Below are 461373 nucleotides of genomic sequence, written 5' to 3'. Positions count from 1 at the left end.
TTTGATTTATCTGTTGGTGGTGGCGCAGTTTGGTTCCTATTTAACGCCGCTCATCATCATGGCACCAATTCCGCTAACGATTATTGGTGTGATGCCTGGACATGCGTTGCTGGGTTCTCAATACACAGCAACCAGCATGATAGGCATGATCGCCTTGGCGGGAATTATTGTGCGCAATTCCATTTTGCTAGTCGACTTTATTCATGTGCAAATTGCCGAAGGAATAGCGTTTAAGGAAGCCGTGGTGAATTCTGCCATTACACGTGCACAGCCGATTGCCTTAACTGGATTGGCGGCGATGATGGGCGCTTTCTTTATTCTCGATGATCCTATCTTTAATGGTTTAGCGATCTCATTGATCTTCGGTATTTTTGTTTCGACCTTGTTGACGCTGGTCGTCATTCCTTTGCTGTACTTCATGGCGTATCGCAAGAAGCATGAAACAGCAATTTCAGAAGTAGCTTCAGATGTCGTAGCAGAGCAGGTTTAAGTTTTTACGTTGTTACATTAAGGAGAAATAACATGACTTCATGGCAAATGGTTCGCGTAGTAGCGGGTGTATTTATTTTGTTGAGCTTGGCACTAGGTATTCCTGGTAGCCCGATTTTTATGAATCAATGGTTCTTGGCATTCACTGCCTTTGTTGGTGTGAATATTTTGCAGAGCGGGATTACTAAGTGGTGTTTGATGGAAACGATCATGCGTAAGCTGGGTTTTAAGGCTGGCAATTAGGAATGTAGGGCGGGTTGCAACCCGCCATTAAGTTTTAACGTTGGAAAATTGAAAGGAGCCAAACCATGTATTTAGTTTGCCCCAGTTGCACAGCAACGAATCGGATTCCGAATGAGCGTTTGCGTGATGAGCCGGTTTGCGGTAAGTGCGGTCATGCTTTGATGGCTGCGCAGCCTGTGGCGATTAGCGAGCAGGCGTTGCCTAAGTTTATTGCAGACTGAATTGCCAGTCTTGATCGATTTTTGGGCCGCGTGGTGTGGTCCTTGTCGGGCGATGGCGCCGCAGTTTGAACAGGCGGCACAGATGGCACCAGATATTCGCTTTGTCAAAGTCGATAGCGATGCCGCGCCGCTCGCTAGCCAGCGCTATGGCATACGCAGTATTCCGACTTTGCTATTGGTGAAAGGTGGTCAAGAGATTGCTCGCCAAAGTGGTGTGATGCCTGCCGCACAGATCGTGGCTTGGACTCGGCAGTATTTATAAAGCATGTTGTAGATGCGGTGGTTGAAGTCACACCACTAACAACTGGCGAAAACTGGTCAGATGATAGAAACCGTGTTCACCGCCATTGTTCATAATCTCGAAGCAGATTAGATAGACGACAAATCCATTGCCGCAATAGTTATATCCCTCAAGCTGAAATAGCTTCGAGGGATTTTTTATTTTGGATATTGCATATACCTGTTGAATAGTTTTTTCTAATGGCGATTTTCTGAAAACGAACTATAACGAAATAGTAGGTACATGCTTAAATTATCTAGCGTCTGCTTGTTCGCGGCGTTGGCGGCTTTTGTAGTGTAAAAATGCTTGTGATTAATCTTAATTTGAGCTTGGTTTTATGATCGTTTTTTATAGGAGGCAGCTATGAAACGCAGGCTATATTACATGTTGCCCGATGTACGCAGTGCTAGGGCTGTTTTAGATGAATTATTGTTAGCAAGAGTGGAATATCGTCGCATTCATTTCTGTGCAAAAGAAGGAACTTTGTTGGCGGATATGCCGGAAGCGAATTCCATGCAAAAGACCGATATGGTGCATGGTGCGGAAGTGGGAATTGTGATTGGCGCTGTGTCAGGTTTTATTGCGGCGTCTTTGTTCTTATTATTTCCACTTGAAACGATAGAAGCACGGATATTTGGTTTTTTGGTTGCAGTTCTGATGGGTGCCGTATTCGGTTCTTGGCTCTCGGCTAAAAGCGCCGCAACGATACCAAACGCTAGCCTCGCGCCTTTCCGTGAGCGAATCGAACGCGGGCAAGTTTTATTGATTGTGGATGTGCCATTTGATCGCGTTGCTGAAATCGAAAAAATGATGGAGAAAAATCATCCTGAAATCGATTTTGGTGGTGTTGATCCACACATTCCTATACTTTCTTAATTCTTGAATTTTACTTCTATCACCATCGGGTGATTCGAAACGGTTTATAAGGCTATTTCGGCCTCACGACTTCAGCTGAAGGTTTGAAGTGGTGGGGCTTTTTTGTTTTCGATGAACTTGTTGATTGGTAAATTCGAATTTGTAAGTTTGAACTAAATGTGTTGGATTTGCTCTAAAACCGCTAAGCTCATGTTTTAAATCATAGCTCTAACCCCGGTCTGCAATTCACTATAAAAAAGGAACCCCATGTCCCTAAAAAAAATCGCCCAGGCGGTCAGTCTCGCGTTTTGTATTTCCCTCAGTGCTGCACCTGTTTATTCGGCTTATGCAGCAACGCCACAATCGGTTATCCCTGCACACGCCCGTGCCGACAAGATCAGTACACCTACCTCGGTATTGGGATTTGAGTTGGGTGAGTGGCATGCGCGTCCTGAGCAATTAACTTCCTACTATCAATTATTGGCAACGCAATCGCCACGTGTCAAAGTGCGTGTGGTTGGCTATTCGCACGAGCGTCGTCCAATCTTGAATGTGATTATCACCAGTGAAAAAAATCATCAACGCCTGAGTGACATCGAAGCAGCACGTGGACGTGGTGAAAGCGATACACCTTTGGTCGTTTATCTCGGTTACAGTGTGCACGGCAATGAACCGAGTGGTGCAAACGCCGCACCTGCAGTGGCTTGGCACTTGGCTAGTTCAATGGATAAATCGGTCAATGACATGTTAGAGCGCACCGTGATCGTGATCGATCCTATGCTCAATCCGGATGGCTTAGCGCGTTTTGCAAATTGGGCGAATAGCAACCGCGGTCAGACTTTGGTTAGCGATCCAAATACTTTAGAACATCGTGAAGGTTGGCCTAGTGGTCGTGGTAATCATTACTGGTTTGATTTAAATCGTGATTGGTTGTGGTTGCAACATCCAGAATCCCGCGCACACGTTGCGACTTTCCAAACATGGCGTCCGCATGTGTTCGGTGATTTTCATGAACAAGGCACCGATGCGACTTATTTCTTCCAACCTGGCGTACCAACGCGTACCCATCCTTTAACACCCGCGAATAATCAAACCTTGACCGAGGCGATTGCAAAGTTCCATGCGCAGGCCTTGGATGCACGCGGTGAATTGTATTTTAGCCGTGAAGCCTTTGATGATTTTTACTATGGTAAAGGTTCGACCTATCCAGATTTACAAGGCAGTGTTGGCATCTTGTTTGAGCAAGCGAGTTCGCGCGGGCATATCCAAGATTCGCGCAATGGCTTGCTGAAATTTGATCACACGATTGCGAATCAGATTACGACTTCGTTCAGCACTATACAAGCGGCGGATGCAATTCGTGATCAATTGATTTCGCATCAAAAGAACTTCTATGATGAAGCGAAAAAGATGGTTCAGGCCGATCCTAATCGCGCGATGTTGTTTGCCGCGGAAGGTAATCCTGCGCGCTTACGTGATTTTTCGAATCTGTTGAAACAACATGGCATCGCTGTGCATCAGGTTAAAGGTAGCGTCACCATCAATGGTCAACGCTATGATGCGCGTGATGCGATTGCTGTGCCCCTTAATCAACGCCAAAATCGCTTGTTAGAAGGTATTACGGAGTTACGTACACAGTTTAAAGACAATACTTTCTACGATGTCTCTGCATGGAGCGTGACGAAAGCGTATGACTTGGCAAGTGCCAAGAGTGCTGGTGATGTGATTGGTGAGCCGGTGCAGGATTTGCCAAAAGCGAGTTTAAAAGCAGAGTCGAATATCGCTTACGCTTTTTCTTGGATGAATGATGATGCAGCGACCTTATTGGCTGAATTGAGTCAGACAGGTTTGCGTTTACGTACCATTACAAAGCCGATGCGCGTACAAACTACCGAAGGCGTTAAGGATTTAGGTATTGGTAGTATCGTGATCCCAGTTGCTATGCAAAGCACTCCCGCAGCAAATGTCGCCGAAATTATTCGTAAAGCGACCGCCAATCACAGCGTTGAGGTGTTCGCATTGACTTCTGGTGCGGGCAGCACGGGCGTTGATTTAGGTAGCGCGAGTTTGAAGACGGTAGAACGTCCACGTGTTGCCGTATTAACTGGTCAAGGTTTGGATTCGACATCGGTAGGTGAATTGTGGCATTGGATTGATACGCACTTGCGCTTACCAGCAACCATGCTCGGCACTGATCGTTTGGCAACTACACAATTAGAACGCTATACGCATATTGTGATGAGTGATGGTACGTATCGCCTGTCAGATGAAGCAAATAAAAACATCGAACGTTTTGTTAAGCAGGGCGGTGTCATCATTGGCGTTGAGGGCGCGTTGAATTGGGCGAGCAGCCAATCCTATTTGCAAACGAAGTTGGTGAAAGGCGATGCCGGCAAAAAATCGGATGCCGATAAGGCAGATGATAAGAAAGCCAAGGAAGGACGTTTAGCTTATAAAGATCAAGACGCGAATGCTGCCAAGGATTTAGTGGCTGGTGTAATTTTCGAAACGGAAATTGATCGTAGTCATCCGATCGCTGCCGGTATTCCTCGCGATATCTTGCCAGTATTCCGCGGCCAAGCGGATGTGTATAAGTTAGAAGGGGATCGTTATGGCACAGTTGCAGCTTATACCAGTTCGCCAGTATTGAGCGGATATGCGTCTCCAGAAAACGCCAAACGGATTGCTGGCTCTGCAGCGATTACAGCGCAACGCGTCGGTAGTGGTAGCGTAATTTTGGCGAGTGCGGCTTTAGGCTTTAGAAGTGGTTGGCTAGGCAGTCGCCGTATTTTAGAAAATGCTTTGTTCTTTGGTAAAGCGTTTGAAAAAGCACGCGCCGAAGGTGATGAGGCGCACGACGCGCACTAAGCATAATATTGGTGTTTGTCATGTAGGGCGGGTGCAAGCCGCGTTGCTCAAGGGATCAAAGTCCTGGCGGCGCGGGTTGCACCCGCCCTAGTATTTTTGGCTTCATTCTTATGTAGAAGCTGAATTAATAATCCCACCGCCTAAACAAACATCGCCGTCGTACAAAACGGCAGACTGGCCCGGTGTCACTGCCCATTGTGCTTCGTTAAAATGCAATTGAAATAGCTCGTTATTACCGCTAAAGCGACATGCCATATCGGGTTGACGGTAGCGGGTTTTGGCTGATAATTTTTCCAGATCCGGTGCATGACCTGCCACCCAACTGACTTGCGCAGCTTCTAGTGAATTCGATAGCAACCACGGATGGTCATGCCCTTGTACTGCATACACACGGTTGTTCTCCACATCCTTGCGTGCCACATACCAAGCATCGCTGCTGCCATCGGCATTTTGATGCGACTTGATGCCGCCTATACCTATACCTTTGCGTTGGCCTAAAGTATAAAAACTTAGACCGACATGTTTACCGATGATTTCTTCTTCTGGCGTGCGGATTTCGCCCGGTGCATAGGATAAATAACGATTTAAAAATTCACGGAAAGGACGTTCACCGATAAAGCAAATGCCGGTCGAGTCTTTCTTTTTTGCGTTCGGTAAATTGATTTGTTCAGCAATTTTACGCACTTCGGTTTTATTGATTTCCCCGAGTGGAAACAAAGTATTTTTGAGCTGTGCCTGATTCAAACGATGTAAGAAATAACTTTGATCTTTGCTAGCATCAAGTGCTTTCATTAACTGAAATTCGCCATTCATTTCACGCACACGCGCATAGTGACCAGTCGCAATGTAATCTGCACCGAGTTTCATCGCATGATCTAAGAAGGCTTTGAATTTAATTTCAGCATTGCATAAGACATCAGGATTGGGTGTACGACCAGCTTGATATTCACGCAAAAATTCGGCAAATACGCGATCTTTATATTCGCTGGCGAAATTCACAGTTTCGATATCGACACCGACCACATCAGCAACGCTCACAGCATCAATCAAATCTTCACGCGTTGAGCAATATTCAGAATTGTCATCATCTTCCCAATTCTTCATAAACAAGCCTATCACCTCGTAACCTTGCTCTTTTAAGAGCCAGGCAGAGACCGAAGAATCTACACCACCGGACATACCGATGACTACGCGTTTTTTACTCATGAATATTCCTGCTAATTTTTATACTGTTCTTGTTCGAATTTGTTTTTACGTTATCTTGGTTTGTGTCCCCTCTCCCGCAAGCGGGAGAGGTCTAGGGTGAGGGCGCTCCAAATGAAAAGAAATTTCTGAAAACTCTTTTAACGCACTTATTAACTCAATTATTAACTCAATTATTAACTCAATTATTAACTCACCTAAACACCCAACACACTAGGATGCGTATACATCAAATCCAAAGGCGCTCTTTGTCCCGCCAGATAATCTTGCAAACATTTTAAAATCAAGGGGCTGCGGTGCATTTCTTGGCACGCCAGAATCTCTTCATATGTCATCCACAATGCCCGCAAAATGCCGCGATCTAAAGGCCTGTCATGTTGGGCAACAACTTTGCCACAAAATGCAAAACGCAGATAAGTCACTTCTTTGCCTGAATTTGGTGAAATAAATTTTGACATATAAGTGCCGACCAAGGCTTCTGGAACAAACTCATGCGCCGTTTCTTCCATGGTTTCGCGAATAACCGCTTGCTCTAAACTTTCATTGGGATCCAAATGTCCGGCCGCTTGATTCAGGCGTACGCCATCGGGCGTCGTTTCTTCTATCATTAAAAATTCTAAACGATCACCATGTTGGCGCGGCACAATCGCTGCGACGGTGACTGAAGGTTTCCAAGTAGTAGACATGCTGAAGGATTTTAAATGGCGGCTGAATATTGAAATAGGGCGACATTTTACCTCGCCAGCCTGAAATTCACCCGTGATTGCACCCAAATCATGATTCGAATTTGCTAATAAAGATTCTGTCTATAAGAAAAACTTCAAACCTGTTGTAATTTTAAGCATGAAAATGAAAGTGCAGAGAGATCTGAGCTAAGGTCTGAATTCCGTCGCCAAGCCTTATGCCATCAGGGTCTGGCATCGTGATGTGTGAGTTCAAGGCTGATTCAGGCTGCTTTATAGCGGTGCGGTGATAGACACATCGTGGTGGTTTAGAGTGCTCATCCTGTGCCAGTATGCTGCGTTTTTCGTGTAATATCGTTGTCGAATATTAAATGTATGATCTCCCTGCAGTTCAAATTCGTATTGAATGTCCGCAGCAGTTTGTAAAACCGTTTCAAATACTAGTAATACCTCTTGGCTTTTATCAAAAGTCAGGAAATCTGCGTAGCATGAAATACCTGAAGTCATCACTTTTGCCATTGAACCTAACGGTCTCAACAATAAAAAGGAGTTCTTTATGAAAATCGGCATTCCCGCCGAAACACGGTCGGGCGAGACGCGCGTTGCGGCGACCCCAGAAACAATTAAGAAATACGTAAGTGCCAAGCACGAAGTCGTTGTGCAAGCAGGTGCTGGTATTGCCTCATCGATTACCGATGAAGCATATCAAGCGGCTGGCGCAAGTATCGGTTCTGCTGCGGACGCGTTTGCGGCAGATTTGATTTTGAAGGTGCGTGCACCGTCCGCAGAAGAGCGCGGCATGATCAAATCTGGTGCAGTGATCGTTGGCATGCTCAATCCTTTTGATGCGGAGAATATTACCGCGATGGCAGTGCATGGCATTACTGCATTTTCGCTTGAAGCCGCGCCACGGATTACCCGTGCGCAGTCGCTAGACGTGTTGTCTTCACAAGCGAATATCGCTGGCTACAAAGCTGTGATGTTGGCAGCCAATACTTATCAACGCTTCATGCCGATGTTGATGACAGCCGCAGGTACCGTGAAAGCCGCCCGCGTTTTGATCATGGGTGTGGGCGTGGCGGGTTTGCAAGCGATTGCAACGGCAAAGCGTTTAGGCGCAGTGATCGAAGCGTCTGACGTTCGTCCTCCGGTGAAAGAACAAGTCGAATCCTTGGGCGCGAAGTTTATCGACGTGCCTTATGAAACTGATGAAGAGCGTGAAATCGCGAAAGGTGTGGGTGGCTATGCGCGTCCTATGCCTGCTGCATGGATGGCACGTCAGGCTGCTTTGGTGCATGAACGTGCCAAACAAGCCGACATCATCATTACTACCGCTTTGATCCCAGGTCGCAAAGCACCGATCTTGATTTCGGAAGAAACAGTGAAAGCGATGAAACCGGGTTCTGTGATTGTCGATATGGCAGTCGAGCAAGGCGGCAATTGTCCTTTATCTGAATTGAATAAAACCGTCACCAAATACGGCGTTCACATCATTGGCGAACCGAATCTGGCGACACTGGTGGCGGCAGATGCCTCAGCGCTGTATTCACGCAATATTCTCGATTTCTTAAAATTGATTATCGATAAAGATGCCAATCTCGCGATCAATAAAGAAGATGAAATTGTGGTCGCTACCATGATGTGTTCTGGCGGCGAAGTATTGAAGAAATAAATTTGGTCAGTAGTTTTTAAATAAAACCATTTAACACAGAGATACGGAGCTTCTGAGGGCATACAGTGAAATGCTCTAATGCGGCTCAATTAAGCCATGTTCTACGTATCGTCATTCCCGCGAAGGCGGGAATCCAGCGGCTTAAATGCTTAAAGACACTGGATCCCTGCCTACGCAGGGATGACGCCTCGGATTGTTGAGGCTAACTGAACAGCATATGAGAGATATCTCGAACTTCTCGATAAACTGTGTTTCGGTGTTAGGTGGTTTGCAAATCTGTTAGATGGAAATATTATGCAAAGAAATATGTTACGCGCCAAGATTCATCGCGTTTCTGTGACTCAATGTGATTTGAACTATGAAGGTTCATGTGGTATCGATCAGGATCTGCTCGACGCTGCTGACATTAAAGAACATGAACGGATTGAGCTCTACAACATCAATAACGGTGAGCGCTTTGCAACTTACGCGATTAAAGGTAAGCGCGGCAGTGGCGAAATCTCTCTGAATGGTGCTGCAGCACGACGCGTACAACTGGGCGATTTAATGATTATTTGCACTTACGCACCGATGGATGATGAAGTCGCAGAAAACTTCAAACCTAAAGTCGTGTTTGTGGATGCGAAGAACAAGATCACTAGCTTAAAAGAATATTGATTTGCAGAGATTTTCAAACGTGATGGAAGTAAAGAATAGCTGAAGCTTAATGCTGCTCATTTCAGCACGAAACTTTGAGGCGTCATCCCTGCGTAGGCAGGGATCCAGTGTCTTTAGGCTTTTACGCGACTGGATTTCCGCCTTCGCGGAAATGACATTGAAGCTAATGAACAGCATTACAACTGAAGTCCCTTTTACCTAATTAAAGAGAGAACGTCATGGATGTAGTAAGTCATACACTCACTAATCTGATCATTTTCGTACTGGCAATTTATGTCGGTTACCACGTGGTCTGGACCGTAACACCCGCATTGCATACGCCTTTGATGGCGGTGACCAATGCGATTTCTGCCATCATCATCGTTGGTGCGATGTTAGCGGCAGGTTTAACCGAAGGTGCCCTCGCACAAGTGATGGGCACGCTGGCAGTCGCGTTGGCGGCGGTCAATGTCTTTGGTGGCTTCTTAGTCACGCAAAGGATGTTAGAGATGTTTAAGAAAAAAGAACCCAAAGCGAAGCCTGAACATAAGGAGGCACAATAATGAGTATGAATCTCGTGACGATGCTCTACCTGATTGCATCGGTTTGTTTTATTCAAGCACTTAAAGGTTTGTCGCATCCATCAACTGCGCGTAAGGGGAATACCTTTGGCATGATAGGGATGGCAATCGCCGCGTTTACCACGGTTGCTCTGATAGTTAAGCTGAAAAACGAAGCGGGAGGTGCCAGCCTCGGTTATGGCTTGGTAATCCTCGGCATCGTGGTCGGTGGAGGTATCGGTGCCACTTTGGCGAAACGCGTAGAAATGACCAAGATGCCAGAACTGGTGGCAGCGATGCACTCCTTGATCGGTTTGGCGGCAGTCTGTATCGCCGTCGCCGTCGTGGCCGAACCATGGATTTTTAACATCACGACACGTGATGCGGCGATTCCATTTGGTAACCGTATTGAATTATTTATCGGTACCTTCGTCGGTGCGATTACCTTCTCTGGTTCAGTGATTGCCTTTGGTAAATTGTCCGGTAAATACAAGTTCCGTTTGTTCCAAGGCGCGCCTGTTAGCTTCGCTGGTCAACATATGTTGAACTTGGTGTTGGCTATTGCGATGGTGGGTCTGGGCTTGGTATTCTGCTTTGATGGTGGCGTCGCTCCTGCATGGACGCCATTCATTTTGATGACGGCAATTGCTTTCGTTCTGGGCGTACTGATCATCATCCCTATTGGTGGTGCGGATATGCCCGTGGTCGTATCAATGTTGAACAGTTACTCAGGTTGGGCAGCCGCAGGTATTGGCTTCTCACTCAATAACTCGATGTTGATTATTGCCGGTTCTTTAGTTGGCTCGTCCGGTGCGATTCTCTCTTACATTATGTGTAAGGCCATGAACCGTTCTTTCTTCAACGTGATTCTCGGCGGCTTCGGCGGCGCTCCGGCAGAAGCAGCAGCTGGCGGCGGCGCGCAACGTACAGTCAAATCTGGTTCACCTGATGATGTCGCGTTCTTGTTAGGCAATGCAGAAACGGTCATCATCGTTCCTGGCTATGGTTTAGCGGTAGCACGTGCGCAACATGCGTTGAAAGAATTGACTGAAAAGCTTACGCACAAAGGCATTACGGTCAAGTATGCGATTCATCCAGTGGCAGGTCGTATGCCTGGTCACATGAACGTGTTGTTGGCAGAAGCTGAAGTGCCATACGATCAAGTGTTTGAGATGGAAGATATTAATAGCGAATTCGGCCAAGCCGACGTGGTCTTGGTCTTGGGCGCGAACGACGTTGTTAACCCAGCCGCAAAAGATCCAAAATCACCTATCGCGGGTATGCCGATTCTTGAGGCTTATAAGGCGAAAACGATTATCGTTAATAAGCGTTCCATGGCTTCTGGTTATGCTGGTTTGGATAATGAGTTGTTTTACATGGATAAAACTATGATGGTGTTTGGGGATGCTAAGAAGGTGATTGAGGATATGGTGAAGGCTGTCGAATAATACGCTTTTCTGTGTTTTGATTGCTTGTGAAAAAGCCCGCAAGATCTTTGGATTTTGCGGGCTTTTTTTGTTGCTTAGTATTCTAAGAGTTTGAAGGTGCGATTAGCATCAGAATATTCCAACTATGCTGAATGTTGCTTTCTTCGAGTGTCGATTAGTTTACTGCAATGATGTGACAACTTTGGAAAATCGATAGCGATTCTGTTGAGTACATTCTCCATTTGAAGTCGGTCTTCGAACGGAAAAATTTCATTCATTAACAATGCAACTTCAATCTTCTCGCTATCATTTCCAAGTAGCCAAGTCTCTATTGTTTCCATGATTTGTCTATCGTTATCATCCAAAACCCATATTAAACGATCAAAAATTTCTGCAAGATCTATAGCTGGTAGGTTTTTAGCTCTATGTTCAAATAGATATTCAGCGAGGTTTTTCATTCTCGTTTCTCGTTAGTTTGATTGGCGAATTTTGATTGTACAACCGATGGTTTTTGATTTGTTTTCTCTGTTGTATCGTAGTGTGTTGGTCGGGTGTGGCCCGACAGCCAATTACCTTTTTTGCTTCCGGTATGTGTCAAGGTACCTGTCGCTTAAAATTTAAATCATGCTGCTTTCATGTAGTCCTTTTCTTGGGCTTTTGCTTTTTCTGGGTTGAGGTAGACGCTGTCATTTAATTTCCAGTTTCTCGTTCCTTCTGACCAACGTAAAGGATGCTTTTGCCGTGCTAGTTGATATACCTGCGCCCGTTGGGTCAACAAGGCACTCGACTCACCACGATGTCGTTGCCCTGGCGTCAGGTATTTCAAGGCGCTATGGCAATGCTGGTCGTTATACCAATCAACAAATTGCGTGACCCAGAGGCGGGCTTCTTCCACTTCGACAAACAAGACAAAAATATCTGTACGATCTTTAACGGTTTTCTTGCAGTTTTCGACTGTCGATAGATCCGGCGACACGGGAAACGATGGATATTCGCTGAGCACTGGATCGTGTCCCAAACCTGCAATGCTCTCTCGGATGTGTTCACGTAAAGACTTTAGGCGGTAGCAGGTAGAACTAACGAAAACAGAAAGTTGTCGTATTTGTAGTGCCTTACATAGTTAAATTTTGAAACTAAAAGATACCCGAAGGCTTTTGAAAAGACAACTTGTTTAAGTACTCTCAAATAATGCATGTAGTCCAATTTATGAAGGCAAACATGAAGCATGTTTATACGTTGGCACACATGCCCATTCAAAGGTGGATTTAAACCTGAACCACCCTCATCCCCAACCCTTCTCCCGCTTGCGGGAGAAGGGAGCCTGATTAAAGCTTTATTACCGCTTAGGTAAAGGAATCCGCTCAGTCTCACCCGGTACTTGCCCCATACCCAATGCGCTATCACCAGCTTCCCATGCCAGCGATGCAGCTTCTATAACTTCTTTATGACTGGCGACAAAATTCCACCACATAAACCGATGTCCTAAAGCCTGACCGCCGACCAATACAAAGCGAGTTGGACGCTCACCGCTACTAATGCTCTGCTCATGATCGATGACTAACATCGTGTGCGATTCTAATGCTTCGCCAGCGACGAATACTTCACCCTCAATTAGATAAATTGCCTGCTCGTCCGCCAGCATCGGTAATTGCCATTCGCTATTCGGTGGTAATTGAATGTCGAGATAGAGTGTCGGCGATAAAGTTGGTACCGGTGAGTTCGTACCAAATGCGCTGCCAACTAAGACGCGTATAGTCGCATTGCCATTCGTGATTTCGGGTATGGCGGACGCGGGTGTGTGACTAAACGACGCGGGGATTTTTTCTTTATCTTCCGGTATTGCTATCCACAATTGCAAACCGTGGTTGATGTAGGTGTCATGCTTTTGTTCTTCAGGTTTACGTTCCGAGTGAACGATGCCATTTCCCGCGATCATCAAATTAATTGCACCAGGTTCTATGCGTTGTGTGTAACCGAGATTATCTCTATGCAAAATCACGCCATCAAATAAATAGGTCAATGTCGCTAAGCCGATGTGGGGATGTGGGCGTACATCGTGATTGTCTTCTGGTTTGACGGTGACTGGACCAAAATGATCGAAGAAAATAAATGGGCCGACTGCCTGTCTTTTTGCGGATGGTAGTAAACGATTGACGACAAAGCCGCCGCCTAGATCTTTGCCATGGGCTTTGAGTACTTTGGAGGGATAAAAAATGGGATTCTGACTCATTATGCACGCTCGACTTTCGTGGTGATTTCTGTGGTGACGCTCGCCATTAATTTATGTACTGGGCATTTTTCCGCGACAGCACTGATCTGTGCAAACTCTTCATCGCTAAATTCGCCTTGAACTAATAAAGTCGCTGCTAGTTTATATATGCCTTGTCGTTCTTGTGAGTCGTCACGTTCGATACGTGTATCAATGTGGGTGATATTGATGTTTTTCTTTTTTGCGTACCACATCAAGGTAAGCGTTTTGCAGGATGCCAATGCCGCATCGTATAGATCATGTGGGCTGGGGCCAAGATCCTCGCCACCTTCGGCAATCGCGATGTCTGTCGTCAATGTATGCGCGTTGATATGGACTTCTTGAGCGAGTTTAGCATTGGCTTTGGAGTTGAGTTTGATAGACATAGAAATTCTTTCTATTGGGAAGAAAACGCGTACGATTAATATTTACTTCAAAGTTGATTGTAACGAGCTTTTATTTTGTTGGCGCGATGAGATCACAATACCCGCAACAATCAAAGCGAATGCGAGTATGTGATACCAATGCGGTAGTTCACCCAAGATGGCTGAAGACAACAGGGCAGTGAATAAAGGCGTTAAGTTAACGAAGAAACCAGCGACATTGGGACCGGCAAGCTGCACACCAGCACCCCAACAATGAAAGGCGATGATGGCAGGGCCAATGGCGACGAAGCAGATCGCGGCAATTAAAGTCCAGCTCCAGTTGATGTGATAATCAATCAGTGCCCATTCAGTGGCGGCAAATAATGCAGACCAGATCAGGCCATAACTGATTTGCGCCAATAAGAAATAAGCCCAATGTTTGCGCATGTCGGTTTGGCGCGTTTTGTCATTTAATAGCCAGCTATAAAATGACCAAGCGATTGTTGCCGCGATCATTAATAAATCACCAGGGACTAATTGAAACGCCAATAGCTGCTGCAAACTACCTCGGCTGAGTACGAGCACAACACCGAGAACAGATAGCAAAGCGCCAGCGATTTGTTTTTTGTTGATTGTTGCACCAAAAAATGTGGCACCGATCAGCAGCATCCATACCGGCATGCCTGATGCCACCAAAGTGACATTAATAGGCGTCGAACTTTGCAAAGCGAGGTATTGCAAGGCGTTGTACAAACCTATGCCCAATAGACCGAGCAATAAATAGAATTTTGCATCGCGCCAAAGTCCACTGCCGGATTTAAAGATGGGATAGGCAAGCGGCAATAGGAATAAGAATGCCAATGCCCAACGTAAAAAATTCAAGGTGGTAGGTGGGATCGCTTGATAGATCAGTCGACCGATGATGGCATTACCCGCCCACAGCATCGGTGGAATGGTGAGTAAGGCGATCGTACTTAATGATAAAGCTGGGCGCATGGAAGACTTATTAGCCGTGAAGTCGGTATTATCTATTGAAAACAAGTTTTCGGTGCTAGCCATGCGGCAATGTTTTTGGATGATCTATTTATACTTAATTCAACCTAATAATGTTAATTTTAAATATTTGACATATTAAATGTAGTAAGGCAAGCTGCTATTCTTATTTGTGTAATCTCCGTTATTTTCATTCAGTACTAAGGGAAATCGTATGCCAGTCTATCGCTCAAGAACCACCACGCATGGTCGCAACATGGCGGGAGCCCGCGCTTTATGGCGTGCAACAGGCATGAAGGATGGCGATTTTGAAAAACCGATTGTGGCGGTGGTTAATTCCTTCACACAGTTTGTGCCGGGTCATGTGCATTTAAAAGACTTGGGTCAAATGGTGGCGCGTGAGATCGAAGCGGCCGGAGGCGTGGCGAAAGAATTTAATACCATTGCGGTGGATGATGGTATCGCGATGGGGCATGGCGGCATGTTGTACTCACTGCCATCGCGCGAATTGATTGCGGATTCAGTTGAATACATGGTCAATGCGCATTGCGCTGATGCGATGGTGTGTATTTCCAATTGCGACAAAATTACGCCGGGCATGTTGATGGCAGCAATGCGTTTGAATATTCCGGTGGTGTTTGTGTCCGGTGGTCCGATGGAAGCCGGTAAGGTTTTAGAAACGCTGCATCCCAAATCATCAGGGCAAACGGGCGAGCAAAAGATCATGAAGATTGATTTAGTCGATGCCATGATTAAAGCCGGTGATAGCAAAGTCAGTGATGAAGAAATCGGTCGTATCGAGCGTTCTGCTTGCCCGACTTGCGGTTCGTGCTCAGGTATGTTCACTGCAAATTCAATGAACTGTTTGATGGAAGCATTAGGTTTGGCTTTGCCGGGCAATGGTACGATTTTGGCGACCCATGCCGACCGTAAAGAATTGTTTTTGCGCGCAGGTCGTTTGATTGTGGATTTGGCGAAACGTCACTACGAACAAGACGATTACACCATCTTGCCACGCTCGATTGCGAACAAAGCGACTTTTGAAAATGCGATGGCACTCGATGTATCGATGGGTGGCTCTACCAATACCGTTTTGCATTTATTGGCTGCGGCGCATGAAGCTGGCGTCGATTTCAAAATGGCAGATATCGATCGCATCTCACGCAAGGTGCCTTGTTTGTGCAAAGTGGCACCGATGACGGACAAATACCATATTGAAGATGTGCATCGCGCTGGTGGGATTATTGCGATTTTAGGTGAATTGGCACGTGCGAATTTATTCGATACCACACGTCCCACTATTCATGCACCGACTTTTGCTGAGGCTATCGCACATAACGATATCGCAGTTAGTGACGATGCCGCAGTCAGAAAAATGTTTATGGCCGCGCCGGGCGGCGTACCAACGCAAACCGCATTCTCACAAGATAAACGCTTCGATAGTCTCGACACAGATCGTGCGAATGGCTGCATCCGCGATTACGAACATGCTTATTCTAAAGATGGTGGTCTTGCAGTTTTGTACGGAAATCTGGCAGAAAAAGGTTGCATCGTGAAGACGGCAGGTGTTGATGAAAGCATTTTGACTTTCAGTGGTAAAGCGCGCGTCTTCGAAAGCCAGGATGATGCAGTTGCCGCGATCTTGGGGGATACCGTGCATGAAGGCGATGTCGTGATTATTCGCTATGAAGGACCGAAAGGCGGTCCCGGTATGCAAGAGATGCTGTATCCAACTTCCTATATCAAATCTAAAGGCTTGGGTAAAGCTTGTGCCTTGTTCACTGATGGTCGCTTCTCTGGCGGCTCATCTGGTCTGGTGATTGGTCATGCGTCACCAGAAGCTGCAGAAGGCGGTGCAATTGGTTTGGTTGAAGAGGGCGACCAAATCTTGATCGACATTCCAAATCGCAGCATACGTTTGGATATCAGCGATGAGACTTTGGCCGCACGTCGCGCCGCGATGGAAGCGAAAGGTGCATTGGCATGGCAACCTGTGAATCGTGATCGTTACGTGTCGCAAGCTTTGCAAGCTTATGCGGCATTAGCGACCTCGGCAGATCGCGGTGCTGTGAGAGATATTACGCAGTTGCGTCGTTAGTTGACTGTTCCTGCTCTTCTCTCGTAAGCAGTAGAAGGGCAGGGGAAGTGGAGCGTTGAGCAAATCAACGTCATGTTGACGACCTGTTTTCTCGACTTCTGCCTGACATTCTTCCAGTAACAAAGCGCGAAATTGGGATTAGATGCATATAAAGGCTTGCTTGCAATTCCTGCGCTCGTATCGGCTGCAGCTTTAGGTAAATGCAAGTAGCATTTTGTTTATCAAGTTACGGGCGAGATTGTAGCCAAAGATAACTGTTCCGAGCGAAGATGACATAGAACAGGCTGAACAGTAATTTAAATCCTGTTAAGTTAGAACCGCATTCAAAATGACAGCATTCGCCATCGGTAATAGTGAATTCAATTACATTCGATCCGCACCAGTCTATTTTGAGTCTGAGTTTGTGGGTGCCTGGCGGAATGTCAAAAATGCGTGCCTCACTATGAGCGATTCGTCCAATTTCTTTGTCATTGAGCAGCAGTTAATAATCTCGAAAATGGTCGGCATACGCATTTGCGCGAGTGACAGAAATCGAAGTAGTCATCATTAAGTTGGCGTAAATGTTAAGCCAAATACGTATAAGCAAGTTGCGAATCGAAAGTGTTATTGATAGTGCCTGGTCGTTTCACCCATGCACATTGATTGTTTCCTGGAACACGTTTGTAGCTTACGCATTCGTAGGTAATTCCTGGGCAGTGAAGTAAGCAATATGAGACTAACTAGAAGTTTCAGAAAACAAGTTTCTTATGACCTTAGTCAAATAAGAGTCGAACCGAAAAAGCCACTTAGCATCATCCCTCGATCTTGGATGGATAGCGTGGCGATTGACGAGATACAACTCGTTTAGGTTTTGCGCTCAGGTTTTGCTGGCGTTTAGGCAAAAATTGTTTATCTAAAACACGCCAAATTTCACCTAGAGTTGCAACTCGTGTGGATTGCACTTGCTGACGTTTACGCCATGCTCGTCGTAATCCCAACAGCGCATCACATTTGGCGCGCAAAATCAGTTTACCTTGACCACGGCGCGTGAAGACTGCAATCGTGACGAGATTCAATAGCAGATGTAATGGAAGTAGCAAGCAGAGCAAAGCTCCCGGCATATTTTTGACAAACGCGTGGACCAGATTTCGATGTCCATGATAAACCGAGAAATCACTACCGCTGCCGCCCGTGGTTGCAGAGCCGATATGGCGCACACTGGCTTCTGGTACATAGTAAGATTTATGTCCTGCTAAACGGAGGCGGAAGCCAAGATCAATATCCTCAACATAACAGAAAAAATCCTCATCAAATCCACCTAGCGCTTGTAGCACCTTGGTGCGATACAAGGCAGCAGCTGCGCATGGTGAAAATATTTCGCGAGGCTTCAAACTATGATCAAGATTCTGTGCGCCATAGCCTGTACGCCAAACCAGTCCACTCATATGATAGCTATCGCCAATGCCATCTAAGAGTTGAGTGTTTTCATGACGTATTTGGCGCGAGCCGAAAGAAGCTGATTCGGGGTAAGTTTCGGCCGCTAAGAGCAATTTCTCTAACCAGTTAGGCGCGGGAAACGCATCTGGATTTAATAGTGCAATAAATTCAGTTGTGCATTGTTGGAGCACATAATTATTTGCCGCTGCGAATCCCAGATTGCTTTGCATCTGTAAGATGTCGACATGTTCAAACTCCTTTATGCCAGCGATTGAATCATCACTACTAAAATTATCAATGACAACAATCTTCTTCGGTTTGACGGTTTGCAACGCGAGATGCTGCAAACAATCTGCTAATAATGCGCCACTATTCCAATTGACAATGACAACGGTAACATCCTTCATGGGGAGACTCCTGCAAAGGCTGGATTGCGTGGTTTAAAGGCAAGGGCTGTTTTTTCTACCAAATGCCAAGAGAGAATGGCGAAGCTCAAGGTCACTGCGATACAGAGCGCTACATAAGTTCCAAAATTTAAATGTGGATAGAAAAATGCGATTGTTTGCTGCACGGGAAACGCATAGATGTAGACCCCGTAGGAATAATCGCCCGTTGCTGTGATACGCGTTAACACCTCGTTCGTCGACAAGCCAAATGCCAACACGATCAAGGGCAACAGGAACCAGCCAGCAAAAAAAAGATATTGTGGAAAATTGGTTTGAATACACAAGATACCAACACCCGCCAACACCACACTGGTGATAGAAAAATAGCGTTTCAAATTTAATTGATAAAACACGGCGCCAGCCCAAAAATAGGTGCCATTAATAAATAGCTGACGCAGGTCGGTGCCATACACTACCAACATTTCTGTAGCAGATTGCGCCCAACATAAATAAAACAGAGCTGACGTCAAAAATGTGGCAATCGTGATCCATTTTTTTGTTGAAATTAGGCCTAGCACCGCCACTACGAAATACAAGAAAAATTCCAGTGGCAGACTCCATAAAGAGCCATTCACCGCGTTCGGTACGCGACCATGTTCAAACACGCCAGGCAAGTAAAAAGTAATGTATAGCCCAATATTGCGTAGGTAATTCCAAGTTGCCTCATGTGCGAAATATTGTTTAAGCGGTAGGCTGGTGAGCCAAGGTCCCAGCACAAAAATGCAGAACAGTACGCACACGATTAGACCTGGAAATATACGCAAGCACCTGCGTATAAAGAATCGTCGCAAGTTCGGATCTTGCTGCCAGCTTTGGGTAACAAGGTAGCCGCTGATGATAAAAAATATCGCTACCCCTAATGGCCCCAGCGGCATCCATGATAAGAAAAGTGGCTCGGGGTGACCTAAGAAAATAGCGCTATGGCCGTATAAAACCAAGCCCGCTGCGATCAGACGTAGGAAATTGAGGTTGTTCGTTTTCACGCGAGTATCTCTAGTGAACGTTCAGGCTGACTTGTCGAAGCTTCAGAAATCGTTTTTTCAGCATCGGAGACGCTAGTTAACATGGCATCTATCGCCTCTGTTCTCACGCTATTTCTGGTTAATGCCAGTGGATAGGCAGCAGCAAAAATCTCACTGCGCTGGCGCGTCTGTTCGGCATTTTCTGGTACGCGAAATAGCGAAGTTAATTTGGGAACGTAGGTGAATTGATTTTTGTGGGCATAGCGTACCCATAGCGTCCAATCTTCCAGCGCATCCATATCCTCATCAAAACCACCGCGTTCCAAGTACAAACTGCGCTCAAATAACACCGATTGTATGGGCATGAAATTATGGTGCCGCAGCACGTCATAATCGAATATTTGCCGCAAAGGCGTTGGCACTTGATAGGTCATTTCGCGATAGCTCCCTTGCGCTAATTGCGAACTATCGGTCGGTACTTCCCACGCTAAAGTATAGGCGGCACGCGACTGCGTTTCAGTCAGCATCGTATTTACCAGCACTTCGACGTGATCAGCAAAGAGCAAGTCGTCGTCGTCTAAAAATAGACACCAACGGCCATTGGCTTGACGCAGACCATGATTGCCAGTGGCCGAGCGACCGCATTTAGCTAATCCAAAATATCTTACTATGCGAGGCAAGGCTGGCTGCATTTCATCAATCAACATCTGCATGCTGTCACCGCCGTCTTCTACGATGATATGTTCAATATTCGGATAAGTTTGACGTGCGACCGATAAGACGGCTTGCCGTAGATACAGCTCTCGACCACGATAGGTACGTGTGATGATAGAGACCAAAGGCGTCACCTTGGACGTGGCTTGCAGTGCGATGAAGGCGCCATCCCTGATCATTTCATAATCCCATTCACGGAATGGAAATTGAATGTTGCTAGACTTGCGTGCCCATAAAATTTTTGGAACTAGCGTCAGTAGACGTAGTAGATTACGCGCTACAGCTAGTCTGGAGTCTGGGTAGGCTTGGTTCGCCAATAATAATCGCAGACCTAGTAATGGCACTGCCAATGCATCCCAGCGATTACCGTATTTCAAGCGCAAATATAAATTGGCGAAGGTACTGCCTGTGTATTGCAGCGGTTTTACTTGCGCCACGGTTTCATAGGTAAAATGCCAGACGACTGCTTGCGGACAGTAACGTAAAACATGACCGGCACGACGCAAGCGATAAGATAGTTCGACATCCTCGCCATACATGAATAGGGTCTCATCAAAACCACCAACCGCTTGTATGGCGGATCTGCGTAACAATACGCAGGCATGAGAATTCCAATTCGTGCTGCCGGTGATAGGGTCGTAGTATTTAGGATGTTCGTAGGGTTTTTGGCGCAGTTCCCAAGCGGCGGCGTGAGCAACATCTGCTACCGCAGTCGATACCACATGGCGCAAAGCATCCGTTTCGAAAGTCAGATCGAGATTGGTCACCAGACAGTAGGGGGCACTGCCTTTTTTGAAGGCGACATTATGTCCCGCGCCGAAGCCATTATTGGGAGCGACCTGAATAGCTACCTCAATACCTTGAACACATAAAACTTGAGCGCTGGTTTGTAATTTCTCAAGCGTGTCATCAGTAGAACTATTATCGACAAAAAATACACTGAGCAAGGTCTTGGGATAATCTAAGGCGAGTAGAGATGCAACGAAGCTGTCGATCCAACGACTGCTATTGTAAGTAACGATACTCAAATCGATGCGCGGACATTGTTCGTCGGTGAGCACGGGCGGCACGAACACGGAGATCGGTAATTGCATCGCCGCGCAACGCTCTGCCACCATGGACGCGATTGCGCCTTGATTCATACTTGAATGCGGCATGATCGCGGTGATATTTAAAAACTTTCCTTGCAGCGTTTTTAGGAATTGAACGATAGGTCTAGGAAGCATTCTTTTTGCGCGACTCAAGACGACGCGGCTCGCTGTCTTGATCACCGACGTTTCGCCGCGAATAAGGCGACGCAAGCCGCGCAAAGGTGCGCTCCAACGCCATGATCTGCTGGCACGTATTTCGGCGATGTTGGCAAATGCGTGGTCACGTTCACATGTCAATCCTGCGAGTTTGCCATTAAATGCGCTTAGTTGATTTTGCAAGTTGCTAATTTCTAGACCAAGCTCGGTTTCTCGGCTCGCACTTTGTTGTAGCTCTATTCGGTAATCGATGACGGATTGCTGGTAAGTTTTTAACTGTTGATGCAGCGATTTGACCTCTGCTTGCGATTGCTGATGTAGCGATTTTATTTCTGTGAGTTCAGCTGCTAGCGTTTCTTGTGATTGCTGATACTGTTGTAATCGTGTCGCTGCATTGTGGACGCTTTCTATCTGCTCTTGCAGGCTGTTTTGCAATTCAAGTGTGCGTTGTTGGTGAATCGCGATATCATTCTCTAAATGTGCTACCCATTTCTTGTGTAAAACGACGTCGTTTTCTCTATGTTCTACCGCAGTATGTAGCGCTGACACGACATCCGCATCTTCGATTGGCTTTTCAAAAAAACTCGCTTCTAATTGCGGCAAGGTTTGATTGGAAGCAAGTGCAATCCAATACAGTGGCTTAGCCATGCCAGACGTGATTTGAATTGTGTCTTCCTGCTGCCAGTAACTATTTAATGCGGTGGTTTCAGATTGCGCGAAAATACCTGAGCCAAAAAGTATGCGTTGCCCAAAGTAGGTAATGTTGTCAAAGTAGCCTTCTAGCAGTTGTTTGAATTCATGTTGATACAGTTCTTTTACATGAAATTCATTATGCGAACCAGGTACATCGGAATAGCTCATTTTGTCTGGGCTAGAAATGAGCAAGATTCCATCTTTGCGTAATACACGACGAATTTCTTGCATCATTTCTTGATGCTGGTCGTGATGTTCTATGGTTTCAAAACTCACTAATAGATCCACGCTGGCATCGGCCAATGGTATAGCAGCGCAACTGCCAACTCGATATTCGAGATTGTCACCTTGGTAGCGCTGCTGCGCATGAGCGACCGCGTGTTCTGAGATATCGACTCCGATGACCTGTAAGGCATGTTCTGCCAACATGGCAGAGCCATAACCTTCGCCACTTGCGATATCGAGTACCACCTTACCTTTGGCGAGGGTACATGCTTGCAGATAACGATGACGATGTTCTAGCTCGATATCGCCGTGCACTTCGGGCACGAAACGTTCACCAGTAAATTTCATAAAATATTCTTCGATTCTTTTTTCTAAGCCACTGCTTTAGTTGGCGCTTGATCTAGCTTGATGTGCAGCATAGGAATGCCAATCAAACCAGTGGCAACACTGCTTGCTTCTGATTTAAAACTGAGAGCGTCGTGCACCCAATGATGTTGAATGTGTGTTTGCTGAGTGCCATTGGCGATGGCAACACCAACGCTATAATCACCAGCGGGAAGTATTGGCATCAAGAAGCAGAATTCAGCTTCGATGTGATTGCCAGCCTCGCAAAATGGTGGGAAGTCGCTGTAGCTTAAATAGGTGTTGTCGCCAAACAAGGCTTGTCCGCGACTATCTTTGACGGTGAAACCGATAATCGGGGCATCCATATCCGTATGTGCGATGGCTCGTATACGTAAGCTCACTTGTTCGCCACCGACCACCCAGGTTAAAGCAGCACCATCTTGGTCGTAAAATTCAACTGCAGTGATTTGCGCTCCGCCTTGACCAAACGATTTTGAATCGGGATCGAAAGCGAATACCTGTAAGTCATTGCGCAAATTACTGTTGTTGACGAAGGTCAAGCGTTGGTCGCGGCTAGCCACAGATTCCCTCGTAGCGATGGCCGTTCGTTTCATTTTTGTGCTACTACTCTTGCCTTGTTGTGCCTCATAAAAAGCTTGCAGGTAAAGTTCGCAGACTTCCTTAGGAGAACCTTGTTCTTGTACCTCGCCTTTTTCTAACCAGATGACACGGCTACACAAGCTTTTGACGGCCGCTGTGTCATGGCTGACAAATAAGACCGTGCCTGTCTTCATAAAATTGCGCAAAAAACGCATACATTTCTGCGTAAAAAAAGCATCACCAACGGCCAAGGCTTCGTCGATAACTAAAATATCGGCATCGACATGCACGATCACCGCGAATGCCAGCCTGACTAACATGCCGCTCGAATAAGTGCGAACGGCGTGATCTAAAAACTCACCAATATCTGCGAAGGCAACGATGTCCTCAAAGCGTTCGTCTATCTGTTCTTTGGAAAGACCGAGTATGGTGGCGTTCATATACACATTCTCACGCCCGGTAAATTCAGGATTAAACCCCGAACCCAATTCCAGCAAAGCGGCAATTCGCCCATGCGTACGTACCTCGCCGCTGCTAGGCGACAAGGTGCCGCAAATGATTTGCAGCAAGGTCGATTTGCCTGAGCCATTACGGCCAATGATGCCAACCGTTTCTCCTTTTTTTACCTCGAAATCAATTCCACGTAAGGATGAGAATTCACGGAAATAGTCTTTTTTCGATTGACCTAATACATTGCGCAATTTAGGAAATAGAAACTGTTTCAACCGATCGCCAGGTTGTTCATAAATTTGATAATGCTTACTAAGTTGTTTGACGCTGATCGCGATAGCATTAGAGGACATCAGCAAATCCTTTACGTGTTTTTTGAAACCAGGCAAATCCCAAACTAGCGATCACCATCGAGCAGAATAAATAGGCGAACCAGATGGATGCATCCAAAGCTTTGCCCCAAATCATGGCATCGCGACTTTGCTCTATCACCTGCGTCAATGGGCTGATTTGCACCAGCCACTGATAATTCTCAGGCAAGGCGCTAACCGGATAAAAAATGGGAGACAAGAAAGTTAATACCGAAGTCAATACCACGACGATTTGGCTTACATCGCGCAAATAGACGCCGAGTGAGGCCAATAAATAGGTGAGCCCTACACTAAAAAAGATCAGCGGCAACAAGATCAACGGGAGAAAAAAGATAGTCAGTGGCGGCGCGCCAAAGAAAATGAGATAAAACAGCAACCAGACCGCGAGGCTGATAGACATATGAAATAGCGCGGCGCCTAGTGTTACCAGCGGTAGAATTTCCAAGGGAAAAATCACCTTTTTAACGTAGTTCACGTTATTGACGATCAAACTAGGGGCGCGATTGATGCAATCTGAAAAAAGTCCAAATAGCATTAAGCCCGCGAACAGCACTAATGCAAATTCAGTTTTTGATTCCGAGCCACCCAGCCAGCGCGCTTTAAACACCACGCTAAACACAAAGGTGTACACCGCCAACATCAAAATCGGATTAAAAAATGACCACAATAATCCCATCATCGAACCTTGATAGCGGATCATGATCTCGCGTCGAATTAAATGCTGAATCAACTTACGATGTGTCTTGATTGTCAACATTAAACGAAGAGGTGACAGTTGGGGGGCTGCGTGGGGATTCATCAGGTACTTGGAATTTTTTCGAATGATTGTGCGAAGCGCATACAGAACGAAGCGTGCTAATTTTACAAAATCAATTGTTGAAAATTTCGCGGTGTTCTGTCGTTGAAATGTCTGATATATGTAGCAGACCAAATAAGGACGTAATTTTTTATTTAAAAGTCATGCAAATAATAAATGGTTTTTAAGATAGGCGAAGAATTATAGTGGGTATTTAGGAAACATGTAAAAATAATTTCAAAAATATAAATAAATGCAGTATGGCAATTTATCTGAGCGTAATAAGTCTGCCGGTTTTGGCTAATTTAGTGAGCAAGCTCAAACCAGGTTTCGGTCGAGTTGGCTCGACTCGTTTATACTCTTGGTTTTAGCGCCTTAAATAATCTAAATAGCACGCCTACACGTGTTTATTTAGGGCTGGCATTTTGTGGTCTTGGCAATGGCCGAAGACAATCAGTGAGAAAATTATGTCGAGTATGGATCTGCCTGTGAATTCCGAAGAGCAGGCATTGTTGTATGTGGATTCGTGTGCTTTGCCGACGACTTGGGCAAATTTCACTATGCATGCGTTTATCGAACCAGCGACTGGCAAAGAGCATGTTGCATTAACTTTAGGCGATGTGGCTAACGGTGAGCCAGTGTTGGCGCGAATACATTCTGAGTGTTTGACTGGCGATGCTTTGTTCAGTAAGCGCTGCGACTGTGGTCCGCAGCTGGAGTTAGCAATGCAGAAAATTGCTGCCGAAGGTCGTGGTGCGATTTTGTATTTACGCCAGGAAGGGCGCGGCATAGGATTGTTGGCCAAAGTGCAGGCATATCACTTGCAAGATGATGGTGCCGATACTGTTGAAGCGAATCAGCGTTTAGGATTTGCTGCAGATTTGCGCAGTTATTCTTTATGTGATCCTATGCTCAAGCACTTGGGTATTTCTAGCGTCAAACTGATGACCAACAATCCGCGCAAAATTTCGGCGCTGCAAGGAATGCAAGTCAAGGTAGAAGAGCAAGTGCCTTTGATTATTCCACGTAATCCATACAATGAGCGTTATCTAGCGACCAAGGCAAGTAAGCTTGGGCATATGTTGGTTCCCGATTTGTAAATCAGCGCTCAAGATCTGAGGAATACTAGCGGTGCAAGAAAGTCGGATCCCAAACTGGATCCGGCGCTTTGGGAATGACAAATCGCGCATTTTCACCTTGTATTGCAATCACTTCATTGGCGACATGTTTAGGCAGACCACGTCTTTTGATTGGGCGATTTTGAATAAACAAGGACTCCAAATAGTTTTTCAAATAACCCGGGTCTCCAGCAAATAAACAGATTTTCTGCCAGATGTGTGGATATTCATTTCTGATAAAGCTATCAGGCGTAATCCGGTTTATTGCCGCTAGAGAGAGTGCATTAGGATTGCCGTGTTCAACATAAGTGAAGGCTTTTTCTTGTAACTTGATGGGATCTTTGAGATCTTCATCTAAGAAAAATTTACCGATCGTTTGCATGCTGGTTTCTATTTTTGGCGCGTCAAGTTCAGAGTAGGGTGCCAGTGTGCGCAAAATTTGTTCAGCAGTAGGTAATGTCGCGCGGCTCCAGCGTATGCATTTGATACCTGCACGTTTAAGTAATTTTTTGGTGGGATATTCTTCATCCTGATTTGGTGTATCTTCACGCTCTAGTTCAACCACACATAATAATTCTAAGTCTTGGTTGAAAATACCAAAATCCAAATGGCGTTCTTGTAACTTCTGCCGCATGAGCTGGCGTTTTTTCTCATTACTGACATGCGCCTCTAAAATTGAGGCAAGTTGGACGTGCGGAAAAATCAAACAATTGGGCAAGGCTTTTTGCATACGTTTGAAGAATAATTCTTCTTCCGCATCAAATAATTTACGTGTCTCGCACTCGGGGATGGTTTTTGAATCTTTATCGAGAAAATGAGAAAACATCGCTTCACCTTATTGATGGATAAAAATTAGCTTTGCATGATTTTAATAGTTGAAAATATACTTTCAATATAGGATAAAGCAAGCTAATTACCGACAAAATAAGGCGAATGGTTCTGAATTTCTGATAAGCGGTTAAAATTTGATCTGATATCAATATCAAAAGACCCATCCTTTATGAGATGGGTCTTTTTGATGCAGCGATTCTTGGTGAGGAATCCTTGCACCTCATTGCAGTTTAGTAATTACCCATGTAGTCGCGCTTACCTAGTTCAACACCGTGGTGGCGCAAGATTGCATAAGTCGTCGTGACGTGGAAGAAAAATTGCGGCAAGCCGTAGGAAAGCAAATAGGCATTGCCCATTAATTTTTTCTCTTTCGGCGTTCCAGGACGTAAGACGATTTCGCGATTCTCACTATCTTCAAACTGTGCTGCATCCAAGCTGCTAATAAAGTCAATCGTTGTGCTGAGGCGTGTTTGCAATTCCTCAAAACTGTTCTCTGTATCTTGATAATCTGGTACAGCAACGCCCGCTAATCTTGCTGATACACCTTTAGCAAAATCGGCCGCAATTTGTACCTGACGAATCAAATTAAACATATCTGGTGCTAAACGTGCTTGCAGAAAGACTTGATCTTCAATTTTCTTTTCAGCAGCATGTGCCTGTGCCTTTTGTAAAATGGTTTGCAAGCTGCCTAACATTTGTTTGAAGACAGGGATGGAAGTTGAATACATTGTTGTGCTCATGGTGTGCCTTTGAATGAGAAATTGTGTTCAGAAATGAAAAAACGCACAAAGCATACAGGATCTAAGCTTTGTGCGTTTTTTTGTGCAAATACAGACTATACAGACTAATTTGTGCTGGTTTTGAATTTAAGCTTTAGTGAATACTAGGTCAAATTTATGACTAAGCAAACTTCAAATAGTCTTAATTAGGCTTAGGCAAAAGCAGGCAATTCATAACCTTCAATTGTTGCCGCACTGACCAGACTGGCAAGATAAGCATGAGTCGCTTTACGACCTTCCATGTCAGTCAAATAAGCTTGCAGGCGTTCTTTGACTTCGTCGAAACTCACTAAGTCACCACCTTTGCGATCCGTTACTTGAATGATGTGATAGCCAAATTGAGTTTCGATCAATTCTGGCGTGATATTGCCAGGCTCAGTGCTAAACACTGCTTGCTCAAATTCTGGCACCATTTGACCGCGACCAAACTGACCTAAAGCACCGCCTTCTTTACCAGATGGGCAAGCAGAATGTTCTCTTGCCATTGCTTCAAATCCAGCTGGATTTTTTTGTAAATCAGCCAAGATGCCTTCTGCTTTTGCTTTCACTAAACTAGCGGCTAGTCCTTCGCCTGGGGTGAACAAAATGTGGCTAGCTGCAGCCATTTCGCCTTGCTTAAAGCTTGCGCTATTTTCTTCATAAAAAGTACGGCATGTCGCTTCGTTCACTTCGTCAAATGCTACTTCTTGCTGCAACAATGTACCGATAATTTCTTCTTCGCTACCTGCATTGATATCGAGCTTCGCCGCTTCAGCCATCATCAAATTACGTAAAATTAATTCTTGAATTGCGCTATCGCGTAATTGTTCGCCCTCTGGGTGGCCAGCAGAGCGGGCACGGTTCATTTCAGCATTGATGGCTGTTTCGTTAATTTCGGTGCCGTTGACGCGAATAGTCATGATGATCCTAAAAATAAAATGAATGGTGTGGATAAATTGGTAATTGATTTAATTGACATAATTAAACCAGAGCAAAACAAAAGTAAAACTGAATTTTGAGAACATTGCGTAATTATGGGCAAAACAGGCGATTTCAAGCCTGTTTTCCCCCATTTTGTCGAGATTTTATCGACATTCTACGCAATTGCTTTCTGTCCTTATTCCGGCATTGCTTGTGCTGTGGCTAGCTTCGCGCTTAATTCTGCTACTTGTAATTTAAGTGCCTGATTTTCTGCACGTAAGCGTTCTAGCTCAGAAACTGCTGGTGTTTCTGAGTTGCTGGCAGATTCATCTGAGCGAGCAGCGCCTGCGGATTCTTGTTCGACGCTTACTTTCGGTGTGCGAGTTTGGCGTAATTGACGAGCGGCTTGTTGCAATTCCTTTTTACCACCCGCAACCGCGGCAACTTGTTGCTCGCTTGGCAATGACGCAATGGTGGCTGCGGTGTTGATTGAGATTGTGCCGGAACGTATCGCTTCAACCAGTTCTGGGGTTGCCGCTTTACGAATCTTTTCGATTTGCGCTACAGCTGGTTTACTCAGTCCTGCAACTTTGGCGATTTCATCGCGTGTTTCCACTGAAACGGGATCAGGTTCTTTCGCGGCTAATTCAGCTTCAGCAGCTTTTTCTTTACTTGTCTTCTCTTTGCGGCGAGTGGTGATAATTTCTTTCTTGCGTAATGCCAAAACACCGCGCTGAAAGCTAGATACGCTGCGGCGTGCGAGATGATTGTCTATCATCCAAAGCATGACGTCTTCGATACTCTGAAAATGATCATTCTGCTTGGTTTGAAATGGGATCTGATGCTTCTGGCAGATGGTGTATCGGTTATGGCCATCAATGAGCGTTTCTCCCCATAGTACAAGGGCATCTCTACATCCTTCTTTTAGCAGGCTGCGCTCTAAGGCCAGATATTCTTGGGTTGTGAGTGGGTCGATGTAATCGCGTAGTTCTTGATTGATGATGATATTCATAGTACTTAATTGATCGCATTAAACTGCGGAGGCGGTTTATTGAGATTGGATCTTGTCCAATTTCTAAAGACCAGCACTTTACAGCATTCCTTTGATGCGGTCATAGCCAGAACGGCTAATCGGAAGAGCAACGCCATTATGCATCACGGCCTGATAGCTATCTTTGTTAGCACGTTCCAGACATTTAAGTGCCTGAAGGCGGATGATGGTAGATCGGTGTATGCGCACAAAAAAAGCGGGATTGAGTTGCTTCTCTAAATCTGAAAGACTTTGGGTTTTCAATAGAGATTTTCCGGCGAAGTGAATCTGTACGTAATCATCTTGCGCTTCAATGTAATCAATTTGTTCAATCGGGATCACGTGGGTTTGCCCACGGTCTCTGACCGTCAGGCGCTCTGGCATTGCGTTCGTTTGTGTGATCAGCGCTTGCACCGCGTTATTAGTTTGCCCTAATAATTTACGTGCCTTGTTTAATGCATCATCAAATCGTTGTTGTGAATAGGGTTTGAGTAAATAATCAATCGCGTGTTGATCAAAGGCCTTGACCGCATATTGGTCGTAGGCCGTGGTAAAAATGACGCCATCTTTGCGTCCAGTTGCCGCTAACACTTCAAAGCCATTGAGTTTGGGCATTTGAATGTCGAGAAAAATCAGATCGGGTTGATGTGCGGTAATTGCATCGACTGCTTCGATGCCGTTTTCACATTCACCTATGATTTGTATATCTGTATGTGGACGCAAATATTCTTTTGTCAGACGACGTGCAAGTTCTTCGTCGTCGATGATCAGGGCGCGTAAGCTTGTGTTCATAGATGAAAGTGTGATGATATGAATTGAAAAGTCAGCTGCGTTCTAAAGGCAAGGTAATTTCTATCCGGAAAACTTGCTCAGCGATCCGCCATTCCACGCGTGATTTGTCGCCATATAAGCTACGCAAGCGTGCTTGCAAATTCTTCAGACCGGTACCTGTTCCTTGCGCACTGCTTGGCTGCGTATCGACAGGATTGTCAATCGCCACAAATAGCCATGGGGCGCGCACTTTGCTACTGAGCTCAATTGTGCCGCCATCGACCAAATCGCGGATACCATGTTTGATGGCGTTCTCTAACAAGGGCTGCAATAGCATGGGCGGTAACAAGCAATTTTCGGAATCTGGATCAATACGCATTTGCACTTGTAGCTTCTTACCAAAGCGAATTTTTTCGATGGTCAGAAAATGATTGCACAGTGCGATCTCATCGCTAAGCGCGATTTTCTGTTGTTCAGAAAGCGCTAAAGTTTGTCGAAAAAATTGTGCTAACTCTATCGTCATATCGCGCGCACCTGCCGCGTCTATGGTGGTCAGTGCACTGATGGAATTTAAGCTATTGAATAGGAAATGTGGATTGATTTGCGTGCGTAAAACTTGTAATTCGGCATCGCGTGCTAACATTTCAGAAGCCGCTTCGCGCCGTTCTGCTTGGCGGATGTTATCAAGTGCAAGCAAGACGTCATAGACGAGAATCGATAGCAGATATAGCAGCGTGCCACAGATGAGTAAAAGGCTTGCCAGGTGTTGATTCATTTCAATACCAGCCCAACTTTCATCGAATAACAAAGTGATCTTATTCCAGAAAAAGCATAATATTCCCCAGATGATGCCGTAAATTAAAGCAGTACCGCCAAACACGCCGGCAACAACGAAGAAGCTACGTTTCTTCATCGGCAAAGATCGTGCGACATAGTAAGCTGATGCCGATATGCTGCCAAATACCAAGGTCGATGGAACCGCAAATAACAGCGCATTAGCCCACAGGCTGATGTTTGTCAAAACTAATAGTGCAGCCAGTAAACATCCTATCATTAACCAAATTGCGTAGGTCAGCGTGATATTACGCAGATTGGATAAGATAGGATTCATCTTGCTTAGATTTTTCTAGAAATGATCGTTGTATCGTCGTTAGCGACTAAATTAATACGCGTTAGTTTTTTATCTCAACGCCACCCATCACGGCGGTGCCAGTGATGATCAAACGTTTGTTCGCATTCATTGATGGAACACTAGAATCATCGATTCCACCCAAGAACGCAAAACCATTATTCACTACCGTCCAGTCACTAGGGATTTTGAGTGTAATACCACCCCAAAATGCCGTCACATTGAGGACTGCCTCAGTTTGGATCACCGCATTGCGCAGGTCAAGTTCTGCGCCGCCCATGATCGCAGTAATCGCACCGCCACGGAAATCGCCAGAAGCGATATTGCCTTGATGACCGCTCATAATGGCGACGATATCTAAATGTGTATCGCTAGAAGTTGTCACGTTGTTCATGGTGCTGCTGTTGAGACCTCTAAAAATATCATTCGCTTTATCTTTAAAGATCACTACCAAACCTCCAGCGATCATGAATACTGGCCACCAATCACGCATGCGGAAATGGATGATGCCGATACGATTAAGTGTGATGATCGCACCTGCGGCAATCAATCCACCACCAATAATGTAACCAGAACGCGTATTTGCTTGCGATAACTTGATTGCGCCTGCAACGATAAATACGGTAGGCCAAAATTGAATCAGGTCGCGGGTATTAAAGATTTGTAAGTTATCGAGCAGAGCCAATGCGCCGAGGACGATAATGAACGCACCGAGGATCAGGCGTTGTTGTGGATTAACGTTTTTCATAAAGGTATCCTGTCTTTTGAATTGAATTCGATTTCAATGTTTATGTAGATTTATGTAGTGATTGCGTTGATTTATCGACGAATCACTTCAATTGTTTGGTTTGTCGGCAAAATATTTGATCACCATGCTAAGTCCTGCTGCGATGACAAACAGTGGCCAGCTGTTGCTAAACGTCAAACCGTACAGTTTTTGGGTGACGGCATATAACCAAGCAGCGATACCAATTTGCATCAAACCATTGAGCACTTCAGCAACACCTGTCGCCCGAACTACACATATCAATCCTGAAATGGCAATCAATGCTGGCCAGTATTGGAAGTAGTCACGGGCATTGATGTAATCTAAGCGGTCAAGTAAGAAGAAGCTACCTAGCAAAATCAGAATGATGCCGAAACTGAAGTTATCTTTGTTTTTGCGTGTTGTTATTGTGGTTTGATCTGACATGATATTTCCTTTCGATGTAGCAATGATCTTTAACGGATATTAATTGGATCTTTGGATTCAACCAGCTTTAGTTGATTGAGTGCGCATTGCGTTGCGCCACATCGATAAGATAAAACAGCCGTTGTGAGAAGTCATGCCGAATTCGGCGAACTGCAGGAATGGATCGGTGAATGGCGAAACAGACGGCGAATCACAGCTTTTGAACACAAATTCAATACGCATCGGCTATACATCAGCGATCACGACTGCTTAGCGATGATTTGTCGAAAGGTTAAATTAATACGTGCCTGACATGGAGACTTTTCTTTTGCAATCGCGTGCTGCCAATGGCTTTGTGTGTCACCCGACATTATCAGTAAACTGCCATTGCACAAGGCAATTTTATAGCGCAGTTCTTTACGAAATTTGTGCTTGAGGGCGAATTCCCTAGCGCCACCCAAACTCAAAGACGCGATGACTGGTTGTGGCCCTAATTCCGGTTCGTCATCGCTGTGCCAGCCCATGCTATCTTCCTGATCGCGGTAATAATTAAGTAGCACGCTATTAAACTGATGCCCAGTGTGTTGCTCAATCGCTTGTTTGATGTGGCGTAGTTCCTCGCTCCATTCCAAGGGCTTTAGGTGCAAGCCAGAGTATGTATATTCTGCTTCTGTGTCACCATACCAAGCACTTAAACGCGGTTGTAAACGCGGCAATCCAGCAATTCGGATCTGTTCTTGACGCCATGGCGTGGCGTTTTGCAGATGATCAGATAGTTGATTCGCTGCTGCACTGGCATAAAATTCAGGATAAAAATCTAAGGTGGCGTCTTCTAATGTAATACGTTCACCAGCTTGTTCGGTATCAAATAAGGACGTTTGCATGGATTATTTTTTGCCCAACAAACGATGCCGTTCATATTCGATATTGATAATCGTACGCTGGACTGCAATATCCATCGCCCGTGGCAAATCAACGAAGCTAAAACCGATTTGATATCGAAGCCCTTTGTGTTTGTCAATTTGGGTAATGTGTCTGACGATCACGGCGCAATGCAGATTTGATTTTGGTGAGAGTGTGATCCAGACACGATGTATGGTATCGCCAACTTTGAATTTTGGTTCGCCATCGATGGTTACGCCAAAGCCTCCTACGCTGAGATCATGTATTGGCCAATTCGCGATTAAGTCACCATCAGTATCACTTAATTTTGCGCGAAAAGGATTCGCAATCGGCAGTAAATTGCGATAACTTTCTCGACGTTGCAGACGAATAATACGATTGGGGATAGGAACCCAAAATGCATCTTGTTCGCCCCAAGTAAATCGCTGAGGCTCTAAGCCTGTGAACTGTACCCGAATACCATCGGGAAATGCCATAAACACGCATTGGGCAGCTTTTTCCAGCAATGCGTTTGATTTAGGATCTCCTCCTAAATCAAACACCAATCCATCTGGACGTGCCGATAAAATCAGGCTCAAAATAAAATGTTGACCGCTGTTGAAATAGACAGAAACAGGCTCACGTCGGTGTGCGAGTTCGTTTAAAACACTGAGGATTTCTACTTGACCAAGTAAAAAATATCTTTCCTCGATTTGTTCATTGCTGAGTGATGCCGCCATGAACTTCCTTTGCTATAACTAGATGTACGATTCAATTGCATGGTTTATTGATTGATCATCAATTCTCTAAGCAATTTATTGTAATAATTGGATAAAGTGTTCTGCGCTGCGGATGACCGCTTTCGATTCCATGCCAAACAGATTGCGGGTTTCCTGAACCACAAAATCATTGGTTCCTTTGACGCAGTACAAAACGCCTTCAAAATTGGTTCCCAAATAAGTAAATGGTGTTAATTTCGTTTTGACTGGAACATCACTAGCCAATAAATTGCGCAATTTTCTCTCTACATCGTACAGTGAACTCGCTTCAATTTTGACTATGCCACCTTTAGGATTGGGAAAACTGGTAGAAAAAATGGGATGTTGCCCCATCGGATTTTTCATCGCAATTTTTACCCCTAATTTTAAAAATTTGCTGATGGCGAAAAAATCGTCTTCGGTAAACATGAGGGATTCTCCTGTCCGCAATTGATTATTGCTAGTGAGGTTACCAGAAAGTTTCTTTTATCCCAATGAAATATCGGCTTTTTAAAGCAATTTCATTCGTACTTGTGGTGAATTTTTGTTTTTTCACAAAAAAACAAAGCTCTCTCGATAATTGCTCAGCTTATTGGACACCTTTACAGGCATTTGTTTTACCATGGCAACTTCAGAAAAACCTACACGAATGAACTATTCTACTTTTACCAATGAATCAACGCGAATCTGAATTTGAATTTATCAAAGGACTTAGTGCGGAGCTATCGTCTCGTAACTTGGTCTTTCCAACATCTTTAAAAGCAACGATGAAAATTCGTCATGCTTTGGATGATCCTGATATGGCCAGCGAACAGGTTGCCCGGATTATCAGCACTGAACCGGTATTGTCAGCCCAAGTTTTGATGTTGTCGAATTCGGCCATGTTTAATCGTAGTTCAAAAAAAATTGAAGAGTTAAGAATTGCCGTGACCTTGCTGGGGTTCAGTGTCGTGCGAAATATTGCCATTTCTGTCGGCATGAAGCAATTGAAAGATCAGCAGGAAAATACCTCTAAATCTGAGCAAATGGAAGGCTTGTGGACTCGCAGTATGCGGGTAGCAGCATTGTCTTACGTGATTGCCAGAAACCGCACCAAATTAAGTGCAGATAAAGCGATGGTAGCGGGGCTGCTGCATGATATTGGTAAGTTTTATATATTAAGTCGTGCGCATCAATACCAGGGCTTATTTACTTCGGACGAGGCTTTGTGGGATTTGATAGACCAATGGCATGCCGACATTGGCGCAGCGATTCTTGAAAGTTGGGAAGTTTCTGATGATATACGTGAAGCCGTGATGGATAGAAAACGCAACGATCTCCCTCCGCATAGTCGTCCAACATTGACAGATGTTGTTGCTGCGGCAGATTTTCTGGATGTGGGGTTCGTTAAACAATCTTTGAGTGAGGTTGATTGGAATGCCGTTCCAGTTGCATTGAAAAATCTTGATTTAAATGAAGAGTCAGCAGTAAGACTGATGACGGAAACACGCCAGGAAATTGCACAGATCTTAAAAGTAATCGCTTGATGGATACTTTCTTTGGCAAGAAATTCCGGGTCACGACTGAACTAAATGGTGATTGCTTGCTCTAAGTTCAGTTATTGCGGTGCTGTGTTTGAGCAAGATGCTTGGTAAATTCTGATGATTTGCCAATGGCAATTTCAACGAAAACTACATGGAGAAACGATGAAAAAATTATTAATGGCGTTGGCGATTACTGCGGCAGGTACGCAGCTTGTTTATGCAAGTGATGCGTTGAAAGCAGCTATTGCTGGCGAACAACGTACACCAGCAAATGTGACGCGTGATGCAGCTCGTCATCCTTACGAGACTTTACAGTTTTTTGGTGTGAGTCAAAAATCAGCAGTAGTTGAGCTGGCACCAGGTGGTGGATGGTACACAGAAATTCTTGCGCCGTATGTGCGTAAAGATGGTAAGTTGATTTTGGCAGGTGCGGGAGCAAGATTAAAGACGCGTTTAGATGCTAGTCCAGCGACTTACGATAAAGTTGTCTATGGTGAATTTGCGCCAGGCAAGAAAATCGATTATGCCCCGAAGAATAGCGTTGATGTGGTACTAACCTTCCGCAATGTTCATAACTGGATCAGTGCGAGCGATACAGCGGCAAAAGAGGTATTTCAAAGTGCCTTTGATGCCTTGAAGCCTGGCGGTGTTTTTGGTGTGGTTGAGCATCGTTTGCCTGTGAGTGCTACACAAGATGCAAAAGCTAGCAGTGGCTATGTACACGAAGCCTATGTCATTAAGTTGGCAGAAAGTGTTGGATTTAAATTGGCGGCAAAATCTGAAGTGAACGCGAATCCAAAAGATACCGCCAATCATCCAGGTGGCGTGTGGGCATTGCCGCCAGTGTTAAGCAATAAAGAAAATGATAAAGAGAAGTACATGGCGATTGGTGAGAGCGATCGTATGACGTTGAAATTTGTGAAGCCTTAAATTCTGCAATGAAATAGAAAGCCCAATGACCTTCGCGTTTTTGGGCTTTTTTTGTTTGCACCAGATCGATTTGTGATGGATACCTTCTATGCCTAAGCGTGTTCTGTTTTTTTCGCTGTTCGTGTTGATGCATAGTTTCCTTATGCCTTCAGTCTCGCAAGCACAAACCATGTATCGATGCGGCACTAGCTATCAGGATAAGCCTTGTGCAAATGGGCAGCAAGGTGTTGTCATCGGCACTGCGAAAATTGCGACGCAAACAGCGAGTGAGTCTAAGCCGATGGTTGATGCAGCCTGTAAGCGTCGTGGCGAAGAAGCGAAGAAAATCATTTGGATGCGCGAAGCGGGGGCGCAGAAAGATGATTTATTAGCGAAGTCAAATAGCGCTGCACAAAGTCAGTTGATTGCTGATATTTACGCGGTGCGCGGGAACGCTAGCGACATACGAGCGAATATCGAAAAAAACTGTATGGACGAAAAAGATGTGGGCAGGCGTTTGGGTATCGTGGCCGATGCCGATAATGTGCAAGCCTTACGTATGGCGCAACAGGTTCTGCAAGCGGCAGAAAAATCTGCAGTTCAAGCTGCAGCCAACAAGTCCGCGACCGCAAACAAAGAAATGGCCTTAGAAAAAAATTCTGAGCCAGCTGAAGTTGTGGCTGCGAAAAAACGTTTGCCATGCCCTAATCTGAAAAATCAATTAGAAATCGTGAAGGCGAATTTGCGTGCTGGAGCGGATGCGCAAACGATGCAGAGTTTGCAGCAACAAAAACGTGATTTGGAAAAAGAAGTGACGCAAATTTGTGCGCAATGAGAGCTTGCGCAGAGTTAAGCAATACGAGAAATGTGAGCGATGCAAGTATTTATTGCTTGATGTGAAATAGATTTGCTGCTTACTTAAAAATGATTAATGTTTCGTTTCTGAAAAACAGGAGCTTGTATGACTAAATATAGCTTGACCGTGAATGGCGCAGCAAAGTCGCTAGACGTCGTTCCGGATACCCCTTTGCTTTGGGCTTTGCGAGATTCTTTAGAGTTAAGCGGTACCAAATATGGTTGTGGTGTGGGTCAGTGTGGTGCTTGCATGGTACAGATTAATGGCGTACCAACGCGTTCTTGTATGACGCCGGTGTCCAGCGTTGGTCGTCAAAAAGTGACGACGATAGAAGGTCTTGATCCTAAAGCTTCGCATCCATTGCAGCAAGCCTGGCAAGAACTTGATGTGCCGCAATGCGGTTACTGCCAAGCCGGACAAATGATGAGTGCAGCCGCACTATTGAAAGATAATCCTAATCCTAGTGATGCAGACATCGATGCTGCGATGGGGGGTAATTTGTGTCGCTGTGCGACCTATTTGCGTATTCGTGCTGGCATTCATCGTGCTGCTGAAATTGCGCGTACTCAGAAAGGTAAAAAATGAAAACATCTGATTTGGAATTAGCAAATTCTTCCCGTCGTGATTTTTTACAACAGAGTGGTGCGGGAGCCGGTGCTTTGGTGTTGGGTAGTTTTTGGACTGCTGGTGCGAATGCAGAACAATCGGTGACTAAACCAGTTGATGGCGCTGCGTTTACGCCAAGTGCATTGATCAAGATTGCTGCCGATGGTAGCGTCACGTTAATTTCTAAGCAGCCAGAAATCGGGCAAGGGATTAAAACATCGCTGCCTATGGTCATCGCCGAAGAACTGGAAGTGAATTGGAAAGATGTGAAGATTGTGCAGGGCGATTTAAATCCTGCGTATGGTAATCAATTCGCTGGTGGTTCTTTATCGACGCCATTGAACTATGATGAATTCTTAAAACTCGGCGCATTAGCGCGCACGATGTTGATTGAAGCAGCGGCGCAAACTTGGAAAGTCGCAGCCGAAGAATGTTATGCAGAGAAGAGCAAAGTCATTCATAAAGCCAGCAAGCGTCAGGCAACTTATGCGAGTCTGGTCAGTAAAGCGGCGACTTTGCCTGTTCCTGATGTGAAGACAATTAAGTTAAAAGATCCTGCTAAGTATACGTTGATCGGTAGTCGTATCGGTGGTGTCGATAATGCAGCAATCGTCACTGGCAAACCTTTGTTTGGTATTGACGTTAAGTTACCCGGCATGTTGTACGCAGTGTATGAAAAATGTCCAGCATTTGGTGGCAAAGTGGTCAGTGCGAACTTGGAAGCCGTCAAGGCTTTGCCTGGTGTGCGCGACGCTTTCATTATCGAAGGTACAGATAACTTGAATGGCTTGATGCCTGGTGTGGCGATTATTGCGGAATCGACTTGGGCCAGTTTTAGCGCGCGTAAGCAATTAAAGGTCGTGTGGGATGAAGGTAAAGTCGTCAATGAAAGCTGGGATGATTTTAGTGCAAAAGCGGTGGCTGCATCGAAGCAAGCCGGCACCATTAATCTGCGCAAAGATGGTGATGTAAACGCGGCTTTAGCCAATGCTGCGAAGACAGTTGAAGCCAGTTATAGCTATCCGTTTATTTCTCACGCGAGTATTGAGCCGCAAAATTGTACTGCTTGGTACAAGCCAGAAGATGGTAGCTTAGAAATGTGGGTGCCAACTCAGAATCCAGCAGCAGGTCAAGCGATTGTTACCAATGTTTTGAAAATTCCCAAAGAAAAAATCACTTTGCACATGACCCGTAGTGGTGGTGGTTTTGGTCGTCGTTTAAGTGCCGATTATGTGATTGAAGCAGCGGCAATTGCGATGAAAGTTAAAGCACCAGTGAAGCTGACTTGGTCACGTGAAGATGATATGCGTCACGATCATTACCGCGCTGGTGGCTTCCATTTCTTGCGTGGTGGTGTTGATGCAAAAGGCAAGCTCAGTGCTTGGCATAATCACTTTGTCACCTTTGCTAATCGTGTGACGCGCGATGGTAAAAGTGTGCTGCAGCCTGGCAGTGGTGCTAGTTTGTCGGGTGATGAATTCCCGGGACGTTGGGTAGAAAATTGTTTATTAGAACAAACACCGATGGAAACAGGCGTACCGATGGGACCATGGCGTGCACCGGGTAGCAATGTGTTTGCTTGGGTCTTCCATAGTTTTATCGATGAATTGGCGCATGCGGCTAATCGAGATCCGCTTGAATTCCGTCTCGAGATACTTGGCGATAAAGATGTGATGCAAGGCACTGGTGAACGTGGGCAGCCCTACAATGTCACTCGGATGCGTAATGTGTTGAAGATGGTGGCTGAGAAATCAGGCTGGGGAAAACGTAAGTTCCCGCGCGGTCAAGGTCAGGGCATTGCCTTCCATTTTAGTCATCGTGGTTATATTGCCGAAGTCGCCGAGGTTACCGTGTCCAAAGATGGTCAATTAAAAGTTGATCGTGTCGTGGTAGTCACTGATATCGGTTCGCAAATCGTGAATATGAGTGGTGCAGAAAATCAGGTGCAAGGTTCCGTGATTGATGGTATCAGCACCTTAATGTTCCCTGAACTCGATATACAACGTGGTCGCATTGTGCAGGGCAATTTTGGTGAATATGGTTTGCTGCGTATGCCAGATTCACCAACGAAGATCGATGTACATTTCTTGAAGAGTAATTTCCCTGTTACTGGACTTGGAGAGCCGGCTTTTCCACCATTGGCGCCAGCGGTGTGTAATGCTATTTTTGCTGCAACTGGTAAGCGAGTACGTCAGTTGCCATTGTCTCGTAATGATTTGCGCTGGTCATAAAGTTTGAATTGTATAAATGAAAAATCCGACATGTTTTCATGTCGGATTTTTTATTTTTAAGAATGCTTTGCTGATTCGGCTTAGGCTTCTTAAGGTTTTTATTGACGCACGCGTTTCTTTGCACCAGTTGCTTTGCTGCTCTTCGCTTTAAATTCAGGTTGACCTGCTGCACCGGCAAAGCCTGATTTGACTGCTGGTTTGGAAGGTAATCCGACTACGGCTGATTTTTTGACTGGTGTGGTGACGACCTCTGCCTGCACGGCTGAAGTTGTTTCTGATGTTTTTGGTTTCACTTTTCTAACCTTTGGTGTTGGGATATCAATTGCAGCTAGATTGTTATTATCCTTGACATCAACTCTTACGGTTTTTGTTTTAGGAGTTAGATCTGTGGCCTTGATTTCCACAGTTGCTGCGTTAATTTTGTTTTTTGTCTTGCTTGTTACGACTGCTTTTTTTACCGGGTTGATATCTTTCATGATTTTGCTATCAGCTTGAGGTAAGGGCGCTTTATTTTCTGCTGGGGAGACCGCTACAATAGTTTCCACCATCATAGGTGAAATTGTTTGACCTAAGGCAAATATTTTTTGCTGAATTTGTTGACCTAAGTTGACCAGTTCTTGCAAATACAGCTGGCTTTGCCCCGCTACCACGTGCGTTTGTGCAGAAAATCGTAAGAAAAATTCTTGTGGATTTTTAAGTTGGCTTAGATCGACGAAAAATTCGCTCCAACTTTCGCATGTGGTCTGTAGCGCTTGCGCTTGCAATTCATGTGCACGATCAAACTCTTCGCTCAAGGATTGCGTCAGATTATTGTATGCCGCCAATTGCTGTTCAAGTTCTGGCATCGGGTTTGCCGTCAGTTGGTTTGATACGAAAATCATATTTCCTCCTTGGTGATGGATTGAGCTTAGAAAGTCGTTTGAGTTTGATACTGCATGCTTAAGTTAAAATATGCGGCATCGCAACATCGCCAATTGTAGTGGCTCAATTGGCAAATAGCGAGTCTTGTTTGGATATTTATGTTGCCATGCGGAAGGCGCAACTCTTCTCCTAAGAAGTGCTTTCATATGAATACAGAAATTATCTGCTTAAGATAAGCTGCGTTCAATCCAATATTCCCACTGATGCAGCATGAGTATTTGATTGAACGCAAGCTTCGTGAAGATGCTTGCTATTCCAGCGTAAAATGCCCGACATTGCGTAAAACACGATAATGGATAAAACGATGTTGGAAAAAATTCAAGACTTGCAGCAATTACGAGATCGTTTGCGTCTCTTTACTGCAGAACGTGAGTGGCAACAGTTTCATACACCTAAAAATTTGGCGAGTGCATTGGCAGTGGAAGCAGCGGAACTTTTGGAGCCGTTTCAGTGGTTGAAGTCAGGTGAATCTGAGGAGTTAAGTGCCGAGATGCAAACTGCGATTCGGCATGAAATGGCTGATGTGTTGAATTATCTGGTCATGCTGGCAGATCGGCTGCAAGTCGATTTAATTGCTGCTGCCGACGAGAAAATACAATTGAATGCGCAGAAGTATCCGATTCAAAGTGCTCGTGGCTCTGCGCAAAAATATACTGAATTTCACCTACAGCAAGAAAGTACCTCATGATGCAAGTACACATGATCAATCGACAAAGTTTGGATGACTTGTCGGCGCAAGCAAAGCAAAGTCCGCGTTTACGAAAAAATCATAATTTTCATGCGAGCAACGAATCTGCATGTCATCGTTTGTTAAATGCGCTAGAGCCGGGCACATATGTACAACCACATTGTCATTTGGCACAGGAGAAGGATGAAATGCTGGTTGTGATTGCTGGTCGCATTGGTGTTTTGCTGTTCGATGCGAATGGTGTCGTTGTGCAGCGTTTTGTGTTAGCACCAATGAGCGAGAATATCGGCATTCACATTCCTATCGGTACTTTCCATAGCATGGTGGCGTTGTCGCCAGGATCGATTTTCTTTGAAGCGAAAGCAGGCCCTTATGTCGCGATCAGTGCGCAAGAACGTGCTGCGTGGGCACCCGCTGAGACGGATTCTGCAGCTGCCGACTTTTTGCAGTACATGCTAAAACATTTTGACGGCTGTGCTGATTGAGGTAATTGATTAGGCGGGTTTGGTTCTGGCAATAAAGTCTTGATGTGGATATTCATCAACTGAAATCGCAAAACCTTTGCCAGTTAGCCATTCACAGGCTTGCGCAAGTTCAAAGAAGTAGGCGACTTTATCTTCACCAAACTCACCAGTTTGCGTTTGGTAGATTTTCTTTTTGAGTTTATTTGGCATGACAATCGCTAATGCTTGGCATTGGTGTGCAAAAGCCCAGTCGCGCATGGCAGAGATACGTTGCAAGCTACCAGCACTCGACATTTCCCAATTTTCTGCATTCGTCAAGCCAGCCCAAGGAGCTGTAATCGGTGCTTTCTCTTGAAATTCTTTGAATGCCGCCAGTGTTCCTTCTTCATTAAACACACCCGCAGTGCTGCGGACAATAATTTGCCGAATGACGCTGATTTCCCATTCGCCATGAATTTTATGCATAGCTTATAGGCTCGTTTGAGGTAGCAATGGGAAGCGTCCTGCCTGTTGAATTTCTGATTCCGTCCATTTACGCAAAATAAACTCAATTCCCGCTTCTGCGACCGGCGTTAGCGTTTGATCAAAACGTCCAAGTTGATAACGATAACTTGCATCAAGTAACTCTAGCTTGAGGATTTGTGCAAAGTCTGAAAATTTTGCAAGGAAGTCGAGCAAATTAATGGATTTTGGTGACCAGCTTTTCTGCTTGTGTAAGGTAAATGTCCATTTGTGATCAGTATTGAATGTCGATGGAAACTTCCCTTGTTCATATAAATCCTCGTCTGGGATTGTGATAATCATGTGGCCGCCGGGTTTCAATACTCGTAACCAGTTTTGCATCGCAATTTCTGGGTTACGCATATGTTCTAGGCAGTGACTGGAATGAACAAAGTTGACACTTTCATCGGTGATGCTTGCCAGATATTGTGCATCGCCATCTGGCATATCCCAATTTTTGACCTGCTGCATCAAAGGGAATTGTTCTGCGTATTGGCTAACTGGATCCGGACCACATCCAATGTCGATACCATTGCCAACGAAGTAGCGGGTGACGAATCGACTATCGTGTAGACGGCGAGTGAGGGCTTTACTGGCTTCGTGCATAAATCAACCTGAAGAATTTGATGAGATGAAGGCGCATGTTTAGCAATCTAAAATCTTACTGATAAATATTACACGATCACTTGTGGCGGACTGCATGTTCTATGTGGATTTTAGTGCGGCTTGTTTCATTTTTACGATAGTGAAGGGAGAAAGATGTTGGGCGACCAAGAACTTGTTCTTTTGGTTCAAAACTGTCTTTTTTATATAAAGGTATCGTATTTCAGTACCGTCTAGTTTATTCGGAGCGACCTGCTAAAACCAATTAGGGCTTCTTTGACGCTATCACTAGACTCGCTTCCATGTTGTGCACAGCGATAAATTTCAGTGCATACATTGAAGCAGTTGGTTTTGATTACTTTTAATAGAGGTTGATATGTTAAATAAAAATTTGTTTGTATCCCTGTTGTTGCTTGCTGGTTTAGGTATCGGTGCTTCCGCTTCTGCACAAGTTTATGTGGGCGGTACAGTGGGGCAATCAAAATGGAACGTCGATTGCAACCAGTCTGGTGTGAGCTGCGATAAGACAACGAATTCATACAAAATTATCGGTGGTTACAACATCGATAAAAACTTTGCGGTAGAAGCAAGTTACTTTTCATTGGGCAAAGTAAAAGCGAATGCTGCTATTGGTGCGGTTAACGCATCTGCTGAAGCTAAAGGCACGGGCTTTGAATTGGCTGGTGTGCTTAAGCATGACTTTACTGAAGAATTCGGTGGTTTCGCTAAGTTAGGTGTTGCACGCGTTTCTGTTGATACCAAAGCGAATGTGCCTTCTGCATTTTCATTTTCTCAAGACACAACATCGACACAGCCTGTCGTTGGACTGGGTTTAACTTACAAGGTCAGTAAAGAAATCGCTTTGCGTGGTGAATTTGATTCACGTCGTGTGAAGATTGGTGATGAGAAAAACACTGTTAATAATTTCTCAGTGGGTGTGCAATACACGTTCTAAGTTGATTCGCTAATCTGGTTTAATTGAACTGCATTAGCTTGTATGAAGTCGTACTAAGTTGTACTAAATAGATCTTACCGGTTGAACGCACGCTCAAATTAACTTGAGCGTGCGTTTTTTTCGCTTATAAATATAAATTGGAATTTTGCTTAATCGATACGCGCAAAATCTCGCTGTAACCATGCCATTGCTGAAGCTTGATTGAGCTTAAAGTCAGGTCGTACTTTGACTTTAGCCATCTGCTCGCCATCAGCATTAAATGCACTCAGATAAGCGATTGGATCATCTTCATCAGGAATGATTTGCAAACAAATTTTGTAATCAGCATCTTCACCACTTAGCATCAAACTTTTGTTCAGGCTGGCATGTAATTGTTGCTCGTGGCGACGAACAAATTCACTTGCGGTTTTGACTAAAGTATTGAATGCGTTGTGATCCAGTGGCTTAGGATTTTTCTTGTCACGCCCCATCGTCCACGGACCGATCAGCGCGGCCTCTGCTTCGCCATCTTTGTACATAGCTACCGCCCAGCCATCATCATCGTCATTTTTGATCACCCGCGCGGTCCAGCCTTTTGCTTGCCAAACACGCGCTTCTTGAATCAGGGTATCTTCGTCAGTTGGTGTTAATTCAGACATGCGATTTCTTTTTACTTATTCGATGTTGTACTAAACACTTTGACGATACTGACACCTTCACTGCCTGTGTTGCAAGTGTAGGCACCGTCTTTCAATTGAATAAATTGTTCTGCATCTAAATCAAGTGTCTGACCATTAATCGTAAGCGCGCAACTACCAGTTAAAACATACAAGCGGAAACTATGGGACGCCTTGATGGTGATACTTTGATTTGCTTCATAGGTATTGCTGTAGAACTTGAAGTTTTCTGTGGGACGGTGCTGCTGGCGTACGCCGACTTCTGAAATGGCGCTGTCTGCGATAGTTGACCAGGATTGAACTTGTGACATGGGATTCCTTGAAAATAAGATAGATGCCGCACAGCTTAGCGCTGATATGCGGGCGAATTCTGAGAGCTGGGATGTGATAAGAACAACGAAGTGCTTAGAAGTCTGCGCGACAGAAGAGTTGACAGTATACGTGAAATCAGCGACTTCTTTATGCGTCTGCTGAAAGAGTTAGCTGAAACTACAAATCGCTTACCCGCACCGGCCTTGGGTAAGCGATGGATTGCTTGAAGAATTACGCAGCGAACCAGCTAGCCACCATGCTTGCTTCGACAGGTTTGGCTTCCTTGTGTAGAAATTCATTGGTCGCGCAATCATAACGATAAGCTGTCGCCCATTCTTGATGATGTTCGGCCAATTGTTGAATGCTGGCGCAAACATAAGCAATTTCTGCATTGGTCGTCGTTGGATGTATTGACATGCGTATCCAACCTGGTTTGCTGGTCAAGTCACCAGAGCTGATCTGGTCTGTCAGTTTGTGCGAAGTCTCTTGATCAACATTGAGTAAGTAATGTCCGTAGGTGCCTGCACAACTACAACCACCGCGGGTTTGGATACCGAAACGATCATTGAGTAATTTCACACCGAGATTGAAATGCAAGTCTTGAATGAAAAAGGAAATGACACCGAGGCGATTTTGATGCTGTGGCGCGAGTATGGCTAAATTAGGAATTTGACTAAGTTCGGCGAATACATAATCAGTAATTTCTTTTTCGCGCGCTAAGATATTCGTGATGCCCATTTGTTCTTTTAGCTGTATCGCTAAAGCTGTTTTGATAACCTGTAAAAAGCCCGGCGTGCCTCCATCTTCACGGCTTTCAATATTGTCGATGTATTGATGCTCACCCCAAGGATTAGTCCATGTCACCGTGCCACCACCTGGGCAATCTGGCACCATATTTCTATACAGTTTTTTATTAAAGACCAACACTCCTGACGTGCCAGGACCGCCTAAGAATTTATGCGGGGAGAAAAAGATCGCATCCAAATAAGATTCAGGATCGGCCGGATGCATATTGATTTCAACATAAGGGCCAGAGCAAGCAAAATCAACAAAGCACAGGCCATTATTTTGATGCATTAATTTGGCGACTTCGTAATACGGGGTTTTAATTCCCGTCACGTTAGAGCACGAGGTAATCGAAGCGATTTTCATCGGGCGATCTTGATACTTGAGCAGTAAGGTCTTCAAGTTATCAATGCAAAACAAACCTTGTTCATCCGCAGGAATGACTTCAACATCGGCAATGGTTTCTAACCATGAGGTTTGGTTGGAATGATGTTCCATGTGTGAGATAAAAACGACCGGACGTTTGTCTTTCGGTAGGGAAAAATAATCTTTCAAGGATTCCGGTACTTTAAGACCCAAGATACGTTGAAACTTATTCACCACGCCCGTCATGCCGGTACCGTCATTAATCAAGACATCATTGTCGTCGGCATTCACATGCTTTTTGATAATGTGTTTGGCCTCGTGATAGGCCAGCGTCATGGCGGTGCCAGAGATCGTGGTTTCGGTATGCGTATTGGCGACAAATGGGCCAAACACGTTCATCAACTTTTCTTCGATAGGGCGGTATAAGCGCCCGCTGGCTGTCCAATCGGTATAAATAATATCTTTGTTGCCATAAGGCGACTCAAATTGCTGATCGATGCCAATGATTTGCTCTCTGAATGGTGCGAAGTGTTTTTCAAGTGTACTTGGTGTACTTGATGTACCAATTGGTGTCGAAGACGAGGAGGTTGCTGCGTTATCCATTGCGATGTTTCTCTTGATGAAGAAGCGATGTAGAAAACCACGATGTTAACATAAGCTTATGCCGACAGGGAATTTACAAATTACGAGAAAGTCTATGGATAAATCTGAAAAACTTGCCTCTTTGGATATGAAAATGCCCCGTTTGGGTTTTCTGGTGAGAAAAACCGAACGAGGCATTTTTTATTTTGATGAGAATTGTTGGTCTGTTTTTTTGTTTGTTATCTTCAAATTTCCAGAAAAAATTAGTCATCGCTGAAATCATTTATTGGGTTCTGACCTTGACCTGCAGTGGCTAAATTGAAACGATCTGCCAACCACATTCCTAAGCACATCATCAGCACAAATGCAGCGCCTTTGGCGATACCTGCACCGAGCAATATAAGACTTGGACCAGGGCAAATGCCCGCTATTCCCCAGCCAATACCAAACAATAAACTACCACCAATTAAGCGCCCATCGATGTCGGTTTTTTTCGGAAAGCGAAGTAATTCACCAGACCACGATACCGCCTTTTTTCGTAAGATAGTAAAAGGTAAAATAGCTAAACCAATGGCACCACCCATGACCAATGCTAGCGATGGATCCCAAGCACCAAATAGATCTAAAAAATCCAGCACTTTAGCTGGATTTGCCATGCCTGCAATGATTAAACCTACGCCAAAAATAATCCCGCTAAGCGCGGCGATGAAGACGGTAATTAACATGAAAATGACTTTCAATTAAAGTAGTTGGCGAATTAGGGCGACAGTCGCAAAACCCGCACCCATAAAGGCGATGGTGGCGATGATAGAGCGTGGTGATAGACGAGAAATGCCGCAAACGCCATGCCCACTGGTACAGCCAGAACCGAGCCGAGTGCCGAAGCCAACGATCAAACCAGCGAATAAAAGTGCAGGCCAATCTGTTTGAATTTCAATTGCAGGTAATTCAAAAAAAAGTCTGTACAAAAGGGGGCTGATAGTAAGGCCAAGAATGAACGCTAAACGCCATGACCATTCCGATTGATTGCCTCTAAATAGGCCTGTAAATACGCCCGCAAGAATCCCAGTAACGCCAGCAATCCTACCGATTCCTGCCATCAATAGTACCGATGCAAAACCGATTAATAAGCCGCCACCGATTGCAGTGAACGGGGTAAATTGTTCCCATGCGATGTGCATAGATTTTCCTCAAAAAATAGTCGTCAGTTTGTTTTTTAAAGCGTGCTAAAGCGGCGTATGTTGAGCGTCAGATTGGAGATCAATTGTTGGTGTCAGGGCTGATAATCTGAACAAAAAAATCTCAATACTGCATTTTATTTTTTAATTTTTTTGCGCTAGTAATTGCATACTAGTGGTGTGAAAAATTGTTTCGTGCAACTTACTTTAAAAAACCGAAAATAATTATAGAGGGAAAAAAAGGAATACGTGGTCGGCTACAGGCCGCAGAAAAGAAGCAGAGGCAGGAAAAAAGGCGCAAAGGCAGGAAAAGGGAAACAGCAAGTTGAATGTTTCCCGTGTACGTCGAAGTTTTAGTTTGCTGTATGCCAGTTCGTCACATAGGCTGGTGCTGCCTGCGTGTTGAGTTCGTGAGGGACAGGCGGCAGTGTTTGGCGACAAAATGGTAAAACTCCAGCCCAGACAGCTTGTGCCATGTCTTCTTCATCGTCGTTTGGACCATCGCTGCGTTGTTTGCAAGCGGCCTCAGTTAAGGCGATACGCATCACCGTGGTTCCAGCCAGTTCGGCGCGATTGCCGGGGCGTGCTTCTTGCTGACGACCTGGGGCAATTTTATCCATGAAAGCAGCCATCGCGGCCGCTTTGTGGTCACCATCTACACGTTCAAAAACGCCATAAATCATCGCCGAACGATAATTCATAGAATGATTGAATGCAGCGCGTGCCAGCACCAAGCCATCCAGATGGGTAATCGCGACGCAAGCTGGTGTTTCGCTCATCAGGATTTTTGCCAGGCGACTGGGATTTGCTGCATGAATATACAGAAAATTATCTTCACGCCAGCACGCAGTAGGAATGCAATGGCTACCTTTGTCATCGGCAAACGCAACATGGCAGAGGTAAGCATCATCAATAATCGCGTAAAGCGTAGCCTGATCGTAGTTGGCATTTTCAGCAATTCGACGTACTTGAGTGCGTTCGCTTGGGGCTGCGGCGTTTGTATTACTTGTCATTGTAGGGTGTCCTTGAAAGAGACCTCTACACAACCTACTACGCGACCAAATTTTGAGTCTGCGATGCTCGCTGTGCTCTAGCACAGGTGCGCTTCTCGACTCAAACTTCGACCGCTCGCTACGGTTGTGCAGAGGTCTCTGAAAGTAGCTTTGTTGAAAACAAAGTGAACTATAATCATCAACTGGTTCCATCTCAAGATCCAAGATATGTATATTTTTTAGGACTACAAAATGGATTATGCTTTATTGATAGCGCGTTATTCCAAAGGCCAAAAGAAAACGTGGTCAGCGCAAAAAACCTTACATGCGGCTTTGAAAGCGGCGATTCAAGAAGGTGCCTTAGCTGCTGGTACACGTTTATTGGCCAGTCGTGTGTTAGCGCAAGAGTTGGGGATTGCGCGTAATACGGTGGTGTACGCCTATGAACAACTAGTCAGCGAAGGCTATTTGAGCACTGATCGACGCGGCAGTGTGGTCAATAATATGGCGGTGATCGCCAGGAAGTTGCAGACTGTTGTATTGGATGATGAACCAAGCTTGAATTTGGCAGGTCGTGCGCAAAATCTCATGTCTCTACCGGTGGCTTCTGATTTGACCTCAGGATTCGCACCCGGTGTGCCTGCGCTGGCAGATTTTCCTATGGCTTTATGGCGAAAAAGTCTGGATGCCACATGGCGTCAGCTAACTGTGGCGCAGCTTGGCTATGCCGATGCTGCTGGTGAACTTGTACTGCGCACTGCCATTGCCGATCATTTACGTGCCTCGCGTGGCGTGGACTGTGACGCGGAGCAAGTGATCATTACGGATGGTACGCAAAGTAGTTTGAGTTTATGCGCACACGCCTTGGCGGATGTGGGCGATAAAGTGTGGATAGAAAATCCCGGCTATGTGGGCGCGCAAATCGCTTTTTGTTCTGCGCAGTTAAATGTGATAGGGATAGCGGTCGATCAGGATGGCATTGCACCCAAGGCCAATGATTGGCAATTACATCCGCCTAAGTTTGTGTATGTCACACCGTCGCATCAATATCCTACTGGACAGGTGCTGAGTTTAAGCCGGCGTTTGGAACTGATTCAACAAGCACGCTTACATGGCAGTTTATTGATAGAAGACGACTACGATAGTGAATTTCGTCATGAAGGACCGCCACTTCCAGCCATGCAGGGATTAGTAGCCGATGCGCCAGTCATTTATCTGGGCACGTTTAGTAAAACACTGTTTCCTGCATTACGTATCGCTTATCTTATTCTGCCGAAAAATTTGCTGACAACGATGCGTGCCTTGGTCGCCAAAGCATCTCTGCGCGGACGTTCTGCTGATCAGATTTGTTTGGCAAAATTCATGCGTGACGGTCATTTTTTACAGCATTTACGGCGTATGCGTCGTTTGTACAAACAAAGACGCGATGCCTTGGTGGAATTGTTGCAGACGCAATTAGGTGATATCGCCAGTGTGTATGGCGATACGGCGGGTATGCATCTTTCCTTATGTTTTCATGACGGCAGCATAAACGACCAAGCTTGTAGTCAAGCTGCTTTGGCGCAAGGTATTGTGGCGCCAGCCTTGAGTTCACATGCGGTAGGAAAACGGCGGCAAGCATGGTCAGGTTTGATGCTAGGTTATGCGCAAGTGCCGGTGGAAGAGATGCCTAGTTTAGTGGCTAAGCTGCAAAAAATTTTGCGTTGCCAGTGTTAGGTTATTTGTTACTGAATTTTTTAGGGAAAGTAAAAATTCATCTATCAATTTATTGATTAAGTATGGGAAAAATCAATAAAAGTGAGAAAAATTTTTATGAATTTGTGAAGAGCTACAATTCATCAGTATCATTGTTGGGCTTCGCTACACTCAGCACCAACCTTCGAATCTTGATTGCAACTCGTAAGCTATGTCCATCTCAAAAGTTCTGAACTACGAACTCGCTCCATCCCCGGCAACCATCTTCGGTTGTTTGCTACCCGCGCCGTGGATGGGTGTTGCAGCCGGACTTTTACTGGCCTTTGGCCCCGATGCTGGGTTGCCTAGTCGTTATTCTCCTTTGGTTTTAGCGGTGACGCATGTTTTGGTCTTGGGCATGTTGGCACCCATCATGGTGGGCGCCTTATTTCAGTTATTTCCTGTGGTTGCCGGGCAAGTGGTGCGTCCTGCTAAATGGATTGCGCCTTTTGTAGCCTTAGGGTCGGCTGCAATTGCGCTAGGTTTGAGTGTGGGATTTTTAAGCGGAAATCGAACCGGATTCGCGCTTGCTGCATGGATTGCGGTGAGCTTATATGGTGCTATCGTACTGGCATTAGCTCATGCCGCCTGGCAGATGGTTTTACCCGCAAGCCCAGATGCAACATTAAAAAGCTTACGTGGCATTGCCTTCGCTTTATTTTTGGTGATAGGACTAGGTGTGGCATTAGCAGGTGCTTTTGCTGCTTGGTGGCAGCTTGATCTCGTGTATGTATTACGCTTGCATGTGGCGTGGGGCTTAGTTGGCTGGATTGCTTGTCTGGTGTTGGGTGTGGCATCGACTGTCGTGCCGATGTTCTGGCAAACCAGTCGACCAAGCATGACTTGGCATAAGCACCTGCCCTGGGATCTATGGCTAGGTTTATTGATGTTGTTCTTACCCTTATCCGACACCTTATTAAAACTCCTGATATCGGCGCTGGCGTTGTTCGTTGCTGTGCTGGCGATAGCGGCTCTGCGTGCCATATTAAAAGCGAAACGCAGTTTTGACCCAGCTTGGAATTTGTGGTTGGGGTGTGCATTAAGCTGGGCTAGTGCTGCCATTTTGTTATTGATACAGACACATTTTGAATCGCACTTATCGTCGGATTTAACAAGTTTTTTACCATGGTGGATAGGTGTGCTTTGTCTGGTTGGCGGTGCGGTGATGCCAGTCAATGCCATGCTGGGAAAAATCATTCCCTTCTTAATTTTCTTACATTTGCGTCGTCAAACACCGATGGGGAAAAGGGTGCCTAGCATGCAGGTGATTTTGCCGCCTCAAGGTTTGCGCTGGCAGGCATATAGCTTGATATTGAGTTTGCTTTGTTTGTTGTTATTACCTGTTGCACCATTGTTCTTCAAATACTTGGGTGGCGTCACCTTCGCTTTGTCGCAAGCGTTAATAGCGATATTGATGTTGATGAGTTTGGCTCGCTACCGTCGAGAACTTGGTAAAGTTTTATTTCCATCTCAAGCAGCAGATTAGTTCTGTCACTTTGCACAGTATCTGAAGTGTCTGCGTTTTCCTTAGCCACAAGCGGCTATGGAGAAATCCCAACAAAACCCCTAGTCATCTGTGAAGTATTTCATTTCTGTACTTTTTGTCTGCTATAGTTGGCATCAAGTTGCTATTCCATCGCGCTTTCAGAAAATCACGTCAGTCATTAAGGGGTTAACACTTGCAACTTCTTTCTGCCAAATTCTTCCACTTCTCCTATTTCACTAAGAGCCTATTTGCGGTCGTCTTGGTGTTGTCAGAATGTTTTTTTTCGAATATCGCGCAAGCGGGGGCTTTGCATCGTTTGCGTTTTGACCATTTTAGTATTGATCAAGGATTGCCTAGCACAGGCATCATGACGGTTTATCAAACCCGAAATGGCTTTATCTGGATGGGAACGGCGAATGGTTTGGTGCGTTATGATGGCCGCCACATTCGTTTATTCTCGCATTCGCCAGCGACAGAAAATACGATTAGCCATGATCGTATCTTTAGCTTATTTGAAGATGATCAACAAAGATTGTGGATAGGAACCCGGCGCGGTTTGAATGTATTAGATTTACGTACGGACAAGATACAGCGTATTGCGATGCCAGCTGAAGTACATATGAAGCAACAAGTGGTGTATGGCATCACACAAGCAACGAAAGCGCGTTTGTGGATAGCGACTTCTGCGGGCTTGATGTTATTTGATCCTGCAAATAAACAATTTACGAAGTGGCAGCCTGAGCCGTCGGTGCGCGCGGATTTTGTTGGTGAAGTGCGGGCGATCTTGGGAGATAAGTCGGCGGGAATCTGGATAGGTCAAGCCAGCACGATCGCGCACATCAATGCAGATGGTCAACTGCTTGAGCACTTCAAATCCACACAGCATCAAGATAGCAAAACTTTGCAAGATAGTCAGGCGCTGGTACGTAGCCTGGCATTCGATAATCAAGGGCAATTGTGGGTTGGATTGACCGGTGGCTTGCGCATTTGGCGCGTTCATCAACAAGCTGCGCTCGCGGTTTCATTACCTGCGTCTTTGAAAGTGCCGGTGGCAACAGTGGCAGCGATCTTGCAAGATCATGAGCAATCAATGTGGTTGGCAATGGGAGATGATCAGGGTTTATTACGTTGGCGCGCTGATCAGCAAAGCTTAGAAAAATTTGTTAATCGTCCGTCGGTCAATAGTAGCCTGAGCGGTGACACCATTACTTCGCTGATGCAAGATGCTAGCGGTGGTTTGTGGGTTGGTACCAGCGATTATGGTGCGAATTTGGTAGATTTGAAAGGCCGTGGCTTTACGACTTATTTGAATATTCCCGGAGATGATCGTAGCTTGTCGCACCGCCTGGTGACCGCAGTCATTCCCGATCAAGCTGATTATGTCTGGTTGGGTACCTTGGGTGGCGGTTTGAATCGCCTGCATCTGCCTTCAGGTGATACGCAGCGTTTTAGTAAACAACAGGTCAGTGTTGAATATATTCGCGTATTGATGTCAGATCAAAAGAAGCAATTGTGGATTGGTGGCGAGAAGTTGCAAATCTTCGACCCGAAAACGCAGCGCAGCCGTGATGTTCTCGTGGATAAAAATTTTCCAGTTGGGGCACGTTTTACTTCCTTGGTTCAAGATCAGCACGGTGATGTGTGGGTAGGTAGTAGTGTTGGTCTGTATAAGATTAAGGCGGATGCCAGCGTGGCGGTTTTTCGTGCTGAAGCGAATCGAGATGGGCGTATTAATGACGATGCCATCGATAGTTTATTAATCGATCGTCAGCAACGCTTGTGGGTGGGCAGCAAAGGAGGCTTGTATCTTTACGATGAACAAACTCAGCGCTTTCAAGCCATAGGGAAACCAAGCGCATTGTTACCAACGCCAGACAAATTGGGTGTGACCGCTTTACGTCAAGACCAACAAGGTCGGATTTGGGCCGCGACGGTATTGGGTGGCTTGCTGGAAGTCAGACCCGTTTCAGCGATTGCAGATCAGGCCTCCAAGCAGACAAATTGGGAATTGATTTCCTGGGCAGATACGCCACAAATTCCAAGAGATGTAATAGAGGCCATGCAAGATGCGGATCATGGTGAAATCTGGATGAGTAGTGAACGCGGCTTGATGCGTGTGCGTACGGAAAATAAGCAGGGACGAAATTTTCCGTCATTTGGCCGATTCGATGGTGCCTTTAATTTTGCAGCGGCTGCCAGAACTACAAATGGTGGGATTTTGTTTGGTGGTGTTGGTTTAGCTTATTTTCATCCAGCGAATATTTGGGATAACGCCGTTGCGCCCAGAGTCGTACTCAGTGACATTTTATTGTTTAATAAATCCTTGATGACCTGGGATGCTAAACAAGAAAATACACAAGAAAATACGTTTGATTCGCAAACTGAGTCGCGCATCACGGCATCATCTGCAAGTCTTGCAAGCACCAAAGCTAAGTCGCCTGCATTGGATTTGAAAAGTCTGGGAGTTGATGGCCCGCTCAGTGCGGTAACAAGGATTGAGTTAGATCACCAGCAGACCATGGTCAGCTTTGAATTGGCGGCGCTGCATTTTTACAACCGAACACAAAACCGCTATGCCTGGAAATTAGAGGGCTATGATAAAGATTGGATTTATGGTCAGGCAGATCGTAGTACCGCTACATACACGAATCTGGATGCGCGCACTTATCGCTTGCTTGCCAAGGCGGCTAATCCCGATGGTATTTGGGGTGATAGTACTGAAATTCTGACCTTAGTGGTGACGCCACCGTTTTGGAAAACTTGGTGGTGGTATGGATTGTGGACGGTGATCGCTTTGAGTGGCTTGCGGTTTGCCTATCAGGTGCGCTTGCGTGCGATCAATGAAAATCAACTCTACCTTGAACAGCAGGTGAAAGTACAGACACAAGAGGTATTAGAACAGAAAAAACTTGCCGATACCCAGCGTGAAATAGCAGAACGTGCGCGTAATGATATTGGTCGTTTGAGTGAAATTGGTTTGCAGATCACGGCTTCGCTTGATAAGCGCGAAATTCTCAATACTTTGTATCAAAATATTCGCAGCGTGGTTCGTGCTACGACTTTCGGGGTTGGTATTGTCGATTGGGATAAGCGGATTATTCGTTTTGAATATACGATACAAGGAGATCAATTGATCTTACCTTATGAGCGTAGTCTGGATGCGGTGGAACAACCTGCAACTCGTTGCGTGTTAAGCGCTCAAGAGTTAATTGTGAATGAGATTGAACATGATAGCCGTATGATGGATCCAATCGTTGCCAATCGCACTGGAGAGAATTTTGTCAGACTAGAAGACGGTACGCCAACCGAAGATTCCCGTTCGGGTGTTTATGTGCCGATTGTCTTGGGTGGACGGGTGATGGGGGTGGTCGGAGCATTAAGCAAAGAGCCGAACGCTTTTGGTTTGAATGATTTAAATATTCTGCGTACGCTAGCCGCTTATACAGGTGTGGCGTATGACAATGCGGAAGCATATCGTCGCCTGAAAATAACGCAATCTAAATTAGTTGAGCAAGAAAAAATGGCAGCGCTGGGCTCATTGGTAGCAGGGGTCGCACATGAGCTGAATACGCCGATTGGCAATAGCTTATTGATGGCGAGTACCATGCAAGATTTAAGTGAACAGTTTCTGCAAAAATTTAACGACAACCAGTTACGTCGTTCGGATTTGGAGAGTTATAGTCGAAGTGCGATCAGCTCATCTGATTTAATGGTTCGCAGTCTCACTAGTGCCGCAAATCTGGTGAGTAGCTTTAAGCAGATTGCAGTTGATCAAACCTCAGATCAACGCCGTGATTTTGATTTACGTTTTTTCTGTGAAGAAGTGGCGTTGACTTTGTCGAATCGCAGTAAGCGTGAAGGCAATGAGATCCGTGTTGAGATCGCTGATGGGTTGATGCTTGATAGTTATCCTGGATCTTTAGGGCAGGTTCTCAATAATCTGATCATTAATGCGATGGTGCATGGTTTTCATGAACGCAGCCAAGGCGTCATTGTGTTACGAGGGCAGGCGATCGATGAGCATCAATTGCAACTAGTCGTACAAGACAATGGCGTTGGAATTGCGAAAGAAAATATCGAGCGCATTTTTGAGCCTTTCTTTACGACACGTCTAGGGACAGGTGGTAGTGGCCTAGGTTTGCATATCTGTTACAACATCATTCATTCAATACTGGGCGGCACTATCCAAGTGCATAGTGAAGTTGAAGTGGGTACCAGTTTTACCATCATCTTGCCGCGTGTGGCGCCGATTAAAGCCGTCAGCACGGAGCAGAAATAGTGCAGGATATCCGTGATGTCGTTCTCCAATGCTGCAATCGAGATGCGACTATTGATTGCTGAATGCATCGTCTTTCGCCAACGGAAAATTAACGACAAAGCAGCAACCGGCGCCCAACTCAGTTTCACAATACACGGAGCCACCCATGGCTTCGCTGAGTTTTTTCACGATGGATAAGCCCAGCCCCGTGGAATGCTCCCCGGCCGTTGGTATGCTGGATAATTTACTGAATCGTTCGAATAAATGCTCTTGATCTTCTTGCGATAACCCCGAACCTTGATCCTGTATGCGTACCTGCGCAAAGTCTTGTGAGCGTAGTAGTTGCACACTGATGTGTTTGCCGATAGGTGAATACTTGATGGCGTTGGAAATCAGATTATCTAAAATTTGGAAACAGGCATTTGGGTCAGCCAGAATGATGATGTCTTGTTGATTGGTGAAACTGTCTTGCGCTTGAGTTTGAGCGTAAGCGACTTGGCAATGTAGCTCTTTTGCCCGCAGATTATGTTCATACTGCATCACCACCTGATGACAGATTTCATAGAGATGAATACGATGCTTTTCAAGTTTGGCATTGCCCGATTCCATCGCGTTCACATCGAGTAAATTCGTGATGATGTGCATCATCCTTTGTCCACTACGACTGATTCTCTCTAAATAGCTATAGCGTTGTTCCGGTGTAATGCCAGATTCTAATTTTCGCATCAGATCACTCAAGCCTATGATGCCAGTGAGTGGATTTTTTAGATCATGTGCGGCGATGCCTAAAAATTCATTCTTTTGTTTATCGAGCTTTTCCAAACGTGCAATCAGCTCTGCCATTTCTTTGGTACGTTGTTGAATTTTTTCTTCTAATTCGTGTTCAGCACGTTGTGAAATCGAGAGTAATTGTGTCTGAGTCTGTGCGTTTTCATTTTTAATGATATTGATACGATCTGCTTGTGCCAAAGCGAGCAAGATGATTTCAATAGCCGCACCAATTTGATAACCGAACTCGGTCAGCCAACTACTTTCGATGATGCCCAAATTCCGTAAAATAATCAGAACTCCACCAGCAATCCAGGCTGCGGTTGCGGCGACGACGATGTAACCCGGACGGTAGCCGCGCCAACCGATCAGCATGCCGATAGGAAGCACCACGATCATTTGAATAAACGCAAGAATTTGCGCAGCCGCTGCTACTTGCCTATTCCATCCAAGCAAAACGGCGATGATGATGAGCACGGCAAAGATTTGTAGTATGCGGAATCCTTTTGCAATCTCTGGCATGATTTTGGCAAGTTGCAAAAAGCTAGTGATGAACAGTGAGTACAACAACAGCAAACCGGGAACTGCGAGGCTTTGTATCAGTTCAACTAGCCAAACATTATCAGGTTCAAAATAGAGCGCAAGATGGCCGTTATTGTTGAAGCCTACTAATAAAGTGAATGTCGACAAGAATAAGTAAAACAGATTGGCTCTGTCACGATAGCCGAATGTCAAAATTAAATTGTAAGTAATCATCGCCAGCATCACACCGTAGAAAATTCCCATCAGGCTTGATTGGAAATTACTGGCTTCTGCAAATGCTTTTGGCGTATACAGGTGGGCACTGAAGTATAAAGCGCTAGTCGTTTGTATACGCAGATAAATCGTGTGCTTTTCAGTATCTGCAAGATGCAGTCGAAAGACCGCTAGTCGGTGTCGGGTTTCGGCGTTGGTAAAAAGTGTGCGATCACCGGTTTGATGAGTGCTAATAATTTGATTGTTCGCGACATGGTAAGCGCGCACATCATCCAGCATATTAGGTGTAATTTCCATCCACCATTGGCTTGAAGCTTGTGTGTTCTTTCTTTGTAATTCTAATTTGAGCCAATAGACAGATTTTGTGTACGAGGCACTCAAGTCGCCAGCTAGCGCTGTGAATATTGGCTTAGGTGCTGCCGATGCCTGATCTTGCAGGATGTCGGTAATGCTGAGACTGCCAGTTTTATCTTCCAGCACTTGCCAATGTGACTTCAGATTAATCGCCTCAGGTGAAGTTTGTAATGGCAAAATTGCAGCATTGGCGATGCTCGAAGTGAAGCTAAAAATACATAAATAGAGTAGAGATAGAAACAGCTTGATTTCTTTATGCATACTAATTTTGTTCGAGCGAATAATGGAGCGGGACATAGACAGTAGTGCCAGTTGTTCTAATTTTCAGACTAGCAATTTTCGATATCTAGATCAATCAAATTCCCAGCATCTCACATTAATTGACGCTTGTGCACTCGGTTTTGTTGTTGTTTCAGAACTGAAATTGTAAATTAGGACTTACGCAAAATTGCGCTGGCTAGAGCCTGCCCTCGAATGCTTGAATCGGGGGAGGGAAGCCGAAGACAGTACGGTTGCTTGGCCTGCCCCTGCGAAGGCCGGGGGCGAGGCGAACCAACAACGCCAGCGTCTTTTTTGCGTAAGTCCTATAAATACTGTACAAAAATTTTATTCAAATACTTTTTATACTGAGAAACGATAGAGGATCAATTGCGCAGAAGATCCTTAGGCAAGTAGCAAATAATTATTTAAAAGTCAGACGAGTGAAAATTTGATCTGGAACAAGATTTATCCCCCAAAAGAACTAGATGATCTAGCTTGGCGGCGAATTGTGCTGTTGTCTGAATCGGCACAAAATGACAGCATGAAAAATCTTTCTACACCTCCAGACCTTGCCCCCGGGGCACAATTGATAGACCGCTTTGGTCGGCAATTAAACTATTTGCGCGTATCGGTCACTGATAAATGTGATTTGCGATGTAGTTATTGCATGCCAAAAGGCTTTCATGGTTTTGAGGAACCGGAAAACTGGTTGCGCTTTGATGAAATCGAAAGAGTGGTCGCGGCGTTTGGACGCTTGGGCGTGGCGCGGGTGCGCCTAACGGGTGGTGAGCCTTTATTGCGGCGCAATTTACCGCAATTGGTTGAGCGTCTTGCTAGTCACGCCGAGATTCGGGATATTTCTTTATCGACGAATGCCACTCAATTACATAAGCACGCGCAAGCTTTGCATCAGGCAGGCGTTAGCCGGATCAATGTCAGCCTAGATAGTTTGGACAAAGCCTGTATGGAAAACATCACCGGCCGCGATAGTTTTGCCAGCATTATGGCAGGCTTGCAAGCAGGTAAGCAGGCGGGTTTTAAACCGATTAAATTGAATATGGTGGTCATGGGTGGTGTGAATGAACACGAGGTGTCACGCATGGCAGAGTTTTGTTTTGCGGAAGGTTTTATCCTGCGACTGATTGAAGCGATGCCGATGGGCAGCACCGGGCAAAATAGTCAGTATCGCGATATTGGTCCGATTCGTGATCAATTGGTGCGGCAGTTTGATTTGATTCCGGCGGCAGAAGAATTAGGTGGCGGGCCTGCGCGGTATTGGACTAGCCGTGATGGACAAGCAACGATAGGATTTATCTCACCGATCAGCCAACATTTTTGTGCGACTTGTAATCGGGTGCGCTTGGCGGTTGATGGCACTTTGTATATGTGTTTGGGGCAAGAAGAAAAGTTTGAACTGCGTCCACTATTAAGAGCGGGAATCAGCGATGAAGCTCTAGAGCAAGCAATACGGCAAGCGATAGAACTGAAGCCTGAACGACATGAATTCACGACGCAGCCGCAGAAAATTATCCGGTTTATGTCACAAACCGGTGGATAGTCTACATAGCGAAATAGAGTGAGGTTGAAGATGGAAGTGCGTAATATTCACCAATTTATAGAAGGATTTCAACGCTTTCAGTCCAAATATTTTGCAGGTGAAAAGCCGTTGTATAACAAGTTGAATAATGGTCAGAATCCGACTACCTTGTTAATTGGTTGTTGCGATTCGCGGGTTGATCCGGCCTTGTTGTTAGACTGTGATCCAGGCGACATTTTCGTGATTCGAAATGTGGCGAATTTGGTGCCACCTTGTAATGAATCGGGGAATCAACAAGGTGTTAGCGCAGCGATCCAGTTCGCGGTAGAAGCTTTGAATGTGAAGCGCATCATTGTGATGGGACATGAAAAATGTGGCGGCATACGTGCTTTGATGCAAGGTTATCAGCCCAGTCGTAAGATTGATTTTATTGGCCGCTGGATGCGCATCGTCGAACCTGTGAAGCAACAGGTTTTGAGTCAATTAAGTCATTGTAGTAGTGAGGTGCAGAATCATGCTTGTGAGCTTGGTGCGATTATCATGTCATTAAATAATCTGCGCAGCTTTCCTTGGGTGGCAGAGCGCGAACAAAGCGGTGAGATTGCGCTACATGGCTGGTATTTCGATATGACGAATGGCGCTTTACTGGCATACTCTGATCGCACCGACAGTTTTCTGCCTATGGTGTGTCCGCTTGGCGTGCCGCATGCAAGTAAAATAAATGGCGCAGACATCGTCAATGCATCGGATGTGACCAGTATGAATGCAGAATTAGTCGATTAATTTTCAGAACTGCTCAAGAAAAAACACATGGATTCTAGCAATCAACTACCTATTGGCAAACGACTGACCTTTCGTATTTTAATGACGACCGTGGTTGGCTTAGCCTTGACGCTGGCTGCGATTGGTTACACCTTGCTGTTGTCTTGGCAATTGGAAGGTGGTGGTGCGGCGATTAATGAAGCGGGTAGTTTGCGTATGCGTTCGTATCGCCTGGCAATGGTGTTGGAGCATCCCAGTAAGGGAACTAGCGTTACACAAGAATTACAAGAATTTAATCGCACCTTGTCAGATCTGGAACACGGTGATGCCAAGCGACCTTTGTTTCTGCCACAAACCACACCGATCCGTGAACAAATGCGTAAGGTGCAGCAAGATTGGCTACAACGTATTCAAGTCAATGCACGTAGCGTTGTCGAGCAAAGTGAGCCGCAGTTAAGACAAATTGCCTTGCAAAATTATGTTGCCGAGTTGCCCGGCTTTGTCAAAAATATTAATCAGTTAGTGTCTTTGGTTGAGGTTGAGTTAGAAGAAAAAACCACTTGGTTGCGCTTGTGCCAGACCGCTTTGATTTTTATGTCACTCGCCGCCAGTGTTGCTTTACTTTATCTCTTGTATTTGTGGATCGTAGGCCCGGTTAGCCGCATGCAATCTGGGATTGCCCGTATGAGTAAAGACGATTTAAGTGTGCGCTTACCGATAGAAACGGAAGATGAATTTGGTGTGTTGGCGCAAGCTTTTAATCACATGGCGGATCATGTACAAAGTGTGCATCGGACTTTGGAAGAACGGGTAGTAGAAAAGACCGCAAAATTACAAGCGCAAAATCACGAAATTAGTACGATGTATGAGATCGCGGCGTTTCTCTCTGGCCCGCATGCGATCGAAGAGTTATGTCGTGGATTCTTACACCGAATTATGCAACGTATGCATGCTGACGGTGGCACAGTAAGGATACTCGACAACGAGAAAGGCAATGTGCATATCACCGTGCATGAAGGTATCTCGGAAAAAATGATAGAGGAAGAACATTGCATCAAGAAAGATGATTGCCTGTGCGGTGCTGCGACTTCCAAGGGGATTATTTTGGTGCGTGATTTCCGTTTGTTAGATCAGCAAAAACGTTATCGCTGCCAAGAAGAAGGTTACGTATCTTTAGCGGTATTTCAAATTCAAACGCGTGATCAAGTCATTGGGAGTTTTTCTTTGCACTTCTCACGAGAGCGCTTGGTCACGGGTGAAGAGCGTCGTTTGTTAGAAATCTTAGGAAAAAATCTTGGTTCGTCGATAGAGAATCAGCGCTTGATCGCCAAAGAAAAAGAATTTGCTGTATCACAAGAACGCAATCTATTAGCGCAAGGCTTGCACGATAGTATTGCGCAAGGCTTGAATTTTTTGAACCTGCAAGTGCAGATGTTAGAAGACTCTTTAAAGCGGAATGATATAGAAGAAATTCATGACATTACACCGCTACTGCGGGCGGGAATACAAGAAAGTTATGAAGATGTGCGTGAACTTTTATTGAATTTCCGTACCCGCTTACAAGACAGTAATTTAGAATCTGAAATGCGTAATGTGGTATCAAAATTCCAGCGCCAAACCGGCGTGCATGCGACGATAGACATCGTTGGTGATGGTGCGCAATTGGCACCAGAACAGCAATTGCAAGTGCTGTTTATTTTGCAGGAAGCCTTATCGAATGTGCGCAAACATGCCCAAGCCAGTGAAGTAAAAGTGAATGTTCAGAATGACCGCGATTTTGCCATGACAGTGCATGACGACGGCGCCGGTTTTGATGTGACAACAGTTGCGCAAAAAGGCGACGGACATGTTGGGTTGCGTATCATGCATGAACGTGCGGAACGTTTGGCCGCACAATTTTCTATCATTAGCGCGAACCAACAGGGAACCACGATTTCTTTGCACTTAAAACGCGAAGAGCGCTTGGTGGCATAAACTTACATCATCAATAATCCAACAGAAAATAGCGAGACATGAGCATTAGAATTTTATTAGTGGATGACCATAGCCTATTTCGTAGTGGCATACGTTTATTATTGCAACGTAATCCTGAATTTGAGATCGTGGGTGAGGCTGCCGATGGTTTGGAGGGAATTAAACGTGCCAAGCAGTTGAAGCCCGATGTGGTCTTAATGGATTTAAATATGCCCGGTTTGTCAGGATTGGAAGCGATGCAATTGATCGTGGAAGATTTGCCTGATACCGCAGTCTTGATGCTGACAGTTTCAGAAGAAGCGGAAGACCTCACCACAGCCTTAAAAAATGGCGCGCGCGGCTATTTATTAAAAAATATTGAAGCAGACTATTTAACGCAGGCGATTAAACGTGCTGCTGCTGGTGAACCCGTCATTGCAGAATCGATGACAGCTAAACTGGTGATGCAATTTCGTTCCGGAAATAATGTATCAACCACGCCAGAACGCGAAAAGCTTACCCCGCGTGAACGCGAAACCATGGTGTGTTTAGCGCGTGGTGAAAGCAATAAAGAAATTGCCCGTAATCTCGATGTGGCAGAAAGCACCGTCAAAATTCATGTGCAAAATATCCTCAAAAAGCTGAACCTGACCAGCCGCGTACAAATCGCTGTGTATGCAGTTGAACACGGTATGGATAAGTAGCGCTCTTGGCGCGGCTTCCTGCGGAGTACCGTTGTGAAAGCACAAGTGTGCTGCTCGACGACCGTGTCACCATTCGCTAAGCACGTGCAGAATCCTCAAGTCGCGATGTTATTCCTTTAAGACCATACCGTCATCCTAGCCATCTGCAATCAAGATCTACTCCTATTGGCGTATAGGCGCAGCGAAACTGCGCTATTACACTGCCCCTATTACATTGATAAGATGGGGGACGCGTTATGAGTAAGATTAATCTTGATGGACTTTTATCCAATCAGGCTTTGTTTCGTCATATATCGCCGTTTGAATTAGAGAGTTTGAAAAAAGAAGTGGTGAAATTGGAACTAGACAAGGGATTAAGCTTGTTCCAAAAAGGTGATACTGCGGATGCATGTTTTATCTTGGTTTACGGATTGATGAAATTGGCGATTCCTTCCTCTAATGGCAGCGATAAGATCGTCGAATTAATCAGGCCTGGTCAATGCTTTGGCGAGGCGATGTTATTTCTTGAAGAGCCATATCCGTTCTATGCAGAGTCTTTGGAACCGTCTTTATTGCTGCGCTTACCGAGAAATGCGCTGTTTAAATTGCTTGACCAGTCGCCTACGATAGCGCGCCAGATGATGACAGGTTTGTCGCATCGCCTGCTGGGTTTTATTCGCAGCGTGGAACGACAGTCTTCGCATAACGCGATGCAAAGAGTGGTCGACTATTTGGTGCAGGTGGCAGTAACTCAAGATAGTAATGATATCCGTTTGGAGTTAAAGAAAAATGTGGTGGCCTCGCTATTGAATTTGACCCCAGAAACCTTCTCCCGGATGTTGCATCATCTGAGCGAGTTAGATTTAATTCGGGTGAGTGCCTCGCGCATTTATATTCACTGTTTGACCGCGCTAAAAGCCTATGCCAGTAGTAGTGCCGTACAAGATGCTGGCGCGGCTAAAACACAGGTGCGCACACTAGCGCATCGGGTTCCAAATGAATTGGGCGAGGGACAGGGCTTAAGTTTGAGTAGCACTAGTTCTTTTGGCTGAGTAACTCCTACCTTTGCGGATAGATACATCCCCATACGAAGAATTTTCAAATTGACGCGCAATCCTTATGCTCATGATTAAGGATTGCGCGTTTTCATTTCCTTAGGACTTGCGCAAAACAGACGCTAGCGTCGTTGTGGTCGCCTCGCTAGCGCAATTTTGCGTAAATCCTATTCTTTGAATGAAAACATGGAATGAGAATAATTCGAAACTAGTTAAGTGAAGGAGTGCAAGATGGGACATGTGTTAAGCCGATGGGAACCCGAAGATAGCGGGTTTTGGCAGAAGGAAGGAAATGGCATCGCGAATCGTAATTTATGGATTTCGATACCTTGTCTGATGCTGGCATTTTCGGTCTGGATGTTGTGGAGCGTGGTTGCTGCCAATTTGGATAAAGCGGGTTTTAAATTCACCAAAGACCAGTTATTTTTCTTAACCGCTTTGCCAGCTTTGTCAGGCGCCACACTCAGAATTTTTTATTCATTTTTGGTGCCGGTATTTGGCGGTCGTCGCTTCACTGCGATCTCGACCGCGAGCTTATTGATTCCTGCGATTGGTATGGGCTTTGCGTTGCAAGATCCGACGACTAGCTATTCCACTTTATTGATTCTCGCTTTGTTGTGCGGCTTAGGTGGCGGAAACTTCAGTTCTAGTATGGCAAATATCAGTTTCTTCTTTCCAAAATCACGCAAAGGGTATGCGACTGGAATGAATGCTGGTATCGGTAATCTCGGCGTGTCTGTCGTGCAGTTTGTCGCACCATTGGTGATTTCCTCTGCGGTGTTCGGTGCAGCGATTTCCGGTGACGGCTTCTTGTATCACAATGTCAAAACCAATACCGACAAAATGTTTTGGTTGGCAAATGCCGGTTTCATCTGGGTGCCATTCATCGTGGTGGCGACGATTGCTGCTTGGTTTGGCATGAACGATATCGCTTCCGCAAAAGCGTCTTTCTCTGATCAAGCGATTATTTTTAAACGCAAACATAACTGGTTGATGTGCTGGTTATACATCGGCACCTTTGGTTCCTTCATTGGCTTTTCTGCGGCCTTTGCAATGTTGATCAAAGCGCAGTTCCCTGAAGTGGATGTGGCAAAATTTGCTTTCCTTGGTCCTTTGGCTGGCGCATTGGCGCGTCCAGTTGGTGGCATCTTGTCGGATAAATTAGGTGGCGCACGTTTGACATTCTGGGTGTTTGGCGCGATGGCAGCGGTGATTGCATTTGGCATTTTGCCTGCCTTACATGCCCATCAATTCAGTGTGTTTTTGTTCTCCTTTATTGGCATGTTTATTTTGACGGGTTTGGGAAATGGATCGACCTTCTGCATGATCCCAATTATTTTCCAAACCGAAAGAGAACGTGCCAGTGCAGGTAAAGGCGAAGCGGCAATTAGACAAGCACGCCTGGATGCCGCAAAAGAATCTGCTGCGGTCTTAGGATTTTCTGGTGCGATTGGCGCTTATGGTGGATTCTTCATTCCGCAAGGCTTCGGTACCTCGATCAAGATCACTGGAGCACCAGATATGGCTTTGTACACCTTCATCGCTTTCTACATTAGTTGCATGGTGATTACTTGGTGGTTCTATTCACGTAAAAATGCGGAGATGCCTTGTTAGTGATCAACGCGATGTAGGCTAAAAAAACCCGCAAGCAATTGCGGGTTTTTTTTGCTTCTGGTTATGAGTGATGAAATAGAAAATAAAATCTCTCTTTGGCACAATTGAGAATTGACAATTGTCAATTCAGTAAGGATACTTCCTGCGCAGTCGATTGAATTGAATTGTTCGAGTTTTCATACCGCTCTTGTAGCGTTCCAGAGGAAGTGTAGATGATCGCCTTAAAAGATATTCGTAAAACCTATAAGCAGGGAGGAAATGAGATTCGAGCCTTAGATGGCGTGGATTTGTCGATAGCGCGTGGTGAGTTTGTCGCGATCATGGGGCCATCGGGTTCCGGTAAATCGACTTTACTGAATGTTTTGGGTGCGCTGGATAAGCCCGATAGCGGTACCTACCATCTGGAACAGGATGAAATAGGGAGCATGGATGATGATGCTTCTTCGGATTTGCGTAATCGCCGGATTGGCTTTGTGTTTCAGTCTTTTCATTTGTTGCCGCGTTTAACGGTATTAGAAAACGTCTTGTTACCGCAGCGTTATGCGGAGCAGCAAGATCCCGAGGCGGAGAATCGTGCGCGCGCTTTGCTAGAACGTATCGGTTTAGGCCAGCGTATCGGCCATTTGCCTGGCGAGCTTTCTGGCGGACAATTACAAAGAGCTGCGATTGCGCGTGCTTTGTTAAATCAGCCTGCTTTATTGCTGGCAGATGAACCCACCGGCAATCTCGATTCCAAAAGTGCGACCGATGTGTTGGAACTATTGGCCGAATTACATGCCAATGGACAGACCATGGTCTTGGTCACGCATGATCCGAATATCGCTGCCAAAGCCCAACGCACCATTCATTTGAAAGACGGTAAAGTCGATGAGGTGCTGGTATGAGGATCATTGTGAAACACATTAGCAAGTACACCGCACTTTGTCTGGTCATTTTATGTAGTGCATCGGCGCTCGCTGATAAGTTGGCTGCTCCGCCATATCAACGACCGGTGTTATTTACTGGCGAACTGCAAGCTGCGGATTCAGTGCCGATTATTGTCCCATCTTCCCATGTTTCACCGGTCACCTTGCGTTACTTTGTGCCAGAAGGCAGTAAAGTGAAAAATGGTGAGGTAATTTTACGGGTTGATTCTCAAGGTGATTCGGACATCGAGAGACTTGAACTCGAATTGGTACAAAACCGCGAGCGTGGATTGCGTGAAGCTGCCGATTTGGAAGTGAAAACGATAGAAGCTGAACGTGCCTTGATTACCGCACAAGCCGCACTAGCCAAAGCGAAGATCGATGCTGCGCTACCAAAAGCGCAAATATCTGCATTGGATTACGATAAATATCAGGGTGAGTTAGACAGAGCGACCCGTGATTTAGGTGTCAAACAGAAAGCTTTGGAGAACGCTAAAGATGCGGTGAAGCGGAAATTGGATGATAGTGAATTGGCGGTGAAGCGTTTACAAATTCAGATTGCTTTCGCCAAAGTGCAAGTGGCACAAAGTGAAGTGCGCGCAAGCCGTGATGGGGTGGTGATTCATGGTTATGATAATTGGAATGGGAAGCGCCTCGATGAAGGTGGTCATGCACAAATAGGTTCAGTGGCTGGGCAAATCATCGGTGGTGGTAAGCTTAATGTCGTCGCTTGGGTATTGGAAGCAGACCGGCCATTTTTGCAGCAGGGGCAAGAACTACATTTGCGTTTTGATGCGATTCCAAACTCTTATGCGAAGGGTGTTATTGAACGCATCGCCAGCGCGCCTGAAGCACGGGCGATCTGGGGGAAGGGACGTTACTTTAAGACAGAAATTCGTTTGCCCAGTAATTTAACGTATGAATTGCAGCAAGGTATGAGCGTCGCAGTTGAAACGATCAAATTAGAAAAAGTCGCTGTGAAAAATGATAACAAAGCCATTCAGAAAATGGACAATACGGCAGCGCTAAACAAATCTGCTAAATCTACTGCTAGCAGTTCAACAGACAATCCCTCAACGCAGGATCTGACTTTAGAAGGTGAAGTATTGTCGCGCCAATCTTCAATCATCGCGCCACCGAATATTCGTCACGTATGGAATTACAACTTGGTGATGTTGGCTCCTGAGGGGAGTCATGTGAAGATCGGTGAGCCAGTTGCGATCTTTGAGGCAAATGAAGCCAAGACCAGACTCGATACCCATCGCAGTTCGCTCAACGAAAAGCAACGAACATCAGAGAAGATCGCATTGGATCATGCCGAGGCTGCGAAAGCCGCTGAATTGGCCGTGAGTGAAGCTAAGAGCAATGCGGAAAAAGCTTTACGTAAAGCTTCTTTACCCAAGGAATTGGTAAAGCGGATTGATTATGACAAGTTGGTTATTGAACGTGATCTGTTTAACCAGCTCGCCCAGTTATCCGAACGTCAGCGTGAAGCCCAGCAACGTGCCAGAACTGCGGAATTGCGTGGTTTGAAATCAGAAATCGCACAACTACAACAGACCATTACCATCTTGGAAAAAGGCTTAAATGGTTTGACGGTGAATGCGCCACGGGCAGGTACGGTGGTGCATAACGTGGGTTTTGATGATGAAAAATTCGCAGTCGGGAGTCGCGTGTTTATGGGCGCTGCAGTGGCGAATCTGGCTGATCCGACAAAAATTTTCGTCGCCGCGAAAGTACCTGAAGCGCAAGTGTCTTTGGTCAAATTGGGGCAAGTGGTTTCGGTGATTGCGCCAGGTTCGAATGCGCAGGTCTCCGCCAAGATTACCGGATTTGGCGCAGTCTTTCATGGCAAATCCGCGAATCAACCGATGATTGTCAGAGATATCGAAATTGAGTTTGAGAGTTTGCCCAAGAATCTGAAACCAGGCACTGCGGTACAAGTGAAACTAGGAAATCAAAAAGCTGGAACTCAAGTTGTGCAACCTGGAGTAACGGCAGGAGCGAAGAAATGATCAAAATAAATCGTGCGACTGTCTTGTTGATGACGATGTTAGGATTGACTGCGTGTGGCGGTGAATCAAGTTCCGAAGCCGTGCCTGTCGAAGTTGTCGAGGCGCGTCAGTGGCAAGAGGAGATTGCTGCCGATGGTGAAATTAAGGCCGCAGCCAGCACACAGCTGAATGTTCCCGGTACAGGATGGGATCAACGCAATCTGGTTTCTATGGTTGCCAATGGCAGTCTGGTCGAAAAGGGCCAGATCATTGCGGTATTTGACGCAGCACAATCCAGGGTGAAATTATCGCAAGCAGAAACGGATTTGCTACGTAAGGAATTAATGGAGTTGGGAATCCAATCGACTGCAGAATTGGGACGTGCGGAGTTGAGTTCGGATAGCGCTAAAGTAACTGGCGATTTGAATTTAAGTAAACGCTATGCGAATGCCGATCTGCAAATTTTTGCGCAAAATAAGATTCTCGATACTTTAGTCGATATCGGTTTTCTCAATCACAAGCAAGATTATTTGAAATGGAAAAATAATCAGATCGGCGCCCGTAGCAACGCGGATCAGGCTGTTGTGCAATCGCAAAAAGAGAGTGTGACCTTGACGATAGAACAGCAACGCAAGAGCTTGTCGTCCTTAGAGCTAAAGGCACCGCACGAGGGTGTGTTTTTGTTGAAACCACGCTGGGACAGTACTTTGCCGCAAGTTGGCAGTAAATTGTGGGCCGGAGAGGAATTCGGATCTTTACCCGATTTGGAGCAGCAGGTCGCCAAATTCAGTATTGCAGAAGGTGCAGCGTTTGGTTTGAAAGAAGGTCAAGCGATCAAGGTGCGCCTGTCAGGCACCGGAACGGAACTTGATTTGAAAGTCACTAAAGTCGGCAAAACCGCCAGCACAAAATCACGTGAATCACCCGTCAAGTATTCTGATTTTGAAGCTAGTATAGGACAAGACTTGGTACGCAAGTTTGTCTTAAAACCAGGGCAGGCAATTACTGGTCGGGTCACTTTACTTAATTCCAGTAAGGTACTCACAGTTCCCAACATCGCGCTGGTTCAAGAGGGTGCTGATTACTTTGTTTATCTAATGGAAAAATCTACTAAGCTAAAACAGAAAGTTGAATTGGGTTTGCGTGGGCAGATACGCAGTGAAGTGAAGTCCGGATTAAGTGCCGGTGCAAAGTTAGTTTTGGTACCGGAAAAGAAAGAGGACAAATCATGAATCGTGCCTTGATTATAGAAGCCATTGTCGAGTTAAAGCGGCGCAAGCTACGAACTGGTTTAACTTTATTGGGAATGGTGTTCGGTGTCGCTGCGATTGTCGCGATGTTAGCGGTGGGCGAGGGCAGTAAACGTGAAGCTTTGCGTTTGGTGGCAGAGCTTGGTTTGAATAATATTTTGGTCGAATCAAAGAGTATCGCTGCGGATAAATTAAAAGATATTCGTACCCGTTCGTTGGGGCTTTCAGCCGCTGACGCAACAGCTGCGATGTCGGTGGTGCCTGGTGCGCAGTCGGTCGCTCTGAAGAAAGAAATCAAGGTTGACCAACTGGTGTATGGTACGAATATCATCGCAGGCCGGGCGTTCGCGGTGTCGCATAGTTATGCTGAACATGGTGGTTTGCAGATTGCGCATGGTCGTTGGTTACAAACTGAGGATAGCGATACTTTAGCGCCTGTTTGCGTGATTGGCGCACGCTTGGCTAAGAGTTTGTTTGGTGAGCAGAATCCCATCGGTGAGCGCGTTAAACTCAATCATACTTGGTTGGAAGTGGTTGGTGTATTGGCAGATCGTTCCGCTGGCAAATCCGAATTTGAAGGAATTAAATTAGGTCTGGACGACGAGCGTTTATTTGTTCCTTGGGAAAGTGGCCGTGCCCGTTTCTTATTTACCTTGATTGAAGATGAAGTCGATGGCATCAGTTTGCGTTTAGATGGCAAAGTCGCGCCAGATGGCGCTGCACGGGTATTGCAAACTTTGATCGAGCAACGTCATGCAAATGCCGATGATACCAATCTGATCGTACCGATGGGACTGTATCGGCAGAATCAACAAACACAAAGAATTTTTACGATCGTGATGAGTTCGATTGCTGCTGTTTCTTTGTTAGTTGGTGGCATCGGCATCATGAATATTATGTTGGCGAATGTATTGGAACGACGTCGTGAAATTGGCTTGAAACGCGCATTAGGTGCACGTCGACGTGATGTGGTCGAGCAGTTTTTAGCAGAAGCTTTAGTGATTGCCGTGACGGGGGCTTTAATGGGTGTTGTACTGGGGGCGATCGCTGCTTATAGTATTGCCACGCTGGCCGGATGGTCGGTTGCTTGGTCACCGTTTAGTTTGCTGACTGCTGTATCGATGTGTATTGCAGTTGGGCTGGCATTTGGTGTTTTTCCTGCTAAGCAAGCCTCTCGTTTAGACCCGATTGCTGCTTTGCGTAGTGATGGCTAGAGACTCGCTAGCCATCAAAAATTTATTGGTGTGATCAATCAAGGGCGCTTAAATTTAGGCGCCCTTGTTGCATGGGTGGGCACCAAAAATAACTGCTCATTATCGGCGATGAAATTTGAAATAACGCATCGACGATGCCATCTTCTAGCCCTAACATACGTGTTAGCTGGGCTTCGAACGCGTCGAATGAATGGCCGAATGCGGTGAAGTAAAGCCCACCATGATCTTGTAATGACCAAGGCATAGAGCGGCGTAGAATAAAAGCTTCGGGAGAAAAATTTTCCTGCGCGGTACGTTTCACATGCGCGCTTTCTGGTGCGTCGTCGAGCTCTTCATTGTCAGTCAAACGCCGCCCTATCATATGATCTTTATCGATGGCACTCATTGCATTGAACGCGGCAAAACTGTGTTGCCACTGTTGTACTGCAAGGAAACTACCACCATTCAATGCCGCTTGATCGTGATGCATAAAGGCGCATTCACAGGCCGCTTCACCTTCAGGATTTTCGGTGCCATCTTCATAGCCAGTTAAGTCGCGGCCGTCTTGAAACCGATAAGCATCAACTTGGTGGATGATGCGAAAACTTTCCTCGAGTAGGCTGCTGATTTGCTGCGTTGTGTGAAAGAGTTCGCCGCGTTCTTTGGCTTTTAACCATATCCATAAGTCGGTTTCGTAGGCATGCATATCGAGATGCGATGCCGAAAAATCAGGAAAAGCGTGCATGCCAGGAATCTGTATATTCAAGAAATCCAACAGTGAGGCACCCAATCCGATGACCACCGTTTTATCACTGAGTTGCGATGATAATTGTTTTAATGCCGCAATGATGTGTGCTTGATCGGCGTTCGCTACACGGCAACAATGTAAGTAAACGGCGTGTGCTGGGATCGGTGTGAGTATTTCAGTTTGAAAATCAGACATAGTGAACAGATAGAATAAGCGAGGAAGAAATTATTTCGCGAAGAGTCGATCTAAATCTCCCGATTTCTTCGCTTGTAGCAATACTTTATCAATCTTATTGAGTTGCGTTTTGTCGGCTTGTAAGCTGATGGCGAAGTAAGCGTCGATGACCGAGACGGGGCGCGGTAGAATGCAAAAGATATCGTTTTTCTTTTTCTTATACTCGTCGATTTCAGACGCATACAGTTGATTGAGTTCTTTTTGTAATTCTTTTAAATTGGTACGCGGCTCATAGAGCAAGAAGGCGTCCATACGTTTTTGATAAAGCTTTAAAAAGCGTCCAGCCAAGCTACTCGTATTGTATTCTGCTTTAAAAATAACATTCACTTGGCTATCGAACTCTTCGCCTGCACTGGAGCCCTGTACGATACCTATTTTTTTGCCTTTGAGGTCTTGAATAGAATTGAATTGAAGATTGTCTTCGCAACGACTAAGTAGCCAAACTTTATCGGAGTATACCGGTTCAGAAAAATGAAAGGATTTTAAGCGTGCTGGTGTTTTGTAGATGCCAAAGATGAGGCCTTCACCGTTCTCGCCATTATGTAAAACCCGACGCCATGGATAGCGACGAATATCAATTTTGATCTGTGCGGAATCTTCCAGGTAGCTAAAAAGTTGAAGGACGTTGCGGGTTAATGGAAGGATTTGGTCGCGATCACCTTTTTGTTCTGCCATCAGTACCACCACGGTGGGACGGGTATTTTTCTTGGGCAGCATTGGTGCCGCCAATCCCGCCATTGAAATAGCGCATAGCAGAAAAACTGTGAATAGTTTTTGAATCAAAATAAGCAATGTTGTTTTCCAAGGAACTAGCAGATTCTTATCGAACCCGTATAGAGAACTATTCTAGCCTAAATTCTGCTCTTACTTTACGTGTAAAGTTAAGGCTTGATCTGATGCCTCATTAAGATTGCTTAAGGAATTTGCAATGGAAGTGGGGAGCTGACGCGTTTGCCATCACCTAATTGTCCGTCGATATTCCTGCCCCAAGCCCATAAGCTGCCATCGGATCGCACCGCCAAGCTATGAAACTGCCCGGCACTGATCGTCTTCCATAGTTTAATGTCGCCGACCTGCGTTGGAATTGTTTGCAATTGATAATTTCCTAAACCTAACTGCCCATCGTCGTTTAAACCCCACGACCATAAACTGCCATCATTCTTAATCGCCAAACTGTGATTCGAGCCAGCGGCTACCATTGCCCAGGTAGTTTGGGTTCCGATTTGGAAAGGAGTAAGACTGAAAGTAGGGTTTGTTGTGCCGAGTTGTCCCTTGATATTATTTCCCCATCCAAATAGCGCACCATCAGCACGGATTGCTAAGCTATGACTTTCGCCAGCAACAATCGCGACCCAAGTTGCTGTTCCAATTTGTGTCGGGGTGCTGGTTTTGATGATGGTGCCGATTCCCACTTGTCCCGCGCTATTATCACCCCAGCCCCAAATTGTGCCGTCATCACGCCGGGCAATTGTATGATTGGTGCCTGCAGCGACACTTGTCCAATTTTTTGCAGTGCCGACTTGGACAGGTAATGCCCGATCAATGACAGTGCCATCACCAAGTTGCCCAAAAAAGTTTCGTCCCCATGCCCATAAAGTGCCATCTTTTTTAATTGCAAGGGTGTGTGATTTTCCTGCGGCAATTGCAATCCAACTAGCGCTACCAATTTTTAATGGCTCAAGTTTATCGACGAATGTGGCATCACCGAGTTGACCATTTTGATTAAATCCCCAAGTCCACAGCGAACCATCACTACGAATTGCCACTGTATGAAATTCTCCTGAAGAGACATGCGTCCATGTTGTAATAGCGCCGACATTGCTGAACGTTGCTTGGTCGTTGGCAGTACCGTTACCAAGTTGTCCCGTGCGGTTTAAGCCACTGCTAATTAAAGATCCATTAGATTTCAGCGCGATAGAATGATGACCGCCAGCAGAGACATTGACGTAGGGCGCTTGAACGCTTAATTTTGTACTGCCGATGATTTTACCGACAGTCGCGGTGATTGTTTCGCTGCCGACAGTTTTTCCTGTGGCTAGTCCGCTAGTTTGGACGATGCTAGCAATGGTTCCACCAGAACTCCAACTGATGTCTTTGCTAATGGCGCTAGAGCTGCCATCTGAATAAGTTCCGGTAGCTGTGAATTGTTGATTTAATCCGACTGAAATTGTGGCATTCGAAGGTGTCACACTAATCGAGACCAAACTAGGCGCAGCTGGCGTCGTTGGCGTGGTTGCGCTATCTTTACTCCCGCCACCGCACGCACTTAAACAAAGGCTGAGCATTAATCCGATGAAGCTAATCAGTGTTGGTGTTAAGGCCCGAGGTTTCATAGTTGTCTTTGCTTCGAAGTGACTCGTGATCTGAGCCAAGGTTGTTCTAGGTCTGTTCTAGGTTTGTTTCAGGATCAGAAATAGCAGAAATGTTTTGAAGTGAAGAAAAGTCGCTTCGACCATGTTCAAGTCATGTTCTAGTTCTGTGCTGACCAGTGTAAACAAAAATACCTCAAGCGATTGCTTGATTAAACAGGTTTTCTGAGGCTTATTACGCTAATTGGCTTGGCTTTATGCAAAAATTTAAGCACAAAACATCGGCTGCCTTTTCATAGTTTCATTACCTCTAGTCATCTGTCATCCAAAAAAATACCGTGGTCAGACGTTTATCCCGTAACTCCTTGCCAAAGTAGCCGCTGGCACAGTGAACTAGATTTGCTTTGTATAAAATCATACGATTGAACACATTTTGCACCCGCATATCTTCATACCAGGCTTGAATTGGTAGCGCCCGCACTTGCAAAGCATCGACCAGATTATTATGTGGTTCGAGGACGATATTCCCACCAATTGCTCCGTTCGGGTAGCGCAAGCGGCAAAAACTAGTGCCAGTATCGGGTGGGGGATTGGGACTCAGATAAATGACGCAGGCATAGCGACATAAGCGACGGCTATCGGTATGTGGATGCGGCGTGCTTTCTTTCTCTCCGACCAATTGGGCAACATTGCAGTCGAGACGCAGACCGCCAGGAGGCTGCTCCATCCAGAGTCTATCTTTACCAATGAGTTGTTTGACCAGCGATTCAATTTGTTCGAGCTCAGCAGCCTCTAGTGCACCGTGGAAGCGCATACCAGGCCAGCTCTCGGGTTGATAAGGGGCACCATACTCCCACTTGTCACGACTAAAACATCGTTCGGCAATTTCTGTTGCATTGCTGAGTACCTCATCAACGATCCAGTAATTCTTGCCATGTTCTAGTGGTTCATAAGCTAATTTGGGAGCGATTGCAGGAATTGCTGGCAACGGAGTTGTGGGAATAGGAAGTGGTCGCATGAAATCGTATCAACAGAAGTTGCAAAGATAAGTTGGTCTGGGAAATCCATTTGATCTTAACAGACTGCCAGCTTATCTTTGCATTTTTACATCTGAATTAACGATTTATTTGAGCGATGGTTTTTTATATACAACACCATCTTTCATCACGAAATCTACTTTTTCTAATGTACTGATATCTTTTAAGGGATCACCTTTCACTGCAATGATATCTGCGGCGAAATTCGCTTCGATAGAACCTAAACGTTTGCTTTGATTGAGTAATTCCGCTGCACTCAAAGTAGCGCTGCGTATGGCTGCTAGCTCCGGCATCCCGGCTTCGACCATGTAGCGAAACTCTTTGGCATTTTCTCCGTTAGGAAATACCCCAGCATCGGTGCCAAATGCGATCTTGACGCCGGCTTTGTAGGCACGTGCGAAAGTCGATTGAATTAGCGGACCAATTGCAGCCGCTTTAGGTTGTACTACAGGTGAAAAATAATTCGGAATCTTGGCTTTTTCGGCGACGAATTTTCCAGCAGAGATGGTGGGCACATACCACGCACCATTTTTCTTGAATAAGGCAATCGCCTCATCATCCATATAGGTGCCGTGTTCAATCGAATCGATACCCGCACGTAGCGCCCGTTTGATACCTTCATTGCCATGCGCATGAGCGGCAACGCGGAAGCCATAATCTTTGGCGGTTTTGATAATCGCGATTAATTCCTCATCGGTGAATTGAGTATTTTCACCGCTACTGGCTTGGCTTAATACCCCCGCTGTTGCGGTAATTTTAATCAGATCTGCACCTTCTTGATAACGACTGCGTACGGCTTCTCTGGCACTTTCTATGCCATTAATCACGCCTTGCTCAGGGCCAGGTTTGCCAACTGCGGTGCGCATCGCCTGCGACAAGCCATTGCTTGGATCGGCATGTCCGCCTGTTGTTGCGATGGATTTTCCTGCTGTGAACAGTCGTGGGCCAATAATACTGCCGGATTCGATCGCGCGTTTCATGGAGATATTGAGACCGCCCCCCGCACCTAAGTCACGCACGGTGGTGAAACCTGACATCAGCGTGCGTTCTGCCAATTTGATGGATGCATAAGCGTAATCAGCGGTGTCGGCAGTTAAGCGATCACGCAATTGTTCAACTTGCGGCTTGGGATCATGCGATAAATGCACATGCATATCGATCAAACCTGGTAAGCAAGCGTACCCACTCAGATCAATATGCGAAGGATCTGTCTTCATCGCAGAAATCGAAACGATACTATTATTCTCAATGGTGATACTGACCTTGTCACGCCACACGCCATTTTTAACATCAAGTAATTTGCCACAGTTCACCACGGTGGTAGCAGCCAGTGCCGGACTCGCAATTCCGCAGCAGGCAATGGCGAGTGCGATCGATTTCAGTTTATTCATGTTGTAGTCTCTTTATTGTTTGTGAGGCAGGGTTGGGTAAGGTCAGCTAAGGCGTTAAGAAGTAAAGTAATGCGTGTCGAGCACATGGTTTAGATTAAAAAGTAATGTAGTCAAAGTCAAGTTGTGGCTGGTGGTGTTTGAATGATTGGCAAGTCAATATAAAAGCTCGCACCTTGCCCATAAACTGAGCTAAAACTTAAACTGCCGTGCATGGCTTCGATGAGTTCTTTGCTGATCGCCAATCCCAGACCTGTGCCGCCTCGTTGGCGGGTATCAGAAGAATCTGCTTGTGCAAATTTCTGAAAAATACGTGACTGAAATTCCGCTGGAATACCTGGCCCCTGATCGCTGACGACTATCCTAACTTGTGTTTGATGCAGCAGCACTGTGAGTTGGATATGACCGTGATTGGGCGAGTATTTAATCGCGTTGGAAATGACATTGGACAGCACTTGTAGCAAGCGTTGTGTATCGACAGCAATGTGGATATCCTGCAGCGGATTATCAATCGACATTGAAATCATGCGTTCTATCGTGGCGCCCGTATTGCTATCTACAGCCAGTTGCAACAAGGGGGCGAGTGGTAGTCGTTCAATATTGAACTTGAGTTGCCCCGCCAGGATTTTTTCCATATCCAGTAAGTCATTGATCAGAAAACTTAAACGCTGACTATTTTTATGGGCAATGTGTAACATACTAGTCAGTTTTTCTGGTAGTTCACCCATGACACCATTGACCATTAAACCAAGTGCACCTGAAATAGATGTGAGTGGTGTGCGTAATTCGTGGCTAACGGTAGAAATGAATTCGTCCTTCATTTTTTCTATACGTTTGCGTTCACTGATGTCTTGTATCGTGCCGTAAACCCGCTCGCAAATTTGATCATTCAATTTGCTAATGCCAACAATCCGAACCCAGCGCTGTTTTTTTGTGTAAGTCAGTATCGATAGTTCGATATCAAATGACAGACCTTCGTGAATCGCTCTTTGTAAGAGCTGAGTAATGGTTTCTTGATCTTTACCTTCGTGGTAAAAATGGATCGCTTGTTCAATCGGGCAAACAAAGTCATTCGGTACTTCATAAATTTCTTTGGTCACTTTGCTCCATGTTAGCTGCCTATTTCGTACATCAATTTCCCAAGTGCCAATACGGGCGATAGTATTCGATTGTTCTAATAAATCATAAGCATTGGCCAGTTGCGCTTCAGCCTCTTTTTGTTTTGAAATGTCTGCGTGACTACCAGACATCATGAGCGGCTTGCCGTCTGCGGTTCGGCTGACTAAACAACCACGATCCAAAATCCATACCCAATGTCCATCTTTGTGACGCATACGATTGATGGTTTCGTAATAGTCCAATTCGCCGTCGAAATGCTTTTGCAGTAGCGCATTTGATTTTTTTAAATCATCGGGATGAGCGAAATTGATCCAAGTGTTGATATCGGACGGTGAAATTTCCTCTAAGGTATAGCCTATGATCTCAGCCCAGCGTTGGTTGAAAGAAGATTCTCCGGTCTGAACATTCCACTCCCAGGTACCAATATTGGTGCCTTTGATGATGTCTGCCAAACGTCGTTCGCTTTCCTTGTGCTGAGCTTGAACTCTGGTTGCTTGTACTAATTGACCTATGGTCAGCAAGATAGGATCTAAGAATTGGATGAACGGTGCTTGAAACCCAAACGCCCGGTTTGCTAAGCCAATCATTGCGACCAACTGCTCGTTGTAATGAATCGGAATACCAAGAAAATTCTGTATCTTCTGGCCGGTAGGAAGTCTCAACTTATGTTCACTTTCTTCACCGATAGCGTTGAGAATAGTCGTGGTGTTTGTGTGAATAGAAGAGATGAAAGTCGGATCTAAATCCTCAATCGTGATATTGCTGTTTGCACTCATCGTCTGTGATGTTGGCTGATTAGGCGTATTGGATATAAATTCGATGGCGAAAGTGGCTAAGTATGGCTTGGCCGCTTTATCTTCTAGCACTTCACCAATGAAGCCAAATTCGCAGCCGCTTAAATCCAATATGTCATGCAGCAATCCATGAAAGCCTTTACTTTTTCCCTGCCCGTGGATGAACTTTTCTTGGGCATGAGAAATAGCTTTGGCGAGTTTTTGTTGTAATTTGAGTGATTGATCAAGTTCCCACTCGTGCACTTTGCTATTAAGCCATTCAGAAAATAGCTGAATGAATTCAACCTCAGCTTTATTAAAATGATCTGGAACACGTACTTCAGGAGAGGAAAATACGAGACTGCCATACAAAGTCCCACGTATTTCAATTGGAATGCCAATATAAGATCGAATTGAGAATGCGGCGTTATTGATATTGTTTGCTAGGTTCGCATAGGGTGTTTTGCGTATGTCAGGTAATAGCGTTAGCGTGTTCTTTTCCATTGTGATTGAACACAAGGTTTGCTCTAAGTCTTGCAGTGATCCTTCACATTGCGAGCCCGCACCAGATTGAATTAACACCTCGCATTGTTTGCCTCGAATGCGGTTCATTAAGGCATGCGGCATACCAAGAAAATCTTGGGCTATCCGCATTGCGCTACGTAACAGCTGTGCATAGTCTGACTCGCTCAGCGACGATATTTTGGTGAGCGACAGTAGCGCTTGATGCTGATGATTTTGATGAAGCTGTGCAATTTCTTTTTCTACGCTATCGGCCAAATCGCGCAAAATGCGTAACTCTTTAATGCTCAGGGTGCGTGGCTTGCTATCGATGATGCACAGTGTACCGATGCTATGTTGACCATCAGGACGTAAAGGGGCGCCAGCGTAAAAACGAATATTTGGTGGCCCTGTGACTAAAGGGTTGTCAGAAAAACGTGGGTCAAGTAAGGCATTCGGAATGTGGAAAATATCGCGCTCCAAAATGGCGTGACCACAGAACGAAATATTACGACCTGTTTCGCATGCATCCAGTCCTTGTTTGGATTTGAACCATTGTCGGTCGGCATCAATTAAGGAAACCAAGGCAATGTCGACCCCAAAGACTTGTTGCGCTAGTCTGGTCAGCCGGTCGAAGCGCTCTTCGGGCGCGGTATCGAGAATATCAAGTTCGCGGAGTGCATGTAGCCGGACTTCTTCATCTCGAGGAATTTCGGGGGATTCCATGCAGAGCACTCCTGAGTTGAAATGAAAGAGCAAGTGAATTTGCTATCAATAGACAGTATCCACGAAGAAATGTTCCTCATCAAGGAAAGTGTTGTTGAGACCGGAATTTTGAGGTATTTTTTCTTCATTAACATTGGCAAATACTATATAAAAAAATAGTCGAAAATACTCAGGTATTCTTGCTCAAATGCAGTCTGGCTGCGATACTGCGCCTTGTGCTTAATCTCTTGGTTTGTTTATGCGTAATTTACGTTGGACTCCTCGTATTTGTAGTTCGATTTGCAGATCGATTTTCTGGTTGATTTGCTTGTGCTCGCAGCCCGTGTTTGCGGCAGGGCAGCAGAGTGTTCGTTTATTTCTTCAAGAAACGCTGGATTCGCAGGGTAAGCAAGTGCCTTCAGATCCTAAATTACTTGAAGTTCTACGCTATTTTGAGAACGAAACGGGATTGAAATTTGAGGCGGTTATCTTGCCATGGAAGCGGGCACAGGTTGAAACTTTAAATGGTAAAGGGATCATCTATGGATTTTCACGTTCAAAAGAGCGCTTAGCGCTTTATCATTTTTCCCAAGCAGTTGTGGTTGAAAAAATCTGGGGTATTACCTATGGTTCACCCAAACCTAAGTATAAAACGGTCGAAGATCTACGCGGAAAAGTGGTGAGCACTGGCCGCGGATTTAGTCATGGTTTGGAGTTTGACTTGGCTCGTGACCATATTTTTACGGTGCAGGAAGATTCGGCATCAACCATTGCGCGGTTTAAAAAATTGATGGCAAAAAGAAGTGATTTGATGGTGTGGCCGGTGCGTGGCTATGAACATCATAAAGAAGTTGAAGCCTATATTAATCGGACTGTTGTACAAGAGTCGAATGATCCTGAGTTGCAAGGGCGTCATTTTGATGTGACTGAGCAGCCCTTGTTTTTTGACACCACCCATTTCGCGAGCGCGAAGGGACTCTACCTAGACGTCATTGCAAAAATCGATAAAGCGATTCTTCGGGGTAAAAAGAATGGCCGCTTGACGGCAGTTCTGCGGGGCTATCATTAGTATGGCACGAAGATAGCATTGAACCACTGACGGCGCGTTTTACTATTGCCTAGTTCAGCGACACTTCATGACTTAAACTGCACGGTTCACAATCTAAGCGTTCATATCAGGTCAACACGCCCTAGTCCGCATGAATTTGAAGTCGATGTGACAGCAAGGTATCGAGAGGCATAAAGCAGGCTTGATTACGGCCTTGTTGTTTGGCTTTGTATAAAGCGGTATCTGCCGCATCAATTAAGGTCGAAACTTCGCGATGCTGGTTGGGATCGTAAGTGCTAAATCCAATACTAATACTGATGATTTTGTTTGATTTTGATTTCAAATGCGGTAGCGCTAATTGATTCACCGCAGCGATGAGTTTTTTCGCAAAGTCCATACCGTGTTCATCGCTCATATTCGGCAAAATCAGCACAAATTCCTCACCGCCATATCTGGCCAACATATCAGAAGAGCGCGATAGTTGTGATTTTAAAGCGGCCGCAACTTGTACCAGTACTTTGTCACCAGCAGGGTGGCCATAGTAATCATTGTACTGTTTGAAGTAATCAATATCGACCATGAAAACCGATAAAGGATGTTTTTGACGTATTGCCTGGCCAAGAGAAATTTTATAATGTTCGTCGAAAAAACGGCGATTATAAAGTCCGGTTAGACTATCTGTGGTCGCATCTTTTTTCAAAACTTCTGAATGCGAACGTAGCATTTTTTCGCGACGAATCGAGGTGCTGGAGTCGGTCACCTGAATTAAACAAGTGTGGCCAGCCTGTTCACTAACTAATGGTGTGATGGTGATGGACTGGTGGATCGCTAATTGATTCTTGAAACTTTCGTCTATCGAAAACAAAGGCAGCGGCGAGCGATGCAAGGCGTTTGATAATACCGCAGGTAAACCATAACTCATTGAATTGCGTAATGCCGACAAAAATGCCGCACTTGGCGCCACTGGAAAAATATCACCGATCTTTTGACCAAGGGCATTTTCACTGGTGATGCCTGAGTGTTTTTCTAACCAGGTATTCCACAATAAGATTTCTTCGTTGGCATTGACCACGATTAAGCCAATACTTAGGCTATCAAAAATCTTACTTTGGTAATGTTCTACAAAATTCATTCAATATTTCCTAAAAACAGCTCCAATTGCTGCACTAAACTACGAAGTGACATCGAACTTAGCAAGAAAATTAAATGTCCTTCGGAATGACGTTTCTCGATTGAAAGGTCAATATGTAAAACCAAAATATAGGGTTGATCGGCTGAGCTTTGCAGACTTTTGAAAATATCTTCGGTGGATGCAATGCGATAATCTGGTAATGAACTATTGAGGGAAATGTGTAGCATATCAGCCATCGCAGACAAGCAAGCATTCAGAATAATATTACCGAGCTCGCACATGGCTTCTTGTTCGAATTCAGCCAGCTCTTCTATGCTCATTTGTGAGCCCATCATATCGCGCACAATTTCCAGCGCGTGACTCTCGGTAAACAGCAGTAGTGCTTGTGCGTCAAAAGGACCAGAGAAATGTTGGCTAACTACGCCAAATTTCATACTACTTAAATCCATGATGCTGGCGTCGACTTCAGAACTCTTTTTGATTTCCACAGAGGGAACAGAAAGTTTGACTTCGTCGCCGACAATTTCACTCAAACTGGCCGCAGCACGACCCGCGCCGACATTAAATACTTCAGCCAGTGCGTCGAGATGGAGTTCGCTTAGACTATCCACAATTATCCTAAAAAGTAATGCAATGCTTCTGCGATCGATTTTTCTGTGATGGGTTTCGCGACGAAAATTGCGCCCATCGCAGTGGCTCTATCTTGAAAGCTTTCTTGAATATTGGCAGAAAAAATAACGACCCGAATTGTTGGGTTGTCTCCTAAAATAATTTCCGCTGCTTCTGTGCCTAACATGCCTGGCATGTTGATATCCATCGTACAAAAATCTGGCTGATGTTCTTTCACCATCGCAATGCCTTCAGCACCCGTACTTGCTTCGATGATTTCCCAATCAGGCTGTACCGCTAAAACTCTGGCACGAATAATCATACGGGACACTTTGCTGTCATCAACAACTAACAATTTTTTGATTGTCGTAGCACTTGTCATGGATTTGTCCTGTTAGTAATGGGTAGTTCAGAATAGTCGCATTTTAACCCAAGCGCTTCTTTTTTAAAAAAATAGACTTAGTTATACCTTAGATTTTCGGTGGTGTTTGTTACTTATTGTTTCTTTTTGGCGAAAGTTTTTTGGCTACTTAATCGTCGCCATAATGTGGTGCGGCTGATCCCTAGATGTCGTGCAACTTCTTCCCGATTATTGTTGAATTTTCTCATTAAATTATCTAGGCAATCCTCGTCATTGGAAAGCGCCGTTGTCACTGATGTGGCTGCTACTTGATTGTTGCCCGTTGTTGCGGTGGTAGTTGCTGTCGTAGTTGCTTGGGCACTTGCTGTAATTGTTGCTGAGATTGGTGCTTGTAACTCTGGCAGTAGTTTGGATAAATAATTCGGCGTAATGGCTTGTAAGGGGGCAGCTGAAAGATGCAGGGCTAAGCGTTCCATGACATTGCGTAGTTCCCGTACGTTGCCCGGCCAGCTGTACTGCTGTAGTACATCGTGGCAGTGGGCGACTTCGACCTGCGAATTTGGATGTGGACGGCTGCCAATGGCAGCACAAGCTTGTTTGAGGCTCCACTGTGCCAGTGCAAGTAAATCTTCAGGGCGCTCACGTAATGCAGGCAGGCGTAGACGCAACACCGCAAGTCGATAAAACAGATCGACACGAAATCGGCCTTCGCGTATGCGTTGTTCCAGATCACAATGGGTGGCGCTGATAATACGAATGTCCACAGGAATCGGTCGCACACCGCCAACGCGTACGACTTCTCTTTCCTCTAACACCCGCAATAATCGTGTTTGTAAATTGAGCGGCATTTCGCCGATCTCATCTAGAAATAAGGTGCCGCGGTGCGCGGCTTCAAATAGTCCAGCGTGACCGCCGCGTCGTGAGCCGGTAAATGCACCTTCTTCGTAACCAAATAATTCTGATTCCAATAGGGACTCTGCGATTGCGCCACAATTGACGGCGACGAATGACTGTCTTGCCCGCGAACTTTCTTTATGGATAGCTTGTGCTGCGAGCTCTTTACCTGTGCCAGTTTCGCCTTGCAATAGAACAGTGGCGGGAGAGCGTGCGTATAGCATGATGGATTGGCGGACATCTTGCATCAATTCAGAGTCGCCACGCAGATCTTTAATGCTATGGCGTGCACGTAATTCGCCAACAGGTTGTTGCCTGCCTTTTGATGCTTCGAGTCGGGTGAGTCTAGAAATTTCAATCGCGTCATCAAATGCCTGACGGATCGATCCTGCTGAATACATAAAGATACCAGTGAGGCCAGCTTCTTCCGCCAGATCGGTAATTAAGCCAGCGCCAACGATTGCTTGAATGCCCATTGCTTTGAGCTCGCTGATCTGACTTTTCGCATCCTCTTCGGTCACGTAAGTTCTTTGCTCAACCTGAAATCCAAAGGTCGTTTTGAAATCAAGTAATTCGGGCATGGTTTCTTGATACGTGACGATGGCGATTTGACGTGATACTTTGCGTGCCCTAGCTAAAGCTTGCATCACATCGAAACCACTTGCCTTGGCGATTACGACCGGAATCGGTAAGCGATTTCTCAGATAGGCACCATTCGAGCCAGCCGCAATCACTGCATCGCAGCGCTCGGTTTGCAGGCGTTCACGTAGTACCTGAGCCGCCTCTTCGAAGCCAAGATGAATCGGTTCTATATCGGCGCTGGCATCGTATTCCACCATGATGTCGCGGAATAAATCAAACAAACGAGAAATGGAAACCGTCCAAATGATCGGTTTGTCTTGGGGGTCGCGTGGGATTGGTGGGCGTCGGCTCATGGGCTTTTGGAGGTGCTAATGTGATGAAGTGTTTCAATTGATGCGAATCTCGTGTTTCAAATTATGTTTCATTTATGTTTCATCTGCAACGCCTTTGTGCAACGTAGTCGAGTGTTTTACTCAAGTTTTCTCTATGTTGATTTTTCCTAAGCTATTGATTTTTAAAGATTCTATAATTAATTTTGTCAGTATCCTTTCTCTTTAGCGGTATTGGCACGCGCTTTGCAATGCCATTAGCATCCAAACAAAAGGAAAAGAACATGTCCCAATATTCCGCAGGTGCTGCCTTCCGCAAGGCGATGCAAGAAGAATCTCCATTACAAGTGGTTGGCGCAATTAATGCCAATCATGCTTTATTAGCAAAACGCGCAGGTTTTAAGGCGATTTATTTGTCGGGTGGCGGTGTCGCTGCTGGTTCCTTGGGTTTGCCCGATCTCGGTATCTCTAACCTCGATGATGTATTGACCGACGTGCGTCGAATTACGGATGTGTGTGATTTGCCTTTGTTAGTGGATGTGGATACCGGTTTTGGTTCATCCGCTTTCAACGTGGCACGCACAGTTAAATCGATGATTAAGTTTGGTGCTGCAGCGATGCATATTGAAGATCAGGTTGGCGCGAAACGTTGTGGTCATCGTCCGGGTAAAGAAATCGTCAGCAAACAAGAAATGGTCGATCGCGTGAAAGCCGCGGTTGATGCACGCACTGATGAAAATTTCGTCATCATGGCGCGTACTGATGCTTTAGCTGTCGAAGGCTTAGAAGCAGCGATAGATCGTGCCTTAGCTTGCGTAGAGGCGGGCGCTGACATGATTTTCCCAGAAGCGATCACTGAGCTGGCAATGTACAAACAATTTGCCAATTTAGTCAAAGTACCTATCCTCGCGAATATCACCGAATTCGGTTCCACACCTTTGTACACGGTAGAAGAATTAGCTTCTGCTGATGTTGGTTTGGTGCTGTATCCACTGAGTGCTTTCCGCGCGATGAATAAGGCTGCGGAAAATGTCTACAGCGCGATTCGTCGTGATGGCACGCAAAAGAATGTTGTCGATACTATGCAGACGCGTATGGAGCTCTACGAACGCATTAACTATCACGATTTTGAACAAAAATTGGATGCATTGTTTGCGCAGCAAAAGGCGAAGTAACTGGTTTGAATTAATTTAAAAAGTACATTCCTATCGTCTGAAGTGTAGTGATGTGTTAACTCCCTCCCCCTTGAAGGGGGAGGAGCTTCAGACAAGAGACGATAGCGAAATAAAGACACACATACCTTCGGAGAAAGAACATGACCACACAAGAAACCCCAACATTTAAACCAAAAAAATCCGTAGCCTTATCCGGCGTTGCTGCTGGTAACACCGCGCTATGCAGCGTAGGTAAAACTGGTAACGATTTGCACTACCGCGGTTACGATATTCTAGACGTGGCAGATAATTGCGAATTCGAAGAAATCGCGCATTTGCTGGTGCACGGTAAATTGCCAACAGCAGCGGAATTATCTGCCTACAAAGCAAAATTAAAATCTTTACGCGGCTTGCCAGCGAACTTGAAATTAGCTTTGGAAGCCTTGCCAGCATCCTCACACCCTATGGACGTAATGCGTACGGGCTCATCCGTATTGGGTTGCACGCTGCCAGAAAAAGATGACCACAATACCCCAGGTGCACGCGATATCGCTGATCGTTTGATGGCGTCATTCGGTTCTATGCTTTTGTATTGGTACCACTTCAGCCACAACGGCAAACGCATCGATGTGGAAACGGATGATGATTCCATCGGTGGACATTTCCTGCATCTCTTGCACGGCGAAAAACCAAAAGCTTCTTGGGTACGTGCGATGCACACTTCTTTGATTTTGTACGCAGAGCATGAGTTCAATGCATCAACATTCACCAGCCGCGTGATCGCGGGTACAGGTTCCGATATTCATTCCGCCATCACTGGCGCGATTGGTGCCTTGCGTGGTCCTAAACATGGCGGTGCAAACGAAGTGGCGTTTGAAATTCAAAAGCGTTACGACAATCCCGATGAAGCAGAAGCGGATATCAAACGTCGTGTAGAAAACAAAGAAGTCGTGATCGGTTTCGGTCACCCTGTGTACACCGTGTCTGATCCACGTAATAAAGTCATCAAAGAAGTGGCGCGTACTTTGTCAGTCGAAGCTGGCTCCACCAAAATGTATGACATCGCTGAACGCTTAGAAACGGTGATGTGGGATATCAAAAAAATGTTCCCGAATCTGGATTGGTTCTCTGCAGTTTCTTATCATGTGATGGGCGTACCAACCGCAATGTTCACACCATTGTTCGTGATCGCACGTACTTCAGGCTGGTCGGCTCATATCATTGAACAGCGTATCGATAACAAGATTATTCGTCCAAGTGCGAATTATGTGGGGCCTGAGGATTTGGCGTTTGTGGCGTTAAGAGATCGTAAGTAAATTTGGATGGCTTTAGAACCCCTCAACGCTGAGACGCAGAGGCGCAGAGGAGCGCAGAGGTTAATGATGAGCGAGTCTTGATGAAGTCTCCCTCCCCTTCAAGGGGAGGGTTGGGGTGGGGATGGATTTCTGTTGTGCGAGATAAAACCCTATCCTCCTCCCAACCTCCCCCCCTCTTCTTGAAGGGGGGAGGAGTGACAAAATAACTCCTACATTGCTCAGCGTTTCGGCGTTGATGGGTTTAAAAAAATAATTGGAAAAACTATGAACACACAATTCCGCAAAAACCTTCCCGGTACTTCACTCGATTACTTCGATGCACGTGAAGCCGTCGATGCCATCGAAGCCGGTGCCTACGCCAAGCTGCCATACACGTCACGTGTCCTCGCAGAAAATCTAGTACGTCGTTGCGACCCTGCGACTTTGACGGATTCCTTAAAGCAGTTCATAGAACGCAAGCGTGATCTGGATTTCCCGTGGTTTCCAGCACGCGTGGTGTGCCACGATATTCTCGGTCAAACAGCTTTGGTCGATTTGGCGGGTTTGCGTGATGCGATTGCTGATCAAGGTGGCGATCCGGCGCAGGTGAATCCTGTGGTGCCGGTGCAGTTGATCGTTGATCATTCACTCTCAGTTGAGTGCGGTGGTTTTGATCCGCAAGCCTTTGAAAAGAATCGTGCGATTGAAGATAGACGCAATGAAGATCGTTTTCACTTCATTAACTGGACCAAGCTCGCATTTAAAAACATGGAAGTGATCCCGCCGGGTAACGGCATCATGCATCAGATTAATCTGGAGCGTATGTCACCGGTAGTCCAATCACAAAATGGCGTGGCTTTTCCTGATACTTTAGTTGGTACCGATAGTCATACACCACACGTCGATGCACTGGGTGTGATCGCAATTGGTGTTGGTGGCCTGGAAGCAGAAAACGTCATGTTAGGTCGCGCATCTTGGATGCGTTTGCCCGATATTATCGGTGTCGAACTGAGCGGTAAGCCACAACCAGGTATTACTGCAACTGACATCGTTTTGGCACTCACAGAATTTTTGCGCAAATCAAAAGTGGTCGGCGCTTATCTTGAATTCTACGGCAGCGGTGCGGCAGCATTGACGCTCGGTGATCGTGCTACGATTTCGAATATGGCACCTGAGTATGGTGCCACCGCGGCGATGTTCAGTATCGATCAACAAACCATCGATTACTTGAAATTGACGGGGCGTGAAGACGCACAAGTCGCTTTGGTAGAAACTTACGCCAAAGTTGCTGGCCTGTGGTCAGACTCCTTAGTAACAGCCGAATATGAACGCGTACTGCAATTTGATTTGTCATCGGTAGTACGCAATATGGCGGGTCCATCGAATCCACATGCGCGTGTCGCAACAGCAGATTTATCTGCCAAAGGCATCGCAGCAGCGTGGGATGACGTGCCAGGCCAAATGCCAGATGGCGCGGTCATCATCGCTGCGATTACCAGTTGCACCAATACTTCAAACCCACGTAATGTGATTGCCGCCGGCCTATTAGCACGCAACGCCAATCGTCTTGGTTTAACGCGCAAGCCTTGGGTGAAATCATCCTTAGCGCCTGGCTCTAAAGCAGTGACTTTGTATCTGGAAGAAGCAGGCTTGATGTCTGATTTGGAAGCGCTTGGTTTTGGCGTTGTCGCTTACGCTTGCACATCCTGTAATGGCATGTCTGGCGCACTTGATCCAGTGATTCAACAAGAGATTATTGACCGCGATTTGTATGCGACTGCCGTGTTATCTGGTAATCGTAATTTTGACGGCCGTATTCATCCTTATGCCAAACAAGCTTTCCTCGCTTCGCCACCTTTGGTAGTAGCCTACGCGATTGCTGGCACGATACGTTTCGATATCGAGAAAGATGTATTGACGGTAGTCGATGGCAAAGAAATACGCTTGAAAGATATCTGGCCGACCGATGAAGAGATCGATGCGATTGTGAAGTCCAGCGTCAAACCTGAGATGTTCCGCAAAGTGTATGAGCCTATGTTCGCGATCTCGACTGAACAAGTAGCTAGCGTCGCACCTTTGTATGATTGGCGTGCGCCATCCACTTACATCCGTCGCCCGCCGTATTGGGAGGGTGCTTTGGCAGGTGAGCGTACGATGAAAGGCATGCGTGCTTTGGCGGTATTGGGCGATAACATCACGACCGACCACTTATCGCCATCCAACGCGATTATGCTAGACAGCGCGGCAGGTGCTTATTTGGCCAAGATGGGTTTGCCGGAAGAAGACTTCAATTCTTACGCAACCCATCGCGGCGATCACTTAACTGCACAACGCGCTACCTTCGCTAATCCCACTTTGAAAAATGAAATGGTGCGCGATGCCGATGGCAAGATCAAAGCCGGTTCACTGGCACGCATAGAACCAGAAGGCACAGTCACGCGCATGTGGGAAGCGATAGAAACCTACATGGAACGTAAGCAACCACTGATCATTATTGCTGGTGCTGATTACGGTCAAGGTTCTTCACGCGACTGGGCGGCGAAGGGCGTGCGCTTGGCGGGCGTGGAAGTGATTGTAGCGGAAGGTTTTGAGCGTATCCATCGCACGAATCTGATCGGTATGGGTGTGTTGCCGCTCGAATTTAAAGTCGGCGTGAATCGTTTGACCTTAGGCTTGGATGGTACAGAAACCTATGACGTGATTGGTGAACGAACCCCACGTACGACTTTGACTTTGGTTGTTCATCGTAAAAATGGTGAGCGTGTAGAAGTGCCTGTAACCTGTCGTTTAGATACGGCGGAAGAAGTGTCGATTTACGAAGCGGGTGGGGTGTTGCAACGTTTTGCTCAGGATTTTTTGGAGTCGACGAAGAATGTTTAGCCGATGAAATAAGCCCTTCTCCCGCAAGCGGGAGAAGGGTTGGGATGAGGGTGGTTGATTATTGATACTATTAATTGTTCGCTGAACAATTTGAGATTTGATTGAGATCTTTTTCGACCTATAGTGCAGTCTGAACATCCCTCACCCTAACCCTCTCCCGCTTGCGGGAGAGGGGACTTTAAAGCCAATACAAAAGGAAAAATGATGCTCCATCAACCCCAAATAAAAATCCCCGCAGTCTACATGCGCGGCGGCACCAGCAAAGGCGTGTTCTTCCGCGTGCAGGATTTGCCTGAAGCGGCACAGCAAGCGGGTGCAGCACGCGATGCCTTGTTACTGCGCGTGATCGGTAGCCCCGATCCGTATGGCAAACAAATCGATGGTATGGGGGGCGCAACGTCAAGTACATCCAAAACGGTCTTACTTGCCAAAAGCAGTAAACCCGATCACGACGTTGACTACTTGTTTGGCCAAGTTTCGATCGACAAAGCCTTCGTCGATTGGAGCGGTAACTGCGGCAATTTATCCGCAGCGGTAGGCTCTTGTGCAATCAGTATGGGCTTGGTCGACAATGTACCGCAAAACGGTATTGCTGTTGTGCGTATCTGGCAAGCGAATATCAGCAAAACCATCATCGCCCATGTGCCGATGACGAATGGTGAAGTGCAAGAGACTGGTGACTTTGAACTCGACGGCGTGACTTTCCCCGCCGCCGAAGTGCAATTGGAATTTATGGACCCAGCCGCCGAAGAAGAAGGCGCTGGCGGTTCTATGTTCCCGACTGGAAATCTGATCGATGATTTAGAGGTGCCAGACATAGGCACGCTGAAGGCGACCATGATTAATGCGGGCATTCCAACGATTTTTGTGAATGCCGAAGAAATCGGCTACATCGGTACTGAATTACAAGACGTAATCAATAGCGATGCTGCAGCCTTAGCGAAGTTCGAAACCATTCGTGCCTATGGTGCGGTGCGTATGGGTTTGATCAAACATATCGATGAAGCCGCTAAGCGTCAACATACACCAAAAGTTGCTTTTGTCGCCAAACCTTTGGATTATGTTTCCTCAAGCGGAAAACAGGTCCATGCGAACGAAATTGATTTGTGTGTACGTGCTATGTCTATGGGAAAACTTCATCACGCGATGATGGGAACTGCTGCTGTTGCCATTGGTACTGCGGCGGCGATTCCTGGTACTTTGGTGAATATCGCCGCAGGCGGTGGAGCTTTGTCTGCTGTCCGATTTGGTCATCCTTCTGGAACCTTGCGGGTTGGGGCTGAGGCACAGTTGGTTGGTGGTGAGTGGAATGTTACTAAGGCTAGTATGAGTCGTAGTGCGCGGGTTTTGATGGAGGGGTTTGTTCGGGTGCCTGGTGATTGTTTTTGAGTTTGCTGTTTTGAATTGAGGCCTGTAGGTCGGGTGTGGCCCGACAGCCACTTCCTTTCTTTGCTTCGCCAAAGAAAGGAAGCAAAGAAAGGCGACCACGCTGCCACTGCCCTTCGGGTTCCCAATTGTGCAAGACAAAAAATGGGAAAGCTTCGAAACTCGCTTCGCTCAAACAACGAAGCTTTCTTTATCCATTTTCTGTCTTGCACAATTGGCAGTGTCAGAAGTGGATGAAGGTCAAAATCAACAACAACATCAAAAGCAACGGCAACATCAAAACAAGCAGTACCGATAGACATCCATTTTTCTATGAGCAGTTGTAGGTCGTTGTTTTTGACTTGCCCCCGTTTGAGACGATGTAATTTGTGCGTCACAGAAAATGGATAAGAAAGTGTTGTTGTTTGAGCGAAGCGAGTTTCAACACTTTCCCATTTTTTGTGATGCACAAATTATGCTGAAGCGTAGCGCAAGCACCCCGCAGGGGCGAGTCTACGGTCGCCTTTCTTTTGCTTACTTTTTCTTTGGCGAAGCAAAGAAAAGTAAGTAGCTGTCGGGCTACCCCCGACCAGAGGAAGCTGATTAACCGCGGAATTAAATCATTCCAACGAAAAGATGAAGTGAGAATCACAAATTTTGATGTAGTACAAAAGGCGATTAACTAAAACGAACAACAATCAACAAAACGCCAAAAATAATTCAACGTAAAAACGCTATAAAAACTGGAGACAAAATGAACTACCAAGATTTTTATCAAGCCTCAATTCAAGACCCCACCAGCTTTTGGGACACACAAGCCCAACTCATCAGCTGGCACAAACCCTATACTCAAGTACTCGATCACAGCAAACCACCATTCGCCAAATGGTTTGTCGGTGGCGAAACCAATCTTTGTTATAACGCGATTGATCGTTGGTTGGAGACACAGTCAGATAAGGCAGCATTGATCGCCATTTCGACTGAAACCAATTCCGAGAAAACTTACAGCTTTGCTGAACTACATGTTGAAGTGCAATGCATGGCAGCGATGATGTTAGATCTCGGAGTCAAGCAGGGCGATAGAGTTCTCATCTATATGCCCATGATTGCCGAAGCCGCATTTGCCATGTTGGCTTGTGCGCGCATCGGTGCTGTGCATTCCGTGGTGTTCGGTGGCTTCGCCTCCAAGAGTTTAGCAACACGTATTGATGATGCTAAACCCGTATTGGTGGTGTCTGCCGACGCCGGGATGCGTGGCGGTAAGGCGGTGCCTTACAAACCTTTGCTGGATGAAGCAATTCAGTTGGCCGAGCATAAACCTGCAAAAGTCCTGTTGGTGAATCGTGGTCTCGACGCGATGAATATTGTTGCAGGTCGCGATGAAGATTACGCAGCATTACGTGAGCAACACATGGACGCGCAAGTGCCCGTGACCTGGCTGGAATCGAATGAGATGTCTTATGTGCTCTACACTTCTGGCACGACTGGTAAGCCGAAAGGTGTACAGCGCGATGTCGGTGGTTATGCGGTGGCGCTGGCTTCCTCGATGAAAAATATTTTCTGCGGCAATCCGGGCGAAACCTATTTCGCGACTTCCGATATCGGTTGGGTTGTCGGCCATTCTTACATTGTTTATGGCCCGCTGATTGCAGGTATGGCGACGATTATGTACGAAGGCACACCGATACGCCCTGATGCTGGTGTGTGGTGGAGTATCGTCGAGAAATACAAAGTCACGCGCATGTTCTCAGCGCCGACGGCAGTTCGTGTGCTGAAAAAACACCCGGTCGAGTTGATGAAGAAATATGATATTTCTTCGCTCAAAGCACTTTATTTGGCCGGCGAGCCACTCGATGAAACGACTTCAAATTGGATCGCGACTGAGCTGGGTGTGCCGATTATTGATAACTACTGGCAGACCGAAACTGGCTGGCCTATTCTTTCCGTTGCGCGCGGCGTTGAACACAACGATACGCGTCTCGGTAGTCCAGGCATCGCGATGTACGGCTACAACGTGACCATTATTAACGAAGCCACAGGTGCGGTTTGCGATGCAAATGAAAAAGGTGTGGTGGCGATTAAAGGGCCATTGCCACCGGGCTGCATGCAAACCATTTACGGTGACGACGCACGTTTTGTACAAACCTACTGGTCTAACTTCGCGCACGATCAACTGTATTCAACTTTCGATTGGGGCATACGTGATGAAGATGGTTATTTCTTTATTTTAGGACGTACCGATGACGTGATTAATGTGGCAGGACATCGCCTTGGCACACGTGAAATCGAAGAAAGTATCTCCAGTCATCCGCAAATTTCAGAGGTCGCGGTGGTGGGTATTGAAGATAAATTGAAAGGCCAGGTCGCGGTAGCATTTGCCATTATTAAAAATCCAGAACGTGCAGCGACACCTGAGTTAGCAAAAGCTTTGGAGGCCGAAGTGATGGCCGTGGTTGATAAGCAATTAGGCGCCGTGGCGCGTCCAGCGCGTGTTTATTTTGTGGCGATGTTACCGAAAACCCGTTCAGGAAAATTACTGCGCCGTTCGATACAGGCGGTATGTGAAGGCCGTGATGCGGGTGACTTGACGACAATCGAAGATCCACAATCCCTGCAACAAATTAAAAACGCCTTAGGACAGTAAGAACGGTTTGAATAAAAAATAAGCCCAGCAATCAATTTCTGCTGGGCTCATTATTTTTAGAGTAGAAGTGTAATCAAGGTTTGCTCAAGTATTTTTGTGTAATCACTTTTGCCAATTCCTGCATCGCTAATTGATTTCCTTCTTTGCCAAAATGCCAGTCTCCCTCGCGTACATTCAATGCTTGCTCGCTCTCGATTTTGAGGGGGATGAGTTGATCGGCTAATGGTGACTTTTTCAAATGGCGCAACCAATCCGAACCATCATAGGTAAAGTAGGTATTGGTCTTCAAATTCTTGATGCATCTTATTTCACGGAACGCTGCGTCTAGGTCGTTTCTGTAGGTATGCACGATATTAAAACTGGCACCGTGTTGCTGGCTGACTTTGGCAATCTCTTGAAACAAGCGATGAGTAATGGCTATTGAGTATTCTTCACGCGGCGACAGATGTGTCAAATAAGGTGAGAAATGGTTGCGGCCACCTTCCACGTCTTCTTCCGTCACGATAGTGTAGGCGCGTTCTCCTTTGCGATAGGCTTCTATGACTTCCTGTTCGATGACTTCATTTTTTGGACAAGTTTCTGGCGCAGTCGCCACTCGATCGGTGGAAGGTAATTTTGCTAGCCAATGATTTAAATGAATTTGTTCAATTGAGCTTTTTTCGTCTTTGTCTTGACTACTCAAGGCGACACCCAAGAGCGTCAGTAACTTCCATTCGAAACTTGCAGGTATCACCGCTTTGAGCTTCTCACCATCCAAGGTATAGGTTGGTTTTAGCTTGCCTGCTTCGAGTGTGATGCTGCGGTCGATAAACGTATTTTCCCAGTAGTCATTGACCGGTGTGGTCCATACCAGAACCGCATTGGCACGATATTTTTCGAAGTACTTTGTCAGCCAGAGTAGTTGCTGATCTTGTCCCCAACCAGCAGAGGCGATCGAAAAAACTTTCACTTTGTCGCGACCTGACTGTACTTTGATGGCTTTTTCTAAAAGCCCTTCGGGCATGTTTTCGAACACCTGCGTTCCCGCTTCGGTTTGTGAATCGCCGACCAATACAACGACGAAGTCTTCATCGGTGTAAGCGATATTTTGTCCGCGTAGGCCGAGTTGATTCGTGTGTTGATCATGTTGATTCATGGGGCCACGATAAGGGCTTTCGTCCCATTTCCAACCGTGTTTTGGAGTGGCGGGGAAATCTGCAAAATGCAGTGCCGTTTCCGCAATGCCTAAGACAATGGCGATGGAGATTATCGATAGTAATAAATTTTTTAGAAGCTTCATCATGTTTAATCTAGTTCGAACGCGTTTTCGTAACTGATTTTCAAAGCAGGGTTTTGTTTTTCTTTTTTGAGATAACAATTGCCAATCGCTAAGCGCTCAATATCGGTGCCCATAAAACATTTGAAAGCTTCTTCTGGTGTATTCACAATGGGTTCACCACGCACGTTAAAACTGGTATTGACTAAAATAGGGCAGCCAGTCAGTTGTTTAAAGCTTGATAGCAAAGCGTGGTAGCGCGGATTGGTGTCGGCCGTTACTGTTTGCAGCCGAGCTGAATAATCCACATGCGTGACGGCAGGAATAGTGGAACGTGCTACCTTGAGTTTATCGATACCGAACAGATCTTTCTCTGCCTCGGGTGTTGCTATCCTTTGGCTTTCTTTGACTTCTGCTACCATCAGCATGTAGGGACTATCCGCGTCGAAATCAAACCATGTAGTGACGTCTTCGCGCAAAATCGACGGAGCAAATGGGCGGAAAGATTCGCGAAATTTGACCTTGAGATTGAGTGTGCTTTGCATATGTGGTGAGCGCGCATCACCAAGTATGGAACGAGCACCCAAAGCTCTGGGACCAAATTCCATACGACCTTGAAACCAGCCTATCGCGTTGCCCATTTGCAGATCATCGACACAATTGGCGATCAGCGTTGCCTCATCTAAAACCTCAAACTCGGCGCCTGCTGCTCGCAGGCGACTTTCGATATCGGCTTGAGCAAACTCTGGACCAAGATAACTGCCCCGCATATGATCAAAACCAATGCAAGGTTCGCGTTCTTGATCAAGATAGCCATGATAGGCAGCAAGCGCTGCGCCTAGCGCACCACCGGCATCACCTGCTGCTGGTTGTACCCAAATATTCTCAAAATGTTTGTCTTTAAAAATCTTGCCATTGGCGACACAGTTGAGCGCAACACCACCTGCCAAACATAAGTTTTTCAAGCCAGTTTCTTTGGCGACTTCTGCAACTAATAGACTGATCACTTGCTCGGTGGCGGCTTGTAAAGAAGCTGCCATATCCATGTGGGCTTGAGTTAATTCTTGTTCAGCTTTGCGCACCGATAATTGAAACAGTTCGCCAAAATGACGATTGGTCATGGTCAAGCCAGCACAGTAATCAAAATACTTCATATCCAGACGGAAGGAACCATCTGACTTGACATCGATTAAGTGCTTAAAAATGGTGTCGACATAGATCGGTCTCCCGTAGGGGGCCAGACCCATGACTTTATATTCGCCCGAATTGACTTTGAAACCCAAATGATAAGTGAAGGCCGAATACAGTAAGCCCAAGGAATGTGGAAAATGTATTTCCTTAATGACTTCCAGTTTTTTACCGCGGCCTATGGCTAAGGAACTAGTCGCCCACTCACCAACGCCATCTAAGGTTAATACTGCCGCCTCTTCGAAAGGCGAGGGGTAAAACGCGCTGGCGGCATGGCTGACATGGTGTTCGCCGAATAATAATTTATCTTCCCAATTGATCGTGGGAGAAAAATTCTTGAGCTCTTTTGCCAGCAAGTTTTTTAGAAACAGTTTTTCGCGTAACCAAACTGGCAGTGCTAGCCGGAACGAGGAAAAGCCTTTGGGGGCGAATGCCAGATAGGTTTCCAGCAGACGCTCAAATTTGAGGAAAGGTTTGTCATAAAATGCGACATAGTCCACTTCGTCCGCTTGTATGCCTGCTTGTGCCAAGCAAAATTGCAAAGCTTGTGCCGGGAATGCGGCATCGTGTTTTTTACGTGTGAAGCGTTCTTCTTGTGCCGCTGCGATGATGACACCATCACGTATCAGTGCCACAGCACTGTCGTGGTAATAAGCGGAAATACCGACAACAAACATAGGTGCTTAAAAAAGAGTGTAAATGAAAGGGGCGATGGCGCTACCTTGCGCTAATACGATGAGCGCACCGAGTAAGGCCATGACCATGAAAATGGGTAGCAGCCAGAATTTTTTGCGAGCACGCAAATAATTAAATAGTTCTTTAATAAATAACAAAATCGTGATCCTTGATTTGAAAATCGTTTGCGAATGTATAAAAAAAGATTGGGCGAATTCTCTGTTTAAACTATTGAATCTAAAAGAACGTTCTTTAAACAAATTTTTATTAAAACTGATCTTTCATGGATTTAGGATCTGGCCCTGGAACTTGTCTGTTCTTCCAATAACTTTCACAAGATGGATCGAATTTCAAGTCTAATGTTCGTTTTCCAATCAGGCGCATGACGAGCGCGAAGGGGGTGATCGCTAAGAAAAATACCAAACCTAAGGCAATAGGGCTGATAATTTTTGAAAGTATTTCGCCAAACTGCATCCATAAGATGTTTAATTGAGATAGGAGCCTTGGACGTAACAACGCAGGAATAAAAAATAATGCCGCCAAGAGTAGTGCCCAGTAGCGGATCGTCTGACTATGCAGAAGTGGAAACAATGCGATGATGAAGAAAAACGCGGACATGATGAGACCGAAATTTCGATCCGATGACCTGGCAATTTCTTTGGATGGCGGAGATTGCGAATGCATCTTGGTCAAACTCTGGTGAGGTTTAAGGTGACAAATCTTGTGTTTATTGTCAGGCAATCAAAAATAGCCCGTAGTATCGCATATTAAGCCTAGAGATGGCTAATGCTCAATGTCACATTTGAGGAAGAATTGCGAACAGAAAGTGCGTCACTAAACAGTTACTGTTCGCAACGTGCAGGAGATTTTTTGTTCAATACTACTCAGCTAAGTTTGATGTATGAATTGTCATTCCTAGATGATCTGCGATGCAATTGTCGAATTGGTGAATCATCAGTGCGAGTCACCAAAATGAATTAATAAGTCATGCAAAATGCGTGTACTTTACTTTTTGAATGCTTCAAATGATCAATGCCGCAGATAAGGTGATCACTTCGTCTTCGGACTCTTCCAAAATACTCAAGAGACTTCCTTCCCCCACCACAAAGTCAATTTCAGATTCGCAACGATTGGTTTCGGAATCAGTTCTCGTGTCTAAAGGGGAGACTGTTTTTGCGAGATCATTGGCTAGGAGTAAGGTATCGCCCAAGGTTTCCGGAGGCATTGCGTGCAATCCATACCACATCGCCTCGACAGCTTCGTTGACCTCGGTTGGTAAATTCAGATTTTTCAATACTGCGCGACCAATGATAGCGTCTTGTGATTCTTCTTTCGCAGCGGTTTCGCTGAATTCATCAAAGTTTTCGTCGTCATTTGCGCCAGATAAATCATCAGGCTCAAGCAAACAAGGAAATTCTTCTGCGCGTGAGAGCAAATAAAATCCACCAACTTCGTGCACAATGCCGGCGAACATTGCCGTATCAGGATTCAATTTTGTCACTCGTCTTGCGATGACTTGCGACAACGCAGCTACTTGCGCTGAGTGTTCCCATAATTGATTGATTTTTGCACGAATAATCGGATTTCTACTGGCGCCAGCAATTTGTCGCATCACGACCGAAGCGACTAATCCACGGAGTGTGTTAAAGCCCAGTCGGGCAATCGCCGAACGAACGTTGGTTACTTCAGAACCGCGTGAATACGCCGCACTGTTGGCGACGGCGACAACTTTCGCGGCGAGCAAAGGTTCGTTTAAAACAATTTTGGTGGCTGTATCAAGGCTGCAATCTGCGACATCGATCGCTTCTTGCACTTTGAGGGAGGTGGCGACACTCGCAGAGAAAATTAATTCACCTTGACGCGCTTGTTGCACCAGTAATGCTAGGGCTTCGGGTTTATTCATGACACAGTGTCGCTCCACGTAGAGAAAAACGCACTTCATCTCGCTTCAATTTACCCAGAAATACCACCTGAGCGTTCAGCACTTATTTGTCGATAAGTGAATCAGTCAAATTCTGTGCTTGATTATGCATTTCGTCAAATTACAATGTAGCAGATAAGCTTGCCTCTTGGAAATTTTATTTAAACTGTTGTATTTAAAGACAAGGTTTCTCAGTAATTTCTAATCAGTTTCGATTGCTTAACAATAATTTTTACAAAATTAATTGCTCATCCTTGAGAGCTTAGGATTTTATCTTTTAACAGTAAACCTTGGATCACAGCGATGATGCAAACTGCGATAGCGGCGCTTGCTGCACTGTATAACAGGTGAGCAGGCTCTGGGTTGCCAAAATAGAATAGATGTCTAAGTTTAGGTACGCTCAGGATGAGTAGTAGGGTGAATCCAGTGGCAGCACAGACCCACCAGAGTATGGGATTCGGTGAACGAATAGCATGTTGCAAATTGCCGCTCATTGAGCGATTTAGAAAAATGAATCCTAGATTGCCAATTACGATTGCGGTAAATGTGATTGCTCGCGCTTCGTCGGTTGCGATGCCATGTTGGATAGTGAACCAATAGATTGCCAGTATCATCAGAAAAACACTACTACCTTGCCAGAATCCTCGCCACATCACCTCAGCTTGGAAAATGCTCGACTGCACAGAGCGCGGTGCCCGTTGCATGATATTTTCTTCCTCTTCTTCGGCTTCAAATACAAGTGAACAGCTGGGATCGATAATTAACTCTAGGATGAGGATATGAACTGGCATGAGCAAGACCGGCCATCCAAACATCACCGGCAGGAAGGAGAGCGCGACGATAGGGACATGTGCCGCAATAATAAAACTTAAAGTTTTGCGTAAATTATCAAAAATACGTCGTCCCAAACGTACTGCGGCAACGATCGCAGAGAATGCATCATCGAGCAGAACCAAGTCGGCCGATTCGCGTGCAACTTCGGTGCCTCTTTTGCCCATCGCGATCCCGATATGCGCAGCTTTCAACGCTGGTGCGTCATTGACTCCATCTCCGGTCATTCCAACGATGGCACCATTTTTTTTCAGTAGTTTTACGATGCGTAATTTCTGTTCCGGCATGACACGACAGTAAATATGTATATGTTCCAATTGTTCTTGTAACTGTTCATCTGATAGTGCTTGCATTGCACTACCGCTTAAAGTGCCAGCACTGCTGTCGATGCCACATTGATTCGCGATATTCAATGCGGTTGCTGGGTAGTCGCCTGTAATCATCATCACACGTATGCCAGCACTACGACATTCTTGAATGGCTTCGGGCACACCGTCCCGGATCGGGTCGGCGAAGGCAACTAAGCCTGCAAGTTGAAAATTGAAATCATGTTGTTGCTTCGGTAGATTTTCGACAGCAAGCTGATGATCGAATTTGGCTTTGGCGACCGCTAAAACACGCAAACCTTGTTCCGCCATCGCATTGACTTGTGCCATTAACGTAGCGGTTTTAGCAGAATCAAGATGACAGAGATCGGCAATGGCTTCCGGTGCGCCTTTACTTGCGACCACAGTGTGTGGTTGTTGTGGGTCTTTACTTTGCCAGACGCGTGATACTGCGAGTAATTGTTTTGAGAGAGGATATTCTTCGACGAGTTGCCAATCCTGATGTAGATGCTCGGTATCGATCAGCCATGTTTGTCCTGCCGCTTGAAGTGCCTGATCCATCGGCTCGCTACCTTGCCTTTGGCTGGCCAAGATCGCGATTTCTAACACTTCATGTAATTCATCTGGCAAGCATGCATCTGAGGCGGCACTGAAATTTAGGCTGCCACTAACAATTTGCGCAAGCGCCATTTTGTTTTGCGTTAAGGTGCCGGTTTTATCGACGCATAAGACATTTGCTGAGCCTAAGGTTTCGATGGCAGGAATACGACGTGTCAGTACGCGTTTCTGCCCTATGCGCCAGGCGCCGATACCTAAGAATATAGTTAACACGACTGGCAATTCTTCAGGAATCATCGCCATTGCAAAAGTCAGTCCCACCAGAATGCCACGAGTCCAATCGTCACGACTCCAGCCATACCAGATTGCCAGCAAGATCGCTAAGCCCAAACTCGCCGAAGCCACATACTTCACTACGCGTTTCGTTTCTTTCTGTACGCGCGTTGGTTCTTCTTGGATTTCTGCAAGAGCGCTGCCGATTTTGCCGATTGCTGTATGGGCGCCAGTTCGTTTGATGATGGCGATACCTTGTCCTTGCACCACTAGGCTTCCCGAAAAGACAAAGACGGTATCGTCACCGCCTGCAGCTCCCATAGAAATATTGTCGACGAATTTTTCTTCCATCAATTGAGCGTCAGAATTGAATGCACTGGACTTATTGACAGCAAGTGATTCACCCGTGAGCAAAGATTCATCAACCGTCAGATTTAAACAAGAAACCAAGATACCATCAGCGGCAACTCTGTCTCCCTCCGTTAGCACAAGGTAGTCGCCAGTGACAACTTGATTGCTGGGGATGCTGATTCTGCTTCCATCACGTATGACCTCGGCATGTGGATGAGATAAGTCGCGTAGTGCTTCGAGTGCACGTTCGGTTTTATGTTCTTGATAGAAGCTGATTAGAACCATGCCCATCACAAAACCAGACAACACGACAGCATCATGCCAATCACCCAAACTTAGATAAATAGTCGCACAGCCAAGCAGTAATAAAATCATTGGTTCTGATAGAACATGCCAGGCGATTTGCCATAAGTTTTGTGGCTGCGCGCTTGGTAATTCGTTGAGCCCATCAGCTAATAATCGGGTATGAGCCTCTTGTTCACTGAGTCCACGGAAGTTTTTTGAAGTGGGCATAGAGATTGCGTTTTCAGAGAATTGAGAATTAGATCTATTTTCAATATAGTTTCATGAAAAGCTGGAGAAAGAATGATTTGGAAGTCAGTCTACAAAAGTAAATGTAGTTGATTTTAGTTACTTTGTGCCAGATCAATAAAAAAGCCGACTATCTTTTGCAGTCGGCTTTCGAAGGAGGGTGTTGAATCGGCGGGAACTAGGCTAAAGTCGCGATCACTGGCGCATGGTCAGATGGTTGCTCCCATTTGCGCGGAACCCGATCAACCACGCAAGAAGTGCAGCGCGCTGCTAAAGGTTTGGATAGAAGCACATGATCAATCCGCACACCTTTATTTAAGCGGAAGCCAAGCTGGCGATAGTCCCACCAGCTAAAGGTTTTTTCTGCTTGTTCAAACTGACGGAAACTATCGCTCAAACCAAGATCAAGCAGTGCCTGAAATGCGGCGCGTTCCGGTGGTGAAACCAGATTCATCCCTTCCCATGCTGCTGGATCATGTACGTCACGATCATCGGGGGCGATGTTGTAATCGCCCAGCAGAGCCAGTTGTGGATGTTGTTCCATCTCGGCTTTTACCCAGTCACGCAAAGCTGCCAACCAGCTTAGTTTATACGGATATTTTTCAGAATCTAAGGCCTGGCCGTTTGGCACATAGGCGCAAATAATGCGCATGCCTGCAATCGTCGCAGCGATGATGCGTTGCTGTTCATCTTCAAACAAGGGATTATTTTTTTGCACAGCATCGATAGGATGACGAGAGACAATGGCGACACCGTTATAGGTTTTTTGACCTGTGAACACTACATGATAACCAGCAGCTTCTATCTCGGCTTGTGGAAATTTATCATCGGTTAATTTGGTTTCTTGTATGCACAAGACATCGACAGGATTCATCTCCAGCCACTGTAAGACTTGCGGCAGACGAACCTTCAGAGAGTTAACATTCCAGGTGACTAGTTTCATATTCAATCTCATGCAAAAGCGCTATACGTTAAAAAAACATAGAAGATACGCTAAAAATAAAAACGCGCTCAATGCAAGCAAAGAGCGCGTTGACTGAAACATCCGCAGCTTAGCCTGCGCGGTTCATTAAGAACGTAGTCAGCATCGGTACTGGACGGCCAGTAGAACCTTTTGCTGCGCCCGATTTCCATGACACACCAGCGATGTCTAAATGTGCCCAAGTATATTTCTTAGTGAAACGCTCCAAAAAACAAGCGGCAGTAATCGAACCAGCCGCAGGCCCACCGATGTTGGCGATATCAGCAAAATTGGATTTCAACTGCTCGTTATACAGTTCGCCAATTGGCAAGCGCCATGCAACATCATTCGCTTGTTTGCCAGCACTTAGTAATTCTTCTGCTAACTTGTCATGGGTATCATCGTGACGCGTGAACAAACCAGTAGTGTGATGGCCGAGTGAAGTGATGATGGCGCCAGTTAAGGTCGCAACGTCAATTACCGCGGCTGGCTTGAAGCGCTCTACATAGGTCAATGCGTCGCACAAAATCAAGCGACCTTCAGCGTCGGTATTTAAGACCTCAATCGTTTGACCAGACATTGAGGTAACAATATCACCAGGACGTGTCGCACTGCCAGATGGCATGTTTTCACATGTTGGGATGACGGCGATGACGTTGAGTTTTAATTTCATTTCGCCGATAGCGCGCATGGTGCCCAAAACAGAGCCTGCACCGCCCATATCGTATTTCATTTCATCCATGCCTGCGCCTGGTTTCAAAGAGATACCACCAGAGTCAAAAGTGATGCCTTTACCGACCAATACGATTGGCGCATCTTTGGCCTTGCCACCCATGTGTTTTAACACGATAAACTTTGGCGGTTCATCGGTGCCGGCAGAAACCGACAAAAAGCTATTCATCTTTAAAGCTTGAATTTGCTTACGTTCCAAGACTTCTACGCCCATTTTGAAATCGGCTGCGATTTTTTTCGCGGTATTTGCTAAGTGGGTTGGTGTGCAGAAGTTGGCTGGCATATTGCCCAATTCTTTGGTTAATTCCATACCGTTCACCAAAGCGATACTTTGAGCCAGCGCGACCTTAGCGGCGGCTGCTTCGCTTGCCGCAACGTAGATTGCCACTTTTTTGACGTTGGCAGCAATTGTGTCTTTTTTGCTTTTGTGCGCATCAGTGCGGAAAATCGCCTCCTTGAAGGCGATCACAGCCTGACGAATTGCCCAAGCCAGATCGCGTCCATCCACTTCAGGCAATACCAAACTGACATCAGAACCGCCCAGATTATTCAAGCCACGCGCCGCATTTTGTACCGCGCTGATGTAGGCTTTTTCAGATACTTTGTTGGGATCGTCACCCAGACCAACCAATAACACGCGCTCGGCGCTGACTTCTGCCAGATTGCGTAACATTAAGGTGGAGCCGACTTTGCCAGAAATATCGCCAGATTTGAGCGCCGCATCAATCGCGCCTTTTTTGTTTAATTGTGTTGCTGATGTTGATAATTTTTTATTTTCAAATACGCCGACAACGATACAGGCGGTCTTGATGGTGCTGGCATTGTCTGCTGCTGTGCTTTTGGCTGCTAGTGTTTTTATGCTAAAGTCCACGTCTTGCTCCTTATTGTCGATCAGCGATGATCTTTTGAATTTCGCTTAAAGCGTAAAACGACTATTATAACCCCCTTGCTTAGTCTCCATAACTACTAATAAGACCAACTCCATTATGATTTTTCAACGTGCGCTCAGACGAGAATTATTTAGTGCTGCTAGCGCTGTATTTACGACATTATTTACCATCACTGTTACCTTTATGCTGATTCGCATTTTGCGCGATGCAGCAGGCGGCAAAATTGCTTCTAGTGATGTGTTGATATTAATTGGCTTTTACGCGCTCGATTATTTCCCAATTCTATTGATTTTGACCGGCTTCATTTCGGTGCTGTTGGTGGTGACGCGTGCCTATCAAGATTCGGAAATGGTGGTGTGGTTTGCTTCTGGTTTAAGTTTGACGCGCTGGATTACGCCTATATTAAGTGTCGCGATACCATTAAGTTTGGTGGTTGGTACGCTGAGTTTATTGGTATCACCTTGGGCAAACGAACAAATGCAGGAAGTTCGCAATCGCTACGAAAAACGTGAAGATATTGCGAAAGTCTCACCTGGGAAATTTCAAGAATCACGTGGAGGCGGTCGGGTGTCGTTTGTCGAGGAAGTATCGGGCGATTTGAGCAAAGTACAGAATATCTTCACCAGCATGATCAATGACGGACGTTCTAGTGTGATCGTGGCAAAAGAAGGCAAAGTCGAAATTGATGAACATGGCGACCGCTTCTTGGTGATGAGCCAAGGGCGACGCTACGATGGTTTGCCAACCGAAGGTGATTTTCAAATGATGCAGTTTGAAAAATACGCCGTCTTGTTATCAACGCAAAGTACCTTAGATGCAAACAATAAATCTGCGAAAGCTCTGCCTTCAAAAACTTTGATCGATGACCCTAGTCCGGTACGCGACGGAGAATTATTGTGGCGCGTATCTTTACCTTTTATGGGCTTGCTCTTGATGTTGCTGGCGATTCCGCTTGGCTATGTGAATCCGCGAGTTGGTCGTTCAGCGAATATGATTATTGCCTTGATCTTGGTTGCGGTGAATTTGAATATTTTAAATATGCTGCAATTATCGGTAGTGCAGGGACGCATGAGTTTTTGGCGCGCTTCATGGCCTATGCATGTGGTAGTGGGAATATTAATTATGCTGTTTTTTATGTGGCGTTTGAAGGTCAATAGTAGTTGGCACCCAAGTAGTATTTGGGGGCGTATTAAGTGCCAGATTTATCGTAAGACAAAACAGCAATGCGTTGATCACAATCAGATGGTGGGTAATTAATGAAGGTACTACAACGCTATTTTGGTAGTGAAATTATTCGCGCCGTTTTCTTCGTACTGTTCGCATTATTGGTGTTGACTTCTTTTTTCGATTTAATGAAAGAACTGGGTGCTATCAATAAAAACGGTTACTTACTTAAGCACGCGATCTTCACCGTTTTGCTCAATATCCCCGGAAACGCTTATGATTTTCTGCCGATTGCAGTCTTAATCGGGACGATTTATGTGATGGCACAATTTGCCAGCAACTCCGAATTTACGATCATGCGAGCCGCCAGCATGTCTTCTTGGACTGCGGCAAAAATCTTAGGAAAAATTGCCATCGTATTTATTTTGTTTACCTATTTTTTAGGTGAGATCGTTGCGCCGATGTCGACCAAACTATCCAAACAAATGATGATGCAGGCAGCTTCTGCGCCTCTGACACAAGGATTTCGTAGTGGTTTATGGACCAAGGATCTGATTCGTGACAGTGATGCGAACGGCACGGTGATTGGAACGCGTTTTCTGAATGTGCGTGAGGTCTCGCCAGCGCGGACTTTACTTGGCGTGAAGATTTATGAGTTTGATTCCAATTTCCAATTGCTTCGTGAAATTAATGCGAAGCAGGCGGTATACGTGCGTTCTCATGTTTGGCAATTGAGCGAAGTTGTGGAAACCAGCTTTCCTCAAAATTTAGCGACTGAGACGGCGATTGCTTCTGATACACATAAGTTGGATACCAAGGAGTTGATTTCCGAAATTACGCCCAATATTTTATCCGTCTTATTTACAGAAGTAGATCGTATGTCCGCTTACGAACTAGCTTCTTACACCAAACATTTGGCAGAAAATAAGCAATCAACTGATCGTTATGAAATTGCGTTTTGGAAGAAAATAACTTATCCGGTTTCTATTTTAGTGATGATGGCCTTGGCACTGCCATTCGCATATTTGCATGCGCGCGATGGCGGCATTAGCCTACGCATTTTTAGTGGCATTATGCTGGGCATGGTGTTTTATCTGGTGAATAGTTTGTTTGCTTATCTTGGACAGATTAATACTTGGCCAGCTCTGATGACGGCCTTATTCCCCAGCCTGATATTTTCGCTATTAGCTTTTGCGGGCTTGCGATATGTAGAGCGACATTAGTTTGCAGATATCCATAGATTTCATTTTGAAGGCTGAACATGAAAAAGCAGGCATTAATTTTATTCGCCCATGGCGCACGAGCAGCGAGCTGGGCTGAACCATTTCAACGTCTGCAACAATTAATTCAGGAAAATTCCCCCGAACTTAAAGTGGAATTAGCTTTTCTGGAATTGATGCAGCCGCCATTGCCGGAAGTGGTTAGTAATTTGGTTGATCAAGGTTATGAGGCATTGACGATTACTCCCATTTTTTTGGGGCAGGGCGGGCACCTGTTACGCGACCTCCCTTTGATGGTCGACGAATTGCGCCAACGATATCCTGATCTTCAGATCAAGCAAGTTGCTGCTGCTGGGGAAGATGCAGGTGTCTTGCTGGCGATTCGTGATTATTGTTTAGGCTCGATTAATCCGTAGCAGGCAGTTGTTCTGTTTCTGCAATCAAGGCAGTGCCATGCAATGTATCTGCTAGATGTTTATCGCTTAGCAAAATATGCGAGCTAAGCCAGAAACGCAGCAGTTCTGCGGTTTCCAGCGCAACCATCTCACGGGCGCGATTTAATTCCTGTTGCAGGTCGGTGACGCGCTCCAACAACTTTCTATGTTGTTCTTTATGCGCTTTGTATCGCGGATAGGCAATTGACTGCATCAAGTCTTCTTCACGCTGAAAATGTTCCCGTGTATAAGCAGCAAGTCTCTCTAATATGCTGGAAAGCGTGATGTAATCTTTTCCCAAGTCTGCAGCGTCATGTAGTTCATTGACCATGCCAATCAAGATCTTGTGATCTTCGTCAATTAATACGTCGTGAACGCTCAAACTATCATTCCATTCAAAATATTCCATGCGATGCCTGACGACTATTGATCGTCGAAAAGTTTCAAAGAGGCAAATTTTACGAGGCTAAGCAAGGAATAAACTTGTTGTAGCGCAAGTTTTTGAATGAAAAATTACTATTTATTTGATCAGACCGAGAATGTTGATTTCAATTGCTGTTACGGTCGCGCATCGCTTCGCCCATCATGACCAACACGGGTCCGTCGCATTCTGGCAAACCATGTGCCAAATCAGCAAGCGTCAGGTGCAAATGCTGTTCTTCAGGACGACTGCAACTCTGTACGATCACGATGGGATGGCTTTCAGGGAAACCTTTTGCCAGCATACGTTGCGCAGTGAGTATCGCCTCTTTGCCACCCATGTATTGAATCAAAGTGTCGCAATCAGGAATACGAGTTTCGACGGATTCACCGGGTGCGGTACTGGAAGTAAATAGCGCAACACTACGTGCCACACCGCGTTTGGTTAATGGCAGTTTCACGCTGGCAGCAGCGGCCATTGCGGTGGTAATACCTGGCACAATTTCAAAACGTATACCAGCTTGCTCCAGTGCGGTCATTTCTTCATCGGCACGACCAAACAACATAGGATCGCCACCTTTCAGGCGCACGACGATCGCGTGTTGTTGCGCGGCTTCGACTAATTGCTGATTGATGTGTTCCTGCGCGGCAGAGCGTTGTCCACTGCGTTTGCCGACCGAGATTTTAATTGCTTGCGGGCAGAGTGCCAGCATGTCGGAAGTGACCAATGCGTCGTGCAAAACGATATTCGCTTGCGCTAAGAGTTTTGCACCGCGCACGGTAATTAAATCAACTGCACCCGGCCCGGCACCGACTAAGTAGACGATACCGGTTTCATTTTTAACTGGGGATGTAGTTGATTCAGGTGGATTAGCCAAGACGTATCATTCCCGCTGCGACAGTTTGATGGGTGACTTCGTCGATCAAAATGAATGCCCCTGTAGCGCGGGTGATGTCGTAAGCATCGGCTGCCAAGGCTTGCTGTACATTGATATTGACGCGAGCGATGTCGTTCAATTTAAGTGTATCAGTTGCGCGGCGTTCTTGGGTATTGATATCTAACAAAGTGTCAACCGATGCAACACGTGCAGCGACCTGGCGTGTCGTATGTTTCAGCCAATATTTACGACGAACATCTAAGGCATCTTCCGATAACCAACACAAATCGGCACTCAAAGTTTTTAATACCGTCGCAGGTCGATCCGCACCTGCCAACATATCGCCGCGTGAGATATCGACATATTCATTGAGCAAAATGGTGACCGATTGCCCAACGACGGCGGTTTGCAAAGAGCCATCCAAAGTCTGTATATCTTTTACGGTCGCGGTATGACCGGACGGCTGAACGATAATGCTGTCGCCGACGCTGATCTTGCCAGCTTCGATACGTCCCATGTAACCACGGAAGTCATTTGCTTCATGTCCATTGTGGCGCGCCACTAATTGCACAGGGAAACGGAAAGGTTCGTCATGGCACTCATCGTAGACGCTTAAGGATTCCAGTAGCTCGATCAAAGTCGGACCTTGGTACCAGGCCAGATTATCGCTATTGGTGACGACGTTATCGCCAGCTAATGCCGACAAAGGAATTGGATGTACATCGCGTAAGCCTAATTGTGCAGCGAATTCTTGGTAAGCACCGACGATACGGTCATACACAGTTTGATCGTAATTCACCAAATCCATTTTATTGACGGCAACGATCACGTGTTCGATTTGCAGTAAATGCGCAATCGTAGAATGACGTTTGGTTTGCGTGAGTAGCTCAACACTACCATCGTCACCCAGTTTAACTTTGGAGACGTCGATCAAAATAATCACGGCATCGGCAGTCGATGCACCTGTCACCATGTTGCGCGTGTATTGCTCATGACCTGGCGTATCGGCGATGATGAATTTGCGTTTTGGTGTGGCGAAATAACGGTAAGCGACGTCGATCGTGATGCCTTGTTCGCGTTCCGCTTCCAAGCCATCCGTCAACAAAGACAAGTCAATCGTGTCGCCGACCGTGCGTTTGTGTTTGGCTTTAGAAATTGCATTTAACTGATCAGCAAAAATACCTTTGCTATCAAACAGTAAACGACCGATGAGCGTACTCTTGCCATCATCCACTGAACCTGCCGTGATGAAACGCAGTAAGCCGCGTTCACGCGCGATATCAATAGACGTGGCGGATTGTTGTACCTGGGTGCTCATTAGAAATATCCTTCTTTTTTACGTTTTTCCATGGACGACTCTGAAGTCTGATCATCCATGCGCGTTGCGCCGCGTTCTGTAATTTGGGTGACTGCGGTTTCTTCGATAATCGCTTCTACTGTTGCGGCATCTGACGATACTGGGCAAGTACAAGAAATATCACCGACAGTACGGAAGCGTACGATTTGTTTTTCTACCGTTTCACCTTCGCGTGGAGGCGTTAAATCTGTCACTGGAACTAGCAAGCCATTGCGAGGAATGACTTCGCGTTCGTGCGCAAAATAAATCGGTGGCAGCTCTAGTTTTTCACGAGCGATGTACTGCCAAACGTCCAGTTCAGTCCAGTTAGAAATTGGGAAAACGCGCATGTTTTCGCCGGGATGAACGCGGGTGTTATACAAGTCCCATAATTCAGGGCGTTGTGCTTTGGGATTCCATTGACCGAATTCATCGCGGAAAGAAAAGATGCGTTCTTTAGCGCGGGCTTTTTCTTCATCCCTACGCGCACCACCGATACAAGCGTCAAATTTGTGTTCAGCAATCGTTTCTAATAAGGTCACAGCTTGTGCTGCATTGCGTGAATCAGTTTTTGGATTACGCAAACGTACAGTACCGCGATTGATCGATTCTTCGACTGAACCTACGATCAAACGCTCGCCTAATTCCGCTACGCGTTTATCGCGAAAGGTGATCACTTCTGGGAAATTATGACCAGTATCCACATGCACCAATGGGAAAGGGAATTTACCCGGACGGAAAGCTTTTTCGGCGATACGTAACAACACCACAGAATCCTTGCCACCTGAAAACAGCAGGGCAGGGTTAGTACATTCAGCAGCCACTTCACGCATGATGTGGATGGCTTCTGATTCCAGCCAATCGAGATGGCGATTACTCGCGGCATCAATGAAGTGATTTTCAACTACGGTGTTCATGCTTTGCCTTTTAATTCGATTTCAATTTTCTATTTAAATGGATTTGATACGGACCAATTTTCCATCTACCACATGCAAGCCACATTCTTTGGACTCTGGATTTTCCCACCACCAGCGTCCAGCACGTACATCTTCACCCGGCTGAATGGCGCGGGTGCAAGGCTCGCAGCCGATAGATGGATAGCCTTTGTCATGTAGTGGATTGTAAGGCACATTGTTGCTGCGAATATAGTGCCAAACGTCTTCTTCAGACCAATCCGTTAAGGGATTGAATTTTTGCATAGCATGCGCGACATCATCTTCTTGCACTGCGAGTTCATTACGCGTGGCGGACTGCGCCCGACGTTGTCCGGTGATCCAAGCTTTCTTACCACTTAGCGCACGATTTAGTGGTTCGACTTTACGAATTCTGCAACACTCTTTGCGCATCTCGACGCTATCGTAAAACGCATTCAAACCGTGCTGTTTGACATAGTTGTCTACTGCTTCAGTTTCAGGTTTGTAGAGTGTCACTTCATATTCATAAGTCTCTTTGATACGATCTAACATACTCAAAGTTTCTTTATGCAAGCGACCCGTTTCCAAAGAAAAGATGTCTATGTTGAGCTTGTGACGCAAAATCAGATCGGTCAACACCATATCTTCCGCTGCTAAGCTAGACGCGAAAACAGCAGGGGAAAACTCAGTTGCGATTTTTTCTAAAATACTGAGCGTCGTCGCCAAGCGCACTGCAAAATCACGCATTTAAATACCTGTTCTTTCCACACGACGGAACAGTGGATTTTTCTCATCGACTGAAGTCTGATATTTTTCACTGAAATCTGTCAGACCTTTGATCGCATCATGAATGTTCTTGTCGGCGCGTACCGCAAAAGAATTGAAACCTACACGCTGCATATAAAACAATTGATCACGTAAGACATCGCCAATCGCACGCAATTCGCCACTGTAATTAAAACGTGTGCGTAAATTGTAGGCGATAGAGTAACCACGTCCATCAGCAAACTTAGGAAAATCCACGGCTAGTAAATGGAAAAACTGCAGATCGGTCTGCAACTCCTTCGCCTGTTCATTACTACTAAACCAGATCGCAATATCCGCACGATCTTTGGCACGCTGAATTAACTTATCACGCTGTAATTGCCAGACTTTGAGCGGCACGATCACTTTACCTTCAGGTACTTCAATCGCGTCTGCTGTATCGTCTTCAGATAGTTGCAAAATTTCCCAGTCGTCTTCGACTATCGCTCGGTCTTTAATAATTTTCGTCATACTCTTCTCCCCCTTAGTACACAACTGCAGAACCGGCATCCTCTCCGTGATGCTCGATTGTTTTTATTGGTGTTGCATAAACATATTCTTTGAACGGCGCGATACCCAGACGTTGTGCGGTATCAATGAAGCGTTCGCCATTCACGCGATCACGCAAATACACTTGTACGATGCGCTCGATCACTTCAGGCATCTGTCCTGCTGAAAATGATGGCCCTATGATTTTGCCGATGGCAGATTGATTGCCTTGCGCACCACCGATAGATACTTGATACCATTCACTACCATCTTTATCGACACCCAAGATACCGATATTGCCGACATGATGATGACCACAAGCATTGATACAGCCCGACATATTCAATTCCAGATCACCAATATCGTGTAAATAATCGAGGTCGTTGAAACGATCTGTAATATCTAAGGCAATCGGAATTGATTTTGCATTTGCCAATGCACAAAAATCACCGCCAGGGCAGCAAATCATATCGGTCAATAAACCAATATTTGGTGTTGCCAGACCGTGTGCTTTGGCTTCTTTCCATAGATCGAACAACTTACTTTGTTCGACATCGGCCAGTACCAGATTTTGTTCATGTGTCACACGAATTTCGCCAAAGCTATAGCGATCAGCCAAGTCCGCGATGAAATCCATTTGATCCGCACTCGCATCGCCTGGTGGCACGCCAGGTTTTTTAAGTGATAACAAAACTGCATTGTAACCTGCTTGTTTGTGCGGTTTGACATTCCGCTTCACCCAATTAGAAAATGCCTTATTTTCTTGTTGTAAATGCACAAAATTGCTATCGCTTGCAGGCAAATTGGCGTAGGCGGGCGCTGTGAAATAGGCGGCAACACGTTGCAACTCGGCTTCTGTCAAAGTACCTGGACCATCTTTAATGTCTTGCCATTCTTCTTCAACTTGACGTGCGAATTCTTCGGCACCGATTGCTTTGACTAAAATTTTGATACGCGCTTTGTAAATATTGTCGCGACGGCCAAACTGGTTATAAATACGCAAGATCGCTTCGAGATAAGTCATGACGTGCTGCCATGGCAGGAATTCACGAATCACGCTACCTAAAATTGGCGTGCGACCCATGCCACCGCCGACCATGACTTTAAAGCCAACTTCACCAGCCTCGTTATGTACGACCGTTAAGCCGATATCGTGCACCGCAATTGCTGCGCGGTCTTCTTTCGCTCCATTGATGGCGATCTTAAATTTACGCGGTAAATAGGCAAACTCTGGATGAAAGGTCGTCCATTGACGCAAGATTTCAGCATAAGGACGAGGATCAATAATTTCATCCGCAGCCACGCCAGCAAATTCATCCGAAGTGATATTGCGCATGCAATTGCCTGAAGTTTGAATTGCGTGCATTTCTACGCTCGCCAACTCCGCCAAAATATCTGGCGTGTCTTCCAGATTAATCCAGTTGTATTGGATGTTTTGACGTGTCGTGAAATGGCCATAGCCACGATCATATTTGCGCGCGATAAAAGCGAACTTGCGCATTTGCGTTGATGACAGCAAACCGTAAGGCACAGCCACGCGCAACATGTAAGCGTGACGCTGCATGTATAAACCATTTTGCAAACGCAAGATTCGGAATTCATCTTCCGTCAGTTCATTAGTAATGCGACGGCTTACCTGATCGCGAAATTGGGCGACGCGTTCTTGAATAATCAAATGGTCATGTTGGTCGTAACGATACATCTTCAAACTTCCTATTTAAAACGTCTTACCAGATAGTCTGGTCTCGACATTATCAATGTGGTGAGGGACTTATTAATGAATACCTAGATGACTACTAATTTATAAGACTAATTTGCAGGCAACTAAGGTTAGTGTCGTTGCCAATATGCCGCGCAATAATTTTTCTGGAACAGCTTTGGCAGCAAGTGAGCCGAGCGTGATGCCTGGTACTGAACCAAGTAACAAGGAACCCAAAAGTTCCCAGTTAATGGATCCTAACCACCAGTGACCAATGGCAGCAATGGCGGTAAGTGGAACTGCATAGGCGATATCCGTGCCAGCCACATGTGCTGCTGGCATTTTCGGATAGAGTAAAACGAGAATGGTAGCGCCGATAGCGCCAGCGCCAATTGAGGAGATCGTGACCAGAACGCCTAAAATTGCGCCTGCAATAATGGTCGCCGTCGCCAATTTTTTTCCATGTAACTGACGCTCTGGGTGCGCGTTTATCCAGGCGATTAATTTGCTGCGATACAAAATCGCGATGACTGTGAGAAATACAGACCCTGCAATTGAGTAACGAATTAGTTGACCTAGCTCTGCACTTAAACCGCCAAAATATTTGAGTGCTAAGGTCGATATTAAAGCTGCTGGTAGTGCGCCATAGCACAATAATCGTACGACATGCCATTCAACAGATCCACGTAAGCGGTGGGTGAAAGTGCCGGTCGCTTTGGTGATCGATGCGAATGCCAAATCGGTGCCTACTGCTACTGCGGGAGATACCCCAAATAATAAGGTTAGCAAAGGCGTCATCAACGAGCCGCCACCTACCCCGGTTAATCCAACCAAGGTACCGACTGCAAATCCAGAGATGATATAAGTAAGTGTCATAGAGCCTCAAACAAAGTAGCATGCATGATAAGTGCAGCTTACTTTATAACCAACTACTTAGTATTTATTTGCTTATATGCAGTTTGACTATATAGAAATGTGGTTTTTAATTCAGTTTGGCACGAAGTGAAATACGGGCTGAAAGCCTGATTGGAGCAGCGAAGTGCTCAATCTTTGCTATCAGAAACCAAAATTAATTGCGAAAAGTCTGTATAGGTATACCGAGCTTGGGGTTTTTAAATTGATATTCCTGACTCAGGATGTCTTTGCTGGTTTGTTGGCCATTCCATCGGATATCCATCAGTGACAGCATGGTCCAACCTAGCCAATCTAGTCGGAAGGGACGCTGCGCAAATGCGGGATTTGCTTGCGCTGGCGGATGTTTATTCCAAATAAATGCAGGAATACGAAAACCAGCCGGTGTGCTCGCACTATGTCCAGCGTGATTGCGGGAATGGCCTACTTCTTGCCCATGGTCTGAGACAAAAATCCAAACTCCTCGTTGAGTTTCTGAAAGCGCTTGTTGGGTGAGCTCCAAAGTCTTTACAACTTGGGTGTCGTGGTTCAGTATCGCTGCATCATATTCATTGCGCTTCTCTATCAACCAATTGGAGCGCCCCTGCTTTTCTAAATCGCGTGTCACTTTGTCTGTTACGTCGGCAAAAGCGTTAGCATTTTCCGGGTAACGCATTTTATATTGTGGGTGTGCTCCCAACATATGAACCACGATCAGCTTACGTTGAACAGGTCGTGCTAATGCGGCACTAAGCGGTTGATGTGTGCTGCTGTCTGAAGAATGACTATCTCGTCCTGGAATGTTGTTAAGCATTTCTAGATGATCGGCAAAACGCGCATGCTCTTGTTCTATCGCCTGACCATCGTGATTGCTGATCCAGGTGATGTGGTAGCCAGCGGCTTTAGCGAGGGCTAACAAATGAACGGGTTTTGCACTTGGCGTGTCGAGGTAAAAGAAACTTTCTAAGGAAGCCAGAGTCGCCGCTTCAACCGACCATGCATAGCGAAAATTGATTAAGTGTTCTGGCATTCGTTTTGTTAATTCAAGCAAACGCGGCGAAGTCGGGCGATGATATCCATGTGTCGACATATTGTCTCGATTGAGGCTGTCTGACAAAATCAGAACGACAGTGGATGATTCACTATTATCTACGATTGGTTGTAGTGATTGTGCGAACTTCAGTTGTTGTTGGCGTTGAGCCCGTAAGTCATGCCAGCTTGTTCTCAATTCGATTGCAACGAGTGAAATTCTGGGCCAAAAAAACAAAGGGTGAAGCTTACGCCATGGTTTGCTTGCATATCCAATTGCGCAAAGCAATATAGCCAATACCAAAAGCGCCTTCAGCCAAAATGTTTTCATCTGAAATTGCTCGGCATTTTCTTGAGACGCGCTGGCTGCATTGATTAATATAATCACTAAGCCGATGGTGAAGGCGCTAATGAATAGCAGGTGAATGATAGGCGTTGCGTAACTAGCGATAAATTCGGTGGATTCGAGCAAGCTTGTATTTGCGACAGCGCTGAGGACCATGGAGCTATCGGGTGCGGCTTGATAGGCTTCGCTGATAAAGTGCCTTAAAACGCTATCCATAACGAAGCTGACGAGTGCCGTGCAAACGATCAGTTTACGTAGCTGAAAATAGCGCTTGTTTGCGATTGGCAATAATAAGATCAATAAAAAAGGAAGTGCTAGCGTCAGCATTTGTGCTGTTTTTATTTGATCATGACCAAACGCTTCAATGCCAATTAATAACAGTAACAATGTCCACCATGCCCACACTGGACGACTAGGGTTGGACCATGCACTTGTGAACCAGGATTGGATTGTTGGATGTAGACGAAGTGGAACGAGAGACATAAGCGCAGCGATCAACGTGAAGTGACGTGATGTGTATCCTTAGATAGGATAGTAAAGTTGATCATGGTGATGTTGATCGCGAAAAAATAGTAAGCTGTATTGAGGTTAGACGAGAATCTGAATTATTCATCGCGTTTAATGTACGTGCAAAAAAACTGATCTGAGAGAACGAGATTGTCAGCCATCATTGCTTTGACCAAAAGTAATCCGTGAACTAGGTCATGGAAAACAGTCGCTCAGAACAAACAGAGAATTTAGACCTAGCGTTTCTGCTGCGTCCGTGCTTCCTGTCTATGCTGGTCGAAGATTATCATAGGAATAGTGTTGGCGTGATTTGTGTCTGCGAATTTGCTTCGTACATACAACAATTTTCAAAAAATTCTTGATAAGCTGTGTTTTTCTTGGGAAGACAGGTGGGCAAGTTCACTGATCCCCAAATCAGAGGTGCAATATGCATAGAGATTTTGAAACGATGAAAATGTTAGCTTTTCATCGAGAGCTAGTAGCAAGTCGTCGTTTAGCGCACAGTCAGGGGCTGACTTTGTCGATCGCATTGGAGCAAATCTTGACAGCGACTGCAGGGCAGTCAGGTCTGCTCAATTTGTTGCAAGAGCGTCGTCAGCACTTTGCAAAGCTGGCAGAGATCAAACTGAAGAAAAAACGTCAGGCAGAAGATAAATACGCGATTAAGTTGGCTTGCAATAAAATTCCCGATTCTGTGTGGTGTGGATGGTTTGACGGTTCAGCACGGCCTAATCCTGGAAGTTGTAGTATTGGCGCATTGCTTCAGTCACCTGATGGGCAGCGTTGGGAAATCAGCCGTTCGATTGGCTATGGCAATAGTAGTTACGCTGAATATCACGCCTTGATTGCTTTATTGGAACTGGCTCTGAAGCAGCAGTTAAACTCGATGATCGTGTTTGGTGACAGCCGGGTGGTGATTGATGATCTTCAATCAGGATCACAAAAATATGCACAGGGTCTTAGTGAGTTACGCCAGCAAGCAAATGAGTTGATGTCGCAGATACCTGATTTGCAGTTGAAGTGGATACCTAGAGCTAGAAATCAACATGCTGACCGTTTGGCACTTCAAGCGACTCAGCAAACAGTCATTTAGAAAATTTACGCGCTAATAAAATAGTGTCGAACAGTTCAGATCCAAACACAAAGCGATGTCTGGATCTGAGTTTTTATCTGAGAACAGAACTCTTCTCACGCCTATTTTAGAAAATGCCTTGCAAAGAAACCGAAAACAATTTTGAATCGCCAAAAAAAGGATAAGGATAATGTGACTTATCTTTAGAAATGTCGTACTGAATTTTTAATGCCGTATCTTGGCGGAAATCCCAACGCAAAGATAAATACTGTGTTTTTCTTCCTTCTGTTGGTTCATTCACCGTGGTGTATTGTGAATAGGTGTACATGGGCGTCCAACTACCAAATTGGTAGCCAACACCGACTAAAGCGTATTTGTAAATATTATTTAATCCTTTTGATGCATCCACCTGCTGATAGCGATCAACTTCGGCTTTAATCAACCAGTTTTTGTAATCCATATTGGCAGACACACCCATAATTTGAGTGGATTGATTATTCACAAGATACAGCTTGCCACCGCCGACTTGATCCTGCCATAAAGTATCTTTGTAGCGCATATACATTGCACGTACATCAACGATGCCATTATTGGCTGCAACCGAAACGCCTAGAATTTTTTTCCAAGATTCATGGGTCGGAGTCGTGTAATAAATTAAGGTATCGTAAGCATTATTTTTCTGGGTATAGCCACCCGTCCAGGCTGAGATGGTCGATGCCCATTCAGATTGCCCTAACTGCATACGGTAGCTGAGATTCGCACCGTTATATGCGTAGATAGGCCAACCGTAAACGTCAGGTGCCGGACGCACCCATGGATAGGCGTAGCCTATATACAGATAGTCACTGTAGTAGTACAAAGGGATGCGCATTTTGCCAGCTTGAAAAGTCCAAGGAGAGTCTTGCTTTGGTGTCCAAGTCGCATATAACCAATCAACAGTCGGGCGGGACCCCTTATTGGGATTGTTAGCGCGACTAATGATTTGGGTAGTGGCAGAAAAAGTTGGGCTAAAGTCCTTTTTTATTTGTATGCCTAGCAGCGATTCTTGGTCAAATTGGAAGCCCTTACTTTTTTCATAGACTCCCGCATATTCCCAAGCCTGCATGGAACAGGGGCACTGCCATTGTTGGTAAGTCCACGGTGTACTTTTGCCAAGGGCAGACCCGCTGAGTACCTTAGCTCCGGTAATATTATAGAAGCCAGTTAACTTAAGTGAGCCATCTTCACTTAAATCGATCGCATTGGCGAAAGTCGGCGTGAGCAAGAACAGCGTGAGTGCGAGTAGTGATTTTTTCATTTTGTAATCTCCAAGAAGTGAAAGCCTATCTTGCTATTCAAGGTATTGAGATAAGGACTTTGACGCTATCATCCACTGCGGCTTTTTCTATATACCCGATCGCGTTCACATTTTCGCGAATAGCTTTTTTTATGTCTTCACTACTTTTTAATTCTCTTGGAGGTTTTCCCTTACCAGTGAACACAATACGTGCCCAAATTGCTTGTACTTGTGGAGGTTCTTTTTCTAAGACTTTTTTATAGAACTCTAAGCGGATTGGCGATCCGTTTGCTTGTTCTAAAGGTGTAAATTGGACAGAACCGCCTAAGAAATATTGCGCGACTTGTGATGGGGTCATGCTCTTAATGTCATTGAGCGGATTCACCACAATGACTAGTTCAGACCATGCAGGGAGACTGATGCTTGATAGTGCAGCGGCCATTGTCAAAGAACGTATCAACTGTTTCATAAAATTCCTGTCCATAAGAAATGTCAGAATAAAAACCGAAGACTATCAACTGGTTTTCAGTGTAGGACAAAAAAATTATTTAGGTGAAATTTGTTGCCAGCGGCTGACACAATTCTTACGAATTATTTTTTTAATGCGAAATACAAAATAAAAAAGGAAACTGTTTTGAGCAGCTTCCTTTTTATTTTTTTGTGACTTCGTTTTAATCTAGATCACGGTAAGATCTGGTTTAGTTAGCACTTATTTTTGCAAATGCTTATTCATCCAATTTAGTACCGTGTGATGCCACAACAATGAGTTTGCAGGTTTTAAGATATGATGATTTTCATCTGGGAAGGTTAGTAACTGACTGTCTATTCCGCGGCGTTGTAAGGCTGTGAATGCGGCGAATGATTGTGCGCTAGGAACACGGAAATCGAGTTCACCTTGTGTCACTAACATTGGCGTTTTCCATTTCAATACATGCGCGGACGGATTATGTTTTTCATGTTTCGCCGGCACATCATAATACGTGCCACCATTTTCCCATTCAGTGAACCATAATTCTTCCGTGGTGTAATACATAGAACGACTGTCAAAAATACCCGCGTGATTGACGATGCACTTAAAGCCGTCACTCCAATTGCCAGCAATCCAGTTCATCATGAATCCACCGTAGGATGCGCCCAAGGCACAGGCCTTACTGCTATCCAACCAAGCAAACTTCTTTGCAGCGGCCGCCATGCCAAGTTTTAAATCGACCAAAGGTTTGCCACCCCAATCTTGGCTGATGGAATCCGTAAATTGTTGACCGTAGCCGAGCGAACCATGGAAATCAATAAACACGACCGCGTAGCCTGCACCTGCATAAGTTTGTGGATTCCAACGATAGCTCCAGTTGTTCGCAAAACTACTTTGCGGACCGCCATGAACGATGAATGCGATTGGATATTTTTGTCCCGCTTTTGCATTCCACGGTTTCATCACATAGCCATAGACTTTTTCGCCTTTGGCACCGGCGTAACTAAACTGCTCGTATTCGCCAAAGCGCACATCTGCTAATGCTTGCTTGTTGACCTCGGTGATTTGTGTCCAAGCGTTTTGTGGCAATGCAGATTTGTAGAGTTGTGCGCCTGAAGCCAGATCCGTCTTAGCGATGACTGCTGTATTCGCGCGTACGTCATAACCAGCGACCGAGCCTTGGTCTGAGAGTGCCTTGACTTTGCCATTAGTCGCATCAATTGAAAACAAGCGCAATTGACCAATGTCAAAAGCACTGGTGTACAAGGTTTTGCCATCTTCGGACCAAGTTAAATTGCTGGCAGAGCGATCCCAGCTTTCTGCCAAGGCGCGCTTCTTGCCAGTTCTGAGATCCATTAACATAATCTGGAAGCGGTCCGCTTCGAAGCCGGGACGCTTCATCGCCAAATATGCCAGGGTATTGCCGTCTGGTGAAAACGCTGGCTTTGCATCCCATGCTGGATTGTCAGCAGTCAAATTTTGTGGTGCAGTGCCGCCAGTTGCGGACACTTTGAATAAATCAAAGTTCGTTGACCAAGGCTCGGTCTTTCCGGCGATACGTGCTGAAAACACGAGATGCTTACCATCTGGCGTAAATGCATAATCTTCTTGATCGCCGTCCGGTTTGGAGTGGACATCGGCTTCTAAAGTGCCAGACAAATTCACTGGTGCTTTGCTGGCAATATGTTGATTGTTGAGCTCAGCTGAGAACAATACATTACGGCGACCATCAGCCCAGGTGTCCCAGTGACGAATAAAAAGTTTGTCATGAATTTTACCGCTGGCCTGATTTTTTGCTTTGGCCTCTAAACGGTCTTTTGTGCAGATTAAGTCTGGACAATCGCGAAAAACTTCAATCGCCATGGCGATTTGGTTTTCCGTAGGCGCGACTTTGAAACTTTCGATATCGAGCGGTAAATCAGTGACTTTTTGTGCCTCGCCGCCAGCGATAGCTAAACGCCATACTTGTCCACTACCAGAACGGCTGGATACGAAATAGATCGCATCGCCTTTGGCTGACCATTGTGGGCCGGAGTTATTACCTTCGTTGTTGTTCGCAACGTTGGTGAGTTTTTTCGGTGTTGGCTTTGGATCGGTCAAGCTTAGCAGCCAGAGATCCCAGCGACCACGGTTTTTCTCCAAATCCGTGGTGCGTTGTGCATACACGACGTGTTTGCCGTCAGGTGATACGACCGGACTCACAACGCGATCCATCTTCACTAAATCTTCGACGGTGAAACCACGACCATCGGCCAAAGCCTGCGAATTCATGCCGATACTTGCAAGGGCAACGACGGCTGCGTTTAAAACAAAATTTTTAATTTTCATTATTTCTCCAGTGGGTGTTCTTGCTCGTTCATCTCATGCGTTGTCACGAGACTGTGCATTTTAGCCGCAAGCTGTCAGATTGAAATTGATCTCATGTAAATAATCTTATTGATACATGAAAAAAATGTGAGATGAAGTTTTGCTGTTATATATGGAAAAGTCTGCGATTGAAACTCATCACACATTTCGCGTACTTCATCCTCGTTTAAACTATTTTGATCAGAAACCACCTAATTGCATGTCATTTTTGATATGCTGATGATATCGTTTTATTAAATTAACGATAAGAATATTAATACTTGATTTAGTGCAATGAAATAATCTTCAGGAATCTTTTTTGTTGCTTCGCTATCTCTTTCAAATGGGAACACTATGAAACTGAAACCAATCTGTCTCGCCTTTGCGTTAGCATTTAGTTCTGCCTCTGTCGTTATACCCGCTGTTGCGCAAGATGCGAAAGCACCTGCGGCAAAGGCTGCAAAAGCTGCTAAGGCAGCACCTGCTGCCGTTTACACTTCTGTTGAAGGTATTACCGAATACCGTTTAGCCAATGGCTTGCGGGTTTTGCTCGCTCCCGATGCATCTAAGCCTACCACGACGGTCAACGTCACCTACATGGTTGGTTCACGTCATGAAAGTTATGGTGAGACAGGGATGGCGCATTTGTTGGAGCATTTACTGTTTAAAGGTACGAAAACTAGCGGCAACTTAATGGATCAATTAAGTAAGCGCGGTATGCAATTTAATGGTACGACTTTCTATGATCGTACAAATTACTACGAAACTTTCCCCGCTAGCGAAGATAATTTGCAATGGGCTTTGAGCATGGAAGCAGATCGTATGATCAATTCCAAAATTGCGCGTAGCGATCTGGATACAGAATTCTCAGTAGTGCGAAATGAGATGGAAATTGGCGAAAACAATCCATTCCGCGTGTTATGGAAACAATTAGCCGCAGTAACTTTCGACTGGCACAACTATGGTAACAACACGATTGGCGCACGTGCCGACGTGGAAGGTGTGAAGATTGAAAATCTGCAAGGCTTTTATCGCAAGTTCTATCAACCAGATAATGCTGTCTTGATGGTAGCCGGTAAATTTGATACCGCAAAAACACTAGCATTGATTGAAAAGACCTTTGGCGGTATTGCAAAACCTGGTCGTCAATTAGAGAAAACCTGGACACGTGAACAAGCGCGTGATGGTGTACGTGAAGTGACTGTCCGTCGCGTGACGGATCAACAGATGGCAGCAGTGTTGTATCCAACAGCACCAGGTAGCCATGCTGACGCAGCAGCGTTGTCGGCTTTGGGTGATATTTTGGGATCTGCGCCAAACGGGCGCCTGCATAAACAATTGGTCGAATCCAAGCAAGCAGTCGGGGTTGGTAACATCGTGTTCCAATTGGCTGAGCCTGGATATTCTATGTATATGACGATGTTGAGCAAGGACCAAAGCGTCGATGCTGCGAAAAAAACTTTGATCGATACAGTGGAAGGTCTGGAAAAGAATCCAGTCACCGAAGCGGAATTAAAGCGTGCCAAAACGACTTTGCTCAACGATTTAGAAAAGACGATTAACGATCCGCAACGCTTGTGTGTGAGTATGTCTGAGTCTATCGCGATGGGCGATTGGCGTTTATTCTTCATTCAGCGCGATCGTATTGATGCCTTAACTTTGGCGGATGTCAATCGTGTTGCGAAGAATTACTTCAAACAAGATAACCGTAGTTTTGGTCAGTTCATTCCAGTCGCAACACCAGATCGCGCCGAAGTTCCTGATACGCCTGATGTCGCTAAATTAGTCGATGGCTATAAAGGCCGCGCGAAAGTCGCTGCTGGTGAAACTTTTGATGCAACACCAGCAAATATTGACAAGCGTACTGAAAAATTCAATTTGGCAAATGGTGCGAAAGTTGCGTTGTTGAGTAAAAAGACACGCGGTGAAACTGTGAGTGGTCGCTTGAATTTGCATTTGGGTGATGAAACTTCACTCTTTGGCAAAGTCGTTGCCTCAGATATCGCTGCTGATATGTTGATGCGTGGTTCTAGCAAGTTTACACGTGCGGAATTGGATACCAAATTAGGTGAGTTGAAGGCTAAGTTATCTATTTCTGGTGCTGGTCAAAATGTAGCGGTCAGTTTTGAAACTGTGCGCGCCAATTTGCCCGCATTGTTAGACATTATGCGCGACGTATTGCGCGCGCCAACATTCCCACAAACCGAATTTGAATTGCTGGTGAAAGAGAACTTGTCTGCACTCGAAAGCTCACGTAGCGAGCCACAAACGGCAGCGTCTGAAGCGATGAAAGTCAAGAAAAACGCACCGTATAAAAAAGGTGATATTCGTTATGCAGCCTCGATTGATGACGGCATCGCTGAATATAGTGCGATTAAATTGGATGCTGCGAAAGACTTCTACAAGAACTTCTATGGCGCAAGTGCTGCAGAATTTACTTTAGTTGGTGACTTTGATGCGCCAGCAGTGAAAGCCAAATTGGCGAACATCATTGGTGATTGGAATAGTCCAGCAAAATTCACACGTGCCCCAAGTTTGCCAGTGGCAGCTGCGACGGCTTCTGTTAAATTGGAAACACCAGATAAAGCGAACGCTTTTTATTTGGCAGATTTGCCGTTTGCATTAAATGATCAGGCGCCAGAATATCCTGCTTTATTGGTTGCTGACAATGTCTTGGGCGGTGGTATCAAGTCTCGCTTGTTCGGTCGTATTCGTCAGAAAGAGGGTATTAGCTATGGCGTAGGTAGTGGTGTTTCTGTACCTGCTTTAGATAAAACAGCAAGTTTGGCTTTGTATGCGATGTTCGCACCGCAAAACTTAGAGCGTTTGCAAAACGCGATCAAAGAAGAGTTGAGCTTGTTTGTAAAAGACGGCATCACAGCAACAGAATTGGCCGACGCAAAACAAGCTCTGGCACAGACTTATGCTTTGCGTCGTGCGCAAGATCCTGCATTAGCTGGTGCATTGCGTAGTCAATTATTCTTAGGCCGCAGTATGGCCTTTGATGCAGAATTGGATGCGAAAATCGCCGCATTGACCTTAGATCAAGTCAATACAGCGATTCGTCAATTTATCAAACCAGAAAGCATCGCACATTACTATGCAGGTGATTTTGTTGGTGCAGCAAAGAAAGCGGCAGCTAAGTAAGTTGTGGTTAGATGAGGCTTAAAACTTGCCATTAGTAGGTTGCAAGGAGGTGGCAAGTCTTTTTCTCAATGCCGTGTTGAAACTGAAGAGCGAAGTGGATTGATGAGATTTCGTTTCTGATAAAAAAGGCGCAGTGTGATTTTCACACTGCGCCTTTTTCTTTTAACATTGATCTAAATCGTTTCTCAATCTATTGTAAAGAGTCTCAACTACACAATTAACCAACGTCCACTTCGGTAACTAACCCTGACGCGATCACCGATACGGAATTGGCCAGGATTACTCATCAATACTGCATGGGTCTGACCATTACTCATTCTGATGGTGATTTCTGTACGCGTACGCTGCTCACTTGTACCGCGATCCAGCTCATTGCCAATCACACCGCCAATAATTGCACCACCGACAGTGGCAACTGCGCGCCCGCCATCATTGTCGTGACCTCTGCTACGGTAACGACTATAGCCACGTCCGCGATAAGACGAATGATCGTTGCCTCGTCCAATTTGGTTGCCGATAATTCCGCCCAAAATCGCGCCAACGACGGCACCTCCGCCGCTGCTTTCACGCACTTCGCTGATATTCCGAATATCCACAATTTGCGCTACTTCGGTTGGGCTTTCTTGATAACTTGATGAGTATTGTTCACCATGTTGACTTGAATATCTGGTTGTATATTGTTCTTGATATTGTCGAGGGTATTCAGTGTTATATGCTGAATTGTAATCACGCACCGGCTCGGAACGATAGCGATGCACTACGCATCCAGTCAGTTGTGTCAGTGTCAGAACAACAGCAATAAGGGCAATTTTTTGCATGATACTTCCATAAAATTGAGTCATTAAGAGATCTGTCTGGAATCAATTCATTACACAACATTTGCGTATTAAAACAAGCCAACAAATCGACGAGATAGCGCCATAACGCGCTCGCTTTGCGCTTAGTTGACCCTTATTGGTGCCTTATCCTTAGGCGAATTTGCGTGGTACTGTGTTTTGCTACTCTGAGGGCATTTAAATGATCCCTTGGCTCTTCAGCATGGCAATTTTTTCATCGTCAAATTGTAGCAGTTCACGTAAGCACTGTTCTGTATGTTGACTGAGTATAGGAGGCGCTTGCTCGTATCGAACAGGCGTTTTGGATAATTTCATGGGATTGGCAACCAAGGCAAGCTTTCCAGCTGTTGGATGCGGCATTTGTATTTGCATTCCGCGAGCCTGTACTTGCGGATCTTGAAAAACTTCAGCTAGGTCATTAATCGGACCGCAAGGTACGCCAGCTGCTTCTAATGCGGTTATCCATTCCTTTTTTGATCGACGTTTGACCATATCTTTCAATAATGGAACCAAAACATCACGATGTTGTACTCGCAATGGGTTGCTGATAAAACGAGGATCGTCCGCTAGTGTAGGTTCGCCACCAATTTCCACAAATTTGCGATACTGGGTATCGTTTCCCGCGGCGACAATGATATGGCTGTCTGAAGTTGCAAAACTTTGGTAGGGCACAATATTTGGATGTGCATTACCCCAGCGTTTCGGTGTACTACCACTAGTCAGATAATTGGATCCCATATTGGCTAACATGGCAACCTGAACATCCAGTAATGCCATGTCGATGAATTGACCTTCACCAGTTTTATCTCTGTGTGTGAGTGCAGCTAAGATGGCAATCGTTGCATACATTCCTGTCATTAAATCGGTAATGGCGACGCCTGCTTTTTGCGGGCCGCCTCCCGCAAGATCATCACGTTCGCCAGTGAGTGACATTAAGCCGCCCATCCCTTGAATGATGAAATCGTAGCCTGCACGATGGGCGTAGGGGCCGTCCTGCCCGAAGCCTGTAATTGCGCAGTACACCAGATCAGGCTTCATTTGCTTCAGTGATTCATAGTCCAGATTGTATTTTTTAAGTTGGCCAACTTTATAGTTTTCTATGACTACGTCAGATTGCATCGCTAACTTGCGAATAATTTCTTGCCCTTGTGGCTTGGAAAGATCCACAGTAATAGCCCGTTTTCCACGATTTGCACACAGATAGTAAGCCGCTTCGCTTGTATCTTTGCCTTCGCTATCACGTAAGTAAGGCGGCCCCCAACTGCGCGTATCGTCGCCATTTAGCGGGCGTTCGACTTTGATGACATCTGCCCCTAAATCTGCCAGATTTTGGGAGCACCAAGGGCCAGCCAAAACACGTGTCAGATCCAATACACGAATGTGCCCAAGCGCTGTCTTATGTGGTGTAGAGTTTTGCATATATTCTGTTTTCTTTTTAACCAATATTTTAAAGAGGTGCCTGATGTGGTCATATCCTAAAATTGTTGCTCATCGTGGTGGTGGTAGCCTTGCACCGGAGAATACACTGGCCGCAATGCAATGTGGCTTAGATTATGGTTTCCATGCTGTGGAGTTTGATGTGATGCTATCAAAAGATGGTGTTCCTGTGCTAATGCACGATCCTGATTTTGGTAGAACAGTCGCTGGATCTGGTTCAGTGGCAACGACTTTAGCAAATGAGTTATTTCAAATGGATGCAGGCTCCTGGTTTGATCCTCGCTTCGCGCAAGTACGTATCCCTAGTTACGAAGCCATATTCTTATTTTGTCAGGCTAATCAAATATGGATGAATGTAGAGATTAAGCCTGCGCCAGGATTTGAAAAGGAAACTGGCAGCGTGGTCGCTAGCTTGACACAAAAACTATTGCTGGCAGGCGGTGCTGCAGCAAAGCCACCTTTGTTTTCATCCTTTTCATTCGACGCTTTGATGTCGGCAAAACTGGCTGCACCTGAAATCGCTCGTGGCTATCTATTAGATGATTATGAACCTGACTGGTTGGATTCTTTACGTAAATTAGAAGCTGTTGCTTTACATACGAATCAAAAAAAATTAACTCTGGCATGGGCAAAAGAGATTAAAACAGCCGGATATGGCTTGTTTTGTTATACGGTGAATAGCCCTGAGCGAGGGCGAGAAATCATGTCTTGGGGTGTTGATGGTTTTTGCACCGACCGTATAGACTTGATTGGAGCTGATTTTGTTGAATGCATTTAAGGGCATTTTACAGAACTTACAAATGCTTACTTTCCTTACAAAAAATGGGTCATCATTTTCTAACAAGTCGCGTTATAGTTTTCATCAGCAAAGCGCTGACACCCGTAACTAGTGATGATAACGCTCCTCGGTACTTAATTTTTTGATGAAAAAGGAATGAACATGAAAATGACAAACAGCATAGTATTGTTGCTTGCAACAGCACTGACTATCCCTGCATTTGCGCAAACTACGGCTACACCTCATATTGGAAAACGTCAGGTCGCACAACAAAAACGCATTGCAGATGGGGTGCGGTCTGGGGAGTTAACGGTAAGAGAAACTGCGCACTTAGAAATGCGCGAAGCGAAGATTCAAGCCGACAAGAAAGCCGCCAAAGCGGATGGCGTGGTGACCGATGCCGAACGCGCGAAACTGCAAGCAGAGCAAAACCGTGCAAGCAGAAAAATTTATAATAAAAAACACAACCTAAGAAGCGCCCAATAATCGTTTAACAATCGCTTCAGATTTTTATAAAACTTGAAGCGGTTTGTTGTGATTAATCTTTGCCGGCTAATTTTGAAATGCTTGTAGGCCGTCTTTGTGAAAATAGTCGAAACCCGCTGGAGTGTGCGCACTAGGCGGGTTTTTTGTTGTCGTGATAAAAATGCCTGCGTCTTCACGTATAATCAAAGGTTAAATTCACTTTTTGCATGGCCTTTGCCTCTATATAAACTATGAACTCGTCAGAAATTCGCGAAAAATTCCTCAAATTCTTTGAATCTAAAGGACATAGCATCGTCCGTTCTTCTAGCCTAATTCCGGGTAATGATCCAACTTTGTTGTTTACTAACTCAGGTATGGTGCAGTTTAAAGACGTGTTTTTGGGCCAAGATAAGCGTAGCTATACGCGCGCAACGACTGCACAACGCAGTGTGCGCGCAGGTGGTAAGCATAATGATTTGGAAAATGTAGGCTATACAGCGCGTCACCACACTTTCTTCGAAATGTTGGGTAATTTTTCGTTTGGTGACTATTTCAAGCGCGATGCGATTAACTACGCTTGGGAATTGCTGACGGTCACTTACGGTTTGCCAAAAGAAAAGTTGACTGTCACTGTTTATCAAGAAGATGACGAAGCCTACAACATCTGGAAAGATGAAATCGGCGTCCCGGCAGAGCGCATTATCCGTATCGGTGACAACAAAGGCGCACGTTACGCCTCGGATAATTTCTGGCAGATGGCAGATACCGGCCCTTGCGGCCCTTGTAGCGAAATTTTCTATGATCACGGCGCTGAAATTTTTGGTGGCCCTCCAGGTTCGCCTGACGAAAATGGCGACCGCTTTATTGAAGTATGGAACTTGGTCTTCATGCAATTCAATAAAGACGAACAAGGTGTTTTGCATCCATTGCCAAAACCTTGCGTCGATACCGGCATGGGCTTAGAGCGTATTGCGGCTGTTTTGCAACACGTACATTCCAACTATGAAATCGATACTTTCCAGGCTTTGATTAAAGCCGCTGCACGCGAAACTGGCTGTGCGGATTTGAATAACAATTCCCTCAAAGTTATCGCCGACCATATCCGTTGCGCAGGCTTCCTGATTGTCGATGGCATTATTCCGGGCAATGAAGGCCGCGGATACGTATTGCGCCGCATCACACGTCGCGCTTTGCGTCATGGTCATAAACTCGGTCAGACTAAACCATTCTTCTTTAAGCTGGTAGCTGATCTAGTGAAGGAAATGGGTGTCGCTTATCCAGAGTTGGCCGAAGCCGGTGAGCGCGTTGCACAAGTTTTGAAGCAAGAAGAAGAGCGTTTCGGTGAAACACTGGAACACGGTATGAAGATTCTGGAAGCAGCGCTTGCTAAAGATAGTAAAAATCTGGATGGCAATACTGCCTTTACTTTGTACGACACGTATGGTTTTCCATTAGATTTAACGGCCGATATTTGCCGCGAACGTAGCGTAGTATTGGACGAAGCTGGTTTTGATGCAGCGATGGCGAATCAAAAGCAAATGGCACGCGCCGCTGGTAAGTTCAAAATGAATACCGCGATTGAGTATAGCGGCGAGAAATCGAAGTTCGTCGGTTACGAGCAGTTAAGCTATGACAGTAAAGTGATCGCCTTATATGTAGATGGCGCAGCAGTGCAAAAAATTGAAGCGGGTCAGCCAGCGATTGTAGTGTTGGATGTGACACCGTTCTATGCTGAATCTGGTGGTCAATGTGGCGATGCGGGTGTTTTGCAAGCGGCGAATGGTGTGTCTTTTGATGTTGCAGATACACAGAAAATTCAAGCGGATGTGTTCGGTCATCATGGTGTGTTGACCGCTGGTAGTTTGGCTGTTGGTGATGCCGTCAGCGCCCAAGTCGACAAAGTTTTGCGTAGCCATACGATACGCAACCACTCCGCAACCCATTTGATGCACAAAGCTTTGCGCGAAGTTCTCGGCGCGCACGTTGCACAAAAAGGTTCTTTGGTCGATGCGGAAAAAACGCGTTTCGATTTTAGTCACAATGCACCGATGACTGCAGAAGAAATTCGTCAAGTCGAAGTAATCGTTAATCGTGAAATTTTGTCTAACGTTGCGACGCAGGCGCAATTGATGTCGTTCGATGATGCGGTCAAACATGGTGCGATGGCGCTGTTTGGTGAAAAATATGGTGATGAAGTGCGTGTCTTAGACATTGGCACTTCCCGCGAGTTGTGCGGTGGTGTCCATGTCCATCGTACTGGCGATATCGGTTTGTTTAAAATCGTCGGCGAGGGCGGTATTGCGGCTGGTATTCGTCGCGTTGAAGCTGTGACTGGCGAAGGTGCATTCAGTCTGGTACAAGAGATGGATGCCCGTATCAGCCAAGTTGCAGCAACGATGAAAGTGCAGCCAGAAGATATCGCTGCGCGCTTAAATCAATGGCAAGATCAAATGAAGTCATTGGAAAAAGAAGTGACTGCATTGAAATCCAAATTAGCCTCTAATCAAGCCGATGCGATGTTGTCGCAAGCAACGGATATCAATGGTGTGAAAGTCTTGGTAGCGACATTGGATGGTGCTGATGCCAATGCTTTGCGTGACTCCGTTACACGTCTCAAAGATCAATTGAAGACAGCGGTCGTTGTTTTGGCCTCTGTGATTGATGGCAAAGTGAGTCTGACAGCGGGTGTGAGCGCAGATTGCACAGCCAAAGTTAAAGCAGGTGATTTGGTGAATTTTGTAGCGCAACAAGTCGGTGGTAAAGGTGGTGGTCGTCCAGACATGGCGCAAGCAGGTGGGACGAATCCAGAAGGCCTGCCAGCAGCTTTGGCGGCGGTGCCTGCATGGTTGGCCGCGAAACTGTAAGCCGAATCCTTGCTTACTGCGTTATAGGATGGTCAGGCAATAATCAGGGAATACTTGAAGAAAGCGGGAACGTCAGTGTTCAAGTAATCCCTTGCATTAATCATTATTCTTATTACAGTTAATGTAGGTTGGAAGCAAAAGTAAAACATGTTTTGCTTGTTGCGTTGCACAATTCTCCAAAATTTCCGGTAGAATTGCTCGCATTAAGTTTTAGCAGTGCAAAGTTTTCTCAAAAGCTATTATTACTCTTGTAACAGGTAAAATCATGCAATTCAATAAAGAACTGGATGCTCGTGGATTAAGTTGCCCGCTTCCTATCTTAAAAGCAAAAAAAGCTTTAGCCGAAATGATTACGGGCGAAGTCTTGCGCGTGATTGCTACCGATCCCGGTTCGGTACGTGATTTCAAAGCTTTTTCTAAACAAACTGGCAATGAGTTGTTGTCGCATATCGAAGTTAGCAATGAATTTGAATATTTCTTGAAACGCAAATAACTCAAGCGATTTGAACAGAATGTCTGCTTAACATGGCGCTTGCTTAGTGTTTGAAATAAGCTCAGAACGACAATGTCTTAAAAAACCACAAATATTTTTGTGGTTTTTTTTTATCAAATCGCAAGGATTTCATAGAGGAATTCATCAGTTTTCATAAAAAAGAACGAACGTTCTAAAAATGCAGACGCGTTTCCTGTTAACATCTATAATCATCTACTTTACGTTTACGTCAATTAGCGAGGATTATTTCCCCTTGGCGTAGACTGGCAACAGAATTTTTTGATTTTTATTCGTTTTATATTCGTTTTCTACCTTATTTATTTTTATCTTAGAACCGCACAGTAAAGGCAAAACTATGAAAGTCTTAGTACCAGTTAAGCGCGTGGTTGACTATAACGTTAAAGTCCGCGTCAAATCCGATGGTTCTGGCGTTGATGTTGCTAACGTCAAGATGTCTATGAACCCATTCGATGAAATCGCAGTGGAAGAAGCGACCCGCTTAAAAGAAGCTGGTGTGGTGACGGAAGTGATCGCGGTTTCTTGCGGCGTGTTGCAATGCCAGGAAACACTGCGTACGGCAATGGCAATCGGTGCTGATCGCGGTATTTTGGTTGAAACTGACGAAGAGTTACAACCATTGGCTGTTGCGAAGCTTTTGAAAGCTTTGGCTGACAAAGAACAACCACAATTGATCATCTTGGGTAAGCAAGCGATTGATGATGATTGCAATCAAACAGGTCAAATGTTGGCTGCCTTGTTGGGCTGGCCACAAGCGACATTCGCTTCTAAGGTTGTGGTCGCGGATGGCAAAGCAATGGTCACACGTGAAGTAGACGGCGGCTTGGAAACTTTGAGCCTGACTTTGCCAGCGATTATCACGACTGACTTGCGTTTGAATGAGCCACGTTACGTGACTTTGCCAAACATCATGAAGGCGAAGAAGAAAACTTTGGATAACGTCAAGCCAGCCGATTTGGGCGTTGATGTGACTTCTCGCATCAAGACTTTAAAAGTCGCAGAACCAGCAAAACGCTCTGCCGGTATTATCGTTCCTGACGTTGCGACTCTGGTCAGTAAGTTGAAAAACGAAGCCAAAGTGATTGGTTAATTTTTCGTTTTCGATCTTTTTCGAAATTCATTTCAATCAAATTTTTAAGCAAATTCATCTTTGAATTTGCGGAAACAAGTGGAAAACATCATGACTACACTCGTCATCGCTGAACACGATAATACTTCCTTGAAAGGAAGTACATTGAACACTGTTACTGCCGCTGCAAAATGCGGTGGTGACGTACACGTATTGGTTGCTGGTCACAATGCTGGCGCTGTTGCGCAAGCTGCTGCACAAATCGCTGGCGTTAGCAAAGTCTTGCATATAGATGCAGCTTACTTCGCCGAAGGTTTGGCGGAAAACGTCGCGGAACAAGTAATGACGATCGCTTCTGGCTACACCCACATCTTGGCACCAGCAACTGCCTACGGTAAAAACATTTTGCCACGCGTTGCAGCTAAACTCGACGTCGCGCAAATCTCAGAAATCACCAAAGTGGAATCTGCTGATACATTCGAACGTCCTATATACGCTGGTAACGCAATCGCTACTGTGCAATCGACTGACGCCATCAAAGTGATCACCGTTCGTACAACGGGCTTCGATGCAGCTGCAATGGGTGGTTCGGCAGCGGTTGAATCAGTTGCTGCAGTGGCTGATAGCGGCAAGTCTGCATTCGTTTCTCGCGAAGTTGCGAAGTCAGATCGTCCAGAATTGACAGCGGCGAAAGTCATCGTTTCTGGTGGCCGTGGTATGGGTTCTGCAGAAGCATTCAAAGTATTGGAACCATTGGCAGATAAACTCGGTGCAGCGATGGGTGCTTCTCGCGCGGCGGTTGACGCAGGCTACGTGCCAAATGACTGGCAAGTCGGTCAAACAGGTAAGATCGTTGCCCCAACTTTGTACATTGCGGTTGGTATCTCTGGCGCGATTCAACATTTGGCTGGTATGAAAGATTCTAAAACCATCGTAGCGATCAACAAAGATCCAGAAGCACCGATTTTCTCTGTAGCGGATTACGGTATCGTTGGTGATTTGTTTGAGATCGTGCCACAGTTGGTGGCAGAGTTAGGCTAAGCGCTAGCTACAATTAGATGTTGTGATTTTCGACTAACGAGAATCATCGATCGTAGAGGGCGTAGAGAAATCATCAGAATTCTCTGCGCCCTTTGGTTATCTGAGCAAAACAATGAATTGAGATATTGGGAGACTGTATGAGTTATGTAGCGCCAATGAAAGACATGCTGTTCGTGATGAACGAATTGGCTGGCCTGACTGAAGTAAATGGATTGCCTGGCTGCGAAGATGCTACGCCTGAAACCGTCGAAGCGGTACTCGAAGAAAATGCACGTTTTACGAGTGAAGTGATTGCGCCTTTGAACTGGGCGGGCGATCAAGAACCAAGCTATTGGAAAGATGGCCAGGTCTTCACCACAAAAGGCTTTAAAGAAGCCTTTAAAATGTTCGCCGAAGCAGGCTGGCAAGGCGTGCAGCATCCAACAGAATTTGGTGGTCAAGGCTTGCCAAAATTGGTGGCAACTCCTTGTATCGAAATGCTGCATTCAGCGAATTTATCTTTTGCATTGTGCCCATTGTTGAGCGATGGTGCGATTGAAGCCTTGTTGACCGCTGGTAGTGACGCTGATAAAGCAACTTATCTCGAAAACCTGATCTCCGGCAAATGGACCGGCACCATGAATCTGACTGAGCCACAAGCGGGCTCTGATTTGGCAATGGTACGTACACGTGCTGTGCCACAAGATGATGGCACTTACAAAGTATTTGGTACTAAGATTTTCATCACCTATGGTGAGCACGATATGGCGGAAAATATCGTGCACTTAGTATTGGCGCGTACGCCAAATGCACCAGAAGGCGTGAAGGGGATTTCCCTGTTTATCGTACCAAAATTCCTGGTCAATGCAGATGGCAGCCTAGGCGCGCGTAACGATGCACATTGCGTATCGATTGAGCATAAGCTAGGTATCAAAGCGAGCCCAACTTGTGTCTTGCAATTTGGCGATAACGGCGGTGCAATCGGTACTTTGGTTGGGGAAGAAAATCGCGGCTTGGAATACATGTTCATCATGATGAACGCAGCGCGTTTTGGCGTTGGTATACAAGGTGTGGCAGTGGCGGAACGCGCTTATCAAAAAGCCGTGCAATACGCAAAAGATCGCGTGCAGTCACGTGATCTGGCAGGTTCAGCCGGCCCGGTGAGCATCATTCATCATCCTGACGTGCGTCGTATGTTGATGTCTATGCGTGCACAGATCGAAGGCTCACGTGCCTTGGCGTATGTGGCCGCTGCGATGAGCGATAAAGCGCATCATCACGCAGATGCTGAAGTGCGTAAGCAAAATCAGGCGGCGTATGAATTCTTGGTGCCTATCGTTAAAGGTTGGTCAACTGAGTTGTCTTTAGATGTGACTTCAACTGGCGTGCAAGTGCATGGTGGTATGGGCTTTATTGAAGAAACTGGCGCTGCCCAGCATTATCGCGATGCGCAGATTTTGACGATCTATGAAGGTACAACGGCGATTCAAGCAAATGATTTGGTCGGTCGTAAGACTTCACGTGATGGCGGCGCAGTGGCGAAACAATTCATCGCACAAGTGCGTGCGGTTGAAGTCGAATTGAACGCGACTGGTGATGCAAATTTGAAAGCCATTGCAGCACAATTAGCAATTGGCGCGAAAGCAATGGAAGACGTGGTTGAATTCGTGGTGGCGAACTTCAAATCCGATATCAAAGCAGTGTTCTCGGGCAGCGTGCCTTACTTGAAATTGGCAGGTGTCGTATTGGGCGGCTGGCAAATGGCGCGTGCGGCTTTGATCGCGCAGGCAAAATTGCAAGCCGGTGAAGGTGATGCCAGTTTCAATCAAGCGAAAGTCGCGACAGCACGCTTTTTCGCTGATCACGTATTAAGTACAGCGCAAGGTTTGCGCACTTCTATTGTGGATGGTAGTGCGGGTGTGTTGGCTTTGACTGAAGAGCAGTTTTAAGACTTTGTTATAGGCTTTGTAGTAAAAATGGCGCGAAGTTTTTGACTTCGCGCCATTTTTATTTTAATGCCCGAATTTACTTAACCGTATGCGCCGCCTGTGTACAGCAAATCAAATCCGCGAGCCATTACGAATAATAGGGAGATGGCGCCAAGGCCAACACTAAAAATCAGTAAAACTGCTAATGGCCATGAAGAAGCGCTTTGTTTTCCTGATTGCGTATTAAATTGCGCATCCCAGTGCTCATCCGATTTTAACCCCAGTAGCAAGCACATTAGCAGGCTGATTAAAAATGACAGCATCCATGGCGCATAGGTTACAAAGAAGTTTAAATTGAAATAGAGTTTGGATAGCAAAAAGGAGAGAGGCAGACTGATGAAGTGTAACCATGCAAAGTTGTCACGTTTACCATATAGATAAAATCGGTGTCCACCAAGACTACCAAAAAGCAGGCAAATTAAAACGGTGATGGTTTTATTCTTATGTGAGTTTGTTGTCATAATTAAATTCTTAATGCTTTTTAGGAAAAGTGCGATTTTATCGGATTTGCTGTCATGTGTTGTTACTCATTCTTGTTGGCGCAGGAAATGCTCCTGCACTCAAAATTCTTTGATTGAAGCTATAAATAGCGAACAAAAATCAGGTAGAATGCTTAGTTTTACAAAGCCACCATTGAATAGTTCTTGCGAAGTTACTGCTTTGCAGGCTATAATTTGCGGCTTTTTCCGTCCTTTGACAATTTTTTGGAAATATTATGGTCGTTATTCGTTTAGCTCGTGGTGGTGCAAAAAAGCGCCCTTTCTACAATATCGTTGCAGCTGATTCACGCAATCGTCGTGATGGTCGTTTCATCGAGCGTATCGGTTTTTACAATCCAGTAGCAACTGGCAATGCTGAAGAAGTTCGCGTTGCTGCAGATCGTTTGGCTTACTGGCAAGGCGTAGGTGCACAATTGTCACCAGCTGTTGCTCGTTTGGTTGCTCAAGTAGCAAAAAAAGCAGCTTAATTGTCTGCTCAAACTGATGTAGGGCAGGCAGTGCAAGTATCTGCAAATCAATCTGCTCCTGATGATTTAGTCATTGTTGGCTATGTCTCAGGGGCATTTGGTCTTCAAGGGTGGGTAAAAATCCGCCCTTATTCGAGCACTGCCGATGCTTTGTTAGATGCGCCGCTGTTCTGGTTGGAAAGCGCAGCGCAAGCGGGTGTTGCTCCGACTCTGCGTCAAGTTAAACGCCTGAGCTCTAAGATTCATGGCGAAGATGTGGTTGCGAGATTGGATGAAGTGCCAGATCGTACAGCTGCAGAAGCCTTAAAAGGCACTGTGGTGAAAGTATCGCGTCAAGCATTTCCGGCGCTAGAACAAGACGAGTTTTATTGGGTCGATCTGATCGGCTTAACGGTACAGAATTTACAAGGTGAAGACCTTGGCGTTGTCCGCGCTATGATGGACAACGGTGCGCAGTCAATTTTGCGGGTCGCGGCCAGCGATGTACCAGAAGCAGAATTGATGAAGCATGAGCGCCTAATTCCTTTTGTTGATCATTTCGTTAAAGAAGTAGATCGTGAAGCGAAGAAGATCGTTGTGGACTGGGGCAGTGATTATTAAGTCCCGGTTTGTAAAGAGTTGCAGTTGTTTGCATTGTGGAGCGTGATGAATGCAATTTGATGTCATTACGCTGTTCCCGGAAATGTTTGCTGCGATTACCGAATCCGGTGTGACGCGACGGGCGTTTGAGCAAAGAAAATGTGCATTGCAGTTTTGGAATCCACGTGATTTTACGACAGACAAGCATAGAACTGTAGACGACCGGTCGTACGGTGGTGGTCCTGGCATGGTGATGATGGCCAAGCCTTTGCAGATGGCACTGCATGCAGCAAAAGCGCGGCAACAAGAACTTGGATTTGCAAAGCCTAAAGTGCTTTATTTATCGCCACAAGGCAAGCCTATGAATCACACTCGTGTGATGGAGTGGGCGGCGCAAGATGGTTTAGTTTTGTTGTGTGGTCGTTATGAAGCTGTCGATCAACGATTATTAGATCGTGAAGTCGATGAAGAAATCAGCCTCGGCGATTTCGTTTTGTCTGGCGGTGAATTACCAGCAATGGCTTTGATGGATGCAGTGATACGTCAGTTGCCTGGCGTATTGCACGATGAAGCGTCGGCAGTCGAAGATAGTTTTGTCAATGGTTTGCTGGATTGTCCGCATTACACCAGACCAGAAATTTTTGAAGATCAATGCGTACCGACGATTTTAATGGGTGGTAATCACGCAGAGATCGCAAAGTGGCGACGTCAACAATCCTTACTGGTGAGTTGGCAGAAGCGCCCAGAATTAATTGAGCAAGCGCGTAAGGCTGGCTTGTTAAGTAAGGCCGATGAGCAGTTTTTGAAATCGCTCAATCCAATTTGATTGAACTGGCCTTTATAAAGAATTCGTAACTTTTTGTACGAATAAATCATGCAAAATTTTTTGCATGTGTTTAGAGTGAACTGAAGAAGTAATGTGTTCACATGTTTAACCCCATCCTCTACTGAGCAAGCTTGTGTAAACAAACTTAGGCGTCAGCAAGATGGTATCTGGAGTGATAAAAATGGATTTGATCCAAACATTAGAGCAAGAAGAAATTGCTCGCTTAGCTAAAAATATCCCTGCGTTCGCGCCTGGTGATACAGTCGTAGTTAACGTTAATGTCGTTGAAGGCACACGTAAGCGTGCTCAGGCGTACGAAGGCGTTGTTATTTCCCGTCGTAACCGTGGTTTGAATTCGAACTTCATCGTTCGTAAAATTTCTTCCGGCGAAGGCGTTGAACGTACATTCCAATTGTACTCACCATTGATCGCTTCTATCGAAGTGAAACGTCGTGGTGATGTACGTCGCGCTAAGTTGTACTACTTGCGTGAACGTTCAGGTAAATCTGCTCGTATTAAAGAGAAATTACCAAACCGCAAAGCAGCAGCTGTTTAATCATAGCCATGCTTGTTTTGTGAGTCTTAAAGAAGGGGTGCCAGTGGCATCCCTTTTTTGTTTTTACCTATCTTAATGTTGTGATTATCGTGACCTCCAGCTTTGATCCACAGTTGTTACCGATTCATTCATGCGCAGATGAGCCAGTGCTGCCGTCCGCCAGAATCTCTTTGGATTTCTTGCGACATCGCTTCCAGCAAGATATTCTTTGGTCGCCTGAAAATACCGAGGAATCCAGTTTATTTAAAGGCGATATATTCAGACCCGCTTCGGTCTTAATGCCTATCATCGTGCGTGAGCATGGATTGCAAGTCTTGTTGACGCAAAGGGCTGCGCATTTGCATCATCATGCCGGTCAAATCAGTTTCCCGGGAGGTCGGGTGGATGATACAGATACTTCCGCCGAGCATACAGCCCTGCGTGAGGCGCAAGAGGAGATAGGCTTGGTTGAAACTCAGGTCGAAGTGCTAGGGCGCTTACCACAGTACTATACAGGTACCGGGTTTTCGGTCACGCCAGTGGTGGGGTTGGTACATCCTCCCTTTGAATTTAGTTCAGATCCATTTGAAGTCGCATCAATTTTTGAAGTGCCTTTGAACTTTTTGATGGACCCACGTCATCATCAGCGTCGCCAGATTGATTTTCCTGATGGACGTGGTTCCCGCAGCTTTTACGCGATGCCTTATCAAGATTATTTTATCTGGGGTGCTACTGCGGGTATGTTGCGTAATTTATTCCATTTTTTACGTGCTGATCTGCCAGAATGAGATGGTGATCTACTTCATAAACAGCCCAAATCAGTTTACACTGGAGCTCTTTTCTAAGTCATTCCTCCACAGGGAAGTTTGAAGACCCACTATGACATTTCTCTCCATACTCTTCGCGCTCTTGATTGAGCAACTCAAGCCACTGAGAGTGGATAATCCGGTATACACACAGGTACAGTTTTTTGCCGCTAAAGTTGAAGCTTGGTGCAATGCTGGTAAGGCACATCATGGTCGCACTGGTTGGTTTATTGTGGTCGGGGCTTTAACAATACCGACCGCGTTGATTTATTGGTTGTGCTTACATTTGAATCCATTCGCTGCTTTCATCTGGAATGTTCTTATCGTTTATTTGACCTTGGGGTTTCGTCGATATAGCCATTATTTCACATCGATTCAGGTGGCGCTAAATGCCGGTGATGATGATGCCGCTCGCAAGTATTTGTCCGACTGGACGAATAAAGATTGTTCAGCAATGAGCGCGACAGATGTTGCGCGAGGTGCGGTCGAAAGATCTTTGGTCGCTTCTCATCGTAATGTGTTCGGAGTATTTTTTTGGTTTTTGATGCCCGTTGGCCCTGCGTGCGCGGTGATGTATCGTATGTCTGAGTTTTTATCACGTGAATGGTGTGAACCTGATCACATGCAAAATGAAGAATTCGGGCAATTTGCAAAAAAAGTTTTTTATTGGATAGATTGGGTTCCAGCTCGCTTAACTGCGGTCGCATTTGCAGTAGTAGGAAATTTTGAAGATGCGATTTACTCTTGGCGTAATTATGCAAGCCGCTGGAACGATGAATTGCTGGGAATTATTTTGTCAGCTGGTGGTGGTGCGATTGGTGTGCGTTTGGGAGAGCCTGAAACAAAGGCGTTGGTCGTACTAAATGCAGATGCTAGTGCCGTTGATGTCGATAGCCTGGATTTAGAAAGCCAGCCGGGAATGGAGGCGACTCCTCGTTCTTTGCAAAGTGCGGTTGGTTTGGTGTGGCGAGCACTGTTATTGTGGATGCTACTCCTCCTGTTATTGTCGTTTGCGGTTTGGTTGTAAGGCCTCCGTAATTGAAAAAAGAAACCCGCCTCAGATGCGGGTTTTTTTATGGGGTGAGCAAAGTTTGTTTGTGCTGTTGAGATTGTTAGTGAAATATTTGTTTAGATATTTTATGCCTGCTTGTCAGGATTTTGAGAAATCACTATATTTTTCTCGAAAAAAAACGCTGTTCAGTTGAACAGCGTTTTCTTGAATCTTCCGTAAAAGATTAGTTGCGAACTACGCGCTTGTATTCATTGGTGCGTGTATCGATTTCGATAACGTCATCTTGGCTAACGAATAATGGCACTTGCACTGTATGGCAATGCGCTTCGATTGCGTTCTCGATTTTCGCTTCTTTCAAAACGTTACCGGAAGTGTTGCCCTTCACTGCTGGTTCAGAGTAGATCACCAAGCGAGCGATTGTGGTAGGCAATTCTACAGAGATTGCTTTGCCGTCGTAGAAAACAGCTTCACATTCCATGCCGTCTTTCAGGTAATGCAATGCATCGCCCAAGTTTTCTTCTTCGATTTCATATTGGTTGTATTCTGTGTCCATGAATACATACAAAGGATCAGCGAAGTAAGAGTAAGTTACTGGCTTTTTATCCAATACAACAACGTCAAATTTGTCGTCGCCACGGAATACGTTTTCCAATGGGCTATTCGTCAACAAGTTTTTCATTTTCCACTTGTAAGTGAAGCCAGTACGGCTAGAGCCGTTGACGTCAGAACGCAGCACGATCATAGGCTTGCTGTCGACCATAATAATGTTGCCAACGCGAATTTCTTTTGCAGGTTTCATAGTAATTTATATAAAAAGTAGGTTGCTTAAAAATTATCTGTTGCCTACTGGAATATTTGAAATATTGCCCTGCAAGCCCAGCTTAGATTGAATCGAAAATACATTAAAAATTAACCGCACATTTTAACCTATTTTCGGTCGCTTTTCGATTTTTGAGTTGATGAAGCTCAATAAATTCGATGTCATATCTCCAATACTCTGTATTTTTTGTTGCCACATCAGGCTAAGGGATTGAATTTCAGTGAGATCTTTTCGATAGGTTAACCATAAATCAGACCAGTCAGATTCGGTCAGTGCAGCATTCCATGCAAGTGCAAAACGTCTGCTTGATGTTGACTCTGCCGTGTGGGCATTTAAAAAAGCTTGGAGTTTTTTATGATGTAAATTTTCATCTTGAGGGTAAATGTGCCAAATAAATGCTTTGCCTGCCCATTGCGCACGGACAAACGAGTCTTCACCACGAACGAAGTTCAGGTCACAGCTCCACAGTAGTTTATCGTACGCATTCTGGGGCACAAAAGGGATTACTCGCAAAGTTAAATTGCCGCGTTTTCTGTTTGCACCGGGTATCGCATCACTTTCCAAGAATACGGAAACGGCTTCGTTGGCAACGCCAGCGGGAACTAAGCAAGTGATCGCTTCGTTTGATTGCTTCCATGTGTCGAATAGTGTTGAGAGCGGTGCATGTGGATAGCAAAACATAGATACTTTGAATGAATTCATTTCTTCAGGTGTTAAACCTAATTGTTTAAGAAAGTCGTTCACCTGTGTTGCAGCATGTACAAACTGCTCGCGCTCTTTGATTAAGTTGTTCTCCAACAATAGGCCACCAGTTTGATACGTAAAGCCGGGAAAGAAAAAATACTTTGTTAATGGATATTGAGGATGAGAAGAGGGAAGGGTGTGACACCCTTCCACCCATTCTTCCGCGCTTAAACCTTCGAGATTTAGCCAAACAGGTTTGGGCTGACACTTCGACATTGTCGCGATGTAGTTCGGTGGGATGTCGCAGCCAAAAAACTCAATGACGATATCGGCAATCTCAGTAATTTCGAAATAAGCATCTTGATTGCGCCAATGACGTACGTGGATGTTTTGTACGATTTGTCGTTCAGTTTCAACGTCGAGTTCAGGACATATTTTCTTAAAGCTGATTAAGTCATCGACCCACAGCGTGACGGTAATTTGATGTTCGTTAGAGAGTTGACGAGCCAATCTCCAGCAGATCCCAATGTCGCCAAAATTATCGATGACTTTACAGAATAACGCCAAACTTGTTGAAGGCGAAGATGGTGGGTGAAATTGGGTTTGAATCATTGCGTCAAATACGGGAGTTGGGCTGTGAATGTGATGGCCTTTAAAATCTAACGGTAGTTATTTTTCCATTCGCGTAAAGCAGCAAAGTGACTGACTTCATCTTGATTCTCGGCGACCTTCTCGGTGGAGACGAGCTTTTGAATCACCGCATCAGTGCGTGTTCGTAAAAACGGATTAGTTAATTTTTCTAGGCCAATGTTAGTGGGAATTGTTGGTACTCCTTGAGCACGTTTTTCTTGTTCTTGAATGACACGTTTCTGCAGATCTGGGTTGTCAGGCTCGACTTCCAACGCAAATTTTAAATTAGATAAAGTATATTCATGCGCACAATACACGGCTGTGTCGTCTGGCAATGCGGCTAAACTATCAAGTGAACTTAACATTTGTGCAGCGGTACCTTCAAACAATCGACCACAGCCGCCTGCAAATAAAGTATCACCGCAAAACACACTGTTCAGTGTTGCTGCATAGTAGGCGATATGGCCGAAAGTATGACCTGGTACGGCGATCACATCCAAATTAAGATTGAGAGAATCGATACTCAGCTGATCGCCATCGTCGAGTGGAATTGTGACCGCTGCAATACCATCGTGAGCAGGACCATAAACTGGAATATTGAATTGAGTTACTAATTCGTCGACACCACCGATATGATCGATGTGATGATGTGTCAGTAAAATTGCTCGTAATACCAGATTGTATTTGCCCAATGCGACAGAAATAGCGTTTGCGTCACCTGGATCAACCACGATGGCATCGTGACCGTTATGAATCAGCCACAGATAATTGTCGTCAAAAGCAGGGACAGTCAATATACTAAGCGCTTGATCATTTACCTGATTATTCATATTAGGATTATCCTGAATTTAAGTGAGAGAAGTGAACGCATTCAATTCTACGCAATCCGCCATTATAGACTTAGGTGACTGGCTGATGCAGCCAGCAGGAAATTATATCGGCGCTTGGGAGCAAGCTCAGTTTGATTTGATGACGGCTGATATTTTCGGTTTTCATGCACTGCAGATCGGTTTGCCCCAGCTTCCTGCGCTTGCGGCTAGCCGTATGCCACATCAATGGCAAAGTGCCAGTCAGTTTTCATCGAAAGAAACGAAGTTGGCACAACAGGTTGTACTGTTACATGATTTTGCCGAATTGCCATTTGCATCGCAAAGTATTGATTTAATTATCTTGCCACATGTATTGGAATTTGCCAGCGAGCCACATCAGGTTTTGCGCGAAGTCGATAGAATTTTGATTCCAGAAGGTCGCTTAATTATTAGTGGTCTTAACCGCGTTAGTTTATGGGGTGGGAGACAATTTTTCGGGCGTGTCGCAGGCCAACATTTTTTGCCTGAAGACGGCGAGTTCATTAGCCCTCACCGATTGAAAGATTGGTTAAAGTTGCTCAGTATGGAAGTGAGTCAGACACGTTTTGGTTGCTATGCACTTCCAGTTGATAATGCTCAGTGGCTGCAGAATTCAGGAATGATGGAAAGTCTTGGCAGTCGTTGGTGGCCACGATTTGGTGCGGTTTACATGATAGAAGCGATAAAGCGGGTAAGGGGAATGCATTTGGTTGGGCCAGCATTAAAACAGAAAAACGTACGGCAAGCGCATGCAGTACCAGTCGCAAACAAGATTAGAGAACATGGACAAAATTAAGATTTATACAGACGGTGCATGTAAAGGAAATCCAGGTGTCGGTGGATGGGGGGCAATACTCATTGCAGGAAGTCGAGAAAAAGAATTATTTGGTGGCGAGCTAGAGACTACCAATAATCGTATGGAATTGATGGCGGTTATCCAAGCACTGCAAGCGTTAAAGCGACCTTGTGAAATTGCACTATACACAGATAGTCAGTATGTTTTGAAAGGCATCACTGAATGGATCGATGGTTGGAAAGCAAAAGGATGGAAAACTGCGTCGAAAGCGCCAGTAAAAAATGTCGATTTGTGGCAGCAATTAGACCAAGCTCGTCAAATACACAAGATTGACTGGATTTGGGTACGTGGACATACCGGTAATTTGGGCAATGAACGCGCAGATCAACTGGCGAATTTGGGTGTGGAATCGATGCTGTAAGTGGCAGGTTTTAATGTGGCACTTATAATTCAAATGATGATTCTCATAAGAAGCTGAATTCGATGATCCAATAATGGAATGATCAAATTCAGCTAATTGATACCTGTTCCCCGTTAACGCATTCCTGCAATTAAAGCTTCGAGCTTGATGGTGTCTGCGCAAAAAAGACGTATGCCTTCCGATAATTTCTCAGTTGCCATTGCATCTTCGTTGAGTAAGAAACGGAAGGATTTTTCCGTTATTTCGATTTTTTCGAGATTGGATAATTTGGCTGTTTCTGGATTCAATTTTGATGAAATTTTTGTGTCGCTATCACTGAGTTTTTGCAATAGATCAGGACTGATCGTTAACAAATCACAGCCTGCCAATTCCAAAATTTGTGAAGTGTTACGGAAGCTCGCACCCATAATTTCAGTCTTATAGTCAAACTTGCGATAGTAATTGTAGATACGTTTTACCGACAAAACACCTGGATCATCTGCGCCGAAAATTTCTTGCCCAGTTTGCTTTTTAAACCAGTCATAAATGCGACCAACAAACGGTGAGATCAGTTGTGCCCCTGCTTCTGCACAAGCGGCAGCTTGTGCCAAACTAAACAGCAAGGTCATATTGCAACGGATGCCTTCTTTTTCTAGAATTTCTGCAGCACGTATTCCTTCCCAAGTGGATGCGATCTTAATCAAAATGCGTTCACGGGAAATGCCAGCGGCTTCATATAACGCAATTAATTGACGTCCTTTTGCGACGGTTGCCTCGGTGTCAAACGATAAGCGCGCATCCGTCTCAGTTGACACACGTCCTGGTACGATCTCTAAAATTTTGATGCCAAAGCTAATCAACAACTGATCAATTATTTCATCACTTGACTTACCCGCATTCTGTGCGACCGCTTGCGCCAGCAATGGTTGGTATTCAGCTTTTTGCACAGCTTTTAAAATTAAAGAGGGATTCGTTGTCGCATCGCGTGGTGTGTAGGCTTGCATGGATTGAAAATCACCAGTGTCTGCAACGACGGTAGTAAATTGTTTTAGCTGTTCAAGTTGATTCATGATAGGTCTTCAATAAGTTTTAAATAAGTTTCAATGTAGATTTGATTTAGTTTTAAGACATAGATTAGAGCAGTTCAATTTGCGCGGAACCAGTGACAATTTCACCGATTACCGCAGCGTCTGGAAAATCATTCTTGTGAAATAATGCCAGAACATGTTCAACCGATTCCTCAGCGCATGTGATTAATAATCCGCCCGACGTTTGTGGATCGCTCAATAATGCTTGCGTAATGCTGTCGGTAGTGTTGAGTACGACCTCATGGCCATATGCGGCAAAGTTTCTAGCTGAAGCACCGGTGATGCAACCCGCTGCGGCAAGTTCTTTGACCTGTGCTAAGAATGGAATATCTGCCACAGTGATTTTTGCGGTCACCTGTGCGCCTCGACAGATTTCTAACAAATGCCCAAGCAGCCCAAATCCAGTGACATCTGTCATTGCATGTACACCATCTAGTTGTGCGAGTGCCTGTCCTGGCTTATTTAATTTTGTCGTGTTGGCGATCATGCTTGCATAACCAGCGGTATCTAATTTTTGTTTTTTTAGTGCTGCAGAAAGTATACCGACACCCAATGGTTTGCCCAGAATTAATTTATCTCCGATGCGTGCACCAGAATTGCGTTTGACTTTGGACGGATGAATTAAGCCCATGACGACTAAGCCATAAATAGGCTCTACTGAATCAATACTATGCCCGCCTGCAATCGGGATTCCAGCTTCGCGACAAATACTTTCACCACCTTCGATGATTTTACCTATGACATCCAAAGGAATTTGATTGATTGGCATACCAACCAAGGCTAAGGCCATGATAGGGGTGCCGCCCATCGCATACACATCGGAGATTGCATTGGTTGCTGCAATTCTTCCAAAATCGTAGGGGTCATCGACGATCGGCATGAAAAAATCTGTAGTCGCGATTAACGCTTGCTCATCATTGAGTTGATAAACGGCAGCGTCATCGGAGGTTTCTATGCCAACCATGAGCGCAGCAGGCACGGGAAAGCCGCTCGATTTCTTTAAAATCTCGGCCAAAACGCCAGGCGCAATTTTGCAGCCGCAACCGCCACCATGTGAAAATGAAGTAAGACGTATCGGTTCTGTGTTCATGTCTTTGTTTTGGAGATATGCAATGTTGATTGGAGTATCGATTATAGGGGAGAGCAGTGCGCAAAGTTAAAAATACTAGCAGAGAATTGATGGACATAAAAAAAGCGACCTCTAAGAGATCGCTTTTGATTGTGCTCAATTCAAATGTCGCTTGATGCTCAATTGATTGAATTTGCCTAATTTTGCCAATTCAACTAATTTGATTAACGATCACCAAATGAACGACGACTTGCATCGCCAAAACGTGATTTGGCAGCACCACCACCGAAACCACCACCTTCACTGCGTGGCGCCGCATTTGGTTTGCTGAAACTACGTTGGCCTGGCTTGCTGCTGTTACCAAAACTATTGCCTGTCGTGCGCTTGTCACCTGGTTTCCAACCGCTTGCTTTGCGTGCTGGTGCGCGGGCTGCCATGGCAGATTTCTTAGGTTCAAAACCTTCGATCACATCGACAGGGATCAATTGCTTTGTAAAACGTTCGATGCGTTTCACGTTCATGCTTTCAGCATGATTGACCAAGGATACTGCCAAGCCTTTACGACCAGCGCGACCAGTACGACCGATACGGTGTACATAGTCTTCTGGGAATTTAGGCAAATCGTAGTTGAATACGTGGGTAATGCCAGGCACGTCGATACCGCGTGCAGCGACATCCGTTGCTACCAAAACGCGAACTTGACCGCGACGCAAAGAATCCAAAGTACGGTTACGTGCGCCTTGATGCATGTCGCCATGCAAAGCGGCCGCTGCGAAACCAGCAATGTTCAAACGATCTGCAATCGTGTCCGCATCACGTTTTGTCGCCGTAAATACGACGGCTTGATCCAAAGATTCATCGCGCAACAAATGATCGAGCAAACGATTTTTGTGGGATAAGTCATCAACGAAATGGACTTTTTGTTGAATATTTTCATGCTTAGTCGCAGAACCAGCGATTTGAATAATCATTGGGTCTTTGGTAATGCGACGCGCCATACTACCAACTACGCCATCCAACGTGGCAGAGAACAACATGGTTTGACGTGTTTCTGGCGTTGCTGCAACGATTTTTTCGATATCATCGATAAAACCCATATCCAACATACGATCTGCTTCGTCCAACACTAAAATCTCTAATTCTGAGAAATCAATCTTGCCAGATTCCATGTGATCGATCAAACGGCCTGGTGTCGCCACCAAGATTTCTGGGTTACGGGACAAAAGTTGCATTTGTTTTGGGTAAGGCATGCCGCCCAAAATTGAGACTGCTTTGACGCGACGTGAGTAAGCGCTGTATTTGTCTGTTGCTGTGGTTACTTGCAAAGCCAATTCACGAGTTGGTGTCAATACCAACATCTTTGGCTTTGCTGCTTGAAAACGTGGGCGATCGCCACGAGCACGAGCTGCCTGGCGTTCTTGATTTGGTGTTTTGCCAGCTGCGACAGTCAAATCGTCAGCGGCGGCTGCAAATTTATGTAAAGCTGGCAACATGAATGCAGCAGTTTTGCCTGAGCCAGTTTGTGAGGATACCAATAAGTCTCGTCCAGCAATCGCAGCAGGAACTGCTTGTTCTTGTACCGCTGTTGGCGTGGTGTAGCCAGTATCAGCGATCGCGCGCAGGATGGACGTGTGGAGGCCTAGTGTTTCAAAAGTCATTGTGTTCTTCTTCCGTTATTAATCTGCGCAGGGCAAAAACCAAGCGCGCAAAAAAGCAGCGTCAACCAATCGAAATGAACAAAGAAAACCAGTACCGGAAAACGGTACAAATCAGGAATACGATGAAATTTCGGCACAAAAGCTTTGCGCCGGGACGATGTCTATGTGTGAAACCAGACATACAGGGCGGGAGGGCTTTACATTGCGGTATCAGTAATTCACGATACGCAAGGGCTACGGTGCTACCTATTACTTACAACATTTCTTACTATTTAACTTGCAAAGCACAATTTATATTGCAGTGCAAAAACGAGACTATACAGCATATTGATGGTTGATGCATCTAAAACTTGATGTAGTTCAAATGGGCTTAAAAAAATCATTTTTGATTTGATAATTTAGTTTGTAATATCGTCGCCTATACTGGCAGCGGAAAAATCGGTGAAAATAATAATTGGTCTTTTTAATATGATGTTTGGTCAAAAAATGCAAATAGAGTCAATCAGTCAACAGTTTTTTCGTGTCTTTGTAAGTGTGACTTTGGTGTTGCTTGGACTATCCTTACCGCTGATTACAAAGGCTGACTCAGTTCATGTCGCGGTTGCCGCAAATATGCAATTTGCGTTTGAGGAATTAAAGGGCGAGTTTAAGAAACAATCAGGTCATGATCTGAAAGGCGTGTTTAATTCGTCTGGTAAGTTCGTCAATCAAATTAAAAATGGCGCACCGTTTGATGTTTTTATGTCGGCGGATATGGATTATCCAACTGTTTTGTTTCATGAAGGATTTAGCGACGTGCCACCGAAAATATATGCCTACGGCGCGATCGTGTTGTGGAGTAATAAGTTCAAAGATTTAAGAGGGTGGCAAGCGATCATACAAGATTCGAAAACACAAAAAATCGCAATTGCTAATCCTAAGACCGCACCATACGGACGAGAGGCATTGAAGACTTTAAAACACTTTAAGTTAGATTCTATAGCCGCTCCTCGCTTAGTTTATGCAGAGAGTATTTCGCAAGTAAATCAGTATATTTATTCAGGCTTGGTTGATCTTGGTTTTACTGCAAAGTCGGTTGTGCTGTCTTCTGAAATGCAAGGAAAAGGCGTCTGGTTAGAATTGCCAAAAGAAAGCTATACACCAATTGCGCAAGGTGTGATTGTTTTGAGACATGGAAGAGAGAAGGCTGGAAATGTGTCAAAACAATTTTATGAGTTTTTGTCGACAGTAAAGGCGAAAGAAATTTTGCAAAAAAATGGATACACCGTACCGTGAATAAATTACCAGGAAATATTGTTAGCGTACTAGCCGAAGGAAGTATCGCATTGATCGAAGTTCAGGTCGGACAACGGACGTTGTGCGCTAGTTTGTTGGGCGCGCAAGAGGATTTTTTATCTTGGAACTTAAATCAACATGTCGAGTTATCGTTTAACGAAATGGAAGTATCGATTGCAAAAAATCTGCAGGGAAAAATTAGTTTGCGTAATCGTTTGCCCGGAAAAATTGTCAGCCTTGAGTTTGGAAAGATATTAACGCGTGTGATGTTTCAGCTTGATGATGTTCATCCAATAAGTGCAGTCATCACGACTCGCTCGGCACTTAATTTAGAATTGAAAATAGGTGATGAAATTGAAGGGCTCGTGAAGTCGAATGAGATGAATTTGCTGGTTCGGGAGATTCGATGACTTTCGCGGCATATGACTGGCAACCATTATGGTTGAGCTTTCAGTTAGCAACTTTAACCACGATGATCTTGTTTGTCATTGGTTTGCCAATAGCTTATGTTTTGGCGTTTTCCCAAAGTCGTTTCAAACCATTTTGGGAAGCATTGCTTAGTATGCCTTTGGTGTTGCCTCCATCAGTGCTGGGATTTTATTTGTTGTTGACATTCAGCCCGCAAAGTGGATTCGGTGCGTGGTTACTGACGAACTTCGATCTACGTTTGAGTTTTACTTTTTTAGGAATTTTATTAGGCTCGATTATTTTTAGTTTGCCATTTATGGTGCAGGCATTGCAAACAGGTTTGCAAAATTTACCGACCGATTTAAGAGATGCAGCCTACACTTTAGGGCAAACCAAAGTACAAACGCTTTTTAAGGTTCTATTGCCGAATATGAAGTCATCCATCCTGAGTGGAATCGTGTTGAGTTTCGCGCATACTGTAGGAGAGTTTGGTGTCGTGTTGATGATAGGTGGGAATATTCCCGGCGTTACCAAGGTCGCTTCAATTGCAATTTACGATGAAGTAGAAAGTCTTCAGTATGGCGCCGCACATTTTTATTCATTGGTTTTGGTTGTGCTTAGTTTTCTGATTTTGACTGCGGTGTACATCGGAAAACGTCGCTATCCAGAGAAATTTTGATTGTCCCTATGTCTATCTTAGAACTGCAAATTCAAAAGCGCTTGGAGGGAGCACAAGGGAAATTTGAACTTGATCTTCAATTGCAATTAAACGCATCCGAATCACTTGCGCTATTTGGACAATCTGGCGTCGGTAAGACGAGTATTTTACGCATGTTGGCTGGCTTGGTAGCGCCAGATCATGGTCGGATTGTGTTTGATGGTGAAGTCTGGTTTGATTCAGACCACAAAATTAATTTGGCTACACCGTCACGTTCTATCGGTATGGTGTTTCAAAATTATGCATTATTTCCTCATTTGAATGTCCGTGAAAATATTGCGTTTGCTGCTGGCTCAAAATCTACATCGTGGGTAAATCAATTATTAGAGCTAAGCGATTTATCAAACCTGCAAACACAAGCGGTCCAATATTTATCCGGCGGGCAAAAGCAAAGAGTTGCCTTGGCTCGTGCGTTAGCGCGTAGGCCAAAATTGCTTTTGTTAGATGAGCCGCTGTCTGCGTTAGATCAACACATCCGATTGCAAATGCAGGATCATTTGCAAATGATGCATCGCGAATTGGGAATGTCGATGATTATCGTCAGTCACGATATCGCTGAAGTATTTAAATTAAGTCAAAAAGTTATTTTGATAGAAGCTGGAAAAGTAGCTCGTCGCGGCAGCCCACATCAGGTCTTTTTGCAGCAAAAAAACCAAGGAAAATTACATCTGCAGGCACAGGTTTTGGCGATTCGAATTGAGGAGGTTGTGTGCGTTGTGTCGCTTCTAATTGGACAGGAAATTATTGAAATTATTGCGTCTCAAGAAGATATAAAAGGGCTGATAGTTGGTGATCAGATTGCGATCTCGACCAAAGCTTTCAGCCCGCAAATTACGCGACTACGTTAGATGAGTAATTAATCAGGTGTTAAACCCATTACGTGTGAGAACCCGCCATCTACATAAGTAATTTCACCAGTAATTCCACTAGCTAATGGAGATAGCAAGAATGCGGCAGTGTTGCCGACTTCTTCGATGGTTACATTGCGGCGCAAAGGAGCATGTTCGGCAACAAAGCCAAGTAATGTGCTGAAATCTTTAATGCCACTGGCAGCCAAAGTTTTGATAGGGCCAGCAGAAATGCCGTTAACGCGGATGCCTTTTTTGCCTAGATTTTCTGCCAGATAACGCACACTTGCTTCGAGTGAAGCTTTGGCTAAACCCATTGTATTGTAGTAAGGGATTGCACGAATTGCGCCCAAATACGATAAGGTCAGCAATGATGAATTTTCGTTCATCATCGGCAGCGCTGCTTTTGCTAATGCTGGAAAACTATACGCTGAAATATCATGCGCAACACGGAATGCTTCGCGCGAGAAGCCATCGAGGAAATCGCCAGCAATCGCTTCACGCGGTGCGAATCCAATCGCGTGCACGACGCCATCTAATTTATCCCAAGACTTTGCTAAATCTGTGAAGACTGCATTGATTTGTTCATCGCTGCTGACATCACAATCAAATACGAGTTCGCTATTGAATTCTTTTGCGAACTCTGTAATGCGGTCTTTAAAGCGCTCCCCAACATAGGTAAAGGCCAGCTCCGCGCCTTCACGATGACAAGCTTGCGCAATACCATAGGCTATTGAGCGGTTTGATAACAAACCAGTAATGAGAATTTTTTTGCCTTGCAAAAATGCCATATCAACTCCAGGTGTTACCGCAAGATAAATGGCCCTCACCATGAGGGAAGTGCTGGAATAGCCGCACGATCTTGCGCTAAGGTTTTTAGACGAATGTTAATGCGTTAGTAGCTATAAATCAGTTTCCCGGAACGGAACAAATGCTCTTAAGTTGAAAGACCAAAATGAATCAGTCCATATTGACAGGGCGCAGGTGTTACGGGGGAAAAGATTAGATGTCCACTTTGGACGCAAAATTTACTGACAGGTCAGAATTGTAGTTGTTCAAGACAGTTAGGGCAAATAATAACTAAACTCTATTCGCATTGATGTATTATCTAAGGCCTTCCACGCTGCATGTTGATGTTCGACGTTATGCGAATGAAGGGGCAATAGATGAAGGGCGAAAAAATTAATTTGTTGCAGAACTGCTTTAGTTTGGGCTGCTTTTTTAGGTTTACTTTGCATTTTTCAAGTATTTCCTATTAGAATCGTTGCCGCAAGAAAAGAAGTTAATATATTGACGGTGTTTTTGTGAATAATAATGAATTCACTTTTTAATGAATTTAACTGTCGATGTGATTAAATAGATATTGCGCAATGAGAAGCTTTTGTTTTGAAGATAATTTAATGTTGCAAAGCAGCATAAAAGCAACTTCCATTCATTGCTTTGTTTGTGTCAAAATAGGCGCTGTTTTTCGCAAAGATTTAAAAAAAACAATGTTTTGTTGATAGTTAATTAGAAGAATTTCTCTTGCTAACGAATAACAAAACAGCCGCTTCAATTTTCAATGTATCTTTAAGATATGATTTGAATTTGGCGATTGTCTTAGTTGTAATTCAATCGTCTGAAGGTGACTAAACGATTTGTAAGTAAATAGTAATACTTACTTGGGTATGTTGAAGCCACGGTTCTGACAATCCAAAGTAAGTATGGGGGCGCAAACGGTGAGTCAATGCTGTTAATTGATGAGCGAATTGCTTGTTGTTTAGATTGATGTTAATTCACGAATTTCAAGATTCTTGAATAAATTAATTTAGAGCTAAAGTTTCGCGCGTTTGAACCTAATTGAAATTGTTGTGGTATTGGAGGAGTAGGTATGGATTTTTCAGGACGCCAACAGGAACCGGGAAAGAAATTTTTAGGTTTAGGTTTGGTAATTGTTTTTCACGTTGTTTTAGGCTGGGCTTTGTTGAACGGCTTAGGTAGTAAAGTGGCTGCGTTCATTCAGAAGCCGATGGAAGCTGTGGTAAAGGAAACTCCACCACCGCCACCACCACCACCTGATACACCGCCACCGCCGCCACCTAAGTTGATGACGCCGCCGCCACCATTTATTCCTCCTCCAGAGGTTCAGGTTGCGCAACAGGCTCCATCACCAAACGCTATCTCTACAGTTTCTAACGTGAAACCAGATAGCAATGTGTTGACGAAGGCACCAGCGCCAGTAGCAGAAGCGCCAAAAGCACCAGCAGGCCCAGTAATTATTCCAGGCCGTGTTGATTTTCAACAAGCTGGTTGCACACCTGAGTATCCACGTACGTCATTGCGTAACGAAGAAACTGGTGTGACAAGATTGACAGTTACTATTGGTGCAGATGGAGCAGTCACCGATGTAGTAATCGCAAAATCTAGTGGGTTCAGGGGTCTAGATAATGCAGTGCGTGCCCAATTGTTGTCTGGGTCGTGCAAAAACAAACCTGGAACAGTGGATGGCAAACCGCAGGCTACCACGACTCAAGTTGAATACGTTTGGAAGCTTGATTAAAACAGAGCCAACATGTAACAAGAGTCATAAAAAAGTATCGTTTTACTCACAACCAACGTAAGTATTAAATTTTTTTTAAAGGAAGTATCTACATGAAAACCCGCGCTAAAGTAAGCACATTCCTGGCGGCAATTTTGTTTGCATTGACAGCTTCAATGACAACTGCTCCAGTATTCGCACAAGAAACTACTGCTTCTGCTGCATCTGCAACTGAAGCAACTGCTGCATCCGCAGAAGCTGCGCCAGCGCCAGCTGAAGCACCTGCTGCTGATGCATCTGTTCCAGCTGCAGAGCCGCAACCAGAAGTAGTTGATCAATACAGTTTGTCACACTTGATCAAAGAAGGTACTTTAGTTGATCAGATTACATTAGCAATCATGTTAATCATGTCAATGGGTAGCTGGTACATCTTGATCACGAAGATCGTTGATCTGTCTAAATTAAATGCTCAAGCAAAAGAAGCTCGCAAGTTCTGGAAAGCTGCAAATGTTGCTGCTGGTTTGGCAACTTTGAAAGAAGGCAGCCCATTCCGTTTCATCGCGGATTCAGCTGTTAGCGCAAGCGAACATCATGAAGGTGCTTTGTTGGAACAGATCGATTTGAACTCATGGGTGACAATGTCTATCCAACGTTCAGTTGATAAAGTACAAAGCCGTTTGGGTGAAGGTTTGACATTCTTGGCAACGGTTGGTTCTACAGCACCGTTTATCGGTTTGTTCGGTACAGTTATGGGTATTTACCACGCATTGGTTGCGATTGGTTCTACAGGTAACTCTTCTATCGATAAAGTTGCGGGTCCAGTTGGTGCCGCTTTGATCATGACTGCGATCGGTTTGGCTGTAGCGGTTCCAGCAGTTTTGGGTTACAACTACTTGTTGCGTCGTAACAAGGCTGCAATGGAAGAAGTAAATGCATTTGGCGCTGACTTGCACTCTGTAGTGTTGTCTGGTGCAATGAACAAAGCTAACTCAAATAAGTAATCTGAGTAATAAAGAAGTAAGTAGTTTTTTATTACGATAATTCTTTCGCTTCAAATAGATTCAGTTTGAATCTATTTGAAGTAAGCGAAGTGAATTCACTAAAGAGAAAATATTATGGGAATGCAAATCGGCGGTGGCGGCGGTGAAGACCAAGTCAACAGCACCATTAATACCACACCACTTGTGGATATTATGTTGGTCTTGTTGATCATCTTTATCATTACATCACCAGTAGTTTTAGACTTAACAAAAGTCTCTCTTCCACCTGAAAAGAATGAAGATTATCATCCGGATGCAAAAAATGTCATTATTACGGTAAGTAAAGATGGTGATATTTACTGGGGTGGTATTCGTACTCCGGTCGCTTCAGATGATGCTTTGATGGAATTGATGTCGAAAGAAGCAGTTAAAGTTCCGCAACCTGAAGTGCATATTCGTGGCGATCAAAATGCACGCTATGAGTCTATCGGTAAAACGATTTTGACAGTGCAACGTGCAGGTATCGCAAAAGTTGGTTTCGTACTTGAACCACCACCGAAAGGCTAATAGGAGAATCGCATGGGCATGAATATGAGCTCCGGTTCTGGTGGTGAGCCAGAACCAATGATGGAAATGAATATGACACCAATGATCGACGTTATGTTGGTGTTGATCATTATGTTTATCACGACACTTCCAATTGCAAATCACGCGGTCAATTTAAATATGCCGCAAAACACCAATCAGCCACCTCCGGATGTACTTCCTACAGTGGTAAAAATTGATGTTGATTTTGATGGCACAATGACTTGGAACGGTGAAGTTGTGAATCGTTCTCAGTTAGAATCCAAGTTGTCAGAGGCTGCAGCAATGAGTCCACAACCTGAGATTCATTTACAGCCAAATCGTTTAGTATCTTATAAGTCTGTCGCTGCCGTGATGGCCTCAGCTCAAAGTCGTGGTATCACGAAATTGGGTATGATCGGTAACGAACAGTTCTTAAAAAATTAATACTTGTTTTGAGTTAATCATATTAATTCATACGATTGTTTAACGAAAGAGGGCGGGGATTTCCCTGCCTTTTTTTGTATTCTGAGTTATGCTTGACTGGAGTGTGATGGCTTACCACTCTGAATTAGGTAATCAGCTGTTCAGGTTTGAAATTAGGTTCGAAATTTATTAATTTTATTGATTGAGAGATCAAATATGAAGCATCTTCGCTTATCACAACTAGCTATTTTGATCGCAGCTATGGGCTGTGCGACTATTCCTGAATTAACTGGCGTAGCTGGTAATACCGCTTATGCCCAAGAAGCGATGCGCGCAGAAGTCGGTAAAATTGTACAGCAGGCAAATGAGCTATTTAGAGCAAAAAAATACCGTGATGCTTTAGGTAAGTTGCAAGAGGCTGATCGTGTTGGCAATAAGACTGTCAATGAGACTTTCACTATTGAGCGTATGCGCTTATCTGTTGCTTCAGCTGCTGGGGATAACGATGCGGTGATTCGTTCGGCAGAAGTCATTGTGGCAGCAAATAAGCTGCCTGCTAAAGAACAGTTACAGTTAATTCAGGTCTTGGCGAATTCTTATTTCAAAGCGAATAGCTTTGCTAAAGCGGCGAAGATGTATGAGCGTTATTTTAGTGAAGGTGGCACTGATGGCTCAGCGCGTCAGTACATGATTCAGGCGAAGTCCATGAGCGGCGACAATGCTGGGGCGTTAAAGGAAACACGTGCTGAAATTCAGGCCGCAGAGAAAGCTGGTCGTGTACCAAGTCAAACTACTTTAGAGGCTTATGCATTTGCAGTCCAGAAAAGTGACAAAGTTGCATACTTAGCGACTTTGGAAAAGCTGGTCATGCACTATGGTAAAAAAGAATACTGGGTTAACTTGCTTAATAGCGTAGAGCGTAAGCCAGAATTCTCATCTCGTTTGTCTATGGATTTGTACCGTTTGAAATTGGCCGTTGGTCAGATTTCTAAGACCAGTGATTATATGGAAATGGCGCAAATGGCGATTCAAGATGGCAACGCCACTGAAGCGGTTAAGATTATTGAGCAAGGCTACAAAGCTGGTGCATTAGGTACAGGAGCTGAAGCTGCGCGTCATGGTCGTTTGAAGGATTTGGCTGCGAAACGTGTTGCAGAGGCAAAAGCTGGTCTGGCTGCAGCTGAAGCGGCTGCAGAAAAAAGTACAGATGGTACTGCTTTGGTGAATCTTGGATTTTCTTTAGCTGCTGGTGGCGAATACGACAAAGGTATTAGCTTGATGGAGCAAGGCATCAAAAAAGGTAATCTGAAATTCGCAGATGATGCAGATTTACATTTGGGTATGGCATATTTGATGGCAGGCAAAAAACCAGCTGGTGTGAAAATTCTGAAGAACGTTAAAGGTAAAGACGGTACTGCAGAGTTGGCGCGATTCTGGGTGATTTACGCTAATCAGGCTAAGTAACTGACTCCGTCGGTTCAATAAAAAAGGCAGCTTTGAGCTGCCTTTTTTACTTTTTTAATCGGATAAATACAGATTAAAAAAATTATTACATTAGGTTTGTTTTTTTGTTTTTCTATTTGCCACAATGATTGCTTTGCTGTTTTTAGTTTTGACTGCTTTCTTTGTGCTTGCGAGAGCCTTATTTCGAACACTAGATTTATTTTTGGCTAATTTACCTGATAGTGTATTGTTCCGTTGCGATTTCGAACTTTGCTTTGCAATGTGTAAAACAAGTTTTTGACCTGGTTTAATTTGATCTCTATTCAAGTCGTTCCACGATTTGATATCCGTAACATTTAGTTTGTAACGTTTCGCTACGCTTGCTAAACTATCTTTTTTGCCGATTTTGACGATGATTTTACGTGTACCTGGCTCAGCCCGCTCGATGCGTAATTGGGCATCCTCGGCGATTTGTTGAGGAATGTTTTCCTCCGAAAATCTTGCCGTTTTTGGTACCAAGATGGTTGACCCAGCCTTGACAATCATTTTAGCTGGGATGGCGTTGACCTCTCTGACGACATCTGCCTTGTAACCGAAACGATTGGCCAGTGACTCAACGCGTTCTGATTTGTTGATACTTAAGGTGGTCCAAGATGAGTAAGCGCCTTTCCAGCTGAGGAAATTATTTTCAAACACACTTGCATTTTCAATCGGTAAAAGAATGCTGGTGTTATTGCCCCCCGTAATGATAGGGCGATTAAATTGAGGATTTAATGCTTTGAATTCACTTAGCGGCAGCTCAGCTAGTTTTGCTGCGAGGTGAACGTCTATGTCTTTCTCGTTTTTTACACTAGTGAAATAGGGCTCATTGTCGAGGCGCGGCAAGATGACGTTAAATTGCTCCGGGTGACCAATGATATTTTTAACTGCTTGTAATTTTGGTACATAATTTTTTGTTTCATTCGGCATTAAAGCTGACAAGCTATCAAAGTCAATTGGCAATCCCATCGCTTGCTGGCGTTTGATTGCACGTTGAACCGAACCCTCTCCCCAATTATAGGCTGCTAGCGCCAGCTGCCAGTCGCCGAACATATTGTATAAACGTTGCAGGTAATCGAGTGCTGCTTCGGTTGAATCTAAGACACCACGTCGGTCATCTTTAAAAATATTTTGACGCAAATTGAAGTCACGCCCGGTCGCTGGCATAAATTGCCACATGCCAGAGGCCTTGGCAGTCGAGATCGCATTTGGATTAAATGCTGACTCGATGAAGGGAAGTAAAGCTAAATCGGTAGGCATACCGCGTTTATCTAAGGCGTCAACTACGTGATACAAATACCGTGAACCTCGTTGAATGATCCTTAACAAATAGTCGATACGTGCGCTATACCAATTAGTTTGATAAGTAACCAATTGATTGTCTAAGTTGGGTATTGCATAGCCATGTCGAATCCGGTTCCATAAATCAGATTCAGTAAAGATGAGAATTTCATCTCCGCTGGCTTTCTCAATATCAGGAGTAGTATCGGTGTCGATTGGAAACTCAGATTTTTGCTCGCTGAGTTTTTTTGTGAGTTTCAGTACGCCGTCGGTGTTGGCGGTAGTATCAGTCGATACTGAGCAGAATAATACAAAGGCAAAACATTGTAGACAGTAAATAAATCGTTTCATGGAGACGAGAATCGATACAATCGACTGTGAGATAAGTAACAGCGAAGTGTACGCAACGCTGTATTTCGAGGTCAAGAGAAATAGCAGCAAAATGCCTGAAAATCCGTTAAAGTTTTTATCTCGAGGGTGTTTCGATTCCGATTATGAAATACTATTCCCGTGAGGAAATTTTTTGAGTTGTAGTAAGTGGGGGATTGCGTTGAGAAAAGAGCGTGTGCGCTATGTTTTTGGTTAATTTGATTGGTGAAAAGAACGATTCATAATATTTGAGAGACAAAGATGAAAAGAAAAAATATGTTTGGTTTGACATTGGTGAATCTGGCAGTGTTAGGCGCTTGTAGCATGAACGTTTATGCCGACACATTGTTTGTGAAGGCCAATGGATATACCTTGAATCAAAAGCAGCAGCTACAAGTTTTTGATGCGATGTTGGTTGACGACGCAGGTAAAGTGATTGCTACTGGAACGCAGAAGCTATTGCAGAAGAAAATGCCGCAAGCAAAATTGATTGATCTGGGTGGTAAAACTGTGTTGCCAGGTTTGATTGATGCACATGGACATGTGTTCGGTTTGGGAACTTCAGCAAGTCAATTGAGTTTGCGTGCCACAAGTAATTTAACCGAGGCCTTAAGTGCGATTAAGCAGTACGCAGCACAGGCGACTCAGCAGCAATGGATTCTGGGTGGAGAATGGAATCAAGCGATCTGGAAACTCGGCCGTTTTCCCACAGCGAAAGAACTAGATACTGTGGTCGCGGATCGTCCTGTGTGGTTACGTCGCGTTGATGGACATGCGGGTTGGGCGAATTCTAAAGCCTTAGCATTAGCTGGCATCACTAAAACAAGCGCTGATCCCGTCGGCGGTAAAATTGAACGTGACTCCAATGGGGAGGCATCTGGCATTTTGGTGGATGCTGCTATGGATATTATTGAGAAAGTCATTCCAGCACAAAATGATGCGGAATTAAGAGTCGCACTGGATGCAGCGTTGAAACAATTGCGTAGCGTTGGTTTGACCACAGTGCATGATGCTGGAGTTGACGCACAGTCAGATAAACTGTTTCGTGAATACGCAACACAAGGGAAATTGACTACCCGTGTTTACGGCATGATCGGTGGTGTTGATCAATTTTTTGATGCGGTGTCTATTGCGGGACCACTGAAAAGCCATGCCGATGATCGTTATGCGCTACGTTCTGTCAAACTGTATTCTGACGGTGCCTTGGGTAGTCGTGGCGCGGCCTTGTTGGCGCCGTATAGCGACGCGCCTCACACCAAAGGACTTTTGTTTGTGCAAGACAATGAGATGCAGCGCATGGTAAAAAAAGCTGCAGCTAAGGGTTACCAGGTGAATGTGCATGCGATTGGTGATGCGGGAAATCGACAAGTGATTGATGCATTAGCTTCCTTACCAAAGAAGAACGATGCGCAGACTTTGCGTCATCGTATTGAGCATGCGCAGGTTTTGGAACTGAGCGATATTCCGCGCGTGGCGAAGGCAAACATTATCCCCTCGATGCAGCCTACTCATGCTACCTCGGATATGAATATGGCAGAAGACCGCGTTGGTAAAGAACGTATTAAAGGTGCCTATGCTTGGCGTACTTTCTTGAAACAAGGTTCGAAGATTCCATGTGGTTCGGATTTTCCTATTGAAAGCCCGAATCCATTTTGGGGAATTTACGCTGCAGTGACGCGCCAAGACCATCAACAAATGCCGGTCAAAGGTTGGCATCCAGAACAAGCTATGACAGTGCAAGAGGCTTTCCGGTGCTTCACCTTGGATGCGGCGTACGCAGGTCATCAAGAGAAAATTCTCGGTAGTTTGGAAAAAGGAAAATGGGCTGATTTTATTGTGATTGATCAGGACATTTTTAAGATTCCAAGTAAAGATATTTATAAAACTGTGGTGCTGCAAACTTGGCAGGCGGGTAAACAGGTTTATGTGAAGTAAGCCAACTTTGAGCTTGATAAAAAACGCACTTCAGACAATTGTTTGAAGTGCGTTTTTTATTGGTGCAGTGCTAGGTGCATGGTGTATGTGGCTTAATCAATTTCACCGAAATGAAACATCATGCAAGGTGAAACTGTAAAGAGGCCAAATGTGCATAGACTCCACCATGTGCAATAAGCTCAGCGTGATTACCAGTCTCGACGATACGACCGTGTTCTAGCACAATGATTTTATCGGCACGCTGCACGGTTGCTAATCGATGTGCGATGATTAAGGTGGTTCTTCCTTGCATCGCGGTCTCTAAGGCTTGTTGCACCAAACGTTCAGATTCTGCATCTAAAGCACTGGTGGCTTCATCCAATAACATCAGACGTGGATTCTTTAGAATTGCACGGGCGATAGCGATCCTTTGTTTCTGTCCACCAGATAAACGCACACCACGCTCACCTAAAAAGGCTTGATAGCCTTCTGGTAGTCGCTCAATGAATTCATGCGCGGCTGCCAACTTGGCAGCTTGTATGACTTCTTCATCGCTGGCATCGACGCGTCCATAGCGTATGTTTTCTAAAGCATTTGCAGAGAAAATCACGGTATCTTGCGGCACGATGCCGATGGTTCCGCGCAGGGTGTGCAAACCGAGTTCTTTAATATCCACGCCATCAATACGAATTTTGCCTTGTTGGGGATCGTAAAAACGCAGTAATAATTGGAACAAGGTGGTTTTTCCTGCCCCCGACGAACCCACTAAGGCGATGGTTTCTCCCGCTTTAATGGATAGCTGAATTTCAGAGAGCGCTGCAGATTCGGGGCGTGATGGATAATGAAAAAACACATGATCTACATCGACTGTAGCACCATGCATATCTTTCTGTGGCAGTGCGCATGCCATCACTGGATTGGTGATAGGGGATTGCACCGACATGAGCTCCAATAAACGCTCTGTCGCACCAGCCGCCCGTTGCGCTTCGCCCATCACTTCAGATAGCGCACCCATCGCACCAGCGACAATCGATGCATAGAGAATAAATTGTCCTAACTTGCCGCCACTCATTTCGCCTTGCATCACCGCATGCGCGCCTAACCATAAGACGAAAACGATTGCACCAAAGATCAAAAGAACCGCGATCATCGTCAACAAAGAACGGGCACGAATGCGACGCATCGCGGTACTAAACGCATGTTCCACTGAACTGGAAAAACGTTGCGCTTCAATCTGTTCATGGGTGTAAGCCTGGACAGTTGGCATCGCGTTTAAGATCTCGCCAGCAACTGCAGATGCATCGGCAATTCGGTCTTGTGAATCACGTGATAATTGACGAACACGGCGGCCAAATAAAATAATCGGCACGATGACTAAGACCAACATCACGATAATGATCGACGATAGCATAGGGCTGGTAATAAAGAGCATCACCAAGCCACCAATAAATAGTAAAAGATTGCGCAAGGCGAGACTAATGCTAGTGCTAACCACGGCTTGAATTAAAGTCGTGTCCGTGGTCAGTCGTGAAAGTACCTCACCGGTTTGAGTGGTTTCGAAAAATTCTGGACTCTGCGTCACCACATGGGCATAGACGGCATTGCGGATGTCGGCCGTAACCCGCTCGCCTATCCAAGACACCATGTAGAAACGCGCTGCGGTAGCGATACCCAAGATCACAGCAACACCGAATAAAGCCAGAAAAGTCAGATTCACATGCTCGATACCATGCGTGCCGCCGTCGCCGATTTTACTAAATCCCATATCAATCATCTGGCGAAACGCATAAGGAATGGTGAGTGTTGCGCAAGCTGCAATGACTAAAGCAATGCCTGCGATTGCGAACTGACGACGGTATGGTCGTAGAAAAGGCAGTAGGCCGCTGAGGGTTGCCATACTGCCGCTTGCTGGTGTGGTTGAAGTTGAATGGGTGTTGGACATAGTCGCAGTTCTGGAAAAGATGGCGTATATTGTGGCAGCTTTTTTGAATACCTGTCGGCTTTGTGATTTTTCATTTTTTAACATTGTTGTCAACAAAGATTCTGCCTAATCGTTACTGGATTTACTTCTTCTACAATACTCACTCGCCATGTTGACCATCCTCACTCGTTTTAATTTCACCTCTATTTTCATGTTTGCTTTGCTGAGTTTGGGTTTGACTGGTTGTCAATCAACCATGCGCCAAATAAAAGATTGTAAGCAAGGTGACTGGAATGTTATTGGTAACAAAGATGGTATTAAAGGTTTACCTGCAAATTTTGAAGAGCGCCGATCATTCTGCGCGGGTGTTGATGGCGATAAAATCAAAACGGAATCTGCCGCCTTTTATCAAACTGGGTGGGAAAATGGCAATGCACAATTTTGGCAAAAATTAGGCGATGCTGATGGTCGGGTTCCTCGACCAGCAAATTTCTATCAAACGCAAATTCGTTCTGAAAGCATTTTGGACAATAAAACACCGTTGAATCCTGTTGCCTATGATATCGGTTGGAAACAAGGAAATGCCGACTATTGGAATGCCATCGGTGATCAAGATGGGGTCGCTGGATTAGCAGCCACCATAGAAACGCAAAGAGCGGCCAATGCAGGTGATATCGCATTCAATTCAGCAGCTTTTCAAGCTGGCTGGCAGCGAGGTAATCAAGCCTATTGGACGCGCTTAGGATTTGAAGATGCGCGTCAGGGAATCTCCGATAAGATGTTGCAACAGCATATTCAAGCAGCGAAAGAACGTCTAGTTTTAGTTCGTAGCGACGCGTATCAAATTGCGTGGGATGCCGAGATTGTCGAATATTGGAAACGTATCGCTTGGGAGGATGCGACCAATGGTTGGGATCGATACATGCGTCGGGTTGATGCAAAAAAACGTGAATTGAAATTTGTCGAAGAGGCGTATCAGGCGATGTGGGAAAATCGTTTGCAAGCATACTGGCGCGATGCGGGCAAAGATGATGGTTTTGGACAACCGCAAAGAATCGACGAACGTATCGCCAATGCTCGTAAAGATAAAGTGTTTGTGATCGATCAAACCAGAGAGATTTACTTGCAAGCCTGGAACGATGAAAACATGCGCTATTGCAGTCCTGAAAATGCGTTTGCTTTTGGTCGTCAGTCACAGTATTTCGAAGTCAAGGTTTGCCACGCAACGATGCAAGCGAGAGTGAAACATGCGTATGACAATGGGCAAAAATATGAAATCACTTGGCACGAGAAAGAAAGAATAGAGCGCGACATTCGTTATGCGCTTGATCGTCGTAATGACGCAGATTATCGTATCCGTCAATTAGACAAAGATTCTCGTAAAGACCAAGACATTATTAAAAATAGCAAAGATCAAAATGCGGTGAAAGACGCAACGAACCGCGAAAAGCGTCGAGACCAAGAGCGACATGATATTCGACGCTCGATTCGCGATCTCAATCGCAGCTTAGATGATTTAGAAGCGTGGCGCTTCCGTCATGAAGAACGCTTGGATCAACTGCAACGTAGTATCTAAAGTCAGTGTTGAAAGTAAAAAAGACGCGGGTAATTTGCGTCTTTTTTATTCACTGCATCGACGAATTACTTCGCCTTACCTAAATGCTGCAAGAAAAAACTCTCATATTTTTTATGCCAAGCTTTTGGTTTGACTGCACCGCCCATACCGTGTTCGCCATCGGGATCAAGGAATAAATCGACTAAGCTTTCTTTGCCGTTTTCCAGTAAAGCGCGATAGACATTTACGGTGTCTTGATACAAGACATTCGGATCAAGCATGCCGTGTACGAGCATCAAGGGTTTTTTCAAGCCAACTGTGAGTGGTAATAAAGAATAACGACGCAAGTTCGGTTTACTGCGATCTACCTTGCCAATGGTGCGACCGCTATACCAACTGTTATAGTTTTCCCACTCGGTAGGTCCTGCACCTGCGATACCTGCGGCGAAAACGTCAGGGCTGGTGTACATCGTGTACTGCGTTTGGAAACCACCAAAACTCCAGCCATTTAAGCCTATGCGTTTGCCATCCACACCTAGTTTCTTTTGCATGTGTTTGGCGAGATCTTCGAGATCTTCAGTTTGTGGTTTGCCGACTTGTTCCCAGTTTGCACCGCTGAATCTGCGTCCATAGTTAGAGTGCCCACGTGGATCGACTGCGACGGTGACATAACCATGTTTCGCAGCCATATACATACCGAATAAATAGGCTGTGGGTTGGAAACTATCGGTTTCAATAATGTGTCGATCACCGAGTGGTCCGCCATAGGTATAGACGATTGCTGGGCGGCTGTCGCTACTACTCCAATTCTGAGGCTTGAAAACATAGGCTTCTATTTTATCGCCATGACGATTAGTGAAGTTGAAGCGTTCGGGTTGCAGCAGATGCACTGCATTCCACTGTGGGTCATGGCTGTCAGTTAAAGTCTTGCTACTCACTTTATTGCTCGTGAGATCAATCAGTTTTAATTCTGGACGTTTAGACCATTGCCCCGCAACACTTGCAAGTCTTTGCGTATTTTCTGCAACCGTTGTCGTACGATGAAAATCGCCCGGTTCACCGAGAGCTGTCATTTCACCGGTTTCTAGTTTGACTTTAAACACATTCATGGCTGCAAAGTCGTCACGATTTGCAAGCACGAACATGTCTTTACTATCCGACGTAAAACTTAAAATTCTGTGCGCTTCAAAATTGCCCTTCAAAATCGGTGTAGCACTGCCATTACTGGTATTAATCACATATGGCTGGCGGAAACCATGTTCATCTAGTACCGCAATTAATTGTTTTCCATCAGGCGTAAATTGTGGTGACACGACATCGACGACTTCGTGACCAACATTGCCGCGACGTTCGAAGATGATTTTGGGTTTGTCGTTGTCGGCCGTTGTGCCGTGATAGATACGTAGTAATTCCTTCTCGCGTTCCCAAGTTGAGAAGGTGTATTGGCTACCGTCTTTCGCGAAAGCGACACGGCTCATTTCAAACCAGACATCGCCGCCATCATTGGTGAATACGGGACTTGGCTGACGCATAGATTCATCGCTCACTTTGCGTATGTAAAGTGCGCTTGCTGGTACAGTGCGTTTGTCATCAGAGACTTCGCGGTTTACCTTTTTTGCGGTCGCAAATCGGTCGTTGTAATTCATGATTTCAACTTGACGGCCAGGTGGTGTTTTACCTGGCTCACCGATGGCGGCGCTAGCACTGATCGCCATCCATTGTTTGTCTTCACTTAAGGTGGTGTTGTTCAAGCTGTACTTCTTTTCAACCTCATCTGCGTGGATGAATTCAGGGTTTAGTTGACGTAATTTTCCGCTATTGAAATTCGCTGCATAGATACGTTTGTCATCCATGTAAAGGTAGCCATTGTCGTCCGCAGTATAAGCAACGATGCGTTCGACTTTATCGGTTTTTGTCAGACGTTCAATTTGCCCTGACTGTGCTTGCAGGCGGAATAAATCGCCACGATACTGGAAGATAAGTTCTTGTGCTTTGTTCGCCCAGATCAGATTTTCTACACCAGGATACAGATCAGTATTTTTGAGTTTTTCTTTCGCGAGTTTTTTCTTCAATTCATCGCGTAATTCCCAAAGCTCTTTATCGACCTCGCTTTTTTTTGCGTCATCGAGTTTGGCGTTTTTATTGTCTAGCTTATTGTCTTGTTTAACTTCGCCACTGTCTTTTTTCTCCGTGGCTGCATCATTTATTTTATTGGCTTTCATCGCTGCGACGGCCAATTTTTCTTTTGCGGCCTCTGCATCTTTTTCAGATTTCTTCGCCGCATCACGTGCTTTTTTGTCGACTAGTTCGCGTTTGATTTCTTCGATAGCTGCGCGTTCCCATTGCAATAAATCGATTTTTTCGCCACGTAAATAGGCTGCTTGCGCTTCAGCCTTGGCTTGACGTTCGTTCAGTTCTTTTTCTTTCTGAAGCAATTTTTTCTCAAAACGATCCCAGTCTTCTGGTGCGTCGTAAGTTTTCATTAGTGTCGGTGAAGTAATGCGACTAGTCTTACCAGTTTCTGCATCATGTAAATATAAGTCATTACCTTCTTCACCATAGGGGTTCCAGACATAGGCTAGAAAGCGCGCATCATCACTAAACTTTAATTGATTGGCTGCTTTGCCTGAATAGGATTTGCTACGGTACAGTTGTTCTAGGCTGAGTTCCGAAGCTTTTATTTTATTGATTTTGATTTCTTTGGTTTTTGCCTCAGTTTGTGCAAGTACCGGATTGCTTATGCTGATCAGGCCGCTGTAAATCAGGCTGATGCTAAGTGCAATGGCTTTCTTCTTCATAGATTCCTCTCTTAGGATTTGACTTTGTTGTTATGAGAAGCTGGCTTGGTCGATATGATCTAAGCGCTATTCAAGCTCAGATAGACTGATTGCAGTATTGAAAGTTCCAGCGAAACGCAGGACAGTTAAGGGTTTTTTTGTAAGCAAAGAGATAGCTAAAATTGTACAGTTTTAGGGGTGTGGTGATTCTAATTCGATTTCACCAAAGAGAATTGCTAGAACAGTAGCGTTTTGTACAGTAGAATTTTGACTTCTTTGCAAAACATGTTGACCTGCTCAGTGAGATCACTGCAATGCGGTTTATCTATTTCTCTTTAATTTACAGAAAGCCTTTATGCCAGGTGCTAGTCTTTTAACACTACTTGATGATATCGCGACCGTTTTAGACGATGTCGCATTGATGACCAAAGTCGCAACAAAGAAAACGGCTGGTGTCTTAGGTGACGATCTGGCACTGAACGCGGAGCAAGTTAGTGGTGTACGAGCTGATCGGGAATTGCCGGTAGTTTGGGCCGTGGCGAAGGGTTCACTGATGAATAAAGTGATTCTTGTTCCATTAGCTTTGTTGTTAAGTGCTTTGGCACCTTGGTCGATCACGCCATTGTTAATGATAGGTGGTGCTTATTTGTGTTTTGAAGGTGTGGAAAAATTAGCGCATAAATTTTTACATAATGAAGCAGAAGATGAAGCGCATCATCGCGAGTTGATTGACGCGATCAGCCATGAAGAAGTCGATATGGTGAAGTTTGAAAAGGACAAAATTAAAGGCGCAATACGCACTGATTTTGTCCTTAGCGGAGAAATTATTATTATCACCTTGGGAACCGTTGCCGCATCTTTGTTTGCAACGCGTGTCGCAGTATTAGTTGGCGTTAGTCTGATTATGACGGTCGGTGTTTATGGCTTTGTCGCCTTGATCGTTAAATTGGATGATATGGGATTTTATCTGCAACGCAATCAAGAACAATCGTGGTTGCGTAGCGCCCAACGTCGTTTGGGCGATGGTTTGGTGGCTTTCGCACCGCGTCTGATGAAAGCATTGACAGTCATTGGTACTGCGGCGATGTTTTTGGTCGGTGGAGGTATTTTGTCGCACGGGGTTCATGCAGTTAGTGAATTTTCTACCCAAGTCGCACAAAATGCTGGCAGCATTGCTTGGATTGGTGGCGTATTGCAAGCCTTAGTTCCTAGTTTGATCGATGCAGTATTTGGCATGATTGCAGGTGCTTTTGTCTTGTTAGGCGTCACAGGTTTTCAACGTATTTTTCAGAAGAAGGCGGCATAACACAGATTGTTTGTTGCTCGGTAATTAGCTGGAAGTGAATTGAATGGCGGATGGTGCTCGCACCTACCGCCATTTTTTATCGATCAAAGTTCGTGTTTCATGAAATATTTTTCGTATTTGGTCGCATGCGACTTTGCTTTGATCGATCGAACTCGTACATTACGCACATCGCAGGTGATGGCTTTTGAATTGAAGATTAAACAGGGGATAAAATGATAGGCATCGAAGTTAATCAGGTAGAAAAAACGTATAGCACGGTGAAAGCTGTGCATTCTTTGAGCTTCACGGTGGAGCCAGGAAAAATATTCGCCTTGCTGGGACCAAATGGGGCGGGTAAATCCTCCTTAATTCGTATGTTGGTTGGCCTAACGATGGCTGACGCGGGCGAGATTCGAATTTTTTCGAATGGGCAGCAAATTCCGAAAATTCCAGAAACCAGTTTCGGTTACTTGCCAGAAGATCGTGGTTTATATCTGGATAAAACGGTGACGGAGAATTTAAGCTACATCGGTACCTTGCGTGGATTGAGTAAAGAACAGATACGCGAACAGCTAGCGATTTGGTTACCGCGTTTTGATTTGATGGATAAAGTCAAAGATAACTTGAGCAAGCTTTCCAAAGGTAATCAGCAAAAAGTACAGTTGATCAGCTGCTTAATTCATCGCCCGCAATTATTGATTTTGGATGAACCTTTTTCTGGCTTAGATCCAATCAATCAAGAACATGTGCTGAGTATCTTGAACGAATTAAAACAAAGTGGAACGACGATTCTATTAAGTGCGCATCAAATGGCATTGGTTGAGCGTTTAGCTGATGCTATGTTGTTGCTAAATAAGGGACAGCAAGTCGCGTTAGGTAGTTTAAATGAAGTGATTACGCAACTCAGCCCAGAAAAATTTTATCAATTAAGTTTTGTTGACGAGATGACTAGTGATGCGCTCGCTGCATGCCTTGCTGTGAAGTCCATTGAGTCCAAAACAAGTACGCAGTTCATCGTGCAATTGCATGAAGGCGCTAGCGTCAATCAACTTTTACAACAAGTAATGGCACTTGGTGAATTGATTGATTTTGGTCGTATTCAACCTAGTCTGCATGATCTATATCTAACAGCAGTGCAAGCGCACAATGTGCAACAAACGATGCCAGTGAATAAGAATGAAGGAGAAGTAGCATGAATACTTGGAACATTGCCGTGTTTGAATTCAAACGCTATTTCAAATGGAAGCAAGAGATTATTTCAATCGCCTTATTGTTAGTTGGTATGGGTTTTTCTTTCGTTTGGCCGCATGTCAAAGGATTTTTGGATAAGGACTATCAAGTGGCAGTCATTGGCGTCAGCCCTTTGCCTAAGCTAGATGGATTTCAGTTTAGTGAAGTTAGTCCAACGACACGCGCTGAGGTGCTCAATAATGTGGGAGAGACTTGGCATGCTGTGATCGAAATTGAAGATGGCCAGGTCAAACTGACATTGAAAGAAAAGGCGAGTTGGCAAGCGAAGTTAAAATCCAATTTGCAAAGCTGGCAGCAAGAACGTCAAATTGCACAGTTGCCTTTAACTGTGCAACAACGTCAACAAATCACGCAGCTGCCTGAAATTAAAACCGTGATGTTGAAGCCAGAAAAAGATGATAAAGATGAGAAAGGCCGTGCGATTTTAAGTGGTGCTGTACTGTTTCTTTTGATTATGGGAATTTTTTCCGGTTTTGGTTATTTGTTCACGGGCATTACCAGCGAAAAACAAAATCGCGTTACGGAACAATTATTAACCTTGATCACTCCAGCACAATGGATACAAGGAAAAATTCTTGGTATTTCACTGTTCTGTTTGAAAACGATGTTGACCTATGGACTGATTTTCTTCGCCTTTATTCAAGGTGCTGCGGTGATTGCTGGTAAGGCAGAGATCAGTCTTCCAGTCACGGCTTTCCAACTGTTTAGTACGCTCTTGTTTGTGATTTTAGGCTTGTTGTTAGTGAACAGCTTTATGGCCGCGTTTGCCGCAACCATCGATGATCCCAATCATTCTAGTCGCAGCATTATGATGTTTCTGCCTGCCTTACCAGTTGGCCTCGCTTACAGTGGAATTGATAACGCGGAAGGCATGATGATGCAGGTATTGAGCGTGTTTCCATTGACCTCATTTGCGGCGATGCCATTGCGTATGGCACATACCGAAGTGCCGATGTGGCAGTGGTTGTTGGCGCTTGGTTTGTTGCTGGCGTGTTTGTGGTGGTTTAAGTCGGCGGCGACACGGGTGTTCACTTTGGGTATACGGATGTATGGAAAAGAACCTAGTTGGAAACAATTGTTAGAAACTTTCTTGTTCCCAGTAAAACATCAGTAATCGTCCATCATATTGCGTATCTTTGTAAAAGAAAAAAGCGGCACCTGAATCAATCAGGTGCCGCTTTTTTATCGCCTTATCTTTCTCAGTTCTTACGTGTAAATTGCTGATCAACACGTTTGACTGCTAGTTTGAGAAATTCGATACAAGCATCAAAGAATTGCGGATTAATTTTTTCAAAAGTGTCGGTTGGTTTGTGATAATCGGCATGATCTTCGACGCCAAAATACAAATGCGGAATCCCGACTTTAAAAAAAGCATAGTGATCTGATTGTGGGGTCCAATCATTGCTGCCTTGTTCTGGCCTGTCATGATCGAATAGCACTTTGATGCTATTGGCCGCCTTGTTGTTATTCACATTGTCAAGTATGGATTTGAATGCCGGATTGTGATGTGCGCCACTGATAAACAATTCGTTTTTATCGCCACGCGCGATCATGTCGAAATTCAGATTCGCTGCGATATCTTTGCGTGGAATTATGTCTTGTTTAACGAAGGCATGAGCACCTAAGAGCCCACGTTCTTCGCCATCAAAGAACGCATAGACAATATGGTGCTTAGTAGCGGTGTCTTTCATACTTTGTGCGACAGCCAATACCCCTGCAACACCTGATGCATTGTCGTCTGCGCCAAAATAGATCTTGTTATTATTGACGCCGACATGGTCATAGTGTGCAGAAACAACCAAGTATTTCGCCGCTGGATTTTCTTTTGTGTACTGGCAAGCCAAGATATTTTTGCCGACATTCGCCTGTTTTAAGGTATTCACTTTAAATTCGTGCACGTAGTTGTCGCCACAAGGTTTTAAGCCTAATTCTGTGATGCGCTGAATGATGTATTCGCGCGCCAAAGCATTGCCTGTGCTGCCAATCTCTCGACCTTGCATCGCCTCGCTGGCGAGATATTTCACGTCTTGCATAGCTTGCGATGGATTTGATTGTGCCAGAGTATGGGTACTTACCAATAGGGAGGCCAGACTTAAGATGATGCTGAGGGAATGTTGTTTGCGCATAATGTCGTCGAAAGTGAGTTGAACAAGCTTTAGTCGCTAAGATGCAAATTTAGTTCCCGCTCGTGTTGGCGACTGAGCTTGTAACTTGGCTAGTAACTCGGTTTGTAAATTCGTTCAAGATAAAAAAAGCCCGCGAAGCTTTTGAGTTCGCGGGCTTTTGTGGCGCTAAGTCAATCAGGCGAAATTGGCTGCAGCAAAATCCCAGTTCACTAATGCCCAGAATGCTTCCAAGTATTTTGGACGTGCATTGCGGTAATCGATGTAGTAAGCATGTTCCCACAGATCGCAAGTGACCAAAGGCTTGTCAGTTGTTGTCAATGGTGTTGCTGCGTTGGATGTATTGACGATGTCTAAAGTGCCGTCTGCTTTTTTCACCAACCATGTCCAGCTGGAACCGAAATTACCAACGCAAGACTTAGTGAAGGCTTCTTTGAATGCATCGAAAGAACCCCATTTCGCATTGATCGCATCCGCTAATGCGCCAGTTGGTGCGCCGCCGCCGTTTGGTTTTAAACCATTCCAGTAGAAAGTGTGATTCCAGATTTGCGCAGCATTATTGAAAACACCGCCAGAAGATTTCTGAACGATTTCTTCCAATGTGGAATTTTCAAACTCAGTACCTTTGATCAAATTATTCAAATTGGTCACATAAGTTTGGTGATGCTTACCATAATGGTATTCCAATGTTTCTTGAGAAATGTGTGGAGCCAAAGCGTCGATGGCGTATGGTAAAGCTGGCAAAGTATGTTCCATGGCAGTTCCTTTTTTGATTAGTCGAAATGATGCAAAAGTTTAGTGCAATTTTTGTTTTCTGATTTTGAAAACAGCTTACGGCAAAAACAGCATTGTAAGCTTTTGTCTGATTGCTTGCAGCTAATCCGTTGATTTTCGTTTTTTTACAGCGCTATTGATCGTCGCAATTTGCAGTTCGCTGACATCTTGGGCAGTGCGTAGCTGTAGAAAATCTCTTGCATGAATTTGTTTCGCACTGCGAATCACTTGCCCATCGGCTTGCTGCAAAATCACATACCCACGTTCTAATGTTCGCTGCGGATTGAGCATCTCCAGTTTTTCTTGAAGACTAGCTAAGCTGGTTTGATGTTGTTGCAGTTGATGCCGCATGCTTGTGCGTAATTGCATGTGCTGATACGCAAGTTTGCTCTGACACGCTTGAATTTGCGGACGCTTCTGCATCAGTCTTTTTTCTAGCTGTAGCAATCGATTTTGTGCTGTTTGCACTGGTTTGAGAACGGCAAAGCGTAAACTTTGCGCGCAATAATTTATCTGCTGGCGTTTAGATGCTAAGGTGGAACTTGGGCTTTGCAGGCGTTGACTTAGCCAATCCAAATTTTGTGCTTGACGATCAAGTTGACCACGCATTTGCCTCTGCATTGCATGTTGCCACTGGTTTAAGTTGGCGATCCAATCTGCTCGCGGTGTTGCCGCCATTTCCGCCGCAGCGGTTGGTGTTGGCGCGCGTAAATCAGCAACGAAATCGCTGATGGTGAAATCAGTCTCATGCCCGACCCCGCTGATCACCGGTAATTCGCAATGTGCAATGGTGCGCGCCACAATTTCTTCATTGAAAGCCCACAAATCTTCAATGCTGCCACCACCACGGCAAACAATCAGTAATTCGCAACGATTTTCAGCTTCAGCAAGTGCGATCATTTGCGCAATTTTGGCTGCTGCACCGTCGCCTTGCACCGGGCAGGGATAAATAATCACTTCAATATGCGGTACACGTCTTTGTAATGCCGTCATCACATCGCGTAAGGCGGCTGCATTTGGACTGGTGACAATGCCTATCCTGCGAACAAAGCTGGGAATGGACTTTTTTCGTTCTTGGTCAAATAGGCCTTCTGCGGCTAGTTTGGCTTTTAGTTGTAAAAAAGCCTCGTATAAATTTCCAACACCAGCGCGCCGGATTGCTTCGACATTGATTTGATAATCGCCGCGTGGCGCATAGAGTCCAACCAGCGCACGCACTTCTACTTTATCGCCTTCGCGTGGCATGAAATTCGCATATTGTGCTCTGCCGCGAAACATCACAGCTCTTACCTGAGCCGCACTATCTTTGAGTGTGAAGTACCAATGTCCAGAAGCGGCGCGGGTAAAATTTGAGATTTCACCGGAAACCCACGTCAATGGGAAGTTTCGCTCCAATAATTGCGCAACAGCTTGGTTTAGAGCCGAAACTGGTATGACAGACTCGGTTTTTTGCGGGATTTGAGGAGGGAAATTTGATGCCATAAGCCTTGTAGCAAGAAAGCTGTCCACAGATATAGAAAAGAAGGCGCAAGCATGTCACGCACTAAACTTCTTGTCAAAAGCATTTGAGAAGAGTTTTGTAAGTATTTGATTTTTAATGATTTAATTACTTTAACTTGAAGCGGTAAATAATTGGAGTGTTGATTGTGACAAAAAAATGCAGCATTTAGCGGCATTTTTTTTGTGCTTATGCACAAAGTTATCCACAGGAAATGCCTTTCAAAATTGAAAAAGTTCTGAAAAGAAATGAAATCAGTCGCTGCCATTTTTTGTGGCAGCAATATAATATTCAATAAAATCATGGGTTTAGCATTATGTGCCCGGCTTGTTCACAAAGATATCCACATTTTGTGTGCAGAACTATGGGTTTATCCACTGAAAAAACTCAGTTTGTAGGATAGTTCTAGGCAAAATGCTCATTAAATTAGCTTTAGTTTCTTTTCGTAACGCTTTGCTTAAAATTCTTGCAGGTGATTTTTTTTGATATAAATCAAATGCTTAACTTGATATGAAGAGCTTGTTCACAAAGTTCTCCACAGTTTGTGTGCAGAACTTTGCGACTTATTCACAATCGTGATTTTTCTCGTGTTTTATTACAAAATATCAGTTTGAATGGCCATGCTCAAATTTGAAGCGGCTTAATCAATATCTTTAAAATCAAACACTTAGAATTTAGCCCCAAGGATATCCACAATCTTGCACACAGTTTCTGTGCACAACTTTATATTTGTGTTTTTAGTTAGCGTTTGTTTCATGTGGCTCTGCGATCCGTGAACGCATCAAAAATAATCCTGTGCATCTACTTGCCCAGTGCTTAACAACACGATACATTGCGGGCTGAGTGTTTATTCGTAGTCACTAAGACTTATTTAGATTTAACAGGCAAGGAGTTTCATTTGTTCGCGATTATTCAGGCGGCTGGTTGGCCGATTTATTTTTTGTTGGTGGCATCGATTGTCGCTTTGGCCTTAATTATCGAACGCAGCTTGTCATTAAGACGGCAGAGGATTTTGCCTAAGACTTTGTTAGAGGAAGTGATTCGTGTCTATCAAAGCGGCAAAGTGAAGCAAGAAGTGATTGATCAGTTGGCGATTAATTCCCCGCTCGGTCGCGTCTTAGCAGCAGGCTTGCGTAATGTGAACGCGCCGCGCGAAGTCATGAAAGAATCGATCGAAGAAGCGGGCAGTGCAGCGGCGCATGAATTGGAAAGATTCTTGACGACCTTAGGTACGATCGCTTCTTTAGCGCCGTTGATGGGTTTATTTGGTACGGTTGTCGGTATGATAGAAATTTTCGGCTCACAAAATGCATCTGGCGCGAACCCAGCGCAATTAGCACACGGCATTTCTGTTGCGCTATACAACACAGGTTTTGGTATCTTTATCGCGATGCCGGCGATGATTTTCTATCGTCATTTCCGCGCTTTGATCGATGGATTTGTGGTCGAGATGGAACAGCAAGCGGTGAAGTTTGTTGATATCGTTCATAGCACGAGAAAGTAGTCGTATGAATTTTCGTAAAGGACGGGGCAAAGAAGATCCAGAAATTAACTTGATACCCTTTATCGACGTTTTATTGGTTATTTTGATTTTTCTGATGGTTACGACGACATATAGTCGTTTTACTGAACTGCAAATCACCTTGCCAACTGCGGATGCAGAAAAGGCCGAAGATAAGCCAAGTCAGATTGAGATCGGCATTGATGCGCAGGGACGCTATAAAATCAATAGTGAAGTCGTCAGCTTTTTGGATGCCGCGACACTCGCAACAGATTTAAAGAAAGCGGCGGAAACTTTGAATGCGGGCAAAGCTGCAGCCATTGATCCTGTGGTGATCATCAATGCAGATAGAGCCACTAGCCATCAATCTGTGATCGATGTATTAGAGGCAGCGCGCTTAGCTGGTTTGTCCAAAGTGACTTTTGCCGCACAGGCGACTGCCAACGCGAAATAAGTTATCTATCGCCTCAAGTCGATTAGAAAGAGAGAGTGGCTTCACTCTCTCTTTTTGTTATTGACCTGCAAAAAATCAGTAAGGAGTAGTTGTTTGCGCGCTGTATTGGAATCATTTTTTGTGAAAGCATGGCCACGACGTGGCATCGTGGCTGTCGTGCTTTGGCCAGTCGCCAAAGTATTCGGATTCTTGCTTGATTGTCGTTTTAAATTGCGGGCGCTTGGTTATCATCAACAATCGACTTTGCCAGTTCCTGTCATCATCGTTGGCAATATTTATATTGGCGGGACGGGAAAAACACCAATGGTGATTTGGTTGGTTGATGCTTTGCGTCAGGCTGGTTGGCATCCTGGTGTCATTTCACGTGGCTATGGTGCGCATGTCGAGCAGATTCAGGAGGTCTTCGCAGATTCTCTAGCAACGATGGTGGGTGATGAGCCACTTCTAATCGTGCAACGGACTGGGTGTCCAATGATGGTTGGTCGTCACAGAGTCGCCAGTGCGCAGCAATTGTTGAAGAAATATCCGAACGTGGATGTGATTATTTCAGATGATGGCTTACAGCATTATGCTTTGGGACGTGATGTGGAGATCGTGATGTTTGATCAGCGTGGCATCGGTAATGGCTGGCTATTGCCGGCGGGGCCTTTGCGTGAACCTGCAACACGTAGTCGTGATTTTACGATCTTGAATGCATCTAATTCAACGGCAGTGTCAGGGATAGGAGATGACGTTTTTAAAATGCATTTGCAGGCGGGTGACTTGATTCAGTTGCGGCAGCCAGAAATCCATCAACCACTATCTACATTCCAGGGAAAAAAAATTCTGGCAGCAGCGGGTATTGGAAATCCTCAACGTTTCTTTACGATGCTGAGCGCACAAGGAATAGACTTTAAGGCGATGCCATTAGCAGACCATTATGCTTTTACGCCAGAAATATTTCATAACGAAGAGGCGGAAATCATCCTTATCACTGAGAAGGATGCAGTAAAATGTCGGCAAATTGCGGGCTTGCGTGACGACCCGCGTATCTGGCTGGTGCCTGTTGCTGCAGAACTTGAGGCAGAATTTAAACACCAGCTACTGAAATTGATTTCGGAGAAAAAGTATGGACGCACGTCTGCTTGATGTTCTGGTTTGTCCTTTATGCAAAGGACCATTGGTCTACGATAAAGCTGCACAAGAGTTGATTTGCAAAGCTGATCGTTTAGCTTTCCCGATTCGTGATGGTATTCCGATTATGTGGGAAGATCAGGCGCGCACAATTCCTGTCGAACATCCATAGGAATAAGTCAATCATGAGTTTCATCGCTATTGTGCCAGCGCGTTTGGCTTCAACTCGTTTACCGAATAAGCCCTTAGCAGATATTGGTGGTAAGCCCATGGTGGTACGCACAGCAGAGCGCGCCATGCTATCTGGTGCAGCACAAGTGGTAGTGGCGACCGATCATGCGGATATCTTTGCAGCTTGTCGTGAACATGGTATTGCAGTGCAAATGACACGTTCCGATCATCCATCCGGCACCGATAGAATTGCGGAAGTCGCAGCAGCGATGGGCTTGTCCGATGATGCTGTGGTAGTGAATGTGCAAGGCGACGAACCTTTAATTGATCCAGCCTTAATTGCGGCGACCGCAGCTTTGGTGAATCCGCACACACCGATGGCGACAGCAGCGCATGCAATTCATACTGTACAAGATTTGTTTAATCCCAATGTCGTGAAAGTTGTGCTGGATAAAATGGGTCGGGCTTTGTATTTCTCGCGAGCGACTATGCCGTGGGCGCGTGATGCGTTTGCGCAAGACCAACAATCTATGCCGGATGGATATCAAGCTTTGCGACACATTGGTTTGTATGCATATCAAAATCAATTTTTGCAAACCTATCCTACATTGCCCATTTCTCCGCTAGAACAAATTGAAGCACTAGAACAATTGCGTGTGCTATGGAATGGAATCGCGATTGCGGTGCATGTCACTGAGCAAAGCCCTGCAGCTGGAGTCGATACGCTAGAGGATTTACAACGCGTCAGAACATTTTTTTGATCTTGTGAGAAAAAACCATGGTGTCGTTCTTGGAAAGCGTTTCAAGCGGAAAAAACTGTGGTAAATTTCGTAAAGAACAAAATAAATGACGGCGACCTTACTTCGCCTCGTAAAACAATAATCAAGCTTATTTCAAAAAATTATCATGTTTTGCAAATTACGATTTGCAAGACTTACAGAATATTAAACTCGTCTAGGAAATAAAAATGCGTCTTATTTTGTTGGGAGCACCCGGAGCAGGCAAGGGCACGCAAGCCAATTACATTAAGGAAAAATTCGGTATTCCACAAATCTCCACCGGAGACATGTTGCGTGCAGCGGTAAAAGCAGGAACACCGTTAGGCGTGGAAGCAAAAAAAGTGATGGATGCGGGTGGTTTGGTATCCGATGACATCATCATTGGTTTGGTCAAAGAACGTTTGAAACAAGATGACTGCGCAAATGGTTATTTGTTTGATGGCTTCCCAAGAACTACGCCACAAGCCGATGCGATGAAAGATGCAGGTGTCGCGATTGATTATGTGTTGGAAATTGATGTGCCAGATAGTGCGATCATCGAACGTATGAGTGGACGTCGCGTGCATCCAGGTTCTGGTCGCACATATCATGTGAAGTTTAATCCGCCAAAAGTCGAAGGCAAAGACGATGAAACTGGTGAAGATTTAGTACAGCGTGATGATGATAAAGAAGAGACCGTGCAAAAGCGTTTGTCGGTCTATCATAATCAAACGGAAGTCTTGGTTAGCTATTACGGTGATTGGGCAAAATCTGGTAAGCCAGGCGCGCCTAAGTATCGCAAAATTGCCGGCGTCGGGGCGGTTGATGCCATACGCGATGCGGCATTTGCGGCACTCGCAGAATAAAGAAAAGCGGACTTTGTGTCCGCTTTTTTTTGACCTTGGTATTGTGTTTTATATTATATTTAATCGTTGTCTTTTTTGATGGAGGTTCTCCCAAGCATTTTCTGTATTTGTTTTTTGTCCCAATACCAGATTCAGTTTTAAAAACAAAAATGTCTGTTGTTCTATTTCGCTTATTTCTATAAACGGTGTGATGCGTGCTAAGTGGCGTAAAGTCAAAAGCTTAGCGTAATCAACATCAACAAAAATTGGAGGCGTCAACATGGTATTAAGTCTGTGGATTGTTGTAGCGTGTGGAGTACTCGCAGTACTTTACGGTTTAATTACAAGAAGTTGGATTTTGAAACAGGATGCGGGAAATGCCCGTATGCAGGAAATTGCGACAGCGATTCAAGAAGGTGCCGCTGCGTATCTGGCGCGCCAATATAAAACGATCGCAATCGTTGGTTTGGTTTTATTCATTGCGATCGCGATTTTGCCTGGTCTGGGCATGATTACTGCGATTGGGTTTCTGATCGGTGCCGTGTTATCTGGCGCTTGCGGCTTCATCGGTATGAATGTGTCTGTGCGTGCCAATGTGCGTACCGCGCAGGCGGCGACCAAAGGTATGAATCAAGCCTTAGATGTTGCATTTAAAGGTGGCGCCATTACAGGTATGCTCGTTGCAGGCTTGGGTTTGCTCGGCGTCGCATTGTTTTATATGTACCTGAGCAGTGGTTCCGCAGGTGGTATGTCTCAGCATGAAGTGATCAAGCCATTGATTGGTTTGGCTTTCGGTGCTTCTCTGATTTCTATTTTTGCGCGTTTGGGCGGTGGTATCTTTACTAAAGGTGCCGACGTTGGCGCTGATTTGGTCGGTAAAGTTGAAGCTGGTATTCCGGAAGATGATCCACGTAATCCTGCGGTGATTGCCGATAATGTCGGTGACAATGTTGGTGACTGTGCGGGCATGGCGGCCGATTTGTTTGAGACTTATGTCGTTACCTTGATCGCGACCATGTTGCTCGGTGCTTTGATGGTGACGAATGCGGTAACAGAGGCGATTGTTTATCCACTGATGTTAGGAGCGGTATCGATCCCGGCTTCGATAGTTGGCTGTTCACTGGTCAAACATACACCCGGCAAAAAAATCATGTCAGCCCTGTACAAAGGTTTATGGTGGGCTGCTGGCTTGTCTTTAATTGGTTTCGTTGCAGTCACTTATATGCTTTTTAAAGATGACGTGATGCGTCAGCAAATGCTCGTCTCCGCCGTAGTTGGTATTGTTCTGACTGGTCTGATGGTCTACATCACTGAGTACTACACAGGCACCGATTTCAAACCAGTGCGTCATATTGCTGAAGCTTCTACGACAGGGCATGGTACAAATATTATCGCGGGTCTTGGCGTCTCGATGAAATCTACTGCGTATCCTGTGTTGGCGGTGTGTGTGGCGATTTTGGTGTCGTATAAATTTGGTGGCGGTTTGTATGGTATTGCGGTTGCTGCGACTTCGATGTTGTCGATGGCAGGCATTATCGTTGCCTTGGATGCCTATGGTCCGATTACTGATAATGCAGGTGGTATTGCAGAAATGTCAGGCATGGATGAGTCTGTGCGTGCGATTACCGATCCACTTGATGCTGTTGGTAACACGACTAAGGCGGTGACTAAGGGATATGCGATTGGCTCGGCTGGTTTGGCCGCATTGGTATTATTCGCCGATTACACGCATGCCTTGAGTTCAGTTGGGTTGGATGTGAAATTTGATTTGTCTGATCCACAGGTGATTGTCGGTTTGTTTATCGGTGGTTTGATTCCTTACTTGTTCGGTGCGATGGCGATGGAAGCCGTAGGGCGTGCGGCAGGTGCGGTCGTGGTGGAAGTGCGTCGTCAGTTCCGTGATATCAAAGGCATCATGGATGGCAGTGGTAAGCCTGAATACGATAAAGCCGTCGATATGTTGACAGCGTCGGCGATTAAGGAAATGATTTTGCCTTCCTTGTTGCCCGTGGTCGTCCCTATTTTAGTCGGTTTAACCTTGGGCCCTGCTGCTTTAGGCGGGATGTTGATGGGAACGATTATCACAGGCTTATTCGTCGCAATTTCGATGACAACCGGCGGTGGTGCTTGGGATAACGCTAAAAAATATATTGAGGATGGTCATTTCGGCGGCAAAGGTTCCGAGGCGCATAAAGCGGCGGTCACGGGTGATACGGTTGGCGATCCTTACAAAGATACAGCCGGACCTGCGGTCAATCCTTTGATTAAAATTATCAATATCGTTGCTTTACTATTAGTACCTTTGTTCCCTTTAGTTCCTTGGTTGAAAGCGCCAGTGCAAGCTGCGCCGGTGGTTTCACACAAAGCTGACGTCTTGCCACAGATAGAAGCACCGGTTGGGTTGGACGTTGTGAAAGTGAATGCGGCTTCTGCAAGTGAGGCCGCGTCGAAGTAAATGCTCCCTTGACTTGAGATAATAGGTTTTGGTGGTGAAATGGAAAGGCAGTGATTGTGACGCAATCGCTGCCTTTTTTATTGCGCGTGTATTTTTTACTTTCTACAAAGAGCGAAAAGTTGGATAATTGACGTTTACGTTAACGTCATTGTCATGACACTTAAATTTCGGGTGTTGCTGGCTTTTTGACGACATTCTTATTCAACTAAATTCACAGCAGAGGAAAGTATGCAAATTCAAAATAATGTCTTCATCATCACCGGCGGCGCATCTGGATTAGGCGAAGCTACAGCTCGCATGATTACCGCAAATGGCGGAAAAGTTGTGATTGCCGACGTGCAGGTAGAAGCAGGCCAAAAGCTAGCCGCAGAATTGAACGCTACTTTCGTTAAATGCGATGTGACGCAAGAAGCTGATGGTCAGGCTGTCGTTGCTGCGGCAACCGCAGCGGGCACATTGCGCGGCTTGATCAATTGCGCGGGCGTTGCCCCTGCTGTCAAAACCGTCGGCAAAGAGGGTGCACATCCTTTGGAATTGTTTCAACGCGTGGTGAATATCAACTTGGTTGGTACTTTTAACATGGCACGTTTGGCAGCAGAAGCAATGAGTAAAACTGATGCGATCCAAGATGAACGCGGCATCATTATTAACACAGCCTCTGTTGCAGCTTTCGACGGTCAAATGGGGCAGGCAGCTTATGCATCATCCAAAGCCGCTGTGGTTGGTTTGACCTTGCCAATGGCACGCGACTTGTCACGCAACGGCATTCGTGTGATGACGATTGCACCAGGTATCTTTGAAACGCCAATGTTGTTGGGTATGCCGCAAGAAGTGCAAGACGCTTTGGGCAAAATGGTACCGTTCCCATCTCGCTTGGGTAAGCCAAACGAATATGCTCAATTGGCAAAGTCTATCATTGAAAACATGATGCTCAATGGTGAAACGATTCGTCTCGATGGCGCAATTCGTATGCAGCCAAAATAAATCCTGAATTTGCGCTCCAAAAATCACACTTTATTGTTTTCTTGCAGACATTTGTGTTGTACACGAATACACTACAAGCATAGAAAAAGTTTGCTTTTTGGAGTCGAACAGGAATGAATAGTAATGCCAAGACTGGCTTAATTCTGACCGGAGGCGGTGCTCGTGCCGCCTATCAGGTTGGGGTATTGAAAGCGATCTCTGACATCTTGCTTGAGCAAGGGTGGAGTGCGAAAAAAAATCCATTTGGAATTATCTGCGGAACCTCAGCTGGCGCTATTAACGCAACCGCGCTGGCCTCTCGTGCAGACCATTTTCAAGAATCGGTGAACAGTATTCATCATGTATGGAGTCACTTCGAAGCTGCGCAAGTGTATCGCGCTGATTCTTTGGGCGTGATCCGTTCCGGTGCACGTTGGTTATCGATTATGTCGTTTGGCTGGTTGCTAAACAAATGGCGTAAATCGCCACCTGCGTCTTTACTCGATAATTCTCCACTGGCTGGTTTGTTGCATCGCATGTTAGACATGGAGCGCCTCGATCGGGCGTTTGAGACTGATGACTTGCAAGCACTGGCTGTCACCGCGTCGTCCTATACCACAGGACATCACCTGACTTTTTATCAAACCTTAAAAGATATTGCGCCTTGGGTTCGCAGTCAGCGATTGTCGCAGCGTGATTTTATAGGTGTTCAACACTTGCTGGCGTCATCTGCCATTCCTTTTATCTTTCCATCGATTCCCTTGAATTGGGGTGGGCATCTAGAATATTGTGGTGATGGATCTATGCGCCAATTGGCGCCAATTTCACCGGCAATTCATCTCGGCGCAAATAAGGTGTTGATTGTTGGCGCAGGTCGTTTGACCGAGCCGCCACGACAAAATTTTGAAACCGCAACTTATCCTAGCCTAGCTCAAATTGCAGGTCATGCCATGTCGAGTATTTTTTTAGATAGCTTGGCAGTGGATATTGAACGTTTGACACGGATTAATAAAACCTTGTCGATGTTACCTTCCGATTTGTTGGAAAAGACACCTCTGAAACCGGTCGACTTACTTGTTATCGCGCCATCCGAGCGCTTAGATGAAATTGCTAGCCGGCATACGCAAAGTTTGCCTTTGCCTGTTAGAACGATGCTTGGTGGAATTGGTGCGACAGATGTTCGTGGTGCTGCATTGGCATCTTATTTACTGTTTGAAGCAAGCTATACGCAAGAGCTGATTGCATTAGGCGTCAAAGATACATTGGCGATGAAGGAAGAGGTTATTCATTTTTTTCAGGCGCAATCAAGCAGCCAGCAGCATCGCCCCGAGTTAGTCGAAGTGCCTGCCTAACAATGTGCAGCAAGAAATTTGCTATGCTTTAAACATACGATTATGCTATCCGTTCTTTGATTTTTTAATTTTTGTATTAATTTTTGTTTTGATTCTTAATTTTTAATGAAATCGCATCTACGACAATTAGTTGTCATCCTCACTTTATGGTTGGGTGTCAGTTTTAGTATCTTTGCCAATGACAGCTCTCAAGTTCGAGTTCAGGATCTACCGGTGGAAGCACGTCAAACCCTGGCGTTGATCAAGCAAGGTGGCCCTTTCCCGTATGAGAAAGACGGTTCAGTGTTTGGGAACTTTGAAAGAATTTTGCCTAAACGACAGCGAGGATATTATCGTGAGTACACAGTCAAAACGCCCTATGCGCGCAATCGCGGGGCAAGACGTATCGTTGCTGGCGGTGAATCTTCATCGTTTCGCGAGTTTTATTACACCGCTGATCACTACGCTAGCTTTAAACGAATTAAAGAATAGGATTTACGCCAATCGTCCTAGCGTCGTTGTTGCCGCCTCGCCGTGCTTGAGCACGGTCTTTGTTGGCAATCCTGGCTGGAATAATGCTATGTGAGCACTAAATAAGCACTAAAAGAATATGTTTAATGCTTAAACTGTATTTTGAATACATAAGAAATGCATGAAAAAATGCATAAAAATATTAAATTTAGAATGAGGACGAAATGAGTTTGTTAAGTACGGTCAGCCCAAATGCGGTGCAGTCAATCAGAGCATTCAGAAGCTTAGATTTACAGGCAGAGGCGACAGCGACAGGTCAGCATTTCCTGTATGCCGACTGCAGTTATACACAAGACAAATTGCAGGTGCTAAGTTGCGTCGCCGATGCATTCGGTTTTCCTGAACATTTTGGACATAATTTTGACGCTCTTTATGATTGTTTAACTGATCTGGTCCATAAATCTGGCTCGCAAAATGGATTCGTCATTGTGGTAGAACACTTACCAAATACCGAACATTTTGATAAAGAACAGCGTGAAACTTTACTTGACGTATTTCGTGATGCCGCAGATTATTGGGCAAAAAAGAAAGTTGCATTCAGGGTTTTCTATTCGTTCGAATAGTTAATTTACTGATATTGGAAAAGCCTGATTTTAGTCAAATTCAGGCTTTTTACTTGGGCTTAGACCGCGACAGAGGTACAATGCCGCAATGAAAAAAATCGTCATCCTTATTTCTGGACGCGGTAGCAATATGCAAGCCATCGTCCAAGCCTCACAATCCCAACAATGGCCAGCACAAATCGCAGCAGTGATCAGTAATAAGCCTGATGCAGCTGGCTTGGTATATGCCGCTAGTCAAGGCATTCCTACCATGGTGGTGGAAAGCAAAGCCTTCCCGAATCGAGAAAGTTTTGATGCCGCGTTACAGCAGGCGATTGATAGTTTTCAAGCCGATTTAGTGGTGCTTGCTGGCTTCATGCGTATTTTGACGCCGCAATTCGTGCAGCATTATGAAAACCGCATTATGAATATCCATCCGTCTTTGCTACCTAGCTTTGTTGGCTTGCATACGCATCAGCAAGCTTTGGATGCGGGAGTCAAGTTTCATGGTGCGACGGTGCATTTCGTCACAGCTGAATTGGATCACGGACCTATCATTGATCAGGCTTGTGTACGGATCGAACATGGTGACACCGAAGACACCTTGGCGCAGAAATTACTCGTCAAAGAACATCAAATTTATCCACGCGCCGTGCGTTTATTCGTTGAAGGCAAATTAGTGGTTGAAGGCAATCGCGTGATTGTTAATGGATCAGAAGCAGATAGCTGCGCGATCTAATCGTATTTACAGAGGAAGAACATGAGATTACCACCAGCCATGATAGGCCATACCGAAGCCGTTTTGCGTGAAGTTTTGCGCTTTACAGGCCCTGCCGACGGCACTTTATCGCGCTACTTCAGAGAGAATCCACGTCTTGGTGGACGCGAGCGTGGTGTGATTGCCGAAGCGATTTACGGCTTATTGCGCAATAAGAGCGTGTACACCAGTTTTTCTGAATCTGGTACAGGCTCTGCGATGCGTCGCATCACTTTGTTAGGTTTGGCAGATGCCGTTGGTATCGATGCATTAGGTGGCCTGAGCGAAGAAGAAGACGTCTGGTTGCGTCGTGTGATGGAAATTGACCGTAGTCATTTACCGTTGGCATTGAAATCGAATATGCCAGAATGGTTGTGGCAAAAACTCTCGGCTAAATTTGGCGATGAAGAAGCCATGAAATTGGCAAGTGCATTGAATACACCCGCTTCTTTGGATTTGCGTGTAAATGCCTTGAAATCCAACCGGGAAGACGTGATCGCTTCTTTGGCACAGGCACCGATTTTGGCTGAAGCGACTCCGTACTCTGCACTGGGTTTGCGTATCATCAAAAAACCATCCATACAAAATCTACCTTTGTTTAAAGATGGCACCATCGAGGTGCAGGATGAAGGTAGCCAAGTGTTGGCGCAATTGCTAGGTGCGAAACGTGGTGAAATGGTCGCCGATTTCTGTGCTGGTGCAGGTGGCAAAACTTTGGCACTAGGCGCGGCGATGCGTAACACGGGTCGTTTATATGCCTTCGATATATCAGAAAAACGTCTGGCAAAATTGAAACCGCGTTTAGCACGCAGTGGTTTATCGAACGTGCATCCAGTGGTGATTGCGCATGAGCGTGATGCCAAGATCAAGCGTTTAGCCGGTAAGTTAGATCGTGTCTTAGTCGATGCTCCCTGCAGTGGCTTGGGCACTTTGCGTCGTAATCCTGACGTGAAATGGCGTCAGACTCAGGCTGGTGTCGCTGAGCTCAACGTCAAGCAGGCATCGATTTTGGATAGCGCTGCACGTCTGGTAAAAGGTGGCGGTCGCTTGGTGTATGCGACTTGCAGTATTCTCGATGAAGAAAATGAAGGCATCGTCGAGCAATTCTTAGCGACACATCCAGATTTCAGTTTGCTGCCAGCGTCCCAAGTATTGGAAGAACAAAAAATCCAGTTGGAGATGGGCGATTATTTGAAACTTTATCCGCATGTGCATAATACTGATGGCTTCTTTGCCGCCGTATTTCAGCGTAATAAAGTCGCCGCGAAAGCCGCTTCAGAGGAAAACGAAGTTGCAGATGTTGCTGAATAATTGATTGAATTTGGATTTTAGTTTTGTTTAAAGATTTTACTGCTGTCACCTCTCTATCTATGATGGAAACACATTCATTATCTCGGTTAATCGCTGAAATATCGGCAGACTTGGGCGACACAAGTCTGCTGTTTCAATTGATCGCATTAATGAGTTGCTTTTTGCTGGCATGGTTTCTGTCTCGAACCATTCAGCGTTATTTCGCGACGGTTGAACAGAGTTCTGGTGTTTTCAAGATTGGTGTTGAAAGTTTTTCGCGTGTTTTGTGGCCTTTGCTGGCCTTGGTTTTTTTGTTTTTCGCCAAGCTGATTCTTGGTAAATTTCAGCATACGGGCTTATTGAAACTGTTCTTTCCCATCCTTAGTTCTTTTGCCTTAATCCGTTTTAGTTTTTATGTGTTTCGACGGGCATTTGTTCGTGATGGTACGGTTGGAAACGCTTTACTGTTATTTGAAAAAGTATTTGCGACCCTGGTGTGGTTGGCCTTGGTGTTGCATTTTACCGGTATGTGGGAAAGCATTTTTCAAGCATTGGAAGAAATTATTCTGCCCATTGGTAAAAGCAAAGTTTCGCTGTTAGCGATATTGCAGGGTGTAGCGTCAGTTGCTTTAACAGTGGTGTTGGCATTGTGGATCAGTGCTTTGCTTGAAGCACGCTTGTTGTTAATCCCGAATATGCATTCGTCTTTGAGAGTCGTATTGTCGCGTTTAGGGCGTGCGATATTTATCTTGTTGGCGATTCTGATGAGCTTGTCTTTGGTTGGTATTGATTTGACAGTCTTATCGGTGTTCGGCGGTGCTTTGGGCGTTGGTTTAGGCTTAGGTTTGCAGCGCATTACTAGCAGCTATGTTTCCGGATTCATTATTTTGTTTGATCGCAGCTTATCGATTGGCGACATGATCACCGTTGATAAATTCAGTGGCGCAGTGACGCAAATCAATACGCGTTATACCGTTTTGAAAGGATCGGATGGCATAGAAGCGATTATTCCAAATGAAATGTTGGTGTCTAATCCGGTACAGAATCTATCCTTAACGGATAGGGCGGTGGTGTTGGTGACCGATTTTACGGTGGCATACGATACTGATTTGGATACTTTATTTCCTGCCTTGATTGAATTAGTGTCGCAAGTGCCTAGGGTGTCGTCGAATAACCCGCCATCGGCTTATTTATTGCGTTTCGGGGCGGATGGATTTGAACTACGTGTGAGCTTCTGGATCGAAGATCCGGAAAATGGTCGGACGAATGTTATCTCTGATGTGAATCGCGCGATTCTGGTATTGATTCGTGAGCGTGGTATCGAGTTACCGTTCCCGCAACGTGAAATAACTGTATTTCAGGCACAGGCGAAAGCTTAAGCTTGAATCAGCGTAGAATATTGATGGTTTTAAGAAATTTTTCTCAGTCATAAATTCTTAGTTAGAGTCGATGTCTGAATTGGTTTGACTGCATAGCGCATTAGGAGTTGTTATATCTTGAGTAATTTTATTGATTTAACCGTAGATTTTTTGAGTAACGGTTTTACACGTGCCACGGCTTGGCAAGTATTCATTTTTACAATGGTGGTCACCCATATCACGATTGCCAGTGTGACGATTTTTTTACATCGTTGCCAAGCGCATCGCGCATTGGAATTGCATGCGATTCCTAGTCACTTTTTCCGCTTTTGGTTGTGGTTAACGACTGGCCAAGTGACGAAAGAATGGGCGGCGGTACATCGTAAGCATCACGCTAAATGCGAGACGGAAGAAGATCCGCATAGTCCGGTAACGCGTGGTATTAAAAAAGTGTTGTTGGAAGGTGCGGAGTTATATCGTATTGAGTCTAAGAATTTAGAGACCATTAGTAAATATGGTCACGGTACACCAGATGACTGGATGGAGCGCAATGTGTACACGCGTTTTAGCTGGCAAGGTGTGGCCTTGATGTTAGTGATCAATTTTATGTTGTTCGGCGTAATTGGCATTACCGTGTGGGCGGTACAGATGATGTGGATTCCTGTGACTGCCGCTGGCATTATCAATGGTATCGGACACTACTGGGGGTATCGTAATTATGAGTGTGCAGATGCCGCGACGAATATTGTGCCTTGGGGTATTTTGATTGGTGGCGAAGAGCTACACAATAATCACCACACGTTTGGTACATCAGCAAAGTTGTCGTCGAAATGGTATGAATTCGATATCGGTTGGGGCTATATCCGCACTTTGGAAATCATAGGTTTGGCGAAAGTCAAAAAAGTAGCACCTCAGCCAAAATTTGAAGCGCCAAAGATGGTTGTGGATGTAGAAACTTTACAAGCGGTCATCGCGAATCGCTATGATGTGATGGCGAAATATGCCAAGTCGCTTAAAAAAACTTGGCGCGCAGAATTACAGCAATTACGTGAGAATGCGAAGTTAGAAAAGAGTTTTTTAAAAGCCGCGAAGAAGAGTTTGCAACGTGAACCAGCAAAGTTAGAAGCGCCACAGCAACAGCAATTAGTGGAGTTATTTGCACATAGCGCTGCGTTAAAAACGATGCACGATATGCGGGTGGAATTGAATGCGATTTGGGAACGATCAAGTGCAACGCGTGAACAATTAGTCGCGCAATTGCAAGACTGGTGTCAGCGTGCAGAAGCGTCTGGAATTAAGACTTTGCAAGAGTTCTCACTGCGTTTAAGAAGCTACGCTTAAGTATTTGATGGTTAGAAAAATGGCGCTGCGGCGCCATTTTTTACGTCTAGATTTTGCTAGTGCTAATTTTTTGTTTGAATCAAGTTAAGTGCATCTCTAGAAAACTAAACTTCGTCTAGATGCATCGTTATGAGAAAAATTGTATCCCTTACATATCGAATAAATGCAGTGGGCTAAATTTTTTCTTGCACTTAGCCTTACCTGGTACTTTGAATTTTTAGAGCTACTCTTAAAACATCAAATTGAATGGCGAAAAAAAACCTGCAAATTTGCAGGTTTTTTAGACATTCTACTGAAGCGAAAATCGCGTAAAGATTACTTGATTTTTGTTTCTTTGTAGATAACGTGCTTACGTGCCTTTGGATCAAACTTCATGATCTCCATTTTTTCAGGCATCGTACGTTTGTTTTTTGATGTCGTGTAGAAGTGACCTGTACCAGCAGTCGATTCTAATTTGATTTTGTCGCGACCAGATTTAGCCATGATATTTTCCTAAAAATAGTTTCTGCTTAAACTTTTTCGCCGCGAGCACGCATGTCAACCAAAACGGCATCGATACCGATTTTGTCAACTACACGCAAACCTGCGTTAGACAAACGCAGGGAAACCCAGCGATTTTCTGATTCTACGAAAAAGCGACGATTTTGCAGGTTAGGCAAAAAGCGACGTTTAGTTTTGTTGTTCGCATGGGAAACGTTGTTGCCAACCATTGGCCCCTTCCCAGTAACTTGGCATACACGCGCCATGTTTAGCTCCTTAATGATTTCCGAAATTGGAAAAAATGAGAGTATAGCCAAAAAACTTCGAAATATCAACGACTTGTGAAAAACAATTGTGTCTTTTATGATTTAATAGATTTAACAATTTGATTTCTACCTATGAAGAACTCAAATTTGACCATTTTCCGCAAATGAGTACACCGTGTTACTGGCAACAATAAAATGATCTAGTACACGGATATCAACCAGCGATAAGGCAGATTTCAGCGTTTGTGTCAGACTTAAATCTGCTTGACTTGGCTCTGCTGAACCTGATGGATGATTGTGGGCGAGGATAATGCTAGCAGCATTGTGTGCCAGTGCACTTTTGACGACTTCGCGTGGATAAACGCTGGCGTGACTTAAACTTCCTCTGGATAGTTCTTGCGCGGTGAGCAGACGGTTTTTAACGTCTAAGAACAAAACCGTAAAAGATTCATATTGCTTGTTGCCGATTTGCAGCTGCAGATATTGCTTTACCGCTTGTGGAGAAGACAGAGAGGAGTTGGTTTGTAACTCTTCCGAAATTGAGCGTTTTGCCAGTTCCAAAACCGCTTGTAACTGTGCATATTTAGCGCTTCCTAAGCCGTGTACTTTCGCAAATTCACTAAGATTGGCGCCAAACAAAGCACGCAAAGAACCAAATTGAGTGAGCATATCTCGACCAAGATCGACCGCACTTTTTCCTTTGACACCTACACGTAAAAAAACTGAGAGCAATTCAGCATCCGATAAAGCAGGGGCACCGTGTCTGATTAGTCGTTCGCGTGGACGTTGTTCTTCTGGCCAGTGATTGATTCCCATCGTATTTCTCACCTTTCCTTGGTTGCGGGCAAAGCATTTCCATCGGGACTGCCTTACAATAGCGCTTTGCATTGAAATGCATTCGATTAAAACTAAGTCTGAGTTAAGTTGAAAATATATTATGTCTGAAAAGTCTATACTTGTCGTTAACAATGGTGCATATTTGACTTTGCACTACCGTCTTGCCACATTGGATGGCGAAGATATTATTTCGACTTTTCACGAAAGTCCGGCAACTTTGCTGTTAGGACAGGGGCAATTAGCACCGAGTCTCGAAGATGCATTATTGGGATTGGAAGAAGGATCTCACACGACTCAGGAGTTGGCTCCTGAGCAGGCATTTGGCTTGCGTAATCCTGATTTGATTCAGCGCGTTTCTCTCAAAACGCTGCGTGAGAATTCGGCTTTTGGTGAGGAATTTAAAGTTGGTGATTTGATTGATTTCTCAGCGCCATCAGGTGGTAAGTTCGCAGGAGTTATTCAGGAGTTAGATGAAGAGTCGGCTTTATTTGATTTTAATCATCCGCTAGCAGGACAACGCGTGCTGTTCGAAACTAAAATTATCGGCATTTTGTGAGTCAAGCCATGAGTGAATTTAATCAAGAAATTTTATTGGCGCAACCGCGCGGTTTTTGTGCTGGTGTTGATCGTGCTATCGATATTGTGGAACTCGCTTTAGCGCAGTTTGGTGCGCCGATTTATGTGCGACATGAGATCGTACACAACGCCTATGTGGTGAATGATCTGCGTCAAAAAGGCGCAATTTTCATTGAAGAATTAGACGATGTTCCTGCTGGAAATACCTTAATTTTCTCGGCGCATGGTGTATCGCAAGCGATCCGGGAAGATGCCGAAAAGCGGGGTTTGAAAATATTTGATGCGACTTGTCCATTGGTCACAAAGGTGCATATAGAAGTATCGAAGATGCGCAAAGAGGGCCGTGAAATTATCATGATCGGTCATCAAGGGCATCCAGAAGTAGAAGGGACGATGGGGCAGAGTGAAGGTGGCATGTACTTGGTAGAGACGGTGGAAGATGTTGCGAATCTCAAGGTAACTGATCCCGCTTTACTTGCCTACGTATCACAGACAACCTTGTCAGTGGACGATACCGCGGATATTATCGCGGCGCTGAAAGCAAAATTCCCTCTGATTGCCGAACCGAAGAAGGGGGATATTTGTTATGCAACCACCAATCGGCAAGCTGCAGTCAAATTTATGGCACCGCAAGTTGATTTGGTGATCGTGGTAGGTAGTAAAAACAGTTCTAACTCCAATCGTCTGCGTGAAGTTGCAGAGAAAATGGGAACTACCGCTTACATGGTTGATAAAGCTGAGGACATTGATCCACATTGGCTGGAAAATTGTGTGCGTGTGGGCGTGACTGCGGGGGCCTCAGCACCTGAAATTCTGGTCAATCAGGTGATTGATCAACTCAAAGTGTTCGGTGTGAAAAGTGTGCGTGCTTTAGAAGGCGAGGAAGAGCATGTCACTTTCCCTTTACCTAAGGGATTAAGCCAGGCAGTGAAGGTTTAGGGTAAAAAAAGACGCCCCGATTTTGATATGATCAGGGCGATTTGCTTAATTTTACTTCGATGCTTATTGATTACTCTAGGAAAGTCGTGACCGCGCTATTCTAAAATAACTTGCAGTGCTGATTTCAAATCCTGATTGTCGCAGCGTTGAATTTGGACTTGCGGTGTTTTATGCCAGTGCGCAAATGCTTGTAGGGTTTTCGCTAAATCTTTCGCCATTGCATCGCTAAAAGAAACGCCGTGTTCAAGATGCAGTGCTTTTATTTCCATGACACCTTCTTTTCTGTGCGCTTTTGCATCGACGCGCCCGATTAATTTGCCGCGCCGTAAAATCGGCAAAGTGAAGTAGCCATACTGGCGTTTTGCTTCGGGGGTGTAGCACTCAAGTCGATATTCAAAATCGAATAATTCTAAAGCACGTTTTCTATCCCATACGACAGGGTCGAATGGCGATAACAGGCAAGTGTGGGTGGCACGTAATTGACCAGCAAGCGCTTGGTTAATGAGGTCTTGATGTTCTGGATGAAAATAAGCAGGTTCATCCCACCCTTCAACCGTGATTTTTTGTAATAAGCCATGTTCAAACAAGTTTTCAGCATGAATAGGATGCGCTAATTTCTTCATACGGAAATAGTCGGCAATCCAACTAGCTTTGCAAATGCCCAAAGCCTTAACTGCATCCAGTACCTGCATGCGTTGGTCATCTAAGAAATTGCCAAGATCACGTTTGTCATTCCATGTTGGATGAACGCGTTCAGTTAAATCATAGACACGATGAAATTTTTGACGGCGTGCCACCATGACTTTGCCAGTCGTGAATAAGACTTCTAGCGAGCGTTTTTCTGGTTTCCATTCCCACCAGCCGCCAGATTTACCATCGGTGCGCTCAAAATCAGCAGAGCGACATGCGCCGAATTCTTTAATGTGCTTGAGAATTTGTTTCACTTGGCTGGCGTTTTCGCGTAGCCAAGTTTGATTGAATTTCCATCCCATCGACTCTGGGTTGAGCATTTGATGCCGATAACGGCCGAAGCTTTCTATCGGCAGAAAACAAGCTTCATGTGACCAATATTCGAAAAGTTTTCCTTCTTCCAAATGTTGTTCTAGCCACTCTGCTTGATAGTCACCCAGACGGCTCCACAGCACCAGATAAGGACTCCGCGCGACCACGCTGATCGTGTCGATCTGCAGCACACCCATATTCTGAATAGACTTGAGCACCGTGTCTTTATCTGCACGTTGTTTGGGGGGCTGTAATAAGCCTTGGGCGGCTAGATGAATGTTTCTGGCGGCGGTCAGGCTGAGTGGCATGATTTTTTTATGGAGGAAAGTAAAACGACAAAGTTTAACCGCAGAGGCGCAGAGAGCGCAGAGAGCGCAGAGTTTTTTTGTGAGTTTCGGTGTATCTTCAACAGAATCTCATGACGTTTTACTTTGCGTGTTCTGCGCCTCTGCGGTGAAAGTTCCTTGCCCCTTTATGTGAAGTTAAAAATGTTTCAAACCAATCGCGGCTTTGACTTCATCATTGGTTCTTGCTGCCACTTCACGAGCGCGATAGGTGCCTTCTTTGAGTAATTGCAAGACATGGCCGCGATCTTTTTCGTACTCCTGACGACGTTCACGAATCGGACGCAACATGTCTTGAAGTACGCCTTCGAGGCGTGCTTTAACTTTGCTGTCACCAAGACCACCGCGTACATAATGATCTTTCATCGCTTGCAGTGCATCTTTATCGGTATCAAAAGCATCGAGATAAGTGAAGGCAACATTGCCTTCCAAATGGCCCGGATCTTCAACCTTTAGATGCAAAGGATCGGTGTAGACGTTGCGCACCGCCAGTTTGATATCGGCTTCGCTTGCGCCTAGGTTGATGACATTCCCTAAGGACTTACTCATCTTGGCTTTACCATCAATGCCAGGCAAGCGACCAATTTCTGGAACCAGTGCTTCGCATTCGACCAAAATATCTTTTTTCGCTAAACGGTTGAAGCGACGCACGATTTCATTGGTTTGTTCGATCATCGGAATCTGATCTTCGCCAACGGGTACCAAGGTCGCCTTGAAAGCAGTGATATCTGCCGCTTGGCTGACTGGATAGGTGAAGAAGCCCGCCGGAATATCGCGTTCAAAATTACGCAAGATGATTTCTTGTTTGATCGTCGGATTGCGCTCCAGACGCGAAATGGTGACCAGATTCATGTAGTAAAAGGTCAGTTCGGTCAACTCAGGGATTTGCGATTGAATAAAAATCGTTGATTTACTCGGGTCGATACCAACCGCCAAATAATCTAATGCAACTTCGATCACATTGTTGTGCACTTTGGCCGGATCATCCATGTTATCAGTCAAAGCTTGGGCATCGGCGATCATGATGTATTGCTGATATTGATCCTGATAGGTGACGCGGTTGCGCAGACTACCGACATAGTGACCAAGATGCAGCGGGCCGGTTGGACGGTCACCGGTCAAGATTAAATGCTGCTTGTTGGCGGATGGTTGGTGCGAAGCTGGTGTTTCTGCCTTGGCTTCTGTGGAATTTGCTGCTTGCTCGCTCATGAGTGATCCGAAAAATGTTGGAAAGGGAAATCTTTATGTGGAAATAAAAATGCCGCGCTTATTCAGAAGGGCGGCATTATAGATTCTGTGTTTGCTGTAGTCGAAATCGGGTGCCACCCTTTTTAAAGGTGCTCCGCCAATAGCCACGATTGATAATGAATGTGCATTTCATGCAGGCATAATGCCGTTTCTCACTGTTTTTTGTCAAGATTTGTCTATCTGCTCATGGTAAAATCGCGCGCTTAGATTAGTGATGCCACGAATGGTGTCTTGTCTTTTTGAATAATAGGAGAGCTTACGAAAAATAGACGCTAGCGTCGTTACTGTTGCCTCGCCGTACACTTGTACTGTCTTTGGCAAAGCGCCTAGCTAGCGCAATTTTGCGTCAGTCCTAAATAGAATAGAAAGCTTTTGAAGTGAACTCTGCACCGACCAAACTCATCATCGCTTCGCGCGAAAGCCGTCTTGCTATGTGGCAGGCTGAAAATGTCCGTGATCGTTTGCGTGCATTGTATCCCGCTTGCGATGTGCAGATTTTGGGGATGACCACACGTGGTGATCAGATTTTGGACCGAGCTTTGTCGAAGGTCGGTGGTAAAGGTTTGTTTGTTAAAGAGTTAGAAGTGGCGATGGAAGAAGCTCGTGCCGATTTGGCGGTACATTCGCTCAAAGACGTACCTATGGAGTTGCCTGAGGGCTTTGCCTTGGCGGCGATTTTGGAACGTGAAGATCCGCGTGATGCTTTTGTTTCTAATCAATTTGCGTCTTTATCAGAGCTGCCCGATGGTGCTATTGTTGGGACTAGTAGCTTGCGTCGCCAAGCCCTAATTTCTGCGCGTTTTCCGCACTTGGTGATCAAGCCTTTACGCGGCAATTTGGATACCCGTTTGCGCAAGCTTGATGAAGGTGAATATGCCGCGATTATTTTGGCTGCAGCGGGTTTGAAACGTCTTGGCTTACCAGAACGTATTAAAGCATTTTTGGAACCTGTCGAAAGTTTGCCAGCAGCCGGGCAAGGTGCGATGGCGATTGAAATTTTATCGACGCGTCAAGATCTGCTTCATGCTTTAGCGCCGCTGAATGATCTGCCTAGTTTTCAGGCGGTTTCGGCAGAGCGTACCGTGTCGAAAGCTTTTGGGGGCAGTTGTCAGATTCCATTGGCAGCATTTGCGCAAATTGAAAATGGTGAAATGCATTTACGTGCGATGGTAGCGACACCGGATGGCAGTCAGTCTTGTAAAGCAGAAGTGCGTGGCAACGCGGAACACTTCGAAGCTTTGGGAATGCAAGTAGTTGCTAGTCTGCGTGCGCAAAATGCGGATGCGATTTTGGCGGTTTGCCGAGAAACTGAGCAGGCCTGAGCTGCACAGGTGAATTTCACACAAATAGAGATAGCGATGCAAGCTCCGGCGGTCATCATTACGCGTCCACCGCATCAAGCCCAGCACTTGCAAGCGCTGTTAGAGAAGGCCGGGCGATCCACGATTGTTTTTCCATTGTTTGAGATTGAACCGATCTCAGAGAATGCAGCGCTCGACCAAGCTTTGCGTGATTTGGCGAGTTTTGCTTTGGTGGTGTTCGTTAGTCCCAATGCGGTTGATGCGTGGTTTCAGCGCTTAGCTTCCGCATGGCAGTGGCCGGCCGAAGTCGCGATTGCTGTTGTCGGTGCGGCTAGTCGCCAAGCATTGCTTAACTATGGCATCGATGATCAGCATGTGCGTATTTTTAGTCCAAGTAATACAGAGAGAACGGATTCTGAAACCTTATTAACAGAACTGGATTTGCCAGCATTGAAATCGAAGAAAGTGTTGTTAGTGCGGGCTGATTCTGGGCGAGATTTTTTGGCCGATGCTTTACGTGATGCACAGATTGAAGTGCAAGCGATTACCGCTTATCGACGTGTGACGCCAACATTTGATGCGTCGAAAAGACAAGATTTACAGGCTTATTTGAATGCAAGCTGCGATTGGGTGATCACCAGTTCGGCGGTGCTAAAAACCTTATTAAATTGGTGCGCTCAGCTCGATCAGCCAGATGCAGTCGCCAAAATGCAACAACAACATTTGTTTGTGCCTCATTTTCGTATCGCTGAGGTCGCAAGCGAATTAGGATTTAAACACATTCGTCTGACTGCTTCAGGCGACGAAAAGCTCTTACTCGCGTTACAATCACCATTATGACTGAACAAACTCCCTCTACCGACACCATGTCAACGACCAATAATGCGACTGAAGCAACTGCTACAAATGCGGCAAGTGTCTCTGCAGAGAACACACAGGCTGCTGCAAGTGTGAACACAAATGCAAATGGAAGTGCGTATGCAGGCAATGCCAATAACACGCCTTATATCGTCTCAGGTGTGTTGGCGCTGTTGTTAGCTGCGCAATGGTATAGCTCGCAAAATCAGATGAGCACTTTGCGAGAAGAGGTTGCACGGCGTTTGCAAACAGCGGATATCAATAATAACGAGATTAAAGGGATTGCAAAGAACGTGCAGGAGTCTTCGCGCGATATGCAAGCCAAAGTCAGTGTGCTAGAAGCGAAACAAACGGAAGCGCAAGGTCAGCAAGTGGCGCTTGAACAGTTGTATCAAGATTTATCCAAGAGCCGTGATGAATGGGCTTTGGCCGAAATTGAACAAGTATTGGCAACGGCCAGTCAGCAATTGCAATTGGCTGGTAATGTGCAGGGTGCATTGATTGCTTTGCAAAACTCAGACGCACGTTTGGCAAAGGCAGAAAAAACGCAATTTATCGCGGTGCGCAGAGCAATTGCAAAAGATATTGAGATGCTCAAAGCCTTGCCACAATTAGATATGACTGGCTTGGTTTTACGACTTGATAGCGTGATCGCGCAAGTTGATAATATTCCTTTGTGGTCGGATGAAAAACCACCTGTCGTCTCTACGCCGCCTAAAGCCCCATTACGTGTATTGCCAAGATCGTCGAAGGCAAAAAATGACAAAGTGGAAGAGGCGACAGAGAGCACTTTCGCCGCACAATTGCAAGATCGTTGGCAGAGTTTTTCCAGTGAGATGTGGAGCGAGATGAAGCAATTGATTCGCGTGCGTAATGTCGAATCTCCAGATGCTTTATTGCTCAATCCTTCACAAGCCTATTTTGCGAAAGAGAATTTGAAATTACGTTTGCTTAATGCGCGTTTGGCTTTGTTATCGCGTAACGAAGGTGCTTTCCGAAGCGATATGATTTCAGCACAAGATTTGATATCTAAATATTTCGATGTGCGTTCAAAACAAGCGCAAACGGCACAAGCCTTGTTAAAGCAAATTCAAAGCAATAACTTGTCGATAGAAATGCCTGCATTAACAGAAAGTCTTAATTCTGTTCGCAATTTCAAGGTAAAACCTTAATCTCACCAAAAACCCATGCGTATCTTTATTCGTATTCTCATTCTGTTTGCCTTGGCTGTCGGTATCGCGATTGGCGGGCGTTTTAACGCTGGTAATGTGGTGTTGTTCTATCCACCTACACGAATTGATGTCTCTTTGAATTTCTTCTTATTGATTTTGGCTGCCGTATTTTTTGTAGTGTATGTGATCGTGCGTACGATCGTTGTCACTACCGAGATGCCCAAAAAAGTTGCGGAATATCGTCAAAGTAAACGGGAGCGCGAAAGTAATCGTGCGCTTCGTGACGCTTTGAAGGCGCTATTTGAAGGTCGTTTTGGACACGCCGAAAAGTCTGCGGTGAAAGCCTTAGATTTGCCGGAGAACAAAGCTCTCGCCAGTTTGATAGGCGCAAAAGCAGCGCATCACATGAGTCAATCCGAGCGTCGTAATGCTTGGTTCGCAGGGATCGAAGACGATACTGCGTATAAGACTGCGCGTCTAGTCACGATGACTGAATTGTATGTAGATGAACATAAGGCTGAGCAAGCCTTAGAGGCGGTCAAAGAATTGAACGCACGAGGTAAGCGGCACATTCAAGTATTGCGCTGGGCATTAAAGGCGAATCAGCAGGCGAAGAATTGGTCCGAGGTTGTGAAGTTAGTTCGTACTTTAGAAAAGAATCATGCAATTCATCCAGCCTTGGCTGGACGTTTGCGTGAAATGTCGTACGAGGCCTTGTTGAAAGAAAATGGACATGATGCCGAATCATTGCGCCGCATCTGGAGTGAAGTGCCAGCAGCGGAGCGTAAAAATCGCTATATTGCCGTGATCGCGGCCGCAGCATTTACTCAATGCCAATTGCTGGAAGAAGCAAGAAATATCGTGGAACGGGCGCTAGCGGAAGAGTGGGATAATCGTTTGTTGCGTAGCTATCGCGAAGCAGCTGGTGTTGAGGGATCTGCGGCTTTGCGTTCGCAAATCGAACACTGTGAAGATTGGCTGAAGAAGCAGGTAAAAAATGCGGAACTCGAATTGACCTTGGGTGTATTGTGTTTTCATCAAAAGCTATGGGGTAAAGCGCAAGTGCATATGGAAGATGCTTTAAGTCACGCCCAAGAAGCCCGTATCGTCCGTGAGGCAAATTTGAGCTTGGCGCAGTTGCATGAAAAGCTGGGACAGCCTGCTGAGGCGACTAAACATTACCGTCAATGTGCGCTGGCAACAAGTTTATAAACGAGAGATTTGCGAATTGATCTGACAGATTAATCGGATTAAAATCGGTAATAAAGCTGCTGAAGTAAATCCGGAAGAGCTGCTGCAATGCACCAAATATGCCTAAAAATCGCTATAATCCTGCCATTACTGAGTGATTGTGTTGGATTTAACCTGAAAGTGTCTTATGAGTTTAAATAAAGTATCTGCCGGCCGTGATTTGCCAAACGATTTTAATGTGATTATCGAGATCCCTATGAACGCGGATCCGATTAAATATGAAGTAGATAAAGAAAGCGGCGCGATTTTTGTTGACCGTTTTATGGGTACGGCGATGCACTATCCATGCAACTACGGCTATGTACCAAACACAATTTCTGGCGATGGCGATCCAGTTGATGTTTTGGTGATCACACCATTTCCATTGATCCCAGGCGTTGTGGTGCGTTGCCGTCCTATCGGCATTTTGAATATGCACGACGAAGCAGGCGCAGACGGTAAAGTTTTAGCAGTACCTATCGACAAAATTTTACCTATCTACCAACATTGGCAAAAACCAGAAGATTTGAACATTCTGCGTTTGAACCAAATCCAGCATTTCTTTGAACATTACAAAGATTTAGAGCCAGGTAAATGGGTCAAGATCGATGGTTGGGGCAGTACAGATGATGCCCGTGCAGAGATTTTGAATGGTGTCGAAAACTACAAAAAATCTTTAGCTTAAGTATAGCTAAGTCTAAAGGACTCTTATTTGTGAAGTAGTGGCTAATCCACATGCAACACCTAAACACATAGTAAGTTCCTTAGTTCTAAAAAACGATCCGCTCGCATTTGCGCCCGGGTCGTTTTTTATTTTATTTGCCGATGTTTTTGAGGAACCTTATTTATCAGTGTCGTTATCGTGTTTTCGATTGATTTAAGGCCTGCAATTATTTCATGGCTTAATTAATTTTGTATTTCGTATTGGTAGTGTGCTCTGGGAAATATGCAATAATGCAATTTTAATTACTAAATTTATTTGTGTGATTCAGCATTCAAAGCGGTATTTTTTGCTGTTCTAGGTCAATAAGCATTCATTATAAGGTGCAGATCGCTGACTAATTTGCAAATAGTCCAAAGGAAAAAATGAATAAGAAAATCTCGATCGTCATAGCTTTGGTTCTAGCCGCAGGGGCGATAATTTTTTTTGTGAAAAACAAGACGGTCGCCGTCGTTAAGCATCAAACCAATAAAGTAGAACAGGGCGCCATTAGTAGCTCTTTTTATACAGCAGGTACCTTGGCCTATCGCAATCAAGCGCGCCTTTCTGCCGAGCTGGTTGCTAAAGTCACGCATATTTATGTGCAGGAAGGTCAAACAGTAGAGCAAGGGCAGGAGTTAATTAAGTTAGATGACTCCAGTGTTAAGGCGGAGATTTCGCAAATGGAAGCACAAGTCGCACGCGGTGATATTGAGATACGTCGCGCCCGAAGTGACATGGAGCAAAAGCGAACCGAGTGGCTGCGTCAGAGTGAATTGACAGCGCGTGGGATGGTCAGTAAGCAAGCGCTCGATTTAGCATTGAGTGCTTTGGATAACGCGAAATTTCAACTCGAATCGAACGAAAAAAATGCGTTACAAAATGTCGCGGCATTATTGCAGAAACAAAAACTCTTAGAAAAAACCATCATCCGTTCGCCGATTCAAGGTGTGGTGATTGCGATACCGATTAAGGTCGGCGAGACGGCGGTCGCCAGTGCGGTGAGTTTGGCCGGCTCTAGTTTAATGACCATAGCCGATCCCAGTAGCATGGTGGTCGAGGCGCAAATCGCGGAATTTGATATTGCGCGTATTAAATTAGGACAAACCGCTGCGATGACGACCAGAGCGGTTCCTAATGAAACCTTCATGGGAAAAGTGACGCGTATCGCTCGCAGTGTCAGTAACGATAGTAAAGCGCCCAACGACAATAAAACGGTGCGAACGGTCGCAGTGCAAATTGAATTGGCGACTAGTCATCCGCAATTTGTGTCGGGCATGAGTTGTGATCTCTCCTTGATTGAAGGTGCGCAAGCCAAGACTTTGTTAATTCCGCTGACAGCGCTGCGTGTTGATGAAATCAGTACCGATAATTTTTCTGGTGTTAAGCGTCGTGATTACTATGTCTGGCAAGTCAAAAATGGTCGCGTGGTGAAACAGATGCTGGAGATTGGCTATGCCGATGAGTATAGGCAAGAAGTGCGCAAAGGTTTGACACTGGGCGATGAGATTATTAGTGGCCCCGCCGCCTTTTTGGAGAAGCTGCGTGACGGTCAAGCATTGCCGGAAGTCGATGTTCGATGAAAGCACTGTCCTGCAGATTGACATTTTGGAATTAGCCCATGCTGATTAGTGTATGGGATATGTTCGTGCAAGCATGGACGCAGATTCGCGCGCATCTGGGGCGCAGTTTGCTGACGGCCTTAGGCATCATTATTTCTATCACGGGTGTTATCGCTATTACAGGAGTGATGCAGGGGCTTGAGTTAATGGTCAATCGTCAATTGACATCGCTGGGCTCTGAGTTGGTGATGGTGCAAAGCGCTGGTAGCACAAAATTGGTACGACGCGAATGGGATGCGCTAAGCTCTCAAGTAGCTGGCATAAAGTCCTTAGTAGCGAGTCAGCAGATTGCATTTCGTCATAATGTCACTGGTGACGAAATCGCTGTACGTTATGGAAAACTGAGAAAAAATGTCAGCGTCGCTTCGGCCTCGATGTTGCTTCCGCAACTGTATCAAGTTCTTCCGCTACAAGGTCGTTTTATCCTGGCGAGTGATGAGGCCGCGCATCATCGTGTTTGTGTGATCAGTGAAGATTTGATTGCGGCATTAGGATTGCCTCAAAATCCTCTAGGGGTGAAACTTGGTTTTGCGCATTTTTCTTTAGAGATCGTAGGCGTACTGCCACCCGTTAAAAAAGCAGGCCCACGGCAGTTGGCGCAGATGTACATCCCTTTTGGCCTTGCTCAAGAATTAGAAAATAACACAAGAACTTTAAGCTTTGCTTTTACCCTCAAAGATTCAAATCAACATCAATCGGTCATCCGACAAGTAAGACAGGTCTTGCGCGCATCCTTAGCACGCGCACCGAATGAACAAGATGGTTTTACGATACAAGATGCGGGACAATTACGCGCGGCGAATGATGAGATTATACAAATGATCTCGGTGGTGTTGGTCTTGTTAGTGTCGATCTCTATGCTGGTCGGTGCGATTGGCATCATGAATGTGATGCTGGTGGCGGTGACGCAGCGGACTCGCGAGATCGGCGTCTTACGTGCGCTGGGTGCGACTAAGTGGCATATACGACTACAGTTTTTGATCGAGGCTAGTAGTATTTCTGGTCTGGGAGCCATGGTCGGTTTGGTGTTGGGTGTCTCGCTCGCCAATATTTTTGTCAAACTCACTTTTGACGATGTTAACCGTATCGTGTTGCCGCTTTGGCCGATGTTGTCGGCGGTCGGCGTCGCACTCTTGGTGGGTGTGCTGGCCGGTGCGTGGCCTGCAATGCGTGCCGCACAACTTGATCCTATTGAGGCGCTTGCGGCGGAATAATGAATGAAAGCTCAAATGAATCAGGCGCAAAAATGGCGTGTTTTTTTGCGTGTCTCTTACTCGAAATTTAAGGTGAAGATTTGATGTTTGCTTTCTTTGATTTATTTCAGCAAGCGTTAACCCAGATTCGCGCTTATGCGCTGCGTAGCGCTTTAACGGCATTGGGCATCGTGATTGCCGTGACGGGCTTGGTGACGATAGCCGCGGTGGTGCAAGGTCTGGATAAAGGCGTCAATCAGGTCTTATCGCAATTGGGTTCGGATTTGGTGCTGATTGACGGTAATTATATGAAAGACCGTGTCATGCAGCGCCCAATGTCAAAGCAGGAATGGCAGAAGCTGAGTGCGCAATTGGTTAATGTTAGCCCGGTAGTTGCTACCAGCAGGCTTGATGTATCCGACCTGGTTTATCATGGCAAAAAATCGACCGTTGAGGTGTTGGCCGCCTCTTATTTTCATCCGCAGCTGTATCAGCAGTTTCCCACGCAAGGTCGATTCTTGATGGAGAGCGATGAGACCTCCAGGCTCAGAGTCTGTGTAATCAGTGAACACCTGATTGCAGAATTGGGTTTGCCGCAGATGGCCTTGGACAGCGTGATTACTTTGGGGACTTTTTCACTCAAAGTGATCGGTGTGGTACCAGGAAATGGCGACGCTGGACAAGGTCTGCGACAAATTGGTGATGTGTATGTGCCATTCTCGGTCGCAGAAGAATTGATGGGACAAGAGCGTCGTTACGCTTTTGGATTTCGGGTATCCGATCAATCCCAAATGGCCTCCGCGCTCTCCGACGTCAAGCGCATCTTGCACCAGTCTTTAAAAACACCCGATGGTGAGGCGGAAGATTTTTTGATTGAGAGTAGTGATCAAATTCGAGATTCGGCCTTGCTATTGGAAAAAGCGATTTCAAAAGTCTTTTTTGCGATTGTTGCGATCTCTTTGGTGGTGGGTGGTGTAGGAGTGATGAATGTGATGCTGGTATCGGTTACCGAGCGCACACGTGAAATTGGTATCTTGATGGCTTTAGGTGCGAGCAAACAAACTATACGCTGGCAGTTTTTGTTGGAAGCGATTCTGTTATCGGTGATGGGTGCCATCGTTGGTGTGTTGCTGGGTAGCGCTTTGGCGCATATTGTGGTGCGCTATATACCGAAAGCCAGTACGCCTTCAGTGCCAGTGTGGGCGATTGTGTCAGCCGTTTGCGTATCGGTCTTAGTCGCATTAATTTCAGGCGCGTTGCCCGCCGCTCGCGCTGCCGAGCTTGATCCTGTTGTCGCATTGTCGAAAGAATAAAATGAGTTTTTCTGATGTTGCAAATCTGCGTGATCAGCCTTTGATTCAATTTCAAGCTATCTCGCGCCACTATCAAATGGGTGATGAAGTGATTCATGCGCTTGATAAAATTGATTTGTCGGTCAAACGCAATGAATACATGGCTTTTATCGGCGCCTCTGGCTCAGGTAAGTCCACCATGATGAATATTTTGGGCTGCTTGGATACGCCTAGTAGTGGTCAGTATTTATTGAACGGTAAAGACGTAGCGCATCTCTCGGACGTGGAGCTGGCACGCACACGCAATCAAGAAATCGGCTTCATTTTTCAAAGTTTCAATTTATTGACGAGAGCCAGCGCGTTACAAAATGTGATGCAACCTCTGGTTTATCGTGGTATCCGCCCAGCGGAACGTAAACGTCGGGCGTTATTGGCGCTGGAGCGTGTTGGTTTGGCTAATCGGGTTGATCATTTGCCTAATCAACTCTCGGGTGGGCAGAGGCAAAGAGTCGCAATCGCTAGGGCCTTGTGTGGCGAACCCTCTATTTTGTTGGCGGATGAACCAACTGGTAATTTAGACAGCACGACCACGACAGATATTATGAGTTTATTTGATGCTTTACACGCTGAAGGTCATACTTTGATTCTAGTTACGCATGAGGCAGAAATTGCCGCGCACTGTCAGCGGACTGTACGACTAAGTGATGGGCGTATTCTTAGTGATATGTCGAAATAAATCGTTCAATTCAACGCGACTTAAAAGCTAGCACAGCCAAGATTGCCGCAATAATAAAACTACCCCAACCCAACCAAAATAAATTGCTCTTATGTGCAAAAGGGCTTGCTGTGGATGTAGTGTTGCTTTCTCTGCTTGCTGAAGATTGACGTCGTGCACGTTTTTCTCCTGCCAAAAACTTATTCAATGCTAGCGCCATTTCGGCTGCGTTTTTATAGCGGCGATGCGTTTTCTTTTGCATTGCCTTCATAACGATGTGTGCCAGTTTTTCTGGTACGTCTGGATTGAGTAAGTCAGGTGATTTTGGAGTTTTGTGTGTGATGTTGTAAAGCAATTTATCGAAATCAGACGCCGAAAAAGGCTTTTGTCCGGTCAGCATTTCGTACATCACTGCGCCAAGAGAATAAACGTCTGTTAATGCTGTTACTGGTTGACTCAAGGCTTGTTCAGGGGACATATAGTTAGGTGTACCCATAATCGTACCTTTGAATAGGGTCTGCGGTTGACCGTTATCATCTAATACGCGATTGGGTACACGGGCGATACCAAAATCGACCACTTTAGGCTGATTGTTTTCGACAATGAAAATATTGGCGGGCTTGATATCGCGATGAATCACCCCTTGATTATGCGCAAATGCTAAAGCACCGGCGATTTTATAAGCGATACTGGCAACTTCAATCACATCAAAACGTTTGCCGCTTGCCATCAACTCTCGTAAGTCTTTGCCTTGTAAGAATTCCATCGCGATAAATGTTGTGCCACCTTCAGTCGAAGCATCATAAATTGTCACGATGTTCGGATGGGATAAGCGACCTGCAGCGCGTGCTTCATTAATAAATTGTTGTTCACGCTGTTTTTTGTCGCTTCCACCTACCGGATTGTTCAAAATTTTGATGGCGACTGCACGGTCAATAATCGGGTCATGGCCAAGTAAAACGTTACCGTTGGAACCGCTACCCAACTTATCGGTGACAGTGAACCGTCCAATTCTGCGCATCGGTGTTTTACCGGGTGTGGCGGGGCTGCTGGCATGGATATTTTGAATCATACTGACGAAAACCTTGAATTAAATCGTTTTAACCATCTGCGAGGATGGGTTTTTATGCCCGTACATTCTAAAGGATTTGATTGCTTTACATGTAAATGAAATTCACATTTGTCAAAAAATGTTGCAAAATTAGTCGCTTCACGAAAAAGAGGTTTTGATACCACTTTGGAATTGCATACGCATTACTTAAATGGGGAGTGCTCATTCAGTTCATCCATATAGCGCTCGATTCCACCTTGTTCTCGCTCGAGAAAGTGCGCTACTGCATTTGCAAATGCAGGTTCATTCAAATAGTGCGCAGAGTATGTCTTATGCGGTAAAAATCCACGTGCTAATTTGTGCTCGCCTTGCGCGCCACCCTCGAATGTTTGTATCTTTTCGCTGATACAAAAATCTAAGGCTTGATAATATGCTGTCTCAAAATGCAAGCAGGGTAGGTGTTCAAGGCAGCCCCAGTACCTGCCATAAATTGTTTGATGGTCATAGATAAATAGCGCGGCGGCAATTCTTCTCCCGTCTAGAATCGCAATCACTAGGTAGAGGTGCTTAGGCATTTCTTGTCCAATACGAAGAAAGAAATCTAAGTTTAAATAGGGCGAAGAATGATGTTCAGCATAGGTTCTGTCGTAGCATTGCTTGAAAAATTTCCAGTCCTGTTCCGTAATGTCAGCGCCGCGTAAGTGCTGAAATTGAACCCCAGCTTGACTTACTTTGCGTCTTTCGGCGCGAATGTTTTTGCGTTTTTTTTGATCAAGATGCATCAAGAAATCTTCGAAATCCTGAAAATTTTGATTCTGCCAATGAAATTGCACACCTTGTCGCGTCATGAAGCCAGCTTGTTGTAAAACCCCTATTTCTGGTTCGGTTGGAAAAAGCAAATGACAAGAGGAATACAGACCACTTTGTGTAATTGCTTGTAAATTTCTTATTAGTGCCTGCTGTGCTTGCTGATCACGTGCTAGCAAGCGATTGCCTTCAATTGGTGTAAAGGGAATCGCAGATAGTAGTTTGGGATAATAGGCGACATCATGTTGATGGTAGGCATTGGCCCATGCCCAATCAAATACATATTCACCATAAGAGTGGCTTTTCTCGTACAGAGGCATAGCGGCCATGAGTTCTTGACCGTTCCAAATGCTGATGAAGCGCGGTGTCCATCCAGTTTTAGTCGAAGCAGAACCGGATTCGTGTAAAGCATGTAAGAACGCGTAGGATAAAAAAGGATTTGGCTTGGTCTGCAATTGCAATAATCCGTCCCAATTTGCTTGTCCAATCTCCGATAGAGAATCGACCAAGCGCATGCGATAATGTGATACTTCAGAATTCATCGTTAATTGCCTTAAATCTTATGACAGCAAATACAGTAAAAGTTGCGATTGCTCAAATGAATAGCATCGTTGGCGATCTGCTTGGCAATGCTCAGCAAATCGTTGCTTATGTAAGCCGCGCAGCTGCTCAGTCTGCCGATATTGTGGTGACGCCTGAACTATCATTAGTTGGTTATCCGCCAGAGGATTTGCTTTTACGCACTGCGTTTTATCAGCAAACACAAGCGGCATTACAAAAATTAACCAGCGATTTACAGCAATTTCAAAACATCTATGTGTTGGTTGGGCATCCATTAGCGCAAGATGGATATCACTATAACGCGATTTCGGTTTTGCTGAATGGTGCGATCATTCATACCTATTTGAAACACGCCTTACCGAATGATGCCGTATTTGATGAAAAGCGTTATTTTGTCACAGGCGATCAAGCGGTCGTGTTTGAGGTGAAGGGCACGCGTTTTGGTATCAATATTTGTGAAGATGTTTGGAATGGTGATGCGCCACAATTAGCACGCGCTGCTGGCGCTCAAGTCTTATTAGCACCGAATGCTTCGCCGTTTCACATGAATAAAAATGATTTTCGTATTGAGGTTATGCGCCGAAACATCAGTTCGCTAGGCATGAGTTTGGTGTATGCAAATTTGTTGGGCGGTCAGGATGAATTGATTTTTGATGGTAATTCTTTTGTGCTGAATCATGAAGGACAGGTTTGCGCACAATTGAAGCACTGCGAAGCTGATTTGCAGATTGTTGATTTTATCAACGGTTTACCACAAGCCAGTATTGTGGCGGAGACTATGTCAGTAGAAGCACAAATTTATCGCGCGCTCGTGTTGGGAGTGCGTGATTATGTGACGAAGAACGGTTTTCCTAGTGTTTTAATTGGTTTCTCAGGCGGTGTCGATTCTGCTTTGACCTTAGCGATCGCGGTCGATGCTTTAGGTGTGGAGAAAGTGCGAGCAGTCATGATGCCTTCGCCTTACACAGCGGATATTTCGTGGTTAGATTCGCGCGATATGGTCAAGCGCATCGGTGTGCGTTACGATGAAATTTCAATTAACGAATGTTTTGCCGCGTTTAGAAATACCTTGAGTCAAGAGTTTGCCGGCTTGCAAGAAGATACGACAGAAGAAAATATTCAAGCACGTATTCGCGGCACCATCTTGATGGCGATGTCGAATAAATATGGCTCTATCGTTTTGACCACTGGTAATAAAAGTGAAATGGCGGTTGGTTATTGCACCTTGTATGGCGATATGGCCGGTGGATTTGCGGTAATTAAAGATGTCGCTAAAACCATGGTTTATCGACTTTGTGCATATCGAAATTCAATTGGTGATGTCATCCCCGAACGCATCATCACGCGACCACCATCCGCGGAGTTAAGGCCAGATCAAAAGGATCAGGATTCCTTGCCACCGTATGATATTCTCGACGGTATTATGCAGCGTTATATGGAAGAAAATCAGTCACGAGCTGAGATTGTCGCGGCGGGATACAGCGAAGCCGATGTTGAGCGCATAACGCGTTTAATCAAAATTAACGAATATAAACGACGTCAGGCACCAGTAGGAATCCGGATTACGCATCGCGCATTTGGCCGTGATTGGCGTTACCCAATTACTTCGAAGTTCCGTGATTAAAATATGAGTAAATCAGTGAGGAAAGCATGAAACAAATAACCGCAATCATTAAACCATTTAAATTAGATGAAGTTCGTGAAGGCTTGGCGGATGTCGGAGTCACTGGCTTGACAGTGACTGAAGTCAAAGGTTTTGGTCGCCAAAAAGGGCATACAGAATTGTATCGTGGCGCTGAGTACGTGGTTGATTTTCTGCCGAAAATAAAAGTTGAAGTCGTGGTCGATGATAAGGTTTGCGACAACGTAGTTGATGCGATCATAAAAGCTGCACATACTGGCAAAATTGGTGATGGCAAAATCTTTGTACAGAATGTCGAGCAGGTAATACGTATTCGTACGGGTGAGACTGGGCCTGAGGCAGTTTGATGATTGTGTATCTAAAATGACGAAACTGGATGAAAACTCATCATGAAAAAGGTGCTCTCTCGATGGACTGAGCGCCTTTTATTGTATTCAGGTTTTGGTGGATTAGATCGCAGTTGGGCTACAAAGCACAACATTCAAGCAATCAACAGTCTACTGGTAGTATCGTTCTAGCTTATATTGTTGAAGGTTACTTGATGACTGACCATGTTCACATGTGTTTGAGCATTCCACTCAAGTAGTCAGTTTGAAACGTTGTCGGTTTTATCAAGTGTAAGAGTGTGATATCAATAGCCAGACATCTTGGTGGACAGCAAAGGAATTTTACATGTGAGGTATTCTGGGTAAGAAGATATTTTATTTTAACGGTGGGACTCGATGAAGAAATGGTTAGTGCATACGTCCGAAATCAGGAGCAGAAGGATGAACGGTATGACCAAATGAAATTGGGACTGTAGCCGTCTTTAGACGATACAAGGGTTACCAGCGCCTTCGAATATTGCGTTGCAGGTTATGTCATAGTCCTTATTTCTCATATTAGTGAATGGATTTAATAAAACTTTCTGTTTCGCGTGAAGGCATCTCAATATCAAACATAAGTATCTTCTTCTGAGAGGTCTTTCACTAAGGCTGTAAAGCAAAACATCCAAGAAGTAATGAGAGGTCAGTCGAACATCTCAACCCCATTTGCGCTGCCCAATCGCTTTTGAAGGGTATCAAACCGTCACTCGTCTTGAGTCTATAGAAAACCTAACTTGGTCAGAGAATAATCTCAATATTCAATCCAATATCTTGTTGAAAACGTCGCATGACGAAAGCTGAATAGATAGCAAATTGAGTCACGAATATTCTCCTTTAATGACCGAATTAGGAAACGCAAATGAAGAAAATTATATGTTTGATGTTGGCTGGCGTATTCGCATTTTCACACCCTGTAGCGGCAGATACAGTGAGTGATTGGATAGAGTTCTCTAGCCGTATCAATAGTCCTCTTGCACCAGCAGCGGAAGCAAAAGTACGCCCAGAAAGTGCGCGTGCTACCACTCGTGTAGCACTGGCGATGTTCGAAGCACTCAATGCCATTGATCGTCGGTATGAAAGTTATGTCAGCTTTCCTGAAAGTGATAAAGCAGCGTCAGTAGAGGCTGCTGCTGTCACCGCTGCGTATCGGGTTTTGATCGAACATTTTCCCAGCGTAAAAAATGAGCTTAATGATGCATATGCGATTGCGATGGAGGCGATTCCAAATGATGCGCAACGCGAAGCTGGGCGGCAAATCGGTGAGCAAGCTGCCAAGGCAGCATTGGCGGTAGGTGGGATAGATCCGAAAATCGTCCAAACACCTTATCGGCCTCACGCTACGGTCGGCATTTGGACTGCTACCGATTTACCTTCTATTCGCCCGCATAATTTGGCTTTCTTTCCTTGGGCTATTTCTAGTGCCGAGGCATTGCGTTCGCCGCCACCGCCGTCCATCAATAGTGCGCGTTGGACGCAAGACTACGATGAAGTGAAACGTTTAGGTGGAAAAGTAAGTCAGCATAGAACACCGCATCAAAGCCTGATGGCTTCGTATCGCATTATGCCGGACATCTTACCGTCTTTGCGTCAAACCGCAGAAACAAATGGACGCAGTATGGTGCAAAATGCGCGCATGTATGCACGTGTTTACATGGCGATCGACGATAGTACGCTCGCTATGTCGGCAGCCAAGATGCACTACAACACGTGGCGTCCTATTGTCGCTATTCGTAACGCTGCGAATGACGGCAACAATGCCACGCAAGCAGAAGCAGGATGGGAATCGTTTTTACCAACGCCGAATTTCCCAGAATATCCATGTGGCCATTGTTCATATGCGGGATCAATTGCGGAAATAATGGTGGCGGAAGATGGTCAAAAACCGATGAAGGGCGTGCGCGTTGCATCGCTATCGTCGCCAAAAGCAGTCATACAAATTCTACCAAGTTGGAATGAATGGTCACAGCAAGTATCTGACTCGCGCATTTATGCTGGTGCCCATTTTCGTTTTGCCAATGAGGCCGGTGAAAATTTAGGACGTAGCGCAGGGAAAGCGGTATTGGATAAAATTATGAGGCCATTAAAGAAGTAGCTTTTGTGGTGAAAAGGCTGGTAGCGTCATGATCAGCCTTTATTGAAAACTTTTATTGAACTTATTCATGACTCAAATTCAAACGACGATAGTCATCGCAAATAGGACGCATATTGCAGGAATGCACCGAGTGCGGTTAGCAGTGCGTGAAAATAGGCTGACTTCGAGCGTTATTGGCGAGGAGGATTATTATCCCGCAATAGAAATCACAGGACGTGGCTGGGTGATTGAAGTCATAGGTGAGGTAGTGGCATTTGCCATCGGCAATGCGCAGACTGGCAATATATGGGCATTATTTGTGTCGCCTGAACATGAAGGAAAGGGCTATGGGAGAGCGCTGCATGAGGTCATGGTGGATTGGTTATTTGCGCAAGGATTAGGTCGCTTAAATCTAAGTACGGATGACGCCACCCGCGCATCGCGCTTTTACGAAAAAGCTGGTTGGCGTAAAACGCACATTGATGCGGATGGAGAAGCTTTTTTTGTGCTTTCCAATGGATGTGAGTTAATGTAATGCCTGCTATCGATATCGCTGTCATGGCAGGCATGTTTAATTATTGGAGTTCTGTATGAAACGTTTTTTTTCTTGCCTATTGACAGGATTTTTTTTAAGTCATTCTCAAGCTTTTGCATTGGGAATTATTGTTCATATTCAAGGACAGAAAGGTGATAGAGAAGCCTATTTTGCTAACGTCAGAACGGTTTTGAATCGTACTCCCGTCGATCAAATATTTGGCCCGATAGAGATTCGAGAATTGCAGTTGACTGCGGTCTACGAACATCTCGATAAGCCAGAGTGGGTGTACATGAATATGTGGTTTCAATGTAGACCACAAGTGATCATCGATTCTGAAAAAGGCACTGCTAATGAGAACCCTCATGCAGTCAAAGCAGGTGAGGTGGCTACTTTTAGAATTGGACCGGGAAGCTACAAATTGCGGCGCGCTGATTTGAAGTCTGAGCCTTTACCAGAAAGTGATTGGAAAAAGTCCAATGCGCCGATGTTAAGTAAAGCCGCTGCGATTGCCTGCAATGAAGGGAATTTTAAAAACCTACTGATCGACCTGTCGAAGAAAAAACCATTTGATCACGATAAGTTCGGCAAAGCGATCAATGGGCAGTTTAATTTGCCTGTCGATATGCAGTTAATTGGTGCCGTGTTGGCCAGTGATTTTCTCGACTATGCGTGGACTTTTTTGTGGTGGGAAACCGTATTTGAAGGGAATCGCCCTAATCCCAGTGGCAAGTGGACGCAAAAAGCCAGTCAAGCGGACAAAGATGCCGCTGTGAAAAAGCTGCAAGACGATTATGAAAAAAATGCGCCTCGGCTGGAAGCGATGAAGAAGGAGTTACAAGACAGTATCGCCAAGATGGATGCTAATGCTGAGTTTCATAGTAAGGCTGCAAAATTGCGCCAAGGTCGTCAGTTAAACAAGTTTGAGACCTCACTCAACAGTGTTTGGATCGGCAAAGAAGAGCAAGCAGTGATCGACAAAATGGGTAAGCCAGCTCTGAGCGATGTGGGTAATACGCGTTTTTTAACTTACACCAAATATTTTGACAATCGAGGTTACGCGGTGCACATGGGCAGCGGCGCTTTCGTGTCCGAGGGTGTGTACGCTGAATGCTTTGTCGAGTTTGCCACCATGCAGGATAAAAAATCGGTGTGGCGTGTCGCGGATGTTAAGGTGAGAGCCGATGGCAGTCACAACGGCATGGCAAAGGATCTTTGCCATGGTCTTTCACGTATTCCAGATTAGCGTATTCCATAATGATGAGGAGAGTCATTCAATGAACCAAAGTCAACTGAACAATCGTGTATTAAACAAATCCGTTTTGTTACTAGCGGGAGTGAGCTTACTCGCGTTTCAAAGTTTGGCTCAAGTTAAAGAAAATACCTTTGATGTACTCGGTAGCATGATGGACACAAGTAAGAAAGAAATTAACGCCAGGCAGACGATAGAAGCGACAAAAACGGGTTTCTTAGACAGCAAGTACCATAAGATGCATAAAGAAGGCTATTGGCAATTCTTTCAAGGTAGTTCATCGGCAAAGAAAGGTGAATATTGCACAGCGATGTTTATGCGAGAAGGCATGGGTGTGACGATCATGGGGCCGGGCGGCAGCTACAAAGGCGCATTGATGATGCTCTTTAATGGCAATGACAATCCCGCGTTTCCTACATCGCCCAAACCAAGTAAAGTTTTGGTGAGCTTAAAACAAGGGCAAGACTCACCAGTGAGCCTGCACGTACTAAATTACACCCTTGGTACGATGGAATTGCCGGTCGCTGTATTTGCGGTACCTAGTATCGAAGCGGCACTCGCCAGCATGGACGATAAGTTGGATTTTCACTTGGAGTACAAAGGACAAAAGATCGTCGACGTCGAGTGGCAGGGCGGACACGCTGCCCGTGATGAATTGAAAAAATGCTTGGCGGGGCAAGCTTTTAATACCAAGAATCCTTTGAAGGATTAATGTAGTTTTTAATTGGCGATTTGTCTTCAGCCTTGAACTTTATTGGGGGGCGACAAATTCCCTTGATCGACAGCGACGATAATATCTTTAAAGAGATAGGTTGGGATTTGTCCTTTTCAATTAGCTCTAGCGAATGGGGTTGATGACGATCATATCGTTGCAGATTCTAATTAATGTACAGTCTAGATAAGCGAAAAAATAAATCCAGCAAACATTAAACAGCCTCGCGGTGTCAAGATGCCGACCTCGTTATTCTCACCTTTGATGCTTTAGAAGTCGTTTAGTTGCCGGCGTTATCACACATAACTTCACTATCGTTAATTCAGTATTGAAGGCAGTTTCTATCGAGTGAATACTATTTTTACTTATCGATTTTGTGAGTTCCGTAACTCACGTAATTGAATCCGCATTTCATCGGAATCGTAATAAGCTTCATTCTTCTACCCGATATAGTTTGATCCACTTCAAATTTGAAGTATCTGTGTTTTGAAACCAAAAACAGGTCAATTTTTTATCGAGGTAATTATGCAAGCACCATTAAGTTCTGTACTCACTCTACTATTGTGCAATACCCTTGTCGTGAGCGCTCACGCGCAACAAACTAATTCGGACAAAACCCGCATCGCACAAGAAAAACCAGCCATAAAAAAAGAGGAGCCTCAGCGTGTTGAAATTCAGGCACGTAGCGAAGCTCAATTGGCATATCAAGAAGCGGCAGCAAAAACGATTATAGGTAGTGCCGATTTACTCAAGTTTGGCGATACCAATGTGCTTGATGCGATGCGTCGTGTACCAGGTGTGCAAGTAAATAACAATAAAATTCAGCTGTTGGGCATGAACGCCAGTTATACGCAAGTGTTAATTGACGGCGAGCCACCACGAGGTGTTAATGTTGAAGATATCCCTATGCAAATGATAGAGCGTATCGAAGTTTATCGCACAGCAAATGCACAATTTAGTACGCAGGCTATAGGTGGAACCGTTAATATTGTTCTTAAACGTGTTGCATCTTCCGCACAGCAATCAATAAAAATTACCGCCGCTTACGTGCAACATGGACAAGGAACTGTTGAGTGGAACAATTCTGGCAAACAAGGGGATTTTTCTCATTCGGTTGTTGCCACAGCATCACAGAATTCAATCAGTGCAAACACGCCAAAAAAGACGCTAAACAAACAAACGATTTCGGATGACACGGATCAAGTCCTACAGCAATATGATTCGCTGTTGGATAGAAATGTAAAAGATCGTGATATACGCATCGCGCCACGGCTTCAATATAGAACTAATTCCAACATCAATCTGACTTCAACGACGATGCTAGCCTATAGTAATAGTGAAAGGGATACTTCTAGAAGTTATACTTTCTTGCAGGGTGAGCCTTTGGATGTCGCGGCAATGCGTGTTCATGACACCACTGAACGTGTTAATTTGAGTAGCACGATGCGCGCAACGACTAGCTTTAGTAACGACCTAAAACTCGATATTTCTGGCGGATTCCATGCGCAGCGCATCAAAAATACAGATAGCTCACAAAATTACAGTTTAAATGGAGACCTTAGCCTCGTGCGCAATTATGATACTCACGTGCGTATATTGGGTGGAAATAGCAGCGGCAAATTCAGTATTCCTACTAATGCTGAGCACGATCTGGTGATGGGGTGGACAGGATCGGGCACCACTGTCCATATTGACCGTAATCAAACTGACTTTTATAAAAATAATGCAATACCAGTTTATCTACCTCAAAATGGGCGTAACGAACTTTATAAATCTGCGCTCTATGCTCAAGACGAATGGAAATTGCAAAAAAATTCATCGCTTTATCTTGGCCTTCGATGGGAATCACTTAGTATTAATAGTGAAGGTTCTGCACAAGATAAATCAAGATATTCCACTAATGTTTTAAGCCCAATTGTACAAACCATGTGGCAGCTTAATTCACACAATACAGACAGAATTCGACTCGGTCTAGCACGCACCTATCAGGCGCCAAATGACTTCTATCTAGTCTCACCAAAAATTTATTTGGTTAACAACTCAATTCAAAACCCCAATTTTGTAGGCAACCCGAATTTGCGTCCTGAATTAGCATGGGGTTTAGATGCTGCCTATGAGCATAATGGTAAAGATGGTTTAAATTATGCGGTACGCGCCAAAATTCAGCAAATCGATGATTTGCATCGCGACACAATTTTTTTTGAAAATAGAGCTTGGTGGAGGAAATATATTAATACTGGTAGTGCGCTAGGGAAAAGCCTAGAACTAAGTACACAGTTTCCACTCAAACGCTTTGTACTCGAAGCGCCAGATATTGATATTAGTATGAGTTACCTACATTTTTGGTCTGACGTCAAAGGTTTGCCGCAGCCTTTTAATCAACTTAATCCCTATACTTATGAGCTTACGTTTAGCTTGAATTATCGTTTGAAAGATATGCCGTTGACATTCGGTATGAACACAAAGCTACAGGATGCACATTGGCAACAAATTAGCCTTACAGATCGTACATACATTGAAATGCCCACCAATCTTGACTTAGTCGGCTTATGGAAATTCGACAAGAAGAGTCAACTACGTTTAGCTATTAGTAACATCACTAACAGTAATTCAATCGATACGTTTAGTCAAAGCCGCGTACCTGGCTACGTCAGTACTTTACACACTACTGTCAATCGTGCGCGAAACATGAGTCTCAGCTTTGAACATAAGTTCTAGTTGACTAACAAACTGCAGAATGTCAACTGAATTTGATAAATACGGCAATTCCCCAGTTCTGCCGGGATAGGCGTCTACACAAGTCCAACAATTCAAGATAATTGCGAACGTACTCCCTGCTCCCGTAAGTGGCTTTGTTTAAGTGCAGGACTGGGGAGTCAAAGCACGCTTTGACAATGGTCGAGCGAGTCGAAACAGCGTTTGCTTCGCACCTTCTAAATACTTAAAATGGTCTTGCATAAGGACTTCACCAAGCTGAATCACCCTTATGTACTTATTGTTTGAGTTTGCCCTCTGAAATATTCAGTGTCAAATGTGGTCGGTTTTATTAAAAGGAAATGCGCGAATACGAAAGTTCGTCGCGTTGGTGAACGATAGTGAAACTTTACAGGTGAGATATTTTTGGCGAGAAGTTATTTTGTTTCGACAGTCGGTTTAGACGAAGAAATGGTGCGTGCCTACATTCGTCATTTGGAGCAAGAAAATGAAGAGTATGATTCGATGAAATGTTCTTAGTGCCTTCTAGGCGCTCCAGCAATAAACCTCCGACTTTGCCGGAGGTAATTTAATCGCCTAAAGCGTTGGTATTTACTATTTTAGTATACCAATGTAGGGCTTATTGAATTTTTTTCGCTCGCTCCAAAAGCGGACTTAATGCAGGTTCACCAAGGGCATTACATATAGCTTCTGAAATGCTTTTACCTGCAATGCTAATTGATCCGCCTAAAAAACAGTGATATTTTCTTCCTGTTTTAGTGGTCACGCTGTAGCGCGTTGTCGTTCCTTCATCCATACGACTTGATATCGTAAAAGAGGATGCATCAATGCTTAACGCGAATGCTGTTCTTTGCACGATTACGTCATCAGATACAACCATAGATGCACAGCCCGCAAGTAAACTAAGAGCTAAACTAACAAAAATAACTTTTTTCATGAGTGAAATCCTTTGATGAGTTAGAAAATAGTGAATTGATAGTATGAAATTCACTGAAAGACAGCAATTAATTCGAATGAGAATTTCTTCAATCTGGATTAAGTCAGATGCTTATCGGGAGTTTTCTCGGAAAAGCCCTTAATCAATAAGCAAATAATCAATATTAGGTGGGCTATACCCATGGGGTACAACATCATCTTATTTAGATCATGTGAAAAGAATTCGACAGATATTCCGCTCATTTGCATTGCTGCTGCGAACATACCGAATAGAGAAATTAGTCGAAAGATAAATTGTGTACGGTAGAGGAGCACGTAGAGTAGAAACAAAGATGCGCCACCACTAATTTTTCCTATGAAATGATACCAATTACGGTCAGCGGAAATCATCGCTTTCATCACATCAAACAACTGCGGGTCTAGTGCTGGATGTTTAGCAAATTGTTCGCTAAGCGATAGCAGGGACATAAAGTGCGCTTGTTCTGACAGACCAACTGCGACACTTACGATGACAACGCTGAGATAAGTCATGCTTAACTTCGGATAGTTGCGCCATGTTTTAGAATAAACTAGGACGGCTACTGTGATGCCGATGGATGAGTTAATGAAGTCAGCGACGACATTGAGCCCAAATAAAGTGCGATGTTGCAGTCCATTGACTAAGTATCCCGCACCTCCAAATATAGGATCATTTAATGCGAAGTTACTATACATGCCAATAATCATTGCAATTAATAGCAATAATCCTACGATTCTTCCTGTTTTTTGTAGATCATTCATATGAGCCTTTTTGTAGATAATTTAAATAGAAGTGCTGTTCTTGTTTTGTGAAGATACAGAGATCAAATGCCTCTTGCGCAGTCTTTAAGATGAATGAAGACATCAATATCGCCAGTGACGATAGGTGGGAGTCAGTCACGGAAATTGGGATAAATAGTGCTTGAAATTGGAATAAATAGTGGTTGAAGTTGGGTGTCTTTGCATTACCTAACTTGGTGTTTTCTCATGAAGTATCCGACCTTGATATATGATTCTACGGTTAATTGTTTTTTAAACGCTCATCATGAACTTCGCACAACTACTTAAACCTAGTCGCATCATTTTTACTTTAGTTGCATCGTCTTTATTGGGCTTGCTAATTGCCTCGGTGTGGCGAGCTGAAATTAGTGTCTTGTTTATACGTATGTGGTTGGTGAGCTTAAGTGCGATGCTAGCATTTGGTGTGTTAGAGCAATGGCCAAAAAATTTACCCAATTGGGTGGCGCGTTGGGTTTTACAAATTCTAGCGGTAGCAATAACGATACCTATAGGTTTCTTTACTCTTTATGTAATAAGTACAGAGCAGGGGCAGCCAGCATTTTGGTTGGTCAAAGATCGTTTGGGTGGTTTCGCATTCTTGAATATTCCAAGTTTATTGTTTGGGCCTTGGATAGCATTGATCGCGTTGGTACGTCAAAAAGATGCACTAGCACGTCATCAAACTTTGGCATTTGCCTTAGAACGAAGTGAGCTGGAACGACAAGCTTTAGATGCGCGCTTTCGTCTTTTGCAAGCGCAAGTTGAGCCCCATTTTTTGTTTAATACGCTGGCGAATATACGCGCTTTGGTGAACACCAGTTCGCGCCAGGCGCCTGCGGTATTAGATAGCTTGATCGCCTATTTGCAAGCGGCTGTGCCACGCCTGCATCACTCCCCGCCTAGCTTTGCACAAGAGTGGCAATTAGCACGGTCTTATCTTGAGATTATGCAAATGCGTATGCCAGATCGTTTACAGTTTTCCTTGCAAATCGACGAGGCGATGTTAGCGATGTATTGCCCGCCTATGTCCTTGCTTACCCTAGTAGAAAATGCCGTCAGGCATGGCATTGATCCTAGTGAAGAAGGCGGACTGATTCAGGTGAATGTCGATCTTCACCAACAACACTGCCGGATACAAGTCAAAGATACGGGTGTTGGCTTATCTCATATCAATGCGAATCAATCTGCGCATCCTAGTTTAGGTACCGGACTGTTAGGTTTGCGTGAGCGCTTGCAGCTTGATTTTGGCGATAAGGCATATTTGAAAATTACGGCCATAGAACCCCATGGCGTGCATGCAGAAGTTGTTTTCCCTGTAAGGAAAGGCTAAACATGGAAACAGTCCTTGGAAAGTGGACGGCGGTGATCGCCGATGATGAGCCTTTATTGCGTGAAGAATTAACATTGATGTTGCAACAGGCGTGGCCTGAATTGAGCATCGTCGCCTATGCAAAAAATGGTCGTGAAGCAGTAAAACTATTTGAACAATACCAGCCGCAGCTTTGTTTTTTGGATGTGCATATGCCTGGGCTCAATGGGATAGAGGCTGCGCGTATCATTGGTAATCGAGCACATTTGGTGTTTGTGACAGCATTCGATCATTATGCATTGGATGCTTTTGCGCAGGGGGCGCATGACTATCTGGTGAAACCTGTTGTGTTCACTCGCCTGGCCGAAACAGTCACTCGCTTGAAAGAACGTCTATCACGTTCTCAAGACCTTCCTCGCATAGACGATTTGTTGGACTTACTTGCAAAGGCAAAAGATGGAAAAAGTCCTTCAAAAGGAGCGCCGCAATTTTTGCGTTGGATACGCGTCAATATCGGCCAGACCTTGCGCATGATCGCGGTGGAAGATATTGATTTTTTTCTGGCCGATGATAAATATGTTGTTATCACTTGGCGAGATGAACATGGAAAAGTGGCGGAGGCTTTAATTAGAACGCCCTTGAGAGAGCTTTTGCCACAACTGAACCCCACGTTTTTTTCGCAAGTGCATCGCTCCACCGTCGTCAACATGAGTGCCATCAGTCACGTCATTCGAGGTGACAACGAAACCGCTAGCATTCATTTTAAAGGCCATGACAAAGTTGCACCAGTTAGCAGAAATTATCTGCATTTATTTCGCCAAATGTAATTGACTAAAGCCCTTACGAAGCCCGCAATAAAACAATCAAAGCACCTGAACCGCCATCAGCAGCAGTTGCCTGGCTAAAGGCAATTACTTCGTCTTTCTGTATCAACCAATTACGAACTTTGTTTTTCAATACAGGTTCTTTATTGATCGATCCCAAACCTTTACCGTGAATTATTCTTACGCAGCGAAATCCGCTACGTATGCACTTGCGTAAAAAATCACCAAGATTGTCACGTGCTTGATCGCGGCGCATTCCGTGTAAATCGAGTTGCGCTTGTATAACCCATGCACCTTGACGTAATTTTTTAGCGACGTCGATGCCCACGCCAGGGCGTGTATAACTTAAATTTTCATCAGATTCGAGCAATGTACCTGCATCGAATTCATCTGATAATGATTCTTGTAAGGCTTTTTGTTCGTCTTCGATATGCTTGAAAGGAAGTGGTGGTGGTTTTTTCGGCGTTGGATGAAATTTTTCAGCCGTCTTTATAGCTTGAACCTCACCGACCGTGCTACGGAAAATATTCGCCTCAATTGCCGCTTGTTTTTCACGTACCAATCTCTCAGCTTCAGCTTTTGCACGCAGTTCTTGTTGTGCTTTGAGTTGCTTACCAACTTGTTGAAGGTCAGCAAAGGATTTCATTGATGAGGCCATGATGATATTTGCCGATAATTGGAAGATTGAAAAACAGTTCCCGCAGAGCTTTCGTGGACCTTGAGTTTTTTAATATTTCTCAGCGTCCATTTCATCTCTGCGGTTGAATCTTTATTCTTCTAGAAAACGTTGTGCATCTAATGCTGCCATACAGCCTGTTCCTGCGCTCGTGATTGCCTGACGGTAGATATGATCCTGTACGTCACCTGCTGCAAATACCCCAGGGATATTCGTTGCGGTTGCCATACCTTCGTTGCCCATCTTGGTGATGATGTAGCCGTTTTTCATATCCAACTGACCTTCGAAAATGCTAGTGTTTGGTTTGTGACCAATGGCGATGAACACGCCATGTAGTGGTACCGCCGTAACAACACCATCGGCTGACTTGATATTGATTCCAGTGACGCCAGATGCATCACCCGTCACTTCGTCTAGAGTATGGTTCCATTTCACTTCCACTTTGCCTTCTGCGACTTTTGCCATCAAGCGGTCAATCAAAATCGCTTCTGCACGGAATTTATCGCGACGATGAATCACTGTCACTTTGCTGGCGATATTTGACAAATAAAGCGCTTCTTCGACAGCCGTATTACCACCACCAACGACAGCCACTTCTTTACCACGATAGAAAAAGCCATCACAAGTTGCACAAGCAGAAACGCCCTTGCCCATAAATGCTTCTTCAGATGGCAATCCTAAGTATTGAGCAGACGCACCAGTCGAAATAATCAATGAATCGCAAGTGTATTCACTCTGATCGCCGATCAGGCGGATAGGTTTTTCTGTCAGTTTAGCGGTGTGAATATAATCAAAAATGATTTCGGTATTGAAGCGCTCAGCGTGCTCTAAGAAGCGCTGCATTAATTCCGGGCCTTGCACGCCATTTGGATCCGCAGGCCAATTTTCGACGTCCGTTGTCGTCATTAATTGACCGCCTTGTTCTACACCGGTGATCAAGACAGGCTTTAAATTGGCGCGCGCGGCATAAACGGCAGCGGAATAACCAGCTGGGCCAGAGCCGAGAATCAATACATGGGCGTGCTTAGTTGATTTTGGTGTAGACATAGTGGTTCCGATGAAAGTCGTGAAAAAAATGAGAAGTTCGAATGAATTGCGTTAATCAATACAGCAATTGACGAAAAATTGAATTATCCCAGATTTGCGACAACTTGACTTTATTCAGGTCAAGGAATGGTGTTTTCCTCATGTGCTGCGTATCGCCTTAGCCTCGCTGCCATAGGGAAATGTGCGTGTTATGGTTTTGAGATGCATAGTTAATAATCCAAGTAGGGAAGTTGGGTTGATCTTACTGTATTGATTCATTGTGAACGACCGTGAAGATGTTGCTGAATTTAGATGTATCAACTTGAGTTGTGATGTTCTGTCATATTTGCCAATGAACTTTGGCCTAAGGTAGCTATATCAGTGGCTTTTGCCCTACAATCATGGCTGATTGTTTTCTCTGAAACCTATGTCTAATACCAACGAAGTTTATCAACGCAATCGTAAGTCTGCACCTGCTGCACCTTTGCCCAATCGATTGCTAGTGTTGCTGCGAGAAGTGCGCTGGATGGTGTTCGCTGCCTTTACGGTTTACTTTATTTTGGTGATGGCGACCTACTCGCCGCTCGATCCTGGATGGTCACGTTCTGTTACGGTCGAACGTTTCCATAATTTAGGTGGTTATGTTGGCGCGCGTATTTCTGATTTAGTCTTGTTTATTTTTGGTTTCTCCGCCTGGTGGTTTTCTTTCGCTTTATTGCGCTTGGTGTGGCGTAGCTATCGTCATTTGAACCATGAATCGCATCCAGCACAAGAGGATGCTCACTTTTTTGACAAGATCATTCAAATTGCAGGCTTCGTTTTTATACTGATTGGCAGTATGGGGATCGAGTCATTGCGCCTGTATTCCATGAAAGTGGCCTTGCCCAGTGTGCATGGTGGTGTGTTGGGTGAATTGATCGGTCATCTTAGCGCCCGCGCATTTGGATTTACTGGTGCGACCTTATTGTTATTACTTATTATTGCTTTAGGTTTGAGCTTGTATTTCCATTTGTCATGGTGGCAGATTGCCGAGAACACAGGCACCTTGATTGAAAATACGGTTGAATTTATCCGTAAAAAATATACCGATCATGAAGATCGTAAGTTGGGTGAAACTGCTGCTGTCAAACGTGAAACCTCAGTGGTTCAAGAGCGAGCAAAGATCGTTGAAGCTCCGCCAATACGGATAGAGCCGCAAGTGCTTGCAGTGCAAAAATCTGAGCGTATTGAAAAAGAGCGCCAGGTTTCCTTATTTAATGATATGCCTGACACTAATTTGCCACCATTGTCATTGCTTGATGAGCCGCCTTTATCTCAAGAAACAGTCAGTGTCGAAACTTTAGAATTTACTAGCCGATTGATTGAGAAAAAACTCTCTGATTTTGGTGTCGATGCAAAAGTGATTGCAGCCTACCCAGGTCCGGTCATTACACGCTACGAGATTGAGCCTGCAACCGGTGTAAAAGGTAGTCAAATTGTTGGCTTAGCGCGCGATTTGGCGCGGTCGTTTTCACTGACCTCAATTCGGGTTGTGGAGACAATTCCAGGTAAGAATTACATGGGTTTAGAATTGCCGAATCCTAAGCGTCAGATTGTTCGTTTGACGGAAATTTTAAGTTCGAAAGTGTATAACGATAGTGCTTCGAGTCTGACAGTCGCCTTAGGGAAAGATATTGCGGGACATCCAGTTGTTGCTGATCTGGCCAAAATGCCGCATTTGTTGGTGGCGGGTACGACAGGTTCTGGTAAATCGGTTGGTATTAATGCGACGATCTTGTCCTTGCTGTATAAGTCTGATCCAAATGATGTCCGCATGATTTTGATTGACCCTAAGATGTTAGAGATGTCGGTGTACGAAGGCATTCCACATTTGTTGGCACCCGTTGTGACAGATATGCGGCAAGCCGGTCACGCGCTGAACTGGGCTGTCAATGAAATGGAACGTCGCTACAAGCTGATGTCGAAACTCGGTGTGCGTAACTTGGCCGGCTATAACGCAAAAATTGCCGAAGCGGCGAAACGCGAAGAGCATATTCCTAATCCATTTAGTCTGACGCCAGACGCACCAGAACCCTTAGAAAAACTGCCAACGATCGTCATCATTATTGATGAGTTGGCGGATTTGATGATGGTGGTTGGTAAAAAAGTTGAAGAGTTGATCGCACGTATCGCGCAAAAAGCGCGTGCTGCTGGTTTGCATTTGATTTTAGCTACGCAGCGCCCATCGGTGGACGTGATTACTGGCTTGATCAAAGCAAATATTCCTACACGTATTGCGTTTCAAGTCAGTAGCAAAATAGATTCTCGTACGATTCTGGATCAAATGGGTGCTGAATCACTGCTCGGTATGGGCGATATGTTGTACATGCCGCCGGGTACAGGTTTGCCAGTTCGTGTACATGGTGCTTTTGTTTCAGATGAAGAAGTACACCGCGTCGTCAAGCATTTGAAAGAACAAGGTGAACCAAATTACATCGACGGCATTTTGGAAGGCGGCGTGCTGGAAGAGGGCGGTGATGCCATGGCGCCAAGTGAAGGCGGTGGAGAGGCAGATGCATTGTATGATCAAGCCGTCGCAATCGTTTTGAAAAATCGTCGCGCATCGATTTCTTTGGTGCAGCGACATCTGCGTATCGGCTATAACCGCGCAGCGCGACTATTGGAGCAAATGGAAGCTAGCGGTGTGGTATCCACCATGCAATCAAACGGTAATCGTGAGATTTTGGTACCAGTTGGTAACGCTGAGTAAGCCTTCTTGCTTGTTATCGCGTTATGGGTATGGTTGGTTCCAAATTGACTAATAAAGAATTGGATTTATTTTGAATATCATCAAAAAAAGTATGTGTTTTGGCGCTGTTGTTGGTGGATTGATGTTAGCGGGAATGACCGCCGCTCAAGCTTCCGCGATAGAGCAGTTTAAAGCCTTCGTCGTCAATACAAAGACAGCCAAAGGTGAGTTTGTACAAGTGCAAATGAAAACCACAAATGGGGTGTCGAAGATCGGCAAAACATCCTCGGGAATATTTAAGTTTGCGCGCCCTGGTAAGTTTATTTGGACTTACATCAAGCCCTATGATCAGGTCTTGCAGGCTGATGGCGATAAGCTCTATCTTTATGATAAAGACCTAAATCAAGTCACGATCAAATCTCTAGGTAATGCGATCGCTTCTAGTCCAGCAGCAATTTTGTTTGGTAGCGTTGATCTCGACAAAAATTTTGTTATGAAAGATATTGGTGTAAAGGAAGGTATTGAATGGCTACAAGCAACGCCTAAAACAAAAGACAGTCAGTTCGATACTATCGGTATTGGTATGAAAGATGGCGTGCCTGTTGGCATGGAGTTACGTGATAGTTTTGGACAGCTATCTTTGGTGACGCTGAAGAATTTTGAGAAAAATCCTAGCTTTGGTGCTGACCAATTTAAGTTTGTCGTGCCACAGGGTGCGGAAGTCTTACGTCCATGATGCTAGGGCAGCAAACGCAGGCATCTTTGCATCAGCCACTAGCTGAACGACTACGTCCACAAAACCTAAATGATGTGATTGGTCAGCAACATTTGCTAGGTGAAGGTAAGCCCTTGCGTGTTGCATTTGAATCTGGTGAGCCACACTCCATGCTATTGTGGGGACCACCAGGTGTTGGCAAAACGACCTTGGCGCGTTTAATGGCGCAGGCTTTTCAAGCGGAGTTTATTGCGCTCTCGGCGGTGTTATCAGGGGTTAAAGATATTCGCGAGGCGGTAGAACGTGCAGAGTTTGTACGCGCCAGTTCACAACGCCGCACGATTTTATTTGTTGATGAGGTTCATCGATTTAATAAAAGTCAGCAAGATGCTTTTCTGCCGCACGTAGAAAGTGGATTATTTACTTTTATCGGTGCTACAACTGAAAATCCTTCGTTCGAAGTCAATAGCGCCTTACTTTCGCGTGCTGCTGTCTATGTGTTGAAATCTTTGACTGAAGATGATCTGGCTGTCATGCTAGATAAGGCTTGTGTGCAGGAATTAGAAGGCCTGACTTTTACAGCAGAAGCCAAGCAAAGCTTGGTTGCCAGTGCTGACGGCGACGGTCGAAAATTGTTGAATAATCTGGATATTACGGCGCGTGCCGCGCAAGCAAAAAAACGACAAGAAGTTGATAGTGCTCTGCTGGCCGAATGTTTAGGGGATGCATTGCGTCGCTTTGATAAAGGTGGCGATGCATTTTATGACCAGATTTCTGCGCTACATAAATCGGTACGAGGATCCAATCCTGATGCTGCTTTATATTGGTTAGTCAGGATGCTTGATGGTGGTACTGATCCACGTTATTTAGCGCGACGCATTATTCGTATGGCGAGCGAAGATATTGGCTTAGCTGATCCTCGCGCATTGCGGATTAGTCTTGATGCTGCGGAAGTGTATGAGCGCCTCGGTTCGCCTGAAGGCGAACTAGCGTTGGCAGAAGCCGTGGTGTACTTAGCTTGCGCGGCAAAGTCGAATGCTATTTACATGGCTTATAAGCAAGCGCGGGCAATGGTGACAAAGGATAAATCTCGTGTTGTACCCGAGCATTTGCGTAATGCTCCGACGAAGTTAATGAAAGAATTGGGCTACGGAAAATTATATCGCTATGCGCATGATGAACCGCATGCCTATGCCGCAGGTGAGACCTATATGCCTGAGGGCTTGGAAGACGTGCATTGGTATGAGCCTGTGCCGCGTGGGATGGAAATCAAGATCGCTGAAAAGCTCGCGTATTTGCGTCAACTTGATAAAGATGCGCAAAGCAAATAATCGCCAACCCATATTCTATGTTCTGCGTTCATAGACTTGTACCCATAAATTGACGTAAGTAACGGAAGGCTATGATTTGGCATAGCCTTCCGTTGTCTTATCTGATGCGTGTTTCTAACTGATGTTGAGTTTAGTGTTAACTTGAGCTCAACTTGATTCAATTTGCGTAATAGTGACCAAAGCGATTAGATGTGAAGTCAGAAAATGTCGCTTGTTCCTGGCGGACAAATCCCTGCTGTGGCAACTTGGCTTCTATCAACAGATCAACCATCGCACAGATGCCCGATGCCGTAGTTAATTGGATTGCTGATAACAAGCGCCCATTCACTTCTTGCGCATAGATTTTCTTTGCGTAAGACTCTTGCTCCAAGCGACCAGCACGCAGTCCGACCACACTGACAAAAACCAGTACCACATCTTGCTTTGTCATAGGAATGGAAGTTTCTAAAACATCTTTCAAAATCGGGCGTCTTTCTATTTTGCCTAATTCTAGATCACGAATCAGCATTTTCACGATATCCCGATGACCGGGATAACGCACCGTTTTGTAGTTGAGGTTTTCGACTTTACCCGCCAAGGATTCACACAAGGTACCAAGTCCACCTGAGGTGTTAAACGCTTCGTAGTCAATGCCATCCAGAGAGAAATGTTCAATCTCTTCTAGCGCAGATGTTTCACGCAAATGCCCGTCAACAATCGCTTCGCAGGGATTGCAGTATTCATTGATCAGGCCATCAGTGCTCCAAGTCAGATTGTACTTGAGGGCATTATTGGGAAAAGTTGGCAACGCACCAACGCGCATACTGACATCGCGCAAAGAATCAAATTTTTGCGCAACATGATTAGCGACAATAGAAATGAAGCCCGGCGCCAATCCGCATTGCGGAACAAAAGCGCTGCTTGCATTCATCGCCAGTTGTTTGACGATGCGTGTACTTTCAACATCCTCGGTCAGATCGAAATAATGTGACTGTGCAGTTTTTGCTGCCTTAGCGATCATCGGTGTCAAAAAGTAGGGGCAAGCAGACAAAGTGACTTGGTGACCTTGAATTAATTTTTCCACGACGGATTGATCATTAAGATCAGCACAAACTGTCGTGACGTTTGGGAAGTTCTCTTTCTTCACATAGTCCAAACGTCCAGCATCTTTGTCTGCAACTGTAATTTCATAGTCATTTGTGTGGGAAAGCAGATTTAAAATCGCGTCGCCAATTTTTCCTGCACCCAATAAGATCAGCTTTGTTGTCATGATAGTCTCCAATTTTGCGTAAGTTCTAAAGTAGAAAGATAAAAGTAATTCCTTATCTTCGTTCGCCATGGAGATAGTATAGATATAAGAATTGTCAGATAATAGCGACTAAAATATCGTCATAATGCTTATTATCGATACAATATGACGATAAATTCCTACGAAAAGTAATTATGAAACCTGTTCTTGATGAAATTGATAATAAAATTCTTGCTCTGTTAATGGATAACGCGCGTTTACCTGTGACCACGATTGCCAAATTGCTTGGCATCGCGAGAACGACGGTGATTGCAAGAATTGCAGCACTTGAGAAGCGCCAGGTGATTGCTGGTTATGGTTTGAAATTGAATGCTTCCATGTATCAGCCAGCGGTACGCGCTTATGTTGGCTTATCAATCGAAGCCAGATTTGCCAGTTCTCTGATGAAGTTCTTACAGCAATTACCTGAGGTTGAAAGCTTAAGCGCCGTCAGTGGTGCAATTGATTACATGCTGACTTTGCGCTGCGCAAGTACCGAAGTGTTGGATAGATTGTTAGACCAGATAGGAAGTTTAGAAGGGGTACGGCAAACTTCGACGTCGATTATTTTGAGTAAGCGAATTGATCGTTCTTCGATATAAATCGTGATGGATGTAGAGACTTTATATAAAAAAAGACCCACTATTTAAGCGGGTCTTTTTGGTGCATATCCTAGTCTTGGATTTACATTACAGAATTTTCAAGTGTTCTCTTGTGACTTGCTAGGTGCCTTTTTATCGTCGGTATTATTTTTCTTAGGCGCTGATGGCTCAGTAAACTTTTGTGAGGTTTGCTGCAAAATTTGCAAATGCACTGAAGCTTTATCCATGCCACCGCGGTCAATTTGCATCGCCTGCTCTGGAGGACAATTTTCTTGGCATGTCGGTGGCGTACTTGACTGCGTTGGCACTACCACGAATTCTTGGCTATGTGCGATACCAGCAAGGGCGATGAGAGCAATACCGAGCGAAAATTGTTTCGTATTCATGATAGTCAGACTCCAAGTAAATGGCAGTGAAGCGGGAAGTGTAAATCAAATTTTGCTTTAAGCGTCAAACAATTTGTAATAGATTTGTATCAGTAGCTTATTATTTTGAAAATCCTTAGTGATCATTATTGTGCTTGTGTTTTGTCATAAGCTAGTTTATCCGCGGCGCTCAGGCGTTTTGCTGAGATCACAATTTGTTGTACTCGCTTGTTTGCCTGTTCTTGGTCATATGTTGTTTTTTCTTGTGTGCTCAAACGTTTTGCTTTGATCGTGACGCTTGCTACTGAATTGCTATCGAAGTTTTGAGCGAGACCGCTTGTTGACACTAAGGCTGTGGCTGCAAATACGCAAAATATAGTGCTAAATTTATATGAGTGATGCATGATTTTTCCTTGAGTATGTATTGGCTGTTGCGATGGTGAGACTGTAAGTTCAATCGCATTGACTTGCCATCAAGATGCGACGAAACGCAAAATTGAGTGTCTCAAATACCAAATTGTCAGTGTCAACATTTGATCGATGTCATTAAACATGATTGAAGGCGATCGATTGCTTTAAGTGGCCATTTTTTAATTTTTTTACCGTAGGCTTTTGTTTGGCTTGCCCTGATAATCCATCCACCCTAAGCACGCAGCCATTCATTCCTCAAAAATGTAATTTGGTCGGAAAGCTGGAGCAAGACAAGTTGCTTTGCCTTACAGTGATGGTGCTTTCAGATTGTTTAATTCAAGGATGGAAAAATGAAAAACTCAAATAAGCAGTATTTGTATTCAGTTTTGCGCCAAGCGTGGCAGGAATTGCGTGCGCTGGGAGATAAAGCAGGTAAAGGCTTGATGCGTACGCCATTGCCACGTATCTTGATATTGTGCATAGGATTGGCTTTGTTGATTACCTTGGTGCCTTTGATACTGACTTTATTTGTGATCTTTATGTTGGTGAAGTTGTTTTTAGTCGTGGTAACGATGAGTGGACGTAGTCGTGAACAAACAGCGACAGAATTTAAGCAGAAGCAATGGTCTTATAAAGAAGCGGAAGACGCGCAATTTGTCAGAGTTGAGCAAATTAGCTATCGCCAAGACGAGCGCTAAAACTTGAATGACAATTGTGGAAGTCGCCGTAAAAATAAATTGCCAGAAAAAACGCCACTTAGTAATGAAGTGGCGTTTTGTTTTTTTAATGTGTAGTGATTGCTGCTTACTGATTATAAGAAGATGGTCTTGGAATAGAGTAAATTTTCTTTTGACGACCATCAATGTAACGCACGGTTTCGCCATCAAAGAACGCATCTTCCTCAAGCATAATTCGTATGCTTTTTTTCCATTCAGGAATCATGCTGCTAGCGTTGAGTTCTATTGAATAAGCCGTATTCTTTCTTACGATTTGATCACCAGTCCCGACTACTTTGCCTTGATTGTCCCACATGCCGATCGCTGGCCCGGCAGCATGACCATGGTAGCCAATCGGATGTGAATAAATACTCGCAGTGATATCCTCTTTTTTTGCCTGTGCTAACGCGCCGGCTAAAATTTGGTTGCCCGTTTTTCCAACTTTAAATTGCGTCGTTAAAATGTCTTGCAGGCGATTAGCCTTGTTAAATGCATTTTGAATTGAGGTAGGCACATCGGTTTCACCAGGTTTTAGTAGGTAGGCATGCTGTTGTATATCGGTGTGTAATCGCAAATAAGTGATGCCGATATCTACATGAATTAAATCACCCGGTAAGATCACGTCCGCCTTAGGCTTTATCGCAAAACTGCGTTCGGCACCTTCTGTTGTAGGATCTGCTCGCTGAATGTCAACCGTTGGATGAAACCAAGTATCGTATCCGAGATCACGAATTTTCTGACGGAACCACCACACCACATCCTCGCTGGTAGTGATGCCAGGTGTGATGACTTTTTCTGAGAAACCTTCTTCTATAATTTTGTGCGTAGCATTAATCAATTGAGGATAGAACTGCATCTCGCGTGTGGTGCGGGTTTCTAGCCAACGAATCGCTAACGGCTCAGCAGACACGGTGCGAGATTTAAACTCAACCGGAAGCTTTTGCATTAATTCTTGATGTTCTGTGTAGTCCAGCCCATCTGCATGCCCAAAATGCATAGAGGTGTTAATGCCAATTTTTTGTGGATTGTGTTGCTTCACAATGGCGATTAATGCATCCCATTGCTCAGGGTATTTCTGTGTATCCCAAGCAGCTTTAATGTTTTTGCCAAAATCATAGCGAGCGACCGCTAGTCGCTCAACAGTCTTAGTCTGTGGATTATGATAAAACACTAAAATAGTACGTCGGCGTGCGTTTAGCCATTCTGCTGGAAGCATCGTTTTGAGTACTGGATCTTCGTTGTATTCCCGCGAGATGACAATCCACATATCGATGCCGGTTTCTTGCATCATGGCAGGCAACAGATTGTCGAAACGGTCAGCCAGATTTTCATCGATGACACGCGCTTGTTCGCGTACCGATAAAATTTGTGCTGCAACTGGAAAGCTATGTAGCAAACTGAAAAGTCCTGCGAATGTGCATGCGATAAGTGTTTTTTTCATACCAAATCCCAAGTGGTTTTTATCAAGTTTTGACAGCATACGTGTTCACAAGTTCAGCACCTGAGCATCGCTAATTAATCGCTCAATGCCACTTTCGCTGCTTCTTCAGGTGTTAGTCCGTCATAGAATTGATCGGTCAAAAATTCAATTTCCTCTTCAATAAATTCTTGCGCCTGGGCTTGAGTCGCACCACCTTTAATTAGAAATCCTTCGACTTCTATGCACCAGTTGATCACCGCGAGAGTTTCTTCATCTAATTCTTCGTTTTTCTTTGCCATGATTTATCCTTAGTGTGGTGGGGTAGCGATTGCATTGTTCAGTAAAAAGTGAAAAGTACAGATTGTCGTTATTATTCATTATTCCTTATTTAGCGAGCGCTGGGTTTAATTAAATGCAGATTTCGGTCTGCTATGATGCATCTTCTATTTTTTACCAGCGTATTTCAAGAATGGAAATGCAGAGCAGAAATATGTTTTTATTACTGTGTTCCAAGTTGATTAGACTTGAATCAATTGATGTTCAGATAGGCCGATAGCATTGAAAAGTCTATTTGTTTAGAGTGGTAAACTAGGCGCACAATGTGTGTAGGCGATTAAGAGAAGGAATGATGGAAAAGAAACCCATGTTAACAGTGGCACAAGCCTTACAGACCCTATTGCAGGCTGTTCGACCCTTGCAAGAGATCGAACAAGTGTCGACTTTGGCTGCCAATGGTCGGGTGCTGGCGCTAGCGCAAAATTCTGGTTTGTATGTGCCTCCAATGGACAATACGCAGATGGATGGCTATGCGGTGCGAGCCGTCGATTGCGAAAGCGGATGCGCGCGGCTAAAGGTATCACAACGGATTCCCGCTGGGGTGATTGGTGAGCCTTTGCAGGCGGGTACTGCGGCACGTATCTTCACTGGCGCATTTATTCCCGTTGGAGCCGATGCGGTGGTGATGCAAGAACAATGTGAAGTCGAAAAACTAGTAGATAGCGATGGTGAGCATACTTTTGTGACGATTCATCATCAAGTTCAATCTGGCGAATGGATACGCAGGCAAGGTGAAGATATTCACAAAGACGCTGAGATTCTTTCTGCCGGAACGCGATTACGTCCGCAGGAGTTGGGTTTGGCGGCATCGGTGGGACTTGCGACATTGCCAGTATTGCGTGCCTTGCGTGTTGCGGTATTTTTTACTGGTGATGAATTGACGATGCCAGGCGAGACGCTAAAAGAAGGTTCGATTTATAACTCGAATCGTTTTTTACTCACAGGCTTGTTGCAAAACCTTGGCTGCCATATTACAGATTACGGTATCGTTCCTGATAATTTGGCAGCGACACGTGCGACTTTGCGTGAAGCGGCGCAAGAACATGATTTGATCATTACTTCAGGTGGTGTGTCTGTCGGTGAGGAAGACCACATTCGACCAGCAGTCGAGGCCGAAGGCCACATCAACATGTGGCAGATCGCAGTCAAGCCTGGCAAGCCGTTGGCGTTTGGAGAAGTGCGTCGCGTTACCGCTCAAGAGCAGGGTAGCGAATATGCAGACACCGCATTTTTCCTCGGACTGCCAGGTAATCCCGTTTCCAGTTTTGTGACTTTTTTACTGTTTGTCCGACCGTTCATTTTGCGTATGCAAGGAATACAAAATATCACGCCGATGAGTTACGCAATGCGTGCCGATTTTGAATGGAAAAAAGCAGATAAACGGAATGAATTTTTGCGCGCTAAGATTAATTCGCAAGGCGGTTTGACGATTTTTCCAAATCAAAGTTCTGGCGTTTTGACGTCAACAGTGTGGGGCGATGGCCTGATTGATTTAGCCGCGGGTCAAACCATTACACAAGGTGACATGGTGAGGTTTATTCCGTTTAGCGGATTACTTGATTAAACGTGACAATTTAGACCGCAAGGAAGACGGAGAAGAAAACCAAATGAAAATACAGTTGAAATTTTTTGCTAGTGTGCGCGAAAAGCTAGGGTGTGCGAGTGAAGTATTAGAACTTGAGGTCGCTACGATTAGCGCACAGCAAGTGCGTGAATTACTCATCTCTCGTGGAGGTGTTTGGGCTGAGGTATTAGCACCGAGTAAAGCTCTGCGTATGGCATGTAATCAACAAATGCTAAACACAGATGAGCAACTGCAAGATGGGGCAGAGTTGGCGTTTTTTCCGCCGGTGACCGGAGGCTGATCAACTATGAAAATTTCTGTTCAAACGAAGGACTTTGATGTCAGCCACGAGTTAGCGGTTATGCGATCTGCCAATCCCGCAATTGGCGCTGTGGTGAATTTTGTGGGTTTGGTGCGTGATCGCAATGAAGGTCATGATATTCGTGCGATGGAGTTGGAGCATTATCCGGGTATGACCGAAAAATCATTGTTGGCAATTGCAGAGCAAGCACAACAACGTTGGAATTTGATTGATACATTGATTATTCATCGCGTTGGTGTATTACAGCCTATGGATCAAATTGTGATGGTCGCTGCCGCAAGTGCGCATCGGGGGGAAGCCTTTGCTGCTTGTGAATTCATGATGGATTATCTAAAGACAGAAGCACCATTTTGGAAAAAAGAAACTACCCCAGATGGTGAACGTTGGGTCGATGCGCGTGAATCAGATAGTGTGGCACTGAGTAAATGGGGTGCCCTGCAAACGAATTCACAGGTTCAATGACGGAGTACCAAGGCCATGAATGGATATTCAGTATTGGCGATTAGCGCCGGAGCAGCGATTGGTGCTTGTTTACGTTGGGTCTTGAGTTTAGCGTTCAATTCCGTGCATGCTAGTTTACCGTTCGGTACTTTGTTCGCAAATTTGGGCGGTGCTTATGTTATTGGTATTTGCGTCGGTTTTTTTTCGGCGAATCCTCAGCTGTCTCCTGAGTGGCGATTGTTTGTCGTGACGGGATTTTTAGGTGGGCTAACAACCTTTTCAACTTTTTCAGCAGAGGCGATGGAACTCTTACAAAAAGGCGAGTGGTTGTGGGCTTTTGGCCATAGCGCACTTCACTTGTTTGGTTCGATACTTTGCTGCTTTGCTGGTTATGCTAGCTGGCGTTACTTCAATTCAATTTAAATTTCTCATAAAAATGATCTCAGAAAACACCTTAATGTTTCCACCAATTGAAGCTTATCGCCAAGGCATGCTTGAGGTTGATGCTATTCATACGCTGTATTGGGAGGAGTGTGGTAATCCAGACGGCCAAGCAGTTTTGTTTTTGCACGGCGGCCCTGGTGGCGGAACTTCGCCTACGCATAGACGATTCTTCGATCCTGCACATTATAGAATCGTCTTGTTTGATCAACGTGGTGCAGGTAAATCGACTCCGCTTGGCGAGTATCGACATAATACAACCGCCTTATTGATAGAAGATATCGAGAGAATTCGTGAGATGCTAGGCATCGAACAATGGTTGGTATTTGGTGGATCTTGGGGATCGACTTTGGCACTTGCGTATGGTGAGGAACATCCGGTACGTTGTCTAGGTTTTGTATTACGGGGTATCTTTTTGTGTACCAAGGCCGAAGTCGATTGGTTCGTCAATGGAATGAACCATTTTTATCCAGAGGTACATCAACGTTTTGCGGAAGCGGTGCCGCATTCTGAGCGCGGTAATTTGTTGCAAGCTTATGTCAAACGACTGTTCGATGAAGAGCCAGCGATCTATAAAGAAGCTGCACGCAACTGGAGTCGCTATGAAGGTTCTTGTTTGTTTTTAGAACCGCAGGCACAGGCGATAGAAGATTTCGAATCGGATGAGGTGAGTTTAGGTATTGGTCGTTTAGAAGCGCACTATATGTTGAATGCAGCGTTTATGGATGAAGATCAATTGGTCAAGAACATTCATAAAATTCGTCATCTGCCGGCAGTGATCGTGCAAGGTCGTTACGATGTGATTTGCCCGCCGGTTTCCGCCTATCGTTTGCATCAAGCCTGGTCTGGATCTAAATTGCATATGATCTCTGATGCTGGACATGCTGCAATGGAACCTGGGATTGCAAAGGAATTAGTGCGTGCGACTGAGCAATTTAAGTTATATAGGAAGTTTCTGTAGGTGTGCCGATTAAGAGTGCGCCGGTAATGCAAAATTGATTTTGCGTTTGTGTAGTTGCGGCATAGTCTTTACAATGCGCAGCTGTTGATCCCTTTCATGTCGTCAGGGATGCTAATTAGATAAAAGAAAATTATGACTCCATCAAATAAATCCCGTAACGCCCGTCAACGTAAAAAATTGCACGTAGGCGAATTTCAAGAATTTGGTTTTGAATACAAGGCCGATTTAACGAAAGAATTGAATTCAGATGAAGAAGCGCAACTGATCCACACTTTTTTAGAAGAGCTGATAGAGCCACGTGATTTGGCGCTGAGCGGCTGGTTAACGACTGGATTTGTATGCAATTTTGGCCCTGGTTCAGCAACAGATGAAGACCGCGAAGCTTTAAAAGCATGGATGATGGCACGTCCGGAATTTAAAAATGTCGAAGTTGGTGCATTAAAAGATGCATGGTATTCACCGATGGATACAGAATTTGCAGAATAATTTTCTGTATGTTGTTCGTGAAGTAATGTAAATCAAATGCATTGAGAAAAGCTGGCTGCATAGTAACCAGCTTTTTTTATGGGTGAGTGAGCAGCATTTCGACATGCGGAATATCATCTTCGAGATACATCTCAGATACCGTGATGAATCCAAAGGATTGATAAAATTTCTCCAGATATTGTTGCGCTCCAATCCGAATCGCATGTGTTGGATACGCTTGCTTGCAGGCTGCAATGCCGTGAGTTAGTAGTTGTTTTCCTATTCCAGTACCACGCGCAAATTCACTCGTAATTACTCGACCAAGTGATGCTTCGGTAAATTTTAAGCCAGGTGGCACGATACGCAGGTAGGCCGCAGCTTTTTGCTCTTCTGTCCATGCGATTAAATGCAGCGATTCTTGATCGGCATTATCCATATCAAGATAGGGGCAATTCTGTTCTACTACAAACACCTCAGAACGGGCACGTAAAATTGCATAGAGTTGTTCTAGGCTCAGATCTTGAAAGCGGCAGCATTGCCAGCTGATATTTTGCATTGCGGTTACCTAAAAAATTACTATTCTACATTTGCTTAAATAAATGCGCATACACCCGACTAACTTGCAATTTTTGTTGACTGCCTTTCAGTTGCGCGGTCAGCTTACCAGTTTCATCGCGTGTCGCATATTGTAGGTAGCGCGTATTGATGATGTAGCTACGGTGAATTTGCCAAAATACTTGTGGATCGAGTTGTGGTAATAATTCTCGTAAGCTCATACGAATTAAACTGCCTTGATCTGCGGTAACGACATTGATGTATTTATCGGTTGCTTCAAAATACAAAACATCTTCAACGGGAATCATGCGAATCTGGTTACCAACGGCAGCGCGTATCATACTTAATCGCTCGCCAGAGACTTGTGTGTCTCCTGATAGCGCCGGGTTCAATTTGCTCAACTGCGCGATCATTTTTTCTAACTCATTCGACGGTGCGGAACGATCTGCGATTTTATTTTGCAGACGCTGCACGGTCTTGGCAACACGTACATCACTAATTGGTTTCAATACATAGTCGCATGCTTCATGTTCAAATGCTTGTAGTGCGAATTCGTCATAGGCCGTCACAAATACAATCATAGGGAAGGGTTTGTCTGAAGGCCATTCCTCGGTGAGTTCTTCTGCTACTTCCAGCCCGGTCTTGCCCGGCATTTTGATATCTAGAAACACAATCTCAGGAAAATACTTAAATGCTTGGTTGACCGCTTCGACACCATTTTCTGCGATGCTGCAAATGTCGAGTTCTGGCCAGAGACGTTCTAATGTTTTTTGCAAAGTTATGGCGAGAATGTTTTCATCCTCAGCGATCAAGGCACGTAGTTTAGTCATGATGATGTGTTTATTCTGATGAATGAAAAATGTCGTGAATTTTATGGTGCTGACAAAGGAATGCAAAGATGGGCGATCACACCTTGCGGTTGATTATCACTCAATGTTAGTGCGGCTTGCGAGCCATATAGCGCTTGCAGACGCTCACGCACATTCGCGTTGCCGACGTGGCTGTGTTGATCGTGCAGATTCACCAATGATGGATGATTGTCATCATAATCTTCAGGTAGGCCGAGGCCGGTATCGATCACTTTGAGGTGAAGAAATTCAGTGTCGGTATATGCCGTGACTTCGATGCTGCCACCTTCCATTTTGGGTTCGACTCCGTGCTTGATTGCATTTTCCACTAAGGGCTGTAAAAGCATAGGAGCGATGGTTTGTTTTTGTAAATTTGCAGGTAACGCAGTCCGATATTGCAAACGTTTTCCCATGCGTATTGCAAGCAATTCTAAGTAAGCTTCGAGTAATTCAAACTCATGTTGTAGAGTTGTTTTCTCGATGCGTGATGAATTTAAACTTGCACGCAGATAGCGAATTAATTGATCCAGCATGTGCTGTGCGCGATCCGTATCAATGGCAATTAATCCTTGCAAATTAGCGAGGGTGTTAAACAACATATGTGGCTCGATTTGCGCCTGTAAAAGTTGTAACTGCGCTTGCATCGCTTGACGTTCGATTGCCGCCGTGCGGGCCTTTTCCTTTTCTTGCTCGGCTTCTAGTTCGGCGAGTTTCGATTGATTCCAAAAAAAGACTCCGCCGAATAAGCTAATGAAGATGCTCATAATGACTAAGATGCCTTCGCCATTTTTCATGAAGCTCAAAAAGCTTGGCACTTTAAAACCATAAAACATCATGCCAACTGCTCCGCCAATGAAATAGCCAAGCGGGGCGGCGACCATACACATCATCAGAAAAGCAACACGGTGCGGTTTTTGACGTCGCCAAATAATCCAGCGCATCATGGCGATCACGATATTGATGCTATAGCCAATTAACATCGAGAACACCCAGTTAACCGCGAAGCTTTGTTTCGTTGGCAGGACTAGAGTGATGAATAGGGCGACGCCAGTGTTGAATATGGTGAGCCAAACCACCGGCCGCATATTGTTTTTCACGAAATGACTGATGGTATTTAAAGAAAAGAGATTTTTCATTTCAGAGAAACTATGAAGTATTGTGTAAATTCGTTGGTATTCATGCGTAAAACTAGATCAACAAGCATTAGTGTAGGGCAATTGTCGCTTAGTCGATATTTTCTGCGACGTAAGTGGTGCTTTACAACGCGAAATGTCAGAAAACGAACGTCAAAGACTTTCTGCCAGAAATTGGTGCGTGGTTCTTTTAATTTTTTTGTAAAGTGTTGCTCAATTCGAATGTTAACAGACTCCAGTGCTTGCGGCCTGAATATAAAGTCGCTTAGGATGACAAATCCTGATTTGATCAGGATCAGGACGAAGTGTACTGAATTAGAATAAATAGAAAAATTGGAGATGATATGAGTGACCCGACTAGCGGTCGTGATGGGGATAGTGCAGCCCCGGATATCCGTATGGTGATTGATCAAAAGAGTGCATTTCCACCAGTCGCACGGCTTGGTGCTTTCCGTGCATTTCATTGGCTGTATTTAGGTTGGCAGGATTTTCGGGTAGAGCCAATGGTGGGCTTATTTTATGGCGTGTGTTTTGCCGTGATGGGAGGCATATTAAAGCTCACGCTTGCGAACGCACCGCAATATTTGTCTGCGCTCACTTGTGGGTTTTTACTGGTCGGCCCTTTACTTGCTTTGGGCTTGTACGATGTTAGCCGTCGTATCGAAAACTTACGTTCTGGCATGCTGGGTAGCGCGTTTTCTATGCGGGGGCGCTGGAGTAATATTGGTATGTTTGCGGTAGTGTTAGCTGTGATTATGATGGTTTGGGCTCGCGCATCACTAGTGATTTTTGCCCTGTTTTATAACAAGGGTATGCCGACGATGGAAGGCTTTCTAGCGAAATTATTTTCTTTAGAAAACGTCGAATTTTTGGTGGTTTATGCGTGTATAGGATTTATTTTTGCGAGTATTGTATTTGCGATTAGTTGGGTTTCTATTCCCTTGATGTTGGATCGTGATACCGATGCCATTACCGCTATGATTATCAGTATTGTTGCTTTGTTTGTGAATGTCCCTTTGACGATGATTTGGGGTTTAACGATTGTTGGCTTTGTCGTCGTCGGATTCATGACCTGGAATTTAGGATTCATCATTGCGATGCCTATCATCGGGCATGCAACTTGGCATGCGTATCGCGAAGTGGTTGGTCCTGCCGATCAGCGACATTAAAAAACGACAATCGGAACTTAATAAAATGGCGCAGATTTTTATCTCTGCGCTATTTTAATTTATCGCTACAAGTCAATTATTTGAGTGGTGGAATAGCTTGTGGTCGTAAAGCTTTGATCGGTTGCTCTTTCAATTTCTTCTGCAAATAATTGATTGCAGTTTCTAATTGTTTATCTTCACCCTTATAGCTAGCATTCGGTGGATTATCAACTTCAATATCGGGTACCACACCGATACCTTCAACCATCCAACGCCCATCTCTTGCATCAAATTGCGCATTCTCAGCAGCACGCACCATACCATTATCACTTAATGTATTCCGGTCCGATAGCCATACGCCCGCGCCCGCTGTACGTTTTCCAACCAATGGACCCAGATTGAGTGCTTTGACCCCAGCTGCAAATGTTTCACCATCTGAGTAAGTCAATTCATCGATCAAGACCACTAAATGACCGCGGAAAGTTTGCTGCATATTGGCATAGGATTGTTGTCCAGGTGGCGCCCAGAAAGCCCAAGCTTTACGCAAGAGCTTTTCGATAATCCAGCTATCAATATTTCCGCCATTATTCCGGCGCACGTCGATGATTAAGCCATCACGATCATAATTTGCATAAAAGTCGCGTGCAAAACTGGAAACGTCAGCTGGCGTCATTGCTCTCAAATGCAGATAGCCGATCTTACCGTTGGAAGCACGGTCAACTTTGCCAGACAGACTTTGCTCCCAATCGCTGTAGCGTAAATTGGCTTGTTTCACCATACTGATTGGCGAGACCAACACCGATTTGTTTGTCGTGCCACTCGTGCCACGTTTCACTTGCATCAATACTTGCTTGTCCGCTTGATTTAACAGCAGGTCAGAAATGTCGCGTGCTGTTGAAACATCTTTGCCGTTGATGGCGGTAATGACATCACCGACTTTGACATCGACATCGGGATTATCCAAAGGCGCACGTTGTGAAGGTAAATCAGGTTCACTACGATAGATATGATCGATGCGATAGCCTTCATTCGTCTTGCTCAATACTGCACCTAGGCCAGCGGCCAAACCATCTGGTGCTGCACGACGGATATCGCCCGGCCGCACTTGTGAATGCAAGGAGCTGACTTCACTGACCATTAAGCCCAGCAAATCGTTGAGTTCTGCACGGTCGGCAATTCTATCGACCAATGGGGTATATTTTTCACGTACTTTGACCCAATCGACCCCACGCATATTCGTATCGTATAAGAAATCACGATGCATACGCCAAGCATCAATGAACATCTGCTTCCATTCTTGACGTGGGTTAGAACTAAAGGTCCAATCATCAATTTTGAGTTTGGCTTTACTCATGTCGGGCGGGGCTTTAGCGCCTGCATCAACTACGAAGAAATCGCCGCTCCCAACACCGGTGTGCAGGAATACACGTTTTTTATCTAAAGATAAATCGAAGTTACGAACGCCAGTGGCGAATACTTCTGCTTGCGGTGAAGTCTTTGCGATTGCGAGTGTTTTCACATGGCTACGACTGCGGTCGACCGGATCGCGTTCGAGGAAATATAATCGTTTATCATCTGAAACCAATCGGCGATAGTTGCCAGCGGCAATCGGGACTTCATATAGACGTTCGGCAAGCCCTTGATAGACAATACTGTTGACTGGTTTTTTAGCTGCAGGTGCATCCGCTTTTTTGCCATCTTTCGCCAGATCATTTGTGTCTGGCTTGTCGCCAACTTTATCAGCAACTTTCTCGCTCGGCTTTTCGCTGTTTTTGCTTAACTCATCGTCAGGCTTGAATGGAAAGCGATTTCCAGGTTGCAGGGCCAGTGCAAAAATGCCCGCACGCTTGTCGAAATAAGTACCCATGTTCCGGTCACCCCACGGAGCACCGACACCCGGTTGAAAATTTCGATTCGATAAGAAATATAACCATTTGCCATCGCTAGAAAAGCTTGGCGATTCGGATTCATAACGATCGGTTGTCACGAAATGCGTTTGCTTGCTATCCAAGTCATACAATCCAATTTGATTGCGGCCTTGACTGCTATTGCCACGTACCATCGCGAGTGTTTTGCTATCTGGTGACCATACAATTTCATCATGCGTTCCATGTCCTTCTTTTGACGCATCGTCGATGACAGTATTGGTTTTGCTGGCGAGATCAAGCAACCACAGTCTGCCGCGTTTGTCTGTATGCGCCATCCATTTTCCATCAGGAGAGGGCGCTAAAGTTAAGCGGTGTGTGTCACCATCTTTGGTTAATTGTTCCGGCTTGCCGTTACCGTTCGCAGGAAAGCGCCAGATTTCGTTTTCACCACTGCTGTCCGCAAATGCGTAAATGAAACGATCATCGTGCGAGAACACCGCATCGCGCGCTCGCGCCCCTTCCGGCAATAAAATATCGACGCGACGTTGATTGCCTGTGGTTGCTATGGTGATTTGACCTCGTGCGGTGAGCACCAGCTTATCGTCTTTTGCTGCGATTTGCGTGTTGGTTAAGAATTCCAATGGATTCTTAATGTATCGTTGACGCGACTGATCGAAGTCTGACACCAGCGCGACGTTGACTAATTTGTCGTCTTGCTTATTGAGATCCAATACATGTAAATTGGCGCCAAGCTGGTAGGCTATTTTGCCATCGCCCAATTGTGGATTTCTTACTTCCCAGTCGCGATGTTTCGTCAGTGATTTGACGTCGCCACCATCCAAATTTGCGGAGTAAATATTGTAGGCACCATCACGATCGCTTAAAAAATATAAGCGATTTTTCCATAACATTGGCCGGCGGTTGTTTGATTTTTCATTTGCAAATACATTGACTGCTTCATTCTTGCCTTGTAATTCAAATTTCCATAATTGTGCTAAGGCACCACCACGATACATTTTTGCATTGTCGTTACGGGTGTGTAGTCCAAGACGTGTGAAATATAAAGTTTTACCAGCATCATCGATTGCAGCTTCGTTGGCGTCGGTCACTGGGAAAATTTGACGTTGTAAATTCTTGGGATTGATTGCGGAGATTACGGTTTGCGAGCTTGGCCCAACTTGATTTTGACTTGTGATTAATACCTCACCTTGTGCGCTCCAACCTAACACCGTGACGACGCCATTCTCAAAGCTAATTCGTTTTGGAACGCCACCTTGAATTGGCATGACATAAGCTTCTTGCGCTCCTTCATAAGTCGCGGAGAAAGCTAGCCATTGCCCGTCTTGTGAAATGGCGGCATGTGTTTCTGCACCGAGATGTGTCGTCAGTCGCTGTGCCGTGCCACCACTTGTTCCTGTTTTCCATAGGTCACCTTCGGCAGTAAATACGATGGTTTCTGCACGAATTGTGGGAAAGCGTGCATATGCTTGATTATCCGCTGAGGCATAGGCAGAAGAAATCATGCCAGCAAGAGAAAGCGTAAGAAATATTGGGCGAATTTTCATGATTTTTCTTATTAACAGGTGAGATTAAAAATAAACCAATGTGCAAATTAACATCAAAGATGTTGGTGTAGATCGATCATATCGAGAACAGTTTCTGACCGCTAGTACCCGATTTAGTTCTAATTAACTTGATGAAAAAGTGTGGCTATTTGGTTATTTTAGACAAAACTGATCTTATTTTTTTGTACAAATAAAAATTTGTGCTTAATTATGCTTAAATAGCTATAGGACATATCGAGAGCATTTTTATGCACCACTGTAGTTATCTGCGTTATTTGTCAAAAATCATCCTCATTATTAGTAGCTTATTCATTTGCCTGACGAGAGTTGATCTTGCCGCGGCAGAGGAGCGAACTCACAGCATCACCTTGGTTGGGGAGGATGAATGGTATCCCTATGCGGCATATAAAAATGGGAAGTTGCAAGGATGGGCGGTCGATATTATCGATGCCGCATTTAGCGCCGTTAATGTGAAAGTGACCTTTAAATCGGCACCTTACGCACGGTGTTTGATGCTTGCTGAAACTGGGCAAGAGCTAGCCTGTTTTGATAGTTTGAAAGATAGTAGGTTAAGTAAACTACTGTTGTTTCATGACGAACCCATTTTTAAAGCAGAGATAGGGATTTATGCTTTACAAAATTCCGCCAACAGTAACTTGCAAGTGAGTGATTTGCGCGGTAAGCAGGTTGGTGTAACACATGGCTACACTTATACTGACGAAGTGGACACGAACCAAAGCATTAACCGCGAAGTGGCTCCGACGGACTTGTCTAATCTCAGGAAATTATTGCGCCAACGCTCCGAATATTCTTTGATTTACACCCGTGTAGTGGATTATTTGATGAATCGCTATCCAGACGAATTCTCTGGGAAAATCAAGCAAGTGGGAAGTATCGGACAAAATTCTCTCTATGTGAGTTTCTCACGCCAAAGAGCAGAATCTGCAAAGTATGCAGAATTGCTCGATCGTGGTTTGCGCAAGATAAAAAAGAACGGGACTTATTCGAAGCTGGAGCAAAAGTGGAACAAGCCTGAACCATGACGAGGGTGTTTTTTGCGCCTCGAAATAATGTGAAAATTGGCTTTATATATTTTCTTGGCGATCTGAGTTGAGCTTACGTCGATCAAATGGCTTATTCCTAAATGAAGCAGAAGAACCATTCAAATTACTTTTTAATATTTAATAGCCAATAGTCTGCGCAGCTTCATGCACTAATTGCTTAAATAGATCATGGCGCATTCTCGTAATTTCACCACGTTTCAATGCATCGAGAACCGCACAGCCAGGCTCGGTGTGATGGTGGCAATTATAGAATTTGCAGTGACCCAAATGCGGCAGGAATTCTGGGAAAGCCCGTTCAAGCATACCCTCGCTCAAATGATGTAAGCCAAATTCTTGAAATCCTGGCGAATCGATCACATAGGTTGGCTGACCTTGACATGCGTCCATTTGGAATAGACGGGTGAAGGTTGTTGTGTGTTTGCCTGTATCTAAGGCCGCCGAAATTTCTCTTGTCGCGATATCTGCATCGGGAATCAACAGATTGATGAGCGATGATTTTCCCATGCCAGATTGGCCGATCAAAATCGTACTTTGACCTTGTATCAGCGAGAGCATTTTTTCTCGGGTTGCTTCTGCTTGGGCAGTCACAGATACTTCGTGTACTGGATAGCCAAGTGATGCATACAATCCAACACGTTCTCTGGCTTTCGGCAGGCTGGTGCTAACGTCGATTTTATTTAAAACGATGTGTGCTTTAATTCCAGAAGATTCTGATGCTACCAAGGCGCGGGAAATTAAATCATCGGAAAAACTTGGCTCGGTGGCGACCACGACAATCAGTTGTGTTAGGTTTGCCGCCAACATTTTTGATTTATATTGATCTGAGCGATACAGCAGAGTGCTGCGTGGAACGATTGCTTCGATCACACCTTGGTTAGCTGAGGTTAGTTGGTATTCGACGACATCACCTACAGCGACATCGCTTTTCTTGCCACGTGTAACACAATGCAATTTAATGTCTTTGGCTTGAATTAAATAGTGGCGACCATGTGCAGCGATGACTGTACCTTGCTCGGTCGGCGCAGATTTTTTTTGTGAGACAAATTTTTTAGACATGCGGCGCAATCAACCGAAAGTCTGAGTGAAAATAACGTCAATTTTTGCAGCACAAATAAAATCATTTTCCGAGATGCCGCCTTTTCCACTATTGACTGTGTGTGTGTCAAATTTAATGATGCAACGATTGTAAGTAACGACTAATTCAGGGTGGTGATCTTCTTCATGAATCGTGTAGGCGATTGCGTTGACGAAGGCTAGTGTCTCGTAATAGTTCTTAAAATGATAGGCCTTAATGATGCGAGGACCATCTTGCTCCCAGCCGGGCGTCGCAGCGAAGTAGATTGGCAGTTCTTTATCTTGTAAACCAATTTCCGTATGGGCAGATTTTTTTGCTAAGAGATCAGAAGTTTTCATAGGATGGAGTCGTTTGAGTAGTAATTAATTTAACTGGAATATTGATAGCAGCATTATGCTAATTTGCCTTGCTGGTGCAAATGCGCGATTCTGATGGATGCTGGTGGATGCGAATCATAAAAAGCGGAGTGTATCGGATCAGGTGTCAGCGTTGATGCATTGTCTTCGTACAATTTGACCAAGGCTGATACTAAATCATTGGCATTCGTGTGTTTCACCGCAAATGCATCTGCTTCAAATTCGTGCTTACGTGAACTGATTGAAGTTAGTGGTGACAATACGAAAGTGAAAACTGGCAAAGTCAACATGAACAAGATCAGGGCCATCGCATTATTTGAAGAAGCAAATAAAATGGGATCGACGCCTAAACCGGTAAAGAACCAAACTTGTTGTTTCAAATAGCCCAGTAAAGCTAAGAAACCTAAGGACACGGCAAACATGACGATCATACGTTTTACGATGTGTTTTAGTTTGAAATGACCAAGTTCATGCGCCAATACTGCCTCGACTTCTTGCGGCGCTAAACGCGCAATCAAGGTGTCGAAAAAGACGATACGTTTAGTTTTGCCAAAGCCAGAGAAATAGGCATTTCCATGGGCGCTGCGTTTGGATCCATCCATGACAAATAAACCACTGGAGGCAAAGCCTACACGCTGCATCAGGCCTTCGATACGGGCACGTAAGCTGTCGTCTGCCAACGGTGTAAATTTATTAAATAGTGGTGCAATCCAAGTCGGAAAAATCAACATCATTAGTAGTTGGAATCCAGTCCATACCAACCAAGCATATAACCACCATAGGTCGCCCGATTTATCCATCAAGGTGATCACGACCCACACCAAAGGTAATCCAATCGCGGCACCTATGAGACTTCCTTTCATCAGATCACTTAAGAATAATTTCAGCGTCATTTTATTAAAACCAAATTTTTCTTCTAAGACGAACTGACGGTAGAGATCAAATGGTAGATCTAAGGCGCCACTGATCAGGGCGAAGCCAGCGATCAAGCTTAATTGATAAATCATGCCATCGCCTAGCCACTGATAAAGACTGACAGCGAGTAATTGCAGGCCACCGAATAGGGTGAAACCCAACAAGATGAGAACACTGACGAATAAAGACAGTAAGCCAAATTGGGTCTTGGCGATGGTGTAGTCTGCTGCTTTTTGATGTGCGTCTAAGCCAATTTTTTCTTTGAATTCGGCAGGCACTTCTGATCGATGTTTGCTAACGTGGCGTAGTTGACGTGACGACAGCCAGAATTGCAAGCTGACCGTAATGCCAAGAAAAACAATGAATAAAACCGAAAACGTATATGAATTCATGGGAAAATGCTGCTTTATCAGAAAAAGTGTTCAAGGTAATTATCTTAAAATCAAGTTTTTAGCTTATTCTAAGATATTGGCCAAATTAGCGTCTAGGAAGAATTATGTCACAAGAGAGCAATATCGAAGTAACTGAAACGACCGCTGTAGTTGCAGCAAAGCCAGCTAAGCCGAATGAAATGAATTTGATTTGGGTAGACATGGAGATGACAGGACTCGATCCTGATAATGACAAGATTATTGAAATCGCTGTTGTAGTGACGGATATGCAGTTAAATGTATTGGCAGAAGGTCCGGTATTTGCGATCCATCAATCGGATGAAGTATTAAATAAAATGGATGCTTGGAATAAAGGAACGCACGGTCGTTCAGGTCTGATTGATCGGGTCAAAGCCTCGACAGTGACTGAAGCAGATGCTGAGAAAGCGCTGATTAGCTTTTTGAAAATGTATGTGCCAGCGGGTAAGTCACCAATGTGTGGAAATACCATCTGCCAAGATCGCCGTTTTATGTTCCGCGGAATGCCGAAGTTGGAAGAGTTTTTCCATTATCGTAATCTGGATGTATCGACATTAAAAGAATTATGTCGCCGTTGGAAGCCTGCTTTATCTAGTGGTTTTAAGAAACATCAAAAGCATACCGCTCTGGCCGACATTATTGAGTCGATTGAGGAATTGAAGTATTACCGCGAGCACTTTATTAAGGAATAATGTTTGTCTGAGCAGCTCTACTGGGCTTGCTCTTGTATTGGTAACATCAGCTTGTAATACCATCGCGACGAAAACCAATATGTTGTCAGATGATGATGTAAAGACAAAGACTGCGGGTACTTTAGGTGTTCAACCTAGCGAGGTCGTTGTCGTGAATAAGCGTGTAGATGGCACAAATACCTACGTTGCAGTGAAGGCCAATGGTAACGAATTTAATTGTGTCATCAATGGCGGTAATTTGTTGAGTTTTGGAATGACAAATCCGCCGACCTGCGCAAAAAAAGGTATGCCATTAAATAGCAGCAGTCCTTTCAAATAATAATGCTGGTTAAGCTTGGATGAGTGATGATTCAAGTTGCGTAAGGTGGGAATAAAAAAAGCTGCTTTCAAAAAATTGAAGCAGCTTTTTTTTGCTTACGCAGATTGTGTTCTAGAAGATTTATACACCCAATAATTCGACTTCAAAAATCAAAGTAGCATTTGGTGGAATCACGCCACCAGCGCCGCGAGGGCCATAGCCTAAGGCTGATGGGATTGTTAGGATTCGCGTGCCGCCTACTTTCATACCTTCTACACCTTCATCCCAACCTTTAATGACTTGACCTGCGCCGAGCGCAAATTCAAAGGGTGTGCCACGGTCTTTGCTGGAATCAAATTTTTTGCCAGCGCTGCCATCTGGATTCTGTAGCCAACCAGTGTAATGAACCTCAACATTTTTACCTGCGGTCGCTTCTGCGCCTGATCCTTCGATTTTATCTTCGTATTGTAGACCGCTGACGGTACTGATAGAGGACATGATTACTCCTTGATAGGGAATGTTAGAGAGATTTTGCAGGCGCCATTGTAGAGGAAAAGTCGACGAATTTGTATGCTTGCCTATGTGTTCACTTTGTTAATGCGAGGTAGAATACGCGCGATCAATGATTTAGTTGATTCAGTCTTTCTTTGCGAGTCTAAAGGTAATTCAATGAATTTATCCGCTGTAATGCGTTCTTGGGCTCGTGCTCTAGCCACGCAATTTCGATTCAAAATAATTCTTTTAAGTGTCATACCATTGATTATTTCCCTGCTGTTGTGGGGAGCATTGATGGCTTGGCGTATGCAAGCCGTGATCGATTTTGTGCAGTCTTACTTTGCCGTGCACGAAGGATATTCGAGCGCGGCGCAAGTGCTTAGTTCCCTTGGTTTACTGGCACTCAAGACAGTAGTCGTTCCTTTATTGGCGATGTGGTTACTATTGCCATTAGTCGTTATTAGTAGCCTGTTATTTATTGGCGTGTTGATTATGCCCATAATTGCTAAGCATGTGGGCGCGAGAGATTTTCCGCTGCTAGAGAAGCGCTATGGTGCTTCGTTTTTACATAGTTTGGGATTTTCATTCGGCTCCATTTTCCTGTTTGTGTTTGGGTGCGTAGTGACTTTACCTTTGATATTCATTCCGCCAATTTATGTTTTCGTGCAGCCTTTGTTGTGGGGATGGCTGACCTATCGTGTTATGAGTTACGACGCTTTGGCACTATTTGCTGACAGTGACGAGCGTAAACAATTGGTCGAGAAGCATCGTGGATCGCTATTATTAATTGGTTTAATTGCGGGTGCTTTTAGCAGCTTACCGTCGTTGTTATGGGTTGGAAGCGCCATATCTGTGGCTAACTTATTTTTGTTTCCGATTATAGTTAGCGCGGCAATTTGGGTTTATCTGCTGATTTTTATTTTCACCGGGCTGTGGTATCAGCATTTCTGTCTGCGAGCCTTACAAGAATTACGCCAAGAAAAAATGTCTGAGAACGTACAGACCGACGTGAGTTCGCGTCAACACACTTTAGAAATGTAGGAGCAAATGATGGCAATTGGATTAATTATTGTTGGAGATGAAATTTTATCTGGTAAGCGTGTAGATCAGCATTTGCCGAAAGTTATAGAGATTTTGAAAGAACGTGGGCTAAGTTTAGATTGGGCAGAATATGTTGGAGATGACCGGGTTCGCATTACTAATTTATTGACGCGTAGCTTTGCAAGTGGCGACATTGTTTTTAGTACTGGTGGAATAGGTGCAACACCTGATGACCACACGCGCCAGTGTGCAGCAGCTGCATTGAATTTGCCGCTGGCTCTCCATCCAGAAGCCAAAGTCTTGATTCAGCAGAGAATTCTAGAAATGAATGCAGATTCTCTACAAGAGCTTGATTTAAATAGCCCAGATCATTTGCATCGATTGAAAATGGGCGAGTTCCCTGAGGGGGCAGCGATTATCCCAAATCCGTTCAATAAGATCCCAGGCTTCACGATTCGACAGCATTACTTTGTTCCGGGTTTTCCGGTAATGGCCTGGCCCATGATTGCTTGGGTACTGGATACACATTACCCGCACTTATTTCACCAACGGCCATCAGATGAACAGGCAGTGCTAGTATTTGAAGTCGCCGAATCTCTATTGACACCCATGATGGAAACTCTCGAAGCGCGATATCCATTGATTAAAGTCTTCAGCTTACCGAGCGTTGGAACGGAAACGATGCGTCGTCATATTGAATTGGGTGTAAAGGGCGAGCCAACGCAGGTCGCGCAAGCTTTCATGGAGATGCTGTTGGGTTTGGATCAATTTCAAGCTGAATATCAACGCATTGAAGAGATTTAATTTTGCTCAATTCAACCAGGTGATTTTAGATTATGCCCAAGATTAAATTTACCTTGATTTCAACCAAAGATGCATTGATTGCCTTTGGTCCCATCGTGTTAATGGTCATTGCGGTATTGTTGGCGGCATATTATGTGGTTGATCCCGCACCAGGTAGGACACTCGATTTCAGTGCAGGGCAGGAAAATAGTGCTTACGAGCGATTTGCTAAACAGTACGCGGAAGAGCTAGCCAATAATCAGATCACCTTGCGCATTCATAAGTCACAAGGATCGCAAGAAAATCTTCAACAGATTGCCGATCCAGATTCGAATATCGATATTGGATTTGTACAAAGTGGTTCGACCACTGAGAAAGATGCGATAGAAAAGGGTCTGATCTCTTTAGGTAGTTTGTTTTATGAGCCAATTTGGATTTTCTATCGTGGTAAAAAAGAGATCACCAGCTTGACCGAATTAAAAGGCAAGCGGATCAATGTCGGTCCTGACGGGTTCGGTGTTCGACGCCTATTTCAGCAATTATTGTCGGTGAATAATCTTGAAGAAACGCAGGTCGAAATTCATCAATTAGAAAGCACACCCGCTACGGTGGCATTTATTGATGAGAAGATTGATGTGCTGGTAATGAGCTCTGCTTCAGATTCGCAACTGGTGCAGATGTTATTGCAAACACCGGGAGTGAAGTTATTTGATTTTGTGCAAGCTGAAGCTTATACAAGGCGATTTCCTTATCTGTCACATGTGGTCTTGCCGCGAGGAATCGTCGATATGGGAAAAGATATTCCCTCACGCGATTATCATTTGATTTCACCTACTGCCACACTGGTCGCGCATGAAAGTTTGCATCCTGCCTTAATCAGTTTATTTTTGCAGGCAGCTAAGAAAATACATGGTAGTGCCAATTGGTTCAGTAAGCAGGGTGAGTTTCCATCTGATCGCTATACAGAAATTACCGTGGAGCCGCAGGCAGAGAAATTTTATAAAAATGGCCCCCCATTTTTGCAGCGTTACTTGAGTTTTTGGATGTCCAATTTTCTTGAACGTATGTGGGTTTTATTGATCGCTTTTGGCGCATTGGCATTGCCACTCTCGAAAATTATTCCTCCTTTGTATGTATGGCGAGTGCGTTCTCGTATCTATCGCTGGTATGGTCAATTGCGTTCAGTTGAGCATGCCTTAGACGAAGCTTCTCCCGAACAAAGGCAGCAAATAGCTGAGCAACAATTGCGGCGTTTGAATGAGATTGAAAATAAGGTCAATCAGATCTCTATCCCTTTATCTTATGCCGAGGAATTGTATGGCTTACGAAGCCATATTCAGTTTGTGCGTAGGCGGGTGCAAAGCGGCATGTAATGCATATCATTTCAAACTAATTAAGTTTGAATGTTTATCACTTATCGGGATGGGGAGTGAAGTTTAGAACATAAACCCCATCAGTACAGAGGCACACGAAATTACAAGACGGAGGGGAGTATCTTGTTTTTTCACAGGTAGATGTGCACCTCTGTACATCAGTGGTTCTTTCATGATCAGTCAAATTCTTGCGATGTTCGTTGTTGTATTAATCACTGTCGTGCATCAACAAGCTAACCCGCATTCAAACATATTCGCTTGAGTAAGACTGTCTGCATTTAGTTAAGTTCTATGTAAATTGTCTTAAATTTGTAATGCAATTGTGTGGTGTCGCTATAAATCTCAGTGATGTAGAAAACAATTTTTTCTACACCTAGGTTTGTTGGATGTGAGTGTCCACAGTTGTTTACCGTAAGACTAAAAATAATTCTTAGGGTCAAGCTGATAAGATTGACGGTATCATTACCCAATACTTTTGCTGATTTTTGAACTTTTTTGACATTTGCTTTTCTGCCTGTGCTGGTCTAATTCTTTGTATTCGAAAGTCTTAAAGGCACTAATAAATCACGTAAATTATTGTGATCAATTTCATACATCAATTCTAACAGCCTGCCAATCTCACCTCGTGGGAACCCTTCTCGCGCGAACCATCCTAAATAATCTCCAGGTAGATCTGCCAATAAGCGACCTTGATATTTCCCATAAGGCATAGTTTTTGTAACTAAAGAAATTAAATCGTCGGTTTGCATAGTGATCAATGGTGATGAAACTGTCTTCGTTCGGTTGGAAGGGCGTGATTACATGAAAAATTCTGAAGTGACGATGCTACAATTCCCGCCCATGTCGCCCATTTTATCGAATCCTGAATCTCATGAATATGCCATTAAATTCTACTTACCTAACCCCCTACGAACTTGGTAATCAAAATCAAACCACAACCTGGGAAAAATGTATTCCTTTTTACGAAAAATTAGCGGCAGATTTCCCACAAGTTTTGCGTTTCATGCAGATTGGCGTGTCGGACAATGGTATTCCTATGCATGCTGGTGTGATTACAGCTGATGCTGAGTTCGATCGTGAAACTTTAAAAGCGGCAGGTCGTCCGGTATTTTTTAATAATAATGGCATCCATCCGGGTGAGCCGGAGGGAATTGATGCATGCATGGCCTTGGTGAGAGATTTTTGTCTACAACCAGAACGTCTCGCTGCTTTGGGGCAAACCGTTTTTTTATTTATTCCCATCTACAACGTTGATGGTTGTTTGAATCGACAAAACACCTCGCGTGTTAATCAAGATGGACCGGAATTGTTTGGTTTTCGGGCAAATGCACGTAACCTCGATTTGAACCGCGATTTTATTAAATGCGATAGTCTGGCAGCACAAGTATTTAATCGTTTCTTCACGATGTGGGATCCCGATGTAATGGTCGATACGCATACTTCAAATGGCGCAGATTACAGCTATACCATGACCTTGATTCAAACGCAGGCAGATAAATTAGGGGATGGATTAGGGCCATTTTTGCGTAGCACGATGTTGCCCGCAATTTATGCCAATATGGAGCAGCGTGGTTGGCCTACCTGTCCATACGTCAATCCAGTTAAAGTGACGCCTGATGATGGGATCGAAGACTTTTTGGAAGTGCCGCGTTTTTCTACCGGCTTTGCGGCTTTGCATCACACCATTGGATTTATGCCAGAAACGCATATGCTCAAGCCATATGCAGATCGTTATGATTCCATGCGTGCTTTGGTTGAAGTCGTTCTAGATTTCACGATTGCGCATGCTACACAAATTCAGACATTGCGCGATCAGGCGCGGCAAGCCGCAACGCAGAAAAAACAATGGACCGTAAAATGGAAAGCAGACCACACGCGTCCATCAAGCTTTCGTTTCAAAGGCTATCAAGCGGTGTATAGCCCGAGTAAATTAGGGAACTATCTGCGTTTATCTTACGACCGCAATCAGCCTTGGGAAAAAGATATCGCTTACTTCGATCATTTTGTTGATGATGTGGTGATCAATACGCCCAAGGCGTACTTGATTCCTCAGGCTTGGCGTGAGGTAATCGAGCGTCTTCAATGGAATGGCGTGGTGTTAGATAAATTGACTGAGGATCAAACACTGCAAGTGCAGGTTTATCACATTGACGATGTATCGTCTCGATCAAATGCCTATGAAGGACATATGTTTCATGATGCGATGCGATTGTCAGTGCGCATGCAAACGATACAGGCAAGAGCGGGTGATTATCTGCTAGCTTTGAATCAGCCAAATGCGCGATACGCCATAGAAACTTTAGAGCCACAGGCGCATGATAGCTTTTTCCGCTGGGGATTTTTTAATAGCGTGTTGGAAAAGAAAGAAGCATTTTCTGATTATGTGTTTGAAGATAGTGCTTATGAAATGCTGCAAACCGAGCCAGGACTGGCAGAGAAATTTGAAGCGTGGAAGGCTGCGAATCCCGAACTGTTGAGCAATCAAGAGGCCGTTCTTGATTTTATTTTTGCGAATGGTCAACGCTTCCATGAGCCGGAATGGCGACGCTATCCAGTTTACTCGGTCGTATAAATGGCAATTATCTTTTATGAGTACATGCAGCAACCGCGATATTGGCTAGCGCATGATGAAAATGGTTACTGGTTGGTGCCAGCCAAAGAGCAGGGTTGGCATGATCGCTCGGTGTTTGTCGGGCATGCAATTAACTTGATTCCATTGCGCGATTTTGATGGCATCGATTTAGGTTTGCCTGTGGATTAGTTTGAGGCATTTTGTGGGGCAACCAGAGGTAGTTCAAGTGCAAAACTGGTTCCCACATTCTGTTGACTTCGTACTGAAATACTTCCACCTAAAATTGAATGGACGATGTTGTAGCTGATGTGTAGGCCTAATCCGCTACCACCTTGACCCAACCGTGTCGTGAAAAATGGCTCGAAGATGCGTTTTAGATTTTTTTCAGGGATGCCTTTGCCATTATCTTTGCAACGCAAAATGACGAACGTTTGATTGTAAAGCTCGGCCTCGATTTTAATTTCCCCCGGTTTGCCTGATTCGAATCCGTGCACGATCGCGTTAATGATTAAGTTGCTGAGTACTTGGCCTAGTGGACCCGGAAAGCTGTCCATCATAATTCCTGATTCAATGCTAACTTGAAGTTGGTGCCCATCTCTGCGCGTGCGGGCTGCGAGTGTTCTTGCAAGTTCTTCGCATATTTTTGCCAGATCAAATGTGCGTCTCTGGTTTGAAGTCTGATCAGCGGAAATTTGTTTGAAACTTGAAACCAGTTGTGCGGATGTATCGAGATTACGCACAATCAGCTCTACCGCCTCGGTTGAGTTGCGACAAAAACGTTCCATCTCTGATCGCTTCAGATTGCCATTGCGTATCGATTGAATAAATTCATCGTTCTTTTCTTTAAGTGAGCTTGCGACCAATAAACTATTGCCTATCGGTGTGTTTAGCTCATGTGCGACGCCGGCGACTATCGAACCAAGTGCAGCGAGTTTTTCTTGTTCCACGAGTTTGGACTGGGCTAATTTTACCCGTTCATAAGCTCTCGCTTTATCCAATGCAACTGCGGCGTAAGCGCCCAGCGTTCTTAGCATATCAAGATGCGTTGAATCATAGGCGTACGGACGCGTGCTAAGCACCGTAATCACGCCAATCACCTGATTATCAATAAACATCGGGACGTATAAGCCAGAGTTGGTTCTGGTGACTTCTGAATCATCTGACCGTTTTCGATGCATCACACCAAGATGGGTGTTGTCGTCCAAGGTATTGTCATGATCAAATTGGCCGATATTGAGTTCTTGTCCTGTAAGAATGCAAAGAGCCGCAGGTTGATTATTCGCATCGAGAGAACGGGAATAACGCTTCGCAGGTAGTCCCTGATCTAATACATTGTCGAAGGTGACGACCTTTTGATCCCAGTCCACCATGCCGATGCCATACACGTCTGCATCCATTAATTTTGAGACGTGTGTGTAAAAAACTTTTTGAATTGCTTCGATATCGAGTGATGCACTGATTTCTCTACCGATTTCGCTTAATAAGATGATGTCGCGTCGGGCTTTATCAGCAACTTCGCGCTCTTGCTCGGCAATTTCTTTTTCTTGCCGCAATTGATCTTTTTGTTCGTGAACTTCTTGCGTGCGTAGCTTGACTTGTAATTCTAAATGATCTCTTGTACGTTTTAAAAAACCAACCCGTAAGCGATAAAACAAAATGAATAGCGCGGAAACGCAGCAAACCAAAAGTAGTTGAAACCACCAGCTTTTCCAGATTGGTGGCGAGACACGTATCTTTAACTGTAGTGCATTTTCGTTCCATTCCCCAGTTGCACTTGCTGTTTTAACTTTAAGCACATAATTTCCTTGATCCAGATTCGTATAGGTCGCTAGCCCCTCGCCGGGTTTGCCATAAATCCAATCTTGATCAAAACCTTCCAATTTCCATGCATAGCGATTGAGCTGATAATCATAAAACTGCAATGCAGAAAATTCGAAACTGATCATGCTGTGTTTCGGTGTTAAGTGAATTTCATTCGCTTCATGTACCAATGTCGATATGCCAATTTCAGCGAGACTACTTGACTGCTGGGATGTCGATGTTCCTTGAATTTGATCAATCTGTGGCTCGACTGAGTTATCACTTAGTGAACGATTAAATGCCAAAATGTCAGACAGAATAACGGGGATCTTGGCGTGGTTATCTTTTAATTCTTCGGGCCGAAATACGATCAGTCCCCAAGCGCCAAAAAATAATCTGCCATCACTAGCCTGTGTTGTGGCACCAAAGCTAAAGCTGCCTTTCACTGGACCATTAAAATTGCTATACACGCGTGCGTTGGCGACTTCTGGCATTAATTGAACTAAACCTTTTTCTGCACCTAGCCATAAGTTTCCTTTGTCATCGTCCTGTATGGTAATCACCCATCCGGCGGGCATGCCGCTGACTTTTCGCCACGATTTTAAGTGCCACTGCTGACCAGATTGAATTAGTTGAAATAATCCAGTCGAAGTCCCGACCCAAATTTTTCCCGACCGGTCTTGATGTAAGCCATAGATCGATAAGGCGTTGGGATTTTTTACTTCAGCTGTTGGCGTCACCGTTTGTGAGAATTTTTCGGTCTTGAAATCCCATAGCTGCAAGCCGCCTTTAGTACCTATCCAAATGCGTCCTTCTTTATCTTCAAGCAAACAGTCAACTGTGTCGTGGGTTAAATAGCCTGGTTGATCGCGTGATGCTTTAAAGGTTTCGACTTTGAGTTCAGGAGAAACCCGGTATAAGCCATTGCCGCTGCCGGCCCACAGATCGCCGCGCTGGTCAATGATGATAGAGCTGATCGATTTTGCTCCCGGCGTTTCTTGAGACAGTGCAATTTTTTCTGAGATTTTTGTACGTGGATTAAAACGTACCAAGCCATCATCGCCACCTAACCAAAGTTGCTGGTCGTTTTGTAAGTGTAAAGCCTTGGTGAACCGAGACCCTGTTTCATTTTGTGGAAATTGTCTTGTCTTTCCGGTTTCCAAATCGAGATAATTGAGGGCGCCGCCATATGTAGCAACCCAAGCCTTGCCAGCACGGTCAAGTTGAATTCCCATCACGTTGTTATTGCTCAAACTATTTTTTTCTTCATCCAGATGGAAGTAGTGCGTAAATCCCTTGCTGCGCAAATCAACCAGACTAATACCATTACCCCAGGTCCCCACCCACAGCGTGCCGGTACGATCTTGAAAAAGCGACGCAATTGAGTTGCTGATAATGCTCGAAGTGAGTGTGGGGTAGTTTTTATATTGCTCAATTTTGACGGTGTCTTTTGGACGAATCCGGTACAGCGCGTTGTTGCCGCCGTAGCCTATCCACATCGATTTTTCCTCATCCATTAAGATAGCAAAAATACGTTCATTGGGAAGATTGAGCTGAGCATTGAGTGGATCTAGTTGTGCTTGTGTCTGCTTGACATTCCATATTTGTAAACCAGTCTGAGTTCCAAGCCATAAGCGATGTTGATCGTCTAAGGCCATATAACGAACAGAAAAATCGACGCGACTTTTATGGGTATTGACGCTTGCGGCATCGAATTGTTGCGCGACGACAGCGCTTGCCGTCAAATGAAAAACACGCGAGCCCAGGGCTGCCCAAATGCCGCCTTGTCCGTCTGAGGTGATCGAGCGAAGTTGAGCGCCATCATCTCCACTTAATGGAATTGCTTGAAATCGCTGCTCGGAATTCGCATGAGGATCAAAAAGATATAGGCGAGTGTGCGTCGCTACCCAAATTTTGTCTTGCGTGTTTGCTGCTAGTGACCAGACCCGTCTTTGTTGTAAAGACAGTTCCGCTGGCATAGCTTCGCGATCGATCTGTTCAGTTTTGGTATTGATGCGATCCAAACCGCCTGAAGTCGCTATCCATAAATAGTCCTGGTGCCCTTGTAGTATGGACGAAACTAAAGGGCCGCTCAGACTGTGTTTTTCTTCTGGATCAGAACTCCATTGACGAGTGCGACGTCCATCGTAGCGGGCTAAACCAGTTGACGTTCCTATCCACATTAAACCTAGTTTGTCTTGAAAAATGCTAGGAACTGAACCGTCGGATAAGCCTTGTTCTTGTGAAATGTGTGTAAAACGTAAATTTTGTTTTGAGTCAGCGTAAGCAGGATGGATATCAGTGAAAATCAGCCAGCCTAGCAGGCAACAGAAGCTGGAGATCGCTTTGTGAAATCCAAGAATTCGCATGGTGTTCACGCCTTTTTATGCATGTCGCTAACTGAGGTTTAGATTCGAGTTCAAGCACATTTTTTAAATCACTGTATTCCCGTGATCTGAGGTCGTCAATGTAAATAGTCAGGAAATGGATAGATCAGTATTGCATTTTGCAACAGTGCTCAGGTATGTCAGCAATGTGCCAGAAAAACACGAAGATGCTCATTTGTCTCATCATTCTAAACAACTAACTTAAAAATCAGTTGATAGATTCGGCTTTGACGCGCTTCGTCCTCGCTCTTGATTCATTGCAATTAAAGGCTATTTGAATCGATTTTGTCGTAAATCGTGAACATAGTATTTGTCTGAATTTTAACTTCGAAATCTTTTTCGGCATTTTTCGTAATTAATTCTTTGCAGCGCTTTAAAAACTCACTAGAATCAATCTGTTAGGCAAAATTGTTTGTCAAATTAAGGAGACTACTATGAAGAAAATGATTCTTGGCGCATGTTTGGGTTTTGCCTTGGTTGGCAGCGCTAGTGCGATTGAAGCGGCTAAGCCTGTTGATACCTCAGTTGATGGCATTTTTACAGCTTTATCGACTAGCCGTAATTTGCAAAAAACAGTGGATCAATTGATTGCCAATGGTGCGAATCATCATTCCGTAGTGTCAATCGCAGCCGCTGCGGGTATCCCACAAAGTAAAATTATGAAGTTGCAAGTGTGTGTGAATTCAGTTTCTGCCGATTCTACAACTTTAGGTGCGACTTGCTTGCGTCCAAAAACAGTCTTGACTGCCTACGAAAGTGGTTTGAATGACCCACTCGCCTATTTGCCAGCAACCGCAGCCGGTAAAAAAGCCAAAAAATAATTTCTGATTATTTTTTAATCGTTGGTATATCAGAAAAGCAGCTTAGGCTGCTTTTTTGTTTTTACGTGTATTTTTCTTGATAGATCTGCTTTTACCGACATCGCCCCGATGAGAGCTTAATAGACCAGAACAGGCCAGAATAGTTTTCTATCAGTTACAATCGAACTAATTATTTCTAATTATTCTTTGCATGTTTAAAACGATTCGAATTTTTATTTTATTGTTTATTCTGGCCGCAGTCAGTTACTCTGGATACCGGGCGAAAACTCAATCCGTTGAATGGAAATACACTTTGATGGTGAATGTCTATCCAATCAACGGTGACGGTAGTGAGATTGCAGACGATTATATTTCCAGATTAAGTCACGACGAATTCGCATCGATTGAACAATTCATGCTCGATGCTGCCGAGAAGTATGGACGCACTCAGCACGCCTCAATTCAAATACGCCTGCAAAGCAAGCTGGCAAAAAGACCACCAGCACCGCCCGAAAATGCGAATGTAGCTGAAATTATGTGGTGGAGTCTGCAATTCCGCTGGTGGGCATATCGCAATGCCAAAGTGCAGGGGCCAGGAACGCAGGTGCGTTTATTTGTGCAATATTTTGATCCACAAAGGCAACAGGTTCATCATTCGACTGCTTTGCAAGAGGGCTTAATTGGTCAAGTCAACGTATTTGCGAGTGCGGACATGCGTGAAAAGAATAATGTCGTGATTGCACATGAATTTCTACATACTTTGGGAGCGACCGATAAATACGATTTGAGTACAGACTTCCCAAAATTTCCCGATGGTTATGCAGAGCCTGATAAGTCGCCTTTGCATCCTCAGCGTTTTGCCGAAATTATGGGGGGACGTTTGGCATTGAATGAGTTCGATGCGGTTATCCCTAGTCACTTAAATCGCGTGGTGATTGGCTCTAAGACTGCGCAAGAGATTAATTTTCTTGCGAAATCAGAGAGCAATTAAGTTCAGTAGTAAGTCCATAAGCTAACCCCATAAATCAAACACATCAATTAGTTGATAGATTAGGAGCGATAGATGAGTTCTCCAGAGATGTTGCTAGAGGTTTTACGTACAGAATTGCGCAGAGTTGGTATGACCTATAAACAGCTTGCGCATTTAATTGAAATGAGTGAGTCGAGTATCAAGCGTATGTTTGGGCAGAAGGATATGACTTTGTCACGCATGGCTCAAATTTGTAAAGTTTCCGAAATCTCATTAGAAGATGTGCTGCGTCAGGCCGCTGATGTTACACCACAAACAGATAATTTAACCTTATCGCAAGAGCGAGCCTTGATGGAAAATCCCAAATTATTATTGGTGGCTATTTCTTGTCTTGGTCATTGGACTTTTGAGCAAATTATTGAGACTTATACCTTAACTGAGGCGGAATGCATTCTTTGTATGATTGAGCTTGATAAGCTTGAGTTAATCGAGCTTAAACCGATGAATCGCTACCGTTTGCGGGTTTCTCCAGCATTCCGCTGGCGTGCTGATGGACCTATTCAAGCTTTCTTTAAGGAAGTGGTTGTCGCCGATTATTTCAACGGACGTTTTGATGGGACTGGTGAAACCTTAATGTGCGTACCCGCTCGCTTATCGAAAAATAGCGCGCAAGAAATTCAGCAGAAAATCCAACAATTGACCGCAGAAATCGCCCGCTTGCAGCATGAAGATCGCCGTCTCCCTGCTGAAGATCGTGATGGCTATACCTTAATGCTAGGCTTTCGTTCCTGGGAGTTTTCTGCATTTACCGCATTGCGTCGTCCCGCCACGATGGCCAATACAAAAGGCCGGGTGGTTCACCAGATTGGTCCTAAAAACAGATAAAAACTTGAACCGATACCTTGTGTCGCGCCAGCGCCAAAATAGAGCGGACCGAAGCGTGTATCAAAGGCGACGAAGCTGCTCACTGCACGTTTAATCTTGCTGAACTTAACCGCTTCATTTTCTTTAAAGCCGCCACCTAGTTCCGCTGAAAATCCTAAGCGAACTGCGCCGCCTAGTGCTGCTGGCATGCTACCGATGCGATGTGCGATCACCACCCGTCCAAGTGCTACGGTTTTATTGGATAGCGATTCGGCAGGTGTTCCAGACAGTCGCAAAAAACCACCCAAGGATAATGGTGCAATATCACCTTGTGAGCGCGACCATTCACCGTAAATATGACCAGCCCATTCACCACGTTTGAAAGCCGACATTCCCAGAACTGAGGAATTGAGAATGGCCTTCTTATTGCCATCTTGATCTAAAGCACGATCCCATTCCATGGTTAAATAATTGCCGCGTGTAGGGTAAGCCAGTGAATCAATGGTATCGACTCGGTAGCGCAAGAATTCTGTGGTTTGAAAGATTCTGACATCGGGTCCAGATTCTTCAGGCAATAATTTTTTTACTTCCACGCGTTCACGTCGCACGCCAATTTGGATGTCACCCCAATTTCCAATTTGCCTGCCGAAGGGTAAAATAATGCTGTTTGCTTTATAGCCATAACGAATTAGTTTTCTGCCTTCAGAGAACAGATCGGTAGATGAGGCATTACTTTGAAGTGAAGGCGCGATAAACCATTCGCTGCCTACCCCTAAGGGTTGGAAGAATTGTGCACCTAAAATTCGGTCTGAACCAATTTTGGCAATTATTCTTGCTTCGCCACCCCATCTGTTTTGTGATGCTGCGATATGCATCGCGCCTAGCGAAAATTTATGGGTATCATTAAAGTCGCTTGATAACTCAAGGCCAAGACGTAGGCGATTTTTACTCCAGACCGCCTCATGTGTTTTGATGACGACATCACGCTCTTCACCACGATCATCGATTTCCACTTCGACATGGTCGAGATCTCCGCGACCATACAGTTTTCCAGTGACTTGACGAATTTTTTCCTCACTCGTAAGTTCGTTTAACTGCAGTCCTGATTGTTTTAATAAAATATCTGGATTGATATTTTGTGTTCCTTGAATTTCTATACTGGCGATCTTTAGCGCTCTGTCTGGAGTGCTGCCTTCAGCGGTACGTAATTGTTCGTAACGTCGATAATCTTCTGGTGTCGATTGTAAATGTTGCAGCCGTGTTTCTAACTGACGTGTCGCGATATCTCCCGCCAGCATGGCATTGTGATGTTCATCAAAGTCGAGAAAGTCGATGCCACTCAGATTCGGCGCAATTAATATATCTTTAGGGCGAAGTTCTTTTAAAGAACGTTGTACATTCTGCTCGGTTAATATTTGCAGCATTTGTTGGGCGACGCTGATGGCACTACCAAGCTCTTTTTCCTGCGCAAGTGGTGTACCGACATTGACCGCAATGACAATATCTGCGCCCATTTTCTTTGCCATATCGATAGGCAGGTTGCGCACTAAGCCACCATCAACGACTAGGCGTTTGTTAATGTGCACTGGAGCAAACATGCCCGGTACTGCAAGTGAGGCACGTAGTGTAATAAACAGAGGCGTATCTGTCAGTTCGACCATTTCACCTGTCACCAGATCCGATGCAACCGAGCGAAATGGAATCGGCAGATGATTGATATGTTCACTCTTCATCCCATTTGGTAATAGACGGGTCAGTGCTTGTTCAAGCGCTGAATTTCCTGCTGCCGATGGTGGGAAGGTGATGCCCGATTTGGTAACCGCAAACTCAATACGAGACGGTAGATTAACATCTTCCTCTCTACGTCTGAAATCCAGAGCATCGCGTGCAGGACGATCGGCCAATACCGTATCCCATGAAGTATTGCGAACGATATCTTCAATGTCTTCAATCGAACGACCTGCAGCATACGCGCCACCTACTACAGCTCCCATACTGGTGCCGACAACGAAATCGATAGGGATGCGCATCTCTTTTAAAACACGTAATACACCAATATGCGCAAAGCCACGTGCCCCTCCGCCGGATAGCACAAGGGCGACTTTTGGTCGCTCTTTAACCGCAGGCGTATGTTCCTCTAATTTGTGGACTTGTGCGTTAGCGGTAGACAGTACAAAACTACAGCTAGAAATCAAAATGATTGTCGATAGTTTTTTTAAGCGCTGATGAAATAACATGCGTACCTGCTTAGAATAACAATGCATTGATGAGAGGGAATTGGATTCGCTTATGTTGCAATAGTTCTGCTCGATTTTGTTGATTTTTGCCATGCCTAAAAACAGCTGAAAACGGCTTAAAAACTCCCGGTAAATTGGTAACGTGTGCCAGGATGCCACATCGTGACGATGGTGGCGATTTGATTTTGTGAGCGTGTTTTTCTGTGTAAAACTAGGCAAGCGTCTTTGCTTGAAATGTGTAGCATATCGGCGATTGATTTGGGTGCCATTACGGCTTCTATGCTGTAATCTACACCTTGTAATGGCGCCACTTCCATTAAGTATTCATTCGGCGTTTTGCTGATAAAGTTTTGTGTCAAGTAGTCTTGTGCTAGCGCGGAATTAACCCAGCGATCCTCAACTTGAATCGCGATTTCATTCTCGAAATGGACGATCACCGAATGAAATAAGATGTGACCAGCATTGACTTGAAATTTTTCGGCAAGAGATTCGTTCGCTTCAATCGAGGACAATTCATGCAGCTCACTTCTGTGTTCGTGCCCTCGTGCCCGAACCTCTTCAGCAATACTCTTAATGGCAACTAATGTTGCTTGGTATTTTTGTTGCGCGACATAAGTTCCTGAACCTTGAATTCGATTAAGAATTTGTTCGCTGGTCAGTTCCCGCACCGCACGATTGACTGTCATGCGTGACACATTAAACTGTTGAGCCAACGCCGCCTCCGAGGGAACTGCATCACCTTCCTTCCAAGTGCCAGCTTGAATTTCCCTTAATAGAAAATCTTTGATCATTTGAAAAGCAGGAGTAACAGCAGGGGTTGTAGCCATAGGATCGATGAATGGATGATTTGATGTTTGCTAGATAACAGTAATTGGCTTCTATTTTCGCACAGAATTAAAAAAAATCGCTTGCATAAGTTGTATATACAACTTAAACTGCAAATCAAATTAATTATTGTGTCCTTGCTACATCTGATGAATATCTTTATTTGTTGGTGTTGTTGGGAATTTTTTGAGCTTTGAATTTTTAGGAGATAAAGATGAATAATGATCCACGCTGGGATGCAAGTCGTGAAATCCGCGCACCACGCGGCGCTGAAAAGGTGTGTAAAACTTGGGTAGCCGAAGCGGCTTACCGCATGATTCAAAATAATCTCGACAAAGAAGTCGCAGAAAATCCCAAGCATTTAGTCGTGTACGGCGGTATCGGTCGCGCTGCACGTAATTGGGAATGCTATGACCAGATTTTGGCCAGCTTGAAAGATTTGGGCGAAGATGAAACTTTGCTGATTCAATCGGGTAAGCCAGTTGGTATTTTTAAAACCACTGAAGATTCTCCACGTGTCTTGATCGCCAATTCCAACCTAGTGCCGAAGTGGGCGAACTGGGAACACTTCAATGAACTAGACCGCAAAGGCTTGTTCATGTACGGTCAGATGACAGCCGGTAGTTGGATTTATATTGGCACCCAAGGTATCGTGCAAGGTACGTATGAGACTTTTGCCGAAGCTGGTCGTCAGCATTTTGGTGGCGATTGGGGGGGGCGCTGGATCTTGACTGCGGGCTTGGGTGGCATGGGTGGTGCACAGCCTTTGGCAGCAACATTTGCGGGTGCAGTGTCTCTGAATATCGAATGTCAACAGTCCAGCATCGACTTCCGCCTGCGTACACGCTATGTCGATAAGCAAGCAAAAGACATTGATGACGCGATCGAACTGATTAAATATCACACCGCACGTAAAGACGCGATTTCAATTGCTTTGTTGGGTAACGCAGCAGAGATTTTGCCTGAATTAGTAAAACGTGCGAAAGCGGGTGGCATCAAGCCGGACTTGGTCACAGATCAAACTTCTGCGCATGATTTGATTAACGGTTACTTGCCTATCGGTTGGAGCGTTGAACAATGGAAGGCAGCGCAACACGATGCGAGCCAGCACGCGAAGTTAACCGCAGATGCAGCGCAAGCTTGTGCTGTACACGTACAGGCCATGTTAGATTTCCATGCGATGGGCATTCCTACGGTCGATTACGGCAACAATATTCGCCAAGTCGCCTTCGATACTGGCGTGAAGAATGCTTTCGACTTCCCAGGTTTTGTACCTGCCTATATCCGTCCTTTATTTTGTGACGGTAAAGGCCCATTCCGTTGGGTGGCTTTGTCTGGTGATCCAGAAGACATTCGCAAGACCGATGCCAAGATTAAAGAATTATTCCCTGAGAATAAAGGCGTGCATAAGTGGTTGGATATGGCGGGTGAGCGCATTGCCTTCCAAGGTTTGCCAGCACGTATTTGCTGGTTAGGTTTAGGTGAGCGTCATATTGCAGGTTTGGCTTTCAATGAGATGGTACAAAACGGCGAGCTGAAGGCACCTATCGTCATTGGTCGTGATCACCTTGATACCGGATCTGTCTCTAGTCCAAATCGTGAAACTGAAAGTATGAAAGATGGTACCGATGCAGTATCTGATTGGCCTTTGTTGAATGCATTATTAAATACAGCAGGCGGTGCGAGCTGGGTTTCCTTGCATCATGGTGGCGGTGTAGGTATGGGCTACTCGCAGCATTCAGGTATGGTGATTGTGGCCGATGGCACTGAAGCGGCAGCTAAACGTTTAGCCCGCGTGTTGGTCAACGATTGCGGTTCAGGCGTGATGCGCCATGCCGATGCGGGTTACGAACAAGCTGTGGCATGTGCTAAGCGTAATGGCTTGCAATTGCCGATGATTAAGTAAATTTGAGTAATTTTTTAATGCAGAGTGCGCAGTAAATTTATGGCGTGCAGAAGTAGTAGGGTGCGCCATGCGCACCAAGACGATGAGTAAGCCGTAAATGTGAGGTGCGCAAGGCGCACCCTACGAAAGCCTACAAAATTCTCTGCGCCTCTGCGGCAAAAAGAATGTAAAGATAAAGGACAAGAATATGAGCACAACTTTCACCATCCAACCAGGTCAATTCAAACTCGCTGACTTACGCGCGATCTGGCAACAACCTTTCAAGCTGGCCTTGGCAGAATCTGCCTATGCCGCGATCAATGAATCTTCTGCAACCATCGATCGTATCGTCGCCAAAGGGGATGCGGCTTATGGTATCAATACCGGTTTTGGTAAACTCGCGAAGACGCGTATTCCAGACGAAGATCTAGAATTGCTGCAAAAAAATCTGATCTTGTCGCATTCAGTCGGTTCAGGTGAATTGATTGCTGATGAAGTCGTGCGCTTGATTATTGCAATGAAGATTGCCAGTCTGGCGCGTGGTTTTTCGGGCATTCGGGCATCCGTGATCGACACCATGATCGCGGCCTATAACGCGGGTATCATGCCAGCGATTCCAGTCAAGGGTTCAGTCGGTGCGTCTGGTGATTTAGCGCCTTTGTCGCACATGACTTTAGCGATCATGGGTGAAGGTCAGGTACGCGTTGACGGCAAGATGGTTGATGCCAAAGCGGCGTTGGCTCAAGCAGGTATCACGCCTGTCGTTTTGGCGGCGAAAGAAGGTTTAGCTTTGATCAACGGTACGCAAGTGTCAACTGCTTTGGCATTGAATGGTTTGTTCCTGGCTGAGCGTTTATTAGAAGCGGCAACGATCACGGGCGCCTTGTCGGTCGATGCGGCGAAGGGTAGCGATGCACCGTTTGATCCGCGTATTCACGCAGTGCGTGGTCAGCCTGGTCAAATTGCGACCGCGAATATTTATCGTACGCTGTTGACTGGCAGTGAAATCCGTCAATCGCATTTGGTCAATGATGAACGTGTGCAAGATCCATACTGCTTGCGTTGCCAGCCACAGGTGATGGGCGCGTGTTTAGATATCATCAATAATGCCGCGCGTACTTTGCTGACAGAGGCGAATGCGGTAACCGATAATCCTTTGGTGTTTGTCGATACGAATGAAGTGATTTCTGGTGGTAATTTCCACGCAGAGCCAGTCGCTTTTGCCGCCGATACTTTGGCTTTGGCGATCGCCGAAATTGGTTCTATTTCTGAGCGTCGTATCGCCTTGCTGATCGATGCATCTATCTCAGGCTTGCCACCATTCTTAGTACCATCATCTGGTTTGAATTCTGGCTTTATGATTGCACACGTGACAGCGGCAGCCTTGGCATCCGAAAATAAATCGCACGCCCATCCAGCTAGTGTCGATACGATTCCAACTTCAGCTAATCAAGAAGATCACGTCAGTATGGCGACATTTGCTGGTCGTCGTCTGCACGAAATGGCGCACAATACTGCTACTATTGTCGGTATAGAATTATTAGCTGCGGCACAGGGTGTGGACTTCCATCAGCCTTTGAAAACTTCAGATAAATTAACGACCGTGCACCAGTTGTTGCGTTCTAAAGTCGCGTTCTACGACAAAGATCGTTTCTTTGCGCCAGACATCGAAGCAGCGAAATCCTTAGTGGTTGATGGCGCTTTGAGCGCACAATGTGCAGATCTGTATTCGCATTTGTATTTGGCTTAAGTTGTAGCTTAGTTGCTGCATAGTTGTAGCGTAGTTGCAGCACAAGTTGTAGTGTTTTTTGCCGCAGAGGCGCAGACTATACAGAGAAATTTTTTAAACATCTCTGCGTACTCTGCGCCTCTGCGGTTTACTATTGATTTTGAGTTTACTTATTGTTGAGAGAAGCCATGCGTAAATGGACCGCAAAAGATTACCGTACGATGCCGTGGAAAAATGGTGGTGGTAGTACCACCGAATTAGCGATTTTTCCTGAGAATGCAGGTATCGATAATTTTGTCTGGCGTTTAAGTACGGCCACCGTCGCGCAGGATGGACCGTTTTCTCATTTTGCTCAGATAGACCGCACTTTAGCAATATTATCTGGCACGGGTTTGGTCTTGAAAACGGATGTCGGTAGCACAGCGGAAAAAAATGTCACGCTAACGCAGGAGAGTTTGCCGCATAGGTTCTCCGGTGAGGACAATATTTATGCTGAACTACTAGGCGGCACTGTCGTTGATCTGAATTTGATGACAAGGCGCGATGTTTGTCAGCATCATATGCAAGGTTTGAGTGCAGGTGAACATCTGATCAATGCAGAAAACGCACAACAGATTTTAGTGTACTGCGAAAGAGGTCACGCGCAATTGCTTACGCATACACAATTGGAAGAAGGCGATCTGGTTTTATTGGAGGAAGAACATGAAGCCAGCGGTATCCGCTGTCATATCGAAGCGGAAGAGGGCAGTCTTTTGTATTTAATGCGGATTAGTTTTTTGAGTCATCATGAACAACAGGGAGGCGCGCATGTCCTTGCTTAATTGGGATAGTCTGTGGCTGAACGTCCATCTCGCTACCATGGAAGCGGGCGCTGATTACGGCATTATCCGTGATGCGGCGATTGCGGTTAAAGATGGCAAGATTGCGTGGTTAGGGGCAGCTCAAGATTTGCCAGCCGACTATGTAGCGCAAAGTACCCACGATGGACAAGGCTGTTGGCTGACGCCAGGTTTGATCGATTGCCATACCCATATGGTGTATGCAGGCAATCGTAGCAATGAATTTGAGGCGCGTTTAAACGGTGTCGCTTACGAAGAAATTGCTCGGCAAGGTGGTGGCATCGTGTCGACCGTCAAAGCAACACGCGCCGCGACGGAACAAGAATTAATGCAAGCGAGTTTGCCGCGTGTACTCAGCAGTTTGCGTGAAGGTGTGACGACACTAGAAATCAAATCGGGTTACGGCCTTGATACCGCAACCGAAGCAAAAATTTTGCGCGTCGCCCGTCAGATACAAAGAGATTTGCCAGTCAAAGTCACCACCACATTCTTAGGTGCACACGCCTTGCCTCCTGAATTCGCAGGTCGCGCTGATGCATATATCGATGAGGTTTGTGAACGCATGCTGCCTGCGATTGTCGAGGAAGGATTAGCCGATGCGGTTGATGTCTTTTGCGAGAAAATAGGTTTTACACTAGCACAGACTGAGCGTGTATTTCAAGCTGCTCAGCGACATGGCTTACCAGTCAAATTACATGCAGAACAGCTGTCCGATCAGGGTGGTGCAGCCTTAACGGCGAAGTATCAAGGACTCTCGGCCGATCATTTGGAATACCTGAGTGATGAAGGCATCGCCGCGATGCAGAAACACGGTACAGTCGCGGTCTTATTGCCAGGGGCATTTTACTTTTTACGGGAAACCAAATACCCACCACTAGCCGCTTTGCGTGCAGCGGGTGTGCCTATTGCTTTAGCGACGGATTGTAACCCTGGTACCTCGCCTATGACGTCACCGTTGCTGACCATGAATATGGCTTGCACTTTGTTTCGTATGACGCCATTAGAGGCTTTGCAAGGTGTGACAATTAACGCCGCGCGTGCCTTAGGTATGGAACAAAATATTGGTAGTTTAAGCGCAGGAAAGCAGGCTGATTTCGCCATCTGGAAAATTGAGCGCCCAGCTGATTTAGCTTATCTTATTGGTGTCAATCCATGTGTTGCGAGCGTTTATGCCGGGCAGCTTCGTGAGCTGCATTAGTCAAGTAATTGCTTCTATACGCGATTTGTGCTCGTGATAATTGATTTTATGATAAATTTAAGAAGTTTCTTGTTGGAAAATTCTGTCGTGAGGCGGAAATTGCTTTGACAACATGAGTGTGGCGGCTATCATGATCATATTCAGTTTTCCGTCCTCTATTTTCTCGCTCAGTGAGATTCATCACCAGGATGGTTTTTTGCTAAAGGATGAATATGACAGAGAAGTCATTGAACAATATTTTGTATGTGGAAGACGACTTAGATATTCAAGCCGTTGCGCAAATTGCTTTAGAAGTCGTTGGCGGCTTTTCTTTAAAAACCTGTAGTTCCGGTGCTGAAGCAATCGCGGCTATCGAACAAGGATTTGTTCCGGATTTGTTATTGTTGGATGTGATGATGCCGAATATGGATGGTCCGACAACACTTGCACATTTACGTAAATTGCCAGCTACCAGCAATACACCGGTCATTTTTATGACGGCTAAAGTTCAATCGAGCGAGCAGGATTACTACTACACCCTCGGTGCAATCGGCGTAATTGCCAAGCCTTTTGATCCAATGGCTCTAGCTGAGCAAGCTCGTACATTGTGGAACAAGGTGAGCTAAGTGAGTGAGCGGGATCAAGAGCTAAATGATGCCTTGCAGGCGCTAGCACAACTTTATATCGCCAAGCTTCCTGCCAAGCTGGAAGAAATGCGGCTCGCCGGCCAACGATTTGAGTCTGATCCATTCAATCGGGAAAATTACACATCATTGCATCGCCAGTTGCACACCATGGCGGGTTCAGCGGGGACTTTTGGTTTTCCGGAAATTGGCGATATCGCCCGACAATTAGAAATCAGCTTAAAAGCCTATATCAATGGCGATTCTTGGGATGCCGTTAAGATTCAGGATTTTGTCGCAGAGGTCAATAAGTACATCGCGACAGCAAAATATGTGCAAGTCTGCGCTGCCGAGGCGCAAGCTGAGGTGAAGAGTCAACTCAGCAATATAGTTCCAATCGGCGTTGATAGTGCAACAAGATTGATCTTATGGGCAGATGAGTACGAAGAAAAAAATCAGGAAGTTATCCAAGTTCTAGAGCAATTTGCGTTTGAAATTCAACACGTCAATCAATTGCATGAATTAGAACGTGCAATTCTGGAGAAAAAGCCAGCATTGCTGATTATTGATGCAGATTTTCAAAACAAACATTTTGCTGGTAGCGATGAGATTATGCGTATGAAATCACATCATGTGCAAATGCCACCAGTGTTGTTTACTTCAAAAACCAATAGTTTTGAAACCCGCTTGCGTGCAGTTCGGGCAGGTGGCGACGCATTTTTCTTAATGCCAATTGATATCCTTGCGATCACTGAAAGCATAGAAGAAATACTGAGCCGTAGCAGTCCAAAACATTATCGAATTATGATTATCGATGATGATGTCGATCTTGCTGAATATTACAGTCGTGTTTTGCAGGGAGCAGGCATGATCATTGAAGTACTGAATGATCCTGCATTTGTGTTGGAACAAATGGCAAGTTTTCGTCCTGAATTAGTGTTAATGGATGTTTACATGCCTGATTGTGATGGCGTTGAATTATCAAAGGTTATCCGCCAAGATCCTTCTTACTTAGACGTGCCGATTGTTTTTCTATCTAGCGAAAATAATTTACAAAAGCAGTTGGCAGCGGTGAAGGTTGGCGCCGATGATTTTCTGGTCAAACCTATTTCGCCAGAACTTTTGATTTCTTCATTATCAACGCGAGCTGAACGATATCGTGCTTTGCGTACGCTGGTGATGCGTGATGGTTTGACGGGTTTATATAACCATTCTGCGATTAAAGAAGATCTCATCGCTAAAATGTCGAGTGCCAGTCGCAATGTGACTTGTGTATCGGTAGCGATGTTGGACTTGGATAATTTCAAGAAGGTGAATGATACCTACGGACATCAGATCGGTGATCAAGTGTTACGCACCTTGTCGCATTTATTAAGACAACGTTTGCGTAAGAGCGACGTCGTTGGCCGTTATGGTGGCGAAGAGTTTATCGTCATCTTTCCAAACACAACGGCTGAGGTCGCTTGTGCCGTATTGGATAAAGTCCGCTCAGCATTTAATCATATTCATCACAGTTCTGAACAAGGTGAGTTTTGTGTCAGTTTCTCTGCTGGTATTGCAGACTCAAGGCAGACAACGAGCCCTGACGATTTAATCTCGATTGCCGATGCCGCTTTGTATAGAGCTAAACACAGTGGGAAAAATAAAATTGTGCTAGGTGATCAATAAATTTTTATTGATCGTATTGGTGTTGAACCCAAATGCGCGCGGTTTGTAAATAAGCCCTGGTATTGCTAATACCAGGGCTTATTTGTTTTACAAAAATCCAAGCGAAATTGACGCTTTAATTTTTAGATAAATGTGTTGCTTTGATTTTTGATTCTAAAGCTTTACCTTTGCGCGCACGTTTGCCAATATGAATGGCAAGACCACTGGCACTCAGGCTCACTTCTTGCGGTTTGGCAGCACGACCTATACCACTGACTTTGACACCTTTTTGACTGATCGCCGTCGCTGCAATTAATTTTTCTTTGGCTTCTAATTCCATCAAAATCACACCACGTCCACCGCTGGATAATTGCTTGATTTCTGCTAATCCAAATACCAGTAAGCGACCTTTTTCAGACAAGCATGCAATCGCACTAGCATCGTCAGCGACTGCAGTCGGTGCCAAAGGTTCATCACTATCTTCTAGCGTCATAAAGGCTTTGCCAGCCTTCATACGACCAACCATGTCACCGAGCTTTGCGGTGAAACCATAACCGGCGGTCGACGCCAATAAGAGTGAGGTTTCGGCTTTACCTGCGAAGTAATGCAAGATGCGTGTGCCGCTGGCTAAGTCGATCAATGTCGTGACTGGCACGCCATCACCACGGGCGCCGGGCAGGGCAGAAACCGGCACGGAATACACGCGGCCGTTTGAGCCAAATACCAAGAGTTGGTCCACGGTGCGGCATTCAAATGTACCGTACAAACTATCACCTGCTTTAAACGTGAATTGTGCCGGATCGTGTTCATGGCCGGTACGAGCGCGTACCCAACCTTTTTCTGAGATCACCACTGTTACTGGCTCGTCGATGACTTTCTGTTCGATAGAAGCGCGCTGAGCTTCTTCGATGACCGTGCGGCGTGCATCGCCAAACTGTTTGGCGTCAGCTTCGATTTCTTTGATGATGCATTTCTTCATCGCGGAAGGATCATCTAAGAGATTTTGCAAACTGGTTTTTTCGTTACGCAATTCTGCCAATTCTTGTTGAATCTTGATAGCTTCCAAGCGTGCCAATTGGCGCAAACGGATTTCTAAAATATCTTCGGCCTGGCGATCCGATAGACGGAACGCTTCGATCAAAGCAGGCTTAGGTTCATCCGATTCGCGAATGATCTTGATGACTTTATCGATATTCAATAATACCGCTTCACGGCCTTCTAAAATATGAATACGGTCATTCACTTTCTTCAGCTTGAATTGGGTGCGACGCGTGACGGTTTCAAAGCGGAAAGTGATCCACTCCGTCAAAATATCGGAGAGCGGTTTTTGGCGTGGACGCCCATCGCCACCTATCATCACTAAATTCAATGAAGCAGAAGTTTCGAGGGAAGTATGTGCCAACAACATTTGCATGAATTCGGCTTGATCTTGATTTTTGGACTTTGGTTCTAAGACCAGACGCACGGCGGCATCTTTGCCAGATTCATCGCGCACAGCATCGAGTACCGACAACATGACTTGTTTTAAGCTGACTTGTTCTGGCGACAGAGATTTTTTACCCATTTTGATTTTGGGATTAGTAATCTCTTCGATTTCTTCCAATACTTTCTGTGAAGAAGTACCTGGCGGTAGTTCGGTAATGACGGCCTGCCATTGACCACGCGCCAGTTCTTCTATCTTCCAACGCGCACGTACTTTGACACTGCCACGACCACTGGCATAAATGTCGCTGATTGCTGCCGCTGGCGTGATGATCTGTCCGCCGCCCGGAAAATCTGGGCCAGGGATGAACTCCATTAATTCAGCATGCGTGGTTTTAGGATTGCGAATCAAAGCGACCGCTGCCTTTGCCACTTCCGTCAAATTGTGGGACGGAATCTCAGTTGCCATACCAACCGCGATACCCGATGCACCATTCAATAAAACGAAGGGTAAACGTCCCGGCAATAAAGTCGGCTCTTCATATGAGCCATCATAGTTGGGCTGAAAATCGACCGTACCCAGATCAATTTCATCGAGCAATAATTTAGAAATTGGCGTTAAGCGCGCCTCGGTATATCGCATCGCCGCCGCACCATCGCCGTCGCGTGAACCGAAATTACCTTGTCCATCAATCAATGGATAGCGCAGAGAAAAATCCTGTGCCATACGCACCATCGCGTCATACACAGACTGATCGCCATGTGGATGGAGCTTACCGAGGACATCACCGACCACCGTCGCCGATTTACGCGGCTTGGCAGAGGAATTCAAACCGAGTTCATTCATCGAATACAAAATCCGACGCTGCACTGGTTTTTGTCCATCACTGACATCGGGCAAGGCACGACCTTTAACCACAGAAATCGCGTAATCAAGATACGCTCGCTCAGCGAAAGTCGCCAGCGTCAAAGTCTCGCTATCACCACCATTACCACCGTTGTTATTCGGGGCTTCATCAAATAAATTTGCTTGTTCGCTCATAATCTTTGTTTGTATTTTTTGTGATTCTTAAATCCGCTTAACACAATCGTGTAGGGAGGCTCAGAAATTCGATTTCGCGGATGCAGTACAAGGCGCCGAATTTGCAATATTCCACAGCAATACGTCGGTATTGCGAGGATTTGCAACGCCGTAATGCGCCGCGCAATCGGATTTATGCGCCTCCCTATATGTCCGCTTCTACTTCATTACCATGCTCTTCTAGCCACGCTTTTCGTGCAGATGCTTCGCCTTTACCCATCAGCATATTGAAACGGCCTTCCGAAAATTCTTGATCGAATTCACCAAGAGACACAGGCAATAAGCGGCGTGTATCAGGGTTCATTGTCGTTTCCCAGAGCTGGTTGGCATTCATCTCGCCCAAACCTTTAAATCGGGAAATCGCCCAAGCACCATCTTTGACACCATCCTTGCGCAATTTGTCTTCTATCGCGGTTAGTTCGCCTTGATCCAAGGCATAAATCTTTTGCGCTGGTTTTTTACCACGTGCTGGTGCATCCACTCGGAACAGAGGAGGGCGCGCGATGCAGATATGGCCGCGTGCAATTAACTGTGGAAAGTGTTTGAAAAACAGTGTCAATAACAAGACTTGAATGTGTGAACCATCGACGTCCGCATCAGAGAGAATACAGATTTTGCCGTAACGCAGATTCGTTAAATCAATCGTGTCGTTGACGCTGTGTGGATCCACGCCAATCGCAACAGCGATGTCGTGAATCTCATTGTTCGCGAATAGACGATCACGCTCAGATTCCCAAGAATTTAAGACCTTACCGCGCAGTGGCAAAATCGCTTGAAATTCTTTGTCACGGCCCATTTTTGCCGAGCCGCCCGCGGAGTCACCTTCGACTAAAAACAGTTCATTGCGCGTGATGTCATTTGATTCGCAATCGGTGAGCTTGCCTGGTAAAACGGCGACGCCAGAGGATTTTTTCTTCTCGACTTTTTGCAAAGAACGCAGACGCGATTGCGCTTGCTTGATCACTAGTTCAGCGAGTTTTTTACCTAACTCTACATGTGAATTAAGCCAAAGTTCTAGAGGTGGTTTGGAAAAACTCGATACTAAACGCACCGCATCGCGTGAATTTAAGCGCTCTTTAATTTGCCCTTGAAATTGCGGGTCTAACACTTTCGCGGAGAGTACGAAAGAAGCGCGGGCGAACACGTCTTCAGGTAATAACTTCACGCCCTTCGGTAGCAAGGAATGCATTTCAGCGAAACTTTTCACCGCGCCGAATAAGCCTTCGCGCAAACCGGATTCATGCGTACCACCTGCTGGTGTTGGAATCAAATTGACATACGATTCGCGTACTACGCCACCATCTTCGGTCCATGCGACGACCCAAGATGCGCCTTCACCTTCGGCAAAACCATCCGCATCGGCATTCGCAAATTGCTCGCCTTCAAACATAGGAATGACTAAGTCGCCATGTGAGGCTTGTGTAAGTGCTTCAGTTAAATAACCACGTAAGCCTTGATCATATTGCCAGGTTTGACTTTCGCCCGTTTTGGCATTGGTGAACGTGACTTTAACGCCCGGTAGTAAGACCGCTTTAGAGCGCAGCAAGCGTTGCATTTCTGGGATGGAAATATTCGGGGAGTCAAAATATTTTCCATCCGGCCAGACGGATACACGAGTGCCATTTTTTTTGTCACCACGACTTAAAGGCTGGGTGCTTAATGGCTCGACCACGTCGCCATTCGCGAATACCAGATTATGTAAACCACCTTCGCGCCAGACGGTAATTTCTAAGCGTTTGGATAGCGCATTCGTGACCGATACGCCGACGCCATGCAAACCACCGGAGAAGGCGTAAGCACCGCCGGAGCCTTTGTCGAATTTACCGCCAGCATGCAGGCGAGTGAAGACGATTTCTACCGTAGGCACGCCTTCTTCTGGATGTAAGCCGACCGGAATACCGCGGCCATCATCTTCTACGCTAATACTGCCATCGGCATTCAATGTGACTTGGATATTTTTGCAATGACCACCCAATGCTTCATCTGAGGCATTGTCGATGACTTCTTGAATAATATGCAGCGGGTTTTCGGTGCGGGTGTACATCCCAGGTCTTTGTTTGACCGGCTCCAGTCCCTTCAGGACACGGATGGATGATTCGCTATAGTCGGATGGGGTTGTGGTTTTTTTAGTTGCCATGCGATGAAATGGGTGAATAAGTTGATGCTAAATATGTTTGATTTTAGGAATACAAGCGACTAGCTCAGGGTTGCCGAACCAGCTTCTTTTTTTATCCTACACGGAAATCTGCCGAATTGAGAAATTATTGTAGCTAGAAATACTGGATATGCATACAGTTGATTTAAACTTTGATGTCTGATTCGGAAATTTTATTTGTTCGGATGTTGGTTTAAATCGAATTTTTGTTAAATAGAGAACTTATTTACTTATTTGTTTGCTTATTTATTTGCTCAATAAGCGCATCCCCTGTTCCAACCCAGACAAGGTAATCGGAAACATACGATTACTCAGCAACTTGCGCATGATATCGATCGACTGTCGATATTGCCAGATGCCTTCAGGTTCTGGGTTGAGCCACAAATACTTGGGGAAGTGGGCAGTAAAGCGTTGTATCCAGGTCGCGCCAGCTTCTTCATTGTTATATTCGACCGAACCGCCAGCTTGTAAGATTTCATACGGACTCATGGTGGCATCGCCCACAAAAATTAATTTGGTATCGGGAGTGTATTTGCGCAATACATCCCAGGTGGGGAATTTTTCTGAATGACGTCGGTGATTATTTTTCCACAGATAGTCATAGACGCAATTGTGGAAATAATAGAACTCCATGTTTTTGAATTCGGTTTTGGCGGCAGAAAACAATTCTTCAATCTGTGCGATGTGCTCATCCATAGTGCCACCGACATCCAATAACATCAGTACCTTGATATTGTTTTTGCGTTCGGGCTGCATTTTGATATCGAGGTAGCCCGCATTATTCGCGGTAGCCTTGATCGTTGCATCCAGCGCTAATTCTTCTTCCGCCCCTTGTCGCGCAAATCGACGCAAGCGACGCAGAGCGACTTTGATGTTGCGGGTGCCGAGCTCACGCTCGGTGTCGTAATCTTTAAATGCGCGCGCTTCCCAGACTTTGACCGCAGAACGGCGTTCGCTCTTACCGCCTATGCGTATGCCTTCAGGATTGTCGCCACCATTGCCAAAAGGCGAGGTGCCGCCTGTGCCTATCCAGCGATTGCCACCCTCGTGCCGCTCTTTTTGTTCTTCGAGTAATTGTTTGAGCCTGTCCATCAGCTTGTCGTAGCCGAATTTTTCTAGTGCGGCTCGTTGTTCATCCGTCAGTTCGCGCCCCAGACGTTTCTTAAGCCAATCGAGCGGAATGTCAGGATGTTTCTCAAAAATCGTATTGATTCCTTTGAAATACAGGCCAAAAGCGCGGTCAAATTTGTCGTAATTCGCTTCATCCTTCACCAAGATGGTGCGCGACAGAAAATAAAATTCGTCGACCGAAGTGCCAACCACACCTTCTTGCATGGCTTCTAATAAAGTCAGAAATTCTTTAATTGACACCGGGATTTTGGCGTCTTTTAAGGTGAAGAAAAAGTCGATTAACACTGTGTGGTTCTCTTAAATTGATAATTAGCTTGAAACTGCGGAAGGAGTGCGTTTGAGTTTGAATTCCAGATTCGCCTTCACGCCTGCCCATTCATGCTTGAGTATGCTGTACACCACAGTGTCGCGTACCCGTCCATCTGGCAAAATCATGTGGTTGCGCAATACACCATCGCGTTTAGCGCCTAGGCGTTCTATGGCTTTTTGTGAGCGTTGATTAAACCAGTCTGTACGAAATTCCACGGCATTGCAGTCTAGTGTTTCGAAGGCATGTGTTAACAACAAAAGTTTGCATTCAGTATTGATGGCACTGCGTTGATATGACTGTGCATACCAGGTGTAACCAATTTCTAAACGTTTATTAGCGCTGTCAATGTTGCAATAGCGTGTCGCACCGATTACCTTGTTTTGAATCTGATCAAATACGGTAAAAGGCAGCGCCAGGCCTTTGTCACGTTGCTCGATTGCCGTTTTGAACCAAGTTGCCAGATTTTCGGGCGAAGGCACCGAAGTGAAGAACAATTCCCACAGGCGCCCATCGCTGGCGGCGACCCGCAAGTCGCTCAGATGATCTTGCGAGAGTGGAGTAAGTCTGGCGTGTTGACCTGTAAGTGTGATGTTGCCTGATGACATCGTAACTCCTATTGAATACTTGGCGATGCAAAGCGTAAGCGCTTATTGTAATGCCTTGGAGACTATCCTTAGTTGGTAGTAAGCTTCGGTTTTGTTGTTGATTTTATAGTCCTGTGATGGTCGCTAGCAATAAAAGAGAGAAGCGGCTTGCACATGGTTTTAAAACCAGTTATACTGCAAAGCTGTACAGAATTTTGCGGCGCGGCCATGTGGGTAATTAAATTCACATCTTGAACCCGTCGCGTTGACCACGTTTAGGAAATCTCATGGCAAATACCGCACAAGCACGCAAACGTGCTCGTCAAGCAGTTAAACAAAATGCACACAACTCTAGTCAGCGTTCGACTTTGCGTACAGCGATCAAAGCTGTTCGTAAGGCAATCGAAGCTGGTGATAAAGCTGCTGCTGCAGTGATCTTTCAGAACTCTGTTTCTACGATCGATCGTATTGCTGACAAAAAAATCATCCACAAAAACAAAGCAGCTCGCCATAAGAGCCGTTTAGCTTCTGCTTTGAAAGCATTGGCTTAATTGTTTTTGCTTTGCGCTGACTTAGTCGGTGCAAATGTAGTAAATAAGCTGCCTGCCTGTATATCTCGTAGTCAACTTACGACATAAAAAAACCGCAATTTTTATTGCGGTTTTTGTCTTTTCTAAAGCTCGAGATTTTGTTCTCGTGTGCAAGAATTGGGAGGTTTTTGCTTATTGTGCACTTTCTGCCAATGGGAGTCCTTCTACTTTTTGCCCGACCATAATCTGACGTTGACTGTACCAGCCTGTATTCATTTCTAAGGCATATCGCGCTTTGCTTTTTGCGCAGGTGGTTTGTTCGTTATTGGCTTGCATTTCTTCAATATTAATAATTTTGCCTTGCTCATCGATGAATGCAATCGATAATGGGATTAAGGTGTTTTTCATCCACATGCAGTAGTGATCCGCTTGCGAGAACTGAAACATCATTCCCTGATTTTCAGCAAGCGACTCTCGAAACATCAAACCGCGTTGACGTTCTTCGGCAGTACGGGCTAGTTCTGCGTCGATTAAATAGGTGCCAATCTGAAATTGCTGACGTTTTAAAGTCGACTCTGTCGCCATCGCGTCATGAGTGCAGATGATTGAGCAAAATATTATCAATAAGTTGATGTGAGAAATCTTGAACATGGATAGTTTTGACGTATGGTAAAAATGGCTTGTAGTCTGACTATCTCTGTTGAAAATCGTTCAATTTAAATGTCAACAGGCTCTAGCCAACAATTTCCATCGATTCACCTGGTAATAATGGGTGGCTAGCAAGGCTATATTCACCGATGCCACTGCGGATCAAACGCAAAGTTGGTAAGCCGACCGCGGCAGTCATGCGTCTGACCTGACGATTTTTACCTTCGGATAAAATGATGCAAAGCCAACTGGTTGGAATGTTTGCTCGTTCACGAATCGGCGGATTTCGAGGCCAGATCCATTCTGGTTCTGCGATTCTTACTGCTTTGCAGGGGAGGGTTGTGAAATCACCTAAATCGAGTGGCTGCGCCAAGCGAGCTAATTGTTCAGGTGTTGCATCGCCCTCAACTTGCATTAAATAAGTTTTGGATTCTTTCCAGTTGGGGTGGCTGATCTTATGCTGCAATTTTCCATCGTCCGTCAGTAGTACTAAGCCTTCACTGTCGGCATCAAGTCGACCTGCTGGATAGACATTCGGCGTTTTGATGTAATTGGCTAATGTTTCTCGCGTCGGATGTGATGAAAATTGACACATCACATCGAAGGGCTTGTTAAATAAGATAAGTTTCATTGATCTAATCGGTAAAACCTTAAAAATGCACGTTAAAAGAGCGCGAAAAGTGGGATCGCGAGTGTCGCAAAATTATGGCATCAAGTAAAATAGTAGTGCATAATACGAAATGGTGGTCTTCTGTCTTATATAAGAGTTTGCGCGTTTGATGTTGTAGTGATGTTCTTATCGCGTGAATTTTGTATCTGGCATTGAGACATGTTAACAGTAAAGCGCGATTCTACAATTTACAGAATGCTAGTGTAGCGCTTGATCGCACGTATCCACGGAGAAAACGATGTATCAACATATTAAAGTGCCTGCAGAAGGTCAAAAAATTACCGTCAATGCAGACTTCTCATTGAATGTTCCTGAAAATCCAATCATTCCTTATATCGAGGGTGATGGTACTGGTGTTGATATCAGCCCAGTCATGATCAAGGTTGTTGATGCAGCGGTAGCAAAAGCTTACGGCGGCAAGCGCAAGATCAGCTGGATGGAAATCTACGCGGGTGAAAAGTCCACTAAAGTGTATGGTCCAGACGTCTGGTTGCCAGAAGAAACTTTAGGCGCGTTGAAAGATTACGTTGTTTCGATCAAAGGTCCTTTGACAACGCCAGTTGGCGGCGGCATCCGTTCTTTGAACGTGGCTTTGCGTCAAGAGTTGGATCTGTATGTTTGCTTGCGCCCAGTACGTTATTTCAAAGGTGTGCCTTCACCAGTACGTGAGCCAGAAAAAACTGACATGGTCATCTTCCGTGAAAACTCAGAAGACATCTATGCAGGTATTGAATTTGCACAAGGCTCTGAACAAGTTAAAAAACTGATTAAGTTCTTGCAAGACGAAATGGGCGTGAAAAAAATCCGCTTCCCAGAAACTTCAGGTATTGGCGTGAAACCAGTATCTATCGAAGGTACAGAGCGTTTGGTACGTAAAGCGATTCAATACGCGATCGACAATGACAAGCCATCTGTGACTATCGTTCACAAAGGTAACATCATGAAGTACACCGAAGGTGGCTTCCGTGATTGGGCATATGCTTTGGCACAAAAAGAATTCGGCGCAGAATTGATCGATGGCGGTCCATGGTGCAAATTCAAGAATCCAAAAACAGGTAAAGACATTATCGTTAAGGATTCCATCGCGGACGCATTCTTGCAGCAAATTTTGTTGCGTCCAGCCGAATACAGCGTTATCGCGACACTGAATTTGAACGGCGATTACATTTCTGATGCATTGGCTGCGCAAGTTGGTGGCATCGGTATTGCTCCAGGTGCGAACTTGTCGAACTCTATCGCGATGTTCGAAGCAACGCACGGCACAGCACCGAAGTACGCTGGTAAAGATTACGTAAACCCAGGTTCTTTGATCTTGTCCGCAGAAATGATGTTGCGTCACATGGGCTGGTTGGAAGCAGCGGATCTGTTGATCTCTGCAACGGAACGTGCGATCACTGCGAAGAAAGTCACTTATGACTTCGCCCGCTTGATGGAAGGCGCTACGCAAGTGTCTTGCTCCGGTTTTGGAGACGTAATGATAGAGAACATGTAATTTTTAAGCGTCGTTAAATCCAATTCTAGGGCGCATATCGGCGTTGCAAATGCGCGCAATACTTGTGTATTGCTGTGCTTTGCGCCTTGATCTGCATTCCTATAATTGAATTTTGCTAAGCTTAAAATTGCAGTGAGGTTGTAGAAGAAAAGCCGACTTTGTCGGCTTTTTTGCGTCTAGTATTTACTGTGAAATTCTAAGTTTCGATGTTCGAGATTTGCGTTGGTAGCCCCTTCCCCTTCAAGGGGAAGGTTGGGATGGGGATGGGTTTTGGTCGAGCTTATAGAGGCATTTTCGCGAAATTAAACTTGTCTTAGCCTGGCTCGTACTTCGAAGGATGAGTGGGTCTTAGCCTTGTAGACACATTCCAAGCACCCATAAAAAAACCCGCCGCAGCGGGTTTTTTAAAACATTACAAAATCGGATTAAGGATTTTGGATGTTAGAAGCTTGCTTGCCTTTTGGACCCTGTGTTACCTCGAACTGTACTTTTTGACCTTCTTTTAAAGTCTTGAAGCCGTTCATTTGGATCGCGGAGAAGTGGGCGAACAAATCCTCACCGCCATCATCAGGAGTGATAAAACCAAAGCCCTTGGAGTCATTGAACCATTTTACGGTACCTGTTGCCATAATACATCTTTCAAATATAAACTAATCACACGAGCCGAAAAAGCAAGAAAACTCTATAAAGCTACCTTTCTTAACCTGCCCACTTCATATTGATAATAAGAACTGAAGAACAGAACTGAAGTTACATATCAATAAATATCATTCTTGGCGGAAAAAAAAGTAAAGTCAAGAAAATTAGCTTGTCCTTGTAGTATTGTTGTTTTTTTATGTGAAAAGTGTTGCTCTTGATCTCAGTGAAATGATCTCCATCTATGTAGGCAAGTGATGGTGTCATTGATTTGCCTGTGCTGGTATTCGATGCAGAGCTTGAAAATATACCGAATGTGGAAGGTGATCATTGAAGCAAATCAGATTGCGTTCGGCAGTTTTGAAACATCTAAATGTTAAATTTTCACAAGCTACTGCAGAAATTTACCAAGCGCCTTACAATGAACAGACGCATTTTTATTTGTCTAATGTTTGACTTCGATAGTCATCAACGTACTAGAATAGACGTATGGGAACAAAGCATGAAAACAGTACGGTACTCGAGAAGCAGGCGCAGAAATTAAAACCGCCTTCGATGTATCAAGTGGTACTTCTAAATGATGACTACACGCCTATGGAATTTGTCGTTGCAGTCATTCAAGAATACTTTAGTAAGGATAGAGAAACCGCAATGCAAATCATGTTGAAAGTGCATGTCGAAGGACGTGGCGTTTGCGGTGTATATACGAAAGATGTCGCATTGACAAAAGTTGAGCTGGTTTTAACACACGCGAAGCACGCGGGTCATCCGCTGCAATGTGTGATGGAGGAAGTATGATTGCGCAAGAATTAGAAGTCAGTTTGCACATGGCCTTTGTTGAGGCGCGGCAGGCTCGTTATGAATTCATTACGGTTGAACATTTGTTACTCGCGCTGTTGGATAATCCATCGGCAGCCGAAGTGATGCGTGCTTGCGCTGTGAATATTGAAGACTTGCGTAAAACTTTATCGAATTTTATTTCCGATAATACGCCAACAGTGCAAGGTACTGGCGATGTAGATACTCAACCGACACTCGGTTTTCAGCGTGTGATTCAACGCGCGATCATGCATGTGCAGTCTGCGTCTAATGGTAAAAAAGAAGTGACTGGCGCGAATGTGTTGGTCGCGATCTTTGGTGAAAAAGATTCACATGCTGTTTATTATTTGCACCAACAAGGAGTGACACGTCTCGATGTGGTGAATTTTATTTCCCATGGCGTGCGTAAAGACAATCACAACGAACCGCAAAAATCTCCTGAAGGTGCGGAAGATCCGCAAAGTGAAGCACAAGCCAAAGAAAATCCTCTTGAACAATTCACGCAAAACCTGAATAAAGCGGCAGCCGAAGGCAAGATTGATCCTTTGATTGGACGAGACAGCGAAGTTGAGCGTGTAATTCAAATTTTGTGCCGTCGCCGTAAAAATAATCCTTTGTTAGTCGGTGAAGCTGGTGTTGGTAAGACCGCGATTGCCGAAGGTTTGGCTTGGCGCATTACGCAAAACGATGTGCCTGATATTTTGAGTCAGGCGATCGTGTACTCACTTGATATGGGGGCTTTGCTCGCCGGTACGAAGTATCGCGGTGATTTTGAGCTGCGTTTGAAAGGTGTGTTAAAGCAATTAAAGGATGCGCCAGACGCAATTTTGTTCATTGATGAAATTCATACAATTATTGGTGCTGGTTCGGCATCTGGCGGTACGATGGATGCGTCGAACTTGTTGAAACCTGCTTTGTCAAATGGTCAGTTGAAATGCATAGGTGCGACAACTTATACAGAATATCGTGGCGTGTTTGAAAAAGATCATGCACTTGCACGTCGCTTCCAAAAAGTCGATGTCAATGAACCGACCGTCGAGCAAACCGTGCAGATTCTGCGTGGATTGAAATCGAAGTTTGAAGAACATCATAACGTGAAATATTCAGCTGCCGCTTTGACGACAGCGGCAGAATTGTCAGCACGTTTTCTCAATGATCGGCATTTGCCAGACAAGGCGATTGATGTGATTGATGAAGCTGGTGCGGCACAAAGAATTTTGCCTAAATCTAAGCAAAAGAAAACCATTGGTAAGGCAGATATCGAGGACATTATTTCCAAGATAGCGCGTATTCCGCCGCAAACTGTGAATCAAGATGATCGCAGTAAATTGCAGACCATTGATCGTGATTTGAAAAATGTGGTGTTTGGTCAAGACCCTGCAATTGATGCATTGGCAGCGGCAATTAAAATGTCGCGTGCTGGATTAGGTAAAACCGATAAGCCAATTGGATCGTTCTTATTTTCTGGCCCGACTGGTGTTGGTAAAACGGAAGTCGCCAAGCAACTCGCGTTTACCTTAGGTATCGAACTAATACGTTTCGATATGTCGGAATACATGGAACGTCATGCTGTCAGTCGTTTGATCGGCGCGCCGCCAGGTTATGTGGGATTTGATCAAGGCGGTTTGTTGACCGAAGCGATTACCAAGAAGCCGCACGCTGTTCTATTGCTGGACGAAATTGAGAAAGCGCATCCAGACGTGTTCAATATTTTGTTGCAGGTTATGGATCATGGCACGCTGACAGATAACAATGGACGCAAAGCAGATTTCCGTAATGTGATCATTATTATGACGACCAATGCCGGTGCAGAAAGCCTGCAAAAAGCGTCGATTGGCTTTAATAATAGTAAGCAGGCTGGCGATGAAATGGCGGATATTAAGCGTATGTTTACGCCTGAGTTCCGTAATCGTCTTGATTCCATTATTAGTTTCCGTTCCTTAGATGAAGAAATTATTCTGCGCGTGGTTGATAAATTCTTGATGCAGTTGGAAGAACAATTGCATGAGAAAAAAGTGGAAGCGACATTCAGCGAACATTTACGTAAGTTCTTAGCGAAAAAAGGCTTTGATCCATTGATGGGCGCACGCCCTATGGCGCGCTTGATTCAAGACATGATTCGTAAAGCGTTGGCAGACGAACTGTTGTTTGGTCGTCTGGTTAGTGGTGGTAGAGTCGGTGTTGATCTGGATGACAAAGATCAAATTAAGTTAGAGTTCTCGGAAGGGGACGCGCCGCCGCCAGTAGCTTCACAAGAAGTGGTAGAAGTTGAATAAGTATTGCTTCATGACGAATCACTTAATGAAACCCAGATGAAGATCTGGGTTTTTTTTCGCCATTAGTTTCCCCAAGCGTTTTACCATTCAATCAAAGCTGCACATGGCTTTGTGCGCAAAATGAAAATTTTCTTACATGCGATTTCAATAAAAGTGGTCTGTCTGCGCTTCCTCAAGTATACTGAGCCACCATTTTTCTGAGCCCCTGTTTCACCATTGGCCGGATTTGTTAGAAAACCAGTGCAGGCTTTATATATTAAAAGGACGTATAAAACATGACAAAACGCCTCAATCTTACTAGTTACATTATTTTCGGTTTAATACTTGGTATTTTCGTCGGTTATTTCGTTAATGCGAATATGGCCAAACCTACCGATTTTGCTGATGCAATGTCTCTAATCACGACCATGTTTTTGCGTTTGATTAAAATGATTATCGCACCACTGGTTTTTTCTACCTTGGTGGTTGGTATTGCCAGAATGGGTGACGTCAATGAAGTTGGTCGTGTTGGTGGTAAGGCTCTGGGATGGTTCATTATTGCGTCGCTGATCTCGCTGACCTTGGGTTTGATTATGGTGAATATCTTCAGACCGGGTGACGCCATGCATGCGATGTTACCAGCTAGCGATGCGGTTTCTGGCATTGCAACGACTAACCTTAGCATGAAAGAATTTATTACCCATTTAGTACCATCCTCTATTGTTGATGGTATGGCGAAAAATGAAATTTTACAGATCGTTGTATTTTCAATTTTCTTTGGTACTGCTGCCGCTGCGGTTGGCGATCGTAGCAAAGTCGTCGTTGAAGCAATTGATGGCGTTGCGCACATCATGTTGAAATTGACTGGTTATGTCATGAATTTCGCTCCTATCGCAGTATTTGCGGCAGTATCTGGTGTGGTTGCAAAGAGTGGTTTGGCGGTCTTAGGTACTTACGGCGTCTTCATGGCTGAGTTCTATTTCTCCATCTTGGTCTTATGGTTAGTGCTGATTTTTATTGGCTATTTGTTCCTGAAGGGGCGTGTAGTTGGTTTATTGCGAGAATTGCGCATGCCGACTATTTTGGCGTTTTCTACTGCGTCTTCAGAGGCTGCATTTCCTAAAACATTGGAAGGCTTAGAGCGTTTCGGCGTGAAAAACCGCATTGCTTCTTTTGTTTTGCCGCTGGGTTATTCGTTTAACCTAGATGGTTCCATGATGTACTGCACCTTCGCGACAGTGTTTATTGCGCAAGCTTATGGCATCGAATTATCACTGGGAACTCAGATCACGATGATGTTGATTTTGATGTTGACGTCGAAAGGTATGGCTGGCGTGCCACGCGCATCTTTGGTCGTGATTGCAGCAACTCTGGCACAGTTTAATATTCCAGAAGCTGGTCTATTGTTATTGTTAGGCGTAGATCATTTCTTGGATATGGCGCGCTCAGCAACGAATGTGATTGGTAATGGTTTAGCAACCGCAGTCGTCGCAAAATGGGAGGGCGAGCTAGGCGAGCATGTCGAAGGGGATTTGGCAAATCAAAAGTTACCTGAATAAGGAATCTTTTTAAATCTGGCCTGTCCAATAAACGCTGAACTCTGTATAAGATTCAGCGTTTTTTATTGACCATCTTACCCGATGAGGGATACAACAATGAGAATGAAAAAGAATGGTGTACTGCTGTTAATAGCAGCGAGTGTTTTTAGCACTGGTTTTATGCCGACTGCAAATGCTCAAACAACCACGCCGCTGAGTATGGAACAGATCATGGCGCATACCGATTGGATGGGAATTGCGCCCGAGCGTCCCTATTTCAGTCAAGATGGAAAGTATGTTTACTTTCAACGCAAGGCGCAAGGTTCTGAGATCCGTGATCTATACCGGATCAGTGTGAGTGGCGGAACAGCGCAAAAATTGGATGCTGCCGATGTTGTGATGGCGGAATCTGAGCAAAAATTTGTTAGCCCTGACCGACAATCGACAGCTTGGCTGCGCAACGGAAATCTATTCTTACTGAAAGAGGGCAAGCGTCAACAATTGACGCGCACTGGCGAAACGAATGGCCTGTTGGGTTTTGTCGGCAACGATCAACTGGCATTTCGCAATGATGGAAAAGTAATCCTCATGAATGTGCGTAATGGCGAACAAGTGATGTTGGTCAATATTAAGAATGACGATGATCCGATGGCTAAGAAAGAATCATCCGATTATTTGAGTGCGCAACAAACTCGTTTGTTCGACATTATTAAGAAGCGTGATGCCGATAAAAAAGCAGCGGAAGCTCGTCAACGTGAGTTGGCGAGTCAAAATGCGAGTGCGCCAATGCCAGTTTATCTAGGTAAGGGACGTGAATTCCGTAGTTTTAGTTTATCGCCAGATGGACAGTTTGTATTGGTGAGCACGGCCGCGCCGCGTAAAGATGGACGTGCCGATAAGATGCCGCATTATGTGAGCAGCGATGGTTATGTCAAGATTGAAGATGTACGTAGCAAAGTTGGAACTGGTGCAGATAGTGATGAGCAAATTCATGTGATTGATGTGCAGGCAAAAAAAGCTCACAAGCTGAATTTGGATCAGTTAGCGGGAATTAACGAAGACCCTTTGTTGGCCTTGAAAACCGAGGCGGCAAAACGTCTTGCCAAGCCAGCGCCAAAAGCTGGAATTCCACGCGCGGTGTACATCAATTTCCGTGGTATACGCTGGAGTCAAACAGGACAGCAGGTCGCCTTTAGTCTTTTCAGCGCAGACAATAAAGATCGTTGGATTTTGCGTATGAATTTGTCTGGCGAGAATAAGAGTCAATGGCAATTAGCACATCGTTTGACTGACCAAGCTTGGGTGAATGATGGTAGCTTTAATGAATTCGGCTGGAGTCCAGATGGAAAGGCTTTATGGTATTTGTCGGAAGAGACAGGCTATAGTCATTTATATCAGCAGCGTGATGGAAAAACTACGGCGCTTACCAATGGTAAGTTTGAAGTGAATAGTGTGCAGTCTACCCAAGATGGCAAATGGTTTTATTATCGCGCTAATCGTAAACATCCGGGTATTCATGAGGTTTATCGTGTATCTGCCGATGGCAAACGGGATGAAGCTTTGACGGATATGAATGGTGGTATGGATTTTGAATTAGCACCGACAGAAGATAAGTTGTTGTTGACGCATTCGACCACGATACGTCAGCCAGACTTATTTGTGCAGGCTGTAAATCCCGGCGCAAAAGCTGTGCGTCTGACGGAATCAACTTCAAAAGAATTTGCGCAAATTAATTGGATAAAACCAGAAATTATCGCCGTTCCATCTAAGCACGGCGCAGCGCCAATTTATTCCCGTGTTTATCGCGATAAAAAAACACAGACTGGCGAGCGTAAGCCCGTCGTCATGTTCGTCCATGGCGCTGGCTATTTGCAAGCAGCCCATCATGGATGGTCAAACTATTTCCGTGAGATGATGTTCCATAATTTATTAGTACAACAAGGTTACGTTGTGATTGATATGGATTTTCGCGCATCTGCTGGATACGGGCGCGACTGGCGTACCGCGATTTATCAGCGCATGGGAACACCTGAATTAGAAGACTATGAAGACGGTATCGATTGGTTGGTAGACAATGCGAATGCAGATCGCAATCGGGTCGGCATTTATGGAGGTTCTTACGGTGGCTTTATGGCATTCATGGCACTGTTTAAATCTGAGAAATTCGCAGCCGGCGCGGCATTGCGTCCGGTGGCTGATTGGGCACACTACAATCATGGCTACACATCGAATATTTTGAATACGCCTGATGTCGATCCGGATGCCTATGCCCGCAGCTCGCCGATAGAATTTGCAGCGGGATTAAAACGTCCGCTGTTAATCTGTTCAGGTATTTTGGACGATAATGTGTTTTTTCAGGACAGCGTTCGAATGGTACAGAAATTGATAGAACTGAAAAATCCTAACTTTGAATTAGCCGTATATCCAATCGAACCGCACGGCTTCCGCGAGCCCGAAAGCTGGTTAGACGAATATCGCCGGATTTTTAAATTGATGGAAAGAGATGTCAAAGGTCGTCAATAACGAAGGCGTGATCGTAAAGTAAAAAAGGCAGAATTTCTGCCTTTTTATTGGATCACTTTTGGTTCAATTTAGTAGATGAGCTGGAACGCTCATTTCTTCCACTTTGGGCAGGCTAAGTTCTAGATTCCATCCAGCAATTTTTTCGGCATCGATGAGCAATTTGCAAAAGCCATGCAAGAGACCAGTTTCAAGTTTTAAGTCTACAGTTTGATTTGGTTGAGCAATAAATTGCATCCATAAAGGGGCATTTGCTTTCAAATGAAATTTGATTGACTCCAGTAGCAGTGGGCGATCACCATGCAGTGGTTTGCGGTTATCGCTTTCATAAGCATGACTGAAGTTTCCCTCTTCTTTTATTTTTCCAACAGCCTGTTCATGTTCCATATTGACCAGCTCATCACTTGCAAATGCCGTCTCTGGGCGATTTAAGCGCATATGTGAGCCGATTGACTCCATCAAAACTGGCCATAACCTTTGCAGCATGCGTCGGGTAATAAATAGCTGAATTTCTTGTTTTTCGTTGGCGTCATTTTCCTTATTTTTCGTGGAAATACCGATTCGGAGCAAAATGCGATCTTCGTTAATCAAGTAAGTTAAATTAAGTTGTTCTAAATGCATAGTCGATTGATGTAGCGCAAAGCGCTTAGAAATTTTCGTGAAGTTTGTTCTTGAAAACTGGTTTTACCACCTAATCTAACAGTCAATTAATCATTGAATCTGTTTTAGGAGGCATTATGCGTTTGGATAAATTGACCACAAAGTTGCAAGAAGCATTAGCCGATGCACAGAGTCAGGCAGTCGGTAATGATAACCAATATATTGATCCTGTGCACGTCTTACTTGCCTTGATTAACCAAGATGACGGCGGAGCGCGTTCTTTGTTGCAACGTGCTGGTATAAATATAAATGGCCTGTTAAATGGTCTCAAAAGTGCAGTGGATCGCTTGCCAAAAGTTACCGGAACCGACGGTCAAGTGCAGATAGGACGAGAACTTGCAGGTCTACTTAATCTAGCCGACAAAGAATCGCAAAAACGTGGTGATCAATTTTTGGCCAGTGAAATGGTCTTGCTTGCTTTGGTTGATGATAAGTCTGAAGCGGGCAAGCTTGCACGTGAAAATGGCTTAACCCGTAGCGCTTTAGAAGCGGCAATTAAAGGCGTGCGTGGTGGTGTCAATGTCGATTCGCCAGAAGCAGAAGGTCAACGCGAAGCCTTAAAAAAATACACCTTAGATTTAACCGAACGTGCACGCCTTGGTAAGCTCGATCCTGTGATTGGACGCGATGATGAAATTCGTCGTGCGATTCAGGTCTTGCAACGTCGCAGTAAAAATAATCCGGTGTTGATCGGTGAGCCTGGCGTTGGTAAAACTGCGATTGTCGAAGGTTTGGCACAACGTATTGTGAATGGCGAAGTGCCCGATAGTTTGAAATCAAAACGCGTACTTTCGCTAGATATGGCTGCCTTGTTAGCCGGTGCCAAATTCCGTGGTGAATTTGAAGAACGTCTGAAAGCGGTACTGAAAGAAATCGCTTTAGATGAAGGTCAAACCATCGTCTTTATCGACGAGTTGCACACCATGGTCGGTGCCGGCAAAGCCGAAGGCGCAATGGATGCTGGCAATATGTTGAAACCTGCTTTGGCGCGCGGTGAACTGCATTGCGTCGGCGCGACCACTTTGGATGAGTACCGCAAATACATAGAAAAAGACGCAGCGCTTGAACGTCGCTTTCAAAAGATCATCGTCGATGAACCTAGCGTTGAAGCAACGATTGCGATCTTGCGCGGTTTGCAGGAAAAGTATGAAGTCCATCATGGCGTCGATATCACCGATCCGGCGATAGTCGCTGCGGCGGAGTTGTCGCATCGTTACATCACCGATCGCTTTTTACCAGATAAAGCCATTGACTTGATTGATGAGGCAGCCGCAAAAATTAAGATAGAAATTGATTCTAAACCCGAGGTCATGGATAAGCTTGATCGTCGTTTGATTCAATTGAAAATTGAGAAAGAAGCCGTTAAACGTGAAAAAGATGATAGTTCGAAAAAACGCCTAGTCTTGATTGAAGACGAGATCAAAAAACTCTCGCGTGAATATGCCGATTTGGAAGAAGTGTGGAAGGCTGAAAAAGCTACGGTGCAAGGTAGCACCCACATCAAAGAAGAGATAGAAAAAATTCGCTTGCAAATGGATGATGCCAAACGTAAAGGCGATTGGCAAACCATGTCGCAACTCCAATATGGGCGTATGCCGGAACTTGAAGCGCAATTGAAAGCGGCTGATTTACAAGCGGCAAAAAATGCAGAGACAGGTGGCAAACCAAGATTACTGCGCACCCAAGTTGGTGCGGAAGAAATCGCAGAAATCGTGTCACGTGCAACTGGCATTCCCGTCTCTCGTATGATGCAAGGCGAACGTGAAAAACTCTTGCAAATGGAAGATGCTCTGCACAAACGTGTGGTCGGTCAGCATGAAGCGATCACAGCGGTATCGGATGCAATACGACGTTCACGTGCAGGCTTAGGCGATCCAAATCGCCCTTACGGTTCTTTCTTATTTTTGGGACCAACGGGTGTTGGTAAAACCGAGTTGTGCAAAGCCTTGGCGAACTTCATGTTTGATACTGAGGAATCATTGATTCGTATCGATATGAGCGAGTTTATGGAGAAGCATTCTGTTGCGCGTTTAATCGGCGCACCACCGGGCTATGTTGGATACGAAGAGGGCGGTTATCTGACCGAAGCGGTACGTCGCAAACCATATAGCGTGATCTTGCTGGATGAAGTGGAGAAGGCGCATCACGATGTGTTTAACGTCTTGCTGCAAGTTCTCGACGATGGCCGTATGACCGATGGACAAGGACGTACGGTGGATTTTAAAAACACCGTGATTGTCATGACTTCGAATCTTGGCTCGCATCAGATTCAAGCGATGGAAGGCAGTGATCCTAGCGTGATTAAAATGGCAGTGATGGGTGAGGTGAAATCGCATTTCCGTCCTGAGTTTATTAATCGTATTGATGAGATTGTTGTCTTCCATGCGCTCGATGCGAAAAATATCGGTGCTATCGCCAAGATACAGTTGGAAACTTTGAATAAACGTTTGGCGCAAATGGACATGGGCTTACAAGTCACGGATGCTGCCTTGTTAAAAATTGCGGAAGCTGGTTTCGATCCTGTGTATGGCGCTCGTCCTTTAAAACGTGCGATTCAGCAAGAGATAGAAAATCCTTTGTCTAAGCTAATGTTGCAAGGCAAATTTGGACCTAAAGATGTGATTGTGGTGGATGTGGTCGATGGCGTTTTAGCGTTCAAATAGAAGAGTCAAAACTTTGTCGTAAATTTAGTGGTAAAGCACGAACCGCAGAAGCAATTCTGCGGTTTTGTTTTTTGTGCGTTTTTGTGTATATTCTGTTGATGAGGCTGGAGTGAAGAACGATTTTGCTGCAAAAGTAGGAAGGGTGCAATTCCAACTACGCTAAGCAAAATAGAGATTTGCTTGAAACGATTAGAATGTTCGTTTTACTCCTTCCCTTTCAAGGGGAAGGTTGGGATGGGGATGGGTTTAATCGAATAAATGACGATAGTTATGGTTCAATCTAACCCATCCCCACCCTAACCCGTCCCTTGAAAGGGCGGGAACTGGGCTTACAGCTAATCTGGATTTGGGTGCACCTGCCAATGAAAAACCGAACTTAGTCTCTTTTCATGTCTATGTGAGACGTGATTTCAACAACCAGTGAATAGCAAATGCGTAAGAGGATTTCATGACATCGACAACAAACCCACAATTATTTGTCCGACCAAGTACGCTGGAAGAAGTCCCGCAACTCAATCAAATGATCGTAGAATCAGCCCGCGTCTTGAGTCGTGGTTTTTATACTGAGCAAGAAGCAGAGTCCGCAATCAAATATGTTTTTGGCGTGGATACCGCACTCGTTAATGATGGCAGTTACTTCACCGCCATACTCGATGGTGAATTAGCCGGCTGTGGCGGCTGGAGTCGCCGTCGTACTTTATATGGTGGAGATCAGCGACCGATGGGCGCTGATGAATTTCTTGATCCCGCCCACGACCCTGCCAGAATCCGCGCTTTTTTCATTGCACCAAATGCAGCGCGACGCGGTGTTGGCAGAGCGGTATTCGAAGCGTGTAAGCAAGCAGCATTAGCGCACGGCTTTACTAGCTTGGAGTTGATGGCGACGCTGCCTGGCGTGCCGTTTTATCAGGTCTTGGGTTTTAAGAAAATCGAAGATGTGTCAGACACTTTACCCGACGGTGTGACGATACGTTTTGAGCGTATGCGTTTAGAAATAGCTTGATCAGTTGGTTGCAAATCAAAAAAGCCCGGACTATTTTCACAGTACGGGCTTTTGAGTTTTACAGATATCGTGATTAATCTAATTTCGCAGCATGTTCCCGCGTCGCATGAAACACCACATCCGGCCAGCGCTCTTGCGTCAATCGCAAATTCACGCCAGAACTAGCGAGGTAGGCCATATTGCCTGCAGCATCATAAGCGACGTTAGCGCCTGCACTGGAACGTTCAAAATCGGCCAGCATTTTTTTATCTTCACAAGTAATCCAACGCGCGCTGCTGATGCTGGTGCCTTCGAATACAGCGTCGACGCCATATTCATTTTTCAAACGACTAGCGACCACTTCAAACTGCAATACGCCGACCGCGCCGAGGATCAAATCACTGCTAACGATAGGTTTGAATACCTGTACCGCGCCTTCTTCACCTAACTGCTGTAAACCTTTTTGTAATTGCTTGGTTTTGAGTGGATTTAAGATACGTGCGATACGGAAGAAGTCCGGCGCAAAGTAGGGGATGCCCGTAAATTGCAGTAATTCACCTTCGGAAAAACTATCACCGATTTGCATATTGCCGTGATTTGGTAAACCGATGATATCGCCTGCGTAGGCCTCTTCAACTTGTTCACGTGACGATGCCATGAAGGTGACAACCGAAGACACTTTAATGTCGCGATTAATGCGTAAATGTTTGAGCTTCATGCCGCGTTCAAAGCGACCAGAGCAGACGCGTAAGAAGGCAATGCGGTCGCGATGGGCTGGATCCATGTTCGCTTGGATTTTGAACACGAAACCAGAGAATGGTTCTTCGGTTGGCGCAACGGTACGCACGGTAGCATCGCGTTCGCGCGGCGCTGGTGCCCAGTCGAGTAGTGCGTTCAAGATTTCACGCACACCGAAGTTATTAATCGCAGAGCCGAAAAATACTGGCGTTTGTGTACCTGCCAAAACGGCGGCGAGATCGAAAGGATGTGACGCACCGTGCACCAGTTCGACTTCCATTTTTAATTGTTCGATTTCCAGCGGGAATAGTTCCGCCAAACGAGGATTGTCGATACCTTTGACGACTTCAAATTCTTGATCAGCACGTTCGCTACCTGGCGTGAACAACATGATCTCGTCTTTCAGGATGTGGTACACACCGCGGAAAGTTTTACCCATACCGATAGGCCAGGTGACGGGTGAACATTGGATTTTTAAGACCGATTCCAATTCATCCAATAATTCCAAAGGATCGCGAGTTTCGCGGTCCATCTTGTTGACGAAGCTGATGATAGGCGTATTGCGCATACGGCAAACGTTTAACAGCTTGATCGTTTGTTCTTCCACACCTTTCGCAGCATCGATTACCATCAAGGCTGAATCTACCGCAGTTAATACGCGATAGGTATCTTCGGAAAAGTCTTGGTGACCCGGGGTATCGAGTAAGTTGACGACGTGATCGCGATATTCAAACTGCATGACAGAAGATGCCACCGAAATACCACGTTGCTTTTCAATTTCCATCCAATCGGATGTCGCATGACGACCGCTCTTACGCGCTTTGACCGTACCTGCTAACTGAATCGCACCCGAGAACATTAATAGCTTTTCCGTCAATGTGGTTTTACCAGCATCCGGGTGAGAAATAATGCCAAAGGTACGACGACGCGCAACTTCTTTGCGGATCAGGTCGGTAGAGACTTTTTTAATGGCAACGCTGTCTTGTTCGTCGTTGCTATCTGGAGTGCTGGTGATATCGGTCATTGCGGGAGTTCTGTAGTAGAAATTAACCGCGCATTTTAACATGCTGACCTAGCGGCTTCTTATTTTTGCTGGGGGAGAATGAAGTGTCGTGCTAATTTTTGATGATAAATAATTACGATCAGCATCGCTTTCCTTGATAATTAAGCGATGCTGATAGTTTCTTTGTTACGCTAAATGTTGATACGACCGCGTTTAAAACTCCACCACAGACCGAATCGACTCACCACTCTTCATCAAATCAAAGCCTTCGTTAATTCTTTCTAACGGCAATTTATGCGTGATTAAATCATCGATATTCAATTTACCTTCCATGTACCAATCGACGATCTTTGGTACGTCAGTACGCCCACGTGCACCACCGAAAGCCGAGCCTTTCCAGACCCGGCCTGTGACTAATTGGAATGGGCGAGTGCTGATTTCTTGACCAGCAGCAGCGACGCCAATGATGATGGATTGTCCCCAGCCTTTATGGCAGCACTCTAAGGATTGGCGCATGGTCGTTGTGTTGCCTATGCACTCAAAACTGTAATCAGCGCCGCCATCGGTCAAGCCTATGATGGCATCAACGACATTGCCAACTTCTTTCGGATTGATAAAGTGCGTCATACCGAATTTGCGCGCCATGCTCTCGCGGGCTGGATTGATATCGACGCCGATGATTTTATTCGCGCCTACCATGCGTGCTGCCTGAATCACATTTAATCCAATACCGCCTAAACCAAATACGACTACATTGGCACCAGCTTCCACTTTTGCTGTGAACAAGACAGCGCCAACGCCAGTCGTTACGCCACAACCGATGTAGCAAACTTTATCGAACGGCGCATCTTCACGAATTTTTGCCAGCGCGATTTCTGGAACGACGATGTAATTAGAAAACGTTGAGGTGCCCATGTAATGAAAAATCGGCTTGCCATCAATCGAAAAACGGCTGGTTGCATCCGGCATCAAGCCACGTCCTTGGGTACTGCGGATGGCTTGGCATAGATTGGTTTTTTGTGAGAGGCAGAATTTACATTCACGGCATTCAGGGGTGTAAAGCGGAATCACGTGATCATCTTTTTTCAGACTCTTCACGCCAGGACCGACATCAACCACAATGCCTGCGCCTTCATGCCCAAGAATCGCTGGGAAAATACCTTCAGGATCAGCGCCCGATAAAGTGTAGTAATCAGTGTGGCAAATACCAGTCGCTTTGATCTCGACTAAGACTTCGCCAGCTTGCGGGCCTTGTAAATCGACTTCTTCTACGGTCAGTGGTTTTCCTGCTTCCCAGGCGATGGCGGCTTTGGTTTTCATTGTATTGTTCTCGTACTGAATTAAACCCAAATTTTCCATTAGACGCACTTGCGGTGCTATTTGTGTGCTAACGGCGCATTTTTGGGCCATTTTTGCTGCTCTTCCTTGTCAATAGCTAGCTATTGACGCCTTATTCACAACAAAACTGCCTCAAAAAGTGCATCCGCCATCATCACAAATCCTAATGGAAAATCTGGGTTAAAAGTTGAAATGGATTTGTTCTTCAATTTTCCTGAACCGGATTTTAACCTTATTTTGGCTTTCTCATTTTGTTATGCTGTGGTTCTTCAGATCCGCTAAAATCTTTAGCATATTTTCTCAAGCAAGCATTTTATGTTCGGTTTGAAAGGGATTTACGGGGCAGGATTGTTGCGCTCTCGGTATGAGAAATTGTGAACTTCTCTTAGCATATTGAATAAGTATGGATAAAATGGGCGAACATGCGGTCTGATGCATCAGTTCTTAGCTTCGTTTCGAATTCAAATTTGTCGTTATTGTGGTCAATTGTAGTCATTAATCAGGAGTTATCATGGCTTTTACGCCCTTCCGTTCAATCGGGCAAGGTATTAAGTGGTTCTGGAATGCGGTCGATACAAGTCGGCGTTTCGTCATCAATTTTATTTTTTTGCTACTGGTGATCTTGCTGCTTAATGCCATGTTTTCATCTGATAAATTAAAGATCGACGATAAAACTGCATTGATATTGAATTTTAAAGGGCAAATGGTAGAACAGCATGCAGGAAGCGCAAGCGATGCTTTCTTGGCAGAAGTTCAGGGTGAGAACAAACGTTCAACCCAATTGCGCGACGTGTTGACAGTGCTTGATGCAGCGACTAAAGATCCTAAGATCAATCATGCGATCTTGATGTTAGATGGAATGCAGGGCGCTGGTTTACCAATTTTGAGGGAAGTTGCCGCCGCCTTAGAGCGATTCAAGGCCAGTGGTAAAAAGGTAATCGCTTGGGGATCTAGTTTTGATCAGCGCCAGTATTATTTGGCTGCCCATGCGAATGAAGTTTATATGCACCCTATGGGAAATGTCATGCTGAGCGGTTTTGGCGGTTACCGTAATTATTACAAAGATGCATTAGACAAAATCGGTATTACAGTCAATGTATTGAAAGTCGGCACCTTTAAAAGTTTTGCCGAGCCGTATATTGCAAATGGACCTTCTCAAGCATCTTCCGAAGCCGAGGCTTTTTTGTATAACGCGATGTGGAAGTTATATACCGACGGCGTAGAAAAAGCGCGCAAGCTCCCCGCTGGTTCGGTCATGACGAGCATTAATAACTTGCCAGAGATGCTGAAAGCAGCAAATGGTAGCGTCGCCCAATTTGCAGTGAATGCTAAGTTAATTGATGGCTTGAAATCACGTGATGAATTGCGTCAGATGATGTTGGGATTGGGCGCTAAAGACGAGCAAACTAAGAGCTTTAAGCAGGTTAATTTTGACGATTATTTACAAGCGCAAAATCACTTTTCTTTTGGCCCTGCGGTTGCGGTGATTGTGGCTGAAGGTGAAATCAGTGAGGGCAATGCTCCACCTGGTGCGATCGGTGGTATGTCGACTGCAAATTTAGTCCGCAAAGCACGTGAAGATGAACAAGTCAAAGCGGTCGTGGTGCGGGTTGACTCTCCTGGCGGCAGCGCATTTGGCTCTGAATTAATTCGTCAAGAGTTAGAGTTGACACGCAAAGCTGGTAAGCCAGTCGTTATATCTATGGGTAATGTGGCGGCATCTGGTGGTTATTGGATTTCAATGTCATCCGATGAAGTGATTGCTGATGCTGCGACGATCACTGGATCGATTGGTGTGTTTGCAATTTTCCCAACAGCAGATAAAGTTTTGGACAAGATTGGCGTCCATACTGCTGGCACTACGACGACCTGGTTGAGTGATTCATTTAATCCTTTACGTCCGATGAACCCAAGATTTGGCGAAGTGATTCAATTAGGCATCAACAATATTTACTCTGAATTTACGACGAAAGCTGCTGCAGCACGTAAAACCACACCAGAAAAAATCGATGAGGTTGCACAAGGTCGTGTCTGGACTGGCGAGCAGGCAAAAGAGCGTGGTTTGGTCGACCGTATTGGTAGTTTTCAAGATGCGTTGAAATCGGCAGCGACACTCGCTAAATTGGGTAGTGATTATCGTGTGACTTATATCGAACGTGAACCATCTAAGTTTGATCGTTTCTTTAGTATGTTTGAAGATGGTGCAGCGAAAGCAGCAGCGCGTGCGATTAATGATCAATTCAAAGTCGCAGTAGCGCCAAGCGGTATCCCACCAGCAGCAGCGACCGAGATGATTAAAGATTTGGCTTGGTTGGCAGATTTGAGAAAAGAAAATCGTAGTTATATGGTGATGGCACATTGCATGTGCACTTTGCCTTGATCTAAATTCGATAGAGTCAGTTAAAGAAGGGGGGGGCAACTAGCCTCCCTTTTTTTTGTCCGTAAATTAAAAAACTATGTGGATATCATCATATTCATTGATATTCAGCCATATTCAGCTTTCAATTTCTGCATGAATACCAAAGAATATGGCTTGAACATTGCGTTTTGCGGTGTTTAAATCAAATGAGAGAACATTAAATTAAGAGGACACGCCGATGAATTTTGGTGACAAATTAAAGCAAATTCGAACTCAGAAAAACCTGACTCAACCGCAAATGGCGGAGGCAATTGGCATTGAACAATCCTATTTGTCGAAATTAGAAAACGATAAATCGGTTCCTTCAGCAGATATGTTTCAAGCGATTTTGCGATCCTTGGATATGGATCCGAGAGAATTTCTGAAAGATATTGATAGCAAAATTTTGCAGACTTCGCTAAAGCAAATTCCCGAAGTCGCTGCATATTTGAATACAAGCATGATCGTTAAGACACACAGCGTGAAGCAATGGTTGTTCGGATCAGCATTCTCCTGCATCTTGGGGTTTGCTTTTCTACTGGGTGCCAACGAAGGCATCTTTTTTTCCAATAATTTATACAAGTATGAATCACCGGGTGTGTTTCTGACGAATGAACCAGAAGATGTATTTGAACAATTTGCGAAAATTCAGAACATGAGGATGCATGCCAAAATCATCACTTATGAAGAATACTCGCGGCAGATTGCTGAATTCGATGAGAAGCGAAAACGGCCTTTGGCGGTGGAGAAAAGCCGTGATTTTGGCACTGTGTTCTATGAGAATGTTGAGGGAGGTCGGCGTAAATTTGATCGAGTTCATGTGACCTATGTCCGCTCTTTTGAGAATCGAGTTTTACAGTTCATTGGTGGTCTATTCATTTTTGGAGGAATTTTAGGGTTCTTTATGGAATGGCGATTACGCAAACTTCAAACACAATGATTTCTACGAATTCTTTATAGTTACTTTCTTTTGATACGGTTGTTTAATTTCTTGATTTAGCCCAATAAAACATTGGGTCAATCTTTAATCGGTCTACCAAATTTTGTTTCACTATTATAATTTTTAAGGAAAACCATGTCACAAATCAGAACTTTTTTTGCAGGTGCAACGACAATGGCAGCGGCTTTGGCTGCGGTGTTTGCTTTAACTGGCGCCAGAGAGCCGGTTAAGCACGAACGATTTGATGAAATCACCGTAGGCCGGATTAATATCGTTGAGCCCGATGGTACAAAGCGCATGGTGATTTCTAATCGCGCTCAATTTCCTGGCGATTTTCATCAAGGAAAAGAAGGTGCTCGCCCAGATCGTCGTAGTTTTGCTGGGATGATTTTTGTGAATGAAGAAGGTACCGAAAATGGTGGTTTCATTCAAAAGGGTAGCATTGCAGAAAATGGCAAAATCGATGCTGGTCTATCGTTGACCTTTGATCGTTTCCGCCAAGATCAGGCTTTGCAATTGATTAGTACTGATGGTGCCAATCATCAATCAACTGGGATACGCATCAATGATGTGCCGATGTATAAGACCACGTCTTTGGACGATATGAAGAAATTTGCCGCAGAGGCAGAAAAATTACCCGCCGCTGAGCAAGCTGGGTATTGGAAAAAATTGTCGGATGAAGGACGTCTCTCTGAAAATAGGATTTATCTTGGCAATACACGCGATAAAGGTTCCGCGCTCAGTTTGAAAGATGCCAAAGGGCGCACGCGTATGATGTTATTGGTCAGTGCGGCAGGTCAGGCAGAAATTCAGATGTTGGATGAGGCTGGTAAAGTCGTTAAAAGTATTACGCCGGGCAATTAAAATTCGGTATTGATTCGATTCATTAGGACTTACGCAAAATTGCGCTGGCTAGAGCCTGCCCTCGAATGTCTTAGTCGGGGGTGGGAAGCCGAAGACAGTATGGTTGCTTGGACTGACCCTGCGACGGCAGGGGGCGAGGCGAACCAACAATGCCAGCGTCTGTTTTGCGTGAGCTCTATTCATATCAAAGCATAAAAAAGCCACCATGCAAAATACATGGTGGCTTTTTCTTTGATGTGTAAAGCTCGAAGCTCGAAATCAGCCTATTTTAAGCTAACCTTCTGGCTCAATTTCCCGCCCTTAATACTGTCATAGTTGACGACGATTTCACCGCCACTGCTTTCTACCAAGAAGTACAAAGTCGTATTGCCAAAGCCTTGCACGCCATTGACCATCAGGCGCTCAGGACGATGTTCTTGCAAGTCAATTTGATTGGTGTAAGGATTGCGGACGATACCGCTGGCGAGCACTTTGCCACCGTTCACCGTTGCCAGATCAACGCGATGTAGTTTGTTCGCAATCACGATATTGCTGACGCTAGGAATCGCACGTTCGTTGACCAAAGGCAGTTCAACTCGCCATAAATTGCGTGCTTCTTTTTTGACAGTGGGTTCCAAAAAGCGCAGTTTCGGTACGTGCATGGCATTGAGTAACACAAAGGCTGCATTGCGGTGGGTTTCTTCTTCCAGCATCCAGCCTTCTGGCATACGGCCCGTATTTTGACGCCAGCCACCGACCTCGACTTTGCCATACTGCGGATGATCGGCTTCTTTGAATGGAATGAATTGACGGCCAAACGTCAGCATGTCATTCCATTTCATTTGATCATAGCCTTTAGGTTCATTCGTTGGTGGACGAACAGGATCGCCAACTTTTGGTGCAGGATCGAAACGCACAATATTGGCATCGTCCATCACACGGCCAAATAGTTCAGGTACAAAGCCAAACGCTCCAACAATACCGTAGAAGTGATCGGTGGTACTGCCATAAGCAGTGTAGAGATCACGCCAAGTAATCATATAGCGATAGCCCGGCATCATTTTTTCACCTTCGCGCCCGAGGAAATCAAAGGTTCGATTGTCAGCGGCATTGACTGGGGTCTGCGTTGGTGAGCCAGGGCCGCGTAAAATCATGCGCCCTGAATTGTGGAAACTAATCACACTAGACACTTCTAAGTGATCAAGTGCCCAATTCGCAATGCTGCGGGTTTCTGGAATTTGCAATGGGTAATCAGTCGCGCCGTTTTGAATATAGCGTGGCGCCCAGTCATAACCCCAAGTGCGATTTGGATCGGCGTAGCCTATGCTGTCTTCGCCCATGATGCCATCACCATCTTGATCAACGCCTTCTTGACCGAGCAAGAGATAATCACCCAGTTCACCCGGTTCTAGCGGTAGCAAAACACGTGGATCTTTCGGGTCGAGTTTGCGATTGCCTAAACCCATTTGCACTTTCTTACGCATCGATGTGATAACGCCATCTTTGTTGACATCGCTAGGACCATCTTCATCGACTTTGCCATCACGATCGTCGTCAAACGGCCAAGGTGATGAACGTGGGTAACTGGCGGTTGATGGCTCGTCGAACCACTTCGCCCGGCTATCCGGACTGACGCTAGGCACAAAGTACAGAGTCGAGCGATCAACGGTTTCGGTGATTTTTTCTAGCTTGCCATAATTTTTCAGAATGTAGTCGATGGTGTAGAGCACCGTATCTGCTGCCTGCGCTTCGTTCGCGTGAATGGCACCGTCAACATAAGTCGCAGGTTTGTCGCCAGCCTTGCCAGTTTTCTCGTTGTTGATGGTCAGCATCCACATATCGGTACCAGCGGCGGTTTTGCCTATGCTCTTGAGCGTGACTAAATTCGGATAGGCCGCAGCATAGCCTTTCATGTAATCGACAATTTCTTTGTTGTGATGCACGCGATTGAAGTGGGGTTGTGGTGGTTTCACCGTATCAGCCACACTGATACTGCTGATACCACTCATGGCTAAGGCCAGACTCATCGCTGACAATTGAAATTGCATTTTGCTTGTTATTGTCGTTTTCATTTCAGTTTGCCTTTCCCAAAGTAATTGTCGTCATTGCCTGTCCCGCTTGTGAAGTCCATAAGCCGATATCGACCGTACTTCCTTTACTGCCTTTGACTAACCATTCTGCTTTGATGGTAGTCGCAGGTTCTAGGCGTTCAACGGTTGCTGCACGATTGAGCGTTAATGCCGTGACGCCTTGTCCCGGACGCATTTCCAAACGAACCGGGAGCTTATTGCGCATACGTGTTGCCAATCTTGTGTGGGTAGGAAGCTCACCTTGGATACCACCGACAGCACTAATTTTCCAAACATCATTACCTTGTGCTACCACTTTGGTTTCTAAAATTTCTAATTGGGCTAATTTACCGCTCCAGTCGAGAATTTGGCTGGTATGCACTTTTAATGCAGGTTCTAACACTTTTGCCGATGGTGCATATTCTGCATATGGAGCGATACCACCAACTTCAACTTCAGTGCCATCAGGAAGTTTTATTGCTTTCCACGCGATGATGGATTCTGGCGCATTGGTGCTCAGATAGTTGAGTAGATCTTTTTCACTATCGGCTTTGGTTGCTGTGCCTGCTGCTGAGGCAGGGCGAGCTGTAGGATTTGCACTTGCCGTTGCGCTGTCGGTAGTGGGCGCTTTGGGTGTTGGTGCTCCCCATACATCGAGTTCAATTGTCTGCACACCATAGTGGAAATACAACCAATTTGCCAGACTACCTTTGCCGGTTTGTTTTGCACTACGTTTGCTGTCTAAGCCCGCTTGGTCTAAGGATTTTTTATAGACGTCGCCCAAGCCTGCCAATGTTTTTAAATCATCTGCTTCAATTTTATTGGCTTCAGCCGCAGGTGTTGCACCTGGTGGCGTGATGCGTTCAAATCCAGTTGGTGCAGACAATAATTGATTGGCAGGGCCAAACACCACTGCCATCGCAATATTTTTGTGCGCTAAGACCGCATCCATAATGGATTTACTTTCTGAAGTGACGCCAGGCCATGGTCCGGCATTGGCATCAGCCACTGGAAAGCCGGCAGGGAAATTGCGATCAGGATGAATTCCGCCAACACCATCTTCGTTGTAGACGCCATCTTTGTCGTCGTCTTTGCCTTCGATGTAGACGCGATGTGTGCCGCGTTCACCTTTGCTGACATCGGCCTTGATCATGCGACGTGTGTCTTTGGGATCAATGATCATATCGCCAGCGGGATCTTTGATCCGCATTTGCGTGATGATGCCATTACCGTCAAGATCGTCAGCGCCGTCTTCAGCGATTAATCCGTCCAGATCACGATCAAGTTTGCCATCAATGCCTGCGCGTAGCTGACGTGGTGTCGCGAACAAAGCATTGTGTGCATCGGGATTAAGCGCTGGTGCAATGTAAATAGTGCGGTTTGCTAATAACTCCTCGATCTTCTTCTCTTTGGAGGTCGCTAGCGTTTCAATCAAATGCATCGCGGCTTCTGAGCCGGCGTGATGAAATCCAGCGATGTTCGCCCCGACAAATAAAGCAGGTCGTTTATTCGGATTGGTTTTTCCAGCCCCCGCAATCTGCACAAAATAGAGTGCGTCACCGCCAGCACTCTTGCCGATCACTTGTAATTTGACACGTTCTGGATGCTTTTGCGCGAATGCTTGAATTTGTTTTTCTATGGTTTCGAAATTACGATAATCTGGACTTGCCGCCATACTAGACAATGCAGCAAATCCCAGATTGAGTCCTATACTTAGTTGCAAAACTGTTTTTTTAAATGGTCTTACCATGTCACCCTCCATTGGAAATGTGCGCTTTGGACTATCTTCATTTGTGTTTAGTTCAACGTCAAGAAACGAAGAATGCTCTCGACACGCAGACTTTGTATCCTAAGAGCCTAAGCTTGTGGAACTTAATTAAGTCGTTTATGCTCTAAATATATTTAGACGAGGCTTTCGCAAAATAGCCACTAGCGTCGTTACCCTTGTTTCACCGTACATTTGTAGTGTGATCTGTTCGGTGCACTGGCTAGCGAATTTTGTGTAGATCCTATTTGATGCGCATTTGCTTCCCATTTTTGAATTCCTCATTGACGACACATATTTATGAAACTCACTACTTTATCTTTGGCGCTGACACTGGCATTTAGTGGTTTGGCACAAGCACAGACCTCAGCACAGACATCAGCCTCGTTGCCAGCATCCTCAGAACCGACGGCATTTACGATGAGTTCAGGAACGGAGCGTACCGCTGAACAGTTAGCGATGATTTTTGAAAAAGCTGATTTAAGTTTGAAACTAGATCCACAGACCCGCAGTGTGAGTGGGAATGCGGTATTAAATTTTAAGGCGAATGCAGTATTAAAACGCTTGGTGTTGGAACTAGACAAAAATCTCAAGATTGAGTCCGTGAGTATTAATGGTAAAGCATTGCATAGTGATGCCATCAGCAATCCAGACGGTCGCCTGTTTTTGAACCTGGATCAGGCGATGAATAAAGGTGAAATTGCAGAAGTGAATATCCGCTATCAAGGTGTTCCGCGTATTGCAAAACGCGCGCCTTGGGATGGCGGTTTTGTCTGGAGTCAAACGTCTACTGGTGCTCCTTGGATAGCTTCGGCGGTGCAAGGTGAGGGTTGTGATTTATTCTGGCCGTGTATTGATCATCCGATGGGGAAACCTCAATTGATGAGCTTGCACATTACGGTGCCTTCTCCGCTCGTTGTCGCGGGTAATGGTATCGCGCAAGGTATGGATGAGAAAGACGGCTGGCGCACCTATCACTGGCAAATCAAACACCCAAGTACCTACGGAATTGCGATGAACGTTGGTCCATACGAACTACTCGAAGATAATTATCAAAGTCGCTTTGGTAATCGCATCGCATTGAAGATGTGGCATTTGCCAGGTAACCAGGAAAAAGCAAAACACCTGATGTCTGAATTTGCGCCGATGTTAGATTTCTTCGAGAGCAAATTTGGTCCTTATCCATTCGGTGATGAAAAAATGGGCGTAGTCGAAACACCCCACCTTGGAATGGAGCATCAAACCATTAATGCTTACGGCAATGAGTATAAAAAATCGCCGCATGGATATGATTGGCTATTGCATCATGAGTTTGCACACGAATGGTTTGGTAATCAAATGACCAATCAAAATTGGGACGACTTTTGGTTGCATGAAGGTTTTGCATCCTATATGCAGCCTTTGTACTTGCAGTATTTGCGCGGCGAGCGTGATTACCAAGTTGGTATGCATGAGCAGCGTTTGCGAATCGTGAATAAATTTCCGATGGTGACCGGCCATTCTATGAGTGAAAAAGAAGTGGCAAATGGGCCTGGCAATGATGTGTATTTTAAAGGCTCACATATCTTACACACTTTGCGTGGGCAGATTGGCGATGAAGCATTTTTTAAAGCGGTTCGTTTGTTGATTTATGGCCGTAATGATCCTAAACCAGGCAATTTTTCTCCGCGTTACAGTACAACTAAAGAGTTTATTCAGATCGTGAACCAAGTGACCAAGAAAGAATGGAACTGGTTCTTTAAAGGCTACTTAATGCATGCTGCCTTGCCAGAATTACGCTCAACGCGCGAAGGAAATACCCTCAAGCTTGCATGGAAATTACCTGATGGTAGTGCGTTCCCGTTGCCGGTGGAAGTGAGTGTGAATAACAAAATTGTGCGTGTTGCGATGGAGAAGGGGCAAGGGCAAATTCAATTACCTGCGCATGCAACATTGACCATTGACCCGGCAGCGAAGTTGTTGAAACATGAACCGCAAATCGAAGCTTGGCTCGCCGATGTGCAGGCGAAAGCGCGTTTGGCAAGGGCAGTGAAGTAATCAGTAAATCAAGGGACTAGACGTCAATCAATGGATTAAAAAATGGGATGCGCAACGTGGTGTCAGATCATTGTTGCTCATCCGATTTTTTTCGGTAGCGGATGAATTGACTACTGTCGTCTCAAGTCTACCTCTTGTCGGATGCGAAAAGATGTTGGTGTTTATTTAAGATATACTTGCAGCTTTGATTTTTTACATTGATCGATGTCTTTAATCGATCATTTCAAAGCTAAAGGATGTCAATGATGAAATACCCTCACTTTTCGATAATTGCTGCTTCGCTTGTTGTTGGTTTGGCTTCTGCAGAGCATGTTCAAGCACAAAGCATACAAAAAGGTGCAATTGAAAAATGTAGCAAGAATCTGGGCACCTTAGCCGTAGTTGAACCACAGAGTCATATGTTGGCGTCACTTTCGACTTATAAGCTAGGCTCACCTTCCACGATGTTGCGAATGATCGCTGAAGAATCTGGTTGTTTTACGGTAGTAGAACGTGGCGTGGCGATGCAAAACATTCGGCAGGAACGTGAATTAGCGTCCGCCGGCCAGTTACAACAAGGTTCTAATGTCGGTGGCGGGCAATTGCAGGCTGCGGATTTCGTCATGACACCATCAGTTCAGTTTGCTAGCGACACCGGCGGCGTTGGTGGTGCGGTTGGCGGATTGTTGGGGCGTTTCGGTGGTGCGCTTGGTGCTTTGGGTGGACTCGCTGGCGGCGTAAAATTTAAAGAAGCAGAAACGACATTGTTGTTAGCCGACGTACGTTCCGGTATCCAAGTTGCCAGCGCAGAAGGTCAAGCAAGCAAGATGGATTTTAGTTTGGGCGGTTGGGGTTGGGGGGGATTTGGTTGGGCCAGTGCCGGTGGTTATAGCAAGACGCCTGAAGGGAAATTAATTGCAGCGAGCTTGCTCGATAATTACAACAAGATCGTACAAACTGTTCGAAATAAAGAGCAGTTGATACAGGCAACTTCACAAGCTTCTAAAAATAATGCAGCCAATTCAATACAGGCAACTGCACCTTCACAGGTAGCAGCGCAGCAGTATGCGCAACCAACACCAGTGACAGCGCCAGCGGCAAGCACCAGCAGCACTGCAGCGGCACCAGGATTGCCAGGTATGTATAGCGTCAAGTTTGCGGGCGATGACGAAGGCAGCGTCAATGTTATGATCAATAAAAATGGCAGCGTAACCGGCATGGGTAAATCGACTAAATATAATTTTAATTTTAATGTGTCTGGCACCGTAAGTCCCGACGGTGAAATGCAATTGTCTGGAAGTGGAAAAGCCGGTAATGCGAAGTTCTTGGGTAATGTTGATTTAAAAACCGGTACGGTTGTTGGAATGTGGCAGTGGGATGGAAATCAGGCAGGCCAAGGAACCTTTAATGGGCACAAGTTGTAGTTAATTTTTATCTATCTAGCTCGACATAATTGTTCGACATGATGGTTCAAAACGAGCAAACTCTAAAAAAACAGACGATCAATTCGTCTGTTTTTTTTGACTATTTTTTCGTGAAATTCAATATCGTCTCGTCAAATATAGAGCCATACTATTTTTATACATTTGTGTTGCAAATTAAACGTTTTCTTAATGATAAGTTGAGCGAAATAGCGCTTTGAGTGCTTGATCAGTTGAAAGGGATTGACACTAGCTTTTTCAACTTGGATACTGAATTTGTTTCCAGTGAGAATGTCTTACTGATACCAGTTTTGTATGGAAAGCGTTTGGCGTGAAGAACATCCACCTCAAGTTATTTTTACCACTTGCGATTGGCCTGCTGGTGCTTTTGCCAGCTTTGCTTATCACTTGGTTTGGATACCGCGCAGCTCAACAAACAGCCATTGATGCTGCCAATGCCGTGATGGTTCAAGCCAGTTTGCGTGCCAGTGATGCAGCCGATGCAGATTTGGCGGAACCTGCACGCTTGCTAAATTATTTTTCTAGTCACGACGGCAGCACAGCTGGGATGCCTGACCCTCGACATTTCACTAGCATGGATCGTTTTGAAGAAGTCGCTTGGGGCGCAATGCGGGGTAGTCGCTTGGTGAAGTTTTTGGGCTTTGCATCGCTGCGAGATGGCTATCGCGCGATTAACGTGTACGATGAAGAAGAATTGCCAGAAGTTTTGTTGCAAGAGAAAGAAGGTGATTTTCGTCAACGTTTCCGCAGTGCTTATCCATTAGATAGGAGCATGAAAATCGGACAAGAAACGCGCCCATATGTGGCTAGTTCTCGTCCTTGGTTTATTTCTGCATTAGCGGCAGCAGATAAGAACGGACAAGCGAGAGATGGGCGTGCCTGGACTGATGTGTACCGTTCATTTTCGCGCAATCAATTACAAGTCGCGCATTCGACCGTGGTTCGAAATGCCAAGCGTGAAATCATTGGAGTGCTGGCACTCGATGTATCGTTTAATTTATTGAGCACTTCATTACATAATCTTGAAATTAGTCCAAATGCGATTGCATTTATTGTCGATAATCGCGGTGATTTGGTAGCAACTTCGGTGGACACGATGTTACTGGGATCACCAGACGTACCACGGGTCGCTGCTTTAGAAGCAAATTCTTCTTTGATTCGAAATGCCATGCGATTTTTGCCCGAGCGCGTTAAATCGAGTGCTCGAATTGCATCGGATAAAGGCGCGAAAAATGGCAGTAATCCTTGTAAATTAGCCGGGATTTGCGAAAGCTATCAATTTGAATTGAACGGGCAGACACATTTGGCTCACGCGCTCGTGTTAAATCAAGGTGTGAGTGCGACCTCTGATGCGCTGGTACAGCATCAGCGCGAAGATCTGAATTTTCCAGATTGGCGCTTGGTGATTGCCGTGCCAGCTGATGATTTCAATTATGTGATTAAACAAAAGGGACAACGTACCCTCGCTTTAGCCATTGTATTGGCATTGATTGCTTCTGCATTTGGAATCTGGTTTGCGAGTCGTTTAAATAGCAGCATTGCTGCTATTGCCCGTGCAGCAGATAAGCTGGGACATGGCGGTTTGGAGTCTGAAGTCATTCGAACGAATTTCGTCGAATTTAAACAAATTAGCGACGAATTAGGAAACGCGGCGAGTGCTCTTCAACAATCTCGCAATGCCTTGCTGGCGCAAAATGCTGAGTTGGAAAAACGGGTTCATGAACGAACTAGTGATCTTGAGCACCAGACCGAACAAGCACTGCAAGCGGCACATGCCAAAGCCGCATTTTTAGCGACGATGAGTCATGAGATACGAACGCCAATGAATGGTGTCATTGGTATGACGGATTTATTATCGGGGACTTCGTTGACTCCAGCGCAGCGCGATTATGTCGACACCATACGTTCATCGGGCGATGCTTTATTGACGATCATTAACGATATTTTAGATTTTTCAAAAATTGAATCAGGAAAAATGACTTTGGAATGTGAACCCTTTTCTTTGCAGCAGATGATCGAGGATTGTATTGCTTTGTTAGCGAGTGCTGCAAATCAAAAGAAGATCGAGCTTCTCTATGAGTTTGATCCTGACGTACCGAAATTTATCTTAGGCGATGTGACACGTGTACGACAAATTGTTTTGAATCTGCTGAGTAATGCTGTGAAGTTTACCGAACGCGGGGAAGTGATTGTTCAAGTGAGCAAAGCAGGCAATGACGCATTTGATTCCGATTTGAACATGGAAAATCGCTGGGAAATTCATGTGCGAGATAGTGGGATCGGTATCCCTGCCGACCGCATTGATCATTTATTTTCTGCATTTACGCAAATTGATGCGGCAACGACACGAAAGTATGGTGGTACTGGACTCGGACTGGCAATCAGTCGCCGTTTAGCTGAGTTGATGGGCGGTGGGGTTCGTGTACATAGCGAAGAAAATAAGGGCAGCGTTTTTACCGCACAAATTCAGGCCACGCCGTATTTCGATGAAGCGACAGTGAATCCGAATACCAGTGATATGGCCGCGCGCGAACAATTAAAAGCGATGGCGGGAAAGAAGGTATTGCTGATTGATCAGAATGCAAATAGTGCGCGGATTATGCAGCAACGTTTGACGCAATTTGCAATGGATGTTGAGATCGTTCAGCAATCGGATCAATTGTTGGAAATCTTTAAAAGCACAGAAACCAAGTTCGACTTAGTGGTCATGAATGTGGATCAAAGTCTGCTGTCTATTTCTGAATTGACTGCGCAAATCAATCAATCAGAAGCCCTGTCGCAGCTGCCGATTCTGGCATTGATCACACCAACAGAACAGCATGAAAACTATCAGCGTGAAATTGAACAACTGGGGCACACTTATTTATTAAAGCCAGTTCGTGAATCACATTTAACCGAAGCGCTACTTCAGTTGCTTTTTGTCTCAAAGCAGGGTGAGCGACTGGCGCATGAGGCGGAATTGGAACGTCGGCAAGGCTTGCCAAATCTCGGGAATCGTTTTCCATTGCGTATGCTGATTGTGGATGATAATCCAACTAATCGGAAAGTGGCCGGAATGATGTTGGAGCGTTTAGGTTATCAAGCAAAGACCGCAAATGATGGACGTGATGCAGTTGATCAAATTCTGGCGGCAGACGCTAGCGGGCAAGGATTCGATGTGGTGTGGATGGATTTGCATATGCCCGTATTAGATGGTTTAGAAAGCACCAAAATCGTCCGCAATGCCAACATTCAACAGCCGCAGATTATCGCAGTGACAGCAGCCGCGATGCATGGTGACAAAGAAATTTGTCTGCAATCAGGAATGAATGATTATGTGAGTAAGCCCTTAGAAAGTGCAGAGTTGCAAACAGCGTTAGAGCGATTTTTGAGCTCACGTGGTTTTGAAATTCGGCGCAAGAGTGAGAGTGAATCGCCTCTTGTACAAGACGAAAATGTGCAACAGACCTACTTTGATCCCAATCGATTTATGGCATTTTGCGAGGGAAATCCAGCTTATCGAACGACCTTTGTCGGCCTGATTCAAAATATGGTTGTGAAGAGTCCCGAGCAGTTTGATACCGCCTTGCTGGCTTGGCAGGAACACAGGGTGGACGATGCCGCGCGCATATTTCACACCATGCGAGGTTCTATGGGCACCTTGGGGGCAACCGCGTTTGTCGAGTTGTCCAGGGAATTGGAGACCGCGATTAAATCAGCACAATCCGAAGAGACAGATCGTTTATTTGTTGAAATGGAGATGGTGTTGGAGTCAACCTTGGCACAAGCACAAGAGTGGTTAAATCAACAAGCAGAAACTTGATCATCTGGCTTAAAACGAGCGTGGTATCTGGCTTTTCGTTATAATCCATCCCTTTATTTTGTTCGCATGTTTGCCTACATGTCAGCGTTACCATGACCCTACGTATCAATGAAATTGAATTACTCTCGCCTGCAAAGACTGTGGAAATCGGTCGTGAAGCAATTTTGCATGGCGCAGATGCCGTCTATATTGGCGGCCCTTCATTCGGTGCGCGTCATAACGCCAGTAATGAAATTAGCGAAATCGCCAAATTAGTCGAGTTTGCACATCGCTATCATGCAAGAATTTTCGTCACCCTCAATACCATTTTGCACGACAGTGAATTAGAACCAGCGCAAAAATTGATTACACAGTTTTATGATGCTGGGGTCGATGCCTTGATCGTGCAAGATATGGGCGTGATGGAATTAGATATTCCACCGATTCAAATTCATGCGAGTACGCAATGTGATATTCGTACGCCAGCGAAAGCGCATTTTCTTGGCGCCTCTGGTTTTTCACAATTGGTGCTGGCACGTGAGCTGACCATAGAGCAAATTAAAGCCATCAAGGCGCAAACCAATACACCACTTGAATATTTTGTACACGGTGCTTTGTGCGTTGCTTATTCTGGTCAATGTTACATTTCACACGCCAAAGATGGTCGCAGTGCGAATCGCGGCGATTGTTCGCAAGCTTGTCGTCTGCCTTATACCTTGACGGATAATGAAGGACGTGTGGTGGCGTATGATAAGCATTTACTGTCGATGAAAGATAATGATCAAAGCGCCAATTTGGAAGCTTTGCTCGATGCGGGTATTCAATCCTTAAAGATTGAAGGTCGTTATAAAGATATGGGCTATGTAAAAAACATCACAGCCCATTATCGTTTATTACTTGACGAAATCTTGGAGCGTCGCCCGGAGTTTTATCGTGCCTCAAGCGGTCATACCCAAATTGCTTTTACACCGAATGTTGATAAGACTTTTCATCGTGGTCATACCGCTTATTTCGCCAATGGCCGCTTAGACAATATTGGTGCGTTTGATTCACCAAAATTTGTTGGCTTACATATTGGTTATGTCACACGTTTAGGTCCGGATTGGTTTGAGTTGGAAACCAATGAAGATCTCGCCAATGGTGACGGATTGAATTACATGCATAAACGTGAAGTGGTCGGCGTGCATGCGAATACCGTAGAAAAGAAACAGACAAATGAGAATGGCACGATCTGGCGCGTTCATCCAAATGAGAAGATGGCAGAATTTGCGAGTCTGAAAGTGGGTATGTCTGTGCACAGAAATCGCGATCAGCAATGGGAGATGGCGCTAACCAAAAAATCCTCAGATCGTAAAGTGGGTTTATGGATGAATGTGACGGATGATGCGCAGGGTTTAGTGTTAAGTTTAAGCGATGCGGATGGTGTTACAACCAGCACTTCAATCGCCGTTAAGTTGGAAGTTGCGCAACACGCCGATAAAGTAGAAGCAGGCTTGCGTGAAAATTTGGCAAAGCTGGGAAGTTCGATGTTTTATCTCGAACAGTTGAACGTCCAACTCAGCCATGCATGGTTCATCCCGGTATCGATTGCGAATGCATTGCGACGTGAGGCAGTCAGCGCGCATGAACAAGCACGTATTCGTATGTGGCAACGTCCTTTGCGTGAGGCAGCGCAAGAACCGCTGGTCGCTTATCCAGAGACGACACTCACTTATTTGGCGAATGTCTATAATCAGAAAGCCAGTCAGTTTTATAAAAAGCATGGCGTGCAGTTGATTGCGGCTGCCTATGAGGCGCATGAGGAAGCAGGTGAGGTGCCAGTGATGATCACCAAGCATTGCTTGCGCTTTTCATTCAACCTATGTCCTAAGCAGGCAAAAGGCGTCACGGGAGTGCAGGGTCAGGTGAAGGCAGAGCCTATGACTTTGATCAATGGCGATGAAAAAATCACCTTGCGTTTTGATTGTAAGCCATGTGAGATGCATGTGATGGGCACGATGAAACCACATATCTTGAAATCACCTCCGCCGTCAACTGTGTTGAGCCCGGTGGTGTTTCATAAAACCAGACCTGCAAAATAAGCATAAACAAAAAATGGTGTGAAGAAAATCTATTCTTCACACCATTTTTTTTGATACAACTCCTGCGTTGATGATTAGGATGCTGCTTTAACGATCATTCCCGCCGCGGTATCTTCAACTTCAAACCCTTCTGCTTTAATCGCATCACGCAAGCGATCTGATTCTGCCCATACCTTATTTTGACGCGCAACTTTGCGTAGCTCTAGCAGTTCCAAAATGTGTGCAGGAATTTCCGTTCTCTTTGGCTCCCATGCCGCTAAATTGAGTCCTAGCATCTGATCAAAATAATCTAGCGTGGCTTTTTTATCTGCATCGCTGATAGTCGATTTCAACATCTCCCACATGACCGCAATTGCTTTAGGCAGATTTAAATCTTGATTCACTTCCGTTTGAAAACGAGTCGCGTAATCTTGATGGATGTTGCCGCCAGCAGGGAAACTGTAATAAGTTTCGCGTAAGCGATTTAAACCAGTTTGCGATGCCTTTAATGAATCCCAACTAAAGTTGAGCTGACTGCGGTAGTGTGCCGACAGGCAGAGCCAACGGTAAGCGAGCGGATCAATATTCTCATCAATTAAAGTTTGTAAGCGCAGAAAGTCACCACTGGATTTCGACATCTTGCCAGCATCGATTTGCAGAAAATAGCCATGCATCCAGAAGTTAGCAAGACGGGTTCCATGGCAAGCCTGATTTTGCGCGATCTCGTTACTGTGATGAATCGCAATGTGGTCTTCGCCACCGCAATGAATATCAAACCACGGCTCTAAGTATTTGGCCGACATCGCTGAACATTCGATGTGCCAACCAGGGAATCCACGACCCCAAGGACTATCCCATTCCATTTGGCGGGTGCTATCTTCAGGACTAAATTTCCAGAGTGCGAAATCGGTTGGATTTTTCTTCTCACCGATTTCAACACGTTTTCCTGCTTCTAAACCTTCGCGATTTAAGCGCGCCAGATAACCGTAATTGTCTTGCTTTGAGGTGTCGAAGTAAATGCCATCTGAGGTGCGATAGGTGTAGCCTTTTTCCTCAATGATGCTGATGAAGTCGATTTGTTCAACAATGTGATCGGTTGCTTTACACCAGATCTTTGGTTCAAGAATATTCAAGCGTTGGATATCTTCTTTAAATGCGACCGTATATTTCTCGGCAATTTCCCACGCTGTTTGGCCTGTGCGTCGTGAACCTTTTTCCATTTTATCTTCGCCGTCATCACCGTCGGACACCAAGTGACCAACATCGGTGATGTTGACGACGTGACGAACCTTGTAGCCATTTAGCTCAAGCGCGCGTCGTAATACATCTTCAAACAAATAGGTGCGTAAATTACCAATGTGCGCGTAGTCATACACTGTTGGACCGCAACAATACAGACCTACCCAATCTTGATGAATCGGAGTGAAAGGGCGTAGGGAACGTTCCCAGTTGTCGTATAGATGCATGTCCATTTGGTAATTGATTTATTCGTTGATGTAAAAATGAAGTCAGTCGACTGAACAAGGGAATTTGTTCAAGCGAAAAGCGATGTGATAAAAATTTTCATCGACCACCCCACTATTATCCCTTAATTCCCGCGCTTCTCGCAGTAAAACGATGTCTATTGCGATGATTTTTTGATCAGATCGAGCCCATCTTGCCAAATTGCGGAATAGGAAGCGATATTTTTTGTTAATTTGCGTCAATTTGTTTGAATTTGTGCCGCCAACTACTACACTAAACATAAGCTCAATCATGCACGTGATGTACCAAGAACGCAGGTGATTTGGCTGAATATACATAAAAAAAGAATCAAAAAAGGGGAGTGCAAATGGCGACATCCTATCCATACGTGACGGATGCGGAGCTTCGTGCCCAGTACCAAAAAACCGACCAAATACAGTCACAGCGTGTGCTAAGAATTTTGATGTGGCTTAGCCTTCCATTGCTGTACATGGACTTTTCTATTTTGGGCTTGGGACAGAGTTTTCTGACGGTTGGTATCGTGCGTGTGCTCGCTTGGGGATACGCGTGGTGGCTGTTGCGAAGTATTCAGCGGGCGATGCCTTTGGCGCGCTTAGAAAAGCATTTGTTTTACTGGATTAGTTTGGTGATGATCTCTCAGTTAATGAGTAATTTTTTATCACCATTGAGCTATCTTGGTCATTTTGTGATCGATGCGTGGATTTGTGTGATTACATCTTTAGTTTTACCTCTGCGTGTGGGATATCTGAAACACTTGGCTTTTGCTTATTTATTTGTTGCTACTGCTCTGTGTTTGACAAAAATCTTCCCCTCATTAGTGCATCAATTGACGGTATTGGCGATTCTACTGTTAAGCACTTATACCGGCCAAGTGCTTGCCAATTATTTATATCAACTTCGCTTGAAATTATTAAGTGCAGAATTTGAACTTCAAAGAAAAGAAATTACCGATCCTCTTACCGGCGTGGTGAATCGTCGTGAATTAATGCGTTTGATGGTAAATGAGATGCAGCGTCATTTGCGCTTGCAAAAAACGCTATCCGTGTTGATTTTTGATATTGAGCACTTAAAACAAATCAATTCGCAATTTGGTGCGGGTACGGCGGATGTGGTGTTGGTCGAAGTGGTTAAACGCATGCAGCGAGCAACGCGCAATTACGATATCTTGGCCAGATATGGCACGGAAGAATTTGTCGTCTTGTTACCAGAGGCGACGGCGGAAATCGCTGAAAGAATCGCGCACAGGATGCTACATACGATTTCTGCGATGCCAATTACAGCGGCGAGTAAAGAAGTCAAAATTACGGCACGTGTTGGTATTGCGGCTATGCAGGAGACCGATACTGTTGAAGTTTTGCTCCATCGTGCGGAAGCGGATTTGCAGCTCGCAAATCATTCTGATTCAGCGCCAGTGGAACGACATGGGGCGATGGCATTTGCTTGAAGTGATAAGCTTGATTTGAAATTTTCTGCTCACTTAGTTGCTCAATTAGTCGCACAATCAGTGACTCAATTAGCAATCTAGTATTATTGAAGTTCATTTTCTAAAAAATCCCACACGCCAGAATCAGCCATCGCTGCGACGTTCAGACGCATATGTGTGGACGGTAATTGATGCGGTGAGAATAAGCTGCCAGGCGCCAGCAGAAATCCTTTTTCTAATGCTTTTTCGGTTAAGGCGATCGTATCTTTTCCGGTATCTACCCATAGAAACATGCCTGCAGGCGTACGGTACTGCACTCGCATACCTATTTTTTCGACGCGACTAGTGACCTCATCACGTGCACTATCCAATTTGCTGCGAATGCGATCTACGTGCTTACGATAATGTCCTTCCGATAAAATTTTATGCACTACGCGTTCACTGATTTCATTGGTTGTCAAAGTCGATAACATTTTACGATCCGCTAATCGTATCGCTGTCTCGCGAGAGGTGGCGATAAAGCCCACCCGAAGATTCGCAGCAAGCGTCTTGGAAAAGCCGCCTAAATAAATCACCCGATTTAATTGATCTAAGGCGGATAAACGTGTCGCTGCTTGTACCGCGGAACCTGGATGCATGTCGCAATAGATATCATCTTCCACAATCATAAAATCATGTTGTTCTGCAGTTTTCAATACCTGAAATGCTTTTGCTGCTGAAAGAGAGGTGGAGGTTGGATTGTGTAGTACCGAATGAATAATATACAGTTTGGGTTTGTGCAAAGCCGCCAGTTCAGCTAACTTAGCGACGTCAGGGCCATCGTGCAGTCGCGGTATACCGATTACTTTTGTTCCTAGCGTGGCAAAGGTGCCAAACATCAGAAACCAAGCGGGATCATCAACAAAAATGGTGTCGCCGGGTTGGGTGAATTCACGAGCAACTAAATCCAATGCTTGTGTTACGCCGTTGGTTGTGACGATTTGTTCTGGCGCTGCGGCGATTTCTAATTCCGCCAGTTTGAGCTGTAATTGCTGACGGAATGGCAGAAAGCCCTGTTGCGTGCCGTAGTGCAAAAGCAGGCTTTGGTTTAAACGACTTACCGCACGCAGACCATTAGCGACTAATTCGCCATCTAACCATTCATGCGGCAAGAGGCCCGAGCCGGGCATTTTTTGCGGTGGTAACTGGCGCAGCATATTGCGTACCAGCCACACCACATCAGGCTGTTGTGAGCTGGGAATTTCTTGTGTGGGATTGTGACTGGTATTAATCAAAGAGGCTCGTTCACGCACAAAAAAACCAGAACCTCGACGCGATTCCAGATAACCATTGGCGACTAGGCGATCATAGGCTTCAACGACCGTAAAGCGTGAAACCTTTTGTTCGTCGGCAAATTGCCGTATTGACGGCATGCGTGAGCCGGTTCTGAGGAGTTTGTCATCAATACGACAGGCAACCGATCGCACAATTTGCTCAACCAGTGAGCCGCCAGAATCGCGTGATACGACATTGCCAATTGTGAGTTGAGAGCTGGATCGCATGAAATTACCTCGGGTTCTGTATTGGCGAAAGTACCGTGACAGTGTGAAATCTATTTCTATAATTGTATTGGTACTGTATTGGTTTTTGCGGTTAGCATAGCATGAAATATAAATAATGAAATGCTAGATTGAAGCGTAGTTAGTGGTATTTCTTTGGTCTTGAAACATGTCAAAGCTGATGAAAATTCAATACCTGAATTGGCTTAATCACTTAGTTTTAATCAAGTTTCAGTCAAAAGAGCGAGCAAACTTGTCGACATTTGAGTTGTTTTTAGATTCCACAGTGGTCTTGCCAGCGCTTGCCCCTTACAATGTCGGCAGTCTTCGTTTGAGTACACTCCGCTGAAAATGATGCAATTGCGGAATCACTTTGTTTAGGAACCCCTATGTCAGTTTATGAAAAATTAAAAGCCTTGAATATTGAATTGCCAGCAGTTGCCGCACCTGCCGCGGCTTATGTGATGCATGCACAGACGGGAAACACCGTATTTTTGTCTGGCCATATTGCAAAAAAAGATGGCAAGGTTTGGGTTGGACAATTAGGTAAAAATATGGAGACCGCCGAGGGTAAAGAAGCTGCACGTGCGATTGCGATCGATCTGTTGGCGACTTTGCAAGATGCTTGTGGCGGTGATTTGACCCGTGTTAAACGCATAGTCAAGTTAATGAGTCTGGTAAATTCAACGGCCGATTTTACCGAGCAGCATTTGGTCACCAATGGCGCTTCTGAGTTGATCGGCGAAGTATTTGGTGAGCAGGGTAAACATGCGCGTTCCGCATTTGGCGTGGCACAAATTCCTTTGGGTGCGTGTGTAGAGATCGAAATGATCGCTGAGATTGCCTGAGCTAGCAATAGCGAATCTGAATAGGATGTTTGTGGTGTTGTGCAAACCAATAGTTTTGAAATTCTTTTTTTGAAATGAATCAAGTATGAGCCTGCAAAATTTAAAACCGATAGAGTGGAAATTTTCTGAACGTGCGGAGCAGTTACAAAGCTCGGCAATTCGTGAAATTCTTAAAGTAACGATGCGTCCAGAAGTCATTTCTTTTGCAGGCGGTTTGCCTTCACCTGAAACTTTCCCGGTTGATCGCATGCGCGCAGCATTCGATAAAGTCTTGGCCGAAAATGGCAAGACTGCCTTGCAATACGGCACAACAGATGGTTATGCGCCCTTGCGTGAATTCATCGCTAAATCTTTATCGACAGCGGATTGCACAATTACTGCAGATCAAATCATGATGGTATCGGGTTCGCAACAAGGTTTGGATTTGTTGGCGAAAGTGTTAGTCGACGAAGGTAGTAAGATTTTGGTGGAAACGCCAAGTTACTTGGGTGCTTTGCAGGCGTTTTCTGTTTATCGCCCAGAATTTGTTTCAGTTGAGATGGATGATAATGGTGTAGTTCCTGCATCAGTCGCAGCGAAAGGTGAGGGCGCGAAATTGTTCTATGCCTTACCTAATTTCCAAAATCCGACAGGCCGCACTTTGTCTGTTGAACGTCGCAAAGAATTGGTGGAAACCTGCGCGCGCATGGGCATTCCATTGATTGAAGACAATCCTTATGGTGACTTGTGCTACAGCGGTGAGCCATTGCCGAAATTGTTGAATATGAACCCAAATGGGGTTATCTATCTTGGTTCGTTCTCTAAAATTTTGACCCCAGGCATCCGTCTTGGTTATATGGTCGCACCAGTACCCTTGATTCGTAAATTGGAACAAGCCAAGCAGGCGACCGATTTGCATACGTCGACCTTGACGCAAATGGCCGTATATGAAGTGATTAAAGATGGTTTCTTAGATGAGCACATTCCAAGTATTCGTCGTTTTTATTCCGCGCAATGTGATGTCATGTTGGCGGCGATGACGAAACATTTCCCAGAGGGCGTGACATGGACACGGCCAATCGGCGGCATGTTTATCTGGGCGACCTTGCCTAAGCATATTCATAGCAAAGACTTATTGGCGGATGCGATTGCGAACAATGTCGCATTTGTTCCGGGTGGTCCTTTCTATGCGAATGAGGCAGAAACGAATACTTTCCGTTTAAGTTTTGTGACCGTATCACCAGAGAAAATTAATGAAGGTATTGAAAAAATCGGTAACTTGATTAAAGCGCGTATGTAGTTTGCTTTTAATTTTGTAGCATCTTTGTGAAAAAGGCTTGTCAGTAAAATGATAAGCCTTTTTTATTGTGCCGATTTCGTCATTCTTGATCGGCTCAACTACAAGACCAATCACGGATAATTTGTTACAGTCATCGCCATTCGGCTTTATTGCGTTTTCATTTCTGAATCAACACAAAAGGATACACATCATGCGTTCAATCGGTGGCTCAAATGCGGCAACAGAATTGGCGAGTATTGCGAAAGACTTGTCGCATGTTCGCCCGATTAGCAATCAAGAGCGTCAACAAAGACGAGATAAAGCGACTGTCTTGATGCAACAGCAGGGCATTGCGGCATTAGTTTTGAGTGCTAGTACCAGTTTGTATTATTTCACTGGCTTATCGTGGTATCAAAGTGAGCGTTTGGTTGGTGCCATCATGACAAACTCGGGCAAATTGATTTTTGTGAGTCCCGCATTTGAAGATTCCAAATTGCGCGAAACACTGGGTGCTCAAGCAGACATTCGCTTATGGGAAGAAGATGAAAGTCCGTATGCATTAGTTGCGCAAATTCTCAAAGACGAGAATGTGCATGGTAAGGTCGCCTTGGATGAAGCTGCTCCATTTTTTATTGCCGATGGTTTGCGTCAAGCCTTGTCTTCTTATGACATTGTGAACGGCATGGTGATTACTGCTGAGTGCCGTATGCATAAGTCGGTCAATGAAATTGCGCTGATGCAGGCGGCGAAGAACATCACGCTTGAAGTACAAAGACGAACCGCCAAAATTCTACGCGAGGGCATTTCTTCAACCGAGGTGGCTGATTTCATCAATCAAGCACATCGTGCATTCGGCGGCAGTAGCTCGACATTTTGTATTGTTAGTTTTGGTTTGCCGACTTCGATTCCGCATGGTCCTGATGGTGTTCAGTATCTGAAAGAAGGCGATATGGTATTGATTGATACCGGCTGTATGATAGAGCGCTACCATTCTGATATCACGCGTAGCTATGTTTTTGGAGAGCCAACAGCGCGTCAACGCAGTATGTGGGATCTGGAAAAAGCCGCACAGGCCGCGGCATTTGATGCGGCGCAAATTGGTGTGGCATGTGAAGAAGTTGATGCAGCGGCTCGTCGTGTACTAGAAGCTGCTGGGTTGGGACCTGGTTATAAGACGCCAGGTTTGCCACATCGTACTGGGCATGGAATAGGTCTTGATATTCATGAATGGACTTATTTGGTGAGGGGCAATAAAACTCCCCTAGCTGCAGGCATGTGCTTTAGTAATGAGCCGATGATTTGTTTGGACGGGGAATTTGGTATTCGATTGGAAGATCATTTTTACATGACTGAACAAGGGCCGAAGTGGTTTACCGGACAAAGTTATGCAGTTGATGCACCTTTTGGTGTTTGATTGCCAACTTTCTGCATTCTCAAAAAGCCTGCATCAGCAGGCTTTTTTGCTTCTCGGCATCCTTAGCAGGTAAAATGCAGGCTTGCATTTTTTGAGCATTTTCCCATGAGTAAATTATCGTTTGACCGTATTCTGCAATCGCAGGGCTTCGGTACCCGTAAATATTGTCGTGAACTGATTGAAGATGGTGAAGTGACTATCAACGGCGTAGTCCATGACAACTACAAAGAATTGATAGAAACCCAGGGACTGGTGTTCACGATTTTTGAAGAAGAGTGGACTTATCGCGAACATGTTTATTTGTGTTTAAATAAACCAGCAAATTTTGAGTGTTCGCGCAAACCTTCGCACCATCCTGGCGTGTTGACTTTGTTGCCAGAACAATTAAGTTGGCGTGATGTGCAGCCTGTCGGGCGTTTAGACCATGATACGACGGGCATGTTATTGATGTCCGATGATGGTCCATTTATTCATGCGCAATCTTCTCCCAAACGACATATTCCTAAGTTGTATGTTGCGACTACCGCCGAGCCGGTAACAGATGAATTAGTCCAAAAACTATTGTCTGGCGTGCAATTGCATGATGAACCGGCACCTTTGGCTGCACAAAGCTGTGTGCAGCTTGGTGAATTTCAGTTGCAAATTGTGTTGGAACAAGGAAAATACCATCAGGTTAAACGCATGTTAGCGGCAGCGGGAAATCATTGTGCTGCCTTAACGCGTACTTCGATTGGCCAGTTAACACTCGCTAAGCTTGGTTTGCAAGAAGGCGAGTGGTGTTATTTGGAGCCTGAACATCTTGCTTTGTTGGTGCCTGATCTGGACAATTCATCTGCTGCGTAAGGATTCTGTCGTTTCACAGGCAGCATTTTGGTTTGTATAACTTCTTTACCCTGTTGTTTTCGTCGATAAGGAATAGCTATGCTAGTGATCGCGGTGATGAATCCTAAAGGTGGCGTTGGTAAAAGCACGTTTTCAACCAATCTTGCTGGGTATTTTGCCTCACAAGGACATCAAGTGATGTTAGGTGATGCCGATGCTCAACACTCTTCACGTGCTTGGTTATCTTTGCGTCCTGCACATTTGCCAGCGATTGCAGGTTGGGAAATTTCTGACAGCAACATCGTCAAACCACCAAAGGGAACGAGTCATGTCGTGATTGATACGCCTGCGGGAATTAAAGGCAATAAGCTCGATGCGATTTTGAAGATCGCTCACAAAGTGGTGGTGCCTTTACAAGCATCCATGTTCGATATTCTGGCGACGGAAGATTTTCTGAAAAAATTGGCGAAACGTGATGAGAAGTGTGAAGTCGGCGTATTGGGAATGCGGGTGAATGCGCGTACAAAAGCTGCTGATCAATTGGCTCACTATGTCACTCAGCTTGGTTTGCCCGTGTTAGGTTACTTGCGCGATACGCAAAATTACATTCAGTTAGCAGCACACGGCGCGACACTTTGGGATGTCGCACCTTCTAAAGTTGAAAAAGATCTGGCGCAATGGGATGAACTTTTGTCTTGGGTCTCAAAGAAGTAAATCACCGAATTGAATCTGCGTTTGTGTTGACGCAGATTCAATGGTGTGTAGAAGTACAAAAAAGTAAGACAACATAATTATAAAAAAACCTCACCTTGAAACCGCAAGCGACATATTGAAAAGCTTGACTGCGACTGTTGCTAAATAGTCCAGTCTAGTGCTTCAATATCGCTTCAAAAGCGATCACCTTATGCATTTCACTATCTTTAAAACACCCATTATTAACACGATCATGCGTTGGATTTCAGCCTTGATTTTACGACTGCTTGGCTGGCGTGTAGACCGGACAGCAGCTGACGTACAAAAATGCGTGTTGATCGCTGCACCACATACTAGTAATTGGGATTTTCCGATTGCCTTGATGCTTTGTTTTGTTTTGCGCCTGGATGTGTACTGGATGGGAAAGTCGAGTTTGTTTCCCCCATTTTTTGGCGCGATTATGCGTTGGCTGGGCGGGATTCCGGTTGACCGTTCCCAATCTGGAAATTTAGTGGAAGGGACGATCGCAGCATTTAATCAAAATGAAAAGATCATTGTGATTGTTCCGCCCGAAGGAACACGTGGCAAAGTGACACGTTGGAAAACAGGTTTTTATTATATTGCGCACGGCGCAGGTGTGCCTTTGGGTTTGGCTTACGTTGATTTTAAAGAAAAGATTGGCGGAGTCGGTAAATTGTTCTATCCTTGCGGCAACATTGAAGAGGATATGATTTTAATTCGTCAGTTCTATGCTGGCTTTACAGGTAAGAATCCTCAACAATTTGATGGCGAGCAGATACAAGTCAATTCCCCTAAAAAATCGGATACGAAGACGGACTAATTGAGAATGAGGTTTCGATGTCGATAAGCAAAGTTAATCAGAACAAGAAAAAAGTTGCCTCGGACCGTTTCGCTATCTATGCAGCTAGCGTCGTTTTACTATTTTTTGCGGGCGTAGCAATCTACATTTATCTTAGTCGGGTTGCGGATAGAAACATTTCAAATTCAACTTATTCTGAATTGAAACAAAGTGTCGTCAATGATCAAGGTTTGGTAGCGAGATTGTCAGTCAGTGTGCAGGTGAGTAAGGATGACGATGATTGGTTGAAGGACAATAAGGCGGCACTGAACGAACAGTTCAGAAAAGAATTAACTTCCCTCGATTTAGAGAGTTTGCGCAGTAAAGAGGGAATGACTGAGTTTCAAAATGAACTGGCACGAAAATTCAACGTGGTTTTTAAAACGGATAAAGTACAGGCAGTTATGGTGACTGAATTGCTGTTGCAAGATCAGCGAAATGATTGAATTCGTTTAGGCAAATAATCTCAACTATTTTCCTAAATGCTGAAAAAAGTTGGTCAATATCCCATTTATAAATCTGTCTGCTCTAATTTTTTAAACTTAATACGAGCCTCTTCGATGAGAGTGTCAAGTGAGGCTTGATCCAGGTTTAAGCTATTCCAAGACACAATAGAAACAGAAATAGTTTGGGTTGCCGGTGCATCATGATGATTGAGCATATGGGTAATGCCATCCGCAACATGAATAATCGATGCTAGAAATCCTATACCCGGTTGATCTGGTTGATGGTGTCCGGCGATCGCATTTTTCATCACATCTGAAAAATTCCACTCCACCGCCAATGCTTCTCCAACGGCGGCGTGATCTATTCCCAGAATCTTTCTCTCCGCTTCAAACTGTGTCGCCAGGCCAGATTTTCGATAAGCGATGACTTGTTCAAAATGTTGGGGAAATAGTGTGACTAATGCGAGTAAGCCTATGTCGTGTAGAAGACCTGCGGTGAATGCGACATCTTCATTGAAATTCATTCGGCGTGCGATTAATTTTGAAACATAGGCGACAGCGTTGGAATGCTTCCAAAAAGCCTTGTGATCAAATCCCTCGCAATTATTTTCTGGAAAACAGCCAGAGAGTGCAGCCGACAATACCATTTGTTTGACGGTTTCCATACCTAGTAAAGAAATCGCTTGCTGTATTGTGGTGACCTTAATGAGTGTTGAGTAAAACGGTGAATTTGCGTAGCGCAAAGTTTTTGCCGTGAGCGCTAAATCTTGCGTTACTTTTTTCGCCAAGATGGAGATGTCGGTATCCTCTTGGTCGAGATTATTCAGCAACTCCATCACGACTGCTGGCAGGGTAGGTAGATCTTTGAGATTGTCAGTAACTTGGAGCAGACTGAGTTGTGTCATAAAAGCTAGCCCTTTTTAAAGATAAGAATAGCTTGCCAGAAATTACCGTACTAGTGCATGATTTTTGAATAATTCTGTGACTTTGTTGTAATCGAAACTTGCAGCAAAAAGAATCAATCAAAGTGCCTCGTCCAATTTTGAGACCAATCTTTTCTCAGAAATGCTTGCTTTCGCACGTTCTAGCATGTCAATCGCCGCCGGGCCACGTAATAGTGTGACCGCAACTGCTAATGCATCAATGTAAGTTAAGTGCGCCAGACGTGAAGTCATCGGTGTATAGATATCAGGATCTTCTTCCACATCGACGCTAATGTGTACATCGGCTAATTCTGCTAAAGGGCCACCGCTTGCGCACAGGACTAAGACCTTGGCACCAGTGCCTTTGGCCAGTTGTACGCTGCGAATTAAATCGCGGGTGCGACCGGTGCGAGAAAAGGCGACGACCAAACAGTCACTGTTTAACAAACTTGCAGATTGCGCTTGTAAATGCGCGTCGCAAAATACGGTGGTCGGAATCCCAAAACGGAAGAATTTGAGTTGCGCATCAATTGCTAATGCACCCGAGTAGCCGAGGCCGTAGCATTCGATACGACGTGCTCTCGCCAGCAGATTGACCGCCGCTTCAAAGGTCGCGCTGTTGGCGGTGTTGCGTGCTTCCATGAGCGCTGCAATTGTGCGGTCAAATACTTTCGGTAAAACATCTTTCACATGATCGGCCTGATTCACATCCAGATGTAAGTAAGGAATTCCCGTTGCCAAGCTTTTTGCAAATGCCAGTTTAAAAGACTTAAAACCATCAAAACCTAAGGATTGCGCAAAGCGTGCAACTGTCGGTTCGCTGACATTACAAACTTGTGCCAACACGCGTATCGACATCTCTAAAGCATCGTGTGGCTTCTGTAAAAGGAAATCAGCGACTTGTCGCTCAGCGCGACTTAGTGCAGTACTGGCGACGCGTATGCGTGCCAGTAATCCTTTTTCAGGAGGATTATTGGTCGTGGTGTTTTTAGTGGAAAGTACGTTGACCATGTTGTGATTGCCTTTTGTCTTATACGTTTTTGTGTTGCGAATTAAGTCAAATTGAATGCGTGTTTATTAAAAAAGCGGCCTTTTGAAGAAACACCGCTCAGTTAAGCGGATACGCTGAAAATTTGTCGTTCCCGCGAAGGCGGGAATCCAGTGACGTAACAGCTTAAAGACACTAGATTCCCGCCTTCGCGGGAATGACCGTTCATTTTGTAGGGCTTAACTGAACACCATTAGATCTCATGTAGGCACTTCCAGTGAAGTTTTGGCTCTAGTGACTTTCCAAAGCAGTCTTTATATTTAAGGGCACCAAAAAACTTCAATCTGACATTGTGCCTGCTTTAGCAGCTTGGTGATAGGCAGACTTGTCGTTAATGCGCTTTCAAATACCTGACGCTTCTCGTCGCCGGTAATCACTAGCCAGATTTTTTCTGTTTGTAATAAACGTGGTAGGGATAGTGAAATCCGCGTTTGATGGGTTTGCGGATGGACTGCGGCGAGGCAATCCAAACCATCAGCTTGCACGGGAGCACCGGGGAATAGGGAAGCGATATGACCATCTGCCCCCATGCCCAATAGCACCGCACTAAAACGTCCTGGTAACTGTTGATGCAGGCGTTCGTTGATGGCTTCCATCGCCACTTCTGGTGTATTTGCTGCGTTTTTTAAAGATACCAGATTCCACTGTTTGCCATAGCTGAGTGGCAGGCATTTTTTGAACAAACCTTCATTGCTTTGCGGATCATTATCATTGACCCAGCGTTCATCCGTTGCGGTCAAGCGCACATCGGATGGTGTGCGTTGTGCCAAGGCTTGATCGAGTTCGCGATATACAGGTGCCGGTGTTGAACCGCCCGCTAAGGCAAATGCGGCAGGGCGATTTTCGGAGGCGGCAATATCGATTATATCTACCCACTCATTCACCAGTGATTTTGTCAGTTCGCCGAAATTCTCGAAACGGCGAAATTGCGCATTAACATTTCCATTAATATTTCCATCGATATTTGGATTAATAATCTGATTGTTCACTTGTTGTCCTATAGTCTCCATCACCGCGTCCATGTTCTGCTTAGCCTTCTACATACTCTTCGCCCCACGCTGCTCCGTGTTGCGCTAACAAATAACTTGCTGCGGCTGGGCCCCAGCTGCCTGCGATATAGGATTTCAAACCTTCGGCATCGTTATCCCAAGCCGACATAATCGGATCGATCCATTCCCATGCTGCGCCCAATTCATCATCACGCACAAACAAAGTCAGATCGCCATGCAATGCGTCGAGCAATAAGCGTTCATACGATTCCACGCGGCGTAAATTTGATGCCTCAGCAAAATCCAAATTCAAAGCCACATCGGATAAACGTATGCCTTCGCCCGGCTCTTTCGCCTTCATGAACAATTGCACGCTTTCTTCTGGTTGCAAAGTGATGACCAGACGATTTGAGCGAAGTGGCCCTTGGCCTTTGCCGAAAATGGAATACGGAATTGGTTTGAAATTAATCGTAATTTCAGCGCAGCGACTTGCCATACGCTTACCTGTACGCAGGTAGAACGGTACGCCAGCCCAGCGCCAGTTATCAATCTCAGCGCGAATGGCGACAAAGGTTTCGGCACGGCTGGAAGTTGGTACGCCAGGTTCATGTTGATAGCCAATGACAGGTTTGCCATCGACCGCACCAGCGCGATATTGTCCACGTACCGTTTTCTTCGCTACGTCATCCGCAGTGAATTTGCGTAGTGCACGTAAGACTTTGACTTTTTCATCACGGATGGCATCAGGATTGGCATTGACTGGCGGTTCCATTGCGACGATAGAAACTAATTGCAATAAATGGTTTTGCACCATGTCACGCAATGCGCCTGTTTTGTCATAGAAATCACCACGGGTTTCTACGCCGACTTGTTCAGAGATGGAGATTTGTACGTCTTGTATCCATTTGCGGTTCCACAAAGGCTCAAGGAAAGAGTTAGCAAAACGTAGTGCAAACAAATTCTGCACCATTTCTTTACCGAGGTAATGGTCGATACGATAGATTTGATTTTCGTTTAAATAAGTGCGCAAAGCTGAATTGATTTCCTTGGCAGATTTTGCATCGCGACCCAAAGGTTTTTCGACTACAACGCGGGCATTGCCTTCAACCAGACCATGTTTAGATAATTGCTCGACGACTGGAATGAAAATGTCAGGGCCGATCGCCAGATAGAATAATTTTGCTTTTGTAGTGTCTGCATTGACCCGCGCTTTCAATGCATCAAAATCACCCGGTACTTTTGCATCAATTTTCGAGTAACCCGTGAGTGCCAAGAAGGCTGCTAATTGTTCCGGCGTGCCATTCGCTTTTGCCGCATAAGTTTCTATGCTCGCCGCAACGCGGGTGCGGAAATCATCATCGCTGAGTGCTTCACGCGCAGCACCGATAAAACTAAATTCGGGATCAAGACGTCCATTGACGAACGCGCTGTACAGTGCAGGAATGATCTTGCGTTTTGCCAGATCGCCAGTACCGCCAAACAATACAAAAGTAGTCATGTGGACTCCGTTTAATCCTAATTAGAAAAATAATTTCGTTTGTTGAAATTAATGAACATTTTTAAACCCCTCAACGCCGAGACACAGAGGCGCAGAGTTTAAAAGGAGAAAAGCGAAACGAGCCACGAACTCCTCTGTTTTGCTTTTCCTCAGTGTCTCGGTGTCTCTGCGTTGAGGGGTTTTGAATTGAACTTTTAACGCCATAAATTATGCCATAGCTTAAACCATATTTCTTCAAAAATGTAGTTTCATTACGATATTTTTGATGGTTTTTATGTTTTAAATGGAAAAATATCGCTTTTCTGAAAGTTTGTTACAGTTTTTTTCTGTTTTTGTGCTATCTTTCAGTTATTCGAATTAGATACACCCACAAAACTATGACGACTTCTGGACAAAATATAAATCAAGTTGCAATCAACAAAGTAGTTGATGCAGTTACGCAGCGCATTACTGAACGCAGCAAGATTTTGCGTGCTGAATACTTGGTGCGCTTAGAACAACTGCGCAACCGTGGCCCGCGTCGCGCCAGCTTATCTTGTGCGAATCAGGCGCATGCGAATGCGGCGGCGGATAGTAAGACTAAAATCTGGTTGAATCAGGCGCAGAAACCGAATATCGGTATCGTGACAGCTTACAACGATATGTTATCGGCGCATCAGCCTTACGCAACTTACCCTGATCAAATTAAAGAAGCGGCATTACGATTCAACGCGACAGCCCAAGTCGCTGGCGGCGTGCCAGCGATGTGTGATGGCGTGACGCAAGGTCGTCCAGGTATGGAATTATCTTTGTTCTCACGTGATGTGATTGCGCAAGCAACGGCGATTGCTTTGTCGCATGATGCATTCGATGCGACTCTGTGTCTTGGTATTTGCGACAAAATTGTGCCGGGTTTATTGATCGGCGCTTTGGCATTCGGTCATTTGCCGACCGTCTTTATTCCAGCAGGCCCTATGGGTTCTGGTTTGTCGAATAAAGAAAAAGCAGCAGTGCGTGAACGTTATGCGCAAGGTAAAGCGACCAAAGAAGAATTGTTGGCGGCGGAGAGCGCTGCCTATCATAGTGCTGGTACCTGCACGTTCTACGGCACGGCAAACAGTAATCAAATGTTGTTAGAGGCGATGGGGTTACATCTGCCAGGCTCTGCATTTGTGCATCCATCCGACCCTCTGCGTCATGTTTTGACGGATGCGGCGGTTGAACAAGTATTGAAGTTGACCGAAGCAGGTGGTGATTATCGTCCTATCGGTCATGTTGTGAATGAAAAGACTATCGTGAACGCGGTGATCGCCTTGTTGGCGACTGGCGGTTCTACCAATCATACGATTCACTGGATCGCCGTCGCTCGTGCCGCAGGCATCATCATCGACTGGCAAGATTTTGATGAATTGTCCTCGGTGATTCCATTATTGACGCGCGTTTATCCCAACGGTACTGCAGACGTGAATGCCTTTGAAGATGCGGGCGGTCCGACATTCGTGATCCGCGAATTATTATCGCAAGGCTTGATGCATGCGGATGTCATGACGGTATTTGGTGATCAAGGTTTGGCATCGCACACGACACGTCCAGAATTACAAGATGGCAAAGTGGCGTTCATTGCCCATCCTGAAAGATCAAGTGATCCTGCGGTTGTCCGCAATGTCGACGAACCATTTGCCGCAACAGGTGGCCTGCGCTTGTTGCAAGGTAACTTAGGTCGTGCGATTGTCAAAGCGTCTGCCGTGCCAGAAGAGGCCTGGATAGTGCGTGCGCCAGCCAAAGTATTTGAATCGCAAGACGCCTTAGTAGGTGCCTACAAAGCAGGGCAACTCAACCAAGATTTCGTCGCGGTCGTGATCTTCCAAGGACCACAGGCGAACGGTATGCCGGAGTTACATCATTTCACACCAGTGCTAGGTAGCTTAATGTCGGCTGGCTATAAAGTCGCCTTGGTAACAGATGGCCGTATGTCAGGCGCATCCGGCAAAGTTCCCGCGGCTTTGCATGTGAGTCCAGAAGTTGCACAAGGCGGTCCACTTGGCAAAGTGCGAGATGGCGACATGATCGAGTTAAATGTGCATACCGGTGAATTGCGTGCTTTAGTTGATGAAGCAACTTGGGCGGCGCGCACTAATCCGACAGTGAGTATCGACAGCAGTTATGGCTATGGAAGAGATTTATTCGTCGCGCAACGCCGCGTCGTGACATCGCCAGAGCATGGTGCTTCGACTTTGTTTATTTGAATAACTAGAGCAGAAAAACTTTAGACGCAGAGGCGCAGAGAGCGCGGAGATTTGGATCAAAATTGCATTTATTCTCTGCGACCTCTGCGCCAAAGCTTTTGATTTTAATAATTTTGAAGTTTAATAATTTACCGTTTTGAAGTGAGACCATGATGACTATGACGACAGCCGCGATTATTTCTCAACTGGCACAAGTACGTGTGCTGCCTATTTTGGTTACAGATGACGTTGATCAAGCGATTCGTTGCGTGACGACCTTGGCTGAAAATGGTTTGCCAGCCGTCGAAATCACTTTGCGCACGCCGAATGCGATGGCGGTTTTACGCGAAGTCGTGAAGGCTTGCCCAACAGTGACGGTCGGTGCCGGGACGATTTTGACGCCAGCGCAACTGGATGCCGTGCGTAATACTGGCGCGGCGTTTGGTATCAGCCCCGGCATCACGCCCGTGTTGGCAAAAGCGGCTGCAGAATCTGGTCTGCCGTATTTCCCTGGTGTAGGTGGTGCGAGCGATTTGATGCTGGCACTGGAACATGGTTTTAACGTGGTGAAGCTGTTCCCATCTGATATCGTTGGTAGCGTCAAAATGGCAAAAGCACTTGGCGGTCCATTTCCGGATGTGAAATTTTGTTTGACGGGCGGCGTGACGGTGGAAGCTACGCCGACTTTGCTACAGCAATCGAATGTTTTGTGTGTCGGTGGCTCGTGGATGTGTCCGGCGAATTTGATTGGTAGTAATGATTGGGCAGCAATTGGACAATTGGCTGCGCAGGCTGCGGCGGCAGGTAAATAATCAATTAAAACCATTTGGCACAGAGGCACAGAGATAAAGGAGAAGAAGCAAGAGAAAATCACAGTTTAGTGTAATGCCGTTTAGTTAAGCCCTGTCCTACGAACTGTCATTCCCGCGAAGGCGGGAATCTAGTGTCGTAAAAGCACAAAGACACTGGATCCCTGCCTACGCAGGGATGACACCTCGATTTTTTGAACTTAACTGAACGGCATTACAAATTTGGTGCGTTTTTTCTTCGACTTTTCTTCCTATCTCTATGTCTTTGTGTTGAGAGGTTTGGATTTTAAATCACTTTTTTACAGGTTTTTTCTAGATCATGGCTATCTCAGTTTCTCGTACCCCATTGTGGTGTTTGTTACAGCAACGCGCGAATAATATGCCGAGCTTAAAAGAGTTGTTTCGCGCCGATCCGCAGCGCTTTACACACTTTTCTGCTTCCGCTTGTGGCATGTTGTTGGACTATTCCAAGCAACGCATGGACACCACGGCGAAACTCAATTTGTTAGCACTGGCGCGTCAGCAAGAAGTGGAGTCTCGCCGTGATGCGATGTTGCGCGGCGAAGCGATTAATAACACCGAAAATCGTGCTGTCTTACATACGGTATTGCGTTTGCCTAAGGGCGAGAAATTCATGCTCAACGGTGAAAATATCGCGGCGGATGTGCATAGTGTGTTGGCACAAATGCGTAGCTTCAGCGATGCAGTGCGTGAAGGTCGTTGGTTGGGTTATACCGGAAAACCAATTCGTACGATTATCAATATCGGCATCGGTGGTTCGGATCTCGGACCGCAAATGGCCTGTATCGCATTAGCACCGTGGTCACAAAAAAATCTGTCGCTGCATTTTGTCTCGAATGTCGATGGTCGTCACGTCGCCGATTCTTTGGAAAACGCTGATCCAGAAACAACCTTGATCGTGGTCGCATCCAAGACTTTCACCACGATGGAAACCTTGACCAATGCCCGCACTGCACGTGAGTGGATGTTGAATCATGGATGCCCTGAAGATCAAATCCGCCAACATTTCGTCGCATTGAGTACGAATGTCAAAGCGGCGAAAGCCTTTGGTATCGCAGAAGAAAACGTATTCCCATTTTGGAACTGGGCAGGTGGTCGTTACTCCATGTGGAGTGCGATTGGTTTGTCGATTGCTTTATACGTTGGCGCTGATCGTTTTGAGGAAATGTTGGCGGGTGCGCACGAGATGGATTTGCACTTTGCGCAAGCACCGTTGGAACAAAATTTGCCGGTCTTGATGGCCTTGATCGGTGTTTGGAATATCAATTTCCTCGGCTTGCAGGCTTTGTCGATCGCACCGTATCACCAACGGATGACGCGCTTGCCAGCCTACTTACAGCAGCTAGAAATGGAAAGCAACGGCAAGTCGGTGACGCGCGAAGGTCAGCGAGTGGACTACACGACTTCACCGATCCTGTTTGGTGAAGCGGGTACGAACGGTCAACATGCTTACTTCCAATTACTACATCAAGGCGCGACGATTATTCCTACCGACTTTATCGTAGTCGCCGATGATGACGCGGGTTTGCCGGGTCATAATCAAGCGCTGTTGGCGAACTGTTTTGCACAGTCCAAAGCCATGGCTTGGGGAAAAAATATTGATGAAGTGCGCGCTGAACTCGGTGATCTGCCAGAAAAAATGTTAGCGCCGCGCGTCTTCGAAGGCAATCGCCCAACTTCAACTTTGTTGCTTGATTCATTAACGCCACGCTCACTCGGCGCCTTGATTGCCTTGTACGAACATAAAGTGTTTGTGCAATCAGTCATCTGGGATATCAACGCTTTCGATCAATGGGGCGTGGAATTAGGTAAGTCGCTCGCGCAGCAATTGATTAGTCTAGATCCAACAGCGGTGAAAGAAGAATACGATAGTTCGACCAAAGGTTTGTTAAAGGCTTTGACCAAACGGCATCGTTGAATGACGTTCCCGCTCCAACAAACCACGGTGTATCTATACAAGCTTGAGCGACGCTATAAGTTCCCTCCCTTTCAAGGGGAGGGTTAGGGAGGGGATGGGTTTTCGTTGGTAAAGCTGTACTTTTGATCGAAACCCATCCCCATCCCAGCCTTCCCCTTGAAGGGGAAGGAGTATTCATCGTGTCTCAACTTGTGCATATACCTATGTTCGTAAGCGAGTTAGGGATAGATGATTCAGCGAACGATAACTTTAGAAGTCATGGAGTTGATGCAGATTCGTTAAGCAGTCATGACCCTTGAACTTAGCTATATGTATTTGATTTATATTGAACGAAGCTGATATACCTGCCGTAGTGCTATGAGCTTTGTTAAGATGTTTTGACTTTTTTGTGCACGGGTTTCCCCTACACTTGCGGTTTTCCTTATTTACCCTCGTTTTACCTTCATTTTAGAATTTACTGAAAAACACGATCATGAACGATATCGCTGACGATAAAGACCAGAGCCTCCGTGAAGACATCCGCCGCCTTGGCCGCATTTTGGGTGACACGGTTAGACACCAACATGGTGAAGAAGTATTTTCTCTGATTGAAACCGTACGTCAAAATTCGATTCGTTTTCGTCGCGACGCAGATGTCGCGGCTCGTGCTGAGCTGGAAAATACGCTCGATACTTTAACTAACGATCAAACCACACACCTGATTCGCGCTTTTAGTTATTTCTCGCATTTGGTGAATCTGGCTGAAGATCAACATCATATCCGCCGTACTCGCGCTCACTTGATCGCTGGCTCTGCCCCACGTCGCGGTAGCTTGGCGCACACGATCGAAACACTTTTTGCCAGTGAGAATGGTGCGGAGAATTTGAATACTTTCTTTCAAACCGCCGAGGTTAGTCCTGTATTGACTGCGCATCCAACCGAAGTGCAGCGTAAGAGTATTTTGAATTGCCAGATGGTAATCACGCGCTTGCTCGATGAACGTGACCGTATGCAATTGACACCTGAAGAATCACGTGCGAACGAAGATGCATTGCAACGTGCGGTGTTAACTTTGTGGCAGACCCGTATGCTGCGTATGTCGAAATTGTCGGTGCTCGATGAAGTCGAAAATGGTTTGAGTTTTTACGATTACACATTCTTGCGTGAGTTGCCGCATTTGTATGCAGGATTAGAAGATCTACTAGCAAGTAAAGATCAACGTTTTGAAAAGACGGAGTTGCCGAGCTTCATGCGTTTAGGCAGTTGGATAGGTGGTGATCGTGATGGTAATCCCTTTGTCACAGCCAGCGTTTTAGAAAAAACTCTAACGATGCAATCCACGCGTGCATTCAAATTCTATTTGGAAGAATTACATACGCTAGGTTCTCAATTGTCGATGGCAACTTTGCTGGTGAAAGTGTCGCCTGAATTGGTAGCACTTTCTGAGCGTTCGCCAGATCATTCACCACATCGTGCAGATGAGCCATATCGTTTGGCTGTGAGTGGCGTGTATGCGCGCTTGGCGAGTACGTTTAAGAACTTGCTAGGATTAGATCCCGTGATCGCGCCATGCGGGATTGCCGATGCGTATGCCAATGCTGAAGAATTAGTCGCGGATCTCGACATCATTCATCAATCTTTATCGGATAATGGTTCGATAGGTATTACACGTGGGCGTTTGCGTCATTTGCGTCGTGCGGTTCGCGTGTTTGGCTTCTACCTTGCACCTATCGACTTGCGTCAAAACTCTGACGTACATGAGCGTGTGGTTGCCGAATTGTTGCAAGCGGCGAACCCGTCATTGAAATATCTCGATCTCAATGAAGATCAGCGTATAGAAGTATTGATTGCCGAAATCAGTTCTTCGCGTCCATTAGCATCACCGTACTTGACGTATTCAGATGAAACACAATCTGAGCTCGCTATTTATCGCGCCGCGTGCACTGCGCAACAGCGTTACGGCAAAGGCGCGGTGCCGAATTGTATTATCTCGAAAACGGATGGCGTTTCCGATATGTTGGAACTCGCTTTGTTGTTGAAGGAATCTGGTCTATTACATCCGGCTGAAGCTCGTCTCGATGTGAATATCATTCCGTTATTTGAAACGATAGGCGATTTGCAAAACAGTGCACCTGCGATGGATAGATTGTTCGGCATTCCGGCTTATGCACGTTTGCTAGCGAGTCGCAATAATGCCCAAGAAGTCATGCTCGGTTATTCCGATAGTAATAAAGATGGCGGCTTCTTAACTTCAGGCTGGGAATTGTATAAAGCTGAAATTGACCTGGTCGAAATATTCGCTAAGCATCAAGTGCGTTTGCGTTTGTTCCATGGCCGTGGCGGTTCAGTTGGTCGCGGCGGCGGTCCTAGTTATCAAGCGATTTTGGCGCAACCTGCAGGTGCAGTACAAGGCCAGATTCGTTTGACAGAACAAGGCGAAGTTATCACCGCAAAATATGCAAATCCCGAAGTAGGGCGTCGTAATTTGGAAGTCTTAGCAGCCGCAACGATGGAAGCAAGTTTGCTCGCGCATACCGAATTGGCACCACGTCCAGAGTTCCTCAAAACCATGGAAGCTTTGTCCGAAAACGCTTTCAAAGCCTATCGCAATATGGTGTATGAGACGGATGGCTTTGAACAGTATTTCTGGGAATCGACAGTCATTTCTGAAATCGCTGGTTTGAATATTGGTAGCCGTCCAGCATCGCGTAAGAAGTCGACAGCTATTGAAGATTTGCGCGCGATTCCTTGGGTATTTAGTTGGTCACAATGTCGTTTAATGTTGCCGGGCTGGTTTGGTTTCGGTAGTGCAGTAAAGCAGTATTTGGATGCGAATCCTCAACATGGTTTGCCGACTTTACAAGCGATGTTTAAAGACTGGTCGTTCTTCTCCACGGTGTTGTCGAATATGGAAATGGTCTTGGCGAAGAGCGACATAGGCATTGCGAGTCGTTATGCGCAATTGGTCAAAGACGAGGAATTGCGCAATCGTATTTTCCCGCGTCTAGAAGCGGAGCATGCTTTGACTATCGCCGTTCTGAAACAGATTTCTGGTCGCGATGATCTATTGTCTGATAATCCCTTGCTCAAACGTTCTATCGTCAATCGTTTCCCTTATCTGTCGCCTTTGAATCACGTACAAGTGGAGTTATTGAAACGTTATCGTCAGGGGGACGAAGATGAACGTGTACGCCGCGGAATTCACTTGTCAATCAATGGTATTGCGGCTGGGCTGAGAAATAGTGGATAAGTTTCTTTGGGATGCATTCTTGATTTGAAGTAAGTATGCCGCAGCAAGAGTAAGTAATAGCAAGTAAGAGCGTAAAAAAAGGGAAAGTATTTCGGTATACTTTCCCTTTTATGTTTAAGGGCTTCATTATGTATGCAGCGATTTTAGGAGTGGTCGGCTGGTCCGGTAGTGGTAAGACAACTTTGCTTGAGTACCTAATCGCAGAGTTAGTGAAGTTGGGTACAACCGTGAACGTCGTGAAGCATAGTCATCATGACGTTACGCTGGAGCCCGCGCATAAAGACAGTGCCAAGCTGCGTCACGCAGGAGCCTCACAAGTATTGTTGGCATCTCCTTTTCGTTATGCGATCGTGAATGAGTTGAGGGCGAAGTCAGAACCCGAACTAGCTGAATTGTTGTCTAAGTTAGATCCAGTTGATTTGGTTTTGGTTGAAGGCTACAAGTGGGCAAACATCTGCAAGTTGGAAATTTATCGGCCTAGCTTAGGAAAGCCAGCCATTTATCTGGACGACCCGAATATCATTGCGGTTGCTTCTGATGTGGACAGGCCAGTTGATTGCGATCAGGAAATTAGTTGGTTGAACTTGAACGATCAACAAGCAATTCTCAGTTGGATTCAACAAGGACTAGCATCGCAGCGTTATTTCAGCGCTATTTCAGTGTAATAAGTGCAAACTAAGTGCGACGCAAAGCGAATTCAAATTACTCAGGGTCTATCGATTTTTTTATGTGAGCACTTTATTTTGAATTTTTTTTCGGAAGGCCTAAAGAAACTCTTAATCTCAGCCGATAACAAAGTTGTAGATAAGGAGAATTGTCATGGACGTATCTGGAATTGCAAGATCTGCAACCACAATTGCTGATGTCGGTGTAAGACAAGAAGTCAGTATTGCCGTGTTGAAAAAAGCACTTGAAGTCAGTGAGGAAAGTGCAACTGCATTGATTGAAGCTATCCCGAATTCGAGTGCAAATGTACCTAATTTACCGCCAAATTTGGGTCGTAATATTAATACAACTGCATAGCTTATCATTTATATTGCAAAAATAATTGCAATTAAAACTGGGTAGTAAATTCGATTCAATAGCTTCAGTAGTATCATTTAAACAGCGCTCTTTAGCGCTGTTTTTATTTGTATTTTGGTTTCGAAAACATCCATCTTGACTTAGTTCAAGCAAATTTTTTTGAGTTGCGTAATAATTGCGTCCACTATGAATTCACTATCGAACTTGATTAAATTAATACGATTTAACTAAGCCGTAAAAAAAGGAAAAAATATGTCGACACAAAATTGGGCTTGGTCTGATCGCTTAAGTTTAAAACATGAAGTAATGGATGAAACGCACCAAGAATTTGTCACGCTCTGCGCTGCATTATCTTTAAGTGAGACTGATACTCCATTTTTAGAGCGTTTAGATGCCTTGATTGCACATTCTATTGAGCACTTTGAACAAGAAAATAATTGGATGCGTGATTTTGCGTTTCCACCAGCTGGTTGTCATCAGGGTGAGCATGATGCGGTGTTGCAGGTTATGCAGGAAGTGCGGCGTCGATATGCTTCTGGTGAACATGATTTGGGACAAAGCTTGGCAGAAGAGTTGCCTCTCTGGTTTGAACATCATGTAGACACGATGGATAATATGCTCGCGCAATTCATGATCACTAATCAAATCGCGGTCAGAGATAAAGAAAAGGCAAGCGCACTGCCTGCCTAAGTTTAATACACGGTTGCTTCTAAAAACAGATTTATTCAGTCGTAACACGAATCGTGATATCGCCCAGACTAACTTGCTGTCCTGGGCGAATTTTTGCGGTTTTTCGTAGCTCCTGCTTTCCATCGACTATCACGTCACCACTGGCAACAATGACTTTGCCCGCGCCACCGCTATCGCATAATCCAACTAACTTTAACAGTTGATTTAACTCGACGTATTCACCCCTTACGGCGAAAGAGATTTCTTGCATAATTATCCAATCAGAATTCGGCCAATAAAATCGGCAGGATACACTATTTCTTGATCCGTTTTTTATTCTTTACTCGTTGTGTAAAACGAGGCAGAATCAAAAAATAATCCATTTTTAAAAAGTGTTTGTAAGGATTTTGTGGTTTGGCCGACTACTGCTTGTAGTCTAGTTTAGTGTCTCAATAAAATCTATTGAGACAAATTTAATTTTACTGTTTGGAGAAGATAATGAGTAATAAAGCGATGATCGCAGTGGCTTTAGCTGGCTTGATGGGTTCTGCAACTGTTATGGCACAAGACGCAAAAAAAATGGATGCACCAGCAAAAACTGAGAAATGCTATGGCATTGCGAAGGCAGGTCAAAATGATTGTGCAACAAAGAGCGGCAGTCATTCATGTGCTGGTCAGGCAAAAAAAGATATGGATCCAAATGAATGGAAGAAAGTACCTGCAGGTACTTGTGAAAAAATGGGTGGTAAATTAGCAGCTCCCAAAGCTTAACTTACACCGACTATTTTTATTGCAAGCCTATGAAACGACTTTTCGGTAACGGCATAGGCTTGCGCACCCCTCACTATCGTGATTTTCTTCATGAACCGGTAGAGATAGACTGGCTCGAAGTCCATTCCGAAAACTATTTTGGTGATGGCGGCTTCGACCTTTTTGTCTTGGATCAATTAGCACAACGCTATCCAATTAGTTTACATGGTGTCGGCCTAGGTTTAGGTTCGGTTCATTCGGCACAAGAAATACATCTGCGCAAGTTAAAGCGTTTAATTGATAGAGTGCAGCCCGCATTGGTTTCAGAGCATTTATGTTGGGGTAGTATTTCAGGCCGGCATTTGAATGATCTGTTACCACTGACGCTTTCAGACCAAGCATTGAAATTAGTCACTGAGCGTGTTGATTTTATGCAGAGCTTTTTGCAGCGTCAGATTCTGGTCGAAAATGTGTCCACGTACCTACGTTTTGCAGATGACGTCATGTCTGAATCCGAGTTTCTGATCGCGCTGAGTCAGCGTACAGGGTGCGGGATTTTATTGGATGTGAATAATCTCTACGTTAATCAATGTAATCATCAAGAAGATGCGCGTCAGGCGATTACTGCTTTTGCGCAATTACCTCACAATATTATCGGTGAAGTCCATTTAGCCGGGCATACGAAATTAGCACATAGTGTTATCGATGATCATGGAAGCTGTGTTGACCCAGCTGTCTGGGATTTATATCAAGAACTTTGTCGCACCGTGAGTGCTTCTATTCCAACTTTGATTGAGTGGGATACGCAGATACCTGCGTTGTCAGTATTACTCAATGAAGCCAAAAAGATTAACGCTTGTCGACAGCTTGATGGTGCTAAGTATGGATGACGAACTCGAACTGACCCAGCATCGTTTCGCGGCCATGTTGTTGGCCGAGGAGATTTCAGTACCAGATCCCTTGTTTGTTGGTGACGCAGAACTCTTGGCAGAACGTGCTGGAATTTATCGAGGCAATTTGCATGCGATTTGGAGTAATTCTTTGCGCAATGCGTTCCCAGTCATTGAGCAGTTAGTTGGAAGTGAATTCTTTGACCAGCTCGCGATTCTTTACGGTCAAGAATTTCCCTCTTCGTCTGGCGACTTAAATCTATTCGGCCAATATTTCTCTGATTTTCTACACAAAGAAAGCAGTGTAAAAGCCTATCCTTATTTCAGTGCTGTTGCCCAATTAGAATGGCAAGTACATCGTGCTTACTACAGTGCGGATGCCGAAAATTTGGACATGCAACATTTTTTGAGTACGTGCGGGCCTGCTGCAACCGAATTCGCGTTGCGATTGCACCCAGCTGCATCCTTGTTTCAGTCTGATTGTGCTGCAGTTCAGGTTTATGCAGCTCACCTTGATCAGGTCTTAGATGCAGAAGAATCGTCAATTGAATTTGTATTGGAGACAGCTAGTTTTGCACTCGTGACCCGACCCGACTGGATCGTTAAGCTCACTGCGATTACTCAGGTGGAATTTGTTGTGCTTTCCCTATTGCAGCAAGGCCAAACCTTGGCCGCAGCTTTAGATGCAGGCTTAGACTTAGATAAAAATTTTGATGTTGCTGCAACTCTGACAAAGTGTTTCGCAGCGGGTGCTTTTAGTGATTTTTATAAGGCAGATATGTAAGGATTGTCGATTGATGTTCGACTAAACAACTCTACTTTGATCGTTTTGGACATCTATGAAGCAATTTTTAAAAGCGCATCAACTGGCTATGCAGTTGGATACCTTGTTGCACAAGTACTGCAGCGATATTTTTAGTTTGGGATTGCGTGGGTTTGTTGCCTGGCAGTTTCTTAAGTCTGCCCTGAGTAAGCTAGATGATTGGTCATCGACAATCTCACTTTTTCAAGAAGAGTATCAGGTGCCCTTATTGTCGCCTGAATTAGCTGCCTATGCAGGAACTGGTGCTGAGTTGGTATTTGCGAGCTTATTGTTGCTGGGTTTACTCTCTCGCTTATCTGCATTTGGTTTATTGTTGGTGAATGTAATGGCGGTAGCGTCGTACCCTATTTTATGGAACTTGGAATGTCCTGCAGCTTTGAATGACCATTTTTATTGGGGTATGTTGTTGTTAGCTTTGATGATATTTGGTGCAGGTAAGTTGAGTGTCGATCACTTGTTAGTCCGAACATACCAAAAGTGAGTGCACCAGATATTAGTTGATGCTAAGTTTGTTTAAATAGGCATAAAAAACGGGAAGTGAACTTCCCGTTTTTTTGTATCAAGTCAGTGTAATTTTCGCTTCAAATTACTTCCACTTACGCTTGGCTAATTCGTCTGAAATGTAGCTAGCGAATAAAGCTTGTCCAAGTGGCGTTGGATGTACGTTGTCGGCAAAATAGTATTTGCTTGTGTCGCCAGCGATTAAGTTGTTCGCGCTACAAACCAACGAAGATCCCAAAGGATTTTTTGCCGGTGTTAAGTCACACGCTGGTGTCGTGACATTGCTAATACCGTACGCACTTGGATTAGCCGCGTGATCGCGGAAGCGAGTGAACAGATCAACAAACAAGACATTGTCGTTACCCGCTAAGCCCGCTAATAAACGCGCATTGAACGTGACTGTCATGCCGTTTAACAGAGTTTGTGTATCAGCAGATTGTTTCAAGGCGTCTGGCGTTTTGCTCAAATCCGGCATGTTGACGACCACAACGTATTTCGCCCCTTTCGCTAAAATCATGTTGTTGACATAGCCAGCCAATTCTGTACCGGCTGTACCCATCGCATCAACATAAGTTTGCGCATTTGCTTTCGCATAAGCAGCACCAGCCGGAGCACCAACTGTTGGTGTTAAGGTCGCAACAGCTGCGGCAATACAATTACTTGCTTGAGCATCGGTTGGCTTACATACGCCACTTGCGATATCTTTTTGGATTTGACCAGGTACTGCTGCTGTCACAGCGGCAGTTGCAGCGGCTGTTGCTGCTGCCGATAAAGTGCTCGCTTGAATGAAGCCATCATTTGGGCCGCCGCTGACAAATACAACTTCAGTGCCTGAAAATTTACCACCATTCGCATCCAAATGATTTTGAATTTGTTTAACAACAGGAACTGTCATTTGTCCCAAAATTGCGTTATTTCCACCTAATAATTTATTGCCAGGTCCAACTGGGTTGGTTACTCGTGCGCCGCCTTGTGCGTAGCCTGTGCAGCCAGAGTTATTTTTTACTGGGACATTAAAACCTTGAGAAGCCAAACCTTCGAGACCTGTTTGCGCTGCGCATGGTGCAGGCAAGCCCAAATCGGCAGCGACGATTTCAGTCCAATTTTTTGCAGTCGCGCTGTTGATGGTGTATTTACCACCGCCGAGTGCAGCAACTGTGCCAACTTTGTAAGTACCCACATCACTCAGACTATCGCCAAAAGCAACTTGTGAAGTAAATTTAATTTTCGGTGCAGGATCGGTTGCGCTGCCGCCGCCGCTGCCACCACATCCGGCAAGAACCGCAGCAGCTATAAGAGTGAGTGAATATTTTAAATGACGCATTTTGTCTCCTGACTAATTATGAGTTATTGCTAAACGAACGCTTGTGCTTTTTGAGAGCTTCACTATATGCCATTGAATTCAAAATGGGGTAGGCAAGGTGCAATTAAACGACACTGAAAATTAGAATATGTACTCGAAAAAATAGAACCAAAATCGCCCGATGTTGAGGTTTTGAATTCCTTAAATTGGTGCCTGTTTTTATCAAATTCTCATAGATAAAATCAAGTATTTTTATGGTGAGTATTGTGAAATATAAGGCTAGGTATTTATGTATGTAAAATTTGCGACAAGCTTTACAAATTTAACTTCGATCCTATACAAGGGCTGAGATCAATGTCATATTTTAACAAATGAAATTAGTACGTACGTTCGTTTTGGATTGATTTAAGCACCTATATGGAGACAAAAAAATGAAAATGAAATTTTTGACAATGGCATTGGGCGCATGCTTTGCGATGCCAGCTTTGGCCCAGACCAATGTAACCTTGTACGGCATTTTGGATGCAGGTATTCAGGTAAGTAAGTTAGGTAAAGATACGCAGACTAAGATGGTCAGTGGTATTGCAGATGGTTCTCGTATCGGCTTCAAAGGTACTGAAGACATGGGTGGCGGATACAAGGCGATCTTCAATTTGGAAGCGCGTGTTGAAGTCGACACCGGTAGTAACAAAACAGGTAACTTGAGTGATTATCAGGGCTACGCTTTAACGAAAGGGATGAATTTTCCTGATTTCGGTAGCGCGGCTTTGAAGGGGGCAGCAGCTCAAACTTTGGCTGGCGTACGTTCTGCATTGCAGCCTAAATATAATGTCAATGCAACTTCCCCATTAATCTTGTCGCGCGGCGGTGGTCCAGATGGTGGTTTGTTTGATCGTATGGCAATGGTTGGTTTGATTACGCCTGTTGGTGCGGTATTGGCTGGACGTATGTACACCCCAGCATATGAGGTGTTTAATTCCGCTGATGCATTTGAAAGCGGTATGGCGGGTAGTTGGGGTGGTATTACCGGTGGTACTGGTGGTTTGTTAACTGCTGGTATGGCAATTCGTTCCAATAAGTCTGTTCAATATCGTATTGAATTGCCAAATGGTTTTGGCGGTTCTTTGATGTACGGTTTTAAAAATTCCGGCTATATCGGACTGGATAAAGATTTTATGGCGGGTAATGTACGCTATAAAGCAAACGGATTCGATGTTGGTGTCGGCTATAATCGCGGCACAAATACGGATGGATCTACTGGCTTGGTAACCACCACAGTCGGCGGCTCTTATGCATTTGATGACTTCAAATTATTTGCTGGTTATCAAACAATGCGCAACGAAAATTCGATTTTGTTGCCAGTATTTTTCGATGCTTGGGATTTGGAAATCACACCAGGCTTGCGCGCTGGTGGTGTACCTGCTCCAGTGATTGCGGCATGGACGACAATTTTCAGAACGAATATTACAAAGAACTTTAAACTCGACGCTAATAGCTACAGCTTAGGTATGCATTACAAGTTGGGTAATGGTCGTATCATGGCTTCATATAGCTTCCAAGATGACCGAACATTGTCTAACAGCGATGTAACACAATACGGTTTAGGTTATAACTACAATATGTCTAAGCGTACGGATGTTTATGCCGTAGTTGGTTATACCAAGAATCAAAATGATGGCCAATACGCACCAGGCGCCGCAAGTGCATCAGGTGGTTTCACCGAGTTTCCAGGTGAATCAGGCCAAGTTTTCCAATTTGGTATCCGTCATCGCTTCTAATTTTTTAGAAGCTTGAATGAAGCGCGATAGTAATTAATACTATCGCGTATGAAAGTGAAAAGCGCATTTTTAAAAAATGCGCTTTTTTTTATAGCGCTACTTGATTGCGGCCGCGTTCTTTTGCTCGGTATAAAGCTGCATCAGCAGTGGAAATGACCGCTAGACCATCCTGACCTTCAGCAAGTGTTGCCAGACCAAGTGAGGCTGTGATGTGCGGTAAGGCTCGGTCATTGTCTTTGAAAACTTGTGCATGGCGAATTCTGTCACACAGACGTTCTGCGACGATCAGAGCAGATTCCTTGCTGGTATTGGGTAAAATGATAATCATCTCTTCGCCACCATATCGCGCGGCAAAATCGCTGGGGCGTAAGCCTGCGCTGACAACTTTGGCGGCGACTTGTAAAGCTTCATCTCCCATCACATGACCAAATTGGTCGTTGAATTTTTTAAAATGATCAAGATCAACCATGATAATGCTGAGATCAGTTTCAGTTGCATGGGCGTTCTCGATCAGCCCGGGAAGTTGGGTATTGAGCCAGGAACGATTATGTAATCCAGTTAAACCATCCACCATGGAAAGCTGGCGATAAAATTCACCGACTTTTTGTCGATTGCGTAATTGCGCATTGGTCGTTCTGATGCGAAATGACAGTAGTTGGAGTAGATTGCGCGCGACACCATTTGATTCATCGATTAAGCGCCACATGATGACAGAATCAATTAACAGCAGCTCGGCATCGGTGACAGCAGCGATCGTCGCGGTGCTTGCCTCTTCGTCTAAAACAGAAATCTCGCCTACACATTCCCCCGCAAAGTATTGAATACTAGAGTTTTCAAGTTGTCGTTTTGCGGTATTGGATGTGAGAGCGAGCGTGCCAGAAAGGACAATGTATAAACATGCACCAGAGCTTTGACTATCGAGGACAATTTCTCCTGATTTGACACGGACTACTGAGCAAGCATCAAGTTGCTGTTTAATGTTCGCGAGCTCTTCTTTGTTAATGTTTTTGAAAAGTTGAATATCGCCTACTTTGAATTGGGTATGTCTGAAATCCTTTAAATGTTCCAAAGTAGCCTCAAGTGTAACGCGGTGGGTTGTTCAATAGTTATCCATTATTTTATGCGTAAATGGAAGAATGAGTGACAAATATATTGTCACAGATTTTAAATATTCCTTGTTTATTGAAGAATTTGATTCATCGCTTCGAAACGAAGTTCTGTTTCGTGAAAAATTGCATGATATGCGGTTTCATCTAAACCCAGATTATCCCAGGCAAACTGCGAGACTTGTGGTGCCAACTCATCTTCGGTTTCACTCAGATCTAAGCCATGCACGATGGCATTGGCGACATGAATAATCGAAGCAATTGGATGAAGCTCCTGGTCGTCGGGAGCATGATGGCCACGGATCGCATCTTGGATAACATCTGAGAAATTCCATTGCAAAGCCAGAATGAGCCCAACACCGACGTGATCAACGCCAAGAACCGCGCGTTCAGCCTCGATTAAGCCGCAGTCATTTTCTTTGGCGCAGTCAATCACTTGCTCATAATGTTTGGGAAATTTTGACACCAGCACTAAGCGTCCAATGTCATGGAGCAGACCTGCCGTAAAGGCAAAATCATGTTTGAGGTGAAGGGTTCGGGAAATCACTTCAGCACAGATTGCGGTTGCCATATTGTGTCGCCAAAACGCTTTGTTATCAAAGCCTCGACAACGTGGAACTGGTAGATGCTTATTGAAGATGCTGGCGCGAATCATATCCTTGAGATTTTTTGTACCCAGCATCGATACCGCTTGTTGAATCGTCACAACTTTGGAATTACTTCCGTAATACGATGTATTCGCTAATTGAATGACTTTTGCCGCGAGCGATTGGTCCAACGCGACTTTCTCAACGATACTTTCCATGCTGATGTCTTCGTTATTCAAGTCATTCAGCATTTCTCGCGCAATCTCTGGCATGCTAGGCAGCTCATTGATTTTATTGATGACTTCTTCAATCGAAATTTGATCGTCGTTCGGATCGTTAATCAAGGGCGTCATTATGCGTCTCCTCGTCGATAAGATTCGAGATAATTTTTTAAGATTGCTGTCGCACTTTCTGGCGCGGTTTCATTCGTGATATGTCGGAATATGTGATGCAGTCTATCCAATCGCTGCTCCTGCGCAGCGCTATCTACAGGATTTTCTGTTGTCTGCGTTTCTTCCTCATCTGTGTTCAATAAGGGCAGGTGATGAATTTCATGATGTGCCATTGCCTTGAGCATTGCTGCGCTTAATGCGGTTCCAGCAGGTAATAAGACGTGACCTTGTTTATCTAGTAGGTCTTCAGCCAAGATGGCGCCGACACTGATTTTGCTTAATTCAACATAGCGATGTTTCTTATTCATGATGAAAAATCTCCTAAGTAAATAGTGTAATGATTTTTACGTTGGAAAATGAAACATTGTTGTAATTAAGCGAGATAGTCAAGAATCTAGTGAATTCCTATCATCAGATCACTTTACAAAGACCGGCAGATTCTGATGAATTCTAGCATTGCTAGGCGGCTTTCATTGGAATTTGATCTGCCACTTTGATTGGGGGGATTTTTCAAGGTGGCAGATTTTGCAGACGGCAGATTTACCAATTTCTTGGGTTGCCATTGTGGTGTCGAGGATGATAATCGTGCCGATGTGGTCGCTCGTTGATTCTATAGTGAGGACGAGGATAGCGACGTTCAATATAACGGTGTTCGTAATAGGGTGTTGCGGTACTTAGTTGAATGGGAATTCCACCGATATGGGTATTGATCGCAATCGGCAAGCGAATGCCAGAGTGCCAACGTGAACCTTCAAGCCAGAACCAGGTTCTTGAGTGCGGTGAAAAATACGCGCGGTGGTGCGGGTAGTAAATATGCTGATATGTCGACTGATGACCTCGGTGCCTTACTTCACGTTGATCATAGCGATGATGGTGACGGTCACTTGCCTGCGCGGCGATACTGAACGTCGCGCTGCAGATGCAGATCATACTGAACAGCACATTCTTAAAGCGGGTGATTGTCATGATTGACTCCTTTACGTAGTAAGTAGGTCAATAACGAAATCGTGTGCGTCTGGAGGACACAGGCATAAGATGAAATTGCAACAAGATGTTTCAGTTGGAAGTGTTTAACCCAGATTTTCCATTCGGATTTGTGATGATGGCGGATGCACTTTTTGAGGCAGTTTTGTTGCGAATGAAGCGTCAATAGTTAGGTATTGACAACGAACAGCAGCAAGAGTGGTCAAAAATGCGCCGTCAGCACACAAATCGCCCCGTAGATGTGTCTAATGGAAAATCTGGGTTTACGTGGCTTAAATTGAAATCTTCTTGCTTTGTTTGCATGATCAAATTTTGCGGAATGATCCTAAGTCTTGTTATCATGATCGTTTTCTCCCTTTGCAGACATCCTAAATTATCGTTATGTTTGAATTTTTATCTAAATTAGTTTCACGAAAGTCTGTTAACCCATCAACAGAACAAGTTGCGGCACAAATACTGCAAAAAAACCAACTTGTGGAGGATAAACAAAAAACTAAAGAGCAAGAACGCCAAGTTTACCTTCAGAGAATTAATGCAAACTTAAACAACGAAGAGGCATTGCTCAGCTTACTAGCAGACTGTGATTTTGCAGATGGCCGTTATCTTGCAGCGCAGTCCATTGTGACACCAGCTTATCTAGAACGCGCTTTGCAGCTTGTACGCAATATTGATAAGCGCGCAGCCAAATTAATGCAGGCGCGTCTTGATGACATTCAAGCACAGGAACAAACGCAACAAGCGGCCTTGAGCCTTTTGCAGCAAGCTGATTCTTTGTTGTCTCAAGAGCTGGTTTTGGCAAATCAGTTGATTGATTTAGATAAGCAATTTGCTCAGCTAAAGGCCGTTTCTGCAGAAATGTCGCGTGATTTTGAATCGAAGCGCAATGCATTGCAGCAACGCATGAATGCACAGCTCGCATTGCAAAGAGAGCTTTTACAGTTGATGCAAGAAATTGATCAACAAGCATCACAAGCATCTTTTGACTACGAAGCAGCGATGCAACGATGGAAAAACCTACTGCAAACCTCGCACGATCATCCATTGGCAGGTGGACTGCCTAAGCATTTATTGCTTGATGCGCAAAAGAAATTAAATCATTTCGAAGCGACGTACAAAGCGTCGCAACAAGTGGCGGCTTTTAGTGATCCTGATTCGTCTCCGCAACAAGAAAATGTAGCAATCGACACGGTGCAAGGCGTGACGACCGAGCATACGAATACCTCTGATGCCGATCGTTCGACTACGAAGGCGCATTCTGTCACTAAGTCAAAATCAAGCAAGCAAGCCGCACCGTTTGTGCAAATGGATTTGACACAAATTGAACAATTCATCACGCAGCTCGAAAATGCATTGGGTGAGGGGAAATTGCATGTGGCGCGTCAGATTGAACGCGATTTGCGGCATGTCGATGTTAAGCAATTTGACCAGCGATCTTCGTTAAGTGCCGATTTGAAAGAGCGTTTAATCGCGGCACGAAATCAACTGACGCATTGGATGTCTTTGGCAAAGTGGAGTGGCGATGTTTCTCGTGACGAATTGATCAAGACCGCTGAGCAGTTGACGTCTTTAAGTTTGACCCCACAGGAAATTGTTGAAACTGTTTCGGCTCTGCGAGATCAATGGCGGCAAATGGATAGTAGTGGCGGTGCGCCGAAAGAATTATGGTTGCGCTTTGATGCTGCTTGTAGTGTGGTGTATGCGCCAGCGGCGCAGCACTTTCAAGCACAAGCTGAGCTACGTAAAGGCAATTTGGCTCAGGCAGAAGCGTTGCTGGCAAAATGCGCGAACGATGTTCAGCAAGCGTTAAATAATCTGAACGATTGGAAATCCTTGCATGCCAAGATCTTTGAGATGCAACAAGGCTGGAAAAAGATAGGGCAGTTAGATCGTAAGGAAAAAGCGCGTTTAGATCGAGACTTTGATCAGCTCCTCAATTCTTTAAAAGCACCACTGGCGCAAAGACAGTCAGAAGAAGTGCAGTCTCGCGAGAAAATGATTGCGGAAGTACTTGCTTTGGATAGCGCGCAAAAGTCTTCAATTGATCAGTTGCGTAGCATACAGCAGCGCTGGCAAATGCAAGCAGCGTCGGTTCCATTGCCACGTAAAGATGAACAGATGCTGTGGGAGCGCTTTCGCGCTGCATGTGATGGTGTGTTTGAGAAAAAACGTGCGTTTGCTGAATCTGCCGATTTGCAGCGACTCAGTAATCTTGAAGCAAAACAAGTTATTTGTGACGAACTAGCAAATGTGAATACAAGCGACCGCGCACTACTGCGTAACGTGATCGACAAGGCAAATACCAATTGGAAATCGATAGGTTATGTGCCACGTGCGAATGAACAGAAAATTGAACAGGAATTTCAGAGCCAATTATCGCGTTTGAAAGATCTAATGCATTCGCTGCAAACGCAGGAACTTCAGCAAAAATCCCAACAATTCATACAAGCAGTGGCGCTTTGTCAAAAGTTAGAATTCACCTTGATGCAAGGCGGCGACTTGTCACAAATTGATCAAGTGAAGCAAGAATGGGAAGCCATTCAACTGCGTGGAACGAAGTTGGGTAAGGTGATTCAATCACGATTTGCACGTGCTACGAATCTAGCGGTAGAAGCATGGCCGCAGTTTGCGCAGGAAACGGGTGACAATGCGTCTCGTTGGGATGAGCTATGCTTGCATCTAGAAATTTTGCTGGGCATTGATAGCCCAGCCGAATTAGCGAGAGAGCGTTTGAAGAAACAAGTGGAGGTCTTACAACAAGCGCTCAAGAGCGGCGGTGATCAGCAGCAGATACAGAGCTTGTTAATGACAATGCTGGATTTGCCTGTACATCAAAGTGCTTTGCGCAACGCACGATTGCAGGCATTGTTGGGCAAAATTGATGCGAGCTATTTTGCGTAAGCAATCATTTGAGACGTATTGAAAAGGATAAGTATGCAGTTATATGGTTATTTTCGAAGCTCAGCCTCTTATCGAGTGAGGATCGCGCTGAACTTGAAAGGTTTAAGTTACGAGCAAGTGGCTGTGCATTTAGTCAAAAATGGCGGTGAACAGTTTTCTGAGTCTTTTCGATCGATTAATCCGGAAGGACTTGTGCCAGCATTGATTGATGAACATGAGGGTGATCAAATCGCATTGAGCCAATCACTCGCCATCATTGAATATTTGGAAGAAAAGTATTCTTCACCGACCTTGTTGCCGACAAATATCGCTGATCGTGCTTATGTCCGTGCTTTGTGTTTGTCGATTGCTTGCGACATACATCCCGTCAATAATTTGCGTATCTTGAAGTATTTGAGCGCAAACTTTGGCGCGAGTGATGAACAAAAAAATGCATGGTATCGACATTGGTGCGAGCTTGGTTTGCAGGTGATCGAAGATCGATTGAAGAGCGATTCGCGACGAGGCAATTTTTGTTTTGGCGATCAGCCAGGGTTAGCAGAATGCTTCCTGATACCGCAGATTTATAATGCACAGAGATTTCAATGTGATTTGAGTGCTATGCCAATCATTTTGGAAATAAATCAGCGCTGTCTTGCGTTACCGGCGTTTCAGCAAGCAGCACCTGCTAATCAGCCTGATGCAGAGTAAAGAAAAGCCAGGAAATTCCTGGCTTTTTTAATTTTTCTACTATCGATAATTTGCCATCATGAAGAAGCCAATAGTCGCTTTGGATTTAGTTTGGCAAGGAATCTTTGTCTGTATCTGAATCCAAAACTTCATTTAACATGCTGATCAAAATGGAACGTGTTAATTTAGATTTGGTCGCATAGCCATCAATCGCATAGTTTCCCATGATGTTTTCTTTTGCATACCCAGGTTGCCCCGTTCTTAATACGATACGCAAATTTTTTCGTGATAAATCGTCACGTAAGATATTGACCAGTTTTAAGCCTGCATCGACGGTTTCCATCACCACATCGAGAAGAATCAGAGACGTATCAGGATGATTTTCTGCGACTTCTTGTGCTTCTTTCGCTGAAAAAGCATGCAGAAATTCGAGTGGTTTTCCGTGGATTTCAACTCCGCTGAGCGCTAACACCGTAGTGTCGTGCACATTGTTGTCATCGTCCGCAATGAGAATTTTCCAGGGAGATATGCTTGCTTTATCTGAACTGTTTTCGTCACCCTCGGTAAGGAAAACAATATTGTCGTCATTATCATCATCTGATAAGAAGATGTTTTCACCGACAGTATCTGAAAAGAAAGTGATACTAGCTCTGCCACCTTGTATCGCACCATGCCGATTCGAAAGAGCGCGCAATTTGTGCGAATTCCAGTCGGGCTGTTTACTGCTATGGCGAGTTTCCATCAGTAGCTCCCTGAACGTGGATGTTTTTACAAACTTCAAATTAATAATATGTGATACGCGGTGCGGAAACAAGTCCTACCTTGTGAAAAAAGGTGAAATTTGAACAGATTCTACTTTATGCTCAGCGTATGAATTTGTTTAAAGGTCTTTTTACTATGCTTGGAGCTTGGCTGAATATAAAAAGTTCAGCTTTTGTGGACTTTTTATTGTGTTGTATTGTCTATGTTGCCTTAGTTCGTTTCGTATAATCTGATTGAATCAAGTAATTTTGTTGTAATCCTTAGGAATTGCGCTTTCGCAATTCTGTTAAATGGTGATATTTCGATATGAAAAAAATTGTAAGCCTCCTATTTTTGCTGAGCGCAATCACTTCAGCTTTTGCTCGTGACTTTTATGTACGAAATCCAGCGATCGATGTTGAGCGGTATCGGTACTTTATTGATTTAAACGATCAAAATATGCAAATTAAAGTGAAGGCCTTAGTAAATATCCGCAGTTTACAGAGCGTAAACGAAATTGTGTTGGATTTGGGAGGCGTTGATGCAAGCGGCAAAGGAATGCGCGTTACTGCCGTTACTTTAGCGAATAGAGAACTGATCAATCAGCAGCTTGGGGATAAGTTAAAAATTCAATTGCCTGAGACGACAACTGCAAAAGGCGAATTGGAATTAGCGATTCAATATGAAGGTGAGCCGCGTTCAGGTTTGCATATCAGTAAAAATAAATATGGAGACAGAGTATTCTTTGCGGATAATTGGCCAGATCAAGGGCGGCAATGGCTGGCGAGTGTTGATCATCCAAGCGATAAAGCAGCGGTTGAGTTCATCGTTTCTGCGCCCGATCATTATGCGGTCGTCGCCAACGGCTTGAAGATCGAGGAGAGTAGCCTAGCAGATGGGCGTAAGTTAACCCACTGGCGAGAAGACGTGGCAATTCCGGTCAAAGTAATGGTCATTGGCGTCGCCCGATTTGCAATGCAAGAAAGTGCAAAGCTAAATGATGTGTCGATTACCAGTTGGGTATTTCCACAAAATAGATCTGAGGGATTTTATGACTATAGCGTGGCGGTTCGAGCCTTGGATTACTTTCAGAAAAACATAGGTCCCTATCCTTATAAAAAGCTCGCCAATGTACAATCAAAGACGCGTTTTGGTGGTTTAGAAAACGCGAATACCATTTTCTATTTCGAAAATTCTGTCACTGGCAAAGGCGAACAAGAAGCGTTAATCGCACACGAAATTGCGCATCAATGGTTTGGTAACTCGGCGACGGAAAATGATTGGCATCATGTATGGTTGAGCGAAGGATTCGCGACATATTTCACCAATCTGTATCTTGAACATACTTATGGCCGTGAACGGTTCGTCAAGCAACAACTGGCAAATCGAGACAAGGTGATTCGTTATCATCAAAAAGTTGTTCGACCGATTGTCGATGTCAGTATTGAAGATCCGAAAAACGTTTTGAGCCCGAATACTTATGAGCAGGCGGGGTGGGTTTTGCATATGCTGCGACAAGAATTGGGTGATGAATTGTTTTGGCAAGGTATTCGCCATTACTATGCAAAATTTGCAGGAAAGAATGCCATGAGTGCAGATTTTCAGGCCTCGATGGAGCAGGTGTCAGGCAAGGATTTATCGAAATTCTTTCAACAATGGCTGTATCAGGCTGGGTATCCTAAATTGGCTGTGCAATGGAAGTACGATGGTTTGAAGAAAGAGCTTCAGTTAAAAATTGAGCAGTTGCAACCGCAAGCACAATTTGATTTCCCGCTTGAATTTGCAACGCAAGGCAGCGCTGCGCAATTTCAATTACATACTGTGCGTATCCAAAACAAGATAAACGAATTTAAATTCCCTATGCAGTCAGCGCCCAAGTCCCTCAGTCTTGATCCGATGGTCAAGCTTTTGTTCGAAGCAAAGATTGAGCAAAAATAATTGCTGTTGACATTGATACGACTCTCTTGCGACAGCAAGTTCTGCCATAGCAAACAAAAACGCCAGCGATTTGCTGGCGTTTTTGTTGATCGAATTTATTGCGGTCACAATTTCAAAGATTACTCTTTTGCTTTGTCAGATCCTGCCGCAGCAGCAGCTGCTGGTTTTGCGACTGGCCAGGCGACGCCCAACCAAGCGGCATTGAGCGCTTTTTGTTCATCGTTGGCCGCATCAACTGCTTTCACTTTCGCTTTGCCTTTCACTTGACGGCTAGGTGTGAATGCGATTTCACGCAATTCGTCGCGACGGAAAACAGACAGTTTGATTGGAGTCTGTTGCATCAACCACAGTTTGTCGTTGATATCTTTTGGTGTTAAACGCAAACCATTTGCCGCAACCAAAACATCACCAGCCACCACGCCAGCCTTCCATGCTGGACTATCACGTTCCACTTCAATCACCACAGGATGATCGCTGGTGTCGCGAGTGCGCCAGCCTGTGAACCATTCTTCTTTCTGTTCATCGTCTTTACCGCCTTCGATGACGTAGCGCATACCAACGTGATTCAGTAGTTCAGTGAATGGAATCTCGCCTGTGCTGTCAACGTACTTAGACCACCAAGCCGACCAATCATTGCCTGTGACAGTCTTGAGTGCAGTACGCACATCCGCTTCTGTGTAACCACCTTTATCAACTGTATGGTGTTGGTATAAATATTGATGAACATGCTCGAAACCTTTCGCACCTTTGGTTTGACGACGGATTTCAATATCAATTGCATGGGCTAACAACATACCTTTGCTGTAGATGTTGACCGAGGCATTGCGTGCGCGTTCACCACCTGCGTCTATCCATGCATCAAAGCTAGATTCAGCTGCGCTTTGTTGGAAGCGACCTGGTTGGTGTTCGTAAGCAAACATCGCTTTCGATAATTCTTCCATAAATTCATCACGCGTTTGTATGCCTGCGCGTAAAGTCAGTAGCTCTTCAAAATAGGAGGTATTGCCTTCTGCCATCCACAGTAAACGTGTGTAATTTTCTTTTTGATATTCGTAAGGCACCATCTCTTTTGGACGATAGGCTTTGACATTCCACGTGTGTACGAACTCATGTGCAGCAGTGCGCAAGAAACCCAGATATTCTTTACGAGGTGAGAAACCCCAACGATTTTTTTGAATCACGGTGGAGTTCAAATGCTCGGTCGCACCACCAACGCCATCAGTCGCATGCACGATAAATAAGTAACGCTTAAATGGATACGGACCAAATAATTTGCGGCCGCCTTCAACGATCTTCTTTAAATCGCCAGCCATTTTTTTACCATCATAATTGCCACGACCCCAGATCGCTAATTCAATCGTGTGGCCATCGACATCAAAACTGTGAAATTCATGTTCGCCAGTTTCTATCGGTGAATCAATTAAGACATCGTAGTTTTTGGCGACGAAACAATTGTCGCAATTGCCCTTATCCATGCCAGAACGCGAGATCCAATTTTTGGGCGTGTCTAAACTAACTTTGACAGGTTGGCTACGAAATGGTGCCGCATACATCAAGACACCGCTGGCATCAAGGTAGGCGTGCGTGTCATCAATGTGCTGCGTGCGCTCGCCCAATGCATTCGCAAAAATCTCATAAGAAATCTTCACCGTATCACCTAGTTGAGTTTTTACTTGCCAGGTGCCTTTGTCGGTTTTGGTAAATGCCAGCGCTTTACCCTTGCCATTGGTCGCCGCAAATTGACGTACATTTTTGCCTAAGTTCAGAATTTCGTAGCGGCCTGTACGCCAAATCGGCATTTGTACATCCAAGCTTTTCCCAGACACAGCAGGGAAGTCAATCTTCACTTCTGCTAAATGTTGCGCTGGATTGGTGATTTTGATTTGATAACTGACATCCGCAAAAGCGAATGGAGAAGCCATCGCGCAAACAAGCGCTAATGATCGTAAGAGAGTCTTTTTCATTGTCTAAGATGTTATGTTTGATCAAGCGATTTTAAGAAAAAAGCAGTGCGCGGCAAGCATGAATGCAAAATTATGGCTTGTCAACGAAGATGCGATTTGAAAAATTATTTCTACGGATTGAACTGCCTTTATTTTCTGTATGATTTGAAATAAAGCATATTTTTAAGTCTTTCAATCGATTTATTCTGATTTCAACATGGATTTATGCCAGTAAATGTGTGTTTGAAATTTATGGCATTGTCGCGGTGCATAGACCAAGATTATGTGGATCGGTTCTTGTTAGTGAAAATATTTTTTCATTCTTTTGAAGGGAGTGATGCAAGTGTTGATTTGCACGAATTGTGCGGCTTTCCAAATTCGAAAGGGGGATTCGAACCCCCGGTAGGCTATGAGCTTGGGTGGCTATGTTATGAAGCGAGCCAGCAATAAATGGCCTTAGTCTAATTTCGAGAACCATTTCAGTGGTGCGTGAATTTGTCTAAGCGTTTGATTTTATTGGGTTCATCATTGCTTATTAGCGCGATTTTTACGGTAATGAAGTCACATTTGTTATTCTTGTTAAGACCTGTTAATGGTGCTAATATTGGTGCTCTAAACAGTCCTATAGGTGTTATATGCCCCATCTCATACTAGCTGAAACATCAGCAAGCGTCTCAGAACTTAAGAAGAATCCTATGGGGACAGTTGCTGCTGGCGAGGGCATGCCTGTCGCAATCCTTAATCGTAATGAGCCAGCTTTTTACTGTGTTCCAGCAAAAGCCTATGAAGCTTTGATGGATCGTTTGGAAGATCTAGAACTCAACGCGATTGCTGAAGCACGCAAAGGTCAGCCAATTGTGAAGGTGAAGCTTGATGAGCTTTGAGCTTGGTTTTTTAGACGAAGCATTGAAAGAATGGCGTAAGCTTGATAGCAGCACGTGAGAGCAATTCAAAGCAAAGCTTACTGAGCGCCTCACAAATCCTCGCGTACCGTCTTCAAAGCTAACTGGTCATAAAGATCGCTATAAGATTAAATTGCGTAGCATTGGTTACCGATTAGTGTACGAAGTACGTGACAATGAACTAATTGTGATCGTTGTGGCGGTCGGTAAACGTGAACGAAACGCGGTATACCAAGTCGCGGCTAAGCGGTAATTGAGCTGCAAGTGTAAAATAAAAAAGCCGCACAATCGAAATTGTGCGGCTTTTTAAATTCTGGCGGAGAAAGGGGGATTCGAACCCCCGGTAGGCTATGAACCTACGCACGCTTTCCAGGCGTGTGACTTAAACCACTCATCCATCTCTCCGAATTCGTCAAACGCCTTTAATTGCTTAAAGCCATTTGGGAAGCTCGAAAGTATAGCAGAGATTGTTTTGACGGTAAATGCAAAAATGTCGAGTTTCTCGTGAATTGCTGGCGTTTCTTGTATTGAGTACTCAATTTTGTCATGGGCAAAGGCTATAATCTCGCCCCATGAACTTATTAAAAACACTGGCTGCAATTAGCAGTATGACTATGTTGTCGCGTATCACGGGCTTGATCCGTGATGTTTTGTTTGGCGCTTATTTTGGCGCGACCGCGATGATGGATGCTTATGTGCAGGCATTTAAAATTCCTAATTTCTTTCGACGACTGTTTGCAGAAGGGGCATTTTCGCAAGCCTTTGTGCCGATTCTTGCTGAATATCGGAATAATAGTTCGGATGCAGAAGTAAAAGAGTTGGTCGATCATGTCGCCACCGTCTTGGTCTGGGCTTTGTTAGTGACCTGTGTGATCGGCGTGGTTGGCGCCCCTGTCTTGGTATTGATGTTCTCCTCGGGCTTTTTGGGAACGCCAAAATTTGATTTGACTGTCAATCTCACACGCATCATGTTTCCGTACATTGGTTTCATGTCTTTAGTTGCGTTGTCTAGCGGTATCTTGAATACCTGGCGGCGTTTTAAGATTCCGGCCTTCACGCCCGTTTTACTCAATCTTTGTTTCATCGTCGCGGCGTATTTTTCTTTAACCTGGTTTGGAAAAGAAAAACAAATTTATGCGCTGGCATGTGCTGTCTTTGTTGGCGGACTTTTGCAGTTAGCCATTCAAATTCCATCCTTGATACAAATCGGCATGTTGCCACGAATTTCTTGGAATCCGGCTTTTGCCTTGCGTGATCCTAAAGTACGTCGGGTTTTAAAACAAATGGGGCCAGCGGTGTTGGCAGTGTCAGCCACTCAAATTAGTATCATGATCAATTCCACCTGGGCTTCATTTATGCCTGACGGTAGCGCTTCTCAATTGAATTTTGCAGATCGCTTGATGGAATTTCCTTCTGCGATGTTGGGTGTTGCGCTCGGTACGGTTTTGCTGCCTAGTTTGTCTGCTGCCAAAGCGAATGCGGATAAGACGGAATATTCTTCTTTGCTGGATTGGGGTTTGCGTTTAACTTGTTTGTTGGCATTGCCAGCAGCGATTGGTTTGCTCACTTTGTCAGATGCGTTAACCGCGACCTTGTTCCACAACGGTAAATTTGATGCGCATGCGGTGAATGAAACGGCCAAAGCCGTCGCCGCTTATGGCGTGGGGCTAACCGGTTTAATTTTGGTCAAAATTTTGGCACCTGGTTTTTATGCGCAACAAGATATTCGTACGCCAGTGAAGATCGCGATGATCGTTTTGCTGATCACGCAGTTGATGAACGTGTTGTTTGTGCCTTTCATCCAGCAGGCAGGTTTGGCTTTATCGGTAGGCTTGGGCGCATGCGTCAATGCGGCAATGCTTTATCGGGGCTTGCGAAAGCGCGAGTTGTATATTCCTTCGGCAGGATGGTTGAAGTTTTTTATGAAGCTAGGTGCGGCATTGTTGCTAATGGGCTTGGTCGGCTATGGATTATCCATGCAAGTCGATTGGTTGGCGATGCAAAGTAATCGTTGGATACGAGCGGCCTTGATGGGAGGTTTGATTGTGGCTTGTATGCTGGTGTATTTCAGCGCATTGTTCGTGATGGGATTTCGATTACGCGATTTTAGAAAAGTCTCGCGTTAGTATTTGTTTGCACATTTAAGCGTTGCCACCATAAAAAAGAGAAGCCATTGAGCTTCTCTTTTTTATGGTGTTTAACATCGCATGGTCTTAACCGCCGATGGCTTCCCACTTTTCTAATGCTGCCATCAGCAACTCATCAATCTCGGCAAAGCGTTCATTGAGTTTTTTGATGGCGTCCGGCGTGGCGTCTTTATAGAAATCACCGTCGGCGAGTTTTTCAGAAATGGTCTTTTGTTCGGCTTCTAGATTGCTGATTAAAGTCGGCAATTCATCCAATTCTTTTTGCTCTTTGTAGCTGAGCTTTTTCGGCTTGGCTTCTGCTTTAACCGCAGGTGCAGTCATGCTGCTGACTGGTGATTTGTTATCACTTTTCGGTTTGCTTGGCGCTGCTACTGCTTTGCCTGCTGGAGAGTTTTTGTAAGTTTCCCAATCGGTATAGCCGCCGATGTATTCTTTCCAGAGGCCATCACCTTCGGACGCAATCACCTGCGTGACCACATTGTCGAGGAAGGTTCTGTCATGGCTGACCAAGAACACCGTGCCATCGTAATCCTCCAGCAGTTCTTCTAATAATTCTAAGGTATCGATATCGAGATCATTGGTCGGCTCATCGAGCACCAAGACGTTGGCTGGCTTGGCAAACAAACGTGCTAATAAGAGGCGATTACGCTCTCCACCAGACAAAGTTTTAACTGGTGAACGCGCACGTTCTGGTGCGAACAAGAAATCGCCGAGATAAGACATGACGTGCTTACGCTGACCATTGATTTCGACAAAATCGCTACCTGGTGAAATCGTTTCTGCCAAGCTGACTTCTTCATTCAGTTGCGTGCGCATCTGATCGAAGTAAGCGATCTGCAATTTACTACCTTGCTTTACTGTGCCGCTGTCAGGTTGATCTTCACCTAAAATCATTTTCAGTAAAGTCGTTTTACCTGCACCATTTTGACCGATCAAACCGATCTTATCGCCACGCATAATAATGCTGGAGAAATTATCGACGATATTTTTAGGCCCAAAGCTCTTACAGACGTTTTCGAGTTCCGCCACGATCTTGCCGGAGCGCTCACCAGTCGTCACATCAAGGCGAACCTGACCTTGTTGATCACGACGCGCTGCACGTTGCAGACGCAATTGTTCTAGGCGTTTAACACGGCCTTCATCACGCACGCGACGGGCTTTCACACCTTTGCGTATCCAGATCTCTTCTTGCGCCAAGAACTTATCAAACTTCGCTGCTTCGACTTCTTCGATTTCTAATTGTTCTTCTTTGCGTACTTGGTAAGTAGTGAAGTTGCCCGGGAAAGAAGTGATCTTGCCGCGATCCAATTCGATAATACGGGTCGTCACATTGTCGAGGAAGCTACGATCATGGGTAATGAACAGGACGCTGCCTTTGAAATCTTTCAACAAGCCTTCTAACCATTTAATCGAAGAAAAATCCAGATGATTGGTCGGCTCATCGAGCAATAAAACATCAGGCGCACTGACCAAAGCACAAGCCAATGCCACGCGTTTTTTCATACCGCCAGACAGCGTACTCATGATCGCGTCTTTGGATAAATTTAACTTCTCTAAAGTCGTCTCAACGGTATTACCTAAACTCCAAGCGTCGGCCGCATCGAGCTGTACTTGAATATCATGCATGCGCTCCATCAATGCGTCGTCGTTATCACCGCCAAATTGGCCAGTGATCGCTTCATACTCTTGCAAAAGTTTTGGTAAGTCACCTAAGCCAGAAGCGACTGCGTCAAACACCGACTGATCCGGATCAAATTGCGGTTCTTGCTCAACATAAGCAATCTTGATGTTTTGTTGCATCACCAAGAGGCCGTCGTCGAGTTTAAATTTACCTGCAATGATTTTAAGCAAAGACGATTTGCCCGTGCCATTACGACCAATTAAACCCACGCGTTCTGAGGTTTCAATGGAAAATTCTGCATGATCGAGGAGGGCAACGTGACCAAAAGCCAGTTGCGCGTTACTAAGAGAGATGACTGCCATAAAAAAACTTCTGCCGAGCTAAAGAGAGCCGATGCGGGTAATTAAGGATCGTTTAAAACGAGGAAAGGCGCTATTGTACGCTAGTTGTAATTGGTTTCATCGTTTGGCTTGGATTGCATTTGATTGTTGTTGGTCTGTCAGGTAAGATGGTGGGCTTCGTTTGACATTGACGTTAACGAAACGAGGACGGCTTGAAAAGTTCTTCATCGGGACGCAAGGCGAGGCGGTTCCCGCAGCAATACACAAGTATTGCGAGGACAACCAACGCTGAATTGCGCCCCAATAAGTAAAGTCAAGGGTTTTGCGAGCCGCCCGAAAGTCTCTCCGTAGCACAATGGATAGTGCACATGCCTCCTAAGCGTGGGATACAAGTTCGATTCTTGTCGGAGGGACCAAATTTCCCATATTTATGTCAATTTCAGTTAATAAATTGATACAGTTAAAATTTCCACTTTGCGCTAAATAGGTTAGCATGTTGCTCTAATAACGAGTTGACGTTGCCTTGGAATATTCCGATCGCAATCACGTTACGATAAACCACAAGAATTTGAGAGACTAATATGGCAAAAGCATCATTTCAATGGGAAGACCCACTGTTACTGAGTTCCCAATTGAGCGACGACGAGCGTATGGTACAAGAGGCTGCGCGTGTGTATTGCGAAGAAAAGTTGGCACCGCGGATTTTGGATGCCTTTCGCAATGAGCGGACTGATCCTGCGATTTTCCGTGAAATGGGTGAGCTCGGTTTACTTGGTTCGATGATTCCCGCTGAATATGGCGGTGCAGGTTTGAATTATGTTTGTTATGGTTTGGTCGCGCGTGAAGTAGAGCGTATCGATTCTGGCTATCGTTCTATGATGAGTGTGCAATCTTCCTTGGTGATGGTGCCGATTAATGAGTTTGGTAGCGAAGCGCAAAAGCGTAAGTATTTACCTAAGTTGGCGACAGGCGAGTGGATCGGTTGTTTTGGTTTGACTGAGCCAGATCACGGCTCTGATCCCGGTAGCATGGTGACGCGTGCTAAGACGGTCGATGGTGGTTATTTGCTGACCGGTGCCAAAATGTGGATTACCAATAGTCCGATCGCTGACGTGTTTGTCGTTTGGGCAAAAACCGATGATGGTCGTATTCGTGGTTTTATTCTAGAAAAAGGCTGGGAAGGTTTGTCTGCGCCAGCGATTCATGGCAAGGTTGGGTTGCGCGCTTCAGTGACTGGTGAAATTGTGATGGATGAAGTGTTCGTGCCAGAAGAAAATCTGATGCCGCATGTGGAAGGTTTGAAAGGGCCATTTACTTGCTTGAATTCTGCACGTTTCGGTATTGCTTGGGGCGCTTTGGGCGCTGCTGAATTTTGCTGGCATACCGCGCGTCAATACACGATGGATAGGATTCAGTTTGGACGACCTTTGGCGGCGAATCAGTTAGTGCAGAAAAAGCTTGCGGATATGCAGACTGAAATTACGCTAGCGCTGCAAGGCTGCTTGCGTCTCGGTCGTATGAAAGATGAAGGCACGGCCGCGGTTGAAATCACTTCGATCATGAAGCGTAATTCTTGCGGCAAGTCTCTGGATATTGCACGTACTGCACGTGATATGTTGGGCGGCAATGGGATTTCGGACGAATTTGGTATTGCACGTCACTTGGTGAATTTGGAAGTGGTGAATACTTATGAAGGTACGCACGATATTCATGCTTTGATTTTGGGACGTGCGCAAACTGGGATTGCAGCTTTCTAAATCAATGCTGATTTTGTAACTTGCCTAGGACGAAAAAGCCATGGTTTATAATGGAGGGATAAAAACCTGTTGAGATTACGGGTTTTATCCCTTTTTTATTGAGCTCGTGTTCGCGAACTCATTTCTAATCAAAGAGAACTCACGTGACTTTTTTGCAAAAACTTTCCAACTCTTGGACCACTAATAACTCCTTGTTATGTGTAGGTTTAGACCCTGATGTGAACAAATTTCCGGCTGAGTTAACAGGTCAGCCTGATGCGATTTATGCCTTTTGCAAGGCGATTGTTGATGCCACTGCAGATTTGGCGTGTAGCTACAAACCGCAGATTGCCTACTTCGCAGCTTTACGCGCGGAGGATCAGTTGGAAGCAATTTGCCGTTATATCAAAACGACTTATCCAAATATTCCTATCATCTTGGACGCCAAGCGCGGTGATATTGGCACTACTGCTGAGCAGTATGCGCGCGAAGCTTTTGAGCGCTATGACGCCGATGCGGTGACGGTGAATCCTTACATGGGTTTTGATTCGGTTGCGCCGTATTTAGAGTGGAAAGATCGTGGTGCGATTGTGTTGTGTCGTACTTCGAATGCAGGCGGCTCTGATCTGCAATTTTTAGATGTTGGTGGTAAGCCCTTGTACCAGCACGTAGCGCAATTGGTCGCCGATAAATGGAATACGAATGGTCAATGTTCGCTGGTTGTTGGGGCGACATTTCCGAATGAAATCGCGCAAGTGCGTGCCTTGATTGGTGATATGCCTTTGTTGATCCCAGGCGTTGGCGCGCAGGGTGGAGACGTAGAGTCAACGGTACGTGCTGGCCGTACCGCTAATGGCACAGGCATGATGATTAATTCGTCAAGGGCGATTTTGTATGCCAAGCCTGTGGTTGATGAAACCTATGCACAGGCTGCACGCCGGGTTGCATTGGAAACGCGGGATGCGATTAACCAATTTCGTTAATTGACATTCGGAGAAAAAACAAAAGGCGCGTAGATAGAATTCTTCGCGCCTTTTTTTGCTGTACTGGAATGGCAAAGGGTGTTTTAAGAATTAAATTTCATCCACATAACGTAACAACTTAGTCAGTGCATGCGCCACAGTTTGCTCGCGTACGGCATGACGATCTCCACTAAATACTTTTCGTTCAGTATGGGTGACGCCGCCAACACGCCAACCAAAACATACTGTACCAACTGGTTTACCGGGAACCGCCCCTCCTGGCCCTGCGATGCCTGTCGTGGATAAGGAAACATGCGCTTCGGAATTGGCTAATGCACCTTCTGCCATTGCCGCCGCGATCTCTTCACTGACAGCGCCGTGTTGGGCGATCAGTGAAGCAGGGATGTTGAGCATTTCGGATTTTGCAGAATTAGAATAGGGCACAAAGCCACAATCGAACCATTCCGAGGAACCAGCGATTTCAGTCAAAGCACAACTGACGCCACCGCCTGTGCACGATTCTGCAACGGAGAGTAGAAGTTTTTTTGCTTTGAGTGCTTCGCCAACTTTTTCTGCGAGGTCTAGCATGTCATTCATGATGGTCTCCTGTTGAGTCGATCAATAAATTTGATCTGTTGTTCATAGAAACACTGTAGCACTTCGATACTTTGTTGCGGTGATTTTTGTGTAGGAATTTAAGGTGGGATTTTGTCGTAGACGCAAACATGTTGTTTGCTCACCATGTTCCTGATGTTTATCGAATATTCTGTATAGCTTATGCGCGCCATAGCGCAAATACCAACAGCGCAAAAAAAGCCGCAACGATATCGTCAAACATGACGCCAAATCCGCCTTTAAATTGACGATCAAAATAGCCTATTGGAGGTGGCTTGACCATGTCAAAAAAACGAAATGCAATGAAGGCCCACAATTGCGTGATGAAAGGTGCTGGCGTGATAAAAAGCAAAACTAACCAGAAGGCGATAATCTCATCCCACACCATACTGCCGTGATCAGCGACACCAAGATTTTTTCCAGTAACCTCACATGCCCAGACACCTAGAAAATAGCCTAGGACAATAATAATTCCCCAGTTCATCGGCGTGAAAATATGCGGCCAACGTACACTCAATACCGCAAAACTCAGCCAAGCGAATAGTGTTCCTGCGGTACCTGGCATGATGGGCGACAAGCCACTGCCAAATCCTTGTGACAAAAAGTGTGCGGGATGTGCCAACATAAATGCAGCACTTGGTTTCAAAATGGGATGTGGATTGCTTTCCATAGTTTTATGTCGTGGCTGAAGTGGCAGTTAATGCGGCAGTTAATGTAGTCGTCTATGCTGAAGTGAAGTGATCAAAAGCTTGGAGCGAGAGTTTTATCGTTTGATGATTGTCGTCAAGTAGACGAAGACCTTGATTGGCTTCAATTTTCCCAATCCGGGTGACATTTGTGTTGCTGGCTATGCCTGCTGCAATCACGGCTTCACGCTGATGTACTGGCGCGGTAAAACAGAGTTCGTAATCGTCCCCACCAGCCAAGGTGAATGTACGGCGCTGTTCAAGTGATTGTTGACGAAGTACTGGTCCGGCAGGCAAACGATCGATAAATAAACTGGCGCCTAGTTTCGAGCTTTCTAGAATATGGCCGAGATCACCGATTAAACCATCTGATATGTCGAGCGCTGCGTGCGCGATTCCTCGCAAGGCAATCCCAAGTTCGATGCGTGGCGTTGGTGTATGCATACGGGTTGCGGCTTGGCGATGATCCTCTGGGGAGAGTGGTAACTCTTTCCAGTAAGCGGCGAGCGCTAGCCGTGCATCACCTAAGGTTCCTGACACCCAAATGTCGTCATCTACTTGAGCTGCATCACGTCGTAATGCAGTACCTGGAGGGAGTTCGCCAAAGATGGTAATGCAGATATTTAGCGGTCCTTTCGTGGTATCTCCACCTATCAAACGGCAGTGGTGCGTTTGTGCGAGATCGAGTAAGCCTTTGGAAAATGGTAAAAGCCAATTTGGGTTCGCTTCTGGCAGTGACAGTGCTAAGGTGAATGCCAGCGGCTTCGCTCCCATCGCTGCAAGATCAGACAAATTCACCGCGAGGCATTTGTGACCAAGATGGTATGGATCTGCATCGGGGAAAAAGTGACGACCAGATACCAGCATGTCGCTTGAGATCGCGAGCTGCATGCCGGGGCTGGGATTGATTAACGCACAGTCGTCACCGATTCCCAATGCGATACGAGAATCGGCAGCGTAATTTTGTACGAAATATTGTTTGATGAGATCAAATTCTGAGAGCATGTCGCATTGTAGCGAATGCTTTTCGAATCAGGTTGAAAATGTCACAGAGATCCGGCTTCTTGGGCGATTTGAACTTCACCAAAGTTTAAAAACATGCTGACGCCTGGTTTAACTTCTATTCTGTAAGCACCTTTGGCTTGATTCAAACGCATCGCCAAGGCAGTGAGTTCCCAGGCTCGATGTTCACTACATTGAACATTGCCTTTGGTGAGTTCTTTGGTTTTTTGTTTTTTGCCGAATTCTCTCACCGTGATGGCATTGCGCTTCAACGCAGGCAATACGGATGGATGATCCCAGCCCCACATAAATGTGCTGTCTTTGTGGTGAAAAGTGCCAATCACTTGCGCTGGCGCTAAAGCAAAAGTTCCATCATCAAAAGTCAGTAAAAGCTGTCCGCTATTTTGATCCAAATGCCAAGATTTTTCTTCACCTAATCGCCAAGTTGAATTGTGTAGCATATTTGCGATTTGAGCTTCATCTGCACTGGCGGCAATCAAGGCATCAAGACTAGCTTCCCGATTATGTAGTTTGGCCATATTAGTTTACTGACTTTAAACGCGTTGATGAGAAGCCGCTCGTATCGGCGTAGTGAGTGACAGCTCTTTGTCTATCTTGTGCACTGATCGTATCGTGTCCAGAAGAATGTCGCATATCGTATTCATCAAACTTGAGGCTGATTGTTTGGCTTGTTTTTCTTCTTGCTTTTTTGATTGCCTGCGCAGCTTGCATATGAATTCGCTTTGACATGTTGTGATGCCTAAATTGAATACTAAATCGCATTCATTGGGAATGCTGATATTTACTCAGGCAATTTATTTAAGTTTCAAAAAAATACTGTAATTCACATCATTAAGCAAATTTGTTGGCTATTTTTCATATTTCTATTGATGCGCGATGCGTCATGTTGGTGAATACATTTGTTTTTAAATTAATTTTATTGCACCAAACAAATGAATTTGTGATGAATGATAGTGTTTAGCTATTGAATGATGGGCTATTCATCTGTTTTTCAGATCACTTATGCAAAAAAGTCATAGAACTCGTATAAATACGTATGAAGCAAATGTTGCCTGTCTGCTAGAATCATTAACCCCCTATTTGTTTGTATCAGTTTGCATAAAGAAGGAATTGACTCGCATGGATTCGCCAGAACAAAAAGAATTACTTCGTCAACAATTACGTCAAGCTGCTTTGGAGTATCACGAATTTCCGACTCCGGGCAAAATCAGTGTCACTCCCACCAAACAATTAACGAATCAACGTGATCTGGCGCTTGCTTATTCACCTGGTGTGGCGTCTCCCTGCGAAGAAATTGTGGCTGATCCAGCTGCGGCTTTTAAGTACACAGCGCGTGGAAATTTGGTGGGTGTCATTACTAATGGCACCGCGGTGTTGGGACTTGGGAATATCGGTCCATTGGCATCCAAACCAGTGATGGAAGGTAAGGGCGTTCTATTTAAGAAGTTTGCTGGGATTGATGTCTTTGATATTGAGATCAATGAATCTGATCCAGACAAACTGGTCGATATCATTGCTTCGCTAGAGCCAACTTTTGGCGGCATTAATCTGGAAGATATTAAAGCACCTGAATGCTTCTATATCGAACGCAAATTACGCGACAAGATGAAAATTCCTGTGTTTCACGATGATCAACATGGAACAGCAATCATTGTAGGTGCTGCGATCTTAAATGGTCTGAAAGTCGTTAATAAAGATCTGAAAAAATGTAAGTTAGTCGTCTCTGGTGCTGGTGCTGCGGCCTTGGCATGTTTAGATTTGATCGTGGATCTTGGTTTCCCGATTGAAAACATTTTTGTCACCGATTTAGCCGGTGTCGTCTATAAAGGACGCGCCGAGTTGATGGATCCTGACAAAGAACGCTTCGCGCAAGAAACATCCGCTCGTAGTTTGAAAGAAGTGATCGCCGATGCGGATATTTTCCTAGGTTTGTCTGCTGGTGGCGTATTGAAGCAAGACATGGTGAAAGTAATGGCGGCACGTCCATTGATTCTTGCACTCGCGAATCCAACCCCAGAAATTTTGCCAGAAGAAGTGAAAGCAGTGCGTGATGATGCTGTGATGGCAACGGGTCGCTCTGACTTTCCCAATCAAGTAAATAATGTCCTGTGTTTCCCCTACATTTTCCGTGGCGCTCTCGATTGCGGTGCGACTACGATTACGCGTGAGATGGAAATTGCAGTCGTCCATGCGATTGCTGATTTGGCGCAAGCGGAACAATCTGATGTCGTCGCTTCGGCATATGGTATTTCTAACTTATCTTTCGGCCCAGAGTATTTAATTCCTAAGCCGTTTGATCCACGCTTGATGATTAAAATTGCGCCTGCGGTTGCCAAAGCGGCGGAGGAATGCGGTGTCGCAGCCCGTCCAATTCAAGACATGCAAGCCTACAGCGATAAATTGCAACAATTTGTGTACCACAGCGGTACCTTCATGAAGCCATTATTCCAAATCGCGAAAAAAGCACCAGATTCTCGCAAACGCATCGTGTTCGCGGAAGGGGAAGAAGAACGTGTCTTGCGTGCGGTGCAAGTGGTCGTCGATGAAAAATTGGCGAAACCGATTTTGGTGGGACGTCCACATATTCTTGAAAAACGTATAGAAAAATTTGGTTTGCGTTTGCGCGCGGGCATCGATTTTGAGGCGATTAATCCGGAGATGGATGCGCGCTATCGTGATTACTGGCAGACCTATCATCAGATGACTTGCCGTCAAGGGATCACTGAGCAATACGCCAAATTAGAAATGCGCCGTCGTCACACTTTAATTGGTTCCATGATGGTGCATAAAGGCGATGCCGATGGCATGATTTGTGGCACCTTTGGGATTGGCAGCTTACACCTGTTCTACATTAATCAAGTGTTGGGCAAGCGCGCTGGTGTTAACGTGTATGCAGCGATGAATGGTCTGGTTTTACCTGATCGTCAACTGGTGTTGGTGGATACGCATATCAATGAGAATCCAACGGCAGAGCAAATCGCAGAAATTACAATTTTGGCGGCAGAAGAAATGCGTCGTTTCGGGATACAGCCCAAAGCCGCTTTGCTGTCGCATTCTAATTTTGGTTCTAGTAATAGCGAATCAGCCAAGAAAATGCGTTCGGCCTTAGCGATCGTTCAACGCGATGCGCCAGATCTAGAAATCGATGGCGAAATGCATGGCGACACCGCGCTAGATTCTGAGTATCGCCAAAAAATGATGCCAGGGTCGACCTTGAAAGGCGATGCAAATCTGTTAGTGATGCCAAATATTGACGCGGCAAACATCGCGTATAACTTATTGAAAACCGCCGCTGGTAATAACATCGCCATCGGACCAATTTTGTTAGGTTGTGCAAAGCCTGTACATATTTTGACATCATCAGCAACAGTTCGTCGTATTGTTAATATGACTGCTTTATGTGTCGTTGATGCGGTAGCGCAGCGCTAAAAAGTTTTAACATGCAGGAAATTGACACTGGATGGGCTGATGTAGTTTAGTTAAGAAAGTTTTCCAATTTAAAAGTTGCATATCCATTTAGTTTTATCTTGACGACCCGGTCGAATTTTCGATTGGGTCGTTTTTCTTTGAGGTGATCAAACAGTCTTTCTTATTGGTTTTGTGAATATTGCAAGCCACAAGCACTTGTAAGTGCGGTTAAGTAAATCCCCCTTAAGTGTGTAGAACCCATGTCTGGCAACACGATTGTTACTTTCGCGAAAAGTGTTTCGTTAGCGTTTTAGAGGCCGAAACCGAGATCAAAAATAGAATCTTGCTCAGTTTTAATTTGACTGTACTGTAACGATGTCTTTTTGATTTTATTCTTTTTAGTAAATTGTTTTTGTCTAATACCACTTCATGGAATATTGAGGATGGGAAATTTATTACCTTCGGGAAATGCAATGTCGACTTAAATTCGACAATACCACTTGCAACGTTGTTTTTTTGCTTCCTATTAATTGGTATAAATATCTGTGATAAAAATAGATGTAATCGTAGTTTAAAAACTTCGGCTTATTCACTTTTTTTGATTTTTTCTTCGTTTTTTTAAGTATTTCTTGAATATTATTCTGTGGTGGTATTTGTGTAAATATTTTAAATTATTTTAATGATTAATTAAACATGTTTCCAAGACCTCTCAGCTCTGTTCTACTTGCATTCGCCACATCAAATTGTCTAAAAATTGTAGAAATTGGCGACAATTTTAAATAAGAAGAGCGTATTGCCACTACAACCCATAATAGCTGTAGAAAATTTGGCAATAAAAATGGGGACTGAGGTCACAAGCTTTAGTCAAATTAATACTTAGGGAGTTTTTCGACTAGAAGGTAGGGAACAAGATGAAAAAAAGTATGAAATTAGAAGCTGTATTGCGTCCAACAATTTTGGCAGCGTTGGTGGCTGCATCGTTTGGTGTCTCAGCTGCGGATCGTATCGATTTGAGTGCAGGCGCAAGTAATTCCGCAAAAAACAAGTCAATTGTATCGGCGTCAAGTAATGCTTCTGCCCGAGCACACGAAGTGTTGGGCTTGAATGTAGGTGATTTGAAAGCCTTACGCAGTCAAAAGTACGGTAACAAAGTCGTTACTCGTTACGAGCAGTTGCATCAAGGTGTGCCTGTCTGGGGGGAAGTGATTGTTGAACATGCAGACAGTACGCAATCGATAGTCTCATCTTCAGCTCGTTCGTTTCACGGTGCGATGTTGAGTAACTTAACAAATGATATCCCATCTGTTAAGCCTTTGTACTCTGCTACCCAAGCACTTGGTTTATTAAAAAATGCCAAACGCGCTAGCGGTACTTCTAATGAACAAACAAAACTTTTTGTTAAGCAAGCATCAAATGGCGTTGCTAAATTAGTATATCTGACTTCCTATCTCACGATTGCTGCAGACGGAACGCCGAGTCGTCCACATGCCCTGATTGACGCCAACACTGGCGCGGTGTTGGAACAGTGGGAAGGTATTACGCACTTGGACGCTGGCGGCCCAGGCGGGAACCAACGTATTGGCCAATATACATACGGTCCAGCAGGTAGCGGCTCCACTTACGGTCCATTGAATGTGTCTAGCACATGTCAAATGACTAGTCCGAACGTGGATACTTACAACATGAACCATGCGACATCTGGTTCTGGTACTCTGTATAAATTTACTTGCCCAACGAATACATTTAAGACAATCAACGGTGCATACTCTCCTTTGAACGACGGTCATTTTTTTGGCAACGTTGTGTTCAACATGTACCAAGACTGGTTAGGCTTGCGTCCGATCTCCGGCAAATTGCAAATGCGTATTCACTACGGTAACAACTATGAGAATGCATTCTGGGATGGTTCCGCAATGAGCTATGGTGATGGTGGTTCTACTTTCCATCCATTAGTCTCTTTGGGTGTGACGGCGCATGAGGTTAGTCATGGTTTTACTGAACAAAACTCTGGCTTAGTGTACTCAGGTATGTCTGGTGGCATGAACGAAGCGTTTTCAGATATGGCTGGTGAAGCGGCTTCTTGGTACATGCGCGGAACAGGTACTTTTAAAGTTGGTGATGATATCAAAAAAGGTTCTGGTGCTATGCGCCATATGGATAATCCAGAACTCGACGGTATCTCAATCGGTCATGCAAGTAAGTTCACAAGCAGCATGGATGTTCATCATTCTAGCGGCGTCTTTAACAAAGCTTTTTACCTGTTGGCAACTAAGTCTGGTTGGACAGTGCGTAAAGCATTTGAAATTATGGCGGATGCGAATCGTTTGTATTGGACTGCAAACAGCACCTTTAATCAAGGCGCATGCGGTGTAGAAAAAGCAGCGATCAATCGTGGTTACGCGGTGGCTGATGTGACTGCAGCATTTGCTTCCGTTGGTGTCACAGGTGGCTGTGGTGGTACAACGCCTCCTCCAACCGGTGGTGTGTTGACTAAAGATGTCGCAAAAACCTTCTCTGCTGCTACCGGACAAAGCGCGGCGTACACTTTTGTAGTGCCAACTGGTGCGACGAATTTGACGTTCAAAATGACTGGTGGTACTGGTGACGGTGATCTGTATACGAAATTGGGTTCTGCGCCAACAACGACTTCTTACTTGGCAAAATCTGATGGTTCTACAAATGCAGAAACCATTACTATTGCAGCGCCAACAGCGGGTACTTACCATTTATTGGCAAATGCCTATGCAGCAGTAAGTGGTGCATCAATTGTAGCTAGCTATCAAACTGGCACAACGCCTCCAACTGGTAATGTCTTGGTAAGCGGTGTTGCTCAAAGTGTTGCTTTGGCGAAAAGTGCATCTAAGGTCTACAGTATCGTGGTTCCGTCAGGCAAAACAAGCTTGACATTCACTTTGTCTGGCGGCACTGGCGATGGTGATTTGTATGCGCGTATGACTACGGCACCTACAACTACTAGTTACACGAAGAAATCTGACGGTTCTACGAATACAGAAACGATCACATTCAGCGCACCAGCGGCTGGTACTTACTACTTATTAGTGAATGCTTATGCAGCAGTAAGCGGTGCAAGTGTAAAAGCGGTAGTGCAGTAATCTGTGGACGGTCTATAGCGAGTAATAATTAGACAGATGTGATTTTGTATCTGTCTAATAGCGACAATTTACTCCTGTGACTTTGGATCAGATTGTTTAGATCAAAAAAGCCGTCGACAAAATCGACGGCTTTTTCGTTGTTTGCGACCCGTCCTGCAATAGATTGATAGCTTTCTTCGTGATCGGAAGAGGTATCAATGAAATCAAACTAATTCAGGAGTCAAAGTGATTACAAGCTGGTGTTAAATGATTTTGATAATGTAGCTTTTCATTTTAAACCTAAGCGCCATAGTGACGTCACCTCAGCCTTGCGTGCTTGATGTAAAGGGTCGTCTGTATCGCGACTTTTTGCATGTTGTGGACGAATGTCCATTTTAGCGATAACACTAAGACCACCGGTGTCTATCCATGTCCAGAAATCTTGTGTACTGCGTAAGCCTAAGTGTTCGGCAAGATCAGACATAATCAACCATGCTTCTCCTGTTGGCTCCAAATGATTTGCTACTCCAGCCAGGAAACTGCGTAGCATACGACTCTCTGGGTCATAAATTGCATGTTCAATTGCCGCATTGGGTCGGGCTGGAATCCAAGGGGGATTGCACACAATTAACGGCGCACGTCCTTCAGGAAATAAGTCCGCCCTGATTAAGTCTACCTGTGCCGATAGCGCTAATCTTTGAAGATTGTCAGCCGCGCAGCTTAAAGCGCGCGGATCTTGATCGGTGGCGATGATTTTTTGGATGCCACGCTTAGCCAATACTGCTGCAATTACGCCAGTGCCAGTACCAATATCGAAGGCTAATGTGGTCGAAGGTAGTGGGGCTTTCGCTAATAATTCTAAGTATTCACCGCGTACTGGGGAAAATACGCCGTAATAAGGATGAATTTTTGCATTCAATGCAGGAATTTCCACGCCATTCTTACGCCACTCATGGGCACCAATGATGCCCAATAATTCGCGTAAAGAAACTGCAAAAGCTTGTTCTACTTTGCCATAAGCCTCGTCACAAGCTTGCTTGATATCAGGTGCTCGTCGTAAAGGAATAGAGAAATCAGCGTTAACAGGGATAATGAGCATTGCTAATACACGTGCTCGTTGTGCTTGTGCCTGTCGATGTAAGTGAAATATTTGTGCGCCAATTGTTGCCGGTGCCGAAATCTTTTTTGCTTTTGTAGGTTTTTTATCGATTCTTCTCGCAATTGCTTGCAATAGGTTTTTCGCATTCTGAAAATCACCACGCCAGAGCAAAGCGGTTCCCTCACACGCCAAACGATAGGCGCTTTCTGCGTTCATGGTGTCGTCTGCGATCTGTACTCGCTTGGGTGCTGGGCTACCGTTTTCAGAATGCCAGATTAAGCTATGTGTTTCTTGATTTTCTATCCAGTTGATTACTGGCGATGGGGAATTCATGTGAAATACCTGTTCGATGAATAGTGCAAATTTTGTGAGGAAGTTTGCACATGTACTGCTGTGATGGTGATTGATTAGTCGGCAGTGTAACAAATCAAGCGGAGGAATAGAAAAAAACTGATGTCCCCGAGTTGCATCGAAATTTTGAAAGTTTGACTTGGCTGAGGCAGTTTTAACAGAGGGGGAAGTAACTTCTGAAATTTTTCTGATTTCTCGATAACTTCAAACAAATTCACATTTCGAGAAGTGGTATTAGCGTTTTAAAGTACACCATTAATTTGTGGTCGATTAACTTGGACTAAAACCGCTGAGGTCAATTGACTTTGAGAATCCATCTGATGCTTGTCCTATATCCCCTGCGAATCAAATGCAACATAGATTAAGCCCATGATGTTTCATGTGACACTTGCGCTTAATGTAAATAAAAACGTTTTTAAATAAGCGTTTTAAATAAATGCGAACAATATGTGCACATGTAAATTACAGTTTATTGGAAAAAAAGGTACAGCGTGAGTGCACTGTACCCTTATAGTGATTTTCATTCACCGTGTTCCTATGAACGTGTACTTAGTTGGCGCGTGTCACAGATACAATCAACACAGGTGTTGTTGGCAGATTTTCTAGCCCCCCATATGTGGTGGTTGGTACGACTTTGATCTTGTCGACGATATCCATGCCAGCGATGACACGTCCAAAGACGGCATAACCACCACCGTTGGTATCTAATAGAATATTGTCCTCAACATTGATGAAAAATTGTGCCGTTGCAGAATCAAATACATTGGTACGTGCCATTGCAATGGAACCGCGCACATTGCTCAGGCCCTTATTTACCTCTAGCTGTATTGGTGCATAAGTGGAAGATTGAACAAGGCTTGTGGTAAAGCCACCACCTTGGATCATAAAGTTACTGATGACACGATGAAAAATTTTATTACTATAAAATCCGACATCGGTATAACGTAAAAAATTAGTGACGGTGATTGGCGCTTTCTCAGGATTAAGCTCAACTAAAATATCTCCCATCGAAGTACTGATTGTTACTTGCGGTATCGGCTGTGGATTTCTTAAATCCAGTGCGCTGTCCGTGATACCGATTTCATTTATCGCAGCGGAGATATCGTTCGGTTTTACCATGCCTGCGATTTTCATTCCCCTTGTGATTGACTCACTTCGCGTATTGTAATTTAGACCTTGTTGGATAGAAAAGTAAGTGCCGACGATCACTTTGTTATCTAGCAGATCCGCGACCCAGCCGTACTCAGTATCATTTTTAAAACTATGAGCCGCATTGATAATGTCACGAATCAGATTTCCGCGAGATTTGCCACCGCTATTGATTTCAGAGGACCAGTATTCAAGACCACCTTGATCGACTTCATCGCGCCCCAAGACGTTTTTATAAATTTTCCGTATAAACTCTTCGGTATTCATATTCGCCGAATACCCCGTGTCTGCCGGTGCTTCAATTGCAGCGGTATAGAAATTGTCAGCCAGTTGCTCTATCGTCCGACCAGCCTTAATTGTTTCTATCCAATAAATCATTCCTTCTGCATCTGGTACTCGATTAAAGAAGGCAATGTAAAGCTCAATGAGCATATTTAAATCATGCCGTGCAATCGTTTTAGATTTATCCCCGGCTAAAAGATTGACGGTAAAGTCATTGAATTTGATGACGGTTTGGCTTGAGGATAAATTCGTTACGCCACCAGCGATACCCTTGTTTACCAGCGAAAATCCTAAGCTACTGCGCTTAATTGCATACACATTTCGAGATGCATCAACAGTGGTTGTATCGGCAGGCGCCGCACTTGGTGGACTGCTTAAGGCAATAGAGTTTGATTCGACTTCATTATTACCACCACTACAGCCGCTGAGTGTGAGAGCAAGCCCTAAAACTATACTCGCCAATAACGCATCTTTTTTTATGAATTTCATCGCAGTTAGTCCGTATTAAATTGACTTAAAACAGGCATTATAGCGATGAAATTAGGTGACTTCTCAAGAAATGAATTTGAACCTTCAGTATTGTCTTGAAGTGACTTCTTTTGTTATTTAAGAAACAAAGTGCCAAGTTAAGCTAATTAAGAAATGTTTCCGCGTTTATGGCTTCTGTATAAGTGACGGGTAAAGGAATTTTTCTACGGCTAAATATGCAAATAATTAATTAGTCGTTAGCCATATCTTTTTGTTGGCATGATGACTCAATATCCCCAAGGTGTTTGAGGGATTCCAACTGGCTTTGTGAGATCGAAATTTACTCGGAATTCACGTCCTTCCCGTGTTAAACGATAACTAAAACTAGTTGGATAAATAAATATTTGCCAAACATTGGTGATTGACTGAGCACCGCCTAAGCGAGCAAATAATTCTTTCGAATACTGATCCGCAGGGAAGGATTGTACGTTATTCCAGCCTGCATCCAGCGTATGTCCGCCATACATAGTTTGTGCATCATGACTACCGTCGGCGTGGCGGTGGTCGTGCTTGAGTGAGAGGCCGGAGCCAGTTTTTGTAATGATCCACGTGCGCGAATGATTGTCGCCTACATGAAATGGAATCTGCAATTGCGTATCGGTACATTTGCGTACGTGCATCACAAGTCTTCCTTCGAAGCCTTCAGATTTTGGATTGTCAACAGCGACTTTTCCTTCAAAAGCTTTGCCACATAGTTGGCGCAGTTGATCGAAGAACGCATCATGTGTAGAGATGGAGACCAGTGGTGCTTCTTGTTTGACTTGCGCTTGCACTAAGCTAGCTTGTCCGACGAAGAAAGTAAGTAGCGCAGGTAAGAAGTAGTTTTTCATATTTTTATTTAATAGCATAATTTGATGTTGATCGAGTATTTACATGCAGCCCCATGCAGCACTGATGACGCTAATTGCAGCGAGCCCGGCGGTTTCTGTTCTGAGTACGCGTGGTCCCATGCTCAACATGATTGCGCCTTGTTTGATCGCGAGTTGCTCTTCACTATCGGAGAACCCGCCTTCAGGTCCAACCATGATGGTCAATGCTTGCGCCGGATGATGTCTGGTCCAATCAAACAAAGACTGATCGGCACGTGGAGATAGCAGAATTCGTTTGTGCATATCCTGTTGCATCAACCATTTTTGCACATCGACCAGCTCAGCCAGATGGGCTACGCGCTTACGGCCGCATTGTTCTGTGGCGCTTTGTATGATGCCTTGCCAGTGCTGTTTTTTCTTCTCCGCACGTTCTGGATTCAATTTAACCACGCTGCGTTGTGCCGCCAACGGTTGAATATGGTTGACGCCAAGTTCGATGGCTTTTTCGATGATCCAATCCATTTTTGACGCTTCTGGTAATGCTTGCGCGAGGCTTAAATTGAAAGCTAATTCGACTTCCTCTGGCAAAAAAACTTTGACTTCGGCACTGACCTGTTTTTTGTTGATCGATGTGAGCGTTGCTAGGTAGCTACCACCCTCACCATTAAAAAGTTCGACATGCTCACCGATGTTTAAACGTAATACAAAAATATGATGAGCAGTATCAGCAGGCAGATCAATTTGCGCGCCGATAGTCAGTGGAAGAGGGCAGAAAAAACGAGACATGAGATGTTTTTGAATAGGTTAGCTTAAAGGATTAAATCAATAAGATTGGCAGGCCGCGTTCAGTATGCCCATTCCTAAACTCAAAGCGCCTAAGAAAATACCAGATGCTAGCTTATTGTTTGGTACATCCTTGACGAGGTCGGGTAATAAAATCCGGGCAATGACAAAGGCCAGTAATTGTATGACCAAAGCAATCGCACTCCAAATCAGCATATCAGGCAAATCGACGCTATGTGCAACTGAGGATGCTAAGGCAATGCAATAACCTAAAACCGCGCCTGATAAGCTGGCCGAGGCGGCGGTATTGCCTTCGCGGATTAAGGCAATTTCCTTGTAGGGAGTGATGCGAATATAAATCGCGATAAAGACAAATAAAAATGCCAGTGCCGAACCAAAGTGGCTTATAAAAGCAGGGAAGCCATAGGCTAAAAATTGTGCGCTCATGATGTACTTTCTAATCCGTAGTAGATGTTTGTTTGATGGTGTAATTCAGTCGAAAAATTAGTCGATAAAATAATGTGGGACAAAGCGGCTGGTATTTTTTGTAATCAAAGTTTCGTCTTCTCGTATGCCTATGCCTGCAGCCTCATCGCCAACCACCCAAGAACCAATCGAGGTATATGCAGGCGTAATGCCATCATCAAATTTGGGTTGTGGTGCATAGGCTTGATAGATAAATCCTTCTTGTCCGTATTCGCCTTCAGTATGCATGACATTGCCATCAGCATAGATGGAAATGTTTTCTCCTTCGCGTGATAGCAAAGGTTTCTTCACAAAATTGCCGCTAATGCGCCATGCTTCTGCGTAGGCTGGCAATAGATTGGGGTGATCGGGAAATAATTCCCAAAGCACTGGCAAAATGGCTTTGTTAGATAAAAGCATTTTCCATGCAGGTTCTATGATGCGGGCAGGGCGGCTTAGTAAATGGGTGGCGAATTGTTCTCGACATAACCATTCCCAAGGATAGAGCTTGAATAAGTTCTCTATTTTTACATCATTGTCATCGACTAATTCTGCATTTGCTTCGTCCCAACCCAGATCGCTAATGCTATTTTGTTTGGTCGCAAATCCAGCTTGAATTGCCGTATCACGCAAATAAGATAGATTGCCGATATCCTCTTCGCTATCTGCGCAGACAAAATGCAACACACCTTTGCCATCAAACTTCTTCCATTGATCGATTAGCTTTTCGTGTAATGAATTAAATTGATCGGCGTTGGGATGGACATCTTGCAACCAATACCATTGCGCAACTGAGGACTCGACCAAGCCAGTTGGCGTGTCGGCGTTGTACTCCAACATTTTAGGTGCACCAGTGCCGTTCCAGCTTAAATCAAAACGGCCGAATAGCGAAAATTCTTTGTCGCGCCAGCTTTCTTCGACTTGTGACCAGAAAGCTTCTGGGATCGCAAAGCGTTCGATCTGTCCTTGACGAATGACATGATCAACAGCTTGCAGGCTCATTTGGTGCAGGTCTATGGTTGCTTGTTCTAAGACGTCAATTTGTGCTGCGCTGAAGCGATAAGCGTAGCGTTCGTCCCAGTACAAGCCATCAATTGAGTGATAGCTAAACCCCAGATCTTCGAATTGTCGTTGCCAGTTCGAACGTGGCGTTAATGATTCACGAATCATGTGCTTTAGCCTCCGCCAGAAAAGCCACGTGAGCTTGATCCAAATCCGCCGCGACTGACGCTGCGCGTGATGCTGCGGCTGACCGCACGATCACTCAATTGCGAACCGCTACCCGTAAAGCGACTACCAAGAATATTGCGTTGGGCGACATCACGTTGCCCTTCGTAATAACTAGGTCCCCAATAGCGTCCGCTGTAAATGTAGCCACCAGAGGTGTTGCCTGTATTTGCTATCGCATTACTATTCGGTGGTGCTGGTTGTGGTTGGCAAGGATCTGTGCTTCCCCAATCTTCTTTGCAATCTTCCAGATTTTTATATTCATCGCGCACACTGGCGAGATTGTTTGTTTCACCACCGCAGCCAGTTAGGCTAACCACTGCTGCAGAGGTTGCGAGAACCAGTGGCAGTGTTTGCGAACTGCGGCGTTTATGTTTTTGGATTGTGCTCATGAGCACTCCTTTTTCTCTTCGAGGAAATTAGATTTGAGTTGACTCGTTATTGTAATGTGCCGATCTTGGCTTGTGATGGTGTTCCTTATTTTGTTTTACCGTTGTTGGCTGCCTGTTGTTTCTTGGTTTGTGTTAGCTTTTTCTGCTGCAAATCAGCTAGCAAATAAGCTGACGTGTCGCGCCGCACCGTAGAACTGCAATTGAGAAATGCCTTGTGCATCTAATCTATCTTGAATCGTCGCTTGATCAAGATTTTTGGGGAGCGATGTCGTTGATGTCGTCTGTGATTTACCCGCAATCGCCATTCCCCACATCGCGCCATACAGTGGAATAAAAACGGAGTAGGGGCTGACTGTATCAAACACATTTTGAAGACGTGTAAGCGTAGTTTGATAGCGCGCTTGATGGTAAAACTCACTACCCAAATGCAATACAATCAAACCGCCGTAATTTAGTCGTGCAAAACAAGTGCGGAAGAATGCTTCGCTCATGCACGACTCTGCTAAATTGCTGCCATTTGGCGCAATCGGATCGGTCAGATCTAATAAAATTAAATCGTATTGTTCTTGACGGTTTTGGATGAAAGCAAAGCCATCGGTATGAATGATGTTGAGCTTGGGTGAGTCAAACGCATTCTTATGAATTGCCGTTAAATGCTGTCGCGAGAGCGCAATGACTTGTTCATCAATTTCACATAGCGTGATGTTTTGTATGCTGGCATATTTTAATAATTCTTCGGTCGAGCCACCGTCGCCGCCACCGATGATCAATGCCGTTCGTGGATTGCCATGCGTAATGGCGGCTGGGTGTACTAGGCATTCGTGATAGTAGAATTCATCTTTTTCTGAAGTCATCATGGCGCCGTCGATGCGCATGATTTTGCCGAACTCCGGTGTGTCCGCAATTTGTATCAGTTGATAAGGGCTTTGGACTTCTGCCAACACGCAATCAATTTGCGTTTGCATCGTTGTGTATGGACTTAAGTATTCTATTGCTTGAATTGGTTTATTTACTGCTGGCAAACCACGTTGCAATGCTTGACGTGAAACCTGTTGTGGCTGAAAAACCGTGATTAATTGATCGACGATGTCACGTGCTTTTGCGCTATTGTCGTTTTCAAAATTGCAGACATACACATCCAGCGTCACTGCTTGTCGCTCAGGCCAGGTATGAATGGCGACATGCGATTCGGCCAAAAGCAGGGTGCCAGTCACCCCTGCAGCACTGCCATCGGCATATGTAAATGCATGAAATTTCTCGCCGACGATGGTTAAACCTGCTTGCATCGTGAGTTGACGAACTAATTCGCTTAAGCGTTTTTCTCCGAATAATAGCGTGGGATCGCATTGACAATCAAAGCAATCCGCGGTGAGGTGCAAACCTTCCATAAATCCGTCTAAAAATGATGTGAAAGTCGCAATTGTATTCTGTGACGCGCTGCTCTGGTAAAATAACGGACTTTATAGAATGAAACGATAGTGTTAGTGCAATATATTTGACTGACACTTGGGATAAACCCCATTTTGTTCTCCTGCTCGATTTTATAAACTTATCTCCTCTGCCGCTATGACATCCACTTTCCAGCCTGCAATTAGTTCTAAGATGGCCAATGCAATTCGCGCATTGTCTATGGACGCTGTTCAAAAAGCCAACTCTGGTCATCCAGGTGCACCAATGGGGATGGCAGAAATCGCAGTGGCATTGTGGGCGGGTCACTATCGCCATAACCCGACGAACCCAAAGTGGGTCAATCGTGATCGTTTCGTTTTGTCGAATGGTCATGGCTCGATGTTGCATTATTCCTTGTTACATCTGACAGGCTACGATTTGCCTATGTCTGAGATCAGTAATTTCCGCCAATTGCATTCTAAAACGGCAGGTCATCCAGAAGTCCACATCACACCGGGCGTGGAAACGACCACAGGTCCACTCGGTCAAGGCATCACGAATGCTGTCGGTATGGCTTTGGCAGAAAAATTGTTAGCTGCAGAATTCAATGTCGATGGCGCGAATATCGTTGATCACCGCACTTATGTCTTCATGGGCGATGGCTGCTTGATGGAAGGTATTTCGCACGAAGCTTGTTCTTTGGCGGGTACATTGAAGTTGAATAAATTGACGGCATTCTGGGATGACAACGGCATTTCGATTGATGGCCACGTAGAAGGTTGGTTCACTGACGACACGCCAGCACGTTTTGAGTCTTACGGTTGGAATGTGATTCGTGCGGTGGATGGTCATAATGTCGATGCCGTGAATCAAGCGATCATCGCGGCCAAAGCCTCGGATAAGCCGACGCTGATTTGCTGTCGCACGATCATCGGTAAAGGCTCACCGAATATGCAAGGTACGCACAATGTGCACGGCGCGGCCTTGGGTGATAAGGAAGTTGCGGCAGTACGTGCGAATATTGATTGGAACTATCCACCGTTTGAAGTGCCGGCCGATGTGTATAGCGCATGGGATGCAAAAGCCGATGGCGCAAAAGATGAAGCCGAATGGAATGCAGCATTTGCCGCGTACAGCGCTGCACACCCAGCGAAGGCCGCAGACCTGACACGTCGTATGAACAATGTTTTGCCAGCGAATTTTGATGAAGTCGTGAAAGCAGCGATTGCTAATACAGTCGAGAAAAAAGAAACGATTGCGACACGTAAAGCCAGTCAAAATGCGATTCAAGCTTTTGCGCCAAGCTTGCCAGAATTCCTCGGCGGTTCTGCAGATTTAACGGGTTCGAATCTGACTAATTGGAAAGAGTGTGTTGCCGTTCGCGCCAACCAAGCGGGTAACCATATCAACTACGGTGTACGTGAATTCGGTATGAGCGCGATCATGAATGGTATTGCTTTGCATGGTGGTTACTTGCCATTCGGCGCAACTTTCCTGACCTTCTCTGATTACAGCCGTAATGCGATTCGTATGGCAGCGTTGATGAAAATCCGTACGCTGTTCGTGTTCACACATGACTCTATCGGTCTGGGTGAAGATGGCCCTACGCATCAATCTGTTGAGCATATCTCCAGCATGCGTTTGATTCCCAATCTGGATAACTGGCGTCCATGTGATACGACAGAATCGACAGTGGCTTGGGCAGAATCTATCAAGCGAGCTGATGGTCCATCGACTTTGATTTTCTCCCGTCAAAATTTGCCGTTCCAAGAACGCAGCGCACAGCAAATCGCGGATATCGCACGTGGCGGTTATATTTTGCAAGACGCACCTGATGCGAAAGTCGTATTGATTGCTACTGGTTCTGAAATTGAATTGGCGGTGAAATCTGCCGCAGAATTAGCTACGCAAGGGATTGCAGCGCGTGTGGTGTCTATGCCTTCAACTGACGTATTTGATCGTCAAGATAAAGCATACCAAATGAGTGTGTTAGGCAAAGGTTTGCCACGCGTGGCGATTGAAGCTGGCGTGACAGCGTTCTGGCATAAATATGTAGGCTTAGAAGGTGCGGTGGTTGGTATCGATACTTTCGGTGAATCTGCACCCGCAGGTGTTTTGTTTAAATACTTTGGCTTCACGGTTGAGAACGTGGTGGCAAAAGTGAAATCTGTTTTGGCTTAAGTCAGTTTATTTTGACCACGCGCAAGTGATCCATACTCAATATGAATAAAATCAAGGAAATCCAATTACGTCGTGCCACAGTCGCCGATGCGGAAGCGATCGCAGCAATACGCATCGAAGGCTGGCGTACGACTTATCGTGGCATGATTCCTGATAGCTATCTCAATGAAATGGACATGAACGAAAACGTCTTGCACTGGCGTACGATTTTGCAGGCATTGCCGGTCAAAGAAGACAGTTTGTGCGTCTATGTCGCAGTGAGTGAAGACGAAATTGTTGGCTTTGTCTCCGCAATGAAATTGCCAGAAGCGAAGTTGGATAAAGATGGCGAAATCAATGCCATTTATATACGTCCACAATGGCAGCGTTGCGGCATAGGCAAACGCATGTTGCACAAAGCAGCTCGTTCCTTACAAGCGATGGGCTGCACCAGTTGCGTGATTTGGGTCATTGATGGCAATTCCCAAGCACGTAATTTTTACGAAGAGCTCGGTGGAGAGATCCTCATCGAGCAAGATTTTAGCTGGGATGGATTGGACCTGACCGAAGTGGGTTACGGTTGGAGTGATTTGAATGTGATGATGGCATCGGCGGATGCAATGCCATTTCCGAAAGCGCTTCAGTAAATTTTCGGTCAAGTTGGAAAAGCTTTTAACCGTAGAGGCGCGGAGTACGCTGAGTTCTTTTACCTAATGCTCGGCGTACTCTGCGCCTCTGCGGCGAGATGTTAAGATTTTTTTGTGTTTTATTTTTTGTTGCTGTTTGTCTTTTTGGAGATTGAACCATGACGATTCGCGTCGCAATTAACGGCTATGGCCGTATCGGTCGTAACATCCTTCGTGCACATTACGAAGGTGGTAAGTTTAAAAATGAAATTCAAATTGTTGCGATTAACGATTTGGGTAACGCAGAATCTAACGCGCACTTGACACGTTACGATACAGCCCACGGTAAGTTTCCTGGTACGGTAACAGTCGAAGGCGACACTATGATCGTCAACGGCGACAAGATCAAAGTATTTGCTGAACGTAATCCAGCGAATATTCCATGGGGTGAATTGAATGTGGACGTCGTGTTGGAATGCACAGGCTTCTTTACGACAAAAGAAAAAGCGTCTGCCCATTTGGCTGGCGGCGCAAAGAAAGTCATTATCTCTGCACCAGGCGGTAAAGACGTGGATGCAACGATTGTTTACGGCGTGAATCACGGCGTGTTGAAAGCAACTGACACCGTCATCTCTAACGCTTCTTGCACAACGAACTGCTTAGCACCATTGGCAAAACCATTGAACGATGCCATCGGTATCGAAAGTGGTTTGATGACAACGATTCACGCTTACACCAATGATCAAGTATTGACAGACGTGATGCATGAAGACTTGCGTCGCGCACGTTCTGCAACGATGAGCATGATCCCAACCAAAACTGGCGCAGCTGCCGCGGTTGGTTTGGTCTTGCCAGAGTTGAACGGTAAATTGGACGGCTACGCAATGCGCGTACCGACCATCAACGTTTCTGTAGTTGATCTGACTTTCATCGCTAAACGCGACACGACAGTGGAAGAAATTAATAAAGTATTGAAAGAAGCATCTGAAGGTGCTTTGAAAGGTATTTTGGATTACAACACAGCACCATTGGTCTCAGTTGACTTCAACCACAACCCAGCGTCTTCTACATACGACGAAACATTGACGAAAGTAAATGGTCGTCTGGTGAAAGTATCCAGCTGGTATGACAACGAGTGGGGATTCTCCAACCGTATGTTGGATACGACTGTTGCATTGATGAGTGCGAAGTAATTTGAATATCGTCAATATTGCCGCATAAAGTAGTGACAAGAGCCTCGAACTTTCGGGGCTTTTGTTTGTCGAAGTTAGGTGTTGTTTATCTTGGAGCTGTGTCATGAATATTAATGTACGCAAATTGGTCGCCGACAATAAGGCATTTTTATTTTTTGTCGCTGGCATGATTTTGATGCGTAGCGCGTTTGCGGATTGGTATGTCGTGCCTTCTAGTTCCATGTATCCACATCTGTTGGAGGGTGACAGAGTGATTGCGAATCGTATTGCTTACGATATTAGAGTGCCATTTACTGATGTGATTTTGAAGCAAGTTGGTGAGCCACAACGTGGCGACATCGTCACTTTTAGTTCGCCTGCTGATGGTTTGCGTTTAATCAAACGGGTGATCGGTTTGCCGGGCGATGTTGTGGAAATGCGTGATCAAAAATTGATTATCAACGGGCAAGCGGCAGATTATGCACAGATCGACGAACCTGATCCTAGTTTTCTGACACCAAAGCGTGAATATCCAAATCAGCAATTGATGTACACAGAATCACTAGGTAGTTTGCACCATAATATTATCGTGATGCCAGAGCGTTCAGCCTTGCGATCATTTGATGCGGTCACCGTGCCAGCCGGACATTACATGATGTTGGGTGACAATCGCGATAACAGTAATGACTCGCGTTTTTATGGTTTCGTTAAACGCGAATTAATCACGGGAAGAGTGAAGCGTTTGATGTTTTCGCTAGATTACGATAATTACTATTTGCCGCGTATAGAACGTATTGGTGCCAAGCTCGATCAATAAGAATCATAATAAAAGCGTAGATTGCTTTGTGACTTAAAAGCGGTCGTCAATTTATTTAGCTAATTTCGGCACATAACCGAGTGCCGCTGAAATCTGTTCAGCGGTGCTGATCAAATCTCCCAACCAAGCTTCTTGCAAGCGATCTGCAGGTGCCGAAATCGATAAACCGGCAATCATCTTTCCGCTATCATCATGAATGCCTGCTGCCATGCAGCGCACACCTAATTCTAATTCTTCATTATCACGTGCATAGCCATTGCTGCGTACAGATGCTAATTCGCGTTCTAACTTGGCGACATCCGTAATCGAGTTTTTGTTGTGTCCCGCTAGACCCGTGCGGGTGATATAAGCACGCAGGGCTTTTGGTTCATCAATCGATAGAAATAATTTGCCGGTAGATGTTAAATGCAATGGTGCTCGTCCACCAATCGCGCGGACAACCTGCATCCCCGAGCGTTCTGAAAAGGCGCGATCAATGTAGACAATTTCGTCTCCTTGACGTACGGATAAATTAATCGTTTGATTGGTAATGCGATGCAAGTTGCGCATAAATTCTAATGCCGCTTCACGTACATCGAGGCGACTCTTCACGATATTGCCGAGCTCTAGCAAACGCATGCCAAGTCGATATGTGCCGGTATCGGCGCGATCGACGAAGCGAGTAATGCACAAATCATTCAAAATGCGATGTGCGGTAGAAGGATGCAAACCAGTCACACTGGCGAGTTCTTTTAGACTAACAGGATCATGATAGCGAGACAGCGCATCTAATAATGAGACCATGCGCTCGATCACTTGTATCGAAGTTTTTTCAGCTGAGATGGGAGCGTCGTTTTTCATAATGTGGATGGTGCATTGCAATAAATCTCTTTATACCACGATGTGAAATGACTGTGTTGAACTAAAGTCTCTATTTTCTTGATTGTTGTACGCATGTTATTTTCGTTGGCATTCTTTACGTTTTCAATCCGTTCAATGCTTAAAGTGCGAATGTGAATTACCAATTCTGCAAGAAGCTTTAAAGCAGAAAAAATTACTCCGATAAAGCGTGGTGAAGCCGCCAAATTTTCTCCCGCATGCCTGTTGCTTCGGTGTAAGATCAAACATCCGAATTAATATATTTTAAGTTGCTTTTCTGAGCATTTTTATCTTGATTCTGGTTTCTAACTCTATTATTCGCATCATATTAACTGCCTGAGTTTTTTAAGGAAACGTGGTTTATGTCGAGTACTTCACTAAGTTCCGCAAAGTCTGCTCCCTGGAAAATTCTCCTGGTCGATGACGAGCCTGATATTCATGATGTTACCAAGTTGACTTTGCATCGGTTTGAGTTAGATGGTCGGCGCTTGCAATTTTTAGATGCCTATAGTGGCCCTGAAGCTAAAGAAATTTTGAGTCGCGAACCAGATATCGCCTTGGTGTTTTTGGATGTGGTGATGGAGTCTGAGAATAGCGGTTTAGAGGTTGCACGATGGATGCGTCAAGATCTCAAAAATCAGTTCACGCGGATTATTCTGAGGACTGGTCAACCCGGTCAAGCGCCAGAAGAAAGCGTGATTGTTGATTACGATATTAACGACTACAAAGAAAAAACTGAGCTTGATCGTACCAAATTATTTACCACTACATTCGCTGCACTAAGGGCTTACCGTGATATTTACACTGTAGAAGAAGCACGTCGCTTTCAAGTGACCTATCGTGAAGGTTTAGAACGTGTGATTGAGGCCTCAGCGCATATTTATCAGCAACGCAACATGCATGATTTTGCTAATGGCTTACTGCAACAAGTCGTCGCGTTATTGCGCTTGGAAAAAAGTATGCTGCTGCGCTTACGCGGTGCCAGCGGTGTTTCTGGCGAAAATTCTTATGAAGTTTTGGCTAAAATTGGCAATTTTGACGATGATCATCAATTATTCAATCAAGAATTACTTGATCATTTGCAGCAAGTGACGGTGAATCGTATTTCACATTTATTTGGTGATACTTATGTCGGCTACTTTCCCAATGAAAGTGGCAAAGCCTCTTTGCTGGTTCTGCAAGGTGTTGAGAGCGTTAGTGAAATTGACGCCAAATTATTGGAGGTCTTTTCCTCGGGCGTTGCGATTGCCTTTGATAATATTTTATTGAATCAGGAAATTAGCGATACGCAAGGCGAATTGATTATGCGTTTGGGAGATGTCGTGGAGTCGCGCTCATCAGAGGCAGGGAACCATGTGCGTCGCATGTCTGAGGTTTGCTATTTAATCGCGATTGCATCGGGTATGGATCCAGATGAGGCGGCGATTTTGAAACGGGCAGCGCCGATGCATGATATCGGTAAAATCGCGACTCCTGATTCTGTCTTGCTTAAACCCGGTAAGTTAGATCAACTCGAGTGGGATATTATGAAACAGCATCCCGAAGTTGGCATGTCTATTCTTGATGGTTCTCATAGACCAATCTTGCGTGCCGCTTCAATTATCGCGCACCAACATCATGAAAAATATGACGGCACCGGATACCCGCAAGGATTGGTTGCCGAGCAAATTCATCCATACGCACGTATCGTTGCGGTTGCCGATGTTTTCGATGCACTGATGCATGCGCGCGTTTATAAATCAGCTTGGCCAGTTGAGCAGGTGATTGCGCATTTAAAAAGTGTTAGCGGCTCCCATCTTGATCCGCAATTTGTTGATTTGCTAGTTCAAAATGTCGATAGAGCGGTGGAGATTAACTGTCGTTATCCTGATTAGAAAAGAGTGTATTTCAATTCCTTATAATGCCTAGCTTATGCCTAGTTCATGGCTAGCTTAACGAACATGCATAGGGAAACGAAGATGGTAACGAAGTCCGAGCCCCAAGGATGAATATGCCTTGATCGTGCCACCTAAGAGTCCGGTTACCAAGTTGTAGACGATATGTGTTCCCAGTCCGCTACCGCCCTGACCGCGCTTGGTGGTGTAGAAGGGATCGAATAGTTTCCCTAAAGCTTCTGCATCCATACCGTTTCCATTATCGCTGTAATCAAATTTGAGGAAATCGCCGTCGATCGCGACAGTGATTTGAATTTCACCTTGATTTAAATTTTCAAAACCGTGATGCAGTGAATTCATAACGAAGTTTGTCAGAATTTGCGAGATCGCTCCTGGATAATTATCGATGAGCAGGCCTTCTGGGCAAGTAATCTTGATATCGATTTGCCGACCTTTTAGCTTAGGTTGAAGTGAGACGAGAATCTCGTTCAAATAGGGCAGTAGTTGAAACTTGCGTCTGTCATTTGACGTTTGATCGACCGCCACTTGTTTAAAACTCCTTACTAAGGATGCAGCCCGTTTTGTATTGGTATTGAGTATGCGTAAGCTTTGATCAAGAATGTCGAGAAATTGTTCGCGCTGGTTTGGATCGAATTGGTCTGCGAGAATATCTTTTCTGGTTAGTCGCACCTCTTCGATCAGGTGGCTAGTCGCAGTCACGCAAATTCCTAAAGGCGTGTTGATCTCATGTGCGACACCTGCAACTAGGCTCCCAAGAGAGGCCAGTTTTTCTTGTCTTACTAATTCTGTTTGCGCGTCTTTCAGCGCTAGCAAAGCATCGTTTAAAGCGATGTTTTGTTGTTCAAGATTGACCTTGGCTTGACGTAAGTCACGGTCTGCATTCATACGCGCAATTGCTACTGCGATATGGTTGGCAACGAAGGCGAGTAACTCTAAATCATGAAGTCCATAGACAACGTGTAAGTCGTAACTTTGTACGATGATCACGCCATAAATTTTTTCTTTAATTAAGATAGGAACGCCAATCCAACTTTCAATATCCTGTCCGCCCAATACTTGTTTGATTTCTTGATCTTGAATGAGCTTTTGCAAACGTTCGCGGTCTATCAATTGCGCTTTCCCGGTATGGACAACAAATGATGTCATGCCCATGCCAAGTGGAAATCTGCAATGACTGGGAACGGGGTCCTTTTCATCCACAAAGTACTGAATACTAATCTCTTCAGTGTCTGCATGATAAAGTGCAACTGCAAAATTTTTTGCCACGATCAGGTTTTCTACGATGTGATGTAGTTTGCGATAAAGATAGCTGGCGTCTTCTGTGGAAAAGGATAATTCTGCAATCGCATACAAGGCACTTTGAATTTTTTCTGAACGACGTCGTTCGGTAATTTCATGTGCGAGCAATGCTGTTCTCTCTTGTACCGCACGTTCGAGTTTGTCGACGCTTTGAAAGGCTTCTAATGCATTCGAAATGTGGCGCGCGATTAACTCAAAGAGTGCTTGGTCTTCATCTGAGTAAAGTACGTTTTTATCATAACTTTGTACCACCATTGCACCTAGTGTGCGCCTTTGATGATCGATCAGTGGATAACCCATCCAATGCTCTGATGGTGCACCTGTGATGGTGTTTGCTTCTTCTGCCGTAATTCGCGTCATTTCTGCACTGCCAGCCGTCAGCGGCTTTTGATTGACGATCACCCATTTTGTTAACGCAGAGCCCGGTGCTTCTAATTTGAAGCGTTTACCTGGATCTGGCGGAGGATCTACCTCATCCAAAAAATAGGCAAATTGAATGGATTCGTCATCGGGATTATAAAGTGCGATGTAGAAATTCTTTGCATACATGATTTTGCTTAATGCAAGATGAATCGCGTGTAAGAACTCGCGCAGCTCATTGGTATCGGCTGAAATTTTCCCGATTTCCAATACCATCGCTTGTACAGCTTCAAGTCGTTGCAGGCGGCTTTTCATCCAATTGTCCTTATTTGATGTGGCAATTTTTTTAGGTGAAATAAGCTTAGACGAAATTGGTTTGAAATGAAATTATTCTGTGGGTTTTGGGATAAGTTGCTGTCCTTGATTTGATGCTTTGTTCTTAGATCAATTATTCATAATGTCATACGTAGCTGTTAGAATCTGGCGAGGCTATTATTTTCACCGCATTAAGGATTTCGCATGAGCACATCGCAGCAGCAACCTGAGCACTTGGATGCAAATAAACAATCAGAAAAACTAAAGGATGCGCCAGTGCATCAGGAAATCAGTGCATTTAAAAGTAAAAGTGGTATGAAGCGAATTTTCTCTGCATTCTTTTATTCACTGGATGGCTTACAAGCTGCTTGGCGGCAAGAGCATGCATTTCGCCAAGAGTTGGTTTTGGTCATCATTGGTTCTGCTATCGCTTTAATATTGCCCGTATCGGCTTTTGAAAAATTGATGATGATTGCGGTTTTGGTGTTGATGTTAATTGTGGAATTACTAAACTCGGCGATTGAAGCGGTAGTGGATCGTGTCTCTTTGGAGCGGCATGCGCTTTCTAAAAATGCGAAAGACTTTGGAAGTGCTGCTGTGCTGTTAACTTTTCTGCTTGCTGTGGCGACCTGGTCCGTGATTTTATTTGATCGCTTCTATTACTAAGTTTCTTTTTCGTCCATGGTGCACCGATTGCCGTTCTGACTCGTTATCGAATTGTTCAAATCCTTTTACGAGCTAACAATGAATCTATTCAAACTATGTATCAAAGCTTGTCTTACGCTGGCTTTGTTGTGCGGTGTGATAAATCCCGTCTTGGCACAGCGTGACGATGGTGACTATCTTATTTTGCAGGCGCGGTATGGTACAGCTGAAAGTAACGTTGATGTCACCCAGACGCTGAAAGATCTGGCAAGACGTGATGTTACTTTTCGCATGGGTAATCGTAGCTTCGGTATTGATCCTCATCCAAATCGTGTGAAAACTCTACGCATCTATGCCAAAGGTCAACGTGGTGAGACGCGTGTGTTTGAATATCGTGAAGGTAGTTTGGTTGATGGCAATTTGTTCAGAGGCTGGCGTGGTGGTAATTGGGGGCGCGATGGGGATTACAGTGGTGCTTGGGACCAGCGGCATGAGCGAGATAGTGACAAATATGGTGACAGACTCGATGACAAAAATAATCGCGCTGATGATGGTGAATTCTTGATTCTTAAAGCACGTTATGGAACAGCTGAAAGTAATGTTGATGTCACCGATAGATTGAAAGAGTTGGCGCGTAGCGATCGACATTTTCGTATGGGAAATCGTACATTTGGAATTGATCCGCACCCAAATCGAATTAAGATGCTGAAAATCTTTACACGCGGGCCACGCGGCGAAATGCGTACTTTTGAATATAGTGAAGGCAGTGTTGTTGATGGTACTTTGTTTAAAGGATGGTCACGTGGCAGTTGGGGTAATCGGAATGAAAAAACTGATTGGAACTATGGCGCCTCGGAGCAGGAAGAACGTAGAGAAAAACGCTCACAATCACGTTACAGTGATCAGCAAGTAAGCGCGAGAATAAACATCCTTAGTGCGCAATATGGCACGGAGTCGCGTAAAGTCGATGTCACCGCTGCGCTGCGTATGATTGTTCGCGATGGCAGACTGGAAATGCGTGTTGAGAATGATACTGTGGGGCAGGTTGATCCAGCTCCTGGCGTGGTAAAAACTTTGTGGGTGAATTATTCAGTGAATGATGGACGCGCACAAACGGTGCGAGTACAAGAGCGTGACTGGTTGCGTCTGCCACGATAAATTGTGATTTGAGTGGTAGCTCACATCGTTGATTCATTCGTATGAACGATCAAATCAACGATGTGGTTTGTAATTGTGATGCCGACTAGTGATTCATAGCTTAGTTACGTGGCAGCTTAAATTACTTGTTGAAAAGTTTAGTCATTTAATGGAAACATTCGGCCAATTTCAGGGCCCGTTGCACCGTCTAAGCCTAGTTGTTTCAGACTTATAAATTCAGCGTTACTCGTGACACTCTCGGCAAAACTAAGCAGCGCTAGTCTGTGCACGATAGTGCAGACACCTTTAATGAATGCCTGATTACCTTCGTTATCCTCGATGTTTCTGATAAAGCCACCATCAATTTTGACGTAACTAAGCTTGAGATCATGTAGTAAATTAATTTTGTCGAACTGGCGTCCAAAATGCTCGAGACCAAGTTTGCAACCAGTTGGTGCGATATCAGTGTGGAACATGCGGAATGCATCAATGTTCGCAAATACACCGTTTTCCGGAACTTCCAACCATAAGTGTTTTGCTGCAGCGGGTTTACTTTGCAAGATCGCTTTTAGTTGCGCTCTGAACTCAGTTCCTTGTATTGACTGTGCCGAAAGGTTAACCGCAATATCAACTGCAGAATTGGTTTTGTTGAGTTCTTCTAAGGCGAGTTTAATCGCTATCAAGTCTAATTTTTCAGTAAGACCTAAGCGTTCTGCAATCGGTAAAAATCTTGCAGCAGGAAACCATTCTCCACCAAACATTAAACGTAATGCGGATTCTTTGTGAACTAATTCCCCGTTAGATTTGGTCACCGGGAAATATGCAAGCTTGACCCAGTTTTGTTCGATTGCGCGCAGGATTAATTTTGACCACTCTTCTGCACTACGTGGTGCGTGTTCAATATTTAATGGCGCAGACTGACGCACCTCACTGCTGCCAATAGCTTCTGCACTGGCGAGTGCAGCATCAACCTGGGCGAGTAGAGTGCCAGAACTAATGCCATATTCGTAATCGCCAAAGCCAATTGACACCATAAAATTGTCTGCCACATCAGCAAAGATATGGCGTATTTCCGCTAACAAAGTTTGGGTTACTGGTAACGCATCTTCACGTCGGAATAATAGGGCGAAGTCAGTACCATTTAATCGTGCGGCAAAGCCATCTGGTAGTTTTGCTTGATGCGTTAAAAGTAATTGACCGATCCGCTTGAGTAACTCATCTGTTTTATTTCTTCCTAGTGTTTTGTTAATGGCAGCGAGGCCAGCTAAGCGAATCAACACCAGACTACCTGAAGGGGCATTTTCTTCTTCAACGCTGGCTTGCAATTGGCTGATGAAATGAGCACGATTTGCTAGTCCAGTCGTGGCATCTGAATTGGCACGTATCCTCATTGCTTCGAGTCGTTCGGCTTCTTCTGTGAACATGGATTTGAGTAAAACGACTGTCGAGTTCATGGCATTTGATAGTTGTTTTAACTCTGGCACACTAGATTCCGGTGTGATAATGAAACGTCGCTCAGTCATACCTTTTGCCTGATCGATCACTTGCTTCAATGGTTGCTTGATACGACGCAGAATCAGTGCGCCCAGATAACAAGCGATTAAGCCAGACAGAGCCAAGGTTATAAACATATCTTTAACCGATTTCCACAGCGTTTCATAGGCACCACCACTACGACTGACTAAGTGGATTGTGCCTAGCTGTTTCCAACCATTTGAAATTTGCGCTTGCCCTGGAACGGATTGAATTGGGAACCACTGCTTAAACCACCCAGGTACGTTCGATTGCTCATCGCTTGCGAGTCGCTCAACCAAGGTTTTTCCATTCGGATCGATGACTTTGATCGATGCGTAGTGTCCATTATCGAAAAGTGAGGCGATGATGAGTTCAAGCTCTACAGGATCAACACTCTTTTGGCTCAAAGAGAGGGCTAACACGGTCGCGTTATCCGAGTTCTTCATCCTTAATTGCTCGTTCAAATACGCACGAGAACTCATCGTGGATGCGAACAAGCTACCAACCAGAGCTATTAAGGTGCTGAGGATGATGGCAAACCAAAGTTGGCGGTACATCGACATGGTATTTCCTTTGCTTATTTAGCGTTTTCTGTTAATTTTTTAGTGAGGTATGATGATCATGCTTTGAACATCTGCATTAATCTGTATTACTCAAATCCTTCTTTTCTTGCCCGTTCAAGTAGATCCTGCCAGCGTGACAAGCGGCTTGTGCCGCCGGGTCCTAATGTTGCGTTACTCGCTGCACCGGCAAATATTCCTTGTCCATTAAAACTAAAGATGGGTGACAAATCGTTGCGCCGTGAAGCTGGCCGTATATCTGAAATCAGATTGTCTAGAATTAATGGTTCAGCATCGCTAGACGGATAGTAAGCAAGTACCATATGCGCTTGCGTAATACTGCTGTTGACGCCACCTATACGGGCTTTGACATACACTAAACGTAATTGCGCATCAGGTATGTTTAAGTTGCGTAAGCTAAAATATTTGGCGATAACGAAATCTTCGCAGTCCGCTTTTTTTCTGGTTAAGCTTTCAAGTGGCGTTGCCCAATAATCTGACTGTCCCCATAACTCAATATCTTCGGTATAGATTAGCTTACGATTAAAGAAATTATTAACTTTCTGCAGTTTTAATTCATTGCTATTTTCTGGATTATTAGAGATTAAGTTAGACCATTCATTAAACAGTTGTTCGTCTCCGCCCAGCGTGCGCATGCTCGTCCGTAAGCGATCCCAGTTAACTCCGTAAGAAGCGAGCGAAAGCAAGCTTGTGACGATAAAGATAGTTATCGCCACAAACTGAGTTCGACGCCGTAATGCCGGATATGCAGGGTGCAATTTGAACTCGCCCAGATGGATTGGTGAAAGTGTTTTGTATGGTGCAGACTAACTTAACCATAGTGTAACTTCCATTTTACAAGAAAAAATACTTCCTTCAGGAAACATTGGTAATTATCGAACACCTTTTACTTCTAGCTTATAAAAAAACCCGCATGAGAAAACTATGCGGGTTTCTTCATTATCGAAAAACGGAACTCAGATTACCACTGCTTAGCTTGAGGACCAGATACGACTTCATTGACGATTTGCCATTTTCCGTTGATCTCTTCCCAGTACAAAGTTTTTTGCAAGGTGTCTTGATAGCTGCTGGAACGGTAGTCTTGTTGGAAATTGGTGGTGGCATGTTTGCTGTCTTGCATCGTGAACTTGATGTCAGATAAATCTAAGTTGATTTTTTGTGCATTCATTAAGCGCGCGCGACGAGCGGCTTTCCACGATTCTCTGGAAGTGTATTTTTGTGCATAGAAACCAAAATAGGCATCGGGATTCATATTCACCCAAGCCTCACGCCATCCTTTCAATGCATTCAACACACTACTGCGGGCGTTCGCGACGACATCTTGATTCACTTCAGCTCCCTTTGTTGCTGGGATTGCCGCTTCAACATTCGCATTGGCTTGTGGCTTGATTGGTTCTAAGTTGACTAAGCTCTCAATTGCGCGCTTATCTAATTGCGCTTTATTCGCAACGTAAACTTCCGGCGCTTCTATCGGGCAATTTGCAGAACTCGCATTGGTATTGGCATCGAGATTTTTTAAAGTGTCGCTTCCATCATCGCGACGCGCCAAGCCAAGTGCAGAAAAGAGCTTGCCCATGCCCGCTTGAGTTCTTGCATAGGCTAAAAATAAGTCAACTTCAGCATTCGAGAACGTACGTTTTGCTTGATAGAGTTCGTTTTCGGTGTCTAGCAAGTCGAGTAGTGAGCGTTGTCCAATATCAAATTGCTGGCGATATGCGTCACGTGCTTTTTCTATTGATAATTGATGCTGATCGAGAAAATTTAGTTGATCAGTCAATTTGCGGGTGTCATTGTAAGCAATTGCTAGTGTCTGACGTATATCTCGGCAAGTCTTATCGCGCAGGTCGCGTGCCAGATTTAATTGATCTGCCGCTTCTTGGACGCGGGCTTTGTCACTGCCGCCGTTAAATAAATTCCAAGACATCACAAATTCTGCCGAATTATTATTCGTGCGGCCAGAAACAAAGTCAATATTGTTGCCACGTTCGGCTCTTGCTTTGAAATCTAAGCGAGGTTGGTAAGCCGCACGACGAGACTGTAAGCCACTATTGACTGATTCAATATTTTCAATACTCGCCATGAGCCCAGGGTGGCTGGTGAAGGCAGTATTAAGGGCGCCAGAAATATTCGTTGGGATGCCGTTTGTGAGGCTACTTAAGTTTTGCAAATCAGCCGCAGGCATAGAGCCGACCAAACGTTGGAAGCGTGCGCTAACATCATGCAAATTCGAGGTTTCGGTTACCAAGTTTGCCTCGGCTAAAGCCAAGCGGCCAGAAATTTGTTCCAGATCAACTCTGCGACTAACACCGGCTTTTGACTTTGCCTGAATTTGTTCAAAGACGGCACGATGCCTAACGTAATTTTCTTCAGCGAGACTGACTAGTTTACGAAAACGAATTACATCAGCATAAGCTCTGACGACTTCTAATGTAATGATTTCAGATGTGTCTTGCAGTTCAAAGAAGCGAACACGTTTTAGGTGATCAAGTTGCTTCACTTGATTACTAGTAAGGAAACCGTCATAAATCATTTGATTTAGACTCAGTGCGGTAGCGCTGCGATTGAGTTCCGATTTGCCAATGCGATTATCGCGGCTGTCTCGTCCCGCATCTGCACTCAAAGTGACATTGGGGAGATAGGCACCAAATGCAGCTTGTCGGCTTGAGTTGGTTGCCTGAAAGCTATGCCATTTAGCTTGCACTTCTGGATTCGTTAATAAGGCTTTTTGTGCTGAGTCTTTTAATGTCTGCGTTTGTGCTTGAGCTGGTGCCCATATTGTTATAGAAAGTAAGCTAATGGCAAAACTAATAGTTTTTAGATTTAGTAGCATGTTTTTTCTCGAAAAAAGGTCAAACTGATGTTGGAGCGAAAGATAGCAGAAAATTATCGTCAAACATACAAGGTTCTAAAGTGTTTTATCTATATTTTTCAAAAATTAACACATACGGTAACGTAGGGAAACTTTTCCATAAATGCTATTTACATGTTAATTTTTCTTAAAGCGACGCGTGCAGCATTAATTGTTGTTTCAATCACGCTATCAGAGTGCTGCGCTGACACGAATCCTGCCTCGAACGCAGAAGGAGCAAGATATATGCCAAGTTCGAGCATTTCGTGGAAGAATCGTTTAAACATATCTGCATCTGCGCGCATCACTTGGTCGAAACTGACAGGCACCTCTTTACAGAAGTAGATGCCAAACATGCCGCCTATCGCATCCGCACAAAAGTCGATTTGTAATTCTTTGGCTAGATTGTTGAGTCCATCCACTAGCTTTTGAGTTTGTTTGCTTAAATGCGAGTAGAAGTCTGGTGCTTGAATGAGTTTTAATGTGGTGAGGCCTGCTGCGACGGCAACAGGATTTCCTGACAGAGTGCCAGCTTGATAGACACCACCCAAAGGTGCGAGATGCGCCATGATCTCAGCTTTGCCACCAAATGCGGCAACAGGAAGACCGCCACCGATAACTTTACCCAGCGCGGTTAAATCTGGCGTGATATTGTAAATAGATTGCGCACCGCCAAGGGCAACGCGAAATCCACACATCACTTCATCGAAAATGAGAATGCTGCCATGTGCGGTACACAAGCGACGCATGCTATGAAGGAATTCTTCTGTGGCCTTGATTAGATTCATATTGCCAGCAACTGGCTCAACAATGACGCAGGCAATTTCATCGCCAAATTCTTCAAACGCGTTCTCTAATTGTTCACAGTCATTGTAGTTGAGGACCAACGTGTGCTTGGTGAAGTCAGCTGGAACACCAGAAGAAGTTGGATTGCCAAAGGTTAGTAAACCGCTGCCTGCTTTGACCAAGAGTGAATCAGCGTGTCCATGATAACAACCTTCGAATTTGATAATTTTGTCACGTTTGGTCGCGCCACGAGCTAAGCGTAAAGCACTCATAGTTGCCTCTGTACCACTAGAGACTAGTCGCACCTGCTCAATGGAGGGAACTAACTTGCAGATTTCTTCCGCCATCAAAATCTCAGCTTCTGTGGGGGCACCGAAGCTGAGGCCTTGCGTTGCTGCGTATTGAACTGCTGCAATCACCTCTGGATGCGCATGGCCCAAAATTGCAGGTCCCCACGAGCCGATGTAATCAATATACTGTTTATCATCAGCATCCCAAAAATGTGGCCCCAGTGCTTTTTTGATAAAGCGTGGAGTTCCGCCTACAGAGCGAAATGCGCGAACAGGAGAGTTGACACCGCCAGGAGTGGTGATTTGCGCTCTTTGAAAGAGGGTTTCATTAACTGACATAAGATTATTCTCGTTACAAGATGATTAAATTGGGAGATGGACTGTTGATTTGATTTGTTGTGTTGGTTCTTATTATTTTAATTTTTTGATGCGGAGAAATAGCAATAAAGAAATAAATGATTAACATCATCTTTGAGAGAAGTTGATGTAAGAACCAAATTTGAATACTTTTTTCTCTAATTCGGTGATTCTTGCTTTTAAATATATCTCGGAAAAATTAGAATGATGATGTTACCTCAACACCTATTGAATGTCGTTAATTAAAAGGAATCTATTTCGTGGAATATAAAACAATGATGTGTCTGATTTGTGGCTGGATTTATGATGAGGCGGCAGGAATGCCTGAAGATGGGATCGCGCCAGGAACGAAGTGGGAAGATGTGCCTTTAAATTGGACTTGTCCAGAATGTGGAGCGCGAAAAGATGATTTCGATATGGTTCCGCTCTAATTGTTTTAAACTTAAATAAGTTTTTTCAAGCAATATCAAGCAATATCAAGCAATAGTTAGGTGCTTACTTCTATTTTATGGGCATGATCACTCTGAATTGTTGTTTCATCGTGAAGAAATACGTAAAAATTGGTGCAAGCTTGATAAACTTTGATAAAGTGCTGTGTAGTAAAAACTCCTCCACTCCGAGATAGCCGCATGTCAACATCCATTAGTAATGAAAATTTAAGAATTATGGTGATTGATGATAGTAGTACTATCCGTCGATCTGCCGAGATTTTTTTGGGGCAAGTTGGTTATAAGGTGATTTTGGCGGAAGATGGTTTTGATGCACTCGCCAAAATAAACGACACCCATCCGCATCTTATTTTTTGCGATATCTTGATGCCGCGTTTAGATGGCTATCAAACTTGTGCTTTAATTAAGAAGAGTGCGAAATTCAGAGATACCCCGGTTATTATGCTGTCCTCCAAGGATGGATTATTTGATCGTGCGCGTGGTGCGATGGTCGGCTCCGAGGAATATCTGACAAAACCCTTTACCAAAGATAGTCTCCTTAAAACAGTACGAAAATACACTTCCGAGACGATTTCTAGTTAAATTCAAAAAACATTTTGAGGTTGAATATGGCAATACAGAAAATTTTAATTGTTGATGACTCCCCTACGGAACGCTATTTTTTGACTGATATTTTAGTGAAAAATGGTTTTTCTGTATCCACCGCCGAAAATGGCGAAGATGCCTTAGCAAAAATAAAAGCAGACAAGCCACAACTCATCTTGATGGATGTTGTGATGCCTGGTCAAAATGGTTTCCAAATTACACGTGCAATTTCCCGTGATCCTGATACGCAAGATGTGCCGGTGATTATTTGCACCAGTAAAAATCAGGAAACCGACAGAATTTGGGGTTTGCGTCAAGGTGCTAGGGATTACCTGGTCAAACCAATTGATCCGCAAGAGTTACTCGCAAAAATTGCAGCGCTCGGTTAAGCGAGTGATTCTATGACAGAAAACTCAAGTGAAAAGATCGCAGTTGAACCAGAGGTTGTCGTTTCTCCTTCGGTAAGTCGGCGCGCTCGTTTGCGTGATTTCCAAGCTCAGTTGATGGAGCGTATGCAAGCCGCCAAGGCTGGTACGCAAGTTCGTGCAAATCAACTTGGTGTTCAGATTGGTAAAGCTCGTTATCTGGTCGATTTGCGGGAAGCTGGCGAAATCGTCTCTGCAGGAAATCTAACAAAAGTGCCACTGACCAAGTCTTGGTACTTGGGTTTGTCTAATGTTCGCGGTAGCCTCACCAGCGTCATTGATTACTCACTCTTTGCTCGGGGTGAGCCTACTTTCGTTGATTCATCTTGTCGAATTCTGGCATTTTCAAATTCCCTTTCATTTAATAGTGGTTTGTTGGTCTCTAAGGTTTTAGGCCTGCGTAATGCCGATGAAATGGATTTGATCGATGAACAGGCATCGGAGTCGACCGACGATCACGCTCAGAACAAGACTTGGATTTTGAACAGATTTTTGGATGCTGATGGGCATATTTGGTCGCAGTTAAGCCTTTCATTATTAGTACAGGATCAAGAGTTTTTACACATTGGACTGTGATGGTCATCATCATGCAAAGAACAAGTTAATGTTAGTAAGTGGTCAACGAGTAGAAAACAAATAAATAAGTATTTAAGTATTTGATGGATTAGTGAAATAGAAAAAGCCTAGCTTTTCAATCGTTTAGGAGATTTTGTAATGGCATTAAATAACCAACCACATTCGACTGAAGATCAAGAAGTCCAAGATCTAGACTTTGCGAATCAAGCTTCAGAAACATCGGTTGCATCGATTGAGAATGAGATTGTGCCTGTAGAAACGATCGAAGAAGCTCACAATGTTCGTATGTTAACTGAGCAAGAAATAAGTGAACCAGAGATTCGCCTAAATCAGGGAACTCAGGAACATCAGGAAAAAGAAACTAATTTTGACAGCACAATTAATCGCGTTGATGCAACCATCATTGGCGACGCCCTAGAGAAAGGTCGCGACATTCGTTTGCCGCTGATCGGACATTTGCCGCTGCAGAAACAGGTTCGTTACTTGCTTGGCGCGATGGCGATTTCATTGACCTTGAGTGCACTTTTCGTTTACCTCAATGCGAGTCAATCTACGCTGATTTCTACCCAGGCACAGATCTCAGGTGAAATTTTGATGCACTCTCAGCGTATCGGTAAAGCTGCACCGAATGCGATTTACGGTAAACCTGCTGCGTTTTCTCAATTGGATGAGAGTCAAAAAACGATCAATGCGAACTTAAATATTTTGCTAAACGGTGGTGACTATAAAGGTCGTTCGATCGCCAAGCCAAGTTCTGATGTTGAACCAATTCTAAAATCGACTAAAGTTGCTTGGGCTAACTCAAATAAAGCCGCAACGACGATTGCCAAAACTAAGAAAGAGTTAGCTGGATTCCGTGAAGACTTGGAAAGTATGAACTTGCTTTCTCCGACTTTGGAAAGTTTAACCAGTGATATTTCAACCAAAGAAGTGCAGGGCGGCGCATCACCACAGGCGATTTTCGCGTCCGGTCAATTAGTTATGTTGACTCAGCGTTTGGCTCGAAGCGCCAGTGAATTCATGACGCCAGAAGGTATTAATCCAGAAAAAGCATTCTTGTTGGGTAAAGATGCCAACACTTTCTACGAATTGGTAGAAGGTTTCTTGAATGGTAGTGAAATTAATAAATTAGCGGCAGTTAAGGACCCATCAATTCGCGCATTGTTAGTGGAACTGCAGAAGACATTTGCTGATTACCGAAAAAACGTCGATAGTATTTTGGCGAAAAATAACGAATTTATTGAAGCGAAAAAATCCGAACAGTTGATCTTTAATGAAAATGAAGATCTCAAGCAAAAAATTTCAACGCTTGAAAAAACTTATACCACGCAACAAGATTCAACCAACTTATCCTTCTGGTTCCTGATGTTGTCTGCGGCGCTGGCTCTGGTATCTGCTGCCGGTATTGCGGTCGTGTTGTTGCAAGATAGTCGTAACCGCGCTAAAGAGGCGAATCAACGTCGCGTTGAGGCCGATTCACAAATGCAATTGGCTCAGAAGCAAGAGGAGCAAGCAAATGCGGTTAATGAACAGAATCAGGCAGCGATTTTGCGCTTAATGAATGAATTGCAAGAGGTTGCGGATGGTGACTTGACGGTTCAGGCAACGGTTTCTGAAGATATTACTGGCGCGATTGCTGACTCTGTTAATTATACGGTGGAAGAGTTGCGTGGTCTGGTTGGTCGCGTTACCAACACTGCGGTGCAAGTTACAACGGCATCTTCTCAAGCACAGAATATTTCCGATGAATTGTTGGAAGCGTCTCATCAACAAGCACGTGAGATCGTGGATGCAGGTAAAGCTATTACCACGATGGCGAACGATATTACGGAAGTCTCTCGTTCTGCGAATGAATCTGCAGAGGTTGCGCGTCAATCGGTTGCTGCTGCGGAGCAAGGTGCTTTGGCGGTGGAAAACACGATTAAGGGCATGAACGAGATTCGCGAGCAGATCCAAGAAACTTCGAAACGTATTAAACGTCTCGGTGAATCTTCACAAGAGATTGGTGAAATCACTGAATTGATTTCTGATATTACCGAACAGACCAACGTTTTGGCGTTGAACGCGGCGATTCAGGCAGCTTCTGCGGGTGAAGCTGGTCGAGGATTCTCAGTTGTTGCGGAAGAGGTTCAGCGTTTGGCGGAACGTTCAGCAGAAGCTGCTAAGCAGATTGGTGCTCTGGTTCGTACGATTCAAACCGATACCCACGATGCGGTTGCCGCGATGGAAAAGTCAACACAGGGTGTGGTTGAGGGAGCAAAACTGTCTGATGCGGCGGGTACCGCTTTGTCTGAGATCCGTAGCGTTTCAAACCGTTTGGCGGAACTGATTCAGGGTATTTCTCTTTCAACAGAGCAGCAAGCAACTTCCGCGAATGGCGTTGCGCAAAACATTCAACACATTTTGACGATTACCGAGAAAACACAAAACGGTACGCAACAAACTTCTCTCTCTATTAAAGACTTGTCGATGTTAGCGGAAGAGTTGAAAAACTCAGTATCTCGATTCCGGGTTACCGCCTGATTTTCGACTGCAAGCTAGCAATCAGTTAGCTTGATTATGTATGCAACGCGGAAAATTTGATTTTCCGCCCATAGAGTTTGCGGGGTTTAAGAATGACATCTGGTTCTTCTAAAACGTTCGACGCCACTCAGGAGCAATTTGATATTGCCCCTTTGTCTTGGGTCATGACGGAATTACGGGAAGCACTTTCTAGTGCGGGTAAGTTGTTGAGTGATGCGGTTAGTCAAGAGACTGATGCTCAGTCGACGGCTTTGTTGCAAGCTAAAAGCTATTTGCACCAGGCACATGGCGCTTTGCAGATTGTCGAAGTTGAAGGCGTTTCAATTGTTACCGAGACTGTCGAAGAATTAATTGAACGCATGCAGTCAGGTAAGTTGGAAGTATCTGCGATAGCAGTACAGCATATGACAGATGCGTTTTATGCGGTTTTACGTTATCTAGAGGATTTGTTGGCGGGAAATCCGCAACAGCCAGTGCGCTTGTTTCCAGAGTATCGTGCTTTGCTGGAATTGAAAGGAGCTGAGCGCATTCATCCAGCAGATTTATTTTTCCCTTCATTATCCGTTCAAGAGAAGATCCCAGAGTTGACGCTTTCCGGCGGTGCAACTGATGTGAATTATGGTGCGATTCGTTTGCGCTTTGAAAAATTATTGTTAACGGTTTTAACGAGTAAGAATCTCGACGCCAAGCTTGAAGCATCGAATCAAATGAGTATGTTGATTCGAGAAATTGAACAAGCACAAACAACATCGCAATCAAAAGCATTTTGGTTGGTGATGCGCGCATTTGCTGAGTCTACCGCATCGATTGATGCGCGAGATGAACGGCACATTAAGCAAATCTGGGGACGCATTAATTTGCAAATCCGTCGTTTAGTCGAGGGAAACACCAGTATCCCTGAGCGCTTATTGCGTGATGCTTTATTTTTTATTGCACAAGTTCGTGAACCATCTGCATTCGTTGCACAAATTCGCAAAGCTTATCAATTAGATCGCCACGTACCTGCTGATTACGATCAAAAACGATACGGCTTGATTGCGCCTGCGGTGCTGGCAAATGCTAAGGAATTGGTTGTCAATATTAAGAATTTGTGGGGACGTATTTCCAATGGAGATATGGCCTTGTCAGACAAGTTTTTTCAGAAGATGAAAGAACTTGCAGACCTAGGAACAGGTTTGCAATCTCCGCCATTAAGCAAATTGCTGAAGGAATTAAATGGTATTGCAAGCCATGCCGTTCGCGCTCAAGACAAAGAACGAATGGGCTTGGAGTTAGCCACATGCTTGCTATTTCTTGAGAATTCCTTAGAACAAATTACGCATTTACCCGCTAATTTTTCAGCCCGCGCAGATGAAATATCAGGACGTCTTTTGTCCGTCGTTAGTGGCGAAATTCCAGACGGCCATGTCACATGGATAGGTGAGATCTCACGTGAGGCGCAGCAGCGTCAAACGATGGGTGTGTTGGTCAACGAAATGCAGCAAAGTTTGAAACATGCAGAGAAAGCTTTAGACGAGCATTTCCGTGATGTTTCTAATACCGCGATTTTGGCACCAGTTGATGGTGTTCTTGCACAGCTCGGTGGGGCGTTAGCGATATTGGATCAAGACGATGCCTTGGCTGCTGTTAACCATACACGTGAACTTGTAAGTTCCTTTGTTAATGGCGTTGAGAACTTAACGACTTCAGAGGTGGATGCTTTACACCAAAAAGTGGCGCAAAACGTTGGCGCGCTTTCGTTCTTTATTGAGACTTTGCAGAATCAGCCAGAATTGGCGAAGAAGCGCTTTACCTATGATCCAACAACGGGATCATTTCAGTCTAAATTATTAGAAAAAGCACCAGAGAAAGAACTATTGCCTTCGATTCAGTTAGAAGCGAATCCTGTAATAGTTCAGGCAACTGCAGAGCAGGATTTAATTGACCAACAAAAAGAATCAGAACGTTTACTGGCATCCTTAGTGGATGCGCCCGAAGACTCAGATCTGCAAGCGAAGTTAAAAGATTCATTGGATCATGAGCGCTCTTATGCAGCTTTGCTGGACGATAGCGATGCCAGTGCACGAGCAAAAACAGCGATTGATTTACTGGCGCATGCAGATTTGACGCAGGCTGCGGCACTTGATGAAATCGTTGCAGCTACTTCTCATGTCGAAGCTGCGCCAGACATCCAATTAAGTCATGAATTGCCAGAAACTGAAGCGGAAATTGATGCCGAGCTTCTAGAAATATTCTTGATGGAAGCAGATGAAGTGCTTGGTGCTGTGCGTGAGAATATCCCTCTGTCCAGACATGATACGAGTAACCAAGAATACCTGATTCGCTTGCGCCGCTCTTTCCATACCTTAAAAGGTAGTGGACGTATGGTTGGCTTGATGGTGTTCGGTGAAGGTGCTTGGAATATTGAGCAAGTGATGAACTTGTGGCTGTCTGAGTCCCGTGCCGGTACTGAGGCGCTTTATCAATTGCTGGAATATGCGACTGATGAAATGTTTAACTGGGTTGAAGAGCTGAAAAGTAAAGGTAGCTCAAGCAGAAATTCCGATGCGATTATAGCGGCCGCTTTGCGCGTGAAAGATGGTCTGGAATTCGGAATTGATGAGCCAGCCTTATCAGCGCCAGCGATCGCGGAAACAACTGAACATCGAGTAAGTGCAGATGCTATTACTGACGTGATTCGCGTAGAAGATCCAATCGAAGATCTAACCGAAGAAACGACCGAAGAAGCGAACGAAATAACTGCGGTTCCGTTGTTGCCTGTTGAGACGGAAGCTAATGAAGAATTAACGCTAAATGTTCCAGCGTTCGAGCTAGATTCACCTTCTCTTGAGTTGGTTGGAGAAACTCTGACGATTGCTAAAGATGAGGACGCTGAAGTATTCATCTCCGCCGATGATCTTGGTGAAGACTTATTGATCAACAAGTCTGACGCAGTTACTGACGCAGTTACTGAACTAGTTGCTGATGTCGATGATGCGCATTTGCTTGATTCTGAATTTGAAGTACAGGAATTGGATGAGCCGCCAATCGAGTATTTTGAACAAAAAATCAATCCTGATTTGGTTCCAGAAGTTGGCATGCAAGCGTCTTACTCGACTGAAGTTAATGATCTCGACATCAATGCCGAAATTGAGACGGCTGAAGAGCTTACCGCACAATTAGCTGTAGAGCCAATTATTGAGGTTCAGCAAACAGCAAAGATCATTGAGTTCCCTGATTTCTCGATGCCAGTAGCGAAGGATACCGATAATACAAAACGTATTGGCGATATTGAGATTAGTTTGCCACTGCACACGATTTATATGGCGGAAACCGACGAGATCGTGCGTTTCTTGGCGCAAGATTTTTCTGAATGGCGACATGAACCAAGGCGTCCTGTATCGCGTCACGCAGTTCATGCGGCACATTCTTTAGCCGGTAGTTCTGCAACTGTCGGTCTGTACGCGGCACAAGAACTGGCGCATAGCTTAGAAAACGTATTGCAGCGCTTAGAACGGCATCCAGTCAATCTTGAAGAATCTGAATTTGATTTATTGGATCATACGGTTAATTGCGTCAAGTCGATGTTGCAGAAATTTGCTTTATCAGAGATGGCCGAACGTGTTCAGCACGAAAATCTGCAATTAGCGCAACTATTGGAAAATGTGATTGCACGCTCAAATGTTGGTGATGATGGCGAGTTCATTACCTCGACGAACGAGCGATTAGATCCAGTTTTACTCGATTCCCAAGTAGAAGATTTTTCTGTTGATGCTGCCACACTCGATTCAGAGCCTACTGTAGATGCGTTGGAAATTAACTTATCCGTCGAAGACACTATTCCTGAGCTCTCCGATATTGCGGAAACATTAACTGTTCCGACAACACAAGTTGCCGATGTTGAATTTAGCGATTCTGAACAAGATGCAGAAGGCAAAGTAGAAGTTTCGGATTTGGCGCACGATGTCGGATCTGAAGCTCAATCTGAATTGGTGACGATAGAAGCGGCAGCGGAAGAACTCGCTGCGGAAACAGCTGAGCATGAAACCGCAGCGGCATTGAATGTCAACGCGCCAGAACACGATGTGACTGTTTCTGCGTTAGTGCCGGATGTGGATCAGACGGATGCTCTTGTGCTTGATAGTGTTGCGGAAATTGCCCCTGCTGTTGAAGAGCCAGTGTTCGCGTCCCCAGTTGCTGAATCAATGTTGTTTGAAGAAAAAACTGAGCAACCAGCTGAAATAGCGGCTGTGCAAGAACGTGAACAAGAAAGTGTCATTGATCGTTCTAGTTCAGAAATTGAACTTAAGATCAGCGATGAAATCGATCATGATTTACTTCCTGTCTTTTTGGAAGAAGGTAATGATTTATTGCCGATGATCGGTCAATTGTTACGTTCATGGCAGCAAAGTCCTGAAGATGGCGCAATCCCACAATCCATTTTGCGTCTGATGCATACGGTAAAAGGTAGTGCGAGGATGGCAGGTGCTATGCAGCTTGGCCAGCATACGCATGATATGGAAACCCGTATCGAAAACTTGATGCACACCGGTAGTACGATTCGTCAGCCACTTTTGGAAGATTTGCTGTCTCGCCACGATTATGCAATGCACTTGTTTGAGCGTTTGCAAAATCCTGAGTTGGCGATGCAGGTTGCTCCTGACGCAGATTTGAGCGAGTTGTCCGCAACTGAAGAAATGAATCAGTTTGAGGAAGCCTTACAGCAACCAGCGATACCTGCTACTGAATCTTCATCGCCAATCACAGATCAACTCGCAGGGGCAGAACTTGGTCAGAATGCTTTAGCAGCAAGCCTTGTTCCTGCACCGGTGACATCATCAGCTTTGGTGCAGCCAGTTGCAGATGCGTCAGCCAATTTGGTGAAGCCAGCAATTGTGTCACGTGCTTTGAGACAGGCAGCACCTCAAGTCGTCGCACCAACCAATGCCGCTCCTGTTCCTTTAGTGCGTGTGCGTGCCGACATCTTGGATCGTTTAGTCAATCAAGCTGGTGAAGTTTCTATTTCCCGTTCTAAATTAGAGAATGAGGTAGATACTTTAAAGGCGTCCTTATCAGAATTAACTGAAAACGTCAGTCGTTTGCGTGACCAGTTACGTGAAGTCGAAATTCAAGCGGAAACGCAGATCACCTCGCGCATGGCATTTTCGGGCGATCGCGAATTTGATCCTTTGGAGTTTGATCGCTTCACTCGTTTGCAAGAATTGACACGGATGATGGCCGAGAGCGTAAGCGACGTCGCAACCGTACAGACAGCCTTGAACCGTACAATCGAAGGTGCAACGATTGACTTGAATGCACAAGCACGGTTAACGCGTGAATTGCAGCAAGATTTAATGCGGGTACGCATGATTCCTTTCTCCAGCGTTTCTGAACGTCTGTATCGTATTGCACGTCAGACCGCGAAGGAAATGGATAAGCGGGTCAACTTAGATATTCGCGGTACTTCTGTAGAAATTGACCGTAGCGTTTTGGAAAAAATGGTGGGTCCATTTGAGCACATGCTAAGGAATGCGATTGTGCACGGTATCGAAGCGCGTCATGATCGTGTTGCGCGTGGCAAAAATGAAGTTGGTGAATTATTGATTGAGATTCGCCAAGAAGGTAACGAAGTCGTTATTCATTTCACTGATGACGGACAGGGTTTGAACCTTGATCGCATCCGCGAAAAAGCGAAGAACGTGGGGTTGTTAACGGACGATAGTTTTGTGAATGAATCTGACGTCGTTAATTTGATTTTTGAACCTGGCTTCTCGACTGCAAACGTGGTTACTGAATTAGCCGGACGTGGTGTCGGTATGGACGTGGTTCGTTCAGAAGCATCGTCTTTGGGTGGTCGCGTATCGGTCAGCACCGTTGAAGGAAAAGGCGCGCATTTTACAATTCATTTGCCTTTGACATTGGCGGTGACGCAAGTCGTTATTTTGAATGCAGGCGGTAAAACTTTTGCCGTGCCTTCCGTCCTAGTTGAACAAGTACAGCAATTGAAATCAGCAGCATTGGCAACTGCGTACAATGATGGCGCCATTATGTGGCAAGGCAATCGCGTTGCTTTGCACTATTTACCAAGTATGCTGGGTGAACGTGATGCAACGCCAGACACGCAACAGTACACGCCGATTTTGATTATGAAGAGCGATAACGAACGTGTAGCAATTCACGTCGATCAAATTATTGGTAATCGTGAGGTGGTTGTTAAAAACGTTGGACCACAATTGGCACGTATGATTGGTATCGCTGGTGCGACGGTGCTCGGTTCTGGCAATATCGTTTTGATTCTGAATCCAGTCCCACTGGCGCAGAAGATTGAGCATGAACGTGCTAAGTTACCAGAATCGCATATCGATAGCGGCTCTCCAGAAATGGGTGCTGTTGCTGAAATGGTTGAGAAGCAAACCGTGCCAGCTCAAGTTGAACCAGTTCAAGGTCTGCGTTCGCATCATATTGTGATGGTGGTTGACGATTCCCTGACAGTGCGTCGTGTAACGCAACGTTTGTTGGTGCGTGAGGGTTATCAGGTGGTATTGGCAAAAGATGGTATTGATGCGCTGGAACAATTGCAATCGATTACACCCGACGTGATGTTGGTAGATATTGAAATGCCGCGTATGGATGGTTTCGATTTGACCCGTAACGTGCGTAGTGATTCAAGAACTCACCACATTCCTATCATCATGATTACTTCGCGTACTGCGGATAAACACCGTAACTATGCTGCTGAACTTGGTGTTAATGAGTACTTCGGTAAGCCATATCGTGAAGATGATTTACTTGCTGCGATTAGTGGATTTGTCAATAAACAGGCTGAAGTAGTTTCTTAAGTTAGTGTGTGGTCAAGTTAGTTTTGTATAGCTAGTGATCGTAAAAACGCCTCGAGAATATCGAGGCGTTTTTATTTGTGTATGAATTAGGTTGGTGCGATTTTTTTGACCACGCTATATCGTTCCAATGTCTTTTGACGGGCAAGATCGTGGGCCACAATCGGATGTGGGTAATTAAGCCCGAGTTGAATATTCGCCGCCGTTAACTCAATGGGACTTAGCTTCCAAGGTGCATGGATTTGCTTGGGATTGAGGCTGGCTAATTGTGGTAAATAGCGTCGTATAAACTTTCCTTCGTGATCAAATTTTTCTGATTGTGTAATCGGATTAAAAATACGGAAGTAGGGCTGTGCATCGCATCCAGTTGATGCTGCCCATTGCCAACCGCCATTATTGGCAGACAAGTCGAAATCATTCAAATGTAATGCAAAATAAGCCTCCCCCCAGCGCCAGTCGATGCCAAGGTCTTTGACCAAGAAACTTGCAACGACCATGCGCAAGCGATTGTGCATGTAGCCAGTTTGATTTAACTGTAGCATGGCGGCATCGACTAAAGGATAGCCAGTTTTGCCATCGCACCAAGCTTGAAACATATCCTTGGCAGATTGACCGCTTTCCCATTGAATTGCATCATATTCTGGTTTGAATGCGCTTCCAACAACGCGAGGATTGTGGTGCAAGATCATGAAGTAAAAGTCGCGCCAGATCAGTTCGGAGAGCCAGACGCTTGCACCTGCTAAAGTATTCGCAATACGAATATGACGTATTGCTTGGCTAACCAAATAGCGAATGGATACCGTACCGAATCGTAAATGAACAGAAAGATACGAGGGGCCTTTAATTGCCGGGTAATCACGCGCGTCACCATATTGATCGATTCGCGTTAGGAAATCATCTAATAGCTTGGCGCCAGCTTGCATGCCACCATGAAGCTTGAATGTTTGTTCATCAAGCGATTCGAAGCCCATAGCTGAAAGTGTCGGCATCTCAGTTGCGACGTGTTTGGCAAAATGCGCAGCATATTTTGCGATGGGATAAGGCTTGAAATAGAAATCTGGTTCGCCATCGGTTTCAGAGGCCAATTTCTTTAACCAAGCATTTTTGTATGGGGTAAAAACAGAAAACGGTTTGCCTGCCAAGCTTAATACTTCATCGATTTCAAAAATCACCTGGTCCTTGCAAGCGATGAGCTGGCAATTGAAGCTGGCTAAACCTTGTTGTACCACTTGGTCACGTTGAATTGCCGCCGGTTCGTAGTCGCGATTGACGAATACTGCATCTATCGCTAATTCTGCAGCAAGACGTGGAATTTCTTCAGTTGGATCGCCATACAATACAATCAGGTGAGTGCCTATTGCCGCTAATTCTTCGCGTAATTCTTGCACGCTCTGATGAATAAATTGCACGCGGCGATCACGCTTTGGTAATGCTTGTAAGATGGTCTTGTCGAAAACAAATACGCAATAACAAGATGGTGATTGTTTTAAGGCTTGATACAGCGCTGCGTTGTCGAAATGGCGTAAATCACGGCGAAACCAGACTAAGCTTTTCGTGTAAGTCATATTTTCAATTAGCTAATTTATTAGAGGGCGATGCGAACACTTTTTATGATATTGATATCGATTGGGATCGTATGTTCAGGATTTTCTATCAGAGCGAGACCATAGCACAGATCATAAAACTCGACTAAAACTGATAAAATACAGGGATGAAGAAGCGAACACCCATAAACTCCCCAGTTGAGGACTTTGATGACGAGGAAATTGAACTCCTTGCGCATGATTTTTCCGATACTTTAGAACAAACAATTCAACGTAACATGGGTACCTCAAGTGTAGACACTGAAGACCATGCACTCAATCTCAGCAATCATTTCTTGATTGCTATGCCTAGTATGCTTGATCCGATTTTCGGTGGCACTGTCATTTATCTGTGTGAACACAATGCGCGTGGTGCGATGGGTATGGTGATTAATCGTCCTACAGATATGACGATTGCCGAATTATTTGATCGTATTGACTTGCAATTAGAAATTATTCCTAACTCACATCCATTAGGACAAAGGCCTGTGCTGTTTGGTGGTCCGGTGCAAAGTGACCGTGGATTTGTGTTGCACGCTAATGTCGGTCAATTTTCATCTTCGCTTAAAGTCAGTGATGATATTTCCTTCACCACATCTCGTGATATTTTAGAATCGCTTGCTGCAGGTGAGGCGCCACAACGCTTGCTATTGAGCATCGGTTATGCTGGGTGGGATGCGGGTCAACTAGAAAAAGAAATACTAGCGAATGGCTGGTTAACGGTGCCCGCCGATTTGGGTGTGATGTTTGATACCCCAGTGGAAGAGCGTTTCGATGCAGCGATGAAATTACTAGGATTCGATCCGCTCATGCTTGCCTCCGTTGCGGGGCATGCTTGATGGCAACGCTAGATTCGACCAACATCAGCGGCGTTATCCTAGCGTTTGATTTTGGTTTGAAACGTATTGGTGTCGCCGTTGGCAATACCTTGATCCGTCAAGCCCAAGCATTAACCATTATTAGTGCACCAAGTAATGATGCGAAATTTGAGGCACTTGCTGAGCTCATTCAGGAGTGGCAACCAGCCTTGTGTGTGGTAGGTTTGCCTATGCATCCTGATGGTGCTGCGCATGAAATGACGGTGCGTTGTCAGCGATTCGCGAATCAATTGCATGGGCGTTATGGCGTCAAAGTCGTTTTGGTGGATGAGCGATATTCTTCCGCTGTTCTGCAGGCGAAGCAGGGTGAAAGAATCGATGATCAGGCTGCTGCAGTGATATTGCAGCAATATTTTGATCAGACCGAAGGTGTTGGCAATCGCACTTAATGTAATGGGAAAAATGGCGTTCCATTGTGTGCAGTCTTGTGATGAAAAATGATGAATAGCTGCAAAGCTTCAGATGTAAAGCACGCAGTGTATCCTCTAAAATAATTTGAAGAGCAATGATGAAAAATCCACAGTTAAATAAAAATGGCGAACTACAACACTTGTTGGGCATCGATGGCTTGCCGAAATCGATAATCAATCACATTCTCGATACTGCCTCGTCTTTTGTCAGTATCGGTGAGCGTGAGTTGAAGAAGGTTCCGCTGATGCACGGTAAGAGTGTATTCAATTTATTCTTCGAAAATTCTACCCGCACCCGTACGACATTTGAAATCGCGGCTAAGCGTTTGTCAGCTGATGTCATCAATTTAAATATTGCTGCATCCAGTGCCAGTAAAGGTGAATCTTTATTAGACACGATCGATAATTTGGCAGCGATGCACGCGGATATGTTTGTGGTACGTCACGCGACTTCAGGCGCACCATTCTTGATTGCACAGCATTTAAACGATACCAAACAACATCACGTCCATGTGGTGAATGCAGGCGACGGACGACATGAGCATCCGACACAAGGCTTGTTGGACATGTACACCATCCGTCACTACAAAAAAGACTTTAGTAATTTGACCGTGGCGATTGTCGGTGACGTCTTGCACAGCCGAGTCGCCCGATCTGATATTCACGCATTGACTACCCTGGGTGCCGCAGAAGTGCGCGTGATTGGACCACGTACTTTGTTGCCTGGTGGTTTGGAACAAATGGGCGTGCGTGTGTTTACTAACATGAACGAAGGCTTGCAAGGCGTTGATGTGGTGATCATGTTGCGCTTACAGAATGAACGTATGAATGGCGCTTTACTGCCATCGACCCAAGAATATTTTAAGCAGTATGGTTTGACGCCAGAGCGCTTGGCGTTGGCGCAGCCAGATGCCATCGTGATGCATCCAGGTCCGATGAATCGCGGTGTAGAAATTGATTCAGCGGTAGCTGATGGTCCGCAAGCTGTGATCTTGCCGCAAGTGACTTTTGGTATCGCGGTGCGGATGGCCGTGATGAGTATTGTTTCTGGTAGCAATGCCTAAAATATTCCGCATATCAGATCAAGTTAAGATAACAAGCTAAGACAACAAGTTAAGACAAGAATTTTCGGAAAGAACGTAAATGAATCTTCATATTAAAAACGGTCGTGTGATCGATCCTGCGAGTGGTTTGGATGCAGTGAAAGATGTCTTCATCAGCACTGGTAAAATTGTTGCTGTTGGTGTTGCTCCCGCTGATTTTGTTGCGGCACAAACGATCGATGCCGGTGGCTACGTTGTCACAGCAGGTTTTGTGGATTTGAGTGCGCGACTGCGTGAGCCTGGTTTCGAATACAAAGCAACCTTAGAATCAGAATTGCAAGCAGCTATGCGTGGTGGTGTTACCAGCCTAGTCTGCCCGCCAGATACCGATCCTGTGTTAGATGAAGCGGGTTTGGTTGAAATGCTAAAACAACGTGCCAAGATGCAGCACAAAGCGCATGTTTACCCACTTGGTGCGTTGACAGTTGGATTGCATGGACAAAATCTGACTGAAATGGCGGCCTTGACCGAGGCAGGGTGTGTAGGTTTTTCGCAAGCAGAAGAACCCATTGTTGATACCAATGTCTTGCAACGCGCCTTATCGTACGCAGCGACTTTTGCTTACACGGTGTGGCTTCGTCCACAAGATGCTTTTGTCGGTAAAGGTGGTGTTGCGCATAGCGGTCCCTTGGCATCACGTCTTGGTCTGTCAGGTGTGCCTGTGATGGCAGAAACGATCGCGATGCACACTTTGTTTGAATTGATGCGCGCAACTGGAGCACGCGTGCATTTGTGCAGAATTTCTTCCGCTGCTGGTTTAGAATTAATTCGCCAAGCGAAAAAAGAAGGTTTGGCATTGACTTGTGATGTTGGAATCCACCATGTGCATCTGACTGACACGGATATTGGTTACTTTGATTCAAATGCAAGGCTAACGCCGCCGTTACGCAGTCAGCGCGATCGTGATGCGATTTTAGCGGCATTGGCTGATGGCACCATTGATGCGATTTGTTCGGACCATACGCCAGTCGATGACGATGAAAAAGCATTGCCATTTGCCGAAGCATCAGCAGGTGCGACTGGTTTGGAGTTATTGTTGTCTTTGGCAGTGAAGTGGTCTGATGATAGCCGTGGTGCGATTAGTTTGGCACAAGCCATTGCTAAGATCACTTGTGACCCGGCTGCTTTAGTCGGCTTAGCGTGCGGTCAGCTGAAAGTTGGTGCGGCGGCAGATATCTGTATCTTCGATCCTGCGGCGCGTTGGACTGTAAAGGCGGATGCGCTAGTGAGTCAAGGTAAACATACGCCATTTATTGGTTATGAATTACCTGCCTTGGTGAAGGCGACGATCGTTGATGGCCGTGTTGCTTACAGCACCTTATAAGCATGAAAGCGAAATTCCCTTAAAAATAAAATTGAGGGAATTTTAAAAACTGAAAGTAATACAAAATCACGCTTTCGTCTTTTTCGCACTGTCTGCATTTCTTTTTTAAATTTATTTCTACTTGGTGATCCATGCCTAAATTGCGTTTCGCCCGCGTCTTATTGCACGTTCTGACTGGCGTATGCACTTGTGCTTTTATCTTTCCTTGGATCTCTGCACCAAAACGTGACGCCTTAGTGCGTCGATGGTCGCATCAATTACTCAGTCTATGTAAAGTCCGCGTTAAGTTCATTGATCAAAGTGGCGGACAGCTTGCCGATCACGCTTTGATTATCGCCAATCATGTGTCGTGGTTAGATATTTTTGTGATCAATTCCTGGCAAGCTTGTCACTTCGTGGCAAAAGCCGATATTCGCAGTTGGCCGATCGCAGGTTGGTTAAGTGCACAAGCAGGCACGATCTTTTTAGCGCGAGGCAAGCAACGTGAAGTGCGCCGCATTTACGAAGGCTTAGTACATCAATTAGAACAAAACAAACGCATCGCTTTTTTCCCTGAAGGCACGACCGGGGCACAAGGTGGTCTCTTACCTTTTCACGCGAATTTATTTGAAGCTGCGATTGAAGCTAAGGTGCCAGTTTTGCCTTTTGCAGTGCGTTATGTTGATGCGCAAGGACAGCTACATTCCGCGGCGGATTTTATAGGCGAAATGACTTTTGCCGAGAGTATGAAATTGATTCTGGCAGCAGGTGAAATCACTGCTGAATTGATTCAATTACCAAGTATACCAACCGAAGGCGCGCATCGTCGTGAGCTTGCACTGGCATCACGTCAAGTGGTTGCGGATGCGTTGGGCGTGAACATTGAAACGCTGTAAATGCACAAATAATTAAGCTGATTCTATTGCTGCCAATGCATTGAGCAGCTTCGCAGGTGAATCCACATACAAATAAACTGTACGAATATCTGGACGAATTGAGCTAAATTCTTCAAAGTAGATTTGATTCCCTTGGTCAATCGTAGGTTTAAGTTGAAGAATTATATTGGGGCTATCAAACGGTGTGATTTTGATAGAACCAATATTGGATCCAAGAAGGGGCATATTTCTTGGGTCGAACAGTGCAACTTGAGCGATTGCACAAAGTGGTATTTTTGCTTTTGCTCGTGCACCAAGTTGGAGAACTAAGATGTTATTTTCTATCGTGTGCACCGCTTTTCCCATTAGACGTTTGTCGCCGATTAGGCTGGTGATCGTCAATATGGCGGCAAGTATCGTTACTAGATGAATGATGTTGCTAGTGCTAGGATTCAGTTTAAGTAAATTTACGAGCAATAAAGAAAATGGAATTTCGCCAAGACATGAAACCACAGCGATGGCAAAAAGGCTGGAATACATGCCGTTTTTTAAATAAGTGAATTCGTTTGTTTTTGTTGTTTCTAAGGTAATACTTGAATTGCGCCAACAGGCTTTTTGTATTTGTAAAAAGCTACGTATCCATCCACGGAATTCAGCGGGGAACAGTTCGTAGCTGGCTAACCAAAATTTTTTTGACAAACGATAACTATTTTTTGCTCTTGTCCAGTTGGCTGGTGTGTCGATCAATTCTTTGGCGGAGCACGCCAATAAAAAAATAAGTAATAAACCATCTCTGACATTGTGTCGTAACGAAACGTTTGTAATGAACTTGCTGGCAAATAGTGATGTTAGTAGTGCAAAGCCTAACAACTTGAAATAACTACTCCATCGAATTTGCGAAATGAGCGATATTATTTTAAATGTGAAATTTGATATTGGGTTTGGCGTCATTTTTTTCTTATCGGTATGGCTGAAGATGGCAAGGGATGACTTAAAACGGCACCTGATGCTGTGGACCTTGCACCTGTAAAACCAGTCGATCAGATAATCGTACAGCAGTCAATGGACCGCCCCACACGCAGCCCGTGTCGAGACTAATAAGATTGTCGCGCAAAACTAATCCCAGCGTTGACCAGTGCCCGAAAACGACTGTGCAGTCTTGGCTTAAGCGTTCTGGCAAATCGAACCACGGAAGTAAATGTTCGGGTGCTTTGGCGGTGCCTTCTTTGAGATCAAAGTCCATACTGCCATCCGCATGACAAAAACGCATCCGAGTGAGGGCGTTGATGATGCAACGTTGACGTTCTGTACCTTGAAGCTGATCGTGCCAAATGACTGGCGTGTTGCCGTACATATTGCGTAGCAAGTCTTGCCATCTTTCGCTACGCAATTCGATTTCGATTTCTTGCGCTAGTTTGAGTGTTTTTACTTTATCCCAATTGGCGAAAACGCCAGCATGTACTAGAAGATGTTCGCCGATGTCTAATGCCATCGGTCGATGGCGCAGCCAATCTAATAACTCTTCCCTATCGTCTGCTGCGAGTATCGCGCCTAGCGTATCGCTACGATGTAATTGCCGAGCACCGCATGCGACTGCAAGCAGGTGCAAATCATGGTTGCCTAATACTGATTCTGCACGCGCCCCTAAGCCTTTGATCAAACGCAAGGTGTCGAGTGATTTTGGTCCGCGATTGATCAGATCGCCAGCAAACAGTAAACGTGCTTGCGGTGTTATTGCATCGATTTTGGCTAGTAATTCAACTAGCTGATCGTAGCAGCCTTGTACATCGCCAATGACATAAGTGCTGGTGGACATCTTTGTGGACATCAGTGATCGGCACCGAATCGTTTTGCTTCGCTACGGCTAATTAATGCATTTTGTTTTTCTTGTTCGCGCATACTGGTCGTGACCATCGTTGGCCAACCAATTAAATGTTGTTCGCTGATTTCTGCTAAGGCACGTAAGGCGTCAGGCGATTCATTTAAACAAGGAATGTAATTGAAGGTTTGACCGCCAGCAGTTAAGAAAGCCTGACGTACTTCAATGGCAATTTCTTCCAATGTCTCTAAACAATCTGCTAAAAAGCCAGGGCAAACGACGTCGATGCGCTTGATGCCCTGCTTAGCTAGTGCTTGCACGGTTGGTTCGGTGTACGGTTGCAGCCATTCGGCACGCCCTAAGCGTGATTGAAAAGTGACGACATAATCTTCCTTACTCAATCCTAATTGTTCGGCTAACAGGCGTGCAGTTTTATAGCATTCACAGTGATACGGATCGCCACGCAATAAAAATGCTTTCGGTAATCCATGAAAACTCATGACGAGTTTTTCTGGTTTTCCATTTTGTTCCCACGCGCGCAGAATAGAATTTTTTAATGCATGGATGTAGCTGGGGTGATCGTGATAATGCTTAATGAATCGTAGCTCAGGTACATTTCTGGTTTGTTGATAATGTTGTGTGATAGCGTCAAAATTCGAGGCTGTGGTAGTCGCTGAATATTGTGGGTAGGCAGGTAAAATTAAGATGCGTTCATAGCCCTCTGTCTTCAGTTGGGCTAGCACTTCTGGGATAGACGGCGAACCATAACGCATCGCGTGGACGACGTTTACTTCATGTCCACGTTCACCCAGATAGCCTTTGAGTAGCACTGCTTGTTTGCGTGTATGAACGAGTAAAGGCGAGCCTTCATTCGTCCAGATGGAAGCATATTTTTCTGCTGATTTTTTGGAGCGGAAAGGCAATATGATGAAGTTTAAAATCATCCACCAAACAGCGCGCGGAATTTCAACGACACGTTGGTCCCACAAGAATTGTTTCAAATAACGTTTGACCGCATTGGGCGTTGGTGCATCTGGTGTACCGAGATTAATTAAGACGACGGCCGTCTTTACGAGCTTTCCGTGTGCGTAATCAGGTTCTTTGAGGAATGTCATGGCGAACTTTCATTGATTTGAGTGCGTTGATTTTTTGTGCGAAAAGTTAGCGCTATCGAAGTCGTTAAGTTTTATAAAGCGAGTAGTTCGCGAGCATGTTTGCGCGTGGTTGCGGTAATCTCTAAGCCACCCAACATGCGTGCGATTTCTTCCACGCGTTGTTTATTATCCAGTGCATGAATTTGCGAAAAGGTTTTATTATTTTCTTGCGTTTTGCTGACTTCAAAGTGCTGATTGCCCTGGCTGGCAACTTGCGGCAAATGGGTCACACACAATACTTGTCTGTCTTGACCTAGACGTTTCAATAAACGCCCGACGACTTCTGCAACAGCACCACCGATACCGCTATCCACTTCGTCGAAGATGAGTGTAGGCGTGGCCGTAGCACAAGATGTAATCACCGAGATTGCTAAAGAAATGCGGGCTAACTCACCTCCGGAGGCGACTTTTGCAAGTGGCCGTAATTGCACACCAGCGTGCCCGGCGACCATGAACTCAATATTTTCCAAGCCGCTGGCACTTGGTTCGCAGGCGACCAGGTCAACCGCGAAACGACCACCCGCCATGCTCAAGTCTTGCATCGCATTGGTGACTGCTAGCCCTAAATCACCTGCGATAACTTGTCGTTTTTCGCTGAGCATTTTTGCCTCTTTCAGGTAAGCTTGAAAGGCCAGCTCTTCCTGTTGTTTCAATGATTCGATGTCAGACGCACCCGATAGTTGCGCTAATTGCTGCCGCAAATTTTCTAGCTCATAGATCAAACCTTCTGGTTCGACGTGAAAGCGTCTCGCGGTGCTGTGTAGGTTTTCTACCCGCTGTTCAACTTGTCGCAATCTAGCCGGATCAAGTTCGACACGGTTGAGATAGTCGTTTAATGCGTAGGCACATTCTTGAAGATTGATGCGCGCTGATTCGAGTGATTCTAGAATGGGTTTGAGTTTATTGTCATACTCTTCTAATCTGCCGAGTTTTTGTAGTAATGCAGATACTTGCGAAAGGACAGGGTGATCCGATTCAGAAATCGTATCCGCCGCTTCTTGTGCGCCCTCTAATAAGCTGGCGGCATGCGCTAAACGGCTATGTTCTTGTGTGATTTCATCCCATTCCCCTTTTTTGAGTTGCAGTTTGTCGAGCTCGCCAACTTGCCATTCCAGGCGCTGACGTTCTTGCAGGATGTTTTTCGCGTTCTGTTCGAATTCTTCGCGTTGCTTCGCCAAATTACGCCAGTGCTTGTATAAGCTACCGACCTTACTGGTCTGGCTTTGTAAGCCAGCCTGCATGTCGAGTAAATTCCGCTGCGCTTCACTTTTTAGTAATGATTGATGCGCGTGTTGGCCATGAATGTCCACCAGATATTCACCGAGTTCACGTAGTTGGGCTGCGGTTGCACTGATACCGTTGATATAAGCTTTAGAGCGCCCAGCATTGTCGATCACTCGACGTATCAAAAGTTGTCCGTCTTCGGCATTGAAGTCATGTTCTAGTAGCCAAGTCGAGGTGGCGGAGTTGCAAGAAAACTCGGCGCTGATATCGGCCTTTTGTGCACCTTCTCGAACCATGCTGGCATCACCACGCCCGCCCAAAGTTAATGCAAGCGCATCGATCAAAATGGATTTGCCAGCACCAGTTTCACCGGTAAATACGGTAAAGCCAGCAGAAAATTCTAGTTCTATCGCATCAACGATAACAAAATCACGAATCGCAAGCGTACGCAGCATAGGTTTTCATCTGTATGAGTGAGTTGAGGTGAGGGCGCAATTGCGCGTATTTTACCTCAGGGTATCGAGTGCAGTGCGACAAAATACTGTATTTATTCACAGGACTTTGCGGGACAAATTTAGTTCAATGCACCTTCCACTGACGGGTATTCATTCCAGTGGAGTTTTTCGCGCAGAGTATGGTAGTAGTTCCAATCCTCTGGATGCAAGAAGGTGATGTGGTGGGTAGATCGACTGATAATAATTTTATCTTTATGATTGAGATTGGCAAAAGATTGCATATCAAAGTTCACACTAGCATCACGTCCTGCTACGATTTCAACGCTGATGACACTGGTTTCTGGTAAAACAATCGGACGATTGGATAAAGCATGTGGTGCAATTGGCACCATTACGATGCCACCCAAACTTGGATGAAGCAAGGGACCGCCAGCTGAAAGCGCGTAAGCGGTAGAGCCGGTCGGTGTTGATACAATCAAACCATCAGAGCGTTGGTTGTACATAAAATGTTGATCGACCTCGACTCGCAATTCAATCATGCCTGAGCCTGCACCCCGGGATAAAACGATATCGTTAAAAGCGACCCCACTAAAAATCTGTTCACCATCGCGAACCACGATGGCTTCTAGCATGCAACGCTGTTCTGCGATGTGCTCACCATTCAAAATTTTCATCACGGCAGGAATCATTTGGTCGCGCGGAATATCGGTAATGAAGCCGAGGCGTCCTTGATTAATTCCGATCAATGGTACGTCGTAAGGCGCCAATTGACGCGCAATTCCCAACATAGTGCCATCGCCACCAAGTACGATGGCAATGTCTGCAGTACGCCCAATGTCTGCGACGGATAGCGCTGGAAAATCATTTAAGGCTAAATTGTGTGCTGAATCATGATCAAACAAAGCCGTGTGACCAGCAGCACTGAGGGAGTGCGCTAATTCATTTAAAGATTCACCCATGCCAAGTGCATTGTATTTTCCGATCAAGGCAATGGTTTTGGGTGTTGTTGTCATAGGGCATATGTGAAGATAGGGAGAAGGCTTTAGATTACACTATTCTTCGCCAATTGGATGTGTCCAATGATTAAAGTGATCTTAAAGAATGCGCTTTGTTGTGACTAAGCATTGGCTAGCCATTTGCGAGCATGGTCGATCCTCATGCATCAGTCGGTGAAACCAGCTGATCTTGTAAGTCAAGGAAATAATAATATTCGCTATTCCTCAGGTAGCCCAGTGATTCATACAAACTTTGTCCTTGGTGATTGTCGTGCGTGGTTTCGAGAAACAAGCCCTTGGCGCCTGTCTGTATCGCGAATGCCCTGGCACGCAACATGAGTTGTCTTGCAACACCTAAGCGTCTGGCCGATTCGGCGACATATAAGTCATTTAAGATCCAAAGGCGTTTAGCAGAAACAGATGAGAAGCTAGGGTAGAGTTGGACAAATCCTAGCCCTTGATTTGTCTGGTCAATTGCAAAGAAAATGTTTGATTGTTGTTGCTGCAATCGTTCATGCAAAAATTTTTTAGCTAAGTGTAGATCACTTGCTTGTTGGTAGAACACACGATAGGCATCAAACAGGGGAGCGATCAAGTCGACGTCATGCACGCTGGCTTGTTGTATGGTGAAAGGCATCATAAATTTTTCAAGTTGATTTTGATTGGATATGGGAATGGCGGATTTGCGAAATCATTGGCCGATGAATTTCCAGCTTAAATTAACAAACTAATCTATCTGCCGCTAATCGTATAATGAACACAACTTAAATTCATTATTTTTTTATGGCACATTTTGTTATTGCAGGTGCTGGAATCGCCGGACTTGCTAGCGCTATTTTACTGACCCGCCAAGGACAAAAGGTAAGTATCTTTGAACAAGTTGCTGACCCCATCCCGGTAGGTGCAGGTCTGTTGTTGCAGCCTAGCGGGCAAGCGATGTTGGACAACTTAGGCTTGCTCGGTGAAGTTCGTGAGAAGGCTGCTGTGGTACATAGTTTGGAAGGATACTCTGGTTCTTGGAAGACACTAGATCTACACTACGCGTCGGTGCAACAAGACTGGCATGGCTTGGGTATACATCGAGCGCATTTGCATCAAATTTTATGGAATTGTGCACGTGATTTGGGTGTCACTATGCATTTGGGAAATGGTGTCTCTGATTTTGAGCTGCATTCCGGTCAAGTTCTAGTGCATCATCAACTTGGGGAATTGGTGGCAGATGGTTTGATCGTTGCAAATGGAACGCGTTCGTCTTTGCGAGATCGTTTGCAACTAAAGCAGAGGCACCGACCGTATCCTTGGGGAGCTTATTGGGCCGTATTAGATAAAGAAGACTGGCCATTTCCACACATATTGATGCAACGCTATCGTGGTGCCCGAGTTATGCTGGGAATCTTGCCAACTGGGTTGAACCCTCTTACACAGAAAACTTGCTATTCCTTGTTTTGGAGTTTGCCTAAATCATCGTTGGATGCCTATCAGCAAGCCGGTATGGTTGGATTGGTCACGCGTATTGCTGAAATTTGGCCTGAAGTTGCGGATTGGCTGGCCAATTCAACGCAGACGACAGTAGCGGTAGCGGAATATGCCGATGTCAGGCTGTCGTCCTATCATCAACAAGCGGTGGTTGTCTTGGGAGATGCCGCGCACGCGATGAGTCCACAGTTGGGGCAGGGTGCAAATATGGCTTTGATTGACGCTACGGTGTTGGCGCAGTGTCTAGAACAATCTACCGGTGGGCGTCATGATGTTGGGCCTTCCCAAATTCACGAAGCTTTCGCGCAATTTTCGACACGTCGTCGTCGACACATCGCTTATTATCAAATGGCGAGTCGCATCATGACACCCTTATATCAATCGCATTATCCGGTAGGCTGGTTGCGTGATATAGGGACAGTTGCGGGGCGTCATCTGCCTGCAGTGTATCGCCAATATATGTTGACTTTATGTGGCGCGAAACAGTCGGTTTGGGACTTGCGCGCATTGAATGCCAACTTGTAAGGTATTGGGAAAATTAGAAGCGCATTTTTGATTACACTGCAGCACCTATTTGACACAATTTTATGATGACTATCAAAGCGCTGATTTTCGACCTGGACGATACATTGTGGCCTGTGGCACCGGTGATTCAACAAGCCGAAGCAACTTTGCATGCATGGATTGCCCAACAGCTTCCAGCACTTGCTTCGACGTATTCGATCGATGCTTTACGTGAGCGGCGGCAGGCTTTGGTAAAGACAGATGCGCGATTTAGCTATGATTTGTGGGCTTTACGCCATACTTTGTTAAAACAGGTCTTTGCAGAACATAATGCATCGCCTGATCTGGCAGATCAAGCGATGCAAGTGTTTGCCCATGCACGTAATCAAGTCACTTTTTTTGCCGATGTCATGCCCGCTCTTGGCGTGTTGAAAGACAGCTACCAGCTGGGCTCAATTTCTAATGGGTTTGCAGATATTGAGGCGATAGGTTTGGGTAATCATTTTTCTGTATCTTTGGCCGCACACACTTTTGGTTGTGCAAAACCTGATCCCCGCATATTTTTGGCCATGTTAGAGCACTTGCAATTAGCACCAAGTGAAGTGATGTATCTGGGGGACGATTTGCGCCTGGATGTCGCTGGAGCACAGCAAGTCGGTATGCGGGCAACTTGGGTCAATCGTCGCGGTATGACATTGGCAGAGACAGAACATGCTGATGTTCAGCCCGACTTTATCGTAAAAGACTTGCAAGAACTGTTGCGCGAACTCAATCTAAGTGTTCGATGATTGTTGGCATATTGCAAAAAACAATGCGTTTCTGCGACAGCTAGCCTAAAATAAAACTATGCAACTCGATAATCGCGCTCAAACTCTCTTAAAAGCCCTGGTGGAACGGTATATTGCCGACGGCCAGCCAGTTGGTTCACGTGAACTTTCCAAGATATCTGGTTTGGAATTGTCACCGGCAACCATTCGTAATGTGATGTCCGATCTGGAGGAAATGGGATTTGTCACCAGTCCGCATACCTCATCTGGTCGCATCCCCACTCCGCGTGGTTATCGCGTGTTTGTGGATCAGCTATTGACGGTGCAAGAGCTTGATGAGTCTGTGCTTGAAAGTGCTTTAGGTGCACGAATGCCATCGTCGATCATTGCTGGGTCACCACAAAAGATCATTGCTAATGCAGCGCAAGTGTTGTCGTCATTGTCGCAATTTGCTGGTGTGGTCATGACAGCCCGGCAAGAGTCGGTATTTAAACAGGTTGAATTTTTACGCTTGTCAGAAAAGCGTATCTTACTCGTGGTCGTTGCACCGAATGATGAAGTGCACAACCGCTTATTGTTAACTGATGTCGACTACACACCGTCGCAATTAATTCAAGCCGCTAATTATTTGAATCAAAATTTTGGTGGGCAAAGTTTTGATCAGGCACGTGTGAATATCAAACGCGAGCTGCGTGAGCTGCAAGGCGATATGAATCGTTTGATGCACGCGGCCTTGCAAGCTGGTAGCGAAGCGATGGCCGAGAGTAGCGAGGATATGGTCATTTCAGGTGAGCGTAATTTGCTCAATGTCAGTGATTTATCATCGAATATGACTTCTTTACGTCGTTTGTTTGATTTGTTTGAACAAAAGAGTGGTTTAATGCAGTTATTGGATGTCTCTAGTAATGCTTCTGGCGTGCGTATTTTTATCGGCGGCGAATCTCAACTGGTTCCAATGGAAGAGATGAGCGTTGTTACCGCACCCTATGAGGTCAATGGTAAAATTGTTGGGACGTTGGGGGTGATCGGTCCTACGCGTATGGCTTATGAAAGAGTGATACCAATTGTTGATATTACCGCTAAACTCTTGTCAAATGCGTTGAATCATTGATTGTCCCTTCAATTGCTTCATTAATTGCTTGGTGAGTTTGGAGACGCAATGAATTCACTAGGTATAAAATAATTTTTCGTATAAAAAATGGCAGACTATAAAGATATTTCCGTATTGATTGTCGACGACAATGATATGACACGTGAAACTCTACGTGTTATTTTGCGCCATGATGGCTATAACGTGGTTGGTGAAGCCTTGGATGGCGATAGCGCACTAGAAATGGCAACGCGACTGAAGCCGGATGTTATTCTGCTAGATGTTGTCATGCCTAAAGTCAGCGGAATTGAGGCATTGAAAAGCATACGCATGGTAATGCACGATGTATTTGTGTTGATGGTCACTGCAAATACCGATCAAGAAGTCGTGGCGGAAGCGGTTAAGAGTGGAATTAGTGGCTATATTATTAAGCCATTTAACGCTAAAAAAGTATTGGATACCGTGGAAAAAGTGGTAGATAAAGTCCGCGCTAATCGCAAGCAGAAGGCAGCAAATTCTGGTGTGAATTGATCCACAAAAGTGGTTTCGTGAACGCGAATATTTTTGCGTAATGAATTTAGTAATATAAAAAAGCGGGCATCTAACCCGCTTTTTGTATTTTTGCGCTGGCAATTGGGAATTTTTTAAATTTGTAGTGACTATTTCTTATTCGCGCAATTCACTTTGGTGCAGTTGCCATACAGAGCAAGAGAATGCTCTGCAATTGCAAAACCACGCTCCTCAGCGATTGCATGTTGGCGTTTTTCGATTTGATCATCAAAAAATTCTTCCACGCGACCGCAATCCAAACAGACTAAATGGTCGTGATGCGAACCTTCATTCAATTCAAAAATCGCTTTGCCTGATTCGAAGTGATTGCGATGCAATAACCCCGCTTGCTCGAACTGGGTTAATACGCGATACACCGTCGCCAGCCCGACATCCATATTTTCAGTCAATAAGATTTTATAAACATCTTCAGCAGTTAAGTGACGCACGGTGCTACTTTGAAAGATTTCTAAGATTTTCAAACGTGGCAGAGTCGCTTTTAATCCGCTCGCTTTGAGGTCAGGCGTGTTATTTGTCATGTTTTCATTCAAAAGAAGGCTAAGTGCTTTATGATATCGGGTTTTGGAGCTTAGTAAGAAATTTCTGTTATCTTATCTGAAGTTTCTTGGTTCGACATTTTTGCTTGAAAATTTGAGGTAGTTTATGCGATTCACCCGGTTTACAAAAAGTCCTAGTCAATTTGCCTTGTTATCTGTGACATCGTTGTTGGTGTTGCTATCTGGTTGTGCAACTCAAAAAACAGAAATCGCAGAAGCGGATGCGAACGCGGTTAAGGGAACACAAATCGTTAAGCCAACAGGTGTTGGAAAACTATTTGGTTTGATTTCACCTTATCGTATCTCCATTCAGCAGGGTAATTTTGTTTCGCAAGAGATGGTTTCTCAATTAAAAGAAGGCATGACGCGTGAGCAGGTGCGATTCTTATTGGGCACTGCGCTATTGACCGATATGTTTCACGAAGATCGTTGGGATTATCCTTTCCGTATGTTAAAGCCAGACGGTGAAGTGATTTCAAGCCGCTTGGCAATTTTCTTTAAAGATAATACTGTGGCGCGCTTCGAAGGTGGCAATTTGCCAACCGAGAAAGAATATCTTGCGCATATCACCAGTTCTGCGATTACCTCGCGCAACGAATCGATGCCAACTGAAGAAGCTCCTAAGAAAAAATAAGTCGAGTTAAATTATGTCTAGTATGAAAATCGCTGTGGCCGGTGCTTCTGGTCGCATGGGTAAAATGTTGATTGAAACGATAGCGGCAGCTGATGATGCACGCTTGACAGGTGCTTTGGATATTCCGCAATCCGCGTTTTTGGGTACAGATGCTGGTTTGTCATTGGGTAAAGTGACGGGGGTTCAAATTGAATCTGATTTTGCAAAAGCACTGGCCGATGCCGAATTTTTGATTGACTTTACACGTCCTGAAGGCACCTTAGAGCATCTGAAATATTGTGCCGAGCACGGCATCAAGATGATCATTGGTACCACCGGATTTGATGATGCAGGTAAGGCAGCGATTGCTGATGCAGCGAAGAAAACCGCCATTATGTTTGCGCCAAACATGAGTGTTGGCGTGAATGTAACGATGAAATTGCTAGAAATGGCAGCCAAGAGTTTTTCGCATGGTTACGATATCGAAATCATCGAAGCCCATCATCGTCATAAAATCGATGCGCCATCAGGTACGGCACTTAAAATGGGCGAAGTCATTGCCGATACTTTAGGTCGTGATTTGAAAGAAGTTGGCGTGTTTTCACGTGAAGGCGTGACCGGTGAGCGTGATCCATCTTCCATTGGTTTTGCGACCATACGCGGGGGTGATATTGTTGGTGATCACACAGTCTTGTTTGCAGGCATTGGTGAACGTGTTGAAATCACGCACAAATCATCAAGCCGCGTCACTTATGCGCATGGTAGCTTGCGTGCTGTACGCTTCTTGGCGGATAAGCAAACCGGTTTGTTTGATATGTACGACGTGCTGGGTTTGAATTAAATTAAGTCTGGGATAGAGATTCGCTTATGCCGATTACGCTTAGCCAATATTGGATGCAATTAGACGATTTAGGTCGTGCAGTTGCCGTGTTTCTGATTCTAATGTCGCTAGTGAGCTGGTTCACGATTTTTTCTAAGTCCTGGTCTTTCTGGCGTATCCGCCGCAGCACGAATGCGCTACATGTATTTTGGAATGCGCCAACGATAGAAGATGCGGTCACTTTGCTTGATGCGCTTGATGTTGAAAATATTTATACGCCCTTGGCCAAACAAGGCTTGATTGCAGCCAATCCACAAAGCAGGGCGAAATCGATTATGGCAAAAACCGATGCCACCGATGTGATGACGCGCGTATTGCGAGAAGAGCTGAATCGCGTGACGGTACGTTTGGAATCGGGCTTAACCTTGCTTGCATCGGTTGGTGCGACTGCGCCTTTTGTTGGATTGCTGGGAACTGTGTGGGGCATTTATCATGCGCTGACCGCAGTCTCAGGTTCGACCGCGATACAAATTGATCTGGTTGCCGGACCTGTGGGTGAGGCGCTGGTGATGACGGGCTTGGGTTTGATCGTCGCGATTCCAGCAGTGCTTGCTTACAATGCCTTCAATCGTATCAATCGCATCACGTTTGCCGAGTTAGATGGCTTCGCTTTTGATTTGCATGCCCATTTAACCAAAACCAATTAAGCTAATCTTATGGGATTTGGTCAATTTAAAAGCTTAGGCGGACGATCTGGCAAACCTTTGGTGGCGATGTCGGATATCAACGTTACTCCTATGGTCGATGTGATGTTGGTTCTGCTCGTAATTTTTATTATCGCGGCGCCCTTACTGAATCACGCGATACGTTTAGATTTGCCTCAAGCAGAAGCGCAAGCGATACCGCAAGATGTCAAGACGATTACTTTGTCTTTTAATGCGGATGGCAAATTATTTTGGGATACAGAACAAGTCTTGATCGATGACGTCGGTCAACGATTTGCCTTAAGTGCAAAGCAAAAACCACAACCGGAAATTTTATTACGCGCCGATAAATCGACGCGTTTTGAGTTGATTGCGCAAGTGATGTCCGCAGCACAAAGTCATGGCTTGAATAAAATAGGTTTTGCCACTGAATCAAAGTCAGCAAGCTCAGCCTCCAAATCTTCCTCGCCTATCTCGTCAAATCTGCTTAAAAAGTAAGATCAAGCGGGCTTTTTCTCGGCGTATTCCCTCAAATAAGCATGCTTTAGCCTTATAATCTAAGGTTCAAGTAAGCATCGCCTTTCCCCAAATTTCATTTATTTCTTCAATAGAATCGTCATGCAAGAAAAATATAGCCCAGCAGAAGTTGAACAAGCCGCCCAGTCACATTGGACCGAATCAAACGCGTTTAAAACCGTGGAAAATGATCCACGTTTTCCAAAAGGTAAATACTACGCCTGTTCTATGTTGCCATACCCATCTGGCAAGCTGCATATGGGGCATGTGCGTAACTACACCATCAACGACATGCTGGCGCGTCAATTACGTATGAAGGGTTATAACGTTCTAATGCCTATGGGCTGGGATGCGTTTGGTTTACCAGCAGAAAATGCAGCGATTGCCTACAAAAAATCGCCAGCGGAATGGACTTACGCGAATATCGAAGATATGAAATCACAAATGCAGCCTTTGGGTTTGGCATTTGACTGGTCACGCGAAGTCGCGACTTGTGATCCAGATTACTATCGTTGGAATCAGTGGTTGTTCTTAAAGATGCTGGAAAAAGGCGTTGCCTACAAAAAAACGCAAGTGGTGAACTGGGACCCGGTTGATCAAACTGTATTGGCGAATGAGCAGGTGATTGATGGCAAAGGTTGGCGTTCAGGCGCCGTGGTTGAAAAACGCGAAATTCCGGGCTATTACTTCGGTATTACGCAATACGCAGAAGAGCTTTTGTCCAGCATCGATCAACTCGATGGCTGGCCAGATCAGGTGCGCACCATGCAGCGTAACTGGATCGGTAAAAGCGAAGGCGTGCGTTTTGCGTTTAGCCATGAGATCAAAGACGAATCTGGTGCCTTGGTACAAGACGGCAAAATGTATGTCTTCACTACGCGTCCTGACACGATTATGGGCGTCACTTTCTGCGCAGTCGCGGCAGAACATCCACTCGCCACAGTCGCTGCAAAAAACAATTCTAAGTTAGCCGCATTCATTGAAGAATGCAAAGCTGGTGGTACGACCGAAGCTGAAATGGCGACCAAAGAAAAAGAAGGATTGCCTACAGGTTTATTCGTTACCCATCCTTTGACGGGCGAACAGGTTGAAGTTTGGGTCGGCAATTATGTCTTGATGACGTATGGCGACGGCGCAGTGATGGGTGTGCCTGCGCATGATGAACGTGATTTTGCGTTTGCGAACAAGTATAAAATTGAAATTAAACCTGTTTATCGCAGCATCATCCTTAAAGATAAGAACCGAGGTGAGAGACAAACTGTTGACGATGCTTCAGTTGAATTTGATTCTAGTAATTGGCACGATTGGTATGGTGATAAGTACGATCTTTCCTTATCTACTTTTAATAGCGGTAAATACGACGATTTGACATTCAAAGACGCTTTTGAAGCTGTCGCCGCCGACCTCGTCGCCAAAGGCGTAGGTGAAAAGAAAACCACCTGGCGTTTGCGCGATTGGGGTATTTCTCGTCAACGTTATTGGGGCACACCTATCCCTATTATCCATTGCGATGATTGCGGTGATGTGCCTGTACCTTACGAAGATTTGCCAGTGGTATTGCCGACTGAATGTATCCCTGATGGTTCAGGTAATCCATTGAAAACGCATGCGGCTTTCTTGAACGTACCTTGCCCGAAATGCGGTAAGCCAGCACACCGTGAAACTGACACCATGGATACCTTCGTCGATTCCAGCTGGTACTTCATGCGCTATACCTGCCCAGATGCAACGACGATGGTCGACGAGCGCAATGACTATTGGATGGCGATGGATCAATACATCGGCGGTGTAGAACATGCGGTTCTGCATTTGCTGTATGCGCGTTTCTGGACCAAGGCGATGCGCGATATGGGCTTGGTGAAAATTGATGAGCCATTTAAAAACTTATTCACGCAAGGTATGTTGCTCAACGAGTCTTATTATCGCGAAGAAGCGAGCGGTAAAAAGCTTTGGTTCTATCCAAATGAAGTTGAAGTGCAACACGATGAAAAAGGCCGTCCAATTTCTGCCAGTTTGAAGAGCGATGGTCAGCCTGTGCAAATGGGTGGCATTGAGAAAATGTCCAAGTCCAAAAATAACGTGGTTGAACCAAAAGACATCATCAGCCAGTTTGGTGCAGATACGGCACGCCTGTTCACGATGTTCGCAGGTCCGCCAGATCAAAGTGCTGCGTGGAGCAGCAGTGGTGTGGAAGGTGCATCACGTTACTTGCGCCGTCTGTGGGCGACAGCCTTGAAATTTTCACCAATTATTGCAGCAGGTGTAACTCCAGCAGCGAATTATGCGGCGGATGTGAAAGCTCTGCGCTTTGAAGTACATAGCACCTTGAAACAAATCGATAGCGATTATGACCGTTTGCAGTACAACACCGTGGTATCTGGTGCGATGAAATTGTTGAACACCATTGAATCGTTCAAATCCGAAGCAGAAGGTTCTGCCGCAGCGGTACGCGAAGCCTTCGGTATTTTGTTACGCGGTTTGTATCCAGTCTGCCCGCATATTACGCATGCTTTGTGGAATGAACTTGGCTACGTACAAGACTTAGGCGGCATCATCGATGCACCTTGGCCACAAGTCGATGCTGCAGCTTTAGTGCAAGATGAAATCGAATTGATGGTGCAGGTTAACGGCAAATTGCGCGGTAGTATCAAGGTGGCGAAAGATGCTGACAAAGCGACTATCGAAGCGGCGGCGGTGGCAAACGAAAGTGCGGCACGCTTTATCGAAGGTGCGCCGAAGAAGATCATTGTTGTGCCGGGTAAGTTGGTGAATATTGTTGTTTGAGTTTAAGCGGCTTCGTCGCTGAGAATTGTCCCCTCTCCCGCTAGCGGGAGAGGGCTAGGGTGAGGGTAGTTCAGAAACGACGAAATTATTCAGAGGCGAAAAACAGTGTGCAATACCGCCTGTCGCCTTCAGTAATTTTACCCGAAGCTGATTCTCCCTCATCCCCGACCCTTCTCCCGCTTACGGAAGAAGGGAGTTTGAAATTTCAGTTGTTGAAAGAGTGAAAACCCAATGAGCCTGAATCGTTTTTTGAAAATAGCTACTTACCTCGTTCTCATCACGAGCATCAGCGCTTGTGGCTTCGCTCTGCGCGGCGCGGTAGCGTTTCCTTTCCAGAGTATTTACGTAGGCCTACCAGAAAGCTCAGCTTTAGGTGGTGAGCTCAAACGCAATCTGCGCGCTAACGGAAAAACTGAAGTGACGGCACAAGCCACCAATGCAGAAGTGGTTTTGGATGTGCTTGGCGAGACGCGCGACAAAGTGATTTTGTCCTTGAACAGCCAAGGTCGTGTCCGTGAGTTTAATTTGATCTATAACTTAAAATTCCGTTTGCGTGATAAGACTGGACGCGAAGTCTTAGAGCCAACCACAATTAGTTTAAAGCGTAATCTCAGCTTTAAAGAAAACGAAGTCTTGGCGAAAGAAGCGGAAGAAGCCTTGCTCTATCGCGATATGCAATCCGAATTGGTGCAGCAAATTATGCGTCGTCTTGCCGTCGTTAGGATGGAAGCGCCAGCTAAGTCAGATTAAGGTCAAACAGAATATGCAATTACGCTACGACGCTATTGATGCTCATCTTGCCAAAGGTTTGGCAGCGATTTATGTCATCTCTAGCGACGAGCATTTGTTGGTGCAAGAGACTGCCGATAAGATACGTAAAATCACCAAGGCTCAGGGTTTTTTAGAGCGCGAAATACTGACAGTTGAACGCTACTTTAAATGGGGCGAATTACTGGCAGCGAATCAATCGCAATCCTTATTTGGCGATAAAAAACTGATAGACCTGCGCATCCCAACGGGCAAGCCAGGCAAAGACGGCGGCGCGGCTTTACAAGAATATGTACGTGATCTTTCGCCGGACAATATCACCTTAATTACCTTACCTAAACTCGATTGGGCGACGCAAAAAGCGGCTTGGGTCACGATGCTGCAACAAGCGGCGGTGTATATCGACATCCCCTTGATCGAGCGCGTCGCTTTACCAAATTGGATAGGGCAACGACTAGCAGCGCAAGGACAAAGCGCCGATCGTCAAAGTCTGGAATTTATCGCGGATCGTGTCGAAGGCAATTTACTGGCAGCACATCAAGAAATACAAAAATTAGGCCTACTGCATCCACAAGGCAAGCTCAGTTTTGAAGTGATCCATGATGCCGTCTTAAATGTCGCTCGTTACGATGTCTTCAAATTAAATGAAGCAATGTTAGTCGGCGATGTGGCACGTCTAGTCAGAATGTTAGATGGACTCAAAGGTGAGGGCGAAGCTCTGCCTTTAGTCTTGTGGGCGATGGCAGAGGAGCTGCGCACACTACTCAAATTAAAATCCGGCGTCGCACAAGGACGCCCATTAGGGGTACTCTTAAAAGAGTACCGTATCTGGGGGCCAAGAGAAAAACTCATGGAACCAGCACTACGTCGCGTCAGTTTAGCGACTCTGCAAGCAGCACTACAAGACGCTGCGCAAATCGACAAAATGGTCAAAGGCTTACGCGCACCGAAGTTTGCCGGAGATGCTTGGGATGCGTTGTTGCATTTGGGGTTGCGCGTAGCTAAAGCAAATTAACGCTTCGCCAAATCGCTTATTTGGGCGCATCGCGTTGTTGCTCATGCTCGCAATATCGACATATTGCTGCGCTGAGCGCCTAGCGCTGCATCCCAACTAAGCAATTTTGCGAAGCTTGACGACAGTGGGTCATTCAAATAAATAGAATTAAAGTGTTCTGAACATGAGCGTTGATAAAAACACCGGCGACATCGCCAACTACATCCAAATCCTAGGTCAGCAAGCGCGTCTAGCATCGCGCACCATGGCGAAAGCAGACACAGCGACTAAGAATCAAGCCTTGCTAGCAATAGCAACAGCGATACGTCGTGAAGCACCAGCTCTGCGTGCAGCGAATGAATTAGACTTAGCTGCCGCCAAAGCTGCGGGTATGGAAGCGGCGATGTTAGATCGTTTGGCGCTCAGCGATAAAGCGATCGCCACGATGGCAGAAGGCTTAGAACAAATCGCACGCTTATCTGATCCTATCGGTGAAATTTCAAACATGAAATATCGTCCATCCGGTATACAAGTGGGGCAAATGCGCGTACCGCTTGGTGTGATTGGTATCATCTATGAAGCACGTCCGAACGTGACAGTCGATGCGGCGGGATTGTGCATCAAGAGCGGTAATGCAACCATCTTGCGTGGTGGTTCTGAGGCGATTAATTGCAATCGTGCCTTAGCCGATTTGGTTAAAGAGGGTTTACGCACAGCCGGTTTACCTGAGCAAGCGGTACAGGTGGTAGATACGACAGATCGTGCAGCCGTCGGTGCTTTGATTACCATGCCCGAATACGTCGATGTGATCGTGCCGCGCGGTGGCAAGGGTTTGATTGAACGCTTGATGCGTGAGGCGACAGTACCGATGATCAAACATCTAGATGGCATTTGCCACGTCTACATTGATGATAAAGCGGATATGCAAAAAGCTGTCGATATAGGATTCAATGCCAAATGCCATCGCTACGGTACTTGCAATACCATGGAAACTTTACTGGTAGCAGAAGGCATCGCGGCGCAAGTCTTACCTAAACTCGCAGAACGTTATTTGAGTGAAAAAGTCGAATTACGTTGTGATACGCAAGCCGCACAAATCTTGCACGCATATCCGCATTTAGCAACTGCGCAAGAGACAGATTGGTCTACCGAATACCTAGCGCCGATTTTGTCGATAAAAGTGGTTGCGGACATGACTGCAGCGATAGAGCATATCAATCATTATTCCTCAAAACATACAGAATCTATCATCACCGAAGACTACAGCCGCGCCATGGCATTTTTGCGCGAAGTCGATTCAGCATCGGTCATGGTCAACGCTTCAACCCGCTTTGCCGATGGCTTCGAATACGGCCTCGGTGCGGAGATTGGCATTTCTAATGATAAACTGCACGCACGTGGACCGGTTGGGTTGGAGGGTTTGACTTCACTGAAGTATGTGGTGTTCGGTCATGGCGAAGTTCGAAAATAGCTGAGGAATTTATGCTAACAAGATTACGTGTTAAAGGTTTTAAAAGTCTCGAAGACGTAGAAGTTCGTTTTGGCCCGTTCACGTGCATTGCAGGTGCAAATGGTGTTGGTAAGTCGAATTTATTTGACGCAATACTTTTCCTAAAAAATTTATCAAATACACCAATTATTGAAGCTGCAAATAGTATTCGCAATAGTGGAAAGCAACGAACAAGTATCGCTTCTCTCTTTACTCAGACTGTTTCGTCGCAAGCCAGTGTTATGGAATTTGAAGTTGATATGTTAGTTGGTAATAGCGTGACTGACGATTTTAGTCGAGACGCAAAACCCAAAGTGACCTATTTGCAGTATAGATTAGCTTTTAAATATGTTAGATCAACCGCTAGTAGCCCAGAAGGAATTGAACTTGTTCACGAGTCGTTGAATTTCATTCAAAAAGGATCTGCCAAAGAAGAACTAGGTTTTTTTGTGGACAAAGAATTTTTTGATTCTGCCTATGTTGGTAGTAGCAAAATTGACTTTATTTATACAGAGAAAGAGTCGAATGTCGTTAAAATTCGTCAGGATCAGACAAGTGGAGCACCCATAAGTATTCCAATTTCGAAAGCAGATAGAACGATTTTAAGTAATATCAATACGATTGATCGTCCGACGGCACTTGCTGCGAGACGTGAAATGCAGTCATGGACTTTATTGCAGTTGGAGTCAAGTTCTTTAAGACGTCCGGATGATTTTTTATCCAAAAGCACAGTTTCAGAGCATGGTGAACATTTGCCTGCAACATTAGATCGCCTTGGAAAGAATCAAGAAATTGCAAATCAATTGGCCAATCTTTTGCCTGAAGTGAAGAATGTTTTCGTGGATGTAGATGAAAAGCGTCAACTTAAGACACTGTATTTGGAAACTATTAACCATATTAAGCATGAGGCACGTGCGCTATCTGATGGGACTTTAAGATTTTTAGCGCTCGCGATTATTGCGGCGGACGACGAATCGGGTGGTTTAATTTGTTTAGAGGAACCAGAAAATGGAATACATCCAGCACGAATACAAGCTATCGTGACCTTGCTTTATCAGATGGCAGTGGATCCCAAATATGCCGTTGGAGATGATAATCCGTTACGTCAAATTATCATCAATACGCATTCTCCTCTTGTGGTTCAGCATATTGCTGCGGAAGATATTGTTGTGTCCCAATCATATAAACGGGATGGTGCATCACTTTCAGTTTTTAGACCTATTGAAAACACTTGGCGGTGTAAAAGCGGTAATTCGACTGTTGCAATTGGAACGCTCGTTGACTACTTGCAAACTGACAACTCGATGGTTGAAAGCGCACATGGTAAGCCTGGTTTGTCCCAAATGTACAAGCATCAAATGGACTTGTTGAGTAAATAAGATGAATATTCTTCGTTATACATTACTTACCGATGGAAGTTCAGACACATGCTTGATACCGATTATCAATTGGTTGATTGGTGTGCATTACCCTCATATCAATTACGAACATCAATTTGCAAGAAATTTAGGTGAAATTGGTTTTGATTTAGACACGAGAGTCAGAGTATCTTTAAATTTATTTCCTTCCGATGTTCTATTTATTCATCGTGACTCAGAGAAAGAACCGATGAATGTACGTCTAAAAGAGATTAATGATGCGACTGAATCTTTGAGTAATGTTATTCCTGTGATTCCAATTCGAATGAGTGAAGCCTGGTTGTTGTCGGATGAAAAGGCGATACGTGAGGCTGTTGGGAATAGGAATGGAAAGATCAATTTGAGCTTACCAGCAAAAAAAGAGTGGGAAAAATTACCGGATCCAAAACGAGTTCTTTTTGAGGCGATGACGAAGGCAACAGAAAAATCTGGAAGAGCGCTTGAAAAATTCAATCCGAATCGACATCGAATTCGTGTATCTGAATTGACTGAGAATTTTTCAAATTTGCGTGGACTTGAATCATTCGATAGATTTGAAAGTCGGTTTGTTGAAGTTTTTAAGAAGATTTAATTATGTTATACGTTAAAGCATTTCACATCGTTTTTATCGCCTCTTGGTTTGCAGGCTTATTTTATTTGCCGCGCATCTTCGTGAATTTGGCGATGGAAACGCATCAACCCAGTGTAGAGCGTCTATTGCTAATGGGGCGCAAGTTATACCGATTCATGACGATACTGATGATTCCGGCATTAGTCTTAGGAATTTGGTTGTGGCTGGGCTACGGCATAGGAAAAGGTCCCGGCAATGGCTGGATGCATGCAAAACTGGCGATAGTCATTTTGCTGGTCGGCTACCATCACGCTTGCGGAAGCATTTTGAAGAAGTTTGAACATGGTCAAAACAAACGTAGTCACAAGTGGTTTCGCGTGTTTAATGAAGTGCCCGTGTTGATGATGATTGCTGCCGTGATTTTGGTGGTGGTGAAGCCGTTCTGAAACGCGTAGTTTGAAGGCGGGACGGTTGTAACTGGCGATTGCTGTTAGGTGAACAAATTAATTGGAGTATCTTGCATGAGCAAAGTTTGTGATTACTATTTCGCCCCACATTCACCTTGGTCTTATTTAGGACATCAACGCTTCATCGACATCGCAACAAAACATAAAGTTAAAGTAGCGATAAAACCCTGTGATCTCAGTAGGGTTTTTGCGGCATCAGGTGGTTTGCCATTAGCCAAACGTGCACCACAAAGACAGGCATATCGCTTGATTGAGCTGCAACGCTGGAGTGATTTTTTGCAAGTGCCCATGCATGTGCAACCACAGTTTTTTCCAGTAACGCCCGATCCAGCGGCGCGTTTGATTATTGCAGCACAAATAGCGCACGGTAATGAAGTCGCCTTACATTTATCGACAGCGATTATGCGCGCGATGTGGTCAGAACAAAAAAATATCGCGGATGAAGCAACACTGATTGGTATCGCTTGTGATGCCGATTTAGATGGAAAACAATTAGTGAAGTCGGCAGAGACTTCTGCCGTGCAAGCCGACTACGATAGCAATACGAATGACGCGATAGCCGCCAATGTCTTCGGTGCGCCTTGGTATGTTTATAAGGGTGAAGGCTTTTGGGGGCAAGATCGTTTAGATTTTTTAGAACGAGAGTTCGCTCGATAGATTGACAGATATTTGCCGCATTGTGGCAAAGTGTGCAGATCACTAGTAGGGTGCGCCATGCGCACCAAATCGTTGCAGATCACTGTATGTTTTAAACGTTTAAACATAAAATCGGTGCGCATGGCGCACCCTATGGGATCAAATTGATTTCTATGTGATCTGTGTCAAAAAAAGATTTTGTAGTAATTTTTAGCAAGCCCTCTGGACACGAAGCGTGCTCAGAGTTTTTAAAACCATGACGGAAAAAAGGTCCCCCATGAAAACACGTTACTCCTATTTTTGCCCATGCCCACGCGGCTTGGAAACTGCCTTAGCAGAAGAACTCAATGAGATCGCCGATCTCAAATCACCTAAGACTATCCACGTGCATACGCAAGTGCCGGGCGGTGTGCATTTTTCTGGCGAAATCACGGATGCCTATCGCGTCAATTTGCATTCTCGTATCGCTTCCCGCGTGCTGTTGCGTATGGCGCATGGCGGTTACGCCAACGAGAACGATATCTACGATATGACGCTAGAACAACCGTGGGAAGATTGGTTTGGCTATCACCACACCATTCGCGTTGATGTCACTGCAGTGAAATCTCCACTCAAGAGTTTAGAATTCACTACGCTCAAAATTAAAGATGCGATCTGCGACCGTTTCCGCGATCAGTTCACTCAACGCCCATCGGTCGATACCAAACAACCGGACATGCGTATCGTTGGCTTTTTAGACGCGCACAACTTCACAGTTTATCTCGATACCTCAGGCGAAGCGCTATTCAAGCGCGGCTGGCGTTTAGAAACAGGTGATGCTCCACTACGCGAAAATTTAGCTGCAGGTTTGCTGCGTACTTCTGGTTGGAAACCCGGTATACCATTGTTCGATCCTATGTGCGGCTCTGGCACTATCTTGATCGAAGCAGCACAAATGGTCGCGGGCATTCCGCCTGGCATGCGTCGCGAATTTGCTTTTGAAAAATTCGGCAGCTTTGTTGAAGAAGAATGGCAAGACATCAAAAACAGCATACGCGCCAATCCGTTACCAACTGAGCCAACAATTTTCGGCAGCGATATTTCCGGCGACATGGTCATCATGACGCGCAATAACTTGAATAAAGCTGGTATCAAATTTGAAGTGCCCTTAAAGCAAATTGAAGCGCAAGAAATCAAAGCACCAACTGAGACACCAGGTATTCTTTTAACCAATCCACCCTACGGCGAACGTATCGGCGTGCGCGGTGATCAAAGTTTCGAACCCGACGATTTAGCACGCGAATTTTTCGCAGCTTTCAGCAGCACACTTAAGCAACGTTTCTCAGGATGGAGCGTGTTTCTGTTCACTGCAGACTTAGGTTTGCCAAAACTTTTGCGGTTAAAAGAGTCACGCAAAACACCATTCTTTAATGGTGCATTGGAGTGCCGTTTGTTTCGCTTTGATATGGTGGCTGGGTTTAATCGTAGAGAAGCGGCTAAGCCGAAAGACGCTGAGTAATTTTTGATTTTCCGTAGGTGCGAATAGAGTAATTTATTTGCACGTATAGTTTCCGCGAAATGCGTCGTGTCGAGGTGTCTGCGCTTTGATCAATACGGACAATACATGCGATTACGTTTCACTACTCGCACCTACAGTGTTTCATATCAAGATGTGGCGAACGACTACTTATCGTTTTGAATAATAAAAAGTATGACTGAATATAGTTGTTAGCCACATTTTTATTCTGTTTCATTGTACTGGATGCGTTCGATCATAAAACCAAATGATGATTGTTTTCCTAACAGTTTGATATCACCCTTATGCTTGACAGGTAAGTCGATCAATCCCTCAAAACAAATCCTAATTTGTCTTGCTCCGACTACGACCTCGCCTTGTTGATCGCAGCTCCGTGTCTTTTGACCATATTTTTCAGTCGTTATTATTCTTGCTGAGACTTGTGTGTTTGGGTGTTCTCCTAGCCATGTATAGGTGATGAGCCAACCAAGCGGTGCCGTTGCTACCAAGACAGCAGGGAATAGGACAAATAGTGGGAACATGATGAGACGGCGTACCCACCAAGTTGGATAATAATCGCTATGCTGCTTGTCAAAATTAGCTTTGAGAAGCAATACGGTGAAGCATGGAACCAAGGCGAGGAATACCCAAAACGAAGTCGATGCAATTGGAATTGTAGATGCAAAGAAAAAATGCTCCTCTAGTGCGATATTTAAGAAAAAACCAGCCATAAAGATACAAAAAACTAAGATCAGTGCACAGACTGCGAGAATCTTTGATTTGGATTTTTTGAGTGAAATGGTTTGGCTAAATATCATTTTGTTGTGAGTGAATATTCAAATGCTATTTTTTCAAGTAATAGCCCAGTTAAGATTTTGAGTACAGAAAATGAGATATTAACAATATCTTACTGAATGTTGATAAGTGTTTTTTTAATCAAGATAGATTTCCCTGTTAAGAGTTTCAATTTTGGCTGCGTCAGTTTTTTGGCGTATCCTTACACATACATTCCCATAAAGCATCTTTGTCGACATCATTCATGCAGTTGTATTAAGTATTTAATCGCTGCAAATTCCTCTTACTAGGTAAATTTTCCGAACACAAAAAAATGACTACCTTCATTCGTCCGCAACTCATCGATAACAAGTTAATCCATGACCAAGCCTTCATCCAAAACAACTGGATAGAAACCACCGCAAAATTCACCGTCCACAACCCAGCAACTGGTGTCCTAATCGCCGAAGTAGCGAATCTAGACATCTCACATGCACAAGACGCGATCCACGCCGCACAAACCGCTTTGCCAGCTTGGTCAGGCTTAACAGGCAAAGAGCGCGCAAACATTTTGCGTAAATGGTTTGATTTGATCGTGGCGAATGCAGATGATCTCGCTGCCATCATGACGGCGGAGCAGGGTAAGCCTTTGGCAGAAGCGAAGGGCGAGGTTTTGTATGGGGCGAGTTTTGTGGAATGGTTTGCTGAAGAGGCGAAGCGGGTTTCTGGTGATGTGTTGGCATCGACTTGGGCGGATAAGCGTACTTTGGTGTTGAAACAGCCTATTGGTGTGTGCGCAGCGATTACGCCTTGGAATTTTCCTTTGGCGATGATTACGCGTAAGGTGGCGCCGGCTTTGGCGGCTGGTTGTACCATCGTGATTAAGCCTGCTGAACAAACGCCTTTGTGTGCGTTGGCTTTGGCGGATTTGGCTTTGCGTGCTGGTATGCCCGCTGGCGTGTTGAATGTGCTAACAGCAGATGCCGAGCAGTCGATTGCAATTGGGCGCGTATTATGCGGTAGTTCGGTGGTGCGGCATTTGTCGTTTACTGGCTCGACGCCAGTGGGTCGTATCTTGATGCAGCAATGCGCGCCGACTTTGAAGAAACTGGCTTTGGAGTTGGGTGGTCATGCACCGTTTATTGTGTTTGAAGATGCGGATGTTGATGCTGCGGTGGAAGGAGCATTGCAATCAAAGTTCCGTAATGCCGGGCAGACCTGCGTGTGCACGAATCGCTTTTATGTGCATGATTCCTTGTATGAAGAATTTTTGGAGAAATTTGCTCTCGCTAGTAAAAAAGTCGTGGTGGGTGAAGGGACGCAATTGGGTGTGAAACAAGGTCCTTTGATTGATCAACAGGCTTTGGAAAAAGTACAAGCGCATGTGGCCGATGCGGTCGCACAAGGGGCTCGTGTCATGGCAGGCGGAAAGTTACATGAAAAAGGTGGATTATTTTTTGAACCAACCATCATTGCTGACGTCAATCATCAGATGCTTGTAATGCGTGAAGAAACCTTTGGCCCTTTAGCCGCGGTTACGCGTTTTAGCAGCGAAGAAGAAGTGATCGCCGCCGCAAATGAGACGGATTTTGGATTGGCTGCTTATTTTTATTCACGTGATATTGGTAGGGTGTGGCGTGTCGCGGAGAAATTAGAGTACGGGATGGTTGGCGTGAATACCGGTTTGATCGCCAATGAAGTGACGCCATTTGGTGGTGTGAAGCAATCGGGTTTGGGACGCGAGGGATCTAAGTACGGGATGGATGAATACTTAGAAATGAAATATGTATGTCTCGGTGGGATGTAGCATGTTGAATGCCGATCGCGGGCGTTTAAATTTTTAATCCCTTGTTGTGATGTTTGGTGGTCGATTTGTGGTGCGCACGGCGCACCCTACGGGTTTTTAAAAGTCTGTTTTGTTTTAGCGATACTTGTGGTTTTGTGGGTAATGCTTGAAACAGTATGTGTCGGTAGGGTGCGCCATGCGCACCGTTTTGATGATTGGCGGTCGATGTGTGGTGCGCACGGCGCACCCTACGGGCGTTTAAAAGTCTGTTTTGTTTTAGCGATACTTTTGATTTTGTGGTTAATGCTTGAAACAGTAGGTGTTGGTAGGGTGCGCCATGCGCACCGTTTTGATGATTGGCGGTTGATGTGTCGTGCACACTACGCTTTAAATTAGTTTGTAAGTCAATGAAGGAAGTTCATGCATTCCAAAATTAAACTCAGCAACGCGGGACTGGCAACTTTACTCGCAGCCTTGTCGATGCTGGGCCCTTTCTCGATTGACGCTTATTTGCCAGCGTTTTCTTCGATTCAGACTAGCCTAAACGCGTCCTCCATTGAGGTGCAACAGACTTTGACGGCTTATATGTTGTCGTTTGCCGCGATGACTTTGTGGCACGGCGCTTTGTCGGATTCTTTTGGGCGACGTAATGTGGTGTTGGTCGCGCTGGTGGTTTTTGCGATAGGCTCGTTCGGCTGTGCGTCTGCGCATACTGTGCATTATTTGTGGGTGTTCCGCATCATGCAAGGCGTGGCAGCTGGTGCGGGGATGGTGATTGGTCGCGCGATTGTGCGGGATTTGTATGAAGGCGCTCCAGCAGAGCGTTTGTTGTCGTTGGTGACGATGATTTTTTCGATTGCGCCAGCGATTGCGCCGATTATTGGTGGTTGGGTGGTGTCGCATTCGGATTGGCGTACGATCTTTTTATTCTTATTTGTCTATACGGTTTTGTTGTTGATCGCCTGTTACAAATATTTGCCTGAATCCTTACCGGTTGAGAAACGCCAACCGTTTAACGTGAATTTTTTGTGGGAAAGTTATCGCGATGTTTTTAAATCGCCTGGTTTTCATTTCATGGCGGGCACGATCGCTTGTAATTTTGCGGGCATATTTTTGTTTATTTCTTCAGCACCAGCTTTCGTTACGCAACATTTGAAGTTAGATGCGCAAAGTTTTGGCTGGCAATTTGTACCTATGGTCGGTGGCATTTTCTTAGGCTCGCTGGCGGCGAATCGTTTGGCTGGACGTTTGACGATTGCGCGCCAAGTCAGTATTGGCTTTATGTTCTTGTTGAGTGCGGCTGTAGCAAATGTGGTATTCCATTTCTTTGCGATGCCAATGTTGCCTTGGTCGGTCATTCCTTTGTTTTTTTATGCCTTTGGTATGTCGGTGGTGTTTCCAGGAGCGACCTTGATGGTGCTTGAATTATTTCCACATATTCGCGGCATCGTTGCATCTTGCCAATCGGCGTCGGTTACTTTATTGAGTGCCTTTGTTGCTGGCGTGATGGCACCAGCGCTCGATCATTCTGTGTTGTCCTTGGCACTGGGGCAATTAGGCTTCGCCTTGCTTGGTTTGTGTCTTTGGTCGGCAGGTCGTGTGTATGCACGTTCATACCCAGTTAATGATCGGCATTGATTTGGCTTGATAAGTTCCCATCACAAAGGCTGCAAGTTAAGCTGAGCCATTGATTTCAATTAAGAGCCGCGTTTTGATACGCGGCTTTTTTTATTTCTGTCGACATATCCGTCTTTGTTGTCATGTCATCTAGCCGTCATGACCGTGTCACATACATGTCATTGTTGCTCTCTATACTTGCGCCTGTCGTTGGATCGCTGAACTGGTTCAAGGCTTTTACTTAGACTTGTAATCCGCTTTTTGCTGCGCTGTTTTGGCAGGCTGTAAAAAAACTATTTTTTAATTTTCTGGAACTTTAGCTATGAAAAAATCAATTCTTGCACTGGCCGCTTTGAGTGCATTTTCTGGTGCCGCTATGGCGCAATCCTCAGTTACTATCTATGGTATCGTCGACGCGGGCGTTGCTTATAAGAAAGCCGGTGCAGGTACGGTTTCTTCTTTAGATAGTGGCTTGAATTCTACATCTCGCTTAGGTTTCAGAGGTACAGAAGCTCTGAGTGGTGGCTTGAAAGCAAATTTCAATTTGGAAATGGGTTTGAAAGCAGATACTGGTGCAAATGATTCCGCACTTTTTGCGCGTGGTGCTTGGGTTGGTTTGTCTAGTGATGACTTCGGTTCTGTGAACTTAGGTCGCCACAGATCTTTGACTTATATCTACGGTGCACAAATCGATCCTTTCATGGATGGTTTGTTGGGTAAGACAGACTTGATGTTCAAGATCAATGCAGTTCGCGATAACTCTATTACTTACACATCGAATAAATTCGGTGGTGGTTTTACTGTTGCTGCGCAATATGGTTTTGGCGAAAAAGCTGGCGATGCAAAAGCAAACAGCGTCACTAGCGTTGCAGCTGCTTACGCAAACGGTCCTTTGATGGCAAACATCGTTTGGGATCAAGTAAAAGACACGAATGGTAATTTAGCTGTTGGTGGCGAAAAATTGTTGGCTGGCGTATCTTATGACCTCGGCAAAGATTTTTTCGGCGTGAAATTGAATGCCATGTACGAAGAAATCAAAGGCTCAACAAGCTTGACCGTTTTGAAAGAAACGAAAGAGCAGTTGTACATGGTTGGTGGCTCGATCAAAGAAGGTGCAAGCACTTTCATCCTGAGCTACACAGATTCCAATGTTAAAACTAGCACAAACGCAAACTCCAATCGTATCGCTTTGGGTTACACCTACGATTTGTCTAAGCGTACAAACTTGTATGCATCGATGGCACGTGTAGATAACGAAAAGTCTGTGAAGACTTTGGCAGACGCGAACGGTGCGACAGCAACTTTGTTTAACTTCGGTATCCGCCACAAGTTCTAATGATTTGATCAGTTTCTACTGATGCTCAAAAAAGCTGCCAGCGATGGCAGCTTTTTTTGTAAGGATTTGTATAGATTTTTTAAGTAAGTGTAATAAGCCTTGTTCCTCTTCCTATTTGGACTACAATGCAGCAGTCCATTGGTTAATTTGTATTGGAGAGGTGAAATGATGAAGACATTATTATTTGCTGCATTCGCGTTGAGTTTGAGTTCTGGCGCCGTGTTGGCAGGGGAAGCGAAAGTCAGTTTTACTAAGCTCGATGATTTTTCTGACATCAAAGCTGGGAATGAAAGTAAGGAACGTTTTCGGGAACGATTGACCGAAGAGTTTACCTCCGTATTTTCTGTTTTCGCAGAAAAACTGCCTGAAGGTTATCAATTAATAATTAATGTTACCGATATCGATCTGGCTGGCGATATCCGCCCTGGCATGGTGATTTATTACGATCAGGTACGTTTGATGAAGCAAATCGATTGGCCACGTATTCAATTCACTTATGAGTTGAAAAATACCCAGCAAGAAGTGGTCGCCAGCGGCAAAGAAGAATTACGTGACATGGATTATTTGCGTCGATTCCGTATTCCATCTGGCAGAACATCCTTCGAATTCGAAGAGAAAATGTTACAGGATTGGTTTAAACAACAAGTCGTGTCAGGTGCATTTCCATCACAGGATTTGAAAGCGGTCACTGCAACGAAGTAGTCTGTGAGTGATTTATCTTTACTTTTTTATTGTTACTGTCATTTTTTTAAAATCGCTAAGTTTGTACTGACGCAGTAGGTCAAGATACTGAGAGATGAAAAGCTAATCCAATTCTGGATTAGCTTTTTTCTTTGCGACTCTTGATTCGCCATTTTTTTGGGGAGCGTTTGCCAAGCCGCTGCTAAGCCACGTAAAATAGCGCCTTCTTTAAGCATATTCGCGCAGGGTATTGAGCCCGTTGTGATTTTTGCTTCTAATTTCCCTCTCCTTAATGCATCCATGTCTACAGAAAATCCTAAAGCAGGCGACGAATCTGCACCAATTGAAGAGCCTCGTAAGTCGCTTTTTTATGACCCAACTGAATATCGAATTCGTAGTTTTGTGACGCGGGCAGGACGTTTGTCAGACGCGCAATCAAAGGCGATTGAAAGCTTGGGTGCCAAGTATATGATCGCGTATGAAAAAGCTTTGTTAGATGTCGATGCAGCGTTCGGACGCCAAGCGCCGACCATATTTGAAATTGGATTTGGTATGGGGGAAACCAGTGCCAAAATTTCTGCCTTAATGCCAGAAAAGAATTTTATTGGAGTTGAAGTGCATACGCCTGGCGTGGGCAATTTATTGAAGTTGACCGAAGCGGCTGGATTACAAAATCAACGCATCATCCAACACGATGCCTATGAAGTATTAATGAATATGATCGCGCCAGAATCTTTGGCTGGCGTGCATGTGTTTTTCCCTGATCCTTGGCATAAAGCTAGGCACAATAAACGCCGTTTAATTCAAGGGCCGATGGTTGCCTTACTGGCATCCCGTATTAAGTCTGGTGGCTATATTCATTGCGCCACCGATTGGGAAGAATATGCGGTGCAAATGTTAAAAGTGCTGAGCGCTGAGCCAAGTTTGAAAAATACTGCCGATGCTTACGCGCCACGTCCTGATTATCGTCCTGTCACCAAGTTTGAGAATCGTGGTTTGAAGTTGGGACACGGGGTGTGGGATTTGGTGTTTGAGAAAAAATCAGTTTAACGAGAAGTGTGCTTGAGCCTACTTCGTTGAGTTTGCAAGATCATTCTTCGAATAAACGCAGCCTGTAAGCGGGCTGCGTTTTTTTTCGTCCTATGCTGCGATCTACCTGTGATCTAGCTGTCATCTACTTGTCACTAAGCCTCTCTACAATCTGTCGTCTATGACAGAAAACGCAAAAAAATCTGAGAAAACAATTCTATTACTCAGTGTCTCTGCCGGTGCCGGACATGCGCGCGCTGCTGAAGCAATACGCGCCTATGCTGAATTAGCTGATCCAAGTTGTAGGGTGATTCATCTCGATGTGATGGATTACGTTACGACTGGCTTTCGTAAGATTTATACCGATTTTTATATGCGCTTGGTCAATCGTGCACCGACCTTGTGGGGCTATTTGTATAACTATTCCAACGATGCCAGATCCGATAGCTCGATGGAAAAACTAAGGCGTAGTTTGGAACGCTGGAATGCAAAAGCCTTATTGCGTGAGATTGCCAACTTACATCCTGATGCCATTATTTGCACCCATTTTTTACCGGCAGAAATGCTGGCAAGATTGATCGCAAGGCGAGAGTTGCATTGTCCAGTTTGGGTACAAGTAACCGATTTTGATTTGCATCGCATGTGGGTACATGCGGGAATTGCTGGTTACTTTGCCGCGAATCAGGAGGTTGCATTTCGTTTGCGAGCACATGGGATTGCGGCCAATGCCATTCATGTGACAGGAATTCCTATCATGCCTGCATTCGCACAGACCTTGTCAAGAGCCGTATGTGCGCAAGAATTTGGTTTAGATCCATCTCGGTTAACCATTCTCTTGATGGGCGGTGGTGCTGGCCTTGGTAACTTAGATGAGCTTGCAGCGCGCTTGTTGGAGTTACGCATAGACTTGGAGAATACCTGCTCTCAATGCCAATTGGTGGTACTAGCCGGGAAAAACTTGAAGAGCTTGCAGGCTTTACAAAGCCTCGCACAATTTTATCCAAAACGACTTTTTCCTTTTGGATTTACTTCCCAGGTTGAACGATTGATGGCTTGTGCTGATTTGGTCGTTACCAAACCTGGTGGACTCACCACTTCAGAGTGTTTGGCAATGGGATTGCCGATGATCGTCAATGCGCCGATACCTGGACAAGAAGAACGCAACGCGGATTTTGTGATGGAGCAGGGCGTTGCACTCAAAGCCGTCGATGCACTCGCACTTGCGTATCGCGTGCAAGAGCTCATTGCACAACCAGACAAACTCTCGAATATGGCGGCACGAGCGAAATCGCTTGGTAAACCAAACGCCGCAAAAACTGTGTTTGAACATGTACTCAGTAGCTTGATCTAAATATGAAGTCACCTACATTCCCTAACTTATCAATCCAAAGAAAATTATTGAAGGACATTCTTATGCGCATACAGTGGAAGGGATTGTTGCTCACTTTATTCTGGGTCAGTTTGATGGCCTTTTTTTTCGCCGAGGTAGAAATTCAGATTGAAGGTGGCGCTGGATGGGCGACCAGTTTACCGACTTGGCGTATAGAGCAGCATTGGTTGCTAGATATTTTTTGGGGCGGGCGAGCGATGACCGGTTATCACGCTTGGGTATTTCCATTTGTCGCGATGATCTTTCATTTGCCATTTTTCTTTCTACAAATTTGGTCATGGAAACTGCAAGCGCGTGCGTTTGCATGCATTATGGTTTTTTGGATAGTGGAAGATTTTCTCTGGTTTGTGCTTAACTCTGCGTTCGGTTTAGTCCGATTTAATCCAGTCGATGTCTTCTGGCATAAGCATTGGTGGTGGGGATTGCCTACGGATTACTGGACTTTCTCGGTGTTATCAGCTGTCCTACTATGCTACTCATTTAGCGAACGCAAAAGTTGACGTAAGTTGACGCACAAGTTATCAGTGTCTGAATAAGGCCGGTATCCCTCTAGCTGTCGAAGAATGATTGAATTGTTTTTCTTGTAAATTTAGAGTAAGTTGCCAGCTCATACTGTCTTTGGTGCTTAATTTATGCGTGCATTTATTCTACTATTGCTAGGATCGCTACGACTGTCGGCTTTTTCTTTAGCATTGTTGCTTGTTCTTCCTATTTCCTCCTCGGCGCAATCGTCAAATAGTCCTTTTGCCGCGCACAAATCGATTCCTTATTCTTCTCAATTGATTAAAGCGAGGTTGAATAATGGACTGACTTACTATTTGCAGAAAAACGCAAAGCCTGAGAAAAAAGCTGAATTGCGCTTGGTGATCAAAGCCGGTTCAATTTTAGAAGACGAGGATCAACAAGGTCTCGCGCATTTCACTGAACATATGGCCTTTAATGGCAGTAAGCATTTTAAGAAAAATGACTTGGTATCTTTTTTAGAATCGATGGGTGTGAAGTTTGGTGCTGATTTAAATGCCTATACCAGTTTCGATGAGACCGTTTACATTCTACCTATTCCCACTGATAAACCGGCAAATCTGGATAAGGCGATCATGGTGTTGGCAGATTGGGCACATGGCTTAGCATTTGATCACACCGAAATCGACAGAGAACGTGGAATTGTTCTTGAAGAAGCACGTTTAGGTAAGGGCGCAGAAGATCGCTTAAATAAACAAGTTCTACCAAAGATCTTGCATGGTTCAAAGTATGCCGAACGTCTACCGATTGGCAAAGAAGATGTATTGAAGAACTTTCAGTACGATGCATTAAAACGATTTTATCGTGATTGGTATCGTCCAGATTTGATGGCCGTCGTCGTGGTAGGTGATATTGATTTGGCTCAGGCAAAACGTTTGATAGAAAAGAATTTTTCTGCTTTAAAAAATCCTCAAAAACCTCGCACTCGTGTAATTTCTCAAGTGCCGATAAAAAATATCAATGACGCGGTGGTTGCGATAGATAAAGAAGCAAACATCGCCACTGTCAGTATTTCACAAGGCCGTTATCTCAATAAAAATGACGGAAAGTTTGGCAGCTATCGCGAACGTCGTATTCAAAGTTTCTTTAATGTGATGTTGAGTAATCGCTTACGTGAATTGGCGCAGCTACCGCAACCACCTTTTCTTGGCGCAAGTAGTGGTGTAAAAAATTTGGTGGCGCAATACCAAGAATTTAATTCTCTTGCCGCAATTGGCAAAGCGGGAGTTCAAACAGCGATTGAGGCTTTGATGCAAGAAAATAAGCGGGTGGCGCAGTTTGGTTTTAGCGCAGCTGAATTTGAACGTGCAAAATCAAATGCTTTGCGCAATATGGAAGATGCATACAAGGAGCGAGAAAAAAGTCAGTCTGCAGAATTAGCATCTGAGTTTATACGTAACTTCTTAGTTGGCGAAGCAATACCAGGAATTGAAGCAGAGTACGCATTTCACCAAGTGATCATGAAACAAATTTCGCTCGATGATGTGAATCAATTTGCACGTACGATTTTAGTGAATCAAGAACCAAAACTTATCGTCTATCAAGGAAATGATAAACCAGATCACGCCATTCCTGATTCTCAACAATTAATGGAAATGGTGAAGCGTGCCGAGCAAGTAGCGGTAACTGCTTATACCGAAAAGAAGACAGTCGCCACATTGATGGATGCACCACCGCAAGCTGGCAGCATTATCAATGAAGTTAAAGATTCGAAGTTGGGTACGACAACTTGGACGCTCAGTAATGCCGTCACGCTCGTCATGAAACCAAGCGACTTTAAGAATGATCAAATCTTGCTTGGTGCTAGTAGGGCGGGCGGCATGTCGATGGTGGCCGACACCGATTTTTTGCAAGCACGTTATGCCACCACCATTGTTGGTGTGATGGGGATGAAGGACATAGCACCACTGGAGCTAGGGAAGTTTTTGGCCGGAAAAAATGTCAGTGTCTCGACCAAGTTTGGTGAAAACTTTGAAGGAATTTCTGGCTCCTCAAGTAAAAGAGATTTGGAGACAATGCTGCAAGTGATTTATCTTGCAATGACTGCACCACGTCGAGATCCTGCATTATTCCAATCCTTTGTTGGTAAGCAGCAAGACGCTTTACGCAATCAAATGGCATCGCCTTTCGCCGTGTTTCAAGATCAATTGATACACACAATGTACCCTGCCCATCCGCGTTTACCGGTGTTAAGTACACCAGAGCATATTGCCGCACTTGATCTTGATCGTTTGATGGCAATTTATCAGGCCCGTTTTTCGAGTGCAAAAGGTTTCACTTTCTTTTTGGTGGGAAGTTTCGACATTGAAAAAGTGAAATCTTTAGTCTTGAGTTATCTCGCTGGATTACCTGCACACGATGTTGAGGTCGGTATCAAAGATCATGGATTGCGACCTGTGCCTGGTATCGTGAAGAAAAATGTGTATGTCGGTAAAGAATCTCAAAGCTTGGTGACTTTGCAGATGCATGGCGAACGTAAGATGAGTATCGCGGATCGTATGCGATTTTCTGCGGTCATGGAAGTATTGCAATTGCGATTGACCGCGAAAATGCGTGAAGAGCTTGGCGCTGTCTATAGCCCGCAAGTCTCATACAGAACAATCTTAAATCCTTATCAGGGATATATGGTCGAGCTTTACTTACCTAGTGGACCTGAGCATGTGGACCAATTATTGCGCAGTAGTTTTACCTTGATTGAAGACATGAAAAAAAATCCTGTGACCGAGGATGAACTGAAAAAAGTGAAAGAGAATTGGCTGAAAAATCGTCAAGAGCAAATGAAAACCAATGAATTTTGGATGGCAATATTCAATGAGATGAAAGAGGATAATGAAAACCCTATGCACGTATTTACATTCAATGACAGAGTAAAACAATTGCAAACGAGGGAAGTCCAAGACGCAGCAAAGATCTACTTGAATATGGACAATTATATTCAGGTCGTTATGTATCCAGAGCAAATGAAACCAAATTAGCTGAAACTAACTAAGCAGGCAGGGAACTTTTAGCTCGCAAACTATTCTCAAGAATATTGATATTCACACTGAAAATGCCGTCCAAATAAAAAATAAAGGAAGAGACCATGAGGACAAATTTTACTTATACAAAGATCGCTTTGGCAGCAATATTCTCTTTGCTGGCGAGTTCGGTGTCAGCTCAGCAAAAAGCATCAAAGGTATCCTTGCCAAAATTGAGCATGGCCGATATCTTGAAGTCATCTCAAGCAAGTGACTGGCGCGTCCTCAATCCTGACAATACCTTGTATTTAGAAATGGAAAAAGGTCGTGTGGTGATTGAGCTTGCGCCTGAGTTTGCGCCAAAAAATGTGGCGAATATCAAAGCATTAGTCAAAGAGGGCTATTTTGACGGACTAGCAATGATACGTTCGCATGATAATTACGTTGCACAGTGGGGAGACCCAGGTGAGAAGCGTGAATTTAAAAATGCGGCGAAAAAAGTCGAAGGCGAATTTACAGTGAAATACAAGAACGATGCACCGTTCACCCGATTGCCTGATGTCGACGGCTATGCGCCACAAGTCGGACACGTGAATAGCTTCGCAGCAGCTCGCGACCCCAAAACACAAACGACTTGGCTCACCCACTGTTACGGTGCAATCGGCGTTGCCCGTGGCAATGAAACCGACAGCGGTAACGGAAGTTCTCTCTACGCCGTTACTGGTCACGCACCACGTAATCTCGATCGTAATATCACCGTAGTCGGTCGCGTTATGTACGGTATAGAATTACTCTCCAGCCTGCCACGCGGCACTGGCGCTTTAGGTTTTTATGAAAAGCCAGAAGAACGCACACTGATTAAATCGGTACGCATAGCAGCCGATGTGCCAGAGGCTGAGCGGATTAAATTAGAAGTCCTCCGCACAGATACTGCTAATTTTAAAGCTTTGGTAGAAGCACAGAGAAATCGCGGTGGTGATTGGTATAAATTCGCTGCGAATCATATTGAGTTGTGTAATGTGCCGATTCCTGTGCGAGTGGTGAAGTAAAATTTTTTCGATTGAAAGGCGATAATTTACGAAATTTTAGAAAACCAAAGTTCGTGAAATCTTGCCTTCATATTTGAATTTGGCTATGTCGACACTCAGAATAAGAGAGATTCAGCATGGGAAATTAACTGGAAATTCACTTTAATTTAATCTGGCAGACTGGAATTGAAATTATATGTTTAGTCGTTCATTGCGCTTTTCCACAAACCTAAGTTGCGGAAAAGCGCTGATCAAAAGTACGCAGGTCTTCCTATTTTTTCGGCACTAGCCAATCTAAAGCTGCACCTAAGCTATAGCTAATACCAACACTGGTACTGGCAATTCTTCTGCTATCGGTATTTGGAATATCTAGCGGTGATTTCGCTGGACGAGTCCAAAATCTGCCGACGAAAACAACCAAGCCGCTGTGTTCTTCGCTATCAATTTTGGAAGTGGAAAACAATCCTGGTAATCGATAGCCCAATCCAACGCCATAAGAGTCGATTTGTTGATTTGGGGTGATCAACCCTTTAAGCACCAAGCGACGGTGGTCAAAAGTGGGGAGGGTGCCATAAACATCACCCACCATATAATTTAAGCTTAAGAATACACGTTCTGGTTTACCTTGAATATCATCTTTGCTTTTTGCTGCTGCTTTGAGTTGTTTGACATCTTTGAAAATGGCGTCCACAGACAGGAAGAAATGTTCTTTTGAACCACTAATGACTTTAAAACTGAGTGGAGTATCGGCTTTGACAGGATCAACTGTACTCGCTTGAATGACGGCGCGTTTTTTTGTGAGCGTATATTCAGTCCACTGCCAAGCGCAGATCGAATCGGTTGCTTCGGGATCAGGTTGCGCAGACTCTTGCGAAAAGAGTGCATCTTGTTCTGGGGTAATATATTTGATACCTTGTTTCAATTGCAACGCGAATAATGTTGTTCTTTCTGTTTCTGTAATGTCTTCTAAACTGGGAAGTCTGCGTTTTTCTGAGCAGAATTTGTTTTCTGTTTTTTGTATTTCTAATTTTCCTGCCTTTTTAGACTTAATAAGATCACTGAGATTGATATCTGCTAGCTCTGATTCACCTTCTAACTGTTCGGCATTTACCTTCGCATGTTGCCTCTCTTTTTTTGCTTTTAATAGAGCTGTAGATAAATTCAAAGATTCATTTGCTTTGTTAATTTTTATTTGTGCTTCTTCAATGGCTAGAGCTCTGATCGCAATTTCCTTTGCCTTTGTCGCCTCTCGTTTTGCAAGGCGAGCTGCTTCGCGGGCATTCTTAATTTCGGTACTTTCTATTGGCATATTGATCTGATCAGGCTTGTCAATATAAATTACAGAAATAATGGCACCTTCTCTTGATATGAAACGGGACGTATTGCACGGTACCAATGATTCCGAGGGGCCTGTTCCTCTTAAGACAAATGAATTTGATCGGTCATAATCTCCTTCGAGATCGGCTTGACGACAAAATATTTGTACATTTGTATTCCTTTTTCGATCTGCCCAATCTTTTCTTGTTTCCTCTTTGTTGGTTTCATCTATTGCTAGTTGCAAGGGAGAAATGAAAATATGAATGCGATTAGGATCATTAAATTTGATTTCTTTAACTCTTTCAACAATTGTAGTTTTAATCGGTTCTTTTTTATCCTCCGCCAATGCATTACCCCCGATCAGCAAGAGTCCAGTAAGAAGTGCGGTTGTAGCTTGATGTAAACGAATATTCATAGCAATCACTTTAATGTGAGAAGAAACCCGGAGTGTGAAGGCATGCAGATAAGCTGTTTAAGATAGCTTGCCGATGCCAACTCTAAGCTTCTGAATTTTGTTAATAGATAAAATTCTTGGATGAAATAAGCGCTTCGTTCTAATGACGCACCGATCGCACTTACGCTTAAAGTATGATGTTTTTTGAATTAAAAAAAGTCACCCAAATAGGTGGGAGATAACACACCTTTTTGGGTGAATTCTTGAGAGCAATAAAATCAATGCGATGCGTGTAGAAAATGCGAGAATGTCGCCGAATGGCTTTTGGGTGGTGCGGACTTATTCGTGCCTACTGAATAAGTCCGTATTTTTCTAATGTTGATTTGCTTAAAATGTGATCTCGTTAATTTCAGGAAATAACGGCGTTGTGCCATCAACTTGATACAGTTGGCCTTGCCAATGTTGTTCCCGGTTTTCAATTCTGAGTTGTGAGAATCCCTGATAGTTGGAATTGGTTGCGACGATACGATAATGAATTAAGTTTCCATTTGCGGCACGGTTGATTGCGTGACTGCTTCCAACAGGCAGGTCATTGCGAGGATTAGCAAAGGGGTAGGGTGCATAGAGCGGTGAGGCGACGATGACTGGAATTTGTCGGACACTTACCTTGTTTTCATCCTGATAGTCCAGGCTATACACGCCGTGTAGATGCTGATCTCCGCAAAGTATGCCAACATGTTCTTCTTGCGCGAGCAAGTCGCACAGTTTTTTTAAACTATGTGGATAAGCGGTCCATGAATCACTGCGTAAAATGTGGGCGTCTTCCATATTGTGAATTTGGCTGGGAGAAATCAGTAGCCGCAGGCGTCCGTTATTGCGGGTCGATGAAAGCCAACGTTTGATCGCATTAAATTGTTCATCATTGATGATGCGTGCATCGCTCATCGGTACGAGTGCAGTTCGTTCCATGCGAGTATCGATCATAAAGAAATCTATGTTGCCACTGCTAAAACTACTCCAGTATTGATTGACGTTCTGCCATACAGGATTGCGTGCGCCGTGTGACCATTGATAGGCTAGAAAGGCTGCAATCGACATTTCAGTTAATGCTTGTTTATTTGGACTACCGACATCGTCAGAAGAATTCCAATTGTCCTGTATCTCATGATCATCGAGCATCATATAGGCAGGGAGTCTGCTAAAAACCTGCGCCGCAGACAATGCTTCATTATTAAAAGTACGTGCGAGACTGCGGTGGTAGAGAGAAAGTATGCTGGCTTTATCACTGGTATCTGCGACACCTGCAGTGGCGTCTACATAAACTTGATCTCCCATCAATAACATTAATTCTGGGGAGTTTGTATCGGCTAGGGATTTGAGTAACTTTGCATAGGGAGCATTATTTCGAACTTGTTCTAACATGGTTCCAGAGTACCTGCAGGAACCCAGCGCAACTCTGCTGATGTTGTCTGGTCGTTCAATAATTTTCGGGCTGGCGGTAACTGAATTTTTTATAAGCTCAGCTTTTATTTCAGGCATTGAGGCATTAATTTTTGCTTCAATTGTTTTTTCTAAACTCGTTTGAAATGAATGGTCAAAGTAAGCGATGTCAGAAATAACTTCTTGCGGAGTGGGTGTACCTATATCATTGTTACGTGTTGGTTTGGGGCGTGTTTGTTCGTGCTCTTGTTGAAGCAGGTCAAAATTTTCGCATACTAGTTTGACGAAATATGACCCACTACCAGCCTGTGAGTGACGATGCAAGCAGCTAAAGTGAATGTTTTCATCGGCTGAGTTTAAATGTAAATCGATATTAATGTACTGAAAGCCGAATAGGTTTTGAATCGGGAATAATTTCAGATCGCTGATTTCATTATTTTTGTTATTTCGACGATAGGCCGCAGCATACAAGGCGTTCCCTGCGGTTTCGCGAGCACTTAGCCAAACGCGCGACGTCCATTTTCCATCCACTTTGCGCGTCCATCCAACGATGGGGCCATAATTGGGTTGTCGTAAATAAAGTGATTCTAGATCGTTCACTGGTGGAAAAAAGGTGTGTCTATTTTTTAGAAAGTCACTTAGTGCGGGGTATACCTTGCTTGCTGAATTGATGCCGATGATGGGATCGAGATGGCCAAACCCTGGGAAAAATTGGTAAGAGTAGGGAGATGACTGATCTAAGCCATCGAGTGATTCGGACCATCCATGAGCGGAGCGTAACTGCTTCACAGAATTGATGATACCCCAACGATCAAATACATCGTTTTCTTCGCCATAGAAGAACCGGGTAGGGAAGTTATAAAATTGCCGGAAATTATCGGCATTGACATAGCAGTTGCGACCATCAATATCAACCAAGCGATTACGCATAACGCTTTGTATGATTTGTTGGAAAGTCTTGAAGTTGGTTCTACCCAAGAGATCGCCAAGTTGGTTGAGCATTTCTACAGAGAGTTGTTGGATGTCGAATAAACGACCAAAAACCCCAGACGAACGATAATAGTTTGCTAGCCATTGATTATCAGGGAAAACAGGACTCAGGCTTTTTTCCGGCTCGTCACAGTGAAGCTCTGAAATTGGAACGGGGTAGGTGCTCAGCACTCTGTCAATTAGGGTGTTATTGGCATCTTCGCTATTTCTATCTGTACTGCTGTCGATAAAGTCTACCTCCATACCTTTACCTACGAAATAGGCAAAGTATCCACGCAGTTTGTTATTTTCAGAAACAGTGAAGATCGGCCCTACTTGCATTAAAGCCGCACTGCGAATGAGGGACGTTTTTCTATCTTCTTGCATCAACCTGCCAGATAGAACGGCAATATTAAACATTGCTGAGCCGATGCAATGTGCGAGGATATCAATTTGTTTAAATCCTGTTTTCTCTAGGACGTAGTGGACTAGTGCAGGCAAATCATTTTGTGCGACTTCATCTAAAGACCACTGGGCTAATTTGTCTGGTAAATCACGATTTAAGGCGATGCTAGTACGCAAATCTGCAACCCAGACGTCACGATTTTGGTTTTGAAAATGTTCGGCCATACTGGTTTGTTTTCCTGGTGCTGCAAATTGCAAGCCAGAAGCACCAAATCCGTGAATCATTAATACAGGAGGCAAATCGGCGTTTACTTTTTTTGCTGGAAAGTGGGTAAGACCGATCTGAATTTGCTGCTGGTGTGAGTCTGTGAGTGTGATGTGATGCCAAGTGCTGTTGT

390 protein-coding genes, 2 tRNA genes and 4 pseudogenes (2 of these 396 cut by a window edge) are annotated in these 461373 nt (G+C 45.0%); 230 read left to right on the top strand and 166 right to left on the bottom strand.

All coding sequences use genetic code 11. The annotated features are described in order from the left end of the window. The 6 genes from H8K33_RS07780 to H8K33_RS07760 all read left to right on the top strand — a co-directional run. Nucleotides 1–490 carry the 3' portion of an efflux RND transporter permease subunit gene (locus tag H8K33_RS07780; RefSeq protein WP_246443395.1) on the top strand. Its footprint begins 2768 nt before the window's first position, so only the last 490 of its 3258 coding nucleotides appear in the window; its start codon lies beyond the left edge, outside the window; its stop codon occupies nucleotides 488–490. Nucleotides 491–522: 32 nt separating this feature from the next. Next, the gene (locus H8K33_RS07775; protein WP_186890401.1) at nucleotides 523–732 is read left to right on the top strand and encodes a YgaP family membrane protein; all 210 of its coding nucleotides are present in this window, start codon (nucleotides 523–525) and stop codon (nucleotides 730–732) included. A gap of 65 nt (nucleotides 733–797) precedes the next feature. Beyond that, on the top strand, nucleotides 798–953 hold the full coding sequence (locus H8K33_RS20160) for a hypothetical protein (protein WP_343043794.1): 156 nt from the start codon (nucleotides 798–800) through the stop codon (nucleotides 951–953). 1 nt (nucleotide 954) lies between these two features. After that, nucleotides 955–1215 (top strand): thioredoxin, encoded by a 261-nt coding sequence (trxA, locus tag H8K33_RS20155; protein ID WP_343043793.1) that lies wholly within the window; start codon nucleotides 955–957, stop codon nucleotides 1213–1215. 381 nt (nucleotides 1216–1596) lie between these two features. Next, nucleotides 1597–2109 (top strand): DUF1269 domain-containing protein, encoded by a 513-nt coding sequence (locus H8K33_RS07765; RefSeq protein WP_246443394.1) that lies wholly within the window; start codon nucleotides 1597–1599, stop codon nucleotides 2107–2109. Between the two features lie 246 nt (nucleotides 2110–2355). Continuing rightward, nucleotides 2356–4956 carry a M14 family zinc carboxypeptidase gene (locus H8K33_RS07760; protein WP_186890400.1) on the top strand — a complete coding sequence of 867 codons (2601 nt, stop codon included), beginning with the start codon at nucleotides 2356–2358 and terminating at the stop codon, nucleotides 4954–4956. 108 nt (nucleotides 4957–5064) lie between these two features. Here H8K33_RS07760 and mnmA read toward each other — a convergent pair whose 3' ends face one another. Both mnmA and H8K33_RS07750 read right to left on the bottom strand, forming a co-directional pair. Then, nucleotides 5065–6162 (bottom strand): tRNA 2-thiouridine(34) synthase MnmA, encoded by a 1098-nt coding sequence (mnmA, locus tag H8K33_RS07755; RefSeq protein WP_186890399.1) that lies wholly within the window; start codon nucleotides 6160–6162, stop codon nucleotides 5065–5067. Between the two features lie 194 nt (nucleotides 6163–6356). Beyond that, a complete protein-coding gene (locus H8K33_RS07750; RefSeq protein ID WP_186890398.1) occupies nucleotides 6357–6845 on the bottom strand; it encodes an NUDIX hydrolase in 489 nt (162 codons plus the stop codon). Nucleotides 6846–7398: 553 nt separating this feature from the next. On the opposite strand from H8K33_RS07750, the gene H8K33_RS07745 reads away from it, so the two are divergent. The 4 genes from H8K33_RS07745 to H8K33_RS07730 all read left to right on the top strand — a co-directional run bounded on the left by H8K33_RS07745 (nucleotide 7399) and on the right by H8K33_RS07730 (nucleotide 11158). After that, nucleotides 7399–8514 (top strand): Re/Si-specific NAD(P)(+) transhydrogenase subunit alpha, encoded by a 1116-nt coding sequence (locus H8K33_RS07745; RefSeq protein ID WP_186890397.1) that lies wholly within the window; start codon nucleotides 7399–7401, stop codon nucleotides 8512–8514. A 294-nt stretch (nucleotides 8515–8808) separates the two neighbouring features. Continuing rightward, complete coding sequence (panD, locus tag H8K33_RS07740) at nucleotides 8809–9171, top strand: aspartate 1-decarboxylase (RefSeq protein WP_186890396.1); 363 nt, start codon at nucleotides 8809–8811, stop codon at nucleotides 9169–9171. Between the two features lie 218 nt (nucleotides 9172–9389). Continuing rightward, nucleotides 9390–9713 carry an NAD(P) transhydrogenase subunit alpha part 2 gene (locus tag H8K33_RS07735; protein ID WP_186890395.1) on the top strand — a complete coding sequence of 108 codons (324 nt, stop codon included), beginning with the start codon at nucleotides 9390–9392 and terminating at the stop codon, nucleotides 9711–9713. Further along, nucleotides 9713–11158, top strand: coding sequence for an NAD(P)(+) transhydrogenase (Re/Si-specific) subunit beta (locus H8K33_RS07730; protein WP_186890394.1), 1446 nt, complete (start codon nucleotides 9713–9715; stop codon nucleotides 11156–11158). Before H8K33_RS07735 ends, H8K33_RS07730 begins: the two co-directional genes overlap by 1 nt. A 122-nt stretch (nucleotides 11159–11280) precedes the next feature. On the opposite strand, the gene H8K33_RS07725 is transcribed toward H8K33_RS07730, so the two are convergent. From H8K33_RS07725 to H8K33_RS07705, 5 genes are all read right to left on the bottom strand, one after another. Next, entirely contained in the window at nucleotides 11281–11595 is a 315-nt protein-coding gene (locus H8K33_RS07725; RefSeq protein ID WP_186890393.1) for a hypothetical protein, read from the bottom strand. Between the two features lie 164 nt (nucleotides 11596–11759). Then, nucleotides 11760–12239 (bottom strand): DUF4062 domain-containing protein, encoded by a 480-nt coding sequence (locus tag H8K33_RS20065; RefSeq protein WP_186890508.1) that lies wholly within the window; start codon nucleotides 12237–12239, stop codon nucleotides 11760–11762. Nucleotides 12240–12473: 234 nt separating this feature from the next. Next, a complete protein-coding gene (locus H8K33_RS07715; RefSeq protein ID WP_186890392.1) occupies nucleotides 12474–13367 on the bottom strand; it encodes a pirin family protein in 894 nt (297 codons plus the stop codon). Further along, nucleotides 13367–13771 (bottom strand): OsmC family protein, encoded by a 405-nt coding sequence (locus H8K33_RS07710; RefSeq protein WP_186890391.1) that lies wholly within the window; start codon nucleotides 13769–13771, stop codon nucleotides 13367–13369. The genes H8K33_RS07715 and H8K33_RS07710 overlap by 1 nt, the downstream gene beginning before the upstream one ends. 42 nt (nucleotides 13772–13813) lie before the next feature. Further along, the gene (locus H8K33_RS07705) at nucleotides 13814–14746 is read right to left on the bottom strand and encodes a DMT family transporter (RefSeq protein ID WP_186890507.1); all 933 of its coding nucleotides are present in this window, start codon (nucleotides 14744–14746) and stop codon (nucleotides 13814–13816) included. Nucleotides 14747–14957: 211 nt separating this feature from the next. Between H8K33_RS07705 and ilvD the strand changes: the two genes are divergently transcribed. Next, nucleotides 14958–16841 carry a dihydroxy-acid dehydratase gene (gene ilvD, locus H8K33_RS07700; RefSeq protein WP_186890390.1) on the top strand — a complete coding sequence of 628 codons (1884 nt, stop codon included), beginning with the start codon at nucleotides 14958–14960 and terminating at the stop codon, nucleotides 16839–16841. Nucleotides 16842–17632: 791 nt separating this feature from the next. Here the strand turns inward: ilvD and H8K33_RS07695 are convergent. The 5 genes from H8K33_RS07695 to H8K33_RS07675 are packed head-to-tail and all read right to left on the bottom strand — an operon-like array spanning nucleotide 17633 to nucleotide 25109. Next, the gene (locus H8K33_RS07695; RefSeq protein WP_186890389.1) at nucleotides 17633–18664 is read right to left on the bottom strand and encodes a glycosyltransferase family 2 protein; all 1032 of its coding nucleotides are present in this window, start codon (nucleotides 18662–18664) and stop codon (nucleotides 17633–17635) included. Further along, nucleotides 18661–19686 carry an acyltransferase family protein gene (locus H8K33_RS07690; protein WP_186890388.1) on the bottom strand — a complete coding sequence of 342 codons (1026 nt, stop codon included), beginning with the start codon at nucleotides 19684–19686 and terminating at the stop codon, nucleotides 18661–18663. Before H8K33_RS07690 ends, H8K33_RS07695 begins: the two co-directional genes overlap by 4 nt. Then, complete coding sequence (locus H8K33_RS07685) at nucleotides 19683–22892, bottom strand: glycosyltransferase (protein ID WP_186890387.1); 3210 nt, start codon at nucleotides 22890–22892, stop codon at nucleotides 19683–19685. The genes H8K33_RS07690 and H8K33_RS07685 overlap by 4 nt, the downstream gene beginning before the upstream one ends. Before the next feature lie 23 nt (nucleotides 22893–22915). After that, nucleotides 22916–24292 (bottom strand): ABC transporter ATP-binding protein, encoded by a 1377-nt coding sequence (locus H8K33_RS07680; protein ID WP_186890386.1) that lies wholly within the window; start codon nucleotides 24290–24292, stop codon nucleotides 22916–22918. Continuing rightward, complete coding sequence (locus H8K33_RS07675; RefSeq protein ID WP_186890385.1) at nucleotides 24282–25109, bottom strand: ABC transporter permease; 828 nt, start codon at nucleotides 25107–25109, stop codon at nucleotides 24282–24284. Before H8K33_RS07675 ends, H8K33_RS07680 begins: the two co-directional genes overlap by 11 nt. 464 nt (nucleotides 25110–25573) lie before the next feature. On the opposite strand from H8K33_RS07675, the gene ribA reads away from it, so the two are divergent. Next, nucleotides 25574–26206 (top strand): GTP cyclohydrolase II, encoded by a 633-nt coding sequence (ribA, locus tag H8K33_RS07670; protein ID WP_222613331.1) that lies wholly within the window; start codon nucleotides 25574–25576, stop codon nucleotides 26204–26206. 25 nt (nucleotides 26207–26231) lie between these two features. Here ribA and H8K33_RS07665 read toward each other — a convergent pair whose 3' ends face one another. The 11 genes from H8K33_RS07665 to H8K33_RS07615 form a co-directional block, all read right to left on the bottom strand. Next, nucleotides 26232–27050: a DUF2726 domain-containing protein gene (locus H8K33_RS07665; protein ID WP_186890384.1), complete on the bottom strand. Its 819-nt coding sequence runs from the start codon at nucleotides 27048–27050 to the stop codon at nucleotides 26232–26234. A gap of 235 nt (nucleotides 27051–27285) precedes the next feature. After that, complete coding sequence (locus H8K33_RS07660) at nucleotides 27286–27795, bottom strand: DUF1993 domain-containing protein (protein WP_186890383.1); 510 nt, start codon at nucleotides 27793–27795, stop codon at nucleotides 27286–27288. A gap of 191 nt (nucleotides 27796–27986) precedes the next feature. Beyond that, nucleotides 27987–28733: a peptidylprolyl isomerase gene (locus H8K33_RS07655; RefSeq protein ID WP_186890382.1), complete on the bottom strand. Its 747-nt coding sequence runs from the start codon at nucleotides 28731–28733 to the stop codon at nucleotides 27987–27989. A 197-nt stretch (nucleotides 28734–28930) separates the two neighbouring features. Continuing rightward, nucleotides 28931–29746 carry a ParB N-terminal domain-containing protein gene (locus tag H8K33_RS07650; RefSeq protein WP_186890381.1) on the bottom strand — a complete coding sequence of 272 codons (816 nt, stop codon included), beginning with the start codon at nucleotides 29744–29746 and terminating at the stop codon, nucleotides 28931–28933. Between the two features lie 78 nt (nucleotides 29747–29824). Next, nucleotides 29825–30556 (bottom strand): LytR/AlgR family response regulator transcription factor, encoded by a 732-nt coding sequence (locus H8K33_RS07645; protein WP_186890380.1) that lies wholly within the window; start codon nucleotides 30554–30556, stop codon nucleotides 29825–29827. 31 nt (nucleotides 30557–30587) lie between these two features. Beyond that, nucleotides 30588–31646 carry a sensor histidine kinase gene (locus tag H8K33_RS07640; RefSeq protein WP_186890379.1) on the bottom strand — a complete coding sequence of 353 codons (1059 nt, stop codon included), beginning with the start codon at nucleotides 31644–31646 and terminating at the stop codon, nucleotides 30588–30590. Between the two features lie 61 nt (nucleotides 31647–31707). Further along, the gene (locus tag H8K33_RS07635) at nucleotides 31708–32412 is read right to left on the bottom strand and encodes a LiaI-LiaF-like domain-containing protein (protein ID WP_186890378.1); all 705 of its coding nucleotides are present in this window, start codon (nucleotides 32410–32412) and stop codon (nucleotides 31708–31710) included. Nucleotides 32413–32499: 87 nt separating this feature from the next. After that, on the bottom strand, nucleotides 32500–32856 hold the full coding sequence (locus H8K33_RS07630; protein ID WP_186890377.1) for a LiaI-LiaF-like domain-containing protein: 357 nt from the start codon (nucleotides 32854–32856) through the stop codon (nucleotides 32500–32502). Nucleotides 32857–33095: 239 nt separating this feature from the next. Further along, the gene (locus H8K33_RS07625; protein WP_186890376.1) at nucleotides 33096–33719 is read right to left on the bottom strand and encodes an alpha-ketoglutarate-dependent dioxygenase AlkB family protein; all 624 of its coding nucleotides are present in this window, start codon (nucleotides 33717–33719) and stop codon (nucleotides 33096–33098) included. 3 nt (nucleotides 33720–33722) lie between these two features. Next, the gene (locus H8K33_RS07620; protein ID WP_186890375.1) at nucleotides 33723–34457 is read right to left on the bottom strand and encodes a flagellar brake protein; all 735 of its coding nucleotides are present in this window, start codon (nucleotides 34455–34457) and stop codon (nucleotides 33723–33725) included. A gap of 75 nt (nucleotides 34458–34532) precedes the next feature. Beyond that, nucleotides 34533–34904 (bottom strand): hypothetical protein, encoded by a 372-nt coding sequence (locus H8K33_RS07615; protein WP_186890374.1) that lies wholly within the window; start codon nucleotides 34902–34904, stop codon nucleotides 34533–34535. 242 nt (nucleotides 34905–35146) lie between these two features. Between H8K33_RS07615 and H8K33_RS07610 the strand changes: the two genes are divergently transcribed. From H8K33_RS07610 to H8K33_RS07590, 5 genes are all read left to right on the top strand, one after another. Beyond that, nucleotides 35147–36001, top strand: coding sequence for an HDOD domain-containing protein (locus H8K33_RS07610; protein WP_186890373.1), 855 nt, complete (start codon nucleotides 35147–35149; stop codon nucleotides 35999–36001). Nucleotides 36002–36160: 159 nt separating this feature from the next. After that, nucleotides 36161–36928, top strand: a complete 768-nt coding sequence (locus tag H8K33_RS07605; protein ID WP_186890372.1) for a class I SAM-dependent methyltransferase — start codon at nucleotides 36161–36163, stop codon at nucleotides 36926–36928. A gap of 88 nt (nucleotides 36929–37016) precedes the next feature. Continuing rightward, nucleotides 37017–37742, top strand: a complete 726-nt coding sequence (locus tag H8K33_RS07600; protein WP_186890371.1) for a DUF4124 domain-containing protein — start codon at nucleotides 37017–37019, stop codon at nucleotides 37740–37742. A gap of 126 nt (nucleotides 37743–37868) precedes the next feature. Then, entirely contained in the window at nucleotides 37869–38348 is a 480-nt protein-coding gene (locus H8K33_RS07595) for a (2Fe-2S)-binding protein (RefSeq protein WP_186890370.1), read from the top strand. Beyond that, nucleotides 38345–40600, top strand: a complete 2256-nt coding sequence (locus tag H8K33_RS07590; RefSeq protein ID WP_186890369.1) for a molybdopterin cofactor-binding domain-containing protein — start codon at nucleotides 38345–38347, stop codon at nucleotides 40598–40600. The genes H8K33_RS07595 and H8K33_RS07590 overlap by 4 nt, the downstream gene beginning before the upstream one ends. Before the next feature lie 98 nt (nucleotides 40601–40698). Here H8K33_RS07590 and H8K33_RS07585 read toward each other — a convergent pair whose 3' ends face one another. Continuing rightward, nucleotides 40699–41481 carry a phasin family protein gene (locus H8K33_RS07585; RefSeq protein WP_186890368.1) on the bottom strand — a complete coding sequence of 261 codons (783 nt, stop codon included), beginning with the start codon at nucleotides 41479–41481 and terminating at the stop codon, nucleotides 40699–40701. 344 nt (nucleotides 41482–41825) lie between these two features. Between H8K33_RS07585 and H8K33_RS07580 the strand changes: the two genes are divergently transcribed. Both H8K33_RS07580 and H8K33_RS07575 read left to right on the top strand, forming a co-directional pair. Beyond that, complete coding sequence (locus tag H8K33_RS07580; protein ID WP_246443393.1) at nucleotides 41826–42209, top strand: nucleotide pyrophosphohydrolase; 384 nt, start codon at nucleotides 41826–41828, stop codon at nucleotides 42207–42209. After that, nucleotides 42206–42694, top strand: coding sequence for a WbuC family cupin fold metalloprotein (locus H8K33_RS07575; RefSeq protein ID WP_222613329.1), 489 nt, complete (start codon nucleotides 42206–42208; stop codon nucleotides 42692–42694). Before H8K33_RS07580 ends, H8K33_RS07575 begins: the two co-directional genes overlap by 4 nt. A 9-nt stretch (nucleotides 42695–42703) precedes the next feature. Here the strand turns inward: H8K33_RS07575 and H8K33_RS07570 are convergent, their stop codons facing one another. After that, entirely contained in the window at nucleotides 42704–43138 is a 435-nt protein-coding gene (locus H8K33_RS07570; protein ID WP_186890366.1) for a hypothetical protein, read from the bottom strand. Nucleotides 43139–43141: 3 nt separating this feature from the next. Next, on the bottom strand, nucleotides 43142–43780 hold the full coding sequence (locus tag H8K33_RS07565) for a class I SAM-dependent methyltransferase (RefSeq protein ID WP_186890365.1): 639 nt from the start codon (nucleotides 43778–43780) through the stop codon (nucleotides 43142–43144). A 373-nt stretch (nucleotides 43781–44153) separates the two neighbouring features. Between H8K33_RS07565 and H8K33_RS07560 the strand changes: the two genes are divergently transcribed. After that, nucleotides 44154–44732 (top strand): outer membrane beta-barrel protein, encoded by a 579-nt coding sequence (locus H8K33_RS07560; RefSeq protein ID WP_186890364.1) that lies wholly within the window; start codon nucleotides 44154–44156, stop codon nucleotides 44730–44732. Nucleotides 44733–44881: 149 nt separating this feature from the next. Here H8K33_RS07560 and H8K33_RS07555 read toward each other — a convergent pair whose 3' ends face one another. The 3 genes from H8K33_RS07555 to H8K33_RS07545 all read right to left on the bottom strand — a co-directional run bounded on the left by H8K33_RS07555 (nucleotide 44882) and on the right by H8K33_RS07545 (nucleotide 47455). Further along, on the bottom strand, nucleotides 44882–45370 hold the full coding sequence (locus tag H8K33_RS07555; protein ID WP_186890363.1) for a hypothetical protein: 489 nt from the start codon (nucleotides 45368–45370) through the stop codon (nucleotides 44882–44884). Between the two features lie 11 nt (nucleotides 45371–45381). Further along, complete coding sequence (locus tag H8K33_RS07550; RefSeq protein WP_186890362.1) at nucleotides 45382–45699, bottom strand: hypothetical protein; 318 nt, start codon at nucleotides 45697–45699, stop codon at nucleotides 45382–45384. A 232-nt stretch (nucleotides 45700–45931) separates the two neighbouring features. Continuing rightward, nucleotides 45932–47455 (bottom strand): aminotransferase class V-fold PLP-dependent enzyme, encoded by a 1524-nt coding sequence (locus H8K33_RS07545; protein ID WP_186890361.1) that lies wholly within the window; start codon nucleotides 47453–47455, stop codon nucleotides 45932–45934. 94 nt (nucleotides 47456–47549) lie between these two features. Here H8K33_RS07545 and H8K33_RS07540 point away from each other — a divergent pair, with 94 nt between their 5' ends. Further along, nucleotides 47550–47711, top strand: coding sequence for a hypothetical protein (locus tag H8K33_RS07540; protein WP_186890360.1), 162 nt, complete (start codon nucleotides 47550–47552; stop codon nucleotides 47709–47711). Here H8K33_RS07540 and H8K33_RS07535 read toward each other — a convergent pair. From H8K33_RS07535 to H8K33_RS07525, 3 genes are all read right to left on the bottom strand, one after another. After that, nucleotides 47698–48159, bottom strand: a complete 462-nt coding sequence (locus tag H8K33_RS07535; RefSeq protein WP_186890359.1) for a DUF6691 family protein — start codon at nucleotides 48157–48159, stop codon at nucleotides 47698–47700. The genes H8K33_RS07540 and H8K33_RS07535 overlap by 14 nt on opposite strands. A 15-nt stretch (nucleotides 48160–48174) precedes the next feature. Further along, nucleotides 48175–48615, bottom strand: a complete 441-nt coding sequence (locus H8K33_RS07530) for a YeeE/YedE family protein (RefSeq protein ID WP_186890358.1) — start codon at nucleotides 48613–48615, stop codon at nucleotides 48175–48177. Between the two features lie 350 nt (nucleotides 48616–48965). Further along, nucleotides 48966–49625, bottom strand: a complete 660-nt coding sequence (locus H8K33_RS07525) for a pyridoxamine 5'-phosphate oxidase family protein (RefSeq protein ID WP_186890357.1) — start codon at nucleotides 49623–49625, stop codon at nucleotides 48966–48968. A gap of 231 nt (nucleotides 49626–49856) precedes the next feature. On the opposite strand from H8K33_RS07525, the gene pdxR reads away from it, so the two are divergent. From pdxR to H8K33_RS07510, 3 genes are all read left to right on the top strand, one after another. Next, complete coding sequence (gene pdxR, locus H8K33_RS07520; RefSeq protein WP_186890356.1) at nucleotides 49857–51320, top strand: MocR-like pyridoxine biosynthesis transcription factor PdxR; 1464 nt, start codon at nucleotides 49857–49859, stop codon at nucleotides 51318–51320. Nucleotides 51321–51510: 190 nt separating this feature from the next. Further along, nucleotides 51511–52824, top strand: coding sequence for a hypothetical protein (locus tag H8K33_RS07515; RefSeq protein WP_186890355.1), 1314 nt, complete (start codon nucleotides 51511–51513; stop codon nucleotides 52822–52824). Nucleotides 52825–53017: 193 nt separating this feature from the next. Next, the gene (locus tag H8K33_RS07510) at nucleotides 53018–57103 is read left to right on the top strand and encodes a two-component regulator propeller domain-containing protein (protein WP_186890354.1); all 4086 of its coding nucleotides are present in this window, start codon (nucleotides 53018–53020) and stop codon (nucleotides 57101–57103) included. A gap of 48 nt (nucleotides 57104–57151) precedes the next feature. Here the strand turns inward: H8K33_RS07510 and H8K33_RS07505 are convergent, their stop codons facing one another. Continuing rightward, entirely contained in the window at nucleotides 57152–59257 is a 2106-nt protein-coding gene (locus H8K33_RS07505) for a sensor histidine kinase (RefSeq protein WP_222613328.1), read from the bottom strand. 505 nt (nucleotides 59258–59762) lie between these two features. On the opposite strand from H8K33_RS07505, the gene moaA reads away from it, so the two are divergent. The 10 genes from moaA to H8K33_RS07455 all read left to right on the top strand — a co-directional run bounded on the left by moaA (nucleotide 59763) and on the right by H8K33_RS07455 (nucleotide 72188). Then, the gene (gene moaA, locus H8K33_RS07500; RefSeq protein WP_186890352.1) at nucleotides 59763–60779 is read left to right on the top strand and encodes a GTP 3',8-cyclase MoaA; all 1017 of its coding nucleotides are present in this window, start codon (nucleotides 59763–59765) and stop codon (nucleotides 60777–60779) included. 36 nt (nucleotides 60780–60815) lie between these two features. Beyond that, entirely contained in the window at nucleotides 60816–61541 is a 726-nt protein-coding gene (locus H8K33_RS07495; RefSeq protein WP_186890504.1) for a carbonic anhydrase, read from the top strand. A gap of 27 nt (nucleotides 61542–61568) precedes the next feature. Further along, on the top strand, nucleotides 61569–63494 hold the full coding sequence (locus H8K33_RS07490; RefSeq protein WP_186890351.1) for a type IV pili methyl-accepting chemotaxis transducer N-terminal domain-containing protein: 1926 nt from the start codon (nucleotides 61569–61571) through the stop codon (nucleotides 63492–63494). A gap of 38 nt (nucleotides 63495–63532) precedes the next feature. Beyond that, on the top strand, nucleotides 63533–64177 hold the full coding sequence (locus tag H8K33_RS07485; protein WP_186890350.1) for a response regulator: 645 nt from the start codon (nucleotides 63533–63535) through the stop codon (nucleotides 64175–64177). A 236-nt stretch (nucleotides 64178–64413) separates the two neighbouring features. Continuing rightward, entirely contained in the window at nucleotides 64414–65208 is a 795-nt protein-coding gene (locus tag H8K33_RS07480) for a Crp/Fnr family transcriptional regulator (protein ID WP_186890349.1), read from the top strand. A gap of 234 nt (nucleotides 65209–65442) precedes the next feature. Further along, complete coding sequence (locus tag H8K33_RS07475) at nucleotides 65443–66825, top strand: NarK family nitrate/nitrite MFS transporter (protein ID WP_186890348.1); 1383 nt, start codon at nucleotides 65443–65445, stop codon at nucleotides 66823–66825. A 212-nt stretch (nucleotides 66826–67037) separates the two neighbouring features. Next, nucleotides 67038–67709: an ABC transporter ATP-binding protein gene (locus tag H8K33_RS07470; protein WP_186890347.1), complete on the top strand. Its 672-nt coding sequence runs from the start codon at nucleotides 67038–67040 to the stop codon at nucleotides 67707–67709. Between the two features lie 8 nt (nucleotides 67710–67717). Continuing rightward, nucleotides 67718–69745: an HlyD family efflux transporter periplasmic adaptor subunit gene (locus H8K33_RS07465; RefSeq protein WP_186890346.1), complete on the top strand. Its 2028-nt coding sequence runs from the start codon at nucleotides 67718–67720 to the stop codon at nucleotides 69743–69745. After that, a complete protein-coding gene (locus tag H8K33_RS07460; protein ID WP_186890345.1) occupies nucleotides 69742–70956 on the top strand; it encodes an efflux RND transporter periplasmic adaptor subunit in 1215 nt (404 codons plus the stop codon). The genes H8K33_RS07465 and H8K33_RS07460 overlap by 4 nt, the downstream gene beginning before the upstream one ends. Beyond that, nucleotides 70953–72188, top strand: a complete 1236-nt coding sequence (locus H8K33_RS07455) for an ABC transporter permease (RefSeq protein ID WP_186890344.1) — start codon at nucleotides 70953–70955, stop codon at nucleotides 72186–72188. The genes H8K33_RS07460 and H8K33_RS07455 overlap by 4 nt, the downstream gene beginning before the upstream one ends. 34 nt (nucleotides 72189–72222) lie before the next feature. On the opposite strand, the gene H8K33_RS07450 is transcribed toward H8K33_RS07455, so the two are convergent. From H8K33_RS07450 to H8K33_RS07425, 6 genes are all read right to left on the bottom strand, one after another. Continuing rightward, complete coding sequence (locus H8K33_RS07450; RefSeq protein WP_186890343.1) at nucleotides 72223–73110, bottom strand: Dyp-type peroxidase; 888 nt, start codon at nucleotides 73108–73110, stop codon at nucleotides 72223–72225. A gap of 30 nt (nucleotides 73111–73140) precedes the next feature. Further along, the gene (locus H8K33_RS07445; protein ID WP_186890342.1) at nucleotides 73141–73866 is read right to left on the bottom strand and encodes a substrate-binding periplasmic protein; all 726 of its coding nucleotides are present in this window, start codon (nucleotides 73864–73866) and stop codon (nucleotides 73141–73143) included. 197 nt (nucleotides 73867–74063) lie between these two features. Continuing rightward, nucleotides 74064–75482, bottom strand: coding sequence for an RCC1 domain-containing protein (locus H8K33_RS07440; protein WP_186890341.1), 1419 nt, complete (start codon nucleotides 75480–75482; stop codon nucleotides 74064–74066). 286 nt (nucleotides 75483–75768) lie between these two features. Beyond that, on the bottom strand, nucleotides 75769–76476 hold the full coding sequence (locus H8K33_RS07435) for a DUF6445 family protein (RefSeq protein WP_222613326.1): 708 nt from the start codon (nucleotides 76474–76476) through the stop codon (nucleotides 75769–75771). Nucleotides 76477–76581: 105 nt separating this feature from the next. After that, nucleotides 76582–77886: a metal-dependent hydrolase family protein gene (locus H8K33_RS07430; RefSeq protein ID WP_186890340.1), complete on the bottom strand. Its 1305-nt coding sequence runs from the start codon at nucleotides 77884–77886 to the stop codon at nucleotides 76582–76584. Between the two features lie 116 nt (nucleotides 77887–78002). After that, nucleotides 78003–81002: a GAF domain-containing protein gene (locus tag H8K33_RS07425; protein ID WP_186890339.1), complete on the bottom strand. Its 3000-nt coding sequence runs from the start codon at nucleotides 81000–81002 to the stop codon at nucleotides 78003–78005. Between the two features lie 238 nt (nucleotides 81003–81240). Between H8K33_RS07425 and H8K33_RS07420 the strand changes: the two genes are divergently transcribed. Next, a complete protein-coding gene (locus tag H8K33_RS07420; RefSeq protein ID WP_186890338.1) occupies nucleotides 81241–82050 on the top strand; it encodes a substrate-binding periplasmic protein in 810 nt (269 codons plus the stop codon). A gap of 121 nt (nucleotides 82051–82171) precedes the next feature. On the opposite strand, the gene H8K33_RS07415 is transcribed toward H8K33_RS07420, so the two are convergent. The 4 genes from H8K33_RS07415 to prpR form a co-directional block, all read right to left on the bottom strand. After that, a complete protein-coding gene (locus H8K33_RS07415; protein WP_186890337.1) occupies nucleotides 82172–83161 on the bottom strand; it encodes a sensor domain-containing diguanylate cyclase in 990 nt (329 codons plus the stop codon). Then, entirely contained in the window at nucleotides 83158–83772 is a 615-nt protein-coding gene (locus H8K33_RS07410; RefSeq protein WP_186890336.1) for a chemotaxis protein CheC, read from the bottom strand. Before H8K33_RS07410 ends, H8K33_RS07415 begins: the two co-directional genes overlap by 4 nt. A gap of 2 nt (nucleotides 83773–83774) precedes the next feature. After that, complete coding sequence (locus tag H8K33_RS07405) at nucleotides 83775–84152, bottom strand: response regulator (RefSeq protein ID WP_186890335.1); 378 nt, start codon at nucleotides 84150–84152, stop codon at nucleotides 83775–83777. A gap of 113 nt (nucleotides 84153–84265) precedes the next feature. Further along, nucleotides 84266–85960 (bottom strand): propionate catabolism operon regulatory protein PrpR, encoded by a 1695-nt coding sequence (prpR, locus tag H8K33_RS07400; RefSeq protein WP_186890334.1) that lies wholly within the window; start codon nucleotides 85958–85960, stop codon nucleotides 84266–84268. 260 nt (nucleotides 85961–86220) lie between these two features. Here prpR and prpB point away from each other — a divergent pair, with 260 nt between their 5' ends. From prpB to H8K33_RS07375, 5 genes are all read left to right on the top strand, one after another. Then, a complete protein-coding gene (gene prpB, locus H8K33_RS07395) occupies nucleotides 86221–87111 on the top strand; it encodes a methylisocitrate lyase (RefSeq protein WP_186890333.1) in 891 nt (296 codons plus the stop codon). Between the two features lie 140 nt (nucleotides 87112–87251). Next, nucleotides 87252–88406: a bifunctional 2-methylcitrate synthase/citrate synthase gene (gene prpC / locus H8K33_RS07390; protein ID WP_186890332.1), complete on the top strand. Its 1155-nt coding sequence runs from the start codon at nucleotides 87252–87254 to the stop codon at nucleotides 88404–88406. A 264-nt stretch (nucleotides 88407–88670) separates the two neighbouring features. Further along, a complete protein-coding gene (gene acnD / locus H8K33_RS07385; RefSeq protein ID WP_186890331.1) occupies nucleotides 88671–91265 on the top strand; it encodes a Fe/S-dependent 2-methylisocitrate dehydratase AcnD in 2595 nt (864 codons plus the stop codon). A 204-nt stretch (nucleotides 91266–91469) separates the two neighbouring features. Continuing rightward, the gene (prpF, locus tag H8K33_RS07380) at nucleotides 91470–92654 is read left to right on the top strand and encodes a 2-methylaconitate cis-trans isomerase PrpF (RefSeq protein ID WP_186890330.1); all 1185 of its coding nucleotides are present in this window, start codon (nucleotides 91470–91472) and stop codon (nucleotides 92652–92654) included. A gap of 694 nt (nucleotides 92655–93348) precedes the next feature. Continuing rightward, nucleotides 93349–95274: a propionate--CoA ligase gene (locus H8K33_RS07375; RefSeq protein ID WP_343043796.1), complete on the top strand. Its 1926-nt coding sequence runs from the start codon at nucleotides 93349–93351 to the stop codon at nucleotides 95272–95274. 73 nt (nucleotides 95275–95347) lie between these two features. Here H8K33_RS07375 and H8K33_RS07370 read toward each other — a convergent pair whose 3' ends face one another. From H8K33_RS07370 to H8K33_RS07340, 8 genes are all read right to left on the bottom strand, one after another. Beyond that, a complete protein-coding gene (locus H8K33_RS07370; RefSeq protein WP_222613325.1) occupies nucleotides 95348–96556 on the bottom strand; it encodes a hypothetical protein in 1209 nt (402 codons plus the stop codon). 2 nt (nucleotides 96557–96558) lie between these two features. Beyond that, nucleotides 96559–98394, bottom strand: coding sequence for a carbamoyltransferase family protein (locus tag H8K33_RS07365; RefSeq protein ID WP_186890327.1), 1836 nt, complete (start codon nucleotides 98392–98394; stop codon nucleotides 96559–96561). Between the two features lie 6 nt (nucleotides 98395–98400). Beyond that, on the bottom strand, nucleotides 98401–98550 hold the full coding sequence (locus tag H8K33_RS19725) for a DUF5989 family protein (protein WP_222613324.1): 150 nt from the start codon (nucleotides 98548–98550) through the stop codon (nucleotides 98401–98403). Between the two features lie 109 nt (nucleotides 98551–98659). After that, entirely contained in the window at nucleotides 98660–99076 is a 417-nt protein-coding gene (locus H8K33_RS07360; protein ID WP_281387293.1) for an SxtJ family membrane protein, read from the bottom strand. Between the two features lie 337 nt (nucleotides 99077–99413). Beyond that, a complete protein-coding gene (locus H8K33_RS07355) occupies nucleotides 99414–100295 on the bottom strand; it encodes an HDOD domain-containing protein (RefSeq protein WP_186890325.1) in 882 nt (293 codons plus the stop codon). Between the two features lie 266 nt (nucleotides 100296–100561). Then, on the bottom strand, nucleotides 100562–103165 hold the full coding sequence (locus H8K33_RS07350) for a cation-translocating P-type ATPase (RefSeq protein WP_186890324.1): 2604 nt from the start codon (nucleotides 103163–103165) through the stop codon (nucleotides 100562–100564). A gap of 196 nt (nucleotides 103166–103361) precedes the next feature. Further along, complete coding sequence (gene xth / locus H8K33_RS07345) at nucleotides 103362–104126, bottom strand: exodeoxyribonuclease III (protein WP_186890323.1); 765 nt, start codon at nucleotides 104124–104126, stop codon at nucleotides 103362–103364. Between the two features lie 109 nt (nucleotides 104127–104235). Beyond that, complete coding sequence (locus H8K33_RS07340; RefSeq protein WP_186890322.1) at nucleotides 104236–105747, bottom strand: leucyl aminopeptidase; 1512 nt, start codon at nucleotides 105745–105747, stop codon at nucleotides 104236–104238. A 115-nt stretch (nucleotides 105748–105862) separates the two neighbouring features. On the opposite strand from H8K33_RS07340, the gene lptF reads away from it, so the two are divergent. The 3 genes from lptF to H8K33_RS07325 are packed head-to-tail and all read left to right on the top strand — an operon-like array spanning nucleotide 105863 to nucleotide 108566. Continuing rightward, nucleotides 105863–107023, top strand: coding sequence for an LPS export ABC transporter permease LptF (gene lptF / locus H8K33_RS07335; RefSeq protein ID WP_186890321.1), 1161 nt, complete (start codon nucleotides 105863–105865; stop codon nucleotides 107021–107023). Beyond that, nucleotides 107023–108153 carry an LPS export ABC transporter permease LptG gene (gene lptG, locus H8K33_RS07330; protein ID WP_186890320.1) on the top strand — a complete coding sequence of 377 codons (1131 nt, stop codon included), beginning with the start codon at nucleotides 107023–107025 and terminating at the stop codon, nucleotides 108151–108153. The genes lptF and lptG overlap by 1 nt, the downstream gene beginning before the upstream one ends. A 38-nt stretch (nucleotides 108154–108191) precedes the next feature. Then, nucleotides 108192–108566 carry a sirohydrochlorin chelatase gene (locus H8K33_RS07325; protein ID WP_186890319.1) on the top strand — a complete coding sequence of 125 codons (375 nt, stop codon included), beginning with the start codon at nucleotides 108192–108194 and terminating at the stop codon, nucleotides 108564–108566. On the opposite strand, the gene H8K33_RS07320 is transcribed toward H8K33_RS07325, so the two are convergent. The 9 genes from H8K33_RS07320 to H8K33_RS07280 form a co-directional block, all read right to left on the bottom strand. Continuing rightward, entirely contained in the window at nucleotides 108556–108993 is a 438-nt protein-coding gene (locus tag H8K33_RS07320; RefSeq protein ID WP_186890318.1) for a bacteriohemerythrin, read from the bottom strand. The two genes, H8K33_RS07325 and H8K33_RS07320, sit on opposite strands and share 11 nt — an antisense overlap. Nucleotides 108994–109132: 139 nt before the next feature. Next, a complete protein-coding gene (gene cobA / locus H8K33_RS07315; protein ID WP_186890317.1) occupies nucleotides 109133–109882 on the bottom strand; it encodes a uroporphyrinogen-III C-methyltransferase in 750 nt (249 codons plus the stop codon). Continuing rightward, nucleotides 109875–111200 (bottom strand): sulfate adenylyltransferase subunit 1, encoded by a 1326-nt coding sequence (locus H8K33_RS07310; RefSeq protein ID WP_186890316.1) that lies wholly within the window; start codon nucleotides 111198–111200, stop codon nucleotides 109875–109877. The genes cobA and H8K33_RS07310 overlap by 8 nt, the downstream gene beginning before the upstream one ends. Continuing rightward, complete coding sequence (gene cysD, locus H8K33_RS07305) at nucleotides 111200–112135, bottom strand: sulfate adenylyltransferase subunit CysD (RefSeq protein WP_186890315.1); 936 nt, start codon at nucleotides 112133–112135, stop codon at nucleotides 111200–111202. The genes H8K33_RS07310 and cysD overlap by 1 nt, the downstream gene beginning before the upstream one ends. 33 nt (nucleotides 112136–112168) lie before the next feature. Then, a complete protein-coding gene (locus H8K33_RS07300) occupies nucleotides 112169–112879 on the bottom strand; it encodes a phosphoadenylyl-sulfate reductase (protein ID WP_186890314.1) in 711 nt (236 codons plus the stop codon). After that, nucleotides 112880–113407 carry a DUF934 domain-containing protein gene (locus H8K33_RS07295; protein WP_186890313.1) on the bottom strand — a complete coding sequence of 176 codons (528 nt, stop codon included), beginning with the start codon at nucleotides 113405–113407 and terminating at the stop codon, nucleotides 112880–112882. A 13-nt stretch (nucleotides 113408–113420) separates the two neighbouring features. After that, nucleotides 113421–115127: a nitrite/sulfite reductase gene (locus H8K33_RS07290; RefSeq protein ID WP_186890312.1), complete on the bottom strand. Its 1707-nt coding sequence runs from the start codon at nucleotides 115125–115127 to the stop codon at nucleotides 113421–113423. Between the two features lie 99 nt (nucleotides 115128–115226). Continuing rightward, nucleotides 115227–116000, bottom strand: coding sequence for a sulfite exporter TauE/SafE family protein (locus tag H8K33_RS07285; protein ID WP_186890311.1), 774 nt, complete (start codon nucleotides 115998–116000; stop codon nucleotides 115227–115229). Nucleotides 116001–116193: 193 nt separating this feature from the next. After that, nucleotides 116194–117873, bottom strand: coding sequence for a phosphoethanolamine transferase (locus H8K33_RS07280; protein WP_186890310.1), 1680 nt, complete (start codon nucleotides 117871–117873; stop codon nucleotides 116194–116196). A 451-nt stretch (nucleotides 117874–118324) separates the two neighbouring features. Here H8K33_RS07280 and H8K33_RS07275 point away from each other — a divergent pair, with 451 nt between their 5' ends. Beyond that, a complete protein-coding gene (locus tag H8K33_RS07275) occupies nucleotides 118325–118990 on the top strand; it encodes a ribonuclease HI family protein (protein WP_186890309.1) in 666 nt (221 codons plus the stop codon). Between the two features lie 106 nt (nucleotides 118991–119096). On the opposite strand, the gene H8K33_RS07270 is transcribed toward H8K33_RS07275, so the two are convergent. From H8K33_RS07270 to H8K33_RS07260, 3 genes are all read right to left on the bottom strand, one after another. Continuing rightward, nucleotides 119097–120266 (bottom strand): hypothetical protein, encoded by a 1170-nt coding sequence (locus H8K33_RS07270; protein WP_186890308.1) that lies wholly within the window; start codon nucleotides 120264–120266, stop codon nucleotides 119097–119099. A 37-nt stretch (nucleotides 120267–120303) separates the two neighbouring features. Next, nucleotides 120304–120714, bottom strand: a complete 411-nt coding sequence (locus H8K33_RS07265) for a type 2 periplasmic-binding domain-containing protein (RefSeq protein ID WP_186890307.1) — start codon at nucleotides 120712–120714, stop codon at nucleotides 120304–120306. A gap of 240 nt (nucleotides 120715–120954) precedes the next feature. After that, a complete protein-coding gene (locus H8K33_RS07260) occupies nucleotides 120955–123042 on the bottom strand; it encodes a S9 family peptidase (protein WP_186890306.1) in 2088 nt (695 codons plus the stop codon). Between the two features lie 372 nt (nucleotides 123043–123414). Between H8K33_RS07260 and H8K33_RS07255 the strand changes: the two genes are divergently transcribed. Continuing rightward, nucleotides 123415–126207, top strand: coding sequence for a M16 family metallopeptidase (locus H8K33_RS07255; RefSeq protein WP_186890305.1), 2793 nt, complete (start codon nucleotides 123415–123417; stop codon nucleotides 126205–126207). Nucleotides 126208–126416: 209 nt separating this feature from the next. Here H8K33_RS07255 and H8K33_RS07250 read toward each other — a convergent pair whose 3' ends face one another. Together H8K33_RS07250 and H8K33_RS07245 are read right to left on the bottom strand one after the other, a co-directional pair. Then, nucleotides 126417–127025 (bottom strand): outer membrane lipoprotein, encoded by a 609-nt coding sequence (locus tag H8K33_RS07250; protein WP_186890304.1) that lies wholly within the window; start codon nucleotides 127023–127025, stop codon nucleotides 126417–126419. Between the two features lie 195 nt (nucleotides 127026–127220). Beyond that, nucleotides 127221–128462, bottom strand: a complete 1242-nt coding sequence (locus H8K33_RS07245) for a CaiB/BaiF CoA transferase family protein (protein WP_186890303.1) — start codon at nucleotides 128460–128462, stop codon at nucleotides 127221–127223. A 43-nt stretch (nucleotides 128463–128505) separates the two neighbouring features. On the opposite strand from H8K33_RS07245, the gene ugpQ reads away from it, so the two are divergent. The 7 genes from ugpQ (at nucleotide 128506) to H8K33_RS07210 (ending at nucleotide 137136) form a co-directional block, all read left to right on the top strand. Then, nucleotides 128506–129258, top strand: a complete 753-nt coding sequence (gene ugpQ / locus H8K33_RS07240; RefSeq protein WP_186890302.1) for a glycerophosphodiester phosphodiesterase — start codon at nucleotides 128506–128508, stop codon at nucleotides 129256–129258. Between the two features lie 162 nt (nucleotides 129259–129420). After that, the gene (locus tag H8K33_RS07235) at nucleotides 129421–129744 is read left to right on the top strand and encodes a hypothetical protein (protein WP_222613323.1); all 324 of its coding nucleotides are present in this window, start codon (nucleotides 129421–129423) and stop codon (nucleotides 129742–129744) included. 230 nt (nucleotides 129745–129974) lie between these two features. Then, nucleotides 129975–132587 (top strand): alanine--tRNA ligase, encoded by a 2613-nt coding sequence (alaS, locus tag H8K33_RS07230; protein WP_186890301.1) that lies wholly within the window; start codon nucleotides 129975–129977, stop codon nucleotides 132585–132587. 265 nt (nucleotides 132588–132852) lie between these two features. Continuing rightward, nucleotides 132853–133080 carry a sulfurtransferase TusA family protein gene (locus H8K33_RS07225; protein WP_186890300.1) on the top strand — a complete coding sequence of 76 codons (228 nt, stop codon included), beginning with the start codon at nucleotides 132853–132855 and terminating at the stop codon, nucleotides 133078–133080. Between the two features lie 355 nt (nucleotides 133081–133435). Further along, nucleotides 133436–134188 (top strand): electron transfer flavoprotein subunit beta/FixA family protein, encoded by a 753-nt coding sequence (locus H8K33_RS07220; protein ID WP_186890299.1) that lies wholly within the window; start codon nucleotides 133436–133438, stop codon nucleotides 134186–134188. Nucleotides 134189–134278: 90 nt separating this feature from the next. Continuing rightward, nucleotides 134279–135208 (top strand): electron transfer flavoprotein subunit alpha/FixB family protein, encoded by a 930-nt coding sequence (locus tag H8K33_RS07215; RefSeq protein ID WP_186890298.1) that lies wholly within the window; start codon nucleotides 134279–134281, stop codon nucleotides 135206–135208. 137 nt (nucleotides 135209–135345) lie between these two features. After that, nucleotides 135346–137136 (top strand): acyl-CoA dehydrogenase, encoded by a 1791-nt coding sequence (locus tag H8K33_RS07210; RefSeq protein WP_186890297.1) that lies wholly within the window; start codon nucleotides 135346–135348, stop codon nucleotides 137134–137136. 80 nt (nucleotides 137137–137216) lie between these two features. Here H8K33_RS07210 and H8K33_RS07205 read toward each other — a convergent pair whose 3' ends face one another. After that, nucleotides 137217–137636: an NINE protein gene (locus tag H8K33_RS07205; RefSeq protein WP_186890296.1), complete on the bottom strand. Its 420-nt coding sequence runs from the start codon at nucleotides 137634–137636 to the stop codon at nucleotides 137217–137219. Nucleotides 137637–137890: 254 nt separating this feature from the next. Here H8K33_RS07205 and rpsP point away from each other — a divergent pair, with 254 nt between their 5' ends. The 6 genes from rpsP (at nucleotide 137891) to H8K33_RS07175 (ending at nucleotide 141915) form a co-directional block, all read left to right on the top strand. Further along, nucleotides 137891–138142: a 30S ribosomal protein S16 gene (gene rpsP, locus H8K33_RS07200; RefSeq protein WP_186890295.1), complete on the top strand. Its 252-nt coding sequence runs from the start codon at nucleotides 137891–137893 to the stop codon at nucleotides 138140–138142. Beyond that, a complete protein-coding gene (gene rimM / locus H8K33_RS07195; RefSeq protein ID WP_222613322.1) occupies nucleotides 138143–138742 on the top strand; it encodes a ribosome maturation factor RimM in 600 nt (199 codons plus the stop codon). A 49-nt stretch (nucleotides 138743–138791) separates the two neighbouring features. Then, entirely contained in the window at nucleotides 138792–139547 is a 756-nt protein-coding gene (gene trmD, locus H8K33_RS07190) for a tRNA (guanosine(37)-N1)-methyltransferase TrmD (RefSeq protein WP_186890294.1), read from the top strand. Nucleotides 139548–139728: 181 nt separating this feature from the next. Further along, nucleotides 139729–140103 carry a 50S ribosomal protein L19 gene (gene rplS, locus H8K33_RS07185; RefSeq protein ID WP_186890293.1) on the top strand — a complete coding sequence of 125 codons (375 nt, stop codon included), beginning with the start codon at nucleotides 139729–139731 and terminating at the stop codon, nucleotides 140101–140103. Nucleotides 140104–140189: 86 nt separating this feature from the next. Then, nucleotides 140190–140870 (top strand): CoA pyrophosphatase, encoded by a 681-nt coding sequence (locus H8K33_RS07180; RefSeq protein ID WP_186890500.1) that lies wholly within the window; start codon nucleotides 140190–140192, stop codon nucleotides 140868–140870. 91 nt (nucleotides 140871–140961) lie between these two features. Next, entirely contained in the window at nucleotides 140962–141915 is a 954-nt protein-coding gene (locus tag H8K33_RS07175) for a CobD/CbiB family protein (protein ID WP_186890292.1), read from the top strand. A 208-nt stretch (nucleotides 141916–142123) separates the two neighbouring features. On the opposite strand, the gene H8K33_RS07170 is transcribed toward H8K33_RS07175, so the two are convergent. The 3 genes from H8K33_RS07170 to gloB form a co-directional block, all read right to left on the bottom strand. Further along, nucleotides 142124–142699, bottom strand: coding sequence for an elongation factor P (locus tag H8K33_RS07170; RefSeq protein ID WP_186890291.1), 576 nt, complete (start codon nucleotides 142697–142699; stop codon nucleotides 142124–142126). A gap of 123 nt (nucleotides 142700–142822) precedes the next feature. After that, nucleotides 142823–144016 carry an elongation factor P maturation arginine rhamnosyltransferase EarP gene (earP, locus tag H8K33_RS07165; RefSeq protein ID WP_186890290.1) on the bottom strand — a complete coding sequence of 398 codons (1194 nt, stop codon included), beginning with the start codon at nucleotides 144014–144016 and terminating at the stop codon, nucleotides 142823–142825. A 47-nt stretch (nucleotides 144017–144063) separates the two neighbouring features. Further along, nucleotides 144064–144864 (bottom strand): hydroxyacylglutathione hydrolase, encoded by an 801-nt coding sequence (gene gloB, locus H8K33_RS07160; RefSeq protein WP_186890289.1) that lies wholly within the window; start codon nucleotides 144862–144864, stop codon nucleotides 144064–144066. A gap of 85 nt (nucleotides 144865–144949) precedes the next feature. On the opposite strand from gloB, the gene H8K33_RS07155 reads away from it, so the two are divergent. Together H8K33_RS07155 and rnhA are read left to right on the top strand one after the other, a co-directional pair. Continuing rightward, a complete protein-coding gene (locus tag H8K33_RS07155; RefSeq protein WP_186890499.1) occupies nucleotides 144950–145678 on the top strand; it encodes a class I SAM-dependent methyltransferase in 729 nt (242 codons plus the stop codon). Continuing rightward, a complete protein-coding gene (rnhA, locus tag H8K33_RS07150; protein ID WP_186890288.1) occupies nucleotides 145665–146099 on the top strand; it encodes a ribonuclease HI in 435 nt (144 codons plus the stop codon). Before H8K33_RS07155 ends, rnhA begins: the two co-directional genes overlap by 14 nt. Before the next feature lie 113 nt (nucleotides 146100–146212). On the opposite strand, the gene tal is transcribed toward rnhA, so the two are convergent. From tal to H8K33_RS07135, 3 genes are all read right to left on the bottom strand, one after another. After that, on the bottom strand, nucleotides 146213–147148 hold the full coding sequence (gene tal, locus H8K33_RS07145) for a transaldolase (RefSeq protein ID WP_222613321.1): 936 nt from the start codon (nucleotides 147146–147148) through the stop codon (nucleotides 146213–146215). 64 nt (nucleotides 147149–147212) lie between these two features. Beyond that, on the bottom strand, nucleotides 147213–148256 hold the full coding sequence (gene selD, locus H8K33_RS07140; RefSeq protein WP_186890287.1) for a selenide, water dikinase SelD: 1044 nt from the start codon (nucleotides 148254–148256) through the stop codon (nucleotides 147213–147215). 203 nt (nucleotides 148257–148459) lie between these two features. Further along, nucleotides 148460–149893 (bottom strand): DEAD/DEAH box helicase, encoded by a 1434-nt coding sequence (locus H8K33_RS07135; RefSeq protein WP_186890286.1) that lies wholly within the window; start codon nucleotides 149891–149893, stop codon nucleotides 148460–148462. Nucleotides 149894–150334: 441 nt separating this feature from the next. Here H8K33_RS07135 and modA point away from each other — a divergent pair, with 441 nt between their 5' ends. Genes modA through H8K33_RS07115 form a run of 4 tightly spaced genes read left to right on the top strand, consistent with a single transcriptional unit; the run spans nucleotide 150335 to nucleotide 153142 of the window. After that, nucleotides 150335–151168, top strand: a complete 834-nt coding sequence (gene modA, locus H8K33_RS07130) for a molybdate ABC transporter substrate-binding protein (RefSeq protein WP_343043792.1) — start codon at nucleotides 150335–150337, stop codon at nucleotides 151166–151168. Then, entirely contained in the window at nucleotides 151165–151578 is a 414-nt protein-coding gene (locus tag H8K33_RS20150) for a TOBE domain-containing protein (protein WP_186890285.1), read from the top strand. The genes modA and H8K33_RS20150 overlap by 4 nt, the downstream gene beginning before the upstream one ends. Beyond that, on the top strand, nucleotides 151575–152255 hold the full coding sequence (modB, locus tag H8K33_RS07120) for a molybdate ABC transporter permease subunit (protein ID WP_186890284.1): 681 nt from the start codon (nucleotides 151575–151577) through the stop codon (nucleotides 152253–152255). Before H8K33_RS20150 ends, modB begins: the two co-directional genes overlap by 4 nt. Before the next feature lie 8 nt (nucleotides 152256–152263). Beyond that, nucleotides 152264–153142 (top strand): ATP-binding cassette domain-containing protein, encoded by an 879-nt coding sequence (locus tag H8K33_RS07115; protein ID WP_222613320.1) that lies wholly within the window; start codon nucleotides 152264–152266, stop codon nucleotides 153140–153142. 8 nt (nucleotides 153143–153150) lie between these two features. On the opposite strand, the gene fabI is transcribed toward H8K33_RS07115, so the two are convergent. Then, nucleotides 153151–153933 (bottom strand): enoyl-ACP reductase FabI, encoded by a 783-nt coding sequence (gene fabI, locus H8K33_RS07110; RefSeq protein WP_186890283.1) that lies wholly within the window; start codon nucleotides 153931–153933, stop codon nucleotides 153151–153153. Nucleotides 153934–155012: 1079 nt separating this feature from the next. On the opposite strand from fabI, the gene H8K33_RS07105 reads away from it, so the two are divergent. The 5 genes from H8K33_RS07105 (at nucleotide 155013) to H8K33_RS07085 (ending at nucleotide 159094) form a co-directional block, all read left to right on the top strand. Beyond that, complete coding sequence (locus tag H8K33_RS07105) at nucleotides 155013–155681, top strand: energy transducer TonB (RefSeq protein ID WP_186890282.1); 669 nt, start codon at nucleotides 155013–155015, stop codon at nucleotides 155679–155681. A 92-nt stretch (nucleotides 155682–155773) separates the two neighbouring features. Next, entirely contained in the window at nucleotides 155774–156661 is an 888-nt protein-coding gene (locus tag H8K33_RS07100; protein ID WP_186890281.1) for a MotA/TolQ/ExbB proton channel family protein, read from the top strand. 114 nt (nucleotides 156662–156775) lie between these two features. Beyond that, nucleotides 156776–157207, top strand: a complete 432-nt coding sequence (locus H8K33_RS07095) for an ExbD/TolR family protein (RefSeq protein WP_186890280.1) — start codon at nucleotides 156776–156778, stop codon at nucleotides 157205–157207. Between the two features lie 12 nt (nucleotides 157208–157219). Further along, nucleotides 157220–157651: an ExbD/TolR family protein gene (locus H8K33_RS07090; protein ID WP_186890279.1), complete on the top strand. Its 432-nt coding sequence runs from the start codon at nucleotides 157220–157222 to the stop codon at nucleotides 157649–157651. Between the two features lie 195 nt (nucleotides 157652–157846). After that, nucleotides 157847–159094 carry a hypothetical protein gene (locus tag H8K33_RS07085; protein WP_186890278.1) on the top strand — a complete coding sequence of 416 codons (1248 nt, stop codon included), beginning with the start codon at nucleotides 157847–157849 and terminating at the stop codon, nucleotides 159092–159094. 90 nt (nucleotides 159095–159184) lie between these two features. On the opposite strand, the gene H8K33_RS07080 is transcribed toward H8K33_RS07085, so the two are convergent. Further along, nucleotides 159185–160744, bottom strand: coding sequence for a transglycosylase SLT domain-containing protein (locus H8K33_RS07080; protein ID WP_186890277.1), 1560 nt, complete (start codon nucleotides 160742–160744; stop codon nucleotides 159185–159187). 279 nt (nucleotides 160745–161023) lie between these two features. On the opposite strand from H8K33_RS07080, the gene H8K33_RS07075 reads away from it, so the two are divergent. Next, entirely contained in the window at nucleotides 161024–162697 is a 1674-nt protein-coding gene (locus H8K33_RS07075) for an amidohydrolase (RefSeq protein ID WP_246443391.1), read from the top strand. 118 nt (nucleotides 162698–162815) lie between these two features. Here H8K33_RS07075 and H8K33_RS07070 read toward each other — a convergent pair whose 3' ends face one another. Next, nucleotides 162816–164618 (bottom strand): ABC transporter transmembrane domain-containing protein, encoded by a 1803-nt coding sequence (locus tag H8K33_RS07070; RefSeq protein WP_186890276.1) that lies wholly within the window; start codon nucleotides 164616–164618, stop codon nucleotides 162816–162818. Between the two features lie 148 nt (nucleotides 164619–164766). Here H8K33_RS07070 and H8K33_RS07065 point away from each other — a divergent pair, with 148 nt between their 5' ends. Beyond that, nucleotides 164767–166173, top strand: a complete 1407-nt coding sequence (locus H8K33_RS07065) for a DUF2799 domain-containing protein (protein ID WP_186890275.1) — start codon at nucleotides 164767–164769, stop codon at nucleotides 166171–166173. A 65-nt stretch (nucleotides 166174–166238) separates the two neighbouring features. Here the strand turns inward: H8K33_RS07065 and H8K33_RS07060 are convergent, their stop codons facing one another. Next, on the bottom strand, nucleotides 166239–168950 hold the full coding sequence (locus H8K33_RS07060) for a prolyl oligopeptidase family serine peptidase (RefSeq protein WP_186890274.1): 2712 nt from the start codon (nucleotides 168948–168950) through the stop codon (nucleotides 166239–166241). Nucleotides 168951–169284: 334 nt separating this feature from the next. Between H8K33_RS07060 and H8K33_RS07055 the strand changes: the two genes are divergently transcribed. The 3 genes from H8K33_RS07055 (at nucleotide 169285) to H8K33_RS07045 (ending at nucleotide 172579) form a co-directional block, all read left to right on the top strand. Beyond that, a complete protein-coding gene (locus tag H8K33_RS07055) occupies nucleotides 169285–170235 on the top strand; it encodes a DUF808 domain-containing protein (RefSeq protein ID WP_186890273.1) in 951 nt (316 codons plus the stop codon). Nucleotides 170236–170447: 212 nt separating this feature from the next. Beyond that, on the top strand, nucleotides 170448–171410 hold the full coding sequence (locus H8K33_RS07050; protein ID WP_186890272.1) for an ABC transporter ATP-binding protein: 963 nt from the start codon (nucleotides 170448–170450) through the stop codon (nucleotides 171408–171410). Then, a complete protein-coding gene (locus tag H8K33_RS07045; protein ID WP_186890271.1) occupies nucleotides 171407–172579 on the top strand; it encodes an ABC transporter permease in 1173 nt (390 codons plus the stop codon). The genes H8K33_RS07050 and H8K33_RS07045 overlap by 4 nt, the downstream gene beginning before the upstream one ends. Nucleotides 172580–172664: 85 nt before the next feature. Here H8K33_RS07045 and H8K33_RS07040 read toward each other — a convergent pair whose 3' ends face one another. The 3 genes from H8K33_RS07040 to xseA form a co-directional block, all read right to left on the bottom strand. Beyond that, the gene (locus H8K33_RS07040) at nucleotides 172665–173591 is read right to left on the bottom strand and encodes a M20/M25/M40 family metallo-hydrolase (protein ID WP_186890270.1); all 927 of its coding nucleotides are present in this window, start codon (nucleotides 173589–173591) and stop codon (nucleotides 172665–172667) included. A gap of 174 nt (nucleotides 173592–173765) precedes the next feature. Continuing rightward, complete coding sequence (sodB, locus tag H8K33_RS07035; protein ID WP_186890269.1) at nucleotides 173766–174344, bottom strand: superoxide dismutase [Fe]; 579 nt, start codon at nucleotides 174342–174344, stop codon at nucleotides 173766–173768. A 120-nt stretch (nucleotides 174345–174464) separates the two neighbouring features. Further along, a complete protein-coding gene (gene xseA, locus H8K33_RS07030) occupies nucleotides 174465–175844 on the bottom strand; it encodes an exodeoxyribonuclease VII large subunit (RefSeq protein WP_186890268.1) in 1380 nt (459 codons plus the stop codon). A gap of 914 nt (nucleotides 175845–176758) precedes the next feature. Between xseA and H8K33_RS07025 the strand changes: the two genes are divergently transcribed. The 6 genes from H8K33_RS07025 to adk all read left to right on the top strand — a co-directional run bounded on the left by H8K33_RS07025 (nucleotide 176759) and on the right by adk (nucleotide 180723). Beyond that, the gene (locus H8K33_RS07025) at nucleotides 176759–177364 is read left to right on the top strand and encodes a MotA/TolQ/ExbB proton channel family protein (RefSeq protein WP_186890267.1); all 606 of its coding nucleotides are present in this window, start codon (nucleotides 176759–176761) and stop codon (nucleotides 177362–177364) included. A gap of 4 nt (nucleotides 177365–177368) precedes the next feature. Then, a complete protein-coding gene (locus H8K33_RS07020) occupies nucleotides 177369–177815 on the top strand; it encodes an ExbD/TolR family protein (RefSeq protein ID WP_186890266.1) in 447 nt (148 codons plus the stop codon). Between the two features lie 120 nt (nucleotides 177816–177935). Beyond that, the gene (lpxK, locus tag H8K33_RS07015) at nucleotides 177936–178943 is read left to right on the top strand and encodes a tetraacyldisaccharide 4'-kinase (RefSeq protein ID WP_343043791.1); all 1008 of its coding nucleotides are present in this window, start codon (nucleotides 177936–177938) and stop codon (nucleotides 178941–178943) included. Continuing rightward, nucleotides 178924–179100, top strand: coding sequence for a Trm112 family protein (locus H8K33_RS07010; protein WP_186890264.1), 177 nt, complete (start codon nucleotides 178924–178926; stop codon nucleotides 179098–179100). Before lpxK ends, H8K33_RS07010 begins: the two co-directional genes overlap by 20 nt. Nucleotides 179101–179113: 13 nt before the next feature. Then, nucleotides 179114–179860: a 3-deoxy-manno-octulosonate cytidylyltransferase gene (gene kdsB, locus H8K33_RS07005; protein ID WP_186890263.1), complete on the top strand. Its 747-nt coding sequence runs from the start codon at nucleotides 179114–179116 to the stop codon at nucleotides 179858–179860. Nucleotides 179861–180066: 206 nt separating this feature from the next. After that, the gene (gene adk / locus H8K33_RS07000) at nucleotides 180067–180723 is read left to right on the top strand and encodes an adenylate kinase (RefSeq protein WP_186890262.1); all 657 of its coding nucleotides are present in this window, start codon (nucleotides 180067–180069) and stop codon (nucleotides 180721–180723) included. A 48-nt stretch (nucleotides 180724–180771) separates the two neighbouring features. On the opposite strand, the gene H8K33_RS06995 is transcribed toward adk, so the two are convergent. After that, nucleotides 180772–180984, bottom strand: coding sequence for a hypothetical protein (locus H8K33_RS06995; protein ID WP_186890261.1), 213 nt, complete (start codon nucleotides 180982–180984; stop codon nucleotides 180772–180774). On the opposite strand from H8K33_RS06995, the gene H8K33_RS06990 reads away from it, so the two are divergent. The 9 genes and pseudogenes from H8K33_RS06990 (at nucleotide 180983) to H8K33_RS06950 (ending at nucleotide 191270) form a co-directional block, all read left to right on the top strand. Continuing rightward, nucleotides 180983–183157: a sodium-translocating pyrophosphatase gene (locus H8K33_RS06990; RefSeq protein WP_186890260.1), complete on the top strand. Its 2175-nt coding sequence runs from the start codon at nucleotides 180983–180985 to the stop codon at nucleotides 183155–183157. The two genes, H8K33_RS06995 and H8K33_RS06990, sit on opposite strands and share 2 nt — an antisense overlap. A 228-nt stretch (nucleotides 183158–183385) precedes the next feature. After that, nucleotides 183386–184141 carry a 3-hydroxyacyl-CoA dehydrogenase gene (locus H8K33_RS06985; RefSeq protein WP_186890259.1) on the top strand — a complete coding sequence of 252 codons (756 nt, stop codon included), beginning with the start codon at nucleotides 183386–183388 and terminating at the stop codon, nucleotides 184139–184141. A gap of 113 nt (nucleotides 184142–184254) precedes the next feature. Continuing rightward, the gene (locus H8K33_RS06980) at nucleotides 184255–185472 is read left to right on the top strand and encodes a patatin-like phospholipase family protein (RefSeq protein ID WP_186890258.1); all 1218 of its coding nucleotides are present in this window, start codon (nucleotides 184255–184257) and stop codon (nucleotides 185470–185472) included. Nucleotides 185473–185577: 105 nt separating this feature from the next. Further along, nucleotides 185578–185943, top strand: coding sequence for a guanyl-specific ribonuclease (locus H8K33_RS06975; protein WP_186890257.1), 366 nt, complete (start codon nucleotides 185578–185580; stop codon nucleotides 185941–185943). Nucleotides 185944–186137: 194 nt separating this feature from the next. Continuing rightward, nucleotides 186138–186545: pseudogene (locus tag H8K33_RS06970) on the top strand (barstar family protein); the annotation flags it as partial. An 88-nt stretch (nucleotides 186546–186633) separates the two neighbouring features. Continuing rightward, on the top strand, nucleotides 186634–187263 hold the full coding sequence (purN, locus tag H8K33_RS06965) for a phosphoribosylglycinamide formyltransferase (RefSeq protein ID WP_186890255.1): 630 nt from the start codon (nucleotides 186634–186636) through the stop codon (nucleotides 187261–187263). A 21-nt stretch (nucleotides 187264–187284) separates the two neighbouring features. Beyond that, complete coding sequence (locus H8K33_RS06960) at nucleotides 187285–188592, top strand: RsmB/NOP family class I SAM-dependent RNA methyltransferase (protein WP_186890254.1); 1308 nt, start codon at nucleotides 187285–187287, stop codon at nucleotides 188590–188592. 59 nt (nucleotides 188593–188651) lie between these two features. Further along, on the top strand, nucleotides 188652–189950 hold the full coding sequence (locus H8K33_RS06955) for a mechanosensitive ion channel family protein (protein ID WP_186890253.1): 1299 nt from the start codon (nucleotides 188652–188654) through the stop codon (nucleotides 189948–189950). Nucleotides 189951–190067: 117 nt separating this feature from the next. Beyond that, on the top strand, nucleotides 190068–191270 hold the full coding sequence (locus H8K33_RS06950; protein WP_222613319.1) for a DesA family fatty acid desaturase: 1203 nt from the start codon (nucleotides 190068–190070) through the stop codon (nucleotides 191268–191270). 315 nt (nucleotides 191271–191585) lie between these two features. Here the strand turns inward: H8K33_RS06950 and rpmG are convergent, their stop codons facing one another. From rpmG to radC, 3 genes are all read right to left on the bottom strand, one after another. Beyond that, nucleotides 191586–191753, bottom strand: coding sequence for a 50S ribosomal protein L33 (rpmG, locus tag H8K33_RS06945; RefSeq protein WP_110257750.1), 168 nt, complete (start codon nucleotides 191751–191753; stop codon nucleotides 191586–191588). Between the two features lie 26 nt (nucleotides 191754–191779). After that, complete coding sequence (rpmB, locus tag H8K33_RS06940) at nucleotides 191780–192016, bottom strand: 50S ribosomal protein L28 (protein ID WP_186890252.1); 237 nt, start codon at nucleotides 192014–192016, stop codon at nucleotides 191780–191782. Between the two features lie 141 nt (nucleotides 192017–192157). Next, complete coding sequence (gene radC / locus H8K33_RS06935) at nucleotides 192158–192832, bottom strand: RadC family protein (protein ID WP_186890251.1); 675 nt, start codon at nucleotides 192830–192832, stop codon at nucleotides 192158–192160. A gap of 121 nt (nucleotides 192833–192953) precedes the next feature. On the opposite strand from radC, the gene H8K33_RS06930 reads away from it, so the two are divergent. Beyond that, nucleotides 192954–193409 (top strand): FKBP-type peptidyl-prolyl cis-trans isomerase, encoded by a 456-nt coding sequence (locus H8K33_RS06930; protein WP_186890250.1) that lies wholly within the window; start codon nucleotides 192954–192956, stop codon nucleotides 193407–193409. An 8-nt stretch (nucleotides 193410–193417) separates the two neighbouring features. After that, a complete protein-coding gene (gene ispH, locus H8K33_RS06925; protein ID WP_186890249.1) occupies nucleotides 193418–194368 on the top strand; it encodes a 4-hydroxy-3-methylbut-2-enyl diphosphate reductase in 951 nt (316 codons plus the stop codon). Nucleotides 194369–194463: 95 nt separating this feature from the next. Here ispH and H8K33_RS06920 read toward each other — a convergent pair whose 3' ends face one another. Both H8K33_RS06920 and trpS read right to left on the bottom strand, forming a co-directional pair. Then, a complete protein-coding gene (locus H8K33_RS06920) occupies nucleotides 194464–195678 on the bottom strand; it encodes a winged helix-turn-helix domain-containing protein (protein ID WP_186890248.1) in 1215 nt (404 codons plus the stop codon). A 174-nt stretch (nucleotides 195679–195852) separates the two neighbouring features. After that, complete coding sequence (gene trpS, locus H8K33_RS06915) at nucleotides 195853–196923, bottom strand: tryptophan--tRNA ligase (RefSeq protein WP_186890247.1); 1071 nt, start codon at nucleotides 196921–196923, stop codon at nucleotides 195853–195855. Between the two features lie 470 nt (nucleotides 196924–197393). Here trpS and hemC point away from each other — a divergent pair, with 470 nt between their 5' ends. The 9 genes from hemC to H8K33_RS06870 all read left to right on the top strand — a co-directional run bounded on the left by hemC (nucleotide 197394) and on the right by H8K33_RS06870 (nucleotide 207066). Then, the gene (gene hemC / locus H8K33_RS06910) at nucleotides 197394–198284 is read left to right on the top strand and encodes a hydroxymethylbilane synthase (protein WP_186890493.1); all 891 of its coding nucleotides are present in this window, start codon (nucleotides 197394–197396) and stop codon (nucleotides 198282–198284) included. A gap of 9 nt (nucleotides 198285–198293) precedes the next feature. Then, nucleotides 198294–199103, top strand: coding sequence for a uroporphyrinogen-III synthase (locus tag H8K33_RS06905; RefSeq protein ID WP_343043789.1), 810 nt, complete (start codon nucleotides 198294–198296; stop codon nucleotides 199101–199103). Then, nucleotides 199100–200293: a uroporphyrinogen-III C-methyltransferase gene (locus H8K33_RS06900; RefSeq protein WP_246443389.1), complete on the top strand. Its 1194-nt coding sequence runs from the start codon at nucleotides 199100–199102 to the stop codon at nucleotides 200291–200293. The genes H8K33_RS06905 and H8K33_RS06900 overlap by 4 nt, the downstream gene beginning before the upstream one ends. 15 nt (nucleotides 200294–200308) lie before the next feature. Continuing rightward, nucleotides 200309–201505 (top strand): heme biosynthesis protein HemY, encoded by a 1197-nt coding sequence (locus H8K33_RS06895; RefSeq protein WP_186890245.1) that lies wholly within the window; start codon nucleotides 200309–200311, stop codon nucleotides 201503–201505. Between the two features lie 166 nt (nucleotides 201506–201671). Continuing rightward, nucleotides 201672–202208: an inorganic diphosphatase gene (gene ppa / locus H8K33_RS06890; protein WP_186890244.1), complete on the top strand. Its 537-nt coding sequence runs from the start codon at nucleotides 201672–201674 to the stop codon at nucleotides 202206–202208. Nucleotides 202209–202609: 401 nt separating this feature from the next. Continuing rightward, nucleotides 202610–203806 carry an efflux RND transporter periplasmic adaptor subunit gene (locus H8K33_RS06885; protein ID WP_186890243.1) on the top strand — a complete coding sequence of 399 codons (1197 nt, stop codon included), beginning with the start codon at nucleotides 202610–202612 and terminating at the stop codon, nucleotides 203804–203806. Nucleotides 203807–203844: 38 nt separating this feature from the next. Continuing rightward, on the top strand, nucleotides 203845–205059 hold the full coding sequence (locus H8K33_RS06880) for an ABC transporter permease (RefSeq protein ID WP_186890242.1): 1215 nt from the start codon (nucleotides 203845–203847) through the stop codon (nucleotides 205057–205059). An 83-nt stretch (nucleotides 205060–205142) separates the two neighbouring features. Next, entirely contained in the window at nucleotides 205143–206351 is a 1209-nt protein-coding gene (locus H8K33_RS06875; protein WP_186890241.1) for an ABC transporter permease, read from the top strand. Nucleotide 206352: 1 nt separating this feature from the next. Next, nucleotides 206353–207066: an ABC transporter ATP-binding protein gene (locus H8K33_RS06870; RefSeq protein ID WP_186890240.1), complete on the top strand. Its 714-nt coding sequence runs from the start codon at nucleotides 206353–206355 to the stop codon at nucleotides 207064–207066. A gap of 10 nt (nucleotides 207067–207076) precedes the next feature. Here the strand turns inward: H8K33_RS06870 and H8K33_RS06865 are convergent, their stop codons facing one another. Both H8K33_RS06865 and H8K33_RS06860 read right to left on the bottom strand, forming a co-directional pair. Continuing rightward, a complete protein-coding gene (locus H8K33_RS06865) occupies nucleotides 207077–208117 on the bottom strand; it encodes a serine/threonine protein kinase (RefSeq protein ID WP_186890239.1) in 1041 nt (346 codons plus the stop codon). Nucleotides 208118–208299: 182 nt separating this feature from the next. Beyond that, the gene (locus H8K33_RS06860) at nucleotides 208300–209445 is read right to left on the bottom strand and encodes a GNAT family N-acetyltransferase (protein WP_186890238.1); all 1146 of its coding nucleotides are present in this window, start codon (nucleotides 209443–209445) and stop codon (nucleotides 208300–208302) included. A gap of 20 nt (nucleotides 209446–209465) precedes the next feature. On the opposite strand from H8K33_RS06860, the gene H8K33_RS06855 reads away from it, so the two are divergent. The 9 genes and pseudogenes from H8K33_RS06855 to H8K33_RS20225 form a co-directional block, all read left to right on the top strand. Beyond that, nucleotides 209466–211088, top strand: coding sequence for an NAD+ synthase (locus H8K33_RS06855; protein ID WP_186890237.1), 1623 nt, complete (start codon nucleotides 209466–209468; stop codon nucleotides 211086–211088). 26 nt (nucleotides 211089–211114) lie between these two features. Beyond that, nucleotides 211115–211453 (top strand): P-II family nitrogen regulator, encoded by a 339-nt coding sequence (locus H8K33_RS06850; RefSeq protein WP_186890236.1) that lies wholly within the window; start codon nucleotides 211115–211117, stop codon nucleotides 211451–211453. A gap of 176 nt (nucleotides 211454–211629) precedes the next feature. Then, nucleotides 211630–211908 (top strand): annotated as a pseudogene (locus H8K33_RS06845) (transposase); the annotation flags it as partial. A 422-nt stretch (nucleotides 211909–212330) separates the two neighbouring features. Beyond that, a complete protein-coding gene (locus H8K33_RS06840; protein WP_186890234.1) occupies nucleotides 212331–213563 on the top strand; it encodes a vanadium-dependent haloperoxidase in 1233 nt (410 codons plus the stop codon). Between the two features lie 67 nt (nucleotides 213564–213630). Continuing rightward, a complete protein-coding gene (locus H8K33_RS06835) occupies nucleotides 213631–214077 on the top strand; it encodes a GNAT family N-acetyltransferase (protein ID WP_186890233.1) in 447 nt (148 codons plus the stop codon). A gap of 55 nt (nucleotides 214078–214132) precedes the next feature. Then, complete coding sequence (locus tag H8K33_RS06830; protein WP_186890232.1) at nucleotides 214133–215323, top strand: OmpH family outer membrane protein; 1191 nt, start codon at nucleotides 214133–214135, stop codon at nucleotides 215321–215323. A gap of 31 nt (nucleotides 215324–215354) precedes the next feature. Then, nucleotides 215355–216041 carry a hypothetical protein gene (locus tag H8K33_RS06825; protein WP_186890231.1) on the top strand — a complete coding sequence of 229 codons (687 nt, stop codon included), beginning with the start codon at nucleotides 215355–215357 and terminating at the stop codon, nucleotides 216039–216041. 525 nt (nucleotides 216042–216566) lie between these two features. Then, entirely contained in the window at nucleotides 216567–218759 is a 2193-nt protein-coding gene (locus H8K33_RS06820) for a TonB-dependent receptor plug domain-containing protein (protein WP_186890230.1), read from the top strand. A gap of 291 nt (nucleotides 218760–219050) precedes the next feature. After that, nucleotides 219051–219275: pseudogene (locus tag H8K33_RS20225) on the top strand (transposase); the annotation flags it as partial. Between the two features lie 100 nt (nucleotides 219276–219375). On the opposite strand, the gene H8K33_RS06815 reads toward H8K33_RS20225, so the two are convergent. Next, complete coding sequence (locus H8K33_RS06815; protein WP_186890229.1) at nucleotides 219376–219693, bottom strand: hypothetical protein; 318 nt, start codon at nucleotides 219691–219693, stop codon at nucleotides 219376–219378. 98 nt (nucleotides 219694–219791) lie between these two features. Next, on the bottom strand, nucleotides 219792–220472 hold the full coding sequence (locus H8K33_RS06810) for a DUF4386 family protein (RefSeq protein WP_186890228.1): 681 nt from the start codon (nucleotides 220470–220472) through the stop codon (nucleotides 219792–219794). Between the two features lie 283 nt (nucleotides 220473–220755). On the opposite strand from H8K33_RS06810, the gene H8K33_RS06805 reads away from it, so the two are divergent. Then, nucleotides 220756–221820, top strand: coding sequence for a sensor histidine kinase (locus tag H8K33_RS06805; RefSeq protein WP_186890227.1), 1065 nt, complete (start codon nucleotides 220756–220758; stop codon nucleotides 221818–221820). 2 nt (nucleotides 221821–221822) lie between these two features. Beyond that, nucleotides 221823–222626 (top strand): LytR/AlgR family response regulator transcription factor, encoded by an 804-nt coding sequence (locus H8K33_RS06800; RefSeq protein ID WP_186890226.1) that lies wholly within the window; start codon nucleotides 221823–221825, stop codon nucleotides 222624–222626. A gap of 13 nt (nucleotides 222627–222639) precedes the next feature. On the opposite strand, the gene H8K33_RS06795 is transcribed toward H8K33_RS06800, so the two are convergent. Together H8K33_RS06795 and trxB are read right to left on the bottom strand one after the other, a co-directional pair. Continuing rightward, nucleotides 222640–223281, bottom strand: a complete 642-nt coding sequence (locus H8K33_RS06795) for a Smr/MutS family protein (RefSeq protein ID WP_186890225.1) — start codon at nucleotides 223279–223281, stop codon at nucleotides 222640–222642. A gap of 111 nt (nucleotides 223282–223392) precedes the next feature. Then, the gene (gene trxB / locus H8K33_RS06790) at nucleotides 223393–224346 is read right to left on the bottom strand and encodes a thioredoxin-disulfide reductase (RefSeq protein WP_186890224.1); all 954 of its coding nucleotides are present in this window, start codon (nucleotides 224344–224346) and stop codon (nucleotides 223393–223395) included. Nucleotides 224347–224752: 406 nt separating this feature from the next. On the opposite strand from trxB, the gene H8K33_RS06785 reads away from it, so the two are divergent. The 3 genes from H8K33_RS06785 to H8K33_RS06775 all read left to right on the top strand — a co-directional run bounded on the left by H8K33_RS06785 (nucleotide 224753) and on the right by H8K33_RS06775 (nucleotide 229099). Then, complete coding sequence (locus H8K33_RS06785; protein ID WP_186890223.1) at nucleotides 224753–227074, top strand: DNA translocase FtsK; 2322 nt, start codon at nucleotides 224753–224755, stop codon at nucleotides 227072–227074. Nucleotides 227075–227165: 91 nt separating this feature from the next. Beyond that, a complete protein-coding gene (lolA, locus tag H8K33_RS06780) occupies nucleotides 227166–227789 on the top strand; it encodes an outer membrane lipoprotein chaperone LolA (protein WP_186890491.1) in 624 nt (207 codons plus the stop codon). Next, complete coding sequence (locus H8K33_RS06775) at nucleotides 227786–229099, top strand: replication-associated recombination protein A (protein WP_186890222.1); 1314 nt, start codon at nucleotides 227786–227788, stop codon at nucleotides 229097–229099. The genes lolA and H8K33_RS06775 overlap by 4 nt, the downstream gene beginning before the upstream one ends. 157 nt (nucleotides 229100–229256) lie before the next feature. Here H8K33_RS06775 and H8K33_RS06770 read toward each other — a convergent pair whose 3' ends face one another. Continuing rightward, nucleotides 229257–230348 (bottom strand): saccharopine dehydrogenase family protein, encoded by a 1092-nt coding sequence (locus H8K33_RS06770; protein WP_186890221.1) that lies wholly within the window; start codon nucleotides 230346–230348, stop codon nucleotides 229257–229259. 173 nt (nucleotides 230349–230521) lie between these two features. Here H8K33_RS06770 and H8K33_RS06765 point away from each other — a divergent pair, with 173 nt between their 5' ends. Then, nucleotides 230522–230968, top strand: a complete 447-nt coding sequence (locus H8K33_RS06765) for an Lrp/AsnC family transcriptional regulator (RefSeq protein WP_186890220.1) — start codon at nucleotides 230522–230524, stop codon at nucleotides 230966–230968. Nucleotides 230969–231066: 98 nt separating this feature from the next. On the opposite strand, the gene H8K33_RS06760 is transcribed toward H8K33_RS06765, so the two are convergent. Together H8K33_RS06760 and H8K33_RS06755 are read right to left on the bottom strand one after the other, a co-directional pair. Further along, entirely contained in the window at nucleotides 231067–231354 is a 288-nt protein-coding gene (locus H8K33_RS06760) for a hypothetical protein (protein ID WP_186890219.1), read from the bottom strand. 125 nt (nucleotides 231355–231479) lie between these two features. Beyond that, complete coding sequence (locus H8K33_RS06755) at nucleotides 231480–231737, bottom strand: hypothetical protein (protein WP_186890218.1); 258 nt, start codon at nucleotides 231735–231737, stop codon at nucleotides 231480–231482. A gap of 357 nt (nucleotides 231738–232094) precedes the next feature. Between H8K33_RS06755 and H8K33_RS06750 the strand changes: the two genes are divergently transcribed. Next, nucleotides 232095–232442 (top strand): hypothetical protein, encoded by a 348-nt coding sequence (locus H8K33_RS06750; RefSeq protein ID WP_186890217.1) that lies wholly within the window; start codon nucleotides 232095–232097, stop codon nucleotides 232440–232442. A gap of 106 nt (nucleotides 232443–232548) precedes the next feature. Here H8K33_RS06750 and H8K33_RS06745 read toward each other — a convergent pair whose 3' ends face one another. After that, nucleotides 232549–233901, bottom strand: a complete 1353-nt coding sequence (locus tag H8K33_RS06745) for a M24 family metallopeptidase (RefSeq protein WP_186890216.1) — start codon at nucleotides 233899–233901, stop codon at nucleotides 232549–232551. 74 nt (nucleotides 233902–233975) lie between these two features. After that, nucleotides 233976–234179, bottom strand: coding sequence for a hypothetical protein (locus H8K33_RS06740; RefSeq protein WP_186890215.1), 204 nt, complete (start codon nucleotides 234177–234179; stop codon nucleotides 233976–233978). 326 nt (nucleotides 234180–234505) lie between these two features. Between H8K33_RS06740 and H8K33_RS06735 the strand changes: the two genes are divergently transcribed. From H8K33_RS06735 to H8K33_RS06710, 6 genes are all read left to right on the top strand, one after another. After that, nucleotides 234506–235780: a molybdopterin molybdotransferase MoeA gene (locus H8K33_RS06735; RefSeq protein WP_186890214.1), complete on the top strand. Its 1275-nt coding sequence runs from the start codon at nucleotides 234506–234508 to the stop codon at nucleotides 235778–235780. Nucleotides 235781–235823: 43 nt separating this feature from the next. After that, the gene (locus tag H8K33_RS06730) at nucleotides 235824–236081 is read left to right on the top strand and encodes a MoaD/ThiS family protein (protein ID WP_186890213.1); all 258 of its coding nucleotides are present in this window, start codon (nucleotides 235824–235826) and stop codon (nucleotides 236079–236081) included. 6 nt (nucleotides 236082–236087) lie between these two features. Next, complete coding sequence (moaE, locus tag H8K33_RS06725) at nucleotides 236088–236564, top strand: molybdopterin synthase catalytic subunit MoaE (RefSeq protein ID WP_186890212.1); 477 nt, start codon at nucleotides 236088–236090, stop codon at nucleotides 236562–236564. A gap of 15 nt (nucleotides 236565–236579) precedes the next feature. Next, nucleotides 236580–236966, top strand: coding sequence for a fluoride efflux transporter CrcB (crcB, locus tag H8K33_RS06720; protein ID WP_186890211.1), 387 nt, complete (start codon nucleotides 236580–236582; stop codon nucleotides 236964–236966). 34 nt (nucleotides 236967–237000) lie between these two features. Next, on the top strand, nucleotides 237001–237945 hold the full coding sequence (gene pip / locus H8K33_RS06715) for a prolyl aminopeptidase (protein ID WP_246443387.1): 945 nt from the start codon (nucleotides 237001–237003) through the stop codon (nucleotides 237943–237945). A 132-nt stretch (nucleotides 237946–238077) separates the two neighbouring features. After that, nucleotides 238078–238431 carry a YggL family protein gene (locus H8K33_RS06710; RefSeq protein WP_222613318.1) on the top strand — a complete coding sequence of 118 codons (354 nt, stop codon included), beginning with the start codon at nucleotides 238078–238080 and terminating at the stop codon, nucleotides 238429–238431. A gap of 76 nt (nucleotides 238432–238507) precedes the next feature. Here the strand turns inward: H8K33_RS06710 and H8K33_RS06705 are convergent, their stop codons facing one another. From H8K33_RS06705 to H8K33_RS06695, 3 genes are read right to left on the bottom strand one after another with little or no spacing between them, the layout of a single operon-like run. Further along, nucleotides 238508–238966, bottom strand: coding sequence for a GNAT family N-acetyltransferase (locus H8K33_RS06705; protein WP_186890209.1), 459 nt, complete (start codon nucleotides 238964–238966; stop codon nucleotides 238508–238510). A 25-nt stretch (nucleotides 238967–238991) separates the two neighbouring features. Beyond that, the gene (locus H8K33_RS06700; RefSeq protein WP_186890208.1) at nucleotides 238992–239795 is read right to left on the bottom strand and encodes a LytR/AlgR family response regulator transcription factor; all 804 of its coding nucleotides are present in this window, start codon (nucleotides 239793–239795) and stop codon (nucleotides 238992–238994) included. Between the two features lie 41 nt (nucleotides 239796–239836). Then, nucleotides 239837–240949 carry a sensor histidine kinase gene (locus H8K33_RS06695; protein WP_246443385.1) on the bottom strand — a complete coding sequence of 371 codons (1113 nt, stop codon included), beginning with the start codon at nucleotides 240947–240949 and terminating at the stop codon, nucleotides 239837–239839. Nucleotides 240950–241290: 341 nt separating this feature from the next. Here H8K33_RS06695 and H8K33_RS06690 point away from each other — a divergent pair, with 341 nt between their 5' ends. Beyond that, nucleotides 241291–242115: a DUF2189 domain-containing protein gene (locus H8K33_RS06690; RefSeq protein ID WP_186890207.1), complete on the top strand. Its 825-nt coding sequence runs from the start codon at nucleotides 241291–241293 to the stop codon at nucleotides 242113–242115. A gap of 76 nt (nucleotides 242116–242191) precedes the next feature. Here the strand turns inward: H8K33_RS06690 and H8K33_RS06685 are convergent, their stop codons facing one another. Next, nucleotides 242192–245527, bottom strand: coding sequence for a S41 family peptidase (locus H8K33_RS06685; protein WP_186890206.1), 3336 nt, complete (start codon nucleotides 245525–245527; stop codon nucleotides 242192–242194). 248 nt (nucleotides 245528–245775) lie between these two features. On the opposite strand from H8K33_RS06685, the gene H8K33_RS06680 reads away from it, so the two are divergent. Continuing rightward, a complete protein-coding gene (locus H8K33_RS06680) occupies nucleotides 245776–246570 on the top strand; it encodes a substrate-binding periplasmic protein (RefSeq protein ID WP_186890205.1) in 795 nt (264 codons plus the stop codon). Nucleotides 246571–246708: 138 nt separating this feature from the next. On the opposite strand, the gene rsgA is transcribed toward H8K33_RS06680, so the two are convergent. From rsgA to H8K33_RS06665, 3 genes are read right to left on the bottom strand one after another with little or no spacing between them, the layout of a single operon-like run. Further along, nucleotides 246709–247647 carry a ribosome small subunit-dependent GTPase A gene (gene rsgA / locus H8K33_RS06675; protein WP_186890204.1) on the bottom strand — a complete coding sequence of 313 codons (939 nt, stop codon included), beginning with the start codon at nucleotides 247645–247647 and terminating at the stop codon, nucleotides 246709–246711. Between the two features lie 9 nt (nucleotides 247648–247656). Continuing rightward, on the bottom strand, nucleotides 247657–248004 hold the full coding sequence (locus H8K33_RS06670) for a 4a-hydroxytetrahydrobiopterin dehydratase (RefSeq protein WP_186890203.1): 348 nt from the start codon (nucleotides 248002–248004) through the stop codon (nucleotides 247657–247659). Between the two features lie 53 nt (nucleotides 248005–248057). Beyond that, nucleotides 248058–249329, bottom strand: coding sequence for a M48 family metallopeptidase (locus H8K33_RS06665; protein WP_186890202.1), 1272 nt, complete (start codon nucleotides 249327–249329; stop codon nucleotides 248058–248060). A 104-nt stretch (nucleotides 249330–249433) separates the two neighbouring features. Here H8K33_RS06665 and orn point away from each other — a divergent pair, with 104 nt between their 5' ends. Together orn and H8K33_RS06655 are read left to right on the top strand one after the other, a co-directional pair. After that, the gene (gene orn, locus H8K33_RS06660) at nucleotides 249434–250039 is read left to right on the top strand and encodes an oligoribonuclease (RefSeq protein ID WP_186890201.1); all 606 of its coding nucleotides are present in this window, start codon (nucleotides 249434–249436) and stop codon (nucleotides 250037–250039) included. Nucleotides 250040–250118: 79 nt separating this feature from the next. After that, nucleotides 250119–250358, top strand: a complete 240-nt coding sequence (locus H8K33_RS06655; RefSeq protein ID WP_222613317.1) for a hypothetical protein — start codon at nucleotides 250119–250121, stop codon at nucleotides 250356–250358. 120 nt (nucleotides 250359–250478) lie between these two features. Here the strand turns inward: H8K33_RS06655 and H8K33_RS06650 are convergent, their stop codons facing one another. Continuing rightward, the gene (locus tag H8K33_RS06650) at nucleotides 250479–250835 is read right to left on the bottom strand and encodes an FKBP-type peptidyl-prolyl cis-trans isomerase (RefSeq protein WP_186890200.1); all 357 of its coding nucleotides are present in this window, start codon (nucleotides 250833–250835) and stop codon (nucleotides 250479–250481) included. Between the two features lie 171 nt (nucleotides 250836–251006). On the opposite strand from H8K33_RS06650, the gene H8K33_RS06645 reads away from it, so the two are divergent. Genes H8K33_RS06645 through H8K33_RS06635 form a run of 3 tightly spaced genes read left to right on the top strand, consistent with a single transcriptional unit; the run spans nucleotide 251007 to nucleotide 254029 of the window. Then, nucleotides 251007–251873, top strand: coding sequence for an EI24 domain-containing protein (locus tag H8K33_RS06645; protein WP_186890199.1), 867 nt, complete (start codon nucleotides 251007–251009; stop codon nucleotides 251871–251873). A 9-nt stretch (nucleotides 251874–251882) separates the two neighbouring features. Beyond that, complete coding sequence (locus H8K33_RS06640; RefSeq protein WP_186890198.1) at nucleotides 251883–252677, top strand: competence/damage-inducible protein A; 795 nt, start codon at nucleotides 251883–251885, stop codon at nucleotides 252675–252677. A 32-nt stretch (nucleotides 252678–252709) separates the two neighbouring features. Continuing rightward, entirely contained in the window at nucleotides 252710–254029 is a 1320-nt protein-coding gene (locus H8K33_RS06635) for a TAXI family TRAP transporter solute-binding subunit (RefSeq protein WP_186890197.1), read from the top strand. A gap of 524 nt (nucleotides 254030–254553) precedes the next feature. Here the strand turns inward: H8K33_RS06635 and H8K33_RS06630 are convergent. Beyond that, nucleotides 254554–254778, bottom strand: a complete 225-nt coding sequence (locus tag H8K33_RS06630) for a DUF3820 family protein (RefSeq protein ID WP_186890196.1) — start codon at nucleotides 254776–254778, stop codon at nucleotides 254554–254556. A gap of 122 nt (nucleotides 254779–254900) precedes the next feature. Between H8K33_RS06630 and H8K33_RS06625 the strand changes: the two genes are divergently transcribed. Together H8K33_RS06625 and H8K33_RS06620 are read left to right on the top strand one after the other, a co-directional pair. After that, complete coding sequence (locus H8K33_RS06625; RefSeq protein WP_246443383.1) at nucleotides 254901–256601, top strand: M14 family zinc carboxypeptidase; 1701 nt, start codon at nucleotides 254901–254903, stop codon at nucleotides 256599–256601. Continuing rightward, nucleotides 256602–256790, top strand: a complete 189-nt coding sequence (locus tag H8K33_RS06620; RefSeq protein WP_186890194.1) for a hypothetical protein — start codon at nucleotides 256602–256604, stop codon at nucleotides 256788–256790. Here the strand turns inward: H8K33_RS06620 and H8K33_RS06615 are convergent. Beyond that, the gene (locus H8K33_RS06615; protein WP_186890193.1) at nucleotides 256787–260770 is read right to left on the bottom strand and encodes a two-component regulator propeller domain-containing protein; all 3984 of its coding nucleotides are present in this window, start codon (nucleotides 260768–260770) and stop codon (nucleotides 256787–256789) included. The genes H8K33_RS06620 and H8K33_RS06615 overlap by 4 nt on opposite strands. Before the next feature lie 452 nt (nucleotides 260771–261222). On the opposite strand from H8K33_RS06615, the gene H8K33_RS06610 reads away from it, so the two are divergent. From H8K33_RS06610 to H8K33_RS06600, 3 genes are all read left to right on the top strand, one after another. After that, nucleotides 261223–261609 (top strand): hypothetical protein, encoded by a 387-nt coding sequence (locus H8K33_RS06610; protein ID WP_186890192.1) that lies wholly within the window; start codon nucleotides 261223–261225, stop codon nucleotides 261607–261609. A 190-nt stretch (nucleotides 261610–261799) separates the two neighbouring features. Then, nucleotides 261800–262579, top strand: a complete 780-nt coding sequence (locus H8K33_RS06605) for a hypothetical protein (protein WP_186890191.1) — start codon at nucleotides 261800–261802, stop codon at nucleotides 262577–262579. A gap of 72 nt (nucleotides 262580–262651) precedes the next feature. Next, nucleotides 262652–263443, top strand: coding sequence for a helix-turn-helix domain-containing protein (locus H8K33_RS06600; protein WP_246443381.1), 792 nt, complete (start codon nucleotides 262652–262654; stop codon nucleotides 263441–263443). Here the strand turns inward: H8K33_RS06600 and H8K33_RS06595 are convergent. After that, nucleotides 263416–265659, bottom strand: coding sequence for a patatin-like phospholipase family protein (locus H8K33_RS06595; protein WP_186890190.1), 2244 nt, complete (start codon nucleotides 265657–265659; stop codon nucleotides 263416–263418). The genes H8K33_RS06600 and H8K33_RS06595 overlap by 28 nt on opposite strands. A gap of 116 nt (nucleotides 265660–265775) precedes the next feature. Beyond that, nucleotides 265776–266486 (bottom strand): histidine utilization repressor, encoded by a 711-nt coding sequence (gene hutC, locus H8K33_RS06590; protein ID WP_186890189.1) that lies wholly within the window; start codon nucleotides 266484–266486, stop codon nucleotides 265776–265778. 212 nt (nucleotides 266487–266698) lie between these two features. Between hutC and hutU the strand changes: the two genes are divergently transcribed. The 6 genes from hutU (at nucleotide 266699) to H8K33_RS06560 (ending at nucleotide 274405) form a co-directional block, all read left to right on the top strand. After that, a complete protein-coding gene (gene hutU, locus H8K33_RS06585; protein WP_186890188.1) occupies nucleotides 266699–268390 on the top strand; it encodes a urocanate hydratase in 1692 nt (563 codons plus the stop codon). A 187-nt stretch (nucleotides 268391–268577) separates the two neighbouring features. Beyond that, complete coding sequence (gene hutH / locus H8K33_RS06580; protein ID WP_186890187.1) at nucleotides 268578–270119, top strand: histidine ammonia-lyase; 1542 nt, start codon at nucleotides 268578–268580, stop codon at nucleotides 270117–270119. 167 nt (nucleotides 270120–270286) lie between these two features. Then, nucleotides 270287–270919 carry a HutD/Ves family protein gene (locus tag H8K33_RS06575; RefSeq protein ID WP_186890186.1) on the top strand — a complete coding sequence of 211 codons (633 nt, stop codon included), beginning with the start codon at nucleotides 270287–270289 and terminating at the stop codon, nucleotides 270917–270919. After that, complete coding sequence (hutI, locus tag H8K33_RS06570; protein WP_186890185.1) at nucleotides 270906–272135, top strand: imidazolonepropionase; 1230 nt, start codon at nucleotides 270906–270908, stop codon at nucleotides 272133–272135. The genes H8K33_RS06575 and hutI overlap by 14 nt, the downstream gene beginning before the upstream one ends. A 212-nt stretch (nucleotides 272136–272347) precedes the next feature. Next, a complete protein-coding gene (locus H8K33_RS06565) occupies nucleotides 272348–272740 on the top strand; it encodes a response regulator (RefSeq protein ID WP_186890184.1) in 393 nt (130 codons plus the stop codon). Further along, entirely contained in the window at nucleotides 272741–274405 is a 1665-nt protein-coding gene (locus tag H8K33_RS06560; RefSeq protein ID WP_186890183.1) for a diguanylate cyclase, read from the top strand. It begins immediately after the preceding gene. Nucleotides 274406–274520: 115 nt separating this feature from the next. On the opposite strand, the gene parC is transcribed toward H8K33_RS06560, so the two are convergent. The 4 genes from parC to H8K33_RS06540 form a co-directional block, all read right to left on the bottom strand. Then, nucleotides 274521–276848, bottom strand: a complete 2328-nt coding sequence (gene parC, locus H8K33_RS06555) for a DNA topoisomerase IV subunit A (protein ID WP_186890182.1) — start codon at nucleotides 276846–276848, stop codon at nucleotides 274521–274523. Nucleotides 276849–277032: 184 nt separating this feature from the next. After that, nucleotides 277033–279024, bottom strand: a complete 1992-nt coding sequence (locus H8K33_RS06550) for a DNA topoisomerase IV subunit B (RefSeq protein ID WP_186890181.1) — start codon at nucleotides 279022–279024, stop codon at nucleotides 277033–277035. Between the two features lie 264 nt (nucleotides 279025–279288). Next, nucleotides 279289–280458: a hypothetical protein gene (locus tag H8K33_RS06545; RefSeq protein WP_186890180.1), complete on the bottom strand. Its 1170-nt coding sequence runs from the start codon at nucleotides 280456–280458 to the stop codon at nucleotides 279289–279291. Nucleotides 280459–280482: 24 nt separating this feature from the next. Next, entirely contained in the window at nucleotides 280483–281088 is a 606-nt protein-coding gene (locus tag H8K33_RS06540; protein ID WP_186890179.1) for a GNAT family N-acetyltransferase, read from the bottom strand. Nucleotides 281089–281354: 266 nt separating this feature from the next. Here H8K33_RS06540 and rpsT point away from each other — a divergent pair, with 266 nt between their 5' ends. After that, complete coding sequence (gene rpsT, locus H8K33_RS06535; protein WP_186890178.1) at nucleotides 281355–281618, top strand: 30S ribosomal protein S20; 264 nt, start codon at nucleotides 281355–281357, stop codon at nucleotides 281616–281618. 171 nt (nucleotides 281619–281789) lie between these two features. On the opposite strand, the gene H8K33_RS06530 is transcribed toward rpsT, so the two are convergent. After that, nucleotides 281790–282182 (bottom strand): DUF192 domain-containing protein, encoded by a 393-nt coding sequence (locus H8K33_RS06530; protein WP_246443380.1) that lies wholly within the window; start codon nucleotides 282180–282182, stop codon nucleotides 281790–281792. Nucleotides 282183–282330: 148 nt separating this feature from the next. Then, nucleotides 282331–282876, bottom strand: coding sequence for a pseudouridine synthase (locus H8K33_RS06525; RefSeq protein ID WP_186890176.1), 546 nt, complete (start codon nucleotides 282874–282876; stop codon nucleotides 282331–282333). A gap of 277 nt (nucleotides 282877–283153) precedes the next feature. Between H8K33_RS06525 and icd the strand changes: the two genes are divergently transcribed. Next, nucleotides 283154–284407, top strand: a complete 1254-nt coding sequence (icd, locus tag H8K33_RS06520) for an NADP-dependent isocitrate dehydrogenase (RefSeq protein WP_186890175.1) — start codon at nucleotides 283154–283156, stop codon at nucleotides 284405–284407. Nucleotides 284408–284832: 425 nt separating this feature from the next. Here the strand turns inward: icd and cspE are convergent, their stop codons facing one another. Next, entirely contained in the window at nucleotides 284833–285036 is a 204-nt protein-coding gene (gene cspE / locus H8K33_RS06515) for a transcription antiterminator/RNA stability regulator CspE (protein ID WP_126129050.1), read from the bottom strand. 496 nt (nucleotides 285037–285532) lie between these two features. Between cspE and clpS the strand changes: the two genes are divergently transcribed. From clpS to H8K33_RS06495, 4 genes are all read left to right on the top strand, one after another. Then, nucleotides 285533–285841 (top strand): ATP-dependent Clp protease adapter ClpS, encoded by a 309-nt coding sequence (clpS, locus tag H8K33_RS06510; RefSeq protein ID WP_186890174.1) that lies wholly within the window; start codon nucleotides 285533–285535, stop codon nucleotides 285839–285841. Continuing rightward, nucleotides 285838–288138: an ATP-dependent Clp protease ATP-binding subunit ClpA gene (clpA, locus tag H8K33_RS06505; protein WP_186890173.1), complete on the top strand. Its 2301-nt coding sequence runs from the start codon at nucleotides 285838–285840 to the stop codon at nucleotides 288136–288138. Before clpS ends, clpA begins: the two co-directional genes overlap by 4 nt. A gap of 275 nt (nucleotides 288139–288413) precedes the next feature. Further along, a complete protein-coding gene (locus H8K33_RS06500; RefSeq protein ID WP_186890172.1) occupies nucleotides 288414–289676 on the top strand; it encodes a dicarboxylate/amino acid:cation symporter in 1263 nt (420 codons plus the stop codon). Nucleotides 289677–289772: 96 nt separating this feature from the next. Then, nucleotides 289773–292178 (top strand): S9 family peptidase, encoded by a 2406-nt coding sequence (locus H8K33_RS06495; protein WP_186890171.1) that lies wholly within the window; start codon nucleotides 289773–289775, stop codon nucleotides 292176–292178. Between the two features lie 63 nt (nucleotides 292179–292241). On the opposite strand, the gene H8K33_RS06490 is transcribed toward H8K33_RS06495, so the two are convergent. Further along, on the bottom strand, nucleotides 292242–292796 hold the full coding sequence (locus tag H8K33_RS06490) for a hypothetical protein (protein WP_186890170.1): 555 nt from the start codon (nucleotides 292794–292796) through the stop codon (nucleotides 292242–292244). A 116-nt stretch (nucleotides 292797–292912) separates the two neighbouring features. Between H8K33_RS06490 and clpB the strand changes: the two genes are divergently transcribed. Both clpB and H8K33_RS06480 read left to right on the top strand, forming a co-directional pair. After that, the gene (gene clpB / locus H8K33_RS06485) at nucleotides 292913–295498 is read left to right on the top strand and encodes an ATP-dependent chaperone ClpB (RefSeq protein WP_186890169.1); all 2586 of its coding nucleotides are present in this window, start codon (nucleotides 292913–292915) and stop codon (nucleotides 295496–295498) included. Between the two features lie 448 nt (nucleotides 295499–295946). Continuing rightward, nucleotides 295947–296501 (top strand): GNAT family N-acetyltransferase, encoded by a 555-nt coding sequence (locus H8K33_RS06480; RefSeq protein ID WP_186890168.1) that lies wholly within the window; start codon nucleotides 295947–295949, stop codon nucleotides 296499–296501. A 73-nt stretch (nucleotides 296502–296574) separates the two neighbouring features. Here H8K33_RS06480 and H8K33_RS06475 read toward each other — a convergent pair whose 3' ends face one another. Continuing rightward, nucleotides 296575–298242, bottom strand: coding sequence for a peptide chain release factor 3 (locus H8K33_RS06475; RefSeq protein ID WP_186890167.1), 1668 nt, complete (start codon nucleotides 298240–298242; stop codon nucleotides 296575–296577). A gap of 192 nt (nucleotides 298243–298434) precedes the next feature. After that, the gene (locus H8K33_RS06470; RefSeq protein ID WP_186890486.1) at nucleotides 298435–299541 is read right to left on the bottom strand and encodes an S-(hydroxymethyl)glutathione dehydrogenase/class III alcohol dehydrogenase; all 1107 of its coding nucleotides are present in this window, start codon (nucleotides 299539–299541) and stop codon (nucleotides 298435–298437) included. Between the two features lie 529 nt (nucleotides 299542–300070). On the opposite strand from H8K33_RS06470, the gene sppA reads away from it, so the two are divergent. From sppA to H8K33_RS06455, 3 genes are all read left to right on the top strand, one after another. Further along, the gene (gene sppA / locus H8K33_RS06465; protein WP_186890166.1) at nucleotides 300071–301939 is read left to right on the top strand and encodes a signal peptide peptidase SppA; all 1869 of its coding nucleotides are present in this window, start codon (nucleotides 300071–300073) and stop codon (nucleotides 301937–301939) included. A gap of 217 nt (nucleotides 301940–302156) precedes the next feature. Continuing rightward, nucleotides 302157–302897, top strand: a complete 741-nt coding sequence (locus tag H8K33_RS06460) for a helix-turn-helix domain-containing protein (protein ID WP_186890165.1) — start codon at nucleotides 302157–302159, stop codon at nucleotides 302895–302897. Nucleotides 302898–303032: 135 nt separating this feature from the next. Further along, entirely contained in the window at nucleotides 303033–303761 is a 729-nt protein-coding gene (locus H8K33_RS06455; protein WP_186890164.1) for a hypothetical protein, read from the top strand. 263 nt (nucleotides 303762–304024) lie between these two features. Here H8K33_RS06455 and H8K33_RS06450 read toward each other — a convergent pair whose 3' ends face one another. Both H8K33_RS06450 and H8K33_RS06445 read right to left on the bottom strand, forming a co-directional pair. Further along, entirely contained in the window at nucleotides 304025–305812 is a 1788-nt protein-coding gene (locus H8K33_RS06450) for a M14 family metallopeptidase (protein WP_186890163.1), read from the bottom strand. Between the two features lies 1 nt (nucleotide 305813). Beyond that, nucleotides 305814–307559: a M14 family metallopeptidase gene (locus H8K33_RS06445; RefSeq protein WP_186890162.1), complete on the bottom strand. Its 1746-nt coding sequence runs from the start codon at nucleotides 307557–307559 to the stop codon at nucleotides 305814–305816. 315 nt (nucleotides 307560–307874) lie between these two features. Here H8K33_RS06445 and H8K33_RS06440 point away from each other — a divergent pair, with 315 nt between their 5' ends. From H8K33_RS06440 to H8K33_RS06425, 4 genes are all read left to right on the top strand, one after another. Then, a complete protein-coding gene (locus tag H8K33_RS06440; RefSeq protein WP_186890161.1) occupies nucleotides 307875–309611 on the top strand; it encodes a M1 family metallopeptidase in 1737 nt (578 codons plus the stop codon). A gap of 245 nt (nucleotides 309612–309856) precedes the next feature. After that, nucleotides 309857–311014 carry a CsgG/HfaB family protein gene (locus H8K33_RS06435; protein WP_222613316.1) on the top strand — a complete coding sequence of 386 codons (1158 nt, stop codon included), beginning with the start codon at nucleotides 309857–309859 and terminating at the stop codon, nucleotides 311012–311014. Between the two features lie 328 nt (nucleotides 311015–311342). Beyond that, entirely contained in the window at nucleotides 311343–314834 is a 3492-nt protein-coding gene (locus tag H8K33_RS06430) for a response regulator (RefSeq protein ID WP_186890160.1), read from the top strand. A gap of 92 nt (nucleotides 314835–314926) precedes the next feature. Continuing rightward, nucleotides 314927–316894: a peptidase U32 family protein gene (locus H8K33_RS06425; RefSeq protein ID WP_186890159.1), complete on the top strand. Its 1968-nt coding sequence runs from the start codon at nucleotides 314927–314929 to the stop codon at nucleotides 316892–316894. A gap of 74 nt (nucleotides 316895–316968) precedes the next feature. Here the strand turns inward: H8K33_RS06425 and cysS are convergent, their stop codons facing one another. Beyond that, nucleotides 316969–318345 carry a cysteine--tRNA ligase gene (gene cysS / locus H8K33_RS06420; RefSeq protein WP_186890158.1) on the bottom strand — a complete coding sequence of 459 codons (1377 nt, stop codon included), beginning with the start codon at nucleotides 318343–318345 and terminating at the stop codon, nucleotides 316969–316971. Nucleotides 318346–318704: 359 nt separating this feature from the next. Here cysS and H8K33_RS06415 point away from each other — a divergent pair, with 359 nt between their 5' ends. Continuing rightward, nucleotides 318705–319802, top strand: coding sequence for a GGDEF domain-containing protein (locus tag H8K33_RS06415; RefSeq protein ID WP_186890157.1), 1098 nt, complete (start codon nucleotides 318705–318707; stop codon nucleotides 319800–319802). Nucleotides 319803–319885: 83 nt separating this feature from the next. Here H8K33_RS06415 and H8K33_RS06410 read toward each other — a convergent pair whose 3' ends face one another. Beyond that, nucleotides 319886–321322 (bottom strand): aminotransferase-like domain-containing protein, encoded by a 1437-nt coding sequence (locus tag H8K33_RS06410; RefSeq protein ID WP_186890156.1) that lies wholly within the window; start codon nucleotides 321320–321322, stop codon nucleotides 319886–319888. A 386-nt stretch (nucleotides 321323–321708) separates the two neighbouring features. On the opposite strand from H8K33_RS06410, the gene H8K33_RS06405 reads away from it, so the two are divergent. From H8K33_RS06405 to H8K33_RS06375, 7 genes are all read left to right on the top strand, one after another. After that, a complete protein-coding gene (locus H8K33_RS06405; RefSeq protein WP_186890155.1) occupies nucleotides 321709–322167 on the top strand; it encodes a RidA family protein in 459 nt (152 codons plus the stop codon). An 85-nt stretch (nucleotides 322168–322252) separates the two neighbouring features. Continuing rightward, the gene (locus tag H8K33_RS06400) at nucleotides 322253–323446 is read left to right on the top strand and encodes an aminotransferase-like domain-containing protein (RefSeq protein ID WP_186890154.1); all 1194 of its coding nucleotides are present in this window, start codon (nucleotides 322253–322255) and stop codon (nucleotides 323444–323446) included. 190 nt (nucleotides 323447–323636) lie between these two features. Beyond that, the gene (locus H8K33_RS06395; RefSeq protein WP_186890153.1) at nucleotides 323637–324839 is read left to right on the top strand and encodes a M24 family metallopeptidase; all 1203 of its coding nucleotides are present in this window, start codon (nucleotides 323637–323639) and stop codon (nucleotides 324837–324839) included. Nucleotides 324840–324944: 105 nt separating this feature from the next. Further along, a complete protein-coding gene (locus H8K33_RS06390) occupies nucleotides 324945–325682 on the top strand; it encodes a pseudouridine synthase (RefSeq protein WP_186890152.1) in 738 nt (245 codons plus the stop codon). A 78-nt stretch (nucleotides 325683–325760) separates the two neighbouring features. Then, nucleotides 325761–326375: a ParA family protein gene (locus H8K33_RS06385; protein WP_186890151.1), complete on the top strand. Its 615-nt coding sequence runs from the start codon at nucleotides 325761–325763 to the stop codon at nucleotides 326373–326375. 190 nt (nucleotides 326376–326565) lie between these two features. Further along, nucleotides 326566–327195: a lysophospholipid acyltransferase family protein gene (locus H8K33_RS06380; protein WP_186890150.1), complete on the top strand. Its 630-nt coding sequence runs from the start codon at nucleotides 326566–326568 to the stop codon at nucleotides 327193–327195. A gap of 17 nt (nucleotides 327196–327212) precedes the next feature. Then, the gene (locus H8K33_RS06375; RefSeq protein ID WP_186890149.1) at nucleotides 327213–327659 is read left to right on the top strand and encodes a flagellar basal body-associated FliL family protein; all 447 of its coding nucleotides are present in this window, start codon (nucleotides 327213–327215) and stop codon (nucleotides 327657–327659) included. A 65-nt stretch (nucleotides 327660–327724) separates the two neighbouring features. Here the strand turns inward: H8K33_RS06375 and H8K33_RS06370 are convergent, their stop codons facing one another. From H8K33_RS06370 to zwf, 4 genes are all read right to left on the bottom strand, one after another. Further along, a complete protein-coding gene (locus H8K33_RS06370) occupies nucleotides 327725–328564 on the bottom strand; it encodes an HDOD domain-containing protein (protein WP_186890148.1) in 840 nt (279 codons plus the stop codon). Nucleotides 328565–328681: 117 nt separating this feature from the next. After that, a complete protein-coding gene (locus tag H8K33_RS06365; protein WP_186890147.1) occupies nucleotides 328682–329593 on the bottom strand; it encodes an SIS domain-containing protein in 912 nt (303 codons plus the stop codon). Nucleotides 329594–329890: 297 nt separating this feature from the next. Further along, nucleotides 329891–330640, bottom strand: coding sequence for a 6-phosphogluconolactonase (locus H8K33_RS06360; RefSeq protein ID WP_222613315.1), 750 nt, complete (start codon nucleotides 330638–330640; stop codon nucleotides 329891–329893). Nucleotides 330641–330659: 19 nt separating this feature from the next. Further along, nucleotides 330660–332117, bottom strand: a complete 1458-nt coding sequence (gene zwf, locus H8K33_RS06355) for a glucose-6-phosphate dehydrogenase (RefSeq protein WP_186890145.1) — start codon at nucleotides 332115–332117, stop codon at nucleotides 330660–330662. A gap of 377 nt (nucleotides 332118–332494) precedes the next feature. Between zwf and edd the strand changes: the two genes are divergently transcribed. The 7 genes from edd (at nucleotide 332495) to H8K33_RS06320 (ending at nucleotide 342011) form a co-directional block, all read left to right on the top strand. Beyond that, the gene (gene edd, locus H8K33_RS06350) at nucleotides 332495–334342 is read left to right on the top strand and encodes a phosphogluconate dehydratase (protein ID WP_186890144.1); all 1848 of its coding nucleotides are present in this window, start codon (nucleotides 332495–332497) and stop codon (nucleotides 334340–334342) included. A 149-nt stretch (nucleotides 334343–334491) separates the two neighbouring features. Then, on the top strand, nucleotides 334492–335133 hold the full coding sequence (gene eda, locus H8K33_RS06345; protein ID WP_222613314.1) for a bifunctional 4-hydroxy-2-oxoglutarate aldolase/2-dehydro-3-deoxy-phosphogluconate aldolase: 642 nt from the start codon (nucleotides 334492–334494) through the stop codon (nucleotides 335131–335133). 322 nt (nucleotides 335134–335455) lie between these two features. Next, nucleotides 335456–337069: a glucose-6-phosphate isomerase gene (gene pgi, locus H8K33_RS06340; RefSeq protein ID WP_390320595.1), complete on the top strand. Its 1614-nt coding sequence runs from the start codon at nucleotides 335456–335458 to the stop codon at nucleotides 337067–337069. Nucleotides 337070–337541: 472 nt separating this feature from the next. Further along, nucleotides 337542–340298 carry a phosphoenolpyruvate carboxylase gene (gene ppc, locus H8K33_RS06335; RefSeq protein WP_222613313.1) on the top strand — a complete coding sequence of 919 codons (2757 nt, stop codon included), beginning with the start codon at nucleotides 337542–337544 and terminating at the stop codon, nucleotides 340296–340298. 128 nt (nucleotides 340299–340426) lie between these two features. Beyond that, entirely contained in the window at nucleotides 340427–340963 is a 537-nt protein-coding gene (gene mobB, locus H8K33_RS06330; protein ID WP_186890141.1) for a molybdopterin-guanine dinucleotide biosynthesis protein B, read from the top strand. Between the two features lie 154 nt (nucleotides 340964–341117). Next, a complete protein-coding gene (locus H8K33_RS06325; protein WP_186890140.1) occupies nucleotides 341118–341321 on the top strand; it encodes a YjfB family protein in 204 nt (67 codons plus the stop codon). A 252-nt stretch (nucleotides 341322–341573) separates the two neighbouring features. After that, a complete protein-coding gene (locus H8K33_RS06320; protein ID WP_186890139.1) occupies nucleotides 341574–342011 on the top strand; it encodes a hemerythrin domain-containing protein in 438 nt (145 codons plus the stop codon). A 31-nt stretch (nucleotides 342012–342042) separates the two neighbouring features. Here the strand turns inward: H8K33_RS06320 and H8K33_RS06315 are convergent, their stop codons facing one another. Continuing rightward, nucleotides 342043–342261, bottom strand: a complete 219-nt coding sequence (locus H8K33_RS06315) for an RNA-binding S4 domain-containing protein (RefSeq protein ID WP_186890138.1) — start codon at nucleotides 342259–342261, stop codon at nucleotides 342043–342045. 227 nt (nucleotides 342262–342488) lie between these two features. Between H8K33_RS06315 and H8K33_RS06310 the strand changes: the two genes are divergently transcribed. From H8K33_RS06310 to H8K33_RS06295, 4 genes are read left to right on the top strand one after another with little or no spacing between them, the layout of a single operon-like run. Further along, nucleotides 342489–342761 carry a BufA1 family periplasmic bufferin-type metallophore gene (locus tag H8K33_RS06310; protein WP_186890137.1) on the top strand — a complete coding sequence of 91 codons (273 nt, stop codon included), beginning with the start codon at nucleotides 342489–342491 and terminating at the stop codon, nucleotides 342759–342761. A gap of 29 nt (nucleotides 342762–342790) precedes the next feature. After that, a complete protein-coding gene (gene bufB / locus H8K33_RS06305) occupies nucleotides 342791–343630 on the top strand; it encodes an MNIO family bufferin maturase (RefSeq protein WP_186890136.1) in 840 nt (279 codons plus the stop codon). After that, nucleotides 343623–344414 (top strand): HvfC/BufC N-terminal domain-containing protein, encoded by a 792-nt coding sequence (locus H8K33_RS06300; protein ID WP_186890135.1) that lies wholly within the window; start codon nucleotides 343623–343625, stop codon nucleotides 344412–344414. Before bufB ends, H8K33_RS06300 begins: the two co-directional genes overlap by 8 nt. Before the next feature lie 55 nt (nucleotides 344415–344469). Then, nucleotides 344470–344934 (top strand): DoxX family protein, encoded by a 465-nt coding sequence (locus tag H8K33_RS06295; RefSeq protein WP_186890134.1) that lies wholly within the window; start codon nucleotides 344470–344472, stop codon nucleotides 344932–344934. 105 nt (nucleotides 344935–345039) lie between these two features. On the opposite strand, the gene H8K33_RS06290 is transcribed toward H8K33_RS06295, so the two are convergent. Then, complete coding sequence (locus H8K33_RS06290) at nucleotides 345040–346278, bottom strand: SGNH/GDSL hydrolase family protein (protein WP_186890133.1); 1239 nt, start codon at nucleotides 346276–346278, stop codon at nucleotides 345040–345042. 410 nt (nucleotides 346279–346688) lie between these two features. Here H8K33_RS06290 and H8K33_RS06285 point away from each other — a divergent pair, with 410 nt between their 5' ends. After that, nucleotides 346689–348035, top strand: a complete 1347-nt coding sequence (locus H8K33_RS06285; RefSeq protein WP_186890132.1) for a porin — start codon at nucleotides 346689–346691, stop codon at nucleotides 348033–348035. A gap of 88 nt (nucleotides 348036–348123) precedes the next feature. Here the strand turns inward: H8K33_RS06285 and H8K33_RS06280 are convergent, their stop codons facing one another. The 4 genes from H8K33_RS06280 to H8K33_RS06265 form a co-directional block, all read right to left on the bottom strand. Then, nucleotides 348124–349104 (bottom strand): GGDEF domain-containing protein, encoded by a 981-nt coding sequence (locus H8K33_RS06280; protein ID WP_186890131.1) that lies wholly within the window; start codon nucleotides 349102–349104, stop codon nucleotides 348124–348126. A 110-nt stretch (nucleotides 349105–349214) separates the two neighbouring features. Beyond that, entirely contained in the window at nucleotides 349215–350081 is an 867-nt protein-coding gene (locus H8K33_RS06275) for an HDOD domain-containing protein (RefSeq protein ID WP_186890130.1), read from the bottom strand. Continuing rightward, complete coding sequence (locus H8K33_RS06270; RefSeq protein ID WP_186890129.1) at nucleotides 350081–350428, bottom strand: hypothetical protein; 348 nt, start codon at nucleotides 350426–350428, stop codon at nucleotides 350081–350083. The genes H8K33_RS06275 and H8K33_RS06270 overlap by 1 nt, the downstream gene beginning before the upstream one ends. Nucleotides 350429–350660: 232 nt before the next feature. Next, nucleotides 350661–351086, bottom strand: coding sequence for a hypothetical protein (locus H8K33_RS06265; protein ID WP_186890128.1), 426 nt, complete (start codon nucleotides 351084–351086; stop codon nucleotides 350661–350663). Nucleotides 351087–351578: 492 nt separating this feature from the next. On the opposite strand from H8K33_RS06265, the gene H8K33_RS20145 reads away from it, so the two are divergent. Both H8K33_RS20145 and maiA read left to right on the top strand, forming a co-directional pair. Beyond that, the gene (locus H8K33_RS20145) at nucleotides 351579–354002 is read left to right on the top strand and encodes a DUF349 domain-containing protein (RefSeq protein ID WP_222613312.1); all 2424 of its coding nucleotides are present in this window, start codon (nucleotides 351579–351581) and stop codon (nucleotides 354000–354002) included. Nucleotides 354003–354035: 33 nt separating this feature from the next. After that, nucleotides 354036–354692: a maleylacetoacetate isomerase gene (maiA, locus tag H8K33_RS06255; RefSeq protein WP_186890126.1), complete on the top strand. Its 657-nt coding sequence runs from the start codon at nucleotides 354036–354038 to the stop codon at nucleotides 354690–354692. Between the two features lie 85 nt (nucleotides 354693–354777). Here the strand turns inward: maiA and H8K33_RS06250 are convergent, their stop codons facing one another. Next, entirely contained in the window at nucleotides 354778–355413 is a 636-nt protein-coding gene (locus H8K33_RS06250) for a response regulator (protein ID WP_186890125.1), read from the bottom strand. A gap of 326 nt (nucleotides 355414–355739) precedes the next feature. Here H8K33_RS06250 and H8K33_RS06245 point away from each other — a divergent pair, with 326 nt between their 5' ends. Beyond that, nucleotides 355740–357350 (top strand): M1 family metallopeptidase, encoded by a 1611-nt coding sequence (locus H8K33_RS06245; protein WP_186890124.1) that lies wholly within the window; start codon nucleotides 355740–355742, stop codon nucleotides 357348–357350. A gap of 119 nt (nucleotides 357351–357469) precedes the next feature. On the opposite strand, the gene H8K33_RS06240 is transcribed toward H8K33_RS06245, so the two are convergent. Continuing rightward, nucleotides 357470–359272, bottom strand: coding sequence for a M61 family metallopeptidase (locus H8K33_RS06240; protein WP_186890483.1), 1803 nt, complete (start codon nucleotides 359270–359272; stop codon nucleotides 357470–357472). 656 nt (nucleotides 359273–359928) lie between these two features. On the opposite strand from H8K33_RS06240, the gene H8K33_RS06235 reads away from it, so the two are divergent. Both H8K33_RS06235 and H8K33_RS06230 read left to right on the top strand, forming a co-directional pair. Further along, nucleotides 359929–360177, top strand: coding sequence for a type II toxin-antitoxin system Phd/YefM family antitoxin (locus H8K33_RS06235; protein WP_186890123.1), 249 nt, complete (start codon nucleotides 359929–359931; stop codon nucleotides 360175–360177). Continuing rightward, nucleotides 360167–360448 (top strand): annotated as a pseudogene (locus H8K33_RS06230) (type II toxin-antitoxin system RelE family toxin). Before H8K33_RS06235 ends, H8K33_RS06230 begins: the two are co-directional and overlap by 11 nt. A 61-nt stretch (nucleotides 360449–360509) precedes the next feature. Here H8K33_RS06230 and H8K33_RS06225 read toward each other — a convergent pair. Beyond that, nucleotides 360510–360600: transfer RNA gene (locus H8K33_RS06225), tRNA-Ser, on the bottom strand. A gap of 167 nt (nucleotides 360601–360767) precedes the next feature. Between H8K33_RS06225 and murJ the strand changes: the two genes are divergently transcribed. Next, nucleotides 360768–362321, top strand: a complete 1554-nt coding sequence (gene murJ, locus H8K33_RS06220) for a murein biosynthesis integral membrane protein MurJ (RefSeq protein ID WP_186890122.1) — start codon at nucleotides 360768–360770, stop codon at nucleotides 362319–362321. An 87-nt stretch (nucleotides 362322–362408) separates the two neighbouring features. On the opposite strand, the gene H8K33_RS06215 is transcribed toward murJ, so the two are convergent. Then, nucleotides 362409–364325: an ATP-binding cassette domain-containing protein gene (locus H8K33_RS06215; RefSeq protein ID WP_186890121.1), complete on the bottom strand. Its 1917-nt coding sequence runs from the start codon at nucleotides 364323–364325 to the stop codon at nucleotides 362409–362411. A 320-nt stretch (nucleotides 364326–364645) separates the two neighbouring features. Between H8K33_RS06215 and H8K33_RS06210 the strand changes: the two genes are divergently transcribed. From H8K33_RS06210 to pyrF, 3 genes are all read left to right on the top strand, one after another. Then, a tRNA-Arg gene (locus H8K33_RS06210) sits at nucleotides 364646–364720 on the top strand. Between the two features lie 165 nt (nucleotides 364721–364885). Further along, a complete protein-coding gene (locus H8K33_RS06205; RefSeq protein WP_186890120.1) occupies nucleotides 364886–366061 on the top strand; it encodes an acyl-CoA dehydrogenase in 1176 nt (391 codons plus the stop codon). 143 nt (nucleotides 366062–366204) lie between these two features. Further along, a complete protein-coding gene (gene pyrF / locus H8K33_RS06200; RefSeq protein WP_186890119.1) occupies nucleotides 366205–367023 on the top strand; it encodes an orotidine-5'-phosphate decarboxylase in 819 nt (272 codons plus the stop codon). A 90-nt stretch (nucleotides 367024–367113) separates the two neighbouring features. Here pyrF and H8K33_RS06195 read toward each other — a convergent pair whose 3' ends face one another. From H8K33_RS06195 to H8K33_RS06175, 5 genes are all read right to left on the bottom strand, one after another. Continuing rightward, a complete protein-coding gene (locus H8K33_RS06195) occupies nucleotides 367114–367599 on the bottom strand; it encodes a CinA family protein (RefSeq protein WP_186890118.1) in 486 nt (161 codons plus the stop codon). Nucleotides 367600–367777: 178 nt separating this feature from the next. After that, nucleotides 367778–368287, bottom strand: a complete 510-nt coding sequence (locus tag H8K33_RS06190; protein WP_246443379.1) for a phosphatidylglycerophosphatase A family protein — start codon at nucleotides 368285–368287, stop codon at nucleotides 367778–367780. Between the two features lie 52 nt (nucleotides 368288–368339). Next, nucleotides 368340–369308, bottom strand: coding sequence for a thiamine-phosphate kinase (gene thiL / locus H8K33_RS06185; RefSeq protein ID WP_186890117.1), 969 nt, complete (start codon nucleotides 369306–369308; stop codon nucleotides 368340–368342). Nucleotides 369309–369349: 41 nt separating this feature from the next. Beyond that, nucleotides 369350–369844 (bottom strand): DUF6882 domain-containing protein, encoded by a 495-nt coding sequence (locus H8K33_RS06180; protein WP_186890116.1) that lies wholly within the window; start codon nucleotides 369842–369844, stop codon nucleotides 369350–369352. A gap of 1 nt (nucleotide 369845) precedes the next feature. Further along, nucleotides 369846–370055, bottom strand: coding sequence for a hypothetical protein (locus H8K33_RS06175; RefSeq protein ID WP_186890115.1), 210 nt, complete (start codon nucleotides 370053–370055; stop codon nucleotides 369846–369848). Nucleotides 370056–370445: 390 nt separating this feature from the next. Here H8K33_RS06175 and H8K33_RS06170 point away from each other — a divergent pair, with 390 nt between their 5' ends. Together H8K33_RS06170 and H8K33_RS06165 are read left to right on the top strand one after the other, a co-directional pair. Then, nucleotides 370446–372755, top strand: coding sequence for an NADP-dependent malic enzyme (locus tag H8K33_RS06170; RefSeq protein ID WP_186890114.1), 2310 nt, complete (start codon nucleotides 370446–370448; stop codon nucleotides 372753–372755). Between the two features lie 902 nt (nucleotides 372756–373657). Continuing rightward, entirely contained in the window at nucleotides 373658–375847 is a 2190-nt protein-coding gene (locus H8K33_RS06165; RefSeq protein WP_222613311.1) for a M4 family metallopeptidase, read from the top strand. 268 nt (nucleotides 375848–376115) lie between these two features. Here H8K33_RS06165 and H8K33_RS06160 read toward each other — a convergent pair whose 3' ends face one another. The 8 genes from H8K33_RS06160 to speE all read right to left on the bottom strand — a co-directional run bounded on the left by H8K33_RS06160 (nucleotide 376116) and on the right by speE (nucleotide 384299). Continuing rightward, nucleotides 376116–377258, bottom strand: a complete 1143-nt coding sequence (locus H8K33_RS06160) for a methyltransferase (RefSeq protein WP_186890112.1) — start codon at nucleotides 377256–377258, stop codon at nucleotides 376116–376118. Between the two features lie 567 nt (nucleotides 377259–377825). Continuing rightward, nucleotides 377826–379196: a peptidylprolyl isomerase gene (locus H8K33_RS06155; protein ID WP_186890111.1), complete on the bottom strand. Its 1371-nt coding sequence runs from the start codon at nucleotides 379194–379196 to the stop codon at nucleotides 377826–377828. Between the two features lie 266 nt (nucleotides 379197–379462). Continuing rightward, nucleotides 379463–380065: a hypothetical protein gene (locus H8K33_RS06150; protein ID WP_222613310.1), complete on the bottom strand. Its 603-nt coding sequence runs from the start codon at nucleotides 380063–380065 to the stop codon at nucleotides 379463–379465. A gap of 39 nt (nucleotides 380066–380104) precedes the next feature. Next, nucleotides 380105–380830, bottom strand: coding sequence for a 16S rRNA (uracil(1498)-N(3))-methyltransferase (locus H8K33_RS06145; protein WP_186890110.1), 726 nt, complete (start codon nucleotides 380828–380830; stop codon nucleotides 380105–380107). Nucleotides 380831–380866: 36 nt separating this feature from the next. Further along, complete coding sequence (locus H8K33_RS06140; protein WP_186890109.1) at nucleotides 380867–381274, bottom strand: DUF350 domain-containing protein; 408 nt, start codon at nucleotides 381272–381274, stop codon at nucleotides 380867–380869. A gap of 57 nt (nucleotides 381275–381331) precedes the next feature. Then, nucleotides 381332–382462 carry a glutathionylspermidine synthase family protein gene (locus H8K33_RS06135; RefSeq protein ID WP_186890108.1) on the bottom strand — a complete coding sequence of 377 codons (1131 nt, stop codon included), beginning with the start codon at nucleotides 382460–382462 and terminating at the stop codon, nucleotides 381332–381334. A 5-nt stretch (nucleotides 382463–382467) separates the two neighbouring features. Next, the gene (locus H8K33_RS06130; protein WP_186890107.1) at nucleotides 382468–382911 is read right to left on the bottom strand and encodes a hypothetical protein; all 444 of its coding nucleotides are present in this window, start codon (nucleotides 382909–382911) and stop codon (nucleotides 382468–382470) included. Nucleotides 382912–383063: 152 nt separating this feature from the next. Continuing rightward, a complete protein-coding gene (gene speE / locus H8K33_RS06125; RefSeq protein WP_186890106.1) occupies nucleotides 383064–384299 on the bottom strand; it encodes a polyamine aminopropyltransferase in 1236 nt (411 codons plus the stop codon). A gap of 178 nt (nucleotides 384300–384477) precedes the next feature. Between speE and tkt the strand changes: the two genes are divergently transcribed. From tkt to lepB, 4 genes are all read left to right on the top strand, one after another. Continuing rightward, the gene (gene tkt, locus H8K33_RS06120; protein ID WP_186890105.1) at nucleotides 384478–386481 is read left to right on the top strand and encodes a transketolase; all 2004 of its coding nucleotides are present in this window, start codon (nucleotides 384478–384480) and stop codon (nucleotides 386479–386481) included. 41 nt (nucleotides 386482–386522) lie between these two features. After that, complete coding sequence (locus tag H8K33_RS06115; protein WP_222613309.1) at nucleotides 386523–387107, top strand: GNAT family N-acetyltransferase; 585 nt, start codon at nucleotides 386523–386525, stop codon at nucleotides 387105–387107. A 158-nt stretch (nucleotides 387108–387265) separates the two neighbouring features. After that, a complete protein-coding gene (gene gap / locus H8K33_RS06110; RefSeq protein WP_186890104.1) occupies nucleotides 387266–388279 on the top strand; it encodes a type I glyceraldehyde-3-phosphate dehydrogenase in 1014 nt (337 codons plus the stop codon). Between the two features lie 103 nt (nucleotides 388280–388382). Beyond that, nucleotides 388383–389075: a signal peptidase I gene (gene lepB, locus H8K33_RS06105; RefSeq protein WP_186890103.1), complete on the top strand. Its 693-nt coding sequence runs from the start codon at nucleotides 388383–388385 to the stop codon at nucleotides 389073–389075. Nucleotides 389076–389126: 51 nt separating this feature from the next. Here lepB and H8K33_RS06100 read toward each other — a convergent pair whose 3' ends face one another. Next, nucleotides 389127–389915, bottom strand: a complete 789-nt coding sequence (locus tag H8K33_RS06100; RefSeq protein ID WP_186890102.1) for an IclR family transcriptional regulator — start codon at nucleotides 389913–389915, stop codon at nucleotides 389127–389129. Nucleotides 389916–390295: 380 nt separating this feature from the next. Here H8K33_RS06100 and H8K33_RS06095 point away from each other — a divergent pair, with 380 nt between their 5' ends. After that, entirely contained in the window at nucleotides 390296–391807 is a 1512-nt protein-coding gene (locus H8K33_RS06095) for a response regulator (RefSeq protein WP_186890101.1), read from the top strand. A 57-nt stretch (nucleotides 391808–391864) separates the two neighbouring features. Here the strand turns inward: H8K33_RS06095 and H8K33_RS06090 are convergent, their stop codons facing one another. Next, nucleotides 391865–393802: a GAF domain-containing sensor histidine kinase gene (locus H8K33_RS06090; protein WP_186890100.1), complete on the bottom strand. Its 1938-nt coding sequence runs from the start codon at nucleotides 393800–393802 to the stop codon at nucleotides 391865–391867. A 315-nt stretch (nucleotides 393803–394117) separates the two neighbouring features. On the opposite strand from H8K33_RS06090, the gene H8K33_RS06085 reads away from it, so the two are divergent. Continuing rightward, nucleotides 394118–394468, top strand: coding sequence for a diacylglycerol kinase (locus H8K33_RS06085; protein WP_246443412.1), 351 nt, complete (start codon nucleotides 394118–394120; stop codon nucleotides 394466–394468). Between the two features lie 78 nt (nucleotides 394469–394546). Further along, nucleotides 394547–395605, top strand: coding sequence for a DNAJC11 domain-containing protein (locus H8K33_RS06080; RefSeq protein ID WP_186890098.1), 1059 nt, complete (start codon nucleotides 394547–394549; stop codon nucleotides 395603–395605). Between the two features lie 137 nt (nucleotides 395606–395742). Here the strand turns inward: H8K33_RS06080 and H8K33_RS06075 are convergent, their stop codons facing one another. The 4 genes from H8K33_RS06075 to hemL all read right to left on the bottom strand — a co-directional run bounded on the left by H8K33_RS06075 (nucleotide 395743) and on the right by hemL (nucleotide 401943). After that, nucleotides 395743–397662, bottom strand: coding sequence for a bifunctional diguanylate cyclase/phosphodiesterase (locus tag H8K33_RS06075; RefSeq protein ID WP_186890097.1), 1920 nt, complete (start codon nucleotides 397660–397662; stop codon nucleotides 395743–395745). A gap of 86 nt (nucleotides 397663–397748) precedes the next feature. After that, the gene (locus H8K33_RS06070) at nucleotides 397749–398396 is read right to left on the bottom strand and encodes a transglutaminase-like cysteine peptidase (RefSeq protein ID WP_315481535.1); all 648 of its coding nucleotides are present in this window, start codon (nucleotides 398394–398396) and stop codon (nucleotides 397749–397751) included. A 245-nt stretch (nucleotides 398397–398641) separates the two neighbouring features. Continuing rightward, nucleotides 398642–400510: a TolC family outer membrane protein gene (locus tag H8K33_RS06065; protein WP_186890096.1), complete on the bottom strand. Its 1869-nt coding sequence runs from the start codon at nucleotides 400508–400510 to the stop codon at nucleotides 398642–398644. Nucleotides 400511–400659: 149 nt separating this feature from the next. Further along, nucleotides 400660–401943: a glutamate-1-semialdehyde 2,1-aminomutase gene (gene hemL / locus H8K33_RS06060; protein WP_186890095.1), complete on the bottom strand. Its 1284-nt coding sequence runs from the start codon at nucleotides 401941–401943 to the stop codon at nucleotides 400660–400662. Nucleotides 401944–402221: 278 nt separating this feature from the next. Here hemL and H8K33_RS06055 point away from each other — a divergent pair, with 278 nt between their 5' ends. From H8K33_RS06055 to H8K33_RS06030, 6 genes are all read left to right on the top strand, one after another. Beyond that, entirely contained in the window at nucleotides 402222–402392 is a 171-nt protein-coding gene (locus H8K33_RS06055; protein WP_186890094.1) for a rubredoxin, read from the top strand. A 198-nt stretch (nucleotides 402393–402590) separates the two neighbouring features. Next, nucleotides 402591–402992, top strand: a complete 402-nt coding sequence (locus H8K33_RS06050; protein WP_186890093.1) for a response regulator — start codon at nucleotides 402591–402593, stop codon at nucleotides 402990–402992. A 26-nt stretch (nucleotides 402993–403018) separates the two neighbouring features. Beyond that, nucleotides 403019–403384 carry a response regulator transcription factor gene (locus H8K33_RS06045; protein WP_186890092.1) on the top strand — a complete coding sequence of 122 codons (366 nt, stop codon included), beginning with the start codon at nucleotides 403019–403021 and terminating at the stop codon, nucleotides 403382–403384. A 12-nt stretch (nucleotides 403385–403396) separates the two neighbouring features. Continuing rightward, entirely contained in the window at nucleotides 403397–403996 is a 600-nt protein-coding gene (locus H8K33_RS06040) for a chemotaxis protein CheW (protein ID WP_246443377.1), read from the top strand. A 138-nt stretch (nucleotides 403997–404134) separates the two neighbouring features. Continuing rightward, a complete protein-coding gene (locus H8K33_RS06035) occupies nucleotides 404135–406519 on the top strand; it encodes a methyl-accepting chemotaxis protein (protein ID WP_246443376.1) in 2385 nt (794 codons plus the stop codon). 92 nt (nucleotides 406520–406611) lie between these two features. After that, on the top strand, nucleotides 406612–413337 hold the full coding sequence (locus H8K33_RS06030; protein ID WP_186890091.1) for a hybrid sensor histidine kinase/response regulator: 6726 nt from the start codon (nucleotides 406612–406614) through the stop codon (nucleotides 413335–413337). Nucleotides 413338–413423: 86 nt separating this feature from the next. Here H8K33_RS06030 and H8K33_RS06025 read toward each other — a convergent pair whose 3' ends face one another. Then, entirely contained in the window at nucleotides 413424–414899 is a 1476-nt protein-coding gene (locus H8K33_RS06025) for a cryptochrome/photolyase family protein (protein ID WP_186890090.1), read from the bottom strand. Between the two features lie 257 nt (nucleotides 414900–415156). On the opposite strand from H8K33_RS06025, the gene H8K33_RS06020 reads away from it, so the two are divergent. The 5 genes from H8K33_RS06020 to H8K33_RS06000 all read left to right on the top strand — a co-directional run bounded on the left by H8K33_RS06020 (nucleotide 415157) and on the right by H8K33_RS06000 (nucleotide 419507). Further along, complete coding sequence (locus tag H8K33_RS06020) at nucleotides 415157–415756, top strand: YqgE/AlgH family protein (RefSeq protein WP_246443409.1); 600 nt, start codon at nucleotides 415157–415159, stop codon at nucleotides 415754–415756. After that, nucleotides 415756–416184: a Holliday junction resolvase RuvX gene (ruvX, locus tag H8K33_RS06015; protein ID WP_186890088.1), complete on the top strand. Its 429-nt coding sequence runs from the start codon at nucleotides 415756–415758 to the stop codon at nucleotides 416182–416184. The genes H8K33_RS06020 and ruvX overlap by 1 nt, the downstream gene beginning before the upstream one ends. Before the next feature lie 119 nt (nucleotides 416185–416303). After that, nucleotides 416304–417269 carry an aspartate carbamoyltransferase catalytic subunit gene (locus tag H8K33_RS06010; RefSeq protein WP_186890087.1) on the top strand — a complete coding sequence of 322 codons (966 nt, stop codon included), beginning with the start codon at nucleotides 416304–416306 and terminating at the stop codon, nucleotides 417267–417269. Nucleotides 417270–417348: 79 nt separating this feature from the next. After that, a complete protein-coding gene (locus H8K33_RS06005; protein ID WP_186890086.1) occupies nucleotides 417349–418632 on the top strand; it encodes a dihydroorotase in 1284 nt (427 codons plus the stop codon). A gap of 131 nt (nucleotides 418633–418763) precedes the next feature. Beyond that, a complete protein-coding gene (locus tag H8K33_RS06000; protein ID WP_186890085.1) occupies nucleotides 418764–419507 on the top strand; it encodes a lysophospholipid acyltransferase family protein in 744 nt (247 codons plus the stop codon). A 12-nt stretch (nucleotides 419508–419519) separates the two neighbouring features. On the opposite strand, the gene H8K33_RS05995 is transcribed toward H8K33_RS06000, so the two are convergent. The 6 genes from H8K33_RS05995 to H8K33_RS05970 form a co-directional block, all read right to left on the bottom strand. Further along, nucleotides 419520–420185, bottom strand: a complete 666-nt coding sequence (locus H8K33_RS05995; protein ID WP_186890084.1) for a hypothetical protein — start codon at nucleotides 420183–420185, stop codon at nucleotides 419520–419522. Between the two features lie 292 nt (nucleotides 420186–420477). Further along, nucleotides 420478–421314, bottom strand: coding sequence for a symmetrical bis(5'-nucleosyl)-tetraphosphatase (locus tag H8K33_RS05990; protein ID WP_186890083.1), 837 nt, complete (start codon nucleotides 421312–421314; stop codon nucleotides 420478–420480). Then, the gene (gene hemH, locus H8K33_RS05985; RefSeq protein ID WP_186890082.1) at nucleotides 421314–422420 is read right to left on the bottom strand and encodes a ferrochelatase; all 1107 of its coding nucleotides are present in this window, start codon (nucleotides 422418–422420) and stop codon (nucleotides 421314–421316) included. Before hemH ends, H8K33_RS05990 begins: the two co-directional genes overlap by 1 nt. Before the next feature lie 71 nt (nucleotides 422421–422491). Further along, on the bottom strand, nucleotides 422492–424138 hold the full coding sequence (gene recN, locus H8K33_RS05980) for a DNA repair protein RecN (RefSeq protein WP_186890081.1): 1647 nt from the start codon (nucleotides 424136–424138) through the stop codon (nucleotides 422492–422494). Nucleotides 424139–424257: 119 nt separating this feature from the next. Beyond that, entirely contained in the window at nucleotides 424258–425151 is an 894-nt protein-coding gene (locus H8K33_RS05975; RefSeq protein WP_186890080.1) for an NAD kinase, read from the bottom strand. Nucleotides 425152–425293: 142 nt separating this feature from the next. Then, complete coding sequence (locus H8K33_RS05970) at nucleotides 425294–425773, bottom strand: GNAT family N-acetyltransferase (protein ID WP_222613308.1); 480 nt, start codon at nucleotides 425771–425773, stop codon at nucleotides 425294–425296. Between the two features lie 143 nt (nucleotides 425774–425916). Between H8K33_RS05970 and H8K33_RS05965 the strand changes: the two genes are divergently transcribed. The 4 genes from H8K33_RS05965 to H8K33_RS05950 all read left to right on the top strand — a co-directional run bounded on the left by H8K33_RS05965 (nucleotide 425917) and on the right by H8K33_RS05950 (nucleotide 429501). Then, nucleotides 425917–427134 (top strand): FAD-dependent oxidoreductase, encoded by a 1218-nt coding sequence (locus H8K33_RS05965; RefSeq protein WP_186890079.1) that lies wholly within the window; start codon nucleotides 425917–425919, stop codon nucleotides 427132–427134. 62 nt (nucleotides 427135–427196) lie between these two features. Continuing rightward, the gene (locus H8K33_RS05960) at nucleotides 427197–427901 is read left to right on the top strand and encodes an HAD family hydrolase (protein ID WP_186890078.1); all 705 of its coding nucleotides are present in this window, start codon (nucleotides 427197–427199) and stop codon (nucleotides 427899–427901) included. Between the two features lie 58 nt (nucleotides 427902–427959). Further along, nucleotides 427960–428991, top strand: a complete 1032-nt coding sequence (gene hrcA, locus H8K33_RS05955; protein WP_186890077.1) for a heat-inducible transcriptional repressor HrcA — start codon at nucleotides 427960–427962, stop codon at nucleotides 428989–428991. Between the two features lie 87 nt (nucleotides 428992–429078). Further along, a complete protein-coding gene (locus H8K33_RS05950) occupies nucleotides 429079–429501 on the top strand; it encodes a response regulator (protein ID WP_186890076.1) in 423 nt (140 codons plus the stop codon). A gap of 128 nt (nucleotides 429502–429629) precedes the next feature. Here the strand turns inward: H8K33_RS05950 and fur are convergent, their stop codons facing one another. Continuing rightward, nucleotides 429630–430058 (bottom strand): ferric iron uptake transcriptional regulator, encoded by a 429-nt coding sequence (gene fur, locus H8K33_RS05945; RefSeq protein WP_186890075.1) that lies wholly within the window; start codon nucleotides 430056–430058, stop codon nucleotides 429630–429632. A 124-nt stretch (nucleotides 430059–430182) separates the two neighbouring features. On the opposite strand from fur, the gene H8K33_RS05940 reads away from it, so the two are divergent. The 13 genes from H8K33_RS05940 to H8K33_RS05880 all read left to right on the top strand — a co-directional run bounded on the left by H8K33_RS05940 (nucleotide 430183) and on the right by H8K33_RS05880 (nucleotide 443333). Then, on the top strand, nucleotides 430183–430710 hold the full coding sequence (locus H8K33_RS05940; RefSeq protein WP_186890074.1) for an outer membrane protein assembly factor BamE: 528 nt from the start codon (nucleotides 430183–430185) through the stop codon (nucleotides 430708–430710). A 13-nt stretch (nucleotides 430711–430723) separates the two neighbouring features. Beyond that, nucleotides 430724–431530, top strand: coding sequence for a 4-hydroxy-tetrahydrodipicolinate reductase (gene dapB / locus H8K33_RS05935; protein WP_186890073.1), 807 nt, complete (start codon nucleotides 430724–430726; stop codon nucleotides 431528–431530). 26 nt (nucleotides 431531–431556) lie between these two features. Then, nucleotides 431557–432216: a MotA/TolQ/ExbB proton channel family protein gene (locus H8K33_RS05930; RefSeq protein WP_186890072.1), complete on the top strand. Its 660-nt coding sequence runs from the start codon at nucleotides 431557–431559 to the stop codon at nucleotides 432214–432216. Between the two features lie 9 nt (nucleotides 432217–432225). Next, nucleotides 432226–432711, top strand: a complete 486-nt coding sequence (locus tag H8K33_RS05925; RefSeq protein WP_246443374.1) for an ExbD/TolR family protein — start codon at nucleotides 432226–432228, stop codon at nucleotides 432709–432711. 120 nt (nucleotides 432712–432831) lie between these two features. Beyond that, a complete protein-coding gene (gene leuS, locus H8K33_RS05920; protein ID WP_186890071.1) occupies nucleotides 432832–435513 on the top strand; it encodes a leucine--tRNA ligase in 2682 nt (893 codons plus the stop codon). A gap of 231 nt (nucleotides 435514–435744) precedes the next feature. Next, on the top strand, nucleotides 435745–436263 hold the full coding sequence (locus tag H8K33_RS05915; RefSeq protein WP_186890070.1) for an LPS-assembly lipoprotein LptE: 519 nt from the start codon (nucleotides 435745–435747) through the stop codon (nucleotides 436261–436263). A 13-nt stretch (nucleotides 436264–436276) separates the two neighbouring features. After that, nucleotides 436277–437296, top strand: a complete 1020-nt coding sequence (holA, locus tag H8K33_RS05910; RefSeq protein WP_186890069.1) for a DNA polymerase III subunit delta — start codon at nucleotides 436277–436279, stop codon at nucleotides 437294–437296. 163 nt (nucleotides 437297–437459) lie between these two features. Beyond that, nucleotides 437460–438746 (top strand): glutamate-5-semialdehyde dehydrogenase, encoded by a 1287-nt coding sequence (locus H8K33_RS05905; protein ID WP_186890068.1) that lies wholly within the window; start codon nucleotides 437460–437462, stop codon nucleotides 438744–438746. 11 nt (nucleotides 438747–438757) lie between these two features. Continuing rightward, nucleotides 438758–440143 carry an AAA family ATPase gene (locus H8K33_RS05900; RefSeq protein WP_186890067.1) on the top strand — a complete coding sequence of 462 codons (1386 nt, stop codon included), beginning with the start codon at nucleotides 438758–438760 and terminating at the stop codon, nucleotides 440141–440143. Nucleotide 440144: 1 nt separating this feature from the next. After that, complete coding sequence (locus tag H8K33_RS05895; RefSeq protein ID WP_186890066.1) at nucleotides 440145–440753, top strand: hypothetical protein; 609 nt, start codon at nucleotides 440145–440147, stop codon at nucleotides 440751–440753. Nucleotides 440754–440755: 2 nt separating this feature from the next. After that, nucleotides 440756–441178, top strand: a complete 423-nt coding sequence (locus H8K33_RS05890) for a CopD family protein (RefSeq protein WP_186890065.1) — start codon at nucleotides 440756–440758, stop codon at nucleotides 441176–441178. 75 nt (nucleotides 441179–441253) lie between these two features. After that, on the top strand, nucleotides 441254–441856 hold the full coding sequence (locus H8K33_RS05885) for a 2-hydroxychromene-2-carboxylate isomerase (RefSeq protein ID WP_186890064.1): 603 nt from the start codon (nucleotides 441254–441256) through the stop codon (nucleotides 441854–441856). A 256-nt stretch (nucleotides 441857–442112) separates the two neighbouring features. After that, complete coding sequence (locus H8K33_RS05880) at nucleotides 442113–443333, top strand: THUMP domain-containing class I SAM-dependent RNA methyltransferase (RefSeq protein WP_186890063.1); 1221 nt, start codon at nucleotides 442113–442115, stop codon at nucleotides 443331–443333. Between the two features lie 221 nt (nucleotides 443334–443554). Here the strand turns inward: H8K33_RS05880 and H8K33_RS05875 are convergent, their stop codons facing one another. Next, a complete protein-coding gene (locus H8K33_RS05875; protein ID WP_222613307.1) occupies nucleotides 443555–444061 on the bottom strand; it encodes a hypothetical protein in 507 nt (168 codons plus the stop codon). Nucleotides 444062–444438: 377 nt separating this feature from the next. On the opposite strand from H8K33_RS05875, the gene H8K33_RS05870 reads away from it, so the two are divergent. From H8K33_RS05870 to H8K33_RS05830, 9 genes are all read left to right on the top strand, one after another. Further along, complete coding sequence (locus tag H8K33_RS05870) at nucleotides 444439–445911, top strand: NAD-dependent succinate-semialdehyde dehydrogenase (RefSeq protein WP_186890061.1); 1473 nt, start codon at nucleotides 444439–444441, stop codon at nucleotides 445909–445911. Between the two features lie 399 nt (nucleotides 445912–446310). Further along, nucleotides 446311–447528 carry a multidrug effflux MFS transporter gene (locus tag H8K33_RS05865; protein WP_186890060.1) on the top strand — a complete coding sequence of 406 codons (1218 nt, stop codon included), beginning with the start codon at nucleotides 446311–446313 and terminating at the stop codon, nucleotides 447526–447528. A 301-nt stretch (nucleotides 447529–447829) separates the two neighbouring features. Continuing rightward, nucleotides 447830–448843, top strand: a complete 1014-nt coding sequence (locus H8K33_RS05860) for a porin (protein ID WP_186890059.1) — start codon at nucleotides 447830–447832, stop codon at nucleotides 448841–448843. Between the two features lie 165 nt (nucleotides 448844–449008). Continuing rightward, nucleotides 449009–449545: a DUF3016 domain-containing protein gene (locus tag H8K33_RS05855; RefSeq protein WP_186890058.1), complete on the top strand. Its 537-nt coding sequence runs from the start codon at nucleotides 449009–449011 to the stop codon at nucleotides 449543–449545. Nucleotides 449546–449824: 279 nt separating this feature from the next. After that, nucleotides 449825–450574 (top strand): tRNA (guanosine(46)-N7)-methyltransferase TrmB, encoded by a 750-nt coding sequence (gene trmB, locus H8K33_RS05850; RefSeq protein WP_186890057.1) that lies wholly within the window; start codon nucleotides 449825–449827, stop codon nucleotides 450572–450574. 160 nt (nucleotides 450575–450734) lie between these two features. Then, entirely contained in the window at nucleotides 450735–451904 is a 1170-nt protein-coding gene (locus H8K33_RS05845) for an MGDG synthase family glycosyltransferase (protein WP_186890056.1), read from the top strand. Between the two features lie 62 nt (nucleotides 451905–451966). Next, the gene (locus H8K33_RS05840; RefSeq protein ID WP_186890055.1) at nucleotides 451967–452443 is read left to right on the top strand and encodes a hypothetical protein; all 477 of its coding nucleotides are present in this window, start codon (nucleotides 451967–451969) and stop codon (nucleotides 452441–452443) included. A gap of 132 nt (nucleotides 452444–452575) precedes the next feature. After that, the gene (locus H8K33_RS05835) at nucleotides 452576–455440 is read left to right on the top strand and encodes a M16 family metallopeptidase (protein WP_186890054.1); all 2865 of its coding nucleotides are present in this window, start codon (nucleotides 452576–452578) and stop codon (nucleotides 455438–455440) included. 107 nt (nucleotides 455441–455547) lie between these two features. Further along, on the top strand, nucleotides 455548–456471 hold the full coding sequence (locus H8K33_RS05830; RefSeq protein ID WP_186890053.1) for a peptidylprolyl isomerase: 924 nt from the start codon (nucleotides 455548–455550) through the stop codon (nucleotides 456469–456471). 250 nt (nucleotides 456472–456721) lie between these two features. On the opposite strand, the gene H8K33_RS05825 is transcribed toward H8K33_RS05830, so the two are convergent. Further along, nucleotides 456722–458182: a hypothetical protein gene (locus H8K33_RS05825; protein ID WP_186890052.1), complete on the bottom strand. Its 1461-nt coding sequence runs from the start codon at nucleotides 458180–458182 to the stop codon at nucleotides 456722–456724. Between the two features lie 366 nt (nucleotides 458183–458548). Next, nucleotides 458549–461373, bottom strand: partial view of an alpha/beta fold hydrolase gene (locus H8K33_RS05820; RefSeq protein WP_186890051.1) — the 3' portion only. 2821 nt of this gene lie beyond the right edge of the window; 2825 of the gene's 5646 nt are visible here — the last part of the coding sequence; the start codon falls outside the window, past its right edge; its stop codon occupies nucleotides 458549–458551.

This window comes from Affinundibacterium amnicola (assembly GCF_014284275.1).
In the GTDB taxonomy this organism is placed as follows: domain Bacteria; phylum Pseudomonadota; class Gammaproteobacteria; order Burkholderiales; family Burkholderiaceae_D; genus Undibacterium; species Undibacterium amnicola.
This window is presented reverse-complemented; position numbering and strand designations above follow the sequence as displayed.

What these genes read in the sequence shown, in the direction of transcription:
- H8K33_RS06035 (WP_246443376.1), top strand. Translation starts at nt 404,135, where the DNA reads ATGGCATTAAATAACCAACCACATTCGACTGAAGATCAAGAAGTCCAA.
- H8K33_RS07365 (WP_186890327.1), bottom strand. Translation starts at nt 98,394, where the DNA reads ATGTTTGTTGTCGGTATTTCCGCTTATTACCACGACAGTGCTGTGGCA.
- H8K33_RS06605 (WP_186890191.1), top strand. Translation starts at nt 261,800, where the DNA reads ATGTTTAAAACGATTCGAATTTTTATTTTATTGTTTATTCTGGCCGCA.
- H8K33_RS06620 (WP_186890194.1), top strand. Translation starts at nt 256,602, where the DNA reads ATGGCAATTATCTTTTATGAGTACATGCAGCAACCGCGATATTGGCTA.
- H8K33_RS07515 (WP_186890355.1), top strand. Translation starts at nt 51,511, where the DNA reads ATGTCCATCTCAAAAGTTCTGAACTACGAACTCGCTCCATCCCCGGCA.
- H8K33_RS05835 (WP_186890054.1), top strand. Translation starts at nt 452,576, where the DNA reads ATGCGTGCATTTATTCTACTATTGCTAGGATCGCTACGACTGTCGGCT.
- modB (WP_186890284.1), top strand. Translation starts at nt 151,575, where the DNA reads ATGACTTTCGCGGCATATGACTGGCAACCATTATGGTTGAGCTTTCAG.
- H8K33_RS05870 (WP_186890061.1), top strand. Translation starts at nt 444,439, where the DNA reads ATGACTACCTTCATTCGTCCGCAACTCATCGATAACAAGTTAATCCAT.
- H8K33_RS07215 (WP_186890298.1), top strand. Translation starts at nt 134,279, where the DNA reads ATGACTACACTCGTCATCGCTGAACACGATAATACTTCCTTGAAAGGA.
- H8K33_RS07080 (WP_186890277.1), bottom strand. Translation starts at nt 160,744, where the DNA reads ATGAAACGATTTATTTACTGTCTACAATGTTTTGCCTTTGTATTATTC.
- H8K33_RS06575 (WP_186890186.1), top strand. Translation starts at nt 270,287, where the DNA reads ATGCGTAAATGGACCGCAAAAGATTACCGTACGATGCCGTGGAAAAAT.
- H8K33_RS07070 (WP_186890276.1), bottom strand. Translation starts at nt 164,618, where the DNA reads ATGTCCAACACCCATTCAACTTCAACCACACCAGCAAGCGGCAGTATG.
- H8K33_RS07705 (WP_186890507.1), bottom strand. Translation starts at nt 14,746, where the DNA reads ATGCGCCCAGCTTTATCATTAAGTACGATCGCCTTACTCACCATTCCA.
- H8K33_RS07695 (WP_186890389.1), bottom strand. Translation starts at nt 18,664, where the DNA reads ATGAAGGATGTTACCGTTGTCATTGTCAATTGGAATAGTGGCGCATTA.
- H8K33_RS07425 (WP_186890339.1), bottom strand. Translation starts at nt 81,002, where the DNA reads ATGGAATCCCCCGAAATTCCTCGAGATGAAGAAGTCCGGCTACATGCA.
- hutH (WP_186890187.1), top strand. Translation starts at nt 268,578, where the DNA reads ATGAGCACAACTTTCACCATCCAACCAGGTCAATTCAAACTCGCTGAC.
- H8K33_RS06275 (WP_186890130.1), bottom strand. Translation starts at nt 350,081, where the DNA reads ATGACGCCCTTGATTAACGATCCGAACGACGATCAAATTTCGATTGAA.
- H8K33_RS06565 (WP_186890184.1), top strand. Translation starts at nt 272,348, where the DNA reads ATGACAGAGAAGTCATTGAACAATATTTTGTATGTGGAAGACGACTTA.
- parC (WP_186890182.1), bottom strand. Translation starts at nt 276,848, where the DNA reads ATGAGCGAACAAGCAAATTTATTTGATGAAGCCCCGAATAACAACGGT.
- ugpQ (WP_186890302.1), top strand. Translation starts at nt 128,506, where the DNA reads ATGTGGTCATATCCTAAAATTGTTGCTCATCGTGGTGGTGGTAGCCTT.
- H8K33_RS07440 (WP_186890341.1), bottom strand. Translation starts at nt 75,482, where the DNA reads ATGAAACCTCGGGCCTTAACACCAACACTGATTAGCTTCATCGGATTA.
- H8K33_RS07225 (WP_186890300.1), top strand. Translation starts at nt 132,853, where the DNA reads ATGCAATTCAATAAAGAACTGGATGCTCGTGGATTAAGTTGCCCGCTT.
- H8K33_RS06525 (WP_186890176.1), bottom strand. Translation starts at nt 282,876, where the DNA reads ATGAAACTTATCTTATTTAACAAGCCCTTCGATGTGATGTGTCAATTT.
- trmD (WP_186890294.1), top strand. Translation starts at nt 138,792, where the DNA reads ATGCAATTTGATGTCATTACGCTGTTCCCGGAAATGTTTGCTGCGATT.
- H8K33_RS05990 (WP_186890083.1), bottom strand. Translation starts at nt 421,314, where the DNA reads ATGTCCACAAAGATGTCCACCAGCACTTATGTCATTGGCGATGTACAA.
- H8K33_RS06760 (WP_186890219.1), bottom strand. Translation starts at nt 231,354, where the DNA reads ATGAATACGAAACAATTTTCGCTCGGTATTGCTCTCATCGCCCTTGCT.
- H8K33_RS06010 (WP_186890087.1), top strand. Translation starts at nt 416,304, where the DNA reads ATGAAAAATCCACAGTTAAATAAAAATGGCGAACTACAACACTTGTTG.
- lepB (WP_186890103.1), top strand. Translation starts at nt 388,383, where the DNA reads ATGAATATTAATGTACGCAAATTGGTCGCCGACAATAAGGCATTTTTA.
- trxB (WP_186890224.1), bottom strand. Translation starts at nt 224,346, where the DNA reads ATGTCTACACCAAAATCAACTAAGCACGCCCATGTATTGATTCTCGGC.
- H8K33_RS06635 (WP_186890197.1), top strand. Translation starts at nt 252,710, where the DNA reads ATGCCCAAGATTAAATTTACCTTGATTTCAACCAAAGATGCATTGATT.
- H8K33_RS05840 (WP_186890055.1), top strand. Translation starts at nt 451,967, where the DNA reads ATGCGCATACAGTGGAAGGGATTGTTGCTCACTTTATTCTGGGTCAGT.
- H8K33_RS05830 (WP_186890053.1), top strand. Translation starts at nt 455,548, where the DNA reads ATGAGGACAAATTTTACTTATACAAAGATCGCTTTGGCAGCAATATTC.
- selD (WP_186890287.1), bottom strand. Translation starts at nt 148,256, where the DNA reads ATGAACACAGAACCGATACGTCTTACTTCATTTTCACATGGTGGCGGT.
- H8K33_RS07435 (WP_222613326.1), bottom strand. Translation starts at nt 76,476, where the DNA reads ATGCGACCACTTCCTATTCCCACAACTCCGTTGCCAGCAATTCCTGCA.
- H8K33_RS06175 (WP_186890115.1), bottom strand. Translation starts at nt 370,055, where the DNA reads ATGTCAAAGCGAATTCATATGCAAGCTGCGCAGGCAATCAAAAAAGCA.
- H8K33_RS07455 (WP_186890344.1), top strand. Translation starts at nt 70,953, where the DNA reads ATGAATCGTGCCTTGATTATAGAAGCCATTGTCGAGTTAAAGCGGCGC.
- orn (WP_186890201.1), top strand. Translation starts at nt 249,434, where the DNA reads ATGTCACAAGAGAGCAATATCGAAGTAACTGAAACGACCGCTGTAGTT.
- H8K33_RS06325 (WP_186890140.1), top strand. Translation starts at nt 341,118, where the DNA reads ATGGACGTATCTGGAATTGCAAGATCTGCAACCACAATTGCTGATGTC.
- H8K33_RS07300 (WP_186890314.1), bottom strand. Translation starts at nt 112,879, where the DNA reads ATGCGTGATTTTGCAGTGCGCTTGGCGACGACGCTCAGTATTTTAGAA.
- H8K33_RS06100 (WP_186890102.1), bottom strand. Translation starts at nt 389,915, where the DNA reads ATGAAAAACGACGCTCCCATCTCAGCTGAAAAAACTTCGATACAAGTG.
- H8K33_RS06765 (WP_186890220.1), top strand. Translation starts at nt 230,522, where the DNA reads ATGAAACCTGTTCTTGATGAAATTGATAATAAAATTCTTGCTCTGTTA.
- hrcA (WP_186890077.1), top strand. Translation starts at nt 427,960, where the DNA reads ATGCAACTCGATAATCGCGCTCAAACTCTCTTAAAAGCCCTGGTGGAA.
- H8K33_RS07255 (WP_186890305.1), top strand. Translation starts at nt 123,415, where the DNA reads ATGAAACTGAAACCAATCTGTCTCGCCTTTGCGTTAGCATTTAGTTCT.
- H8K33_RS06180 (WP_186890116.1), bottom strand. Translation starts at nt 369,844, where the DNA reads ATGGCCAAACTACATAATCGGGAAGCTAGTCTTGATGCCTTGATTGCC.
- H8K33_RS07260 (WP_186890306.1), bottom strand. Translation starts at nt 123,042, where the DNA reads ATGAAAATTAAAAATTTTGTTTTAAACGCAGCCGTCGTTGCCCTTGCA.
- H8K33_RS06895 (WP_186890245.1), top strand. Translation starts at nt 200,309, where the DNA reads ATGCGTATCTTTATTCGTATTCTCATTCTGTTTGCCTTGGCTGTCGGT.
- ispH (WP_186890249.1), top strand. Translation starts at nt 193,418, where the DNA reads ATGAGTGAATTTAATCAAGAAATTTTATTGGCGCAACCGCGCGGTTTT.
- H8K33_RS06295 (WP_186890134.1), top strand. Translation starts at nt 344,470, where the DNA reads ATGAAGCAATTTTTAAAAGCGCATCAACTGGCTATGCAGTTGGATACC.
- H8K33_RS07155 (WP_186890499.1), top strand. Translation starts at nt 144,950, where the DNA reads ATGCAGCCAGCAGGAAATTATATCGGCGCTTGGGAGCAAGCTCAGTTT.
- H8K33_RS05875 (WP_222613307.1), bottom strand. Translation starts at nt 444,061, where the DNA reads ATGGCTGGTTTTTTCTTAAATATCGCACTAGAGGAGCATTTTTTCTTT.
- H8K33_RS07265 (WP_186890307.1), bottom strand. Translation starts at nt 120,714, where the DNA reads ATGAAACAGTTGATACGTTCTTTGACAATGGCCGCTGCACTATCAAGC.
- H8K33_RS06460 (WP_186890165.1), top strand. Translation starts at nt 302,157, where the DNA reads ATGAATTTTGGTGACAAATTAAAGCAAATTCGAACTCAGAAAAACCTG.
- H8K33_RS06155 (WP_186890111.1), bottom strand. Translation starts at nt 379,196, where the DNA reads ATGAAATTCATAAAAAAAGATGCGTTATTGGCGAGTATAGTTTTAGGG.
- H8K33_RS06730 (WP_186890213.1), top strand. Translation starts at nt 235,824, where the DNA reads ATGAAAATACAGTTGAAATTTTTTGCTAGTGTGCGCGAAAAGCTAGGG.
- H8K33_RS06640 (WP_186890198.1), top strand. Translation starts at nt 251,883, where the DNA reads ATGGCAATTGGATTAATTATTGTTGGAGATGAAATTTTATCTGGTAAG.
- H8K33_RS06795 (WP_186890225.1), bottom strand. Translation starts at nt 223,281, where the DNA reads ATGGCCTCATCAATGAAATCCTTTGCTGACCTTCAACAAGTTGGTAAG.
- murJ (WP_186890122.1), top strand. Translation starts at nt 360,768, where the DNA reads ATGAACTTATTAAAAACACTGGCTGCAATTAGCAGTATGACTATGTTG.
- H8K33_RS07535 (WP_186890359.1), bottom strand. Translation starts at nt 48,159, where the DNA reads ATGTTAATTACCGTCTTCATCGCCGCGCTTAGCGGGATTATTTTTGGC.
- H8K33_RS06165 (WP_222613311.1), top strand. Translation starts at nt 373,658, where the DNA reads ATGAAATTAGAAGCTGTATTGCGTCCAACAATTTTGGCAGCGTTGGTG.
- H8K33_RS06885 (WP_186890243.1), top strand. Translation starts at nt 202,610, where the DNA reads ATGAATAAGAAAATCTCGATCGTCATAGCTTTGGTTCTAGCCGCAGGG.
- ppa (WP_186890244.1), top strand. Translation starts at nt 201,672, where the DNA reads ATGAGTTTAAATAAAGTATCTGCCGGCCGTGATTTGCCAAACGATTTT.
- H8K33_RS07725 (WP_186890393.1), bottom strand. Translation starts at nt 11,595, where the DNA reads ATGAAAAACCTCGCTGAATATCTATTTGAACATAGAGCTAAAAACCTA.
- H8K33_RS06495 (WP_186890171.1), top strand. Translation starts at nt 289,773, where the DNA reads ATGAGAATGAAAAAGAATGGTGTACTGCTGTTAATAGCAGCGAGTGTT.
- H8K33_RS06205 (WP_186890120.1), top strand. Translation starts at nt 364,886, where the DNA reads ATGGCAAAAGCATCATTTCAATGGGAAGACCCACTGTTACTGAGTTCC.
- H8K33_RS07710 (WP_186890391.1), bottom strand. Translation starts at nt 13,771, where the DNA reads ATGTCTATCAAACTCAACTCCAAAGCCAATGCTAAACTCGCTCAAGAA.
- H8K33_RS06130 (WP_186890107.1), bottom strand. Translation starts at nt 382,911, where the DNA reads ATGAGCACAATCCAAAAACATAAACGCCGCAGTTCGCAAACACTGCCA.
- sodB (WP_186890269.1), bottom strand. Translation starts at nt 174,344, where the DNA reads ATGGAACATACTTTGCCAGCTTTACCATACGCCATCGACGCTTTGGCT.
- H8K33_RS07115 (WP_222613320.1), top strand. Translation starts at nt 152,264, where the DNA reads ATGTCTATCTTAGAACTGCAAATTCAAAAGCGCTTGGAGGGAGCACAA.
- hemH (WP_186890082.1), bottom strand. Translation starts at nt 422,420, where the DNA reads ATGACATTCCTCAAAGAACCTGATTACGCACACGGAAAGCTCGTAAAG.
- H8K33_RS06830 (WP_186890232.1), top strand. Translation starts at nt 214,133, where the DNA reads ATGAAACGTTTTTTTTCTTGCCTATTGACAGGATTTTTTTTAAGTCAT.
- acnD (WP_186890331.1), top strand. Translation starts at nt 88,671, where the DNA reads ATGAACACACAATTCCGCAAAAACCTTCCCGGTACTTCACTCGATTAC.
- moaE (WP_186890212.1), top strand. Translation starts at nt 236,088, where the DNA reads ATGAAAATTTCTGTTCAAACGAAGGACTTTGATGTCAGCCACGAGTTA.
- H8K33_RS06755 (WP_186890218.1), bottom strand. Translation starts at nt 231,737, where the DNA reads ATGCATCACTCATATAAATTTAGCACTATATTTTGCGTATTTGCAGCC.
- H8K33_RS06875 (WP_186890241.1), top strand. Translation starts at nt 205,143, where the DNA reads ATGTTTGCTTTCTTTGATTTATTTCAGCAAGCGTTAACCCAGATTCGC.
- H8K33_RS06095 (WP_186890101.1), top strand. Translation starts at nt 390,296, where the DNA reads ATGTCGAGTACTTCACTAAGTTCCGCAAAGTCTGCTCCCTGGAAAATT.
- fur (WP_186890075.1), bottom strand. Translation starts at nt 430,058, where the DNA reads ATGACAAATAACACGCCTGACCTCAAAGCGAGCGGATTAAAAGCGACT.
- H8K33_RS07735 (WP_186890395.1), top strand. Translation starts at nt 9,390, where the DNA reads ATGGATGTAGTAAGTCATACACTCACTAATCTGATCATTTTCGTACTG.
- pdxR (WP_186890356.1), top strand. Translation starts at nt 49,857, where the DNA reads ATGGATTATGCTTTATTGATAGCGCGTTATTCCAAAGGCCAAAAGAAA.
- prpR (WP_186890334.1), bottom strand. Translation starts at nt 85,960, where the DNA reads ATGAGCCGACGCCCACCAATCCCACGCGACCCCCAAGACAAACCGATC.
- H8K33_RS06800 (WP_186890226.1), top strand. Translation starts at nt 221,823, where the DNA reads ATGGAAACAGTCCTTGGAAAGTGGACGGCGGTGATCGCCGATGATGAG.
- H8K33_RS06085 (WP_246443412.1), top strand. Translation starts at nt 394,118, where the DNA reads ATGAAGCGAATTTTCTCTGCATTCTTTTATTCACTGGATGGCTTACAA.
- H8K33_RS07250 (WP_186890304.1), bottom strand. Translation starts at nt 127,025, where the DNA reads ATGCAAAAAATTGCCCTTATTGCTGTTGTTCTGACACTGACACAACTG.
- H8K33_RS07595 (WP_186890370.1), top strand. Translation starts at nt 37,869, where the DNA reads ATGACTAAATATAGCTTGACCGTGAATGGCGCAGCAAAGTCGCTAGAC.
- H8K33_RS05825 (WP_186890052.1), bottom strand. Translation starts at nt 458,182, where the DNA reads ATGAATATTCGTTTACATCAAGCTACAACCGCACTTCTTACTGGACTC.
- pip (WP_246443387.1), top strand. Translation starts at nt 237,001, where the DNA reads ATGTTTCCACCAATTGAAGCTTATCGCCAAGGCATGCTTGAGGTTGAT.
- H8K33_RS07430 (WP_186890340.1), bottom strand. Translation starts at nt 77,886, where the DNA reads ATGAATAAACTGAAATCGATCGCACTCGCCATTGCCTGCTGCGGAATT.
- H8K33_RS06160 (WP_186890112.1), bottom strand. Translation starts at nt 377,258, where the DNA reads ATGAATTCCCCATCGCCAGTAATCAACTGGATAGAAAATCAAGAAACA.
- H8K33_RS07775 (WP_186890401.1), top strand. Translation starts at nt 523, where the DNA reads ATGACTTCATGGCAAATGGTTCGCGTAGTAGCGGGTGTATTTATTTTG.
- H8K33_RS06310 (WP_186890137.1), top strand. Translation starts at nt 342,489, where the DNA reads ATGAGTAATAAAGCGATGATCGCAGTGGCTTTAGCTGGCTTGATGGGT.
- H8K33_RS07605 (WP_186890372.1), top strand. Translation starts at nt 36,161, where the DNA reads ATGAAAAAATTATTAATGGCGTTGGCGATTACTGCGGCAGGTACGCAG.
- H8K33_RS07635 (WP_186890378.1), bottom strand. Translation starts at nt 32,412, where the DNA reads ATGAAAAACGTTAATCCACAACAACGCCTGATCCTCGGTGCGTTCATT.
- H8K33_RS07105 (WP_186890282.1), top strand. Translation starts at nt 155,013, where the DNA reads ATGGATTTTTCAGGACGCCAACAGGAACCGGGAAAGAAATTTTTAGGT.
- kdsB (WP_186890263.1), top strand. Translation starts at nt 179,114, where the DNA reads ATGAGTTTCATCGCTATTGTGCCAGCGCGTTTGGCTTCAACTCGTTTA.
- ribA (WP_222613331.1), top strand. Translation starts at nt 25,574, where the DNA reads ATGTCGAGTATGGATCTGCCTGTGAATTCCGAAGAGCAGGCATTGTTG.
- H8K33_RS07020 (WP_186890266.1), top strand. Translation starts at nt 177,369, where the DNA reads ATGAATTTTCGTAAAGGACGGGGCAAAGAAGATCCAGAAATTAACTTG.
- H8K33_RS07470 (WP_186890347.1), top strand. Translation starts at nt 67,038, where the DNA reads ATGATCGCCTTAAAAGATATTCGTAAAACCTATAAGCAGGGAGGAAAT.
- maiA (WP_186890126.1), top strand. Translation starts at nt 354,036, where the DNA reads ATGCAGTTATATGGTTATTTTCGAAGCTCAGCCTCTTATCGAGTGAGG.
- edd (WP_186890144.1), top strand. Translation starts at nt 332,495, where the DNA reads ATGACGACTTCTGGACAAAATATAAATCAAGTTGCAATCAACAAAGTA.
- H8K33_RS07570 (WP_186890366.1), bottom strand. Translation starts at nt 43,138, where the DNA reads ATGCATAAAATTCATGGCGAATGGGAAATCAGCGTCATTCGGCAAATT.
- H8K33_RS06245 (WP_186890124.1), top strand. Translation starts at nt 355,740, where the DNA reads ATGAAAAAAATTGTAAGCCTCCTATTTTTGCTGAGCGCAATCACTTCA.
- ppc (WP_222613313.1), top strand. Translation starts at nt 337,542, where the DNA reads ATGAACGATATCGCTGACGATAAAGACCAGAGCCTCCGTGAAGACATC.
- H8K33_RS07545 (WP_186890361.1), bottom strand. Translation starts at nt 47,455, where the DNA reads ATGGATAACGCAGCAACCTCCTCGTCTTCGACACCAATTGGTACATCA.
- H8K33_RS06670 (WP_186890203.1), bottom strand. Translation starts at nt 248,004, where the DNA reads ATGAAAACTTCTGATCTCTTAGCAAAAAAATCTGCCCATACGGAAATT.
- H8K33_RS05845 (WP_186890056.1), top strand. Translation starts at nt 450,735, where the DNA reads ATGACAGAAAACGCAAAAAAATCTGAGAAAACAATTCTATTACTCAGT.
- H8K33_RS06825 (WP_186890231.1), top strand. Translation starts at nt 215,355, where the DNA reads ATGAACCAAAGTCAACTGAACAATCGTGTATTAAACAAATCCGTTTTG.
- adk (WP_186890262.1), top strand. Translation starts at nt 180,067, where the DNA reads ATGCGTCTTATTTTGTTGGGAGCACCCGGAGCAGGCAAGGGCACGCAA.
- H8K33_RS06900 (WP_246443389.1), top strand. Translation starts at nt 199,100, where the DNA reads ATGACTGAACAAACTCCCTCTACCGACACCATGTCAACGACCAATAAT.
- H8K33_RS06020 (WP_246443409.1), top strand. Translation starts at nt 415,157, where the DNA reads ATGGGTACCTCAAGTGTAGACACTGAAGACCATGCACTCAATCTCAGC.
- H8K33_RS06645 (WP_186890199.1), top strand. Translation starts at nt 251,007, where the DNA reads ATGAATTTATCCGCTGTAATGCGTTCTTGGGCTCGTGCTCTAGCCACG.
- H8K33_RS07415 (WP_186890337.1), bottom strand. Translation starts at nt 83,161, where the DNA reads ATGAATTTTGTAGAACATTACCAAAGTAAGATTTTTGATAGCCTAAGT.
- H8K33_RS05975 (WP_186890080.1), bottom strand. Translation starts at nt 425,151, where the DNA reads ATGACAACAACACCCAAAACCATTGCCTTGATCGGAAAATACAATGCA.
- rpmB (WP_186890252.1), bottom strand. Translation starts at nt 192,016, where the DNA reads ATGGCGCGTGTATGCCAAGTTACTGGGAAGGGGCCAATGGTTGGCAAC.
- H8K33_RS06290 (WP_186890133.1), bottom strand. Translation starts at nt 346,278, where the DNA reads ATGCGTCATTTAAAATATTCACTCACTCTTATAGCTGCTGCGGTTCTT.
- fabI (WP_186890283.1), bottom strand. Translation starts at nt 153,933, where the DNA reads ATGGCATTTTTGCAAGGCAAAAAAATTCTCATTACTGGTTTGTTATCA.
- H8K33_RS06615 (WP_186890193.1), bottom strand. Translation starts at nt 260,770, where the DNA reads ATGCGAATTCTTGGATTTCACAAAGCGATCTCCAGCTTCTGTTGCCTG.
- H8K33_RS07525 (WP_186890357.1), bottom strand. Translation starts at nt 49,625, where the DNA reads ATGACAAGTAATACAAACGCCGCAGCCCCAAGCGAACGCACTCAAGTA.
- H8K33_RS06735 (WP_186890214.1), top strand. Translation starts at nt 234,506, where the DNA reads ATGATGGAAAAGAAACCCATGTTAACAGTGGCACAAGCCTTACAGACC.
- H8K33_RS06075 (WP_186890097.1), bottom strand. Translation starts at nt 397,662, where the DNA reads ATGTCGATGTACCGCCAACTTTGGTTTGCCATCATCCTCAGCACCTTA.
- H8K33_RS06690 (WP_186890207.1), top strand. Translation starts at nt 241,291, where the DNA reads ATGAGTGACCCGACTAGCGGTCGTGATGGGGATAGTGCAGCCCCGGAT.
- H8K33_RS05905 (WP_186890068.1), top strand. Translation starts at nt 437,460, where the DNA reads ATGAGCGTTGATAAAAACACCGGCGACATCGCCAACTACATCCAAATC.
- H8K33_RS05885 (WP_186890064.1), top strand. Translation starts at nt 441,254, where the DNA reads ATGAGCAAAGTTTGTGATTACTATTTCGCCCCACATTCACCTTGGTCT.
- H8K33_RS07090 (WP_186890279.1), top strand. Translation starts at nt 157,220, where the DNA reads ATGGGCATGAATATGAGCTCCGGTTCTGGTGGTGAGCCAGAACCAATG.
- H8K33_RS06190 (WP_246443379.1), bottom strand. Translation starts at nt 368,287, where the DNA reads ATGGAAAGCAATCCACATCCCATTTTGAAACCAAGTGCTGCATTTATG.
- H8K33_RS05890 (WP_186890065.1), top strand. Translation starts at nt 440,756, where the DNA reads ATGTTATACGTTAAAGCATTTCACATCGTTTTTATCGCCTCTTGGTTT.
- H8K33_RS06595 (WP_186890190.1), bottom strand. Translation starts at nt 265,659, where the DNA reads ATGTTATTTCATCAGCGCTTAAAAAAACTATCGACAATCATTTTGATT.
- H8K33_RS07680 (WP_186890386.1), bottom strand. Translation starts at nt 24,292, where the DNA reads ATGTCCTCTAATGCTATCGCGATCAGCGTCAAACAACTTAGTAAGCAT.
- H8K33_RS07530 (WP_186890358.1), bottom strand. Translation starts at nt 48,615, where the DNA reads ATGCACATCGCATGGGAACAATTTACCCCGTTCACTGCAATCGGTGGC.
- H8K33_RS07660 (WP_186890383.1), bottom strand. Translation starts at nt 27,795, where the DNA reads ATGAGCACAACAATGTATTCAACTTCCATCCCTGTCTTCAAACAAATG.
- H8K33_RS06365 (WP_186890147.1), bottom strand. Translation starts at nt 329,593, where the DNA reads ATGGTCAACGTACTTTCCACTAAAAACACCACGACCAATAATCCTCCT.
- H8K33_RS07505 (WP_222613328.1), bottom strand. Translation starts at nt 59,257, where the DNA reads ATGTCCCGCTCCATTATTCGCTCGAACAAAATTAGTATGCATAAAGAA.
- H8K33_RS05895 (WP_186890066.1), top strand. Translation starts at nt 440,145, where the DNA reads ATGAATATTCTTCGTTATACATTACTTACCGATGGAAGTTCAGACACA.
- recN (WP_186890081.1), bottom strand. Translation starts at nt 424,138, where the DNA reads ATGCTGCGTACGCTTGCGATTCGTGATTTTGTTATCGTTGATGCGATA.
- H8K33_RS07675 (WP_186890385.1), bottom strand. Translation starts at nt 25,109, where the DNA reads ATGAATCCCCACGCAGCCCCCCAACTGTCACCTCTTCGTTTAATGTTG.
- H8K33_RS06385 (WP_186890151.1), top strand. Translation starts at nt 325,761, where the DNA reads ATGCTAGTGATCGCGGTGATGAATCCTAAAGGTGGCGTTGGTAAAAGC.
- xth (WP_186890323.1), bottom strand. Translation starts at nt 104,126, where the DNA reads ATGAAACTAGTCACCTGGAATGTTAACTCTCTGAAGGTTCGTCTGCCG.
- rpsP (WP_186890295.1), top strand. Translation starts at nt 137,891, where the DNA reads ATGGTCGTTATTCGTTTAGCTCGTGGTGGTGCAAAAAAGCGCCCTTTC.
- H8K33_RS06410 (WP_186890156.1), bottom strand. Translation starts at nt 321,322, where the DNA reads ATGCGATCCAGCTCTCAACTCACAATTGGCAATGTCGTATCACGCGAT.
- H8K33_RS06775 (WP_186890222.1), top strand. Translation starts at nt 227,786, where the DNA reads ATGATGCTAGGGCAGCAAACGCAGGCATCTTTGCATCAGCCACTAGCT.
- rnhA (WP_186890288.1), top strand. Translation starts at nt 145,665, where the DNA reads ATGGACAAAATTAAGATTTATACAGACGGTGCATGTAAAGGAAATCCA.
- lptF (WP_186890321.1), top strand. Translation starts at nt 105,863, where the DNA reads ATGATTTTTCAACGTGCGCTCAGACGAGAATTATTTAGTGCTGCTAGC.
- bufB (WP_186890136.1), top strand. Translation starts at nt 342,791, where the DNA reads ATGAAACGACTTTTCGGTAACGGCATAGGCTTGCGCACCCCTCACTAT.
- H8K33_RS05960 (WP_186890078.1), top strand. Translation starts at nt 427,197, where the DNA reads ATGATGACTATCAAAGCGCTGATTTTCGACCTGGACGATACATTGTGG.
- hemC (WP_186890493.1), top strand. Translation starts at nt 197,394, where the DNA reads ATGTGGCAGGCTGAAAATGTCCGTGATCGTTTGCGTGCATTGTATCCC.
- H8K33_RS05965 (WP_186890079.1), top strand. Translation starts at nt 425,917, where the DNA reads ATGGCACATTTTGTTATTGCAGGTGCTGGAATCGCCGGACTTGCTAGC.
- H8K33_RS06475 (WP_186890167.1), bottom strand. Translation starts at nt 298,242, where the DNA reads ATGACCGATATCACCAGCACTCCAGATAGCAACGACGAACAAGACAGC.
- H8K33_RS06680 (WP_186890205.1), top strand. Translation starts at nt 245,776, where the DNA reads ATGCACCACTGTAGTTATCTGCGTTATTTGTCAAAAATCATCCTCATT.
- H8K33_RS06405 (WP_186890155.1), top strand. Translation starts at nt 321,709, where the DNA reads ATGTCAGTTTATGAAAAATTAAAAGCCTTGAATATTGAATTGCCAGCA.
- H8K33_RS06540 (WP_186890179.1), bottom strand. Translation starts at nt 281,088, where the DNA reads ATGTCATCAGGCAACATCACACTTACAGGTCAACACGCCAGACTTACT.
- H8K33_RS07290 (WP_186890312.1), bottom strand. Translation starts at nt 115,127, where the DNA reads ATGTATCGTTACGACCAACATGACCATTTGATTATTCAAGAACGCGTC.
- H8K33_RS07480 (WP_186890349.1), top strand. Translation starts at nt 64,414, where the DNA reads ATGAGTAAGATTAATCTTGATGGACTTTTATCCAATCAGGCTTTGTTT.
- ruvX (WP_186890088.1), top strand. Translation starts at nt 415,756, where the DNA reads ATGGCAACGCTAGATTCGACCAACATCAGCGGCGTTATCCTAGCGTTT.
- H8K33_RS06665 (WP_186890202.1), bottom strand. Translation starts at nt 249,329, where the DNA reads ATGAATTCATATACGTTTTCGGTTTTATTCATTGTTTTTCTTGGCATT.
- H8K33_RS06450 (WP_186890163.1), bottom strand. Translation starts at nt 305,812, where the DNA reads ATGAAAACGACAATAACAAGCAAAATGCAATTTCAATTGTCAGCGATG.
- H8K33_RS06040 (WP_246443377.1), top strand. Translation starts at nt 403,397, where the DNA reads ATGACAGAAAACTCAAGTGAAAAGATCGCAGTTGAACCAGAGGTTGTC.
- H8K33_RS07685 (WP_186890387.1), bottom strand. Translation starts at nt 22,892, where the DNA reads ATGAAATTTACTGGTGAACGTTTCGTGCCCGAAGTGCACGGCGATATC.
- clpA (WP_186890173.1), top strand. Translation starts at nt 285,838, where the DNA reads ATGATTGCGCAAGAATTAGAAGTCAGTTTGCACATGGCCTTTGTTGAG.
- H8K33_RS06375 (WP_186890149.1), top strand. Translation starts at nt 327,213, where the DNA reads ATGTCGATAAGCAAAGTTAATCAGAACAAGAAAAAAGTTGCCTCGGAC.
- tal (WP_222613321.1), bottom strand. Translation starts at nt 147,148, where the DNA reads ATGAATCAACTTGAACAGCTAAAACAATTTACTACCGTCGTTGCAGAC.
- sppA (WP_186890166.1), top strand. Translation starts at nt 300,071, where the DNA reads ATGGCTTTTACGCCCTTCCGTTCAATCGGGCAAGGTATTAAGTGGTTC.
- H8K33_RS06980 (WP_186890258.1), top strand. Translation starts at nt 184,255, where the DNA reads ATGAATAGTAATGCCAAGACTGGCTTAATTCTGACCGGAGGCGGTGCT.
- H8K33_RS07045 (WP_186890271.1), top strand. Translation starts at nt 171,407, where the DNA reads ATGAATACTTGGAACATTGCCGTGTTTGAATTCAAACGCTATTTCAAA.
- H8K33_RS06530 (WP_246443380.1), bottom strand. Translation starts at nt 282,182, where the DNA reads ATGGCGACAGAGTCGACTTTAAAACGTCAGCAATTTCAGATTGGCACC.
- H8K33_RS07625 (WP_186890376.1), bottom strand. Translation starts at nt 33,719, where the DNA reads ATGCAAACGTCCTTATTTGATACCGAACAAGCTGGTGAACGTATTACA.
- H8K33_RS06265 (WP_186890128.1), bottom strand. Translation starts at nt 351,086, where the DNA reads ATGACAATCACCCGCTTTAAGAATGTGCTGTTCAGTATGATCTGCATC.
- H8K33_RS06360 (WP_222613315.1), bottom strand. Translation starts at nt 330,640, where the DNA reads ATGGAGACTATAGGACAACAAGTGAACAATCAGATTATTAATCCAAAT.
- H8K33_RS07075 (WP_246443391.1), top strand. Translation starts at nt 161,024, where the DNA reads ATGAAAAGAAAAAATATGTTTGGTTTGACATTGGTGAATCTGGCAGTG.
- rpmG (WP_110257750.1), bottom strand. Translation starts at nt 191,753, where the DNA reads ATGGCTAAATCTGGTCGCGACAAAATCAAATTAGAATCGACTGCTGGT.
- H8K33_RS06995 (WP_186890261.1), bottom strand. Translation starts at nt 180,984, where the DNA reads ATGTTGACGCCTCCAATTTTTGTTGATGTTGATTACGCTAAGCTTTTG.
- cysD (WP_186890315.1), bottom strand. Translation starts at nt 112,135, where the DNA reads ATGAACACCGTAGTTGAAAATCACTTCATTGATGCCGCGAGTAATCGC.
- H8K33_RS06650 (WP_186890200.1), bottom strand. Translation starts at nt 250,835, where the DNA reads ATGTCCTCTATCAGTACCGTCAGCGGTCTACAATACGAAGATAAAATC.
- H8K33_RS05855 (WP_186890058.1), top strand. Translation starts at nt 449,009, where the DNA reads ATGATGAAGACATTATTATTTGCTGCATTCGCGTTGAGTTTGAGTTCT.
- H8K33_RS06320 (WP_186890139.1), top strand. Translation starts at nt 341,574, where the DNA reads ATGTCGACACAAAATTGGGCTTGGTCTGATCGCTTAAGTTTAAAACAT.
- H8K33_RS06045 (WP_186890092.1), top strand. Translation starts at nt 403,019, where the DNA reads ATGGCAATACAGAAAATTTTAATTGTTGATGACTCCCCTACGGAACGC.
- H8K33_RS06490 (WP_186890170.1), bottom strand. Translation starts at nt 292,796, where the DNA reads ATGCATTTAGAACAACTTAATTTAACTTACTTGATTAACGAAGATCGC.
- H8K33_RS05940 (WP_186890074.1), top strand. Translation starts at nt 430,183, where the DNA reads ATGCGATTCACCCGGTTTACAAAAAGTCCTAGTCAATTTGCCTTGTTA.
- H8K33_RS06860 (WP_186890238.1), bottom strand. Translation starts at nt 209,445, where the DNA reads ATGAATTCTGAAGTATCACATTATCGCATGCGCTTGGTCGATTCTCTA.
- H8K33_RS07210 (WP_186890297.1), top strand. Translation starts at nt 135,346, where the DNA reads ATGAGTTATGTAGCGCCAATGAAAGACATGCTGTTCGTGATGAACGAA.
- H8K33_RS06740 (WP_186890215.1), bottom strand. Translation starts at nt 234,179, where the DNA reads ATGGCAAAGAAAAACGAAGAATTAGATGAAGAAACTCTCGCGGTGATC.
- H8K33_RS07730 (WP_186890394.1), top strand. Translation starts at nt 9,713, where the DNA reads ATGAGTATGAATCTCGTGACGATGCTCTACCTGATTGCATCGGTTTGT.
- H8K33_RS06600 (WP_246443381.1), top strand. Translation starts at nt 262,652, where the DNA reads ATGAGTTCTCCAGAGATGTTGCTAGAGGTTTTACGTACAGAATTGCGC.
- H8K33_RS06080 (WP_186890098.1), top strand. Translation starts at nt 394,547, where the DNA reads ATGAATCTATTCAAACTATGTATCAAAGCTTGTCTTACGCTGGCTTTG.
- H8K33_RS07745 (WP_186890397.1), top strand. Translation starts at nt 7,399, where the DNA reads ATGAAAATCGGCATTCCCGCCGAAACACGGTCGGGCGAGACGCGCGTT.
- H8K33_RS07205 (WP_186890296.1), bottom strand. Translation starts at nt 137,636, where the DNA reads ATGACAACAAACTCACATAAGAATAAAACCATCACCGTTTTAATTTGC.
- H8K33_RS06115 (WP_222613309.1), top strand. Translation starts at nt 386,523, where the DNA reads ATGAATAAAATCAAGGAAATCCAATTACGTCGTGCCACAGTCGCCGAT.
- H8K33_RS07170 (WP_186890291.1), bottom strand. Translation starts at nt 142,699, where the DNA reads ATGAAACCTGCAAAAGAAATTCGCGTTGGCAACATTATTATGGTCGAC.
- H8K33_RS06050 (WP_186890093.1), top strand. Translation starts at nt 402,591, where the DNA reads ATGTCAACATCCATTAGTAATGAAAATTTAAGAATTATGGTGATTGAT.
- H8K33_RS06005 (WP_186890086.1), top strand. Translation starts at nt 417,349, where the DNA reads ATGAATCTTCATATTAAAAACGGTCGTGTGATCGATCCTGCGAGTGGT.
- mnmA (WP_186890399.1), bottom strand. Translation starts at nt 6,162, where the DNA reads ATGAGTAAAAAACGCGTAGTCATCGGTATGTCCGGTGGTGTAGATTCT.
- H8K33_RS06500 (WP_186890172.1), top strand. Translation starts at nt 288,414, where the DNA reads ATGACAAAACGCCTCAATCTTACTAGTTACATTATTTTCGGTTTAATA.
- prpC (WP_186890332.1), top strand. Translation starts at nt 87,252, where the DNA reads ATGACCACACAAGAAACCCCAACATTTAAACCAAAAAAATCCGTAGCC.
- panD (WP_186890396.1), top strand. Translation starts at nt 8,809, where the DNA reads ATGCAAAGAAATATGTTACGCGCCAAGATTCATCGCGTTTCTGTGACT.
- H8K33_RS06195 (WP_186890118.1), bottom strand. Translation starts at nt 367,599, where the DNA reads ATGAATGACATGCTAGACCTCGCAGAAAAAGTTGGCGAAGCACTCAAA.
- H8K33_RS07555 (WP_186890363.1), bottom strand. Translation starts at nt 45,370, where the DNA reads ATGTCTGAATTAACACCAACTGACGAAGATACCCTGATTCAAGAAGCG.
- H8K33_RS07310 (WP_186890316.1), bottom strand. Translation starts at nt 111,200, where the DNA reads ATGAGCACCCAGGTACAACAATCCGCCACGTCTATTGATATCGCGCGT.
- H8K33_RS06235 (WP_186890123.1), top strand. Translation starts at nt 359,929, where the DNA reads ATGCCCCATCTCATACTAGCTGAAACATCAGCAAGCGTCTCAGAACTT.
- H8K33_RS07450 (WP_186890343.1), bottom strand. Translation starts at nt 73,110, where the DNA reads ATGTCTGATTTTCAAACTGAAATACTCACACCGATCCCAGCACACGCC.
- H8K33_RS07100 (WP_186890281.1), top strand. Translation starts at nt 155,774, where the DNA reads ATGAAAACCCGCGCTAAAGTAAGCACATTCCTGGCGGCAATTTTGTTT.
- H8K33_RS06975 (WP_186890257.1), top strand. Translation starts at nt 185,578, where the DNA reads ATGAAATCGCATCTACGACAATTAGTTGTCATCCTCACTTTATGGTTG.
- H8K33_RS06930 (WP_186890250.1), top strand. Translation starts at nt 192,954, where the DNA reads ATGTCTGAAAAGTCTATACTTGTCGTTAACAATGGTGCATATTTGACT.
- H8K33_RS07615 (WP_186890374.1), bottom strand. Translation starts at nt 34,904, where the DNA reads ATGTTTACCGAAGACGATTTTTTCGCCATCAGCAAATTTTTAAAATTA.
- H8K33_RS06395 (WP_186890153.1), top strand. Translation starts at nt 323,637, where the DNA reads ATGCGTTCAATCGGTGGCTCAAATGCGGCAACAGAATTGGCGAGTATT.
- H8K33_RS07575 (WP_222613329.1), top strand. Translation starts at nt 42,206, where the DNA reads ATGATGCAAGTACACATGATCAATCGACAAAGTTTGGATGACTTGTCG.
- H8K33_RS05915 (WP_186890070.1), top strand. Translation starts at nt 435,745, where the DNA reads ATGAGCCTGAATCGTTTTTTGAAAATAGCTACTTACCTCGTTCTCATC.
- H8K33_RS07405 (WP_186890335.1), bottom strand. Translation starts at nt 84,152, where the DNA reads ATGACAAGTGCTACGACAATCAAAAAATTGTTAGTTGTTGATGACAGC.
- speE (WP_186890106.1), bottom strand. Translation starts at nt 384,299, where the DNA reads ATGGAAGGTTTGCACCTCACCGCGGATTGCTTTGATTGTCAATGCGAT.
- H8K33_RS07085 (WP_186890278.1), top strand. Translation starts at nt 157,847, where the DNA reads ATGAAGCATCTTCGCTTATCACAACTAGCTATTTTGATCGCAGCTATG.
- H8K33_RS07580 (WP_246443393.1), top strand. Translation starts at nt 41,826, where the DNA reads ATGTTGGAAAAAATTCAAGACTTGCAGCAATTACGAGATCGTTTGCGT.
- H8K33_RS06870 (WP_186890240.1), top strand. Translation starts at nt 206,353, where the DNA reads ATGAGTTTTTCTGATGTTGCAAATCTGCGTGATCAGCCTTTGATTCAA.
- H8K33_RS06440 (WP_186890161.1), top strand. Translation starts at nt 307,875, where the DNA reads ATGAAACTCACTACTTTATCTTTGGCGCTGACACTGGCATTTAGTGGT.
- H8K33_RS07630 (WP_186890377.1), bottom strand. Translation starts at nt 32,856, where the DNA reads ATGTCAGATCAAACCACAATAACAACACGCAAAAACAAAGATAACTTC.
- H8K33_RS06135 (WP_186890108.1), bottom strand. Translation starts at nt 382,462, where the DNA reads ATGATTCGTGAATCATTAACGCCACGTTCGAACTGGCAACGACAATTC.
- rsgA (WP_186890204.1), bottom strand. Translation starts at nt 247,647, where the DNA reads ATGTCTAAAAAATTTGTCTCACAAAAAAAATCTGCGCCGACCGAGCAA.
- H8K33_RS07220 (WP_186890299.1), top strand. Translation starts at nt 133,436, where the DNA reads ATGAAAGTCTTAGTACCAGTTAAGCGCGTGGTTGACTATAACGTTAAA.
- H8K33_RS07295 (WP_186890313.1), bottom strand. Translation starts at nt 113,407, where the DNA reads ATGACGAAAATTATTAAAGACCGAGCGATAGTCGAAGACGACTGGGAA.
- H8K33_RS06685 (WP_186890206.1), bottom strand. Translation starts at nt 245,527, where the DNA reads ATGAAAATTCGCCCAATATTTCTTACGCTTTCTCTTGCTGGCATGATT.
- H8K33_RS06145 (WP_186890110.1), bottom strand. Translation starts at nt 380,830, where the DNA reads ATGTCTCGTTTTTTCTGCCCTCTTCCACTGACTATCGGCGCGCAAATT.
- H8K33_RS06215 (WP_186890121.1), bottom strand. Translation starts at nt 364,325, where the DNA reads ATGGCAGTCATCTCTCTTAGTAACGCGCAACTGGCTTTTGGTCACGTT.
- H8K33_RS06655 (WP_222613317.1), top strand. Translation starts at nt 250,119, where the DNA reads ATGTTGTCAGATGATGATGTAAAGACAAAGACTGCGGGTACTTTAGGT.
- H8K33_RS06000 (WP_186890085.1), top strand. Translation starts at nt 418,764, where the DNA reads ATGCCTAAATTGCGTTTCGCCCGCGTCTTATTGCACGTTCTGACTGGC.
- H8K33_RS05950 (WP_186890076.1), top strand. Translation starts at nt 429,079, where the DNA reads ATGGCAGACTATAAAGATATTTCCGTATTGATTGTCGACGACAATGAT.
- H8K33_RS06865 (WP_186890239.1), bottom strand. Translation starts at nt 208,117, where the DNA reads ATGATTCAAAATATCCATGCCAGCAGCCCCGCCACACCCGGTAAAACA.
- lolA (WP_186890491.1), top strand. Translation starts at nt 227,166, where the DNA reads ATGTGTTTTGGCGCTGTTGTTGGTGGATTGATGTTAGCGGGAATGACC.
- H8K33_RS06985 (WP_186890259.1), top strand. Translation starts at nt 183,386, where the DNA reads ATGCAAATTCAAAATAATGTCTTCATCATCACCGGCGGCGCATCTGGA.
- H8K33_RS06820 (WP_186890230.1), top strand. Translation starts at nt 216,567, where the DNA reads ATGCAAGCACCATTAAGTTCTGTACTCACTCTACTATTGTGCAATACC.
- H8K33_RS07055 (WP_186890273.1), top strand. Translation starts at nt 169,285, where the DNA reads ATGCCAGGTGCTAGTCTTTTAACACTACTTGATGATATCGCGACCGTT.
- icd (WP_186890175.1), top strand. Translation starts at nt 283,154, where the DNA reads ATGTATCAACATATTAAAGTGCCTGCAGAAGGTCAAAAAATTACCGTC.
- mobB (WP_186890141.1), top strand. Translation starts at nt 340,427, where the DNA reads ATGTATGCAGCGATTTTAGGAGTGGTCGGCTGGTCCGGTAGTGGTAAG.
- H8K33_RS06445 (WP_186890162.1), bottom strand. Translation starts at nt 307,559, where the DNA reads ATGGTAAGACCATTTAAAAAAACAGTTTTGCAACTAAGTATAGGACTC.
- H8K33_RS06380 (WP_186890150.1), top strand. Translation starts at nt 326,566, where the DNA reads ATGCATTTCACTATCTTTAAAACACCCATTATTAACACGATCATGCGT.
- rpsT (WP_186890178.1), top strand. Translation starts at nt 281,355, where the DNA reads ATGGCAAATACCGCACAAGCACGCAAACGTGCTCGTCAAGCAGTTAAA.
- H8K33_RS07325 (WP_186890319.1), top strand. Translation starts at nt 108,192, where the DNA reads ATGAAAAAGCAGGCATTAATTTTATTCGCCCATGGCGCACGAGCAGCG.
- holA (WP_186890069.1), top strand. Translation starts at nt 436,277, where the DNA reads ATGCAATTACGCTACGACGCTATTGATGCTCATCTTGCCAAAGGTTTG.
- H8K33_RS07585 (WP_186890368.1), bottom strand. Translation starts at nt 41,481, where the DNA reads ATGATTTTCGTATCAAACCAACTGACGGCAAACCCGATGCCAGAACTT.
- purN (WP_186890255.1), top strand. Translation starts at nt 186,634, where the DNA reads ATGAAAAAAATCGTCATCCTTATTTCTGGACGCGGTAGCAATATGCAA.
- H8K33_RS07175 (WP_186890292.1), top strand. Translation starts at nt 140,962, where the DNA reads ATGACATTTCTCTCCATACTCTTCGCGCTCTTGATTGAGCAACTCAAG.
- H8K33_RS06955 (WP_186890253.1), top strand. Translation starts at nt 188,652, where the DNA reads ATGATGGAAACACATTCATTATCTCGGTTAATCGCTGAAATATCGGCA.
- H8K33_RS06390 (WP_186890152.1), top strand. Translation starts at nt 324,945, where the DNA reads ATGAGTAAATTATCGTTTGACCGTATTCTGCAATCGCAGGGCTTCGGT.
- H8K33_RS07065 (WP_186890275.1), top strand. Translation starts at nt 164,767, where the DNA reads ATGTTGACCATCCTCACTCGTTTTAATTTCACCTCTATTTTCATGTTT.
- H8K33_RS06370 (WP_186890148.1), bottom strand. Translation starts at nt 328,564, where the DNA reads ATGACACAACTCAGTCTGCTCCAAGTTACTGACAATCTCAAAGATCTA.
- H8K33_RS07565 (WP_186890365.1), bottom strand. Translation starts at nt 43,780, where the DNA reads ATGCACGAAGCCAGTAAAGCCCTCACTCGCCGTCTACACGATAGTCGA.
- H8K33_RS06840 (WP_186890234.1), top strand. Translation starts at nt 212,331, where the DNA reads ATGAAGAAAATTATATGTTTGATGTTGGCTGGCGTATTCGCATTTTCA.
- H8K33_RS06480 (WP_186890168.1), top strand. Translation starts at nt 295,947, where the DNA reads ATGACATCGACAACAAACCCACAATTATTTGTCCGACCAAGTACGCTG.
- H8K33_RS06270 (WP_186890129.1), bottom strand. Translation starts at nt 350,428, where the DNA reads ATGAATAAGAAACATCGCTATGTTGAATTAAGCAAAATCAGTGTCGGC.
- H8K33_RS06400 (WP_186890154.1), top strand. Translation starts at nt 322,253, where the DNA reads ATGAGCCTGCAAAATTTAAAACCGATAGAGTGGAAATTTTCTGAACGT.
- H8K33_RS07275 (WP_186890309.1), top strand. Translation starts at nt 118,325, where the DNA reads ATGCATAGAGATTTTGAAACGATGAAAATGTTAGCTTTTCATCGAGAG.
- prpB (WP_186890333.1), top strand. Translation starts at nt 86,221, where the DNA reads ATGTCCCAATATTCCGCAGGTGCTGCCTTCCGCAAGGCGATGCAAGAA.
- gloB (WP_186890289.1), bottom strand. Translation starts at nt 144,864, where the DNA reads ATGAATAATCAGGTAAATGATCAAGCGCTTAGTATATTGACTGTCCCT.
- H8K33_RS07550 (WP_186890362.1), bottom strand. Translation starts at nt 45,699, where the DNA reads ATGTCACAAGTTCAATCCTGGTCAACTATCGCAGACAGCGCCATTTCA.
- rplS (WP_186890293.1), top strand. Translation starts at nt 139,729, where the DNA reads ATGGATTTGATCCAAACATTAGAGCAAGAAGAAATTGCTCGCTTAGCT.
- zwf (WP_186890145.1), bottom strand. Translation starts at nt 332,117, where the DNA reads ATGACTACTTTTGTATTGTTTGGCGGTACTGGCGATCTGGCAAAACGC.
- lptG (WP_186890320.1), top strand. Translation starts at nt 107,023, where the DNA reads ATGAAGGTACTACAACGCTATTTTGGTAGTGAAATTATTCGCGCCGTT.
- prpF (WP_186890330.1), top strand. Translation starts at nt 91,470, where the DNA reads ATGCTCCATCAACCCCAAATAAAAATCCCCGCAGTCTACATGCGCGGC.
- H8K33_RS06815 (WP_186890229.1), bottom strand. Translation starts at nt 219,693, where the DNA reads ATGAAAAAAGTTATTTTTGTTAGTTTAGCTCTTAGTTTACTTGCGGGC.
- H8K33_RS06425 (WP_186890159.1), top strand. Translation starts at nt 314,927, where the DNA reads ATGACCCTACGTATCAATGAAATTGAATTACTCTCGCCTGCAAAGACT.
- H8K33_RS05865 (WP_186890060.1), top strand. Translation starts at nt 446,311, where the DNA reads ATGCATTCCAAAATTAAACTCAGCAACGCGGGACTGGCAACTTTACTC.
- clpS (WP_186890174.1), top strand. Translation starts at nt 285,533, where the DNA reads ATGGGAACAAAGCATGAAAACAGTACGGTACTCGAGAAGCAGGCGCAG.
- H8K33_RS05930 (WP_186890072.1), top strand. Translation starts at nt 431,557, where the DNA reads ATGCCGATTACGCTTAGCCAATATTGGATGCAATTAGACGATTTAGGT.
- H8K33_RS06710 (WP_222613318.1), top strand. Translation starts at nt 238,078, where the DNA reads ATGACTCCATCAAATAAATCCCGTAACGCCCGTCAACGTAAAAAATTG.
- H8K33_RS07640 (WP_186890379.1), bottom strand. Translation starts at nt 31,646, where the DNA reads ATGAATCCTATCTTATCCAATCTGCGTAATATCACGCTGACCTACGCA.
- H8K33_RS07060 (WP_186890274.1), bottom strand. Translation starts at nt 168,950, where the DNA reads ATGAAGAAGAAAGCCATTGCACTTAGCATCAGCCTGATTTACAGCGGC.
- H8K33_RS06285 (WP_186890132.1), top strand. Translation starts at nt 346,689, where the DNA reads ATGAAAATGAAATTTTTGACAATGGCATTGGGCGCATGCTTTGCGATG.
- H8K33_RS06960 (WP_186890254.1), top strand. Translation starts at nt 187,285, where the DNA reads ATGAGATTACCACCAGCCATGATAGGCCATACCGAAGCCGTTTTGCGT.
- H8K33_RS07095 (WP_186890280.1), top strand. Translation starts at nt 156,776, where the DNA reads ATGGGAATGCAAATCGGCGGTGGCGGCGGTGAAGACCAAGTCAACAGC.
- H8K33_RS07280 (WP_186890310.1), bottom strand. Translation starts at nt 117,873, where the DNA reads ATGTCTCTCGTTCCACTTCGTCTACATCCAACAATCCAATCCTGGTTC.
- alaS (WP_186890301.1), top strand. Translation starts at nt 129,975, where the DNA reads ATGAACTCGTCAGAAATTCGCGAAAAATTCCTCAAATTCTTTGAATCT.
- H8K33_RS07360 (WP_281387293.1), bottom strand. Translation starts at nt 99,076, where the DNA reads ATGCATTCGCAATCTCCGCCATCCAAAGAAATTGCCAGGTCATCGGAT.
- H8K33_RS07750 (WP_186890398.1), bottom strand. Translation starts at nt 6,845, where the DNA reads ATGTCTACTACTTGGAAACCTTCAGTCACCGTCGCAGCGATTGTGCCG.
- H8K33_RS20160 (WP_343043794.1), top strand. Translation starts at nt 798, where the DNA reads ATGTATTTAGTTTGCCCCAGTTGCACAGCAACGAATCGGATTCCGAAT.
- trmB (WP_186890057.1), top strand. Translation starts at nt 449,825, where the DNA reads ATGTCTACAGAAAATCCTAAAGCAGGCGACGAATCTGCACCAATTGAA.
- H8K33_RS07235 (WP_222613323.1), top strand. Translation starts at nt 129,421, where the DNA reads ATGAAAATGACAAACAGCATAGTATTGTTGCTTGCAACAGCACTGACT.
- H8K33_RS07620 (WP_186890375.1), bottom strand. Translation starts at nt 34,457, where the DNA reads ATGGCGGCATCACTCAGCAATGAACAAATCGAGGAAAGATATTTTTTA.
- H8K33_RS06300 (WP_186890135.1), top strand. Translation starts at nt 343,623, where the DNA reads ATGGATGACGAACTCGAACTGACCCAGCATCGTTTCGCGGCCATGTTG.
- cspE (WP_126129050.1), bottom strand. Translation starts at nt 285,036, where the DNA reads ATGGCAACAGGTACCGTAAAATGGTTCAATGACTCCAAGGGCTTTGGT.
- H8K33_RS07600 (WP_186890371.1), top strand. Translation starts at nt 37,017, where the DNA reads ATGCCTAAGCGTGTTCTGTTTTTTTCGCTGTTCGTGTTGATGCATAGT.
- H8K33_RS07760 (WP_186890400.1), top strand. Translation starts at nt 2,356, where the DNA reads ATGTCCCTAAAAAAAATCGCCCAGGCGGTCAGTCTCGCGTTTTGTATT.
- H8K33_RS06065 (WP_186890096.1), bottom strand. Translation starts at nt 400,510, where the DNA reads ATGCTACTAAATCTAAAAACTATTAGTTTTGCCATTAGCTTACTTTCT.
- H8K33_RS07485 (WP_186890350.1), top strand. Translation starts at nt 63,533, where the DNA reads ATGAGCATTAGAATTTTATTAGTGGATGACCATAGCCTATTTCGTAGT.
- H8K33_RS05860 (WP_186890059.1), top strand. Translation starts at nt 447,830, where the DNA reads ATGAAAAAATCAATTCTTGCACTGGCCGCTTTGAGTGCATTTTCTGGT.
- H8K33_RS06550 (WP_186890181.1), bottom strand. Translation starts at nt 279,024, where the DNA reads ATGGCAACTAAAAAAACCACAACCCCATCCGACTATAGCGAATCATCC.
- H8K33_RS06990 (WP_186890260.1), top strand. Translation starts at nt 180,983, where the DNA reads ATGGTATTAAGTCTGTGGATTGTTGTAGCGTGTGGAGTACTCGCAGTA.
- H8K33_RS06700 (WP_186890208.1), bottom strand. Translation starts at nt 239,795, where the DNA reads ATGACTAAACTACGTGCCTTGATCGCTGAGGATGAAAACATTCTCGCC.
- hutU (WP_186890188.1), top strand. Translation starts at nt 266,699, where the DNA reads ATGAATAATGATCCACGCTGGGATGCAAGTCGTGAAATCCGCGCACCA.
- H8K33_RS07460 (WP_186890345.1), top strand. Translation starts at nt 69,742, where the DNA reads ATGATCAAAATAAATCGTGCGACTGTCTTGTTGATGACGATGTTAGGA.
- H8K33_RS07560 (WP_186890364.1), top strand. Translation starts at nt 44,154, where the DNA reads ATGTTAAATAAAAATTTGTTTGTATCCCTGTTGTTGCTTGCTGGTTTA.
- H8K33_RS06750 (WP_186890217.1), top strand. Translation starts at nt 232,095, where the DNA reads ATGAAAAACTCAAATAAGCAGTATTTGTATTCAGTTTTGCGCCAAGCG.
- H8K33_RS06140 (WP_186890109.1), bottom strand. Translation starts at nt 381,274, where the DNA reads ATGAGCGCACAATTTTTAGCCTATGGCTTCCCTGCTTTTATAAGCCAC.
- H8K33_RS06695 (WP_246443385.1), bottom strand. Translation starts at nt 240,949, where the DNA reads ATGAAAAATCTCTTTTCTTTAAATACCATCAGTCATTTCGTGAAAAAC.
- H8K33_RS07445 (WP_186890342.1), bottom strand. Translation starts at nt 73,866, where the DNA reads ATGCTGCCCAAGAAAAATACCCGTCCCACCGTGGTGGTACTGATGGCA.
- thiL (WP_186890117.1), bottom strand. Translation starts at nt 369,308, where the DNA reads ATGCTCTCAGAATTTGATCTCATCAAACAATATTTCGTACAAAATTAC.
- H8K33_RS07135 (WP_186890286.1), bottom strand. Translation starts at nt 149,893, where the DNA reads ATGACTTTTGAAACACTAGGCCTCCACACGTCCATCCTGCGCGCGATC.
- H8K33_RS07590 (WP_186890369.1), top strand. Translation starts at nt 38,345, where the DNA reads ATGAAAACATCTGATTTGGAATTAGCAAATTCTTCCCGTCGTGATTTT.
- eda (WP_222613314.1), top strand. Translation starts at nt 334,492, where the DNA reads ATGATGACTATGACGACAGCCGCGATTATTTCTCAACTGGCACAAGTA.
- H8K33_RS07040 (WP_186890270.1), bottom strand. Translation starts at nt 173,591, where the DNA reads ATGCGCAAACAACATTCCCTCAGCATCATCTTAAGTCTGGCCTCCCTA.
- H8K33_RS05900 (WP_186890067.1), top strand. Translation starts at nt 438,758, where the DNA reads ATGCTAACAAGATTACGTGTTAAAGGTTTTAAAAGTCTCGAAGACGTA.
- H8K33_RS07610 (WP_186890373.1), top strand. Translation starts at nt 35,147, where the DNA reads ATGAATCAACGCGAATCTGAATTTGAATTTATCAAAGGACTTAGTGCG.
- H8K33_RS07490 (WP_186890351.1), top strand. Translation starts at nt 61,569, where the DNA reads ATGGATTCTAGCAATCAACTACCTATTGGCAAACGACTGACCTTTCGT.
- H8K33_RS06705 (WP_186890209.1), bottom strand. Translation starts at nt 238,966, where the DNA reads ATGCAAAATATCAGCTGGCAATGCTGCCGCTTTCAAGATCTGAGCCTA.
- H8K33_RS07270 (WP_186890308.1), bottom strand. Translation starts at nt 120,266, where the DNA reads ATGAAAAAATCACTACTCGCACTCACGCTGTTCTTGCTCACGCCGACT.
- H8K33_RS06030 (WP_186890091.1), top strand. Translation starts at nt 406,612, where the DNA reads ATGACATCTGGTTCTTCTAAAACGTTCGACGCCACTCAGGAGCAATTT.
- hemL (WP_186890095.1), bottom strand. Translation starts at nt 401,943, where the DNA reads ATGTCAGTTAATGAAACCCTCTTTCAAAGAGCGCAAATCACCACTCCT.
- H8K33_RS06920 (WP_186890248.1), bottom strand. Translation starts at nt 195,678, where the DNA reads ATGCCACTCAGCCTGACCGCCGCCAGAAACATTCATCTAGCCGCCCAA.
- H8K33_RS06470 (WP_186890486.1), bottom strand. Translation starts at nt 299,541, where the DNA reads ATGAAAACCAAAGCCGCCATCGCCTGGGAAGCAGGAAAACCACTGACC.
- H8K33_RS06025 (WP_186890090.1), bottom strand. Translation starts at nt 414,899, where the DNA reads ATGACTTACACGAAAAGCTTAGTCTGGTTTCGCCGTGATTTACGCCAT.
- radC (WP_186890251.1), bottom strand. Translation starts at nt 192,832, where the DNA reads ATGGGAATCAATCACTGGCCAGAAGAACAACGTCCACGCGAACGACTA.
- H8K33_RS07050 (WP_186890272.1), top strand. Translation starts at nt 170,448, where the DNA reads ATGATAGGCATCGAAGTTAATCAGGTAGAAAAAACGTATAGCACGGTG.
- H8K33_RS06240 (WP_186890483.1), bottom strand. Translation starts at nt 359,272, where the DNA reads ATGGCTTCTCCATTCGCTTTTGCGGATGTCAGTTATCAAATCAAAATC.
- H8K33_RS05970 (WP_222613308.1), bottom strand. Translation starts at nt 425,773, where the DNA reads ATGATGCCTTTCACCATACAACAAGCCAGCGTGCATGACGTCGACTTG.
- H8K33_RS06415 (WP_186890157.1), top strand. Translation starts at nt 318,705, where the DNA reads ATGGCGACATCCTATCCATACGTGACGGATGCGGAGCTTCGTGCCCAG.
- H8K33_RS06170 (WP_186890114.1), top strand. Translation starts at nt 370,446, where the DNA reads ATGGATTCGCCAGAACAAAAAGAATTACTTCGTCAACAATTACGTCAA.
- cysS (WP_186890158.1), bottom strand. Translation starts at nt 318,345, where the DNA reads ATGGACATGCATCTATACGACAACTGGGAACGTTCCCTACGCCCTTTC.
- H8K33_RS06455 (WP_186890164.1), top strand. Translation starts at nt 303,033, where the DNA reads ATGTCACAAATCAGAACTTTTTTTGCAGGTGCAACGACAATGGCAGCG.
- H8K33_RS06850 (WP_186890236.1), top strand. Translation starts at nt 211,115, where the DNA reads ATGAAACAAATAACCGCAATCATTAAACCATTTAAATTAGATGAAGTT.
- H8K33_RS06770 (WP_186890221.1), bottom strand. Translation starts at nt 230,348, where the DNA reads ATGACAACAAAGCTGATCTTATTGGGTGCAGGAAAAATTGGCGACGCG.
- H8K33_RS06435 (WP_222613316.1), top strand. Translation starts at nt 309,857, where the DNA reads ATGAAATACCCTCACTTTTCGATAATTGCTGCTTCGCTTGTTGTTGGT.
- H8K33_RS07645 (WP_186890380.1), bottom strand. Translation starts at nt 30,556, where the DNA reads ATGAACACAAGCTTACGCGCCCTGATCATCGACGACGAAGAACTTGCA.
- gap (WP_186890104.1), top strand. Translation starts at nt 387,266, where the DNA reads ATGACGATTCGCGTCGCAATTAACGGCTATGGCCGTATCGGTCGTAAC.
- H8K33_RS06835 (WP_186890233.1), top strand. Translation starts at nt 213,631, where the DNA reads ATGACTCAAATTCAAACGACGATAGTCATCGCAAATAGGACGCATATT.
- H8K33_RS06150 (WP_222613310.1), bottom strand. Translation starts at nt 380,065, where the DNA reads ATGAAAAACTACTTCTTACCTGCGCTACTTACTTTCTTCGTCGGACAA.
- H8K33_RS07715 (WP_186890392.1), bottom strand. Translation starts at nt 13,367, where the DNA reads ATGAGTCAGAATCCCATTTTTTATCCCTCCAAAGTACTCAAAGCCCAT.
- trpS (WP_186890247.1), bottom strand. Translation starts at nt 196,923, where the DNA reads ATGAGCGAGCAAGCAGCAAATTCCACAGAAGCCAAGGCAGAAACACCA.
- H8K33_RS07010 (WP_186890264.1), top strand. Translation starts at nt 178,924, where the DNA reads ATGGACGCACGTCTGCTTGATGTTCTGGTTTGTCCTTTATGCAAAGGA.
- H8K33_RS06610 (WP_186890192.1), top strand. Translation starts at nt 261,223, where the DNA reads ATGAAGAAAATGATTCTTGGCGCATGTTTGGGTTTTGCCTTGGTTGGC.
- H8K33_RS06250 (WP_186890125.1), bottom strand. Translation starts at nt 355,413, where the DNA reads ATGGAAACTCGCCATAGCAGTAAACAGCCCGACTGGAATTCGCACAAA.
- earP (WP_186890290.1), bottom strand. Translation starts at nt 144,016, where the DNA reads ATGATTCAAACCCAATTTCACCCACCATCTTCGCCTTCAACAAGTTTG.
- H8K33_RS06805 (WP_186890227.1), top strand. Translation starts at nt 220,756, where the DNA reads ATGAACTTCGCACAACTACTTAAACCTAGTCGCATCATTTTTACTTTA.
- H8K33_RS06745 (WP_186890216.1), bottom strand. Translation starts at nt 233,901, where the DNA reads ATGAAAAAAACACTTATCGCATGCACATTCGCAGGACTTTTCAGTTTG.
- H8K33_RS07370 (WP_222613325.1), bottom strand. Translation starts at nt 96,556, where the DNA reads ATGATGAAGCTTCTAAAAAATTTATTACTATCGATAATCTCCATCGCC.
- H8K33_RS07245 (WP_186890303.1), bottom strand. Translation starts at nt 128,462, where the DNA reads ATGCAAAACTCTACACCACATAAGACAGCGCTTGGGCACATTCGTGTA.
- H8K33_RS05880 (WP_186890063.1), top strand. Translation starts at nt 442,113, where the DNA reads ATGAAAACACGTTACTCCTATTTTTGCCCATGCCCACGCGGCTTGGAA.
- hutI (WP_186890185.1), top strand. Translation starts at nt 270,906, where the DNA reads ATGTCCTTGCTTAATTGGGATAGTCTGTGGCTGAACGTCCATCTCGCT.
- H8K33_RS07420 (WP_186890338.1), top strand. Translation starts at nt 81,241, where the DNA reads ATGCGTAATTTACGTTGGACTCCTCGTATTTGTAGTTCGATTTGCAGA.
- H8K33_RS07350 (WP_186890324.1), bottom strand. Translation starts at nt 103,165, where the DNA reads ATGCCCACTTCAAAAAACTTCCGTGGACTCAGTGAACAAGAGGCTCAT.
- xseA (WP_186890268.1), bottom strand. Translation starts at nt 175,844, where the DNA reads ATGGCATCAAATTTCCCTCCTCAAATCCCGCAAAAAACCGAGTCTGTC.
- H8K33_RS06090 (WP_186890100.1), bottom strand. Translation starts at nt 393,802, where the DNA reads ATGAAAAGCCGCCTGCAACGACTTGAAGCTGTACAAGCGATGGTATTG.
- H8K33_RS07655 (WP_186890382.1), bottom strand. Translation starts at nt 28,733, where the DNA reads ATGACTATTCGCGTCAACGGCACCGAAATTAACGAAACAGCCATCAAT.
- leuS (WP_186890071.1), top strand. Translation starts at nt 432,832, where the DNA reads ATGCAAGAAAAATATAGCCCAGCAGAAGTTGAACAAGCCGCCCAGTCA.
- H8K33_RS07765 (WP_246443394.1), top strand. Translation starts at nt 1,597, where the DNA reads ATGAAACGCAGGCTATATTACATGTTGCCCGATGTACGCAGTGCTAGG.
- H8K33_RS06785 (WP_186890223.1), top strand. Translation starts at nt 224,753, where the DNA reads ATGTCTAATACCAACGAAGTTTATCAACGCAATCGTAAGTCTGCACCT.
- H8K33_RS06810 (WP_186890228.1), bottom strand. Translation starts at nt 220,472, where the DNA reads ATGAATGATCTACAAAAAACAGGAAGAATCGTAGGATTATTGCTATTA.
- H8K33_RS06625 (WP_246443383.1), top strand. Translation starts at nt 254,901, where the DNA reads ATGAATATGCCATTAAATTCTACTTACCTAACCCCCTACGAACTTGGT.
- clpB (WP_186890169.1), top strand. Translation starts at nt 292,913, where the DNA reads ATGCGTTTGGATAAATTGACCACAAAGTTGCAAGAAGCATTAGCCGAT.
- tkt (WP_186890105.1), top strand. Translation starts at nt 384,478, where the DNA reads ATGACATCCACTTTCCAGCCTGCAATTAGTTCTAAGATGGCCAATGCA.
- H8K33_RS07475 (WP_186890348.1), top strand. Translation starts at nt 65,443, where the DNA reads ATGGGACATGTGTTAAGCCGATGGGAACCCGAAGATAGCGGGTTTTGG.
- H8K33_RS06855 (WP_186890237.1), top strand. Translation starts at nt 209,466, where the DNA reads ATGACAGCAAATACAGTAAAAGTTGCGATTGCTCAAATGAATAGCATC.
- H8K33_RS07285 (WP_186890311.1), bottom strand. Translation starts at nt 116,000, where the DNA reads ATGACACTTACTTATATCATCTCTGGATTTGCAGTCGGTACCTTGGTT.
- H8K33_RS07650 (WP_186890381.1), bottom strand. Translation starts at nt 29,746, where the DNA reads ATGAATATCATCATCAATCAAGAACTACGCGATTACATCGACCCACTC.
- crcB (WP_186890211.1), top strand. Translation starts at nt 236,580, where the DNA reads ATGAATGGATATTCAGTATTGGCGATTAGCGCCGGAGCAGCGATTGGT.
- H8K33_RS06630 (WP_186890196.1), bottom strand. Translation starts at nt 254,778, where the DNA reads ATGCAAACCGACGATTTAATTTCTTTAGTTACAAAAACTATGCCTTAT.
- H8K33_RS07355 (WP_186890325.1), bottom strand. Translation starts at nt 100,295, where the DNA reads ATGAATAAACCCGAAGCCCTAGCATTACTGGTGCAACAAGCGCGTCAA.
- H8K33_RS05925 (WP_246443374.1), top strand. Translation starts at nt 432,226, where the DNA reads ATGGGATTTGGTCAATTTAAAAGCTTAGGCGGACGATCTGGCAAACCT.
- H8K33_RS06880 (WP_186890242.1), top strand. Translation starts at nt 203,845, where the DNA reads ATGCTGATTAGTGTATGGGATATGTTCGTGCAAGCATGGACGCAGATT.
- dapB (WP_186890073.1), top strand. Translation starts at nt 430,724, where the DNA reads ATGTCTAGTATGAAAATCGCTGTGGCCGGTGCTTCTGGTCGCATGGGT.
- H8K33_RS07540 (WP_186890360.1), top strand. Translation starts at nt 47,550, where the DNA reads ATGGATAAATCTGAAAAACTTGCCTCTTTGGATATGAAAATGCCCCGT.
- hutC (WP_186890189.1), bottom strand. Translation starts at nt 266,486, where the DNA reads ATGGCTACAACCCCTGCTGTTACTCCTGCTTTTCAAATGATCAAAGAT.
- H8K33_RS07320 (WP_186890318.1), bottom strand. Translation starts at nt 108,993, where the DNA reads ATGGAATATTTTGAATGGAATGATAGTTTGAGCGTTCACGACGTATTA.
- H8K33_RS06315 (WP_186890138.1), bottom strand. Translation starts at nt 342,261, where the DNA reads ATGCAAGAAATCTCTTTCGCCGTAAGGGGTGAATACGTCGAGTTAAAT.
- ilvD (WP_186890390.1), top strand. Translation starts at nt 14,958, where the DNA reads ATGCCAGTCTATCGCTCAAGAACCACCACGCATGGTCGCAACATGGCG.
- H8K33_RS07665 (WP_186890384.1), bottom strand. Translation starts at nt 27,050, where the DNA reads ATGTTTTCTCATTTTCTCGATAAAGATTCAAAAACCATCCCCGAGTGC.
- moaA (WP_186890352.1), top strand. Translation starts at nt 59,763, where the DNA reads ATGAAAAATCTTTCTACACCTCCAGACCTTGCCCCCGGGGCACAATTG.